Consider the following 334,033-nt stretch of genomic DNA (forward strand, 5'->3'; position numbering starts at 1 on the left):
CCACGCCGCCTTCACCGAACAGGCGCGTAAAAAGTGCGGTCGCCAGCGACGCGGCCAGAATGTTCACAAGGTTGTTGCCCAACAGGACCGAGCCGATCAGGCGTTCATTATCCTCGGTGATGTTCAGCGCGGTTTGCGCGCCCTTGGAGCCACGATCCGCCTGTGCGCGCAGTTTCCCGCGCGAGGCTGCCGTCAGCGCGGTTTCCGAGCCGGAAAAGAAGGCTGACAAAACCAGCAGCAAGATAATCGCCCCGGCCGTGAGCCAGAACGCTGTGTCGTAAAGAGTCGTCGCGGTGTCCATCGCGTGGATAAGCCTTTGTGTTACCTGATCTTGTTATGGGGCGCGGGGGCGCGGCAATCAAGTTTTGCTGGCCAGCGGATGGTGCTCTAACACCAAAGATTTCAGCCGTTCGTCCAGAACATGGGTATAGATCTCTGTGGTCGAGATATCGGCATGCCCCAGAAGGGTTTGAATTGCACGCAGGTCTGCGCCGCCTTCCAGCAGATGTGTGGCAAAGGCGTGGCGTAGTGTGTGGGGGGTGACTTTGTCAGGTGACACCCCGCCTTCGACCGCCAGTTCCTTGATCAGCGCGTAAAACCGGTGCCGAGTCAGGTGGCCTTGTTTCGAGTTGGTCGGAAACAGAAACGGGCTGGGTTTGCCCCCTTTCTTTTGCGCTTTTTCCTGCGCGGCGTCGCGTTTTTCCAGCCAGTCGTGCAAGGCTGCGCGGGCAGGGGGTGACAACGGCACCATCCGTTCCTTGCCGCCTTTGCCGGTGATCAGCAACATGCGCGGATCGCCCCGGGTTGCGGCAACCGGAAGCGAGACCAGTTCGCTGACCCGCATGCCGGTGGCATAAAGCACCTGCATCAGGCAGGTGTTGCGCACCCGGTCGCGGCCGACCAGCGCGGCGTCTAGTAGGCGGTCGACCTCGTCCACGCTAAGTGTTTTGGGCAGGCGTTTGGTTTTGCCGGGGCCCTTGATTTCCATGGCGGGGTTATCAGTGCGCCAGCCTTCTTCATAGGCGAAGCGATAAAGCTGCTTGGCGGCAGACAGTCGGCGTGCGCGGGTGGCGGCAGACAGGCCCTGTGCCTCGCAGAAGATCAGATAGTCCTCTAATTGCGCGCGGGTCAGGGCGTCAAACGACAGCGATTTACGTGCCATCCACTCTGCCAGATCTTTCAGGTCGCGGGCATAGCCCAGCGTGGTGTTGCGCGCGGCGTTTTGTTCGGCTGCGTGGGCGTCCAGAAACGCGGTGATCCAGCGTTCGGCCTCAGGGGTCATCCGCGGCGCTCCAGGATCAAAAGCTCAAGCGCGCTGCGCCGGGCGGTGTCTTCCAGCCCCAGATGGCGCAGGACGGCCAAAGCTTCGGATACATCAGACAGATCACCGCGCGACCCGTCGGTGATCAGGTCGATGGCCACAAGAATTGCTTCGCCCAGACGACCGTCGTTCAGGCGGGCCTGCATCGGCTCGCTGAGCGTGGGGGTGGAAAACCCATCCAATACGGCGCGGGCCAGATCGTTGGGCGGGGTCAGCCCGCCCAGATCGCCTTGGGCCACGGCGCGCAGAAAGGTTTCCATCCGGTTTTGCGGTTCGTGGTTGCGGGCGATGGTTTCGTAGGTGTCTGACAGCAATCCCATACGAAAGGCGCGGGATTTTTGCGCCGGGGGCAGGTCCATTTGCGCCAGACGGGCACCATAGAGGCTGGCAAAGGGCACCTCGAGTTCGGCGGCCTGCATGGCTTGCCATGCGCCGGGCAGGGCCATGGCCACCTGCGCAGCATCCCCTGACAGGATCGCGACGTCCAGCTTTTGTACTGCGGCGACACGGTCCCACACCCCGCCCGAGGCCGCCGGGCGGCGTTCAGTGTAAATCCCCAAAAGGCGATTGGCCGGAATGGCGCCGCTGCGCCCTAAACGCTCGGCGGCTTCCAGCTGGGCTTTCCAGCCCGCAGTGGGGCGCAGATCAGCCTGCGCGAAGGCCAGCGGTGCGGTCGCGGTGGGCAGAGGCTCGCCAATGGCTTCAAACATCCGAAACACCAGCGGGCTGGGGCGATTGGGGATGGGCAGGGGCGTCGCGCCCTCGTCCAGTTCGGGCACCAGAAAGCGGGTCAGGATCGCGTCTTGCTGCGCGGTGATATAGCCCAGCGTGCGGCCTGTTTCCAAACTGAGCGCTGCGGCGTTCCAGTCACCGCCACGCGCCAGGCAGAAAATCCGTGCCTGAAACGTTGGGGCAATGTCGGGCGCGGCGCGCATGGCGGCGCAGGCCCGGTCTTCTTGCCCGGTCAGCAAAGACACATCAAACCAGCGGCGAAAAAGTTCGGGATGGGTGGGGCCTGCCCGTTCCAGCAGCGCCTGTGCCTGATCCAATGCCCCCAGCGCCAACAGTTTATCCAGACGGGCCAGTAGCAAGGTGCCATCCGCGCCCTCGCCCTGAGGCGGCGCCAGTTCGGCCAACAGCAACGTATAAAGCAGCGATTGAACGGCGGGCAGGGTGTCTGCGCGTTCCGAGCGGATCAGCGCCGCCAGATCGGCGCGGCTGCTGGAGCCCCAGAGGGTTTTGGGCAGACCGGTCATCGAAGGGGGCAACAGCCCCGCGGCATCCAGTACAGGGCCATCCAATGGCGCCACGGTGACCAGTTCAGGGGCGGCGCTTTCGGGGATGTCGGGCGCGGGCGCCACGACGGGCGGCGTCACAGAATCTGACAACCAGTCGATCGCCGAAAGCGGGCCGTCCTGCGCCAGTGCCCCGTGCGCGGCCCAGATCAATGCCAGTGTCAGCGCTTTACTGCGCATCCAGCGTCACCGGTTGCGTGATTTGCTGCACCGGCGCGGACATGTCGCCCAGATAGGCATAGCCCACCAGCCCGATGCCGCCCAATACGATCAAAAGAAGAAGCGCCTTAAAGATCCGCCCCATATGCCTGCCTTTTCTTATCGGGGCCTTGCGACCCCCGGTTTGAATTTATCTGAGATTATATATGGCATTTTGTGCGAACTCACGCCATTGAAGGGATCGAAAAGTAAAAACATTGGCAGGAGGTTGCCCATCGTGGCCTGGCAGCTCAAGAAAACTGTGGTGATGGTCGGAATGATGGGCGCGGGCAAGACCGCCGTGGGCAAGGCGCTGGCGCAGGAACTGGGGGTTCAGTTTCTGGACAGCGACGAGGAAATCGTCAAAGCCGCCAACATGTCGATTGCCGAAATCTTTGAACGCGATGGCGAACCGTTCTTTCGCGACAAGGAAACGCAGGTGATCGAACGCCTGCTCGAAGGCGAACGCTGCATCCTTTCGACCGGCGGTGGGGCCTTTTTATCCGACCGCAACCGTGAACTGATTTCGCAAAAGGGGGTCTCGGTTTGGCTGAACGCTGATCTGGAACTGCTCTGGAACCGCGTGAAACACAAAGACACCCGCCCGTTGCTGCGCACCGCCGATCCCCATGCCACCCTGCGAGAGCTTTATCGCGCCCGGGTTCCGTTTTATCGTCAGGCTGATCTGATGGTGGATACGCAGGCGGAGTTTTCCATCGAAGATACTGCAAACGCCGTGGTGCAGGCACTTACAAGCCGCCCTGATGCGTTGATCCAAGACTAAGAGGCGACCATGGAAACCGTTCACGTTGGGCTGGAAGGCCGGGAATACGATATTCACATCGGGCAGGGGCTGTTGGCCCGGGCGGGAGAATTCATCGCGCCTTTGCTTCGCCGCCCTTTTGTGGCCGTTGTCACGGATGAAAACGTCGCGGCGCTGCATCTGGACAATCTGCGTGCTGGCTTGGCGGATGCGGGCATTGAAATGGTCGCCCTGACCCTGCCCGCAGGCGAGGCCACAAAAAGCTGGCCCCATTTTACCCGCACTGTGGAATGGCTTTTAGAGCAGAAAGTCGAGCGCAACGGAATCGTTGTGGCGCTTGGTGGCGGGGTGATCGGTGATCTGGTCGGCTTTGCGGCGGCGGTGCTGCGCCGGGGCGTGCGCTTTGTGCAAGTGCCGACATCCTTGTTGGCACAGGTCGACAGCTCGGTTGGCGGCAAGACCGGGATCAACTCGCCGCTTGGCAAGAACCTGATCGGCGCCTTTCACCAGCCCAGCCTTGTGCTGGCGGATATTGATGTGCTGGGCACGCTGACCCCGCGCGATTTTCTGGCGGGCTATGGCGAGGTGGTGAAATACGGGTTGCTGGGCGATGCCAAGTTCTTTGACTGGCTGGAGGCCGAGGGGCCCGCGCTGGCGGCAGGTGACGTTGGCGCGCGCATCCGCGCTGTGCGCCGCAGCTGTGAGATGAAGGCTGAAATCGTGCTGCGCGATGAAACCGAACAGGGTGATCGCGCCTTGCTGAATCTTGGCCACACCTTTGGTCACGCGCTTGAGGCCGCGACGGGCTATTCCGACCGTCTGCTGCACGGTGAAGGGGTGGCCGTGGGCTGCGCTTTGGCGTTTGAATTGTCGCAACGTATGGGGCTGTGTTCGCAGGAAGAGCCTTCGCGCATTCGCGCCCATCTGGATGCGATGGGGATGATGAAAGATCTGGCCGACATACCCGGTGATCTGCCCGATGCCGACGGGCTGCTGCAGCTGATGGGGCAGGACAAAAAGGTGCTGGATGGCAAGCTGCGTTTCATTCTGGCGCGCGGTATCGGCACCAGCTTCGTCACCGCCGATGTGGATCGCGATGTGGTGCGCAGCGTGCTGGTTGACGCTTTGGCGCAACGTTAACGCTTGGCGCGGATCGCGAACAGCTCGCCGATGTTTTCGCGGGTGATATAGCCGATCATGTGACCTTCTGGGGCGGTGATGGCCACGGCGGGCGCACCTTGTTGATAGAGCGCATTTAGCACGCTCTCCAGCGGGTCATTCAGAGCGCGGACAGGTACATCGTTCAGCATATGGTCCGAGACAGGCTGCATCGCGTGCTCGTTGTGCAGGGCCGCAAAGATAGCCTGACGCGTCAGGAAGCCCTGCAAATGCCCGTCTGCGGTAAGCACCGGAAATTCGTGCTGGGTGGTGCGGATCACCGCCGCCGCCGCGGCCTGCATGCTGTCGCTGCTGGACAGGCTTTCAAACTGGGTGATCATCGCATCGCGCGCCAGCAGGTTGCGGGCAACCGCATGCAGCGACACATCGTTTGATTCCGCCGCCGCCGCCATAAAGATAAACACAGCGATCAACAGCAGGATCGGATTGCCCGAGGTCAGCCCCAGATAGCCAAAGCCAAATGCCACCACCTGACCGGCGCCCGCGGCCACCCGTGTGGCCCGTTCGCGCGGCATGAACAGCGCCAGCACGGCGCGAAACACCCGTCCGCCATCCATCGGAAAGGCCGGGATCATGTTGAACACCGCCAAAAACAGGTTCACCGCCGCCAGCCGGGCCAGAAAGCCTGACGTGGTGTTTTCCATCTGCAAAAGTTCGGAAATGCCACCCTGATAGCCCAACACCAAGGCCAACACGGCCCAAATCACCACATTCACTGCCGGGCCAGCCAACGCGACGATGATTTCTTGGCCGGGGTCTTCGGGCATGCGCTCAAGCCGGGCCATGCCGCCAATGGGCAAAAGGGTGATGTCGGGCGTTTTGATGCCATAGCGGCGCGCGGTCAGGGCATGGCCGAACTCGTGCGCGACAACGCAGGCAAAAAGCACCAGGATGAACAGCACGTTTTCCAGCGCCGCCGCAGGGCCCTTATCAGCCCAGGCGGCAGCCCCGATCCAGATCAGCAGAAGAAAGAAAGTGGCGTGTACGCGCAGCTGTGAGCCAAAGAGCCGACCGAGAGGGAAGGACCAGCTCATGGTGCGCCCCGCCCCTTAGAACGGGATTTCGTCGTCGAGGTCGCCAGCCGGGCCGGGGCCTCCGGCACCGCCACCCGAGCCGCCATAACCCCCGCCCTGATCGCCGCCACCATAGCCGCCACCGCCACCACCGTAGCCGCCGCCTTGGCCGCCACCGCCGCCTTCACCGCCGCTGCGGCCGTCCAGCATGGTCAACGTGCCGCCCATGCCCTGAATCACCACTTCGGTTGAATAACGATCCGCGCCGGACTGATCCTGCCATTTGCGGGTTTGCAGCTTGCCTTCGATATATACTTTCGACCCTTTGCGCAGGTACTGTTCACAGACCCGCACCAAGCCTTCGCTGAAGATCGCAACCGAGTGCCATTCGGTCTTTTCGCGGCGTTCGCCGGTGTTGCGATCTTTCCATGTTTCCGATGTGGCGATGCGCAGGTTGCAAACCTTGCCGCCATTCTGGAAGCTGCGCACCTCGGGGTCGCGGCCCAGATTGCCCACCAAAATTACTTTGTTTACTGAACCGGCCATGCGCCTCGCTCCCGTCGAATCTTATTTCTTGTTGCCCACGTTTACACCATCCCGGCGCGGTTAATGGAAGCGCTATCTGTGCCCGCACCTGGACAGCGGCTTCAGATGAAATCCGCTTATAATTTCAGCAGGGCTGGTGAAATCGGTAAAATTCGCTATATATGCCCGAGTTCAAGAACGTGGGACACGCGCATGCGGGTAAAGGTGATGATGGCCGTTTTGGCCGCGACGACCATGGCGGCAGGGGCTGTTGGGGCCGAGCCTTGGGCCTCGTCCAAGTCGCGTGCATTGATCTTCAAATCGCAGACCAAAATTCTCGATAACCGGGCGGCGTCGCAGTATAAAAACTCCGTTCGGTTGCAGCCTGCACCGGTGGTCACGCCGTCGATGTATAACAGCCCGGCTTTCAACGGAAAGTATCGCGGCCCTTATCTGGAAATGGCGAGAACCGCCGCGCGGCGCCATGGTGTTCCCGAAGACCTGTTCTTGCGTTTGGTGCAGCAGGAAAGCGGCTGGAATGCCAAGGCCGTCAGCCACAAGGGTGCCATTGGTCTGGCGCAGTTGATGCCGGGCACGGCGCGTGCCCTGGGCGTTGATCCGAATGTGCCAAGCCAGAATCTGGATGGGGGCGCACGTTATCTGCGTACGCAGTTCGAGGAGTTCGGGTCCTGGCGCCTGGCTTTGGCGGCCTATAATGCCGGTCCGGGGGCGGTCGAGAAATACGGTGGCGTTCCGCCGTATAAAGAGACTAAGAACTACGTCAAGAAAATCTGGGGCAGTTAAGATACTTTAACTGTGCCGTTTTGAGCCTTGATATTGCTTGATTTTCTGAAATTCATCGGGGTATTTCCCGCGCGCGTTTGAAAGGCGCGGGTGAAATAGGCCGCCGATGCAAACCCCAATCCTTCGGCGATTTTCTTGATCGGCATTCTGGTGTCGGCCAGCAGGCGTTGGGCCTCGGCGATTTTGCGGTCGGCCAGAAAATCCGAGGCGGTGCGTCCACAGCTTTCTTTGCAAACACGCGTCAGATGGGTCGGCGTGACCCCCAGCTGAGCGGCGTAGTCCGACACCGATTCATGCAGGTGAAACCGCTGTTCCACCATGTCCGAATACCGTCGCGCCAACCGGCGCGCTGCGGTTTTTTCCGCCAGCGCGTCTTCGTGGTTCAGCATCTGGCGCTCTAGCCAGACGGTCAGCAGACCTGCGTGGTAGCCAGCGGCACGCAGGCGGGCGGGGTGGTCGCCTTCGACCTCGCGCTGAAGGTTGTCCAGAATCAGCGTCAGTTCGGCCTGATCAGCTGCGTCGCGGATGCGCAGGTGGCAGGGGTGATCTGGAAAGGGCAGGTCATGATCGGGCGCCATGAAGACCGCGGTGCCAAATACATTCGCGGTGAGTTCAAAACTGTGCATCGTGCCTGCCGGAATATACACCGCATTATGGGCACCATAGCCGCGCGTCAGCCCGCCGACTGTCAGCCGGCCCTGACCACGGGTGAACCAAATCAATTGATCGACGGAATAACTGCGCATGGCCTCGACGCGCCAACGGCTGCCCTTGAACAGAGCATGGAGCGGAATAACGCGGAGGTCAGCGGAGGACATGGCTTTTCCAAAATTTGATTGCAATAATCCAAGGTTAGGAGCGAACTCGCCCCGAATCAACGGTTATGTTTGTTCGATTAGTGCAATTTTGGAAACGGAGTGTGCGGATTATCCAAGCGCGATGGGATGCCAGTCCTTCATGCGTGCCCGAAACCAGGTGCGCTGCCGCTTGGCATATTGGCGCGAGGCGATTTTCGCCGCGTCGATGGCGTCTTCAAGGCTCAGCTCGCCTTTCAGATGCGCAATCAGCTCGGGTGCGCCAATCGCCCGCGAGGACAACAGTGCGGGGTCCCACGTTGCAAGATTTGCCCGGGCTTCGTCAAGCGCGCCGTGTTCAATCATCAGATCAAAGCGGCGATCAATGCGGTCTGCCAGCCAGTCGCGCTCGGCGTCCAGCAACAGTGCATGGGCGTCTTGAACCGCCAACAGGGGCGCAGGCGTGTCGTCCTGCCATGCGGCCAGGCCACGACCCGTGGTTTGCTGAACTTCCCAGGCGCGTTGCACGCGCATCGGGTTCAGCCCGTCGATCCGGCTTTGGGTTTCGGGGTCCAGTTCGGCCAGCATGCCAGCATGGCCTTCACCCTTGCGGCGGGCGTCCGCGGTTTGGCGAATTCCGGATGGCGTTGGGGGAATTTCGGCCAGCCCTTCGGTCAGGGCCTTAAAATACAGTCCCGTGCCGCCAACGATGATCGGGCGTGCGCCGTTCAGAAAGGGGGTGACCTCGCGCAGCCAGTGTCCCACCGAATAGTCACCATCATAGGGCACGTGCCCATAAAGGTGGTGAGGGGCTTGGGACTCTTCGTGCTTGGAGGGGCGGGCTGTCAAAACCCGCCAGTTGCCATAAATCTGCAAAGCATCCGCATTCACGATCACCCCGCCATGGCGCGCTGCAATCTTAAGCGCCAGCGCAGATTTTCCGCTTGCTGTGGGTCCGGCAATCAAAACCGGGCGGTCGGTCGAAATTTCAGGCAGTTTTGACACGCGGTTTTCCGGTTTTCACATTGATCCCAGCCGTCTTTTCCGACATTTTGCCCGCAACGCCAAGACAAGTTGTAAGGGGCAAGTAATGAGCGACGGAACTGAAACCCAGCCGACGCCGACGTATCGTCGTGTCATGTTGAAGATTTCCGGCGAGGCCCTGATGGGGGATCAGGGCTTTGGCCTGCATCCGCCAACGGTCGAGCGCATCGCCAAGGAAGTGAAGAAGTGCCATGATCTGGGTGTCGAGATTTGCATGGTCATCGGTGGCGGCAACATCTTTCGCGGGCTGCAGGGCAGCGCGCAAGGCATGGAACGTACCACCGCCGATTACATGGGCATGCTGGCGACCGTGATGAACGCGCTGGGGATGCAATCCGCGCTGGAGGCACAAGGCGTGCACAGCCGGGTGATCACCGCGATCCGCATGGATGAGGTGGCCGAGCCCTACATCCGGCGCCGCGCCGTGCGCCACCTCGAAAAGAAACGGGTTTGTATTTTTGCTGCCGGCACGGGCAACCCCTATTTCACCACCGACACTGCCGCCACCCTGCGCGCCAATGAGATGAACTGCGAAGCGATCTTTAAGGGCACCAAGGTGGATGGGGTCTATGACAAAGATCCGGTCAAGTTTGACGATGCGGTGCGCTATGAAGACATCACCTATGATGATGTACTGCAAAAGCATCTTGGCGTTATGGATGCTTCGGCGATTGCTCTGGCGCGTGACAATGACCTGCCGATCATTGTGTTCTCTCTGGATGAGCCGGGTGGGTTTGAAACCATTCTGGCCGGGGATGGCACCTATACAATCGTGCATGGATAAGGCATAGCTGGTGGGCCGAAACTGGCCCCAAGAGCCAAGAAAAGAAAGGGATGGGCATGTCTGAGGACGAGTTTGAGATTGATCTGGACGATCTGGAGCGCCGCATGGATGGCGCGCTGGCTGCCCTGAAGCAGGAATTTTCCTCGCTTCGCACCGGCCGGGCTTCGGCCGCGATGGTCGAGCCGATCAACGTCGATGCTTATGGGTCGATGACGCCGCTTAATCAGGTGGGCACCGTCAATGTTCCCGAACCGCGCATGGTCACCATCAATGTGTGGGACAAGTCGCTGGTGGCCAAGGTGGAAAAGGCGATCATGGAATCGGGACTGGGGATCAACCCGCAGACCAACGGTACCATCGTCATGCTGCCTATTCCCGAGCTGAACGAAGAACGCCGCCGTGAACTGACCAAGGTTGCTGCGCAATACGCTGAAAATGCGCGCGTTGCGGTGCGTAACGTGCGCCGTGATGGCATGGATCAGCTGAAAAAAGCCAAGAACGACGGCATGAGCGAAGATGATCACAAAATCTGGCATGATGAAGTGCAAGAGCTGACCGACGCGCATATCGCCAAGGTCGATGCCGCACTTGAGAACAAGCAACAGGAGATCATGCAGGTATAACCGCCTGCGTGACCTGGAAAGGGGCCCATTGGCCGCAAAATCGCAAAATGAGAACGGGCCTCAGCACGTCGCTATCATTATGGATGGCAATGGTCGCTGGGCCCAGAATCGCGGGCGCCCGCGGTTGTTTGGCCATCAGGCAGGCGCCAAGCGTGTGCGCGACATCGTCAAAGCCTGCCCGGATCTGGGCATAAAATACCTGACGATCTTTGCCTTTTCGACCGAGAATTGGAAACGCACCCAGACCGAAGTTGCCGGGCTGATGACGCTGTTTCGCCGCTATATCCAGTCCGAGGCCAAGGCCTTGCTGAAGGCGGGGGTGCGGGTTCGGTTCATTGGCGATCGCGACCGGTTGGAAGCCAATCTGGTTTCGTTGATGAACGAGTTGGAAGAGATGACCGCGCATAATGATGCGGTGCATCTGACCATCGCCATCAATTATGGTGGCCGCGATGAAGTCGCCCGCGCCACCAAACGTCTGGCACGCGAAGTCGCGGCAGGGCGTCTGGACCCCGAAGACGTGAATGACGAAACTCTGGCAAGTTTCCTGGATACGTGCCTGTTGCCCGACCCTGATCTGGTCATTCGCACCAGTGGCGAGGCGCGGATTTCCAATTTTCTGCTGTGGCAGTCCGCTTACGCCGAGTATGAATTCACGCCGGTCCTGTGGCCCGACTTCACGCCCAAGGTTTTTGGCGAAATTATCGACAAATATGCGCTGCGTGATCGCCGCTATGGCGGGGTGAAGGCCTGATGGCCGCGCAATGGGAAGACCTGAAGCCGCGCCTCATGACGGCGGCGGTGATGGCCGTGGTCGGGATCGGGGCGATCTGGCTGGGCGGGGTCTGGTTTCTGGCGCTGGTCGCCGTGGCCAGTGGCGTGATGATCTGGGAACTGGCCCGGATGATTGCGCCTGAAAAGCCCGCCAAGGCGATTCAGTTGGGCGTTTTGGGCGCCGTTACGGTGATCCTGGCGCGGTTTTTACCCATCTTCTATGTGTTCCCCGTGCTGGCGGCGCCGGGGTTGGTGGGGATGTCTTTGCTGAAGCGCCACCCGGTGATGATCGCGCTTTATGGTTTTGCGATCTTGCTGTGCGGCTATGTATTGATTGAATTTCGCCACTCGGGCGGGGTTGGGACGATCCTGTGGATGGTGCTGGTGGTGATTGCCAGCGATGTGGCTGGGTATTTCGCCGGGCGCAGTTTGGGCGGCCCGAAATTCTGGCCGGCAATCAGCCCCAAGAAAACCTGGTCGGGTACGGTCGCGGGCTGGGTTGGCGCTGCGGCGGTCGGGCTGGCTTTTGCACCTTTTGTCAGCGGGGTAGGGGCGCTTGTCCTGATTTCAGTGCTGGTGGCCTTCGCGGCGCAGATGGGTGATATCGCCGAGAGTGCGATCAAACGAAAACTTGGCGTGAAAGACAGTTCAAACATCCTGCCCGGGCATGGCGGTTTGATGGACCGGTTTGACGGGCTGATCGGCGCAGCACTTTGTCTGATGGTTGTGGCGCATGTTCTGCCAATGCCCGTATTCACCTTTTGACACAGACAATTTTTCCTTGAGCCCCCAGTAAAACACGAAAATCGCCGTAAATTTGGCTTCTTTCGCCGCAAGGGTGCATTTGAACTGGACCAAAGTCGAACAATTCGGCAAATAAGGCCCGAAGTTTTAGAGCAGTCGCCAGCAAGGTAGTTTTAATGGACATTATCGGTCTTATTCCGTCGTTCGGGAATGTACTCTATACGCTGGGCGCTTTTGTTCTGGCGCTAAGCGTGATCGTTACCGTGCATGAATACGGCCACTATATTGTTGGCCGGATGTGCGGCATTCATGCCGAGGTGTTTTCGATTGGCTTTGGTCCCAAGCTGCTTTCGCGAGAGGATCAATGGGGCACCCGTTGGCAGATCGCGGCCTTGCCCTTTGGCGGCTATGTTAAGTTTCTGGGCGATGCCGGCGTGGCCAGTGACCGTGCCAGCGATGATCTGGCCGAGATGGATGCCGAAACCCTGCGCCATACCATGCATGGCGCGCCGCTTTGGGCGCGCGCGGCGACGGTGGCGGCGGGGCCGTTCTTCAACTTTGTCTTGTCGATTTTCGTCTTTGCCGGCGTGATTATGTTTGAGGGAGAGGCCGTTGAGCCTCCGACCATCGCCGAGCTGCAATCGCTGCCGACCGAGCTGGGCGATTTGCGACCCGGGGATGTGATCGCAGCGATCGATGGGCGCGAAACACCTGATTTTGCCGCGTTTTATGATGTTGTATCGCAGGTCCCGGTTGAACCCGTCCTGCCCTATACCGTGACCCGCGATGGGCAATTGATCGAGGTCCCGGGCCCGTATCCTTTCCCACCGCTGGTGGCTGGGGTTCAGCCGCAATCGGCGGCGATTGAGGCCGGGTTGAAGGTGGGCGATGTGATCACCGCGATTGACGGGGCTCCGTTGGCCTCGTTCAGCAGCCTGCAAGAGATTGTTACCGGATCAGACGGTCGTGACCTGGTGCTGACCATCTGGCGCGAGGGGGCCAGCCAAGAGATCACGCTTGCCCCCAAACGGGTGGATATGCCGCAGCCTGATGGCGGGTTTGAAACCCGCTGGCTGATCGGGATGACGGGCGGGCTGTTCTTTACGCCGCAAACCCAGACACCGGGCATTGGTACCGCTTTGGGCTATGGCGCGGATCAGACCTGGATGGTTGTGACACAGTCGCTTTCAGGGCTGTATCATATGGTTTCGGGCGCGATCAGCTCGTGCAACCTGCGTGGCCCGCTGGGCATCGCTGAAACCTCGGGCGCGGCGGCCAGCCAAGGGCTGAGCAGCTTCATCTGGTTCATCGCCGTACTGTCAACTGCGGTCGGCCTGTTGAACCTGTTCCCGATTCCGGTGCTGGATGGCGGGCATCTGGTATTTCACACCTATGAAGCCTTGGTGGGCAAGCCGCCGTCGGATCGTGCGTTGAATGCGTTGATGACTTTGGGTCTGACCTTCCTGTTGGGCATGATGTTGTTTGCCATCAGCAACGATCTGTTCTGCCCGTAACAGGGCACATCCGCGCCCCATTCCTGCCATAATATCCCGATAGACAGGCTGCACAAGCAACGCCTGTAAAAGAAGGAGGGCGCAAAAATGGATACCATCGCAGAGGGTTACAATGGCCTGCGCGTCCTGTTCACCGTGAACTGGGATCGCCTGTTCTATTTCGCCGCGATTTTCGGGGCTCTGACCGGTGGCGCGTTCTTGGGCTCGCTGCTCTGAACACCACAACGATCTGAATTATTTGCAAGCGCCCCGCCATTTGGTGATAGGGCGCTTTTTGCGTTTGGTGCCTTTTGACATGTCTGGGCTTTCCAGCTAGTCAGGACGCAATGAACTGCGTCACCACGGGACAAACCGATGACCACTAAATTTGGCGGTATTCTCGGGGCTCTGCCAAGCCCCGCAGCAGGCCTTTGCAAGCTTGCGCTTTTGTTTTTTCTTTCTTTTTCAACGGTTTCCCTGGTCAAACCAGACATCGCCGAAGCGCAAAGCTATCGCTTCACTACGGTTGAAATCGTCGGTAACCAACGCGTCGATGGCGCCACCATCCTATCCTATGCGGGAATCGGTCGGGGCCAGACGGTCAGCGCAGGGCAGCTGAACACCGCCTATCAGGCGATTGTGGATTCGGGCTTGTTTGAGCAGGTCACCGTGACGCCGCGTGGGTCCAAACTGGTGATTGAAGTGGTCGAGTACCCGACCATCAACATCATCAATTTTGAAGGCAACAAGCTGCTTAAAGATGAAGAGCTTGCAACCATCATCCGATCGCAATCGCGCCGGGTGTACAGCCCGTCAGCGGCCGAAGCGGATGCCGCCGAGATTGTCACCGCCTATGAAGTTCAGGGCCGCGTCGCTGCCACCGTAACCCCACGCATCATTCGCCGCAGCGACAACCGCGTCGATCTGGTGTTCGAAGTCACCGAAGGCAAAGTGGTTGAAATCAACCGGATTTCCTTTGTTGGCAACCGCGAGTTTTCGGGCCGCCGCCTGCGCCGCGTGCTTGAAACCAAACAGGCAGGTATTTTCCGTTCGATCCTGCGTTCGGACACTTTCGTTGCCGACCGGATCGATTTCGACAAACAGGTGCTGCAGGATTTCTATCTGTCGCGCGGCTACATTGATTTTCAGGTTCTGTCGGTCACGCCCGAGCTGACCCGAAACCGTGACAGCTTTGTCATCACGTTCAACCTGCGCGAAGGCCAGCAGTTCCGTGTGGGTGAAGTCACAGCGATCAGCGATCTGGCTGAGATCGACCCCGAGGTCTATCAGGAAGCGCTGGCGCTGCGTTCTGGCGTTGTCTATTCGCCCAGTCTGGTTGAAAATAATGTTCAGCGGCTCGAGGCTCTGGCTCTGCGACAAGGGCTGGATTTCATCCGTGTCTCCCCGCGCATCACCCGCAATGATCGCGATTTGACGCTGGATGTGGACTTTGTGATCGAAAAAGGACCGCGTGTGTTCGTGGAACGCATCGACATCGAAGGCAACGCGACCACTCTGGACAACGTCATTCGTCGTCAATTCGATACGGTTGAAGGTGATCCGTTCAATCCGCGCGCCATCCGCGATTCCGCGGAACGTATTCGTGCGTTGGGCTTCTTTTCCAATGCCGAGGTCAACGCGCGCGAAGGCACTTCTACCGATCAGGTGATCGTGGATGTCGATGTCGAAGAACAACCCACCGGGTCTTTGGCCTTTGGTCTGAGCTATTCAACCGACGACGGGACCGGTGCGAACGTAAGCTTCACCGAGCGCAACTTTCTGGGGCGCGGACAGACCATCGGCCTATCCTTCGATACGTCTTCGGAGTCGCGCAGCCTGAGTTTTAACTTTGTAGAACCCTCTTTCCTGGGTCGTAAGTCAGGCTTTGGTTTGAATGCGTATTACTCCAAGACCGACAACCAGTTCAGCAATGCCTATGACACCACCCGTGTTGGCTTCTCGCCCTCAATCATCTTCCCGATCAGTGAATTCAGCCGCCTTGGGCTGCAGTACACGATCGAAGAAGAGGATATGACGAACTACACCGGTGACTCGGCGATCATCACGTTTGAGACGGCGCAGGGGCCGCAGATCACCAGCTCGATCGGCTATACCTATTCGATGGACACGCGCGATGTTGGTCTTGACCCCAATGCCGGTGTTCTGTTCCGCCTGAGTCAGGAATTGGCCGGGCTGGGTGGCGATACAGAGTATCTTGAAACCAACATTCTGGTGGCCGCTGAAAAACGCATCTTCAACGAAGACGTCACCCTGCGCGCCGAGTTTGAAGGCGGCTTGCTGCAGATGATCAGTGGCTCCAGCCGGGCAATTGACCGGTTCTTTGCCAGCGGCAAGATCCGTGGCTTCCAGTCCGCAGGGATTGGCCCCCGTGATCTGGCATCGTCAAATGAGCAGGCTCTGGGGGGGAACACCTTTGCTGTTGCCCGCTTCGAAGCCGAATTCCCGTTGGGGATTGACGAAGAAATCGGCATTACCGGCGGTGTATTCGCAGATTTTGGCGCGGTTTGGGGTCTCAATTATGATAATAGCTGGGGTGTAGATGACGGTTTCCACCTGCGCTCGGCGGTAGGGGTCTCGATTTTCTGGGATACGGTTCTTGGGCCGCTGCGGTTCAACTTTGCCAAACCGCTGGAAAAACGCCCCTATGACCGTACGCAAGAGTTCGAACTGACTGTTTCGACGCGGTTCTGATGCGCTTTTCCGGTGCTTTGATCTTCTCGGCCCTGCTGGCGACAGCGGGGCCTTGCCTTGCGCAGGATGCACCTGCGCCGGTGTTGCGCTCTCCGGTGCTGACGGTGGATCAAGAGCAACTTTTCAACGACTCCGCCTATGGCAAGGCGATGTTGGCGGCGCTTGAAGACGAGCGCGAAGCTCTAACGATGGAAAACCGCCGGATTGAGGCCGATCTGATTGCCGAAGAGCAAGATCTGACAGAAGAACGCCCTCAGATGACACCCGAGGGATTTCGCGAGAAGGCTGCGGCTTTTGATGCGCGGGTGGTGGAAATCCGGCAGGCTCAGGACAGCAAGTTGCGCGCTTTGAATGAGCGCCGTGACGAAGCGCAAAAACAGTTCTATGCCGCCGCGCTTCCCATCGTTGCCGAACTGGTGCGCGAACGCGGTGCGGTACTGGTGCTGGAAAGCCAGTCGGTGATCCTGTCGGCCCAACAAATTGACATCACCCAAGAGGTTATTGCCCGGCTTGACCAGCGCCTGATGTCCGGTGACGAAGACAGTACATCGGCGCCCGAAACCCCCTCACAAGAGCAGTGACGCTTGTGCCCGGCGCAGTCAGTTGCTAGGCCATGAACGCAAACAAGGTAACTTGTGCAAAGGACAGACACCATGACTGAGCAGCCCATCCCGACTGTAGATATCGATCATATCAAACGCTTGATCCCGCATCGCTACCCGTTCTTGCTGGTTGATCGCGTACGTGACGTGGTGGCGAATACATCGGCTGTCGGTATCAAATGCGTTTCGATGAACGAGCCGCATTTTCAGGGCCACTTTCCCGCGACACCGATTATGCCCGGCGTGACAATCGTCGAGGCCTTGGCCCAGACTGCGGCGGTGATGGTTGGCGTGTCCAATGGCATGGAAGATAAGGACCTGCTGGTCTATTTCATGTCGGTCGACAACTGCAAATTCCGCCGCAAGGTTGTGCCCGGCGACGTGCTAGAGTTGAAGATCACCACCCTGCGCGGCAAGCCCGGCGCCAAGGTCTGGAAGTTTGCAGGCGAAGCCAGCGTCGAAGGTGAACTGGCCTGCCAGTGCGACTTTGCCGCCATGATCGACCTGCCTGCGGAATAAAATCATGGCGATTGACCCTAGCGCAAAGATTCACGCCTCGGCGGTGATCGAAGAGGGGGCGGTGATTGGCCCTGATGTCACCGTGGGCGCCTTCAGCCTGATCGGCCCGGATGTGACGCTGGCCCGCGGTGTTGAGGTAAAAAGCCATGTGGTTGTTACCGGTCTGACCTCGGTGGGTGAAGACACGGTGATCTTCCCCTTTGCGGTGATTGGAGAAATTCCGCAGGACCTGAAATTTGACGGCGAAAAAACCAGCCTGAACATCGGCAAACGCAACCGGATCCGCGAACATGTTACGATGAACACTGGGACCGCCGGGGGGGGCGGTGAAACCCGTGTGGGCGACGATGGGCTGTTTATGGCGGGCTGTCACATTGCCCATGATGTGATTGTGGGCGACCGGGTCATTGTGGTGAATAATTCGGCTGTGGCCGGGCATTGCGTGATTTCGGATGATGTGATCATCGGCGGTTTGTCTGGCATTCATCAATGGGTGCGGATCGGACAGGGGGCGATCATCGGTGCGCTGAGCATGGTCACCAATGACGTGATCCCGCATGGGTTGGTTCAGGGGCCGCGCGGCGTGCTGGATGGGCTGAACCTTGTTGGATTGAAACGCAAAGGCGTCAGCCGGGCCGATATCACCGCGCTGCGCGCAGCGTTTCAGGCACTTGCCCAAGGCGAAGGCACCTTTCAGGAACGGGCCAAACGCCTGTCCGATGAAACCGACAGTGACTACGTGCGCGAGGTTGTCGATTTCGTCCTTGGCGAAACTGACCGTTCCTATCTGACTCCGAGCTAAGCCATGACCAAAACAGCGATTATTGCCGGGGCAGGTGGGCTGCCTGCACTTTTGGCCCGGGCGATGGGGGCACAGGGATCTGACTTTGCCATTTATCAGGTGGCGGGGTTCTCGATGGACAACCCTGACGGGCTGCCTGTTGAAGAGTTCATGATTGAACGTCTGGCGATGCTGTTTCAGCGCATGGGGCAGGATGGGATTGATCAGGTGGTTTTTGCCGGGGCCATCACCCGCCCCAATCTGAACCCGGAGATGATCGACCCGCAGACCGCACAACAAGTCTTGCCGCATTTGTTGCCCCTGTTTCAGCAGGGCGACGATGCGCTTTTGCGCGGGGTGATTGCGGTGTTTGAAGAGTTTGACTTCAAAGTCGTCGGGGCCTCGGACGTGGTGCCGGGCCTGTTGCCTGCGCCGGGGGCTTTGACGGGGGCCGCGCCCGAGGGGCGCGATGCCGCTGATTTGGCCCGGGCGCAAGAGATTTTGGCTACGCTTGGTCCGCTGGACCTAGGGCAGGGCGTCGTGGTGGCCGCGGGGCAATGTCTGGCGATTGAAACCCTGCCGGGTACCCGCGCGATGCTGGACTTCGTCGCCCAAACCCGAACCGGGCAGGGCGGCGTGTTTGTAAAGGCGCCCAAAGCCGGTCAGGATCGTCGGATCGACCTGCCCGCAATCGGCCCCGATACGGTTGATCAAGTCGCCAAGGCGGGCCTGTCGGGCATCGTTCTGGAAAGCGGTGGGGTCATGGTTTTGAACCGGGCAGCGGTGCAAGAGGCCGCTGAAAAGGCCGGAATTTTCATCTGGGTGCAAGAACCGTGAAACGCTTCTTTCTGATCGCCGGTGAACCCTCAGGCGATGCCTTGGGTGGTGCTTTGATGGCCGGCCTGCGCGCCGAGCTGGGCGATCAGGTTGAATTCATGGGGGTTGGTGGCCCCTTGATGCAAGCGCAGGGGCTGCAAAGCCTGTTCCCGATGGAGGAGCTCTCGGTGATGGGCATCGTTGAAGTGCTGCCCAAGTACAACGCTTTGATGCGCCGGATCAACCAATGTGCCGATATGGTCGTGGCTGAAAAGCCCGATGCGCTGATCACCATAGATGCGCCCGATTTCAGCCTGCGCGTGGCCAAACGGGTCAAAGCGGCCAGCGATGTGCGCACGGTGCATTATGTCGCCCCCACGGTCTGGGCATGGCGCGCGGGCCGGGCCCGCAAGATGGCGCCGATCATTGATCATGTGCTGGCACTGTTCCCTTTCGAGCCGCCGTATATGGAGGCAGAGGGGATGCAATGTGACTTTGTCGGCCATCCTGTGGCCGCTGTGGAACAGCCCTCGGACGCGGATATCGCCCAGCTGCGAAGCGAATTGGGCTTTCCACCCGAAAGTAAAATTCTGTTGGTGCTGCCCGGGTCTCGCAAGGCCGAGGTTGGCCGTCTGGCGCCGATTTTTGGCGAGGCCCTAAAACCGGTTCTGGCCCGTCATCCGTCATTGCGGGTGTTGGTGCCTGCCGCGCCTTCGGTGATTGATGCTGTCAAAGCTGCTGCCGCCACATGGCCCGGTGCCCCGGTGGTGCTGGACCCAAGCGGGTTGACTGCAGATCAGGCCGAAGCGCGCAAGCGCACGGCCTTTGCCGCCGGCTCGGTAGCGCTGGCTGCCTCGGGCACGGTCAGTCTGGAGCTGGCCGCGGCAGGGGTGCCCATGGTTGTGGCCTATGACATGAACTGGATCAGCCGCAAGATTATCGAAAGCCTGGCCAAGATTGATACGGTGACCCTGACCAATATCATCACTGGCGAAAAAGCTGTGCCTGAATGTATCGGCGCACGCTGTAAGCCCGATCTGATTTCTGGCGCCTTGCTGGAGCTGTTGGATGACCCTCAGGCGCGTGCAACGCAGGTGGCCGCTGCCGCCGAAGCGATGCATTTGCTGGGCAAAGGCGGCGATGCCCCCGGCCTGCGCGCGGCGCGCGCAGTTCTGGCCGGGATTTCATAGGCCTTATCCGCGTAATTCCAGAAACTTGGTGACATAGTCGCGCACGTATTCCCCAAGAATACCCGGTCCCAAATCATTAAACATCGGAACCGAGAAGAATAGGATACACAAACCAATCAGCACGAAATTAGTGCGCCGTTTCTCTATCTCGTTTTCTTTCAGGTCCGTTAGGACATCAATCGCGTCCGAGAAATCGCCTTCGGTGTAATAAGGGGCATCCGCGTCATTCGAACTGCTCGCTACATTGCTTAGGACACAGCAGTAGATATTGCCAAACCGCAGAATTTCAGTTGCTTTCTGAATGGCGCGCAGGGTTCGGTTTCGCCGGATCAAGACGATCGACAGCATCAGCCAGACCAGCACGACCAAGCATACAATGCTGATGTTGTCGAAATAGTCTGTGACCGTACGTTGAATGTCTTCGTTCGTTAGGCCGCCTTCGGTGTGCTCATTGGCGTAAGAACTGCGCGCATAGTGCCAAAACGCAAGCAAACAGGCATATAGCACGACGCCGACCACCGGGGCGTGCCACGTGTAAAGCCGGAAAGGCAGTCCAAGACGGCGGGCGAGCGAGGGGCGATAGTCGCGCAAGACGTCCCGAACTTCGTACCCTTTTTCGAAGATATCCGAGAACCGCCTGCGATAGTGAAAAAGCGCTAGGGGCTCTGACAAAAGGGTCTTGCCCGCTGGGATAGAGCGAAGTTTGGACAACCGCGCGTCATCCGAAAGAACCTCTTGTACGTTTTCGGGGGTTAACTCGTTCGCATCGGCAAGTTTGATGGGGCGCAAAGAGATTGTCGGCCAATCCTGTGATCGCCATTTGGACAGCAGGTTGCACGATGTAAGGCTTTTGGGGCGTATGCCGAGTTTGATTTTGATCTCTGTTGCGGCGAGCCCTGCTAGTTTGATGCAGTCGGTATTCGAAAGCAGAGCTGACCCAAGGCTGTTGTTTTCATCAAATATTATGTTGAAAACAAACAATCCATCCATGCGGCGCCAGTAGCGCACAACCGGAGGCAAATATTCGGAGTTTTCGATCTCATCAAAACCGGTGAGCGTCACAGAGCCACCGAAGGTGTCGATCATTCTTGCAGCGGTCGGGTAGGGGGCCCAATCAAAGAACCAGCAGTTTTGTTTCATTCGAACTGTGCGGCGAATTAAGCGCTTATACCGCGGACGAATGCAGCGGCGAGTATTACGGCCAAAGACAGAAAAGCAATTTTGTCGGACCGAGACGGCTTGACCGACGGGTCCGTCGAGAGCTGATCGCCGCTATCGATAATCGATGTTTTTTTCAAAAGGTCACCTTTAAACAAGATTAATTGTTTTTACGGGGCGCACGGGAACGTCGCAAGCCTTATTTTTATAGCCCATTGTCCTACGAAAACCTTAGCCCCGCCATATCCAGCCACCACCGAAAATGCGCGAGCCTTCATTGGCGTAGAACACACAAGCCTGGCCCGGGCTGACGCCTTCTTCGGCGGTCAGCAGCTCGACTTCGGCTTCTGTGTCGCTGATCGGGCGCAAGATCGCCGGGCGCGGTGGGCGGGTCGAGCGCACACGCACGCTGATTTCCCATTCTGGCCGCGAGGTCATCGCTTCGTCTCCAAGCCAGTTGATCTCGCGTACGGGGATGGTGCGGGTGGCCAGCATCTCTTTGGGGCCGACGATCACCTGTTTGGCGTCCACATCCAGCTTCACCACGTAAAGCGGCTCGGTTAGTCCGCCGATGCCAAGCCCGCGCCGCTGGCCAATGGTGTAATGGATCACCCCGTTGTGGGTGCCAAGAACGCGACCATCCGCATGGACGATCTCGCCGGGTTCAGCGGCGCCCGGGCGCAGCTTTTCGATCACCGATGCATAATCGCCATTGGGTACGAAACAGATATCCTGACTGTCGGGCTTGTCCGCCACGGCCAGCCCGTATTTCGAGGCCAACTCGCGCGTCGCATCCTTGGACGGCAGATGCCCCAGCGGAAATCGCAGATACTCCAGCTGCTCTGGCGTGGTCGAGAACAGGAAATAGCTTTGATCGCGGTTGGTATCGGCGGCGGAGTGCAGCTCGGGCCCGAAATCGCCCGTCTTGCGCTGGATGTAATGGCCGGTGGCCATGCAGTCGGCTTCAAGGTCGCGGGCGGTTTCCAACAGGTCCTTGAACTTCACCCGCTCATTGCAGCGGATGCAGGGCACCGGAGTTGCACCGCCCAGATAGCTGTCGGCGAACTCATCAATCACCGCATCCTTAAAAATGTTCTCATAATCCAGCACGTAATGCGGAAAGCCCATTTCCTCGGCCACGCGGCGCGCATCGTGGATGTCGATCCCGGCACAACAAGCGCCTTTCTTGGCCAATGCAGCCCCGTGATCATACAGCTGCAGGGTGACGCCGACGACGTCATAGCCCTCTTCTTTCAGCTGTGCGGCCACAACCGAGCTGTCCACGCCGCCAGACATCGCCACCACGACGCGGGTTTCGGAGGGGGGCTTTGCGAAGCCCAAAGAGTTCAGCGTTGCGCTGGTCATGTGCGGTTACCTTTCCGGAAGTCCGACGCAATATATGAAAATGCAAGATAGTCTCAAGACCCGGCTTCATCGCCCGTTAAGGCACGGGCGCGAAATTCACCCTATCACGAAGCCAGGAACTGATCCCATGTATATCAAACGCATTGATGGGCCGCGCTCTGTCACTTTGCCCGACGGATCCACGATGAGTCGCGCTGATCTGCCACCGGTGGATACCAAGCGTTGGGTGGCCCGGCGCAAAGCCGCCGTGGTTAAGGCTGTCGCCGCCGGACTTATCTCGGAGGAGGAGGCTTTGGCACGTTACAGCCTGTCTGTTGAAGAATTAGACAGCTGGCGCAAGGCGATTTCTTCGCACGGAATCAAAGCTTTAAAGGCCACGAAGTTGCAGCGCTATAGACAACCTTAAATTGTATGGCTAATCTGTTTACATTAGTAACGTGCAATTAACCATTAATATCCACAGTTGGGGAAAGAGCGATCTATTAGCGGAGATTTTAACCATGCGTATCCTCCTGGTCGAAGACGATCCCACGACGTCAAAGAGCATCGAAATGATGCTGACCCACGCCAATCTGAACGTGTATTGCACCGATTTGGGTGAGGAAGGGATCGATCTGGCGAAACTTTATGACTACGATTTGATCCTTTTGGATCTTAACCTTCCGGACATGAATGGGCACGAAGTGCTGCGTCAGCTGCGTCTGGCCCGCGTCGAAACACCGATCCTGATCCTATCGGGGGCAGATGACACGGAAAACAAGATCAAGGGATTCGGTTTTGGGGCAGATGACTATCTGACGAAACCGTTCCATCGGGAAGAATTGGTCGCCCGCATCCACGCGATCATCCGCCGTTCCAAGGGTCATGCCCAAAGCCTGATCCGCACCGGCCGTATCACCGTTAACCTTGATGCCAAAACAGTGGATGTTGATAGCAAGACGGTGCATCTGACGGGTAAAGAATACCAGATGCTGGAGCTTCTGAGCCTGCGTAAGGGCACCACCCTGACCAAAGAGATGTTCTTGAACCATCTTTATGGCGGCATGGATGAGCCAGAGCTGAAAATCATCGACGTCTTTATCTGCAAGCTGCGTAAGAAGCTAAGTCAGGCCACGGGCGGCGAAAACTATATCGAAACCGTCTGGGGCCGCGGCTATGTGCTGCGCGATCCGTCGCCGGTTTCCGATGACATTCAGGATCAAATCGCGATCGGCGCTTAATTGGGTTCCCCTGAATAGCGCGTTTGGCCTTGCGCGCTGTTCTTCGTCCCCCCAGAGGCTGCTACCACTCTGGACCTCTTCGCGCTGTCCTCCTATCACTTGGAGGACAGCGCGGAGAGGACCCACATGGGCGATGAAATTCTAGTCGACATGCTAAGCGAAGATCAGGCACGCGTGGAGCTGGCACAGCTGGCCAAGGCTTTGGCGCGGGCAGATCAGGCCTATCACCGGGATGATGCGCCTGAAATTTCCGATGCTGATTATGATGCGCTGAAACGGCGCAATGTCGCGATCGAGGCGCGTTTTCCGCATTTGAAAAGGGCCGACAGCCCGTCGAACAAAGTCGGGGCCGCACCCGCCGAAGGGTTTTCCAAAGTGGCCCACGCACAGCGCATGCTGTCTTTGGGTAATGCCTTCACCGATGACGATGTTGAAGACTTTGATCAGCGGGTGCGAAACTTCCTGGGTCTAGGCGCGGACGCGCCCCTGTCTTACACCGCCGAGCCCAAGATCGACGGGCTGTCGCTGTCTTTAAGGTATGAGCAGGGCCAATTGGTGCAAGCGGCCACGCGTGGGGATGGTGAAACCGGCGAAAATGTCACCGCCAATGCCCGCACCATTTCCGATATTCCCCAGATCCTGCAAAACGCCCCCGACGTTCTGGAGGTCCGCGGCGAGGTCTATATGAGCCACGCTGATTTTGATGCGCTGAACACGCGGCAGGATCAGGCAGGCCAAAAGACTTTTGCCAATCCACGCAACGCGGCGGCGGGGTCTTTGCGCCAGTTGGATGCAACGATCACCAAGGCGCGCCCACTGCGGTTTTTCGCCTATGCTTGGGGCGTGGTGTCCGAGCCTCTGGCAGATACGCAAAAGGGGGCGATTGACCGGCTGCATGCGCTGGGGTTTCATACCAACCCGCTGACGGCGCTGTGCGACGGCCCCGGCCAGATGATTTCCCACTATCGTGATATCGAAATGCAACGGGCCTCTTTGGGCTATGACATCGACGGTGTGGTCTACAAGGTGAACGATCTGGCCTTTCAGGAACGTCTGGGGTTCCGCTCGACCACGCCGCGTTGGGCAACGGCGCATAAATTCCCGGCCGAGCTGGCCTGGACCAGACTGGAAGCCATCGAAATTCAGGTTGGACGCACTGGTGCACTTAGCCCGGTTGCGCGGCTGCAGCCGGTGACGGTGGGCGGCGTGGTGGTGTCGAATGCGACGTTACATAACGAGGACTACATCGTTGGTCGGGACAGCAATGGCAATGAAATCCGCGGCGGTAAAGATATCCGCGTGGGCGACTGGGTACAGGTTTACCGCGCAGGCGATGTGATCCCGAAAGTGGCGGATGTAGATCTGTCCAATCGACCTGCGGATGCCACGCCCTTTATCTTTCCCAAGGTTTGTCCCGAATGTGGCTCTGCCGCGATCCGCGAAGAGGGCGATGCCGTGCGCCGCTGCACGGGGGGGCTGATTTGCCCGGCGCAAGCGATTGAAAAGCTAAAGCATTTCGTCTCACGCGGGGCGTTTGACATCGAAGGGCTGGGCGCCAAACAGGTGGAGCAGTTCCACGCTGATGGCTGGATCAAGGAACCAGCCGATATCTTTACCCTGCAAGAGCGATTTGGCAGCGGTATTCAGCAGCTGAAAAACCGTGAAGGCTGGGGGGATAAATCGGCGCAAAACCTGTTCGATGCAATTGAAGAACGCCGTTCAATCCCTTTAAATCGCGTGATTTTTGCGCTTGGCATCAGGCATGTGGGCGAAGCCGCAGCGAAGGACTTGGCCCAGAATTTCATAAGCTGGGAAAAGCTGGTGCAAACCGTTGATCGGGCGCTCCCTGCCGTTGATCGTCACCTCGCGACGCAAGTCGCAGTGCAGGCAGAGCGGGCCGCCGCGAAGGCGCAGGGACGACGGGCCAACATTGCGCGTGTGCGCGAAGAGATTTGGGCCACCCCTCCTTTGCCCGAAGGCGCCAAAGCCTCGTTTCTTGAGATTGACGCGATTGACGGTATCGGTGCAACCGTGGCGACCTCTTTGGCGAAAGCCTTTGGCAACGCCAAAGAACGCGCAATGATCGACCGGCTGGTGGCGCAACTGGCCATCCAGGATGCCGAGCGTGCCGCGACCGACAGCCCGGTCGCCGGCAAAACGGTGGTGTTTACCGGTACGTTAGAAAAGATGACCCGGGCAGAAGCCAAAGCGCGGGCCGAGGCGTTGGGCGCTAAAGTCTCGGGGTCGGTGTCCAAGAAAACCGATCTTTTGGTGGCCGGGCCGGGTGCAGGCTCTAAGGCCAAGAAAGCCGCCGATCTGGGGATCGAAGTGATTGACGAAGATACTTGGCTGGCACTGATCGGATGAGCAGCCGCCCGGATATCCTGTTTCCGCTGTTTGCCAAGCTGGAGGGGTTGGATGGGATCGGGCCCAAAACCGCCAAGCATTTTGCACAAATGCAGGTGGAAAAGCCGCGCGATCTGTTGTTCACCCTGCCGTATGCCGGGGTGGATCGGGCCAAACGGGCCTCGATTAAAGATGTATCACCGGGCGAGGTCGCGACGGTTGAGGTTGAAGTGGGCCGCCACTCCGCGCCGTCGGGCCGGGGCCGACCGTACCGGGTTTTTGTGCAGGACGCCGAGACAGAGTTTCAGTTGGTCTTCTTTCACGCCAACGATAGATACCTGCAAAATCAATTGCCTACGGGGCAGAGACGGGTGGTTTCAGGGAAGGTCGAGCTGTTCGATGGCTACGCCCAGATCGCCCACCCCGAACACATCCTGCGCCCGGAAGAGGCCGATGCAATCCCTGACTACGAACCTGTCTATCCGCTGACTTCGGGCGTGACGCAAAAGCTGATGGTCAAGGCGATCGGCTCGGCGCTGGAGCGCGTGCCGAAGTTGGATGAATGGTGCGATCCGGCATTGGTGCTGCGCGAGGGGTGGCCCGCTTGGGCCCCGGCGCTGCGCAAGGTCCATAGGCCTGTGGGCGCCAACGAACTGGCCCCAACCCATCCGGCGCGGCAACGTTTGGCCTATGATGAGCTTTTCGCCCATCAACTGACACTTGCCCTTGCGCGGCAGGCCTTGAAACGGGGCAAAGGTATCCCCTGCGAAGGCGATGGAAGGTTGCGCCAAAAAGTGTTGGACGCTTTGCCCTATGCCCCGACCGGCGCGCAAACACGTGCGTTTGACGAAATCGCACGAGACATGGCGCAGCCGACGCGGATGAACCGGCTTTTGCAGGGGGATGTTGGGGCCGGAAAGACGTTGGTGGCGTTGATGGCCTTGCTGGTTGCGGTGGAATCGGGCGGGCAGGCGGTGATGATGGCCCCCACGGAAATTCTGGCGCGTCAGCACTTGGCCGGGTTGCAGCCGCTGGCCGAAAGTGCGGGCGTGGTTCTGGAAATTCTGACCGGCCGTGACAAGGGGAGCGAGCGCGCTGCCAAGCTGGCAGCGCTGGCGCGCGGGGACATCCATATTCTGGTCGGTACCCATGCGGTGTTCCAAAAAGACGTTCATTTTCAGGATCTTCGTCTGGCAATTGTCGATGAACAGCATCGGTTTGGTGTGGCCCAGCGAATGGAGCTGACGCAAAAGGGCGCCGGGGCGCATATGCTGGTGATGACGGCCACGCCGATCCCGCGTTCGCTGTCTCTGGCGCAATATGGCGATATGGATGTCTCGGTTCTGGATGAAAAACCGCCCGGACGCAAACCGGTGAAAACGGCGCTGGTGTCCAAAGGCCGTATGGACGAGGTCATCGAACACTTGCGCGGCGCGATTGCTGAGGGGCGTCAGGCTTATTGGGTCTGTCCGCTGGTCGAGGAAAGCGAAAGCGTCGATATGACGGCGGCCGAAGAACGCTTTAAAACCCTGCGCGCTGCTTTGGGTGACGGTCGTGTTGGGCTGGTGCATGGCCAGATGCCCCCGGCCGAAAAAGACGCGGCGATGGCCGCGTTTCAAGCCGCAGAGACATCCGTTTTGGTGGCCACCACGGTGATCGAGGTTGGCGTAGACGTGCCCAATGCCTCGATCATGGTTATCGAGCAGGCCGAAAGCTTTGGTCTGGCGCAACTACACCAGCTGCGCGGGCGGGTCGGGCGCGGGGCGGCGGCCTCGACTTGTTTGCTGATGTATCAATCTCCGTTGTCGGAAGGCGGGCGTCGCCGGTTGGAGATTTTGCGCGAGTCCGAAGATGGCTTCCGCATTTCCGAAGAAGACCTTGCCATGCGCGGCGCCGGGGATTTGATCGGAACGGCGCAATCAGGCGTTCCGCGGTTCCGCGTGGCGGATATGGAACGACAGTCGGCGCTGATGGCCGTCGCCCAAGATGATGCCCGAAAATTGCTGTCTGACGACCCCACATTGGAAACCCCGCGTGGGCAGGCGGCGCGGGTGCTTTTGTGGCTGATGGAACAGGATAAAGCGATCCGTTTGATTTCAATTGGTTAACGGGTTTGTTCCTGTTTGTTCGCAAATGTTCTCAAAAAGTTCTTTACAAACTGTTCCCAATTTGAGAACAAAGGGGCAACAAGACTGGTTAACGCAAGGAATGCCCGCCATGTTGAACGATGTGAAAACTGTACTGCGCCGCTCGCCCGCAACCCTGTTGCAAGACGCTGTTGGTGCCGTTGCATTGATCGTGATGCTGATGGCCAGCCTGCACTTGCCGTCGCTGGTCTGAGTTACCCTTTTCTGCCTGCGGATTTAGCCCGGGGTCTGCATCATTTGTCCCCAACGCCTGATGCGACACTGCCTGTCACCTTGGCAAAGCGTGCCTCTTGCTTTGCCCACCCCGGCCCCCGATCTGCGACTTGCCGCCGCCTCCTTCCCCAGGAGAGCGGCGGTTTTTTTAGGCGCAGGCGGCGTTCTGGGCCTGATCAAAGGCATCCAATGTGGCGTCCAGCGACAGCAAAATCGATCCATGCCGGTTGCCGTATTCGCGTGCAGGGATCAAAACCTCAAGCTCGTCAAAGGGGGCATCCGGCACGGGGCCGTTGTCTTTGAGCATCGCTGCCAGTTGATCGCGCGCCTGCTGCAATTGCGCGCGGCTCGCGCCAATCACGTGGCTGCCAACCACAGAAGCGGCCGCCTGACCCAAAGCACAGGCCTTCACATCCTGGGCAAAGTCTGCGACCCGCCCGTCAGCCAGGGTCAAATCCACCCGCACGGTCGAGCCACACAAAGGCGCGCGTTTGCTGGACTGGCCCATGGGCGTTTCCAGCGTTCCGATATGCGGAATATCCGCCGCCAGCGCCAAGATTCGCGCAGAATAGAGTTTGATCAGATCGCTGTCGTCGCTCATGGCTTTCCCTTCTTGCGGCGTTTCTCTACATAGCGGGGCAGGTTGCAAATGCAAAGGATGCCCCGATGGCTTTCGATCCCGCCTCGCTTAAATATGATGACAAGGGTCTGATCCCGGCCATCGCCCAATCGCCCGAGGGCGAAGTGCTGATGATGGCTTGGATGAACGCTGAGGCCGTGGCGCGCACGTTAGAGACCGGCAAGGTCACCTATTGGTCGCGCTCGCGCAAGTCGTTTTGGGTTAAGGGCGAAACCTCGGGCCATACCCAAAAGCTGATTGACCTGCGGATTGACTGTGACCGTGATTGCATTCTGGTGATTTGCGAACAGGAAGGTGCGGCGTGCCACACGATGCGACGCAACTGTTTTTACACATCAGTGATCTCGGGTGACGAGGTCGAACTGATGAAGCCGATGGTCTGACATGGCGCCAGCTCCGCTTCTGCAACTATCAGATATTTCGCTGACTTTCGGCGGCAATCCGGTGTTTGACGGCTTGTCTTTGGTGGTGCAGCCGGGCGACCGCGTGGCCTTGGTTGGGCGCAACGGCTCGGGCAAGTCGACCTTGATGAAAGTCATGGCCGGGCTTGTTGATGCTGACAGGGGTGACAGAGTGATCCCGGCTGGGGTCTCGGTCGGCTATATGGAGCAAGACCCTGATTTGTCGGGCTTTGCCACCTTGGGCGATTTCGCGGCATCCAATCTGCCCGCAGGGGAAGAATACCGCGTGGATATGGTGGCCGAGGGTTTAAAGTTCAAACCAGAGACACCGGTCGAAACCGCGTCTGGCGGAGAACGTCGCCGCGCGGCTTTGGCGAAATTGTTGGCCGAAGCGCCCGAGCTGATGCTGCTGGACGAGCCGACCAACCATCTGGACATCGAAGCCATCGCCTGGCTTGAGGACCAATTGAAATCGACCCGCGCGGGGTTCGTATTGATCAGCCACGACCGGGCGTTTTTGCGCGCGCTGACCCGTGCCACCCTGTGGATTGATCGTGGCGCGGTGCGGCGCCAGGAAAAGGGCTTTGAGGCCTTTGAGGCCTGGCGCGACAAGACCTGGGACGAAGAGGACACCGCCCGCCACAAGCTGGACCGCAAGATCAAGGCCGAGGCCCGTTGGGCCGTCGAAGGGATCAGTGCGCGGCGCAAGCGTAATCAGGGCCGGGTGCGTGCGTTGCAGGGCCTGCGCGAACAGCGTGCCAACATGATCCGCCGTCAGGGTGCTGCCGAGATGGCGCTGGAAGGGGGGCAGAAGTCCGGTCGCCGGGTCATCGAGGCCAAAGGAATCGCCAAGGCATTTGACGGTAAAGCGATCCTGAAACCGTTTGATTTACGGGTCATGCGCGGGGATCGCGTGGCCTTTGTTGGCCCCAATGGCGCGGGCAAGACGACTCTGTTGAAGATGCTGATCGGGCAGATGCCCCCGGACGAGGGCACCGTGACCCTTGGCACCAATCTGCATATGGCGGTGTTCGACCAGAACCGCGATCAGTTGGATGGCGACATGACCCTGTGGGACAGCCTAACCAGCGATCCCGGGATGCAAGTGTCAGGCAAGGCGGATCAGGTGATGGTGCGCGGCAACCCTAAGCACGTTGTCGGCTATCTGAAAGAGTTCCTGTTCGACGAGGCGCAGGCGCGTGCGCCGGTGCGCTCGCTTTCAGGCGGGGAAAAGGCGCGGCTGTTGCTGGCCAAGATCATGGCGCGTGAAAGCAATCTGTTGGTGCTGGACGAACCGACCAACGATCTGGATGTCGAAACGCTGGACCTGTTGCAGGAGCTGCTGGGCGACTATGACGGCACGGTTTTGCTGGTCAGCCACGACCGGGATTTTCTGGATCGTGTGGCCTCAACCACCATCGCGATGGAGGGCGACGGGCGCGCCATCACCTATGCGGGCGGCTGGAGCGATTACCGCGAGCAGAGACGCGAAGAAATCAAAGAAAATAAAGCAAAAACAAAGCCTAAAGTGGCGAAGGTAAAGCAGGACGTGAAGCCCGAGCCAGAGGGGCTGAGCTACACCGAAAAGCACCGTCTTGAAAAGCTGCCGGCCGTTATCGAACGACTGGAGGCCGAGATTGCCAAGCTGGAACAGTTCATGTCGGATCCGGACTTGTTCACCAAAGAACCGGTGAAGTTTCAGAAGGCTACCGAAGCACTGGTTGAACGCCAAACCGCGCTGGCTGAGGCCGAAGAAGAATGGCTGACGCTGGAGGAAAAGGCCGGATAGGCCTTACCACCGCCCCGAGGCCCCACCGCCCGAAGACCGCCCGCCGCCTGACGAAGATGACCGGGAGGAAAGGCGGCGGATCGTGTACGGGGTCACATCCCGATAGTCGCATTTACGACACCGCGTGACGCGATCACCGCGGCCCTCGGCCGTGCGGCTGGCCTTGCTCAGGATATTGCGGGACCGGCGCAATCCGCGATTGCCGCAGTTGGGACAGGGTTTCAGACTTGTGCCAAGGTCGCCCAGTTTCTGACGGAACTTCAGCAGCAGAGTTGATGCAGCGAAAAGCGCAAAGATGATCCAGCTGTTGTCGGCGTCGGGCTCGGGTGCGGGGGCGCCTTGGGCAAAGGGCCGGGCGATATCGCGGATCGCGGCGTTGGTGCCGCGCTCGATCCCTTCGGCGTAACGGTCATCACGAAAGTAGGGCAGGAAGTTTGAATCGATCACGTCGCGGGCGAAATGGTTCCAGTCACTGCCAAAACCGCTGCCCAGTTCGATCCGCATTTCACGATCCGAGCGGGCAACATAGATCAGGATGCCGTCATTGCGGTCCGCATCGCCAATGCCCCAGTGGTTGAACAGGTTGGTGGCAAAGGCCTCCATCGTGGGGGCCGCGGCATAGGGCGTACGGCTATCGAGCGTCAGGAGCAGCAGCTCAACACCGGTTTCTTCGCGCAGAGAGGTGATCTGCGCGCTGAGTCGGGCCTCAGCGTCCTCTGGCAACAGGTCGGCCAGATCGCTGATCGGTTGACTTGGGCGCGCGGGATAGTCCTGCGCAAAGGCGGGCAGGGCGAAAAGAGCGGCCAGAAAGGCGAAGCGATAAAACATACCGCATGCAAACCCGATCCTGTTGTCCCGAGCAAGGGGAAAGCAGCGGATTGTCGCCCCTTTGATCGCGCCCTGTCACGTTCGCTTGAGACCCCGGTTTGGGGGGCTTGACGGCGGAAAATGGCGCATGCCCCAACGTCAAAAAAGCGAAATAATGCAAAGGTTTGGATGACATTTCATTCACGAAAACGTGCCCCTCTTGCGCGCTGAGACCAGACATCCTTTGTGACAGTGAGGGGCGTGGCAACCGAGGTCGCGTCTCCGAGCAAGAGAACACTCCAACAAGGTTAAGGAACTTCCCTATGAAAACGATGATTACTGCTGCGGCGCTCTCCCTCGCCGCGCTTCCTGCTGTTGCTGGCAGCGCCGATCCGGCGCCCGCTGACCCCGCCGTAACCCAAGCCGCGCCCGCTTTTGGCGCTGGCGGTGACTGGACCGGTGCCTACGGTGGTTTGTCGCTGGGCTATGGCGATTTTGACGGTGCTGCCGGTCAGAATGCTGATGGCACGGTGGGCGGCATTTTTGCCGGTTATGACTGGGATCTGGGTGACTGGGTCGTTGGTGGTGCGCTGGAATACAGCGCCTCAGACGCGAACTTCCCCGGCACCACTGGCGTGGACGCCATCGGCCGCCTGAAGCTGCGTGCCGGTTATGATCTGGGCAAGACCCTGGTCTATGGTACCGTGGGTGCGGCCCGCGCCAATATTGATCTGGGCGGCGGTGACGCTTGGGACAATGGCTATTTCGTCGGCTTTGGTGCTGAACATTTTCTGACAGAATCCGTGACCGTTGGCGGCGAACTGACCTATGACCGGTTCGACAACTTTGCCAACACCACCACGGACGTAGATGGTCTGAGCGCAACCGCCCGCGTGGCACTGCGTTTTTAGATCTCTCCAGGCCAGGGGCGGGGCTTCGGCCTCGCCCCTGTGCGTACAGCTTTTGCTTGTCAGTGCGCGCAGGCTGGCGTAACAATCCCCTCATGAAGACCCGTGCCATCATTATTTGCTGCATTATTACCTGCTGACATCGTCAGGCGGGTTGGTTCTTCTTTTCCTTACAGGTTCAAGTTGCTAAGCCCGCCGCGGGAGACGCGCGCGAAGGAAGAGACATGACCAAGATCAAGCTGCACAACACCCTGACCCGGCGCAAAGAGGATTTCGCGCCGATCGAGCCGGACAATGTGCGGATGTATGTCTGTGGGCCGACGGTTTATGACCGCGCCCATCTTGGCAACGCGCGCCCCGTGGTGGTGTTTGACGTGCTGTACCGGCTGTTGCGCCATGTCTATGGGCCTGATCACGTCACCTATGTGCGCAATTTCACCGACGTGGATGACAAGATCAACGCGCGGGCGCTGGAAAACGTGGGCGAGGGCGGTGATGTCAACGCCGAGATCGCTCGGCTGACCGGCATGACCACCCAGTGGTTTTTGGACGATATGCAGGCGCTTGGCGCGCTGGACCCAAGCCAGATGCCGCGCGCCACGCAATACATCCCGCAGATGATTGCGATGATCGAAAAGCTGATCGCCGAGGGCTATGCCTATGCCAAGGACGGTCATGCGCTGTTTCGGGTGCGCAAATATGCCGAGTACGGCAAGCTGTCGGGGCGGTCTGTCGATGATATGATCGCCGGCGCGCGGGTAGAGGTTGCGCCCTATAAAGAAGACCCGATGGATTTTGTGCTGTGGAAGCCGTCCAGCGATGATCTGCCGGGGTGGGACAGCCCTTGGGGCCGCGGGCGTCCGGGCTGGCATATTGAGTGCTCGGCCATGTCCTATGAGCTTTTGGGGGCGGAGTTTGACATTCACGGTGGCGGCAATGACCTGATGTTCCCGCATCATGAAAATGAGATGGCGCAAAGCTGCTGCGCCCATCCTGAGGGTGGATTTGCAAAATTCTGGCTGCACAATGAGATGTTGCAGGTTGAAGGCAAGAAGATGTCCAAGTCTTTGGGCAATTTCTTCACGGTGCATGATTTGCTGGAGGGCCATGATGGCCAACCCGGTGTGCCGGGCGAGGTGATCCGGTTTGTGTTCCTGTCGACCCATTACCGAAAGCCGATGGACTGGACCGCCGAGAAGGCGCGCGAGGCCGAGGCGACGTTGCGCAAGTGGCGGGGGCTTGTCGCGGGCATCGAGCCCGCACCAAGCCCGGCCCCCGAAGTGACGCATGCGCTTGCCGATGACCTGAATACTGCGGGGGCCATTGCGGCGTTGCATAAGCTGGCGGCCGAAGGCGATGCGGCAGGGTTAAAGGCGTCCGCCGCGCTGGTTGGGCTGCTGGGGGATGACTTGGGCGATTGGGCGAATGCTTCGGGCTATGATGATGATCTTGTTGACTTGGTTGCACAATTATTAGCCGCCCGAGCAGAGGCGCGTAAAAATAAAGAGTGGAGCAAGGCTGACTTGATTAGGGATGGTTTCAAAGAGGCCGGAATTAAAGTGAAAGATTCACCAGAAGGAACAACTTGGTCAATAGAACGCGATGAAATCGACTCGCTACCATTTTTCCATTCCGTACGTCATGCTTTTCAGGCCGGTGACCAGCGCAAACTAGAAGAAGCACTCGAAGTGGCAAGGCAGGCTGGAATTGTTTTTTCAGATCGACAGTCTCTTGATGTTGCTCCAGCTTGGCGAAGCGAGCCAGAGCCCGAGTATGTGAAATCCAAATTGGTCAGTCTTATTCATGAATTAAATGAGATAAGATAATGCAAAATATAGAAAATTTTGTACCAGTTGATCTGTGGTCGGGGGCGAACCGTGACGCAAGCGTCCCGGGCGAAACTGAAGGGGCGCGGACATGACCAAAGAAAAGCTCTATCTTTACGACACCACGCTGCGCGACGGCCAGCAGACGCAGGGCGTGCAGTTTTCGACCGACGAAAAGCTGACCATCGCCCGCACGCTGGATGCTTTGGGCGTGGATTACATCGAAGGCGGTTGGCCCGGCGCCAATCCCACCGACAGCGCTTTTTTCGACGTCGCCCCCAACACCCGCGCCACCATGACGGCCTTTGGCATGACCAAACGCACCGGGCGCAGCGCCGAAAACGACGATGTGCTGGCGGGGGTGATGAATGCGAACACGCCCTCGGTCTGTTTGGTGGGGAAAAGCCATGATTTCCACGTGACCACCGCGCTGGGGATCACGCTGGACGAGAACCTTGAAAACATCCGCGCGTCGATCGCGCATATTGTCGCCTCGGGGCGCGAAGCCTTGTTTGACGCCGAGCATTTCTTTGATGGCTACAAAGCGAATCCGGAATATGCGGTGCAGTGCTGTAAGGCCGCCTACGATGCCGGCGCGCGCTGGGTGGTCTTGTGCGATACCAATGGCGGAACCCTGCCGCATGAGGTTGGTCAGATCACCTCGGCCGTGATCGACGCGGGCATACCGGGCGCCCATCTGGGCATTCACACCCACAATGACACGGGCAACGCGGTGGCAGCGTCTTTGGCGGCGGTGGACGCGGGCGCGCGCCAGATTCAGGGTACGCTGAACGGGCTGGGCGAGCGCTGTGGCAACGCCAACCTGTGCACGCTGATCCCGACGCTTTTGTGCAAAGAACCGTATGTCAGCACGCTTGAAACCGGTGTCACCAAAGAAGCGCTGGCGGCGCTGACCCGGGCTTCGCGCCTGCTTGATGATATTTTGAACCGGGTGCCGGTGAAATCGGCGCCCTATGTCGGGGCCTCGGCCTTTGCGCATAAGGCGGGGCTGCATGCCAGTGCGATCCTGAAGGACCCAACCACTTATGAACACATCCCGCCAGAAACGGTGGGCAATGAACGCATCATTCCGATGTCGAACCAGGCGGGGCAGTCGAACCTGCGCAAACGTCTGGCCGAGGCCGGGCTTGAGGTGGAAAAGGGCGATCCGGCGCTGACGGTCATTCTGGATGAGATCAAACAGCGCGAGGCCCAAGGCTATACCTATGACACGGCGCAGGCGAGTTTCGAGCTGCTGGCGCGGCGCGCGCTGGGCCTGTTGCCCGAGTATTTCGAGGTTAAACGCTATAAGGTGACCGTAGAGCGCCGCAAGAACCGCTATGACAAGATGATCAGCCTGTCCGAGGCCGTGGTCGTGGTGAAAATCGGCGATGAAAAGAAATTGTCGGTATCAGAAAGTCTGGATGGCGGCGGCAATGATCGTGGTCCGGTAAACGCGCTTTGGCGGGCGCTGGCCAAGGATCTGGGCCGCTATCAGCATCATATTGATGACATGAAACTGGTCGACTTCAAGGTGCGCATCACCCATGGCGGAACCGAGGCCGTGACCCGCGTGATCATCGACTCTGAGGACGCGCAGGGGCGGCGCTGGGCCACCGTGGGTGTCTCTCCGAACATAGTCGACGCATCGTTCGAGGCCTTGTTGGAAGCAGTACAGTGGAAACTGGCCCGCGACGGGGCGCGCCCATGAGCCTTGAGGCCTGCGCCGGGTTGGTCGGACGAGGCGACCCTGATCGCTTTGCCGCTGTCGTGGCCGCGCCAGCAGATGCGCGGGCCGTGCTCTTGCCGCTCTATGCGTTTAACGTCGAGGTCTCGCGTGCGCCTTGGGTCACGGCCGAGCCGATGATCGCCGAGATGCGGCTGCAATGGTGGCGCGACGCCTTGGAAGAGATCGGGCAGGGCGGGCCGGTGCGCAGGCATGAGGTCGTGGATGCCTTGGCCCCGGTTCTGGACGCGGCGGCCGCCGAGGAGCTGGACCAACTGGTCGCCGCGCGGCGTTGGGATTGTTACCGCGACCCGTTTGACGATGCCGCGGCGTTTGAAGCGTATATCAACGCCACCTCGGGCAATCTGACCTGGGTCGCCGCGCGGGCATTAGGCGCGACGGACGAACAGGCGGTGCGCGACGTGGGCTATGCCATTGGCGTGGCCAACTGGCTGCGCGCCATTCCGCAATTGGAAGCTTTGGGCCGGGTGCCTTTGGTGGATGGTCGGACCGAGGCCGTGGCCGCCCTGGCGCAAGGTGCCTTGGCACGGCTGACCCGCGTGTCAAAACCCGCGCGGCCCGCCGTTCTGTCCGGATGGCAGGCGCGCGGCATCCTGAAACTGGCTGCCAAAGACCCGGCTGCGGTCGCCCAAGGGGGCTTGGTTCCGTCAGAATTCGCGCGCCGGGGGGGCTTGCTGAAAGCGGCGCTGACAGGGCGGATTTAAACCGCCTCTTTGGGGCGCAGCGTCAGCCAGATCAGCGCGCCGCCTGCCAGCATCAGGAACGGGATCATCGCCAGGTTGACCGAGGCCCAGCCCTGTTCGACCGACCCGCCCGAGCAGTTCATCAAACCGCCAGACGCCAGCGATGCCAATGTTACCCCGCCAAAGACGATCAGATCGTTCATGCCCTGCACCTTGCCGCGTTCATGCGGCTCATGCGCGCCGGCCAGCATCGCGGTGGCACCGATAAAGCCAAAGTTCCAACCCACGCCCAGCAGGACCAGGGCGATGAAGAAATGCTCGATGTCTACGCCGCTCAGCGCCACGGCTCCGGCACCGGCCAGAATGACCAACCCGGTGGCGATAATCTTTTCCACGCCGAACTTGGCTATCAGATGGCCGGTAAAGAAAGACGGCACGAACATCGCCAGCACGTGGGCGGATACCACATTGGCGGCGTCATCGGTTTCAAACCCGCAGCCGACGACCGCCAGTGGGGTGGAGGTCATCACAAGGTTCATCAGCGCGTAAGAGACCAGCGCGCAGATGATCGCCACGGCGATGGTGGGGGTGCGTAGCAGTTCAAGCCGCGAGCGGCCCTGCGGGGCATCTGCGGCGGGGGCGGCCGGTTTGGGAATGTCCAGAAATACGAACAGGAAAGACCCGATGACGTTGATCGCGATCACCGCCGCATAGGTGCCCAGAAACGGTACAACCATGCTGGTCGAGGTCAGTTTTACAAGCTGCGGCCCAAGTATGGCCGAGGCCAGACCGCCCGCCAGAACGTAAGAGATCGCTTTGGGCCGGAAATCCTCGGACGCGGTGTCGGCGGCGGCAAAGCGATAGAACCCCTGCGCCGACATGTAGATGCCGGTGAAGAACGAGCCGACTAAGAACAGCGTGAAACTGTTCTGCATCAAGGCGTAGGCGCAAACTGCGGCTCCGATTGCCCCCCCCGCGCCTCCGGCAAAGAACCCTGCACGCCGTCCGGCCTTTTGCATGAAGCTGGACAAAGGCGTTGCCGTCAGCATGGATCCCAACACGATCATCGAAATCGGCAAGGTGGCGAAACAGGCGTTTGGCGCAAGCGATTGCCCGGCCAGCCCGCCGACCGTAAAGATCATTGCCATTTGCGAGCCAAGCAGCGCCTGCGCAAGCACAAGCACAGTGACATTGCGGCGGGCCCGGGCGGGATCGTATGGTGCGGTGGCTTGGGTCATGAAACCTGCCTTATCGGGGCGGCGCGGGCTTGGGAAGTGTTGAAAAGCGCACAGGGGTCTGTGCAGGCAGGAAAATATGGTCGGGCGTATCATAGAAACATCGGAATGTGTTGCCGAGGGCGCAGCGCATCTGTGCGCGGTCGAGCCGCGATTCGGCCCCGCGCTGGCCTTGACCGGGCCTTTGCCTTTGCGTCGTCGCAAGGATGGGTTCGCGGCGCTGTTGGATGCGATTGTCAGCCAGCAGGTGTCGGTCGCGGCGGTCAATGCGATCTGGGGGCGGCTGAAAGACGCCAAGCTGACCGGCCCGCGCAAGGTGATGTGGGCGTCAGCCGAAGACCTGCGCGCCTGCGGGCTGAGCCGCCAGAAGATCCGCTATGCCAAGGCCCTGTCGGAAGCGCGGATTGATTACAAAGCGCTGCGCGACGCGCCAACGGATGATGTCATCGCGACGTTGATCGAGGTCCCCGGTATCGGTCGCTGGACGGCCGAGATCTACGCGATGTTTTCACTGGGGCGGGCCGACGTTTTTGCCCCCGGTGATCTGGCGCTGCAGGAATCTGCCAAAATTCTGTTCGATCTGCCTGAACGGCCCACGGAAAAGGCCCTGCGCAGCATGGCCGAACCCTGGGCGCCTTGGCGGGCTGTTGCGGCGCGGGCACTTTGGGCCTACTACCGTGTGGCAAAAGAGCGGGAAGGGATCCGATGACACGTGTTTTGAAATCCAGTCGGCGCGGCGCGCCTAAGGGCGAAGCGACCTCGATGGTGGTGTTTCTGCACGGCTATGGCGCCAATGGCGCGGATTTGCTGGGCCTTGCCGAACCGTTGGAAGAACATATGCCCGGGACCGCTTTTGTGGCACCCGACGCGCCTGAAACGATCCCCGGCATGCCGGGGGGCTATCAGTGGTTCCCGATCCCCTGGATTGATGGTTCATCGCAGGAAGAATCCGAATCTGGGATGATGCGGGCCACCGAAGATCTGAATGCCTATCTTGATGCGCTTTTGGTCGACGAAGACATGCTGCCCGAACAGGTGATCCTGTTTGGCTTTAGCCAAGGCACCATGATGACCCTGCATGTGGCGCCACGGCGCGAAGATTCCTTTGCCGGGTTGGTCTGTTTTTCGGGCCGCCTGCTGATGCCCGAATCCCTTGCCGAGGAAGCGATCACCAAAACGCCGATCTTGCTGGTGCACGGGGATGCCGATGACGTTGTCCCGCCTCAGTCCTTGCCTGAAGCGGCTGAAGCCCTGCAAGAAGCCGGGTTCGAGGATGTCTATGCCCATGTCATGAAAGGCACAGCCCACGGCATTGCGCCCGATGGTCTGAGCGTTGCGCTGGCCTTTATGCGCGCCCATCTGGGGATGGAGCGCCGCGGCGGTTAAACTCTGCCCAATTCTTGGGCGCCCCTGTGGATAAACGTCACATCGCCGACATCGAATCGCGCTAAGTCACATTGTGGCGGTACCGCATATTGCGGGGCTTGCCCTATGGCGAACGCCATATATAGTAAAGATGTGCTGGGACGGGGTGTCCCGTCTTGGGGCCAATACAGGCAGACCGGGCGGAGACGGAGTCAGACATGGACGGCGATTTCAGGACAAGTTTTGTACGCGAACCGAGTGCGGTGAAGCATCACCCGGCGCTCGTTCTAAACGCGGATTATCGCCCGCTGTCCTATTATCCTTTGTCCCTGTGGCCTTGGCAGGAAGCAGTCAAAGCCGCCTATCTGGACCGGGTCGATATTGTGGCCGAGTATGATCAGGTTGTCCGAAGTCCCACGACCGAGATCAAGATCCCCTCGGTCGTTGTATTGAAAGATTATGTCAAACCTCAAAAGCGCGTGGCCTTCACGCGCTTTAATTTATTTCTGAGGGATGAATTCTCCTGTCAGTACTGTGGTGCCAAGGGCGATCTGACTTTTGATCATGTGGTGCCGCGCGCCAGCGGCGGGGTCACCAGTTGGGAAAACGTCGTTGCGTCTTGTTCGCGCTGCAACCTGCGCAAAGGTTCCAAGAGCCTGCGTCAGATCGGCATGCATTTACGCAAACCCCCGCGTCAGCCCACAGCAGAGCAACTGCGCAATACCGGGCGGAAATTTCCCCCGAATTATCTGCATGATAGCTGGGTAGACTACCTTTACTGGGATGCCGAACTGGATGCATAATTCATCTGGTCACGGGGTGGCGCATTCGCTGGCCGCAGATAAATAAACTAGGTAGACTTATTTCGACGGCGACTGTATAGAAGGCCGTGTTTGCGCTAACAGGGAGCGGGCAAAGATGGTTTCGCGTGTCATTCCGGTTGAACAGTTTGACTTGATCATTTTCGGGGGGACCGGGGATCTGGCAAAGCGCAAGATTTTGCCGGGTCTGTATCGACGGTTTCTGTCAGGTCAAATTCCTGAAGGTTCTCGTATCATCGGGGCGGCGCGCTCTGAACATGGGGTCGAAGAGTTTCGCGATATCGTGCGCAGTGCGATTGCGGAACATGTCGCCCCGGACAAGCACGACGATGACGCCATCAGCGGATTTCTGAACAGCCTAGAATATGTCACCATCGACGCGCTCGGCACCGGCGGTTGGAAAGAGCTTGCCGCCCTGATGCGCCCCAGCGTGGTGCGGGCGTTTTACTTCTCGGTCGGGCCCAGCCTGTTTGGCGCCATCGCGGAACGTCTGAAAAAGTACAAAGTTACCGACGATGAAAGCCGTATCGTGGTGGAAAAGCCGTTTGGCCATGATCTGCCCACGGCCAAAGCGTTGAACGAGACCCTTTCGCGGCATTTTACCGAACAGCAAATCTATCGTATCGACCATTATCTGGGCAAAGAGACAGTTCAAAACCTGATGGCGGTTCGTTTTGCCAACATGCTGTTTGAACCCCTGTGGAACGCCCGCAATATCGACCACATTCAGATCACCGTGGCGGAAACCGTTGGCGTCGGCGGGCGTGGTGAGTATTACGACAAATCAGGCGCGATCCGCGACATGGTGCAAAACCACCTGATGCAGTTGCTTTGCCTGATCGCGATGGAGCCACCCTATGCGTTTGATCCGGATGCGCTGCGCGATGAAAAGCTAAAGGTTATCCGCGCCTTAGAACCTGTTGAGCCAGATGATATCGTACGCGGTCAGTACTTGGGCGATGACGAAGGCCCCAGCTATCTTGAAGATTGCGGCAACCCCAGCAGCTTGACCGAAAGCTATGTGGCGCTGAAAGTGCGGGTATCGAACTGGCGCTGGAAGGGGGCACCGTTTTACCTGCGGACCGGCAAGCGGATGCGGGCGCGCAGTTCCGAGATCGCCATTGTGTTCAAAGACCCGCCGCATTCGATCTTTGGCGATCAGGCCGGGCAGAATCCGAACGTTCTGGTGATCCGCCTGCAGCCCAACGAAGGTATGAACCTGACCGTCACCATTAAAGAGCCGGGGCCCGGCGGAATTCGCCTGATCGAGGTGCCTCTGGATATGACATTCAAAGAGGCCTTAGGCGCAGAAGCTGATGATATTCCAGATGCGTACGAGCGGCTGATCATGGATGTGATCCGCGGCAACCAAACGCTGTTTATGCGCGGGGACGAAGTCGAAGCCGCCTGGGCCTGGACCGATCCGATCATCGCGCAGGTCGAAGATCGTGCCAACCGACCCAAACCCTATGAACCGGGCAGTTCGGGGCCTGAAGAGTCCCTGATCCTGATGCACCGTGATGGGCGCCGCTGGCGCGAGGTAAAGGTATGAGCCTGATCGAATACCCAAGCCGCGCGGCCATGTTTTCCGCTTTGGCTGATATTCTGGCCGACGAACTTCGCGCGGCGTTGGAAACGGGGCCGGCCACATTGGTTGTACCCGGTGGCACCACGCCCGGACCGGTGTTTGACCAGCTCTCGCAGGCTGATCTGGATTGGTCGCAGGTGCGGGTGATGCTCTCGGATGAGCGCTGGGTGCCGGAAAGTTCGGACCGCTCCAACACGCGGCTTTTGCGCGAACGGTTGTTGGTGGGCAATGCGGCCGCCGCGCAGTTGGTGCCGTTCTACGCCCCTGCAGATCAGCCCGAAGACCAGCTGGCAACGCTTTCAGGCCCGATAGAGGCCGCGTTGCCTATAACCTCGCTGCTTCTGGGCATGGGCGAAGACATGCATACCGCATCGCTGTTTCCCGGCGCCGACTTGTTAGAGCAGGCCCTTGCGGACGACGCGCCGGTTTTGTTGCCCATGCGCGCGCCCGGAGCACCCGAGCCACGCCTGACACTGACCGCCCCGGTTTTGCGCGCCGCGCGCAACACACACATTGTGCTGACTGGCGCTGGTAAACGCACCGCTGTTGAAGCCGCGCGACACCTCGATGATCCGCAGGCTGCGCCGGTGTGCATCGTTCTGAAAGACGCAACCATTCACTGGGCTGATTGACCTTATGAGCATTAAAAACACTCTGGAAGCCTTTGCTTTAGAAGCGAATACTTTAAAAATAAAGGATATGTTTGGCGGCGGGGATCGCGCCAAAACCTTTTCAACACAATTTGACGGTTTGCTTTTCGACTATGCAAAAACCACCCTGCGCGAAGATATTCTGGCCGCGTTGATACAGCTGGCCGAAGAGGCGCAGGTGGCACAGCGGCGCGACGCGATGTTCGCCGGGGAAAAGATTAACGAAACCGAAGGCCGCGCGGTGCTGCACACGGCTTTGCGACGCTCAGGAACGGGCGTTTTTGTCGATGGCGAAGACGTCATGCCCGGTATCCACGCGACGCTCGATCGGATGGAGGCGTTTGCCAACGAGGTGCGCAGCGGTGCTTTTCAGGGGGCTGGCGGCAAGATCACCGATGTGATGAATATTGGCATTGGCGGGTCGGACCTTGGCCCGGCGATGGCGGTGTTGGCGATGGATAGCTATGCCGACGGGCCGCGCGCGCATTTTGTTTCTAACGTTGATGGTGCGCAAATTGCGCAGGTGATGCGCGGGCTGGACCTGAGCACCACTTTGATCATCGTTGCCTCCAAGACGTTCACCACGATTGAAACCATGACCAATGCCAACACGGCGCGCGAAATGATGGCGCAGGTGGTGGATGACCCCGCTGCGCAGTTCGCAGCGCTGTCGACCGCGGCGGACCTGACGGCGGACTTTGGCATCGCGCCCGAGCGGGTGTTTGGTTTTGAGGATTGGGTCGGTGGGCGCTATTCCATGTGGGGGCCGATCGGGTTGAGCCTGATGCTGGCCATCGGACCGGATAATTTCCGCGCCTTCCTGCGCGGCGGCGAGGCGATGGATCAACATTTCCAAACCGCGCCTTTTGCAGAAAACCTGCCAGTTTTGCTGGCTCTGGTCGGCATGTGGCACCACCAGTTCTGCGGCTTTGGCAGTCGTGCGGTGTTGCCTTATGACCAGCAATTGTCGCGTCTTCCGGCCTATCTGCAGCAGCTTGAAATGGAAAGCAACGGCAAGCGCGTTGCCATGGATGGCTCGGACTTACCCGATCAGGCCGGTCCGATTGTCTGGGGCGAGCCGGGCACCAACGGCCAACACGCGTTTTACCAGCTGATTCATCAGGGCACGCAGGTGGTGCCGTGCGAATTTCTTGTCGCCGCCGAAGGGAATGAGCTGGGCCGTTCCGTTCATCACCGTCTGCTGGTGGCCAACTGTCTGGCACAGTCGCAAGCCTTGATGGTGGGGCGTACCTTGGACGAGGCCCGCGCGCTGATGCAGGATGCCGGTTTTGAGGGCGATGAACTGGAACGTCAGGCGCGCCACCGGGTGTTCCCGGGCAACCGGCCGTCGACCACTTTGATATATCCGCGGCTGACGCCCTATGTGTTGGGCCAGATCATCGCGCTCTATGAGCACCGCGTGTTTGTCGAAGGGGTGATCCTGGGGATCAACTCGTTCGATCAATGGGGTGTAGAGCTGGGCAAGGTGCTGGCGAAAGAGGTTGAAAAGCTGATCCTGGAGGGGCCGGTTGACGGCACCGACGGTTCTACCGCGCAGCTTGTGAACTTCGTTCGAAATTCGGTGGATGCGTGGCAAAGTTAAAGTAACGCTTTAACTTTAATACGATAGCTTTGAGCCCTAAGATCTTGATCTTGGGGCTTAATTATTGCGGGCGCGTTCCATCATCATCATGTGCACCGCATGCATGCCCTGTTCGGCCATGGCCGTGACTTCAGCGGCATGAATGTGAAGCGCGGCGACCAATTCAGGATCGTCAGAGGTTTGCGTGACGACAACCCCTTCCTCGGTGATCTCAACCTCGGATGTCAGGGCGTCACGCCGTTCAAAGAAGATATCCAGCGTCGGGCTTTGGATGAAAATCTTTGGGTCATCCCCGGCCTCCACCCGTTCGATCATGCCCACAACATGGCTGACCAGCGCGTCGTGTACCTTAGGGTTCGAAGAACTTGTGACGGTACGAATCCCGTTGGGTAGGTTTTCCACCGTCCGCGACATAGTTTGAAAGCCCCGAAACATAAGCGCCAGTTCGGCGCTTTCCTCGGGGCTGGCGTTTTCACCGCGCAGGCCGGGCATGTTGACCATGTCATGGCCGGTGCCATCGGCGCCGTGATGATGCCCCGCACCGCCCCCATGCATCTGCGCGGTGGCGGAGTTTACGGTAATCAAAGCCATCAAAATCGCAGATTTCAGGATATTATAAGGCATTTGGCACCGTTCTTTTTTAAGGGTGGAGCAACATTTAATAATATGTGAATGCCTCCGATGGGTCAACTTAACTGCAGCAGGATGATCCAAGTTGCACGGGTGGGCATGGGTTCGTGCCATACGAGCAAAACACGCAGCAATCCCCTGGTTTCGGGCGCAAAACCGTTCGGCAGTTGGGGCACTCAAAGAACCATTGGCACGAGTCTGTCGGCATCTGGGCCTGGGTTTCATGCCTGCATTCAGGGCAGGTGAGAATACTGAGAAGGACGGGATCGGACATGCAAAAACCTCTGCTGTCTACCCTGACATCAATTGATGTGCCGTGCGATCACAATGTCTGGAGCGGGTAACGGGAATCGAACCCGTAACTAAAGCTTGGGAAGCTGCCGTGATACCTTTTCACCATACCCGCGCCGGAGTTTTCAGATAAGCGCTGCGCGCAGGGCGGTCAAGCGCTTAGCCGCGTCTGCGCCGCCTGCGCCCGGTGTTTTCACCACCGGTGTTAAAGCTGACCTGCGGCAGGGGCGCGACCTTGGCCAGCTCAGGGAACGGGTCTGTGGCGTGGGGCAGGGCGTTTGCGGCGACGAAATGCTCTTGGAAGCGCGGTTCAATCGCGGTTTCGACCTTGTCGATCTGGCGGACCAGCTGTTCGACCTCGGCTCGTGCGGCGCGGTTGCATAGGGCGATCCGCGCGCCGGTGCCCGCAGCGTTCCCGGCGCTGGTGACGTGATCCAGTGGCGCATCCGGGATCATGCCCAGAACCATCGCGTGTTTGGGGCTGATATGGGCGCCAAACGCCCCGGCCAGCACAACGCGGTCCACGCTGTCGACGCCGAACTCATCCATCAATAGGCGCGCACCGGCATAGAGCGCGGACTTGGCCAGCTGGATCGCGCGGATGTCGCCTTGGGTGACGGTGATCCGCGCGCCGCCCTCGGGCGTTGCATCATGGATCACGTATTCATGGGTGCGCCCGTCAGGTTGGCAGCGCTGGGTGCCGGTTTGTTCGGCGGACCCGATCAAGCCAGACGGGTCAAGCAGACCGGCCATGCGCATTTCGGCCACGGCCTCGATAATGCCCGACCCGCAGATGCCGGTGATACCTGTCGTGGCGGTGGCCAGATCAAACCCGTCCTCATCCGACCATAGATCGCAGCCGATCACCCGAAAGCGGGGTTCCTTGGTGTCGGGGTTGATCTCAAGGCGTTCAATCGCGCCGGGTGCGGCGCGTTGGCCCGAGCTAATCTGTGCCCCCTCGAACGCGGGGCCAGTGGGGGACGAGCACGCCAGAACGCGGGCTTTATTGCCCAGCAGAATCTCGGCATTGGTGCCAACGTCGACAACCAACACCAGATCGTCAGACTTATGCGGCGCTTCTGACAAGGCCACAGCGGCGGCATCGGCACCGACGTGTCCCGCGATACAGGGCAGCACATAGGCGCGGGCCTGGGCGGGCAGGGCGCTGAGGCCCAGATCGGGCGCGGTCAGCGAAACAGCGTCCGAGGTCACCAACGCAAAGGGGGCCTGACCCAGTTCAATCGGGTCGAACCCCAGCAGCAGGTGGTGCATCACCGGGTTGCAGACAAAGGTGCTTTCGACGATTTGCGCGGGGTCGACCTTGGCTTCAACCGCGACGGCTGTGACCAGATCGTTCAGCGCTTCGCGTACGGCAGAGGTCATTTCCGCGTCGCCACCGGGGTTGAGCATGGCGTAGGACACGCGGCTCATCAGGTCTTCGCCAAACCGGATCTGCGGGTTCATAATGCCGGAGGACGCCACCACATGCCCGTCATTCAGGTCACACAGATGCGCGGCGATTGTGGTAGAGCCCACATCAACCGCCAGCCCATAAAGCGGCCCTTCGAACAGGCCGGGCCAAAGCGCCAGAAGGCGCGGCGCGGCGTCGGTATGATCGTCGTAGACCGCGGCGGTGACCTGCCATTTGCCTTTGCGCAAAATCCCTTGCAGATCGGCCAAAAGGGGCAGGGGGATGGTGACATTCTGCAAACCCCACTGGGTGGCCAAGGCGGCTTGCAGCCGCTCGGCGTCGCCGGTGGGGTTGTGCATGTCGGGTTCTTCGACCTCGACCATCACCAGCCGGGTCGCGGCATCCATGGTGATCGGGCGCGCGTCGGCGGCTTTGCGCACGACCTGTTTATGCACCTGACTTTCGGGCGGCACGTCGATGACGATGTCACCTTGCACGACGGCCTGACAGCCCAGCCGACGTCCCGGTTTCAGCCCGCGCTTTTCGTCGTAACGATGCTCAACGGCGTTCTTATCGCTCAGCGCATCTTCGGCCACGGTGACGCCGTGTTTGGGGAACGCGCCGAACGAGGGCTGCACCTGACATTTTGAACAAATCCCGCGCCCGCCGCAGACTGAATCCAGATCGACGCCCAACTGACGCGCTGCCGTCAGCACAGGGGTGCCCAGCGGGAAACGGCCGCGCCGCCCCGAAGGGGTAAAGATCACCAGTGCATCCGTGTCGGCCATAGGGCGCGTCCTTATCGGTTTACGTAAATTAACCCCGACGGCGACGGCGGCCACCGCGCCCGCTACCTGCGGCGGCTGCGGCTTTGGAGGCCTCGGGGAAGCTGGCGCCTTCTTTCACGGCCTCCATCACGCGGGAAAACTTGATCCACTCCGTGCCGTTCGGGTCGTTGTTATAAAGCAGGTTGGCGGCGCGGACGGCCTCCATTTCAACCGGGCGCACGGGGTTCATGATCGCGCTGGTCATGCCGGCGCCGATGGCCATGGGCAGGAAGGCCGCATTGATGCCGTGGCGGTTGGGCAGGCCAAAACTGATGTTTGACGCACCGCAAGTGGTGTTCACGCCCAGCTCTTCGCGCAGTTTGCGCACAAGGGTGAACACCTGCTGACCGGCGCTGGCAATCGCGCCAATGGGCATCACCAGCGGGTCCACGACGATATCATGGGCCGGGATGCCATAGTCCGCGGCGCGTTCGACGATCTTTTTGGCCACGGCAAAGCGCACATCCGGATCTTCGGAAATGCCGGTGTCATCGTTGGAGATCGCCACAACCGGCACGTTGTACTTTTTGACCAGCGGCAGCACCATTTCCATGCGCTCTTCCTCGCCGGTGACCGAGTTCACCAGAGGGCGGCCATTGGCAACTTCAAGCCCAGCCTCCAAAGCGCCCGGGACCGAGCTGTCAATGCACAGCGGCACATCGACCAGACCCTGTACCAGCCCCAGAACCTCGCGCATCAGCGGCGGTTCGGTTTCGTTGGGGTTGGGATTGGAGTTGTAGACAACGCCCGCGTTCACATCCAACACCATGGCGCCGCAGGCGACTTGCTCCAATGCGTCTTTTTCGACGGTCGAGAAATCCCCGGCCTCCAGTTCGGCCGCCAGTTTCTTGCGCCCGGTGGGGTTGATGCGTTCGCCTATCACGCAGAAGGGCTCGTCAAAGCCGATGGTGACGGTCTTGGTTTGGCTTTCAATTACGGTGCGGGTCATGTCTGTCTCACTTCTCCCAGCCATCATTGGCGATCAGCGCCAAGATGCGGTCCTTGTCATAATCACGGTCCAGACTTTCAGCCTGTGCCTGTGCAATTTCATCTTGCGCGCCGTCCACGCTGAACGGCGTGCCACGGCGCCATTCGGCCAGATAGGCGTCGGTGTCGCGGGCGCCGACCTTCATGGCGCAGCGATCAATCGCCTGTTCAAACCGTTCGGGCAGGGCGCGTTTGGCGCCGCGACGGCCCTTGCCCACGATGACCTGAGCGGGGATATCGCGCCAGTAAACGATGGTGACATCGGGCATGGGGTGGGCCTTTCGGATTGTTTGGGTTCGCGGGTGTCTTGGCGCTGGGTTCTAAAGTACCACGCTTGTGCGCGCCAGTTCCCATCCTCTGAATAATTCTCAAGAAGATTATGAACGCGGCGGGATGCTTGCGCATTCAGCATGGCGCGACTAGGTTGAGGGTAACTTGAGTTGGAGGGCGAACAAGATGGCGCCCAAGCGTCCCAATGGTGCGGGCGCGTTCCCCAAAGCGGTCGATACCCCCGCACCAAAAACGCCCGATCCGGCGGAGCTTTACGCTGCGCTGGATCTGGGTACAAACAGTTGTCGCATGTTGATTGCCCAGCCAAAGGGCAGTCAAATTCATGTTGTGGACAGCTTTTCGAAATCTGTGCAGCTGGGCACCGGGCTGGAAGCGTCCGGGCGTTTAAGCAGGGCGTCCATCGGGCGCACCGTGCAGGCTTTGCGCATTTGCAAGGGCAAGCTGGATCGCCACAAGGTGCGCCGGATGCGCCTTGTCGCAACCGAGGCTTGCCGGCGCGCCAAAAACGCACGCGATTTCACCCGTTTGGTCAAACGTGAAACCGGACTCTCGCTTGAAATTATCGAGACCGAAGAAGAAGCGCGTCTTGCCGTTGTCTCCTGCGCGCCGTTGGTGTCGACCAAGACCGAACAGTTGCTGGTGGTGGATATCGGTGGCGGTTCGACCGAGCTGGTCTGGATGGACCTGTCCTCGGTCCCCAAACGCGATCGCCCGCGCGCCATCATGCGCCTGCATGCCGGGTTCAAAAACGCCGACAGCCCGTTTCCCGTTGCCAAAGTGGTAGATTGGATCAGTGTGCCCTTAGGGGTCGCGACGCTGAAGGACCAGTTTGACGATGTCGAAGATGACGCCGCGCGCTTTGCGCTGATGAGCTGGTATTTTGAAGAAAACCTGGCGGATTTTTCGCCCTATGCCCATGAACAGGCGCGAGAAGGCTTTCAGATTGTCGGCACCTCGGGCACCGTCACCACGGTCGCCGCCAGCTTCCTTGGCCTGCGTCGCTATGATCGCAACAAGGTGGACGGGCTGCGCATGACCTCGGACCAGATCGACGGGGTGATCCGCGATTATCTGGCGCTTGGCCCCGAAGGGCGGCGCACAGATCCGCGTATCGGGCGTGATCGTCACGCGCTGATCATGTCGGGCGCGGCGATTTTGCAGGCGCTGATGCGTGTGTGGCCGACGGATCGTTTGTCAGTTGCGGATCGCGGTCTGCGCGAAGGGCTGCTATATGCGCAGATGAGCGCCGATGGCGTGCTCGAAGACGGACCGTATTAAGGGATCAGATCATGGCGAAAAAAGGCACCAGCGGACGCGGACAGCGCGATCTGCGCACCCGGGTGAAATCGGCGCGCGGGCGTAAGCTGTCGTCGACCCTGTGGCTGGAGCGGCAGCTGAACGACCCTTACGTGAAACGCGCGCAGGACGAAGGCTATCGTGGCCGTGCGGCGTTCAAGATTTTAGAGCTGGACGAAAAGTATCGCTTTTTGGTGCCCGGCGCCCGGGTTGTGGACCTTGGCTGTGCGCCCGGCGGCTGGTGTCAGGTGGCCGCGACGCGGGTGAATGCTCTGGGTGAAAGAAAGGGCAAAAAGATCGGCTCTGTTTTGGGGGTTGATCTGCAAGAGGTCGAACCAATTGCCGGGGCTGAGATACATCAGCTGGACTTCATGGAAGACGACGCCGATCAAAAGGTCAAAGACTGGCTGGGCGGCAAGGCCGATGTGGTGATGTCAGACATGGCCGCCGCCAGCTCGGGCCACAAACAGACCGACCACCTGAGGATTATCGCCCTGTGCGAGGCCGCGGCATACTTCGCCTTTGACGTGCTGGACGAGGGCGGCACGTTCGTCGCCAAAGTGCTGGCCGGCGGCGCCGAGGGCGAGCTGCAAAAGCTGCTGAAACAACGCTTCACCAAAGTCGCCAACGTCAAACCGCCCGCAAGCCGGTCCGACAGTTCCGAGAAGTTCGTGGTGGCGACGGGGTTCCGGGAGTGAGGATCGCTAGCTAGGCAGGCGATATGTTCGACCAAAACTTGTGGATTCAGTTATCGATTATGGAATCTCGTCATCCAGTTTATCAATTGTCCGCATGATAAATTCCGCAAGAGCTTTGCCCCATTTTGTTGCACGCTCCATCTCTTCTACAGGTACTGCGTCAACCGCCATGTTGGTGTCGCCATGGCGTTCAAACATGGCAAATATTACGTAGTTATCGTCAGCTAATAGATATCCGGCGCAGTGACCGTGCGCTATTCTATTCCTGAGCACGGAGTGCCGTTCGTATTGTCTTTTATGCCTCTTTAAGAAATTGGAGAATTCTCTTGCGGACTCGCGGTCCTTGATCAAGCGGATCATCTCGGCGAGTTTTCCTGAGCCGCTTTTCTTTCCAATGGTGTCGGCGGCTTCCGAATAGGAGACTCCCATCATATGGGCGAGAAGCATCGCGAGCATGCCATCAAGTGTTCCCCACGTGAGAACGAGGTCCAGCATTGCCTCGCGGTGGACCGGTTTTAAAGGTAGCGCAAAGTTTTCAGCGCCCAATTCGCTTTCAAGTTTGTTGGCGTCCAACACCCAGCCCTCTTCAATTCAAGATATCTGTGAACAACACTATCTAGAACGTGAATGTTGCAAACAGACTTCATCACATCGCTGACTGAAATCAAAGCGAGAGTTGTCGAATTGGTTGAGTGCCGCAATTGGTTTTCTCAACAGTATTTCTGGCAAGGGTGAGAGTGGCGGAGAGACAGGGATTCGAACCCTGGGTGGGCTTGCACCCACAACGGTTTTCGAGACCGCCCCGTTCGACCACTCCGGCACCTCTCCGCAGGCTCATGGTCCGTGAGGGGGGGATTTAAGGCCAAGTCCTGCCGGGCGCAACTGCTTATTTTCCAATCTTGTGACTTTGGTTGGAAAAAGTCGTGCTGGTCGCTAGGCTGCGCGCAACCCAAACGCGCCGGAGGCCCCATGTTGCGCCCAATCCTAAGCATTACCTTGCTGATCTTTATGGCGCTGCCCGGGCGTGCCGCGCCCTCGGCGCAGGTGCAAGCGCTGGGCGATGCGCTGCAACTGCCCGCGTTGATGGCGATCATGGCCGAGGAGGGGCTGGCCTATGCTGGTGATCTTGAGGCCGAAATGTTCAGCGGACGCGGCGGCGGGGCCTGGCAGGCGCTGGTCAAGAACATTTACGAGGCGAAACGGCTTGAAACCGTCATGTTGGAGGTTCTGGACGAAGAGCTGACCACCGCAGAGCTTGAGACGCTGATAGCGTTTTACACCGGCGATCTGGGTCAACGGGTGACTGATCTGGAAGTTACGGCGCGTCGCGCGCTGTTGGATCCGATGGTCGAAGAGGGCAGCATCGCGATCTACGAGGACATGGCGCTGGAAAGCCATCCGAGGTTGGCGCTGATTGAAGACTTCGTGCAGGTCAATGATCTGATTGAGCGCAATGTGGCGGGCGGGCTGAACTCGAATCTATCGTTCTATCGCGGGCTAAATGAGGGCGGCGCATTTGAATATGGCATGTCGGAAAGCGATATGTTGGCGGATGTCTGGGCTCAGGAGGGCGACGTGCGCGATGAAACCGCCCAGTGGCTCTATCCCTATCTGACCATGGCCTATGAGCCGCTGAACGATTCCGATCTGCAGGCTTATATTGACATGTCCGCGAGCGAGGCGGGCATTCGACTGAACGCTGCGCTATTTGCGGCATTCGATGTGATGTTTCGGCAAGTGTCTTACGATCTGGGCTTTGGCGCGGCGCAGTTCATAAAGGGGCAGGAGCTGTAGCGGCCGGGCACCCATGAACGCCGTTTTGGCAGGTCCAAATTTCAGGATGGGTGGTCTGCAATTCTAGGTTGCGAGCGCTGAGCGTTTGTGATCTCAGTACGACCGCAATATTCAAAGTTTCAAATAGGATTAATAAGCATGGCCGAGTACGTTGTTCAGGGGTTCGGGTGGACCTGGGTTGGTGAAGGCGAAGACGAGGTTCGCACGGATTTTCAAACCCACGAGTTCACCTTTGAAGACAGCGACGGTGTTTTTGAATATCAGGTTGTTCCGGGCGAAACTTTTGACTTTTCGCCTATCGCACTTACCGGTTTGGATGGGCTGAGTGTGGATGGCACCCCGCTGGGCAGCTTGCCTGTCGATCAGGCGACCTTTGGGTATGTAGAGTGGTCGGGCGGTACAAGCTATGTATTGTTGTTTGAAGACAGCAGCTTCGCAGACGGGCGCCAGGATTTTATCGTGATCATTGGCGGGGCGCCGTTTGAGCCTGAAACGCTGGAAGAGTTCTATCAGTTTGAACAATCCATCACCGCCTTTGGCGGTGCTCCCGACAACGGACCTTATGCGCCGAATACCCCTATTTCGCTGGCGGATTTGCCGGGGCTGGGCCAGGCCCCGGTGAACCTGATCGAAGGTGGCAGCAAGGATGACTTTCTGTTTGGCTCGCAAGACGCGGACGAGATCAACGGCAACGGTGGGGCGGATACGCTGCTGGGCCGTGATGGCGATGACGTGCTGAACGGTGGCGCGGGCCGCGACATTGAGATTGGCGGCGAAGGCGCGGACACCTTTGTGTTCGGCACCGGCTCCGAGCTGGACATCATCCTCGACTTCGATGTGACCGAGGATATCTTGCAGATCGACATGGACGCCCCAGCGGCGCGTGATGATGTTGCCTTTGTGCAAAGCCTGGCAAATTACACCATTGTGGGTATTGGCGGAGGCGATGTGGCGGTGCTGCTGGGGAATTATGACCGCAGCGATGTTGTCGACAGCATCGAGTATCTCTGATCTTCATCTGATCATGTTATCGGGCGCGCAGCTTTTGCGCGCCCGTTTTGTTTAAGGGCCGTGTACCATCAAGGCGACGGTCAGGGCTTCGGGGTTGCCCAGATAGATGTGTTGATCTGCCTGCAGCAATTTGGCCAGCGTGGGCTGTTCATGGGGCGGAACCCGGGCCAGATCCATGGCTTGGGCCAAAAGGGGCCCTGCGCCGGTTTTAATCTCTGCCTCGATCCCGGGCTGCTGCTGTGTCACGAAGGTTTTGACCTTGCTGCGCCGGGCATTGTAGGCAGAGTTCTCAACGGCGGTTGAAATTGCCGCACCGGGCAGCAGGATCGGGTTGGGGATATGGCTGGGCGCGGTGCAGGCCGCCAGCCCTGCAAAAACAAGTAAAAACCGCCGCATGGGCACCACCTAAACTCTTGACTTGAAGTTGATCATCCCGGATAAGCGCGCATCTGCGCAAGGGATTTCCTTGCGCGGATTCGTTTAACACAGCCCGTAAAGGGCGCGCTGTCCGATGGTGCCAACTGGCAAAACGCTGTGAAAACAGGACCATACGACGCGGTGAGATAAAGGAAGATGCCCATGTTTGCGGTCCTCAAGACCGGTGGCAAGCAGTATAAGGTTCAGTCCGGCGACATTCTGCGCGTCGAGAAACTGGCCGCCAATGCTGGTGAAACCGTCCAGTTCAATGAAATTCTGATGGTTGGCTCGACCGTTGGTGCCCCCACTGTGGAAGGCGCTGGCGTGCAGGCTGAAGTGATCGAACAGATCAAAGGCCCCAAGCTGATCCATTTCGTAAAGCGCCGTCGTAAGCACAGCTCGCAGCGTAAAAAAGGCCACCGTCAGCAGCTGACTCTGCTGCGCGTGACCGACATCCTGGAAAAGGGTGCTGACAAATCCGGCATCAAAGCCGCTGTTGGCGCTGCTTCGGGTGTTGCTGTTGCCGCCGCTGCTGCTCCGGCCCCGAAAAAAGCCGCTAAGAAAGCCGCGCCCAAGGCCGAGGCCAAAGCCGAAGCCCCCGCTGGCGCTGATGATCTGAAAAAGCTGTCGGGCGTTGGCCCCAAGCTGGAAGAAAAGCTGAATGCCAACGGCATCACAACTTTCGCCCAGATCGCTGCCTGGACCGAAGCCGATATTGCTGAGTTCGACGAAAAACTGTCGTTCAAAGGCCGTATCGAGCGTGAAGGCTGGGTTGAGCAGGCCAAAGAGCTGGCCAAATAAGTTAGTAGGAGAGAACACCAATGGCACATAAAAAAGCAGGCGGTAGCTCCCGTAACGGTCGCGACTCCGCGGGCCGCCGTCTTGGCGTAAAGAAATATGGCGGCGAAGCTGTCATCCCCGGCAACATCATCGTGCGTCAGCGCGGCACCAAGTGGTGGCCGGGCGAGAACGTCGGCATGGGCAAAGACCACACCCTCTTTGCAACTGTCGAAGGCGCTGTGAAGTTCCACAAGGGCCTGAAAGGCCGCACCTTTATTTCGGTTCTCCCGGTGGCGGAGGCCGCCGAGTAAGCCGAAACCTTTGAAGGTTTGAAAATTCAGGGGGATCGGCACAAGCCGGTCCCCCTTTTTGGTCGCCACGAGGAGACCGCCGATCAGGGGCCGGCACTTGCTAAACCGGCTTTTAATCGCCATCTTTATACCCCCGGTTGTTTGGTGAACATAGTTCGCCCCTGCCGGGAAAGATCGCGAGGCGGGGCGACATCACAGGAGGGTCTTTGTTGTGTTACAGACCCACACGATGCTTTTCGGAGGAGGGAAGGCATGAAAATGGAATCTATCGTGAGCCTGCAGGTTATTGAGACCGAACGGTTCATCCTGCGCCCGGTCAGGGTGTCGGATGCAGGATTGCTGCAAATGTACGCCGGGGATGAACGCGTGGCGCGCTTTACCCGCTCGATCCCCCATCCGCTGCCCCCCGGCGCGGTTGAAGCCTTCATTGACCGTTGTCGTTCGGACAGCCGCAAGGAAGACGTTTGGGTCATGGATGGCTCGGGCCACGGTCTGTCCGAAGTTTTGGGCGTGATCGGGCTGGAGCATATGGAGCGCGGTCAAAGCCAGATCGGCTATTGGGTGGCACCAGTGATGTGGAACACCGGGCTGGCCTCTGAGGCCGTCAACGCATTGCTGGACGCGAACCCGCAGGAGATCACCACGGTCTTTGCCGAGGTGTTTCAGGACAACCCCGGCTCGGCGCGTGTGCTGACCAATGCGGGGTTTGAATATCTGGGCGATGCTGAAGCTTTCAGCGTGGCCCGTGGGGCCAAGGTAAACACCTGGACCTATCTTAAGAAGCTGGCCTAAGCCGGGCGGCGGGGCTTGAGCACCCGCCGCATTCGGTCTATCGCCTTGGGATAAGTAAAAGGCGGAGACCGCAATGAAATTTCTCGATCTGGCCAAGGTCTATATCCGCTCGGGTGCGGGCGGAAACGGGTGCATCAGCTTTCGGCGTGAGAAATCCGTCGAATACGGTGGGCCAGATGGCGGAGATGGCGGGCGCGGCGGTGACGTTACGGCCGTTGCGGTGGACGGGCTGAACACCCTGATCGACTTTCGCTATCAACAGCATTTCTTTGCCAATAATGGCCGCCCGGGGCAGGGCTCGCAACGCTCTGGCGCGTCGGGCGACGATATCGTCCTGAAAGTGCCGGTCGGGACCGAGATCCTGGACGAAGATCAGGAAACGGTGATCGCTGACCTGACCGAAGTCGGGGATCAGGTGCAACTGGCCAAGGGCGGCAATGGCGGCTTTGGCAATCTGCACTTCAAAAGCTCCACAAACCAGGCGCCGCGTCGTTCAAACCCCGGTCAGGAAGGGGTCGAGCGCACCCTTTGGCTACGGCTGAAGCTGATTGCTGACGCCGGATTGCTGGGCCTGCCCAATGCGGGAAAATCAACCTTTCTGGCCTCCACGTCGAACGCGCGTCCCAAAATCGCCGATTATCCGTTCACCACGCTGCACCCCAATCTGGGTGTTGTGGGTGTGGACGGCGCCGAATTTGTTGTGGCCGATATTCCGGGTTTGATCGCAGGCGCCCACGAAGGGCGCGGGATCGGCGACCGGTTTTTGGGGCATGTCGAACGCTGTGCGGTGTTGTTGCATCTTGTTGATAGCACGTCCGAGGATGTCGCGGGTGATTACCGCACGATTATCAACGAATTAGAAGCCTATGGCGGCCATCTGGCCGACAAGCCTCGGGTGACAGCGCTGAACAAGGTCGACGCGTTGGACGACGAAGAGCGTGCCGAACAAAAGGCCGCGCTTGAGGCCGAAACCGGCGGGCCTGTCCTGATGATGTCGGGCGTCAGCCGCGAGGGCCTGACCGAGGTGCTGCGCGCAGTGCGGGCTGAGATTACCGAAGACCGTCTGCGCCAGAAAAAGGCCGGCGAGGAGCCCCAAGCATGGCAACCTTAAGCACGGCAAAACGGCTGGTCGTCAAGATCGGCTCGGCCTTGTTGGTGGATCGAGACACCGGCGCACTGCGGGATGCATGGTTACGCGCATTGGCCGATGATATTGCCAAGGTCAAAGCCCGTGGGACGGATGTGATCGTTGTTTCATCTGGCTCAATTGCGTTGGGGCGCGCGGTGTTGGGTCTGCCTGCCAAGGCGCTGCCGCTTGAGCAATCCCAAGCCGCCGCTGCGGTGGGTCAGATCAAGCTGGCGCGGGCCTATGAACAGGCTTTGGCACCTTTCGGGATCACAACGGCGCAGGTCTTGGTGACGCTGGAAGACAGCGCCAATCGACGAAGATATTTGAATTCTCGCAATACTTTAGAGCAGCTTGTTAAACTGGGTGTCGTGCCGATCGTGAACGAGAATGACACGATTGCCACCGACGAAATTCGCTTTGGCGATAATGACCGGCTGGCGGCACAGGTCGCGGTGACGGTGGGTGCGGATCAGCTGGTTCTTCTGTCAGACGTTGATGGATTCTATTCGGCCAACCCGGCACAAGACCCCAACGCCGAGCGCTTCGACATCATCGATGACATCACCCCAGAGATTGAGGCGATGGCGGGGGACCCCGTATCGGGACTGTCGAAAGGTGGGATGAAAACCAAGCTCCTGGCGGCAAAAACCGCCACCGGGGCTGGCTGCGCCATGGCGATAACCGAAGGTTCGGTTTTGCGCCCGCTTAGCGCATTGGATGCCGGGGCGAACTCCACCTGGTTTATGCCGAAACTGTCGCCCCAGGCGGCGCGCAAGGGCTGGATCGCCGCCATGAAGCCCAAGGGGCAGGTCATGGTCGATGAAGGGGCCGCGCGGGCCTTATTAAAGGGCAATTCGCTGTTGCCGGCCGGTGTGACGGCTGTCTCTGGCGATTTTGGCCGGGGCGATCCGGTTGAAATTTGCGATGCTGCGGGCAACGCACTTGGTATCGGCTTGTCGCGCTATACAGCTGCGGAATCCGGAAAAATCGCGGGCGCACAGTCGGGCGATATCCCTGCCATTCTGGGATATCCGGGACGGGCTTGCCTGATTCACCGCGACGATATGGTGATGTGAGACATCACGATTTGTCGTGACGCCAGCGCTTGGATACCCGCAGGCGATGGTTTATCTGTCTTGAGCCGAATTGAGACGAGGGCAAAGAGATGAAAGACGCAGAGCAAAATATCCCAGACATGATGGCCGAAATCGGCGCGCGTGCCCGTGCCGCCGCTGCCCAGCTGGCCTTTGCCCCATCTTCGGCCAAGGAGCTGGCGTTGAACGCCGCGGCGGATGCGGTCTGGGCCAAACGGGCCGAGATCATTGCCGCGAACGAAAAAGACATGGAATTTGGCCGCAACAAGGGCCTGACCGACGCAATGATGGACCGGCTGATGCTGGACGAAGCGCGCATTCAGGGCATCGTTGACGGCTTGCGCGCCGTTGCCGGGCAAGATGACCCGGTTGGCGCGGTAATGTCTGAATGGGATCGTCCCACTGGTCTGCACATCAAACGCGTGCGCACGCCTTTGGGGGTGATTGGCGTGATCTATGAAAGCCGTCCGAACGTGACCGCCGATGCGGGCGCACTTTGCCTGAAAGCGGGCAACGCGGTGATCCTGCGCGGGGGGTCGGAAAGCTTCCACAGCTCGGGGGCGATTCACGATTGCCTGCAAGAGGGCCTGCGCGCTGCTGGTCTGCCCGAGGACGCCATCCTGCGCGTGCCCACCCGCGACCGTGCCGCCGTGGCCGAGATGCTGCGCATGACCGACCATATCGACGTGATCGTACCGCGTGGCGGCAAGGGGCTGGTTGGCCTGGTGCAGCGCGAGGCCCGCGTGCCGGTCTTTGCCCATCTTGAGGGCATCGTGCATGTCTATGTCGACAAGGCCGCGGATGCGCAAAAAGCCATGGATGTGGTGATGAACGCCAAGCTGCGCCGCACGGGCATTTGTGGGGCCGCCGAGTGTTTGCTGATCCACCGTGATGTGGCGGATACGCTGGGAACCGCAGTGATTTCAGCGCTGGTGGATGCGGGTGTGCGGGTGCATGCGGATGAAACGCTGTCCAAGATCCCCGGCACGCTTGCGGCCACAGATGAGGATTGGGGCAAAGAGTATCTGGATATGGATATCGCCGCGCGCATTGTCGATGATGTCGACGGCGCGATTGATCATATCCGCACTTACAGCTCGTCCCATACTGAATGCATCCTGACCGAGGATGATGCGACCGCCGAGCGGTTCTTTGAACGGGTCGACAGTGCGATCCTGATGCGCAATGCCTCGACCCAGTTCGCCGATGGCGGCGAATTCGGCATGGGGGCCGAGATTGGCATCGCCACCGGCAAAATGCATGCACGTGGCCCGGTTGGGGCCGAGCAGTTGACCAGCTTTAAATATATCGTTGAAGGCGACGGGACGATCCGCGCTTAAAACCGAACTTCAATCAAATCGGGCGCGTGGTTTACCGAAATCGCGCGCCCGTTTTGTTGCGCACAGATTGGCAGCAGGGCGAATTGCACCTGCGCCGCGGCAAGGGGCGTCTCGGCGTCTGCTCCCGCCAGATGATCCCAAAGCGGCTGATCCAGCTTCAGCTTTTCCGTGTGCGCAGTGATGCGCCAACCGCCCTCTGAGGACACAGCCAAGGTTCCGCCATAGGGCAGGGCGGTTTCAAGGCACAGCAAGGACAGCAGGACCATCTTGGCCTCAACCCGGTTCAGTTCAACCGGCAAGTCAAAGCTAAGCTGCACGCGGCCTTCGGCATAACTGTCCCCCAGTATCCCGGCCAGTTCTCTGCGCCCAATGCGCTGTCCTTCACCCGCCGCACCAAAGGCGATGCGGAAAAAGCGGATGCGGGCATTGGCATTGGCGACGGATTGGGCAATCAGCGCCATTTCAGGCCCATCCAGCGCGCCGCCCATCTGCAACAGCTCCAACCCGTTGCCGATTGCGCCCAGAGGGCTTATCAGATCATGACAGATGCGCGAGCCGATCAGCGCGGTAAGGTCGGTAGACAAAGGAGCGCTCATGTAGCGCATCCCGGAAAGGCAGTTGGATTCATGAGCGACCTCAATGCGATGTTGCAGCCCGGCATGTTTGTACGCCACCCCGAGCAAGCAGATTGGGGGTTAGGGCAGGTGCAATCCAATATCGGAGGCAAGATCACCGTGAACTTTGAACACCAGGGTAAGGTGGTGATTGCTGGTGCGCGGGTTGAACTTGTTCCCGTTTTCGATATCTGACTCCACTCGCTCGATAGTTTGTTCATCACAAATCAACCTTAACGCGGTGTTAACAGCAGTCAATTCCCGCGCTGTTGCAAATTTCATTCGCGCTGACTAGAACCGGCGCACAAAGGCCGGAGCAACTCATAAACCGCCATGTCCTCCACTGAAGACTATTTCCAGATTACTCTGGCGACCACGCCCGAAGACCTGCGCGCCGCGCAGCGGCTACGCTATGAGGTATTCGTAGAGGAACTGGGCGGTGATGGCGCCATGGTGGATCATGAGCAGCGCCTTGAGCGCGACGAGTTCGATCCCTATTATGACCATCTGATCCTGATCGACACACGCCGCGACCGCGCGGCTTTGGACCACGTTGTCGGGGTGTATCGCTTGCTGCGCTCAGATCAGGCAGAAGCTTTGGGGAAGTATTACAGCGAAGGGGAGTACGACCTTACGCCGCTGAAAGGTTCGGGTCGTAAACTATTGGAATTGGGGCGTTCTTGCGTGCATGCCGAGTATCGGGGTGGCACGGCGCTGCTGCACCTTTGGAATGGTCTGGCCAAGTACGTTCTGAAGAATGAGATCGACATTCTGTTCGGGGTCGCCAGTTTCCATGGCACCGATCTGAAGGCGCTGGCGCAACCATTGTCGTATCTGCATCAAAACCACCTTGCGCCCGAAGAATTGCGGGTGCGGGTGCAGCCAGAGCATTTCGTCTCGATGGATTTGTTGCCCGAAGATCAGATCGACCGCAAAGCCGCGATGCTTGCCACGCCCGCGTTGATCAAAGGTTACCTTCGGTTGGGGGGATTCGTGGGCGAGGGCGCGTTTGTTGATCACGCCTTCAATACCACCGATGTTTTCTTGCTGATGGACACCGAAAAGATGAACGCCAAAAGCCGCGCCATGTACACAAGAGGCGCCCGTTGAGCACCTGGAACGCCGAGCTGGAGCCCGATCCCGTGAAAATCACCCCCATGGGCTGGGTGCGTGCCGTGTTGCGCGGGGTGCCTTTGGGGCTGGTGACCTTTGGCTGTTTGGGTCTGCTGTTGCTGGTACGTCTGATTGAGCGCCCGATTTTTGGCTGGCATCGCCCGGTTACCCCCTACATCACCCAATTTGTCTGCCGCATGGCCTTTGTGTTTTTGGGAATGCAGCATCGGGTGACCGGCGTCCGGATGAAACATCGCGGCGCCGTGGTGGCGAACCATTCTTCGTGGCTCGATATTTTCACGCTGAACGCGCGTAAGAACATCTATTTTGTGTCCAAGGCCGAGGTTGCGAAATGGCCCGGCATCGGCTGGCTGGCGCGGGCCACAGGCACCGTGTTTATCAACCGCGACCGGCGTGAAGCCGCTGCGCAGAAAAAACTGTTCGAAGACCGGCTGACCGCAGGCCACAAACTGCTGTTCTTTCCCGAAGGAACCTCGACCGACGGGCAGCGGGTTTTGCCTTTTAAATCAACGCTTTTCGCGGCGTTCTTTTCGGATGCGCTGCGCGATTTTCTGTATGTGCAGCCGGTGACCGTGATCTATCATGCGCCCATAGGCGAAGATGCGCGGTTCTATGGCTGGTGGGGCGATATGGATTTCGGCACGCATCTGCTGAAAACTCTGGCCGCCCGTCGCAATGGCGCGGTCGAGCTGGTCTATCACACCCCGTTGAAAGTATCGGCGTTTGACAGCCGCAAAGCGCTGGCGCTGGCCTGCGAAGAGGCCGTGCGCAGCGCCTTTCCAGATGCTGCTTAACCCATCGCCTTGATCAGTTCGCCCAAAGCGGCGGCGGGGTCATCTGTGCCCCAGATCTCGGCCCCGAGGCCAAAGAAGTCGGTGACGGGGGCAATTTTGGAGATCAGCTCGGCAGTTAGCGCGCCTTCAGCGACCACGGGCACTTCGATCATCTGCGACCACCATTCGAACAACTCGTGCTCGGCGACGGTGCCGTCGCCCAGGGCGGTCGCTCCAACGGGGCCAAAGCTGACGTAATCGGCGCCGGATTCGCCTGCCGACATGCCATCATGGCGCGACGCCCCGCAAAACGCACCGACGATGGCGTCTGCACCCAGCTCTTTGCGGGTTTTGCGCACCGAACGCGCGCCGTCGGTCAAATGCACCCCGTCCAGCCCCAGCCGTTCGACCAGCTGCACATGGCTGTCGATGGTCAGGGCGATATCGCGGGCATGCGTGACTTCGCGCAGCGCATCGGCGGCGCGGCTGATACGGTCTTCGTCCTGGCTGGCCATGGCAAGGCGCACACAGGCGACCTCGTGCGCGTCCAGGACTGACGCCAGCTGACCGGGAAAGCTGGACAGCTCAAATTCCGGGGGCGTGATCAGGTAAATCTGCGGGCGCTCGATCTCGGCCATGGCGGGCTCCTGTTTGTTTGCGCCCCTATAGCGGGTTCCTTACTTGGCAGGCAAGGGGGCGACGAAATCCAGCGCCAGTTCAAGGCACTTGGCGCGGGAGGCATCATCGGCCAAAGCCGCGTCCGTTACGTCGATCATCCCGCCCATCTTGCGGCCGGTAAACTGCATAGGGCCGACGCCGGGCAGGGCCAGCGCGGCGGCCTCGTTATCCTTGCCAACACGGAACATGCCGCCCCCCTTGTGCACACCGCACAGCATGTTGCCGTTCAGCATGAAACACAGCCCGCCGAACATTTTGCGTTCAGACACGCCGGGGCGGTCGATCAGGTCCCCCCTCAGCAGTTCAGCCAGACCTTCATCGTATGCCATCTTGCTCTCCTTGCTGGCCCAAAGTATCACCGCGCGAACCTTCGTCACAAAAGAAATCGTCATGACCCAGCCGCAGCCTGCCTTTATCCTTGTGAATCCGCAAATGGGCGAAAACATTGGCGCCGCAGCGCGGGCGATGTGGAACTTCGGGCTGGACCGTATGCGTTTGGTAGATCCGCGTGACGGATGGCCAAACCAACGCGCCGTTGCATTGGCCTCGGGCGCGGGGCGGTTGCTGGACGAAGCAGGGCTATATCAGACCACCGCCGAGGCGATCGCCGATTGTGACTATGTCTATGCCACCACGGCGCGGGCGCGCGGGCTGACCAAACCGGTGATGACGCCCGAACGCGCGATGGAACATGCCCGCGCACAGATCGCCGAGGGCCGCAAGGTGGGCGTGATGTTTGGCCCCGAACGCGCCGGGCTGGAGAATGAAGATATCGCGCTGGCCAATGCGATTATCTCGGTGCCGGTAAACCCCGAGTTCCCATCGCTGAACCTTGCGCAATGCGTTTTGCTGACAGGGTATGAATGGCGCCGCCAGACGGCGGATATCGTGCCCGAAGTGGTCGAAATGGCCAAGACCGAGGTTGCCAGCCAGCTGGACGTCCAAAAGCTGGGCGATCACTTTGAGGAACGTCTGGAAGAAGCGGGGTTCTTTTACCCTGAAACCAAGGCTGAGGGCATGAAGCTGAACCTGCGCAACATGTGGTCGCGCATGCCGCTGACGCGGGCCGATGTGCAGATTTTGCACGGTGTCATGCGTCAGATGGTGCGCTGGAAAGAGCGCGGCTAAAGTTTCGCCCTTGCGCGGGCGACGGCCTGCGCGATGACGCTCTCAAAATCTTCTTCCACACGCCGCGCATAGTCGGGTGGGACATCCGTGAACGGGTCATGTTTGGCGGACCAGCGGTTGATCTCGACCATGATGCGGGCAAGATCGATGCCTTTGTCGGTCAGCAAATAGACCTGTCGACGCGCGTCTGCCGGATCACTGCGGTGGGCGATTAACCCGTCTTTTTCCATCTTCTTAAGCCGGTCCGACAGGATGTTGGTCGAAATCGCTTCTTCGCCAGACAGAAACTCGCGGAAATACTGTTTCTCAAGAAACAGCAGGTCGCGGATGATCAACAGGGTCCAACGATCCCCGAAATGTTCCAACGCGTAGTTGGTCGGGCAGTGCGACCTGAAGGTGGATGGGTCTGTCATTCTATTTAAGTTGCAAAATGAAAGCGAAATTGCTAGCCCTAAAGATGCTTGCAAAACACAACTTAAATTGATCGGGGTGCGCTATGGCCATGGTTCTAACTTTTGTCGCGTTTTTCGCTTTGTCGCTTTTGCTGGGTGTTTTGTGGCTGATCGTTCTGTTCAAAGACCGCTATGCCAAAACCGTTGGCCCGTCCTTTTCGGAAAGCCCGTACTTTCCGCTGGGGCTGACGGCGATTGCGATCAACGCTGCAGTACATATCAGTGTCTTTAGCTGGGTCTATCCATTGGGGGACGCCAACTGGGGCAGGGCGGTCGTGATTGTTGGTACGGTTTGGGGCGCGCATTTCGTCAGTACGCTGGGCACCGCCGCCAAGTTTGAAATCGCGGATCGTGCGCAATTTGTGATGCTGGAGCTGGCGTTTTCAGTGCTCAATGTCGTGGTTTTGGCGACGTTAATGTGGGTGGTGCTGGGGCCCCATCTCGTACCCGTTGTGGGTTAAGACTTTGCGCGTGCTTGAATACCGGGGCCGATAGGGCTACGTCTGGCGAAAACCGGAGGCCCCGCATGAGCCAGAAACGCAGCATTTTCGAGGAAGTGGGCGACAGTCCTGCCCAGAAACCCGCCGCCCAGCCGGGGCTGATCGACAAGGGCAACAAGGGTGCCCGCGGCATGATCCGTGCTTGGCTTGTGGTGCTGTTTGTGATGGTTGCGGCGATGATCATCGTTGGCGGGCTGACCCGGCTGACCGACAGCGGCTTGTCGATCACTGAATGGAAGCCGGTCACCGGCGCCTTGCCCCCGATGAGCGCCGAGGCTTGGGACGCGGAATTCTCCAAGTATCAGGAGATCCCTGAATATCAGCTGCAAAACAAAGGCATGAGCCTGACCGAGTTCAAGTTCATCTATTGGTGGGAATGGGGTCATCGTCAGCTGGGCCGCGCTGTTGGCCTTGTTTGGGCCGCAGGCTTTGCTTTCTTTGCGCTGACCAAACGCATCCCGACCGGGTGGACCGGACGGTTGGCATTGCTGGGCGGGCTTGGTGGTTTGCAGGGCGCGATTGGCTGGTGGATGGTGTCCTCGGGCCTGACGGGGGAGCGGTTGGACGTGGCCTCTTACCGGCTGGCGACCCATCTGGGGCTGGCCTTCGTGATCCTGGGGTTCATCACTTGGTATGCCTTGTCGATGGGTCGGACCGAAAAAGACCTGATGCAGGCCCGGCGCGGGCGCGAAGCCAAGCTGTTTTCGATGTCTACCGGGATGCTGCATTTTGCGTTCCTGCAAATCCTGCTGGGGGCTTTGGTGGCCGGGATTGATGCGGGCCGCACCTATATCGATTGGCCTTTGATGGCGGGTGGGTTCTTTCCGCCTGAGCCCTTCAGCCTGACACCCGTGTGGCGTAACTTCTTTGAAGACCCGGGGCTGGTACAGTTCATGCACCGCATTGCCGCATATCTGTTATTTGTCTTTGGCATCGTGGTTTGGCGCCGCTCGCGCCAGTCGGGCAATGCGCGCACCAAACGTGCCTTTGACTGGGTTGCCGTGATGCTGTTCGGGCAGGCGGTTCTGGGCATTGTGACGGTTCTGCATGCCTCTCCGCTGCATATCGCGATCCTGCATCAGCTGGGGGCGATTTTGTTGTGGGTGCTGATCCTGCGAGCGCGGTTCCTGGCGCAGTACCCGATTGAACAATCCATCCGAGGCAGTTGATGACCCAGCACCCCTATGACGCGTTGATGGCGCACCAGTTCGAAACCGAGGCGCTGGCGCAGATTGCCGGGCGACTGGGGTGGGATCAGGAAACCATGATGCCATCGGGGGCAGGGGCGCAGCGGGCCGAAGAAGTTGGGGTACTGGAAGCGGTGCTACACGCGCGTCGCATAGACCCGCGCATGGGCGAATGGTTGTCGGCGATCAATGACGCTGATCTGACCGAGGTCGAAGCCGCCCAGATGCGCCACATCCGGCGCAGCTATGCCCGCACGGTGAAACTGCCGGAAAAGCTGGTGATTGCGCAGGCCAAGCTGGCCAGCCGCGCCCATGGTATCTGGGCTGAGGCGCGCGAAACCGATGACGTCGATTTCTTTCTGCCAGTCCTGGAAGAGGTGATCGAGCTGAAGCGCGAAGAAGCCGCCGCGCTGGCGGATGGCGGTGATCTCTATGATGCCCTGCTGGAGGAATACGAGCCGGGCACCACCGGCGATCAGATCGGAGCGATGTTTGACCGGATGCGCGACCGGCTTGTGCCTCTGCGCGAAAAGATTATTGGGTCGAACACCTATATCGCCCCGTTGGCGGGCCATTTCCCCGAAGACGGGCAGATGACACTGGCACGTTATGTTGCCGATCGGTTTGGCTATGACTTCCGTCATGGGCGTTTGGATAAGTCGGTGCACCCGTTTTCCAGCGGCTCGGGCACGGATGTGCGCATCACCACCCGCGTAGACGAGGCCGATCCGCAAAACTGCGTTTACTCGACGATCCACGAAGTCGGGCACGGCTGCTATGAGCAGCAAATCGACCCTGAATTCGGCATGACCCCGCTGGGGGGCGGCGTGTCGATGGGGGTGCATGAAAGCCAAAGCCGGATTTATGAGAACCAGATCGGGCGTTCTCGTGCTTTTACCCGCTGGCTCTATACGCGCATGCGCGACATATTTGGCCATGCTGGCGCTGCGGATGCGGAAAACTTCTATCGCGCGGTGAACCGTGTGCACAGCGGTTTCATCCGCACCGAAGCCGACGAAGTGCATTACAACCTGCACATCATGTTACGTTTTGATCTGGAGCGCGATCTGATCCGGGGCGCCTTGGAAGTGGCTGATTTGGAAGAGGCCTGGAACAGCCGTTTCACTGCGGATTTTGGCGGGCAGGTTGATAAGCCTTCAAACGGGGTGCTGCAGGATGTGCACTGGGCGGCGGGGCTGTTTGGCTATTTCCCGACCTATGCCTTGGGCAATGTCTATGCCGGTTGCCTGAACAAGGCGCTGCGTCAGGCCGTGCCGGATCTGGATCTGCCGCTTAGCCGGGGTATGACCGAAGATGCCACCGATTGGCTGCGCGACAATGTGCAGGTGCATGGCGGCCTGTATCAGCCGCGCGACCTGATAGCGCGTGCTTGCGGGTTTGACCCGTCCGAGGAGCCGCTTTTGGACTATCTTGAGACCAAGTTCGGCGATATCTACGGGCTCTGACCAAGTTGACGCCGCCCCTGCGGGCGTGGCATCGCAGGAAGATATTTATGAGAGGCCAAGTCGTGGCTCAAACCCTTGAAACCCGGACCCTGCCCAGAGTGGTGGCTGTTGGATTCAACAAATGTGGCACCCGCGGGCTGGGGCAACTCTTCGCTGCGGCGGGCCACCCGATGGTGCACAACAAGCTGCGTGGCAAGTTCAAGGTCAGCCATTCGATCGGGCGATTGATGCGCGACAACCTAGCCGCTGGGCGCAAGGTCTTTGACGGCGCTCAGGAGTACACCTTCTATTGCGATCTGATCTATACCACGCCCAAAGCGGCCTATGATGGCGCCAGTGCCTACCGCGAAATTCTTCGTGACTACCCTGATACGATCTTGCTGCTGAACACCCGCGACCGAGAGTCCTGGATCAAGTCTAGACTGCGACACGGGCATGGTCATTTCGCCAAAGTGCAGATGCAGGCGCATGGCGTGACAACCGAGTCCGAGATTTGCGATATCTGGCGGTCGGAATGGGATGCACATCATCGCCAGCTGACCGATTTCATGGCTGACAAGTCAGATCAGCTGATTGTCTTTGATATCCAGAAAGACAAGATCGAAGACTTGATTGCCCGCCTGCCGGGATACGGGTTGGACGCCAAGCACTGGCAGGACATCGGTCGTTCCCGCGATCGAAAGATGCATCCGCTGAAAGCTTGGGTGAAACGGCAACTGGCCCTGCATAAACCCCGGCTATATAGATGAGGCCCAGATGAATCCTCCTGTCTATCTGAATTCGCTGGAATTCACCGATCTCAAGACACGCGTTCTTGCGCCGTTCTTGCCGCGTTACAAGGTGTTGAAGGCGATGAATGACTTGCCCGTCGCACTGCGCGGGCCCATGCGCGATCTGGTCATGACACTGGACGAAAAGTTCCTGTTCCTGCGCAACGCCAAGTGCGGCTGCACCTCGATTGCGCAACTGATGTTCTACTACTCGAACGAGGCGTTCTATCCGCGGTCGATTCACCGGGCGGCCAAGGGCATCTATCTGTCACGCTATCATTGGCCGCGTATCAAGCCCGTGCTTGATGGCGAAAAAGCCTTTTTGTTTACCTTTGTACGCGAGCCCGAAGCGCGGGCCTGGTCGGCCTTTACCAACTTCTTTGTCGATCAAAAGAACATCGCGCGACACAATCACATGCCAGGAATGCGGGCGCTGGGCTATGATGAAAGCAACGGGCTGTCACGCAATTTCGACATCTACCTTGATTACCTTCAAGCCTGTCTTGATATCGACCCGATGCGCACCTCAACCCATTTTCGGCCTCAGGTTCTGAACATCGCTTTTGACCAGCTCAAGTTCGACTTCATCGGCAAGCTTGAACACATCGAAGTCGATTTGCCCAAGGCGTTTGAGATGGGGGGCAAGCCCGGCTTCCCTCCGGCCGAGGTAATGGAGCAGAGATTCAACAAATCGGCCCCCACACGGCCCGATCTGACACCGGCACAGCGCGCGCGGGTACGTCAGATATTCGCCGCTGACTTTGAGGCTTTTGGCTACGACTGATCCCAATCAGGGGCGCGTTTGTCCAGAAATGCGCAGATGCCTTCTTGGGTGTCGCGCTCCATTAGGTTTTGCACCATCACGTCGCCCGCATAGGCATAGGCTTGCGCAGTGGTCATGCTGATCTGGTCGTAAAATGCCTGTTTGCCAATCTTCACGGCGGCGCCAAGCTTTGAGGCCACGGTAGTAGCCAGTTCCAATGTCGTAGCTTCCAGGGATTCCAAGGGTACGGCGGTGTTCACAAGGCCCAACGACTGGGCCCGGTCAGCGCTGATAAATTCGCCTGTTGTCAGCATCTTGAACGCGTGTTTGCGCGGGATGTTGCGGGTTAGAGCCACCATGGGCGTGGAGCAAAACAGCCCGATATCTACGCCGTTCACGCCAAACCGCGTGCCCTGCGCGGCGACGGCCATGTCGCAATTGGCAACCAGTTGGCATCCGGCAGCCGCAGCCACGCCGTGCACCTGCGCGATCACAGGTTGGGGCAGGGCCTGCAGGCCCAACATCACGGCGGAGCAGCGTTCAAATAGATCTTTGAAATAGGCCGCGCCGCCGTCCTTGGCCTGACGCCCAGCGGTCATTTCCTTCAGGTCGTGGCCCGCACAAAAGGCTTTGCCCGCGCCGCGCAGGATGACCGCCCTGATACTGCGATCTTCGGCCAGCGCATCCACCTGATCCTGCAGCGCGCTTAACATTGCGTCTGACAGCGCGTTCAGGCGCTCGGGCGCATTCAGCGTCAGTGTCGCAACGTTGTCGGCGTCCTGACGCTGCAAAATCTGCTGGTTCATCTTGTCTCTCCTCCGGATAAGCGCAACTCTATGCGCCAAGTCAGGGGAGGAAAAGCATGGATCTGAAGATGAGCCTTGACGGCCTGCAGGCCTTCTTGGCGCAGGATTTCCCCGAGGTGGCGGAGGAATTCACGGTTGAAGCCGTCGCGCCGATGCAGCTGACATTGCGGCTGAACGTGCAGGACAGGCACCTGCGCCCGGGGGGAACGGTTTCGGGGCCCTCGATGTTCGGGTTGGCGGATGTGGCCGTGTATCTGGCGATTCTGGCGATGATCGGCCCGAAGGCGCTGACCGTTACCACGAACTGTTCCATTGATTTTATGCGCAAGCCCGCTGCTGGTGTCGATTTGATCTGCGAGGTGCGGCTGCTGAAGTTGGGGCGCGCCTTGGCGGTGGGGGATACTTTGATCTATTCGGAAGGCGTGCCTGCTCCGGTTGCGCGGGCAACGCTGACGTATTCGATCCCGCCCAAAGCCTAGCCGCGTTCAAAAAAAGGGCCGCAGCGCACTGCGGCCCAGTTATCGACACAGGGTCGACGGGGATATCTTAGGGTTTCCAGAAGGGTTTGCGGGATTCCAGCAAGGCCTTGCGCGGGCTGATCCCGATATCATCAAGCCGGTCGGCGGGCATCTGGGCCAACTCACGACGCGCCTTATAACGATCCGCCCATGTCACGTAGAGATGCGCCATGTGGACAGCCGCACGTACACTAACGGGCAGGGTGCCGCGGCGGATAAGGTTGTCCAGTTTGCTCTCGGTCGTGGGGATATAGGTGATCATAGCGTTTCCTGACTTGATTGTATCAATACATTCCTGTAGTTTCGGTGTGTCAACTAGATACAATGCCGGGGGCGCTTTGGCGAGCGAAACATTGTGATGGGTACAATCTCGATTGGTGATATGTCGGGCCGCGAAGGCCCCAAGTACCGGATGCTGGCCGATGCCATCAGCGAAAAGATCGCCGATGGAGAGCTGTCAGCGGGTGAAAAGCTGCCGCCGGTGCGCGATCTGGCGTGGGAGGTCAAGGTGACCCCCGGAACCGTGGCGCGGGCATATCAATGGCTCACGGATCGTGGCCTTCTGGTTGCGCGGGTAGGAAGCGGCACCTTTGTGGCGCAGCAGGTGGCGGTCACGGCCGAAATAGAAGCTTTGCATGAGGACGTGGTCCTGCAGGTAGAGCCGGGGATCGTGGATTTGCGCGCGCCGATGCTGCCGGATGTTGGACAAGTGGCACAAATCCGTGCCGCCTTTCAACGCGTTGCCCAAGCCGATTCCGACAAGTTTCTGTCTTATCCGGACGGGCAGCAAAGCCTGCCTCTGCGCAAATTGGTTCTGGAGCGCAAAATCAAGTCTTTCGGCACCGACGGTTTGACCCCGGATCATGTGGTGATCACCCATGGCGGACAACATGCGATCCTAACGGCGCTACAGGCGGTGCTGCGGGGGGCGAAACCGGCCGTGATGACGGAAGAACTTTCGTATCCGGGCTTCCGTCACGCCGCGCGGCAAATGCGGGCGCGGGTTGTTTCGGTGGCGCAGGATGCTGAGGGGCCCGTTCCGGCCTCCATCCGCGCGGCATGCCAGGCACATGACGTGCAGGTGCTGGCGACCTCGGCTTTTGCCCACAACCCAACGACGATCACCACCTCACCGCAGCGGCGGCACGAGATCGTCGCCTTGGCGCGCGAGTTTGATTTCCACATCATCGACGATCAAAGCTATGGGTTGGTCCGTAGTGACAAGCCCGCCTATCGCGATTTGGCCCCTGAACGGGTGTGGTTCATCTCGGGCGTTTCAAAGTCCATTGCGCCAAATCTGCGGCTTGGCTGGTTGATTACGCCCGATGGACGCGAACAGATCGGTCAGCGCGTTGCGCGCCATGCCTCTTTTGGTGTGTCGTTTCCGATTCTCGAAGCCACCCGGCTTGTCCTGTCGGACCCCAAGGCCGAAGCCATTCGCCAATCGGTATTGCGGGACAATGCGGCGCGGGTTGCGGTGATGACCGAGACACTGGGCGCGTTCGGCATTCAAACCCGCCCGGATATTGCCTATGCCTATCTGCCGATGCCTGTGGGCTGGCGGGCGTCAACCTTTACCCGTGCCGCCGAAGAGCGCGATATCCTGATCCGCAACATTGATGCCTATGTTCTGGCAGACGGGCGCGCCCCCAATGCGGTGCGGCTGGCGGTGAATGGGCGGGTGTCGCTGGACAGCTTCCGCGCCGCATGCGAGGTTTTGCGTGATTTACTAAGCGATCCTCCGCATGAAATGGGGGTCTGATGTGGGGTATTTTAATACCTAAATTATAACGTGTTGTAATTGCTTGTTTATTGCGTGATTTGTGTGCTTGACTGTGCAGTGGAAATCCTTAGAACTGCGCCATCCCAAAGGAAAGGCCGCGCTTGCGTGGCCCCAAGATCAAGCCACAAGGCACGAGACACATGAAAACCTTTACCGCTACTCCGGCGGAGATCGACAAGAAATGGATCCTGATCGACGCTGAAGGCGTTGTTCTGGGCCGTCTTGCCTCGATCATCGCTATGCGCCTGCGCGGCAAGCACAAGGCGTCGTTCACCCCCAACATGGACATGGGTGACAACGTGATCGTCATCAACGCAGACAAGATCCAGCTGACGGGTCGCAAGCGTTCTGACAAGAAATACTACTGGCACACCGGCCACCCGGGCGGCATCAAGCACCGCACCGCAGGCCAGCTGCTGGAAGGCGAGCACCCCGAGCGTGTCGTCACCAAAGCCGTTCAGCGCATGCTGCCCGGCAACCGTCTGAGCCGCAAGCAGATGACCAATCTGCGCGTCTATGCCGGCGCTGAGCACCCGCACGAGGCGCAAGCGCCTGAAGTGCTGGATGTGAAAGCGATGAACTCGAAAAACACCCGGAGCTAACCGATGGCTGAAGAAATCAAATCCCTCGACGAGCTGAACGCCGTCGCCGGCGGTGACGCAGCCGTGGTTGCCGAAATCGTCGAACCCCGTGAGCCCGTCCGTGACGAGCTGGGCCGTTCCTATGCCACTGGTAAGCGTAAAGATGCTGTTGCCCGTGTCTGGATCAAACCCGGTTCGGGCAAGGTCGAAATCAACGGTCGTGAGCTGAACGTCTACTTTGCACGCCCCGTGCTGCAGATGGTTCTGCGCCAGCCCTTCCAGGTTGCCGGTGTTGAAGGCGAATTCGACGTTTACGCAACCGTCAAAGGCGGTGGTCTGTCGGGTCAGGCCGGTGCTGTAAAGCACGGCATCTCGAAAGCACTGCAGCTGTACGATCCCGCCCTGCGCGCGCCGCTGAAAGCCGCTGGCTTCCTGACCCGCGACAGCCGCGTTGTGGAACGTAAGAAGTTCGGTAAGCGCAAAGCGCGTCGTTCGTTCCAGTTCTCGAAGCGTTAATTCGACAACGTCAGAAGTTTTGGAAAAGGCCGCCCAGTTGGGCGGCCTTTTTCATTGTTTGCAGAGGTTTGGCTGAGCAATGCGGTAATAGTGTTTTCCCGAGTCCCCTCTACGGCGGGACAGGCAAACCGTATCGGTCACCGTCGCGGACAGGGCGACGGATTTTGTCGTGACATGTGCCGTTGATCCATCAGGGAGACGAACGATTGCGGTGTGCCGGAAACCCGAAGTGTCTGTCGCATAGCTATTTGTAAACAGGACGTCGGCGCGTACGAACCCATCTTGCGTTTTGGGTTCTATACCAAGCGTCGCGATAAGGACGATCAAGCCGCCCCCTAAAAGAAAACCAGCAAGCAACAAAAGCCACCCGAAACGCTCTCTCAGCAAATACCAATGAGCAGCGCGTCTGGAGTTCGGATTTTCAAGCATCCGGCTTAATCAACCCAAGCCCTCGCAAATACACCCCGATCCCGCTTTCCAGCAGGTCCTCGGGATCAAATGGCGACCTTGCTGGGCCTCGGGTGTACAGCTCCACCACGCCGTGGCTCATGGCCCAGATATGGGCCGAGAACATCGCGGCAGGGGGGCGTTTGTCTTCGGGGATGTGTTGGGATAGCTCGGTTGCGGCCTTTTCCAGAATGCCGCTGGCGCGGGCTTCGGCAAGGGCCAGTTCGGGGCTGGCGTTTTTGGAAATGCCGCTTTCGAACATCGCCATATAGTGGCCGGGATGTTTGCGGGCGAAGGCCAGATAGGCGCGGCCGGTGGCCTCGAACGCCGCCAATGCGGACGGCTGGCCCTTGTTATAGGCAAACTCCATCAGGTCGGCGAAAATCTCATAGCCTTGCCGCGCGACCTCGATGATCAGATCATCGCGGCCGGAAAAATGCCGATACACCGCCGCCGGGGTGACGCCCGCGGTTTTGGCGGCCTCGGACAGGGTAAAGCCTTGTGGGCTTTTTTGTTCAATCAGCACCAGTGCCGCGTCGATCAGCGCCTGTTTCAGATTGCCGTGATGATAACCGCGTTTCTTAGGCATCCCAGATGTCGGGGCCTCCGGCGATCTGGGGGTCAGGCGAGCAGACCGCGTTGAGGTTTTTATCGGGGTAGTCCACCTGACACAGCACCTGCTGAATTGCGGCGATGCGCGCACGGCGTTTGTCGTCGGATCGCACGATCGTCCAGGGTGCGTGTTTGGTGTGCGAGCGTTCAAAGGTCTCGGAAATGGCGGCGCTGTATTCGTCCCATTTCTTCAACCCTTCAACGTCAATCCAGCTTAGTTTCCATTGCTTTAACGGGTCTTTTTCACGTGCCAAAAAACGGCGCAACTGTTCAGCGCGCCCGACGTTCAGCCACAGTTTGACCAAGGTGATCCCTTCGTCGACCAGCATCTCTTCAAACTCGGGCAGTTGGTGGAAGAAATGCTCACGTTGCTGCGGTTCACAAAAGCCAAACACATGTTCGACGACGCCACGATTGTACCAGCTGCGGTCAAAGAGCGCGATTTCACCACCCGCTGGAAGGTGCTGTACATAGCGCTGGAAATACCACTGCGTGACCTCTCGGTCCGAGGGTTTCGACAGCGCCACCACCCGCGCCACCCGCGGGTTCAGGTTCTCGCGGAACCGTTTGATCGTGCCGCCTTTGCCCGCCGCGTCGCGGCCTTCAAACACCACGGCCACGCGTTTGCCAGTCTCTTTGACGTGGGATTGCAGCTTGACCAGTTCAATCTGCAAGGCCTGCATCATCGCGTCGTAATCGTCGCGCTGCATCCGGTCGTCGTAAGGGTATGTGTCTGAAAGAATGTCCTTCTTTCCGCCCGCAGCCAAAGCCGCCCGCACGTCCGCCGGGGCGCCGTTTTGCGCAAACTCACTGATTGCACCGTCAAAAGGCAATGTCATGCCGCACCTCTTTCCTGCCTGCACCACAGCCTAGCGCGAAGCAGGGGCAGGGCGCAATCAGCTGCCAATCTTGGACATATCGTAATGGGTGGTTTGATAGATCTCGTTGATCCAGTTGCCGTACAGAAGATGCGCGTGGCTGCGCCAACGGTTCTGCGGCGGGTTGGAGGGATCGTCATCCGGGTAGTAGTTCATCGGCACGTTGATCGGTTGATCGGCCGCGACATCCCGGTCGTATTCCTGTTTCAACGTGTCGCTGTCATACTCGAAATGGTTAAAGATATAGAGCGCCCGATGCGCCGGATCACGCACAAGGCAAGGCCCGCACTCGTCGCTGCCCAGCAGGGTGATCAACCCATCCGCGGCGTCAATTTCATCTTGGCGCATTTCCGTCCAGCGGCTGACCGGGATCACGCAATCATCTGAAAACCCACGCAAATAGGGCGATGCCGGCTGCAGGTTCTGTTGCCTAAAGCAGCCGAACGCCTTGTGATCCAGCATGTGCTTTTGCACGCCGTGGAAATGGTAAATCATCGCCATCCCGCCCCAGCACACGCCAAAAGTGGAGTGCACATGCGTCTGGGTCCAGTCAAACACCTGCTGGATTTCATCCCAATAGGTCACCTGATCAAAGTCCAGATGTTCAATCGGGGCGCCGGTGATGATCAGACCGTCGAATTTCTCGCCGCTGTCGCGCACCTCTTGGAAGGGGCGGTAAAACTCGGCCATGTGCTCGGCGGCGGTGTTTTTGGTCTCGTGCTCGCTCATGCGGATCAAAGAAAATTCAATCTGCAGAGGGGTCGCGCCAATCAGACGGGCAAACTGCGTCTCCGTCTGTATCTTCTTGGGCATCAGGTTCAGCAAGCCAATGCGCAGCGGACGGATGTCCTGCTTTGAGGCGCGTCCTTCGCCCATGACCATCACACCTTCGCGCGTCAGCACGTCAAAGGCGGGAAGGTTAGAGGGCAGTTTGATGGGCATTGGAGCAATCCTGAGACTTCGAGAACGGGGTAAGGCGCGTGAAGTAAGCGGTTTCTTACCGCATCTCAAGGGCCTGCGCGATCAACTTGTCGAAATCAGCCGGGGATTTGACCTGAGCCACGTCATTGGCGCAGATCGTAACACCCCAGTTGCGGGCCATGGCACTGTAGCGCGGTTGGCGATGAGCCAGGGCGCGGGCGTAGGTCCAGCGCACGAAGGCGTCAGGATCAACATCGCCTGCTTCAACATTGTTTACGTTGAGATATTCGGCCCAGGCGCTTTCCAGAAACGCGGGTTGATAATACATCGGCTTGGGGGCGCGATCGAAGCGACGGATCAGCTCTTCGGTGTGGCTGTCCGAACCTTCGATCCAGACCATCAGCAGATTTTGTGACAGGGCCGTCAGGACCGGATCGTTTTTGTCTTCTGGGTCCACGACCTCGCAGATGGAGCCGCCCGAGTCACAGATGAAATTGTCATACCCATAGAGATCTTTGGCGCGGTCGATGAACCGCGGCGTATCCAGCAAAGCGGCGATTTCGGCCTCGCGGTGCAAAGATTGGCGGCGCTGATACTCGGCAAAGGGCAGGCCGCCCAGATCGGGGTTGCCGGGTTTGCCCAGATAGGTGGACAGCGGCGCGAGGTTTTCGAAGGTGATGTTCGAGGCGATATAGACGCTGTCGGTCAGCAGCAACTCGCGCAGCAGCGGCACTTTCATGGCTTCGCGTTTGAAATTGTCGGCGATGTGTTCGCCCATGTAGCGCGTGCCGATACGGTAATCTACCGAGTAGTGGAACCAATCGCCACCATCCCGCAACAGGTTCGACAGATACGTCTTGCCCAGCCCGGACATGCCGAACAGCATAACGCGTTTTTGGTCGGCTTTGTGCCAGTGATCGGCTGATTGGTAAAACATCGCCTGCCTACTTGTGGTTTTGAGGTTTCGTAGCCACCACCGCGCGCAGGGTCAAATAAAAAGGCCCCGCCAAGGCGGGGCCAATTCATGCCCAATGGCAAGGATCAGAACTGATAGCCGACCTGAAAACCCCAGGCCCAACCGGTATTGTCGCTGAAATCACCCAGAGTTGTGCCGGCGGAAACTGGGTTTTGCGTGATCGCATCGCCAATCCAGATGTGCCGCACCCCTCCGGTGATGGTCATGTTCCCACGCGTATAACTGGCCGCCAGTCCAAGGCTGGTATAGCCATCTGTGGGGCCAAGGTTGCCTGAAAACCCGCCGCTTGCCGGTTCATGGGCAACCTGAATTGCGCCGGACCAGTTCTCGTTAAAGCGCCGACCGACACCGAGGTTATAAGTGATCGTATCAGAGTCATAATCGACCAGAGACCCCAGCAGGGCACCATAGATCTGAGGCGTGATGTCGAAGGCTGTCCAGTCGACCCAGCGGATAGAACCAAACAACAGCGTGTCAGCAGCGATCCCTGTCTGGAACTCAAGGTTCACCGACTGGGGGACAGTGGTGTCGAACGTGGTCGATATCGCGCCCAGCTCTGTTGCGTTAAACGAATGGGTGATCGCCGAATTATAGGTTAACGCCACCCGCGCGGCGATTTCCGGCTTTTCCCATGCCACGCCCGCGACCCAGCCCCAATCCTGCGCCACATCTGTTTGCATGGTATAGCCAATAAACAGGTCTACTTCACCTTCGGCGCGTTGGTGGCGCGCGCCCCCATAGACGCTGAAATTGTTCGGCAGATTGTACTTCAGCAAAGCGGTGATTGCGTTCGAGCTGATCTGGGCGGTTGATCCACCATAGGCGTAAGCCGGATCGGCGTAGTTCACACTTGCGCCGATTGGCTGATCAAGGATGATTGCAGCTTCGAGCTTGTCTGTAAGTTCAGTTTTGAAACCCAGAGAGACGCTGTTGTAGCTGGGCGAGACGTCCCCGGTGCTGTTGCCGATCTGAGGCGGGTTGAACACTTCGGATTGCTGGATCCCACTGACCTGTGGGTCAACCGAGCCGTAAGTCAGTTCAACATATGTACCTTCCTCGAACAGTATACCAACAGATTGGCTTGATCGTTCGACGCCGCCGGCACATGCCATCCCTGCACTCAGCACAGCGAGCGTCGCTCCTCCCACTAGTTTTTTCATTCTCAATCCTTTTGCGGATGTTTTTTGGTACTATATGCCTAGCAGTGCGCCTTTTTTTGCGTCAATCAGGACGCTGCGTAAGAGCGTTTTTGGCACGCTTCTGGCGACTCTGTTACCTCGTTTCAGCCTTCAGATTGATTAAATTTCCCAAAAGAATCAATGCTGCACCCGCGAAAACGGCCCATTCCAGTGGCTCGCTGTACAACAGCATCCCAACCACCGCGATTACGGGCAGGCGGGTGAAATCCATTGACATTACGGCTCCGGAGGGGGCGACGCTGAGCGCGGTCGTGAGGCAGAAATGGGCCGTCAGGCCGCAGATTCCAACGAGGATCACCGGTAGGATTCCGTGCACCGGCGGTAGGGCGATCTCACCGTCGATACCGGCGCAAATCAGCCCCAAAGCGGCTTGGATCACCGTGAGCCAGAATAGAATTGAAATGACCGACACATCGCAGGTCAGGCGTTTGGTCGCCACGGCGGTTGCGGCGAAACAAATTGCGGAAAGTGCGGCGGCGATCGTGCCGGGTGACAGGCTGGTCGCCCCCGGTCGGGTGATGATCATCACCCCGATAAATCCCAGCAGACCAGCGATCAGCCGTGCCCGTGTAATGGTTTCACCCAGCAGAATGGCCGCCAGAACGATGACCCACAACGGGGACGTGAATTCCAGCGCAAAGACCTGTGCAAGTGGGATCAGCGTCAAGGCATAGAACCACAGGTTCTGTCCGGTGAAATGCGCGACATTGCGCGCCAGATGCAGGCGCATATGCGTGGCCCGAACTTGTGACAGTTTACCTGTCACTGCGGCAACGCATAAAACGATGCTGAAACTGACCAGGGACCGATAGAACAGCAGCTCAAAGGTATCCAGCTGGGCGGACATCGCCATGCGTCCTGCCACGGCCATGGTCGCAAAAGAGGTCACCGCCCCCAGCATCCAAATCGCGGCGAGGCCGATATTTTGTGTTGATTGAGTTTGCTGCACGAAGCTGCCCTATCCTGATTGGTCAGGCAGGCAGACTAGGAGTGTCGCTTACAGAATGGAAGCCAAGATAACGCCAATCACGACGCAGGATAACGCAACGGCAGAGCAGAAAACGCCCGACTGCTGGTACCAAGCCTTGCGGGTATAACAATACCCACAGGATTCACCCGTCAATCGCATTTTATGACCGCAGTCGTGGCAATTGAAGACACGCATAAATAGCCATCCTAATAGCAAAATTTCCCGTACCGTGAATTACTCGCAAACAAAAAACCTATGGAACAAATGCAAATATATCCGATTTGAAGTCCAGTAGTTATATCACTGAGCTGCGGTTATTTGGATAGAATTCCAAGCTTTGATGCCTTCGTGATATCTGAGCAACTAAACCGCCCGTTCTGGTTGCATTATTCCCATTCGATGGTGCCCGGCGGTTTGGAGGTAACATCGTAAGTGACGCGGTTGATTCCCTTCACCTCGTTGATGATTCGAGTGGCGGTTTCGCCAAGGAATTCATGGCTGAACGGATAGTAGTCCGCCGTCATGCCATCGACGGAGGTCACCGCGCGCAACGCGCAGGCGTAATCATAGGTGCGCCCGTCGCCCATTACGCCAACAGTGCGTACCGGCAGGATCGCGACGAAGGCTTGCCAAATTTCATCATACAGGCCGTGTTTGCGGATCTGGTCGATATAAACGGCATCGGCTTCACGCAGGATGTCCAGCTTTTCGCGGGTGATCTCGCCGGGGCAGCGAATGGCCAGACCAGGCCCGGGGAAAGGATGGCGTCCGATAAAGCTGGCGGGCAGGCCCAACTCGCGGCCCAGCGCGCGGACCTCGTCCTTGAACAGCTCGCGCAGCGGCTCGACCAGCTTCAGGCCCATTTTTTCAGGAAGGCCGCCCACGTTGTGGTGTGATTTGATCGTGACCGAGGGCCCGCCGCTGAACGAAACGCTTTCGATCACGTCGGGGTACAAAGTGCCCTGGGCCAGGAATTCAGCGCCCTCAATCGTGTCGGCGTGTTTTTGGAACACATCAATAAACAGCTTGCCGATGATTTTGCGTTTGGTTTCCGGGTCAGACTGGCCGTCCAGTTCGCCCAAAAACAGTTCCGATTCGTCGGCGTGGATCAGTTGGATGTTATAGTTGTCGCGGAACATGGTGACGACTTCGTCAGCCTCGTCCTTGCGCAGCAACCCGTGGTCGACAAACACACAGGTCAGCTGATCGCCGATTGCTTCATGCAGCAGGATCGCGGTGACCGAGCTGTCAACACCGCCCGACAATCCACAGATGACCTGTTTGTCACCAACCTGTGCGCGGATTTGCGCGATGGCCTCTTCGCGGTAGCTGGCCATGGTCCAGTCGCCCGAGAAACCCGCCATACGCACAAAGTTTTCGTACAACTTGGCGCCTTTGGGGGTGTGGTGCACCTCGGGGTGGAACTGCACGGCAAAGAAGTTGCGCGCGGTATCGGCGGTGATCGCGAAGGGCGCACCGGGTGAGGTGCCGTAAACAGCAAAGCCGGGGGCGATTTCAGACACGTGGTCGCCGTGGCTCATCCAGACCTGTTCACGGTCTTCGGCAAACCAGCCGTCCAACAGATCGGTGCTGGCATCCGAGGGGGTCACATAGGCGCGACCAAATTCTGCAGTGGCATGTTCGCCGGCTTCGACCTTGCCGCCCAGATCGTGCATCATCACCTGCTGGCCATAGCAAATGCCCAGGATCGGCACGTCCAGATCGTAAACCGATTTCGGCGGCCGCGGGCTGCCTTCGCGCATCACGCTGTCGGGCCCGCCCGAGAAGATCACCGCCTTGGGCGCGAATTCGGCCAGAAAGGCGTCGGTGACGTTCTGATAGGGGTGGATTTCGCAAAAGACATTCAGCTCGCGCAGGCGGCGCGCAATAAGCTGCGTTACCTGGCTGCCGAAGTCGATGATAAGAAGGCGGTCATGGGATGCGCTGGTCATGGCTAGGCTTTAGGCAAGCCATGGCCAATGATCAAGAGGGGATCGCCGGGCGCGTTGCCTGCGATCCCTTGTGTTGTCCGGCCAAGATGAAAGTTCAGGCGTTCTGAGAGGGGCGCGGCAGCAAGCGCGCCTCGGCCATCATGGCGATCAGCAGTTCCACATGGCGCGACACCGAATAGGCCGCATCGCCTGCAAGCCGGGTTTCTTCCAGCTGCTCTTCCTGCTCCATCAAGGCCCCCAGCGCTTGACGCGGAGAAGGGGGCGGTGATTTGTGCATCAGGCGGCTCAGATCACGATCGCGGCGATAATCGGTAAGACCGAAACGGGCTGCGCGGATCAGCAAACGCGGACGGCGTAGGGCCTTCAGCATGGATAGGGTGTCGGTCATGGTCTGTCTCCTTTTGGCACTTTGGGAGACAGCATGAAACAATCTAAGCGTGTGTTGCGTTTTTCGGCGAGGCACCGTTCGGAGGTTTCAGAGAAGTTTATATCGTGAAAACAATTATATCAATTGGCCGCGTTGTTAATGCCTTGGTAAGAAACACAACCATAGCGTGTATTTGCCGGCGCGGTTGGTTAACAAACTATCTATCTCAACCAAGGGGGTTGCATTGGCAGGGGATGACATATCGGGAGTGACGGATCAGGCGGATTGCCCGAGCTGGTTGCCTGAACCTGTGCGGTGGTATCTGGCCCATACTTTGGCGGGGAGCTCAATCCGGTCACTTGCGCGCGAAAAGAACCAGCACGCATCGACCATTCTGCGAAACGTGCGCCGCCAGGAGCAGCGCCGCGACGACCCCATCGTAGACAGTGCTTATCACCACCTGGAGCACTGCCTGTTCAAGGCAAACAACAATGAGGATTGCGAGACCATGACAGCGCCATTCAAACCTGCTCGCCTTCTGGCCGACGAGGCCAAACTGAACCGTGAAGCCAAACGCATTTTGCGCCGTCTTTGCGAAAACGGGGCTTTTCTGGCTGTTGCTGCTGATCTGGAAAAGGCGGCCGTACTGAAAGAGAACGCGCAAGGAGAAACCACGCGCATCGCGGTTGTGACCCGAGACGTGGTCGAAGCCTTTGTACTTAAGGAGTGGATTTCCACCAAATCACCGGGGCGGGTGGCGACGTATCACGTGACACAGGCCGGGCGCGCGGCGTTGCGCCGTTTGCTGGCCGAGGACGACAAGGCGAAAGCCGGGTTCGCCGAAGCCCCGACACCGTTTGCTGAACAGCATCGTGTTTGGGGCGAACGCCCGGTGATGGAGCCAACAGACGACTCTCCGCGCAACATGCGTTTCAACCTGGCGGAATCGCCGTTGGCGCTGCTGGCACGGCGTAAGGATCGCGACGGAAACCCGTTTCTTACCCCTGATCTGGTGGCCGCAGGAGAGCGACTTCGCGAGGATTTCGAGCTGGCACAGATGGGCACACGTGTGACCCAGAACTGGGATCGCTTTCTGACCGGCGGGGACAAAGGTTTTGGCGGCGGTGGCCCGGGCATGGGGCCCGCGGGTGCGCGCGATCGCGTGGCTGCCGCGTTGCGCGACCTGGGCCCCGGTTTGGGGGATGTGGCGTTGCGGTGCTGTTGCTATCTGGAAGGGATGGAAGCGGCGGAAAAGCGCATGGGGTGGTCTGCACGCTCGGGCAAGATCGTGCTGCGTATCGCGCTTCAACGGTTGAAGCTGCATTATGAAGGCATGGCTGGTATGGGTGGCGATCTGATCGGCTAGCCCGCGCTGCCCACCAGCAATCCCACGGCAAAGGCCACGACGGAACACACCCCTCCGACCAGAACGGTTTCGGCCACAGCGCGTTGAAGCCTTTCCCCTGTCGCCACGGCGCGCAGCGCCCCCAAAAGTGTCAGGGCGCAAAATGTCGCCAATATCGAATAGCGCAGGCTGGTTGGGCTGGCCTGCGCCAGCAGATAGGGCAGAAGCGGCAGGATGCCAAAAGCAACGAAAGATAAAAAGGTGATCAGCCCCCCCAGAGCGGGGTGATCGCCCTCTATTCCGCTGGTGCCCGGAGAATCTTCAAGTAGCGTCGTAATTGCAGCTTCGGGGTGGGTCATCAGGGCATCTGCGGCCAGTTCGGCCTGCGCTGGCGCCAAGCCGCGCGCCTGGAATTTCAGGGACAGTGCAGCGCGGGTCTTTAGCGGGCTTTCATTCAGCCGGTCGCGCGTTTGTGCCCGGCGGCGCGCATACATCTGATCCTGAGATCGCGACGACAGGTAATCCCCAAGCCCCATAGAGACCGCGTCAGCAAACAGGTTGGCCAAGCCAAACAGGATCACCGCGATGCCGCCGATCTGAGCCACGCCATCGGCCTGCGCCCCGGCAAAACCCATCACTATGGCAAAGGTTGTGACGATGCCGTCATTGCCACCATAGACGATTTGTTTGAGGTAATCCTGTATCCGACCCAGCGCGTTTTTGGCCATGGTGCAATCCACTCTAGCTGGCCCAACTATAGCGCCCGCAAGGCAGAGGTAAAAGGGCGGCCTGTTGCCGCCCCTTTGGTTTATTCGGCCGCGTCTTTGGACCCCGCCAGACAGGCCAGCGCGGCGCGGATACCATCGCCGTAGGCCGGGCTGACTTGATCGTAATTGGCAAGCGCGCGGTCGATAATTTCGGCCGGGACGCCTTGCATGGTTTCGGCTGTGTTCATGTACAGCCGGGCGCGCTGATCGTCGTTCATTAGATCGTGCAGCGCCCGCGGCTGACTGAAATCATCATTGCCGTCACGGTGGTTATAGCGATCCGCATCGCCATCAATACGCAGGGGCGGTTCGGCCACGGCAGGGTCCTGCGCCGCGCCACCCATGGTGTTTGGCTCGTAATAGGCATCCTGCGCGCCGGTTTGTTGCCCCATAAAGTTCATCGACCCATCCTTGTGGTAGTGATGTACCGGGCATTTAGGCGCGTTCACTGGCAGGGCCTCGTAATGGGTGCCCAGACGATAACGATGCGCATCGGCATAGCTGAATATCCGCGCCTGCAGCATCTTGTCAGGGCTGAACCCGATCCCCGGCACGATGTTTGACGGGCTAAAGGCCGCCTGTTCGATCTCGGCGAAATAGTTATCGGCGTTGCGGTTCAGCTCCATCACACCGACCTCAATCGGGGGATAGTCGGCATGGGGCCAGACCTTGGTCAGATCAAACGGGTTATAGGGCGTCTTTTCGGCATCGGCCTCGGGCATGATCTGCACCTGTAGGGTCCAGCGCGGGAAATCGCCCGCTTCGATCGAGCCAAACAGGCTTTCTTGATAGCCTTCGCGGGTCTGGCCTGTGATCTCGGCGCCTTGGGCGTTGGTATAATGGCTGTGGCCTTGCTGGGTTTTCCAGTGGAACTTCACCCAGAACCGCTCGCCCGCGTCATTCCACAGGCTATAGGTGTGGCTGCCGTAGCCGTTCATATGCATCGGCGTGGTTGGCAATCCGCGATCTGACATCAAGATGGTGACCTGATGCAGCGACTCAGGAGAAAGGGCCCAGAAGTCCCACATCGCGGTCGGGCTGCGCAGGTTAGAGCGCGGATGGCGTTTTTGCGTGTGGATGAAATCGGGGAACTTGTAAGGGTCGCGGATAAAGAACACCGGCGTGTTGTTGCCGACCAGATCCCAGTTGCCTTCCTCGGTGTAGAACTTCAATGCAAAGCCGCGCACGTCGCGTTCGTGGTCGGCGGCGCCTTGCTCGCCCGCAACGGTTGAAAACCGCGCCAGCATCGGCGTTTCACTTCCCGGCTGGAGCGCCTTTGCCCGGGTGTATTTCGAAATATCCCCGGTGATTTTCAGGGTGCCGAACGCCCCCCAACCCTTGGCATGCACGACCCGTTCAGGGATGCGTTCACGGTTCTGATGGGCCAGCTTCTCGATCAACTGATAATCCTGCATCAGCACAGGGCCACGGGCACCGGCGGTCAGGCTGTTCTGGTTGTCAGCGATTGGGGCGCCAGCGGTGGTTGTCAGGCGTTTGGTCATGGGGGCCTCCGAGTTTTGTTCCTGTTTCCAATCTGGCACTCCCTTTGGATAAATAAAAATTGCAAAAACTTCGCTTATTGATAGCTTTAAGTTATGAACATTACACTGCGCCAACTTCGGTACTTTGTCGCCCTGTGCGAAACTGGTAATTTCGGCCGCGCTGCCGAGTCCATGCATGTCTCGCAACCCGCGCTATCCGTGCAAATCCGCGAACTTGAGGGGCAGACAGGCACACAGTTGGTCGAACGTCAGCCGCGCGCGATTGTTCTGACGTCTGCGGGGCACGACATGTTGCGCCACGCCCGCAAGGTGTTGGCCGAGGTCGGCGATCTGGAGCACTCGGCCCGCTGGCAACGGGGCCTTGGCGGGCGGTTGAACTTTGGCGTGATTCCCACTGTTGCGCCGTATTTGCTGCCTGTCGCCTTGCCGATGCTGCGCGATGCCCATCCGGGGCTGGAACTGGGCGTGCGTGAGGCCCGCACCGAACGCTTGCTGGATGATCTGGCCGAGGGGCGTTTGGACGCCGTGGTTTTGGCCGTGCCCACTGGCGAAGAAGGTCTGATTGCCACCCCGGTGTTCGAAGACCGTTTCGTTCTGGCCACCGCCAAGGGACAACAGGCGCAGGTCGCAGGTCGAGAGGAAACCCTGCGTCCGGCCCAACTGGACCCGGATCGGTTGTTGTTGCTGGAAGAAGGCCACTGCTTGTCAGATCAGGCCCTTGAAGTCTGCGCGTTGACCCGCACCCAGACCCGGCTGGATTTGGGGGCCTCGTCGTTGGGCACATTGTGTGGGTTGGTGTCAGAAGGATTCGGCGTGACGTTGCTGCCTGAAATCTCGTTGCCGACCGAACTTAACGCCGCGCGCGGCCTGTCGGCGCTGCGCTTTGCCGGAAATGAACCGCGGCGCACCATTGGGGTGGTGCGCCGCGCATCTTCCCGTGATGACGGGTGGTTTTCTGATCTTGCCGATCTGATCGGGCAGGCGGGCGCACGCCTTTTGGCCGACGCCCGCGCTATCTTGCCCGCCGAGGCCGCTTAAGCGGCTTTTTCGGCGCTGTCTTCTTTCAGCCAGTTCAGAACGGTTTCGGGCGAAGAAACGCCATAGGGGTCTTCGCCGTGGTTGTCCGACAGGCCGGGCTCTTCGAACCAGGCTTCGATTACGCCGTCATTCACGACGCAGGCGTAACGCCACGAACGCAGGCCAAAGCCCAGATTGTCTTTGCGCACCAGCATGCCAACGCGGCGGGTGAATTCGCCCGAGCCATCGGGGATCACTTTGACGTTCTCCAAATCCTGGTCGATCGCCCATTTGTTCATCACGAAGCTGTCGTTGACCGACATGCAGTAAATCTCGTCGATGCCTTCAGCGGCGAAATCACCAAAGCCGTTTTCAAAGCCGGGCAGCTGATAGGTCGAGCAGGTCGGGGTAAACGCGCCGGGCAGCGAGAACAGAACAACGCGCTTGCCTTTGAAATAGTCAGCGGTGGTTTTGTCTTCCCAGCGGAACGGGTTGGGGCCTTCGATGCTTTCGTCACGCACGCGGGTGTGGAAAGTCACTTCGGGGAGGCGGTAACCGATGTTCATTCATCTTCTCCATCTATTAAACTGTGGATTGTCGCTGGCTGTCGGGGCTTGCGACGCTGCATTGCGGAATTTCTTAGATTGATTCCAAGTTTACCTCAAGATGTGACCGATAGAACTGGGTCACAAAGCCGCTATGCGAATTGGGGCGTTACATTTCTGGGCAGATTCGCTAAATAGGGATGATCTGGAAGGGAAGCCCATGCGTGATCTAAATATCCCCGAGCAACGCCACCCCGAAAAGGCGCATCGCCCCGACAATGCCCAGCCGCGGAAACCTGATTGGATTCGCGTCAAGGCACCTACGTCGGAAGGCTATCGTGAGACCCATAAAATTATGCGGGATCATGGGCTTACGACGGTATGCGAAGAGGCGGGCTGCCCCAATGTCGGCGAATGCTGGAGCCAGGGCCACGCCACCATGATGATCATGGGCGAGATTTGTACCCGTGGCTGCACCTTCTGCAACGTCGCCACCGGCAAACCCGACGTATTGGACGTGTTCGAACCCGGCCGTGTGGCCGACGCTGTAAAAAAGCTTGGGTTGAACCACGTCGTTATCACGTCGGTGGATCGTGACGATGTAAGTGATGGCGGGGCTGACCATTTTGCCCAGACCATTCGCGCAGTGCGGCATCGCGCACCAGACACCACGATTGAAATTCTGACCCCCGACTTTCTGAAGTGCGATGACAGCGCATTGGAGATCGTCGTGGAGGCTAAGCCGGACGTGTTCAACCACAACCTTGAAACCGTGCCGGGCCTGTACCCTGAGGTGCGTCCGGGTGCGCGCTATTTCCATTCGCTGCGCCTGTTGCAGCGCGTGAAAGAACTTGACCCTTCGATGTTTACCAAATCCGGGATCATGGTTGGCTTGGGTGAAGACAAGCAGGCGGTGCATCAGGTTATGGATGACATGCGCGCCGCGGATATCGACTTCCTGACCATCGGCCAGTATCTGCAGCCGACGCCGAAACACCACGCTGTGGATCGGTTCGTGACACCTGAAGAGTTCAAATCCTACGAAAAGGCCGCGTTCGGCAAGGGCTTCTTGATGGTTTCGGCCACACCTCTGACGCGCTCCAGCTATCACGCAGGGGATGATTTCGCGCAGCTGCGCGAGGCCCGTCTGGCCAAGCTGGCGGGCGTCTAAAGCCCAACCATTTCCCTGATCTGGGCCGGGGTCGCCCCGGCCTGTCGATAGGTCGCGATGGCGCGGGCGTCATCGCGTTTTGCCAGACGTTTGCCCGCGTCATCGCGGATCAGGCGATGGTGGGTGTAGACCGGTGTTTCAAGCCCCAAAAGCTGTTGCAGGACCACATGGATTTGCGTGGCTTCAAACAGGTCTTCACCGCGAATGACATGGGTGATGCCTTGCGCCGCGTCGTCCAGCACCACCGACAGGTGGTAAGAGCCAGGAAAATCGCGACGGGAAAGGACGATATCACCGACGCCTTCGATCAGATCCTGCGCCGATGTGGTGATAGTGCCTGTGCCGGTTTGCGTGAAGCTGAAGGGCGCACTCAGCCGCTCCGTGGCCTTGGCCATATTCAGCCGAAGCGCTTGACCCATAGGCATTTCGCCAGTCGGTTCCGCACGGCAGGTGCCCGGATAGATCAAGCCATCAGGGCCATAGACCGGTTCACCTTCGTGTGGGGCGCTGGCGGCGGCGGCAATATCGCGGCGGCTACAGCTACAGGGATAGATCAGCCCTTGGTCCCACAGGGTTTGTAGGGCCTCCTGATAGGCGGGGATGCGGTCTGACTGGCGCATGGGATCGGCATCCCATGTGATGCCAAGCCATTGCAAATCCTCATAGATTTGCGTTTCCCATTCCGGGCGCGAGCGGGTGCTGTCGATGTCTTCGATCCGCAGAAAGAATTGCCCACCCGCCGCGCGCGCGGTGTCATGGGCCAACAATGCGGAATAGGCATGGCCCAGATGCAGCGGCCCGGTCGGGGACGGTGCAAACCGGGTGATCATTGATCAAGCCAGCTTTGCCAATCGGCCTTGGCGCGGTCGGTATAGGCCTTGTACCGGTCCTTGCGGCCACGCCGCCCGCCCTTCAGGCCCTCTACCGGTGGGAAGAGGCCGAAGTTCACGTTCATCGGCTGGAAGGTTTTGGCCTCGGCCCCGCCGGTGATGTGGGTGACCAGCGCGCCGGTGGCGGTGGTTTCAGGCACGGGCGGCAAGGTGCGCCCCTGCATTTCCGCCACGGCCAGACGCCCCGCCAACAGGCCCATCGCGGCGCTTTCCACATAGCCCTCAACTCCGGTGATCTGCCCGGCAAACCGAATGTTTGGCTTTGATTTCAAACGCATTTCCGCGTCCAGCAACGTCGGCGAGTTCAGGAATGTGTTGCGGTGGATGCCGCCCAGACGGGCAAAGCGGGCATTTTCCAAACCGGGGATCATTTTGAATACATCGGTCTGGGCGCCGTATTTCATCTTGGTCTGGAAACCAACGATGTTGAACAGCGTTCCCAGCTTGTTGTCGCGGCGCAGCTGCACCACGGCATAGGCTTTGACATCGGGTTGATGCGGGTTGGTCAGGCCCACGGGTTTCATTGGCCCGTGGCGCAGGGTTTCGCGCCCGCGTTCGGCCATGACCTCAATCGGCAGGCAACCGTCGAAATAGCCCGCGGTTTCACCCTCATGAAACTCGGTCTTATCGGCGGCCAGAAGCGCGTCGATGAAGGCCTCGTACTGGTCTTTGTCCATAGGGCAGTTGAGGTAGGCTTTTTGCTCCTCCTCGGTCTCACCTTTGTCGTAACGCGACTGCATCCAGGCTTTGTCCATGTCGATGCTTTCGGCATAAACAATCGGCGCGATGGCGTCGAAAAACGCCAAAGCGTCGGCGCCGGTTTCTGCGGCAATCGCCTGACCTAGAGTGCCCGAGGTCAGCGGGCCGGTGGCAATGATCCAGTGGCCGTCGTCGGGCAGGGCGGTGATCTCACCTTCCTCAACCCGGACGTTTGGGTGGGCGCGCAAGCGCTCGGTTACGCCTTCGGCAAAGGCGTCGCGATCCACAGCCAGCGCACCGCCTGCGGGCAGTTGGTGTTTGTCGGCCATCTCCATGATCAATCCACCAGCGGCACGCATTTCCCAGTGCAACAGGCCCACGGCGTTTTGTTCACTGTCGTCGGACCGGAACGAGTTTGAACACACCATTTCGGCCAGATTGCCGGTTTGGTGCGCGAAGGTGCCGACCTGCGGGCGCATTTCGTGGATGACCACGTTCAGGCCCGCGTTTGCGGCCTGCCAAGCGGCCTCGGACCCGGCCATGCCGCCGCCGATGATATGGAGAGTGTCTGTCATGTCGCGGATGTAGCCGATGATTGCACAGTGCGAAAGAGGGGGAATTTAGGAACTGGCACGGGCGACCAGCCCGGGCCGCGCCCGACCCTCCCCATGGGAGGGCGCATTTGAGAGCGAGTGCCAACCGTCAGGTTGCGCGCTGATCGAGAGATAAACTGCCTGAAAGACAATTGCTGTCGCGCCCACCCAGGGTCAGGCGCGGCCCTTTGTCAGCTTTCTTCTTCATCCTCGCCCTGATCGGCGATACGCGCGACCGAGACGACTTCTTCGTTCTTGCCGGTGTCGAAGACTTTCACACCGCCAGCCGAACGCGACCGGAACGAAATGCCATCAACCGGGCAGCGGATCGACTGCCCCTTAGAGGTCGCCAGCATGATCTGGTCATCCATTTCCACGGGGAACGAGGCCACCAGCAGACCGCCGCGCATGGCTTTGTCCATTGCCGCCACACCTTGGCCGCCACGCCCGCGCACCGGGTAATCATGGCTAGAGCTGAGCTTACCTGCACCGCCCGACGTGATCGTCAGGATCAGATCCTCGGCTGCCGACATTTCAGCATAGCGCTCGGGCGACAGTTGCCCGGCTTCGGCCTCTTCTTCTTCGGCCTCATCCGGGGCGCCCGCAACCAGACGGCGTTGTTTCAGGTAGGCCACGCGTTCTTCGGCGGTCGCCTCGAAGTGGCGGATCACTGACATCGATACGACGCTGTCATCACCCGACAGTTTCACGCCGCGCACGCCGGTGGAATCGCGGCCTTTGAACACCCGCACATCGGTGGTGCGGAAGCGGATGGCGCGGCCCGATTGGGTGACCAGCATGACATCGTCATCCTCGGTACAGATGCGGGCGTTCACCATCTGCACATCCTCGGGCAATTTCATCGCGATCTTGCCGTTGGATTTAACGTTGGTGAAGTCCGACAACGCATTGCGGCGCACATCGCCCGCCGTGGTGGCAAAGACAATCTGCAGGTCCGACCATTCGCTTTCGTCCCGGTCAACCGGCATGATCGCGGCAATCGACACCCCCGGCGGGATCGGCAGGATGTTGACGATGGCCTTGCCCTTGGCGGTGCGGCCCCCCAGCGGCAGACGCCAGGTTTTCAGCTTGTAGACCATGCCGTCGGTCGTGAAGAACAGCAGTTGCGTGTGGGTGTTGGCCACAAAGAGCGTGGTCACCACGTCCTCTTCTTTGGTGGCCATGCCCGACAGCCCCTTGCCGCCGCGCTTTTGCGCCCGGAAATCAGCCAACGCAGTGCGTTTGATATAGCCGCCCGAGGTGACGGTCACGACCATATCTTCGCGCTCGATCAGGTCTTCGTCGTCCATATCGCCGGACCATTCAATGATCTCGGTGCGGCGGGGCACGGCGAATTTGTCTTTCAGGTCAGCCAGTTCGCCCGAAATGATCTCCATGATCCGGTCGCGCGACCGCAGGATGTCCAGATAGTCGCGGATTTTCGCGGCCAGATCCTGCAGTTCGTCCGTGACCTCTTTGACACCCATCGCGGTCAGGCGTTGCAGGCGCAGATCAAGGATCGCGCGCGCCTGCGTTTCCGACAGGTTATAGGTGCCGTCGTCGTTCATCTTGTGGCTGGGATCGTCGATCAGCTGGATGTATTCGGCGATGTCTTGAGCGGGCCAGCGACGGGTCATCAGCTTTTCGCGCGCTTCTGCCGGATCGGCCGAGGCGCGGATGGTTGCGACGACCTCATCGACGTTGCTGACAGCCACGGCCAGACCACACAGGATATGGCTGCGTTCGCGGGCTTTGCGCAGTTTAAACGCGGTGCGGCGGGCGACGACCTCTTCGCGGAAATCCACGAAAGCGGTCAGGAATTTGCGCAGGGTCAACTGCTCGGGGCGGCCCCCGTTCAGCGCCAGCATGTTGGCGCCAAAGGACGTCTGCAGCGGCGTGAACCTGTAAAGCTGGTTCAGCACGACCTCGGGCGTGGCGTCGCGTTTCAACTCGACCACAACCCGCACACCGACGCGATCAGATTCATCCTGAATGCTGGAAATGCCTTCCAGCTTTTTGTCGCGCACCAACTCGGCGATCTTTTCGATCATCGTGGCCTTGTTGACCTGATAGGGGATCTCATCGACGACAATCGCGTAACGATCTTTGCGGATTTCCTCGATCCGGGTCTTGGCGCGGATCACAACGCTGCCGCGGCCTTCCAAATAGGCTTTGCGTGCGCCTGAACGGCCCAGGATCGTGCCCCCGGTGGGGAAATCCGGCGCCGGGATGTACTCCATCAGTTCTTCAGAGGTCAGATCGGGGTTCTCGATAAGCGCCTGGGTGGCGTCGATCACTTCGCCCAGATTGTGCGGCGGAATACGCGTCGCCATGCCCACGGCAATGCCTTCGGCGCCGTTGACCAGCATGTTCGGATAACGGGCGGGCAAGGCGGTGGGTTCACGTTCTTTGCCATCGTAGTTGTCTTGGAAATCGACCGTGTCTTGGTCGATATCTTCCAGCAGCGGCACGGCGGCTTTGGCCAGACGGGCCTCGGTGTACCGCATGGCCGCCGGGCTATCGCCATCCATCGAGCCAAAGTTGCCCTGACCGTCGATCAAAGGCAGCGACATCGAGAAATCCTGCGCCATCCGCACCAGCGCGTCATAGATCGCGCCATCGCCATGCGGGTGATAGTTACCCATCACTTCGCCCACGGGTTTCGCGGCCTTCCGGTAGGGTTTGTCGGGCGTATAGTTGCCTTCATACATGGCATAGAGGATGCGCCGGTGCACAGGTTTTAACCCATCGCGCAGATCCGGGATCGCGCGCGAGACGATAACGCTCATGGCATAATCCATGAACGAGGTTTTCATCTCTTCTTCGATGGTGATCCGCGGGCCATCATAGGTGACGGCGGGCGTGGGATTTTCATCTTCGTTATCAGGGGTTTGAGGCGTGTCGCTCACGTTGTCTCCCGGCGCGTTCTGCGTGCTCTATATATAGTGACCTGTAGTATAACTGATCCCGTATCTAGGGTGCAATGGGTCTGCGGGCCTGACCTTGCTCACGCAGGTCTGATTGGCTCAAGATACTGTTTTTATTGAAAAGTAATTCAAAGCTGGCAAGCTGGGGGAAGCAGCAACAAAAAGGAGGCCATATTTTGCAGATGTCCGAGACCGAAATGATGCTGAAAGGCTATGGGCTGACGACCGCTGAATTCTTTTATCATATGCCCGACTATACCCACGTGCTGAACACGTTTACGTGGCAGGAATACGATCTGGCGCCGGATCACCCGAAACTGTTCGAGTTTATCGAGTTTTGGCAGCGCGAACTGGACGGACCGCTCCATTCCGTGCGCTTCACACACCGCAAGCTGATCTCGCCGGGGCAATGGCGCAATGTAGTGGGCGAGCTTACTTACCACTGACGCCGCGGGCGACCATCACCCAAAGCGCGCAGAACATGATCGAGGCCAGCGTATTGTAATTCGGCATGGTCAGGCCGAACATCTCCCATGCGATTTCGTCGCACATCACCAAGGTGGGTGCGGCGTTGAAATCCAGCAGGCTGCTTGTATCCAGCGCACCGGTACCGGTGCATGATTGCGGCCCCGCCCACCACTTGCGCTCGACACCCGAATGATACAGGCCCAAACCGGCGCTGACGGCCATCGTGGATGCGCCAAGCCACGGGAATATCCGCCAAGGCAAGGCCACCGCCGCCAGCCCGATGACAAACGCGATCGCATGGGGCCAGCGCTGCCACAGACACATGGGGCAGGGCGCCAAACCGCCGATATGCTGAAACCCAAAGGCGCCAAGCAGGATGGCAATAGAGCCGCCAGCCGCCAGCGCGATCATCAGGTTGCGTGTTGTGATCATAAGAATTTCACCACATAGAATCCGCCCAGCAACAGAACGACAAAAAGCGCAAACATCAAGCCCAGGCGGCGCTCGATGAAATCACGAATTGGTGCGCCAAATTTCCACAGCAGCGCCGCCACGATAAAGAAACGCAGCCCGCGCGCGATGATTGAGGCGATAACGAACACCGCAAAGTTCAACTGCGTGGTGCCAGAAAGAATGGTGATGACCTTGAACGGGAAAGGCGTGACCCCCGCCATCAGCACGGCCCAGGCGCCCCATTCGTTATATTTGACGGCGAATTCGTCGAAATAGGCGTCCTTGCCGTAGAACTCCAGAACCGGGCGGCCGACGCTTTCGAACAGGCCATAGCCAATATAGTAGCCCAGCAATGCACCCAGCACCGAGCCAACAAGCGCCACAGCGGCGATCAGCCAGGCCTTGGACGGGCGCGCGATGATCATCGGGATCATCAGAACGTCTGGCGGGATCGGAAAGACCGAGCTTTCAGCAAAGGAAACGATGAACAGCGCCCAAAGCGCGTGTTTGCTGTCAGCCAGCGACATGGTCCAGTCGTAAAGTTTTCTGATCATCGAAATCTCCGCATCAATTGGCCCACATGCACCATGCTGCGTTCGCAGCGTCAAGTGCAGCGGGGGTGGGCAGGCGGGTTTTGACCCGTTAAATTGGCGACCTGCGTAAATGGGAGACACGGGTATGAAGTGGCAAGGACGGCGGGGCAGCCGAAATATCGAAGATCGGCGCGGGCGGGGTAAATCCGCGGCCGTGGGCGGCGTCGGGGGTGTTGGTCTTTTGGCTGTCTTGGCGATTGGCTATTTTCTTGGGGTGGATGTGACGCCTTTGCTGCAACAACAGCAACCCGCCACGACCACGCGCCAGATTTCCGAGGCCGATCAGCGCGCTGCGCAGTTTGTCTCGGTCACGCTTGCCGATACTGAAGAGGTCTGGGCCCAGATTTTTGCGCAGCAGTTGAACCGACAGTACAGGCCAGCCACGCTGGTGCTTTTTTCCGGTGTCACGCAATCGCCCTGCGGTGGGGCGTCGGGCGCGACAGGGCCGTTTTATTGTCCGGCGGATCGCAAAGCCTATCTCGACACGGATTTCTTTGTCACGATGGAGCGCCAGCTGGGCGCTGGCGGTGATTTCGCCGCCGCTTACGTGGTGGCACATGAGATCGCGCATCATGTTCAGAACGAACTGGGCATTTTGGGGCAGGCCAACGCGGCGCGGGCGCGTGCCTCGGAAAGAGAGGCCAATGAAATCTCGGTACGGATCGAGCTTCAGGCCGACTGTTTCTCGGGTGTATGGGCGCGCTATGCGGATGCGATGTTCGACAGTCTGGAGCGCGGCGATATCAAAGAGGCCATGCATGCCGCACACCAGATCGGTGATGACACCTTGCAGCGCAACGCGGGCCGGGTACCGATGCCCCATACCTTTACGCATGGCACCTCGGATCAGCGTCAAAGCTGGTTTGCGCGCGGCTTTGACAGTGGCAAGATCGGTCAGTGCGATACTTTCTCGGCTGCGCGGCTTTAATCCGCAAATCGGGTGATTGACCCCGCCTTTCCAAGGGGCTAAACCGCCCGAACTGGCCCGAGTGGCGGAATGGTAGACGCAGGGGATTCAAAATCCCCCGCCTTCACGGGCGTGTGGGTTCGACTCCCACCTCGGGCACCAGTATTTTCAATGACATTGCCTTCTTGAGGTGCCGCGAGGCTTGGACCAAGGTCTGGCTGCCGCGCCACGATCACAGCCCTATGATGGCGCACCATGCGCCACAGATTGATCCTTGCCATATCCTGTTTGCTGCTGGCTTTGAGTCTGGCAGAGCCCAGCCTTGCCCATGCGGTGGCGCAGGGCGACAAGGGCTATATTCAGGGGATCAGCGGCGTCCATCTGGTGCCATTCATCTATTTGGGCGCCAAGCACATGGTCACGGGCTATGATCACATCCTGTTTCTGGTCGCGGTGATCTTCTTTCTTTACGGCTTTCGCCAGATCGCGACCTATGTGTCGCTGTTTGCCGTTGGGCACACAGTGACCTTGCTGACAGGGGTATGGTTTCAGGTTGGGATCAACGCCTATGTCATTGACGCGATCATCGGGTTTTCCGTCGTTTACAAGGCGCTGGACAATCTGGGCGCATGGCGGGTCTGGTTTGGTGTGCAACCTTCAACCAAGCTTGCTACCGGGCTGTTTGGCCTGCTGCACGGGCTGGGGCTTGCGACCAAGATCCTTGAGTATGAGATCGCGGCGCAGGGGCTGTGGCTGAACCTGATTGCGTTTAATATCGGGGTTGAGCTGGGGCAGATCATCGCCCTGTCGCTGATCCTGATGATCATGACGCAATGGCGTGCCATGCCCGCGTTTGACCGACAGGCCTATGGTGCCAATGTGGTGCTGATGACCGCAGGGTTCGCCCTGATGTTCTTTCAACTCGCAGGGCTGGTTTGGGCCTAGGAGAGCACGAATGCGCGATACGATTCATAAAAAGCCGGGTAGGTCTGGCGGCCTGTTTGGGGCGACATTGGGCGCAGCAGCGGCGGGGGCGACGCTGGTGGTGATGTTCTGGATGCCTGCCGAATACGGGATCGACCCGACCGGCGTGGGCGGTGTTCTGGGCCTGATCAACATGGGTGAGGCCAAACAGCGGCTTGAGGCGGAACAGAACATGGGCACAGACCCCATGCTGGCCGAGGTATTGGCGCGCCTTGATCGGATTGAGGCTTTGCTGACCGTCGATCAGCCCCCTGTTGAGGAGGTTGATGGATGGCGTGACAGTTTCAGCTATGCCTTGGCGCCGGGGCAGGGGTTCGAAGTGAAACTGACCATGGAAGCCGGGCAAGTGGCCGGATTTGAGTGGCAGGCCGATGGCGCTGTGTATGTGGATATGCACGGCGACAGCGCCAGTCAGGAGCACTCCTACGCCATTCAGGACAGCAGCTTGGCCGATGACGGCACTCTGACCGCGGCCTTCACCGGAAACCACGGCTGGTATTGGCGCAATCGCACGGATCAGACGGTGACCGTGGCGTTGCAGACCCGTGGTGATTACGGCCGGATGCTGCACCCTTAACCCCATCCAAAAACTGGAATTTTACTGATCGGACGTCACCTTTTGACGGACGGGCAGCATCGATTCGAGCGAGAGAAGTTTCAGCCCGGTTTGATTCGAATTTTTGGCATTCTTCGAAATGGCGCTAATCCCACCGAAACGCCGAAATTGGTTCCGAATTGGCGATAACGGCCCTGTGAGTCGCATGGTGACCAAAAAATGTTTCTAATTTGGTTAAATCCCCTGTGCCATATTTCCGCCTTATTTCCGATTTGGGAACAATCGGATGGCAGACCTGTCTTTTTGGATAGGTGCGTTAGAGTCTAAACGCGTAAAACAAGGGGTGTGCTGGGTGTACTTGTGCTGAAACAGAAACAGTTAACGATTTTCAAACTGTCTAATTTGACGACAAAGCGTCAGATTTCCCCCCCGGTTCGGCATGGTTTAGCCACCTTTGCGCCACTTTTCCTTTGAGGACCTCCTTACCCAACGGTATACAGAACCTGCCCATCTGGGGGGCGACTACATAGGCCATGGGGGCGGCTGCACTAATCGCGATTCTGCGTCGCGAAGGATTTAAGTGCGCTCGCTGTTTGCGTCTTCGCTGCTGAAGACGGCCATACCGCGCTCTCCCTGATGGGAGGGTGAGGACGTAGAACTTTTGTTCTGCGCCTCTGAGCCTTGTTTCCTTCCAGTTTGGCATAGTTCGCGTGTGCACCGCTTTAGGTCCTGTGTGTCGCACGTTTGGGTACTGGTGAAGCAAAGCTTGGGGAAGCTGCGATGAAAAAGGACGTTAAATCAATGCACTATCCGGTGATTTCCGGCGGCATTCTTGCGTCTGCACCAGTTCATATGACACGCGCGATGCACTTTACGGAGCAATCTGAGCCGATCGCGCAACGGCTCGGTTCCGGTTGTTCGTAGGAGACAGTTATGGCTGATGTACTGCTAGATTTTGAAGACCTCTCTGCTGGGGATTTTGTGAATAACCAGTATGCTGCTGACGGCGTGACCATCAGCTCCACCTCTTGGCATGCTCCGATGATTTTCGACACTGCCAACCCGACCGGCGGCGACGGAGACCTGGCAACAGGAAACCTGGGCAATGTGCTGATCCTGTCGGAAGACAACGATAGTTCGGACCCGGATGACAACGCGGGTGGGGGCACCTTCGTATTCACCTTTGATGAGCCCTCGACCGTGAACTCGATCACCATTCTGGACATCGAGGAAAACGGCTACGTCAAGCTGTATGATGAAAATGACAACTACCTGGGTAAGGTTTACCTGCCGGACACCGGCAACAACGGCCAGGCAGAAGTCACCATCGACTATGACAATGTCGCGCGCATGGAAATCACCATTTGCGGTTCGGGTGCGATTGATAACATCAGCTTCACCACGCCAGAACCGGAACTGGACGGCGTGGTTGACGGCACCGCAGGGGATGACCTGATCGACGTCGCTTACACGGGCGATCCCGAAGGCGACATGATCGACAATGGTGATGCCATCCTGCCCGGCGAAGTGGGCGATGACGATATTGTCGATGCGCTGGGTGGCGATGACACGATCATCGCCGGCGAAGGCAATGACGAGGTCTATGCCGGTTCAGGTGCCGACACTATTGAAGGCAACGACGGCGACGACATCATTTATGGTGACAGCAACTATGGCGGCGCAGGCGCAGGTTCGGCCACGCGCGAGGTGCTGGAGTGGGACAAAGCTCCGAACTTTGGCGACAACAACGATGCGTCTGGCTTTACCCAGAACACCGGCTCGGTTGACGTCACTTTCTCGATCATCACTGAAACTGGCTCGGCTGTCAGCCAGTTCGAAACTGATGCCCAGAATGTTTCGGGCATTGACGCCGACGGCAACCCGGTGAACGACAACAGCTCGTTCTATTCGGAAACCAAAGGCGACGGGAACGACGGTGATTATGCGCTGGACTTCTCGGACCCGGTTGAAAATGTTTCGTTCCGTGTCAATGACATCGACGGCGATGGCGTTGTCACCATCAAAGCATACGACGAAAACAACAACCCCATCGAAGTGACCCTGACCGGCGGTTCAAGACTGACCATGTCGGATACCGATGGTGTGGCGGGTGACGACACGGCTACCAGCCAGGGCGGGTATGAATCCGACACCAGCGCGAAATACTCGATGCTGGTTGAAATCGCTGGTCCTGTTGCACGGATCGAAATCCTGCACGAGCAGGACGGTCATGACAACTCGGGCATCAACGTCACCGACGTGTATTTTGACGTCCCCGTTGTTGACGACGGAGCCGATGGCAACGATCTGATCTATGGCGGCGCTGGCAACGACATCATCTTTGGTGAAGGCGGCGACGACGAAATTTACGGCGGCGAAGGCAACGACACCATCGATGGCGGCTCGGGCAACGACTATATCCAGGGCAACAAAGAAGCCGACATCATCCACGGCGGTGATGACGACGATACCATCTATGGCCAAGGCGGCGATGACGAGCTGTATGGCGACGATGGCAACGACACCATCATTGGCGGCATTGACAACGATTACATCGAAGGCGGTGACGGCAACGACACTATCGACGGTTTCTCGGGTGACGATGAAATCTACGGTGGCGAAGGCGATGATAACATCATCGGCGGCGGCGGCGATGACAGCCTGTTCGGCGAAGGCGGTGACGACACTATCGCTGGCGGCAACAACGTTGATTACATCGACGGTGGCGACGGTGACGATTACATCACCGCTGGTTCGCGCGATGACACCGTTCTGGGTGGCGATGGTAACGACGAAGTCTATGGCGAGCAGGGCAATGACTACATTGATACCTCTGCACCGCTCAGCAGTAACCCGCTGCCCGATCTGGGTTACCCGGGTCTGTTCCCGGCTGACGCCGACCCTGACAACGACAAAGACTTTGTCGATGGCGGCGACGGTTCCGATACCATCATCACCGGCGACGACGATGACATCATCATCGGCGGCAAGGGCGACGACATCATCGACGGTGGCTTTGACCAGGATGACATCGACGGCGGCGAAGGCGATGACTATATCGTCGGCGGCGAAGGCTCGGACACGATCGACGGTGGTGCTGGCAACGACACCATTTATGGTGGTCTGGACCCGATCTTCCCGGACAGCCTGAACATCCCTGATGATGTTGATCTGGTGCCCAACAACGGCAAAGACGTGATCAACGGTGGGGAAGGCAACGACACCATCTTTGGTCAGGATGATGATGACATCATCTATGGTGACGAAGGCAACGACACCATCGACGGCGGTATCGACGATGACACCATCTTTGGTGGCACCGGCAAAGACACCATCATCGGTGGCGAGGGCGAAGACACCCTGTCGGGTGGCGATGATCAGGATACCTTCCTGGGCGGCAACGGCGGCGACTATGTCGACGGTGGCTCGGGCGGTGTGGACTATGACACGCTGGACCTGACTGGCTCGGATGTTGATTTCATCACCTACACCTCGGCCGACAAAGAAGACGGTATCGTTACCTTCAACGACGGCACCACGATGGAGTTCGAGGAAATCGAGAACGTCATCCCGTGCTTCACCCCGGGTGCCCGCATCGCGACCCCCAAGGGCGAACGTCTGGTTGAAGAGCTGCGCGAAGGTGACAAGATCATCACCCGCGACAACGGCATTCAGGAAATCCGCTGGTTGGGCGCTAAGCGCATGGACAGCACAGACCTGGCCGTCGCACAGCACCTGAAACCGGTTCTGATCCGCGCTGGCGCGCTGGGCCAAGGCCTGCCGCTGCACGATATGATCGTCTCGCCCAACCACCGTGTTCTGGTCGCCAACGAAACCACCTCGCTTTATTTCGAAGAGCACGAGGTTCTGGTGGCCGCCAAGCATCTGGTAGGCAAGCCGGGCATTGAACGTCTGGATGTGGCCGGTCTGACCTACATCCACTTCATGTTCGACCAGCACCAGGTGGTTCTGTCGGACGGGGCCTGGACCGAAAGCTTCCAGCCCGGTGACTATACCCTGAAAGGCATGGGCAATGCTCAGCGCAGCGAAATCTTTGAGCTGTTCCCCGAGCTGACCACCACCGAGGGCCTGCAGGATTATCACGCAGCCCGCAAGACGCTGAAAAAGCACGAAGCGTCGCTGCTGAACCTGTAATTGCATATGCAGCTTGGGGCCGCGTGATGCGGCTCCAAACGAAAAGGCCTCCCGTTTGGGAGGCCTTTTTTAGCTCGTGTACGATCGAAATCGAGGGCGTCCCCTCTGCGAGCTTATTCGACCCAAATTTCGCTGGTAGGTGACAAAAAGACGACGTCACAAAGATCGTCCCCACTCACAAACAGGCGTGGTTGTTTTGTACCCTGAAATATCGGCCTGTAATCGGCGGCCTCTTTGATATCCAAAGACGAGCCATTGCTGAACGTCATATGCATCGCACGTGCAGTGACGTCGATGGCGACGATCCTGCTACCAACAAGAACTGGGCTCAAGCGATCACCCGCTTCATTTATCCATGGTTCAGGCCGTGCATAATCATCGAAGAAAGTGTCTTCCACCAAAAGGCCATCAACCGTTATCCAATTGCCCGCCCCATGTATCGCTATTGTAAGCCACTCACTGTCCAGCCTCATTCCAAAAAAGCCCGTACCTCCCATGCCATACGTCCCGATATGGCAAGTGACCTCGTCAACGCGCCGCCCAATGACATTTTCGGCTTCAAGCCGATCTGGCTTAAACGGGATGAGTTCCGCGCTTGGCCCGCACATTCCCCGTTCGTCTTCAGGAATCGGGCGGGTTTTATCAGGGATTTCATAGCTACGAATTAGGCTGCTATGAGACATCGTTGTGCCTCCTAAGGTGCTGTAATAGTCAACTTAAGGTGTAGCGATTACAGCGGCGCGCAAAAGGAATTTCTTCTGTCACGGTCCCTGGTCCGGTACCGCGTGGATCAGAGGGCATGCTATATTTGCCATGGCTGTGTTCCAGGCCCGTTCACAGTTTTTCCATTGAATTAGCCCTTTACCCACTCTGACTTACCTTGAGTTCAACGTTCAGGGATCAATCCGCGCGGGCTAAAGCGCAGCACCAGCAGCAGCACAACCCCCATCGTCAGCAGGCGCATATGGGCGGCGCTGTCCAGAAGGTGTTCTTTTACTGCGCTGCCATCGGCCATGCCAGCGGTCACGGAGTTCATGATGAATTGGCCCAACGGTTCGACCTGAACCCACAGGAACCAGATCAGGAATCCACCCAGTACCGCGCCAAAGTTGTTGCCCGAGCCGCCCACGATCACCATCACCCAGATCAGGAAAGTGAAGCGCAGTGGGCTGTAGGTCCCGGGGGTAAGCTGCCCGTCCAACGTTGTCATCATGGCTCCTGCGATACCGCAAATGACCGAGCCAAGAATGAAGATTTGCAAATGGCGGGATTTGACGTTCTTGCCCATGGCTTCGGCCGCGGTTTCATTGTCGCGGATGGCCCGTATCATGCGCCCCCAAGGCGAGTTCAACGCCAGCTGAGCCAGCACCAAAAGTCCGACCAACACCGCGGTAAACAGCAGGCTATAGCTGATCTTTACGAACAGGGTCGATGCCGTGACCGGGTCCATCCCCAGACCCTCGGCACGCGCTACGAACGCGGTACTTTGTTGTAGATCGACTTCTAAGGGCACGGGGCGGGGCAGGCCGTTGACGTTCTTCACGCCGCGCGCCAGCCAATCCTCGTTTTTCAGAACAGCGATCAAAATCTCGGCGATCCCCAAGGTGGCAATCGCCAGATAGTCAGACCGAAGCCCAAGCGCCGTCTTGCCGATCACCCAAGCTGCAATCGCGGCCAGCAAACCGCCCACGGGCCATGCCAGCAGCACCGGCAGGCCCAACCCGCCAAGATTGCCCTGAAGCGCGGGATTGATGGCCTCGACGGCGTCGACGGCCGGGTCAAAGACCCCGCGGAACAGGAAGAAACCACCGATCAGCAAGGCCAGCAACGTAAGGGAGCGGCCCCATCCTCGGGGCAATTTCAGCCATGCCAGGATCGCGCCAATGATCGTCGCTGCGCCCAACAGCAGGGCCAGCACGATACGTGGCCCACCGGCTTGCCATGCCTCGGGCACCGGCGCGGTAGAGGTGATTACCACCGCCAACCCGCCCAGGGCCACAAAGCCCATGACGCCAACGTTGAACAGCCCGGCAAACCCCCATTGCAGGTTCACCCCCAAGGCCATGATTGCCGAAATCAGCCCCATGTTCACAATCGCCAGCGCCGCGTTCCAGCTTTGCAAAAAGCCGGTAAGCACGATCAGCGAAGCCACCACACCGAAAAGCGAAAGGTCCCGCGTTGTCATACCGATTTCCCCTTAAACAGCCCGGTGGGTTTGAACAGCAGCACGATCACCAAAATCATGAAGCTGACGGCGAATTTGTAATCTGTCGACAACAGCTGGACCAATCCGCTGGGGTCCAGAGCATCGGGCATCAAATAGGTCAGTACCTTTTTCCAGGCATAGGTGATTGTGACCTCGGAATAGGCGACGACAAACCCGCCCGCGATGGCACCCAGCGGATTGCCCAGCCCTCCCACGATGGCCGAGGCAAAGATCGGCAGCAATAAGTGGAAATAGGTGAACGGTTTGAAGGATTTATCCAATCCATAAAGCGTGCCCGCGATGGTCGCCAAGGCCGCGACGATCACCCATGTGATCATCACCACGCGTTCCGGGTTGATGCCGGACAGCAGCGCAAGATCCTCGTTGTCGGAAAACGCGCGCATGGATTTGCCGGTGCGGGTGCGGTTCAAAAACCAAAACAGCGCCGCGACTACGATCACCGCCGTGACGATGGTTATCGCTTGGGTGGACCGCAGGGCCAGCCCCTCGGACAAGCCGGTCATTTCCTTGAAATCGCGGGCCTTGATGATGAAGCGCGCGCCATCGGCAAAGCGTTCTTCCTCGGGGCCGATGATGAACCGCACAAGGCCGTTCATCACGAACATCACGCCCATGGAAACGATGACCAGAATAACCGGCGCGGCTTTTTGTTTTCGATAGAACTGATAGACCACCCGGTCCGTCCCAAGCACCAGCAGAGCGGTCACCGCGATGCCAAAGGGCAGGGCCAGCAGCGCCGTGGGCAGGGCGCCAAAGCTAATGCCCACGGACTGGAACAACCAGGTGAACAGGATCGTCGCCATGGTGCCAAAGGCCATGGTGTCGCCATGGGCAAAGTTTGAAAACCGCAGGATGCCGTAAATCAGCGTCACACCCAAAGCGCCCAAAGCCAGCTGCGCGCCATAAGCGGTGGCCGGGATGATCACGAAATTGGTCAGCGCGACCAAGGCGTTGAGGAACTCAATCATACGCCAAACTCCTTGCAATCGCCCTCGTGCACGACGGAAAACGCGCCGTCGCCCCAGCCGTGCAGGGTCAGGATGGCTTGGCCGTTCTCAAAGATACTCAGGAAGTACGCCGAGTCCGCCACAAGATCCGAGGATAACGCAAACTGCCCGGGGCCATCTTCAAACAGGGGGATCATCGGAATTTCTTCGACCGAGGTGAACAAGGTCCACTGGTCAGCGTCATAGATCAAATTCGCTTCAAGGATGGACGCGATACAGGCCATATCGGCAGGGCATTGGCGGATCATTTCGCACTCGTACCCGGCTGAAAAAGCAGGAGAAGCGAGGGTGATGCATGCGGCGGTGAGCATAGTTTTCATGTTACCCTCCCAAGAACGTACGGCGGACTTCGGGGTCGGCCAGAAGGGCTTGTCCGGTGTCGGTATAGGCATTGCGCCCTTGCACCAGAACATAGCCTTTATCTGCAATTTCAAGCGCTTGTCGGGCGTTTTGTTCGACCATCAGGATCGAAATGCCGGTGCGAGCAACCTCGATGATGCGATCAAACAGCTCGTCCATCACAATCGGGCTGACGCCTGCTGTGGGTTCGTCCAGCATCAACAGTTTCGGCTGAGTCATCAACGCACGGCCCACGGCGACCTGTTGGCGTTGGCCGCCGGACAGCTCTCCGGCGTGCTGATTGCGTTTGTCGCGCAGGATCGGGAACAGCTCATAGACCTGTTCCATTGTGTCGCGATAGTCATCGGTGCGGATGAACGCGCCCATTTCAAGGTTCTCTTCGACGGTCATGGTGGTGAAAATGTTGTTCACCTGCGGCACAAAGCCCATGCCCTTGCCGACGCGGGCTTGTGGGGTCAGGCTGGTGATATCTTCGCCATCCAGCACCACGCGGCCGGTGTGGATATTCAGCATTCCGAACACCGCTTTCATCGCGGTGGATTTGCCAGCGCCATTGGGCCCGACGATCACCGCGATTTCGCCCTTTTCAACGGCCAAAGTGCAGCCGTGCAGGATATCCGCGCCGCCATAGCCGCCGGTCATTTCCTCACCGATCAGGAAGGGATCAGCCATTGGCTTCCTCCTTGATCTTGTTTTTCAGACCGGTGCCCAGATAGGCCTCGATCACCGCTTCGTTTTGCATGATTTCCTTGGCGTTGCCTTGGGCCAGTACCTTGCCTTCGGCCATCACAATCACCGGATCACACAGGCGGGCAATGAAATCCATGTCGTGTTCGATCAGGCAAAACGTATAGCCGCGTTCCTGGTTGAGCCGCACGATGGCGTCACCAATGGTGTTCAAAAGGGTGCGGTTCACTCCGGCGCCGACTTCGTCCAGAAAAACGATCTTGGCGTCGACCATCATGGTGCGGCCCAGTTCCAAAAGCTTTTTCTGACCGCCAGACAGGTTTCCGGCCTTTTCATTGGCCAGATGGTCGATCGTCAGAAATGCCAGAACTTCGTCGGCCTTTCGCGCCAGTTCGCGTTCCTCGGCCGCAATCGCACCGCGCCGAAACCAGGTGTTGATCAGGCTTTCACCGGATTGGCCGCCCGGCACCATCATCAGGTTTTCGCGCACGGTCATCGAGGAAAACTCATGCGCGATCTGAAAAGTGCGCAGCAGACCTTTATGGAACAGCTCGTGCGGGGGCAGCCCGGTGATGTCCTCGCCCGCCATGGTCACGCGGCCCGCTGTGGGCGGCAACACCCCGGCGATCACGTTGAACAGCGTGGATTTCCCGGCGCCATTGGGTCCGATCAACCCGGTGATCGACCCCGTTTGGATTTCAATAGACGCATCATCAACGGCCCGAAAACCGCCGAAATGTCTGTGCAGACCTTCAACTGTGATCAATATATATCCCCCGGGGCCGGTTTTTTGGTGGCCCTCGTTAGAAACACGGCCCGGGTCATGCCCGGGCCGATAATGCTTTGTTAGATCAGCGGAATTTCACGGTTGTGAAGGCGCCATCTTTGATCTCGACCTCGCGGTAACCACCGGCGGCTTCGCCCGGCTCGATCAGTTCAAGTGCGGTCGCGCCGACATAGTCGATCTCGCCGCCATTGGCCAAGATTTCAAGCGCTTTGGGCAGCTCACCGGGCAGGATCGGCTCGCCGGGGGCGTTGCTGACCGCATAGACGAAATCCTTGTAGACCGCCGGATCGGTGGATTTGGCTGCCGCCATAGCCAGCCCCATCAGAGCGCCCGCGTCATAACCTTCGGACGAGTAGGGGGCGGTGCCGTCAAAGCCAGCCGCTGTGGCCAGTTCAAAATACACTTCGGTTCCCGCCGAGTCGCTGCCGGGCACGGTGCCAAACGACCCTTCAATCTCGGTGCCGAAAGCGTCAGAGATACTGTCGCCGACCATTGCATCGGGCAATACGAAAGCGTCGAATGCGCCCGTATCAAGCGCGGCGCGGATGATGCCGGGGCCACCCTGATCCAGATAGCCGACGACCACCAGCATTTCACCGCCTGCCGACGCCATGGAACCGACTTCCGCCGAGTAATCCGCTTTGCCGTCTTCGTGAGCGGCTTCAATGGTGATCTCGCCGCCGATGGCTTTGAACGCCGACGAGAAGGAATCCGCCAGGCCTTTGCCATAGTCGTTGTTGGTATAGGTCACGGCGACACTGGTCACACCGCGCTCGTTCAGAACTTCGGCCAGAACCTGCCCCTGACGGGCGTCCGAAGGCGAGGCGCGGAAGAACAGGCCATTGTCTTCGATATCTGTCAAAGCCGGAGACGTTGCCGAGGGTGAAAACAGCACCATGCCATTAGGCAGGGCCACGTTTTGCAGGATGGCGATGGTTGCGCCAGAGCACAGCGCGCCAATAATACCGTCAACGTCTTCGGCGATCATACGTTCCCCGACCGAAGTCGCGATGCCCGCATCGACACAGCTGCTGTCGCCACGCACCGTAGAGATCGTCGACCCCCCAAAGAAATTTGCATCACCGCTCATTTGCGCCAAGGCCAGTTCGGCCCCATCCGCCATGCCCGGCGCCAGCGATTCAGCCGGTCCGGTAAAGCCCAGTGCGATACCTAGCTTCACTTCTTCTGCGGTGGCAGCCCCTGCCGCCAAAGCTGTAAGCGCAGTTGCCATCAGCAATTTTTTCATGTGAACGACTCCCGTGTTGGTTTTTATAACAAAAGCCTAGTTTGACCTTTTGGAAAAGAAAAGCACGTTGACGTAGTGTTGCGAAAGGCAGACGTTAAATTCACCCGGCATTTGATGGAGCGGAGGTCCTCTATGTTGCGTAATTTCCTGATTGCCCTTTTCGTCGCCGTTATTGTGATGCCCGGACAGCCCATGGCGCAGGATGTGCCGTTTGCCACGCGCGAGTCGTTTTATGAATTTGTCGATAGCCATATGGCCAAACGCGATTTTGGCACGCAGGTATCCCGGCTGGGGGGGGCAGATGAATATAGCCCTGAAGAGATCGTCGCAGCGGATGCACAGCTTAAGCGCGCCTTGCCCTATGCGCTGACCGGAAAAGCCGTGCTGCGTACCCGCGAGATGCAGGCCGGCTTTCGCGAAGAGCTGGTCGTGTATTGGGGCGAACAAGGCTATCTTTGGTGTTACTTCCTGTTGCACGAACGCGAGGAAGGCCTGCTGGTGGTGCGGTTCAATTACAACACCAGTTCCGACGTGATTTTCGAGCTGTTTTGACGCGCCCGCCCCTGATGTAGGCGCTAACAGTTCAAGAAACCTTCACAAAACCCCACGGCTATAGTCCGATTTTATATCTGGCGCGGGCGCTGGGATTTTCGTATAAGCGCCCCTCTGATTAACCGCCCCTTGGAGCAAGACAATGAGCAACTGGCAAAAATCTGACTGGAGAACCAAACCGCGGATCCAGATGCCGGACTATACGGATATGGACGCGCTGCACGCTGTAGAGGCCCAGCTGTCCAAGTATCCGCCGCTTGTCTTTGCGGGCGAGGCCCGGCGTCTGAAAGCTAAACTGGCCGATGCATCGCGCGGTGAAGCCTTCCTTTTGCAAGGCGGCGACTGTGCAGAAAGCTTCTCGGAATTCAGCGCCGACACCATTCGCGACACGTTCAAAGTGCTGCTGCAGATGGCTGTTGTTCTGACCTACGGCGCGAAGGTGCCGGTGGTGAAGGTTGGCCGTGTGGCCGGCCAGTTCGCCAAGCCGCGCTCGGCCCCCACGGAAACCGTGGATGGTGTAGAGCTACCCAGCTATCGCGGCGATATCATCAACGGCTTTGATTTTACTCCGGAAGACCGCATTCCCGACCCGCAGCGCATGTTGCAGGCCTATACGCAGGCCGCCGCGTCGCTGAACCTGCTGCGCGCGTTTTCCAAAGGGGGCTTTGCCGATATCCATCGCGTACACAGCTGGACCCTTGGGTTCACCGAAGGTCAGGAAGCGCAGAAGTACCGCGACATGGCCGCGCGTATTTCCGACACGCTGGATTTCATGTCGGCGGCTGGCGTTGACGGTGGCAATTCGGCCCGTCTGTCGCAGGTGGATTACTTCACCAGCCACGAGGCGTTGCTTCTGGAATACGAAGAGGCTCTGACACGCGTGGATTCGACCACGGGTCAGATGGTGGCGGGCTCTGGTCACATGATCTGGATCGGCGATCGCACCCGTCAGCCGGACGGCGCGCATGTAGAGTTCTGCAGTGGCGTGATCAACCCGATTGGTCTGAAATGCGGCCCGACCACCACGGCCGAGGATCTGAAGGTTCTGTTGAACAAGCTGAACCCTGAAAACGAGGCAGGGCGTCTGACCCTGATCGCGCGTTTTGGGGCTGGCAATGTGGGCGACCACCTGCCGCGTTTGATCAAAGCCGTTCAGGAAGAAGGCGCCAACGTGGTCTGGTCGTGCGATCCGATGCACGGCAATACGATCAAGTCCGCCTCGGGATACAAAACCCGCCCGTTTGACAACGTGTTGCGCGAAGTTCAGGAGTTTTTCGCCATCCACAAGGCCGAGGGCACCGTTCCCGGCGGCGTGCATTTCGAGATGACCGGCAAGGACGTGACCGAATGCACCGGTGGTGTGCGTGCCGTAAAGGACGAAGACCTGTCGGATCGTTACCACACCGCTTGCGACCCGCGTCTGAACGCGTCGCAGTCGCTGGAACTGGCTTTCCTTGTTTCCGAAGAGCTGTCAGATCGCCGTCACGCAGAACAACGCGCGGCGATGTAAGTGATCAGTCATCAGCCTTGATGACACGAAGGGCCGGGCGCTTTGCGTTCGGCCCTTTGCGTTGCACGAACTGCTCATAGATTTCTTCCATCCCCTGAGTCTGCGTGCTGCGGTCGGCCGTGGGATATTGCTGCCCCTCGCGACGGGTCAGTGGCCGGGGTTGATGCCCCTCGACGATCAGGCGGCAGGGCGGCGGAGTCATTTCGCCCGACACTTCCAGCACGCCCAAAGCGCGGGTGATCTGGCCGAAATCATCACGCAAAGGTAACAGCAACATCGCGCCCCCGACCAGGGGGTGGGTCTGTGTGCCCCGCAACGTCAGGCGCAGGCATTGCGGCCCGTCGAAAACCTGCTCGATCATCGTGTCCAGCTTGGCCCGTTCTTCCGGGTCAAACATCGCATGCAAAGGCATAGAGCGCAGATCCATTCCCATCATCCGGTTCAACGCTTCCCCTGACAGACGCACCCGCGCCAGAGTGCCGGGCTGACGCTCGACGATAAAAGCGTTGTGGATGGCCCGTTCCAGCCCGCGCGGATCAACATCCCCGCGCGCAGGCACATCGCGCCCGTTGCGCAGCGCGTCCCAATAGGCCTCCACCTCGTTCAGCAGCGGCTGGCAGGGCTGCATATCAGCTGCAGACCCGGTCATGGCACCGTGATATTTGGCGAAATCAACAATATTAGCCCCCTGGCTGGCCTGTAGATCCATTTTACACCACCTCAAAGCGAATTTAGCTGCGTTGTCGCCCGATGCAGTGCTGTGCTAACGCTAGGACGAGAACGGTTACCCGAGCCTTAACATGGCATGATTTGTCGAAAATTGAGGGATAAATAAATACAAATGGTTAACTCAATGACTGGATTTGCGGCCTTGAGCGGGGCCGGGCAGGGGTATCGCTGGAACTGGGAGCTGCGCAGCGTCAACGGCAAGGGCTTGGATCTGCGGTTGCGGATGCCCGATTGGATCGCCGGGTTGGAACAGGCGGTGCGCGCTGATCTGGGCAAGGCCGTCGGGCGGGGCAGTGTCACGCTGAACCTGCGGGTCAGCCGCGATGAGGTCTCTGCGGCGACCGCGATTGATGAAGACGCGCTGCGCGCCAATCTGAACGCGCTGGCTCATATCGAACAGGTTGCCGCTGCGCAGGGGATGCAACTGGCACCGACCAGAGCCGCCGATATTCTGGCCCTGCGCGGGGTGGTGCAAGCCGCCTCGGGCGAAGAGGACAGCGCGCCGCTGAAAGCCGCGCTGTTGGCTGAATTGCCCAAGCTGATCAGTGGTTTCAATGAAATGCGCGCCAATGAGGGCGCGGCGCTGAACACGGTTCTGATGGGCCATCTGACCACGATCGAAGACCTTGTGCGCCAGGCGATGGACGCCGCTGAGGCCCGCAAAGACGCTATGTCAGACACGTTGCGCGGCAATCTGGCCCGTGTCATGGACAACGCGGATGGTGCCGATGCCGACCGCGTGGCGCAGGAGCTGGCGCTGATCGCGGTGAAATCCGACATCCGCGAGGAGCTGGACAGGCTGGAAGCCCATGTGCTGGCGGCGCGCGCGCTGTTGGGCAAATCCGGCCCGATTGGCCGCAAGCTGGATTTCCTGATGCAAGAGTTCAACCGCGAGGCCAACACCCTGTGTTCCAAGTCGCAAGACAGTGCATTGACCCGGATCGGGCTTGACCTGAAGGCCACCATCGATCAGATGCGCGAACAAGTTCAGAACGTGGAGTAAGACATGGCCGACCGTCGCGGGTTACTTATTATCCTGTCCTCGCCCTCGGGCGCTGGGAAATCGACTTTGGCGAAACGGCTGATGGAATGGGATCCAGAACTGAGCTTTTCGATCTCGGCCACCACCCGTGCCCCGCGCCCCGGCGAGGAGCACGGGCGCGAGTATTACTTCTTAACGGATGACGCCTTCAAAAAGCAGGTTGCTGAAAGCGGTATGCTGGAACATGCGCATGTGTTCGGCAATTTCTACGGCTCGCCCGCCGGGCCGGTGAAGGCCACCATCGAGGCAGGGCGCGACGTATTGTTTGACGTCGATTGGCAGGGCGAGCAGCAAATCCGCAACTCGGACCTTGGCAAGCACGCTTTGTCGATCTTTATCCTGCCGCCCTCGATCACCGAATTGCACCGCCGATTGGTCAGCCGCGGGCAAGACAGCGACGAGGTGATCGCGCGCCGGATGCAGAAAAGCTGGGACGAGATCAGCCACTGGGGCGCTTACGATTACGTGCTGGTAAACGATGATCTGGAAGAGACCTTCGCGCGCCTGAAAACCATCGTCGAGGCCGAGCGCATGCGCCGCGAACAGCAACCGATGCTGCAAGATCACGTCCGTAGCCTGCATAGCGAATTTGAGGAGATGTAAGTCATGATTTATGCGCTGGACGGGATCGCGCCTGAACTGGACGACGAAAGCTGGATCGCGCCGGATGCCAACCTGATCGGCAAGGTGCGGGTGGCGGCTGGGGCCTCGGTCTGGTTTGGCTGCACGCTGCGCGGCGACAATGAATACATCACCGTGGGGCAGGGCAGCAATGTGCAGGAAAACTGCGTGCTGCATACTGACATGGGTTACCCGCTGACCATCGGGCGCGATTGTACGATTGGCCATAAGGCAATGTTGCATGGCTGCACGATTGGGGATGAGAGCCTGATCGGCATGGGGGCAACCGTGCTGAACGGCGCCAAGATTGGCAAAAACTGCCTGATCGGGGCCGGGGCGCTGATTACCGAGGGCAAAGAGATTCCCGATGGCTCGCTTGTGATGGGCGCGCCGGGCAAGATCGTGCGCCAACTGGATGGGGCCGCGATTGAAGGCTTGCGCAAGTCGGCGGCGGGCTATCAAGCCAATGCCAAACGGTTTCGCGCAGGGATGACGCCCGTCTAAGAGACGGAAAATCATGGCTACTGCGTTGATCCAGGGGAGGAGAGATCATGCGCGTGTTGACCTTGCTATGTTTCGTTTTCTGGAGCGCGATGGCCGTGGCCAGTCCGCAGCCTACCGCCCGGGACGTGTCGTATGGCCCTGATCCGGCGCATATGCTGGATGTGTACCTGCCTGAAACATTGGCGCGCGCGGCGCCGGTTATGGTCATGGTTCACGGCGGTGCCTGGGCCAAGGGCGACAAGGCCAATGCCGCAGTTGTTGGTAATAAGGCTGAATACTATCTGGCGCGCGGATATATTTTTGTCTCTGTCAATTATCGTCTGATCCCAAAAGCTTATCCCGCAGATCAGGCGCGTGACGTCGCACAGGCACTGAGGTTTGTTCAGAGCCAGCTGGGGGCTTGGCGTGGCCGGGAAATGGTCGTGATGGGGCATTCAGCCGGGGCGCATCTGGTGGCATTGGTTTCGGCCGATCCGGCACGTTATGACCTTGCCCCATGGCAGTGCACCATCCTGCTGGACAGTGCGGCCCTGGATGTTGAGGCGCAGATGAGCAATGACCCGGAACGTTTCCTGATCGCAGCCTTTGGCACCGATGCGGCCAGTTGGCCTGCTGTCTCGCCTCAGGCGCAGGTGACAGGCACCGCCGCGCCCTATCTGATTGTTTGTTCTTCCAAACGCAAAAGCCCCTGTGATCAGGCCGAAAGTTTTGCCCAGGCGGTTATCGTTAAAGGCGGGAGCGCGCAGGTTGCCCCCGTCGCGCTACGCCATCGTGCAATCAATGTCTCTTTGGGTTTGGGCCACGATTACACCAAACGCGTCGACCAGTTTTTGCAAAGCTTGGGCCTGCCCTGATTGCACCTTCTGCCAAAAGGCGGCACCATCGGCCAAACTCTTACCGAGGTTCATATGTCTGACATCCCCAAAACCCTTGTTCGTCGCACCCCATGGCCGCAAAGCGCGTCGCGCCCGGTGGGCACGCCGTTGCAGCCTTCGGTGGTCTATGCCTCGGACAGTCCCGATGCGCTGGATGCGCAATACGATGGGCATGCCAGCGGGTATACCTATGCGCGTGAGGGCCACCCGAACGCCGATGTTCTGGCACAAAAGATCGACATGTTGGAAGGCGTGAGCGGCGGGATCGTGCTGGGCTCGGGCATGGCGGCGGTCTCGGCTGTGCTGATGGGCCTGCTTGGCACAGGGGATCACGTTCTGGGGGCGGATCAGCTGTATGGCCGTTCGTTGCGGCTGATGGCCGAAGACTTGCCGCGGTTTGGGGTTGAGACCTCGCTGGCTGACCCGACGGATGCCGCGGCCATGCGTGCCGCGATCCAGCCCAATACCCGGATGATCTTGGTCGAGCTGGTCTCGAACCCCACCCTGCGGGTCGCTGATTTTGAGGCCATCCGCGCTTTGGCGGCCGACGTGGGCGCGCTTTTGGTGGTGGACAACACCTTCACTACGCCGCGCGGATTTCGCCCCTTTGATCACGGCGCCGATGTGGTGCTGCATTCGGTGACTAAACTGCTGGCGGGCCATTCGGATGTCACACTGGGTTATGTCGCGGCGCGCGACAAGACGCTGCGCGACAAGATATATACGCTGGCCGTGACCATGGGGCTGACGCCCAGCCCGTTTGATTGCTGGCTGGCAGAACGGGGATTGTACAGTTTCGAGCTGCGCTATGACCGGGCAGAGGAAAACGCCGCCCAGCTTGCAGATTTCCTGGCCGGGCAGGAGGCGGTGAAACGGGTGCTATATCCCGGCCGTGCGGATCACCCCGATCACACGCGTGCCGCAGCGCTGTTGGGCGCGCGTTTTGGCAATATGGTAAGTTTCGAGTTGCACGGAGGGCGCACCGCAGCGAATGCCTTTACCCAAGCCTGCCCGGATGTGGCCTTTGCGCCGACGCTGGGGGACATTGGCACAACGCTGTCGCATCCGGCGTCCAGTTCGCATCGTGCCCTGACAGCCGAGGGCCGGGCGGCACTTGGAATCTCGGAAGGGTTTTTCCGGGTGTCGGTCGGGGTCGAGCCAATCGAACTTCTGAAACAAGAGTTCGCCAAAGGCTGTATTGCCGCGCTGTGATCAGTGTGACGCGCGCGGAATTAGCTGAACTTTGATCCCCGGACAAATCTGGTGCAATTCGCGCGTGACGATCTCGGGCCGGGGCAGGGCAGGGACGATCACCGAATAGACCCCCCGAAACCCGACGCGTTGCAGTTCATGCGCCAGGTCCATGGCATCGAAATGCTCTGCCACCAGCGGTGACACCACATGCTTTGCAAAAGGCGCGCTGCTGAGCGCGGCGTGCAACAAGGTGAAAGGCAGGAATTCACAGCGTGTGCGTTGAAGGCCTCCGGTGAAATCTGGGAGGCTGCCGCGTTCCATTCCGATAACCAGTACCAAATCGCGCGGGCTCAGGTCCGATGAGGTGTTCGGTAGTTCTTGAATTCGGTTCATGCCTATCCCTCCCGCAGTTGGGCAGTGCTGGGATGGAGCATGATAATCCTGTGCGGCATAGTGCAATCCGTGTAATGCGCAGGCATCGTTCTACATTTAGTTGATTAAAATTGATTTTATTTCTTGAGGGAAGTCAATTGCGTGCTGTGGAGCGAAGAAACTTTGTGACATACACAGTTTTGCGTGGTCCGCAGGGGGCTATGCATAAATATGTAACAGATATATCAGTTAATACCCGGACCATCATATGAGCCACGAACTTACGAAATCTGTATTGGCCGCTGTGCCCGTGCCATGTGTCTTGGTTGGTCACGATGAACGGGTTTTGACCGTCAACGCCCCGGCGCAGGCCCTGTTTGGCCCCGGGGGCGAGGGGCGCCATTACTATACCTATCTGCGTCAGCCTGCACTGTTGGATTGTGTCGAAACCACCCTGCGTCTGCGCAGCACCCGGCAAATCCGATATCTGACAACCGATATGAACCGCGATGCCACTTTCGAGGTTTCAGCCAGCCCGGTCGAAGGCAGCAGCGGAGAGGCAGTTCTTCTTTGTTTTGAGGATGTTACGCAGCTAGAACAAGCCGGAGAAATCCGCCGCGACTTTGTTGCCAATGTCAGCCACGAGCTGAAAACCCCTTTGACTGCGCTTTTGGGCTTTATTGAAACGCTGGGCGGCGCGGCGCGTGATGATGCGCAGGCCCGGGATCGCTTTCTTGCGATCATGTTGCGCGAAGCTGAACGGATGAACCGCCTTGTGCGCGACTTGCTGTCCCTAAGCCGCGTAGAAAGCGAAGAGCGCATGCGCCCCACTGAGCGGGTCGATATTGTGCGCTTGGTCAACAATGCCGCGGCCCCTTTGCGTGCCATCGCCGATGACGCCGAGGTAGAGCTGGAACTGATCGGACACAAGGCGCCGGTTTTTGTGCAGGGTGACGAGGATCAGCTGACTCAGGTTTTCACCAATCTGATCGAAAATGGAATCAAATACGGGACCAGCGGCACGAAGGTAACGGTTGCCGTGACCTACACACACCGCGAGCTGGCCTTCCGCGGGCCGGGCGTGCGGGTAGATGTCATCGACTATGGCGAAGGATTCGATCCGGTGCATATTCCGCGACTCACCGAGCGGTTTTACCGAGTCGACAGTCACAGATCGCGTGAAATGGGGGGCACTGGTCTGGGTTTGGCAATTGTGAAGCATATTGTTAACCGACATCGCGGTCGCTTCCGTATCGAAAGCCAAATCGGTGAAGGCAGCAAGTTTTCTGTCGTTTTGCCCGTGGATTAACGGTTTATTTACCGTTTCGACAACTCAATTGATTTGTCTAATTTAAGACAATCATCCGCGTTGTCATAAAACCGTTACGTATGTGTCACAAAAGCATTGCGTGCTCTCCTTAGGAGCGTGTCACCGGCCCTGATGAGAGGGGCCATCTACAAGACATCAGGAGCTCTAAATGTCCTTTGTTAAATTGACCGCCTCCACTCTGGCGATCGCTGCCATTTCCGCAACTGCTGCTGCCGCACGTGACAACGTGCAGGTTGCCGGTTCCTCGACCGTTCTGCCCTACGCTTCGATCGTTGCTGAAGCTTTCGGTGAAAACTTCGACTTCCCGACCCCCGTTGTTGAATCGGGCGGCTCCTCGGCTGGTCTGAAGCGCTTCTGCGAAGGTGTTGGCGAAAACACCATCGACGTTGCAAACGCGTCGCGCAAAATCAAAGACAAAGAAGTTGCTGCTTGCGCCGAAGCTGGCGTAACCGACATCATCGAAGTGCGCATCGGCTATGATGGCATCGTGTTCGCGTCGCAAATCAACGGCCCGGCCTACACTGCTTTCACCCAGGAAGACATCTTCAACGCGCTGTCGGCCAAAGTTGTCGTAGACGGCGCTCTGGTTGAAAACACCAACAAGCAGTGGGCTGACTTCAACGCTGACCTGCCCGCCGCTGACATCGCTGCTTTCATCCCCGGCACCAAGCACGGCACCCGTGAAGTGTTCGAAGAAAAAGTGATGGTTGAAGGTTGTAAAGCCGCTGGCGCTTTTGATCTGTACATGGCTGCAAACGGTGGCGACAAGAAAGCCGCTGGCAAAGCTTGCTACGAAGTACGTACCGACGGCGTTTCGGTCGACATCGACGGCGACTACACCGAAACCCTGGCCCGCATCGACGCAAACCCGAACGGCATCGGCGTCTTCGGTCTGGCTTTCTACGAAAACAACACCGACAAGCTGAAGGTTGCTACCATGGCTGGCGTTGTTCCCTCGACCGAGTCGATCGCAACCGGCGAATACCCCGTATCGCGCCCGCTGTTCTTCTACGTCAAGAAAGCCCACATCGGCGTGATCCCCGGCCTGAAAGAATACGCTGAGTTCTTCGTTTCGGAAGAAATCGCAGGTGGTGACGGCCCGCTGGCCGAGTACGGCCTGGTTTCGGACCCCGAGCTGGAAATGACTCAAGAAGCTGTTGCTTCTGAAAAAACCATGAACTAAGCCGCCTCTCGGCGACTTAGCTGGGGTGGCGCATATTTCGCGCCACCCTTTCCCCACTTTTAGGACCTTTTCCGAGAAATAAGAGGGGCTCATGCCTGTCCTTTGGATCGTTTTGATTGTGCTTACACTTGGTGGTGTGGGCTTTGTCATTGGGCGCATGCGCGCGATGGCTTCGGCAGACGGCGATCCGCGCCATCTGCACTCTCTGCCCAACTACTATGGCACCCATGTTTTTCTGGCTGTCACAGTTCCTTCGATGCTGCTGTTGGTGATGTGGTTGTTGGTGCAGCCTCTGGTGATCAACAGTCAGGTGTCGAGCCTGATCCCACAAGAAGCCGTTTCTGAAGGTTCCAGCTTGGGATTGATGATGGCCGATGTGCGCCGTGTGGCGGATGGGCTGGATACAGCTGTGGCCGCAGGCGCGATGACCTCGGAGGAAGCCAGCCAGATCCGCACGGAATTTACCGACATCCGCGAGCGTCTGGGCGCCGTTGGTGTTGCCCTTGGCTCGGACGTCCGTCCCGAAGTTTTGAAAGCCGCGCAACGCTATCGCGAACTTAGCGGACGCTATGGCCTGATCATGGCGGTTGTGATCATCGGGATCGCACTGGCGGGCATGGCCTTTGCCTGGAGCCGCAGCCACGCCGAATTCCGCGCCCGTAATGTTGTGGAATCGGCGATCAAGTCGCTGCTGATCCTGGCCTCGTCCATCGCCATCCTGACCACGGTCGGGATCGTCCTGTCGCTGATCTTCAATACGATCGAGTTCTTTAAACTCTATCCGGCGGCTAACTTCTTCTTTGAGCCGACATGGCTGCCTTCGTTTGGTGGCGGCACGGACAGCGATGGCAACCCGCTATCGAAACTAGGCATTCTGCCGCTGCTGTGGGGGACGCTGTACATTTCGGTGATTGCTCTGCTGGTGGCGGTGCCGATTGGTCTGTTTGCCGCGATCTATCTGTCGGAATACGCCGGTCCCGCGACCCGCGCCTTTGCCAAGCCGATGATTGAGGTTCTGGCCGGTATCCCGACCATCGTTTACGGCCTGTTCGCGCTGCTGACGGTCGGCCCGTTGCTGGTTGATGTGTTTGGCGCGGGTGGCTTGTTGAATGTCAGCTGGATGCAAGGTGGCACCGCCGTGATGACGGCAGGTCTGGTGATGGGGATTATGCTGATCCCGTTTGTCAGCTCGCTGTCGGATGACATCATCAACGCAGTGCCGCAGGCGATGCGCGATGGTTCTTTGGGGCTGGGCGCAACCAAATCCGAAACCATCAAGCAGGTTGTCCTGCCCGCAGCCCTTCCGGGCATCGTGGGCGCGATCCTGTTGGCCGCCTCGCGCGCCATTGGGGAAACCATGATCGTGGTGCTGGGGGCAGGGGCCGCCGCGCGCCTGTCGATGAACCCGTTTGACGCCATGACCACCGTGACCGCCAAGATCGTCAGCCAGCTGACGGGCGATGCGGACTTTGCCTCGCCCGAGGCGCTAGTGGCCTTTGCTCTGGGCATGACGCTCTTCTTGGTCACCCTCGGCCTGAACATCTTCGCGCTTTATATCGTGCGCAAATACCGGGAGCAGTACGAATGACTGACGCAACCGCAAACCCGGTGCAGCCCGACGGCCGCAAGCATGGCTCTTTGCTGCAGCAGGACGCCCGCATCAAACGCCGCAACGCCTCTGAGGCCCGGTTCAAGTTCTACGGTATTCTGGCCGTGGCCACGGGTCTGTTCTTTCTGGTCGCGCTGCTGTGGGCGATTATCAGCAACGGCACCGGCGCTTTTAGCCAGACCTATTTAACGGTTCAGGTTGAGCTGCTGGAAAGCAAGCTGGACAAGAAGGGCAACCGGGACATTGCCGACATCAAAAAGGTGTCGACCTTTGGGTATACCCCGCTGATTCAGGACGCGCTTTTGAAAGAGGTTCAGGATCGTGGGATCGAAACCGAATTCGCCAAAAAGAAAGACATGAAAGCGCTGATATCGGCCTCGGCTGCGGCGCAGGTGCGCGATCACGTGATTGCCAACCCTGATCTGATCGGCCAAACCGTTGAGTTCCGTGTGCTGGCCTCCAGCCGTGTCGATGGCTATCTGAAAGATCGCGTCAGCCGTGAAAGCGTGGCGCGCGACAAGAACATCTCACCCGCGCATCTGGATCTGACAGACGCCTTGGTTGAGGCCGGGGTGATCAAGAAGATCTTCAATCTGGACTTTATTCTTGGCTCGGATGCTTCGGATACCCGCCCCGAAGCCGCAGGCATGGGGGTTTCGATGCTGGGGTCGTTGTTCATGATGCTGGTGGTGCTGGGCCTGTCCTTGCCTATTGGTGTGGCCGCCTCGATCTATCTTGAGGAATTCGCCCCGCAAAACCGCTGGACTGACCTAATTGAGGTGAACATCTCGAACCTTGCTGCGGTGCCGTCAATCGTGTTCGGTATTCTGGGTCTGGCGGTGTTCATCCAGTTTGCGCATCTGCCGCAATCGGCACCTTTGGTCGGTGGTCTGGTGCTGACGCTGATGACCCTTCCGACCATCATCATCGCCACGCGTGCCTCGCTTAAGGCTGTGCCGCCCAGCATCCGTGACGCGGCGCTGGGGGTTGGTGCGTCGAAGATGCAGTCGGTGTTCCACCATGTGCTACCGCTGGCCGCACCGGGCATCCTAACCGGCACCATCATCGGTCTTGCACAGGCTTTGGGTGAAACCGCGCCGCTGCTGCTGATCGGGATGGTGGGTTTTATCGCCTCGAACTATCCCGAAGGGGTGCTGGACGGCTTTGTGGCCCCGAACTCGGCCATGCCAGCCCAGATTTACGAATGGGCTAAACGCGCCGACCCGGCGTTTTACGAACGCGCCTGGGGCGGGATCATCATTCTCTTGGTGTTCCTGATCACCATGAATATCATTGCCATCATCCTGCGTCGTCGCTTTGAGCGCCGCTGGTAAAGGAACGTCACCATGAACGACATGCGAATTGTGGAGAGAAAAGTGGACGCCAACGAGGTCAAGATTTCCGCGCGAACCTGCCAAGTCTACTATGGCGACACCCATGCGATCAAAGACGTGGATGTCGACATTCAGGACAAGACGGTTACCGCCTTCATCGGCCCGTCGGGCTGTGGCAAGTCCACTTTCCTGCGTTGTCTTAACCGAATGAATGACACGATCGACATCTGCCGCGTCGAAGGCGATATTCATCTGGATGGCGAAGACATCTATGACCCCAAGGTCGATCCGGTGCAGTTGCGTGCCAAGGTGGGGATGGTGTTCCAGAAACCCAACCCTTTCCCCAAGTCGATCTATGACAACATCGCCTATGGGCCGCGGATTCACGGTCTGGCAAAAACCAAGGCTGATCTGGACGAGATCGTCGAGAAATCCCTGCGCCGTGGCGCGATCTGGGACGAGGTCAAAGACCGCCTGCATGCGCCGGGCACGGGTCTGTCGGGCGGGCAACAACAACGTCTGTGCATTGCGCGCGCCATTGCGACCGAACCCGAAGTTCTGCTGATGGATGAACCCTGTTCGGCACTGGACCCGATTGCGACGGCGCAGGTCGAGGAACTGATCGACGAACTGCGTGCACGTTACTCGGTCGTGATCGTGACCCACTCGATGCAGCAGGCCGCGCGCGTCAGCCAGAAGACCGCCTTCTTCCACCTGGGCAACCTGGTTGAATTTGGCGAGACCGGGCAGATTTTCACCAATCCGCAAGACCCGCGGACGGAAAGCTATATCACTGGCCGGATCGGCTAAGCGAGGACTGACAGATGTCTGAGAACGCACATATCGTATCGTCCTATGACCGTGATCTGGAGGCAATTCAGGCCCTGATCATGAAGATGGGGGGGCTGGCCGAGGCCGCCATTCTGGACGCCGCCAAATCGCTGGAACGTCGCGACGAAGAACTCGCCGAGAAAGTCACCCGTGGCGATGCCGCGATTGATGCTCTTGAAGAGCAGGTCAACGAAGAATGCGCCCGGCTTCTGGCGCTGCGCCAGCCGCAGGCCGGTGACTTGCGCACCGTGCTGACGGTGATGAAAATCTCGTCCAACCTGGAACGCGTTGGGGACTATGCCAAGAACCTTGCCAAACGGACTTCGGTTCTGGTGCAGTTGCAACCGATTGACGGGGCCGGGGGCGCGATCCGCCGCATGGCCAAAACCGTCGAAGGCATGCTGAAGGATTCATTGGATGCCTATATCCAGCGCGACGCTGAACTGGCCGAAGACGTGCGTCAGCGCGACCACGATGTCGACCAGATGTACAACGCGCTGTTTCGCGAATTCCTGACTTTCATGATGGAAGACCCGCGCAACATAACCGCCTGTATGCATTTGCATTTTATCGCCAAGAACATCGAACGCATGGGCGATCACGCCACGTCGATTTCGGAACAGGTGATCTATCTGGCGACCGGTGAAATGCCCGAAGACGACCGCCCGCGTGGTGGCCGACTTTCGGTGGATATGGCAGAGGCCCCGGAATGAGCAGCGTCGAACAACCCACCGTTCTTGTGGTCGAGGACGAGCCCGCGCAGCGCGAGGTTCTGGCCTACAACCTTGAGGCCGAAGGCTTTGCCATCGCCAAGGCAGAAAATGGCGAAGAGGCGCTGGTGCTGGTTGATGAAGCCGCGCCAGACATCATCGTGCTGGACTGGATGCTGCCCAATGTCTCGGGCATCGAAGTGTGCCGCCGTCTGAAATCGCGCGCCGATACCCGCAATATTCCGATCATCATGCTGTCGGCCCGTGCCGAAGAGGTGGACCGCGTGCGTGGGCTAGAAACCGGCGCCGATGACTATGTGGTCAAGCCGTACTCGGTGGTTGAACTGATGGCGCGCGTGCGCACGCAGCTGCGCCGGACACGCCCTGCCACGGTTGGTGAGCGTCTGGAATTCGAAGACATCGTGCTGGATGCCGAAACCCACAAGGTTTTCCGCGATACCAAGTCGTTGAAGCTGGGCCCGACCGAGTTCCGCCTGCTGTCGACCTTCATGGAAAAACCCGGCCGGGTCTGGAGCCGCGAACAGCTGCTGGACCGTGTCTGGGGCCGCGATATTTACGTCGATACCCGTACGGTGGATGTGCATATCGGTCGATTGCGTAAAGCGCTTTGCCAGCATGGAGGTGAAGACCCGGTGCGTACCGTGCGCGGCGCTGGATACGCCTTGGGCTAACCCAATTCCGACAAAAAATATCAGAAAACTGATCCATATCAGTTTTCCCCACTGAGTATCTTGCCTATATGACCGTAAGGATACGGATCATGTCGGCTGGGATGTCTCGAAAATCATTGATTATCTGTACGGTTTTGCTGGGCAGCCTGATGGGGTCTGCTCAGGCTTCGCGCACGCATGATCAGACCGCGGCGCTGGCTCGCCTTGAAGCCCTTGGCGAAGCCTTGTTCTTTGATGAAAACCTGTCAAAAAACCGAACCCAATCCTGCGCCTCCTGTCATGATCCGGAACACGGGTTTTCTGATCCAAGGGCCGGGGCGGCCTCGTTGGGCGATGACGGTCGCTCTTTGGGGGATCGCAACGCGCCCACGGCCTCTTATGCGGCGTTTACCCCCGCGTTTCACCGCAACGACGCAGGCACATGGGTGGGCGGCCAATTTTGGGACGGGCGCGCCGCCAGCCTTGAGGATCAGGCCGCTGGTCCGCCGCTCAACCCGATTGAAATGGGGATGGCCGACGCGGCAAGCATCGTGGCACGTTTGAAAGAAAACCCGGCCTATATCAGCGCATTTGACGCGATCTTTGGCGAAGGGGTGTTGGATGACCCCATCCAAGGCTACCAGGCCATGACCAAAGCCATCGCCGCATTCGAGCGCACCGATCTTTTCGCCCCGTTTGACTCAAAATACGACCGTGCCCTGCGCGGAGACTATACCATGACCCGGATGGAAGAGCTTGGTCAGTTGCTGTTCTTTTCGCAGCAGTTCACCAATTGCAATCAATGCCATCAGTTGCGTCGATCCGCCGTCGCGCCGGATGAAACCTTCAGCAACTATGAATACCACAACATCGGGGTGCCGGTGAATGACGCGCTGCGCGCCCAGAACGGCGTAAAGGCGGGGTTTGTCGATCAGGGTTTGTCGGCAAATTCTCAGGTGGATGACCCAAAGCAGGATGGCAAATACAAGGTTCCGACCTTGCGCAACGTTGCCGTAACCGGCCCCTATATGCACAACGGCGTGTTCACCGATCTGCGCACCGTCGTGCTGTTTTACAACAAATACAACTCCAAGGCGCAGGCGCGACAGATCAACCCCGAAACCGGCGCGCCGTGGCGCATGCCCGAAGTTCCGGCCACGCTGTCGGTCAAGGAACTGACCCATGGCCCGGCGCTGGAAGACGTGCGGGTGGACGCTTTGGTGGCGTTCATGAAGACCCTCACGGACGCGCGCTACGAGCACCTTCTGACCCAAGATTAAGCCTGGTCCCGCTCGGCGGAAATCCCCGGATCGCAATTTTGCAAGATTGTCAGGAATCACTTTCTTGACTACGCTTTTTGGACTGCCCCGTATTTAGGGTGCGAAATATTATTTTATTATAGGGGTTTAGCCCCTTTTTTTTGAAAGGTGCTTTTCGGTGTCTGGTTCTTGCGACTCTCTTTCTGTTTCGATGTTTGGACCGTTGTCCTTGCGTCTTGGTGCCGCCCATATCCCTCTGACCCTGACCGGTGCGACACGCGATCTTCTGGCTGTTTTGTTGACAAGATCGGGTAACACGCTGCGCCGCGAGGTGCTGATTGATATGATCTGGCCCAATGCCACGCCTGCGCGTGGGCGCTCGGCTTTGAATACCGCGCTTTGGCGCATCAACAAGCTGCTGGAGCGCGCGCCAGGGTTGTCTTTGCGCAGTTTCGACGATGTGGTGGTGATGGACTTGGCTGACGACACCCATGTCGACATCTGCGATTTGCGCCGCAAGTCGTTTACCGCGCGTCGCCAGTTGAATGATGCAGGCAGGGTAGAGCTGTCTTTGCGTCGGGCGCTTGGTGATCTGTTGGCGCGCTGTGATGGGATTTTTCTTGAGGGGTTTGAGTCCCAATGGGCGCTGGAAGCCCGCGCCGAGGCCGAGACGGCCCGTTTGACAGGGCTGAACGTGCTGATGAACGAGGCCGAACTGCGCGGAAATCTGGATGATGCCATCGCCTGGGGGCGGGCCATCTTGCAGGTCGATCCCCTGAGAGAGAAAACCTATCACACGCTCATGGAACTTCAGGCCCGAAACGGGGAACGCCACCATGCGATCCTGACCTATGAACAGCTGCGCAACATTCTGCGCGAGGAATTGCAGATGGACCCTGATCCTCAGACCCTTGCGCTGCGGGATCGGATTCTTTCGGGAAAACTGACGCGCGTTGCACTGGAACGCGCACCGGCAGGCACACATCCCGATCAAATCGCGACGCCTTTGCCTCAGCTCTGACACACACCGGATTGTGGTTCTCTGACACCCGTCTTTGGCGGGTGTCTTCGCACGTGTGTGCCGCGCTTGTCTTCGGTGACGGGCCTGTGACGCAGGGCATAGCCCCCGGTGACGTCAGCCCGATCCATGCGCCTTAATCTGCCCCTATCAACAGGAGTGGTGACGTGCCGCCAAAACAGCCTCTGCCGGACGATAGCGACGATGACACTTTGGTGTTCGTCTTGCGCGTTGCGCCGGATGCTGGCTGGGCCGAAGTGGAACATGTGAACACGGCCCGAATAAGCCGCCATAGCGCGCTGAAATCGGCTCTGGATCGCGTGGTTCAGATCGTTCAGGGCGGCGCCCCCGACAGCGAAGACACACTGTGGCACTGACCATACCCGCCGCCAGACAGGAGTAGGACCGAAGATGCTAGTCAATCAGTTTCCGGGCGTACACGTAAAGGAGATCCCAAGCAGCGCGCGCCCGATTGCGTCGATCTCGACCGCAAACACCGTTTTCATCGACGTGTTCAAACGCGGCCCGATGAACAAAGCGGTGCGGATCACGTCTCTGGGTCAGTTTACCGAGGAATTTGGCGGGCTATGGAGCGAAAGCGAGGCCTCTTTCGCCATTCAGCAGTATTTTCTGAATGGTGGCAGCGTGGCCTATGTGATCCGTGTGGGCGTGGGCGTGGCTGCGCAACCTTTCCGCGCGGCGACCGGTAAGATCACAGACGATGTCAGCGAAGGCGCTGGCAATGATGCTATCTCGTTTGAGGCGGTGACCGAAGGGAGCTGGGGAAATGATCTGCGCTTTGGTGTCGGGACCGGGACAGGAAATACCTATGACCTGATGATCCGGCTTTACGATGGCGCCACGGTGATCGTCGAGGAGATCTATCAAGGCATTGATCACGCCGCGGCGGCGGGCAGCGAGAACCATATTGAAACCATGGTCAACGGCGTTTCGGCCTTGGTTACGGCCACCAAAGAAGGGGGCTCAAAGCCGCTATTCACCGACAGCGCCGATAATCAGGTCACGCTGGACGCGCTGAAAGACCTGACCAAAGCTGACCTGATTGCCGGTACCAATGGGCGTGATGGCTTTACGCCGTCGGTCAGCGGATCGCAGCAACGGTTGGTGACCGCAGTGCTCGGCGATGGCGCGACCCGCACCGGCATGCATGCGCTGGAAAACATCGTCCCTGAAATTTTCAACATCATGTGCCTGCCGATCTCGACCTATATGAGCAAAGAGAACGCCAAGACGCTGTATGAAAACGCGTTGAAGTTCTGCAAAGATCGTTTTGCGTTTTTGATCGTCGATCCCAAGAAGGCGGTCACTCATGACTCGATCTATGCCGATTGGTTTGATGCGATGGGTCTGGCGAAGTCGCCCAATTCGGCCGGGTACTATCCGGCCCTGAGCTTCAACGATCCGTTCAAAGAGGGCAGCACGCGCACCGTTGGGCCATCGGGCATGATGGCTGGGATGATGGCGCGTACGGATGCCACGCGTGGCGTTTGGAAAACGCCCGCGGGAACCGAAACAAGGTTCGGCGGTGGAACACCTGAACATATTCTGACCGATCTGGAGCAAGAGCCCCTGAACCGCTTGGGCGTGAATGTCCTGCGTACTTTCCCGATCTATGGAAGCATCGTGTGGGGCGGGCGGACGCTGGTTGGGGCGGACGCAGAAGCGCATGAATACAAATATGTCGCCGTTCGGCGCACCGCATTGTTCATACAGCAAAGCCTGCAACGCGGGCTGAAATGGACAGTGTTTGAAGGCAATGACGAACAGCTTTGGGGCCAAATTCGCATGAACGTAAAGGCCTTTATGCAAAGCCTGCACCGGCAGGGCGCTTTTCAGGGCAAGGCTGCCGATGATGCGTATCTGGTGAAATGCGACTCTGAAACCACCACGCAGGCCGACATTGATCTGGGCATCGTCAACCTGCTGGTGGCCTTTGCGCCGCTCAAACCTGCCGAATTCGTCGTGTTGAATTTCAAGCAGCTGACCAAGCTGCCCGAGTAACCCCAAGGAGGAGAGATCATGGCAAGAGTATCGTCCAACGGGGTTCGACTGGACCCGTATCTGAACAGCAAATTCCGCATTCTGATCGACGGCAAGACCGTGGCAGGTGTGTCCAAAGTGTCGGCGCTGAAACGCACGATCGAAGTGGTGGAACACCGCTCGGGGGGGGATCCTTCGACCAGCTACAAGATGGCCGGTCTGGCAAAGCACGAACCGATCACTGCGGAGCGCGGCATTACCCATGCGGTCGAGTTTGAACAATGGGCCAACAAGGCCTGGAACATCCGAAATGACTTTGGCGAAGAAGTGTCGCTGGATGACTTTCGCAAGAACATCCAGCTTGAGATGTACAACGAGGCCGGGCAACTGGTCATGCGCTACAACATTTACAACGCCTGGGTGTCCGAATTCCAGCAAACCCCTGAATTGGATGCCGGGGCCTCGGCGATTGCGATTGAAAGCATCAAGATCGAGCACGAAGGCTTTGTGCGGGACTATGATGTGACCCCGCCCACAGAGCCTGCTTTCACCGATCCGGCACAATAAAGGCGCTGTCCCATGCGCCTGACTGAATCCGATCTGGTAGGTCTGTTTGACCGGTTCGAGCACGGCCGCGAGGCTGAACGCTCGGCCGGGTTACTGGCGGCGTTGTGCCCTGAACGCACGGTGGGCGATGTTTCGCTGGGCGATCGGGATCGGCTGTTTTTAAAGGCCCGGCGCGAACAGTTTGGTGCGCGTGGGGTGCAGGCCAAGGTCCAGTGCGGCGGATGCGGTGAATGGATGAGCCTTGATCTGGGGGCGGGTTTTACACTGCCGCCCAAGGTTTCGGACACGGCGCAGGTTACCTTTGAAGGCACGGCTTATACCCTGCGATTGCCCTGTCAGGATGACCTGCTGCGCACGCAGGGCGGACAGTTTCCTATGGCGCTGCTGTGCCCTGATGCGCCTTGGGAATCCGACGCGTTTTGTCAGGCCGCCGAAGCCGCGCTGGACGCCGCCGATCCGGGGCTTGATCTGGTCTTTGATCTGACCTGCCCGGAATGCGGAGATCAGACGGAATGCGGCTTGGATACGCTGGATTTCCTGTGGCGTGACGTTGAAGCCTGCGCCTTGCGGTTCTTCGCAGATGTCGGGGTTCTGGCACGCGCTTTTGGTTGGAGCGAAGCAGAAACCGCAGCCCTTAGTCCGCGCCGCCGCCGCCGATATGTGGAGATGGTCACATGAGCGGGATGTTTGACCGGTTGGGCCAGAAAGGCGACGGGGCAGGGGGCGTTGCCATGCTACGTCCGATTCAGGTGCCCAGTTTCGGCCCGTCAGAACTTATCGAAGACGAAGCGCCGATTGCTGACGCCCCTTCGGCTGCTGTTGTTGAGCCAGTGCAACAGGCCCAACCGCAGCCCGCGCCTCCAACGCATTCGAGCGAAACTATTTTGTCGCGCGAAACTGAAACGCATCACATTGTTCAGCCACCTGCGCGCCCGGTGTGGGCGGACAGATCGGACCTGCCCGACCCCAAAGCCACCACACCCGCCACGCCACCCTCCCTTGCAGAGACGCCCAAGGCGCCGGCTCGTTTCACCGCCCCGCCGCCCATTATCGAACAAGGCCCCCGCCATAGGGGTGATCGGCACGATGACGCAGGGCCAGACCGTCCAGACACCCCGACAGCGACAGTCAATTCTGAGCCTCTGACAAAGCCTGTGGTGAATGCGCCTGAACACATGCCTACCCAGATGCAGGCGCCAGTAAGGCCCCCCGACATCGCGCCGCCGAGCGTGCCGGTTTCGCAAGCACCGCCCGTGGTGGCAAAATTGCCCTCAGTGACGCCGGTGTCGGTGAAAATCGGGCAGATCAGTGTCACGGCCCCGGCCAGCCCGTCTGCGCCGCCGCCACCGCAGTCAGTTGCGGCGCCTGCTGCGGCGCCAAGCTCTCGCCCGGGGCAGGCCCTGACGAACTATCTGGGGTGGAGGCGTTGAGATGACAGCCATGGCCATAGCCGCGGTAACGGCAACGCTGAAACAACGGCTGCACAGCACGCTGGACCCGATCTTCAGCGCGGCTCTGGGTACGTTTTCGATGACCAGCAAACCTCTGGATACGGCGATTGGTGAAACCGACAAGAACCAGCTGAACCTGTATCTGTGGAAAGTGGCGCGAAACCCTGCGTTTGAGAACGAACGCCTGCCCGCCCACAGCGGGGCCGGGGGGCGGGTCGATCACCCGCGTCTGGCGCTGAACCTGCACTATGTTCTGAGCGCGACCGGCACCGCCGACCTGTATGCCGAAATTCTGCTGGGCCATGGCATGCAACTGCTGCATGAAACGCCGTTTCTGCGGGGGTCTGAAATCACTTCTGCCCTGTCGGCCACCGCCACGGCAGCGGGGACCGCGCAGCTGAAGACGCTGTATGAATCGGTCCAGATGGGGGATCAGATCGAAAGCGTCCGCATCACCCAGTCGGCGCCCGACGATGACGAAATCGGCAAGGTCTGGCCCGCGTTCAGTGCGTCGCTCAGGATGTCGGCTTTTTATCAGGTGTCGCTGGTTTTGCTGGAGCAAAGCTATGACTTCACCCCCGGCCCGCCCGTGCGCGATTATGCAATTGATCTGCAAACCCTGCGCCGGCCAAATATCAACCGAATTGTCCCGCAACCGGGCGCGTCTTCGGCACCGTTGATGCCGGGTGTGCCGATCTCGGCGGGTAGCCGGGTCAGTTTGCTGGGGTCCGGTCTTGCCTCGTCGGATATGCGCGTAATGATCGGCGATCAAGAGGCCGATCTGACGGGTGATGTCACCCTTGGCGCGCAGCAGCTGTCGCTTTTGGTGCCCGCTGATCTGATGCCGGGGCTTAAGCTGGTGACGGTTGAACATCTGAAGGCGCGCAATGGCGCTGAACCTCTGGTTTTGGAACGCTCCAACGCGCATCAGATGCTGGTGATCCCCGAAGTAAGCGCTGCTGCGATATCACAGATGGCTGCGCTGCCGGACGGCGCGGCCAGCGGCAAGATCACCCTGACGGTCGATAATATGCTGGCCCCGGGCAGCAATGCGTGGCTGTACCTAACGCCCACAGATGACACCAAAGCGCCACAGGCCGTGAAATGGGAGGGGTCTGAAACCGCGACCTCAAGTATCGTCTTCGATGTGTCTTCGTTGGCCGAGGGCGAAGTCACTTGGGTACTGTCAGTTGACGGTGCTGAAACTGCGGCTGACACGCTGGACTTTGAGGTGCCGTGATGGATGGATCGCCGCGTCTTGAGTGGCATGCAGGAAATGCTGAGGTAACCGCGCTGGCCCTGCGTCGCGCGTGCCTGCAGGTGCAGGGCGAAGACTCTCAGGCGTTGCATTTTGACCGCCAAAAACAGGTCATCGAAGGGCGGATGCCTGCTGTGTCGGCCCTATCGCGGATTGCGGTGCTGTTTGGCCTAGATGCGCTGGCTTGTGATGTTCTCACCCTCATCGCGCTGTCAGATCAGCCTCCCGCTTTGTCTGCGCCTCTGCAAGAACATCCCCTTAGCAATCTGGGGCGCGCAACACGAGGAGTGATTGAAGAGGTGTTAGGGCCGGGGAGCACGGCGGCCTTGGCGCCGTCTGCGCCGCTGATGGCGCAAGGGCTGGTCCATGAGGCACCGGGGCGCCTGTTTGAACGCCCGATGAGCCTAAGCACGTCGGTGTTGGAAGCATTGCACGGGCGGACAGCCCATGATCCGCTGTGGCATGACGTGACCCATGCCCCCGCAGATGGTCCGGTTCCCCAAGACGCGGCCACCCGGCTTGCACGGGCATTGAGCGCCGCCATGGGGCAGGGGGTCGCGCCGGTGTTTTATACCCATGCTCCGGCTGCGCAGGCAGAGCCGCTTTTGGGCGCGGTTGGCGCAGCCTTGGACTTGCCGGTGCGGGCGTTGAACCTGGCCGATGTTCCGGCGCCCGGTGCGGAACGGGCGGCGATGCTGCAAGCGTTGCGGCGGGATGGCCGGCTGAACGGTGTGGTGATCGTCTGCGACGCCCCTGAAGGGCTGGTTCCCGACTTTGGCGTGCCCTTGTTGCTGGCGGGTGTTGCGCCGGATGCCCCGCTGCGCGAAGGCGCGGTTTGCGTGCCGGTTCCGGCTGCGCATCCCATGGGGAGCGCTGATTGGCAGCCGTTGCTGGCGGACAATCTGGCCAAGGCGCAAGCGGCCGAAGTCAGCGCGACCTATGCCCTTAGCCCGGCGCAGGCACGGCGCGCTGCCGGGGCGCTGGCCTATGGCATGGCGGATGATCTGTGGCAGGCGGTGCAGGCTCAATCCAGTTCCGACATGGGGCCTCTGGCCCAGCCGATCGCGCATTTAAGCCAATGGGACGATCTGGTTTTGCCCGATCAGCCGCTACAGGCGCTTGAACAAATGACCCACTTCCTTGCCCATCGCCATCAGGTCAATGTCGAATGGGGTTTTGCCGGAAAAACCCCGCGCGGACTGGGCATGGCGGCGCTGTTTCATGGGGTTAGCGGCACGGGGAAAACCACCGCGGCCGAAGCCGTCGTTCGCCGCATGCAAGAGGTGCAAGGCACGCAGATTACGCTTTATCGCGTGAATGTCGCTGCGCTGGTTTCAAAATATATCGGCGAAACCGCCAAGAACTTTCAACAGGTCTTTCAGGCCGGTGCTGCAAGCGGTGCGGCATTGGTCTTTGACGAGTGCGAGGGGCTGTTTGGTAAGCGCACGGCACAGACCCGCGACAGTCTGGACAAGCACTCAAACGCCGAGCTTGGGTATTTGCTGCAATGTCTTGAGTCCTATCCCGGCATCGCCATTTTGACGACCAATATGCGCGATGCAATTGACGATGCGTTTTTCCGTCGGTTCCGCTTTGCGATTGAATTTCCATTTCCCGACGAAGCTCTGCGGCGCCAGATTTGGGAACGCGTGATTCCCGATGCTGTACCGCGCGACGGGGTGGATGTGGGGGCGTTGGCGGGCCTGTCTTTGGCCGGCGGGCACATTCGTGCAGTGGCGCTGAACGCCGCCTATCTTGCCGCCGCGCAACAGGCGCCTTTGACCATGTCCCACATGGCCGCAGCGGCGCGGATGGAGTTCGCCAAGCTGGAACGCCCGGTTCCTGAGCATCTGCTTGCAGGGTGGGGCTGATGCGAAACGGCGGCGCCATAAGCTTTGATCTGGAGGGAATTCGGTTTGACGGTTTCGGCGAGGCGTTTGCAGAACGCGCCACTTCAGCGCTGAAAGATGGATTGACCACAGGGCTGAACGATCCGTCAATTCAACAGGCCTTGGCCGAGAGCGCGGATATCAACATCGAACAGCTTTCGCTGGATGGGCTGGATTTCAGCACGCCGGATCGGTTGGGGCTATCCTTGGCGCAGGCCATTTTGCATCGGGTGGCGGGGCGATGAAGAGCGCTCAGCTCACACACCAGCCCTCTGAGGCAAGGAAACACCCGGCGCGCGCGCGCAAGGTCAAGCCTGAACCTGCGCCCGTGATCGACTTTGCCAATGCGCGCTTGCCACGCGGGGACACCGCAAATGTGATCGACCTGCAAGAGCGCTCAGGCCCGCCAGAACTGTTTGCTGCGACTTTGGCGCTGCGGCGCGCTATCAGCCAAGCCGGGCGGCATGACTTGCCCAAACGCGAGGCGCTGGAGGCGCATTTTGATCGCTCTTTACGTCAGTTCTCGGCTGTTTGGTCGGATGAAATATCCCATATTCTAAAAGCCTTAGGTGCCGAAGCTGCGGTCTTGGGTGAAAAGATGATCCTGCCCCGCGCGGACGTCAGTTTTGAAACGTTGCTGCACGAAACGGCGCATTTGTTGCAGGTGACAACAAGTGGGGCGGTGAATGACAATCTTGCCCCTGCCGAGGCCGAAGCCGAAGCCCGGGTCGACGCGCCCGGAGAGGTGCATGCGCGTCTGGCCCCGGATCAGTTCGCCTTTCGCGATACGCAGGTTCCTGGGGATGAAAAGACCGAACTTGAATCTCGGCAGGCGTTTCACGCAGAGAAGGCCACGCAAGAGGTCAAGGACGGTGGGGGCGATGACGCAGAGGCCAAAGATACTGTTCAGGATGAATCGACAGTAAAACCCGAGGAAGCCACTTCAGAACAAGAAGTTACGGATCAAAGTTCAGGTGAAGGTGCCGCCCCGCAACCCGGCCTGGAAAGCGAAGTTCCGCCGCTGCCAGAAGAGGCTCAGGCCGCAAAGGACTCTTTTGATGCCTCTGTCGCTGCGCTGTCTGAGGCCGCCACGCCCGAGGCTTATCTTGCAGCGTTCACCGCCGCCCCACCAAGTTTGAAGGCCGAAAAAGCCCCGACTTTGGACGCAGATCTGGCAGCAATAAGCAGCGATGAGGCCAAGGCCTTTACCGACGCGCAACCCGACTTTGAGGCGACGATATCGGGAGAAGAGGCCCCGCCTGCACCCGCCGAAATCGCTGTGCCCGACGTCATCGCGCCCGAATTAGAGGTGGCTCCGCCCGCGCTTGCGCCTGAGCCCGACATTGCCCCGACCGCAGTCGTGGAAAAATCCGATGGAGAGGCCTTTGCCGGTGACTGGCGTCCGCCCGCCGCCGAGCGCGCTGATCCTGCCGAAGTGGCTGGTGCGATCAAGAATGTGAAGACCACGGCGGATGTTGAAACCTCGCCCGGGCCCGCGCCCTCGGTGCCGCTGCAAGGGGAATCTGACCCGGCACGGGCAGGCGCGCAACGCGAGGCCGCGTCTCAGGATGCCGCGGTGAAACAACAGCAGGCGGCACAGGCGGTGATTGAGGGCAAAGGCCCCGAACAGATCGCCGCCAAAGAGGCGAAAGAGGCTGTGCCTTTGGAGCTTGAAGCGCCTCAAACTCAGCTGGATGCAATGGCGCCAGTGGACGGCGCGCAAGAGTTTCTGAATCAGCCTTTGGATGGGGATACAAAGGCAGTGTTTGACGCCCATCACGACACCGCCATGCGTGACAGCCTTGCGCAATCGCAGGCCGAAATGGAGGCGATGGTGGCCGAGCGCGATGATAAACGCGAAGCCGAGACCACCAAGGCGCGGGCAGACGTGGCGCAGGCCGAGGCAGATGCCAACGCTCAGCAGGCGGACGAGATGGCGAAGTCCCGTCAGGCCATTCAGGACAAACGACAGGAAACGCTGAACGAGCAAGACGCCGCTGTCAGCCAGATGAACGAAGAGGCCAAGGCCGAAGACGCCAAAACCCGGGATCAGATCGACGCACGGGTGCAGGAAGATGAAGCCAAGATTGCCGCCGATTTCGCACAGGCGGAAAAGGACGCCGACGCCAAGCTGAAAGAGGGCGAGGACAAAGCCGAAGCCGAAAAGAAACAGGCCGAAAAGGACGCCGAGGACAGCAGCTGGTGGGATCGGGCGGTCAGCTGGGTGTCAGAGCAGCTGTCGAAATTGGGCGAAGCGATCGGTAAAATCTTTGATGCTGTGCGGGCGGGCATCAACACGATCCTCGATGGCGTTAAAAACCTGGCATTCGCCCTGATCGACGCCGCGGCCGGTTTCATCAAAGGCGCCATCGCGCTTTATGGCGAGTTTCTGAAGCTGGCGGTCACCAACCTGATCGGCGCAGTGTTTCCAGAGCTGGCGCAAAAGCTGAATGCGTTCATCGACGAAGGGGTCAAAGCGTTCCAGGCGGCGGTCGATAAGGTTGCCGCGGGCATGAAAGCCGCCGTGAACGCGGTGGTCGAGCTGTACAAGGCAGCGCTGAACGTGATCCTCAATTTTGTACAGGGGGCGCTGAACACTGTGCTGGCGGTCGCGCAGGCGGCCTTGGCCGGCGACTGGGGAGAGGTCGCCCGGCTGATCATCGAGCCGATCCTTGCGATGTTGGGCATCAACAAGGATGATTTCTATGCCTTCATCGGCAACGCCACCGAAGGGCTGATGAAGATCGTCAACGATCCATTGGCCTTTCTGGGGCATTTGCTGGACACGGTGGTCGGGGGCTTCAAGCTGTTTGGGCAGAATTTCGTCGATCACCTGATTGGCGGGATTATTGGCTGGCTTACAGGCGCTTTGGGCGGTGACATTACCATCCCGAAAACCTGGGACTTGTTGGGCGTGTTGGATTTGGCGCGTCAGATATTGGGCCTGACCGTCGATATGCTGCGCAAGATCGCGGTGCGGATTCTGGGCGAGGCCGCGGTTGAGAAGATCGAGTTCTTTATTGACTACGCGCAAGAGCTGATCACCGGCGGCTGGGGCGCGTTCTTCACCAAGATCAAAGACGATCTGGGCAGCCTGTTTTCCATGGTGATGGGGGAAATCACCACCTTCCTGCTGGAACGTGTGGTCAAGGCCGGGATCGTTTGGCTTGCCAGTCTGATCAACCCGGCGGGGGCTTTGGTCAAGCTGGTACTGATGATCTGGGATTTCGTGATGTGGATGAAGGACAACTTCATGCGCTTTGTCGATATCATCAAGACGGTGGTGAACGGCATGGTCGACATCGCCCATGGCAAGATCGAACCGGCCTCTAAGGCCATCGAACGGGTGCTGGGCAACCTATTGGCCCCGGCGATTGATCTGATCGCGCGTCTGATCGGTCTTGGGAATGTCGCAGGCCGCGTGCGCAAGATCATCGAGAAAATCCGCAAAACCATCGAAGATGCGGTGGTCAAACTGATCAAGAAAGTGCTGGCCAAGTTCACCGGGAAGGGCGGCGGCAAAAGCGCCAAGCAGGATGACGACAAAGCCGCGTCCGGGGATTTGATGAACCCGATGGCCTTTAAGGGCGCGGGTGAAAGCCACACGCTTTATCTGGAGAAACGCGGCAAGGACGTGGTCCCGATGATGCGCTCCACCCCGACCGAAGTTGGCGTTTGGCTGAAAGGGCTGCGCGAAGAGGCCAACGTGCGCCCTTATGTCGAACGCGCGGCGCGCGGTGAGGCCAAGAAAGACCCTAAGCTGTCAGAACTGACCAAAGCGCGCACCCAGGAGGTGGGGGAATTGATCCCGGCGGCATTGAAAGAGGTTGGGCAGCTAGACGCCGAGGGCGAGCAGGCTTTGAAGGCCGAGGAAAAGAAAGCGGCCAATCTGGCGAAAGAAAAAGGCGATGTCGCACAAGAGGCGCAGGAAACGGTCAGTGCGCTGGAACGTATTCTTAAGGCACTTGGTGTCGAAGCCGAGGAGGCAGAGCTGGCGATCAAGTTTGGACCACATCTGGACAAGATCGATCCTGCCTATCGCGACAGCGTCAAGTCGCAAACTGTTTTGAAAATCAGCAAGGATGCGACCAAGGCCCCAAAATATACTGCGATGACATGGGCGCAGTTCACGGCCGGTGTTTCGAATGATCAAAGCATTTGGCCCAAGGGGTGGAATGAACCGCTGCATTCGGGCGGTCCGTTGCGGGCGAATAAGGCGTTCATGGACGAGGTGTTCTTACATGCTGCAGCGGTGACGGCGACGCCTTCGGAAGATTACGCCAACCAGACCTATGCGCAGCTCTTTCCGGTGGCCGAGCGAGACAAGCTGCAGACAGAGTTTGTGAAGTCTTATTTAATTGCGAGCAGCAAGGATCTGGGGCTCTTGCGCATCTTCGTAGAGCAGATGCTGGACCCGGCCCCAGCCTCCTATAACGCGTGGCTATTCTCGGCTTTCAAAGCGGTGATTGAAGAGGCACTGAAGCGTTTCGCCAAGAAAGGCACCAAGCCTAAACCGGACCAGGAGTTCAAAGACGCGGTCAAAGACGCGCCGTTTAAAGGCCCGGATGGGGTGTTTGCTTCGGGAGAATATCAGACCAAGACCTATTTCTTTCCGGCTTCTATGAAAGCCAAAGACGTACGCATTCCCGATTTCTTGGACGCAGGAGTATCGAAGAATTTTCAGGGCAATATCACCCATATGGCAGATCGTATTCGCGCGGCGGATAAGGGGAAGCACGAATGGCTCCCGGCCTCGTTAGCCGTGAAGGCGATGGAAGAGGCGGTAAATCTTGTCGGGACGCCAAAGTTTGGACCGGCGGCAGAGGGCTATGCTGACCTTCTGTATTTCCAGCACCATGTGCGCACAGATACTTCGCATATCATTTTTGATCCAGCGTACGTGGAAAAGAACAAGAAAATTCAGCGCGCTGACTATCTGTCCAAAGGGCACGTGGCAGCATTGAAGGAAGGAACACTGTCCACGACGGCCCCCCTGACCGAGGATCAGAGAAAAGAGTTCTATCCCGACAATAAGAAGGGTGAGAAAATCCGGGTTCTGCAGGGGCACGCAGGCGGCATTTATTATCGCGAAGGCATCTATAACGATGCAGGCGCCCTTGTCGGTGTGAACTACCAGGTTTCGCAGGGGCTTTCCTCAACCTGGCATGGGTCGAAAGGGTCCGGCAAAGGGGTTTTCGGCCTGGCCGAAGAACTGTTCGCCAGCGGCGTCGACAACACCACCATGAACAAATTCGGAAACGCCATCCTTGGTTATTTCAAAGAGACGGTTCTGGACGAGCAGTCAGACTATTCCAAGCTTACGAAAGCGGAAATCGGGTTTGGGCCTTTTGAGCTTTACAAGTTCTCGAACTCGGAATTGGGCGAATACAGCGATTTCAACGCCATGATGACCGCGATCATCGCGAATTCGAAGCAAGAAGAAACCGATTTGCTGGGGCGGATTCAAACCGCGATCCCCGGATTCACCACGAGCGGCAGTTAACACCATGGAGGGCAGATCATGAGCAAAATCCCCGGTCAGGGCCGTGTTTCAAAAGCGGCGGTGGTGGTGTTTGAGCCCAATGACCCAACGCCCAAGGTGATCGCGTTTCAGTTCAACCCGGAAACTCTTAGCCGCGATGTGAAAGCATCAGCGACCGAAACCTCAGCGCGCTCTGATGCCTTCCGGCTGACCGGCGCGCCTGTGGAAACCATCAAGATGGATGCGATTTTCGATGCCGGGGCAGATGGGGCCTCAAGCGGGGTGGCGGGCGCCGGGCTTGGGGTCTATCCGCAGCTTGCTGCGTTTGAGATGTTGATTACCCCGCCCAGCGCGCGGGTCATCGCCAATACCTTGGCGCTGGCTGCGGGCACGATCGAGATTTTGCCCGCAAAGGCGCCGTTTACCATCCTTGTGTGGGGCAATCGGGTTTTGCCGGTTCGGGTCAGCGGCTTTGCCATTACCGAAGAAGCCTTTGACAGCCGCCTGAACCCGGTTCGCGCTAAAATCGGATTGGAATTTAAGGTGCTGACCTATTCCGATTTGGAACGCAGCCACCCGGGATATGCGATGTATCTCAGCCATCAGATTGTCAAGGAAACCCTTGGGCGCATGGCGCAGGGCTTTAGCAAGGCCACGATTTTGACCCAGAAAATCAGCTCGAACTAGGGGGATAATATGTTTTCTGAAAACAGCCGTTACGCGAATTTATCGACCAAAAGTTTCACCCGCTCGGACGGGGTTGAAGTCCGCTATGTAAGTCGCCGGTTTGTGCCAAGGCCCGAGGATCTGACCTTTGCTGGTTTTGAAACCGTGGGGCCCGCAGAGCGCCCCGATCATGTCGCCCATCGCGCCTATGGCGAGCCCGAGTCTTTCTGGCGACTGGCGGATGCGCAGCTGTCGTTTGACGCGTCTGATCTGACACGTGCGCCGGGGCAGCGGCTGCGCGTGCCCATGGTTATGCCGGAGTAGGGCGATGATGGCTCCGGGCGGTGTCAAACTGAACCTTTTGATGGGCGCAGTGGTGCCCGTACCGCCACCTGTTTGGGTGGTCGAGGCCCTGCAACAGGCCGAGGTGGCCGTATCCGACAGCGAGCCATCCGGGTTTTCCTTGGTCTTTCAGTTGGGCAAAGATCAAAGCGTTGCGGGGCAGGTGCCCTTGCTGACTCATCCGGCGGTGCAGCCGGGCGCGCGCGTGGTGCTGAGCGGGCTGATCGGGGCGCGGATGGTGGTGTTAATTGATGGCATCATCGAGGACGCCAAATCCGAGCCGGGCACCGAAGGGGCAGGGGGGACACTGACCTTGATGGGGCGTGATTTGACCGCGCTGATGGACAAGGAAGAAAAGCAGGTCGAATACCCGGGCATGGGGGCCGATGACATCGTGCGCCAGATCTTGGCGGGCTATGCGACGCAGGGGGTCGTGCCGGATGTGCGGGCACCCGTGGCCTCGGACCGGGCGTCCCCAACGGAAACCAAACCAGTGCAGATGACAACGGACCTGAAATACATTCAGGAACTGGGCGCCCAGCATGATCATGTCTTGATGATCCGCCCGGGGCCGCAGCCCGGCTTTAGCCGCGCCTATTGGGGCCCCCCCCCGCGTGGAGAGACGCCGCAACCGGCGATCACCGTGGATATGGGCCCCGAAAGCAACGCCACTGATCTAAGCTTTGAAAGCACGCCGGGGCAGGCTGGCGATGTCGCGGGCGAAAGCGCTGATCCAACGACAGGCCGCGTGGTGCCCGTCGAAACCATGACCCCCAGCCGGGCGCCTTTGTCGGCCAACCCCGCGCTGATGAACCCCGACACCAAGGCCAAGCGCCTGCTGCGCCCGCGCCCACGCCAGGGTGCGGCGGCTGCGATGGCCGCTGCCGCTGCGCAGGCCGCGCAATCCAGCGACACGGTCAAGGTCACCGGCACGCTTGATCTGGGCCGGTATGGCCGGGTGTTGCGCCCCAGCGGTCTGGTCGGGCTGCGCGGCGCAGGTTTTGAACACGATGGCCATTATTACGTGCGCGACGTGATCCATTCGATCGCGCGCGGCGCCTGGAGCCAAGCCTTCACCCTTGTGCGTGACGGCACGGGCACCACCACCATGACAGTAAGGACCTGAACGATGTATTCCCAAGCCCCTCCCGGTTCTGAAACCCCAGCCCCCGCTGGCCAGAAGCTGTTTGGCAAATACACCGGCTATGTCGAGAAAAATCAGGATGATGAGCGCGGCGGCAAGCTCTATGTCACCGTGCCCGACGTTTTGGGGCCGACCAAAGTCTGGGCGCGGCCTTGCCTGCCCTATGCAGGCGCAGGGGTTGGCCTGTTCATGATGCCCGAGAAGGGCCGCGCAGTATGGATCGAGTTTGAAGCCGGTGACCCGGCCTATCCGATCTGGACCGGCTGCCAGTGGGAAAAGAACGAAGCCCCCGAGAGCGATCCAAAGATCAAAATGATCAAGACCGAAACCATGGAACTGCGGTTTTCGGATGCTGACAAAGAGCTGACCCTGCGCTTTGGCAACTCGGTGCGGGTCACCCTGCGTGACGATGCTGTGACGCTGGAAGTATCCGGCGGCGCGAAACTGGAGATGAGCGGCAACAAAGTGTCGCTGAACGGCCCGCATTTGGAGGTAACCTGATGGGCAAAATCGTGACAGGCGCGGCGCAGGTCAGTTGTGATCATCAGGCGGCGGCTCAGGCCCAAAGCCTGTCGTCCTATGTCTCGATCCTGCAAAGCGCAGTGGTTTTGGTGCCGCAGGTCTATACGGTGCAGGGCTGCCCGCTTTCGACCAACGCCGGGCCAGTCCCCTGCGCCACGATCCAATTTTCCACCGGGACCACCCGTGTCACCAGCCAAATGAAGCCGCTGATGTTGGAGGGGTCCATGGGAACGGCGGTCGGCCCCTTAAGCCCGGCGCAAGGCAGCGCATCCATCAGAAACGTGCAAGGCAAGGTCACCGCGACATGAACCATCTGGGCTTTCCATATCGTCATGACGCGCGGGGCCGCACGGCCGAGGCTGACAGCTATCATCGCCATGTCGCCAATCTGGTCGAGCAAACCCTGCTGACCGCGCCGGGAGAACGGGTGAACCGGCCTGAATTTGGCGCCGGATTGCTGGAACTTGTGTTTGAGCCGGGGGCTGAAACCCTTTCAGAAGCGACCGAGTTTCTGGTGCGTTCCAGCCTGCAGCGCTGGTTGCAGGATGTGGTTCAGATCGACGAGCTTCTGGTGCATCAGGACGAAGGTGAACTGGTGGTCGAGCTGGTCTATACCGTTCTGTCGTCGGGCGCGCGCTTAAGTCAGGAAATCAGGCGGGCGGGCACATGACCGAGCTAACCGAAAGCTTTCTGGAGGAGCGCCGCGAAAGGCTGCGCGGATTAAAACACGCCAAGGCCAAGGTGAACGGAATTGACTATGTGTCGGTTGATATGGCCGCGCGGCAGCTGGATGTTCATTTCCTGAGACCTGTGCCCGGGCGCAACAACGGGCGCCCCGAAGGCAGCCCGCCTCTGACGGCTGACAACTTCCGCATCACCGGGGGGGATCGCATTCGCAATGTCACGGTTGTGGCGGCGTCGAACCCTTCGGCCTATGTGATGCGGTTGCAGGTCGACCAGCTTGGGGATTTTTCGCCTTATGTGCTGGAGATTGTCGAAGATGCGATGCCGTGGGATCGGTTGCCGGGCATGGATCCGATCCTATGGCGAATTGGCTTCGGATTTCGTCAGGGGTGCCCGTCTGATTTTGACTGCAAGACTGCTCCTGCGGATGGGGCCACACCCGTCGCTGACCCGCCGCTGAACTATCTGGCCAAGGATTACGCCAGTTTCCGCCAGCTTATGTTGGATCGTCTGGCCCAGTTCTCACCTGACTTTGCCGACCGACAGGTGCCCGATCTGGGAGTCACGATGGTAGAGCTGATGGCCTATCTGGGGGACCATCTGAGCCACGCGCAGGACGCTGCCGCAACCGAGGCCTATCTGTCCACCGCCCGGCGGCGCAGTTCTGTGCGTCGCCATGCACAACTGCTGGGCTATGACGTGCATGATGGGATGTCTGCGCGCGGTTTTGTTCAACTGATAATGGGCGCGGGGCAAAGCGGCAGTTTCACCCACGATCAACTGAAGTTCCTGACTGCGGACCCTGAAACCGATCTGCCCGCGCTCACCCCCTCAGACATCAGCTATGACGCTTCTTTGAAGGCTGCTGTGCAGTTTTTCGAGCCAGTCCCGGTGTTGGAACGCCAATCCGATGGCAGTTTTACAGAACGTCCAACACATGCCGCGGAGGCACTGAATAACGTCAACCTGTATGACTGGGGCGATCCGCGGGCGGTGTTGCGCAAAGGTGCCCGGTCTGCATGGATCAGCGCGCCAGCGGGCCCACACAACCTGTCGGCGGGCGACCTGATCTGTTTTGTGCAACTGCGCGATCCTGTCACGCATCGCCGTGCGGATGCGGAACTGGCGCATCGGCAGGTGGTTCGACTGACCCAGACCCCGGTGCCGGAAACTGATACGCTGGCCGGGCAAGACCTGTTGCGCCTTGAGTGGGGCGAGGCCGATGCGCTGCGTTTTGATCTGGCCGTTGGCTGGTTGGATCCCGCCCTGCTGCCCGATGGCGGCGCGCCTCAGATGGCGCAGGGCTTGGGGAATGTTCTTCTTGTGGATCACGGGTTAAGCCTGCCGGTTCCTGAGCAGCTTCCGGCGCCTATGGTGGATGATGATCCGGACCGTGCGGATCAAATATCGCGTCTGTCCGAACTGGACCGCCCCACGCCCTATAAACCGGTGCTGGCCCGGCGTGACATTTCGGTTGTGGCTCCGGTGGTCGTCGACCCCGGCGCCCTTGCGCCTGCGGCCAGTGATCTGTTGCGCCCACAGGCGGGGCAGGGCGCGTCAAAGGCGATCACCCTTTCCGCCACCGCCAATAGCGCGCCAGAATGGCAGGGGGTCAACAGCCTGATCTTCAGCGCGCCGCACGATAAGGTGTTCGTCGCCGAAACCGAACAGGACGGCACCACAACCCTGCGCTTTGGGGGGCCGGATTTGGGCGGGCTGCATCCGCCTGCCGGCGACCCGCTGTTTGCCCATACCCGGCTGGGGGTTGGGCAGGAGGGTAATATAGGTGCAGATGCCATTGCTCATGTGATCCTTGACGGTGTGACCGGCGTTGTTGGCGCACGCAACCCGTTGCCGTTTTGTGGCGGGCGCGATCGCGAAACCATCCCTGAAATCCGCGAAGCCGCGTTGTCTGCGCTGGATGACAACCGCCGCGCCGTTACCCGCGCTGATTATGTTCGGCTGGCGCAGGAACATCCTCAGGTCGCCCGCGCGCATGTGCGCTCGCTCTGGCATGGGTCATGGGAATCCTATTTCATCGCCATTGATCCGGTTGGCGGTATAGAGGCCGATGACGCGCTGTTGGCAGATGTTCGGGCGCATCTGGAACCCTATCGCCTGATGGGCCATGACATCGAAGTCGAGCGCCCTCGCTTTGCCCCGCTTGAAATCGAAATCAGCATTTGCGTCGATCCGGCCTACCTGCCCAGTGATGTACGTATGGCAGTGCTGGAGCGCCTGTCATCAGCTGTGCAGGCGGATGGCACCTTGGGGTTCTTTCATCCCGACAACCTGAGCTTTGGAGCACCGATTTACACCAGCCACATCACTGCCGCCGTATTGGGCGTCGACGGCGTTGTCGACATGCGGTTCGAGCTGTTCCGGCGCTGGCGCGGCAGTGGCAGTCTGGCGCTGGAAAACGGGGTGATCGCGGTTGATCCAGAAGAAATCCCGTTGCTGATGAATGATCCAAGTTTTCCGGAACGCGGCGTTTTGCGGGTGCGCGAATGGAGCATGGCATGACACAGATGATCCCCAAACCCACCCCGGTTGCGCTGGACAATCGCCCCGGCCTTGAGCAGCTGACACGCCGCACCGGCCGCCATGCGTTGTTCAAAGAGTCCATGATGCGCGGGCTGCGCAGCCGTCACCGTCCGGGGTTGACCGGCTTCGCCACCCAGTCGGATGCGGATTGGAGCATTGCGCTGATTGATGCCTGGGCTTCGGTTTGTGATGTGCTGAGCTTTTACGGCGAACGCATTTCGCATGAATCCTATCTGCGCACCGCGACCGAGCTTTTCTCGGTCGAGGCGCTGGCCGAGCTGATCGGCTATCAGTTGACCCCGCCCACGGCGGCGGAAACCCATCTGGCTTTTATGGCCGAAGATGACGAAGACGCCCATCTGCTGACACTGCTGCCCCCTGGCATCGGCATTAAGTCGATCCCGGGCGAAGGCGAACAGCCCCAAAGTTTTGAAACCGTCGAAGACCTGCGCGTCAAGGCCGCTTGGAACGCGATGCCGGTGCTGGGACATTGGCCGCAATCACTGGGACCGTCTGATCGCGGCATGTTTGTCGATGCACAGCGCACGCAGCTGCGCCCCGGCGCGCGGGTTGTGATGTTGGACGGGCAGGGCGCCCCTGTCGCCGATCCCGTGAATGGCAAACTGCTGCGTCGCGTGGCCGAGGTGCGTTCTGTCAACGCGCAGGTCAGTTTTGCGGCCCTAGCCCGGGATGTGGCGACGCCTGCCTTGCCTAATCCGGCCAGCCTTTTGCGCCCCTTGCCCGCCTTGGGATCGGTTCTGCCCACCACCAGCCCCGCCGAGATGATCGCAGGGCTGAAGACCAATCGTTGGGACCGCGCGCTGGTGTTGGAGGCTTCCGATGAGCTGAACCTCGATCTGGCCGACTTGGGCCGTAGCCTGCGGGCGCAGCCCCATGTTGAGGAGGGGTTGCAGCCTCAGGTACTAACATTGGCTTGCCGGTTCTTTGGTCATAACGCCCTGACACAACGCGCTGAGACGGTCCTTGATCCGGTTCCGGGCAAAATATGGGATCAACGGGGCGGTATCGTCGATACGTCGGCCCTGCCGGCGTTGGGGCTGGGTGAACGCGAACTGTTTTTGGACCGCGACTATGGCGACATCGCCCCCGGCATGCTGTTGGTTGTGCGCGGGTTCAGCGGGGCCGATATGTTTGAAGCCTGGAGCCACGTGCTTGAGGCCGAAAGCGTGTCGCTTGAAGCGTTTGGGCTTAGCGGCGAGGCGACCCGGCTTGTCGTGCCGCAAGACTGGAACACGGTTGAAGGCGCTGAGATCGACATTGGCGCGCTCTACGTGCGCGGCTCGGCTTTGTTTACCCTGCCTGCGCCCGTGACCTTGCCGGATGTGACGATTGCGGCGGATGTTGCTGGCGCCGAAATCCTTCTGGATAAACCCGACGTTGATCTTGCCCCGGGACAGTTTGTTTTTGTAACCGGCGAACGCAGCGACATGCCGGGGGTAACCGCGTCAGAACGTGTGCAGATCAAAGAGGTAGAGGTCAATGGCACAACCGGGCGGCTGATTGTCGAGCCCGCCCTAAGCCATCCGTATCAACGCGCTTCAGTCACGCTGAACGCCAATACGGCCCGCGCCACCCACGGCGAAAGCCTGACGCAGGTGCTGGGATCTGGCGATGCCACCAAACCGTTTCAAAGCTTCACGCTGAAAGATAGCCCGTTGACTTATGTCTCTGCGGATACGGCCTCCGGGCGGGCGGCAACGCTTGAGGTGTTTGTCGAAGGCGTCAAGTGGCACGAAGTTGCGGCCTTTGATCAGGCGGAACCGGGCGCGCGGGTCTATGTTCTGACAACCCTGTCAGACGGCTCCAGTCGCGTGACGTTCGGAAATGGTGTGATGGGCGCGCGCCTGCCCACGGGTTTGGCCAATATAGAGGCCCGCTATCGCAAGGGCGCAGGGGCGCAAGGGCGGGTGCGCGCCGGTCAGCTGAGCTTGCTGGCGTCCAAACCGCGCAGCCTGTCTTCGGTTTCCAACCCTTTGCCCGCCACCGGAGGAAGTGACGGGGAGGCGCTGGAAGACGCCCGCATGAATGCGCCGCTGCCGGTGCTGACCATGGGGCGCGTGGTGTCGCTCAAGGACTTTGCAGATTTTGCGCGGGGCTTTGCGGGCGTGACCAAAGCCCATGCCGCGTGGAGCTGGGTTGGCCGCAATCAGACGGTGTTCCTGAGCGTCGCGGGGGAAACGCCTGACCCTCTGCCGATTGACAGCGGTGTGATCCCCAATCTGAAGGCGGCAATCGAACAGGCCGCGCCGTCGGGAACCGGCGTGGTGATCCGTTCTGCGCGTGTGGTGGGGGCGGTCGTGTCTGCCAAGCTTAGGATCGACCCCGACTATACCGCCCAAAGTGGTGGCACGGGGCCGGTCTTTGACGCGGCGCGCGCAGCATTGCGAACTGCGTTCAGCTTTGAGTGCCGCGCTGTTGGGGCGCCGCTGCGCGCCAGCGAGGTTGTCTCAGTCCTGCAAGGGGTGGACGGGGTGATCGGTGTTGACCTTGATTTGTTGCACCGCGTCGCGAACCCGCCGGTGCGGGCCGATATCCTGCGAGCGCATCTGCCGCGCCAAGGCGGGCAGGGGGCTTTGCAAGGTGGCGAGCTGATCGTGCTGTCGGATGAACCCATCGTGCTGGGAGTGTTCTGATGGCCTATCGTCTTGACGAGTTTTACGCGCTGCTCCCGGCCCTGCATCGGCTGCGTGATTACGAGCAGGGGAAGACAAATCAGACCCGTCTTGCGCCAGATCACCCGCTTCTCGATCCCGGCGATCATGGTCCGCTTAAGTCGCTGTTGTCGGTATTGTTGCGCGAAGGTCAGATCCTGCGCGAAGACATCGAGGCGCTTTACGACGACAATTTCATCGAAACCTGCGCCCCTTGGGTGATCCCCTATATCGGGGATCTGGTCGGGGCCTCGGAAATGGAGGACATCGGCGACGCCCAGAGTGACCGTGCGCGGATCGCCACAACGCTGGCTCTGCGCCGCGCAAAAGGAACATTGGCGGCACTGGAATACGCAACGCGCGGCGCCACCGGCTGGCCGGTGCGGGCGGTTGAATACTGGTCGCGCATGGCGACAACCGAAAGCATGGCGCGCGTGCGGATGAATCCGGGCGGCACCGCCAATCTGCGCGACCCGGTTGCACATTCCAAGGTAAACACGGCTGGCGATGTGACCCCGCGTTCGGCCGAGTTTGGCCAGATCGAAGGCGGCTATGGCCGTTGGAACCTGCCCAATATCGGCCTGCACCTGTATCCGTTTGAAGCCACCGCTCATGGCACGCCCAGCGCCGGCTATGTCGGAGAATCCGTGCAGCCTGACCCGGTTCAGCCGGAGTACTACCGGTTTAGCACGCTTGGGTTGGACGAACCGCTGTTCCAGCGTCCCGAAGTTCAGGATGTCTCGTTGACCTCGCGCGCGGATGAGGCAGATATGCCCATGCAGATCACCCGCTGGATGCTGGACGAAGACCCATCGCGGTTCACCACGGATGGCGCGATGATGGCGCAGAAATCCTTTGCCATTCACATGCGTTTTGGTGGTGACATAATTGCGGTGCCGCCCGCGCTGATCAAGGCGGCGACCCTGCAGGATTTCCCCGACGCACCCGGCAAGTGGCAGCATGCGCCACACCCGAACAAGCTGTTGGTTGACCCCGAGCTGGGCCGGTTTTCCCTGCCTGAAACCGGGCCTTTTCACGATCCGGACGAGGTCTTTGTGTTCTGGCACCGGGGGCGCGCCCACGCCATTGGCGGCCACGAGCGCAGCGCCGCATTGGTCCCAGCTGCCGACCCGGATGGCTCAATCGTCTTTCCGCGCACCGAAACGCTGAAGGTGGATGATCTGGGCAATCTATTTACAGATCCCGATAAGCTTGCCGTCACCAGCGCGCCCGGTGATCCGATCGTTGAAATAAGGTTAGGTAAGAATATCCGACGTCTGGTGGCTGACGAGGGCGCTTTCCCAACGATTGATTGCGGACAGCGCAAGGTCATAATCAAGACCCAGCAAGACGAGATCGTGTTGTCGGGGTTGCGGTTCAAAGATGTGCGCCCGCTGATGATTGTCGGATCCAAGATAACGCCGGCGGTAAAGATCGAGGACTGTACCTTGCTGGCGCTTGGTCGCGACTCTGGCGGGGTGCCCAGCAAGCAGAATTACTCTGCTTTGAAACTGTCAGACGGGCAGGGGATGCAGCTGAGCCGCTGTATCAGCGATCCGATTGCCATGGCCGCCGATGGCGAGCTGACCATTCAGGACAGCCTTGTTCTGGCTGCGGGCCCCAGCTTTTCGGCAGTGTATGAGGACGAAACAGGCAATGTTTTGAACCTGCTGCGCAGCACGATTGTGGGCCGGATAATAGCGACCGAAGTCGGGGGCGGGCCGCGTATGGATGTGCCGCCCTTGGACATTAACCCCGAGCCTGACCCCGGGATTGCGGGCATTCAAAACAGTTTGATTATTGCCGAACGTGCAAATCAGGCTTCACCGCCTGTCAAGATTGGACGGCTGGATCGTGGTTGTGTGCGCTACAGCTATGTGCCCGAAGAGGCCCGCGTGCCCCGCCGTTTCGCCTGTGTCACGGTCGAGCCGATGCCTCGGTTTACTTCTTTGAGGCTGGGGCAGCCGGGGTTCATGCACCTGTCTTTCGATACGGACAAGCGGATTTTTTCAGGCGCGGATGACGGGCAGGAGATGGGTGTGGGCAATCGTTTACGCAGCACCGCGCGGCTGAACAACCTGGCGCGGGTGCGCCGTGAATACATGCGCTTTGGTTATGCTGCCGGGGCGATCTTTGACATTTGGGAGAATGAGACATGATTGGCGACAAGGGACGTGAGAGCTCGGCCTTCGGCATCCGCAAGCGCTATGACGGGGTCACATTCTATGCCGGGCGCGCCATCGTCGCCGCCGATCTGAACGAGGCGGATGACCTGCAGACTGATGCCCGCGAACGGGCGTTGGTCGATGTGATTGGGCGGATCGGCTTTCCAAAGAAAGCACCGGGGTTCAGGGTGACCTACTCGGGAGATGTCGTTACCCTTGGGGCCGGGCGTATGTATGTCCATGGTGCTCGGTATGAACTGGATGCGCCGCTTAATCTGTCCGTTTCGGATTTGCTGAAGGACGGTACGGGGCAGGGGCCCCATATCCTGTTGGCCCACTGCCAGAAAAGCGAGCTGGACTATCTGGATGACCCAAGCCTGCGCGACCCGGCGCTTGGCGGGCCGGACACGGCGGGGCGTCGGCGCAACGTGGTCGAGTTCAGCCTTGTGCCAAAATCGGAAGTTGCTGACCTGTTTGGGGTGCCCGAACAGTTCATTCCCGGGTTTCTGAGAGACGGGCATTTCGTGCCATGCCCCAAAAGCACCCCGCGCGATGCGCTTGCGGCGTTTGATATCGCCGATGATCATCTGGCCGAAGCAGATGACTGCCATATCGCCGAATCCGGCGGCTATAGCCGCCATGGCAATTTCAACTATATCGTCGAAATCCATCAGGGGGGGGACGCTGGGGAATCTACCTTTAAGTGGGCGCGCGATGATGTCCGTGCCTATCTGCAAGAAGAAGACGGGGCGTTTTACCTGCTTGAAGAGCCGACGGATGATCAGCGTAAGTTCCATCCCAATTGCACCATCGAGATCAAAGGCAAACTGGAGCGGCAGTTCAACCGGGCAGGGGTTCTGGGGCAGCTCAGCTATAATCCGGATGGGTCTGTCAGCCTGACGCCCGAAGCTGCGGCGGCTTTTGGCACCATGCAAGCCCCCATCACGCTGACTCGTTGGGATTTTGACTATAGCAACGGAACATCCAATGGGTTGGATACCGATACTTCCGACACGGCGCTGGAAAATGGTCTGGTGGTCCGGTTTGAAGGCGTCTTGGCCGAGGGGGATACTTGGTATTGCGCCGCGCGCGCCCGCACCGGCGATATCCTCTGGCCGCGCGACGGGGGTGTCGCACGGTTTGAAGCACCGTTTAATTGGGGGCCGTATTGTGTGGGGCTGGCCGAGGTTCAGGTCGCTGAAGATGAGGTCACAGGTGTCACCGATCTGCGCCCGTTGTTCCCGGATCTGACCCATCTGACTACGGATGATGTCACCTTGTCGCGCGACCTGTCTCTATGCAACATCGACGAAGGCCAGACCGTGCAGGAGGCATTGGAACGGCTCTGCCTGTTGGCCCATAACGGTTGCACGATCACTGTACGACCGGACCGCGTCAGCGAGGACGTGGCGCAACGCAACAAGGCATTGATGACCCTGCCGACGCTGGAACAGGCGCTGCAAGCGATCCGGAATATGGAAATGCCCACGCCCGACGGGAAAGAGGATGATACCTTGCCGCGCCGGGTGTCTTTGGCGTTTACGCCGGGGCGGTATGTCTGGCCCCTAAAGGAAATTTCTGCCCTGTCGCAGCTGCAATCTGCGTCATTGAAAGCCTGTGATGCAGCACCGGTAACGATCTATTTGGAAGACTGGCTGGCCTTTGACACCTGCCTGAATGTCAAGCTGGATGGCATCACCTTTGAAGGGGTGAAAGATCAAAGCGGCGTTTCTGCCTTTGGCGGTAAGTCGATCGAAATCGACAACTGTCAGTTCCGTCGCAGTGAAAGGGAAGGGGACCCAATCCTGAAGCTGGCGGCCTCACGTCGTATCACGCTGCGCGAAACCCGCGTGCTGGTGGATAGGTCACATAGAAGTACGGGTCTGCGGGCGGCGATCCAGCTGGTAGATACGCGGGCGCAGACCTTGTTTGAAAACGTCTTTTCCAATGGCACGGTTGTGATCGGGCCGATTGTTCCGAAGGACGCACAGCAATTGGCAAGCATTTTGGTAAACTCAGCCAAACAGAATTCCGCCGCTTCTGAGTTGTTTGATCTGGTTGATAGCGGCCATGCGGGGGGCGAGCTGCCTCATCAAAGTGGGGCAAGTCTGCGTATGGTCGGGTGCAAACTTTGGCAGGTTGCGCCCGATGCTCTGATGATTGACGAGATCACGAAATGGGCGCAGTCCGACGTGAAGGCCAACGACAAATTCTTTCTTGCGGTGCCCGACCATCACGCGCGGATCACCAATCTGGTAAGCGACATGGACATGCCGCGCCATGTATCCGCGACCGAATTTGTCCTAACCGAAGAGCGGGTAGGGCGCGTGGATTGGGATTCGGTCATCAAGGGCGGGTTTCGCATCGAGATTGATCCCGATGAACTCCCGGTTGCGATGCGACGCGCGTTCCGAACGATAGAGTTGAGCGAATGTGAGCTGAAGCGGGGCACTAGCTTTCTGGTGGCACAGACGGTTTCGGTCAGAAACTGTCGTTTAGTCCAGTTCGGGGATGAACCATTCACGCTGGGACTGGGCACACAGGAAGAAATTTTAAAGATTGAAATGTTCAGGCACTATATCGACGCGCTCTACTATCGTTTGATCAAAGGGGAGCCCGCGCCACGAAATCTGTATCCGGTGATGATGGTCGTTGCCGAAAACGCCGGGTTAAGCGGCAATATGGGCTTTCCACGTGAAGGCATGCCCAAGGGGCGCAGGGTTCCAGAATGGCCAGAACACCAGTCGGCGCCCGCTGTTTTGTATTTCTCGGATTTAAACCCGACCCTGGATGTAAACATGATCCTGACATCGACCGTGTATGACAACCTCAACAGCAAATTGGTAACGATTCCAGCGCATTTTCTGCGGTAATTCGTGCTGATTGGCTTGGCCCGAATCGTAAGAAATGATATAAATATCAGTGAGATGAACGCGGAGGGGTCACCCCCAATGTTATTAAGCTCTCTAGACAGCCTACTATTAAAGGGGCGGTGCGCTTTGTGGAGAAATCCCTGGCGCATTTCCTTTATGTAACGGCATGTATGGTAATCTTATAATAGGTATTATGTAAATAAATTCACTGGACCAAAGACCGCGCCAAGCCTAATATATTGCAATAAAACAGACACTTGTTTTGCATATTTAATGTCTTTTAGCTATTGGTGCCCAGCAAAAGTCTGTCACCGCCCTGCCGAAGTCTCCCATAAATTGTGCCTGTGATTTTGTAAGATTTTAACTTTGCTGTTTTCCTGAAGATCTCCTTTTTGCAATATCTTCTCGACACATACGTGTTTTCGCGACTAAAACTGCGAAAATTTTGGGGATTTGCAATGACTTCGATTTTGGTTCTGAATGGTCCAAATCTGAATCTACTCGGCACCCGACAGCCCGAGGTCTACGGCGCGACCACTCTCGCGGACGTTGAGAAACTGTGCCAGACGAAGGCGGACGAGCTGGAGTTGAGCATCGAATTCAGCCAGTCGAACCACGAAGGTGTCTTGATCGACGCCATCCACGCCGCGCCAGCGGTTCATGCGGGGATCATTTTGAATGCAGGCGCCCTCACCCACACGTCTGTTGCGCTGATGGACGCGATTGCCTCGATTGACCTGCCGGTCATTGAGCTGCACCTGTCCAACATTCATGCGCGCGAAGAATTTCGCCACAAAAGCTGGATCGCACCGGTAGCTGTGGGTCAGATCTGCGGCTTTGGCGCCAGCGGCTATGCTTTGGCTTTGTCTGCGATGGCGGATTTGCTGGCGGAGGCTTGATGCTTGACGCGCTGGAAAGTCTGATTGCTGCAAATACAGTCGAGGAAGTCTGGAGCGAAATGCTCGACTATTATTCAGACTTTGGTTTTGATCGTGTGATGTATGGTTTTTCGCGCTTTCTGACGCAAAGCTCTTTGGGCGAATACGAAGACAGTATGATCCTGTCTAACTACCCCAAAGAGTACCTGCGCGGCTTTTTTACCAACCGTCTGTATTACAATGCGCCGATGGTAAAGTGGGCTGCGCAGAACACTGGCGCTTGTTCCTGGAGCTATATCGCAAAGCGTGCGGCCAGCGGCGAAATGGATGAGGCCGAGCGTAAAGTTTTAGATTTTAACATTAGTTACAAGGTATTAGCCGGATACACGGTTGCGTTTAAAGACAGCAGTTCGCGTGCGAAAGGCGCGGTTGGTCTGGCCGCCAATCCCGAGGTCAGCCAAGATCAGGTTGATGCGCTCTGGCAAGACCATGGACGCACAATCAAGCTATTTTCAGATGCCGCGCATCTGAAGATGATCTCGCTGCCTTACAAAGGTGTGCGCCGGTCTTTGACGCCGCGCCAGCGCGAGGCATTGGAATGGGTCGGCGAAGGAAAGACCACGCAAGACATCGCTACGATCATGGGGCTGACCAGCGCGACGGTTGAAAAACACCTGCGGTTGGCACGCGAAGCGCTGAACGTGGATACGACGGCGCAGGCCGTGCTGAAAGCTTCCTACCAAAGCCAGATTTTCAATCTGGTTGGTGATAGCTGACACAAAGATTTTACCAATAGGTAGGGAATCCCTGACTGTTATGACGTAACGTTTGTATGCATTCTGGTTGTGTTCCGTGAGTGGTGGCGATTAGGCCTTGGAACTTTGGATCGGATGACCGGCATCTTTTTCGTCTGGCGTCTTCTCTATCCGGTTTTCCGGAATGCTGACTTACCGGTGTATAGTCCGCCGGTAAGTTGGCAAAATCGCAGCGTCCTCATCCCCAATGGTGCGATGCGAAATAGACGGTGCAGCCCGCCCGGCTGCACCGTTTTTTAGTTTTCAATCGCAGAAACGAAAACGGCCCACCCCGAAAGGCAGGCCGTAAAATCGTTTTGAAAGAAAGGCTTAGCCTTGAACGGCTTTGGCGACCTCAGCTGCGAAGTCTTCTTCTTTCTTTTCGATACCTTCGCCAACTTCAACGCGGGCAAATGCAACGATTTCAACACCGGCTTCCTTGGCAGCAGCGCCAACGGTTAGGTCGGGGTTGATAACGAACGACTGGTTGACCAGAGTGACTTCAGCCATGAATTTCTTCATGCGGCCGACGATCATCTTTTCGATCACCTGCTCGGGCTTACCCGATTCGCGTGCGATCTCGATCTGGATGCCGCGCTCTTTTTCAACAACAGCCGGGTCCAGGTCATCTTCGTTCAGCGAGGCGGGGTTTGCAGCAGCCACGTGCATGGCAACCTGCTTGCCGAAGGCTTCGTTGTCGCCTTTCAGAGCAACCAGAACGCCGATTTTGCCCATGTCGTCGCCAGCGGGGTTGTGGATGTAGGTCACAACCTGATCGCCCTCGACTGCAACCATGCGGCGCAGGGTCATGTTCTCGCCGATGGTGGCGATTTTGTCGGTCAGGGTATCGGCAACCGATTTGCCGCCCAGATCGGCAGCAGCCAGACCTTCAACGTCAGCCACGCCCAGAGCGGCCTTGGCGATGCCGCCAACCATGCCCTGGAATTCAGCGTTTTTCGCAACGAAGTCGGTTTCCGAGTTCACTTCAACAGCGACACCCTTGCCACCTTCAACAGCGACGGCCACCAGGCCTTCGGCGGCGGTGCGGCCCGATTTCTTGGCGGCTTTCGCCAGACCTTTGGTGCGCAGCCAGTCAACAGCGGCTTCCATGTCGCCGTCGGTTTCGGTCAGCGCTTTTTTCGCATCCATCATGCCTGCGCCGGTGCTGTCGCGCAGTTCTTTTACCAATGCTGCGGTGATTGCCATTTCGGCTCTCCTCATCAGATATTTAAGCGGTCCCGGACGCAGCTACCTGCGTCCGGTATCAATTCCGTGACAGTCGTGGATCAGGCTTCGGCGGGGGCTTCAGCAGCTTCTTCGACGACTTCTTCGACCAGCGCTTCTTCCATGGCGCCGATGTCAACGCCAGCGGCGTCCAGCTGAGCCGACATACCGTCCAGAGCCGAGCGCGACACCAGATCGCAATACATTGCGATGGCGCGTGCAGCGTCGTCGTTGCCGGGGATCACGTAATCCACGCCTTCGGGCGAGCAGTTGGTATCAACCACAGCCACAACCGGGATGCCCAGTTTGTTGGCTTCGGCGATAGCCAGATCTTCTTTTTTCACGTCGATGACGAACAGCAGGTCGGGCAGGCCGCCCATTTCGCGGATGCCGCCCAGCGACGCCTGCAGTTTGGCCTGGTCACGTTCCATGCCCAGACGCTCTTTCTTGGTCAGGCCTTCAGCGCCGGATGCCAGAGCTTCGTCGATGGTGTTCAGACGGTTGATCGACTGGGAAACGGTTTTCCAGTTGGTCAGCGTGCCGCCCAGCCAGCGGTGGTTCATGTAGTACTGTGCGCATTTCTCAGCGGCTTCAGCCACGGCGCCAGCGGCCTGACGCTTGGTGCCGACGAACAGAACGCGGCCACCACGGGCTGCAACGTCACGAACGGCCTGCAGAGCCTGGTCCAGCATGGGAACGGTCTGTGTCAGGTCGATGATGTGGATGCCATTGCGCGAGCCGTGGATATACGGACCCATGCGGGGGTTCCAACGTTGGGTCTGGTGACCAAAGTGAACGCCAGCTTCAAGCAGCTGACGAATCGAAAAATCGGGAAGCGCCATAATCTTTTCCTTTTCCGGTTTGCGCCTTGGCGAAGCCATCAGGGCAGTTGCCCAACCGGCGGACCTTTGCAGGATTTCTCCCTGCAGGGCCCAAGCCTCGCCTGTGAAGTGCCGCGCGTTTAGCGCCTTGTCGGAAAGGATGCAACCCCCCTGCCCTGATTTCATCCTTGTCTAAGGGCAAAACCGAGGCCATGAACGGTTCTATGACGGATCAACCAGATATTCTATGTATTGGCTCGGTGCTGTGGGACGTGATCGGGCGCACGCCGCGCCGGATGGACGTGGGCTATGACGTGCCGGGGCGGATCACCCGTTTGCCCGGTGGCGTGGCGTTGAACATCGCCATGACCCTGCGCCGGTTTGGCCTGCGTCCCGCGCTGCTAAGTGCCGTTGGGCAAGATGCCGAGGGCGAAGAGCTGATCCAGGCGTGCACGCGTATGGGGCTGGCCACCGACCATATTTACCGCTCTGCCGATCTGCCCACCGACCGGTATATGGCAATTGAGGGCGGCAATGGGCTGGTCGCGGCCTTGGCCGATGCTCATTCTTTGGAAGCCGCGGGCGACAAAGTCCTGGCACCGCTCATGGATGGCCCGCTGGGCACCTCTGCCCTGCCCTATGATGGCGCGATTGCGCTGGATGGCAATCTGACCGAGGGCTTGCTGGGCGAAATCGCGCGCTCGCCTGCCTTTGCCCGTGCTGATCTGCGCGTGGCGCCTGCCAGCCCCGGCAAAGCCGAACGGCTGATCCCGCTGCTGACCCACAGCCGCGCCACGATCTATCTGAACCGTGAAGAGGCCGGTTTGATCTGCCTCACCAAGTTCGAAACTGCGGTGAAGGCGGCTAAGGCCCTTATCGCCCGCGGCGCGCATCGGGTGTTGGTGACAGATGGCGGTGAAAGCGCGGTTTTGGCCGACGCCGAAGGCCTGTTAGAACGTACCCCGCCCAAGGTTTTGGTCACCCGTGTCACCGGCGCCGGGGATACATTCATGGCCGCCCATATCGCGGCAGAACTGGCCGGAACCGCGCGGGACGCCGCGTTGGATCAAGCCCTGCAAGCCGCCGCCCAATACGTTGCCGGAGAAAGCCCCGCATGACCGCCCCCCTGAACATCGCCCCCGAGGTCGCCGCCGCCAAGGCCCAAGGCCGCGCCATCGTTGCGCTGGAAAGCACGATCATCACCCACGGGATGCCCTATCCGCAGAACCTGGAAACCGCGCGCAAGGTAGAACAAGCCGTGCGCGATGCGGGGGCCGTGCCTGCGACGATTGCCCTGATGAAGGGGGAAATCTGCATAGGATTGACGGATGAACGGCTGGAGGCTTTGGCAAAAACGCAAGACGCGCGCAAAATCAGCCGGGCGGATATCGCCGCGTGTCTGTCGCAGGGCTGGACCGGTGCCACGACCGTCGCCGCCACGATGATCTGTGCTGCCCTCGCGGGCATTCATGTATTTGCCACGGGGGGCATTGGCGGCGTGCATCGCGGCGCGCAAGACACCTTCGATATATCCGCCGACCTTCAGGAATTGGCGCAAAGCCCGGTGACGGTTGTGGCTGCCGGGGCCAAAGCGATATTGGACCTGCCCAAAACGCTAGAAGTGCTGGAAACTCTGGGCGTTCCGGTGATTGGCTATGGCAGGGATGAGCTGCCCGCCTTTTGGTCGCGCAGTTCTGGCCTGCCTGCCCCTTTGCGGATGGATGATGCGGGTGAAATTGCTGCCGCCCACCTGATGCGCGCGCGCCTTGGCTTGCCCGGCGGGCAATTGGTGGCGAACCCGATCCCGGTTGAGGCTGAAATCCCCGCTGATGAGATCACCCCGATCATTGAGGCTGCGCTGCAGGATGCGCAGGGAATCAGTGCCAAAGAGGTCACCCCTTTCCTGCTGTCTCGTATCTATGGGCTGACCCAAGGGCGTTCGCTTGAGGCCAATATCGCGCTGGTGCTGAACAACGCCCGGCTTGCAGCCAAAATCGCGCAGGAAATCACCCTTCAAACGGCTGATTGAGCTTTGGTCTAAGACCAAGGTTGTAGTAACCCGGACAGCGGCTTACATACGATCTGAGCAGCCCGTGGGACGATCATGTTTGAAAAAGACGAATCTGATGAACAGCGCCACCGCGCCCCGCTGATCGCGCGGCTTGTTGGCCGGTTTCTGGGCTGGCTGCGCAGTTCATTTCTGACAGGTTTGGTGGTTATCGCACCGATTGGCGTAACCGTCTGGCTGTTCTGGACCCTGATCGGGTGGGTCGACAGCTTCGTCCTGCCCTTCGTGCCCGACATCTATAAACCCGAAGAGGTGATCAACCGCCTTCTGGGCTACACCAACCCAGAAGATCGGATCACGGTGAACATCCGCGGCGTTGGCGTGGTGTTCTTCTTACTGTTCACGCTGATCATCGGCTGGCTGATGAAAGGCTTTATCGGGCGCTCTTTCCTGGTGTGGGCGGAACGTCAGGTTGACCGTATGCCCGTGGTAAGATCGGTCTATAACGGTTTGAAACAAATCGCAGAAACGGTTTTGGCGCAGACCGAAACCTCGTTTGATCAAGCCTGTCTGGTGCAATACCCGCGCAAGGGGATCTGGGCTGTCGCGTTTATCTCGACCACCACAAAGGGTGAAATCGACCGCAAAATCCCGCGAGATGAGCCGTTGATCTCGGTCTTTTTGCCAACCACGCCCAACCCGACCTCGGGCTTTTTACTGTTCGTCCCGCGCGAAGATGTGGTGATCCTGGACATGAGCACCGAGGACGCGGCCAAGCTGGTGATCTCGGCTGGGTTGGTGTATCCGCCCGATCAAAACGGCCACATCCCGCCCACGCTGACGCCCCCCGCGCAGTAAACCATGTTCACCGCCGCTCTCACCGGATACGCCACGGCGTTCTCGCTGATCTTGGCGATTGGGGCACAGAACGCGTTTGTCTTGCGTCAGGGGTTGCTGCGGACGCATGTGTTCTGGCTGTGCCTGTTTTGCGCCGTGTCGGACGCCATACTGATCACCGCCGGTGTGGCCGGGTTCGGCGCAATCGTCGAGCAATGGCCGGCGTTGCCAATGATCATGGCACTGGCAGGGGCCGCGTTCCTGATCGTCTACGGCGCGATGCGGTTTCATGCGGCTTACAAGGGTGAATACAGCATGGCGCTTTCAGGTCAGTCCGCGTCATTGGGCAAGACCATCGCGACTGCAGCGGCGTTCACTTGGCTGAACCCCCACGTTTATCTGGACACGCTGGGTCTGATCGGAGCGGTTTCAACCCAGTTTGCCCCCCTGCCCCAAAAGCTTGCCTTTGGCGTCGCCGCTATCGCGGCCTCGTTCAGTTTTTTCTTTGGGCTGGGCTATGGCGCGCGGCTCTTGGCCCCGATCATGCAAAGTGCCCGCGCCTGGCGTTTGTTTGACATCGGCGTGGGGCTGGTGATGTGGGCGATTGCTTTGGGTCTGCTATTGAGCCTTTAATCCAGCAGCGCATCCAGATTGACCGAACTTTCAACGCCAAGCGCTGGTTTATGGTCTTCAAGGAACATATCGGCGGACTCGCGCCCGGCCTCTTTCAAAGACCGCAGCAGCCCTGGGTCAGGCATGGCTTTGCTTTCCGCCGACAAGGACCGCATCAGCGCATCATCCGAGATCATATGCACCAGAACCCGGCCAATCGGGCCCTCTTCGGGTTGGACCCTCTGTACCGCTTGCAGCACCTGCAACTCGCGTAGGAGTGCGGCGTTAAAGCTGATTTCGTTGATCCGGTCTTCGATATCCAGCGGCGTTTTTGGAATCTCGTTCCGATGCATCGGGTTGATGTTTACGATCACCACGTCACGCGGCAGTTCGGGGTCATACAGGGGGTGAAGCGGCGGGTTCGCGCTGTAACCGCCATCCCAATAGGATTCTTTGTGACCCGTCTTGGGATCTTCGATTTCGATGGCCTGAAACACGGTCGGCAGACAGGCTGAGGCCAAAATCGCATCTGTGGAGATTTCATCCCGGGTGAAAATCCGGGCCTTGCCGTTGCGCAATTGCGTCGCCCCAATGAACAGTCGCGGCCCTTTGTCAGAGCAGATCGTTTCAAAGTCGAACTTGTCGACCACCGATTGCAGCGGGTTGCGATAGAGCGGACCATAGTAATAAGGGCTGACCAGTTGCGCGGCGGTTTGCGTCAACGAGAATGGCATCGCCATCTGCATCATCTGGGTCCAGGGGCTGGTATCAGGTATGAAATCCGTCAACCACTGCGCCAGATGGCTGTCTCCAACCCCGGCGACCTGATCCCACATCCAATCAAGGTTATCACGCGCATCCTGGCGCGTGCCCCGCGCCAGACCGGCCTTAACGGCGGCCCCGTTCAGCGCCCCGGCCGAGGTGCCGGTGATCGCGGCGATTTCGATGTCGTCATCCTCAAGGATGCGATCCAGCACGCCCCAGGTGAATGCACCATGGGCGCCGCCGCCCTGCAGGGCCAGATTGATACGTTTCTTAGTCGTCATTGCCCTGCTGCGCATCATAGAGCGCGATCAAATCACTAACCCGAACTCCATCAATCGTCATATCAGCGATATTCGCGTTCGTAATCGCCAGACCTTGCAGATTTGCACCATCAATGACCACGTTCGACATGTTCACATCGCAAAACTTCGCGTCCGTAAGGTTGGCATTATGGAAAACAAGCCCAGCGGCGTTCACATCGTCAAACTGAGCCGCCATCAGATGGGCATCCTGAAATAGGGACTCCTTGAGGCTCACGCGCGTAAAGCGTGAGCCACACAGAAACATATTGTCGATCTGTAACTTGTCGCGTCCGGCCTCTGGCTGATCGGTCATAGCGCCGTCCAGCCGCCATCGACACTGATGGTGGTGCCGGTGATCTGTGCAGCGGCGTCTGAGCACAGGAACACGGCAGTGCCGCCGATCTGTTCTGTCGTGGCGAAGTTCTTTGAAGGCTGGCGCGCCAGCAGCACGTTACGCACCACGTCTTCGCGGCTCATGTCGTATTCTTTCATGGTGTCGGGAATCTGCGCTTCGACCAGCGGGGTCAGAACATAGCCGGGGCAGATCGCGTTACAGGTGATCGGCTCTTCGGCGGTTTCCAGCGCGACGGTTTTGGTCATGCCAACCACACCGTGCTTGGCTGCGACATAAGCGGCCTTGAACGGCGAGGCGGTCAATCCATGGGCCGAGGCCACATTCACAACGCGCCCCCAACCGGCTTCGCGCATCTTGGGCAGGGCAGCGGCCATGGTGTGGAAGTTTGAATTCATGTTGATCGCAATGATCGCGTCCCATTTATCACCCGGGAACTGATCAATCGGCGCGACATGCTGAATGCCGGCGTTGTTCACCAGGATGTCGCAGCGCCCTGCTTGTTCGATCAGCGCGCGGCATTCGTCGCCCTTGGACATGTCCGCTTTGATATAGCGCGCGGTGACGCCAAGTTCGGCGCCCAGGTCTTCGGCCAGCTTGTGGTCCTCGTCACGGTCGGTGAAAGAGTTCAGAACAACGTCCGCACCCGCTTTGGCCAGTTCACGTGCAACGCCCAGACCGATGCCCGAGTTCGACCCGGTGATAACGGCGGTTTTTCCCTTCAGACTCATAACGGCTGGCCTCCTCTTGCCCCTTGAATAGTGTTGCGGCGGACTATGCGGTATGGGGCTGGTGTTTGCACGTGCGAATGCGCGGGTTGAGGGGAAATATTCTGCACGCGCATCCATGCCGGACATCTGCGCAAAAAAAACGCCCGCACGAAGCGGGCGTTAAGTTATTGAGGCAGGTTTCATACAGGCAAGAAACCTATCGAGCAGTGCACTCTTTATACGCAATCCGCCGCTCAGGTCCAAGTTAAAAGTTTGAAAACCCAGCAAACCCTGCTTAGGCTCTGGCCTAATGAAAACAGGGGTTCGAGAGATTGTTGCACAAATGAGACCAAAGTTTTTCCGCGTTCGGCGCGCAGCAGGCGCCGCGCTGGCTCTGATTCTATCCACAGGATTCGCCGTTTCTGAACCGCAACATGGCATAGCTATGTATGGGGACCCCGCCCTGCCCCCGGATTTTGTGTCTTTACCCTATGTGAACCCCGATGCGCCCAAGGGCGGAAAAATCGTGTTGGGCGAACAAGGTAGCTTTGACAGCCTGAACCCCTTCATCCGCAAAGGCCGTGCGCCCTATGGGGTTCGGATCTATGCATTTGAGAGCTTGATGGGCCGTTCATGGGATGAGCCTTTTACGCTCTACGGTCTTCTGGCCGAATCGGTAGAGACATCCGAAGCCCGCGATTGGGTCGAATTCACCCTGCGGCCCGAGGCCCGATTCTCGGATGGAAGCCCAGTGACGGTCGAAGATGTGATCTGGTCTTTTGAGACTCTGGGTACCCAAGGTGCCGGACGCTATCGCAACGCTTGGAACAAAGTCGAAAAGATTGAGGCGACAGGCGAACACAGCCTGCGGATCACCTTTAACGAACCCGATCGCGAGATGCCACTGATCATGGGCCTGCGCCCGATCCTGAAGAAGGCCCAATGGGACGGGTTGGACTTTAAGAACAGCAGCAATGACGTGGTGCCCATTGGCTCTGCCCCCTATGTGATTGGGGACTTTGAATATGGTCGCTACGTCAATCTTGACCGCAATCCTGAATACTGGGGTAACGATTTACCCTTGCGCCGGGGCACGATGAATTTTGACACGATCCTGTATGAATATTACGGAGATGGTGATGTGGTGTTCGAAGCATTCCGGGGGGGGCTGATCAGCACCTATCGCGAAGGCAATGCTGCGAAGTGGATGACAAACTATAGTTTCCCTGCAGTTCAGAAAGGCGACATCGTTAAGGCCGAAGTTCCTAACCAACGTCCCTCTGGCATGCGGGGCTTTGTGATGAACACGCGCCGAGCAATGTTCAAGGACTGGCGCGTACGTCAGGCGCTGATTGAGGTTTTCAACTATGAGTTTATCAATCAGACCTTGAACGACGGGACACAACCAAGGATCACTTCGTACTTTTCGAATTCGGTACTGGGGAAGACCGATGGCGCGGCAAAAGGCCGGGTGAAAGACTTCCTGATGCCGTACGCCGATGACCTATTGCCCGGCGCTTTGGAGGGCTACGCCCTGCCCGCATCGGACGGGAAGGAAAGCAACCGCCGAAACCTGCGCGCAGCGATAAAGCTGATGGAGGAGGCCGGGTATGTCCTCGACAATAGCGGCGTAATGAGAGCCGCTGATGGCACGCCTTTTACCTTTGAAATCCTGCTGAACCAAGGCAGTGCTGAACCGCAGATGATCATTGATATCTATGTCGAAGCGTTGAAGCGGCTAGGTATTTTTCCCAAAGTTACGGCTATCGACAATGCGCAATATATCGAACGTACCAAGCCCTATGATTTCGATATGACTTACTATCGGCGCTCCACAAGTCTAAGCCCCGGCAATGAACAGAACCTCTATTGGGGCTCGGCAGGTGTGACCCAGCCCGACACGCGCAATTGGATGGGTGCTGACAGTCCTGCAATCGATGGATTGATCGACGAGATGTTGAACGCACGCAGTCAGGATGACTTTGTCGCGGCCACCCGCGCTTTGGACCGGGTGTTGACGACGGGTCGCTATGTGATCCCGATTTGGTTCTCGCGCAGCTCGCGGCTTGCCTATGACAAAAACCTGAAGTACCCCGAAACTATCTCGATCTACGGAGACTGGAGCGGCTTTTTGCCTGACATCTGGTGGCATTCAGAGGACTGAGCATGAAAAAATACATCCTGATCGCCGCAATGACGATAGTTGCGGCCTGCGGCACCGTGGAGGGTATTGGCGAGGATATCTCGGCCAGTTCTCGCATTGTGCGCGACGCGTTCTGAGACATAAAACTGTCACGAACCTGTTACAGCGCCCCCCTATAGCGGGCGCTGTTTCTCTGTCAGCCTGAACCAAGGAGCCTTTCATGGGCATTTTCGCACGTTACCTATCGGTTTGGGTTGGGCTCAGCATTCTGGCCGGAGTGCTGTTGGGCAATCTGGCGCCGCAGCTGTTTGTGGCTGTGGCGGGGCTGGAAGTGGCGCACGTGAACCTTGTTGTCGCGGTGCTGATCTGGGTGATGATCTATCCGATGATGGTGCAGGTCGATTTTGCTGCGATCAAGGATGTGGGAAAGTCGCCGCGCGGACTGGTGCTGACGCTGATCATCAACTGGCTGGTCAAACCCTTCACCATGGCAGCGCTTGGGTGGCTGTTCTTTCGGGTGCTGTTCGCGCCCTGGGTCGATCCGCAAACCGCAGGCGAATATATCGCCGGGATGATCCTGCTGGGCGTGGCCCCGTGCACGGCCATGGTATTTGTCTGGAGCCAACTGACCGACGGTGACCCCAACTACACGCTGGTGCAGGTTTCAGTGAACGATGTCATCATGATCTTCGCGTTTGCCCCGATTGCGGCGTTCCTGCTGGGCATTTCGGACGTCACGGTGCCGTGGGAGACCCTGCTGATCTCGGTCGTGCTCTATGTTGTCTTGCCGCTGGTTGCGGGCGCGCTGACCCGGCGCAGCCTTGAAAACCGCGCGTCCGACGCGCTGGACGGATTTCTGGATCGGCTCAAACCCTGGTCGTCAGTCGGGTTGTTGGCGACAGTTGTTTTGCTGTTTGGGTTTCAGGCCGAAACCATCCTGGCCAAACCCGGCGCGATTGTTCTGATCGCCATTCCGCTGATGATCCAAAGCTATGGCATTTTCGCGGTGGCCTATGTGGCGGCGCGTAAACTGGCCCTGCCCCATTCTATCGCCGCCCCGGCTTGCATGATCGGCACGTCGAACTTCTTTGAACTGGCGGTCGCCGTTGCGATCTCGTTGTTTGGCCTGCATTCAGGCGCGGCTTTGGCGACGGTTGTGGGCGTGTTGGTCGAGGTGCCGGTGATGCTGTCGTTGGTCTGGTTTGCCAACCGCACCCGGCATTGGTTTGCCTGATCAGACCAGAGACGTCACCCACAGGATGGTCGCATCCTCTTCGCTGACCGAAATCACGTTATGCCCCATGGAGGCATCGTAATAAGCGCTGTCGCCGCGGCGCATTTCCACGGGTTCGTAGAACTCGGTCAGCAGCTTCACAACACCGGTCAGTACGTACAGAAACTCTTCGCCATCATGGCGCACCCAGCCGTCGAATTCTTCGAATGATCGCGCCCGGATACGCGCGCGATAGGGCAGCATTTGTTTCTTGGTCAGGGCACCCGCCAAAAGCTCGTGCTCATAGGTCGTGGTGGCATGGGCTGCACCCTCGCCCGACTTGGTCACCGCCATCCGGCCAGACACCTGATTGCGTTGTGGCGGGGTAAACAGCTGCGGCACGGAAATCGCCAGTCCTTCGGCCAGTTTCTTGAGCGCCTCATAGGTTGGCGACATCTGGCCGTTTTCGATCTTGGACAAGGTCGAGCGCGCCAACCCGGCTTCTTTGGCGGCTTGCTCCAGCGTCCAGCCGCGCGCATTGCGCAGCTCGCGCACGCGGGGGCCAAGATTGACCGGCTCTACCGGCGTCGCATCACCCGAGGCACGGGCCAGTCGGATCAGGCTGGGTTGGGTCTCATCATCCATAGGCCAACACCTAATGCCCGCCTCCGACCCTTGCAACCGCGCTGAGCCGACGATAGGCCATATCCCATGTTGTCGATCTATGACGAAACCCTGCCCAAGCCGTGCCCCGCGCCGTTCAATCTGGCGCAGTATGTTTTGCAACACGCTGCCGGTCAGCCCGACAAGATCGCGTTGGAGGTTGTATCGCCAACCAGGGCGCAGCGATGGACCTATGCACAGCTTGAGAAAGCGGTTCTGGGCGTCGCGGGCGGGTTCAGGGCAATGGGCTTGCCCGCCGGTGCGCGGGTGTTGCTGCGGTTGGGGAATACTGTGGATTTTCCGATTGCCTTTCTGGGCGCGATTGCGGCGGGTCTTTTGCCCGTGCCCACGGCCGCGCAATTGACGGCCGAAGAGATCACCAAGCTGGCGGATCAGGTTGACCCGGCGCTGGTGATCGCAGGCAAAGGGATCGCTCTGCCCGACCACTGCGCGCCGGTACTGGATGCCAAAGCGCTTGAAGCGCTGTTTGAACATGCGCCGGGCGAATACGTGATGGGCGATCCGAACCGCCCCGCCTATATGATTTTCACATCTGGCACCAGTGGCCGACCGCGCGGGGTGCTGCATGCCCACCGCGCGATCTGGGCGCGGCGGATGATGTGGAACGGGTGGTACGATCTGAAGCCCGATGATCGGCTTCTCCATGCCGGGGCGTTCAACTGGACCTACACATTGGGCACCGGATTGATGGACCCATGGGCCATCGGCGCCACCGCGTTGATCCCCGAAAGCGGCGTTGATGCAACGGCTCTGCCGGAACTCCTGACTCAGTTTAAGGCAACGATTTTCGCCGCCGCGCCGGGGGTTTATCGGCAGGTCCTCAAGCAAGACGCAAACTTGACGCTGCCCACGCTTCGCCATGGGCTTTCGGCGGGTGAAAAGATGCCCGCCGCTGTTCGTGCAGCTTGGAACAATGCGACCGGCACGCGGGTTTACGAGGCTTTGGGCATGTCGGAATGTTCAACCTATCTGTCAGGATCACCCGCTAAGCCCGCGCCGGATCAAAGCTCTGGCTATCCGCAACCGGGGCGGCGTCTGGCGGTATTGGGCGCTGATATGCAGCCCGTTACGCGCGGTGAGCCGGGCCAGATGGCGATCAGCAACCGCGATCCGGGGCTGATGCTGGGTTATTGGCGGGCCGAGGGTGAGACCCGTGAAAAATTCGCGGGCGAATGGTTTTTGACCGGCGACATGGTCGAAATGGCTGCTGATGGCGCCGTGACCTATCTGGGGCGCAACGACGACATGATGAACGCGGGCGGGTTCCGTGTGTCGCCGATTGAGGTCGAAACCGCCCTGACCGCCCATCCGCAAATTACCGAGGTCGCCGCGACCGAAGTGCAGGTCAAGGCCGACACCACCGTCATCGCCGCCTTTTATACCGGAGATGTGATCGACGAGGCCGCCCTGAAAGCCTATGCCGTCGACCATCTGGCGCGCTATAAGCAGCCGCGCATCTATGTGCACATGGAGTCCCTCCCCAAGGGGGGTAATGGCAAATTGAACCGCCGCGCTCTGCGGGAAGGCTGGGAGGCCGATCATGATCAAACTTGATATCCTGTCTGACCCGATCTGCCCGTGGTGCTATATCGGAAAAACCTATCTGGACCGCGCGCTGGCGGCGCATCCCGACCACCCGTTCACCATTGAATGGCACCCGTTTCAGTTAAACCCCGAAATGCCCGAAGGTGGCATGGAGCGCCGCGCCTATCTTGAGGCCAAGTTCGGCGGCACCCAGGGCGCGCTGGATGCTTACCGCCCCATCGTCGAACGGGCCGAAGCCGAAGGCATGGAGATAGATTTTGGCGCCATCCAGCGCACCCCCAACACGCTGAATGCCCACCGTCTGATCCATTGGGCCGGGATTGAGGGGCGGCAGACGCCTGTGGTCTCGTTCCTGTTCGAGGCGTATTTTAAGCAGGGGCTGGATATTGGCGACAAAGCAGTGCTGATCGACATCGCCAAACGGGCTGAGATGGATTCTGATCTGGTTCAGCGTCTGCTGGACAGCGATGCCGATGTCGAAGACACCCGCGCCCGCGATGCCCATGCCCGCCAGCGCGGTGTCACCGGTGTGCCCTGCTTTATCGTGCATAATCAGCATGTTCTGCCTGGCGCCCAACCAACGGAACTGTGGGAGCAGGTGATTGACGAGGTTTTGAACCCCGGTGAGCAACCTGTGCATTGACGCAGCCCCGCTCTGCACATTGTGCACTGGCTTTTTGAGCAGTTCGCCTTGATAAAGGCGGCAGCTTTTTGAAAGATCCTTAATGCCCTTTCCCGCACGTCTGAAATCGGGCGAATTTATCGCCATGACCGCGATGATGTTTGCCACCATCGCCTTTTCCGTAGATGCCATGCTGCCTGCCCTGCCCGAGATCGGGGCCGAGCTGACACCCGATGCGCTGAACAAAGCGCAACTGATCATCAGCAGTTTTATCCTTGGCATGGGCATGGGCACGATGATTACTGGCCCGCTGTCTGACGCGTTTGGGCGGCGCCCCGTGATCTTTTCCGGTGCCGCACTGTATATTGTGGCCTCGATCGTTGCTGCGTTTGCTGACTCGCTAGAGCTGATGCTGATCGCGCGGGTGTTTCAGGGCTTTGGCGCTGCCGCGCCGCGTGTCGTTGGGCTGGCCATTGTCCGCGACCTTTATGAGGGTCGCGATATGGCGCGGATCACCTCGTTTATCATGATGATCTTTACCCTGTTGCCTGCGCTGGCACCGACTTTGGGGGCGTTTGTAATTGCGTTGGGCAGCTGGCGGCTGATTTTTGGCTTGTTCGTGGTGTTCTCGGTGGTGTCCATCACATGGTTCGGCACGCGCCAACGTGAAACCTTGCTGCCCGAACGTCGTCGCCCACTGCAACTGAGCCTGTTGGTCGAGGCCATCACCGAGGTTTTTTCACACCGCATTGTCACTGTATCGATTTTCGTACAGGCGCTGATTTTCGGCTGCCTGTTCATGATGTTAACCTCCACCCAACAGGTGTTCGACATCTACTTTGACGAAGGCGAGCATTTCCACCTGTGGTTCGGTTTTATCGCACTGATGGCGGGGGCCAGCAGTCTGTTGAATGCCAAGCTGGTGGGCCGGTTGGGGATGCGGGTGCTGATCCGCTTTTCGCTGAATGTGCAGGTGGCGGTCTCGGCGGTCATGCTCGTGATGTATGGGCTGGGGCTGTGGCCCGCTTGGGCGGCCTTTCCGGCGTTTATTCTCTGGCAGATCACGGTTTTTGGCATGTTGGGGCTGACCGTCGGCAACCTGAACGCGTTGGCCATGGTACCGCTGGGCCATATCGCTGGCATGGCGGCCTCGGTTATCGGGGCGACGGCAACCGTGTTGTCCTTGCTGATCGCTGTGCCCGTCGGACTGGCCTTCGACGGCACACCGATCCCGCTTGGCATCGGACTTTTGAGCGCCGTCGCGGTGGCGCGCGTGCTGTTCTTTCTGATGCCCCGCGAAGAGGCTTAGGCCTTTTTACGCGCCTTCTTACGTTCGGCCACAACCTTTTCAGCCAGATCGCGGGCAATGGCAAAGGCGCCTTTGATCTTGTCGCTGCTTTTGGCCCAGTCGCGCCGCACGACAATCTTGTTGTCCTTGACCTTGGCCAGACCCTTTTGCGCCTGAATAAATTCAACCAACCCGGTGGGTGAGGCGAATTTGTCGTTGTGGAACTGGATGGTCGCCCCCTTGGGTCCGCCATCCAGCTTGGCAATACCGGCCTTTTTGCACATCGCCTTGATGCGCACGATCAACAGCAGCGTGTTGACCTCTTTGGGCAGTTTGCCAAACCGGTCGATCAGCTCGGCGGCAAAGCCTTCCAGCTCGACCTTGGTGTGCAGGTCTGACAATCGGCGATAGAGGCCCAGACGCACGTCCAGATCAGGCACGTAAGTCTCGGGGATCAGAACCGGCACGCCCAGATTGATCTGCGGCGCCCATTGGTCATCATCGGGCAGGCCTTCGGCCTCGCCGGATTTGATCTTGGAAATCGCCTCTTCCAGCATGGATTGATAAAGCTCAAACCCGACTTCGTTCATTTGGCCGGATTGTTCCTCGCCCACCAGGTTCCCGGCACCGCGAATGTCCAGATCCTGAGCCGCCAGGTTGAACCCGGCGCCCAGGCTGTCCAGGCTGCCAAGTACGCGCAAACGCTTTTCTGCCTGCGGCGTCAAGGGTTTGCGGGGCTGAGTTGTTAGATAGGCGTAAGCGCGGGTTTTAGAGCGCCCAACCCGGCCACGGATCTGATAAAGCTGCGCGAGGCCAAACATATCGGCGCGGTGCACAACCATGGTGTTGGCGGTGGGGATGTCGATGCCGGATTCCACAATCGTGGTGGCCAGCAGCACGTCATATTTGCCGTCGTAAAAGGCGTTCATACGCTCGTCCAGCTCTCCGGCAGCAAGCTGGCCGTGGGCGATGACAAAGCTGACCTCGGGCACATGATCGCGCAGGAATTCCTCGATCTCGGGCAGGTCTTTGATGCGGGGCACTACGTAAAAGCTCTGCCCGCCGCGATAATGTTCGCGTAGCAGGGCCTCGCGGATCGTGACCGCATCAAACTCGGACACATAGGTACGGATTGACAGGCGGTCGACGGGCGGGGTGCCGATGATCGACAGATCGCGCACGCCGGTCATCGACATCTGCAACGTCCGCGGGATCGGCGTGGCGGTCAGAGTCAGCACATGCACGTCTGAACGCATTTCCTTCAGACGTTCCTTATGGCTGACACCGAAATGCTGTTCCTCGTCGATGATCAGCAGGCCCAGGTTTTTAAACCTGATGTTCTTGGCCAGCAACGCATGGGTGCCGATGCAAATGTCCACCGTGCCGTCCGCCAACCCGGCGCGCGTTTTTGACGCCTCGGTCGTGGACACAAACCGCGACAGCTGCCGGACCTCAAGCGGGAAGCCCCGGAAACGGTCTTTGAATGATTTCGCGTGTTGGCGGGCCAACAGCGTGGTCGGCGCGATCACCGCCACCTGCACACCGCACATGGCGGCCACGAAGGCCGCGCGCATGGCCACTTCGGTCTTGCCAAAGCCGACATCGCCGCAAACCAGCCGGTCCATCGGGCTGCCATGAGCCATGTCGCCCAGAACGTCCTCGATCGCGGTCAGCTGATCTTCGGTTTCCTGATAGGGAAAGCGGGCGCTAAAGGCCTCCCACATGTGATGGTTTGGCTCCAGAATGGGCGCGCTGCGCAGGGCGCGTTCGGCGGCAATGCGGATCAGCTTGCCCGCGATTTGGCGGATACGTTCTTTCAGGCGGGCCTTCTTGGCCTGCCACGCGCCACCGCCCAGCTTGTCTAAAAGGCCTTCTTCGTGGCCATATCGGCTAAGCAGCTCGATGTTTTCAACGGGCAGGAACAACCGATCCCCGCCTGCGTATTCCAGCGACAGACATTCGTGCGGCGCGCCGGCGGCGGTGATGGTCTCCAACCCCTTGTAGCGCCCCACCCCATGTTCGACATGCACAATCAGGTCACCGGCTGACAGCGATTGGGTTTCGGTCAGGAAGTTCTCAGCCCGTTTGCGTTTCTTAGGGGCGCGGATCAGGCGATCGCCCAGAACGTCCTGCTCTGAAATCACCGTCAGGTTCGGGCTTTCAAACCCGTGCTCCAACGCCCAGACCGACAGGTACAGGGTTTTGCCCGCCGCAATCTCGCGCGTGTCATTGATTAAAGTGGCATCTTTGATGCCTTCGTCCTCCAACAGGCCCTGCAGACGTTCGCGGGCGCCTTCGGAATAGCTGGCAACAACTACAGGTCCATCTTCGCGCTTCGCTTGAATATGGTCTTTTAGTGCGCTGAAAAGGCTAACTTGTTCTAGCCCGCGTTCTGGCGCAAAGTTCCGCCCGATCCGCCCACCCGCATCAATCACGCCGGGGCCAGAGCCTTGCGCCAGCGGGTGCATCTGCAACACACGATGGCCGGCAATCGCGGCTTCCCATGCAGGATCGTCCAGATACATCAATCCCGGCGGGCACGGCTTATAGACCGTATCCATCCGCGACTTGGCTTTCATTGCTTCTTGCCGGGTGTCGTACTGGTCTTCGATGCTTTCCCAACGGCTCAGCCGCGCAGGGGTCAGCTGATCGTCCAGCATGACTGACGCTTCGGGCAGGTAGTCGAACAGCGTTTCCAGCTCTTTGTGAAAGAACGGCAGCCAGTGTTCCATGCCTTGGTGTTTGCGTCCCGCGCTGACGGCCTCATACAGTGGATCGTCGCTGCCCGCCGCGCCGAATTCGATGCGGTAATTCTGGCGGAACCGGGTGATCGAGGAATCGTCCAGCACCACCTCGGACACCGGAGACAGCTCAATCTGTTTCAGCGTCTGTGTCGTGCGCTGGCTGACCGGGTCAAACCGGCGGATGCCGTCCAGAACATCGCCGAACAGATCCAGACGCACGGGGCCGGACTGGCCCGGCGGATAGATATCATAGATGCCGCCGCGAATGGCGAAATCGCCCGGTTCCATCACGGTTGGGGTCTGCGAAAACCCCATGCGGGTCAAGAAGTTACGCAGCGCCTCTTCGTTAATTCGGCTGTCGACCTGTGCGGCAAAGCTGGATTCGCGCAACAAGGATCGGGCCGACACACGTTGCGTGGCGGCCGACAAGGTTGTCAGAAGTACGAACGGCCCCTTCAGCCCTGACGATAGTGCCGCCAAAGCCGCCATCCGCGCGGCCGAGACATCCGGATTGGGCGACACCCGGTCAAACGGCAGGCAATCCCACCCTGGCAAGGTCAGCACGACCGCCTCAGGCGCAAAGAACCGCAACGCCGCACGCATCGCCGCCATGCGCTTGTCATCGCGCGCGATGTGCAGCACCGGCTTGCCGGTTTTGGCCATTTCCTGCGCGATCAGGCGCGCGTCAAACCCTTCGGGTGCGCCACCGACGGTGATGTGCTGTGTCATGGTTTAGCTGCCCAATGCGCCAACAGAGAGGTTCAGGTACATGCCCCAGATCGACGTGACAAAGATCGAGATCATCCCGATCACCTGAGTGATCAGCCGCTGACGTCTTAGCTTTTTATACAGGTCTTCGCCTTGAATTCCCGAGGCGTCGACCTTGCGTGCGGTACGAATGCTTAAGCCCCCGACCAGTGACATGGGGAAGGCAATCATAAAGATCGCCTGGCAAAATTCGATCCAGAAATACCAGCCCAGTACCAGAATCGAGGTCAGGAAGAACGAGGCAAAGCCGATCAGCCAAAGACCTGACATATCAGCAATATAGAGAATTCGGTTTACGTTAATTCGGGTGATATCGTTAAAGTCGGCTTCGGCCTGGCCGCCTTTGCGCATTGCGCGCTGCACCAGATCCCACGGCACGCCAAGTACCCAGTGCGAGGCCGAAGACCACACCACCGCTAAAGCGATCCAATACCACAGGTTCGAAAAGGATCGCATATCGATCACTTCGAACACGGTTCTATAGGATTCCACGGCCCGGCCCCTTTGGTTTTCTGCATTGCCGCGCAACTTAGCGGCGTGCACAGATGATTCCTACCCTTGAGATAGACGCCTATCCATGCGACCCAATGGGAAAGATTGCAAGGAGCCCGATCATGCGCCCCACACAGGCCCCCTATCCCGCCACCCGCTTGCGCCGCACCCGCGCGACGCCTGCGCTTCGTGATCTGGTGCGTCAGAACACCCTGACGGTGGGCGATCTGATCTGGCCGGTGTTTGTGCGCGCAGGCGAAGGAATCGAAGAGCCGATCCCCAGCATGCCCGGCGTGAACCGTCTGTCAGTGGATAAGGTGGTTGATGCCGCGCGTATGGCCGCTCATCTGGGCATTCCTGCGATTTGCATTTTTCCCTATACCGATCTGGCGGACCGCACGCTGGACTGCGCCATGGCCTGGAGCCCGGATAACCTGTCCAACCGGGCCATTCGCGCCATCAAAGAGGCCGTGCCGGAAATCGCCGTAATGACCGACATTGCGCTGGATCCCTATAATGCCAATGGCCATGACGGTTTTGTGGTGGACGGCGAGATCGTTAATGACGAAACGGTCGAGGCTTTGGTCAAGATGGGCTTGGCGCAGGCCGAAGCGGGCGCCGATATCCTTGGGCCGTCGGATATGATGGATGGTCGCATCGGCGCTTTGCGCAGTGCGCTTGAAGCCGCGGGCCACACCAAGGTGTCGATCCTTAGTTATTCTGCCAAATATGCGTCAGCCTTTTATGGCCCTTTCCGCGATGCGGTCGGCGCTTCGGGCGCGCTGACAGGCGACAAGAACACCTATCAGATGGACCCGGCCAACTCGGATGAGGCCCTGCGCCAGATTGAACGCGATCTTTCAGAGGGCGCGGATATGGTCATGGTCAAACCCGGGATGCCCTATCTGGACATCTGCCGCCGCGTCAAAGATGCCTTTGGGGCGCCGACCTTTGCCTATCAGGTGTCAGGTGAATACGCGATGTTGATGGCTGCCGCCCAGAATGGTTGGCTGGATGGCGACAAGGTGATGATGGAAAGCCTGCTGTCGTTCAAACGCGCTGGCTGTGATGGCATCCTGACCTATTTCGCCCCGCGCGTCGCGAAACTGCTGGCGCAGGGCTGATCGGGCTTACCCTTCGATCTGGGTGATCATGTCGACACGGGTGGCGTGACGGCCGCCTTCGAATTCGGCGTTCAGGAAGGCATCAACGATCTCAAGCGCCAGCCCCTCGCCAATCACCCGTGCGCCCAGCGACAGCATGTTGGCATTGTTGTGCTGACGGATCATTTTGGCCGAGAACGTGTCGCAGCACACACCGCAGCGGATGCCTTTGACCTTATTGGCGGCCATCATGATGCCCTGCCCTGTGCCACAGACGATAATGCCCAGATCGGCCTCGCCCGCTGCGATCATCTTGGCAGCGGCTTCGCCATGCTTGGGGTAGTGGGTGCTTTCTGATGTGGTGGGGCCGATGTCAATGGCCTCAAACCCGGCAGCGGTGACATGGGCGGCGATGTTCTGGCGCAGCTGAATGTCGGCGTGGTCGCTGGACAAGACGATGCGTTTGCGGGTGGTCATGGCATGTACCCCGTGTTCCCAATTGAGCAGATGGCGCGGTTGATAGCACAGGTGATACAGAGTTCTAGGGGGTATCGCCTGAATTTGGTGCCCGAAATTGCGTCAAATGCCCTCAGACGTTGGGATGCGCACAAAGGCATGTTTCCGCCAGTAACCGTCAAGACTTGGTGACAGCCTTTGAAAAAACCCCTATATTTATTGGCAACGGCCGCAAAAGGCCGAGTTGAGGCAAATCGAGGATCAAACCATGACGTTTTGTAACCGTCGTACATTTCTGCTGGGCGCCGGAGCGACCACGGCCATGACCGCCGGGTGCGGCAATGGTGTGGGCTCTAATGGCGCTGCCACGTTGGATGCGCGGGTCGACAGCACGCGCGAGTATCTTTTCAGCCGCTATCCGGGCACGGTCGATCTGGAGCAAAAGGCTCAGGGCGTCTTGTGGATGCCTTTGGTAACAGAAGCTGGGTTTCTGTTTGGCGGGTCTTACGGGCGCGGCGCGCTGCGTATCGACAACGTCCCTGTTGATTACTACTCGGCCGCGCAGGCCAGTTTTGGCTTTCAGGCAGGCGCGCAGCAATATGCGCATGCCCTGTTCTTCATGACGGATGAAGCACTGTCTGAATTCCGTCGCGGCGCCGGTTGGTCTGCGGGTGGCGATCTGGAATATGCCTTTAATGATCAGGGCGGTAACCTGTCGGCTGAAACCATCACGGCGCTGGATCCTGTTATCGCTGTGGTCTTTGGTCAGGCCGGTCTGATCCTTGGGGCCTCGGTCGAAGGCACGAAATACACCCGCATCATCCCCTAAACGAAGCTTTGCCACGGTTCAAAGGCCCGCCTTGCGCGGGCCTTTTTCAATTCTGGCGGCAAACTTATGCCATGTGATGTTTCACAGCCGGTGACGCTGTCGTAATGTGCAGTTCAACCACGGCACACCAGAACCGAGTCACCTATGCACACCCTGTTTCGCTGGACCTTGCGGATATTCACGGCGCTTGTCGTATTGATCGGCGTTTTTACCCTTGCGGTCTATTACCTGGCCTCGCGGTCTTTGCCCGATTACGATGCTCAGATCACGCTTCAGGGCCTTTCCGGGCCGGTCGAAATTGTGCGCGACACGTCAGCTGTGCCGCATATTTTCGGTGACAGCGATGGCGATGTGTATTTCGGGCTTGGCTATGCCCATGCGCAGGATCGGCTGTGGCAGATGACCATGCTGCGTCGCACCGCACAGGGCCGACTTAGCGAACTGTTTGGCGCCCGTACCCTGCGCATAGACGAGGTGCTGCGCCGCTTTGATCTGTACAATCTGGCGCTGAAATCCGTGTCGGTACAGGATGAAGCCACGACACGCGCGCTGGAAGCATATGCGCGCGGCGTCAATGCGCGGATCGCTCAGGTCAATGAACGCGCGCTTGGTCGCGGTGCCCCGGAATTCTTTCTGTTTTCCAATCAGATATCCTATTGGCAACCGGCAGATTCCATTGCTATCGGCAAAGTAATGGCGCTGCAGTTGTCTGGCCATCTGGACGAAGAGGTTTTGCGTGCCCGCCTGTCTTTGGCGCTGCCTGATGCGCGCGTGCAGGATATTCTGCCTGATGTACCCGGCCCCGGCGTGGCCGCCCTGCCCGACTATGCGGCGTTGTTTCCCACGGCGCCGCGTGGCTATGCCCAGGGCGCGGCCCCGCGCGACCCGCTGATGCCGATCCGTCCGCGGGGCCTGTCGGGGGCCTCGAATGCCTTTACCGCCGCGCCGCACCGGTCGGCGGCGGGCGCGTCAATTCTGGCCAATGATCCGCATCTGGGGTTGTCGGCCCCGTCTACCATTCATCTGGCGCGGCTGGAACTTTCGACCGGTGCGGTGATCGGCGGCGCCATCCCCGGCTCGCCGACCTTGCTTATGGGGCGTTCGGATGCGTTGGGATGGGGGCTGACCACGGCCTATCTGGACGACACGGATCTGTTCATCGAAAAGCTGAACCCACAAAACCCCGAAGAGTACCTGACGCCAGATGGCTATAAGCCGTTTGAAACCCGCCGCACGATCATCAAGGTCAAGGATGACAGCCCAGTCACCATCACCTTGCGCTGGACGGAAAACGGCCCGGTTCTGCCTTCCAGCCATTTCGATCTGGGCACCATTACCCCGCCGGGGCATGTGGTGGCCGTGGGCTGGACTGCTTTGGGGGCAAACGACACCACCATCAGCGCGGTCAACGGCATCATGCAGGCGCGCAGTGTTGAACAGGCGATCGAAGCGGCCGCGCTGTGGCATGCCCCGGCCCAAAACCTGATGTTGGCCGACCAAAGCTCGATTGCGTTGCAGGTTGTCGGGCAAATGCCGCGCCGTTCGTCTGAACACTTTTCGCAAGGCCGCATTCCTTCGCCCGGATGGGAGGCCGCCAACCGCTGGCAAGGCATGTTCCCTTACGCCGCCAACCCGCGTTTCATTGATCCGCAAGGCGGCATTCTGGGCAACACCAACAACAAGACTGTAGACCGGCCATTCCCGCTGCACCTGAGTTACGTCTGGGGCGATAGCCAGCGCATTCAACGCTGGCGCAAACTGATGGAAAGCCGCGAGGTTCACACCCGCGAAAGCTTTATTCAGGCACAGCTGGATACTGTCAGTTTTTCAGCCCGCTCGCTGTTGCCCCTGGTGGCACGCGATCTTTGGTTCACCGGCAAGCCCGCTGTTGATGGCACGCCAGAACGGCTCCGAGAGCAGGCGCTTGAGATGCTGGCCAACTGGAACGGCGAGATGAACGAGCATATGCCCGAGCCGCTGATCTATGCCGCCTGGATGCGCCATTTGCAAAATCGCCTGATCCGCGATGATCTGGGGCCGCTTGCCGGGGAAATAGCGCATGTCGAGCCGCTGTTCATTGAACGGGTCTTTCGGGATGTCGATGGCGCCGGCAGCTGGTGCGATGTAAAGCAGTCCACCGCTTTGGAAAGCTGTGTCGACATCGCGCGGATCGCGCTGGACGAGGCGTTGATCTGGATTGGCGAGACCCATGGTGGCTCGTTAGAGAGCCTGCGCTGGGGCAATGCGCATGTCGCGCGCCATGACCACGCGGTTCTTGGTGAATTGCCGGTGCTGAAATGGCTGGTGAATATCCGCCAGTCGACCTCGGGCGGGGATAATACCTTGCAGCGCGGTCGTACCTCGGGCAAAGACCCTGCCCCGTTTACCAACGTCCATGCCGCAGCCTATCGCGGTGTTTATGACTTTGCCGATCCTGACAGTTCGGTTTTTGTGATCTCGACCGGGCAGTCCGGCCATCCGCTTTCGCGTCATTACGATGATTTGGGAGAGCTATGGCGCCGGGGCGAATACATTCCGATGTCGCTGGACCCGGATTTGGCGCGCGCAGGTTCCATCGGGATTACCCGGCTTATTCCCGCGCAATAGCCTGTAACCATATCCCGTCGCGTGCCCGCACAGTCAGGTGGGCAACGGGGTCTGGCACTTTGTCAGCCACGGGGTCAAACCGCCATTTTTGCAAAACCGTGGCCAGCAAAAGAGGCCCCTCGACCATGGCAAACCCTGCGCCGGTACACACACGGGACCCGGCGGAAAATGGAATAAACGCATGGCGCAGGCATTCCTTGCCTTCTGGCGTTGCATATCTGTCGGGATCAAAGCCATCCGGGTTGTCCCACAACAATTCATGCCGGTGCACATGCCAAGGGCTTAGGACAATCTGGCTGCCCTTGGGCACGTCACGATTGCGGAAATGTTCTGGCTGCGTGGCCTCGCGCACCATCATCGGGACGGGCGGATAGAGCCTGAGCGCCTCGCGGAAGACATCACGGGTAAAGCGCAGTTTCGACATATCCGCAAATTGCGGATCGGTGCCAAAATCAGCGGCCTCCTCAGCGCAGCGCGCTTGGGCTTCGGGGTGCGTGGCCAGCAAATACAGCGCCCAGGCCAGTGCGCTGGCCGATGTTTCATGCCCTGCCAAAAAGAAGATCGCGACCTGATCGACCATTTCCTGCGTGGTGAAAGTTTCGCCGGTTTGCGGGTCCTTGGTGGTCATGATCTTGGTGGCCAGATCGTCGGGGGCGGTGCCGGCCCTGATCTGTTCCATCCGCTGTTCGGTCAACTGGGTGATCAGCGCGCGGATAGAGCGTGCAGCAACACGCGTTTGTTTTTTGTGAAACCTTGGCATCCATTTGGGCAATGGCACAAAGGCGGCGATGTTCAGGATCGGCTGGGTGCGTTGATAATCGCGAAACTCGCTGAACACCTGCGCCGCGATCTCATGTTCGATCGGGATCGAAAACAGCGTGCGAAAGATCACATCGGCGGCGGCATGGCTTGTCTGCGCCTCGATCTCTTGTACCCCATCCGCCAGCCGCGTCGCCGCCGCCTGCCCCGCTGCGACCATCGCCGGAAAGGTATCGCGCAGGCGGCCGCCTTCGAAAGCAGGGTCGATGATGCGGCGTTGGCGTTGCCATGTCTCGCCATTGGTCAAAAACACCGAGTTCCCCAACAAAGGCCGAAGACCTTCGGATATTCGGTTGGATTTCGGGAAATCCATGGGGCGCTCTTTTAGCACCAGATCAATCAAATCTGGCTGGTTCACCAAGTACGACCGAAAGAACGGCGTTTTGAATTCAGCCATTTTGGCGCGATAAAGCTTGGCTGGTTGGGCCGACAGAATGTCATCGCGAAACAGCTTTACGTATCGCCAAAGCGAGGTTTTTTCAGGCCGCGAAGCAGGTTTCGGCGGGTGCATCATGCGGCCATCGACCGATAACGCGAGGCAGGTACATCAATGCGGCTTTGCGAGGGTTTGCGTCCTTCAAACCGGTCCGCCAAAGTGCGTGGCCCAGCGGTGATGCGGAAATAGTCGTAATCGCCGGGTTGATCAAAGGCACACAGGTATTGGAAATGCAGCCGGAAAAACCGCCAGCGAAGTTCCTTCCAGCGTTTTTCTGACAGGGTCTGGGTAAACGCGGCCGAGATCACCAGCGGCCATTTCTTGCCTTCGGGTTCCACGCCCGACACGCTGACCGGATCACAAAGCGCAAACGCACAGCCGTCGCCCGGGGCGGTCACGTCCAGCCAGCTCAGCTCCGAGCGCGCCGACAGGAAATGCAGATCAGCGCGCAGCCGGTCGGCTTTGGGCAGGAATGACACCATCGGCACCACCTGCCCCAGCGACAAGAAGGACAGGACCGGGCCATTGGCGGGTACTTCGCCTGCACGGATCAGATCAGACAGGATCGACACGGCCAGATGCGCACCCGAAGAATGGCCAACCACCAGAACCTCTTCGACGTCGGTCTCTGTCAGGGCTTTGGCGATCACCGTGCGAAACTCGGCCATGCGGGCCTCAAGCTCGGGCGGATTGGCGCCTTGGGAACGCGCCGAATAGGCATAGTCGTGCATCAGGTAATAGGCGAACAGCTTATTGTCGATTTTTCGAAACTGCTCCAGAACCGGCCAGACGACGCCCAATCCCAGCCAGCCGACAAAGGGGATGGTGCTGAGCGATAAAAGGTGGCCAGCGGCGCGTGCCAAAAGAAGCGCCGCGATGAGCTGGAAGATCAACATGAAGATCGGGTAAAGCGCCGCGATGATCGGCCCTTTGCGCAGCCGCATCAGCGCAAACAAAGCACCCGAACCGATATAAGCCCATGCCGTGCGGATCAGTTGCAGGTAGGTGGCGAAAATCCCTTGTTCCATCGAGTCGCGGACGATGTCGGACCAGACCAATACCTCGATATCGGTTTCAACCTCGGCCCCCTCCATCCGGCCGGTTACATGCCAGCCATAGCGCCCGCCGCCGGTTTTGGGCGAAAGCGCCACCGAGTAATCCGAAATAGCACCCTGCGCGGCGCCCTCTTTACGATAGAGCTCGCGGTAACGGCGTGGGTGAATGGGATCATAGCCGGGGATGTAAAACACCCGGCGATGCCTGACCTGATTTTGCGCTGGTTTGTCCATCTGTCGCGCTCTGCCCGTTTTGGTTAAAGGCAGGATAGCGCGGGATTTTGGCGAAAGTAAGCCGGATCAGCCCAGGGTGGCCAGAGCCGGGAAGGTTTCCAACAGCCAGAAAGACAAGCGCGAGAATCCCCCAGTCAGCATCAGCAGGCCGATGGTCCACAGCAGCAGGCCCATGATCCGCTCTATCTGCTCCATATGGCGTTTCATCCACGCCATCAGCCCGGTCAGGCGTGGGAAGAACGCGGCGACCAGCAAGAACGGAATGCCAAGCCCAGCGGCATAGACGGCCAACAATACCGTGCCGCGCGCCACAGAGGCCTCGGAAGCGGCCAGTGACAGGATTGCCCCAAGTTGCGGGCCGATACAGGGCGTCCAGCCAAAGGCAAAGGCCAGCCCCAGAAGGTAGGCGCCAAAAGCGCTGCCGCCCTTGTCGCCCGCGTCGATCCGGGCTTCGCGTTCAAGAAAGGGGATGCGGAAGGCGCCAACGAAATGCGCGCCGAAAACCATCACAACAACGCCTGCGAAGACATTGAAAAGGTTCTGGTTTTGCAGAAAGAACGCCCCAAAGGCCGAAGCCGTGAAGCCAAGGAAAAGGAACACTGTCGACAAGCCCAGAACGAAGAACGCGGCGGGTGCCAAGGCCGCGCGGCGGCGCGGGCTGTCTTCATTGCCCAGCTCGCTCATGGTGATGCCAGACATATAAGCCAGATAGGGCGGCACAATCGGCAACACGCAGGGGCTGAGAAAGCTCAGCAATCCTGCGACCAGCGCGATGATCATGGCAGGCAGTAGCCCTGCGTCTATCAGCTCTATTCCGAACATGGCTGTCCCCTTTTCATCCTCCCTTACCGCATCTGATGAACGGGGTCACCCAACGGCTGGTCACAAACATGTGGAGGATTGTCACATGAAAACGCCGGGGCGAACCCCGGCGTGATCGAATGCGTTATCTTGACCACCAACCGCGGCGTTTGGGCTTGGGCGGCTCGGCCGGTGCCTGCTCGGCGGTTTCCAAAACCGGCTCTTCGGGTTCTGGGGCCGGTTCAGGCTCTGCCGGGGTCTCGGGTGCGGTCTCTTCGGTTTGTGCAACCTCGTCATGCGGTGTGTCCTCGGCGGGGGCTTCGACAACCTCTGCCGGCGCATCTGCAGTGTCTTCGACGGGGGCTTCTTCCTCGGCCACAGGCGCGACCTCGGTCGGTACGGCTTCCGGTGCGACCTCCTCTGCCTCGGCAGGTGTGTCTGCTTCGGCTTCGGGGCTGGCTTCGGCAGCCTGTTCACTCTCTGCAGCGGTATCCGTCGGTGTCTCGTCGGTTGTTTTGCGCGAGCGAGAGCGCGAACGGCGACGGCGTGAGCGCGACGATTTAGGCTTTTCTTCGCTGCCCTCTTCGCTGGCTTCTGCGGGTGCTTCTGCTTCGGTGCCAGCCTCGCCTTCCGATGCGGTGTCTTCCGTCGACTCGGTGGTTTGGGCATCCGAGCTGGAGGACGAGCGACGACGACGACGACGACGGCGACGTTTCTTGGGCGCCGGGGTCTCTTCGCTTTCGCTTGTTGGCTCTCCCACGACCTCGGCCTCTTCGATCTCGGGCATGTCGGAAGTATCAATCGAAATCACCGGCGCGGTCACTTCGGGCACCGAGCGCGTAGCGGTTTTGAACCGCTCCAGATGGTAATCGGGGCTGATCAGCATTGGGTCGGCTTCGACCCGGACCGAGATGCCATAGCGCGCTTCGATCTGCGCGATATGTTCGCGCTTCTGGTTAATCAGGAAGTTCACGATGCCAATCGGCGCTTTGATCAGCACCTCTTTGGTGCGGCCGCGCACGCCTTCTTCTTCCAGCTGACGCAGGATTTGCAGGGCAAGGTTGTCATCCGAGCGCAGCAGGCCCGTGCCGTGACAATGGGGGCACGGCTGGGTTGTGGCCTCGATCATGCCGGGGCGCAGACGTTGGCGCGACATTTCCATTAGGCCAAAGCCGGAAATCCGACCGACCTGAATGCGGGCGCGGTCCGTCTTCAGCTTGTCCTTCATCCGCTTTTCAACGGCGGTGTTGTTGCGGCGCTCTTCCATGTCGATGAAATCGATCACGATCAGACCGGCCAGATCGCGCAGGCGCAGCTGGCGTGCCACCTCTTCGGCGGCCTCCAGGTTGGTTTTCAGCGCGGTTTCCTCAATCGAACCTTCCTTGGTGGCCCGGCCCGAGTTCACGTCGATGGCAACCAAAGCTTCGGTCACGCCGATCACGATGTAGCCGCCCGATTTCAGCTGCACGGTCGGGTTGAACATGCTGCCCAGGTAGCTTTCGACCTGATAGCGCGCGAACAGCGGCAGCGGGTCGGTATATTGCTTCACGTTCTTGGCGTGGGACGGCATGATCATTTTCATGAAGTCCTTGGCCACGCGATAGCCGGCTTCGCCCTCGACCAGCACTTCATCGATCTCGCGGTTATAGAGATCGCGGATGGTGCGTTTGATCAGGTTGCCTTCTTCATAGATCGGCGCGGGGGCGACCGATTTCAGAGTCAGCTCGCGAATCTGTTCCCACAGGCGCATCAGGTATTCGTAGTCGCGCTTGATTTCCGACTTGGTGCGTTTGGCTCCTGCCGTGCGGATGATCAGGCCAGCGCCTTCAGGCACCGAGATTTCGCCCGCGATCTCTTTGAGCTTTTTACGGTCGGTGGCGTTGGTGATCTTGCGGCTGATCCCGCCGCCCCGGGCGGTGTTGGGCATCAAGACGCAATAGCGGCCTGCCAGCGACAGATAAGTCGTCAGGGCCGCGCCTTTGTTGCCGCGTTCCTCCTTGACGACCTGCACCAGCAGAATCTGGCGTACTTTGATCACTTCCTGGATCTTGTAGCGCTTGGGGCGCGGCTTGCGCGGTGTGCGGATTTCCTCGGTAACGTCTTCTTCGGCAACCGATTCAATGTCTTCGTCGCGCTCAGAGGCATGGCTCAGCGCCTCGTCCTCGGCGTCTTCGCTCGACTCGCCATTTGGCTCTTGGGGAGCATCGTCTTGGGCGGTTTCGACCTCGGGCGTTTCCTCGGCGGATTCTTCGGTGGTTTCTTCACCTGCGTCAGTCTCGGCCTCGGTGTCAGACGCGGTATCAGTTTCGTCAGAAACCTCCGCCGTTACCACCTGATCTTCGGTGTCCGAAATCTTAGCAGCCATGGTCTGAGGGCCGGGCTTGTCTTCGTCAGAAGTGTCATCCGATGCCTCAGGGGCTTCGGCGACCTCAACGGGGGCTTCAACCTCTGCCTCGGCAACCGCAACTGGATCGGCTTCAACCGCTGTATCCTCTACGGTGTCGACAGGCGCTGCCTCGGCGACTTGAACCGGCGCATCTTCGGGCGTGTCGACCACGGCGTCAGCGACATCCGCCGCGGAGGCATCATCTGTCAGGTCAACCACATCCATTCCCGGGATGGATTCGGCGGTTTCGACGACGTTTGCTTCGGCTGTTTCAGCAGCCGTTTCGGGCTTGGCCTTAGAGCGTGACCGCGAACGGCGACGGCGTGACCGCCCGCCAGAAGGTTTTTCATCGTCTTCTGCCATAGCTTTGGCATAGGCGCGTTCATCTTCCAGCAACGCTTCGCGATCGGCGACCGGAATCTGATAGTAATCGGGGTGGATTTCCGAAAACGCCAGAAAGCCATGGCGGTTTCCGCCATAATCCACGAAGGCCGCCTGAAGCGACGGTTCGACCCGTGTTATTTTTGCAAGATAGATGTTGCCAGCAAGCTGGCGTTTGTTGACTGATTCAAAGTCGAACTCGTCAACCTTGTTTCCGTCCACCACGACCACGCGAGTTTCCTCGGCGTGGGTGGCGTCGATGAGCATTTTCTTTGCCATGTTGTCTCTTTGCACCGCGGCAAGCGCCCGGGCCCAAGTGGGCGGGGGCGTTGCGGGTGGTGTCTTGTTTGGGCTTGGGGACGGGGCATAACAGCACACGAGGGGGCAGTTGTCTGCCCGCCTGCTCGTTGCCTGTTTATGCGCACGCGTTCCATCGCGGTTTTTTCCTCGATGCCTTACTGAAGAAAGGCACCTATTGCTTAGAAACCCCTGTTGTCAGGGGCGTACTGGTGGCCCGAGGGCCAAATCGGTCTGTCTGTATGCGCGGGCCGCAAACTGCGGGGCGTTTCATAAAAACAGCGAAACTCATGATGTCCGGCGGCTCAGGGCACGCCTTTTGACATTTGTCGACCTTATCGTCGCTTATAGGTAAATGACAATGGTGTTTTTCGTAATCAAGGGGTTAACGCCACGGATCTGGCGTCAAACCCTTCAATTTACAGATAGTCGGCGCGGCTGAGACCGTATTTGGCCATTTTTTCGTTCAAGGTCCGGCGCGGCAGGCAAAGCTCTTCCATCACGCTGACGATAGACCCTTTATGGCGGCGCATTGTGTTGTCGATCAACATGCGTTCAAAGGCTTCGACATATTCCTTCAACGGTTTGCCCTCGGTGGTCATTACCGGCTGCATCTCTTCGTTGTCCGACATCAGCAAGCTTGCAATCGAGCCTGACCCGCGCCGGTTTTGCAGCACGGCGCGTTCAGCCACATTGATCAGTTGGCGCACATTGCCCGGCCAAGGAGCCTGCAATAATTGCGCGGCTTCCTGTGCGGTGACTTCGGGGGCGTCACAGCCGTATTCCTCGGCGAATTGCTCGGACAGACGTGTGAACAGGGTCAGCACATCCTCTCCGCGCGTACGCAATGGCGGCAGGGTGATTTTCATCGCCGCCAGACGGAAGAACAGATCGGGGCGCAGGACGTCTTCACAGGTTTTGCCCGGCTCTTGCAGGTTAGATACCGCGATGATGCGGGTTTCGGCCGGGGTGCCCTGATCATTGATAAAGGTTAGCAACCGGGCCTGAAGCGCTTGCGGCAGAGATTCGATATCTTCAAGGCACAGGGTGCCGCCGCGCGCCTCTTCGACCAGCGGCAAGGAAACGCCATCCGGCACCGGGCCAAACAAACGCGCAGCCAGATCGTCTTCGCCATACGCAGCACAGGACAGTTGCACGAACTTTCGCCCGGCACGCGGGCCAACCGCATGCAAGGCATGGGCGACAACGGTTTTACCTGTGCCGGTTTCCCCGTCGATCAGGACGTGGCCATCGGCCTGCCCCAGATCCAGAATGTCTTCGCGCAGACGTTCCATCACTGGCGAGGTGCCGATCAGCTTTTTCATCAGCACGGTGCCGTCTGATAGTTCCAACCGCAGTGCGCGGTTGTCCAGCGTCAGACGACGGATTTGTGCGGCGCGTTTGGCCAGATCGGTCATGCGATCCGGATTGAAGGGCTTTTCCAGAAAGTCATAGGCGCCAATACGCATGGCCTCGACGGCCATCGGTACATCGCCATGGCCGGTGATCATGATCACCGGCAAGCCGCTGTCCTGACTCATTAGCTTTTTCAGAAACGCCATGCCATCCATGCCGGGCATGCGAATGTCGGTGACGACGATACCGGGATAATCCGGTCCGATGGCTTTCAGGGCTTCTTCTGCCGAGGCGAAGGTTTCAGTGTCAAATCCCGACAGGGCCAGCCATTGGCTGATCGACTGACGCATGTCCTGCTCATCATCTACGATGGCGATCTTGATGCCGCGATTCATCGTTGCTCTCCTTCTGGGCCTATTGGGCCGCTTCTATTTCTGACTGCTCGTCATCAAGGATGGGCAGCTGTACCTCAAAAACTGCGCCGCCGCCGCGTCCGTTATGCGCGGTCAGCCGTCCCCCAAGGTCGTTGACGATACCCGACGAAATGGCAAGCCCCAGCCCGACACCGTCGCCCGGGGATTTGGTGGTGTAGAAAGGCTCAAACAAGGCGTCCAGATCATCAATGCCATGGCCATTGTCGCGCACCGTCAACGTAGCGGTTTCGCCTGCGGCCAGCAGCAGATCAATCTGCGCTTCACTGACGTTCTTGGTGGCATCCAGCGCGTTGCGCAGCAGGTTAATGATCACCTGTTCCAGCCGCACCCGGTCGGCCATTACCAACACGGGCGCATCCGGCAGACTGCGCGTGATGGTGACGTCCCGGCGACGTAGTTGCGGCTCCATCATCGACAGGGCCGAGGACACACTTCCTTTGAAATCAACGGGTTCAAAGGCGTCACCCCCTTTGCGGGCATAGGATTTCAACTGTTTGGTAATAGCGCCCATGCGTTCGATCAGATCGTCAATCCGCTGGAACGAGGACAGCGCCTCTTCCGAGCGCCGCCGCTGCAACAACAGGCGTGCCCCGGCCAGATAGGTCTTCATCGCTGCGAGGGGCTGGTTTAGCTCGTGGCTGACGGCGGCAGACATTTCGCCCAGGGCCGCCAATTTGGAGCTTTGCGCAAGCGTTTGTTCCGCCACTTCCAGGTTCTTTTCGGCCTTTTCGCGTTCGGCAATTTCCCGCTGTAGCCTTAGGTTTAGCGCGCGAAGTTCCGCCGATTCACGCTGGAAAAACACCGATTGCGACTGCGCACGGCGACTCATCAAATAGAAGGTCAGCGCCAGCAAAATCGCAAAGGCCATGATTTCCAGCGCCAAAACCGCGTTCACTTTTTCCCGGATCGAGCTGTAGGTCGTAAAGCTGACCATGTGCCAACCGCGAAACAGGATGCGGGATTCATTGCGCATGACGGCCTCGCCCAGCACATAGGCGTCAGGCGGCAGCGACGTCCAGTCGGTGGTGGCCTGAATGGCGCGTTGAATCGCTGTCGGTGCCGAGCGCGCTTCCATGGCTTCGCCTTCGGTCAGGCCGCGCCAGCGCGGTTCGGTGGACAGGATGATCTGACCTTCCGAGTTGGTCACCACGACCGCCTCGGAAAATCCGGCCCAGCTGCGTTCGAACTGCCCCAAATCCACCGACACCACGATCGCCCCGATCATCTGGCGATCCACGGTTATTTTGCGCGAATAGGTGAACTCGAACGCGTTTTGTTCGTTGCGGTCTGCGTTGAATACGGTGTCATTTGACCGCTGCGCTTCAACAAAGAAGGCGGCACCGCGCAGGTTGGTGCCGATCCGCGCCCGGTCTGAGGCGGCGACGACCCGTCCTTCTGAATCCAGCAGCAGCAGCGAGGCCGCGCCGATTTCTTCGATAAAAGAAATCAACCGTTGCGAGCTTTGCGAAAAGTCGCTGTTTTGCAGGGCGCCAGTCAGGGTTGGGTCTTGTGACAACAACAGGGGCACAACCGAGGCGCGCTGAAGTTCAGACAGAATGTTGCCTGAATAAAGCGCCAGCCTGACATTGGCGCGGTTGCGCGTGTCGTTGGTAAACCGCTCGCTCAGGAAAGAGTTGGTCACCCAGACCACCGCCACGGCAGCCACGAAAAACGCAACCATCACCACCCGAAGGCGCATGCTGGCGCCTTTCAACGGCGGGGTCGTCAAAGCGATGGATGTTTGGCGTGACATAGGGGGAATTTAAGCCCCCCTGCCCGGCGCGGCAAGCAACCTGACTTATGTCAGCGCCATAGCGCCCGCCAATGCGCGGAACAGCGCCGCCCCATCGGTGTTGCCATGGGCATTTTCGACGCAGCGTTCAGGGTGCGGCATCATCCCCAGCACACGACGGTTTTCTGAAAGGATGCCGGCGATATCTTCCGTCGAGCCATTGGGGTTGTCAGCATAGCGAAATGCAACCCGATCTTCACCATTCAGACGCGCCAGCGTTTCAGCGTCGGCATTATAGTTGCCGTCGTGATGGGCCACCGGATAGATCACGGTTGCACCCGCATCATAACCGTTGGTGAAATCGCTATTGTTGGTTTCGACGGTCAGGTCCACCGGTTTGCAGATGAACTTCAGCCCCGCATTGCGCATCAAAGCGCCGGGCAGCAGGCCGGTTTCTGTCAGCACCTGAAAGCCGTTGCACACGCCCAGAACATAGCCGCCCTTGTTGGCGAAATCGACAACCGCCTGTGCAATCGGCGAACGCGCCGCGATTGCACCACAGCGCAGGTAATCCCCAAACGAAAAGCCACCGGGAATGGCCACCATATCCAGCCCGTCGGGCAGGCTGGTTTCCTTGTGCCAGACGATTTGGGTTTTCTCGTTGCCTGCAACCTGGTTCAAGGCCACAGCCATGTCGCGGTCGCAGTTAGAACCGGGGAACTGGATGACAGCGGCGCGCATCAGGCGATCTCCACCGAGTAGCTTTCGATCACCGTGTTGGCGAGCAGCTTTTCACACATGTCTTTGACGGTTTCTTCGGCCTTGGCGGCGTCGGTTTCGGCCAGATCCAATTCAATGACCTTGCCCTGACGGACCCCTTCGACGCCATCAAACCCCAAAGTGCCAAGCGCGTGGCGCACGGCCTCGCCCTGCGGGTCCAGAACACCGTTTTTCAACATGACATGTACACGAGCTTTCATCGTGGCGGTTCCTTTAGTTGATCAGCGTAGGTTTGGGGGCGCCAGTGTTGGCAGGCAGCACGCCAAGGCGGCGGGCCACTTCGGTATAAGCATCCGTCAGGCTGCCCAGATCGCGGCGGAACACATCTTTATCCAGCTTGGCGCCGGTTTCGATGTCCCACAGGCGGCAGCTGTCAGGGCTGATTTCATCGGCAACGATCAGGCGCATGAATTCACCTTCATAGACGCGGCCGAATTCAATCTTGAAATCTATCAGCTTGATGCCCGCGCCATACATGACGCCTGACATGAAATCATTGACCCGCAGCGCCAGCGCGACGATGTCATCCAGATCCTGCTGCGAGGCCCAGCCAAAGCTGATGATGTATTCTTCGGGCACCAGAGGATCGCCAAGCGCGTCATCCTTATAGGAGAACTCGACCATCGGGCGCGGCAGGGCTTGGCCCTCTTCCAGACCCAGACGTTTCGCCATCGAACCCGCGGCATAGTTGCGCACGATCACTTCTAGCGGCACGATCTCGCACGAGCGCACCAGCTGTTCGCGCATGTTCAGGCGCTTCAGGAAGTGCGTCGGAACGCCGATTTGGTTCAGGCCCAGCATGAAAAATTCGGACAGGCGGTTGTTCAGCACACCTTTACCATCCAGCACATCGTGCTTTTCGGCGTTAAACGCGGTGGCGTCATCCTTGAAATACTGCACGATGGTGCCCGGCTCGGGGCCTTCATACAGAATCTTCGCCTTGCCTTCGTAGATTTTCTTGCGGCGTGCCATGGGTGCTCCGGATCATGGGGGCGCGTTGGCCCCTTTTATGGGCCTCTCTTAAGCGAAGGGGCTGGTCAGGGCAAGCTGGTGCGCAAAATCTCGTTTTTCCCCGCATGGTAGCGCTTAGCCCCCCTTTGCACCGGCGCCCCAATCGCCTAAATACAATACAACTGGATTCTGGAGGACCAAGGTAAAATGACCACCTTCGACGAGCGTGAACACGCTTTTGAAAACAAATTCGCCCATGACGAAGAAATGAAGTTCAAAGCACAAGCACGTGCCAACAAGCTTCTGGGCCTGTGGGCCGCCGAGCTGCTGGGCAAAACCGGCGACGATGCCGAAGCTTACGCCAAAGAGGTGATCAGCTCGGACTTCGAAGAAGCTGGCCACGAAGACGTCTTCCGCAAGGTGTCGGGCGATCTGGGTAGCAAGGCAGATGAAGCCGCCATTCGCGCCAAAATGGCCGAAACACTGGCTGAAGCCAAAGACCAGATTATGAACGAAGTCTGATTTCCACATCATTTGGAAACAGCAAAGCGCGCCCTTCGGGGCGCGTTTTTTCTTGGCTCAGTATGCGCGGGGTTCAAGATGATTATGACTACAATCAATTTGCGCGTTGGCGTCGAACATGGCACTTGAGGCGCAACGCGCGCGCAAAAAGATCCCAGAAAGGGGAACTCCGATGGCTGATGCCCTGTCAAAACTACTTGAAACCCGTGACTGGCTGCTGGCCGACGGGGCGACCGGGACCAACCTGTTTAACATGGGGCTTAGCTCGGGTGATGCGCCAGAGCTGTGGAACGTGGACGAAGCCGACAAGATTCGCGCGCTGTATCGCGGTGCGGTTGAGGCTGGCTCGGATATCTTTCTGACAAACTCTTTTGGCGGCAATGCATCGCGTTTGAAGCTGCACGCAGCCGACAAACGCGTGCGCGAACTGAATATTGCCGCCGCTGAGCTGGGCCGCGAAGTCGCCGAGAGCGCCGGGCGCCCGGTTGTTGTGGCAGGCTCGGTTGGCCCGACCGGTGAAATCATGGAGCCGATGGGCACCCTGTCATACGCCACGGCTGTTGAAATGTTTCACGAACAGGCCGAAGCCCTGAAAGAAGGCGGCGCGGATGTTTTGTGGGTTGAAACCATTTCCGCCCCCGAAGAGTTCAAAGCCGCCGCCGATGCGTTTCAGCGCGCGGAAATGCCTTGGTGTGGCACCATGAGCTTTGATACCGCCGGACGCACCATGATGGGCGTGACCTCGGCCGCGATGGCCGAGATGGTCGACAAGTTGGATTATAAGCCCGTGGGCTTTGGCGCGAACTGTGGTGTGGGGGCCTCTGATCTGTTGCGTACCGTGCTGGGCTTTGCCGCTGCGGGCACCGAGACCCCGATCATCGCAAAGGGCAATGCCGGGATTCCGAAATACGAAGACGGCCATATTCATTATGATGGCACGCCTGAGCTGATGGCCGATTACGCCGTGCTGGCCCGCGATTGCGGTGCCACGATCATCGGTGGTTGCTGTGGCACCATGCCCGAGCACCTGCGTGCCATGCGCGAAGCGCTGGAAACCCGGCCCCGGGGCGAGCGCCCGACGCTGGACGAAATCGCGGCGCGTTTGGGTGGGTTTAGCTCGGCCTCGGATGGGACAGGCGATGACGTGCCCGCGCCATCGCGTCAGCGTCGTCGTCGTCGGGGATAAGATGTCAAAACAGGCTCAGCTGATCGCCGGGGCGCGGGGGCACGCGAAATTGCGTGATGTCCAGCGGATCCAGCCGGTCCGCCAGGCCAAGTCGGGCCTGCGCGGCGCGAAACCGTGCGCCGATCAATTTGGCATAAGGCCCCTGCCCGCGCATCCGTTTTCCCCAATCAGCGGCGTAATCACTGCCCCCGTGCATATCGCGGATATGTCCCATGACGCGGACCATGCGATCCGGGTAATGGCGGTGCAGCCAGTCGCGAAACAGCGGCGCGACCTCAAGCGGCAAGCGCAGCATGATCCAGCTGGCGGCGACGGCACCCGCCTGCGCGGCCTCGGCCAGGATCTTTTCCAGCTCGTGATCGGTCAGCGCCGGGATCACCGGCGCGATCATAACGCGAACGGGAATGCCTGCATCGGACAGGGCTTTGATCGTGTTCAACCTGCGCTGCGGCGCGGGCACGCGCGGCTCAAGCTTTCGGGCCAGCTTGGCGTCCAGAGACGTCACCGACAGACCCACCCGCACCAAGCCGCGCTGCGCCATGGGCGCCAGCAGATCAATGTCACGTTCAATCAACGTGCCCTTGGTGACAATGCCCACGGGATGGTTGAAATCGGACAGCACATGCAGAATGTCCCGCATCAAGCCCCGGTCCCTCTCGACCGGTTGGTAGGGGTCGGTGTTGGTGCCAATCGCAATCATCGCGGGCTTGTAGGATTTGCGCGACAGCTCCGCCGCCAGCCGTTCGGGCGCGTCTGGTTTGACGATCAGTTTCGTTTCGAAATCCATCGCGGGCGACAGGCCCATATACGCATGGGTCGGGCGCGCAAAGCAGTAGATACAGCCGTGTTCACATCCCCGGTACGGGTTGATGGAGCGGTCAAAGGAGATGTCGGGCGAGCGGTTGCGGGTGATGATACGCGTGGCGCGTTCCTCGCGCAGCTCGGTTCTGATGGGGGGCAGGTCTTCGGGAATGTCCCAGCCATCGTGCTCGGGCACGCGGGCGTAAGGCTCAAACCGGCCCGCGTCATTGCTGGCCGCGGCCCTGCCCTTGCGGCGCTCAGCCGGGATATGATGCTCGAGACTCGACATAGAACATAAATAGAACATTAACGGCGCCCGGGCCAGTGCCCGGTGGGTGAAAACCCTGCTATGATCAACGAAAGAACAGCCCTAAGGGGAACGGAAATGTCAGACGAAGAAGATATCATCCTGTCGGAACTGGATGACGGTGAGCTGGTCGAACAGATGCAGGACGACCTTTATGACGGTATGGCCGAAGAGATCGTCGAGGGCGTTGAGATTCTGTTGGAACGCGGCTGGGTGCCCTATGACATCCTGACCAAAGCGTTGGTGGCGGGCATGACCGTGGTGGGCAATGACTTCCGCGATGGTATCTTGTTCGTGCCCGAGGTTCTATTGGCCGCCAAAGCGATGAAAGCGGGCATGGCGATTCTGAAGCCCTTGCTGGCTGAAACCGGCGCGCCGCGCATGGGTAAGATGGTCATCGGTACCGTCAAAGGCGACATCCACGACATCGGCCAGAACCTAGTGACGATGATGATGGAAGGCGCAGGTTTTGAGGTCAAAAACATCGGCATCAACAACCCGGCCGAAGAATACATCGCCGCCTGCAAAGAGTTCAACGCCGACATTCTGGGCATGTCTGCCCTGCTGACCACGACCATGCCTTACATGAAGATCGTCATCGACGAGTTGAAAGAGCAAGGCCTGCGCGACGACTATATCGTCATGGTCGGCGGCGCGCCTTTGAACGAGGAATTCGGCACCGCTATCGGCGCAGATGCCTATTGCAAAGACGCCGCCGTCGCCGTGGAAATGGCGAAACAGCTGATCGCGGCCAAAGCTGCCTGATGACAATGAAGCCCCGCATTCTTTTACTGGCCTGCGGGGCTTTGGCGCGTGAGTTGCGCACCATGATGGCGGGTCCGGGCTGGGCACATTGTGACCTGCACTGCCTGCCCGCCGATCTGCACAACCGCCCCGATCAGATCGCCCCCGCAGTCGAACGTGCCGTTCTGGCGCGCCGGGACGATTACGACGATGTGTTCGTGGTTTACGCCGATTGCGGCACCGGCGGGCAGTTGCAGGCGACCTGTGACCGGCTAGGTGTGCAGATGATGGCCGGCCCGCATTGTTATGCGTTTTACGACGGGCTAGAGGAATTCGCCGCGCGGGACGAGGCCACCTGTTTCTACCTGACCGACTTTCTGGTGCGCCAGTTCGATGCTTTTGTCTGGAAACCCCTGGGGCTGGATCGCCACCCCGAGCTTTTGTCGATGTATTTCGGCAATTACACGACGTTGATCTATCAGGCGCAAACGGATGACGCCGCGCTGACAGCTATGGCCCAGGACTGCGCCGCACGGTTAGGTTTGGCCTTTGAGCGGCGTTTCACGGGTTATGGGGAACTGGCTGACATTCCTGCCCGGTTCGCTTAAAGCCCCTTAAAGGCCTTTTCCTGCCGCGCGGTCCAGTGCACGGTCAGGGTGTAACCTTCCTCGTCCTGAACCTCATGCTCTACGATGCCTTCGTTGAATAGCCACGCGCGCTGTTTGCCTTGGGCAAAGTCCAGCTTGACCTCTGCGGTGAAACGTTCGTCGTCCAGCGCGTCGGTGACCGCCTGCATCAGGGGGTCCACCCCTTCACCAGTGATCGCTGACATGGTGAAGATTTTTTCCTCGCGGTCCGCTTTTACCTGCAAACCTTCGCGATCACCTGGGTCCAGCAGGTCGATCTTGTTCCAGACTTCGATCTGTTTGGTGTCTTCCGCCACCCCCAAATCGTTCAGGATCGCCAGCACATCGGTGGCCTGATCGGCGCTGTCGGGGTGGGCGATGTCGCGCACATGCAGGATCAAATCAGCCTCGAGGACTTCTTCCAAGGTTGCGCGAAACGCCGCAACCAGTTGCGTCGGCAGATCGGAAATGAACCCCACCGTGTCAGACAGGATTACTTCTTTTCCTGTCGGTAGGGTCACGGCGCGCATGGTTGGGTCCAACGTGGCAAAGAGCATGTCTTTGGCCATCACCTCGGCCCCGGTCAAGTAATTGAAAAGCGAGGATTTCCCGGCGTTGGTATAGCCTACCAAAGCGACAATCGGGAACGGCACCTTCTTGCGTGCGGCACGGTGCAGATCGCGGGTCTTCACGACCTTGGACAGCTGCCGCTTGATGCGCACGATGGCCTCATCAATGGCGCGGCGATCAGCCTCGACCTGGGTCTCACCGGGGCCGCCGACAAAGCCAAGACCGCCCCGCTGACGTTCAAGGTGGGTCCAGGCGCGTACCAGACGCGTGCGCTGATAGGACAGCGCCGCCAGTTCCACCTGCAACACGCCTTCGCGGGTGCGGGCGCGGTCGGCAAAAATTTCCAAAATCAACCCGGTGCGGTCCAGAAGCTTGACCTTCCATTCCTTCTCCAGATTGCGTTGCTGCACGGGCGTGACCGGACCATCGACCAGCACCAGATCGACCTCATGCGCTTTGAATTTGGCGGCCAGCTCTTCGATCTTGCCGGGGCCAAACAGAAGGCCGGGGCGTGCCTTGGGCAAGGGCACGACGTCAGATCCCACCACCTCTAGATGCGGTAGGGCCAGCGCCAATGACACGGCTTCTTCGAGCGCGGGGGCGGCAGGGCGCCGTTCGCGGTCGGAATGAATGTCGGGATGCAGCACCCAAGCGCGGGTTAGCGCGGTGCTGTGCTCAGTCAGGTCGGAAATTATTCCTCACCGTCATACAGGTTGATTGGTTGTGCGGGCATGATCGTGGAAATCGCATGCTTATAGACCAATTGGCTTTGACCATCGCGGCGCAGCAACACGCAGAAATTGTCAAACCAGGTGATAACGCCTTGCAGCTTCACCCCGTTGATCAGGAAAATTGTGACCGGAACTTTGGTCTTTCGCACATGGTTAAGAAAAGCATCTTGCAAGTTTTGTTTATCGCCAGCCATTGTTTTTCTTGCCTTATAGCTATTGCCGATTCTCCGCTGTGCCGGAAAATGTTCGCGTCTGTTCCCAATTTATGTCCGAGCCCGCCGCGATATACCAGCCCTAAGACCCTACTTTTCCGCGATGATTATCGGGTGCGGCTTTACTGACGCCAGAACTCGGGGTTCAAAAGCGCGATAATCGCCAGTGTTTCCAGCCGTCCCAGCACCATTGCGGCTGAAAGAATCAGCTTGGCGGCTTCGGGAAGCGCTGCAAAGCTGATCGGGTCTGCGCTGGCGACCTGGGTAAGCGGGCCGGTGGTTGAAAGCGCCGAAATGGTCAGGATCGTCGCCGTTTCAAAAGACAGGCCGGTCAGGGCCAGCGCCGTCATCACCAAGGCAATCGACAATGCGAACAGCATAAAGAACACCCAGGCCACATAGGCACCCTGCCCCCGGATGTGTCGCGCCAGTGCGCCTGCGCCGCCAACCGAAGATGGATGTACCAGCTTGTCCATCTCGCGCAGGCCATGTTTGTAAAGTGCATAAACCCGCAGCAGTTTCACCCCACCTGCTGTTGTGGCCACGCCACCGCCCACCAAAGCCAACCCAACCAGAACCAAGCCCGGGGTTTGCAGGCCGGACCAATTGCGCGCCAGTTCCCAGTCCGCTGACGAAAACCCGGTGGTCGACAAAAACGACATCACCGAAAAAACAGAGCCCCACGCCGCATGCAACGCCGCGCTAAGGTTTTGCTGCTCGTCCACGTCATAGGCGCCCAGCCAATGGCGAAAGAACAAAAACGCCGGCACACACAGGACGATCAATCCAGCCAACATGAATTCAGGATCGTTTCGCAAACGGCGCAGCCCCTGTTTGGTCGTATCCGGCGTAAAGGTCTGACGTGTCAGGGCAAAGATGAAAAAGATAAAGATCAGAAGCTCAGCCGGGAAGCCAGTCGTCGAATTTTCCAACCCGCCAATGGGGGAGATACCACTGGTCGCCAAGGTCGACATGGCATGACACGCGGCAACAAAGGCCGATTCCCCCGACAGGATCAGGGCCAACCAAAGCGCCCCTGTCAGCCCGGTATATATCGGCAGAAGTTGTTGCGAATAACGCAGCAACAGCGCGCGCGGGTCGGTGTTTCGAACATGCTCTTCTATCTTGCGGGCACCGCGGCCGATGGTGGCGCTTGAAATAACCTCGAACCCGCCAAGGTTCTTTGGGGCCAGAATGGCCAAAGCGGTCACCCAGACAAAAAAACCGCCCATCCAGCCGACCAATGCACGCCACAGATGAACCGAATCGCGCAACCGGGCCGGATCATCAAAAGAGGTCGCGCCGGTGGTCGTCAGGCTTGAAACCATCTCAAGATAGGCGTTCACAAAAGTCGTGTCGCGCACGGCTTCATTAAAGGGCACCGCCAGCATCAGAGGCAGCCCGGCATAGGCCAAAGGAAGTGCCAGCAAATGGCTGCGCGCCACGTTTCGGTTTTTGTTGTTATAGGTCGCAAGACCGACCATCAACACAATGAAATAAAACAGAAAAGCTGAATACCCAAAGGCTCGGGCGCTTAGATGGTCATTCACCGCAAGCCCATAGAAGGCAGGCACCAGCATCGCCGTCGCCCCGACCCCCATCAGGATCACCATGAGCGGGATGTTGAGGATGCGATGCATCGGCTTAGAAGAAATCGACTGACACTTGCAACAGACGTTCTACCTCGGGCACGTCGGCGGCAAGGCTGAATAGCAGGATGATGTCTCCCTCGTCCACGCGGGTGCCGCCCTTGGGGCGTATCAGCTTGTCGCCCTTTTGCAGAGCCCCCACCATCACGCCTTGCGGGAAGTCGATGTTGCGGATCTGGCTGCCTGCGATGGGCGAAGTCGACAGAACCTGCGCCTCGATCACCTCGGCCTCGGCATCGCCAATTGAATACACCCCGCGTACGCGCCCATGCCGGATGTGGCGCAGGATCGAGCTGACTGTGGTCGAGCGCGGGTTGATATAAGCGTCGATGTCCAGCGGCTCCATCATCGGCACAAGGGATGGATCGTTGACAAGGCTGATCGCCATTGGGCAGCCTTCGGCCTTGGCACGCACCGCGGCCAGAAGGTTGGTTTTATCGTCATCGGTAACCGCCAAAACGGCGTCAGCCTTGTCGATACTGGCTTCGGCCAACAGGCCAACGTCCATGCCATCGCCATGTAGCACGATGGTGCGTTCCAGCGCATCAGCCGCCACTTCGGCCTGGGTGCGGTTCTTTTCAATCACCTTGGCGCGCACGCGGCGGGTCTGGCTTTCCAGCGTCTGGGCTACAACCAGCCCAACATTGCCACCACCAATGATCACCACACGTTCCTGTTGCTTGGTGGATTTACCGAAAATTTCGAGCGTGCGGGTGACGTCGTCGCGATGGGTAAAACAGTAAATCTGATCGCCCGGGAACAGCTGATCGCCGGATTCCGGGGCAAACAAAGACCCTTCGCGCCGGATACCGGCCACCAGCGCCCGCAGGGTTGAAAACAGGTCGGTCAGCTGTCGCAGAGGCGTGTTGATGACCGGGCAATCGTCATCAATGGTGATGCCCAGCAGCTGCATCTCACCGTCCAGAAAAGATTCCGTATCAAAGGCGGACGGGGCAGCCAGACGCTGCAAGGCGGCCTCGGCCACTTCGCGCTCGGGGCTGATCACCACGTCGATGGGCATGTGGTCACGCCGGTACAGATCGGAATAAATCGCTGTCAGATAACTTTGGCTGCGCAGGCGCGCGATTTTGCGCGGGATTGCAAAAACCGAATGGGCCACCTGACAGGTGACCATGTTGACCTCGTCAGAATAGGTCGCGGCGATGATCATATCGGCATCGCGCGCCCCGGCCCGGTCCAGAATGTCAGGATAAGAGGCAAAGCCAGCCACCCCCTGAACGTCCAGCGTATCGGTGGCGCGGCGCACCAGATCGGCATCGTTGTCGACGACGGTGACGTCGTTGCGCTCACTGGCCAGATGGCGGGCGATCTGCCAGCCCACCTGCCCTGCCCCGCAAATGATCACTTTCATGCTTCGGCCCCGGTTGCCATATCAGACGCATCATTTGCAGATGCGGCGCGGGTGGTCAATCACGCGTCGCTTTCCTCTTCGACATGGGCGACCCGTGCCCCGGCCTTGTTGCTGGTGACGACGCCCAGCGATTTCAGCTTTCGGTGCAGCGCGGAACGTTCCATCCCCACGAAAGACGCGGTGCGCGAAATATTCCCGCCAAAGCGGTTGATTTGCGTCAGCAGGTATTCGCGTTCAAACAATTCGCGCGCTTCACGCAGGGGCATGGTCGCCAACGAGCTGGACAACACCACACGGCCCTCTTCGGTTGGGGCTTCCGAGGTTTCAGGCAACTCTTGCGCCGCGATTTCGCCATTGCCATCGCCAAGGATCAACACGCGTTCGATCACATTCTTCAGCTGGCGCACGTTGCCGGGCCATTCCATCGTCTGCAACAAGGTCTTTGCTTCGTCGCTCAAGGGGCGCTGCGGCAGGCCCTGACTTTGGTTGAACAGATCGATGAAATGAGCCGCCAGTTCGGGGATGTCTTCGCGCCGTTCATCCAGGGCGGGCACGTTGATCGGGACCACATTCAGCCTGTGATACAGCTCTTGGCGGAAGGCGCCGGCGTTGATCTCTTTTTCAAGATCACGGTTGGTGGACGAGATCACCCGGATGTCGACCTTGACGTTACCTGCGCCGCCAACGCGTTGAAATTGCTGATCAACAAGGACGCGCAAAATCTTGGACTGGGTGCCAAGTGGCATATCCGCGATTTCATCGAAATACAGTACCCCGCCATGGGCTTGTTCCAGCAAGCCGGGTTCCTGCCCGCGCTCACCGTCTTCACGGCCAAACAGCACTTCTTCCATACGGTCGGGCTCTATCGAAGCCGAGTTCACCACGGTGAACGGGGCCGAGGCACGGTTGGAATTGGCGTGGATGTAGCGCGCGGCGATTTCCTTGCCACTGCCCGCCGGGCCGGTCAGCATCACCCGACCATTTGATTTTGTCACCTTATCCAACTGCCCGCGCAGGGTTTTATACGCCGAGCTGGAGCCGATCATTTCCGCCGGTGTGCTATCGCCGCGTTTGAGTTCGGTGTTTTCACGGCGCAGACGCGAGGTCTCCATTGCCCGGCGTATCACCACCAGCAGCTGGTCAATATTGAAGGGCTTTTCGATGAAATCATACGCGCCTTGTTTGATCGCCGCGACAGCGATTTCAATGTTGCCATGGCCCGAAATGATTACGATCGGGATTTCAGGGTTTTCCCGCTTAACCTTGGTCAGGATGTCGATCCCATCCATCTGACTGTCTTTCAGCCAAATGTCCAAAATCATCAGTGCCGGGGGCTCTTGCTCAATCGCCTGAATGCATTGATCTGAATTCGCTGCGAGGCGGGTGGTGTAACCTTCGTCCTGCAAAATATCCGAGATCAGCTCGCGAATGTCGCGCTCGTCGTCCGTGATCAGAATATCGCCCATGGGTACCTCTTACTGCTATTGCGCCGCGGTCGTTGCGCGGAGATCGGTGTCATCGAGACGCGGCAGGGTGATCACCGCCTGTGCGCCTCGATGGCTGTTGTTTTCAAATATATTGGCGTCGGTCAGCGCCAGGGTGCCGCCATGCTCTTCGATGATCTTTTTCACGATGGACAGGCCAAGACCGGTGCCTTCGCTGCGGGTCGTCACATAGGGTTCAAACAGCTTGGCGCGGTCTTCTGGCAGACCGATGCCGTTGTCGCTGATACGGATCGTGACGTTTTTCTTACTGGGTTCCATGGTGACACGGATTTCAGGCGCATGACCTGTTGGAGCCCCATTTTCCTGCAGGCTTTCAATGGCTTCCCCGGCGTTCTTGATTAAGTTTGTCAGGGCTTGAGTGATCATGGTGTCGTCCAGCTCGGCCATGATACTGGCGTCGGGAAGGTCCGCGTGGAAGGTCACGCCGGGCTGGCCGGCTTCCTGCAATAGCACAGCATCACGAGTCAGCGCCGTCAGATCGCTGATACGGCGGTCGGGTTCGGGCATGCGGGCAAACTTGGAAAACTCATCAACAATGCGCCGCAAGTCATTGGTTTGACGCACGATTACGTCCGTCATCTGGTTTAGGCCTTCGGCGTTATCGCCCAGCTCTCGGCCATATTTGCGGCGGATCCGTTCGGCCGACAGTTGGATCGGGGTCAGCGGATTCTTGATTTCATGTGCGATCCGGCGCGCGACGTCTCCCCATGCGGCCATCCTTTGGGCCGATACCAGATCGGTCACGTCGTCAAAGGCAACCACATAGCCCACAAGGTGACTTTTTTCGTCGCGCCGCGTGGCCATGCGCACCAGCAGATTTTCCATCGCGCCTCGACGCAGCAGGCGAACTTCCTTCTGGGCCGTTTCCGCGCCCGAGCCGCGCAGCCGGTCAAACAGCCCGGCAAATTCGGGTACCATTGCTTCCAGCGGTGGGTGTTCGTCCAGATCTTCCATGTCCAGCAATCGTCGGGCTGATCGGTTCATGAAATCGACTCGGCCCTGTTCATCCAGTCCGATCACCCCCGAGGTAACCGAGCTGAGCACCGAATCGAACAGACGTCGACGATCTTCGATCTGGCGGTTGTTCGCCATCAGGGTGCTGCGTTGTACCTTAAGTTGCTTGGTCATCTGGTTGAAGATTCGACCCAGCATGGCGATTTCGTCATCGCCTTTTTCCTCGACCACGCGCACATCCAGATCACCTGCCCCAACCCGTTGCGCTGCGCCAGCCAGGCGCCCCACAGGGCGTGACAGCCGCTCTGCGAACCACAGGCCAAGCCAGATCGCGGCAAGGATCAGGATCACGGCAAACCCGATGTAAAGCAGGCCGAATTCAAACAGCAGCCGTCCCCGGTCGGCTTCCAGTTGTTGATAGAACAGTGCGGTTTCCTGCGTTTCATCCAGCAAAGCCAGCAATTCACCATCAACGATGCGGGTGATGTAAAGATAGCGGTCAACATAGGCGGACAGCTTGATCAACCCGCGATATTCGTCATTTGGCAGATCAGGCAGCAGGACAATATCGCCCAATTCGGCCTGGGCGATTTGCGCCGGGCTGGGAAGCTCATAGTCAAACAGATAGGAACGTTCACCGCGCGCTTTGATTTCACCGGTGCCGTCAATGACGTAAGCCTCTTTCAAGCCGCGCTGCACCTGCCCCTGCGCGGTGGTCAAAAGGCGGCGCACCTCGGCATCGGACAAGAAGAATGAACTCTGCCGTGCAAGGTTCAAAAAGGCAGCAACGGCCTGGGCGTCTTCGGTTAAATCGGCGCGGTGCTGATCTTCATAGGCCTGCGCGGCCTCCAGTGAAGAGCCGACAACCTGGCGCACCCGATCTGAAAACCACCCCTCAAGCCCGGTGTTCACCGTCAGCCCGGCGAAGACGGCCACCAGAACGGTTGGAATCAGCGCAACGATGGCGAAGACGCCGGTCAGACGCAGGTGAAGCCGCGACCCCGCCGAGTGGCGCCTGCGCGCTGAGATCATCTGTGCGACGCGAAACGCCACAAGTGTTGCCACGGTCAGGATGTAGACAAGGTCGGCCAGCAGCGTCAGGCGCAAAACAACCGAGTTTGCGCTGTGATCCAGCGGCCCCAACAAAAGCAGGGTCAAAATAGCGAGCGCTGGCCCCAGAACAACAAGGCTGAGCGTGGCAAAATTGCCCCAACGCCGCATGCGGCGCAGCTTCATCAGCCGGTCCAGCGTCGTGCTCGGCGCTTTGGTCAGCACAATTCCCTCGTAAATACTGCACCGCGGTCATACGCGGGGCTTTTGACTTGCGCCCCTTTGGTTTGCGGCCAAAGGGCAACGCTCGTGTTGCGTATTTACATCAACTTGCGGCGGCGAGTCACGCGAATATCAAGGTCAGTGATCTTCTTACGCAAAGTATTTCGGTTGATCCCCAGCAGATCGGCGCATTTGGCCTGATTGCCGCCGGTCGCGTCCAGAGCGATCTCGATCAGGGGAAGTTCGACCTCGCGCAGGATGCGGGCATAGAGGCCCGGTGGTGGCAGAACCCCACCGTGCAGATCGAAGTAACGGCGCAGGTGCTTGGCGACCGAAGCTGATAGCTTTTCGCCTTCACCACCACCGACGTGCGGCTCGATCTCGGGCTGGTTGCCCAGCACCATTTCGACCTCGGTGCGCGCAATGACCTCTTCTGAGGATGTCACCATCAGGCGGCGAATAGTGTTTTCCAGCTGACGCACGTTGCCGGGCCAGCTGTAGGCGCGGATAAGTTCCATCGCATCTTCGGCAAAGCGGCGCAGCGGCAAGCCTTCGCGTTCCGCACGGCCCAGAAAGTGATCGGCCAGCAGCGGAATGTCATCAACGCGTTCGCGCAGGCTGGGTACGTTCACCGTGACCCCACCAAGACGATAGAACAGGTCCTGACGGAACTCGCCCGACTCCATTTTGTTCATCAGATCGGTCTGCGACGTCGCCATAATGCGCGGTGCCTTATCGCCGAAACTGTCCAGCATACGCACGATGCGTGCCTGGGCCTCGGCATCCAGATCGGACACCTCGTCAAACAGGATCGATCCCCCCTTGGCCCGCAACAGCAGATCCGAGGGGCCATCCATGCCGCTTAGATCCGACGCTGAAGCGGCCACGAAGGGCATGTTCCGGCGGTCAGAGAAGTCATGGATCGCACGGGCGATCAGCGACTTGCCGGTGCCGGATTCACCGGTGATCAGCACCGCCAGATCGGTGTTCATCACGCGCGCAACAAGACGATACAGCGCCTGCATCTGCGGCGTGCGCCCGACCATGGGCAGATCTTCGTTTTCCTCGCGCGGCGGCGGGCTGGTGGGCGCGGCGGGGGCACGGCGCTTGGTTTCCAGCGCACGCGCTGCGCGTTTCATCAGGTCCGGCAGATCGAACGGTTTGGGCAGGTAATCATAGGCCTCGGCCTCGGCCGCTTGAATGGCGGTCATGATCGTATTTTGCGCCGAGATCACAATCACCGGCAGGCCGGGGCGTTCCATGTTAATCTTGGGCAGCATTTCCAGCCCGTTGCCGTCTGGCATGACCACGTCCGAGATCACCAGATCACCTTTGCCTTCCTGAACCCAACGCATCAGCGTGGTCAGGCTGGAGGTGGCGTGCACCTTACACCCGGCGCGGGTCAGGGCTTGGGTCAAAACTGTACGGATTGTGCGGTCGTCATCTGCGACCAGAACTGTACCGTCCATCAGTTATCCTCCGATATTTTGGATTTGGAGAGAGGTTTGGCCCGTGGGGCCAAGGGCAACGAAATTCGGAATACCGTGCGACCAGGCGCGGATTCAGTGGCGATCAGGCCATCATTTTCAGACACGATCTTTGACACCAGCGCCAAGCCAAGCCCGGTGCCGTTCTCACGGCCTGAAACGAAGGGTTCAAACACTTCTGACGCGATTTCAGGCGGCAGGCCGGGGCCGTCGTCGATGATCTCGATCTGCAGCGGTACCGGGATGGTCTCGCCGCTGGCAATTAAACGGCGCAAGGAGCGATCATAGAAGGTGTGAATACGGATGGTCGAGCCTTGGCCGCTGCGGGCAATGGCTTCGGCCGCGTTTTTGATCAGGTTCAAAAAGACCTGCAACATCTGATCGCCGTCGGCCATGGTGGCGGGCAAAGATGGATCATAGTCGCTGATGAAATGCACATTGGCGGCAAAACCCAGCTCGGCTGATTTGCGAGCGCGGTCCAGCAGATCGTGCAGGTTGACGGGTTTGCGCTCGGGGGGGCGCAGGTTGCCAAACTGTTCGACCTGTTCCAGCAGCTTCACGATGCGCTGGCATTCGGTCACGATCAGGTCGGTCAGTTCCATGTCATCTGGCGGCAGGTTCATCGACAACAGTTGCGCCGCGCCGGTGATGCCCGCCAGGGGGTTCTTGATTTCATGAGCCAGCATTTCGGCCATCCCGATCGCTGATTTCGCAGCGGATTTAGAGCTTTGTGCGCGGTCCAGCTTGCCCGCGATCTCGCGCGGGGAAATCAGCAGCAGCAGCGTATCGTCATCCTCGCCCAACGGGGTTACCTGCACGTGGCACTGAACCGAGGCTTTGCCCGGCACCTGTACGTTCAGGTCGTTGAACACCATGGGCGATTGGTTGGCGCGAACCCGGCCCAACATGGCTTCGTTCAGGATCGAAATCTCGACCACGTCATACAGGTGTTTATCCCGCAAAGAGCGGCGCGAGCGGTAAAGAAAGGACTCCGCCGCGGGATTAACCCGCGCAATCGTGTTGTCGCCGTTCAGCACCAGTGTCGGCATTGGCAGGGCCGACCATATGGCGTCTTTTTCAAACATCATGCGGCCTGCCTGTGGTCGTGGTTCAGGGCCTCTGGCAGCAGTGCCAGAACCTGTGCGCTTGACGGGCTGGTCAATACTGCGCGGCGCAGGTTGGCCGGGGTTTGGGTGTGATCCATATACCAGCCCAGATGCTTGCGTGCGACGCGCTGGCCCAGCTCTTCGCCATAAAACGACAGCATGGCGTCGTAATGGGTGCACACCAGTTCGGTCAGCGCCCCGCCTTGGGGGGCATCCGTCTGCGGTGCATCAAACAGGTCGTTGGCGATCTGCGCCAAAAGCCAGGGCTGCCCCTGAGCGCCGCGCCCAATCATCACGCCATCAGCGCCTGATTGCTGCAAAGCACTACGGGCGGAATCAGCGCCCAGAATGTCCCCATTTGCGATGACCGGAATGCTGACAGCCCGCTTCACATTTGCAATTGCCGCCCAATCGGCAGCGCCCTTATAGAACTGGCACCGGGTGCGGCCATGGATGGTGATCATCTGGATGCCGGCATCTTCGGCGCGTTTGGCAAGTTCCGGCGCGTTCAGCAGTGCATCATTCCAGCCCAGACGGGTCTTAAGCGTAACCGGCACTGAAACAGCGTTCACCACAGCTTCGATCAAGGTCAACGCATGATCCAGATCTTTCATCAGGGCCGAGCCCGAAGCCCCTGCCCCGCTTGCGCTGGTAACCTTCTTGGCCGGGCACCCCATGTTGATGTCGATGATCTGAGCGCCGTTGTCTTCGACCATGCGAGCGGCCTCGGCCATCCAATGGGCTTCGCGTCCTGCCAGCTGCACGGCGGTGTTGTCACTGTCAAAGCCCAGCTCGGCCTTTTCACGCACACCGGGTTTTGCTTGCACCATTTCCTGACTGGCCACCATTTCAGACACCACCAGCCCAGCCCCAAAGCTTGAGACAAGATTACGAAACGGCAAGTCTGTGATCCCGGCCAGCGGGGCCAGGAAAACCGGGGGGGACAATGATGTGCTTGCCAGTTTTATGGCCAAATGCTCAATCCTTGTGCAATCAATGATCGGATTAGCGCTCTGATGAATTCAGAGTCAATTCCACCCGCCCATTATCGCGCCACAATACGTATGGCGATTAAAATTTATGCAAATGGCCACGTTTATCTGCCCCATTGCCCCGATGCGTGGCAGCGCGTAGACGAATAGATGACAAGTTGGTCAGAACTTGGCCGACTTAACCAATCGAAAACGAGAAACAGTATGATCCGCGCGCTCACCACCTTCTTTTTCATCGGCAAATTGCGCCCGGCGCCCGGCACCTGGGGGTCAGCGGCGGCGGTTGCGGTCGCGTTGGTATTGCATGGGCTGGGCGGCTTTGTCCTGCTGGCTGTAGCGACGGTGTTGGTGACGCTTCTGGGGTTTTGGTCGATTGCCCGTGATCTGGAAACCCGCACGGAAAAAGACCCGTCCGAAATCGTCATCGACGAGGTCGCAGGACAGTGGTTGGCGATGCTGGCGCCCTCGCTTGGCTTTACAATGGCGGGGCTGGACAGCTGGAATTTCCCTTGGCCCGGCTGGGTTGCCGCGTTTGTGTTGTTCCGGTTGTTTGACATCTGGAAGCCATGGCTGGTCGGGTGGGCAGACCGCAAGGGCGGCGCGATGGGCGTGATGCTTGATGATCTGATCGCGGGTGTGTTCGCCGGGATCGGTGTCATTGTCTTGGCCGGTCTCTATCACGGGGTTTTGGCATTATGACCTATGGTCCTGCGCAAACCGTGCTTGAGCTGGCCCGCGAGGCTGGCGTCTTGCTGGCAGCAGCGGAATCCTGCACCGGCGGTCTGATCGGCGGTGCGTTGACAGAGGTCGCGGGCAGCTCTGACGTGTTTGATCGTGGTTTCATCACCTACTCCAACGCCGCTAAAATGCAGATGCTGGGCGTGAAGGCAGATACCTTGCGCCAGTTTGGTGCGGTGTCCGAGCAGGTCGCACAAGAAATGGCCCTTGGGGCGCTCCGCCATTCGCGCGCTGGCTTGACGGTTGCTGTGACGGGGATTGCCGGCCCGGGCGGGTCTGACCACAAGCCCGAAGGGCGCGTGTGTTTTGGTATTGCCAATACGGCAGGTGTCTGGACTGAAACGCAAGAGTTCGGAGCTCTGGGGCGCGAGAATGTGCGCCGCGCGACGGTGGAGCATGCTCTGGGCTTGCTTGAGGCGCGCCTGGCCCAAGATTCACAAAAGATTAAAAAGTAATCTAAAGGGCGCATAAAGCGCCCGAAAGTAATGCGATCTACAAAACGCACACTAAATAATCGACATAATGACACCATAGCCCTTTGTTTGACCTCTTAATTGCTGCTTTTTGCGCCGCAATAAAAACGGAAGGGGAAATTCAATGAACGGTGCGGATACCGCCTGGATCATCGTTGCGACAGCCTTGGTGCTGTTTACGCCATTGCCTGCTTGATGAGCGTGCTTTGGCTTGTTGCGGGCTATTCAATCGCATTTGGCGATGGTGGTGCCTATTGGGGCGGGCTTGGGAAGGTCTTGCTGTTGGGCGTAGGAACCGAGGACCTTGCAGGCACCCTGCCCGAGATCCTGTTCTTTGCGTTCCAGATGACCTTTGCGATCATCACCCCGGCGCTGATCGTGGGTGCCTATGTTGAACGTGTCGGTTTTGGCTTTGTGCTGCTGTTTTCGTCCCTGTGGATGCTGCTGTGCTATGCGCCGGTCGTCCATTGGATCTGGGGCGGAGGCTTCCTGTCTGACGGCGGTATCTTTGGCGAGACCGGTGTCAAAGACTTTGCCGGGGGCATCGTCGTGCATGAAACGGCCGGCATCGCGGCGCTGTTGATTGCCGTGTTCCTTGGTCCGCGCAAAGACCGCACCACCCCGCCCCATAACCCCGGCTACGTGATGATCGGCGCAGCAATGCTGTGGGTTGGCTGGTTCGGCTTTAATGGCGGTTCGCAGTTGGCGGCGGATGGTGGCGCTGCACTGGCGCTGACCGTGACCCATATTTCGGCCGCGACCGCGTCGCTGTCATGGGCGCTGTGGGAGAAGATCAAATATGGTAAAGCGTCTCTGGTTGGGATCGTGACGGGCACCATCGCGGGTCTGGCGTCGATTACCCCGGCGTCGGGCTTTGTGGGCCCTGTTGAGGCGCTAATCATCGGCGCGGTTGCCGGTGTGCTGTGTCAGGAAGCCGTGAACCTGATCCGCAATGGGCTGAAGATCGACGACACGCTGGATGTCTTCGCCGTACACGGCGTAGGCGGCATCTTTGGCACGATCATGATCGCGGCCTTTGGTGCGGGCTCCTGGGCGGCGCAGCTGGGCGGCCTGGCCGTGGTGGGTGTGTTCACCGTGGTGGTCAGCGTGGTGCTGATCAAACTGGTCAGCTTGATCACCCCGCTGCGCGTCGATGCCGAGACCGAGGTAACCGGTCTGGACCTGACCACCCATGGCGAGCGCGCTTACGACATTTCGTCGTAAGCCAATCACATAAACTTAAAACGGGCCCATCGGGGCCCGTTTTGCATTCCGGTTAGCTGCGATACAGATCGTCTGCCCGGTCCTCGAACGCTTTGACGATGCGCTGCATGGCCTCGTGAAACACTGCGCCAATGACGCCTTGCAGAACACGGTTCTTGAAGTCGAAATCGACGTGAAAGGCGACGCGGCAGCCGCCATCAGGCAGATCGGTGAATTCCCACGTGGAATGCAGGTGTTTGAAGGGCCCGTCCAGATAGTCGGTTTCGATGCGGCGTTCCTGCGGGAAAAGTTTTACCCGGCTGCCGAATCTCTCACGAAACACCTTGAACGAGATCACCAGATCGGCCTCCATCACCTCGCCGCCCTCTATCGGTTTGCGGCTGCGGATCCGGGCGGCCGCGGTCCAGGGCAGGAATTGCGGATATGATGCAACATCTGCCACCAGATCAAACATCTGTGCGGCAGAATAGGGCAGGTCTTTGGTGTCAGTATGGGTCGGCATGGGCCCGCAAAGCTGGTATCAGTGAGGGGTCATTTCAGCCAAAACGCGCCAAAGATCAAGGGACAGCCGATATGCAGAGACCTTATGACATAGACGAGATGATCTCGGCCAAGACGATCGCCGCCCGAATTGAGGGACTGGCCAGCGATATTCGCAGCCATTTTGGGGATACCGACAAGCTTGTTGTGGTGGGGCTGTTGCGCGGCTCTTTCGTGTTCATCGCCGATCTTGTGCGCGAGCTGGACCTGCCGGTTGAGGTCGATTTTCTGGAAGCGTCTTCTTATGGCGACAGCACAGAAAGTTCGCGCGAAGTCCGCATTTTGAAGGATTTACGCGGTGAAATTGCCGGGCGCGATGTGCTGGTGGTCGAGGATATCGTGGACACAGGCTTTACCCTTAGCCACGTGTTGCACCTTTTAGAAGGGCGTGGGCCAAAGCGGCTTAAGGTCTGTGCGTTGTTGGATAAACCGGTTCGGCGCGAGGTGGAAATCAAGGCCGATTGGACCGGGTTTGAGATCCCCGATGAATTTGTCGTGGGGTATGGCATTGATTATGCCCAACGCAATCGCAACCTGCCCTTTATCGGCAAAGTACGGTTTACCGAATGAATCCCCGCCATCTTCTGCGCATGTCCAAATGGGCGCGCCGCCCCCCATCCGAGGCGCGGGTGAAGTTGGTGATCGGGATCATTGTGGCCTGTTTGGTGCTGGCCGGGATCGAGTGGCTGGTGGGCTGGCCCGATTGGTTGACGCTAAACGGCGACCCGCGCGGACGGGTCGGTTTTTAACCTGCCGTCGCCCGCAGCAGGCGTTTGCGCGCCGGAGGGATCGCTTTGATCTCGAGCCCGGTAAATACGTGCAACGTATTCAGATCGCGGTCGACCACCGCGTGGTCTGACACCCAGCCCCCCATCATCAGATAGGTCCGCAGCAAAGGGGGCATGCCTGCCAGCGCCTGTTTGGCGTCGGGTTTTTTCTGACGCAGTTTTTGCGCGAATTTAAAGACGTTGGGCGCTTTGATCCGTGGCAGGAATCGTTTGGGTGCCAGATGTTTTTCCTTGAGCAGCGCGAAGGCATCCATGTAGGTGTCTGCCTCGGTGCCTTTGAACGAAGAACAGCCAAACAGCATCTCGACATCTGCCTCGTCCACATAGCGGGTCATTGCCCCCCATGCGACGCGCAGAATGTCGGGGTCTTTCCAATCCGGGTGAATGCAAAACCGGCCCATTTCAACCATCGGGCCGTCAATCTGATGCAGCGCGGACAACTCGTAATACTGCGCGGAATAGCTTTGATCGATCTGCGCCCCGTCCTGCAGTGGCAGCAGGCGGAAACAGCAAACCAATGTGCCGGATTTGGCTTCCTCGACAAGGATATGCTTGCAGATATCGTCAAATATGTCGCGATCTGCGCCGCTGCCACGAAACGACAGGCCGCGTAATTTCTGCGCCGCGCGCACATCCGCCGGGGTTTGGGCGAAGCGGGCAACGTAACGACCTTTGCGCAATGCCAACATGGGCGCGTTCCTCTAAGCTCTGGCGGATTGTGTCCGACAGCTTACATATGGTTGGTGGCCCATAACACACAAGATGTGACAGGTATTTGACGAAAGGGAAACGGGATGAGCGACAAGATCACCAAAACAGATGCCCAATGGCGCGAACAGCTGTCTGATTTGGCATATAAAGTGACGCGCAAACACGGCACTGAGCGCGCTTTCACCCATGATGACTTTCCGAAAGAGGCCGGAGTGTTCACCTGCGTTTGCTGTGATGCGCCGTTGTTTGAACAGGCCACAAAGTTCGAAAGTGGCACCGGCTGGCCCAGTTTCTATCAGCCTCTGGACCCTGAAATGGTTGGCGAAAAAGACGACCGCAGCTTTTTCATGCGCCGGACCGAAGTGCACTGTAACCGCTGCGAGGCCCATCTGGGCCATGTCTTTCCCGATGGGCCTGCGCCCACCGGGTTGCGATATTGCATCAACGGTGTGGCGCTGAAATTTGAGCCCGAATAAGCGCTTAGTTATCCAGGAACTGTTCTGCGGTGAAGTTGCCGACATTGCCCAACAGCTGAGCGATGAACGAAACACCTTTGATGTTGTCGTCGGTCACGCGGCGGTTCAACACGATCACCCGGCCATCTTCCAGACCGTATTGTTCGATGTTGCTGATGGTGCCCGCGTCATCAAAGCTGACAGCGACAACGGTGCGCGAGACTTCTTTGGTGGCGGTAAAGCCGCGCGTGTTGTGCACGGACTGCACATAGTACCAAGCGTCTTCATTTACGATGCCCGACGCTGACGGTGGCCCGACCAGTTCGCGCAGCGAATCCCGATTGTCGACACCAACGATCAGTGTTTCCAGATCGGCCTGAGATGGCGCATAGCCATGGCGATCGACGATTGGCGTACAACCTGACAGCACCAGCGCAACCACGCCTGCGCAAGTTATTGCCCGCACCCCCCGGATGTTTCGCATTCCGACCCCTTGTCATGCCGTTCTTTGCTCCGTATCGGCTTATAGAAGGAATGGCTCCGGTTCAAGAATGGAACGTTAACGTGACCCAAAGCACAGACACTCAATTGCGTATGCCCGGGCTGAGCCAGGGCAAAAGTCATCGGTTTAAACTGGCTCCTGACGCTGATCAGCGTGCGCAGATCGCTGAACGGCAGGGGTTGGTGTCGTTGCGCAAGCTCAGTTTTGAGGGCGCCTTGCACCCGGATGGCAAGAAAGACTGGCACCTGATTGCAAAGCTGGGCGCGACACTCGTGCAGCCCTGTGTGGTGACGCTGGAGCCAGTTTCGACCCGGATCGACGTGGATATAAGCAATCGCTACGTCGCCAAGATCGAAGAACGCGAAACCGGCGAAGAAATGGAAATGCCCGAAGATGAAAGTATCGAGCTGATCCCCGAGGTTTTGGACCTGAATTTGGTGATGGAAGAAGCACTGGCGCTGCACGTGCCGCTTTACCCGCGCGCAGAATCGGCTGAATTGTCGCAATCCACCTTTGCCGGACCCGGAATCGACCCGATGCAGGACGAAGATACCAAACCCTTCGCAGGCCTTGCAGAATTGAAAAATAAGCTGCTAAAAGGCAGCCCAGAGGACGAGGGTAACTCCTGAGCGTGGCAATAACAAAAAACACTTGCGCCGCGCCCAAATCCGAGTATGTTCCCGGCCTCGTTTACATGATGGGAAAGACGACGCGCCAAGGGGCTGCGGCGGCACCCATTTCTTAGAAAAATGCGGGGGCTATGGTCCCCAGACCCGAGGTTGTGACATGGCTGTCCCACAGAATAAGATCACGCGGTCACGCCGCGGTAACCGTCGCTCGCATGATGCCCTGGTTGCAGGAAACCCGGCAGAATGCCCCAACTGCGGCGAGCTGAAGCGCCCCCACCACGTGTGTGGTGCCTGCGGCCACTACGACGACCGTGAAGTCGTTGCGCAGGCCGACGAGATTGATCTGGACGAAGACGCGGCGTAAGCCCCCAGCTTTGGGGCTTTGAGCCTGACTCATGTCTTCTGCAAGCGATCAGGCTAATATTCCTGCCCCCTCCACCGTTATTTCGGTGGATGCGATGGGGGGCGACCGTGGGCCGGCAGCTGTGGTTGCCGGCATCGCACGTTCTGCAGCAAAGAACCCTGACATTGGATTCATCCTGCACGGCCCCGAGGATACGCTTTCCCGGCTGGTCGCCAAGAAACGTGTGCTGAGCGGACGGTGCGAGATTCGCAATGCCGAAACCGTTGTCAAAATGGATGACAAGCCCAGCCACGTGATGCGGCGCGGCAAAGGGTCGTCCATGTGGTCTGCGATTGAATCGGTCCGCAATGGCGACGCATCGGTCTGTGTTTCTTGTGGCAACACCGGCGCTTTGATGGCGCTGTCGATGGTGCGTTTGCGCAAGTTGCCTGGGGTGAACCGCCCGGCAATCGCCTGTCTGTGGCCGTCAAAGAACCGGGGTGGTTTCAACGTGATGCTGGATGTCGGCGCCGATATCCGCGCCGATGCAGATGACCTGTTGCAATATGCGCTTATGGGCGCGTCCTATGCCCGCAATGGTCTGGCCCTTAGCCATCCGCGTATCGGGCTGCTGAATGTCGGCACCGAAGAACACAAGGGCCGGGCCGAGCTGAAGGCCGCCCATGACCTGATCGCCGCGAACGCAAAAAGCAACGATTATGAATTCGTTGGCTTTGTCGAAGGCGGAGACATCCCGTCGGCCAAGGTCGATGTGATCGTTACCGATGGGTTTACCGGCAATGTGGCGCTAAAGACCGCCGAAGGCACCGCCAGTCTGATTTCTCAACTGCTGCGCGCGGCGTTTAACCATACGCCGCTGTCGCGGATCGCGGCGATGCTGGCCTACACCTCGATGCAACGGCTGAAGAAGCGGATTGATCCGCGCCGGGTGAATGGCGGTGTATTCCTAGGTCTGAACGGCACCGTGGTTAAGTCGCACGGCTCGGCCGACGCGACCGGTATTTCCGCCGCGGTCAAACTGGCGTTCCAGCTGGGCGAAAGCGGATTTTCAGAAAGACTGGCAGCACGGGTTGCATCGGCCACGGCGCCGCGCCAAGATGCAGGTGCAGAAGGGCCAGAGGTGAAAGACAATTTATGACCATCAGGGCCGTAGTAAAAGGCGTAGGGCATTACCTGCCGGAACGTGTCGTTGAGAACAAAGAATTTGAGAAATCCCTCGATACAAACGACGAATGGATTCGCGCCCGCACTGGTATAGAACGCCGCCACTTCGCCGCCGAAGGCGAAACGACCTCTCGCTTGGCCGCAAACGCTGCGCTGGCCGCGTTGGAAGATGCCGGTCTGAAGCCTGATGATGTTGATGCGCTCATCGTTGCAACCTCGACCCCTGACAACACTTTTCCGTCCTGTGCCACCATGGTGCAGGATAAAATCGGGATGTCCGCCGGGTTTGCCTTTGATGTCCAGGCCGTCTGCGCCGGTTTTGTCTATGCGCTGACCAATGCCCATGCGCTGATCGTGGCGGGCACGGCCAAACGGGTTCTGGTGATCGGGGCCGAAACGTTTTCGCGCCTGATGGACTGGGAAGACCGTGGCACCTGTGTGCTGTTTGGCGATGGTGCTGGGGCTGTGGTGCTGGAAGCACAAGAAGGTGCCGGGACCGCTCAGGATCGGGGGATTCTGTCGACCGACCTGAATTCGGACGGTCAGTTCCGCGATATCCTCTATGTCGATGGCGGTGTCTTTTCGGAAAATACCGGCCATCTGCGCATGGTTGGCAAGGAAGTCTTCCGCCACGCGGTTGAGAAACTCGCGAAAACCGCCCATGCCGCGCTAGAGAAGGCCGGGCTGGGCAGTGGCGACGTGGATTGGGTTGTCCCCCATCAGGCCAACATGCGGATCATCAAGGCCACCACGCAACGTATGCAGGTGCCGTTGGACAAGGTCATCATCACTGTTCAGGACCACGGCAACACTTCGGCGGCGTCGATCCCCCTGGCGTTGTCGGTTGGTAAGGCCAGCGGCAAGATCAAACAGGGTGATTTGGTCGTGACCGAAGCCATTGGCGGTGGTCTGGCATGGGGATCCGTGGTGGTGCGCTGGTAAAAAGCTGCGCAAACTCTGATCTGCAAGCTGTTGATATTGACTCGGAAATCAATTCCAGCGCAAGTTAGGGATCAATTGAAGAATTATTGACCCAGGGTGGAAAAATGGCCGGCAAAACACTGACCCGAATGGACCTCAGCGAATCTGTGTTTCGTGAGGTTGGTCTGTCGCGCAATGAATCCGCGACGCTGGTAGAAGATATCCTGCAGCATATGTCGGACGCGCTGGTCAGTGGTGAGCAAGTCAAGATTTCGTCTTTTGGAACCTTTTCCGTACGTGAAAAGGCCGCCCGCGTGGGCCGCAATCCGAAAACCGGCGAAGAAGTTCCGATTTCGCCACGCCGTGTCCTGACTTTCCGCCCCTCGCACCTGATGAAAGATAAGGTTGCGGCAGGGAACCGTAAGTAAGGACTGCGCACATGGAGAAAAAGTCACCAGACGCCTTTCGCACGATCAGCGAGGTGTCAGAATGGCTTGAAACTCCGACCCATGTGCTGCGGTTTTGGGAAAGCAAATTCAATCAAGTGAAACCGGTGAAGCGTGCTGGTGGGCGTCGATATTATCGCCCGGCGGATATGCTGTTGCTGGGGGGCATCAAGAAGTTGCTTCACGAAGATGGCATGACCATTCGTGGGGCGCAAAAACTGCTCCGGGAACAGGGTGTTAAGAAGGTTTCGGCGTTGTCGCAGCCGCTGGATGGCGAAGACGCAATCGAAGCGCCGATGGCAGAAAATGTCGAAGAGGCCCCGCTCAGCGACAACGTTGTCGAGTTGCCCAAGAACAAGCCCCGTCTTGCGCCCGAGGCCCCGTCTGCTGCCCCTGCCCGAGCCCCGCTTGGTGTTGGCCTTCCCGACGATGATCCGACGGATGAAGACCAACTGGCACAGGTTATCAGTCTTCGGTCCTTGGTTCTGAGTGACGCTGCGCGCAGCCGTTTTCAGGCCGCAAGCGATGTTCAAAAGCAGAGTACGCTAAGCCGTTTAAAGGCGTTGCGGGACCGAATGCAATCCGGGGCATGATCCTTTGAAAATTCTGAGATTTCTGTCTTGCCCCCACGCGCAGAAATGGTATGAAGCGCTTCACGTCGGGCTATGGCGCAGCCTGGTAGCGCGTCCGTCTGGGGGACGGAAGGTCGCAGGTTCGAGTCCTGCTAGCCCGACCAAATACACGAACCGCCCGTGCTGGCATCAGCACCGGGCGGTTCTGTATATCTAAGGGGGTCACAGGGGGAATCATGGAAGATCAAATCGGCGTACTGCCTGCGCAAGCCATTGAAAACATGATTGAAACTGGCGCTCTTGCCGGTCAGCCTGCGATCGAAGCGGCTCAGGTTCAACCTGCATCTCTGGATTTAAGACTGGGCAATGTGGCCTATCGGGTACGGGCCTCTTTCCTGGCGGGTGAAGGGCGCAGCGTTGCGGATCGTCTGTCAGAATTTGAGATGCATCAGATTGATCTGACCGACAGTGCGGTGCTTGAAAAGGGCTGCGTCTATGTGGTGCCCCTGATGGAGAGCCTCGCCCTGCCCCAGTCAATTCAGGCGGTGGCGAATGCGAAGTCTTCGACCGGGCGTCTTGACCTTCTGACCCGCACAATCACCGATGGTGGCACAGAATTTGACCGCATTCCCGCAGGTTATACCGGCCCGCTTTATGCTGAAATCTGCCCGCGCAGCTTTTCCGTCAAAGTGCGCCCGGGCATGCGATTGAATCAGATCAGGTTCCGCAGCGGTCAGGCCATTCTGGATGATGCCACGCTGAAGGACCTGCATGCCAAGACCCCGCTGGTCACTGGCGGCCCGGCGGTCATTTCCGAGGGGCTGGGCTTTTCGGTTGATCTGGAGCCGGCAAAGGGTGACTTGGTTGGCTATCGCGCCAAGCCCCACACCGGGGTGATTGATCTGGATCTGATCAACCATTACGACCCGGCCGATTACTGGGAACCGATCCATACGAAAGACGGTCAGATCATCCTTGATCCCGGCGCTTTCTACATTTTGGTCAGCCGTGAAGCCGTGTGTATTCCGCCGCTCTATGCTGCTGAAATGGCACCATATTTAGCGATGGTCGGAGAATTCCGCGTGCATTATGCAGGGTTCTTTGACCCGGGTTTCGGCCATGCCGAAGCCGGTGGAGCCGGCGCACGCGGCGTGCTTGAAGTACGCTGCCACGAAGCGCCCTTTGTGCTGGAACACGGCCAGATTGTCGGACGGTTGGTCTATGAGAAAATGGCACAACGCCCAACCGAATTGTACGGCGTGGGCATTGCGTCAAACTATCAGGGCCAAGGGCTGAAATTGTCCAAGCATTTCCGGGCCTGAGCACCGTTCAGAATTTGCCGATCTTGCGTGTGACCCGCATCGCTTTTCTGGCATTTTTGGTCTGCTGGCGGGCGTTCTTGGCCTGCTGACGTTCTGCGGGCGTCATATCCTGCGGGTCGCGGCCACGCGTCGCGGCCATGTTAATCCCCTTGTTGACACCTTTATTGATCAGCTTTCGGGTGATCATGCGGATCACCATATTAATCATCTGGTTGCTCATTGTTTCGACCCTCCTCAGGCGTCGTCCTCAAACATATCGCTTTGGTCTTCGTCTTCGGGATTTTCGTCCTCGCCCAGATTTCCGGGCGGGGGTCTGTTTTCAAGCAGCCCGGCCGAGCGCAGCTCTTTGAGCCCAGGCAGGTCGCGCGCGCTTTCCAGGCCGAAATGGTCCAGAAAATCCTGTGTCACCACAAAGGTCACCGGACGGCCCGGTGTCATGCGGCGGCGCCCAAAACGGATCCACTCCATTTCAAGCAACTGATCAATCGTCCCGCGGCTGACACTCACGCCGCGAATTTCTTCGATTTCTGCGCGGGTGACGGGCGCATGATAGGCAATGATCGCCAAGGTTTCGATTGCAGCACGGCTCAGCTTGCGAGTTTCAACCGTTTCTTTTTGCATCAAGAAACCAAGGTCAGGCGCGGTGCGCATGGCCCAGGCGTCCCCTACTTTCACCACACGCACGCCGCGTCCTTCATAGCGTTTGCGCAGCAGGTGCAAGGCCTCGGCCGCGTCGCAGCCATGAGGCATACGGGCGTTCAAATCAGCCACGCTGACCGGCTCGGCGCTGGCAAACAGCACGGCTTCGACCATGCGCTCTTGTTCACCCATGGGCGGCGCTTCAAAGAGGGTCTGTTCGTCACTTTGCGGTTCGGCCATTAATCCGGCTTCCTGCGTATTTGGATGGGAGCGAAGGTTTCGCCCTGTTTGATTTCTATCGCCCCGGCCTTGGCAAGTTCGAGCGATGCGGCGAACGTAGCGGCAGTGGCCGAGCGACGTTTTTGCGGGTCTGTGTGCCAACCTTCAGGCAGGTAGCTGACCAGCATTGTCCAATCTCCAGCATAACCAATCAAGTGGCGCATGCTCTCAAGCGCCTGTTCCATGGTTAATACTGCATCACGATCCATCACAAAGGGGCGGAATTCGTCGCGGGTACGGATGCGGGCGTAACCCTGCATCAGATCGAGCAGCGTAGCCGTATAGGTTATTTTGCGCACACGGGTGACATCCTCGGGAATACCGCGCACGAAAAAGTCGCGGCCAAGCTGGTCTCGCCCCATCAAACGTGCAGCGGAATCCCGCATCGCCTGAAGGCGTTCCAGCTGAAAGGCCAGGTGGGCGGCCAGTTCTTCGCCCGACGGCCCCTCGTCTTCGGGGTCCGGTGGCAACAGAAGTCGTGACTTCAAAAACGCCAGCCAAGCCGCCATCACCAGATAGTCCGCAGCCAGTTCCAGGCGCAGCTGTTTGGCGCGTTCCACAAAAGCCAGATACTGTTGCGCCAGATGCATGACCGAGATCTTGCGCAGGTCGACTTTCTGTGTGCGCGACAGCGTCAGAAGAACGTCCAACGGTCCTTCAAACCCATCCACATCAACAATCAGCGATTCCGCCTCGACCCGTTCGGCGACAGACAGAGGCAGCTGTGGCTCAGACATGGGTCACAGCCATGCGGGCATCCCACTGCGCGATCAAATCGACAGGGTCTTCAGGCGCGCCACGAAGGGCAAGAGCGGCATCAGCGCGGGTCAAAGCAGCGGTGTTCAGGGCGCCGCAAGCCTTTGCAATATCCAGCATTTCCGGCATCTTGCCGTTGCAATGCAGAATGATATCGCAGCCCGCGCCCAACGCGATTTCACATCTGTTTTGCATGTCACCCGATAGCGCGTGCATAGAAATGTCGTCGCTCATCAACAGCCCGTCAAACCCGATATCTTTACGCATGATCTGATGCACAATCGACGAGTTTGTCGCGCAGTGAACACTGTCCAGTGCTTCGAACACAACGTGCGCCGTCATGCCCAAGGGCAGGTCTGACAGCGCTTTGAACGCGTTGAAATCCTCGTCAAACAGTGTCTGTGCCGGCAGATCGACACGCGGTAGTTCCAGATGGCTGTCAGCCGTTGCAGCACCATGGCCGGGGATATGTTTAAGCACCGGAAGCACGCCACCTGCCAGCAAACCATCGGCCACCGCGCGGCCAATCTTGGCCACCTGAACCGGGTTCATCCCATAGCAGCGGTTGTACAGAACCGGGTGGGTGTCGGGCCGGGCGATATCCGCACAAGGGGCGCAGTTTACATCGACCCCTACCGCACGCAGCTCGGCCGCAATCACGCGATAGCGCAGTTTCATGATCTCAGCTGCGGCCTCTGCGGCTCCTTCAACCTGACTAAGCGGCGGGATCCATTCGCGCCAGTGCGGCGCGGTCAGGCGTTCGACGCGCCCCCCCTCCTGATCAATCAGGATCATGGCATCACGCCCAACGCAGTCACGAAGTTCGCTTGTCAGAGAGCGCAGCTGATCAGGAGTGTCGACGTTACGGGCAAACAGAATGAACCCCAACGGGTCACTTTCAGCGAAGAAGGCTTTTTCCGTTGCGCTCAGACGTAGCCCTTCGCAGCCAAAAATGTAAGCTCCGGGCGCGCTCAACGAGACACCACCGGAATGCAATCAGCCTTTTCTGCGGTCAGCGCAGCGCAGAAGCGGCGCGCATCAGACAAGTCCGTAAAACCCACGGCGCGCAGGCGGTAAAAAGTGCGCCCACCACTTACGGCTGATTGGACAAGTCTTTGTTTTCCTTCCAGAAGACTTCCGAATTTGACCGACAGGCGCTGCCATTCATTGCGCGCCACTTCGGGGCTGTCAAAGGCGCCCAACTGCACCAGATTTGTCCCGGGCGCGACAGAGGTGGCGCTGACTTCTGTAGAAACGCTTGCCGGGGCCGGGCGCGATGCGGTCAGATCAACAGCCGGGCGCGGTTTGGGGCGCGGTGAACTTTGCAGGCCAGACACTTTAGGCACGGCAACGGGTGCGGGCGCTGGGGCCGGTGCCGGAGCGACAGCAGCGGTTTGAACTGGCTCAACCGGCGGCGACAGCGGCGTCGCCCCTTCCGAAATCTCCTGCGCCAACGCCAAAGCGGCGGCAACGGCCTCGGGCGCCACAATAGGTGACTGCGGGGCGGGTTCGGGCGCGGTGTCGGGTGTGGTCGCGGGCGCTGCGGCGGTTTCGACGCGCGGAACCGGGCGGAGCGCAGCTGGCGTCGCATCTTCAGTTGCCAGATCAACCGGGCTTGGCGCCAATAGCAAGCGATCTGCGGGTTCTGCGGCTTCGCCTTCTGCGGCGACCTGATTGACGGCCAGACCTTGATGATCGGCCTGTTGACCGCCCGGATCAACCGGCGCCACGCGCATCGGGCCTTCCAATGCCTGCACCACAGGGACGCCTGACACGTCCCGCATGGTCAGCTGAACACCCCAAACAGCCAGCCCAACCACCAGTCCAACCGAGGTCAAAGCCCCGGCCCAGGTGACCATGCTTTGCACAGCGCCAGAGCGCGGCTGTGCCTGAGGTTCTGTGTGATATTCGTCGTAGTCGATGTCTGCCATACCCGCCTCGCCGTCGACGGGCCGCGCGGTTTAACCGTGCAACCCGAACTGTCTTGCCTGCCTTCGACGCTGCGGTTTGCGCTTGTTTTTCAGCGCATTTCTTCCAGCGGCGTCACACCAAGAATACCAAGACCGGCGGAAATAACAACGGCCACGGAGCGGGCCAGCGCAATTTTCGCCTGAGATGTGGCCGCGTCACCCTCTTGCAGGAAGCGGAGTTCAGGCAGATCATTGCCGCGGTTCCACAGCGAATGCAGGTCCGAGGCAAGCTCATAGAGGTAAAACGCTACCCGGTGCGGCTCGTGCGTGCGGGCAGCGATTTCGACAATGCGCGGCCATTCGGCCAGTTTCTTGGCCACAGCCAGTTCTGCTTCGTGGTCCAGTTTCGACAGGTCGGCCCCTGCAAGCGTCGGGTCATCCACGGCCACGCCGCCCTCGGTCGCCTTGCGCAGCACCGAGCACACCCGCGCATGGGCGTATTGCACATAGAAAACCGGGTTGTCTTTGGATTGTTCGAGCACCTTGTCGAAATCAAAATCCAGCGGCGCGTCGTTTTTCCGGGTCAGCATGACAAAACGGGTCACACCGGCGCCCACCTGATCGACCACGTCGCGCAGGGTCACGAAGTTGCCCGCCCGTTTCGACATTTTGAACGGCTCGCCGTTTTTGAACAGGCGCACCAGCTGCGTCAGCTTGATGTCCAGCGGCACTTTGCCGTCTGACAGAGCCGATACAGCGGCCTTCATCCGTTTGACATAGCCACCGTGGTCGGCGCCAAAAACGTCGATCAGTTGGTCATAGCCGCGCGAAACCTTGTCATAGTGATAGGCGATATCGGGGGCGAAATAGGTCCAGGCACCGTCCGACTTCTTGACAGGGCGGTCAACGTCATCCCCGTGCTCGGTGGATTTGAACAGGGTCTGTTCGCGCGGTTCCCAATCTTCGGGCATCTTACCCTTGGGCGGCTCAAGCACGCCTTCATAGATCAGGCCCTTGTTTTCAAGGCTTTCCAAGGCGCTTTCGATCTTGCCCGTGCCATAGAGCGATTTTTCGCTATAGAAAACGTCCATTTCGACGCCCAAGGCGGCCAGATCGGCGCGGATCAGATCCATCATCGCTTCGGTAGAGAACTCGCGCACCTCGTCCAGCCAGATGTCTTCGCCTTTGCCAACATAGGCATCGCCCACCTTGGCTTTCAGGTCCTCACCGACCGCAACCAGATAATCCCCCGGATAGGTGCCATCAGGGAATTCAACCTTCTCACCGTGCGCTTCGAGATACCGAAGATAGACCGAGCGCGCCAAAACATCGACCTGCGCGCCACCGTCGTTGATGTAATATTCGCGGGTCACGTCAAAACCTGCGTAATCCAACAGGCTACACAGCGCGTCGCCAAACACCGCACCACGGGTGTGGCCCACGTGCAAAGGCCCGGTCGGGTTGGCCGAGACATACTCGACGTTCACCTTGTCGCCCTGCCCCATGTCCGAGCGGCCAAAAGAGGCGCCTTGCTCTAGTACGGCTTTGACCAGCCCCTGCCACAGCGCAGGCGCCAGACGCAGATTCAGGAAACCCGGGCCCGCAACCTCGGCCAATGCAATCCGATCATCGGCGGCCAACTTGGCGGCCAAAGCATCGGCAATGTCACGCGGCTTCATCTTGGCGGGTTTGGCCAGCACCATCGCGGCGTTAGTGGCCATATCCCCATGAGCGGCATCGCGCGGAGGCTCCACCGCAACATTCTTGAAATCCAGCCCCTCGGGCAGCACACCCTCGGCCACCATTTGGGTCAGGCTGTCGATCACCAGCGCGCGCAGTTCGGTAAAGAGGTTCATTTCGGGCATCCTTTGGTTGCCCGGCGGTTTACCACGGGCACAAGCGGCGTCAATCCTGCGTTGGCGGTTCGGGCGGCACCATGGTGATCAGCGTGCTGTCATGGGGCAGTTTAAGCTCGGGGTCATCGGCTACAAAGCTTAGATCGCCAGACGGCGTCAGGCGGCCCAGCAGTACGGCTTCGGGGTTCATTTCACGCCAATGTGTCAGGGTGAACTCTTCGCTGATCTTCGGCGTGCGGAACTGCCATCCGGCGCGCATCTTGCGGTCCAGCTCGGCAAAACCTTCGTCACCGCCAATGGCTTGGCCGCCCAGTGACGGTGGCAAGGCGTGGCGGGCAATCCCCTGCCCCGGCCGTTTGACCTGATGCACGTTGTCGCGGCCAAACTCGGGTGCCAGATCGGTGGCGACCAGCGTGTTATAGGCGTCATTGTCGGTGGCGGCGATGATCATGCCATAAGGGGCCATTTCAAGGTGGTGTTCAGCGCCCTCAGACAGGATGTCGCCATAGAAGGTCGGCACTCCGGCCTCGCGCGCATGACGCAGGTGGCTGCGGTTACGGTCGGCGATCAGCACCGGAACTTCGATCTTTTGCAGGGCTTGCGCCAGCCCCAAAGACCAGCGCGAACCGCCCAACAGCACAACGCCCGAGACCTCTCCGCCGGTCAGGCCCAGAGCGCGCGCCAGCGGGGTCAGGGTGAATCCGTGCAACACAACGGTGGCCGCGACCAAGGCAAAGGCCAGCGGTGCGATTTGCGCGCCATCGGTGATGCCAATCGCCGCCAAACGTTCGCCAAACAGCCCGGCCACGGCCACCAAAACCACCCCGCGCGGGCCGGTGAAGGCAACCAACAGCTTTTCGCGGACCGGCAACCCGGTGAAGGCCAGCGACAACAATACCGTCAAAGGCCGCGCCACAAGAATCACACAGGCCACAAACGCTGCCGCGCGCCAGTCCAGCATCGCGAGTGTTTCCAGCTTCATCGACGCGGCCAGAAGGATAAACACCCCCGAAACCAACAAGATCGTGGCGTGTTCTTTGAACCGGCGCAGCTCGACGTAAGACGGTAAATCGGCATTGGCGATCCACAGGCCCATTACCGTTACGGCCAACAGCCCGCTTTCATGCAGCACCGCATCTGACAGAGCAAACGCGCCCAACAGCACGGCAAACAGCACAGGGACTTTCATGTATTCAGGCACCAAGGCGCGGCGGAACCCTTGTGCTATGCCCCAGCCCGCAGCTGCCCCAACGATGGCCGCGAAACCGATGCCGATGATCAGCTCTTGCGCGGCGTGGCCGGGCGTGGTGGCGGCGTTCATCACGATCACCACCTCAAAGGCCAGCACGGCGGCCAATGCGCCGACCGGGTCATTGACGATGGCCTCCCACTGCAACAAGGCGGCGGGGCGGCGTTTCAGGCGCGCCGAGCGCAGCAGGGGCGCGATCACCGTGGGGCCGGTGACGATCATGATGCCGCCAAAGACCCAAGACGCAGGCCAACCCAGACCAGCAACATAGTGCAATGACAGGGCCGAAGCGACCCAGCCCACCGGCGCGCCGACAATGACCAGGCGCCGCACACCTTTGGCCGCGTCAGCCAGTGAATGCAGGTTCAGCGTCAGCCCGCCCTCAAACAGAATGATCGCGACGGCGATGGATATCATCGGCCCCATCAACGGGCCAATATCGCGCACCGGGTCAAAAAACCCCAGAACCGGGCCAACCATCAGCCCGGCGAGCAGCATCAAAACAATCGCCGGCATGCGCAAACGCCACGCCAACCATTGCGACCCAACCCCCAAAGCGCCCACAAGGGCGAAGGCCATTACCGGGGTCATTGCCCCATCTGCTGCTACTGCCATCACGCGTTCCTCGTTACCTGACCGACAAGTTTGCCGATCCGTTCGTTCAGGGCAAGGGTCTAGACACTGGCGATTAGTCTGGAGTGTTCCTGCATGGCGAACCGATCCGTCATTCCCGAAATGTAATCAGATACGATCCGGGCCAGCGTGGTTTCGTCGCCTGCGTCAGCCACATCCTTGCGCCATTGTTTTGGCAGCAAATCGGGTTGTTCCATGAACAGAGGGAACAGCTCGTTGACCTGTTTGGTAACAACTTTGCGCATCTCAACAACCGAAGGCGCGCGGTACATGCGGTAAAACAGGAACTCGCGGATCACTTTCAGCTTTTCGAACACCTCATCCGAAAACCGAACCATCGGTCGCCCGGCATGGCGGATATCATCGGCCGATTTTGGGTCCAGAGCAGCCAGATTGGCTTTGGCCTGATCCAGAACATCCTCGACCAGAATGCCAAAAAACCGGCGCAGGGCTTCGTGGCGGCGGCGATAATAGTTCAGCCCGGGATACTTGGCATCAACGGCGGCGAAACAGCCATCCAGTAGGGGCAGTTCGGCCAGCTCATCGGTCGAGAAGAGTTCAGCCCGCAGGCCATCATGCAAATCATGGTTGTTATAGGCGATATCATCAGACAGCGCCGCCACCTGAGCTTCGCAACTGGCATGGGTGTGCAATTCAAGATCATGGCGCGCGTTATATTCAGACAGCGCATAAGGCAGATCGCCGGTCACCGGCCCATTGTGTTTGGCAATGCCTTCAAGGGTTTCCCATGTCAGGTTCAACCCGTCAAAATCGGCATAGTGACGTTCCAGCGAAGTCACGATCCGGATCGCCTGTGCGTTGTGATCAAACCCGCCGTAAGGCTCCATCAGCAATTCCAGCGCGTCTTCGCCGGTGTGCCCAAACGGCGTATGGCCCAGATCATGCGCCAACGCGACCCCTTCGGTCAGCGCAAGGTTCAGCCCCAGAACGCCCGAAATCGTGCGCGCCACCTGTGCAACCTCAATCGAATGGGTCAGGCGGGTGCGAAAGTAATCTCCCTCGTGTTCAATGAACACCTGGGTCTTATGTTTCAGGCGCCGAAAGCTTGACGCATGGATGATCCGATCCCGATCGCGCTGGAAACAACTGCGAAAGGTGCTGATCTCTTCGGGATAGAGCCGCCCGCGCGATTGTGCGGGATCGCACGCATAGGGTGCCACCATTTTCTCTGCCTTTTCTTGTGGCCTGTTATCTTCGATCATATATTGAACACGTCACAGGATTGATACGGGATTTTCACCATGGACATCACCTTGCCGCCAAAGGTAACCGAACGCGCCTTTGAACGCCTTGCCGAGATCGGCGCGGGCGCGCAGGGAAAGGTGTTGCGCGTGGCCGTCGAAGGTGGCGGGTGTTCAGGGTTTCAGTATGAAATCAAACTGGACGACGCCGAGGCTGATGATCTGGTGCTTGAAGGCGCCGGGGAAAAGGTTGTGGTCGATTCCGTGTCCCTGCCCTTCCTATCCAATGCCGTTATCGACTTTACGGATGAAATCATTGGCGCGCGGTTTGTTATCGACAATCCAAACGCCACGGCCAGCTGCGGTTGTGGCACCAGTTTCTCGATGTGACTTGACGGCGCGGGTGGCTTAGGCGCATCTGCGCGTCATGGCAGGACGGCTTTCATACAAAACGGTGATCCTTGGCGCTGGGGCTGCAGGTATGATGTGCGCGGCGCATGCGGGGCCTGATACCTTGGTGATTGACCACGCTAAAGCGGCGGGGGAAAAGATCCGAATATCGGGCGGCGGGCGTTGCAACTTCACCAATATGTACGCCAGCGCCGAGAATTTTATCTCGCAAAACAATCACTTCGCTAAATCCTCTCTGGCGCGCTACACCCAGTGGGATTTTGTCGAGCTGATGGGAAAACACAGCATTTCCTGGCATGAAAAGACGCTGGGTCAGCTGTTTTGTGACGACACAGCCCGCGACGTGGTGACCATGCTGTTGTCGGAAATGACCAAGGCCGGGGCCGAGCTGTGGTTGCAGACAACCGTGACCGCGATCGCCAAAACCGAAGGCGGTTTTGCCCTGTCTCTCTCGGATGGCCGGGTTTTGCGGGCCCTGAACGTGGTGGTGGCCACCGGTGGTAAGTCCATCCCGAAAATGGGCGCCAGCGGCTTTGGCTATAAGATCGCCGAACAGTTCGGGCATACGATTGTCGAAACCCGCCCTGCCCTTGTGCCTTTGACCTTTGGCGATCGGTTCAGCGCCCTTTCTGGCACATCGCTTGCCACGCAGGCACGGGCCAACGGGGCGTCGTTTGATGAGGCCACCCTGTTTACCCATCGCGGTCTTTCCGGCCCTGCCATTTTGCAGATTTCCAGTTATTGGCGCGAAGGCGATACCATCGCGCTGGACCTGCTGCCGGATGTTGATGCGTTCTCGGCCCTGCGTGAACTGCGTTCTGAAGCCGGGAAGAAGTCGGTGAACACCGTTCTTGGTGCGCTTGTGCCGAGCAAACTTGCCCAACACCTGTGTGACATCTGGTCACTAGACGGAAATATGGCGGATTACAGCGACACAAAGCTGCGCGATCTGGCAAGCAAGATGCACAGCTGGCATCTGACGCCCACCGGATCAGAAGGATATCGCACCGCCGAGGTTACCCTTGGCGGCGTTGATACCGACGGGCTGAACGCCCGCACAATGGAAAGCAAAACCGTGCCCGGCCTTTATTTTATCGGTGAAGTTGTCGATGTCACCGGCTGGCTGGGCGGGTATAACTTCCAATGGGCCTGGTCCTCGGGCCACGCGGCGGGCACAGCTTTGCGGGCCTAACCGACAATATGATAGCCGCCGTCGATGTAATGCACCCCGCCGGTGACGTTCTTCGCTGCATCCGAGGCAAGGAATGCGGCATAGGCGCCGACGTCCTCTATACTGGCCAGTTGATGCGTCGGAGCCCGGTCAGCGGCGTCTTTCATCATGTCGTCAAAATGGGCGATGCCCGAGGCCGCGCGGGTCATCAAAGGGCCGGGTGACAGCGCATGCACACTGATGCCTTTGGGGCCAAGCTCGGCAGCGATGTATTTCGTGACACTTTCCAAAGCGGCTTTGACCGGCCCCATGACATTGTAGTTTTCGACAACCTTTTCAGAGCCATAGAAGCTGACCGTCATGCACGTCCCGCCATCCGCCATAAGCGGTTCCGCCGCCCGCACAAGTCGGATGAACGAGCCAACCGAGATATCCATAGCCTGTGTGAATCCCTGCCGGGAACAATCGGTGACACGGCCGTGTAGGTCGTCCATCGGGCAAAAGGCGATGGAATGCAGGCAGATGTCGATACGCCCCCATTGCTGATTGATCTGATCAAACAGCGCGGTGAACTGCCCGTCGTTGTCGACATTTAGCGGCGCGATGATTTCGGCCCCCAGATCTTCGGCCAAAGGGCGCACCCATTTTTCAGCCTTTTCGTTCAGATAGGTGATCGCCAGATCAGCGCCCTGCGCTTTCAGTGCCTTGGCACAGCCATAGGCGATAGAATGTTCATTTGCGATGCCCAGTATCAGGGCTTTCTTTCCCTTGAGTGAAAACATGACGCGCCCTTTCGCGTGTTGAATCACTCCTCCCTGCATCTAACCTGCAGCAGGCCAATCCACCGGCCTATGATGCAAATCAAGGCGCGATGGGATCTGGGCCTAGGCACGATAGGCGGCGCACCCTTTCAAAGCGGCCGCATCGTCAAGGATCGCATAGACCGGTACGAGGCGCACAGTGTTCAACGTAAAGGGGCTTTGATACAGGCCGCTAAATTCATTTTTAGCGTCTGAACACAGAAGGTTACGGGCAACGCCGCCGGCAAAGTAAATGCCGTTTCTGGGCAGGAAAGCCATGGTCAGGTTGCGCGTTAGCGTTGCCAATAACCGGGCATAAATCTGGTCAAACGCGACGGTTGAAATACCAGACTCATGCAACAAACCAGCATAGCCACGGCCTGAAAAAACCTCTTCGATGGTGTTGAAACGTGATGACGCCTTGGGGATTGCAGCGTTCAGCAGCACAGCGACGTCTTGAGGCAAGCTGATATGCCCGTATTCCACGTTCAGATTGGTGACCTGCCCGTCGCCGATCAGAACGGGTGACAGGTTAAACCCCGTCCCCACCCCTACGATCAGGGCCTGACCGTTGCCGTTTGCCGGTTGGTCTGGCTTGAATACAGTAGACACACAATCGGGCCCCAGCTGCGCACTGGCCTGCCCCAGAGCCGCCAGATCGTTTAGCAGTTTGACACCGTTGCCCTGAATATGTCGCGACAGCAAAGACTGGTCAAAGCTCCACCCCCGGTTGGTCAGGTTTGCCTTCCCATCGTCAACCGGGCCCGCGACCGCGACAACCATATCCGAGATGTCGAAACTTGTTCTGGCGCTAAGGTAGCGCGCCAGAACAGAGTCGAAACTGTCAAACCCGTCGTTTCGAAAGCTTTCGATGGTATCGGGGCGCAATACCCCGTCCAGAGTCAGGCCCAGACGGGTGTTGGTACCGCCGACATCAGCAACCAATCGTGTGCTGGTCAATTCAAACGGTCTCCGCTTTCGGGGGCAAAGTAGGAAACTTTGCTAAGGTCAAAAGCAAGAGGCAGGGTTTTGCCCGACTGGGCGCTGGTTTCTGCATGTAAGCGCGCTGTTACCTGTTTGCCTCCCAGATGGGACACAACGAAGGTGTCAGCCCCTGCCGGTTCAACCATTTCGATCAGACACTCTGCCTTTTGCACAGACTCACCCGCCCGGAACCCGGCTTCAGCGATATCTTCCGGGCGCAGGCCCAGAATGACATCCTCGGGCAGATCGGGCGCTTGGGTGTCGGTCAAGACCAGCGGCGCCTCTCCGTCGCGACTGATTTCAATCTGAGTGCCCGTGCCGTTTGGTTTGGCCCGTGCCGGGATCAGGTTCATCGCCGGGCTGCCCATGAAATCGGCCACGAACAGGTTGGCGGGTCGATTGTAGATTTCCGCCGGAGAGCCAATCTGTTGAACGATCCCGCCTTTCAGCACCACGATTTTGGTTGCAAGCGTCATCGCTTCGATCTGGTCATGAGTAACGTAAACCATTGTTGCACCTAGGTTTTGGTGCAGCTTCTTGATCTCGGTCCGCATTTCAACCCGCAGCTTGGCGTCAAGGTTTGACAACGGCTCATCAAACAAGAACAGCTTAGGATCGCGCACCAATGCGCGCCCCATCGCAACCCGCTGACGCTGCCCGCCGGACAGCTGCCCAGGGCGCCGGTGAAGCAGCTGTTCGATCTGCAATTGCCCGGCGACCTCTTGTAGTTTGCGCTCTTGCGTGGCGGCATCCACGCCGCGCACCTTCATGCCAAAGGTGATGTTCTTGGCAACGCTCATGGTTGGGTAAAGCGCGTAAGACTGGAACACCATGGCGATGTCGCGATCCTTGGGGCTGACATGGGTCATGTCGCGCCCGCCGATGTGAATGGTGCCATCAGTGATCGGTTCCAGCCCTGCGATACAGTTTAGCAAGGTAGACTTACCGCAGCCCGACGGCCCGACAAGCACAAGGAAGTCCCCCGGCTCGATCGCCACGTTGATATCTTTAAGGATCTCAACCGGGCCATAGTTTTTATAGAGGTTCTTGATATCCAGAATAGGAGCCATGGGTTTAGCCTTTCACGGATCCGGCGGTCAGGCCGCGGATGAAGTATTTGCCGGCGACAACATAGACCAGAAGGGTTGGCAAGGCGGCGATGATCGCGGCGGCCATGTCTACGTTGTATTCTTTCACACCGGTGGTGGAGTTGACGATGTTGTTCAGAGCGACGGTCACGGGTTGTGTCCCGGCCTGGCTGAACGAAACCCCGAACAGGAAGTCATTCCAGATTTGGGTGAACTGCCAGATGACGGTAACCACGATAATCGGCAGCGACAGCGGCAGGAAGATCGACCAGAAAATCCGAAAGAACCCAGCGCCGTCGACCTTGGCGGCTTTGACCAGTTCCTGCGGGATGGTGACGTAATAGTTGCGGAAGAACAGCGTGGTGAAGCCGATGCCATAGATCACGTGGACAAAGATCAGGCCCGGGATCGTGCCCGCCAGCCCCATCAGCCCCAGCATGCGTGCCATCGGAAGCAGCACCACCTGAAACGGGATGAAGCAACCAAACAATAGCAACGAGAAGATCAGGTTTGCCCCTCGAAAACGCCATTGGGCGATCACATAACCATTCAGCGCCCCCACGACAGTCGAGATCAGTACCGCAGGAATTGCCAGCACGACAGAGTTCCAGAAATACGGCCGCAGCCCTTCACACTGGATGCCAGTACAGGCCCCTGACCACGCGGTGCGCCATGCCTCAAACGTGATTTCACGCGGGAAGGCGATAAGGCTGCCGGTACGAATTTCTTCTAGGCTTTTCAACGATGTGGTGACCATCACGAACAGTGGCATCAGGTAAAACAGGGCGAACAGGCCCAGCAGTGCGAAAAGCAATGCACGCAGCAGGATTTTACCCCAGGGGCGGCTTTGGGTCGGGTTGATGACAAGATCAGTCATGTTTCTTCACCCTCAGTTCAGAGTAGAGGTACGGCACGATAATCGCGAAAACGACGGCCATCATGACCATGGCGGAGCTTGCCGCCTGCCCGATATCGCCGCGAGAAAACGCCATGGCATACATGTAGGTCGCAGGCAGGTCAGTGGCATAACCGGGGCCACCGCCGGTCAAGGCGATCACCAGATCGAAGCTTTTGATCGCCAGATGCGCCAGTACGATGAAAGCGGACAGAAAGATCGGCGCCATAGACGGGATGATGATCGCCGAATAGATGCGATAACTTGGGATTCCGTCGACTTGCGCGGCTTTGATGATTTCGCCGTCGACGCTACGCAGACCGGCAAGAAACAGCGCCATGACAAAGCCAGATGCCTGCCAGACACCGGCGATGACGACCGCATAGATCGCCCTGTCAGGGTTAATCACCCAGTCAAAGCTAAAGTTTTCAAACCCCCAGCCACGGACCATGTTTTCGATCCCCAGACCGGGGTTCATGATCCATTTCCATGCTGTGCCGGTGACGATCATCGACAGCGCCATCGGGTAGAGATAGATCGTGCGCAACACGCCTTCAGTACGGACTTTCTGATCCAGCAGGATTGCCAGCAGCAGCCCCAGCACCATTGAAGTCACTATGAACAGCGTTCCAAAGATAAACAGGTTGCCCATCGCCGTGTCCCAGCGCGGGCTGTCGAACAGGCGGTCGTATTGGATGAACCCTTTGATTTCGTATTTTGGCAGAAGTTTCGAGCGGGTCAGCGAAACCCAGGCGGTCCAGGCGATAAAGCCATAAACGAACACCAGGATCGCGATGAAAGATGGGGCAAGCACCATCTTTGGAATATGACGTTCAAGCCATTCGGTCATTGTAACGGCCCTTATTTTGGCGGGCCCCGCGCTGAATGCGCGAGACCCGGGAGGTGTTAAAGGGAGTTCTGAACAGCGTTGGCCAACATCTGAACCGCCTCAGCCGAGGACATGTCCGAGTTGAAATGCGCCGTTACCACATCGGTAATCGCACCTGACTGCGCTCCGCGCAGGGCCATGCCATGGGCATAAGACGGCAGAAGCGATCCGTTGTCGGCGCTGTCTGTCATATCCTTGGCCGACAGATGCGCGCAGCTGTCGAACGCGTCCAATGCCACATCGACACGGGCCGGGATCGAGCCTTTGTTCAGGTTGAACACTTCCTGAAAGTTCTTACCCACGATCAGTTCTGCCAGCAGCGCCTGACCGGCCTGCTTATCGTCGCCTTTGACGTCGAACATGGCAAAGCTGTCAACGTTATACAGGAACCCGTCACCGGGCACCGAGGCACACAGGAAATCATCGCCCGGCACTTTGCCAGCGGCAAGAAACTCGCCCTTGGCCCAATCGCCCATGATCTGGAAGCCGGCCTCGCCATTCATCACCATGGCTGTCGCAAGGTTCCAGTCGCGGCCCGAGAAGTTGTCATCGACATAGCCGCGCATTTTGCGCATCTGGTCGAATACGGCGACCATGCCATCGGATTTCAGCGTCTCCATATCCAGATCGACAAAAGCCTTCTGGAACCCGTCTGCGCCCAGAATGCCCAGAGCGACGGCTTCGAATACGGTGGCGTCCTGCCAAGCTTGCCCGCCGTGGGCCAGCGGTGTGATGCCTGCAGCGGCCAGTTTGTCCGCAGCGGCGTTAAATTCGTCCCAGCTGTTGGGCATTTCAATACCGTTGGCGGCCAGAACCTCTGCGTTGGCCCAAATCCAGTCGACACGGTGAACGTTCACCGGTGCAGCGCACCAGTTGCCATCGCACTTCATGTGGCCCGCGATCGACGCAGGCAGGACATCGGCCCAGCCTTCGGCCTCGGCTACGGCAGAAATGTCGGCCAGAACGCCTTCTTCGTACCATTCCTGAATGGCTGGGCCTTTCAGCTGAACGGCGGTCGGGGCGTTGCCCGACAAAACGCGCGCCCGAAGCGCGGTCATTGCAGCATCACCGCCGCCACCGGCCACTGGCATGTCTGTCCATGTGCCGCCGTTGTCAGCAAACTCTTTTTGCAAAACTGCGACAGATTTCGCTTCGCCGCCCGAAGTCCACCAATGCAGAACTTCGGCCTGCGGTTCTGCCACAGCAGGCGCAGCCAGCGTTAAAGCAATAGCCGAGACGGCCGTAAATACGGTTGTTTTCATCAGAAATTCCTCCCATTTGCAGCCACCTTCACGGTAGCGCTATCGCAACCATGCCGACAACGGCCTTGTTCACGCAACACGAGAACAGGCCCCCCAGATGGGATGTCGTTAGAAATCAGCTCGTTTTGTTACGTGATGTTACGCAAGCATTGATTTTGTTGCACGCTGTTACAAACAAGCCCAACGTGGGGTCGGGAGGACGGCCCAATGGGAGGACAAGAATGACGATTCCACGGCTTCTGGTCGTTGATGACGATGTGGAAACGCGATCCATGATGACGCAGTTCCTGCGTCAAAACGGGTTTATCGCCCTGCCCTGCGACAGCGAAGAGTCGATCCGCGCGCAGATGGACAGTGGGCGCGTCGACCTGATTTTGCTGGATGTCATGTTGGGCGATCAAAACGGGGTCGAAATCTGCGCCCGACTGCGCCGTGAACAGGATGTGCCGATTATTTTGGTATCGGCATTATCGGCAGACCATCACCGCATGGCTGGCTATGAGGTGGGGGCAGATGACTACATCGCAAAGCCGTTCAACCCCGAGCTGTTGCTGGCCCGGGTGCGTGCCGTTTTACATCGCGCAAAACGCAGTGCCTCGCTGACCTATCGGCGCAGTATCGCGACCTTTACCTTTGGCGGGTGGATCTATGATGGCAAACGTGACGAAGTCAGATCCCCCGAAGGGTTTCAGGTGGCCCTGTCAAAGCGAGAAACCAATTTGCTGAAAGTCCTGCTGGCGAACCCACACATCCCTCTGACCCGGGAGGAGATCGCCGCAGCGCTGGATGTTACCGGCGAGGGGCCGGATGATGCCTCGGGCCGGGCGATTGATGTGCTGGTTGGGCGGCTGCGCTCGAAGATAGAGAATAATTCGAAAGATCCCCAGATGCTGCGCACGGAGCGCGGCGTTGGCTATGTCTTTTCGGTGGATGTCGATGTCGATATGGGCAGTGACGCATGAAAAATGGCTTTCGCCTGCGCAGTATTGGCATGACGCTGATGTTTGCCGCATTCGTCGCCGGTCTGGCGGTCGGCGGGGCGTGGTTCTATTCATCGCAGGCTTGGCAAAGCTATCTGACGCGCAGCTATGTCACCGGCATCAGCGTGCACGAGGCCCTGCGGATGGGCACCCCAATGCCCAATGGCGTGACCGCAACGGCGCTGGAGCCAGATCAGGCAGTGCTGGCAGATGCAGGGGCGTTTTCGCGCTTGCCCGGTTTGCCAACCCCATCTTACGTGACCAATGTTTCAATCCTGACCGATGTCAGCCATCCGGTCAGTGGGCCGATCCTGACCTTGGGCATCGTTTCCGACAAGCTGCCCTATTCGGTGTCGGAATTGGTATCTGAAAAAGGCGCATCCGCGGCAGAGAAGTTCGGTAATGTGACGCGGCTTTTGGCGACCTATTGCAGCGCCCCGATGATCTTTGCGAACCTCGGTGACGGCACTTGGTGGCGCATAGACGGTGCCTCGATTTGGGGCTGTGAGGCCGTACCAACCGATCTACGGCTGCCCGCGGCTTTGCTGGCACTGGCCCTTTTGGCGGCACTGGCGACATGGCTGATTGACGTCTCGGCCCATTTCGACCGCTTTTCGCGGGCATTGCGCGGGCGCCGCCGTCTTGGTGGCCCTGAAAGCTATACGACCCGCGGCCCGGCCGAGTTGCGCGAAATCGTGGCGGCGGTGAACGCGTATCTGGAAAGCGAGCGCGCGCAGCTTTCAAAGCGCGCCATGGTGCTGTCTGGGGTTAGCCATGATCTGGGCACCCCAGCAACGCGGCTCAGGCTGCGGTCCGCACTGATCGAAGACAAAGACCTGCGTCATAAGCTGGAAAGTGACATCGACAGCATGACGGGGATGATTGAAAGTGTTCTGACCTACACCCGTGCTGAACTAAGTTCAGAGGCGCCGCGCAAGGTCTCGTTGACCTCGTTGGTCGAGGCGCTGGTGGATGATTATTGCGATATGGGCAAACCCGTGGCCCTGCGCGCCGCCCCCCAACAGCTGGTTGAAGGTGGGCGTGTACTTTTCACCGGGCAGTCGGGTCACGGTGCCTTGCCAGAACAACAGCGCATTCTGGTCACAGCCCGCATAATTTCATTGCAGCGCGCCGTATCCAACCTGATCGACAACGCATTGAAATACGGGCGCCGCGCCGTGGTTGAATTAACAGCCAACGCGGATCACGCGCTGATCGTGGTCGAGGACGAAGGCTCGGGCATGTCCGCCCAGGCGATCAACGACGTAATCGCGCCGTTCAAACGTGGCGACAACACCAGCACGATCGACGGATTCGGCTTGGGCCTGACCATCGTTGCCACCGTCGCCGAACAACACGGCGGTCGGCTGTATTTCGAAACCGGCGCCCACGGGCTGCGCGCCTGTCTGGAAATCCAGCGCAACTAGCTGGCCAATCAGATGGGGTTTTCGGAAAAAAATGGCGCACCCAAAAGGATTCGAACCTTTGACCTCTGCCTTCGGAGGGCAGCGCTCTATCCAGCTGAGCTATGGGTGCGTTGAGGGCAGGATATAGGCCATAGCCCCCTGCCCCGCAATGGATAATTCAGGCGAACAGCTCGTGGCAGAGCTCAAGCGCATCGACCAGTTTGTCGACCTCGTCCGTGGTGTTGTAGAGCCCAAAGGACGCACGGCATGTGGCTGTGACCCCCAGATGATCCATCAGCGGACCGGCGCAGTGGTGACCGGCGCGCACAGCGATGCCCTTTTTGTCCAGCACGGTTGAAATGTCATGCGGATGCGCGGGCCCTTGCAGGGTAAAGCTAAAGATGCCGCCTTTGGTCTGTGACAGGCCCTGAATGTTCAGCCAGTTCAGCCCAGTCAGCTTGGTTCGGGCATAATCGGTCAATGCGCGTTCATGGGCCGCGATGTTTTCCATGCCAAGGCCCATCATATATTCAAGCGCCACGCCCAAGCCGATCTGCTGCACAATGGCTGGTGTGCCCGCCTCGAACTTCATTGGCGGGTCGTTATAAATCACCTCGTCGCGGGACACTTCTTTGATCATGTCGCCACCGCCCAGAAAGGGGCGCATCTCGGCCATGCGGTCTTTGCGGATATGCATCGCCCCCGAGCCAGAGGGGCCATAAAGCTTGTGCCCGGTGATGGCATAAAAATCCGCGCCGATGTCATCGACATTCACGGGGGCATGCACGGTGGCTTGCGAGCCATCGACCAGCACAGGAACGCCCTGCGCCTTGGCACCAGTCACAATGGATTTCACATCCACAACAGTGCCCAGCACGTTGGACATATGGGTGACAGCGATCAGCTTGGTCTTGGGGGTGATGGCGTCCAGAACGGATTGCGGATCAAGATCGCCATTGGCGTCCACATCGACCCACTTCAGCACCACGCCCTGACGTTCACGCAAGAAGTGCCAAGGCACGATATTCGCGTGATGCTCCATCACCGACAAGATGATTTCGTCGCCCGCTTCCAGCCGTGGCATGGCCCAGCTATAGGCGACCATATTGATCGCTTCGGTCGTGCCCGACGTGAACACGATTTCGTCTTCATCTGCAGCACCAAGGAACTTGGCAATCGTGCCGCGCACGGCCTCGTATTTGTCTGTCGCGAGGTTAGACAGATAGTGCAGGCCGCGATGCACGTTGGAATATTCCATCGAGTAGGCCTGCGTGATTGCGTCAATCACCACCTGCGGCTTTTGCGCCGAAGCCCCATTGTCCAGATAGACCAGTGGCTTGTTGTTCACTTCACGCGACAGGATCGGAAAATCGCCGCGCACCTTGTGGACATCATACATTTTCAAAGCCTCCGGTGGCCGAAGTGAACCCCAGAAGGGACATAACCACAATGATCACCATGCCAAGGGCCATGGCGGTAAAGATCATCACGATGAATACAGGCAAAAGAGACTTGAACCCGTGTAGTTCCGCAGCGAAGGCGGTGGTCAGCCACAAGGACAGCACCAAGGAAACCGGTCCAAGCAACACAGCCAATGGAGGGAAGAACAAAAGCGCGATGAACTGGATCACCTGCAAGACCAACAAGATGGTTTGCAGCCAGACGACCAGCGCCAGAGCGCCCTCGAAATCTCCCATCCCGCCGAACTTCAGCCCGATGAAATACATCAGCCACGCTGTCAGAAACGTCAGCCCGCCCATGATCAGAGCCATCATGATAGGCGAAGCACGAAACAGCTGCGAGATCGGGTCGATGCCGCCGCCCAACAGGCGATCAGATAGTTGTGTCAGCAACATGCCCAAGACAACGACCAAGGCCAGCCCGATCCGCCATGCCTGCGGTGGTATCGGCAGGCTCAGCACGGCACGCGCGCCCTCGCGTGGGCGGGTGATGCTTTGGATCATCAGATCCCAAAACAATTTGATCGAGAGATTCATTGGATCAGCTTTCAGGTGCAGTTTCGGCCTCGCGCAGGGAGGCCCCCCACAGATAGGCAAAGCATAGGGCCACGATCAAGCCCACGGCGTTTTGTGCTGCACCCGCGCCAACAAACCCCGCGACCAGACCGTAGAACAGCCACACAGGGGCGACCACCAACAGCGACCAGAACAGCGCAAGGCGGGCCGAGTACCAGCTCCCTTTGCCACCCAGCAATCGCGCCAGAAAGTGGCTTACGCCGGACATGACGTAGAAAAACAAAGGGGCAATGCACATCCACCCCAACAGCGCGCCGCCAATCCGCGCATCCAACGGGACAGAGGTTGCAGATTGGTCCAGATGCGCGTCACGCGCCAGTTTGGGCAGGGTCGACACAAAGATCAGAAAGCAGGCCACCATCAAAAAAACCAGCACGCGATCCTCGCGCTGGCCTTTTTGAAGCAGCTGCCGCATCACCTTTCTTGGATGGCGGTAGCTGCGCAGGATGTCTTGGGTGACGGCCATGCTTAGCCGCGCCGCCGCAACAACCAGGCTTCCAGACGATCACGAATGTCGTCAGCGATTTCCTCGCTGGAGATCTCTTCGATTGCTTCGGCAAGGAAAGCCAGCGTTAGCAGGTCGGTTGCCTCTGCATGCGGAATGCCGCGGGACTGAAGATAAAACAAAGCGGTTTCATCAATCGCACCCGAGGTCGAACCGTGCGAACAAGCCACGTCATCGGCATAGATTTCAAGTTCCGGTTTGGCCAGAAACTGCGCATTCTCGTCCAACAGCAACGACTGGCTGATCTGATAGCCGTCGGTCTTTTGCGCGCCGGGCTGCACCAGAATCTTGCCTTGGAAGACGCCGGTAGCGCCGTTGCGCAGCACTTTCTTGAACACCTGACGGCTTTCGCAATTTACCGCGTCATGGGTGATGAACACTGTGTCATCATGATGGAAATCACCATCCCCCATGCAGGCGCCTGCCACATGGGCGTTGGCGTTATCGCCGGTCAGCTCGATCACCACTTCGTTGCGCGTCATCACGCCATTGGCGGTCATGGTAAAGCTTTTGAACAGGCTCTCTGCACCAAGGCGCGCGAAGATATGGGTTGCGGCGCGGCGTTCATGGTCGCGCCCTTGGGTGCGGACATGGTGGAACTCGGCGCGGTCAGCGACGTCTACTTCCATCACTTTGTTAAAGCGCGCTGCGGCCGGGCCGTTCTCAAGAATGGTCAGTTCAGCCCCCTCTTCCACGCGGATCACGTGGTGAAGGATCGCATCCGAGTTTTCATCCTGATGCAGATAAACCAGTTGAACGGGCTTTGACACTTTGCCAGTGGCACGGATCAACACGCCATCAGTGGCAAACGCAGTGTTCAGCGTCGCCAGAGGGCGTTGAACCGGGTCCTGCCCGCGCTCTTCCAGCTTGCCATAGATGTCTTTCGCCCAATGGATGTCAGCCTGACCAGCTTCTGCCAGACGTTCAATCTCTAGCCCTTCCAGCGCGATCTCGTCCGAGGCATCAGCGTCAAAAACACCGTCCACAAAGACCAGCTTCAACCGGTCCAGCGCGTCAAACATCGGGGCTTCGTCCTGTGGGGAGAACAAGGCAGCCGGAGTCGGTACGGGTGCTGTCAAAGACGTGGGGTTGGTGAACCGCCAGTATTCATCGCGCGGCGCAGGCAGGCCCATGGCGTTTAGCCGGGTCAGGGCATCTGATTGCGCCATGCCAAGCCATGCCCCAGTTTGCGGCAGGCTCAGCCCTTCCAGCCGCGCCTCAAGCGCGGATTGTTTCACTTGCGGCAGGGCCATTACGCCACCTCCGCCAGAATGTCGGCATAGCCGTTGTTTTCAACTTCCAGCGCCAGTTCAGGACCACCGGTTTTGACGATCTTGCCATCGGCCAGAATATGCACGACATCAGGTTTGATGTGGTCCAGCAGGCGCTGATAGTGGGTGATCACCAGAAAGCCACGGCCCTCATCCCGCAGGGCATTCACGCCTTCAGCCACCAGTTTCATGGCGTCCACATCCAGACCCGAGTCGGTTTCATCCAAGATGCACATCTTGGGTTCCAGCATGGCCATCTGCAGGATCTCATTGCGCTTCTTTTCGCCACCCGAGAAGCCGGTGTTGACCGGGCGTTTCAGCATGTCAGCGTCGATTTTCAGCGACTTTGCCTTGGCGCGGATGATTTTCAGGAAGTCAGCGGCCGAGAGTTCCTCTTCGCCGCGTGCTTTACGCTGGGCGTTCACGGCGGTGCGCAGGAAGGTCATGTTGCCCACGCCGGGGATTTCGACCGGGTATTGGAAGGCCAGAAACAGGCCCGCGGCGGCGCGTTCTTCGGGTTCCAGCTCCAGCAGGTCTTCGCCCAGCAATTCGGCGCTGCCGTCTGTGACCTCATAGCCGTCCTTGCCGGACAGAACATAAGACAGGGTCGACTTGCCCGAGCCATTGGGGCCCATGATCGCGTGCACCTTGCCGGCCTCGACCGTCAAGTCCAGACCTTTGAGGATAGCTTTATCCTCTTCTTCAAGTTTGACGTGCAGGTTTTTGATTTCCAACATTTTTCACGTTTCCTTCTGCGCCCTGTTCAGGCGTTGTTTCCCATGGGCGCGCCTGCGCCCGAATTCTTATCCCAAAACCACCGCCGTGCCCGAGGCCGAGACCATCAGCATGTTGTTGATGACCTCATAATCCAGGTCGACCCCAACGACAGCGGTTGCGCCCTTTTCAGCGGCGCGTTCTTCCAGTTCCTTCAGCGCGGTATCGCGGGCCTCGGCCAGCGATTCCTCATAAGCACCCGAGCGCCCTCCGATGATGTCGGTGATCCCGGCAAAGATGTCGCGAAACACATTCGCGCCCAAAATCGCCTCACCCACCACGATGCCTTTGTATTCGGCGATCTGGTAGCCCTCGACGGTTGGGGTTGTTGTGACGATCATGGTTTCACCTTGGTTTGGCCGCTACGCGCTTTCATTTCCGTTCGACCTTAGGAATGCGCGAGCTCTTCTTTTGCATTTCAGCGATTTTGCGTTGCGTTTCGGCTTCTTTCTCATCCCACCGCGCCTGTGCTTGGGTCATGTGCTCATGGCTGTTTTTCAGCGAAAGCCGCACGTCCAATGCAATGACGATCAGACCTCCGGCAATGAGGCCGACAATCGGAACATAGTTGGACCAAGCCGAAGATAGATAGATAGAAGCAATCCCCCCGGCAACGAACCCCAGAAAGGCGCCCATTAACAGGTTGATGAACGCGAAAGGCTCACGCGCACTGTTGAGGTCGCGCTCGGCGTCCACCTGTCTGCTATGCCAGCCCTTCCCGCCAAACATTGCTTACCCCACAGACCCTTCCAGCGAGATCGCCACCAGTTGCTGCGCTTCCATGGCGAACTCCATCGGCAGGGCTTGCAGCACCTCTTTGCAGAAGCCGTTGACGACCAGCGCGACGGCCTCTTCCTCGTCCATGCCACGGGCGCGGCAATAGAACAGCTGGTCGTCATCCACCTTAGATGTGGTTGCTTCATGCTCGACCCGTGCCGAGTTGTTCTTGATTTCGATGTAAGGCACGGTATGCGCCCCGCATTTATCGCCGATCAGCAGGCTGTCACACTGGGTGTAGTTGCGGCCGTTTTGCGCGCGTGGGTGCATGGACACCAGCCCGCGATAAACGTTTTGCGATTTACCAGCCGAAATACCTTTGGAAACGATCCGTGACTTGGTGTCTTTGCCAAGGTGGATCATCTTGGTGCCGGTATCGGCCTGCTGGTAGTTGTTGGTGATCGCGATGGAGTAAAACTCGCCCTGCGATTCATCGCCGCGCAGGATGCAGGACGGGTATTTCCAGGTCACGGCCGAGCCGGTTTCAACCTGCGTCCACATCACTTTTGACCGATCCCCACGGCAATCGGCGCGTTTGGTCACAAAGTTATAGATGCCGCCTTTGCCGTTCTCATCACCGGGATACCAGTTCTGAACGGTCGAGTATTTCACCTCGGCGTCTTCTTCGATGATGATCTCAACCACAGCGGCGTGCAGCTGGGCGGTGTCGCGCTGGGGCGCGGTGCAGCCTTCCAGATAAGACACATAGCTGCCCTTATCGGCGATGATCAGGGTGCGTTCGAACTGACCGGTGTTTTCCGCGTTGATACGGAAATAGGTAGACAGTTCCATCGGGCAGCGCACGCCCGGAGGCACGTATACGAACGAGCCATCCGAGAACACCGCGCTGTTGAGCGTGGCATAGAAATTGTCGGTCACAGGCACCACGGTGCCCAGGTACTTTTTGACCAGTTCAGGGTGCTCTTTGATCGCTTCCGAAATTGAACAGAAGATCACGCCAGCTTTCTTCAGCTCGTCCTGAAAGGTCGTCCCCACAGACACCGAGTCAAACACCGCGTCCACGGCAACCTTGCGGCCCTCTGCTGGCATATCCTCGGCGCCTTCAACGCCGGCAAGAATCATCTGTTCCTTCAGCGGAATGCCCAGCTTTTCATAGGTGGCCAGCAGCTTGGGATCGACCTCGTCCAGCGACTTGGGCTTTTCTTCCATGCTTTTAGGACGGGCATAGTAATACTGATCCTGAAAATCCGGGGTCGGGTATTTCAGCATCGACCAATCCGGCTCGTCCATCTTTTCCCAACGGGCAAAGGCGGCCAGACGCCATTCGGTCATCCATTCGGGCTCGTCGTTTTTGTCGGAGATCAGACGCACGATATCGGGGTTCACGCCTTTGGGGGCGTATTCCATCTCGATATCGGTTTCCCAGCCGTATTTATACGTGTTGATCGACTTCACCGCATCGACGGTTTCCTGATCAACCCCTTCTTTGACCTGGGTTTCCTCAACCTGTGCCATATCGTTTCCCTTCCTTGCGCCGGTGCGGCGCGCGTCCTGTTCGCGTCTGTTATCCCGCGCGGGCGCGGAATTTTTTATGTTTCGCCAGCCAGACCTCGGCAAAGCGATGAATTTCATCTTCGGTTGTGTCCGGCCCCAGAGACACGCGGATCGCACTCGAGGCGACCTCGTCGTCATATCCCATGGCCCGCAACACGCGGCTGGCGCGGACCTTGCCGCTGGAGCACGCCGAGCCAGCCGAAACTGCAAACCCGGCAAGGTCCATCTGCATCACCTGTGTCTCGCCTTTCCAGCCCGGAGCGGCAAAGCAAGAGGTGTTTGGCAGACGGTTCTCCCCACTGCCGACAAAAATAGTATGTTTTTCCACTTCCGCAATCGAATTTTCTAGAATGTTTCTAAGTTTTTCGATCTGCGCCCATTTGCCGTCGGCAAGATCACGGGCCGCCGCTTCGGCCGCTGCGCCAAAACCGGCGATGCCAATGACGTTTTCGGTGCCCGAGCGCCGACCCATTTCCTGACCACCGCCTTTGATATGGGCCTGAATGTCGGTGCCGCGTTTAACGACAAGTGCGCCTATGCCTTTGGGCCCGCCGATTTTATGGGCCGAGATCATCGCCATCTGACAACCGGACCAGTTGAAGGCGACCGGGATTTTGCCGAAGGCTTGCGTCATGTCTGACAAAAGCAATCCTTCGGGCAAATTCTGCACCACACCGGTTTCCGAGTTCGCCAGTTGAAGGGTGCTGTGCGCCGGGTCGGGCACGGTGACCGCACCTGTACTTGCCACGTCCAGATCGGAAGAGACCCAGCTGAGCACCGCGTCATGTTCAACCTCTGCGCCGTGCACATCCTTACCCATCAACGCCAGCGCTGCGGCCTCGGTTGCAGACGAAGTAAAGATCACATCCGCCCCGTCCGCCCCAAAGGCTGCGGCCACCTGCGCGCGGGCGCGTTCCACCAGCGCTTTGGCCGCGCGCCCTTCGGCATGAACGCTGGAAGGGTTCCCCACCACATCCATCGCGGCGATTATCGCGTCGCGCGCCTCACCGCGCAAAGGCGCGGTGGCGTTGTAATCCAGATAGGTGCGGCTCATGCGTCGTCGACGACCTCAAACAGGTTGGGTACAGCCGGGCATGGCGTCAGGTCATTGCGCACAACGTCAGACAGGCGGGTCTGGTGTAGGAATACATATACATGAGCCGAAAGCCCCTCCCACAACCGGTTGGTCATGGATTGCGCCCGCGAGCCGGAACTGGCGCCCGAGGCCCCTGCCCCTTTGTGCATGGCTGAAACGGTTTCATCGACCGCGCCCAAGATGTCAGATACGCGGATTTCCGAGGCAGGCATGGCAAGCCTGTAGCCCCCACCCGGGCCCCGTACCGACTCGACCAAACCGGCACGGCGCAATTTCACGAACAGTTGCTCAAGGTAGGGCAGCGAAATGTCTTGCCGCTTCGAGATTTCCCCCAAAGACACCAGCTGATCGCCCGCTTGAAGCGCCAGATCGGCCAGCGCAACCATCGCATATCGGCCCTTCGTACTCAGTTTCATCGCTCAATCCCCCCGTAACTGTTGACTGTGGGCATCAGGGTCTTTACCTCCCTTACAACCCGCAACCGGCGTGAAACGCCGGGTTTATTATAATCAGGCGCCCGCCAGACGGGCCCCGTAAGTCAAAGAGACATACATGCCCGAGGTCATCTTTCCCGGCCCCGAAGGGCGGCTCGAAGGTCGCTACCACCCCCAGAAGGAAAAAGACGCACCGATCGCGATCGTGTTGCACCCCCATCCGCAGTTTGGGGGCACCATGAATAATAAGGTGGTCTATAACCTTCATTATGCATTCTACAACATGGGATTTACCGTTTTGCGGTTCAATTTCCGTGGTGTGGGCCGCAGTCAGGGTGAATATGATCAGGGTGTCGGTGAACTGTCCGATGCCGCATCGGCGCTGGATTACCTGCAGTCGATGAACCAGAACGCCAAGCATTGCTGGGTCGCCGGGTTCAGCTTTGGCGCCTGGATTGGCATGCAGCTTCTGATGCGGCGCCCGGAAATCACCGGGTTCATTTCTGTGTCGCCACCGGCCAACATGTACGACTTTAGCTTCTTGGCGCCCTGCCCCAGCTCGGGTCTGATCATCAACGGGGCTGCCGACCGTGTTGCGCCGCCTGCGGATACCCGCACGCTGGTGGATAAGCTCCACGAGCAAAAAGGCATCACCATCACCCATCAGGAAGTCGAAGGTGCCGGGCACTTCTTTGAAGATCCGCACATGGACACGATGATCGGCAGCGTTGACGAATATGTTCGCCGTCGTTTGACCGAAAACACGCGCTGACATGAGCGAAATCACCGACAAGATGGCCGATGATTTGGCGCGCGACGTCATACTGGCCGCGGATGAGCTGGGCGATGACCGGCTGATCCGCGAGGTGTCGGATGTGCTGGAAGCGGCCTCTACCACGGCGCAAGAGGCCTATATGACCTCGATCCGTATCCGTCTGGCGCTGAGACGCGGGCGTAAGTTTCTGGACGATAAAATCTCGCGCGCGGAAAAAGAGGCGCTCAGCAAAGCCAACAAACAAGGCTAAGCCAACGCCGCGTTCGGGCTGGACAAGTGGCCCGAAACATCCCAAAGCAGATTTATGCTGCTCTCAACCCCTCGTCCCGAAAAGCACTCGCCGCTGGAGGATATCCAGGGGTTGGTCGTGGGCACGCTGCTGGTGGCGATCTCGGTTCAGTTTCTGCACAGCGCCGATTTGATCACCGGGCAGATCGCGGGCCTGTCGCTGATTGGGTCCTATGTGTCGGACTGGTCCTTTGGCGCGGTGTTCTTTGTGTTGAACCTGCCGTTTTACTGGCTGGCGCTGCGGCGGATCGGCTGGCGGTTTACGTTAAAAACCTTTGCCGCTGTGGGCCTGCTGTCGGTCTTTACGGAACTATTGCCCCGGCTGATCACCATTGATGCGCTAAACCCCTACGCGGCGGGCGTTCTGGCCGGGGTCAGCGCGGGCGCGGGTCTGCTGGCGCTGTTTCGCCATTCCGCCAGCTTGGGGGGTGTTGGGATCGTCGCGCTGTATCTGCAGGATCGGTTCAATTTCAAAGCGGGCTGGACCCAGTTGATCTTTGATGCGGGCGTGTTCGGCCTTGCGCTCATCCTGTTTTCCACTGAAGTGGTTTTGCCCTCGCTGCTGGGCGCAGTCGTGCTGAATATCATCATCGCGACGAACCACCGCCGCGACCGATATATCGCAAGGTAAGCCATGCCCAAACATTACATCTTTCTCATCGCGGCGATTGTGTCCGAGGTCATCGGCACTTCGGCCCTGCAAGCCAGTCAGCAATTCACCCGCTTGATCCCCTCGCTGATGGTGGTCGGGGGGTATGGGCTGGCGTTTTACTTTCTGGGGCACACGCTGAAATACATGCAGGTGGGCGTGGTCTATGCGATCTGGTCCGGGTTGGGCGTGGTGCTGATTGGCGTGATCGGCTGGCTGTGGTTTGGCCAGAAACTGGATCTGGCGGCGCTGATCGGCATGGGGCTTATCATCGCAGGGGTACTGGTGATCCACCTCTTCTCCAGCACTGCTACGCATTAGGGCTGGCTTTTTCTGCACACGCACGATATGGCCCCGGCAACTCAGGATAAGGCACGTACCCATGGATCTGCGCAACATCGCCATCATCGCCCACGTTGACCACGGCAAAACCACGCTTGTGGATGAGCTGTTGAAACAGTCGGGCGCGTTTCGGGAAAACCAAGCCGTGGCCGAACGCGCCATGGACAGCAATGACCTGGAGCGCGAGCGCGGCATCACCATTTTCGCCAAGCCGACCTCGGTCGAATGGAAAAACACCCGGATCAATATCGTTGACACCCCCGGCCACGCCGACTTTGGTGGCGAGGTTGAGCGTATCCTGAGCATGGTGGACGGTGTTGTGCTGTTGGTGGACGCCGCCGAAGGCCCGATGCCGCAGACCAAATTCGTGACCTCCAAGGCGCTGGCTTTGGGCCTGCGCCCCATCGTTGTGCTGAACAAGGTCGACAAGCCCGATGCGGAATCCGACCGCGCGCTGGATGAGGTGTTTGATCTCTTTGCCTCGCTGGATGCAACCGATGACCAGCTGGATTTCCCACATATGTATGCCTCAGGCCGTAACGGCTGGGCCGATCATGAACTGGACGGCCCGCGCAAAGACCTGCACGCGCTGTTTGACCTGATCGTCAACCACGTGCCCGAGCCCAAGCAGGTGCACAAACAAGACGACGACTTCCGCATGCTGGCCACCACTTTGGGCTCCGATCCGTTTGTGGGCCGCACCCTGACCGGCCGCGTGGAAAGCGGTCGTATCGCCGTGGGTGCCACCGTGCAGGCGATCAGCCGCATCGGCCAGAAGATTGAACAGTTCCGCGTCACCAAAATTCAGGCCTTCCGCGGCCTGCAAAACGCTGACATCGACGAGGCCACCGCCGGTGACATCGTCACCCTGGCTGGCATGTCGAAAGCCACCGTGGCCGACACGATCTGTGCGCTGGCTGTGGACACACCGCTGGACGCCCAGCCGATTGATCCGCCCACCATCACCGTGACCTTTGGCATCAACGACAGTCCGCTGGCAGGTCGTGAAGGCAAGAAAGTGCAATCGCGCGTCATCCGTGACCGTCTGTACAAAGAAGCAGAATCCAACGTGGCCATCAAAATCGCCGACACACCGGGCGGCGAAGCGTTCGAAGTATCCGGCCGTGGCGAACTTCAGATGGGTGTTCTGATCGAGAACATGCGCCGTGAAGGCTTTGAGCTGTCGATTGCCCGTCCGCAGGTGATTATGCGCGAAGAAGACGGCCAGAAGATCGAACCGATCGAGGAAGCCACCATTGATGTGGATGACGAATACTCGGGCGCGGTGATCGAGAAACTGACCGGCACCCGCAAAGGCGAGCTGGTCGAGATGCGCCAGAACGGCGGTAAGACCCGGATCATCGCCCACGTGCCCTCGCGCGGGTTGATCGGCTATCACGGTGAATTCCTGACCGACACCCGCGGCACCGGCGTTCTGAACCGCGTGTTCCACGGCTGGGCGCCCTACAAAGGCGCGATCCCGGGCCGTCGCGCCGGTGTTCTGATCTCGATGGAAGACGGCGAGGCCGTGGCCTATGCGCTGTGGAACCTCGAAGATCGTGGCAAGATGATGATCGGCGCGCAGGCGAAGGTTTATCAGGGCATGATCATCGGCGAGCATTCGCGCGACAACGATTTGGAAGTGAACCCGCTGAAAGGCAAGAAACTGACCAACGTGCGGGCCTCTGGCTCGGACGAGGCGGTGCGCCTGACCACCCCCGTCACCCTGTCGCTGGAAGAGGCCATCGCCTATATCAACGACGACGAACTGGTCGAGGTCACGCCCGAGTCGATCCGCCTGCGCAAACGCTATCTGGACCCGCATGAGCGCAAGCGCATGTCCAAGGTCGTGGGTTAACCATCGCTTAAATCAAGGGCATTCGCCCCCTGAAACGCCAGCAGTTACACCAACTGCTGGCGTTTTTACTGTTTGGTCCAAAGCGCGTGTCGCGCATACGCGTTTGGGGCGCAAGGCTTTCGTTATTGAAACGTCAACGAAAGAGCTGCGCCATGAGCGATACCTCCACACTGATTTACGGGCTCGAAGACAAACCCGCGCCGGGGCCAAGCGCTCTGGCAGCTTTTCAACACATTCTTGCGTCGATTGTCGGCATCGTCACGCCCTCGCTGATCATCGGCGGGGTGCTGGGGCTGGGGGCCGAGATCCCCTATCTGGTCGCCATGTCGCTGTTCGTTTCGGGCGTGTCGACCTTTATCCAATGTAAAACCTTCGGGCCGGTTGGCTCGGGTCTGCTCAGCCTTCAGGGCACCAGTTTTGCCTTTCTGGGCGCCATGCTGGCGGCGGGCTTTGCCGTCAAAGGCGCGGGCGGTGGCCCCAAAGAGATACTGGCGATGCTGTTCGGTCTGTCGCTGGCCGGGTGTTTCGTCGAGATCATTCTCAGCCAATTCGTCGACAAGCTGGGCAAGATCATCACCCCAACCGTCACCGGGATCGTGATCACGGTCATCGGTCTCAGCCTTGTCAAAGTCGGCTTTACTGACTTCGCGGGCGGCGCGCGGGCGGGTGAAAACCTTGGCCTGCCGATCAATCTGATGATGGGCTCTATTGTGGTGGTCTGCATTCTGGCCCTGACCTTTTATGGCGGGCCGATGGTGCGTATTTCGGCCATCATGATCGGCCTTGTGATCGGGTTCATTGTGGCCGCTGCACTGGGTCAGGTGAACTTCGCCAGCTTCGGCTCTGCGCCTGCGGTCGCTGTGCCGGTACCGTTCAAATACGGTTTGGATTTCGATTTCTGGCTGTTTCTGCCCATCGCCTTTATCTTTGTGGTGACGGCGATTGAGACCTCGGGCGACCTGACCGCTAATTCGGTCATTTCAGGCCAGCCGGTTGAGGGCCCAACCTACCTGAAACGCATCAAAGGCGGCATTCTGGCGGATGGCGTGAACTCGGGGATTGCCGCGATCTTCAACACCTTCCCCAACACCACGTTTTCGCAAAACAACGGGGTGATCCAGATGACCGGCGTCGCCAGCCGCCATGTTGGCCTCTATGCGGCGGGCATTCTGGTGTTGCTGGGTTTCTTCCCAATCATCGGGTCGGCCTTCTTGCTGGTGCCCAAGCCGGTGCTGGGCGGCGCAACGCTGGTGCTGTTTGGCACCATCGCGGTCGCGGGCATCCGCATTTTGGCCACGCAAGAGATTGATAAGCGCAAGGTCTATATCATGGCCGTGTCCTTCGGGCTCAGCTTGGGCGTGACACTTGTGCCGGATGCGACGCAACACTTGCCGAACTTTCTGAAACAAGTGGTGGCCACGCCGATTACTCTGGCAGGTCTGTCAGCGATCATTTTGTCGCTGGTTCTGCCCGAGGAGTAACTCCAGCCCCATCAAGGCCCCAACCAACCGGCGCTTTCGGGCGCCGGTTTTTCTTTGCCTAAGGGCACTTAAACCGCAGGATTACGCCCAATGTCGCTTTTCATTTGCAGCGGACGCGCTAGGGTTTGAGCAAAGCGGAGGGCTCATGCGCAAGTTACAAACCCAAGGCGTGCATCACATCACGCTGACCGGCGCCGACCGGCAGACATCCATAGATTTCTGGGAAGGCCTGTTGGGCATGCCTTTCATCTTTGATCAGCCCAATCTGGACAATCCTGACGAAGGCCATCTGTATTTCGATCCGGGCGATGGGCGCTTGATCACCATCTTCACCAATGAGACCCGCACCCCCGACCCAACCCGCACCCCGACCGAGCCGGGCTGCGTGCACCATGTGGCCTTCAACGTATCAAAAGCGGTTTTTTCTCAGGTAGTTACGCGGCTGGATGAACGTGGGGTCGACCATTCAGGCGTGCGGGATCGTGGCTTTATGGACTCAATCTATTTCAAAGACCCGCTGGGCCTGCTGATAGAGTTGGCCAGCTATAAGTTCTTTCCTCCCGAAGGGTGTACCCACGCCGATGTGATGATCGAGGCGCACCGCCTGCGCGTGGCACGCGGTGACTATAATATCGCCGAAGAGCATCTGGCCGATGCGATCGAATTATTGGTCGAGCGCCGCCAACAAAGCCTGTCGGCGGACCGCAGCCCAAAGAACCCCTATTAAGGTTCCGTGACCTCGATCACCATCAAGTCCCGTTCCGAGGCCCCACGCGCGTGGCTTACGGCCTCTTGGTATTCTGGGCTGTTGTAGCAAGCCTCGGCCGCTTCGATGCTTTCGAACCGCACCACCACGTTGCGTTCGCGCTTGTTGCCTTCCAGCTGAACAAAACGCGCGCCACGCGCCAGAAATTCACCGCCATGTTTGCGGATCGCCGGCCCGGCCAGTTCAACATATTTGGCGAACTGATCCGGGTTGGTCACGTTGATATGACTGATCCAAAGCGCTGCCATTATCCCAACACTCCTTTTGCGGCGACAATCGCGGCGTCCGCATTGGCAGCATCCTTGCCCCCACCCTGCGCCATATCCGGGCGGCCACCGCCCCCCTTGCCACCCAATTCAACGACGGCAGCCTTGACCAGATCAACCGCCGATAGCTTGTCGGTCAGGTCTGCAGTCACGCCAGCGGCTACGGCCGCTTTGCCGCCGGCATCGGCGATCAACAGCACTGCGCCGCTTTCCAAACGGGTTTTATGCTCGTCAATCAGTGCAGGCAGGTCCTTACCCGACACGCCGGTCAGGACTTGCGCGAAGAATTTAACACCGTTCACCTCTTCGGCTTCGGGTGCGCCGCCGCCTGCCCCGCCTGCCATCGCCAGATCGCGCCGCAGCTGGGCCAGCTCGGCGTTCAGCGCTTTGCGTTCATCGACCAGCGCCTGAACACGCTCAGCAGCATCGGCCGGGCTGGTTTTGAGGATGTCTGCAACCGCGCCCAAGCGCTGTTGCTGGCCAATCAGGTGATCAAGCGCCGCCTGACCTGTTAACGCCTCAATCCGGCGCACGCCGGCGGATGACGCACTGTCACCCAACACCACGCACAGGCCGATATCACCGGTTTGTTTCACATGGGTGCCGCCGCACAGTTCAATCGAATAGGTGTCGCCCCCCACGCCTTTACCGGTCGCGGCTTTGCCCATCGAGACCACGCGCACTTCGTCGCCGTACTTTTCGCCAAACAGGGCCTGCGCACCGATGGCGCGCGCGTCATCTGGGGTCATGATGCGGGTTTCCACCGGGGTGTTCTGGCGAATAAACGCGTTTACATCGCTTTCGACCTTGGTCAGTTCATCGGCGCTCAGCGCCTTGGCGTGGCTAAAGTCAAACCGCAGACGGTCCGGCGCATTCAGCGACCCGCGCTGTGCTACATGATCCCCCAGCGTCTCGCGCAGGGCTTCGTGCAACAGGTGCGTGGCCGAGTGGTTGGCGCGGATGCTGGAGCGGCGCGCGTGATCGACACGCAGCTCCAGAGCGTCGCCTACGGCCAGCGCGGTCTTGGCGGGTGTCACGCGATGGGCAAACAGATTGCCGGGCATCTTTTGCGTGTTTGAGACAACGCCCGAGCCATCCGATTTCAACACGGTGCCGGTGTCGCCCACCTGACCGCCCGATTCAGCGTAAAACGGGGTTTGGTTGACGACCATCCAGCCCTCTTCGCCGACGGTCAGTTCGCTGACTTCAGCGCCGTCTTTGACCAAGGCCAGAACCTGCCCCTCGGCGGTTTCGGTCTCATAGCCCAGGAAATCAGTCGGCTCTAATTTGTCGGCCAGATCGAACCAGATCTTGGCATCTTTGCTTTCACCGGTGCCCGCCCATGCGGCGCGGGCTTTAGCTTTTTGTTCCGCCATCGCAGCATCAAACCCGTCGGTATCAACGGTACGGTCTTTTTCGCGCAGCGCGTCTTGGGTCAGGTCCAGCGGGAAACCGTAAGTGTCATAGAGTTTAAACGCCGCTTCACCGGGAAGCGCGGCGCCCTCGGGCAGTTTGCCAAGCTCGTCATCCAGCAGACGAAGACCACGATCCAGCGTCTGGATGAAACGGGTTTCTTCCAGTTTCAGGGTTTCTTCGATCATCGCCTGCGCGCGGCCTAGTTCGGGGTATGCAGCGCCCATTTGGGTGACCAGCGCCGGCACCAGACGGTGCATCAGCGGGTCTTTGGCGCCCAGCAGGTGGGCGTGACGCATGGCGCGGCGCATGATCCGGCGCAGCACATAACCGCGACCCTCGTTGGACGGCATCACGCCATCGGCGATCAGGAACGAGGTCGAGCGTAGGTGATCGGCGATCACCCGGTGGTGCACGTTCTTGGGGCCATCTGCATCAACGCTGGTGGCGTTGGCGCTGGCCTCGATCAGGGCGCGCATCAGGTCGGTGTCATAGTTGTCATGCTTGCCTTGCAGCAAGGCGCCGATCCGTTCCAGCCCCATGCCGGTGTCAATCGACTGCATGTCCAGAGCGCGCATCGAGCCATCTTCGAACTGCTCGTTCTGCATGAAAACGATGTTCCAGATTTCGATGAAACGATCTCCGTCTTCCTCGGGCGAACCCGGAGGGCCACCCCAGATGTGGTCGCCGTGATCATAGAAAATCTCGGTGCAGGGGCCGCAGGGGCCGGTCGGACCCATCTGCCAAAAGTTGTCACTGGTTGCGATGCGGATGATGCGATCATCCGGCAGGCCCAGCTTTTTCCAGATTTCGGCGGCTTCATCGTCAGTGTGATAGACGGTGGCCAGCAGGCGATCCTTATCAATCGCGAAATCGTTGGTCAGCAGTTCCCATGCAAAGGGGATCGCCTCGGTCTTGAAATAGTCGCCAAAGCTGAAATTGCCGAGCATTTCAAAGAACGTGTGGTGGCGCGCGGTATAGCCAACATTATCCAGATCGTTGTGCTTGCCGCCAGCGCGGACGCATTTCTGCGAGGTCGTGGCGCGCTTGTAGTCGCGGGTCTCAAGGCCGGTGAACAGGTTCTTGAACTGCACCATCCCCGAGTTGGCAAACATCAGGGTTGGGTCGTTGCGTGGCACCAGCGGTGAGCTGTCGACCACCTCGTGCCCGTTGCGTTCAAAGTAGTTCAGAAATGTCGAACGGATGTCGTTCAGGCTTGCCATATCGTGCGGGCCCCTGTGCGCTTTTTCTTACGGATCAATCCCGTTTAGCCCTGCGCGGCAAAGGTGTCCACAGCAGAAGGGCCGCGCTGGCTGGCGCGGCCCTTTTACGATGTGATTTGGCTTAGTCTTCGACCAGCGCTTCGTCGTCGCGATCCATGTCGAAATCCAGCCCATGTGCGGCGCGGATTTTGTCTTCGATCTCAAGCGCGATCTCGGTGTGTTCTTTCAGGAAGGTCTTGGCGTTCTCACGCCCCTGCCCGATGCGCTCATCGCCGTAAGAATACCAAGCGCCTGACTTATCGACGACCCCGGCTTTGACGCCAATATCCAGCAGCTCACCCATCTTGGAAATGCCTTCGCCATACATGATGTCGAATTCAACCTGCTTGAATGGCGGCGCCACTTTGTTTTTCACAACTTTAACACGGGTGGCATTGCCGACCACTTCGTCACGGTCTTTGATCGCGCCAATACGGCGGATGTCCAAACGAACCGAGGAGTAGAATTTCAACGCATTGCCGCCGGTGGTGGTTTCGGGGCTACCGAACATCACGCCGATCTTCATGCGGATTTGGTTGATGAACACAACCATGCAGTTTGAACGTGCGATCGAACCAGTCAGTTTGCGCATGGCTTGGCTCATCAGTCGGGCGTGCACCCCAACCGAGCTGTCGCCCATATCGCCTTCTAGTTCCGATTTCGGGGTCAGAGCCGCGACAGAATCAACCACAACCATGCTGACAGCGCCTGAGCGCACCAACGTGTCGACAATTTCCAAGGCCTGTTCGCCGGTGTCGGGTTGCGAGATCAGCAGCTCGTCCAGATCAACACCCAGCTTTTTAGCATATTGGGGGTCGAGCGCATGTTCCGCATCCACAAAGGCGCAAACGCCACCTTTTTTCTGTTCTTCAGCGACGCAATGCAGCGTCAAAGTGGTCTTACCCGAGCTTTCCGGGCCATAGATTTCGACAATCCGGCCTTTTGGCAGGCCGCCGATCCCAAGTGCGATATCGAGGCCCAAAGAGCCGGTCGAGGTCGCCTCAATCTCGGCCACGGGGCTGTCGGCGCCCATTTTCATAATAGAGCCTTTACCGAACTGGCGTTCGATTTGGGCCAAAGCGCTATCAAGCGCCTTTTGTTTGTCTGTGTTGCGCTTGTCGCTCATGCTCAGAAGATCCGCGGTCGCCATTGTTTTCACCCTTATTCCACACCCGGTAGCGGGCGGCAATGATTGCCTGTGTTCGCCTCTTGTTCTCATATCCTTATGAGACCAAAAGCAGAACATTACAAGAATTTTCTATAAATTGATGTTTCTACACGGAGGGTTAAGGACTAGTTTATGAATTAAAGAAAATTGGAAACATGGGATTAAAGCGATGATGTTGTTTCGGGAGGCGCGACTGGTTTTCCTATGTGTCCCTAAAACTGGCACCGAAGCCTATATGGAATCGCTGAAGGATATCGCCGATTTTCAAATTCCCGAGCCACCTCAGCTGAAACACATGCGACCTGAGCGGTTTAACCACGAATACCGCGCGGTGATTGAGGCGGACGGCGGGGCACCTGTCCGGCTGATGGCGGTCATTCGCGAGCCAATCAGTTGGTTGCGCAGCTGGTACAGATATCGCCAGCGCGCCGATCTAGACGGGCATCCCAATTCGACGGCGCATATCAGCTTTGACCAGTTTGTCCTGGATTACATGAAAGAACAGCGCCCCAGCTGGGCCCATGTCGGGCAGCAAAGCCGGTTTGTTTCTGACGCGACGGGAAAGATTTTGATCGACCATCTGTTCGCCTATGAGCAACTGGACCAAATGCGTGCCTTTCTGTCAGACGCTTTGGGCCGAAAAATAGAAGAGCCAACGCGGCGAAATGTTTCACCGGATGCAGAGGCGCAATTATCACCCGCCCTCGAAGAGGCATTCCGGCTGCGTTTTATGGCTGATTTCAAATTGCACGAAGCAGTCCTGGCGGGTCGGCGACCAGAGCGAATTTAATGCAGCTGTTCGCGTACGGTTGACGTCAATTCCCCCAAAGAAAAAGGCTTGGGTAAAAACACAGAGTTTGGAATGCGGGCCTGATTGTCGGCAAAGTCTTCCTCGGCATAGCCCGAAACAAACACAACACGCGTATCTGGCCGTGTTTCCAAGGCTTTGCGCACCCAACTGGGGCCGTCCATACCGGGCATGACGACATCGGTGACGAAGACGTCGACTTCGATCCGTTCGTCTTTCAACGTATCCAAAGCCTGTTCCGCGTTTTCGGCCTCAAGCACGGTGTATCCGCGCATACGCAGCGCCCGCGAGGCAAAGGCGCGCACTGGTGCTTCGTCTTCGACCAACAGCACAACACCTTCACTGCTGCGTGGTTCTGTTTCCAGCTCAAGGGGCGCGGCGCTGGGAACCGCCACCGGCGGTGTCAAAACCATCGGGGCATCCGGTTCAGGTTTGTGTTCGACCTGCCCCTGCGAGTGGGCCGGAAAGTAAAGTGTGAAGCAGGTGCCACTGCCCGGCGTGCTATCAACAAAAATGAAGCCGCCCGATTGTTTGACAATGCCATAAGCGGTGGACAGGCCAAGACCGGTTCCTTCCCCCACCCCTTTGGTGGTGAAGAACGGTTCAAACACTTTGATCAGCTTGTCTTTGGGAATGCCCACGCCATCGTCACTGACGCGGACCAACACATAGTCCCCGGGCGCGACGCTGGCGCGATCCCGGCGCAGTTCGTCTTCCAGATGAAGCTGCGCCGTCTGAATTCTGATTTCGCCCCCATCGGGCATCGCGTCCCGCGCATTGACGACCAGATTCATGATCACTTGCTCTAGCTGGCGTTTGTCCGCCCGGATCGGTGTAAGCGATGGATCATGCGACACGCTTAGCCTGACCCGCTCCCCCACCAATCGGTTGAGCAGATGTGTCAGGTCCGTCAGGGTGTCATGAAGATCAACCGGCTCAAGTTTGAGCGTCTGCTTGCGTGAAAAGGCCAGAAGTTGACCGACCAGACTGGCCGCGCGATTGGCGTTCTGGTTGATTTGCATGAGGTCGCTGAAGTCCGGGTCTGCCGCATCATGACGCAACAGCAAAAGATCGCAATGGCCCGAAATCGCTGTCAACAAGTTGTTGAAATCATGAGCTATTCCACCGGCCAACTGACCAATTGCCTGCATCTTCTGGCTTTGCACAAACTGCGCTTCAAGGGTTTTGAGCTCCGTCGCATCATGCAAAACAGCCATGATGCCGGGAGTCCCGTCTGTGATGATCCGTTTCAATGAAATCTGAACAAACAGCTCGCGGTCATCGCGGCGCACGCGCAATACCTCGACACGGCTGGCCGTCCGATTGTGGGCGACTTCCTGAACCCAGTCCAGAACCGACCGTCCCAGCCCTTCCACCAGATCCCCCAACTGTGCGCCCGCCCCTTCGATGTCCAGCAAATGCCGGGCCAGACGGTTCGCCATTTTTACATTTCCGTTCACATCAAGATGCAACAAGGCCACGGGCAGCGTGTCATAGAACTGTTCATCAGAATCGTTGCGACCATGTTCCAACGGGACAAAAGCCACCGCATGGGTATTCTCTACGCGGGTGACACTGATGATCCGCAGAGGGACCGGGCCCTCAGGCCCGGAAAGGTCCAGCTGCGCCCCGGGAGTCATCGGATTTGGGTGCAGGATATTTTTGAAGCGCTGCGCGCCGCCCCCCAAAATGTCATGCGCTGCCTGATTGACCGAAAGCACCTTTCCGGTGTTTTCGATGGTCAGAACTGGCAGTTCCGGAAGACCGATCCCCACAGAGGCAGGGGCGGGAACATTATTCAGCCGCCAGAAGTAATAGATATCTGCAACGCGGTGAACTTTGATCCGTAAACGACCGTTTTTTGTCTCAAGCTCTTCAGATCCAAAACTGTGGTTTTGCGCGCGGGTCAATTGCCGAAAAATGATCGGGGTCGGGTTGGCAAAATGGGCTGAAAGCGCGGCATATAGCAGGTTGCCTTCGGGGCCAGGGCACGAAAAGTGGCGCTTCGCAGACTGATTGTGCCACAAAACTTCACCTTCGGCATTGGTCAACAGGCCCGGTGTGGGATCATTTTCGGCAAAACCTTTCACCAGCTTTCCCGGGTGTTGCCGGGCCAAGGCTGCGACACATCTTACAACCAATAGCAATGACAGCACCGAACCGGATGCGACACCAAAGATAACTTTTAACCCGGGCAACGTTACAAGAGCTGAGGCCGCCATAAGCGCCGCCCCGGCAAGCAATATACCAAGACTGTGCCGCGAGAGCCCTAAGGCGCCACGGGCAACTGGAGTTGCGTAAGCCTCGCTCAAGGACATGTGCTGCCTCCGCTGCGTTTCTCATCCCGCACTTTCGGATGAAACTGCTTAAACCGAGATTAACAGGAACAGCGTAGCAACCTGTGGTTGCGTGTAAAGTATTTTAAACGCGTTTTAACACGGTTAGGTGGAATCCGTCTCCGCCGTCCAACGGCGTCAGGCTGCGAGACATCAAGTGCTCCCAACCGGGATTTCGTTTCTGGAAGGCCTCAATCTGATCTTGATTCTCGCATGTCAGCAGCGAGCACGTCGCATAGGCCAAATACCCGCCCGGCACGACAAGCGTCGCAGCGCGGTCCAAAATCTTGGCTTGCGTATCGCATAGATCTTCAAGCTGCGCCTGTGTAAGCCGCCACTTTCCTTCGGGGTTGCGCCGCCATGCACCCGATCCGGAACAGGGCACATCGGTCAGGACAACATCATACGGTGCTTCCTGTTCCGGGTCGGACAAAACTGTCACGTCCACGCCCGCGCGGGCCGCACGCACAGGCAAATCGCGTAGGCGCTGAGGCGCAATATCATAGGCAAAGAAATTCGCCCGAACACGCCCCGCCATGGCCAGCGTCTTTCCCCCGCCCCCGGCACATAGGTCCAGCACTTTATCTGTGGCGCTAAGTGGCACCATATCCGTAACAGCTTGGGAGGCGGCGTCTTGCAGTTCAACCAGGCCATCTTTGAACGCTTGACTGTTTTGCACCCGGCGCGGATTGGTCAACACCTCAAGCGCGGTGGGTGACAGGGCGTTAGGCGCGGTGTCGATACCTTCTTGTTGCAAAGCATCTTGCGCATCTTGAATAGTCGTTTTGCGCAGGTTCACCCGCAAGAAGACAGGTGCACGTTGCTTAAGCGCCTTTAACACCGGCTCAAAATTTTCGTTCAGACTGTCTTGCAAAGGCTTGATCAGCCATTCCGGGCAATCCAGAGCAATGTCTGTCGGAAGTTCCTGCGCTTTGAATTCGGCCTCTTGGCTGTTCAACGGCGCGGGCGCGTGGCCTTCGCCCGTGAACATACTGGCCGGATCTTGCCCCTGTGCCCTTAGCGCTCCGATCATGATGGCGCGACCATTCTGTGCGCCGCCCAGAGCCGCATAGGAGCGTAGATTGCGCAGCGCGTCATAGACATGATCGCGGATTGCTGCGCGATCCTTGGACCCTGCGAAGCGATTATTACGCCCCCAGGTGGTCAGTATCTTTTCTGCTGGCGCCTCGCCCAAAAAGCTATCCAGAATTTCAATCGCCGCGGCGATCCGCGCGGCGGGAGTCATGCCACACCTTTCAGAGAACCTATGAGAGGTGCAGCATAACCCATTGAATTATCAACCAACACGATAGTTGGGGCTTTCGCGGGTGATCTGAACATCATGCACGTGGCTTTCCTTCAGACCCGCGCCGGTGATGCGCACGAACTGACAGTTCTGGCGCATCTCATCGACCGTGGCACAGCCGGTATAGCCCATGGCGGCGCGCAGGCCTCCGACCAGCTGATGCACAACCGCACCCGCCGACCCTTTATAGGCCACCTGCCCCTCAATCCCTTCGGGCACCAGCTTGTCGCTGGCGGCATCCTTTTGGAAATAGCGATCAGCCGAGCCGCGCGCCATGGCGCCAAGCGAACCCATACCGCGATAGGATTTGAACGAACGGCCCTGATACAGGATCACCTCGCCCGGGCTTTCATCCGTGCCTGCGATCATCGAGCCAACCATGGCGCAGGACGCGCCCGCCGCGATGGCCTTGGCGAAATCGCCCGAGAACTTGATGCCGCCATCGGCAATCACCGGCACATCTGCCGCGTTGCCCGCTTTGGCGCAATCTGAAATCGCTGTCAGCTGGGGTACGCCCACACCTGCGACCATCCGGGTGGTACAGATCGAGCCGGGGCCGATCCCGACCTTAACCGCATCTGCGCCCGCGTCGATCAGCGCTTGTGTCGCCTCGGTCGTGGCGACATTGCCTGCAATGACCTGTACCTGGTTCGATAGTTTCTTGACCCGTGTCACCGCATCCAGCACGCCTTGAGAGTGCCCGTGTGCCGTGTCGACCACCACGACGTCGACGCCCGCGTCAATCAGCGCTTCCGAGCGTTCAAAGCCCGAATCCCCAACCGATGTCGCCGCCGCAACGCGCAGCCGTCCCAGATCATCCTTACAGGCGGTCGGGTTCAGCACAGCTTGTTCGGTGTCTTTCAGCGTCAACAAACCCGTCAGTTTGCCTTGCGCATCTGTCACCAGAAGCTTTTCAATGCGGCGCGCCTTCATCAGCGATTTGGCTTCTTCGAGGTCGGCGGGCTCTTGCAGCATCGCCAGATCGTTTGAGGTCATCATCACCGAGACGGGCGTGTCATCGCTGGTGGCAAAGCGCATATCGCGGTTGGTCAGAATACCAACCACGTGATTGTCTTCGTCGACGATTGGGAAACCGGTGAAGTTGTAACGCGCGACCAGCTCTTTGGCGTCGGCCAACGTCTGGTTCACCTTAAGCGTCACCGGGTTGTAAACGATGCCCGATTCAAAGCGTTTGACCCGGCGTACTTCGCGGGCCTGTTCATCGACCGACAGGTTCTTGTGGATCACGCCCATGCCACCGGCCTGCGCCATGGCAATCGCCATGCGGGCTTCAGTCACGGTGTCCATCGCCGACGAAAGCAGAGGAATGTTCAGCTTGATCGAACGGGTCACACGGGTGGTGGTGTCTGCCGTGGACGGCAGAACGGAACTTGCGGCCGGAACCAGCAAAACATCGTCGAAGGTAAGCGCCTCGCGAATCTCCATGGCATCAGCTCCTTGGGAGTTTTCGTTTGACGCCTCCCTATTTCATGGACCGGGCAGAAAGGAAAGCCCTTATGCACGCGCGGCGTTGGTTTTCACTGCCAGTTGTCCTTTGGCCCAGGCCTGAAACACTTTGACCGCGATCACCGGAATGATGGCCGATGCAGCGACCAGCGCAAGGATTCCTATCAGCGCAAAGGTCGTGCCGCCTGCAGCGGAATCCATGGCGAACATCAGATTGGCAAAGGCCGCGATCGGAAAGGTAAAGGCCCCCCACAGCGGGCTGAACCCGGCCTGCGTCAGGAATCGTGCACCTGTCAACAGGGCCAGCAGGATCAGCACCGCCATTGCCACTGCCACATAGGCAACGGTCATCTGGGCCGACATCGCAGCGACCGTGCCCAGCAGGCAAGCCGGGGCAAGGTGGATGGCTAACAAGGGGCGCAATGGCGCTGGGGGTATCCGACTAATCAATTGCCACAGGCTGATCCCCCAGATGGCCACCGCAACGGCACCCGTGGTGAAAAGGATGTTTGTTGAAGCGGTCTGATAGCCCAATGGAATGGCGCTGAGCGGGGCAATGATGAAACCGACAAAGACCAAATGCCAGACCGGCGTCACCTGCCGCTGTTCTGCCGGGCCGGTAAACAGAACGCGCAGGACCAGCACAACAACGATGAGGTGGATCAACAGCCCCATCAGCAAAACAAGTTTCGCGATTTCAGCGTTCACCGGAACCAGACTTGCCGCTAACAGATACAAAGACAGCGTCATCGCCGCGATACCGGCGCGCCCGGGAAGAACGCGCAGATCATCCACCAAAACACCGGGGCGCCGACTGACTTTGCGCAGGTACGCCACAAAGCCGAACAAAAACAACAGTGTCACCGCCCCAAGTACCACCTGAGAAAACGCCTGTGGCAAGGCAAACGCCCGTTCAGCCTGTCGCCAGGCCAACCCCAGCCCAAACAGACCCATCATGTTGGGAAAGATGGCGGGCGGGGTCTGTTCTCCGAACTTGGTACGAGAGGTCTGCATTGGGGGCTCCGCTGTGATTTGGCTATGATCTGCCATCTGCGAGATAACATGTCACCGCGCGAATATGTCACGTATCCGTGTGCAATGACGCCTAATTGCACTTTGCCCCGTCTGAATTATGTGAGACAGGAGCTTAAACGCGCAAGGAAAACACCTCATGCCCCTGACAAAAGACACAGTACTGGCCACACTTTCCAAGGTTCAAAACCCCGCAACCGGGGGCGACATTGTAAGTGCAGGCATGGTGCAGGCCCTGAATGTTCAGGCGGGGGATGTGTCCTTTGTTCTGGATATCGGCGACGCCGCGCCAGCCCAGATGGCACCCGTGCAAGAGGCGGCTAAATCGGCGTTGGAACAGGTCAGCGGGGTTGGCAAAGTCTCGGTCGTCATGACCGCCCACAGCGCCCCCAAAGACAGCCCGAAGAAGCCGCCAGAGCTTAGCCTGAAACCCAAGGCCGGCGCCCGGCCCGGGCCTCAGCCCCTGCCCGGCGTGGCTCAGATCATCGCTGTGGCCTCGGGCAAGGGAGGGGTTGGCAAATCTACGGTTGCCGCCAATCTAGCAGCCGCCTTGTCGGTGCAGGGCCGCAAGGTTGGGTTGTTGGACGCGGATGTATACGGGCCCTCGCAACCCCGGATGCTGGGTGTTTCAGGCAAACCCGCCTCGCCTGACGGCAAGACCATCCTGCCGCTCAAGGGGCATGGCATCACCATGATGTCGATGGGGGTGATGGTCGACGAAGATCAGGCGCTGGCCTGGCGCGGTCCTATGTTGATGGGGGCTTTGCAACAAATGCTTCTAAACGTCCAATGGGGTGAACTGGATGTGCTGATCGTTGATCTGCCCCCGGGCACCGGGGATGTGCAGATGACACTGGCTCAGAAAGTTCCCCTCACAGGCGCGATAATTGTATCAACACCACAAGATATCGCCCTTTTGGATGCGCGTAAGGGCGTTAATATGTTCGAAAAGTTAAACGTTCCAATCCTCGGTATGATCGAAAACATGTCTACGCATGTGTGCTCTGCCTGTGGTCACGAAGAACATATATTTGGCCATGGCGGCGTACGCGCCGATGCCGAAAAGCTGGGTGTACCGGTTCTGGCCGAGCTGCCGCTTGCCCTGCCCTTGCGTGAAGCCGCCGACAGCGGAACGCCATTGGCCCTGTCAGACCCTGAAGCCCCGCAGGCCAAACCGTTTCACGACCTTGCCAAAGGGTTGATTGCACAAGGTGTCGCATAACGCATTCGGTATATTGAATATTATATGCGCCTCGCTTAAGTAGGTAAAAACACCTGCTTAAAGTAAGGAGCACGATATGTCTCTCGACCGCGCTGTAATGGCTTTCGCTGGCGTCATGACGCTGATCTCGGTATTGCTGACCGTGTATGTTTCACCAATGTGGGCTTGGTTCACGGTGTTTATCGGCGTGAACATGCTGCAAGCCGCCTTTACCGGCTTTTGCCCGGCGGCGATGATCTTCAAAAAGCTGGGCATTAAATCCGGCTGCGCCTTTCAGTAAACTGGTCCCCTTCCCTTTCGCAAACGATGGGTTGATTGCCCGCCAATCAAAGATACACTTGCGAATGTATTAATGGGAGGACCACATGAGCCGATTGACCTTTAACCGGCGCGCGTTGCTTAAACTGGCCGCCGCGGCCCCCGCATTTGCCCTGCCTGCGCCTTTGTTGGCGCAGGTCTCGGCCCCCACAGGGCGCAGCAACCCGTCGCACTTTCGCTTTAACATCGGCACCGCCAAGCTGACTGTCGTTTCGGATGGTCATCTGGGCCTGCCTGCAATGGGGGTGTCTTCCAGCGCGTCAGAAGCCGAAATCGCCGCGTTTTTGGAATCACATCAACTGTCGCTTACGCAGAACTACTCTCACACCAATCATGTCGTGATCGAAATAGATGACAACGTGGTTCTGGTTGATGTCGGTTCTGGCCAGCGGTTTATGGAAACCGCAGGCCGTTTGATGGAAAATTTGGACGCTGCCGGGATCGACCCGTCCTCCATCACCCATGTGGTTATCACCCACGCCCACCCCGATCATATCTGGGGCATCCGCGACGACTTTGACGAGCCGCTCTTCCCCGATGCCGAATACTTCATCGGTGGCGCAGAGTACGATTGGTGGATGCAGGATGGGCTGGCCGCCGCCGCCGCGCCCGAGGATCAGCAGTTTATCGTTGGCGCTGTGAATTCGCTGACCACCGAAGGGCTGGAATGGAACCGTGGATCTGATGGGTTTGAGGTGGCGCCGGGGGTTCGGATGATCTCAACCCCGGGCCATACGCTCAATCACATGAGCATCGTGGTTGAAAGCGACGGGCAACAACTGATCGCGCTGGGGGATGCGATGACGCATGCCTATGTCAGTGTCGAACGCCCTGAATGGCATGGCGGCTTCGATATGGACGGCGCCATGGCCGGTGAAACCCGTAAAAAGCTGCTGGATATGGCCGCAACTGACGGCATCGCCGTATTGGGCTATCACTTCCCCTTCCCCGGCGTGGGCCACATCATGCGCGATGGTGATGGCTATCGCTTTGTGCCCGCGATCTGGAACTGGGGCTGATCACGACAGGCGGCGCACGAACAGGAAACTCAGCGCCGCCATCACCGCCGCCGTGCCCAGGCACGCCGGCACCCCGCCCAACTGATAGCTCAGCCCCGACAAAAGCGTGCCCAAAAGCCGCCCCGCCGCGTTGGACATGTAATAAAACCCCACATCCATCGTGACCCGGTCTTTTTGCGTGAAGGCCAGGATCAGATAGGAATGCAGGGACGAGTTCACCGCAAAGACAAAGCCAAACACCATCAACCCGGCGATCAATGTCAGGGTCAGCCAGGCTTGCGGCGTTCCGCCCACCAAGGCCGCCAGCGCCAATGCCGCCGGGATCAGTGCCAGCAGGCCGACCCAAGTCGCGGCCAGTGTGTTCATCTCTGCGAGTGGTTTATCTTTGGCTTTCAACAGCTTCGGCGCCCATGCCTGTACCGCGCCATAGGCGATAATCCAGAACGCCATAAAGGTGCCGATCTGAAAGAAAGCCGCCCGGTTGCCCTCGTGTGTGCCATCCGACAGCACCGCATAGAAATACACCGGGATACCCACCACGAACCACACGTCGCGCGCGCCAAACAGGAACATCCGCGCGGCCGACAGCAGGTTGATGTTGCGATCTTTCGAGAACACCTCTTTGAACTTCGCGGATTTCTTGCCGCGCGGCAGACCCGTGGGCATGAAGGCCGCCACCGCGATCAGGATCACCGCCAGAACGGCAGCCATGGCCCAGATGGACGCCACAAAGCCCAACACACCCAACAGCACCGCGCCCAGCAAAAAGCCAACCCCTTTGACCGCGTTCTTCGATCCCGTCAGCACCGCTACCCAGCGGAACAAGGCGCCGTCCCCTTCGGGCGCCAACAGTTTCACCGCTGATTTCGACGACATCTTCGCCAAGTCCTTGGCGACACCCGAAAGCCCCTGCACGCCCATGACAAAGGCGACCGAGGCCCACAAACCCCACGCGGGGTTCAACTGCGCCAACACCGCCAACGCCACGATCTGTAACGCCAACCCGGCATAGAGCGTCGAGGTCAGGCCAAACCGCGCCGCGATCCAGCCTGCCGACAGGTTGGTAACCATCCCCATGAACTCATAGAGCAAAAACAGATAGGCCAGCTGTACTGGCGAAAAGCCCAGCGTATGAAAGTGCAACAGCACCAACATCCGCAACGCCCCATCCGACAGCATGAACGCCCAATAGGCCGCCGTCACAGCGATGTAGGCCGCCATCCCCTGCGGTTTTGCCTGATCCATGGGATTGGTTCCTTACAGCGAGGCCGCGACCATGCGGGCGACATCTGCCAGACGGCAGGCATAGCCCCATTCGTTGTCGTACCATGCATACACCTTCACATGTTTCCCGTTGATGACACGGGTCGACATGGCATCCACGATCGTGGAGCGGTCATCATTGGTATAGTCGCACGACACCAGAGGGCGGGGCTCATAGCCCAGAATGCCCTCAAGTTCACCCTTCGAGGCCGCTTCAAACAGCGCGTTGACCTCTTCGGCGGTGGTGTCTTTTTCAACATCGAACACAATGTCGGTCAGCGAGGCGTTCAACAATGGCACCCGCACGGCGTGGCCGTCGATCTTGCCTGCCATGTCCGGGAAAATCTGAATGATCGCCTTGGCCGAGCCGGTCGTGGTAGGGATCAACGAATTAAGCGCCGAACGCGCGCGGCGCGGGTCTTTGTGTGCCCGGTCGACGATGGTTTGGGTGTTGGTCACATCGTGGATGGTGGTGAAGCTGGCCTGGGCAATACCCAGGTGCTCGCGGATCACTTTGACCACCGGCGCGATGCAGTTCGTGGTGCAGCTTGCAGCGGTGATTACCTTATGTTTATCAGCATTATAAACGTCGTTGTTTACACCGTATACGATGTTGGCCACGTCGTCTTCTTTGACCGGGGCAGACACCACAACCTTCTTGATCCCAGCGTCAAAATACGGCGCCAGCTTGGCGTTGGATTTAAACACACCGGTGCAATCAATCACCAGATCGACACCCAGTTCGACCAGAGGAAGATCAGCGATGTTGCGCTCTTGCGTGAAACGCATTTTCTGGCCGTCGACGGTGATGTGGTCATCGTCATGGCTGATATCCGCCAACCAGCGGCCATGCACCGTATCGAACTCCAGCAAAAGCGCATGCTGGGCGATGTCGCCACCTATGTCGTTCACCAAGACAATCTCGGCATCAAAGCCCTGATCGATCATGTTTCGTAGTGCCAGTTTGCCCATCCGGCCAAGGCCGTTGATTGCAACTTTCATCTATTATTCCTTAACTTAGCAAGCGGCCTTAAGCCGTCTCATTATCTATCTGGCCGATCTCATCGACCCGTTTTTGTAGCGACAGGTGATCCAGTTGATCAAAGGGCAGCGCGGCAAAAGCCATGACCCGGCGGCGCATTTGGCCATAGGTTTCGGCAAAGGCGAGCGATCTCTCGGCGTCCTCTCCGGCGGCCTTAACCGGGTCGGGCAGCCCCCAATGACCGGTCAGGGGCTGGCCATGCCAAGGCGGACATTCTTCGTTGGCAGCTGTGTCACAGACGGTAAAGACGAAATCCATCACCGGGGCGTCTTTGGCCTGAAACTCGGACATGTGTTTAGAGCGCAAACCCGTCACATCATGGCCACTGCGTTCAAGCAGTTCCACGGCGAAAGGATTCAGTTCTGATTGGGGCTTTGTCCCCGCAGAAAAGACGTTGAATTTGCCCTGCCCCATATCGCGCAACAGCGCTTCGGCAAAGATTGACCGGGCCGAATTACCTGAGCAGATGAACAAAACATTAAAGGTCTCTGACATAAGAGGTCCTCTAGACATTGCCTTGGCCGTCTGCGTTGCACAAAGGTCCGGCCGTCCCCGACAGCAATCTGCCACCAGGAAATCCACCAACGCGCCCATTCGGTTCATCTGGGCGCGATAATACACAGACTTTCCTTGCCGCTGCGAGGTCACCAACCCGGCCCTTTCAAGCGCCGACAGATACACGGACAGCGTGTTTGGCTTCATCCCAAGCGCTTGCACCATTTCCATCGGGCGTACGCCATCCGGGGCCCGTCGCGCCAATAGACGAAACACGGTCAACCGGCCTTCGTGGCCCAGGGTCGTAAGACTTTCTGATGCGGTGGTTAATTCCATAATTCATGAATATCTGAACTATGTAACAGTTCAACGAAAGATTCATCTTAAAAAGGCATGGTTTTAAATGAAGGCCACATTCTTGCCATATTTGCGCCCCCTTTGCGCCGCGAAATTGTGGATCACTGTTATAACAAGCGCCCGTCAGAGGCGCTGGAGGTCATGAGTTCATTAGTTAACCAGTTCTGAGCAAGGAGCAGATACATGCCAGAACACATGAAGCCGGAGTCGGAAACGGCTCAAAAACCCGCGTCAAAACCGGATCGCAATGCGAAAACGAAAGAGAAACCAGCCCCTAAGAATGGTTTCACTTTCAAGGATTTCGCCTCGATCTGAGCTTTGACCAACCTGCCCAAGCGGGCTAATTTGCAGTCATGAGGATGATCTTGTGACTGAACCAATTTCTTCAATCCGAAATCTTGGGCCCGCGATGGAGCAAGCCTTCGCGCGCGTGGGTATCAAGACTGCCGAGCAACTGCGCGAAATTGGCACCGACGCGGCTTATGCCAAACTGTTGGCAAACGGCGCGCGCCCGCATTTTATTGCTTACTACGTGATCGAAATGGGCCTTCAGGGCCGTCCGTGGAACGACTGCAAGGGCAAAGAGAAGGACGCGCTGCGCAAGCGGTTTGATGCGATCAAGGCGCGTACGGCCCCTGCCCCCTTGGCCGGGATCGAAAAGATCCTCGATCAAATTGGCGTTGTAGAAAGACCCTGAAACGAAAAAGGGCCGCCAAAAGGCAGCCCTTGAAATCGTTATACGACAGGTGGCTTAACCAACCAGTTCCAGACCCGAGAAGAAATAGGCGATTTCAACAGCCGCGGTTTCTTCGGCGTCCGAACCGTGGACCGAGTTTTCACCGATCGACAGGGCGTATTCCTTACGGATGGTGCCATCAGCAGCTTCGGCCGGGTTGGTGGCGCCCATGACTTCGCGGTTTTTCGCAATGGCATCTTCGCCTTCCAGAACCTGCACAACGATCGGCTCGGAGGCCATGAACTCGCAGAGTTCGTCATAGAAGGGGCGCTCTTTGTGCACTTCGTAGAACACGCCAGCCTGAGCTTTGGTCAGGTGAATGCGTTTCTGAGCGATGATGCGCAGGCCAGCGGCCTCCAGCTTGGCGGCGATGGCGCCGGTCAGGTTGCGCTTGGTGGCGTCGGGCTTGATGATCGAGAAAGTGCGCTGAATGGCCATGTGTCTTATCCTGCTTACTCGGTGGGGCCGCGTTTGCGGCAACATATCGGCGCCCCGATAGCATGCAGCCTGTGATTTGAAAAGCGGCGATTGACGGCGCGGGCGGCATGCGGCACACCCGGCGCATGCTGAGGATTCAAGACATCGCGTATTCGGTCGAAGGCCGCCCCCTTTTTGAGGGCGCTTCAGCCACCATTCCCACTGGCCACAAGGTTGGCCTTGTTGGGCGCAATGGCGCAGGCAAGACCACGCTGTTTCGCTTGATCCGGGGCGAGTTGACGCTGGAAGGCGGCGACATCAGCCTGCCGTCCCGCGCCCGCATTGGTGGTGTCTCGCAAGAGGTGCCTTCAAGCGATGTGTCGTTGCTGGATACGGTGCTTGCCGCTGATACAGAGCGCGCAGCCCTGTTGGCCGAGGCCGAGACCGCGACCGACCCGGATAGAATAGCCGAGGTTCAGACCCGGTTGGCCGATATCGATGCGTGGTCTGCAGAGGGTCGCGCCAGTGCGATCCTGAAGGGGCTTGGCTTTGACTCAGACCAACAGCGCCAACCCTGTTCTGCATTTTCCGGCGGCTGGCGTATGCGCGTGGCGTTGGCGGCGGTGTTGTTTGCCCAACCCGATCTTCTGTTGTTGGATGAACCGACCAACTATCTGGATCTTGAAGGCGCACTTTGGCTGGAAAGCTATCTGGCGAAATACCCGCACACTGTCCTGATCATCAGCCACGATCGTGGGCTTCTAAACCGTGCCGTTGGCGCCATCCTGCATCTGGACAACCGGCAACTGACTTTGTGGAACGGCCCCTATGACCAGTTCGCCCGCCAGCGGGCCGAACAGCGCGCTGTGCAAGCTGCCGCCGCCAGAAAGCAGGCCGACCGTCGTGCCCATTTGCAAAGTTTCGTGGACAGGTTCAAAGCCAAGGCCACCAAAGCCAAACAAGCGCAAAGCCGCGTGAAGATGCTTGAGAAAATGGAGCCCATCACCGCGCCTGAAGATGCCGCGCGGGTTGTCTTTAGCTTTCCAAGCCCCGAGGAACTCTCGCCGCCCATCATCGCGCTTGAGGGTGCCTCGGTCGGGTATGGAGACCACGCGGTTTTGAAACGACTGAACCTGCGGATTGATCAGGATGACCGGATCGCCCTGCTGGGCAAGAACGGTCAGGGTAAATCGACCCTGTCCAAGCTGCTGTCGGGTCGGCTTGACCCGATGTCGGGGGCAATGCGCACATCATCCAAGTTGCGGATCGGCTATTTTGCGCAGCATCAGGTGGATGAGCTCTACATCGACGAAACGCCCCTGCAGCATATCCGGCGCGAACGCCCCACTGAGACCCCTGCCCGCTTGCGCGCGCGTCTGGCCGGGTTCGGCCTTGGCGCTGATCAGGCCGAAACCGAGGTTGGCTGTCTGTCGGGGGGGCAAAAGGCGCGGCTTTCGTTGCTGCTGGCCACGCTGGATGCGCCCCATCTGCTGATCCTCGACGAACCGACCAACCACCTGGATATTGAATCGCGTGAGGCTTTGGTTGAGGCTCTGACCGCCTACTCTGGTGCGGTCATTTTGGTCAGCCACGACATGCATCTGCTGTCGATGGCGGCGGATCGGTTGTGGCTTGTCGCGAATGGCACGGTTGAACCCTACGAAGAAGATCTGGAAGCATACCGCAAACTGCTTTTGTCCAGCGATAAACCCGCATTGGCCGATAAACCTAAAGCCAAGCCCAAAAAGGCTTCGCGCGATCAGGTTCAGGCGCTGCGCAGTGAGCTGCGCAAATGCGAAGACCGGGTCGCCAAGATCGAAGGCATGCGTGACAAGCTGGCGGTTAAATTGGCCGATCCGGCCCTGTACGAAGATGGCCGCGTTTCCGAGCTGGAAACCTGGAACAAGAAATACGCCGAAGTGATGGAGGGGCTGGATCGGGCCGAGGCACTATGGCTGACCGCCGTCGAAAAGCTGGAGGCCGCCGAAGGGTAAACGCCCCCTGCGGCCTTGTGCCCCTCGTATCTTGGGGCAAGTTTCCTACATTATAGCTGTGCGCAATAAACCCAAGAGGCCCTGAATGGATGGCGATCAGATCGGTCGTATGATCTATCTTTTGATGTTGTTGGTGGCTGTGGGCGGATATTTCATCGTCGCCAATCGCCACCGTGCAGGTCAGATGTTGCAACAGGCTGCGGTCTGGGGCCTGATTTTTCTGGGTGTGATCGCGGGCGTTGGCCTTTGGGGAGACATTCGCCACACGGCTGTTCCGCGCCAGTCTGTGTTTGCAGATGATGGCCGCATAGAACTGCCCCGCGCGCCCGATGGGCACTTCTATCTGACCGCCGAGGTAAACGGAAAACCGGTGCAGTTTGTCGTGGATACCGGCGCCGGGCAGATCGTATTGACGCAAGATGATGCCGCGCGCGTGGGCTTGCCGCCCGAAGATCTGAACTTTTTTGGTGAAGCGCGCACAGCGAATGGCGTTGTCAAAACGGCCTCAGTGCGGTTGGACGAAATCTCTGTCGGTGGGATATCGGATACTGGCGTGCGCGCCTGGGTTAACGGCGGCGAAATGGATCAATCCCTTATGGGCATGGGGTATTTGCAGCGTTTTGAACGGGTTGAGTTCACACGCGACACGATGATCCTGACACGCTAGGTTTCGGCTTTCATCTGCCAGCGACCGCTTTCTTCCGACCAATACTGCGCTTTCAGCTGCGCCTCTGTGGTGGCTTTCCATTGTCTACGGGCAAGGGTTACGGCATCCGGGTCATTGCCATCAAACAGGATACAGACCCGTTCCAAACCCTGCGCATCTTGGGGGGCGAAATCGGCGCCATCGACCAGCATCAGGCAATCAGGCGCATTGGGCATGTCGGATTGGGTGGTCAGTAAAACGGGTTGATCGCCATCGAACCCGCCGCCCGCCAAACCGTGCGGCAGAAAGCTTTCTTCGCCCATCAACCACAGACGTTCATCCAGCCAGCGCATGCGCCCGGCCTTGGTGCCGCGCACGGCTACGCGCCAGCCGCGCTCAAGCGACTTGCCCAAAAGCATGGGCAAGGTCGACTCAAGCGGCTGACGGGTCAGGTGGTAAAAGAGGACGCTCATTCGGCCTCAAACTTGTCGCGCACCAAACGGTCCAACGCCCGCACGCCCCAGCCTGTCGCCCCTTTGGGCGCAAAGGCGGTTTCCGACTTCACGCTGGCGACGCCTGCGATATCCAGATGAATCCACGGCACATCATCTTCGACATACCGACCCAGGAATTGGGCCGCCGTGACCGAACCTGCGGGCCGTCCGCCTGTGTTCTTCATGTCCGCGATGTGGCTGTCGATCAGCTTGTCATAGGCCGCGCCCATGGGCATGTGCCAAGCGCCTTCGCCCTCGGCTCTGGCAGCTTTGATGAACTGGTTTGCGAAGTCATCATTGTTGGAAAACACCCCGGCATGTTCATGCCCCAACCCGATGATGATCGCGCCTGTCAGCGTGGCCAGGTTAATCATCGCGGCAGGCTTAAAGCGTTCCTGTGTGTACCAAAGCACGTCGGCCAGAACCAAACGGCCTTCGGCATCGGTGTTGATAACCTCGACAGTATCGCCCTTCATGGATTTCACCACATCGCCAGGACGGGTTGCGTTGCCTGACGGCATGTTTTCCACCAGACCGACAAGCCCAACAACATTCGCCTTGGCCTTGCGCAGCGCCAAAGCCCGCATCACACCCGACACGACACCAGCACCGCCCATATCCATGGTCATGTCTTCCATGCCGCCAGCTGGTTTCAGGCTGATCCCGCCAGTGTCAAATACGACCCCTTTACCGACCAGCGCAAAAGGCGCGTCTTCGGGGTTGCCGCCGTTCCAGCGCATCACCACAACCTTGGACGGGCTGACCGAGCCTTGCCCCACACACAACAAAAGCCGCATGCCCAGCTTTTCCAACTCGTCTTCTTCAAGAATTTCGACGTCCAGCCCGATTTCCTGCATCGCGGCCAGACGGGCGGCGAAATCATCGGTGGTCAGGACATTGGCGGGCTCATTCGTTAGATCGCGGGTAAAGAATACACCTTCGGCCAATGCGGCCTGATCTTTGGCGTCTGCCGCGGCCTCTTCGGGTTTCGAGCACATGATCACGGCCTTGCCCACGGACGGCTTATCGCCGCTTTTGTGTTCGTTAAAGCTGTAAGCACGCAGTGCGAACCCATAGGCGATTTCGGCGGTTTTGCCATGCGGACCGGTTAGCAACAGGCAGTCGTCGCCGCCACGCCGCTTAGACAAGGCTGCGCCCGCCTTGCGCGCCTCTTCAAGGCTGCAACGACGCTCCAGTTTAACCACGTCGACGGCTTTGGCGGCCATACCTGTGGGAAAAGACAGGGACGCAACCTGCGCCGTTTTCAACTTTTCAAAGGATTCGCTTTCCACGAAACGGGCCAAAGCGCCGCGGGTCAGTTTGTTCACGCGGCGCGCACCGGCATCCATTTTGCCTTCCGCGCCGATGAACACCGCAACGCGCCCTTCCGCCTCGGCAATGGCGTCCAGATCGGTTTCAGTGAAATTGATTTCGGGCGGGGTTGTCATGGCGTTCTCCAACATTGGTTTAGGCGAAACCTAGCCCCTGCCCGCGCCCTTGACCAGATAGCAGTTTTCCCTGCGCCGCATTTGGTCTAGGGTCGCGCCGTTAAGTCTAGTCCTTGGGGGGACTGCGTGCCGAAATTCGATCGCTATTTCCTGTCACAGCTACTTGTGCTGTTCGGGTTTTTCGCGCTTGTTCTGGTTTCAGTTTACTGGCTGAATCAGGCGGTACGTCTGTTTGACCAATTGATAGGTGACGGGCAATCCGCCCTTGTTTTCCTTCAGTTCACAGCGCTGACCTTGCCCAATGTGATCCGTCTGGTGCTGCCGATCGCCGCTTTTGCAGCGACGCTGTACTGCGTGAACCGTTTGATGAGCGAAAGCGAACTGGTGGTGGCGCAGACGATGGGATTCTCGTCTTTGCGACTGGCGCGACCGGTTGCGACACTTGGCATCTTTGTGACCGTTCTGATTTTGATTCTAACCAATTTTCTGGTGCCATTGGCAAGCAAGCAACTGGTTGAACGAAAGGTCGAGATTGCCAGTAACGTCACCTCGAAATTGCTGACCAAAGGCAGTTTCCTGCATCCAGCCGATGGCGTGACCTTCTTTATCGGGGACATCACACCCGAGGGCGAGCTGCACGATATTTTTCTGTCGGATGATCGAAACGCTGAACGCCGTACGGCCTACTCGGCTTCTCGGGCCCTTTTGGTTGCCAGCAGCTCTGGCCCCAAACTGCTGATGTTTGATGGTATGGCCCAGTCGCAAAGTCAGGGTGATAATCGTCTGTCCGTGACGCATTTTTCGGAATCCGTGTTTGATATCGGAGGCCTTCTCAGTGCACCAAAGGCACGCAAGCCCAATACTTTCGAGCTGACCACGATCGAACTGATCACCGCCCCACCAGAGTTGGTGGAGTTGGTTGGCAGCACTCGAGCCGAGTTCCAGATGGAAGGGCATGATAGAATAGCACAGGCGTTGTTGGGCCTAGCGGGATGCCTGATTGGCTTTGCAACCCTGATGCTGGGCGCCTATAGCCGCTTCGGGTTTTGGCGACAGATTTTAGTGGCTGTTGCCTTGGTGATCCTGCTGAAGATTGTCTATAACGTCATGGCTGAACAGGCCTTGCAAAAGGCCGGATATTGGTTCGGACTTTACCTGCCCGGGATTGTAAGTTCGGTTCTTGCGGTAATGACACTTTGGATCAGCGATAAACCTACGATTTTGCAGAAACGCCAACCTTCTCGGGGGCGCGCATGAGGCTGCATATCTATTTCATTCGTAGGTTTTTGCGCATGTTTTTTGCAGTCGGGGCCAGCTTTTGCGCCATGATGCTTCTGATTGATCTGCTCGAACAAACCCGAGAGTTCGCAGATGTCTCTGTTTCGTTCACCCAGACACTGGGTCTGGCGGCGCTGAACATGCCGGGGTCTTTCTATTCTATCCTGCCACTGGTGGTCCTGCTGACAGGCTTGGCACTGTTCCTGAATCTTGCGCGCACATCAGAGTTGGTGGTGACGCGGGCTTCGGGGCGCTCTGCCATCCGCAGCCTGATTGCGCCTGTGGTTGCCGCCTTTGCCGTCGGGGTACTCACCGTCGTGGTGTTCAACCCTTTTGTTGCCGGGACGTCGAAACAATACGACCTGAAAGCAGGTAAGTACCGTGGTCAGGCCAGTTCAGTCTTGTCGCTGGCGCAAGGTGAAGGCCTGTGGTTGCGCCAAGGCTCCCCCGAGGGGCAGATGGTGATCCGCGCCAGCCGGGCCAACAGCGATGGCACGCAACTGTTTGATGCCACGTTTATGACCTTTGCATCGGGAAGCGGCCCGATTCAGCGCATTCATGCTGCCAGTGCACGGCTTGAAAACGGAGCCTGGAACCTGCGCGACGTTAAGGTCTGGGATCTTTCGGATGCAGGTATCAATCCCGAAGCCAATGCGGTGTCGTCGCAAAGCCTGGAACTGCCGTCGGACCTTACGCGTCAGCGTATCCGCGACAGTTTCGGCGCGCCTTCGGAAATCCCTGTTTGGGATTTGCCTGAATTCATCGACAATCTGCAGCGCGCCGGCTTTTCAACCCAAAAGCACCAAGTCTGGCTGCAAATGGAACTGGCCCTCCCCCTGATCTATGTCGCCATGCTGATGATTGCTGCTGCATTCACCATGCGCCACACCCGGTTTGGCCGTACAGGCGTGATGGTCATGGGCGCGCTTGGCTTGGGTTTGGGCCTGTTCTTTTTGCGCAACTTCGCGCAGGTTCTGGGCGAAAGCGGGCAGATTCCCGCTGCCATGGCCGCGTGGAGCCCGCCAATAATTGGCATCATGTTGGCGACCGGGCTATTGCTGCATCTGGAGGACGGATAAGCATGCGGGCGATGATGCGCATACTGGCCTTGTGGATGGGGCTGATCACGATGGCAGGGGCAGCCTCGGCACAGGGTGTCGCTTCGTTGATTGCTGATCGCGTAGCCATCGAAGCCGATGGCACTCTTGTTGCTGAAGGTAAGGTCGAGATTCTATTTGATGGTTATCGCATGCTGGCCGAGCGGGTGGTCTATGATCGAACCGCCGATCAGCTGAACATCACAGGCCCGATGCGGATCGTTACCCAGAGCGGTAGTGTCATCACCGCTGAAACCGCGCAGATTAACGCCGATCTATCCGAGGGCCTGCTGCGTTCGGCGCGGCTGGTGCTGGATCAGCAACTTCAGCTGGCCGCGGCTGAAATCCTGCGTGTAGATGGGCGCTATACGGTGCTCGACAAAACCGTGGCCTCGTCTTGTACCATCTGTCGTGGAAACCCCGTGCCGCTGTGGCAAATTCGCGCCAGCCGCGTGGTTCATGACACGCTGGAACAACAACTGTTCTTTGATCACCCCCGGTTTGAGATTGCTGGCGTTCCGGTGTTTTATTTGCCGCGTCTACGCCTTCCTGATCCAACACTGAAACGCGCGAACGGGTTTCTGACACCAGAGGTACGGATCAACGATCAGGTCGGGGTTGGTCTGAAACTGCCCTATTTCCTGACGTTGGGCCGTCATGCCGATCTGACCCTGACGCCCTATCTGGCCCATGACTTTACCCGCACTCTGGAATTGCGTTTGCGCAAAGCCTTCCGCCACGGCGATGTAGAATTCAACGGCGCCTTGTCACGTGATGACGTGCTGCCCGGCGAAACCCGGCAATATCTGTTTGGCGAAGGGCAGTTCGATCTGCCGCGCGACTTTAAACTGCGCTTCAATATCGAAGCCGTGTCAGACCCGGCCTATCTGCTTGAATACGACTATTCAGATGCGGATCGTCTGGACAGTTTTGTCGAGATCAGCCGCACAAAGCGCAACTCGCAAATCAATGCCAGCGTGACCCATTACTACACGCTGCGTAGCTCGGAAAGTAACGCCGACATTCCCAGCCTGGTCACAGCCGCCAGCTGGGAACACCAATACGATATGCCCGGTATCGGAGGGGTCGCGACGCTTGGGGCAGAACTGTTTGCCTTTGAACGGACCTCGGATATCGACATCACCGGGCGGGATCAGGCTCGCCTGTCACTGAATGCAGGCTGGCGCCGTGACTGGCTGTTTGGAAATGGTTTGCAGCTGGCAGCACAAAGTGAACTGGCGCTGGATTACTATTCCATTTCGGATGACAGCGGCACCGCCAGCCCCATCACGCGGCTGACCCCCTTTGTTGCGACCGAACTGCGCTGGCCATGGGCACGTGGCACGCAAGGAGGCGGATATCAGGTTCTTGAACCCGTCGTTCAACTGGTCTGGAGTGACATGGACAATGCTACCGTGCCTAACGAAGACAGCACCAGCGTTTCCTTTGATGAAGGCAACCTGTTTTCCCTGTCCCGTTTCGCCGGATCTGACGTGTACGAGGAAGGGCTGCGCGCCAATCTGGGTCTAAGCTGGACGCATTATGCGCCGCAAGGCTGGTCTACAGGGGTTACCGTGGGCCGGATCGTGCGCGACAAGGACCTGGGTCAGTTTTCAAATGGCTCGGGCCTGTCTGGCGGATCCTCGGACTGGCTGCTGGCAACACAGATTGCGACGGCTGACAATCTCAAGTTCACCAACCGCGCCATCTTTGATGATCAGTTTACCTTTACCCGCAACGAGCTTCGTATGGATTGGGTGCGCGACCGGCTTGATTTATCTTCGTCTTACATTTGGCAACAGGCTGATGTGACGGATAACCGCCCCAACGACACCTCGGAATGGGATTTCGACATGGCCTATCGGTTGGATGACAACTGGACGGGTAAAGCCGACTGGCGATACGACTTTGTCAGCGGGCGTGCTGCGGAGGCCGGTGTTGGACTGGAATACCAAAACGAATGCGTGACGGTTGATCTTTCACTCTCGCGTCGCTTTACATCCTCGACTAGTGTAAACCCATCCACGGACTTCGGTCTGACAATCTCGCTGAACGGGTTCGGCAACCGCGTGGCTTCGTCAAGCTATCGCCGCAGCTGTATCCGCTAAGAGACATAAAAAACGAGCATACGGACGGCCAGAATGACCCGACTGACCCGCATATTGATACTCACCGCTGGACTTGCCATGGCCGGGATCGGTGCCGTGGCACAAGAGGGTGGTCCCTTTGCGCCGCGCCTGATTATCAATGACAAAGCCATCACCAACTGGGAAGTGGATCAGCGCGTCCAGTTTCTGAGACTTTTGAACGCCCCCGGCAACCTAGAGGAAGAGGCGTTGAACGCCCTGATCGAGGACCGCCTGCGCGACCACGCTGCTGCGCAGCTGGGGATTGAACCCTCTCAGGAAGAAATTGCCGCGGGCATGGCTGAATTTGCGGGGCGGGCCAACCTGACAACCGAAAAGTTTATCGGTGAGCTTAACAAAGTCGGCATTGCCGGTGAAACCTTTCGTGATTTCGTGGCGCCGTCGATCGCTTGGCGCGCAGTTGTTCGCGCCCGGTTTGCCGGACGATTGAATGTCACCGAAGCGGAAATCGACCGCGCCATCACCTTGTCGACCCAACAGGGGAATGCGCGTGTTTTGCTGGCCGAGATCATTCTGCGCGCCGATACACCCGAGTTCAAAGCCCAAGCCGAAGAACTGGCACAGCAACTAAGCCAAAGCATCGACAGCACGGCTGAATTCTCGGCTGCGGCGCGCAAGTATTCTGCCTCGCGTACTGCGGGCGCCGGGGGCCGCACACCTTGGATTGATCTGGCAAACCTGCCACCGCAAATCAGCGGTCAGGTATTGTCATTGGCGCCGGGTGCTGTGACCGACCCGATCCCTATTCCCAATGCAATCGCCTTGTTCCAGCTGCGTGCACTTGAAGAGAACGATCCAACGGAACCAGAAACTCTGGCCGTGGAATATGCCCGCTATCTGATGCCTGCCGACGAAACCCAGCGGGCCCAAAAGGTCTTGTCGCAGATCGACACCTGCGATGATCTTTATGGTGTCGCAAAAGGGGAACCAGAACAGAACCTGATCCGCGAGGCCGTCGCCGTGGCTGAACTCCCCGCCGATGTCGCGCTGGAACTGGCGAAGATGGACAATGACGAGGCCATCCTTCTGCCGGGCAACGGCAACCTTTCTGTTCTGATGCTTTGTGGTCGCACGCCAACACTGGGCGAAGACATTGACCGCGATGCCATCCGTTTGCGTCTGACCAACCAACGTCTGGTATCCTATGCTGACGGGCTGATGGAAGAGCTCAAAGCTGATGCGATCATCCGCCAGCCATGACTCGCCCGCCTATCGCGCTGACCTGTGGCGACCCGGCCGGTGTTGGCCCTGAACTTTCGATCAAGGCGCATCAGACCCTTGGTGCCCGCCTGCCCTTTTTCTGGATCGGCGATCCGGCGCATCTGCCCGACGGCACCGCGCATGAGGAAATCCATGATCCGATGGACGCGGTTCATGTTTCAGCCACGGCGCTGCCGGTTCTGCGCCATCCCTTCCCGGTTCCGGCGCAACCCGGGCAACCCGATTTACGCAATGCGCCTGCAGTGATGACCGCCATCACCCGCGCGGTCGAACTGGTGCAGGAAGGGCGCGCCAGCGCTGTCTGCACCAACCCCATTCACAAACAGGTTCTTCAGGATGGGGCGGGATTTGCCTATCCGGGTCATACAGAGTTTCTGGCCTCTTTGGCCGGTGTGAAAAACGTGGTCATGATGCTGGCCTGCGATGAACTGCGCGTCGTGCCCGTGACCATCCACATGGCCGTGAAAGACGTGGCGGGTGCCTTGACCGAGGAGCTTCTGGAGCAAACCCTGCGCATCACCCATGATGCATTAATCCGCGACTTTGGCGTCGAAACCCCGCGCCTTGCGGTGGCGGGGCTGAACCCTCATGCAGGGGAAGGCGGCAAAATGGGAACCGAAGAAATCACGCTGATCACCCCGGTAGTTGAGCGGCTCAACCGCGATGGGCTGCATATTTCGGGCCCGCGATCTGCTGATACGATGTTCCATGCACAGGCGCGCGCCGGATACGATGCGGCGATTTGCATGTATCACGATCAGGCGCTGATCCCGATCAAGACCATCGACTTTTCCGGAGGCGTAAACGTGACTCTTGGTTTGCCCTTCATCCGTACGTCGCCGGATCATGGCACCGCGTTTGACATCGCAGGCAGCGGTCGTGCAGATCCAACCAGCCTGATTGCGGCGCTAAACATGGCCGACACAATGGCAAAGGCCCGCACGACATGAGCACGATCGACTCCCTTCCGCCCCTGCGCGACGTGATCAACACCCACGAGTTGCGTGCCAAGAAATCCTTGGGGCAAAACTTTCTTTTGGATCTGAACCTGACCGCCAAGATCGCGCGTCAGGCTGGGGATTTGACGGAATGTGATGTTCTTGAGATTGGTCCCGGCCCCGGCGGTTTGACCCGTGGCTTGCTGGCCGAAGGCGCGCGCCGCGTGTTGGCGGTTGAAAAAGACGCGCGCTGCCTGCCGGCCCTGGCCGAAATCGAGGCCGCCTATCCAGGTAAACTGGACGTCATCAACGCCGACGCCTTGGAATTGGACCCCAGCGACCGGTTAAGCGCGCCGATCCGCGTGGTGGCGAACCTGCCCTATAACGTGGGCACCGAGTTGCTGGTGCGCTGGCTAACGCCAAAAGAATGGCCGCCCTTCTGGCAGAGCCTGACTTTGATGTTTCAAAAAGAAGTGGCAGAACGGATCGTGGCCAAGCCCGGCTCCAAGGCCTATGGGCGACTGGCAATTCTGGCGCAATGGCGCGCTGACGCGCGTATCGCCATGACCCTGCCGCCCGAAGCCTTTACCCCTGCGCCGAAAATCCACTCGGCGGTGGTACATCTAACGCGGCGTGATACGCCACTTTACCCTGCTGATGGCGCGGTCTTAAGCCGGGTCGTCGCGTCTGCGTTCAATCAACGCCGTAAGATGCTGCGCGCCAGCTTGAAAGGCGTCGCCCCCAATATCGAAGACAGGCTGATTGCCGCCGGGATCAAACCGACGGAACGCGCTGAACAGGTTTCACTGGAGCAGTTTTGCGCCCTGGCGCGCGAAGTCGCCAGGGGGTGATCGCTTATTCCGCGGCGGGCGCCTGCGGAACATCATCGCCGGGCTGTGCGGCGGTCTCTTTGGGTTTTGACGGTTTGCGGCTGCGTTTGCGCGGGGCCGGTTTGGCCTCGGGCGTTTCCACAAGGCCGCTGCCAGCGCCACCTTCAACCACATCCAAAACATCGTTATCCGATGCTGCGGCGGGGGGCGTTTCGGGCTTTGGGGTATCCTCAGCCTTTGGCGCGTTCTGGGCGTTTTGCTGGTGTTCGCGGCGCTCTGCCTGCTGCTGCTGGCGTTCACGGGCCTGCGCTTCTTGCTGCTCACGCCGGGCTTCCTGCTCGCGCTGAGCTTCACTTAGCAAACGCGCGTAATGCTCGGCGTGCTGCTGAAAGTTTTCGGCGGCGACGCGGTCATTGCTGAGCTGCGCATCGCGGGCAAGTTGGTTGTACTTGTCAATAATCTGTTGCGGCGTGCCGCGCACTTTGCCCTCAGGGCCCGAGCTGTCAAACACCCGGTTTAAGATGTTGCCCATGGAGCGCGAACGGTTCGACTTCGACCGCGAACGTGATTTCGATGATCTCATAGTTTTTTCTAAGTCCAGCCTTGTTTTGGCTTTTCGGCCCATACTGCGCTTTACCGCAGCATTACTTTGGAACCGGCATTGTTTGGCTTACATCCGAGGGGGACATCACTGTGTATCCGTCACCTCGTACCTTCTGGATACCCGGTCCAAGGATAGCATGACAAGTGAAAAATACGCCTGACCCCATGATGTGGCGTGTTTACACAGCCAATCACCATAATATTTCCATTAGGTTAGCGGGGCAGTGGCCGAAATTACTCGGTCTCTTCCGTCAAGGTCGGCATGGGCCTGAACGTTTTCAAGCCCTGCCCGGGTAAAAAGGTTCATGACTGCTGCCGCCTGCGTGGGACCTATTTCCACCAAAACGCGCCCGCGCGGGCGCAGGTGCGCCCCCACCCCGGCAGATATCGCGCGATAGGCCGTTAACCCGTCGGCCTTGTCGGTCAGGGCGATCTGCGGCTCGTGCGAGAGTTCAGGCGACAGATCCGGCATTTCATTCAGCGCAATGTAAGGCGGGTTGGAAACAATCAGATCAAACTGTCCGGTGACGTTTTCAAACCAATCTGAGGTCTTGAACGTCGCGTTCACCCGCAAATGATCAGCGTTCATCTGAGCCACGCGCAGGGCTTCGGGGGACATATCCACGCCTATTCCGCGCGCCGTGGGGCATTCTGCAAGCAGCGTCAGCAGGATGCATCCAGATCCGGTTCCCAAGTCCAAAACCTGCTCGAAAGGAGCCTGCAAGGCCAAAGCAACCAGTTCTTCAGTTTCTGGTCTTGGGTCCAACACATCGGGGCTGACGATGAAATCCCGCCCATAAAAGCTGCGGCGCCCGATGATGTGGGAAACCGGCGCGCGGGCGGCGCGGCGTGTGATCATCGCGTCAAAGGCACCGGCCGCTTGTTCGCTTAGGTCATCCTGCACCATCAGTGTCAGCCTGTCAGGCGTGATGCCCATGGCGTGCGCCAGAAGCCTGCGCGCGTCACGCGGGGCGTCGGGCACTCCGGTTGCGCGCAACGTCTTGATCGCCTGCGCCAGAGCTTGCGCGCCGGTCATCCTTCCATCTCGGCCAGACGGGCGGCCTGATCATCGGCGATCAGCGCGTCGATAACCTCGTCCAGATCACCCTGCATGACCTGATCCAGCTTATAGAGCGTCAGGTTGATCCGGTGATCGGTCATGCGCCCCTGCGGGAAGTTATAGGTTCGGATGCGTTCAGACCGATCGCCCGAACCGACCTGGCTCTTTCGCGTCTCTGAACGTTCATCATGCAATTTCTGGCGTTCCAGATCATAAAGCCGCGTACGCAGCACCTGCATGGCGATCTCGCGGTTGCGGTGCTGGGATTTTTCCGAGCTGGTCACCACAATCCCCGACGGCAAGTGGGTAATCCGCACCGCAGAATCCGTGGTGTTGACGTGCTGCCCCCCTGCCCCGCTGGCGCGCATCGTATCAATACGGATGTCGTTGGCAGGAATTGCGATATCGACCTCTTCGGCCTCGGGCAAAACAGCCACCGTCGCAGCCGAGGTATGGATACGTCCGCCGCTTTCGGTCGTGGGCACGCGTTGCACCCGGTGCACGCCGCTTTCGAATTTCAGTCGGGCAAACACCCCGTCGCCCTGCACATTTGCCGTGACTTCCTTAATCCCGCCCAGTTCGGTTTGCGCTTCTTCAAGGATGTTGAACTTCCATCCACGCGCTTCGGCGTAGCGTTGATACATGCGCAGCAGGTCGCCCGCAAAAAGCGAGGCTTCGTCCCCGCCGGTACCCGGGCGGATTTCGATGATCGCTGGTCGGGTATCGGCGGCGTCTTTTGGCAGCAATGAAAGCTTCAGCGCCTGTTCCATTTCGGGAATGCGGGCACGTAAATCAGGCAGTTCTTCCTCGGCGAGCTCGCGCATTTCGGGATCATCGAGCATCAGCTCGGCTTCGGCCAGATCGTCAAGCGCCTGTCGATAGGCTGCGATTTCTTCAGCCACGGGCTTGAGCTCGGCGTATTCACGACTGATCGCGGCGAAATCGGAATCGGCGCCTTGTGACAGCTTCGCCTCAAGGAACTCAAAACGCTGGGTGATCTGACTGAGTTTATCGAAAGGAACCATGTCTTGGTGTCGGTCAGGTACGAACTGGGGTCAAGCGGTTTTCCGTGCTATACTTGAGTTCATGCGCAGCATTTTGATCCTTGTTATGGGCAGCACGATGGCGCTGGCCGATACCACCCCCCGGCAATCGGGTACGGGGATTGATTGCTTTTGCACCGACAAAACCGGCGCCCGGATCGAGCTGGGGCAGGAAATTTGTCTGTATGTCGACAACCGTGCCTTTATGGCGCGATGTGAAATGTCTCAGAACAATCCGATGTGGCGCCCAACGGGCAAGGATTGCCTGTCATCCACCCTGCGCCAAAGCCTGGCGCCAGCCAGTTAAGCGGGCGCGATTTACGCCCAAATCCGACTGGCCAAATACCGCCTGCCCGTGCAAAAACAAGCTCCCCCCGCTGAGCCACAGATTGGTCACATCAGGAAACCCCCAAACCCGCGAGCGGGTGACGAAACTTACATGTCCTTTTGCTGGGTCGCCTGCCAAGGGCCGTGTGCGGGGCGCATCGGCTATCATCAAGGCGGCGCGTTCGAACATTGCCTGTGGGTCTGTACCCGCCGGGATTTCAACGCCGAAACTGTTGGTTCCTTGGCTGTTTCCGGTAAACGCGACCTGACGGTGATAGGCGCCCGCGTCCACTGGGTTGAACCTGATGAAAACGCCGAAGGCCAAAACAAACGCAATCAGGGTCGAGAGTACGTAAAACACCTTGCCGCTCATCTCTTGTTCCACAGATACAGGCACATCAGCTCGGTCGCGACATGGGCGCCGGCGATAGCAGTGGCGCCGGTGGTATCAAAGGGCGGAGAGACTTCAACCACATCGCCGCCGACCATATTGATCCCGGCCAGATCGCGCAGCATGATCGCCGCCTGCGCCGAGGTCAGCCCGCCCCAAACCGGCGTACCGGTACCCGGTGCAAAGGCCGGATCCAGAGCATCAATGTCAAACGTGACATAGACCGGGCGATCGCCCAGCACTTGTTTGATCTTTGCCACCGCGGCTTGCGGGCCTTTTTCGTGAACCTCGCGCGCATCAATGGTGGGGACACCCAGCGTGTCTTCGTTCACCGTGCGAATGCCGACTTGCACGCTGTGCGCCGGGTCGATCAGGCCGGATTTCACCGCCTTATAGAACATGGTTCCATGATCAACGCGCGACATGTCATCATCAGCCCATGTGTCAGAATGGGCGTCAAACTGCAAAAGGCAGATCGGGCCATATTTTTCAGCATAGGCCCGCAGGATGGGAAAGCTGATGTAGTGATCTCCGCCCAAGGTAAGGCTGGCCGCGCCTGCATCCAGTATCCCTTTGATATGGTTGGTTAACACTTCAGGGAAGGCGGGCACATTGGCATAGTCAAATGCCACATCGCCATAATCAACGATGGTAAAATCGCTGAGCGGGTCAAAGCCCCAACCATAAGGCGGATCAAAAGCTTGCAGCGCGCTGGCCTCGCGGATCGCGCGGGGGCCAAGCCGCGCGCCGGGCCGGTTGGTGACCGCCTGATCAAACGGCACGCCGGTTACCGCCAGATCGACACCTGTCAGATCTTTGGAATAAGCGCGGCGCATGAAGGACGTGGCGCCACCAAAAGTATTTTCATATGACAGCCCGCGATACGGCCCGCGGATGACGGCGTTATCGACCTCTTTGGATGCGTCTTCTAGGGCCATGGCCTCTCCTGTCTGTTAGCGACAGATTAGCGTGGCCGCTGGCGAAAACCAGCCCCACGATGCGAAGGATTAGCCGTGCAGTTGGGTGACGTCGTGTCCGTAAATCCAATCAAACCGGCCCAACAGCTTGGACGGGGCGATTTTACTGGCCACAGACAGCGCCGTATGCGCGGCGATGCGCAGCGGCGGAAAACTGAGGTGATAGTTGCGGGCGTTCTTGCTGGCGGCATCAACAATGCGTTGGCAACGATCCCGACGCGCGGCCTGATACGCCGCGAATGCGGCGGCGGGCGTGTCATGCTGCGCCAGAGAAGACGCCAGGACCCAAGCATCTTCCAACGCCATATTCCCACCTTGGGCCATAAAGGGCAAAGTCGGATGCGCTGCATCGCCCAAAATAGCGGCGGCATGGTTATGCCAATGCGGGGCGACCGGGTGCTTAAACAATCCCCACAAATGCACCGTTTCAACCCGGCTCAGCAGCGTCTGAACTTCGGGGGAGAAGTCCTGAAAAGCGCGGCGCAGATTGTCGGGATCATCTTGTTGGCTCCAGCCTTCATCGACCCAGTCATCGCGTTCTTCGACGGCAACGATGTTGGTGAACTTGCCACCGCGCAACGGATACGTCACCAAATGACGCCCCGGCCCCATGTAGATTGTCGCGACCGGGGGTTGCTGCCCCTTGGCTGGTACAACAGAGCGCCACGCCACCTGACCTGTGAACTTGGGCTGTGCAGCAGTGTTCAAGACCCCGCGCAACACCGAATGAAGACCATCTGCGCCAATCACCATGTCAGATTTGATCTTGGCACCCTGCGCCGTTGTCAGGCAGGCGTGATCGCCTTTCAGGTTCACATCAGTGATCTTGTGCAGCAGGCGAATTTTCACCCCCGCGTCGCGCGCGGCCTTGGCAAGCAGATCAACGATATCTGCCCGGTGTACAAAGAAGTACCCGGGTTGCGCGCCCGAAATATCAATGCAGGCGACCTGCTTGCCGTTTTGATAGTCACGAAGATGTACCGCCTGCCCGGAAAGCCCCGCATGTTCAAGCGCATCGCCACAGCCCAATGCGCGCAGGACCACCGCCCCATTTGGACTGATCTGCAAACCGGCGCCGACTTCTCGGATGGCTTCGGCCTGCTCCAATACGGTCACACGCGCGCCACGCTGCGCCAGCGCAGTGGCCACGGCCAATCCGCCGATGCCGGCCCCAAGTACGGTAAATTTGCGCCCGATCAGCACGTCAGACTTTCCTGAACACTCAAGGCGGGGCCGAAAGACCCCGTCGTTCCTATCGAGACGCCAAAGTGGCGAAGTTAATCGTCACGATGCACTTTTTCACGACGCTCGTGGCGCTCTTGCGCCTCCAGGCTCAGCGTCGTGGTCGGACGCGCGTCCAGACGTTTCAGCGAGATTGGTTCGCCGGTGTCCTGGCAATAGCCGTATTCGCCTTCATCAATACGGCGCAGCGCACCGTCGATTTTGGAGACCAGCTTGCGCTGACGGTCGCGAATCCGCAGTTCCAACGCGCGATCGGTCTCTTCTGAGGCACGATCAGCAATGTCGGGGATGTTTCTGGTGCCATCCTGCAAACCTTCGATGGTGGATTTGCTTTCATCCAACAATTCGGTTTTCAGGGTCAGCAGTTTGCGCCGGAAATACTCAAGCTGACGCTCATTCATGAATGGCTCGTCCTCAGCAGGACGATAGTCATCCGGCAGGAAAACTTCGGCTTTCATACCTTGTCCTTCTCGCAGGTCGGGTTTGGATGTCATTGTCTGTTTTTACCCGTTGCTTCTGGCGCCGCGTGTACCGCAATGGCGCGACCTTGTCACTAGCATATAGCGAGGGTTTCAGGCTTTTTATAGGTCTGCTATCGACAAGATAATGACGCACATCAAAATGGGTACCGAAATGAAATTTTCCGGGACGGAGTCTTATGTCGCAACCGAGGACCTTGCGGTCGCCGTAAACGCCGCCGTGGCGCTTGAACGCCCTTTGTTGGTCAAAGGCGAGCCAGGCACCGGCAAGACCGAATTGGCCAAGCAGGTTTCGGCGTCGCTAAACCTCCCGATGGTCGAATGGCACATCAAGTCCACCACCCGTGCCCAGCAAGGTCTGTATGAATATGATGCCGTTAGCCGGTTGCGCGACAGCCAGTTGGGGGACGAACGTGTCAACGATGTACGCAACTACATCCGCAAGGGAAAACTCTGGCAAGCATTTGAAGCCAAAGGTAAAACCGTTCTATTGATCGACGAGATCGACAAAGCGGATATCGAGTTTCCGAATGACCTACTGCAAGAGCTCGATAAGATGGAGTTCCACGTTTATGAGACGGGCGAAACCGTGCGCGCCCAGACCCGACCTGTGGTGATTATCACATCAAACAATGAAAAAGAGCTGCCCGATGCTTTCCTGCGCCGGTGCTTTTTTCACTACATCCGTTTTCCCGATATGGACACGATGCGAAAGATCGTCGAGGTCCATCACCCGGGGCTGAAACCCGCCCTTCTTACAGCTGCTTTGACGCAGTTCTACGAACTGCGCGAGATGAAGGGTTTGAAAAAGAAACCGTCGACCAGCGAGGTTCTAGATTGGCTGAAACTGCTGTTGGCCGAGGATCTGAGTGCTGAAGATTTACGCAGAGACGGTGCAAATGCCCTGCCCAAGCTGCATGGCGCTCTGCTGAAAAACGAACAGGATGTGCAGTTGTTTGAGCGGCTGGCCTTTATGGCGCGGCGCGGTCAGCGCTAAAGTCGCGACATTGCCCTATTCCTGCCCTTGCGTCACCTTGCTGATTTGGGATCCAGCCCCTAGCAATTTATCGGGTTAAACTGTGCGTCAGAAATCTGCCTCCTTGTCCGTTCGCCCCATCGTCGCGTCTGACCGCGATGATTGGCAGCATTTATGGACTGGATATCTGGAATTTTACGATTCTACCGTGCCGCCCGAGGTCTATGAAAAGACCTTTGAACGGCTGCTGGACAACGACCCGATGACACCGATGGGGTTGATCGCACAGCTTGATAACGAAGCTGTGGGTTTGGTTCATTATTTTTTGCATTATCATGCGTGGAAGGTCGAAAAGGTATGTTACCTTCAAGACTTGTTTACGCTGCCCGCTGCGCGTGGGCACGGAGTGGGGCGCGCCCTAATCGAGGCGGTCTATGAAAAGGCCGATCATCTGGGCGCACCGAATGTGTATTGGACGACGCAGGATTTCAACGAAACTGCGCGTAAGTTGTACGATCGTGTTGGCAAGTTATCGCCTTTTATCAAATATGTACGAGAGTAACTTGACGTGAAGCTTAAACTGGCAATTCTTGCTGTCGCCTTTCTGTCTGCCTGTACCGCACCGATCACCGAGGTCCCCTTGCGTCACGGGGCTGGGCTTGCTCTTCCGCCGATGAAGAAGTTCACCGCGCCGAGGGTGGTTGCACCTGCGCGCAGCAACGCTGCCATCGCCGAGGATTTCCTGAACCTCAGCTTCATGATGGAAAGCGGTCGGGCGATCCCCTATCTGACCCGGTTTGAAGGCCCGGTTCAGGTGCATGTTGCGCCCGGCGCGCCTTCGAGCCTGCATTCCGATCTTGGCGCCTTGCTTTCGCGGCTGCGGCGTGAAGCAGGAATTGACATTGACCGCACGCAAAACCGCGACGAAGCGCAGATCATAATCGAGGCCCTGCCCCATAAGGAGCTTCAGCGTCTTGTGCCACAGGCCGCATGTTTCGTTGTGCCGCGTCTGAACAGCTGGGCAGAATACAAACGCACCCGTCGCAGCAGCACCATCGACTGGACCACCCTGAAGACACGAGAAAAAGCCGCAATCTTCCTGCCTTCGGATGTCAGCCCGCAAGAAATCCGCGACTGTCTGCACGAAGAGCTGGCACAGGCATTAGGACCGCTCAATGATCTGTATTCCTTGCCTGATTCCATCTTCAATGATGACAACTTTCATACGGTCCTGACCGGGTTCGACATGCTGATACTGCGCGCATACTATGCGCCTGAACTGCAAAACGGCATGACCCGCAGCCAGGCAGCGCAACGCCTGCCCGCCCTGTTGGCACGCTTGAACCCCGGCGGTGCTGGACGCGGCATTGGCCCCTCTTCGCCGACCCCGCGCGCCTGGATTGATCAGATTGAGGTTGCCCTTGGGCCAAACACAACAAGTTCGCGCCGTAAAGCAGCCGCGACCAATGCCGTGGCTTTGGCCAGCAAGGCCGGCTGGCGTGACAATCGCATGGCCTTTAGCCTGTTTGCACAGGGTCGCTTAAGCCTGTCCACCGACCCTGAACTGGCCCTGTCCAGCTTTCTAGAGGCCGGACGGCTCTATGGTGCTCGGCCGGGGATGGAAATTCAAAAGGCCCATGTTGCCATGCACTTAGCCGCCTTTTCGCTTTCAGTGGGCCAGTTTGATTCCGCCTTGGCCGTTATCAATGCCAACCTGTCACCCGTCGCCGCCAGCGAAAACGCCGCGTTGCTTGCAACGATGCTGATGATCAAATCCGAAGCATTGGAACAGCTGGGACGCACATCAGAGGCACGCGCGGTTCGGCTCGACAGTCTGGGCTGGGCGCGCTATGGCTTCGGCTCGGATGCAGAAGTGCGTGCGCGGCTGAATGAAATCGCTGCGCTATCACCCAGGAGAGTAGTGCAATGATCGTAATCGCAGGGCTGGTTTTGGGCGCAGTTTGGGGCGCGTTTCTTGCGCGCCGCCGCAAAGGCAAAACCTTTGATATCGCGCAATATGCTGTGGTTTACGGCATCGCTTTTGGCCTGTTGGGCATGATTGTCACCGTTGCATTGGAACGTCTGCTGTAAGTCATGTTCATTCCCTTCTTTCAGAACCTCCGCAACGCTGGCATTCCGGTCAGCCTGCGGGAATATCTGAGCTTTCTGGAGGGAATGAAGGCCGGTCTGGTCACCTATGACGTCGAAGGGTTCTATTACCTTGCGCGTCTGTCCATGGTGAAGGACGAACGCAATCTGGACCGCTTTGATCAAGCCTTTGCTGCCAGTTTCGAAGGTCTTGAGTCCATCAGCTTTGACGAGGTTCTAGAGGCGATTGAACTGCCCGCTGAGTGGCTGGAAAAGATGGCCGAAAAGATGCTGACACCCGAAGAGCGCGCCGAGATTGAATCGCTGGGCGGGTTCGAAGAACTATTGGAGACGTTGAAGAAACGTCTTGAGGAACAGCAAGGGCGCCATCAGGGCGGCAATAAATGGATCGGCACCGCCGGGACATCCCCCTTTGGGGCCTATGGCTACAATCCCGAAGGCGTGCGCATCGGGCAGAAAGAAAGCCGCCACAAACGCGCGGTCAAAGTCTGGGACAAGCGCGAGTTCAAGAACCTTGATGACAGTGTCGAACTGGGCACCCGCAACATCAAAGTGGCGATGAAACGTCTGCGCAGCTGGGCGCGTGATGGCGCAGCAGAAGAGCTGGATCTGGATGGCACGATCCGAGCCACAGCAGATCATGGTTATCTGGACGTCCAGACCCGACCCGAAAGGCGAAATGCCGTTAAAGTCTTGCTTTTTCTGGATGTCGGCGGCTCGATGGATCCGCATATCAAGCTGGTCGAAGAACTGTTTTCGGCGGCCCGGGCCGAGTTCAAACATCTGGAGTATTTCTACTTTCACAACTGTCTGTACGAAGGCGTCTGGCGCGATAATGCCCGACGTTGGAACGCGCAGATGCCGACTTGGGATGTGCTTAATACCTATGGCTCCGATTATAAGTGCATCTTTGTAGGGGATGCGTCCATGTCCCCTTACGAGGTTGCCTATGTCGGTGGCGCCAATGAGCACTGGAACGAAGAAACGGGCCAGACCTGGCTGGAACGTGCACGGGAGAAGTGGCCCAACCACATGTGGCTGAACCCGGTGCCGGAAAAGTATTGGGACTACACCCAATCCATCGCGATGATCCGTGACATTTTCGAAGACCGCATGGTTCCCATGACCCTTGAAGGGATCGAACGCGGTATGAAAACGCTGGGGCGTTAACCATAAATTATCGCTATGATTGCGCGCGCTGATATTTTTATTAACCTTAACGCGAGTATTAAGGTTAATCGAGTTTTAGCGGAGGGAAATCATGCCCCTACCCCCCAATACCCCCAGCGAAATAACAATCGACGACGCAGCATATGTGCTGACCTTCGCAGAAGAATTCAGCGAAGACCCGGCCTATTACGCGGGTCACAATGTGGACGGTGTCTGGGCAACTTCCTATGCGCCGCACCTGCATGATGGCCGCTGGGCCGAAGCCAATGGCGAAGGTCAGTACTTTACCGATCCCGACCAGGCCGATCTGCCCGAAGTGTTTGACGTAGCAGACGGCGCCATCACCATCACCGCGACGCCTTTAACGCCAGAACAGCAGGCATTGGCCGATGGGCAAGCCTATAGCTCGGGCATTTTAACGACCGAACTCAGCTTTGCGGCCTCTTCCGGTTATATCGAAATCCGCGCCGATGTGCCGGATGAACAGGGGTTTCTGTCAGCCTTCTTTCTGCTGCCCGAAGATGGCGATTGGAGCGCTGAAATCGACGTGTTCGAAATTTTGGGAAATGACGCGGATACGCTTTACACCAATGTCTGGAATGATGGGGTGGATGACAGCGAAGCGTTTGATATTGCAGGCTTAAGCGACGGGTATCACACCTATGGGCTGCTCTGGACCGAAGATACGATCGAATGGTACGTCGATGGCGTTTTGGTACGCACAGAACCCAACACGATAGACGAGCCAATGTATCTGGCGACGGCGCTAATCGTTGATTCCACCTGGACCGGAAACCCGGATGAAACCACTGACTTCTCTGACGGGCTTAGCATTGATTACATCCATGTCTATGAGCTGGAAAGCGATCCTGACCGCAACGAAGCCATTGCGGATCAATCTGAATTCACGCCCAAGACCTTTGTGAATGGGGACAGTGGTGGGGTGATGTATGGCACACGCTGGGGCGACGTTATGGATGGTCTGGCGGGTGATGACATCCTGTATGGTCGCGATGGCGATGATCTTCTTTCTGGCGGCACGGGTCAGGATTCACTTTATGGCGACGCAGGGGGAGACTCTTTGTCAGGCGGGGCGGATCGCGACAAGCTGATTGGGGGCGATGGCGATGATTTTCTGGAAGGTGGCGCAGGTGTTGATCACCTTTGGGGCGGCGATTACAGCGCCGGTTCGGGCAGCGATACCTTTGTCTTCTCCGAAGGTGACGGTATGGATTTCATCCATGATTTCAGCGCCTCGGATGACGTCATTGACCTGAGCGCCTATGCCAGCGACTTGGCGACGTTGGATCCGTTCATCCATGATCGTGGTTGGGCGACTGAAATTAACCTGTCCGGTTTGACCGGAAATTCGGGCGACAGGGTGTTCATCATCGGGTTGGACCCGGACGATCTGGGCGCTGACAACTTCGATTTCGGACTGATCGCCTGATACAGGCTTGCCCGTCGACGCCCTAAAGCCCATATCGAGAGCATGATAAAACTGCTCCCGATCCTACTGCCGGTGCTTTACGGTCTGATCATGTACCGGTTTTCGGTCTGGCGCACCTCGCGTGAGCTGGATGCACGCTCGACCGAGCTGGCGGATGCCAATCTGCGCGCCGTGACGCAGCGCCTTGCCAAGGCGTTGGATTTACCCCGCATCAAGGTTCATCTCTATGAAATTGCGCCGGTGAACGGTTTGGCCGCTCCCGACGGGCGGATTTTCATCACCCGCGGCTTTTACGATAAGTTCCGCGCGGGCGAAGTCAGCGCGCAAGAGCTGGCCAGCGTTATTGCACACGAGCTGGGCCATGTTGCGTTGGGGCATTCGCGCCGCCGGATGATCGACTTTTCCGGGCAAAACGCGATGCGTGTGGCGCTTGGCATGGTTCTGTCACGCGTGATCCCCGGCGTGGGCGTGCATATCGCAAATGCGCTTACCCGTCTTTTAGCGGCCGGCATGTCGCGCAGCGACGAATACGAAGCCGACGCCTATGCCAGCGCTTTGCTGGTCAAAGCCGGAATTGGCACGGCACCGCAAAAGTCGTTGTTTCAGAAGCTAGATGCGTTGACGGATAACCGCGCCCCAATGCCCGCGTGGTTGATGAGTCACCCGCCCACGGCAAAGCGCATCGAAGCCATCGAAAAGAATGAAAGCCGCTGGCGTTTGACCTAGGCTAAAGCTTTGCCCAAACGCGGCAGTCGCGCTCGTTTCAGCAAAGCGCGCTTTGCCAGGGGTTCGCCCGCCATGGTTTGCGCCGTAGCATGGACTTTGTTCACACAGTCTTCCACCGCTCCGGCGTTACTGAGCCAAAGATCATACAGAAATTGATCAGGCGCCTCGCGCGTTAGCCCTTCTTCTGACAAGGTATGACGTGGAAAATCTTTGGCGTTGAAGGTTAGCAATGTGTCAGCTGAGCCCGCCAACGCTGCGGCCAGAACATGCACATCGTTTTCATCCGGCAACCAAAGCCGCGCCAGATCAGCATCGCGCGGCTGTACACTGGCTTTCGGCCAGTTGGCGCGCACAAGAGCGACTTCAGCCCGCGCTTGTGGCTCGCCTTCGGGGCCGATCTTACGGGCGGCGCGGGCCCATTCTTCAAGGATGCGATCCGACCACAAGGGGGTAAACAGCCCCTGCCCCGCAACGCAGAGCAGGATTTCACGCAAAACGGTTGGGTACAGAACGCAAGCGTCCAGCAAAACCTTCATGGCATCAAACGGAAGAACAACGCTTTCAAATAGCCGCTTTCCGCCAATTGTGGCATCTGCGGGTGGTCCGCCCCGGCATATCCGGTGTGCAACAGTTGCGCTGTGCCGCCCGCGCGGCCAATGCCGCGCACGCAGGCGCCGCGGAATTTGGACATCTCTGCCGCATGCGAACACGAACACAGAACCAGATACCCACCCGGTTTCACCAACGGCGTGGCCAAACGCGCAACCCGTTCATAGGCGCGCAACCCAGCTTCGAGAGAAGGCTTTGACGGTGCAAAAGCAGGCGGATCACACACGATCAAATCGAACTGCGCGCCTTCGTCTTTTAGCGCAGTCATGGTATCAAACGCGTCGCCCTTGCGGGTGGTCAGTTTGTCGCCCATTCCCATAGCAACGGCGCCTTGTTCGGCCAAATCCAGTGCCGACGCAGACCCGTCAATGCACGTGGCATGCGTGGCGCCAGCAGCCAAAGCCGCCAGCCCAAACCCGCCAACATGCGAGAAAACATCCAACATCTGCGCGCCCTCCGCCAGACGTGCGGCAAAGGCGTGATTGGGGCGCTGATCATAGAAAAGGCCGGTTTTTTGGCCGCCCATCACATCGGCGATATAGGTGGCGCCGTTCATCTCAACCGGGATGGGCGCATCGACAGCACCGCGCATCACCTTTGTTTCCTCGGTCAAGCCTTCCAGCCCACGGGCGCGCCCCGATCCGTTCATCACGATGTTACGCGCCCCGGTCAATCGTTCCAGCGCGTCGACCATGGGCTCCAGCAACACATCAGCCCAAGCGGCGTTCGGCTGCACAACCAGCGTATCGCCGAACCGGTCAACCACCACACCGGGCAGACCGTCGGCCTCGGCGTGGATCAAACGATAGAACGGCGCATCATACAGGCGTTCGCGCAATTCCAGCGCGGTACGCAGCTTCTCGATCAGCCAGGCTTCATCGACGGCGACATTCAAGTCCCGCTCTAGCATCCGGCAGAAAATCTTTGAGTTGGGGTTCACGGCGACCAGCCCGATGGGCTGGCGCGCGTCATCTTCCAGCACCGCAATGGTGCCGGGTTTCAGCGCTTTGGTCCGACGGTCCGTGACAAGTTCATTGGCATAGACCCACGGGAAACCGTGACGAATGGCGCGGGCATTGGCCTTGGGCTTTAGCCGCACAACAGGGTAAGAGGGCAGTGTCATGCTGCCCTCTTAAGCGTTCTTTGCGATGCGGGAAAGGCCCGATCAGATCCCGCGCGAACTGATTGCCGACAGGTTCAGCGGTTGCGGCGCCGCCGGAGCGCTACGATAGCCCATTTCCTGGCGGATTGATTGGATCAGATGCTGGGTGATACGCACCTTCTGCGTCTCGCCGCGGCTCATGGCCTCAAGAGCGCGCGCACCGCCATAAGCATCAAATTCCAGCTCGATCAGGCGCGGCGCTTCAAGCTTGGTGCCGGTTTGGGCATCCATCACGGTGATGTAATAGTGAATGTCATGCGTGCCACCGATGGTGTAACGGGTTTTCTGCGTCAGCGCGTGAAAGCGCGTCAGCTGAATGTCCACAATCACCGGACGCCCGGTATTCATGCCAGACACAGCGGTGTTCGCAGCATTCTGCACGATGGTTTTCACCTGCGCAAAGCGATCACCCAACGGGTCTTCGCGCCATACGATATCTGCGCGCGGGTAATAGCTGTTGGCCTCTGAAACCTTAAGGGTTTCGGGCACGCGCACATTGATTTGCTGCACAGCGTAAGCTTGCTGCGGGCTGGTTTGAACCTGCCCTGCATCTGCGATCACCGCTTCACCTACGGGGGTGATGATCGGTGCATTACGCGTTGCGGTGTCAACTGTCGCACAGGCCGACAGACCGAGTGCGGCGGTCAGTACCATGGAAAGGCGGATCAGTTTCATTTCTCAACTCCATTCGGGCTTCGTGCCCTGTTGCCTCACGCTTTGAAGTTCTGCGTAGCTCTGAAATTGATGTCGAATTCGGGCAAAATTGAGGAAAACTATCTGCATTTTAGGGACATTTGGCAGGTGCGACCGGGGCTTAAACAATTCGTTTCCATATGAGAAACATTAATTATCTCATAATTACAGCATCTTACCCTCTACACCCGCCACTGAAAACTTACCCTACGTGAACTTCTCCCGGCCTTTGCTCTGAATGCTTAGAATGAAACAATCGGACCTGCATTTCCTAATTTGTTTCCAGAATTGCGCTTTGCTTCTCGGCCAAGCGTTTATGTAAAAAACATTGATTAATCTGGTTTCGGGTGGTTGAATCCATGAGATATCTGTGGGAAGTATAGCAACGTTAGCGCTATCAGGTTTCATCATTGATATGGAACCTTAGACAGCACCCACAGCTCAGGAACCACGCGCATGCCGCTTAATGCCACCATCGCTAAGGTCACCCAAGATATCATTGAACGCTCTCGCGACAGTCGTCAGGCCTATATGGACCGCATGAAAGGTGCCATTGATCAGGGCCCTGTGCGCGCGCACCTGACCTGTGGCAACCAGGCACATGCTTTTGCCGCGATGGAGCAGGACAAAGGCACGCTGGCTGGTGGGAAAGCACCCAACATCGGGATCATTACGGCCTATAATGACATGTTGTCGGCCCATAAGCCGTTTGAAACCTACCCCAACTTGATCCGCGAGGTCGCCCGCGCCCAAGGTGCCACGGCTCAGGTCGCCGGGGGTGTGCCTGCAATGTGCGATGGGGTGACTCAGGGCCAACCGGGGATGGAACTGTCGCTGTTTTCGCGCGATGTGATCGCCATGGCCGCCGGTGTTGGCCTGAGCCACAACTGTTTTGACACCACGATCTATCTGGGTGTGTGCGACAAGATCGTGCCGGGGCTGATCATGGCCGCCGCCACCTTTGGCCACCTGCCTGCCGTCTTTGTGCCCGCCGGCCCGATGACCAGCGGCCTGCCCAACGATGAAAAGGCCAAAGTCCGTCAGCAGTTCGCCACCGGCGAAGTCGGGCGCGACAAGTTAATGGAGGCCGAGATGGCCTCGTACCACGGGCCCGGCACTTGTACATTCTATGGCACTGCGAACACCAACCAGATGCTGATGGAGTTTATGGGTCTCCACCTGCCCGGCGCCAGTTTCGTTAACCCCGGCACGCCCCTACGCGATGCCCTGACCGCCGCCAGCACCGAACGGGCGCTGGCGATCACAGCAGCGGGGAATGAGTTCCGCCCGGCGTCCGAGGTGTTGGACGAAAAGGCTTTCGTGAATGGCATTGTCGGGCTGATGGCAACCGGTGGTTCCACCAACCTGGTGCTGCACCTGCCCGCCATGGCGCGCGCCGCCGGTATTCAGTTGGACATCGACGATTTCGCCGCCCTGTCGGATGTGGTGCCGCTGATGGCCAAGGTCTATCCCAACGGTCTGGCCGACGTGAACCATTTCCACGCCGCTGGCGGCCTGGGCTTTATGATCGGCGAGCTGCTGGATGACGGTCTGCTGCACCCGGATACCAAAACCATCGCGGGCGACGGGCTGGGTTCTTATACGCAGGAACCCAAGCTGGTCGACGGAAGCGTCGAATGGACCGAAGGCACCAAAGAAACCCTGAACGATAAGATCCTGCGCCCCACCGAAAGCGCGTTCCAGCCCACCGGGGGTCTGAAAAGCCTGTCGGGCAATCTGGGGCGTGGCGTGATCAAAGTGTCCGCCGTTTCTGAGGAGCGCCGCATCATCGAGGCCCCTGCCCGCGTGTTCCATGATCAGGCCTCCGTCAAAACCGCGTTTCAAGCTGGTGAAATCACCGGCGACACAATCTTTGTCGTCCGTTTCCAAGGCCCCCGTTCAAACGGTATGCCCGAATTGCATGGCCTGACACCCACGCTGGCCGTGTTGCAAGACCGCGGCCTGAAAGTGGCGCTGGTCACTGATGGCCGCATGTCGGGCGCTTCGGGCAAAGTTCCGGCCGCGATCCACGTCAGTCCCGAAGCTTCGGACGGCGGCCCACTGGCCAAGGTTCGCGATGGCGATATCGTCCGTCTGGACGCTGTCGCCGGCACTTTGGAGGTTCTGGCCGAAGACTTCGACAGCCGCACCCCGGTGGTGGCCGACCTAAGCGCCAACCAGCACGGCATCGGGCGCGAGCTGTTCCAAACCTTCCGTGATACGGTTGGCCCGGCAACGACGGGGGCCGCTTCGGTTCTGTGACTTTCTAAGGCGCAATGCGTTTTCTCTTGATCCGGGATTATAGCTGACTAAAGTCAGCCATATGGATCAAGATCAAATCACCCGTATTCGAAACTTTGGCCGCGCCGTCGCGGTCGAGGTCGGCGCGCTTGAAGACTCGTTTCTGGATCGCGGCCGCCCGCTTGGCGCGGCGCGGGTGCTAAACGCCATTGGGCTGGGGTATCAGAACGTCGCGGATATTCGCAGCGTGCTGAAACTGGACACCGGATTGCTCAGCCGGTTGCTGCGCAGTCTTGAGGCCGAAGGACTGATCGAAACCTCCCCCCATCCACAGGACCGCCGCGCCCGCGTTGCGACCCTAACGCGCAAGGGGCAGGCCGAGTTCGACATTTATGAAACCCTTTCAGACGAACGCGCCGCGCAAATCCTGAACCGACATAAGAACGCGCCGCGCCTTTTGGAAGCGATGGATATCGTCACAATCGCCCTGTCGCGCGAAGAGATCGTGTTTGAAGAAATCGACTATGCTTCGGACCTCGCGACCACCTGCCTGAACGCCTATGCGATGGAACTGGGCGCGCGCCTGAATGTCGAGTTTGACCTCAAGAAAGCAGGCGACCCGGACCTGTCGCAAATGAAACACCCCCATGGGACGTTTGTCGTGGCCCGGTTGGGGGACATGCCGGTGGGCTGTGTTGGCGTCAAAGGCAACGGTGGGCAACTGGCCGAGATCAAACGCATGTGGATCGCCCCTGCGGCCCGCGGGTTGGGACTGGCCCGGCGCATGATGACCGCCGCCGAGGATGCCGCCCGAGATCTGGGCATCGAGGTCCTTCGCCTGGACACCAACAGCACGTTATTTGAGGCGGTGAAGCTCTATCAAACTATGGGCTGGACCCAGATTGATCGCTTCAACAACGACCCCTACCCCGACCTGTTCTTTGAAAAACACCTTTAACGGCGGAATGGGCCTATTGGCCCTTACTCCCCGTGCGGCTTCTTGCCCAGATGTTTGCGCAGGCGCGACGGCGTCGATTTCTTCTTCGACTTATAGGGGTTCTTGTCGGCCTGTGAGCGCATCGTCAGGCGGATCGGCGTGCCGGGCATGTCGAAATCTTCGCGCAGCCCGTTGATCAGGTAGCGGCGATAGCTGTCGGGCAGCTTTTCGGGCAACGAGCACATCACCACAAACGCCGGCGGGCGCGTTTTCACCTGTGTCATGTAACGCAGCTTGATGCGGCGACCGCCGGGTGCGGGCGGCGGGTGCACCTCGAGCATCCCCGTTAGCCAGCGGTTCAGGCGGGCGGTGCTGATACGGGTGTTCCAGATGCTGTGGGCGCGCAGGACGGCCTCGTGCAGGCGATCCATGCCGCGTCCGGTTTTGGCGGAAACTGTGATCAGGGGCGCGCCGCGCAGCTGGGGCAGAAGGCGGGCAAATTCCTCTTTCAGCTCTTTCAGCTTGTCTTGTTTTTCGCCCTCAAGGTCCCACTTGTTCACGGCGATCACGACGGCGCGGCCTTCGCGTTCGGCCAGATCGGCGATCCGCAGGTCTTGCTGTTCAAACGGGATGTTCACATCCAGCAGCACGATCACCACCTCGGCGAATTTCACCGCGCGCAGACCATCGGAAACCGACAGCTTTTCAAGCTTTTCCTGCACCTTGGCACGTTTGCGCATGCCAGCGGTGTCCCAGATACGGGTCGGAGTGCCTTTCCAGCTGAACTGGGTGGAAATCGCATCCCGGGTGATCCCGGCCTCGGGGCCGGTCAGTAGTTTATCTTCGCCCAGCAACTGATTGATAAGTGTGGATTTCCCAGCATTGGGGCGCCCCACAACTGCAACCTGCAACGGTTTGGTGTCAGAAAAGGTGCGCGAGTCCCCTTCGCCATCTTCATCGACGTCAACATCGACGTCAGGCGCATCTTTGGCGGCCCGGGCCTCGAACTGCTCGGCCAGCGGTGACAGTTGGGTGTATAGATCGTTCAGGCCTTCGCCATGTTCGGCGGACATGCGGATTGGCTCGCCCAGACCAAGCGCGTAACATTCCAGCACGCCCGCGTCGGCGGCGTTGCCTTCGGCCTTGTTGGCGGCCAGGATCACATGGGCGGATTTACGGCGCAGAATGTCGGCAAAGACCTCATCCGCAGGCAAGACCCCGGCGCGTGCATCCACCAAAAACAGACAGATATCAGCCATTTCCACCGCGCGTTCGGTCAGCATCCGCATCCGGCCCTGTAGGCTTTCATCGGTGGCCTCTTCCAAGCCAGCGGTATCAATCACGGTAAACCGCAGATCCCCGATCCGCGCTTCGCCTTCGCGCAGATCACGCGTCACGCCGGGCTGGTCGTCGACCAGCGCCAGACGTCGCCCGACAAGGCGATTGAAAAGGGTGGACTTGCCCACATTGGGCCGCCCGACAATGGCAAGCGTAAAGCTCATGGAATGCTCCGAAACGGTTCAGAGCGTCGCCCTACACCATTCGCGCGTCAGCGAAAAGCGTAGAGTTGCCCTTTGGTTGTCACCACGTACATCGTGCCGTTCACGATCACCGGGTCCGTGGTGGCACCGCCGGGGATTTCAACGCTGTTTACAAGGCTGCCATCCTCGGGATTGAAAAAGCGTATCATCCCGTCATCCGAGGCCACAACGATGCGCCCTCCGGCCATGACAGGGCCATAATGCGCAAAGACAGACCGGAACTTTTTCGGCTTTTCCTTCACGAAATATGGCAGATCAATCGCCCAGACCTGTTCGCCGGTTTCAGCGTCCAGTCGCACCAGCTTGGATTCATCCGATACCAGGAAGACCGAACCACCCATCGGCAGAACCGGGCTATAGGCGCCGTCTTCGGCGGTCCAGATCCGCTCTCCCCCCGCAGCAGCCAAAGCCACTGTGCGGCCCGACTGAGTGGATACATAGATACGGTCACCCGCGATCACCGGATCACCGGTAATGTCGCTGACCGTTGCATAGACCCGCCCCCGGCGCTGGCCAGCCACAGATGCCGCCCAGACCCGAATGCCGGATTTGCGCAGTGTCGCCACCAGATCAGAAGAGCCAAATGGGAAAACGGCCAGACGGTCAGACAATGCCGGAGCAGCGCCACCAATCATGCCCGCCGCCGACGGGGTGCCCGGCAGTTGCCATTGCACGCGCCCATCTTCGGCCCGGATCGCCCAAGCGCTGTTGTCGCGAGACACGGCATAAACAATGCCATCACGATACGTCGGCGCACCTGACATCACGGCGTTGGCTTTTTGCACCCAAAGCTGCGCCCCGGTCGCTGCATCCAGTGCAATCAACTGGCCAAAGCCGGTTGTGGCAAAAACCATGCCATCGCCAAAGGCCAAACCGCCCCCCGTGGCGTCTTGGTTGCGTTCCGAGGCTGGGGTCAGATCAGCGCTCCAGAGCGGGGCACCAGAGGTACTGTGGGCCATAATCTGACTGCGCGAGTCCAGCGTGTACACCCGACCATCCGCAACAATGGGGGTGGCGGTGATCCGGTATTTGCGGTTTTCGCCCGCGCCAATGGAACTGTTCCACACCGCTGTCGGTGTGCTGCCAAACACATGATGGACCGGCAGATGTGCGCTGTTGCCGCCGACCTGCGGCCAGTCTGTCAGTGTCTGCTGAGACGGCAAAGTGATGGCCGCCGAGATCAGGGGCTGATCTTGGGAGGGCGCTTCGTCGGCGCCATCTTCGGGTGTGGACTCTACGATCAGCGAGTCACGCACGTCGATGCGCTCACCTTCAAGGATCAGCTCACGGTCGCTACATGCGCCCAAAAGGCCCAACACGGCCAGAGCCCCAATCCCTTGGCTAAACTTCACCATCACTGCCCCCTGCTACACACAACCAAAGCTGTGCCGTTATTCTATGGCGTTCAAATCGCCACCAAGTGCCACAATCAACTGAGAGACGCGCTGACGCAAGTCACCTGTCGCATCGCTGGACGTATAGGCCTGCCGCAACAGCGCGATGGCGGTTTCGGTTTCACCCGCCTGGGCTTCGACAAGGGCCAGTTGTTCCAGGGCAACATTACGGAAGGGTTGCCCGGCAGCCGTCATCGGCGCCAGTGCGGCGCGGTGGGCTTCGGCACTGGCGGTGTCGCCCTGTGCCATGACCTTTTTCAAAGTCGCAAGCTGGCGATAGCTTTCCGCCACGGCCGGGTCGTTGATGACACTATCAAACTGCGCCACTGCGGCCTCGGTATTGCCGGCACCCAGCTCCTGTCCTGCGGCCAACAGCGCGATCACCGCCTTGGCTTCTCCGTCAACTTCTATCGCGCCAAGAGCTTCCAGCCGGGCCTCGGGTGTTTCCAATTGCATCGCGGCAAGAGTCGCATCGCCCAAAGCCTGCGCCGCAGCGGTTTCGCGCGCTTTTTTAAGTTCTAAAAAAGACGCGCCGCCAACAATCAAAAGCACAGCAGCCACAGCAATCCAGCCGTACCGGCGGATCAACTTATACAGCTGATCACGGCGAACTTCTTCGCTGACTTCATCAATAAAGCTTTCGGGATTGCTCATTTAGGCCTCTCTGCGCCTTCGGGTGTTGCGCAGCAGTCTTAACCCATGCGTCGCAAGATTGCCAAGCCCCGTATGCGGCCCCTTGCCTATTGCAGGAAAGCTCCTAAATTCGTAAGCTGAACCAGACAGTTCACTATCCGCAATTTCGGGGTCCACGAACTGCGGCAGATCGCCGAATACGGATATAGAAATAAAAGTTCTAACCGCCCATGCAGCGGAGCAGTCCTAGGGAGCAAAATGCGTATTATTTCCTTCATCACGGCCGCTTTGGTCATCGTTGCGCTCTATATGCTCGTCCTAAAACGAGATGACGTTCTGGACTTTGCCGGGCGCGACATTCCAGAAGAAGCCCAAAACGAAACGCCAGCAGAAGAAACGCCCGCGGATCAGGTCAGCGCTGTTCCGGTTGTTGCTGTTCACTCGTCGGCCAGCGCAATCGCCGAGTTTGTCAAAGTGCGCGGCCAGACCGAAGCCGCACGTCAAGTTGCTGTGCTGGCGGAAACCTCGGGCCGGGTGATCTCGGCCCCGTTGCGCAAAGGGCAGCTGGTGGCAGAAGATCAGGTTCTGTGCGAAATTGACCCGGGGACCCGGGACGCCAATCTGGCACAGGCACAGGCAGCATTGCTTCAGGCACGTGCGGGTCTGCCCGAGGCTCAGGCGCGTCTGACCGGCGCTCAATCATCGTTGAGCGAAGCAGAGATCAATGACCGGGCGGCGATCGAGCTGCGCAAATCCGGTTATGCTTCTGAAACCCGCGCCGCATCAACTGCGGCGGCTGTGTCTTCGGCGCAGGCCGGGATTGAATCGGCAAAGGCCGGGTTGGATGCTGCCCGCGCCGGGATCTCGGCTGCCGAAGCAGCTGTTGCGGCGGCTCAGAAAGAAATCGAACGCCTGACCATCACCGCTCCCTTCGCCGGCGTGCTGGAAACCGATAGCGCCGAGCTGGGCACGCTGCTGCAGCCCGGCGCCGTCTGCGCAACTGTCATCCAGCTGGATACGATCAAACTTGTCGGGTTCGTGCCCGAAACCGAAGTTAACAAAGTAACCCTTGGTTCGATGGGCGGCGCGCGCCTGTCCACCGGCACAGAAGTCAGCGGCATGGTCAGCTTCCTTGGTCGTTCTGCCGATCCGGTCACCCGCACCTTCCGGGTCGAAGTTGAAATCCCCAATCCTGATCTGGCCATTCGTGATGGGCAGACGGTTGAAATGGTGCTGTCGTCGGGCGATGCACAGGCGCATCTGTTGCCGCAATCCGCGTTAACGCTGGATGATACGGGCGCCGTGGGGGTTCGCATCATCGATGCCGGTAATCTGGCGCAATTCGTTCCTGTGAAAATCCTGCGCGACTCGGCGGACGGTATCTGGGTGCAGGGCCCTGCCGATCAAGTAGATGTCATTACCATCGGTCAGGAATACGTCATTGACGGCGTTCCTGTTGCCCCAAGCTTTGAGAGTTTGACCCAATGACCGGCATTATTGACTGGGCAGCGAAACACGCCCGAATGGTTCTGGCATTTGTGGTCATGTCTTTGACCGCCGGGGCCTTGGCCTATGTGGGCCTGCCCAAAGAAGGCGAGCCTGACATCGAAATTCCGGCGATTTTCGTGTCGGTCTCGTTTCCCGGTATTTCGGCGGAAGACGCCGAAAAACTGTTGGTCAAACCCATGGAGGCCGAGCTTGTCGATCTGGACGGGCTTGATAAAATTTCGGCAACCGCCCTGGAAAACTACGCCTATGTCGTGCTGGAATTCGAGTTCGGCTGGGACAAGACCAAGATCATCGCCGATATCCGCGATGCGATGAATACCGCCGAGGCGGAGTTCCCCGAAGGCGCGGACAAGTATCATCTGGACGAGATCAACTTCTCGGAATTCCCCATTCTTGTTGTGAACCTGTCTGGGGATGTGCCTGAACGCACGCTTTTGCGGGTGGCCAAGGACCTTCAGGATGAACTGGAATCGCTGGATGCGGTGCTGGAGGCCGGTCTGGCCGGGCAGCGGGACGAGATGCTGGAAGTCGTGATCGACCCATTGCGGCTGGAAGCTTACAATGTCACCGCCGCCGAGCTGATTCAGGTTGTTGTCAACAACAACCAGCTGATTGCCGCAGGCGAAGTCGAAAGCGCGTCGGGGGCTTTTTCGGTAAAAATTCCGTCGTCTTTTGATAGCTCTCAGGATGTGTATGACCTTCCGGTTAAAAAGAACGGCGACCGGGTGGTTACGCTGGGCGATCTGGCCGACATCCGTCTGACGTTTGAAGACCGCGCCGGAACCGCGCGGTTCAACGGCGAAACCACTTTGGCGCTTCAGGTGGTCAAGCGCAAAGGCTTCAATATCATCGACACCGCCGCTGAAATTCGTGCGCTGGTGGAACGCGAACAGGCCGAATGGCCTGCTGAACTGCAACAGACCATCACCATTGGCACCTCGATGGACCAATCGCATACGATTGCCTCGATGGTGTCGCAGCTGGAAGGTTCGGTTCTGACCGCGATTGCACTGGTGATGATCGTGGTTCTGGCCTTTCTTGGATCGCGTTCGGCGCTGCTGGTGGGCTTTGCGATCCCGACTTCGTTCTTACTGTGTTTCGTGTTGCTGGGGCTGATGGATGTGGCGATTTCCAACATCGTGATGTTCGGGTTGATCCTTGCCGTGGGCATGCTGGTGGATGGCGCCATCGTTGTGGTGGAATATGCGGATCGGCGGATTTCACAGGGCGTGGGGCCGATGCACGCCTTTACGGACGCCGCCAAACGCATGTTCTGGCCGATTGTCAGCTCGACCGCGACAACGCTATGCGCCTTTTTGCCGATGCTGTTTTGGCCCGGTGTTCCGGGGCAGTTCATGGGTATGTTGCCAGTCACGCTGATCTTTGTGCTGTCGGCGTCTTTGGTGGTGGCGCTGATCTATCTGCCGGTTGTCGGCGGTGTCGCTGGCCGCTGGTCGCGCCTTTTGGACAACACCGCCGCCCTGCTGCGCCCCCTCCCCTGGGCCGCGCGGGCCGTGTTGGTGCCGATCACCCTGTTCATCGCCTTTTTGGGGGCGATGCAGATGATCAATCCCGGGTATCTGACTGGCAATCCAGAGGCTGGTCTTGGCGGCGTTGTTCTGGGCGCCTTGCTGTTTGCACTGGGTGCGGCGGGCACCTCGGTCACGATGACGGCCGTTCAGGCTCAACATCGTCGCAAAAAAATCAAAGCGGGCTATCGGCGCTCGGTCTTTGGCCATTTCATTCACTTTATCGCGGGCAACCCGATCATGCCGGTTGTCTCAATCGGGGCGGTCATATTTGCGGTGGTAACCGTGTTTGGCCTCTATGGTGCTAACAACAATGGTGTCGAATTCTTTGTGGAATCCGAGCCAGAGCAGGCGATCATCTATGTCCGCGCGCGTGGCAACCTTTCGTTGGATCAGAAAGACGCGCTGGTACGTCAGGCCGAAGAAATCGTTCTGCGCCATCCGGGCGTGGACAACACCTTTGCCTTTGCCGGTGAAGGCGGGTTGAACAACAACACCGGCGGCGCACAACCGCCGCTGGACACGATCGGTCAAATCCAGATTGAACTGGTTGCATGGGAAGACCGTCAAGACCGCCCCGATCTGGATGGCAACATCGTGCTGGAGGAACTGCGCGCCGATATGGCCACCCTGCCCGGCATCAAAACCGAAGTTTTGGATCTGGCCATGGGGCCCGCCTCGGCCAAGCCGGTGCACCTGCGCATGCGTTCCGACAATTGGGAGGCCCTGCAGGAAGCTGCCGCCATTGCCCGGGCCAAGTTTGATACGACCCCGTCCCTGAAAGACATCGAAGACAGCCTGCCCCTGCCGCGGATTGACTGGCAGATTGATGTCGATGTCGAAGAGGCCGGGCGCTATGGCGCTGATGTCGCCACCGTGGGCGGCATGGTGCAATTGGTCACCCGCGGCCTGTTGCTGGACACCATGCGCGTGCCCTCGTCTGACGACGAAATCGAAATTCGCGTGCGCCTGCCAGAACAGGACCGCCTGTTGTCTACGCTGGACAGCCTTAAGCTGCGCACGACCGAAGGGTTGGTGCCGCTGTCCAACTTCATCACCCGCACACCGGTTGAAGGTCTGGGTCGGATCGACCGGATCAGCCAGACCCGGTACTTTGACGTGAAGGCCGGTGTGGAAGATGGAACAACCACCGAGGATGGCACCCCGATCAACCCCAATGAGCGCATCGCCTTGCTGACCGAATGGCTGGATACGCAGCCGTTTTCACCCGAGGTCGAATGGGAATGGACGGGCGACACAGAGGATCAGGCCGAAAGCCAGGCCTTCCTGTCGCAGGCCTTTGCCGGGGCTTTGGCGCTGATGTTCATCATCTTGCTGGCGCAGTTCAACAGTTTCTACAACGCCACACTGGTGCTGCTGGCGGTGGTCTTGTCCACCACAGGCGTGTTGATTGGCATGATGGTGATGGGGCAACCCTTCTCGATCATCATGACCGGCACCGGGATCGTGGCTTTGGCGGGGATCGTGGTGAACAACAACATTGTGTTGATCGACACCTATCAGGAATACAGCCGCTATATGCCCCGGATCGAGGCCATCGTGCGCACCGCCGAGGCCCGCATTCGCCCGGTTTTGCTGACCACGGTGACCACGATGGCAGGCCTGTCGTCGATGATGTTCGGGCTGAGCTTTGATTTCATCAACGGCGGCTATTCCATCGACAGCCCCACCGCTTTGTGGTGGAAACAGCTTGCAACGGCAGTGGTGTTTGGCCTTGGCATTGCCACGATTTTAACGCTGATCTTTACCCCGTCATTGCTGGCATTGCGGGTGTGGTTCTGGACCATCCTCGTAGGCAGCGCACGCCGCATTCACGCAATATGGGGCGGCCCCAAAAGCCGCACCGCGCTTGATCTGGCGCTCAGCCGCGCGACCCGGCGTGTCAAAACGACCGAATTGCTGTGGGAAGAGTCACCCGAAACCGCCACGGCGCAGGACAATTCAGAACAGATCGAAGCCCTGCGGTTGGCGCTTTCGGATGACGATGAAAAAGCGTCCCAAACGAATGATCCGATGCGCGCCGCTGAATAATCAAAGGGCCGGTTAACCCGGCCCTTTTTTATTTCGGAACTTCGAACACCTGACCGGGATAAATCAGGTCCGGGTTCTTGATCTGGGATTTATTGGCTTCGTAAAGCTGCACGTAAAGCAGACCGTCGCCATAGGCATCGCTTGCAATCCGCCACAAAGACCCGCCGGGTTGAACAGTGACAAGAGACACCTCTGGGGGGCTGGGCGCGATTGTCGGCGCGGATGAGGGCGCAGTCTGCGCCTTTGGGGCCGGTTCAGCCGGGGTTTCGACCTCGGCAACGACAACGTCTGTCGCAGCAACCGGTGCAGCATCAGGTTGCGGCTCAGGCGCGGCTTCTGCCAAGGGCTGCAACGCAGCGGGCGACGCCGGCGCTGGCTGCGCAGGAGACTGCACCACTTTCGCCAGCTCTGCCGGGGCTTCGCGTTTGAACGGTGTTTCAAATCGCGCGACCACCTTGCCGCTATCGTCCACTTGATCCGCACGCAGGGTATAAAGCCCCGGAGATATCCCCTCAGAACGCAATTCCCAGGCGCTGCTTTCGGATACCGGAACCTCGTTCAGGAACGCATTATCCAGATAGAGCCGTACGATGCTGCCAGCGGCGGCGCGCCCTGCAATCACCACAGCGCCCTTAGGCCCGTAAGAGATTGCATCAATCACCACGCTCACATCCTCAGAGGCCTCCTGCGCGGGCTGAAGCACTTTGACGCCAGTGTCATCCGCCAAAAGCACTGCCGGGGCACGCTGGGTTTCGGCCTGTGCAACAACTTGTGGCGGGTCCAGTGGCGCCGGTTCGGGCGCTGGCTCGGCCACAGGCGCCAGAATAACTGTATCGCGCGACGGGATACGGGCACCGTCGTCCAGAACCATCACCAGCGACAGCACCCGCGCATCAGGGCTGGGCGGAATGTCGAAAAGCGCAACGAACTTGCCATTGGCATCTGTTTGCGCACTGGCGGCATCGTCTCCATCCAGCTGCACCAGAACCAAACTACCCGCAGCGCCCTGCCCGGCCACCAGCGCCCCGCCTCCCGGGGCGACACGCACGACATCAAACCCCGGTGGATCAGGCAGCAGATCAGGTTCAGGGTCTTGGGGCACAACCGCTTGCGGCGCAGGTTCAGGCGCCAGCACGACAGGCTCTACCTGCATCAATTCGCGCTGCGCCTGATTGTAAAAGTAGGCCCCGCCGCCCACCGCAGCGACAACCGCACCGACCAGCGAGGCTTGACCACCCACGCCAAGTTTTGCCCAAAGAGCCATAATCCGTTTCCCCCTGCGCGCCAATTCCCCACGGGTCGCGCTTGCCGGACCATAGCAACCTGATTATCAAGGGTCCAGAACCGAAAAATTTGAGGCAAATCATGAGTCCGTCACCAAAATCCATCTGCGTCTTTTGCGGTTCTCGGGATGGGGTGAAACCCGCGTATGCGCAGGCCGCACAAGATACGGGTGAAGCCATCGCCAAAGCGGGATGGCGGCTTGTCTATGGCGCCGGAGACGTTGGGCTGATGGGCCGTATCGCCCGCACCGCACAGGCGCATGACGGGGCCACCTTCGGCGTGATCCCAGTGCATCTGTTTGACCGCGAGGTCGGCAAGCGCGACCTGTCCACCTTCATCGTCACCGAGAACATGCACGAGCGCAAAAAGGTGATGTTCATGAACTCGGACGCGATCGTGGTGATGCCCGGCGGGGCCGGATCACTGGACGAGTTTTTCGAGGTCCTGACCTGGCGCCAAATCGGCCTGCACGACAAACCAATCCTGCTGCTGAACACCGATGGCTACTGGGACCCGCTTTTGGCGCTGATTGACCATATCGTGGCTGAGGGCTTTGCCGACGACAGCATCAAGGATTTCTACCGGGTGTGTGACACTGTGAACGGGCTGATGGTTGCTTTGAAAACAGCGTTGAGTTGACATCAATAGGTCGTGAAAGTTGTATTCAAAGACCTTCAGTATCTCAGATGATCTAATTTCAGGCTTGGAAATCAGACTTGAAAACCATCTTAACCATCCACGACAAGATATAAGTCTCTAGTAACATCAAATATTACAAGGATGCCGCCGCGATTTGCAAAGAAACCATCGCCCTTTGCGTTATAGTCCCAAATTGATGACATCCCCGTTCGTCCAGTGAGTTCGCGTGTCCAGCACCTCTCACCAGCACTCAAAACTCGATAGACTATTGAATTTTCCACGACTTTGCCGCTGATCGGAAGGGGGCGCCAATCCGAAAACCCATAAGGCAACGTACCGGGCTTCGTTTCTGCTCGCCCTTCGACTGCGACTAGCGCACAAACAAAGTACTCTCGCTCTGCAAACAGAATCTGTGAGTTTTGAAGCTCTAACGGGAGGCTAGCTCTCAGAGCTTCGCCGGAGAATTCATCACAGCCTTTCATGAGAGCAAATAACAATAACGATGCAGCAAACGTTTTCATAAGCATTTCATACGACCGGCGATCAATATCTTGGGGGAAGGAGAAATGAATCTTGGTGATTTACGCCCCCCCTTCTGCGGGAACTGATTGCATTCCCACAGTACCATCTGGGCTTTCGGAAAGCTCAATCTGGTTTCTTGTTGTCATAGAAGTATTTTTCCATTCTCGAAAAGCAGTTTTCGTTCCAAGTACAGGACGAAGTTTTTTATGTTTAGTAGGAAAATCACGAGGAAGAAAAGCATCTAACAAAGGCCATTTGTATATACGAGGGCGATAAATATTCGCCAAGTTCCAGGATTTGGTCTCATCGCACTTTCATAGAGTGTAATGTAACCGGCGCTTGGGAGGGTGGCCATTCTAAGACTTGCGAGTACGCTGATGGGATTTACTCACATGGCAGCACAATCGAACTAGTCGGAAACTGGTATCAACAGTGCAAAGAAGGCGCTTGGCACACACGCAAAAAAATAAGTGACTAACCATAAGCTGGATGATGTAACACCAGTTAGCGACGTTCTTGCAACACTATGACCCCAGCGGCAAACGCCGTTGGGGAATTCATGAACAGTGCAAGCGGTGCGATTGCCGTTCCCTACTGTAACCTTAGCGTCGCAAGCTTTGAATGTGTCTGGGGCGCAGCACTGAGCTAACTCAAAGTAAAAACCGCCCCGAAGGGCGGCTTTCAATTCTTTCACGGTCGGAAACGCGATCAGGCGTTCGACAGACGCTCGGCGACGTTTTCCCAGTTGACCAGCTTGTCCAGGAAGTTGGTCAGGTAGGCCGGGCGTTTGTTGCGGAAGTCGATGTAGTAGGAGTGCTCCCACACGTCGCAACCCAGCAGCGCGGTTTGGTCAAAGCACAGTGGGTTCACGCCGTTTTCGGTTTTGGTGACTTTCAGCGTGCCGTCGGTGTCAACCACCAGCCAGCACCAGCCCGAGCCGAACTGGCCAGCGCCAGCAGCCGAGAACTGCTGTTTGAACTCGTCAACCGAACCAAAGGCGTCAACGATGCGGGCTTCCAGCTCGCCGGGCATGGTGTTGCCTGCGGGGCCCATCATTTCCCAGAACTGCATGTGGTTCCAGTGCTGCGAGGCGTTGTTGAAGATGCCGTTCTGTGCCACGGCGCCAGCGGCATAGGTGCCTTTGACGATCTCTTCCAGCGACTTGCCTTCCCACTCGGTGCCGGCGATCAGCTTGTTGCCGTTGTCGACATAAGCTTTGTGGTGCAGATCGTGGTGGTATTCCAGCGTCTCAGCCGACATGCCAGCGTCAGCCAGCGCGTCATGTGCATAGGGAAGATCAGGAAGTTCGAAAGCCATTGGGTAAGCCCTTTCGGTTCGCGGGTTCAATTTGCACACAAATGTCGGTTTCTGAGAGAAAAGGTCAAGAGCCGATTGAAAAAGCAAGCGCCGAAAAATGCGGCATAATTTCCAATCCTCCCCCTGAGCGGGCCTCGACATTTGGCTAACAAACTGTATCCTTTACGGAAACAATGGCAAACCTGCGCAAAAGCGGGTCTCATCATTACGCCGGTCATGTTTTCTGAACGGTTTGATGCGTATGAGTACGGGCAGCAGTCGCATTTCAATAATGCGGGATAACGGGACAGGACGCGATGCAATCTGCGAAACATCAACACACCATCCTTTCGATGATGAAGGACGAAGGGCATTGCCTGGTGGAATGGGTCGCCTATCACCACTATCTGGGCTTCGATAACATTTGCGTCTACACCAACAACTGCACCGACGGCACCGATGAAATGCTGATCCGGTTGCAAGAGCTGGGCTATTGCAAACATTTCGAGAATGTCGTGCCCGAGGATAAAAAGCCTCAGCCCCACGCGCTCGCGCTGGCCACAAAAAACCCCGAGGTCATGGACAGTGAATGGATCCTGACCATGGACGCGGATGAGTTTCTGTCGATCAAAACCGGTGACGGCCGCCTGCCCGACCTGATGGCGGCGATGCCCGACGGCACAGACGCGATGGCGATCACGTGGCGGTTCTTTGGATCATCCGAGATCACCGATTGGAACCCTGGTCTGGTTTCCGAAAGCTTTACCAAGGCAGCGCCGGACATGTTCAAACGCGGCTGGGGGGTGAAGACCCTGTTCCGCCCCTATGATCAGATCAAACTGGGCATTCACCGCCCGCACATCAAAAAAGCCAAGCAAGAGCCCGAAAATGCGCGCGCCATGTTGGCCCAGCATTGGGTGAATGGCTCGGGCGAACCCATGCCCAAGGAATTCAATCTGTCTGGCTGGCGCTCGACCAAGCCGACGCTGGGCTATGATCTGGTCGAGCTGAACCACTATGCCGTCAAAAGCTACGAGGCCTATCTTCTGCGCCGCATGCGCGGCAATGTGAACAAGAAAGCCGATAAGTATAACGCCGCCTATTTCGCAATTTTCGATCGCAACGAGATCGAGGCCAACAACGCCGCCCGTCACGCTGGACCGGTGCGCGAGATCATGGAACAAATGTTGGCAGACCCCAAGCTGCGCGCATTGCAGGACAAAGCATATGAGTTCCATCAGGCGCTGGTCGACAAGCTGCGTACCACGGGCGAGTATGATGAATGGCTGACGTCTTTGAAAGAGGCCTCGCAAGTCGGCATTGATGAATTGGATGAGATTTTGTTTACCCAGCACCTTCCCAAAGAATGGCAAGACAAGGTCGAAGAGATGCGGAAATCCGGCATTCCGGATCGCGAAATCGCCCTTATGATTTCCCGCAGCCAGACCGCCAAAAAGGGCGAAACCCGTGCCGCGCTGAAGAAAGCCGCCGGGCTGGTTGATGACGAAAACCCCTATGAAGACGCCCAGACGGACGACCCCATCAAGAAAGAGCTGGACGACGAAAAAGAACGCGCCCGCGCCGCCCGCAAAAAAGAACGCGAAGAGCGTCAGGCGCGCAATCGCGCCGCGCGCGCACGGGGTGAAGTGGTACGTGAAACCTGGGCGGAAGAGCGGGCTGGAAAATCGTCATGAGCAATCACGGCCGCAAGATCGTCGTCTCGACCATGAAAAACGAGGCGCCTTATCTGATCGAGTGGATCGCCTATCACCGGCTGATCGGCTTTGATGATTTTGTGCTGTTTTCCAATGATTGCACCGATGGCACCAACCTGATGCTGAACCGGCTGGATCAGCTGGGCATCGTACACCATTTCGACAACCCGATTGGCCCGGGCATGGACCCGCAGCGCGCCGCCTATAGCCGCGCGGGCAAGATGGATTTGACCCGCGATGCCGATTGGGTGCTGATCATCGACGCAGATGAATTCATGAACATCCGCGTGGGCGACGGCCGTGTCGACGATCTGCTTGACGCCTGCGAAGGGGCTGACGCGATCTCATTGAACTGGCGGTTGATGGGCTCGGCGGGACAAACGCAGATGCGCCCCGAACCGGTGACGGAACGCTTTACGCGCGGCTGCACGTTGGACAAGCCTGAAAACGGCCTTGTCTGGGGGTTCAAAACCATCTTCCGTCCGAAAGTGTTTGATTATTTCGGGGTTCATCGCCCGAAGTTCTATAAAGACCGTGAAGTCACGGCAGATATGGCCACATGGTTCAACGGATCGGGCCGCGATCTGGGGGATGCACTGCATGTGAACGGCTGGCGGACGAATGCCAGTCAGGTGGGCTATGCTTTTGGGCAGATCAATCACTATGCTGTCAAATCGCGCGAAGAGTTCCTGCTGAAGCGTTTGCGCGGCACAGCAAATTCCAAGAACAAAGATCGTATCGACACCTCTTATTGGCCCAAATTCGATCTGAACGCGTTTGAAGATACCTCCATTCGTACCGAAGGCCTGCAGCAGGAAATGGATCGCCTGCTGGAAGACCCGATCCTGAACGCATTGCAGCATGCAGCATTGGACAGCGCCCGGCGCACCATCGACTATCAGCTACAAGACCCGCAATGGGCGACCTTTGTTGAAACCGGCGCGTTCGAGGAGGTAGAGCAAGAACTCCCCCCGCCCCCAAAGGATAATCCCGAGAACGTCAGGTTCTTGGGCATCGGCACGCATCACAAAACCGGTACGATCTGGATGCGTAAGGTCTTTCGGCAAGTCGCCGACGATCTGCAGGTACCGACGATGCAGTGCTATCGTAAAAAACGCCTAAGTGACCTGCCTGCCGAGGGGCCTGCGGTCTTGCTGAACTGGCACACGACCTTCCCCGAAGAATTGGTTCAGCGGCAAGACACCCGTTTTATCCACATCATCCGCGATCCGCGCGATATCCTGCTGTCGGGCATGCGCTATCATCGCACCGCCGGACTTGGGAACGAAAAGTTCCTGCGCGAAAAGCGCGATGAATGGGGTGGCTTGAACTATCAGGACTTTCTGAATGCCCTGCCCGATGATCTGGCTCGGCTAGAGTTTGAAATGCGCCACAAACACCACGATACGGTGCAAGAAATGCTGAAATGGTCCTATGACAACCCTCACGCCGCCGAGTTGCGATATGAGGATTTGATCAATGACACGGATTGCAGCTTGTTCCGCAAAACGCTGGAAGACCTTGGTGTAGAGGGGCTCGATATCGACAAGATTGTCGATATCTATTGGCAAAACAGCCTGTTTGGCGGATTGGCCGCCGAGGAAAACCGCGAAGATATCGTGGCGCGCCACATCAAGTCGGGCAAAGCCGCCCAGTGGGTCACCAAGCTTCCGCGCGAAATTGCCGAGATTTATGTCCAGGAATATGGCGATGCGCTGAAAAAGCTGGGCTATGCAAAGGACGACAGCTGGGTCGACCTTTGCGCGCCATGGAAAGACCTTGCAGCCTGATCAAATCAGGCTGCAATCCCAACAACCTGCGGCATCGGGTTCCAAAAACTGCACAGATGATCGTTGATCTCGTCTGAAAGAATTTTACGACGGCCTGAGTTTGGCAGAAACGTCAATTCACCCAGGATCATCTCGGAATCACGCACGTAAATGTCGACGCGGACATACGGGAAAGGCGCGGCAATTTCTTTTGCCACGTCGCGGGCAAGTTCGGCATTCTTTGGCAGTTCGACCTCGCCCAGATTATCGCGCAGGAAATCATGGGGCATATAGTTCAGATCGCCATCAAAGATCGGATTATTACGCTCGTCGCTTCCCAATCCCAGATCCAATTGCAGCAGCGCAACCTGACCATTGATGCAGTGAAACCGGAAGTCCGGGATCGGTTCGCCAGCCACGCGGCACAGGTCTTCTTCGACAAAGACTTTGCGTTCGATCAGCCGATACCACCACTGCGATGACTTCAAACCATAGGGTTTGCTCAGCCAAAATTCGGTCTTTTCACGAAGGCTTTCCAGCTCTGCTGGCGTCATCGGAAGCGTTATACGTTCAGCCTGTGCGCTGCCGTGATTGGCCTTAAGGAAGTAACTGCCGGGCGCGAGCCCATCAAAATTCAGCTCTTCGGCACTGCTAAAGCTGCGAAATACCTTGGCCGGGCGCACAAAGTCGCGACGATGCTGCGGGATGTAGTTTCCCACATTCAACTTGTCGGCGGGAATGACCGTAGGAAGCGGCGCAACGATACTGTTAAGCAACGTCATTTCGGTGAAGTTTTTGGGCTTTTGGAAATCAGGGAATTTGCCTCTGGCCCGATAATATCCCGCAATACCGCGGCGGGCGATATTCTTCGTCTTGCGCGACCCGAACGATGAAAGGCATGTCATCATGCCATCGCCGTCCACGGCTGGTGCGGTTTCCAGGTTATCGGAATACCAATCCCAGAAATCTTTCATGTACTCGCCAATCAGGGCGTCGCCATATTCTTCGCGCGTGCGTTTGTTGTAAAACGCCTGTTCTTCAAAGTCTCTCAATGTCCTGCCTGCTCGTTTTTTATCGAACTTTTGTTGGAATCTTATAGGTTTAGCCTAATTGGTCAACAGAGCCGTTAACCAATGCCCATAGGTATGGCATCCCTGCCACGCCTCCTGCGACATGGCGCCCAAGCGCGAACTGAACGTGGTTTCCCTCTTTCGTCCGACCCGCGCAGTGGTTACATGCGTGGGAACCAAGAGGAAGACCCGCATGCTGTTCTGGCTGATTGCCATACTCATTGCCGCCTTTGTGGCCGCTATTCTTGCCCTGACCCTGTGGCGCGCGCGTGACAACGCCGCCCCCGCCGCTGCCTATGACCTGAAGGTGTATAAGGACCAGCTGCGCGAGGTGGAAAAGGATCTGGCTCGCGGAGTGATCTCGCCGGAGGATGCCGAGCGCACCCGGTTGGAAATTTCCAAACGTATTCTTGAGGCCGACAAAGCCCTGCAATCCGGTCAGGACGCCTCGGTCAAAACACCGACCGGCACGCGTGTATTGGCACTTGCGGCTTTTGTTGCCGTCTTGGGGGGCTCGGCTGGGCTGTATTACACCATCGGTACACCGGGCTATCCGGATATGCCCTTGCAGGCCCGCAAGGACGCCGCAGATCAGGCGCGCGCCAACCGCCTTCGTCAGGCCGAGGCCGAGGCGCGCATCCCGCCCTCTCCGCAGCAAAACGACCCGCGTCACGAAGAGCTGGTGCAGAACCTAAGAGACGTGGTCGCCGAACGCCCCGACGATGCCGAAGGCCTGCGCCTTCTGGCCTCAAACGAGGCCGCATTGGGCAACCTCAAAGCCGCCTATACCGCGCAGTCCAAAATGATCAGCCTGTTGGGCGAAGAGGCCACCGCCGATGACTTTGCCTTTATGGCGGACATGATGATCCTGGCGACCAACGGTTATGTGTCACCCGAAGCGGAAGGCGCGATTGATCAGGCGTTGCGCAAAGACCCAACCGAAGGCAGCGCACGGTTTTATCTGGGCCTGATGTACGCCCAGACCGGCCGCCCGGATTTTGCCTTCCGTATCTGGAGCCAGCTTCTGGCGCAAAGCAACGCCGACGACCCCTGGGTTCCTGCGATCCAGAACGGGATCGAAGAATTGGCATTCCGGGCCGGGGTCGACTACACGCCCCCGACCCTTGCGCCCGCCACGCGTGGCCCCAGCGCCGAAGATATGCAGGCCGCTCAGGATATGACGGCTGAAGAACAGGCCGACATGATCCAAGGCATGGTCGATGGGCTGAGTGAACGTCTGGCCACAGAAGGCGGCTCGCCGCAGGAATGGGCTCAGCTGATCCGGGCCTTGGGTATTCTGGGCGATACGGAACGCGCCAGCGCGATCTGGGCCGAGGCCCAGCAGGTCTTTGCCGAAAACGAGGCTGCCCTATCGGTGATCGGCGCCGAGGCAAATCGCGCCGGGCTGGAATAAATGCCGGTCTACGAAGAATTTGAAGCTTTCAACGCGGCGCTTTCCCCGATGAAGGCGGTGGCCGGGCTTGACCTTGGCACCCAGACCATCGGCGTTGCCGTGTCTGACGGGCTGCGCAGTGTCGCCACCCCGCTGGAAACCATCCGCCGCAAGAAATTTGGCGTTGATGCCACGAAGCTTCTTGAAATTCTGACCAAACGCGATGTCACCGGAATCGTGCTGGGATTGCCGCGTAATATGGATGGCTCGGAAGGACCGCGCTGCCAATCGACCCGCGCCTTTGCCCGCAATCTGGCCAACCTGACCGACCTGCCGATCGGGTTCTGGGACGAGCGGCTTTCAACCGTGGCTGCGGAACGGGCCTTGCTCGAGGCAGACACCTCTCGGCGGCGCCGGGCCGAGGTCATTGATCACGTCGCCGCAGGTTATATTTTGCAAGGCGCGCTGGATCGCATAAATCATCTGGGAAGTGGCGCATGAACGATGATCAGGTTTGGGCCCGCGACGAGATCGCCTCGCCCTGCGTAAAACTCTGCACCATCCACCCCGAAGAGCAAATCTGCACCGGCTGCTTTCGCACTTTGCAGGAAATCGGCGGCTGGTCAGCAATGGATAACGCCACCCGTCTTGCAATCATGCAAGAACTGCCAGACCGCGCACCGCGCCTGAAGAAACGGCGCGGGGGTCGGGCGGCGAAACTGCGGGATCGCAGCTGACGGGCGCCGCCCGGGTTGTTTTACTGCAGGCGGTACTTGTCAATTGTCGCCGAGATCAGCTCTTCGCTGAGATCAGGATTGACCTGCTGCAGACAGGTGATGAGCTTCTCTTTGTTGGCGGCGCGCTGTTCATCGGTCGCCGCGCCACGTTCCGCTGGTTTATCCAGCGTTTTTACGCAGCTTTTGACATCTTTGCGTTGCAGGCCCAGGTCCGCAGCAATTTGCTTGGCAATCTGGCGCCCCTGCCCCGGGGTTTGTGCCTGAACACCGCTGGCCAAAGTAGCAGCGATAAGTACGCCCAATGCGATAGGTTTAACGTTCATGAACTGATCCTCACTTGTTCGCGTTGATGTAAGTGAGAAACGCGGCGCCACGCAGTTTCCGTCGCGGCATCCGTATCTTTTCGCAAGAAAGTTAAAGCCCCAGCGCTTTGCGCAGCATGTTCAGGGCAACAAGGACCAAAAACAGGGCGAACACCCGTTTAAGCGGCTTTGGGTTCATGGAATGGGCAAGCCGGGCCCCCATTGGCGCGGTGATCAACGTCATACAGATCACCAGACCAAAGGCAGGCAGGTTTACTGCTCCAATGGTATAAGGCGGGCGCACGTCGGCCGGGATAGACACCATCAGGAACCCAATCGCCGAGGGCAGCGCGATGGCAACGCCAAACCCGGCTGCGGTTGCCACGGCCCGGTGAATGGGCTGGCCATAGAGGGTCATTGTCGGCACCGCAAAAGAGCCGCCGCCAACCCCCATCAACACTGACAAAAAGCCTACCAATGACGACACGGGTGCGCGGGTCGACAGACCGGGCATTTTATCCGAGATGCGCCAATGCGGCTTGCCAAAGGCCAGATACAGCCCGATGCAAACGCCTAGCACGCCAAAGATGCCCTGCAACACGGTTGAGCGCAGGCTGGAAGCCACAAAAACGCCAATCACCGCCCCTACCACGATCCCGGGTGCCCAGTCCCGCAGCACCTGCCAATCGACCGCGCCTTTTTTGTTGTGGCTGTGCACGGACCGCAAAGAGGTCACGATGATCGTCGCCAGAGACGTCGCCAGACAAATCTGCATCAACTGCGGGCTGTCATATCCAAGCGCGGTGAAGGTGTACAAAAACGCGGGCACCAAGACGATGCCGCCGCCCACCCCCAGCAAACCGGCGATCAGCCCGGCAAAGGCTCCGATGGCAAGAAGCACAGCAGTCAGAGGGACCAGGGTCGCAAGATCAGGCATGGGTGGGCTCCGTTTTGGTCAGATAACCCCGCCAGCACCGTAAGCTCAATCCTTTTCGGGGATATGTGACAAAGCCTCGTCCAGAACCTCAAGCCCTGCCCCGGCGCGATGCCCGTGTTCTGACAGCACCCGGCGCCAATGACGCGCGCCCGGTCGCCCCGTAAACATGCCAAGCATATGACGGGTGACCTGCGCCAGCTTGCCGCCCTGTTCGACATGTCGGGCGATATAGGGGCGCATTTCCTGCACCACATCATGGGCTGTTTTGACACCAGCTTCGCCAAAGATTTCATGATCCGCGCGCAAAAGGATGTCGCAGGGCGTATGGTAAGCCGCGCGCCCAATCATCACCCCGTCCAGCCCATCCTTCAGAAAGCCCTTGGCCTGTTCCAAACTTTCGATCCCGCCGTTAACCGAGATATGCAGATCCGGAAATTGCTGCTTCATCCGCAGGACAAGATCGTAATCCAGCGGCGGAATATCGCGGTTTTCCTTGGGGCTAAGCCCCTGAAGCCACGCTTTGCGCGCATGCACCGCCAAACGCGTGACACCCGCATCACGCATGCGGGCGATGAAATCAGGCAGCACGGTTTCGGGGTCTTGCTTGTCCACGCCGATGCGGCACTTCACGGTGACCTCAACATTACTGGCGCGGATCATCGCGGAAACACATTCGGCCACCAACGCGGGGCGTTCCATCAGCACCGCACCAAAACAACCCGATTGCACACGGTCCGACGGGCATCCGACATTCAGGTTGATCTCGTCATAGCCATGCGCGGCACAGAGCGCCGTCGCCTCGGCCAGTTCAGCCGGGTCCGAGCCGCCCAGTTGAACAGCCACCGGATGTTCTTCGGCGTTGTAGTCCAGCAAATGTAGCGCCCCGCCGCGCACCAGCGCTGGGGCTGTCACCATCTCGGTGTACAGCAAGGTGCGCGCAGACATCAGCCTGTGCAGATACCGACAATGCCGGTCTGTCCAGTCCATCATCGGCGCCACGCTGAGCCGCGCGGCCTGGGATGCTGTGTTGCTCACCAAAGGGCCCTCGATTCGATTGGGCCACGGTGTAACACAAAGCCCCTGCGCGCACAGGGGCAGCTTTTAATGCGAGATCATCCAGGGCCGCTTTGTCGGGAAGCTCTTAGAGCCATCCGGGCGGTAAAGCGTCTTGGAGTTCTTCTTCTGACCGCCGCCGCAGCAACCGCATCCCGGCCCATGAGAAGATTTCTTCGGGCTGTCGGCACTGCGTTCATTCGTAGCGTGGGCATGACGGCGGGAACTGTCCATCATCGACAGTTTCGGCGCAGTCAACATGACACGTGGCGCGGTCTTTTCACAATCCGGGCACGCGCAGGGCTCCGAGAATTTCGACATCGGCGCCAGCGCTTCAAACGGGCCGCAATCATCGCAATAGTATTCGTAAACGGGCATTGGGTTCGTCCTTTGGTCAGTGCGGGGCGGCGCCGCAACGCCGCCCCGAAAGTCTTACAGATCAGGCGCCAGCGGAATGTCGACCGAGCCATCAAGGAACTTGGTCGGCCCATCGGGGCTGGGCATCATGCCGTCGAACTCAAAGATGTCGGTGGGCAGCCACAGTGTGGCACAGGCGTTCGGAATATCCACCACGCCCGAGATATGCCCCTGCACCGGCGCGGTACCGAGGATCGCGTAGGCCTGCGCGCCCGAATAGCCGAACTTCTTCAGATACTCGATGGCGTTCAGACAGGCCTGACGATAGGCGATATGCACGTCCAGATAGTGCTGCTCGCCCTGCTCATCGACACTGATCCCCTCGAAAATCAGGAAGTCATCGTATTTCGGCGTAATGGGCGAAGGTTTGAAGATCGGGTTCTTCACGCCGTACTTGTCCATGCCCTCTTTGATCAGGCTCACCTTCAGGTGCAGCCAGCCGGCCATTTCAATCGCGCCGCAGAAGGTGATCTCACCATCGCCCTGGCTAAAGTGCAGATCGCCCATCGAAAGGCCCGCGCCATCAACATAAACCGGGAAGTAGATCTTGGAGCCACGGCTCAGGTCTTTGATGTCACAGTTACCGCCGTGCTCACGCGGGGGCACGGTGCGCGCGCCCTCGGCGGCGGCGGCGTCGCGTTCTTCGCCCTTCATCGCGCCCATATGTGCGCTTTGCGTGTTGGGCAGCGCCGCCAGCGGCGGGGTGCGATCAGGATCAGTGTCGAACAAGGCCTTTTCGCGACTGTTCCACATGTCCAGCATCTTGCGATCCGGCAAACAGCCGATCAGACCGGGGTGGATCAGGCCAGCGTATTTCACGCCCGGCACGTGGCGCGACTTGGTGAACATACCCTCGAAATCCCAGATGGACTTCTGCGCTTCGGGGAAATGTTCGGTCAGGAAGCCGCCGCCGTTTTGCTTAGAGAAAAAGCCGTTAAAACCCCACTGGCTTTCTTCTTTGGCGCCAATATCCAGGATCTCGACCACCAGCAAATCGCCCGGCTCTGCGCCCTTCACGCCGATGGGCCCCGACAGATAGTGCACCTGCTCCAGCTCGACGTCACGCACGTCGGATGCGTCATCGTCATTCTTGATCTGACCGCCGGTCCAGTCATAGGTTTCGATCTTGAAATCGTCGCCCGGCTCTACCCAGACATTGATCGGAATATCCGGGTGCCATCGGTTGTGCACGTTTTCATTGGTGTGCGGGCTTTCGCTCAGGTCGACCGAAATAAGCGTATCTGCCATAGGACTGTCCTTTCTTGTAGTTGCTCAGACGGATAGAAATTTTGAGACTTTCGCCTCGTCGATCCCGTCGCGCGGGCTGTCGTGTACGAATTCGCCGTTTTCGATCACCATCACGCGGTCGGCCACATCCAGCGCGAAGCTGAGAACCTGTTCTGACACGATGATGCTTAACCCCTTTTGATCGCGGATTTTGCGCAGGGTGCGGGCCATTTCGCGGATGATCGACGGCTGGATGCCCTCGGTCGGTTCATCCAGCAGCAGCACCTTGGGGTTTGACGCGAGTGCACGGGCAATCGCCAGCTGTTGCTGCTGCCCACCTGACAGGTTGCCGCCCCGGCGCGATTTCATTTCCAACAGCACCGGAAACAGCTCGTATATGTCGTCGGGTACCTTTTTGCTGCCGGTCACGGTCAGCCCTGTTTCCACGTTTTCCTGCACCGTCATGGCGGAAAAAATCATCCGCCCCTGCGGCACATAGGCGATGCCCTTGGCGACCCGTTGATGCGATTTCAGACCGGTCACGGCATCCTCGCCCACCGCCACGCCGCCCGATTTTTCCGGCACGATCCCCATCAGGGTTTTCATCAGCGTGGTTTTCCCCATGCCGTTGCGTCCCATGATGGCAACAATTTCGCCGGGTTTGACCTTCAGGTCCAACCCATGCAGCACCTCGGACTCGCCATAGGCCGCGCGCAGATCAGTTACATCCAGCATGTGATTTCTCCTTAATGGCCCAGGTAAACTTCGACGACTTTGGGATCATTCTGCACGCGCTCCATCGAGCCCTCCGACAGGGTCTTGCCCTGATGCAGAACGGTGACTCGGGTGGCGATGTCTTCGACAAAGCCCATGTCATGTTCGATCACGATCACGCTGCGGTCCTGAATGATGCGGTTCAGCAACTCGGCGGTTTTCTTGCGTTCCGCCACCGACATGCCGGCCACAGGTTCATCCAGCATCAACAGTTCCGGGTCTTGGATCAGCAGCATGCCGATCTCCAGCCACTGCTTTTGGCCGTGGCTCAGATAGGCCGCTTTTTCATCAAGCTGATCGTCCAGAAAGATCGTCTCGGCGATCTCTTTGATCCGCGCCTTGACCGGGTCATCCCGGCGAAAGGTCAGCGCGCCAAAGACGCCGTGGCCTTTGGGATAGCTCAGCTCGAGGTTCTCAAAGACTGTTAGATCTTCGTAAACCGAAGGAGTCTGAAACTTGCGACCGACACCCGCATGCACGATCTGGTCTTCGCGCATGCTCAGCAGTTCCTGCCCCTTGAAGTTGACCGAGCCCGAGGTCGCCTTTGTGCGCCCGCAGATCAGGTCAAGCACCGTGGTCTTGCCCGCCCCGTTGGGGCCGATGATCACGCGGCATTCATTGGGTTCGACATAAAAGCTCAGGTCATTCACCGCTTTGAACCCGTCAAAGGACACGGTCAGCCCCTCGACCATCAGCACGAAATTTGGGTTGTGTACTGTCATCTGTCGCGTTCCTTATTCGGCTGGGGTTTTGGCCGCGCCGGGCATGTCATCGCCTGCGGATTTGTTGAAAAGCTTGGCGATGCGCGGGGCGACGTGTTCGGCATAGACACCGGCCAGACCGTTGGGGAAGGCCATCACAACAGCGATGAACAATCCGCCCAGACCCAGCAGCCACAGCTCGGGGAAGCTTTCCGAGAATGTGGTTTTGGCCCAGTTCACCACCAGCGCGCCGTAGACCGCGCCAAGGATCGACAGGCGCCCGCCGACGGCACAGAAGATCACCATCTCGATTGACGGTACGATGCCCACCAGCGTCGGCGACATAAAGCCAACCTGAAGGGTGAACATCGCGCCGCCGATGCCCGCGAACGCGGCGCCAAGGCAGAAGACGAAGATCTTGAAGTTGGCGACGTTATAGCCCGAGAACCGCACGCGGTCCTCTTGGTCGCGCATCGCGATCAACAGGCGGCCCAGCTTGGATTTGCGCACGTATTGCGCCGCGAACAGCACCGCAAACAGCAGGACCCCGTTGACGTAGTACAGGATTTCTTTGGCCTCATCCGTGCGGATGTCCCAGCCCAGCAAGGTGCGCAGATCGGTGATGCCGTTGACCCCGCCGGTATACCCCTGCTGACCGATGATCAGGATCGTCAGGATCGCGGCAAAGGCTTGGGTAATGATGGCAAAGTACACGCCACCCACCCGCCGGGTGAACATTGCCACCCCGATGATGAAGGCAAAAATTACCGGCACCGCAACCACCGCCAACAATGCAAAAGCCAGGCTGTTGAAAGGCTGCCACCAGGCGGGCAGCGCCGTCAGCTGGTTCCAGTCCATGAAATCGGGGATGCCGGGCGTGGATTGGATGGCCGTGTTTTCAGGGGTCGAGGCCTCAAGCTTGAGGAACATCGCCATGCAATATCCCCCCAGCCCGAAAAACACGCCCTGACCAAGGCTCAGGATGCCCCCCGCGCCCCAGCACAGCACCAGACCGACAGCGACAAAGGCATAGGTCAGGTATTTGCCGAAAAGGTTTAGACGGAAGGTGTCCAACGCCACCGGAAGTACGATGAAGATGACCGCGGCGAGCACGGCGAAGCCGATAATCTCAGAGCGGGAAAGAAAGCGGTTTGAGGTTTCCATTATGCTCTCCGATTACTTGCGCAGTTTGAGGGCAAAGAGGCCCTGCGGACGGATCATCAGGATGCCGACAATCGTCAGAAGCGTCAGAACCTTGGCCATCGAGCCAGACAGGAAGAACTCCATGATCGACTGGGCCTGACTGATCGAAAACGCACTGGCGATGGTGCCAAGCAGGCTGGCCGCGCCGCCAAAGACCACCACAAGGAAGGTGTCGACGATGTACAGCTGCCCTGCCGTCGGACCGGTGGAGCCGATCATCGTAAAGGCCGAGCCAGCAACCCCCGCAACACCGCAGCCGATGCCAAAGGTCAGACGGTCGGTCCATTCGGTGTTGATGCCCACAGCCCCCGCCATCACGCGGTTTTGGTTGATCGCACGGACCTGACGGCCCCATGTGGATTTGAACATCAGCACGTAGACAGCGATCGAGATGCTGACGGCCAGAACCATCACGAAAATGCCGTTGATGGGCACCTCAATCAGGTCGGTCACCGGCATTGACCCCATCATCCAGTCAGGGATGGTGACGCCCACTTCGCGCGCGCCAAAGACGCTGCGGTAAATCTGTTGCAGGATCAGGCTCAGGCCCCAAGTGGCCAAAAGCGTATCAAGCGGTCGTTTATAGAGGTGCCGGATCATCGCCCATTCGACAAGCAGCCCAAGCGCCCCGGATGCGATAAAGGCCAATATCATCGCCACGAAGAAATAGGCGCTGAACAGCCCCGGCATATAGGCCGAAAACAGGTTCGACATCAGATAGGTGACATATGCGCCCAGGATCATGAACTCGCCATGGGCCATGTTGATCACGCCCATCTGGCCGAAAATAATCGCCAGCCCAAGCGCCATAAGGACAAAGACAGAGAAGAGAATAAGCCCGGCGAACCCCTGCATTGCAAAGATCGCACCAAGCTCGCTCATCGAATAGTCAGAAAACATCGGCATACCTCCGGGCGGCCGGTTGCATTAGATCATCGGATGAATGGGAAGGGGCAGTCCGGGTAACTGGACCGCCCCCAGGGACGAACCCTTATTGATACCCTTCAGGGAAGGGATCGGGTTCAACCAGGTCAGCGGTCTCAAAGACCACGTCATACTGCCCATCGGCCTTGGCCAGACCCACACGGGTTTTGGACCACAGGTGATGGTTTTCGTGCACTTTCACATAGCCTTCGGGGGCCGAGGTCAGCTCGATACCCGGTGTGGCGGCGCGCACTTTGTCTACGTCGAACGAACCGGCAGCCTCGACAGCGGCTTTCCACAGCCACGGACCCAGATAAGCGGCCTGTGTCACATCGCCGATCACCATGTCGTCGCCCCACATCTCTTTGAAGGCTTTGACGAATTCGATGTTGTTGTCGTTGGTCAGCGACTGGAAGTACTTCATGCAGGCATAAGCACCCTCGATGTTCTCGCCGCCGATGCCGCGGATTTCGTCCTCGGTCACGGAAATGGTCAGAACAATCGGATCTTCCTTGGTCATGTCGATACCAGCGGCTTTCAGCTGCTTGTAGAACGCCACGTTCGAGCCACCCACGACGATCGCATAGATCACATCGGGTTTCTTCAGGCGGATCTTGTTGATGACCGAGTTGAACTGGGTGTGACCCAGCGGATAATATTCCTCGCCCACGACTTTGGCACCATCCAGGAAGTTCTCGATGTGCTTACGTGCGATCTTGTTCGAGGTACGCGGCCAGATGTAATCCGAACCCAGCAGATAGAAGCTCTTGGCGCCTTTTTCCTTGGCGACCCAATCCAGACCGGCGATGATCTGCTGCGTGGCCTCTTGGCCGGTGTAGATCACGTTCGGGCTCTCTTCGAGGCCTTCATAGAAGGTCGGGTAGTAGAGGAAGCCGTTATACTGTTCGAACACGGGCAGAACCGCTTTGCGCGACGCCGAGGTCCAGCAGCCCATGACCGAAGCAACCTTATCGTTCACCAGCAGCTTCTTGGCTTTTTCCGCGAAAGTCGGCCAATCGGATGCGCCGTCTTCCTGAATGTATTCGATCTTACGACCCAGAATACCGCCCTGAGCGTTGATCTGTTCAATCGCCAGTTTTTCCGCCTGCACCGACCCGGTTTCCGAGATCGCCATGGTACCAGTGATCGAGTGCAGAATGCCGATGGTCACGGTGTCGTCGGTAACGGCCAGACCGGTGGTGTTTACCTCGGCGGTCGGGTAATCGGCAGCGCGCAGCGCCTTGGGCGTAAACAGCGACGCGGTCAGCGCAGCTGCACCCCCGGCCAGCACGGCCCGGCGGCTGACGCCATTGTTCAGGTTGGTGGGTTTCTTGTTGGACATATCGCCTCCTAGAACTTCATCAAAGTTGACCCCGGGCGACATGCTTTCCGCCCTCACCTCATCAGGTTTGCGGAAAATGCTGCGACGCAGTATACGTTAAATGACGTATGTGAGTGCGCGTTTTTCCACCCCATAGTGATTTCGGGAATAGGGTGAGTGACTCTTGAGGGAGGGCGCAGACACAAACGCGCGTGTCTGAGCAAGAGGCTGACTCATCAACACGAACGGGGGTTCCCGATGGTGACAGCCTTGAAGGCCACGACCGAAAAGCGGCGTTATAACCGCTGGGTCGCGAACGAAACGATGGAAGATTTCGCGCTGCGCTTTACCGCACGGCGGGCGCGCAAGTGGAGCTATGGCCGCGTGGCAAACACTGCCATTGGCTCGATCTCGTTTCTGGCGCTCGAAGCCATTGGCGGGACCATTACCCTTGTCTATGGCTTTGACATCGCGGTCGCCGCGATCATGCTGGTCGGGCTGATCCTGTTTCTGACCGGCCTGCCGATCAGCTATTACGCCGCCAAACACGGGGTAGATATCGACCTGCTGACGCGCGGCGCCGGGTTTGGCTATATCGGCTCGACGGTGACCTCGCTGATCTATGCCAGTTTCACCTTTATCTTCTTCGCGCTTGAAGCCGCCATTCTGGCGCTCGCGATGGAGTTCTGTTTCGGCCTGCCCTTGATGCTGGGCTATCTGATCAGCGCGCTGATCGTGATCCCGATGGTGGCCAAGGGCTTTACCAAAATCTCGGCGTTTCAGACATGGACCCAACCGCTTTGGGTCGTGCTGCATATCCTGCCCTTCGTGCTTTTGGCCTTTGTGGGCTATGACTTTGACACCTGGACCAGCTTTCCGGGGCAAGAACCCGACATCAAGGAACGTTCAACCATCCTGATGGTCGGGGCTGCGGCGGGCGTGGTGTTTTCTCTGATTGCCCAGATCGGTGAACAGGTCGACTTCCTGCGCTTCTTGCCCGAGCCCAAAACCGCCGCCGAAAAACGCAAATGGTGGGGCGCCCTGATTGCTGCCGGTCCGGGTTGGTCGATTCTGGGCGTTCTGAAAATGCTGGCCGGGTCTTATCTGGTAACCCTTGCGGTGCGCGAAGCCGTGCCCTTGGCCGAGGCTTCGGATCCGACCCGAATGTATTACACCGCCTTTGCGCAGGTGATCGACACCCCGTGGATCGTTCTGGGGCTGACGGGCGTGTTCGTGATCCTGTCACAGCTTAAGATCAACATTACCAATGCATATGCGGGTTCAATCGCCTGGTCTAACTTCTTTTCGCGCCTGACTCACAGCCATCCGGGCCGGGTTGTGTGGCTGGTGTTTAACGTTGCCATCGCCCTGATCCTGATGGAACTGGGCGTGTTCAAGGCACTGGAAAGCATTCTGGCGCTCTATTCCCATGTGGCCCTGTCATGGATCGGCGCGCTGGTGGCCGATCTGGTGATCAACAAACAGGTGGGGCTCAGCCCCAAGGGGATCGAGTTCCGCCGCGCTCACCTTTATGACGCCAACCCGGTCGGGATCGGCGCCATGATCGCGGCCTGTGTGATCTCGCTGATCGCCTACTCCGGGGTGCTGGGGGAGCTGCCCCAAGCGCTTTCGCCGGTGATCGCGCTGGGCACGGCCTTTGTGATGGCGCCGGTGATCGCGCTGGCAACAAAGGGCAAATACTATATCGCCCGCGCGCCCATCAACGCCGAGCCCGGCTTGCACGAATGCTCGGTTTGTGAATACCGCTTTGACGCTGAAGACATGACGCACTGCCCGTTTCACGAGGGGCCAATCTGTTCATTGTGCTGTACGCTGGACAGCACCTGCCGGGACGCCTGTAAACCCGAGGCCCGGCTGGACAACACGATTGCGGCGCTGATCAACCGCCTGTTCCCCGAACCCGTTGCGCAGGCGCTGATGTCGCGCCTGTCGATGTTTGGCTTTGCCACCACGGGGCTGGCGTTGGGCTTTGGCGGTCTGTTGTTGATGATCCGGGGCTTTCGCGATCAGGCCAATTTCGACGCCGCCCTGACCATCATCTTCTGCGTCATGCTGATCATCATCGGGATTTGCGTGTGGATGTTTATTCTTGCCCATGAAAGTCAGGCCAAAGCCCGCGAAGAAGCCACCCGACAAACCGACAGCCTGCTGCGCGAGGTCCGCGCCCACGAACGCACCGACCGCGCCCTGCAAGACGCCAAGGAAAAGGCCGAAGCCGCCAACCTTGCCAAAACCCGCTACATGAGCGGCCTGAGCCATGAATTGCGTACACCGCTGAACTCGATCTATGGCTTCGCGCAAATTCTGGAAAAAGACCCCCGCATCCCTGAAGAACGGCGCGGCGCGGTGACGACAATCCGCCGCTCATCCGAACATCTGGCCGGTCTGATCGAGGGCCTGCTGGACATCAGCCGGATTGAAGCCGGCCGGCTGGAGCTAACCCGCGACCGCATCAACCTGCGCACCTTCCTGCATCAGGTGGCCTCGATCTTTGAAGAAACCGCGCGCGAGAAGGGGCTGGAATTCAGCATTAAAACCCGGGGTGTCCTGCCCGACTGGGTCGCCTGTGATGAAAAACGCCTGCGTCAGATCATCATCAACCTGATGTCCAATGCGATCCGTTACACCGATCAGGGCCACGTGCGTCTGACGCTGAATTACCGCAACGAAGTCGCAGTGATCGAGGTGGCGGATTCGGGCACCGGGATCGCGCCCGAAGAAATGGATCGTATCTGGCGCCCGTTTGAACGTGGGCGCGGCGCAATGGCAACCGGCTCGGGGCTGGGGCTGACCATCACCAAGCTGCTGGTGGAAATTCTGGGCGGCGAAATCGAAGTCGACAGCACCCCGGGCCAAGGCAGCCTGTTTCGGGTGCGCATGATGCTGCCTTCGATCGCGCATGATAAAACCGCGCCCGCCGATGCCATCCGCACTTCGGCGGCGGGCTATACCGGGCCGCGGCGCACGCTGATGGTGGTGGACGACGATCTGAACCACCTGTCGCTGGTGGAAAACTACCTGTCCCCCATCGGCTTTTCGGTGCTTCAGGCGCCCAATGCCGAATTGGCGCTGGAAATGCTGCATGACATCCGCCCGGAGCTGTTCATTCTGGACATCGCCATGCCCGGTATGGACGGTTGGCAACTGGCACAGGCCCTGCGCGAAGGCATGCACGCCACAACGCCGATCATCATGATATCGGGCCATGCCTCGGATGCCCAAAAACCGGTGGCGCGCTCGGCCCTGTGCGACGCATTCATTGCCAAGCCTTACAATCTGGATGATCTGCTGCAACGTATCTGCGCCCTGTTGAAAGTCGAACTGCTGTCTGAACAGGCCACGCCAAGCGCCCCTCCTGCCCCGCCGCTTGTTCTGAAACGCTCGGATGCGCTGCATATTCTTGAACTGGCCGACATCGGCCACACCAAAGCGATCCGTGATAAGCTCAGCGCGCTTGAGGCCGCCGGGGAAATCCCGCCCGATCTCAGCCTCTCGTTGCGTCGCCGTATCGACCAGTTCGACATGACCGGCGTGCGCAAACTCATAGAAAGGGCCGAGCAACATGCCGCTTGATCCATCCACCCATAACATCGCGCTGGTCGTTGATGACAATCCCGAAGCGCTGGGGTTTGTGTCCACGGCGCTTGAAGAAATCGGCATGACCGTGCTGGTCGCCCGCGATGGGGCCTCGGCCATCGAACTCGTCAAACGGGTGCAACCCGACGTGATCATGATGGATGCGATCATGCCCGGGATGGACGGGTTTGAAACCACCCGCACCCTGAAAGCCGCCCCCATCGCAACCGATGCACCGATCATCTTTATGACCGGCCTGACGGATCGCGAAAACATTGTGCGTGGCCTGCAAAGCGGCGGTGTGGATTACATCACCAAACCGGTGGAAATCGACGAGATGATCGCCCGCGTCACGGTGCATATGCTGAACTCCAAAATGGTGCGCAGCGCACGCGAGGCGCTGGACAGTTCCGGGCGCGCCGTGCTGGCGCTGAACGAAGATGGCGCGCTGGTCTGGGCCTCGCCCAAAGCGATGGAAGCCCTGGAACAGGCCGGGCTGACAGACATGGGGGGCAACGGCGCGATGGAGCCGCTGATCCAATGGTTGTCGCAAGCCGTCACTTTGCCGGTCTCTAAAGTGCCCGCTTTTGAACGGCTTGGCCTGCGCCTGACCTATATCGGGCGGTCGTCAACCAAAGAGATTTTGGTGCGCCTGTCGATGCCCGACCATGACAGCCCGCAGGAATTGCTGACTCAGGAACTCAACCTGACAGACCGCGAAGGCGAAGTGCTGTTTTGGCTCTCGCAGGGGAAAACCAACCGGGATATCGCTGAAATCCTGACCCTCAGCGCGCGCACGGTGAACAAGCATCTGGAACAGATTTTCCAGAAGCTGGGCGTCGACAACCGGACCTCGGCCGCGGTGCTGGCGGATCGGATCATCAGCCTGCGCCGCTGATCAGTTGGGCAAAAACGCGCCGTTTTGCGCCTCGATAAACGCTTCTACCCGCGCCGTGGCCGGGTTGGGCGCGTGATCAGCGCGACGGATCAGGAACCATTGTCGCAACAACGGCAACCTGTCGGCCTTCAGTTCAACCAAGCGCCCTGAACGCAGTTCTTCAGTCACCGTATGACGCGAGATAATCGCGATCCCCAAACCCGCGATCACCGATTGCTTGATGGTTTCGTTGGTCCCCATCTCGATCATTTTATAGGGCGCCCCATATCCCAGCGCATCAAGATAGCGAGTCATCAATATGCGCGTGCCCGACCCTTCTTCGCGGGCCAGAAACACCTCTTTAAACAAGGCATCCGGCAAAACCATATCCTGCTGCGCCAAAGGATGTTCCGGTGGGGCGATCAATACATGCGGGTGCGGACCCAATGGCACGGCGACCACTTCGGGCCGGCGCGGCGGGCGCCCCATGATCGCAAGGTCCAGCGCTCCATCCTGCAGCGCTGCGATGATCACATCGCGATTACCGATCTTCAGAACGACCTCGACCTGTGGGAAAGCCTCTTTCAACAGCGCCACCAAATGCGGGGCAAAGTATTTGCCGGTGGATACGACCCCCAAAACGACCGCCCCCTCCATGCCTTCGTTAAAGGCGCGTACCTTTTGCGCGCAGCTTTCCAACGCCGCTTCGATCACCTGAGCCGCCGCCAGCACAGAGTCGCCCTGCAAGGTCAGCGTCGCCCCGGCTTTTGACGCACCACCAGGCCCGCGATTCAGCAATTTGCAGTCGAAATTCTCCTCCAGAAGCCGCAGTTGCGTGTGCACCGCTGGCGGCGTCAGCCCGATCTGCGCCGCGGCCTGCGTTATCGAGCCGCACGCTGCGACCGCAGAAAGAGCACGCAACTGCTTGAAAGTAATGGCTTCGGGCTTTGTCATTTAATTTTTTCTAACGCTGGTTTCGCCTATTTAAATTTAATAACAAATCATTTTGCACATGATCAACCCCATCGCGCCAAAAGCGCAATGTCGGGGAGGACATCATGCAAGACCAACAGCCGATCGCCACATCGGCCCATGTGCCAAGTGCGCTCAGACCCCTTATGGGGGCGCTTTGCGACGTCGCTGCACAGCTATCGCATCTTATCCAACGCGGCCCCCTGGGCGGCAAGCTGGGTGCAGAAGTGGGCACGAACACCGGTGGGGATGGTCAAAAGGCCCTGGACATCATGGCAGACGAGGCCTTTGCGGAACGGCTGCGCGATGCCTCTGTCCGCTGGTATGCCTCCGAAGAGCGCGAAGACGTGATCGAGCTGGATCAAAACGGCGCTTACACCCTTGCAATCGACCCATTGGATGGCTCTTCTAATATTGACGTAAACGTTTCTATTGGAACGATATTTTCAATCTTTGATGCCAAGGACGATGCCGAAAGCAGCGTCATGCGCCCGGCCACAGAACAGCTGGCGGGCGGCTATATCATCTATGGTCCGCAAACCATGCTTATGGTCACCTTTGGTCAAGGTACACAGGCCTATTTGCTGGACCCCGATAGCAACGACTGGCTGTTGGTCGATGCCGCTGTCAAGGTCCCGGCAACAGCACGCGAATTCGCGATCAACGCGTCAAACTATCGCCATTGGCCGCAACCCGTACGCGCCTATATTGACGATTGTCTGGCAGGCGAAGACGGCCCGCGCGAACGCAATTTCAACATGCGCTGGGTGGCGTCTCTGGTTGCCGAAACCCACCGTATTCTCAGCCGAGGCGGGGTGTTTTTGTATCCCGGCGATCAGCGCCCGGGCTATGAAAACGGTCGCCTGCGGTTGGTCTATGAATGCGCCCCGATTGCCTTCTTGATGGAGCAAGCCGGCGGTCAGGCCACCGATGGCCATGACCGGATCATGGATCACACCGCCACCACTCTGCATCAGCGCACGCCCTTCGTATTCGGCTCGCCCGAAAAAGTTGGCCGCGTCGCCGCCTATCATGACCTGCCCCAAGGCGAGGTCTCGGCCCTATTTGGCTCGCGCGGGTTATTCCGCGCTTAAGGACACCAAAACATGAGCAAGAAACATCCCATCATCTCGGTCACCGGTTCTTCGGGGGCTGGCACATCGACCGTCAAACACACGTTCGATCAGATTTTCCGGCGCGAGGGCGTCAAAGCCGTCAGCATCGAAGGCGACGCGTTCCACCGCTTTAACCGCGCCGATATGAAGGCCGAACTGGAACGCCGTTATGCCTCGGGCGATCACGGTTTCAGTCATTTTTCCTTTGAAGCCAACGAGTTGGCCGAGCTGGAACGCGTGTTCCGCGACTACAGCGCAACGGGCACCGGCAAAACCCGCCACTATGTGCATGACGATGACGAGGCCGCCCGTCTTGGCGTGCCCCCCGGCGAATTCACCGGCTGGCAAGAGTTCGATTCAGACAGTGATTTGCTGTTTTACGAAGGGCTGCACGGCGCCGTGGTCAATGACGAGGTCGATCTGGCCAAACACGCCGATCTGAAAATCGGTGTGGTGCCGGTGGTGAACCTTGAGTGGATTCAAAAAATCCACCGCGACAAGGAAAAGCGTGGCTATACCACCGAGGCCGTGACCGATGTGATTTTGCGCCGGATGCACGCTTATGTGCACTGCATTACCCCACAGTTCACCCATACGGATGTGAACTTCCAGCGGGTCCCGGTGGTGGATACCTCCAACCCATTCATCGCCCGCTGGATCCCTACCCCGGATGAAAGCCTTGTGGTGATCCGCTTCGCCAACCCGCGCGGCATCGACTTCAGCTATCTTCTGTCGATGATCCACGACAGCTGGATGAGCCGGGCAAACTCCATCGTGATCCCCGGCGGCAAGATGGATCTGGCCATGCAGCTGATTTTCACCCCGATGATCGACCGGCTTGTCAGCCAGTCCAAGCGCGCCTGAGGAGGCTTTCCCATGAATGAAATGTCTGTGAAACCCGCCACCGAAACCCTGATGGCCAATGCCATTCGCGCGCTGACCATGGATGCGGTTCAGGCCGCCAATTCCGGCCACCCCGGCGCGCCGATGGGCATGGCTGACGTGGCTGCTGTGCTGTTCAACCGCTTTATGACGCTTGATCCTAAAGCGCCCAACTGGGCTGATCGCGATCGGTTTGTCATGTCTGCAGGGCATGGTTCGATGTTGGTTTATGCAATCAACCACCTGCTGGGCTATGGCGATATGGATATGGACCAGCTGCGCAACTTCCGCCAGTTCGGCTATCGCACCGCCGGTCACCCCGAATATGGCCATGCCGACGGGATTGAGACTACCACCGGCCCGCTGGGTCAGGGCATCACCACCGCTGTGGGCATGGCCTTGGCTGAACGCATGCACAACGCCCGTTTCGGCGACGATCTGGTCGATCACTACACCTATGTGATCGCCGGCGATGGTTGCCTGATGGAGGGCATCAGCCACGAAGCCATTGATATGGCGGGCCATTGGCAGTTGGGGCGGATGATCGTGTTGTGGGATGACAACAAGATCACCATCGACGGTGCCACCAATCTGTCCACCTCGACCGACCAAAAGGCGCGTTTTGCCGCCGCAGGCTGGCATGTTCTGTCGATTGACGGCCACAACGCGGGCGAAATCGCCGATGCGATTGACGAGGCCCGCCGTGACCCCCGCCCCAGCCTGATCGCCTGCCGCACCATCATCGGCTATGGCGCGCCCAACAAACAGGGCACCTCGGCCACCCATGGTGCACCGCTGGGCGATGATGAAATCGCGGCAACCCGTGAAGCGCTGAACTGGCCTCACCCGCGCTTTGAAATCCCGCAACCGGTCTATGAAGCCTGGCAGGCCATCGCCAAACGCGGCGCCGCCACCCGTGCCGCATGGGAACGCCGTCTGGCCGCCTCCCCCATGGGCAAGGATTTCACCGCCAGCCTGTCCGGCCCAGATGCCAAAGCGCTGGACAAAGCGATCAGCGCCTACAAAGCACAGCTGTCCAAAGACGCCCCCAAAGTCGCCACCCGCAAAGCCTCGGAAATGGCGCTTGAGGTGATCAATGCCACCCTGCCCAATTCGGTCGGAGGCTCGGCCGATCTGACCGGCTCAAACAACACCCGTACGTCCGAAATGACCCCGGTCAGCAAGGACACCTATGGCGGCAGCTATATACACTATGGCATCCGCGAACATGGCATGGCGGCGGTGATGAATGGCATCGCCCTGCATGGCGGCTTTCTGGCCTATGGCGGCACCTTCCTGTGCTTTGCCGACTATGCCCGCGGCGCGATGCGCTTGTCGGCGCTGATGGGCCTGCCGGTGACCTATGTGATGACCCATGACAGTATCGGCCTTGGCGAAGACGGCCCGACCCACCAACCGGTGGAACACCTTGCCAGCCTGCGCGCCATGCCCAACATGTTGGTGTTTCGCCCTTGCGATGCGGTGGAAACCGCCGAAGCATGGCAAATTGCCGTGACCCAATCGCGCACGCCGTCAACCTTGGCGCTGAGCCGTCAGGGCCTGCCGACAGTGCGCACCGATCACGCCCGCGACAACCTGACTGCACGCGGAGCCTATGTGCTGCGCGGGGCGGATGGGCCGCGTGACATCACGCTGATCGCCACCGGCTCGGAAGTCGAAATCGCGCTGAAAGCAGCCGACATGCTGGCCGAGCTGAACATCAACGCGGCGGTGGTCTCGGCCCCGTGTTTTGAACTGTTCGCGCAACAAGACCCGGCCTATCGCGCCGGGGTGCTGGGCAATGCCCCCCGCGTCGGGGTCGAGGCCGCTGTACAGCAAGGCTGGAATGCGATCCTGGGCGAAAACAGCACCTTCATCGGCATGACCGGCTTTGGTGCTTCGGCCCCTGCTGGGCAGCTTTACCAACATTTCGGCATCACGCCGCAAGCAGTGGCCCAGGCCGCTGTCTCTCTCCACAATCAAGAGGTTTGAAATGACCGTAAAAGTAGCCATCAACGGCTTTGGGCGGATTGGGCGTAACGTTCT

The 334,033-nt window shown here is 58.8% G+C and carries 323 protein-coding genes, 5 tRNA genes and 1 pseudogene (1 of these 329 running past the window's edge); 179 read left to right on the forward strand and 150 right to left on the reverse strand.

What is annotated here, in order from left to right; genetic code table 11:
- The 4 genes in view from ATO10_RS02260 to ATO10_RS16665 are tightly spaced (at most 57 nt apart) and all read right to left on the reverse strand, a layout consistent with a single transcriptional unit that may run on beyond the window.
- Positions 1–301, reverse strand: the 5' end (the start) of a protein-coding gene (locus ATO10_RS02260) for an HlyC/CorC family transporter (protein WP_035247449.1). Its footprint begins 1,007 nt before the window's first position; the window shows 301 of its 1,308 coding nt (coding positions 1–301); the start codon lies at positions 299–301; its stop codon lies off the left edge, out of view.
- 57 nt (positions 302–358) lie between these two features.
- Positions 359–1,282 carry a site-specific tyrosine recombinase XerD gene (locus tag ATO10_RS02265; RefSeq protein WP_035247451.1) on the reverse strand — a complete coding sequence of 308 codons (924 nt, stop codon included), beginning with the start codon at positions 1,280–1,282 and terminating at the stop codon, positions 359–361.
- Entirely contained in the window at positions 1,279–2,796 is a 1,518-nt protein-coding gene (locus tag ATO10_RS02270) for a hypothetical protein (protein WP_035247453.1), read from the reverse strand. Before ATO10_RS02270 ends, ATO10_RS02265 begins: the two co-directional genes overlap by 4 nt.
- Complete coding sequence (locus tag ATO10_RS16665; protein WP_272945271.1) at positions 2,786–2,920, reverse strand: hypothetical protein; 135 nt, start codon at positions 2,918–2,920, stop codon at positions 2,786–2,788. Before ATO10_RS16665 ends, ATO10_RS02270 begins: the two co-directional genes overlap by 11 nt.
- A gap of 132 nt (positions 2,921–3,052) precedes the next feature.
- Here ATO10_RS16665 and ATO10_RS02275 point away from each other — a divergent pair, with 132 nt between their 5' ends.
- Both ATO10_RS02275 and aroB read left to right on the forward strand, forming a co-directional pair.
- Entirely contained in the window at positions 3,053–3,598 is a 546-nt protein-coding gene (locus ATO10_RS02275) for a shikimate kinase (protein WP_272945272.1), read from the forward strand.
- Between the two features lie 9 nt (positions 3,599–3,607).
- Entirely contained in the window at positions 3,608–4,717 is a 1,110-nt protein-coding gene (gene aroB / locus ATO10_RS02280) for a 3-dehydroquinate synthase (protein WP_035247454.1), read from the forward strand.
- Here the strand turns inward: aroB and ATO10_RS02285 are convergent.
- On the reverse strand, positions 4,714–5,790 hold the full coding sequence (locus ATO10_RS02285) for a site-2 protease family protein (protein WP_035247457.1): 1,077 nt from the start codon (positions 5,788–5,790) through the stop codon (positions 4,714–4,716). The genes aroB and ATO10_RS02285 overlap by 4 nt on opposite strands.
- A 15-nt stretch (positions 5,791–5,805) precedes the next feature.
- On the reverse strand, positions 5,806–6,315 hold the full coding sequence (gene ssb, locus ATO10_RS02290; RefSeq protein WP_035247460.1) for a single-stranded DNA-binding protein: 510 nt from the start codon (positions 6,313–6,315) through the stop codon (positions 5,806–5,808).
- Between the two features lie 210 nt (positions 6,316–6,525).
- On the opposite strand from ssb, the gene ATO10_RS02295 reads away from it, so the two are divergent.
- On the forward strand, positions 6,526–7,098 hold the full coding sequence (locus ATO10_RS02295) for a lytic transglycosylase domain-containing protein (RefSeq protein WP_035248287.1): 573 nt from the start codon (positions 6,526–6,528) through the stop codon (positions 7,096–7,098).
- Here the strand turns inward: ATO10_RS02295 and ATO10_RS02300 are convergent.
- Together ATO10_RS02300 and miaA are read right to left on the reverse strand one after the other, a co-directional pair.
- Positions 7,095–7,916, reverse strand: a complete 822-nt coding sequence (locus ATO10_RS02300; protein ID WP_051597890.1) for a helix-turn-helix domain-containing protein — start codon at positions 7,914–7,916, stop codon at positions 7,095–7,097. The genes ATO10_RS02295 and ATO10_RS02300 overlap by 4 nt on opposite strands.
- Before the next feature lie 108 nt (positions 7,917–8,024).
- A complete protein-coding gene (gene miaA / locus ATO10_RS02305; RefSeq protein ID WP_035247463.1) occupies positions 8,025–8,897 on the reverse strand; it encodes a tRNA (adenosine(37)-N6)-dimethylallyltransferase MiaA in 873 nt (290 codons plus the stop codon).
- 85 nt (positions 8,898–8,982) lie between these two features.
- Here miaA and pyrH point away from each other — a divergent pair, with 85 nt between their 5' ends.
- From pyrH to lpxB, 12 genes are all read left to right on the forward strand, one after another.
- Positions 8,983–9,720 carry a UMP kinase gene (gene pyrH, locus ATO10_RS02310; protein WP_035247465.1) on the forward strand — a complete coding sequence of 246 codons (738 nt, stop codon included), beginning with the start codon at positions 8,983–8,985 and terminating at the stop codon, positions 9,718–9,720.
- A 56-nt stretch (positions 9,721–9,776) separates the two neighbouring features.
- Positions 9,777–10,343 carry a ribosome recycling factor gene (frr, locus tag ATO10_RS02315; RefSeq protein WP_035248289.1) on the forward strand — a complete coding sequence of 189 codons (567 nt, stop codon included), beginning with the start codon at positions 9,777–9,779 and terminating at the stop codon, positions 10,341–10,343.
- Positions 10,300–11,097 (forward strand): isoprenyl transferase, encoded by a 798-nt coding sequence (locus tag ATO10_RS02320; protein WP_081806397.1) that lies wholly within the window; start codon positions 10,300–10,302, stop codon positions 11,095–11,097. Before frr ends, ATO10_RS02320 begins: the two co-directional genes overlap by 44 nt.
- Entirely contained in the window at positions 11,097–11,882 is a 786-nt protein-coding gene (locus ATO10_RS02325; RefSeq protein WP_035247471.1) for a phosphatidate cytidylyltransferase, read from the forward strand. Before ATO10_RS02320 ends, ATO10_RS02325 begins: the two co-directional genes overlap by 1 nt.
- Positions 11,883–12,037: 155 nt before the next feature.
- Positions 12,038–13,375 (forward strand): RIP metalloprotease RseP, encoded by a 1,338-nt coding sequence (gene rseP, locus ATO10_RS02330; RefSeq protein ID WP_035247474.1) that lies wholly within the window; start codon positions 12,038–12,040, stop codon positions 13,373–13,375.
- Positions 13,376–13,462: 87 nt separating this feature from the next.
- The gene (locus ATO10_RS16670) at positions 13,463–13,591 is read left to right on the forward strand and encodes a hypothetical protein (protein ID WP_272945273.1); all 129 of its coding nucleotides are present in this window, start codon (positions 13,463–13,465) and stop codon (positions 13,589–13,591) included.
- A 138-nt stretch (positions 13,592–13,729) separates the two neighbouring features.
- Positions 13,730–16,066 carry an outer membrane protein assembly factor BamA gene (gene bamA, locus ATO10_RS02335; protein ID WP_081806398.1) on the forward strand — a complete coding sequence of 779 codons (2,337 nt, stop codon included), beginning with the start codon at positions 13,730–13,732 and terminating at the stop codon, positions 16,064–16,066.
- Entirely contained in the window at positions 16,066–16,647 is a 582-nt protein-coding gene (locus ATO10_RS02340; protein ID WP_035247477.1) for an OmpH/Skp family outer membrane protein, read from the forward strand. The genes bamA and ATO10_RS02340 overlap by 1 nt, the downstream gene beginning before the upstream one ends.
- 72 nt (positions 16,648–16,719) lie before the next feature.
- Entirely contained in the window at positions 16,720–17,187 is a 468-nt protein-coding gene (gene fabZ, locus ATO10_RS02345; RefSeq protein WP_035247480.1) for a 3-hydroxyacyl-ACP dehydratase FabZ, read from the forward strand.
- A 4-nt stretch (positions 17,188–17,191) separates the two neighbouring features.
- On the forward strand, positions 17,192–17,989 hold the full coding sequence (gene lpxA, locus ATO10_RS02350; RefSeq protein WP_035247483.1) for an acyl-ACP--UDP-N-acetylglucosamine O-acyltransferase: 798 nt from the start codon (positions 17,192–17,194) through the stop codon (positions 17,987–17,989).
- Positions 17,990–17,992: 3 nt separating this feature from the next.
- Positions 17,993–18,805: an LpxI family protein gene (locus ATO10_RS02355; RefSeq protein ID WP_035247486.1), complete on the forward strand. Its 813-nt coding sequence runs from the start codon at positions 17,993–17,995 to the stop codon at positions 18,803–18,805.
- Entirely contained in the window at positions 18,802–19,974 is a 1,173-nt protein-coding gene (lpxB, locus tag ATO10_RS02360) for a lipid-A-disaccharide synthase (RefSeq protein ID WP_051597892.1), read from the forward strand. Before ATO10_RS02355 ends, lpxB begins: the two co-directional genes overlap by 4 nt.
- Before the next feature lie 3 nt (positions 19,975–19,977).
- Here lpxB and ATO10_RS02365 read toward each other — a convergent pair whose 3' ends face one another.
- Together ATO10_RS02365 and mnmA are read right to left on the reverse strand one after the other, a co-directional pair.
- Positions 19,978–21,060, reverse strand: coding sequence for a hypothetical protein (locus ATO10_RS02365; protein ID WP_155886673.1), 1,083 nt, complete (start codon positions 21,058–21,060; stop codon positions 19,978–19,980).
- A 303-nt stretch (positions 21,061–21,363) separates the two neighbouring features.
- A complete protein-coding gene (mnmA, locus tag ATO10_RS02370) occupies positions 21,364–22,497 on the reverse strand; it encodes a tRNA 2-thiouridine(34) synthase MnmA (RefSeq protein ID WP_035247494.1) in 1,134 nt (377 codons plus the stop codon).
- Positions 22,498–22,624: 127 nt separating this feature from the next.
- Between mnmA and sciP the strand changes: the two genes are divergently transcribed.
- The 5 genes from sciP to ATO10_RS16675 all read left to right on the forward strand — a co-directional run bounded on the left by sciP (position 22,625) and on the right by ATO10_RS16675 (position 28,403).
- Positions 22,625–22,903 (forward strand): CtrA inhibitor SciP, encoded by a 279-nt coding sequence (gene sciP, locus ATO10_RS02375; protein ID WP_035247496.1) that lies wholly within the window; start codon positions 22,625–22,627, stop codon positions 22,901–22,903.
- A gap of 94 nt (positions 22,904–22,997) precedes the next feature.
- Positions 22,998–23,717 (forward strand): response regulator transcription factor CtrA, encoded by a 720-nt coding sequence (ctrA, locus tag ATO10_RS02380; protein WP_035247497.1) that lies wholly within the window; start codon positions 22,998–23,000, stop codon positions 23,715–23,717.
- Between the two features lie 126 nt (positions 23,718–23,843).
- Positions 23,844–26,084 carry an NAD-dependent DNA ligase LigA gene (ligA, locus tag ATO10_RS02385; protein WP_035247499.1) on the forward strand — a complete coding sequence of 747 codons (2,241 nt, stop codon included), beginning with the start codon at positions 23,844–23,846 and terminating at the stop codon, positions 26,082–26,084.
- Entirely contained in the window at positions 26,081–28,171 is a 2,091-nt protein-coding gene (gene recG / locus ATO10_RS02390) for an ATP-dependent DNA helicase RecG (protein ID WP_035247500.1), read from the forward strand. The genes ligA and recG overlap by 4 nt, the downstream gene beginning before the upstream one ends.
- Positions 28,172–28,280: 109 nt before the next feature.
- Positions 28,281–28,403 carry a hypothetical protein gene (locus ATO10_RS16675; RefSeq protein WP_272945274.1) on the forward strand — a complete coding sequence of 41 codons (123 nt, stop codon included), beginning with the start codon at positions 28,281–28,283 and terminating at the stop codon, positions 28,401–28,403.
- Positions 28,404–28,571: 168 nt separating this feature from the next.
- Here the strand turns inward: ATO10_RS16675 and ATO10_RS02395 are convergent, their stop codons facing one another.
- On the reverse strand, positions 28,572–29,024 hold the full coding sequence (locus tag ATO10_RS02395) for an iron-sulfur cluster assembly scaffold protein (protein ID WP_035247501.1): 453 nt from the start codon (positions 29,022–29,024) through the stop codon (positions 28,572–28,574).
- 65 nt (positions 29,025–29,089) lie between these two features.
- Here ATO10_RS02395 and hisI point away from each other — a divergent pair, with 65 nt between their 5' ends.
- Both hisI and ATO10_RS02405 read left to right on the forward strand, forming a co-directional pair.
- Complete coding sequence (hisI, locus tag ATO10_RS02400) at positions 29,090–29,446, forward strand: phosphoribosyl-AMP cyclohydrolase (RefSeq protein WP_035247502.1); 357 nt, start codon at positions 29,090–29,092, stop codon at positions 29,444–29,446.
- 1 nt (position 29,447) lies between these two features.
- A complete protein-coding gene (locus ATO10_RS02405; RefSeq protein ID WP_035247505.1) occupies positions 29,448–31,253 on the forward strand; it encodes an ABC-F family ATP-binding cassette domain-containing protein in 1,806 nt (601 codons plus the stop codon).
- A 3-nt stretch (positions 31,254–31,256) separates the two neighbouring features.
- On the opposite strand, the gene ATO10_RS15840 is transcribed toward ATO10_RS02405, so the two are convergent.
- Positions 31,257–32,081 (reverse strand): TPM domain-containing protein, encoded by an 825-nt coding sequence (locus ATO10_RS15840; protein ID WP_051597893.1) that lies wholly within the window; start codon positions 32,079–32,081, stop codon positions 31,257–31,259.
- Between the two features lie 302 nt (positions 32,082–32,383).
- On the opposite strand from ATO10_RS15840, the gene ATO10_RS02415 reads away from it, so the two are divergent.
- The 4 genes from ATO10_RS02415 (at position 32,384) to ATO10_RS02430 (ending at position 37,245) form a co-directional block, all read left to right on the forward strand.
- Positions 32,384–32,971, forward strand: coding sequence for an outer membrane protein (locus ATO10_RS02415; protein ID WP_051597894.1), 588 nt, complete (start codon positions 32,384–32,386; stop codon positions 32,969–32,971).
- A 221-nt stretch (positions 32,972–33,192) separates the two neighbouring features.
- Complete coding sequence (gene cysS, locus ATO10_RS02420; protein ID WP_081806400.1) at positions 33,193–34,794, forward strand: cysteine--tRNA ligase; 1,602 nt, start codon at positions 33,193–33,195, stop codon at positions 34,792–34,794.
- A gap of 91 nt (positions 34,795–34,885) precedes the next feature.
- Positions 34,886–36,505 carry a citramalate synthase gene (cimA, locus tag ATO10_RS02425; RefSeq protein WP_035247507.1) on the forward strand — a complete coding sequence of 540 codons (1,620 nt, stop codon included), beginning with the start codon at positions 34,886–34,888 and terminating at the stop codon, positions 36,503–36,505.
- A complete protein-coding gene (locus ATO10_RS02430) occupies positions 36,502–37,245 on the forward strand; it encodes a squalene/phytoene synthase family protein (protein ID WP_035247508.1) in 744 nt (247 codons plus the stop codon). Before cimA ends, ATO10_RS02430 begins: the two co-directional genes overlap by 4 nt.
- Here ATO10_RS02430 and ATO10_RS02435 read toward each other — a convergent pair.
- Positions 37,242–38,462 carry an MFS transporter gene (locus tag ATO10_RS02435; protein ID WP_035247510.1) on the reverse strand — a complete coding sequence of 407 codons (1,221 nt, stop codon included), beginning with the start codon at positions 38,460–38,462 and terminating at the stop codon, positions 37,242–37,244. The genes ATO10_RS02430 and ATO10_RS02435 overlap by 4 nt on opposite strands.
- Positions 38,463–38,538: 76 nt before the next feature.
- Between ATO10_RS02435 and ATO10_RS02440 the strand changes: the two genes are divergently transcribed.
- The 6 genes from ATO10_RS02440 to pgi all read left to right on the forward strand — a co-directional run bounded on the left by ATO10_RS02440 (position 38,539) and on the right by pgi (position 44,486).
- Positions 38,539–39,168 carry a DNA-3-methyladenine glycosylase family protein gene (locus tag ATO10_RS02440; RefSeq protein WP_035247512.1) on the forward strand — a complete coding sequence of 210 codons (630 nt, stop codon included), beginning with the start codon at positions 38,539–38,541 and terminating at the stop codon, positions 39,166–39,168.
- Complete coding sequence (locus tag ATO10_RS02445; RefSeq protein WP_035247514.1) at positions 39,165–39,845, forward strand: alpha/beta hydrolase; 681 nt, start codon at positions 39,165–39,167, stop codon at positions 39,843–39,845. The genes ATO10_RS02440 and ATO10_RS02445 overlap by 4 nt, the downstream gene beginning before the upstream one ends.
- A 197-nt stretch (positions 39,846–40,042) precedes the next feature.
- On the forward strand, positions 40,043–40,627 hold the full coding sequence (locus ATO10_RS02450) for an HNH endonuclease (protein WP_035247516.1): 585 nt from the start codon (positions 40,043–40,045) through the stop codon (positions 40,625–40,627).
- 115 nt (positions 40,628–40,742) lie between these two features.
- Complete coding sequence (gene zwf / locus ATO10_RS02455) at positions 40,743–42,197, forward strand: glucose-6-phosphate dehydrogenase (protein ID WP_035247518.1); 1,455 nt, start codon at positions 40,743–40,745, stop codon at positions 42,195–42,197.
- Complete coding sequence (pgl, locus tag ATO10_RS02460) at positions 42,194–42,865, forward strand: 6-phosphogluconolactonase (RefSeq protein WP_035247521.1); 672 nt, start codon at positions 42,194–42,196, stop codon at positions 42,863–42,865. The genes zwf and pgl overlap by 4 nt, the downstream gene beginning before the upstream one ends.
- A gap of 4 nt (positions 42,866–42,869) precedes the next feature.
- Positions 42,870–44,486, forward strand: coding sequence for a glucose-6-phosphate isomerase (gene pgi / locus ATO10_RS02465; protein ID WP_051597895.1), 1,617 nt, complete (start codon positions 42,870–42,872; stop codon positions 44,484–44,486).
- Positions 44,487–44,543: 57 nt separating this feature from the next.
- On the opposite strand, the gene ATO10_RS02470 is transcribed toward pgi, so the two are convergent.
- The 6 genes from ATO10_RS02470 to ATO10_RS02490 form a co-directional block, all read right to left on the reverse strand.
- The gene (locus ATO10_RS02470) at positions 44,544–45,110 is read right to left on the reverse strand and encodes a hypothetical protein (protein ID WP_238323341.1); all 567 of its coding nucleotides are present in this window, start codon (positions 45,108–45,110) and stop codon (positions 44,544–44,546) included.
- 67 nt (positions 45,111–45,177) lie between these two features.
- Positions 45,178–45,390 carry a GDCCVxC domain-containing (seleno)protein gene (locus tag ATO10_RS16570; protein ID WP_081806401.1) on the reverse strand — a complete coding sequence of 71 codons (213 nt, stop codon included), beginning with the start codon at positions 45,388–45,390 and terminating at the stop codon, positions 45,178–45,180.
- A gap of 58 nt (positions 45,391–45,448) precedes the next feature.
- Positions 45,449–45,522: transfer RNA gene (locus tag ATO10_RS02475), tRNA-Gly, on the reverse strand.
- 44 nt (positions 45,523–45,566) lie between these two features.
- On the reverse strand, positions 45,567–47,606 hold the full coding sequence (locus ATO10_RS02480) for an ASKHA domain-containing protein (RefSeq protein ID WP_035247524.1): 2,040 nt from the start codon (positions 47,604–47,606) through the stop codon (positions 45,567–45,569).
- A gap of 28 nt (positions 47,607–47,634) precedes the next feature.
- Positions 47,635–48,594 (reverse strand): methyltetrahydrofolate cobalamin methyltransferase, encoded by a 960-nt coding sequence (locus ATO10_RS02485; RefSeq protein ID WP_035247528.1) that lies wholly within the window; start codon positions 48,592–48,594, stop codon positions 47,635–47,637.
- A gap of 7 nt (positions 48,595–48,601) precedes the next feature.
- Complete coding sequence (locus tag ATO10_RS02490) at positions 48,602–48,901, reverse strand: virulence factor (RefSeq protein ID WP_035247531.1); 300 nt, start codon at positions 48,899–48,901, stop codon at positions 48,602–48,604.
- Positions 48,902–49,088: 187 nt separating this feature from the next.
- On the opposite strand from ATO10_RS02490, the gene ATO10_RS02495 reads away from it, so the two are divergent.
- Positions 49,089–50,201, forward strand: a complete 1,113-nt coding sequence (locus ATO10_RS02495; protein WP_035247535.1) for a Ppx/GppA phosphatase family protein — start codon at positions 49,089–49,091, stop codon at positions 50,199–50,201.
- An 11-nt stretch (positions 50,202–50,212) separates the two neighbouring features.
- Positions 50,213–50,917: an RlmE family RNA methyltransferase gene (locus ATO10_RS02500; RefSeq protein ID WP_035247538.1), complete on the forward strand. Its 705-nt coding sequence runs from the start codon at positions 50,213–50,215 to the stop codon at positions 50,915–50,917.
- A gap of 57 nt (positions 50,918–50,974) precedes the next feature.
- Here the strand turns inward: ATO10_RS02500 and ATO10_RS02505 are convergent, their stop codons facing one another.
- On the reverse strand, positions 50,975–51,493 hold the full coding sequence (locus ATO10_RS02505) for a hypothetical protein (RefSeq protein ID WP_035247539.1): 519 nt from the start codon (positions 51,491–51,493) through the stop codon (positions 50,975–50,977).
- A gap of 162 nt (positions 51,494–51,655) precedes the next feature.
- Positions 51,656–51,745: transfer RNA gene (locus ATO10_RS02510), tRNA-Ser, on the reverse strand.
- A 141-nt stretch (positions 51,746–51,886) separates the two neighbouring features.
- On the opposite strand from ATO10_RS02510, the gene ATO10_RS02515 reads away from it, so the two are divergent.
- Together ATO10_RS02515 and ATO10_RS16355 are read left to right on the forward strand one after the other, a co-directional pair.
- Positions 51,887–52,711: a DUF2059 domain-containing protein gene (locus tag ATO10_RS02515; protein WP_035247542.1), complete on the forward strand. Its 825-nt coding sequence runs from the start codon at positions 51,887–51,889 to the stop codon at positions 52,709–52,711.
- 138 nt (positions 52,712–52,849) lie between these two features.
- Positions 52,850–53,722: a calcium-binding protein gene (locus ATO10_RS16355; protein ID WP_051597896.1), complete on the forward strand. Its 873-nt coding sequence runs from the start codon at positions 52,850–52,852 to the stop codon at positions 53,720–53,722.
- 51 nt (positions 53,723–53,773) lie between these two features.
- On the opposite strand, the gene ATO10_RS02525 is transcribed toward ATO10_RS16355, so the two are convergent.
- Positions 53,774–54,118 (reverse strand): hypothetical protein, encoded by a 345-nt coding sequence (locus tag ATO10_RS02525; protein WP_035247545.1) that lies wholly within the window; start codon positions 54,116–54,118, stop codon positions 53,774–53,776.
- A 183-nt stretch (positions 54,119–54,301) separates the two neighbouring features.
- Here ATO10_RS02525 and ATO10_RS02530 point away from each other — a divergent pair, with 183 nt between their 5' ends.
- The 6 genes from ATO10_RS02530 (at position 54,302) to ATO10_RS02555 (ending at position 59,585) form a co-directional block, all read left to right on the forward strand.
- Positions 54,302–54,940 carry a 50S ribosomal protein L21 gene (locus tag ATO10_RS02530; RefSeq protein ID WP_035247548.1) on the forward strand — a complete coding sequence of 213 codons (639 nt, stop codon included), beginning with the start codon at positions 54,302–54,304 and terminating at the stop codon, positions 54,938–54,940.
- A 20-nt stretch (positions 54,941–54,960) separates the two neighbouring features.
- The gene (gene rpmA, locus ATO10_RS02535; protein WP_035247551.1) at positions 54,961–55,230 is read left to right on the forward strand and encodes a 50S ribosomal protein L27; all 270 of its coding nucleotides are present in this window, start codon (positions 54,961–54,963) and stop codon (positions 55,228–55,230) included.
- Positions 55,231–55,482: 252 nt separating this feature from the next.
- Positions 55,483–56,022 carry a GNAT family N-acetyltransferase gene (locus ATO10_RS02540; RefSeq protein ID WP_035247555.1) on the forward strand — a complete coding sequence of 180 codons (540 nt, stop codon included), beginning with the start codon at positions 55,483–55,485 and terminating at the stop codon, positions 56,020–56,022.
- Between the two features lie 73 nt (positions 56,023–56,095).
- A complete protein-coding gene (gene obgE, locus ATO10_RS02545; protein ID WP_035247558.1) occupies positions 56,096–57,133 on the forward strand; it encodes a GTPase ObgE in 1,038 nt (345 codons plus the stop codon).
- Positions 57,121–58,227, forward strand: coding sequence for a glutamate 5-kinase (proB, locus tag ATO10_RS02550; protein WP_035247562.1), 1,107 nt, complete (start codon positions 57,121–57,123; stop codon positions 58,225–58,227). Before obgE ends, proB begins: the two co-directional genes overlap by 13 nt.
- A gap of 89 nt (positions 58,228–58,316) precedes the next feature.
- Positions 58,317–59,585, forward strand: coding sequence for a glutamate-5-semialdehyde dehydrogenase (locus ATO10_RS02555; protein WP_035247564.1), 1,269 nt, complete (start codon positions 58,317–58,319; stop codon positions 59,583–59,585).
- Here the strand turns inward: ATO10_RS02555 and ATO10_RS02560 are convergent.
- The gene (locus ATO10_RS02560) at positions 59,582–60,181 is read right to left on the reverse strand and encodes a histidine phosphotransferase family protein (protein WP_035248305.1); all 600 of its coding nucleotides are present in this window, start codon (positions 60,179–60,181) and stop codon (positions 59,582–59,584) included. The two genes, ATO10_RS02555 and ATO10_RS02560, sit on opposite strands and share 4 nt — an antisense overlap.
- 30 nt (positions 60,182–60,211) lie before the next feature.
- On the opposite strand from ATO10_RS02560, the gene ATO10_RS02565 reads away from it, so the two are divergent.
- From ATO10_RS02565 to olsA, 3 genes are all read left to right on the forward strand, one after another.
- Positions 60,212–60,394 (forward strand): DUF3553 domain-containing protein, encoded by a 183-nt coding sequence (locus tag ATO10_RS02565; protein ID WP_035247567.1) that lies wholly within the window; start codon positions 60,212–60,214, stop codon positions 60,392–60,394.
- Between the two features lie 138 nt (positions 60,395–60,532).
- The gene (gene olsB / locus ATO10_RS02570; protein ID WP_035247572.1) at positions 60,533–61,309 is read left to right on the forward strand and encodes an L-ornithine N(alpha)-acyltransferase; all 777 of its coding nucleotides are present in this window, start codon (positions 60,533–60,535) and stop codon (positions 61,307–61,309) included.
- Positions 61,306–62,127, forward strand: a complete 822-nt coding sequence (olsA, locus tag ATO10_RS02575) for a lyso-ornithine lipid O-acyltransferase (RefSeq protein ID WP_035247575.1) — start codon at positions 61,306–61,308, stop codon at positions 62,125–62,127. The genes olsB and olsA overlap by 4 nt, the downstream gene beginning before the upstream one ends.
- On the opposite strand, the gene ATO10_RS02580 is transcribed toward olsA, so the two are convergent.
- Together ATO10_RS02580 and ATO10_RS02585 are read right to left on the reverse strand one after the other, a co-directional pair.
- Complete coding sequence (locus tag ATO10_RS02580; RefSeq protein ID WP_035247580.1) at positions 62,124–62,744, reverse strand: thiamine phosphate synthase; 621 nt, start codon at positions 62,742–62,744, stop codon at positions 62,124–62,126. The genes olsA and ATO10_RS02580 overlap by 4 nt on opposite strands.
- Positions 62,745–62,783: 39 nt before the next feature.
- A complete protein-coding gene (locus ATO10_RS02585; RefSeq protein ID WP_035248309.1) occupies positions 62,784–63,113 on the reverse strand; it encodes a TfoX/Sxy family protein in 330 nt (109 codons plus the stop codon).
- Between the two features lie 61 nt (positions 63,114–63,174).
- Between ATO10_RS02585 and ATO10_RS02590 the strand changes: the two genes are divergently transcribed.
- On the forward strand, positions 63,175–63,912 hold the full coding sequence (locus ATO10_RS02590) for an RNA methyltransferase (protein WP_035247583.1): 738 nt from the start codon (positions 63,175–63,177) through the stop codon (positions 63,910–63,912).
- On the opposite strand, the gene ATO10_RS02595 is transcribed toward ATO10_RS02590, so the two are convergent.
- Entirely contained in the window at positions 63,909–64,325 is a 417-nt protein-coding gene (locus ATO10_RS02595) for a winged helix-turn-helix transcriptional regulator (protein WP_035247585.1), read from the reverse strand. The two genes, ATO10_RS02590 and ATO10_RS02595, sit on opposite strands and share 4 nt — an antisense overlap.
- 83 nt (positions 64,326–64,408) lie before the next feature.
- Between ATO10_RS02595 and ATO10_RS02600 the strand changes: the two genes are divergently transcribed.
- The 5 genes from ATO10_RS02600 (at position 64,409) to ATO10_RS02620 (ending at position 69,071) form a co-directional block, all read left to right on the forward strand.
- Positions 64,409–64,825, forward strand: a complete 417-nt coding sequence (locus ATO10_RS02600) for a hypothetical protein (RefSeq protein ID WP_035247588.1) — start codon at positions 64,409–64,411, stop codon at positions 64,823–64,825.
- A gap of 65 nt (positions 64,826–64,890) precedes the next feature.
- A complete protein-coding gene (gene ctaA / locus ATO10_RS02605; RefSeq protein WP_035247590.1) occupies positions 64,891–66,033 on the forward strand; it encodes a heme A synthase in 1,143 nt (380 codons plus the stop codon).
- On the forward strand, positions 66,033–67,517 hold the full coding sequence (locus ATO10_RS02610; protein WP_035247592.1) for a carboxypeptidase M32: 1,485 nt from the start codon (positions 66,033–66,035) through the stop codon (positions 67,515–67,517). The genes ctaA and ATO10_RS02610 overlap by 1 nt, the downstream gene beginning before the upstream one ends.
- A 47-nt stretch (positions 67,518–67,564) precedes the next feature.
- On the forward strand, positions 67,565–68,266 hold the full coding sequence (locus ATO10_RS02615) for a sulfotransferase (protein WP_035247595.1): 702 nt from the start codon (positions 67,565–67,567) through the stop codon (positions 68,264–68,266).
- 7 nt (positions 68,267–68,273) lie between these two features.
- Positions 68,274–69,071 (forward strand): sulfotransferase family 2 domain-containing protein, encoded by a 798-nt coding sequence (locus ATO10_RS02620; RefSeq protein ID WP_035247601.1) that lies wholly within the window; start codon positions 68,274–68,276, stop codon positions 69,069–69,071.
- On the opposite strand, the gene ATO10_RS02625 is transcribed toward ATO10_RS02620, so the two are convergent.
- Positions 69,062–69,856, reverse strand: coding sequence for an enoyl-CoA hydratase (locus ATO10_RS02625; protein ID WP_035247604.1), 795 nt, complete (start codon positions 69,854–69,856; stop codon positions 69,062–69,064). The genes ATO10_RS02620 and ATO10_RS02625 overlap by 10 nt on opposite strands.
- Before the next feature lie 56 nt (positions 69,857–69,912).
- Here ATO10_RS02625 and ATO10_RS02630 point away from each other — a divergent pair, with 56 nt between their 5' ends.
- Positions 69,913–70,335: a PaaI family thioesterase gene (locus ATO10_RS02630; RefSeq protein ID WP_035247607.1), complete on the forward strand. Its 423-nt coding sequence runs from the start codon at positions 69,913–69,915 to the stop codon at positions 70,333–70,335.
- 67 nt (positions 70,336–70,402) lie between these two features.
- Here the strand turns inward: ATO10_RS02630 and ATO10_RS02635 are convergent, their stop codons facing one another.
- Positions 70,403–70,636 (reverse strand): DUF1127 domain-containing protein, encoded by a 234-nt coding sequence (locus tag ATO10_RS02635; protein WP_051597897.1) that lies wholly within the window; start codon positions 70,634–70,636, stop codon positions 70,403–70,405.
- A gap of 96 nt (positions 70,637–70,732) precedes the next feature.
- Here ATO10_RS02635 and ATO10_RS02640 point away from each other — a divergent pair, with 96 nt between their 5' ends.
- The 3 genes from ATO10_RS02640 to rpsI all read left to right on the forward strand — a co-directional run bounded on the left by ATO10_RS02640 (position 70,733) and on the right by rpsI (position 73,254).
- Positions 70,733–72,136 carry an aminotransferase-like domain-containing protein gene (locus ATO10_RS02640; RefSeq protein WP_035247617.1) on the forward strand — a complete coding sequence of 468 codons (1,404 nt, stop codon included), beginning with the start codon at positions 70,733–70,735 and terminating at the stop codon, positions 72,134–72,136.
- 161 nt (positions 72,137–72,297) lie between these two features.
- Entirely contained in the window at positions 72,298–72,759 is a 462-nt protein-coding gene (gene rplM / locus ATO10_RS02645) for a 50S ribosomal protein L13 (protein ID WP_035247620.1), read from the forward strand.
- Between the two features lie 3 nt (positions 72,760–72,762).
- Entirely contained in the window at positions 72,763–73,254 is a 492-nt protein-coding gene (rpsI, locus tag ATO10_RS02650; protein ID WP_035247637.1) for a 30S ribosomal protein S9, read from the forward strand.
- Between the two features lie 421 nt (positions 73,255–73,675).
- Here the strand turns inward: rpsI and ATO10_RS02655 are convergent, their stop codons facing one another.
- From ATO10_RS02655 to ATO10_RS02690, 8 genes are all read right to left on the reverse strand, one after another.
- A complete protein-coding gene (locus tag ATO10_RS02655; protein WP_035247638.1) occupies positions 73,676–74,290 on the reverse strand; it encodes a TetR/AcrR family transcriptional regulator in 615 nt (204 codons plus the stop codon).
- Positions 74,283–75,152: a polyphosphate kinase 2 gene (ppk2, locus tag ATO10_RS02660; protein WP_035247641.1), complete on the reverse strand. Its 870-nt coding sequence runs from the start codon at positions 75,150–75,152 to the stop codon at positions 74,283–74,285. The genes ATO10_RS02655 and ppk2 overlap by 8 nt, the downstream gene beginning before the upstream one ends.
- A gap of 57 nt (positions 75,153–75,209) precedes the next feature.
- Positions 75,210–76,133 (reverse strand): homoserine O-acetyltransferase MetA, encoded by a 924-nt coding sequence (metA, locus tag ATO10_RS02665; RefSeq protein ID WP_035247642.1) that lies wholly within the window; start codon positions 76,131–76,133, stop codon positions 75,210–75,212.
- A gap of 55 nt (positions 76,134–76,188) precedes the next feature.
- On the reverse strand, positions 76,189–77,049 hold the full coding sequence (locus ATO10_RS02670; protein ID WP_035247644.1) for a hypothetical protein: 861 nt from the start codon (positions 77,047–77,049) through the stop codon (positions 76,189–76,191).
- A 104-nt stretch (positions 77,050–77,153) separates the two neighbouring features.
- Entirely contained in the window at positions 77,154–78,248 is a 1,095-nt protein-coding gene (locus ATO10_RS02675; RefSeq protein ID WP_051597898.1) for a hypothetical protein, read from the reverse strand.
- Positions 78,249–78,360: 112 nt separating this feature from the next.
- Positions 78,361–79,236, reverse strand: a complete 876-nt coding sequence (locus ATO10_RS02680) for a DMT family transporter (RefSeq protein WP_337588298.1) — start codon at positions 79,234–79,236, stop codon at positions 78,361–78,363.
- 407 nt (positions 79,237–79,643) lie between these two features.
- Positions 79,644–81,209, reverse strand: a complete 1,566-nt coding sequence (gene guaA, locus ATO10_RS02685) for a glutamine-hydrolyzing GMP synthase (RefSeq protein WP_035247653.1) — start codon at positions 81,207–81,209, stop codon at positions 79,644–79,646.
- A gap of 94 nt (positions 81,210–81,303) precedes the next feature.
- On the reverse strand, positions 81,304–81,597 hold the full coding sequence (locus tag ATO10_RS02690) for a DUF6477 family protein (protein WP_035247655.1): 294 nt from the start codon (positions 81,595–81,597) through the stop codon (positions 81,304–81,306).
- Between the two features lie 223 nt (positions 81,598–81,820).
- On the opposite strand from ATO10_RS02690, the gene ATO10_RS02695 reads away from it, so the two are divergent.
- On the forward strand, positions 81,821–82,942 hold the full coding sequence (locus tag ATO10_RS02695) for a DUF6456 domain-containing protein (protein ID WP_238323343.1): 1,122 nt from the start codon (positions 81,821–81,823) through the stop codon (positions 82,940–82,942).
- Here ATO10_RS02695 and ATO10_RS02700 read toward each other — a convergent pair.
- On the reverse strand, positions 82,939–83,649 hold the full coding sequence (locus ATO10_RS02700) for a VIT1/CCC1 transporter family protein (protein ID WP_051597899.1): 711 nt from the start codon (positions 83,647–83,649) through the stop codon (positions 82,939–82,941). The two genes, ATO10_RS02695 and ATO10_RS02700, sit on opposite strands and share 4 nt — an antisense overlap.
- An 80-nt stretch (positions 83,650–83,729) precedes the next feature.
- Entirely contained in the window at positions 83,730–85,190 is a 1,461-nt protein-coding gene (locus ATO10_RS02705) for a catalase (protein WP_035247661.1), read from the reverse strand.
- Positions 85,191–85,283: 93 nt separating this feature from the next.
- On the opposite strand from ATO10_RS02705, the gene ATO10_RS02710 reads away from it, so the two are divergent.
- Positions 85,284–86,228 (forward strand): hydrogen peroxide-inducible genes activator, encoded by a 945-nt coding sequence (locus tag ATO10_RS02710; protein WP_035247663.1) that lies wholly within the window; start codon positions 85,284–85,286, stop codon positions 86,226–86,228.
- On the opposite strand, the gene ATO10_RS02715 is transcribed toward ATO10_RS02710, so the two are convergent.
- Entirely contained in the window at positions 86,225–86,773 is a 549-nt protein-coding gene (locus ATO10_RS02715; RefSeq protein WP_035247666.1) for a peroxiredoxin, read from the reverse strand. The genes ATO10_RS02710 and ATO10_RS02715 overlap by 4 nt on opposite strands.
- Before the next feature lie 199 nt (positions 86,774–86,972).
- Here ATO10_RS02715 and lipA point away from each other — a divergent pair, with 199 nt between their 5' ends.
- The gene (gene lipA, locus ATO10_RS02720; protein WP_035247670.1) at positions 86,973–87,923 is read left to right on the forward strand and encodes a lipoyl synthase; all 951 of its coding nucleotides are present in this window, start codon (positions 86,973–86,975) and stop codon (positions 87,921–87,923) included.
- Here lipA and gluQRS read toward each other — a convergent pair.
- The 3 genes from gluQRS to gyrA form a co-directional block, all read right to left on the reverse strand.
- A complete protein-coding gene (gene gluQRS, locus ATO10_RS02725; RefSeq protein ID WP_035247673.1) occupies positions 87,920–88,753 on the reverse strand; it encodes a tRNA glutamyl-Q(34) synthetase GluQRS in 834 nt (277 codons plus the stop codon). The two genes, lipA and gluQRS, sit on opposite strands and share 4 nt — an antisense overlap.
- Complete coding sequence (gene trmFO, locus ATO10_RS02730; RefSeq protein ID WP_035247676.1) at positions 88,750–90,087, reverse strand: methylenetetrahydrofolate--tRNA-(uracil(54)-C(5))-methyltransferase (FADH(2)-oxidizing) TrmFO; 1,338 nt, start codon at positions 90,085–90,087, stop codon at positions 88,750–88,752. The genes gluQRS and trmFO overlap by 4 nt, the downstream gene beginning before the upstream one ends.
- A 209-nt stretch (positions 90,088–90,296) precedes the next feature.
- Positions 90,297–93,014 carry a DNA gyrase subunit A gene (gyrA, locus tag ATO10_RS02735; RefSeq protein WP_035247679.1) on the reverse strand — a complete coding sequence of 906 codons (2,718 nt, stop codon included), beginning with the start codon at positions 93,012–93,014 and terminating at the stop codon, positions 90,297–90,299.
- 194 nt (positions 93,015–93,208) lie between these two features.
- Here gyrA and ATO10_RS02740 point away from each other — a divergent pair, with 194 nt between their 5' ends.
- Positions 93,209–93,478 (forward strand): usg protein, encoded by a 270-nt coding sequence (locus tag ATO10_RS02740; RefSeq protein ID WP_035247683.1) that lies wholly within the window; start codon positions 93,209–93,211, stop codon positions 93,476–93,478.
- Here the strand turns inward: ATO10_RS02740 and ATO10_RS02745 are convergent.
- Together ATO10_RS02745 and ATO10_RS02750 are read right to left on the reverse strand one after the other, a co-directional pair.
- Entirely contained in the window at positions 93,465–93,932 is a 468-nt protein-coding gene (locus tag ATO10_RS02745; RefSeq protein ID WP_035247686.1) for a disulfide bond formation protein B, read from the reverse strand. The genes ATO10_RS02740 and ATO10_RS02745 overlap by 14 nt on opposite strands.
- On the reverse strand, positions 93,929–94,507 hold the full coding sequence (locus tag ATO10_RS02750; RefSeq protein WP_035247688.1) for a YqaA family protein: 579 nt from the start codon (positions 94,505–94,507) through the stop codon (positions 93,929–93,931). The genes ATO10_RS02745 and ATO10_RS02750 overlap by 4 nt, the downstream gene beginning before the upstream one ends.
- Before the next feature lie 124 nt (positions 94,508–94,631).
- Here ATO10_RS02750 and ypfJ point away from each other — a divergent pair, with 124 nt between their 5' ends.
- The 5 genes from ypfJ (at position 94,632) to ATO10_RS16575 (ending at position 101,148) form a co-directional block, all read left to right on the forward strand.
- Positions 94,632–95,474 carry a KPN_02809 family neutral zinc metallopeptidase gene (gene ypfJ / locus ATO10_RS02755; protein ID WP_035247689.1) on the forward strand — a complete coding sequence of 281 codons (843 nt, stop codon included), beginning with the start codon at positions 94,632–94,634 and terminating at the stop codon, positions 95,472–95,474.
- A gap of 55 nt (positions 95,475–95,529) precedes the next feature.
- Positions 95,530–95,615 (forward strand) — tRNA-Leu (locus ATO10_RS02760).
- A 93-nt stretch (positions 95,616–95,708) separates the two neighbouring features.
- Complete coding sequence (locus ATO10_RS02765) at positions 95,709–96,398, forward strand: HupE/UreJ family protein (protein WP_035247690.1); 690 nt, start codon at positions 95,709–95,711, stop codon at positions 96,396–96,398.
- A 10-nt stretch (positions 96,399–96,408) separates the two neighbouring features.
- The gene (locus tag ATO10_RS02770) at positions 96,409–97,014 is read left to right on the forward strand and encodes a hypothetical protein (RefSeq protein ID WP_035247691.1); all 606 of its coding nucleotides are present in this window, start codon (positions 96,409–96,411) and stop codon (positions 97,012–97,014) included.
- Between the two features lie 912 nt (positions 97,015–97,926).
- Positions 97,927–101,148 carry a Hint domain-containing protein gene (locus tag ATO10_RS16575; protein WP_238323344.1) on the forward strand — a complete coding sequence of 1,074 codons (3,222 nt, stop codon included), beginning with the start codon at positions 97,927–97,929 and terminating at the stop codon, positions 101,146–101,148.
- Between the two features lie 113 nt (positions 101,149–101,261).
- Here the strand turns inward: ATO10_RS16575 and ATO10_RS15850 are convergent, their stop codons facing one another.
- From ATO10_RS15850 to ATO10_RS02810, 7 genes are all read right to left on the reverse strand, one after another.
- A complete protein-coding gene (locus ATO10_RS15850) occupies positions 101,262–101,831 on the reverse strand; it encodes a hypothetical protein (RefSeq protein ID WP_051597900.1) in 570 nt (189 codons plus the stop codon).
- A 203-nt stretch (positions 101,832–102,034) separates the two neighbouring features.
- Positions 102,035–103,333 (reverse strand): branched-chain amino acid ABC transporter permease, encoded by a 1,299-nt coding sequence (locus tag ATO10_RS02785; RefSeq protein WP_035247692.1) that lies wholly within the window; start codon positions 103,331–103,333, stop codon positions 102,035–102,037.
- Entirely contained in the window at positions 103,330–104,340 is a 1,011-nt protein-coding gene (locus tag ATO10_RS02790; protein ID WP_035248323.1) for a branched-chain amino acid ABC transporter permease, read from the reverse strand. Before ATO10_RS02790 ends, ATO10_RS02785 begins: the two co-directional genes overlap by 4 nt.
- The gene (locus ATO10_RS02795; protein WP_035247693.1) at positions 104,340–104,702 is read right to left on the reverse strand and encodes a hypothetical protein; all 363 of its coding nucleotides are present in this window, start codon (positions 104,700–104,702) and stop codon (positions 104,340–104,342) included. The genes ATO10_RS02790 and ATO10_RS02795 overlap by 1 nt, the downstream gene beginning before the upstream one ends.
- Position 104,703: 1 nt before the next feature.
- Entirely contained in the window at positions 104,704–105,414 is a 711-nt protein-coding gene (locus ATO10_RS02800; RefSeq protein WP_035247695.1) for an ABC transporter ATP-binding protein, read from the reverse strand.
- Entirely contained in the window at positions 105,407–106,195 is a 789-nt protein-coding gene (locus ATO10_RS02805; RefSeq protein ID WP_035247698.1) for an ABC transporter ATP-binding protein, read from the reverse strand. The genes ATO10_RS02800 and ATO10_RS02805 overlap by 8 nt, the downstream gene beginning before the upstream one ends.
- Before the next feature lie 85 nt (positions 106,196–106,280).
- Positions 106,281–107,462 carry an ABC transporter substrate-binding protein gene (locus ATO10_RS02810; protein WP_035247701.1) on the reverse strand — a complete coding sequence of 394 codons (1,182 nt, stop codon included), beginning with the start codon at positions 107,460–107,462 and terminating at the stop codon, positions 106,281–106,283.
- Positions 107,463–107,594: 132 nt separating this feature from the next.
- Here ATO10_RS02810 and ATO10_RS02815 point away from each other — a divergent pair, with 132 nt between their 5' ends.
- Both ATO10_RS02815 and ATO10_RS02820 read left to right on the forward strand, forming a co-directional pair.
- A complete protein-coding gene (locus ATO10_RS02815) occupies positions 107,595–108,014 on the forward strand; it encodes a hypothetical protein (RefSeq protein WP_035247703.1) in 420 nt (139 codons plus the stop codon).
- 142 nt (positions 108,015–108,156) lie between these two features.
- Positions 108,157–109,524 carry a class II 3-deoxy-7-phosphoheptulonate synthase gene (locus tag ATO10_RS02820; RefSeq protein WP_035247706.1) on the forward strand — a complete coding sequence of 456 codons (1,368 nt, stop codon included), beginning with the start codon at positions 108,157–108,159 and terminating at the stop codon, positions 109,522–109,524.
- 4 nt (positions 109,525–109,528) lie between these two features.
- Here the strand turns inward: ATO10_RS02820 and ATO10_RS02825 are convergent, their stop codons facing one another.
- The gene (locus tag ATO10_RS02825) at positions 109,529–110,233 is read right to left on the reverse strand and encodes a PAS domain-containing protein (protein ID WP_051597901.1); all 705 of its coding nucleotides are present in this window, start codon (positions 110,231–110,233) and stop codon (positions 109,529–109,531) included.
- A 144-nt stretch (positions 110,234–110,377) separates the two neighbouring features.
- Between ATO10_RS02825 and ATO10_RS02830 the strand changes: the two genes are divergently transcribed.
- Genes ATO10_RS02830 through ATO10_RS02850 form a run of 5 tightly spaced genes read left to right on the forward strand, consistent with a single transcriptional unit; the run spans position 110,378 to position 114,507 of the window.
- The gene (locus ATO10_RS02830; RefSeq protein ID WP_238323347.1) at positions 110,378–111,256 is read left to right on the forward strand and encodes a YicC/YloC family endoribonuclease; all 879 of its coding nucleotides are present in this window, start codon (positions 110,378–110,380) and stop codon (positions 111,254–111,256) included.
- 3 nt (positions 111,257–111,259) lie between these two features.
- Positions 111,260–111,898 carry a guanylate kinase gene (gene gmk / locus ATO10_RS02835; protein WP_035247711.1) on the forward strand — a complete coding sequence of 213 codons (639 nt, stop codon included), beginning with the start codon at positions 111,260–111,262 and terminating at the stop codon, positions 111,896–111,898.
- 3 nt (positions 111,899–111,901) lie between these two features.
- Positions 111,902–112,420, forward strand: a complete 519-nt coding sequence (locus ATO10_RS02840) for a gamma carbonic anhydrase family protein (RefSeq protein WP_035247714.1) — start codon at positions 111,902–111,904, stop codon at positions 112,418–112,420.
- A 47-nt stretch (positions 112,421–112,467) separates the two neighbouring features.
- Complete coding sequence (locus ATO10_RS02845; protein ID WP_051597902.1) at positions 112,468–113,274, forward strand: alpha/beta hydrolase; 807 nt, start codon at positions 112,468–112,470, stop codon at positions 113,272–113,274.
- Positions 113,275–113,328: 54 nt separating this feature from the next.
- A complete protein-coding gene (locus ATO10_RS02850) occupies positions 113,329–114,507 on the forward strand; it encodes a trans-sulfuration enzyme family protein (RefSeq protein ID WP_035248328.1) in 1,179 nt (392 codons plus the stop codon).
- Here the strand turns inward: ATO10_RS02850 and ATO10_RS02855 are convergent, their stop codons facing one another.
- On the reverse strand, positions 114,508–114,882 hold the full coding sequence (locus ATO10_RS02855) for a hypothetical protein (protein WP_035247716.1): 375 nt from the start codon (positions 114,880–114,882) through the stop codon (positions 114,508–114,510).
- Positions 114,883–115,129: 247 nt separating this feature from the next.
- On the opposite strand from ATO10_RS02855, the gene ATO10_RS02860 reads away from it, so the two are divergent.
- The 30 genes from ATO10_RS02860 to ATO10_RS03005 all read left to right on the forward strand — a co-directional run bounded on the left by ATO10_RS02860 (position 115,130) and on the right by ATO10_RS03005 (position 152,720).
- Positions 115,130–116,170, forward strand: coding sequence for an ATP-binding protein (locus tag ATO10_RS02860; RefSeq protein ID WP_035247719.1), 1,041 nt, complete (start codon positions 115,130–115,132; stop codon positions 116,168–116,170).
- 169 nt (positions 116,171–116,339) lie between these two features.
- Positions 116,340–117,374: a substrate-binding domain-containing protein gene (locus ATO10_RS02865; protein WP_035247722.1), complete on the forward strand. Its 1,035-nt coding sequence runs from the start codon at positions 116,340–116,342 to the stop codon at positions 117,372–117,374.
- A 91-nt stretch (positions 117,375–117,465) separates the two neighbouring features.
- Positions 117,466–118,962 carry a phosphate ABC transporter permease subunit PstC gene (pstC, locus tag ATO10_RS02870; protein ID WP_035247725.1) on the forward strand — a complete coding sequence of 499 codons (1,497 nt, stop codon included), beginning with the start codon at positions 117,466–117,468 and terminating at the stop codon, positions 118,960–118,962.
- A complete protein-coding gene (pstA, locus tag ATO10_RS02875) occupies positions 118,959–120,317 on the forward strand; it encodes a phosphate ABC transporter permease PstA (protein WP_035247728.1) in 1,359 nt (452 codons plus the stop codon). The genes pstC and pstA overlap by 4 nt, the downstream gene beginning before the upstream one ends.
- 12 nt (positions 120,318–120,329) lie before the next feature.
- Complete coding sequence (gene pstB / locus ATO10_RS02880) at positions 120,330–121,127, forward strand: phosphate ABC transporter ATP-binding protein PstB (RefSeq protein WP_035247729.1); 798 nt, start codon at positions 120,330–120,332, stop codon at positions 121,125–121,127.
- A gap of 14 nt (positions 121,128–121,141) precedes the next feature.
- Positions 121,142–121,861 carry a phosphate signaling complex protein PhoU gene (gene phoU, locus ATO10_RS02885; protein ID WP_035247731.1) on the forward strand — a complete coding sequence of 240 codons (720 nt, stop codon included), beginning with the start codon at positions 121,142–121,144 and terminating at the stop codon, positions 121,859–121,861.
- Entirely contained in the window at positions 121,858–122,550 is a 693-nt protein-coding gene (gene phoB / locus ATO10_RS02890; protein ID WP_035247732.1) for a phosphate regulon transcriptional regulator PhoB, read from the forward strand. Before phoU ends, phoB begins: the two co-directional genes overlap by 4 nt.
- A 149-nt stretch (positions 122,551–122,699) precedes the next feature.
- Complete coding sequence (locus tag ATO10_RS02895; protein WP_202898643.1) at positions 122,700–123,809, forward strand: cytochrome-c peroxidase; 1,110 nt, start codon at positions 122,700–122,702, stop codon at positions 123,807–123,809.
- A 208-nt stretch (positions 123,810–124,017) separates the two neighbouring features.
- Positions 124,018–124,809 (forward strand): AfsR/SARP family transcriptional regulator, encoded by a 792-nt coding sequence (locus ATO10_RS02900; protein WP_162174075.1) that lies wholly within the window; start codon positions 124,018–124,020, stop codon positions 124,807–124,809.
- 164 nt (positions 124,810–124,973) lie between these two features.
- Positions 124,974–125,183, forward strand: coding sequence for a hypothetical protein (locus ATO10_RS02905; protein WP_035247736.1), 210 nt, complete (start codon positions 124,974–124,976; stop codon positions 125,181–125,183).
- 34 nt (positions 125,184–125,217) lie between these two features.
- Positions 125,218–126,828: a phage tail sheath family protein gene (locus ATO10_RS02910; RefSeq protein ID WP_035247738.1), complete on the forward strand. Its 1,611-nt coding sequence runs from the start codon at positions 125,218–125,220 to the stop codon at positions 126,826–126,828.
- Positions 126,829–126,846: 18 nt separating this feature from the next.
- Entirely contained in the window at positions 126,847–127,374 is a 528-nt protein-coding gene (locus ATO10_RS02915; protein ID WP_035247740.1) for a phage tail protein, read from the forward strand.
- Positions 127,375–127,386: 12 nt separating this feature from the next.
- A complete protein-coding gene (locus ATO10_RS15855) occupies positions 127,387–128,052 on the forward strand; it encodes a hypothetical protein (protein WP_051597903.1) in 666 nt (221 codons plus the stop codon).
- On the forward strand, positions 128,049–128,804 hold the full coding sequence (locus ATO10_RS02925; RefSeq protein ID WP_035247741.1) for a hypothetical protein: 756 nt from the start codon (positions 128,049–128,051) through the stop codon (positions 128,802–128,804). Before ATO10_RS15855 ends, ATO10_RS02925 begins: the two co-directional genes overlap by 4 nt.
- Position 128,805: 1 nt before the next feature.
- Positions 128,806–130,065 (forward strand): Pvc16 family protein, encoded by a 1,260-nt coding sequence (locus ATO10_RS15860; RefSeq protein ID WP_051597904.1) that lies wholly within the window; start codon positions 128,806–128,808, stop codon positions 130,063–130,065.
- Complete coding sequence (locus ATO10_RS15865) at positions 130,065–131,954, forward strand: ATP-binding protein (RefSeq protein WP_051597905.1); 1,890 nt, start codon at positions 130,065–130,067, stop codon at positions 131,952–131,954. Before ATO10_RS15860 ends, ATO10_RS15865 begins: the two co-directional genes overlap by 1 nt.
- Positions 131,954–132,217, forward strand: a complete 264-nt coding sequence (locus ATO10_RS02940; protein ID WP_035247743.1) for a hypothetical protein — start codon at positions 131,954–131,956, stop codon at positions 132,215–132,217. Before ATO10_RS15865 ends, ATO10_RS02940 begins: the two co-directional genes overlap by 1 nt.
- Positions 132,214–137,475 carry a hypothetical protein gene (locus ATO10_RS15870; protein WP_051597906.1) on the forward strand — a complete coding sequence of 1,754 codons (5,262 nt, stop codon included), beginning with the start codon at positions 132,214–132,216 and terminating at the stop codon, positions 137,473–137,475. Before ATO10_RS02940 ends, ATO10_RS15870 begins: the two co-directional genes overlap by 4 nt.
- An 18-nt stretch (positions 137,476–137,493) precedes the next feature.
- On the forward strand, positions 137,494–138,141 hold the full coding sequence (locus ATO10_RS02950) for a CIS tube protein (RefSeq protein WP_035247745.1): 648 nt from the start codon (positions 137,494–137,496) through the stop codon (positions 138,139–138,141).
- Between the two features lie 9 nt (positions 138,142–138,150).
- Positions 138,151–138,444, forward strand: coding sequence for a hypothetical protein (locus tag ATO10_RS02955; protein ID WP_035247764.1), 294 nt, complete (start codon positions 138,151–138,153; stop codon positions 138,442–138,444).
- A gap of 4 nt (positions 138,445–138,448) precedes the next feature.
- A complete protein-coding gene (locus tag ATO10_RS02960; protein WP_051597907.1) occupies positions 138,449–139,588 on the forward strand; it encodes a hypothetical protein in 1,140 nt (379 codons plus the stop codon).
- 3 nt (positions 139,589–139,591) lie between these two features.
- A complete protein-coding gene (locus ATO10_RS02965; protein WP_051597908.1) occupies positions 139,592–140,107 on the forward strand; it encodes a phage baseplate assembly protein V in 516 nt (171 codons plus the stop codon).
- Positions 140,107–140,436: a hypothetical protein gene (locus ATO10_RS15875; RefSeq protein WP_051597909.1), complete on the forward strand. Its 330-nt coding sequence runs from the start codon at positions 140,107–140,109 to the stop codon at positions 140,434–140,436. Before ATO10_RS02965 ends, ATO10_RS15875 begins: the two co-directional genes overlap by 1 nt.
- Positions 140,433–140,798 carry a GPW/gp25 family protein gene (locus tag ATO10_RS02975; RefSeq protein WP_035247766.1) on the forward strand — a complete coding sequence of 122 codons (366 nt, stop codon included), beginning with the start codon at positions 140,433–140,435 and terminating at the stop codon, positions 140,796–140,798. The genes ATO10_RS15875 and ATO10_RS02975 overlap by 4 nt, the downstream gene beginning before the upstream one ends.
- Positions 140,795–143,335 carry a baseplate J/gp47 family protein gene (locus ATO10_RS02980; protein ID WP_035247768.1) on the forward strand — a complete coding sequence of 847 codons (2,541 nt, stop codon included), beginning with the start codon at positions 140,795–140,797 and terminating at the stop codon, positions 143,333–143,335. The genes ATO10_RS02975 and ATO10_RS02980 overlap by 4 nt, the downstream gene beginning before the upstream one ends.
- Positions 143,332–146,010 (forward strand): putative baseplate assembly protein, encoded by a 2,679-nt coding sequence (locus tag ATO10_RS02985; protein ID WP_035247770.1) that lies wholly within the window; start codon positions 143,332–143,334, stop codon positions 146,008–146,010. Before ATO10_RS02980 ends, ATO10_RS02985 begins: the two co-directional genes overlap by 4 nt.
- Positions 146,010–148,187: a phage tail protein gene (locus ATO10_RS02990; protein WP_035247772.1), complete on the forward strand. Its 2,178-nt coding sequence runs from the start codon at positions 146,010–146,012 to the stop codon at positions 148,185–148,187. The genes ATO10_RS02985 and ATO10_RS02990 overlap by 1 nt, the downstream gene beginning before the upstream one ends.
- On the forward strand, positions 148,184–151,066 hold the full coding sequence (locus ATO10_RS02995) for a hypothetical protein (RefSeq protein WP_035247781.1): 2,883 nt from the start codon (positions 148,184–148,186) through the stop codon (positions 151,064–151,066). The genes ATO10_RS02990 and ATO10_RS02995 overlap by 4 nt, the downstream gene beginning before the upstream one ends.
- 458 nt (positions 151,067–151,524) lie before the next feature.
- Positions 151,525–151,965, forward strand: a complete 441-nt coding sequence (aroQ, locus tag ATO10_RS03000; RefSeq protein WP_035247784.1) for a type II 3-dehydroquinate dehydratase — start codon at positions 151,525–151,527, stop codon at positions 151,963–151,965.
- Entirely contained in the window at positions 151,965–152,720 is a 756-nt protein-coding gene (locus ATO10_RS03005; protein WP_035247787.1) for a helix-turn-helix transcriptional regulator, read from the forward strand. Before aroQ ends, ATO10_RS03005 begins: the two co-directional genes overlap by 1 nt.
- A gap of 348 nt (positions 152,721–153,068) precedes the next feature.
- On the opposite strand, the gene tsf is transcribed toward ATO10_RS03005, so the two are convergent.
- Both tsf and rpsB read right to left on the reverse strand, forming a co-directional pair.
- On the reverse strand, positions 153,069–153,944 hold the full coding sequence (tsf, locus tag ATO10_RS03010; protein ID WP_035247790.1) for a translation elongation factor Ts: 876 nt from the start codon (positions 153,942–153,944) through the stop codon (positions 153,069–153,071).
- A gap of 80 nt (positions 153,945–154,024) precedes the next feature.
- A complete protein-coding gene (rpsB, locus tag ATO10_RS03015) occupies positions 154,025–154,804 on the reverse strand; it encodes a 30S ribosomal protein S2 (RefSeq protein ID WP_035248346.1) in 780 nt (259 codons plus the stop codon).
- 203 nt (positions 154,805–155,007) lie between these two features.
- Between rpsB and ATO10_RS03020 the strand changes: the two genes are divergently transcribed.
- From ATO10_RS03020 to ATO10_RS03035, 4 genes are all read left to right on the forward strand, one after another.
- Positions 155,008–155,901, forward strand: a complete 894-nt coding sequence (locus ATO10_RS03020; protein WP_035247793.1) for a PfkB family carbohydrate kinase — start codon at positions 155,008–155,010, stop codon at positions 155,899–155,901.
- Positions 155,898–156,812, forward strand: coding sequence for a pseudouridine-5'-phosphate glycosidase (locus ATO10_RS03025; RefSeq protein WP_035247797.1), 915 nt, complete (start codon positions 155,898–155,900; stop codon positions 156,810–156,812). Before ATO10_RS03020 ends, ATO10_RS03025 begins: the two co-directional genes overlap by 4 nt.
- A 75-nt stretch (positions 156,813–156,887) precedes the next feature.
- On the forward strand, positions 156,888–157,649 hold the full coding sequence (locus ATO10_RS03030) for a DUF502 domain-containing protein (protein WP_035247798.1): 762 nt from the start codon (positions 156,888–156,890) through the stop codon (positions 157,647–157,649).
- A gap of 3 nt (positions 157,650–157,652) precedes the next feature.
- Entirely contained in the window at positions 157,653–158,261 is a 609-nt protein-coding gene (locus ATO10_RS03035; RefSeq protein ID WP_035247800.1) for a LysE/ArgO family amino acid transporter, read from the forward strand.
- Here ATO10_RS03035 and ATO10_RS03040 read toward each other — a convergent pair.
- From ATO10_RS03040 to ATO10_RS03050, 3 genes are read right to left on the reverse strand one after another with little or no spacing between them, the layout of a single operon-like run.
- On the reverse strand, positions 158,258–159,286 hold the full coding sequence (locus ATO10_RS03040) for a patatin-like phospholipase family protein (protein ID WP_035247802.1): 1,029 nt from the start codon (positions 159,284–159,286) through the stop codon (positions 158,258–158,260). The two genes, ATO10_RS03035 and ATO10_RS03040, sit on opposite strands and share 4 nt — an antisense overlap.
- The gene (locus ATO10_RS03045; RefSeq protein WP_051597910.1) at positions 159,276–159,620 is read right to left on the reverse strand and encodes a pentapeptide repeat-containing protein; all 345 of its coding nucleotides are present in this window, start codon (positions 159,618–159,620) and stop codon (positions 159,276–159,278) included. Before ATO10_RS03045 ends, ATO10_RS03040 begins: the two co-directional genes overlap by 11 nt.
- On the reverse strand, positions 159,617–160,390 hold the full coding sequence (locus ATO10_RS03050; RefSeq protein ID WP_035247804.1) for a 3-hydroxybutyrate dehydrogenase: 774 nt from the start codon (positions 160,388–160,390) through the stop codon (positions 159,617–159,619). Before ATO10_RS03050 ends, ATO10_RS03045 begins: the two co-directional genes overlap by 4 nt.
- Before the next feature lie 322 nt (positions 160,391–160,712).
- Here ATO10_RS03050 and ATO10_RS03055 point away from each other — a divergent pair, with 322 nt between their 5' ends.
- The 3 genes from ATO10_RS03055 to arsB all read left to right on the forward strand — a co-directional run bounded on the left by ATO10_RS03055 (position 160,713) and on the right by arsB (position 163,746).
- Positions 160,713–162,533, forward strand: coding sequence for an extracellular solute-binding protein (locus ATO10_RS03055; RefSeq protein ID WP_035247807.1), 1,821 nt, complete (start codon positions 160,713–160,715; stop codon positions 162,531–162,533).
- 2 nt (positions 162,534–162,535) lie between these two features.
- Positions 162,536–162,649: an entericidin EcnA/B family protein gene (locus ATO10_RS03060; protein ID WP_035247809.1), complete on the forward strand. Its 114-nt coding sequence runs from the start codon at positions 162,536–162,538 to the stop codon at positions 162,647–162,649.
- Between the two features lie 83 nt (positions 162,650–162,732).
- Positions 162,733–163,746: an ACR3 family arsenite efflux transporter gene (gene arsB / locus ATO10_RS03065; protein ID WP_035247811.1), complete on the forward strand. Its 1,014-nt coding sequence runs from the start codon at positions 162,733–162,735 to the stop codon at positions 163,744–163,746.
- Here the strand turns inward: arsB and ATO10_RS03070 are convergent, their stop codons facing one another.
- A complete protein-coding gene (locus tag ATO10_RS03070; RefSeq protein ID WP_035247813.1) occupies positions 163,747–164,370 on the reverse strand; it encodes a helix-turn-helix domain-containing protein in 624 nt (207 codons plus the stop codon). It lies immediately after the preceding gene.
- 66 nt (positions 164,371–164,436) lie between these two features.
- Between ATO10_RS03070 and ATO10_RS03075 the strand changes: the two genes are divergently transcribed.
- From ATO10_RS03075 to ATO10_RS03085, 3 genes are all read left to right on the forward strand, one after another.
- Complete coding sequence (locus tag ATO10_RS03075) at positions 164,437–165,963, forward strand: class I adenylate-forming enzyme family protein (protein WP_035247815.1); 1,527 nt, start codon at positions 164,437–164,439, stop codon at positions 165,961–165,963.
- Positions 165,950–166,597, forward strand: a complete 648-nt coding sequence (locus tag ATO10_RS03080; protein ID WP_035247817.1) for a DsbA family oxidoreductase — start codon at positions 165,950–165,952, stop codon at positions 166,595–166,597. Before ATO10_RS03075 ends, ATO10_RS03080 begins: the two co-directional genes overlap by 14 nt.
- An 82-nt stretch (positions 166,598–166,679) precedes the next feature.
- Positions 166,680–167,885 (forward strand): multidrug effflux MFS transporter, encoded by a 1,206-nt coding sequence (locus ATO10_RS03085; RefSeq protein WP_035247819.1) that lies wholly within the window; start codon positions 166,680–166,682, stop codon positions 167,883–167,885.
- On the opposite strand, the gene mfd is transcribed toward ATO10_RS03085, so the two are convergent.
- Both mfd and ATO10_RS03095 read right to left on the reverse strand, forming a co-directional pair.
- On the reverse strand, positions 167,882–171,337 hold the full coding sequence (mfd, locus tag ATO10_RS03090; RefSeq protein ID WP_035247822.1) for a transcription-repair coupling factor: 3,456 nt from the start codon (positions 171,335–171,337) through the stop codon (positions 167,882–167,884). The two genes, ATO10_RS03085 and mfd, sit on opposite strands and share 4 nt — an antisense overlap.
- A 3-nt stretch (positions 171,338–171,340) precedes the next feature.
- Positions 171,341–171,868: a hypothetical protein gene (locus tag ATO10_RS03095; protein WP_035248349.1), complete on the reverse strand. Its 528-nt coding sequence runs from the start codon at positions 171,866–171,868 to the stop codon at positions 171,341–171,343.
- Between the two features lie 122 nt (positions 171,869–171,990).
- Between ATO10_RS03095 and hemB the strand changes: the two genes are divergently transcribed.
- Positions 171,991–172,992, forward strand: coding sequence for a porphobilinogen synthase (gene hemB, locus ATO10_RS03100; protein WP_035247825.1), 1,002 nt, complete (start codon positions 171,991–171,993; stop codon positions 172,990–172,992).
- A gap of 6 nt (positions 172,993–172,998) precedes the next feature.
- Here hemB and rpiB read toward each other — a convergent pair whose 3' ends face one another.
- The gene (gene rpiB, locus ATO10_RS03105; RefSeq protein ID WP_035247828.1) at positions 172,999–173,448 is read right to left on the reverse strand and encodes a ribose 5-phosphate isomerase B; all 450 of its coding nucleotides are present in this window, start codon (positions 173,446–173,448) and stop codon (positions 172,999–173,001) included.
- Between the two features lie 247 nt (positions 173,449–173,695).
- Between rpiB and ATO10_RS03110 the strand changes: the two genes are divergently transcribed.
- Positions 173,696–174,256: a lipid-binding SYLF domain-containing protein gene (locus ATO10_RS03110; RefSeq protein ID WP_035247831.1), complete on the forward strand. Its 561-nt coding sequence runs from the start codon at positions 173,696–173,698 to the stop codon at positions 174,254–174,256.
- 144 nt (positions 174,257–174,400) lie between these two features.
- Positions 174,401–176,863, forward strand: a complete 2,463-nt coding sequence (locus ATO10_RS03115; protein WP_035247834.1) for a penicillin acylase family protein — start codon at positions 174,401–174,403, stop codon at positions 176,861–176,863.
- Here the strand turns inward: ATO10_RS03115 and ATO10_RS03120 are convergent.
- The 9 genes from ATO10_RS03120 to purC all read right to left on the reverse strand — a co-directional run bounded on the left by ATO10_RS03120 (position 176,847) and on the right by purC (position 188,546).
- A complete protein-coding gene (locus ATO10_RS03120; RefSeq protein WP_035247837.1) occupies positions 176,847–178,193 on the reverse strand; it encodes a cytochrome P450 in 1,347 nt (448 codons plus the stop codon). The genes ATO10_RS03115 and ATO10_RS03120 overlap by 17 nt on opposite strands.
- Positions 178,193–179,407 (reverse strand): alpha/beta hydrolase family protein, encoded by a 1,215-nt coding sequence (locus ATO10_RS03125; protein ID WP_035247839.1) that lies wholly within the window; start codon positions 179,405–179,407, stop codon positions 178,193–178,195. The genes ATO10_RS03120 and ATO10_RS03125 overlap by 1 nt, the downstream gene beginning before the upstream one ends.
- 66 nt (positions 179,408–179,473) lie before the next feature.
- On the reverse strand, positions 179,474–180,229 hold the full coding sequence (locus ATO10_RS03130; protein WP_035247842.1) for a cytochrome c biogenesis CcdA family protein: 756 nt from the start codon (positions 180,227–180,229) through the stop codon (positions 179,474–179,476).
- 124 nt (positions 180,230–180,353) lie between these two features.
- On the reverse strand, positions 180,354–183,254 hold the full coding sequence (locus tag ATO10_RS03135; RefSeq protein ID WP_035247845.1) for an Rne/Rng family ribonuclease: 2,901 nt from the start codon (positions 183,252–183,254) through the stop codon (positions 180,354–180,356).
- Positions 183,255–183,691: 437 nt separating this feature from the next.
- A complete protein-coding gene (locus ATO10_RS03140) occupies positions 183,692–185,023 on the reverse strand; it encodes a sigma-54-dependent transcriptional regulator (protein ID WP_035247848.1) in 1,332 nt (443 codons plus the stop codon).
- A gap of 19 nt (positions 185,024–185,042) precedes the next feature.
- Positions 185,043–186,815: a sensor histidine kinase gene (locus tag ATO10_RS03145; RefSeq protein ID WP_051597911.1), complete on the reverse strand. Its 1,773-nt coding sequence runs from the start codon at positions 186,813–186,815 to the stop codon at positions 185,043–185,045.
- 45 nt (positions 186,816–186,860) lie between these two features.
- Positions 186,861–187,535, reverse strand: coding sequence for a phosphoribosylformylglycinamidine synthase subunit PurQ (gene purQ, locus ATO10_RS03150; protein ID WP_035247852.1), 675 nt, complete (start codon positions 187,533–187,535; stop codon positions 186,861–186,863).
- Positions 187,535–187,774, reverse strand: a complete 240-nt coding sequence (gene purS, locus ATO10_RS03155; protein WP_035247855.1) for a phosphoribosylformylglycinamidine synthase subunit PurS — start codon at positions 187,772–187,774, stop codon at positions 187,535–187,537. The genes purQ and purS overlap by 1 nt, the downstream gene beginning before the upstream one ends.
- 13 nt (positions 187,775–187,787) lie before the next feature.
- Positions 187,788–188,546, reverse strand: coding sequence for a phosphoribosylaminoimidazolesuccinocarboxamide synthase (purC, locus tag ATO10_RS03160; RefSeq protein WP_035247857.1), 759 nt, complete (start codon positions 188,544–188,546; stop codon positions 187,788–187,790).
- 186 nt (positions 188,547–188,732) lie between these two features.
- Between purC and ATO10_RS03165 the strand changes: the two genes are divergently transcribed.
- Together ATO10_RS03165 and bmt are read left to right on the forward strand one after the other, a co-directional pair.
- Positions 188,733–189,047 (forward strand): DUF1476 domain-containing protein, encoded by a 315-nt coding sequence (locus ATO10_RS03165; RefSeq protein ID WP_035247859.1) that lies wholly within the window; start codon positions 188,733–188,735, stop codon positions 189,045–189,047.
- A gap of 172 nt (positions 189,048–189,219) precedes the next feature.
- Positions 189,220–190,233, forward strand: a complete 1,014-nt coding sequence (gene bmt, locus ATO10_RS03170; RefSeq protein WP_035247861.1) for a betaine--homocysteine S-methyltransferase — start codon at positions 189,220–189,222, stop codon at positions 190,231–190,233.
- Between the two features lie 4 nt (positions 190,234–190,237).
- On the opposite strand, the gene ATO10_RS03175 is transcribed toward bmt, so the two are convergent.
- The gene (locus ATO10_RS03175) at positions 190,238–191,341 is read right to left on the reverse strand and encodes a PA0069 family radical SAM protein (protein WP_238323351.1); all 1,104 of its coding nucleotides are present in this window, start codon (positions 191,339–191,341) and stop codon (positions 190,238–190,240) included.
- 78 nt (positions 191,342–191,419) lie between these two features.
- Between ATO10_RS03175 and ATO10_RS03180 the strand changes: the two genes are divergently transcribed.
- Both ATO10_RS03180 and ATO10_RS03185 read left to right on the forward strand, forming a co-directional pair.
- The gene (locus ATO10_RS03180; RefSeq protein ID WP_035247865.1) at positions 191,420–192,106 is read left to right on the forward strand and encodes a corrinoid protein; all 687 of its coding nucleotides are present in this window, start codon (positions 191,420–191,422) and stop codon (positions 192,104–192,106) included.
- Positions 192,106–192,693 carry a DUF1638 domain-containing protein gene (locus ATO10_RS03185; protein ID WP_051597912.1) on the forward strand — a complete coding sequence of 196 codons (588 nt, stop codon included), beginning with the start codon at positions 192,106–192,108 and terminating at the stop codon, positions 192,691–192,693. The genes ATO10_RS03180 and ATO10_RS03185 overlap by 1 nt, the downstream gene beginning before the upstream one ends.
- Here ATO10_RS03185 and hflX read toward each other — a convergent pair.
- The 9 genes from hflX to dusB all read right to left on the reverse strand — a co-directional run bounded on the left by hflX (position 192,690) and on the right by dusB (position 204,543).
- Positions 192,690–193,964, reverse strand: coding sequence for a GTPase HflX (gene hflX / locus ATO10_RS03190; RefSeq protein WP_035247867.1), 1,275 nt, complete (start codon positions 193,962–193,964; stop codon positions 192,690–192,692). The genes ATO10_RS03185 and hflX overlap by 4 nt on opposite strands.
- 8 nt (positions 193,965–193,972) lie before the next feature.
- The gene (gene hfq / locus ATO10_RS03195) at positions 193,973–194,206 is read right to left on the reverse strand and encodes an RNA chaperone Hfq (RefSeq protein WP_009571238.1); all 234 of its coding nucleotides are present in this window, start codon (positions 194,204–194,206) and stop codon (positions 193,973–193,975) included.
- Positions 194,207–194,346: 140 nt separating this feature from the next.
- Positions 194,347–195,864, reverse strand: coding sequence for a TrkH family potassium uptake protein (locus tag ATO10_RS03200; protein ID WP_035247871.1), 1,518 nt, complete (start codon positions 195,862–195,864; stop codon positions 194,347–194,349).
- Positions 195,865–195,868: 4 nt separating this feature from the next.
- Positions 195,869–197,245, reverse strand: a complete 1,377-nt coding sequence (trkA, locus tag ATO10_RS03205; protein ID WP_035247874.1) for a Trk system potassium transporter TrkA — start codon at positions 197,243–197,245, stop codon at positions 195,869–195,871.
- Positions 197,246–197,304: 59 nt separating this feature from the next.
- Positions 197,305–198,711 carry a nitrogen assimilation response regulator NtrX gene (gene ntrX / locus ATO10_RS03210; RefSeq protein ID WP_035247877.1) on the reverse strand — a complete coding sequence of 469 codons (1,407 nt, stop codon included), beginning with the start codon at positions 198,709–198,711 and terminating at the stop codon, positions 197,305–197,307.
- Positions 198,712–198,726: 15 nt separating this feature from the next.
- Positions 198,727–200,940, reverse strand: coding sequence for a sensor histidine kinase NtrY-like (locus tag ATO10_RS03215; protein ID WP_035248355.1), 2,214 nt, complete (start codon positions 200,938–200,940; stop codon positions 198,727–198,729).
- Positions 200,941–201,074: 134 nt separating this feature from the next.
- Positions 201,075–202,445 carry a sigma-54-dependent Fis family transcriptional regulator gene (locus ATO10_RS03220; RefSeq protein ID WP_035247880.1) on the reverse strand — a complete coding sequence of 457 codons (1,371 nt, stop codon included), beginning with the start codon at positions 202,443–202,445 and terminating at the stop codon, positions 201,075–201,077.
- Positions 202,445–203,548 (reverse strand): two-component system sensor histidine kinase NtrB, encoded by a 1,104-nt coding sequence (locus ATO10_RS03225; RefSeq protein WP_035248356.1) that lies wholly within the window; start codon positions 203,546–203,548, stop codon positions 202,445–202,447. Before ATO10_RS03225 ends, ATO10_RS03220 begins: the two co-directional genes overlap by 1 nt.
- The gene (dusB, locus tag ATO10_RS03230; RefSeq protein WP_035247883.1) at positions 203,548–204,543 is read right to left on the reverse strand and encodes a tRNA dihydrouridine synthase DusB; all 996 of its coding nucleotides are present in this window, start codon (positions 204,541–204,543) and stop codon (positions 203,548–203,550) included. Before dusB ends, ATO10_RS03225 begins: the two co-directional genes overlap by 1 nt.
- 222 nt (positions 204,544–204,765) lie before the next feature.
- On the opposite strand from dusB, the gene ATO10_RS03235 reads away from it, so the two are divergent.
- From ATO10_RS03235 to ATO10_RS03245, 3 genes and pseudogenes are all read left to right on the forward strand, one after another.
- Positions 204,766–205,260, forward strand: coding sequence for a phosphatidylglycerophosphatase A family protein (locus ATO10_RS03235; RefSeq protein WP_035247885.1), 495 nt, complete (start codon positions 204,766–204,768; stop codon positions 205,258–205,260).
- Positions 205,257–205,754: a CinA family protein gene (locus ATO10_RS03240; RefSeq protein ID WP_035247888.1), complete on the forward strand. Its 498-nt coding sequence runs from the start codon at positions 205,257–205,259 to the stop codon at positions 205,752–205,754. The genes ATO10_RS03235 and ATO10_RS03240 overlap by 4 nt, the downstream gene beginning before the upstream one ends.
- A 142-nt stretch (positions 205,755–205,896) precedes the next feature.
- Positions 205,897–206,996 (forward strand): annotated as a pseudogene (locus tag ATO10_RS03245) (ammonium transporter).
- A gap of 52 nt (positions 206,997–207,048) precedes the next feature.
- Here the strand turns inward: ATO10_RS03245 and ATO10_RS03250 are convergent.
- Positions 207,049–207,498, reverse strand: a complete 450-nt coding sequence (locus ATO10_RS03250; RefSeq protein ID WP_035247892.1) for a type II toxin-antitoxin system RatA family toxin — start codon at positions 207,496–207,498, stop codon at positions 207,049–207,051.
- A 71-nt stretch (positions 207,499–207,569) separates the two neighbouring features.
- Between ATO10_RS03250 and hpt the strand changes: the two genes are divergently transcribed.
- Together hpt and ATO10_RS03260 are read left to right on the forward strand one after the other, a co-directional pair.
- Positions 207,570–208,106 carry a hypoxanthine phosphoribosyltransferase gene (hpt, locus tag ATO10_RS03255; protein ID WP_035247895.1) on the forward strand — a complete coding sequence of 179 codons (537 nt, stop codon included), beginning with the start codon at positions 207,570–207,572 and terminating at the stop codon, positions 208,104–208,106.
- On the forward strand, positions 208,103–208,285 hold the full coding sequence (locus tag ATO10_RS03260; RefSeq protein WP_035247898.1) for a hypothetical protein: 183 nt from the start codon (positions 208,103–208,105) through the stop codon (positions 208,283–208,285). Before hpt ends, ATO10_RS03260 begins: the two co-directional genes overlap by 4 nt.
- Here ATO10_RS03260 and ATO10_RS03265 read toward each other — a convergent pair.
- Positions 208,282–209,013, reverse strand: a complete 732-nt coding sequence (locus ATO10_RS03265; protein WP_035247900.1) for a GNAT family N-acetyltransferase — start codon at positions 209,011–209,013, stop codon at positions 208,282–208,284. The genes ATO10_RS03260 and ATO10_RS03265 overlap by 4 nt on opposite strands.
- Before the next feature lie 105 nt (positions 209,014–209,118).
- On the opposite strand from ATO10_RS03265, the gene msrB reads away from it, so the two are divergent.
- Positions 209,119–209,511 carry a peptide-methionine (R)-S-oxide reductase MsrB gene (gene msrB / locus ATO10_RS03270; RefSeq protein WP_035247903.1) on the forward strand — a complete coding sequence of 131 codons (393 nt, stop codon included), beginning with the start codon at positions 209,119–209,121 and terminating at the stop codon, positions 209,509–209,511.
- Between the two features lie 4 nt (positions 209,512–209,515).
- Here the strand turns inward: msrB and ATO10_RS03275 are convergent, their stop codons facing one another.
- A complete protein-coding gene (locus tag ATO10_RS03275; RefSeq protein WP_035247906.1) occupies positions 209,516–209,974 on the reverse strand; it encodes an outer membrane protein assembly factor BamE in 459 nt (152 codons plus the stop codon).
- A gap of 80 nt (positions 209,975–210,054) precedes the next feature.
- On the opposite strand from ATO10_RS03275, the gene ATO10_RS03280 reads away from it, so the two are divergent.
- The 8 genes from ATO10_RS03280 (at position 210,055) to ATO10_RS03315 (ending at position 215,410) form a co-directional block, all read left to right on the forward strand.
- Positions 210,055–210,621 carry a YceD family protein gene (locus ATO10_RS03280; protein ID WP_238323353.1) on the forward strand — a complete coding sequence of 189 codons (567 nt, stop codon included), beginning with the start codon at positions 210,055–210,057 and terminating at the stop codon, positions 210,619–210,621.
- Positions 210,622–210,778: 157 nt separating this feature from the next.
- Complete coding sequence (gene rpmF / locus ATO10_RS03285) at positions 210,779–210,985, forward strand: 50S ribosomal protein L32 (protein WP_035247909.1); 207 nt, start codon at positions 210,779–210,781, stop codon at positions 210,983–210,985.
- A gap of 31 nt (positions 210,986–211,016) precedes the next feature.
- A complete protein-coding gene (gene plsX / locus ATO10_RS03290) occupies positions 211,017–212,123 on the forward strand; it encodes a phosphate acyltransferase PlsX (protein ID WP_035247912.1) in 1,107 nt (368 codons plus the stop codon).
- Entirely contained in the window at positions 212,120–213,091 is a 972-nt protein-coding gene (locus ATO10_RS03295; protein ID WP_035247913.1) for a beta-ketoacyl-ACP synthase III, read from the forward strand. Before plsX ends, ATO10_RS03295 begins: the two co-directional genes overlap by 4 nt.
- 104 nt (positions 213,092–213,195) lie before the next feature.
- Positions 213,196–213,498 carry an integration host factor subunit alpha gene (gene ihfA, locus ATO10_RS03300; protein ID WP_035247916.1) on the forward strand — a complete coding sequence of 101 codons (303 nt, stop codon included), beginning with the start codon at positions 213,196–213,198 and terminating at the stop codon, positions 213,496–213,498.
- Between the two features lie 11 nt (positions 213,499–213,509).
- Positions 213,510–214,109, forward strand: a complete 600-nt coding sequence (locus ATO10_RS16140; RefSeq protein WP_081806403.1) for a MerR family transcriptional regulator — start codon at positions 213,510–213,512, stop codon at positions 214,107–214,109.
- Positions 214,110–214,175: 66 nt separating this feature from the next.
- Positions 214,176–214,252, forward strand: a tRNA-Pro gene (locus ATO10_RS03310).
- A 72-nt stretch (positions 214,253–214,324) separates the two neighbouring features.
- Positions 214,325–215,410: a 2'-deoxycytidine 5'-triphosphate deaminase gene (locus ATO10_RS03315; RefSeq protein ID WP_035247919.1), complete on the forward strand. Its 1,086-nt coding sequence runs from the start codon at positions 214,325–214,327 to the stop codon at positions 215,408–215,410.
- Positions 215,411–215,417: 7 nt separating this feature from the next.
- Here the strand turns inward: ATO10_RS03315 and ATO10_RS03320 are convergent, their stop codons facing one another.
- The 8 genes from ATO10_RS03320 to ATO10_RS03355 form a co-directional block, all read right to left on the reverse strand.
- A complete protein-coding gene (locus ATO10_RS03320) occupies positions 215,418–215,630 on the reverse strand; it encodes a hypothetical protein (RefSeq protein WP_035247922.1) in 213 nt (70 codons plus the stop codon).
- Positions 215,631–215,644: 14 nt separating this feature from the next.
- Positions 215,645–216,289 (reverse strand): SMC-Scp complex subunit ScpB, encoded by a 645-nt coding sequence (gene scpB / locus ATO10_RS03325; protein ID WP_035247925.1) that lies wholly within the window; start codon positions 216,287–216,289, stop codon positions 215,645–215,647.
- Positions 216,289–217,065: a segregation and condensation protein A gene (locus ATO10_RS03330; RefSeq protein WP_035247929.1), complete on the reverse strand. Its 777-nt coding sequence runs from the start codon at positions 217,063–217,065 to the stop codon at positions 216,289–216,291. The genes scpB and ATO10_RS03330 overlap by 1 nt, the downstream gene beginning before the upstream one ends.
- Entirely contained in the window at positions 217,058–218,059 is a 1,002-nt protein-coding gene (gene nagZ, locus ATO10_RS03335; protein WP_035247932.1) for a beta-N-acetylhexosaminidase, read from the reverse strand. Before nagZ ends, ATO10_RS03330 begins: the two co-directional genes overlap by 8 nt.
- Positions 218,056–219,015: an SPOR domain-containing protein gene (locus ATO10_RS03340; RefSeq protein WP_035247935.1), complete on the reverse strand. Its 960-nt coding sequence runs from the start codon at positions 219,013–219,015 to the stop codon at positions 218,056–218,058. The genes nagZ and ATO10_RS03340 overlap by 4 nt, the downstream gene beginning before the upstream one ends.
- An 89-nt stretch (positions 219,016–219,104) precedes the next feature.
- A complete protein-coding gene (argS, locus tag ATO10_RS03345) occupies positions 219,105–220,850 on the reverse strand; it encodes an arginine--tRNA ligase (protein WP_035247936.1) in 1,746 nt (581 codons plus the stop codon).
- A gap of 49 nt (positions 220,851–220,899) precedes the next feature.
- Positions 220,900–222,714, reverse strand: a complete 1,815-nt coding sequence (locus ATO10_RS03350) for a cation:proton antiporter (protein WP_035247938.1) — start codon at positions 222,712–222,714, stop codon at positions 220,900–220,902.
- A 59-nt stretch (positions 222,715–222,773) separates the two neighbouring features.
- The gene (locus ATO10_RS03355) at positions 222,774–223,916 is read right to left on the reverse strand and encodes a deoxyguanosinetriphosphate triphosphohydrolase (protein ID WP_035247940.1); all 1,143 of its coding nucleotides are present in this window, start codon (positions 223,914–223,916) and stop codon (positions 222,774–222,776) included.
- A gap of 84 nt (positions 223,917–224,000) precedes the next feature.
- Here ATO10_RS03355 and ATO10_RS03360 point away from each other — a divergent pair, with 84 nt between their 5' ends.
- Together ATO10_RS03360 and ATO10_RS03365 are read left to right on the forward strand one after the other, a co-directional pair.
- Entirely contained in the window at positions 224,001–224,324 is a 324-nt protein-coding gene (locus ATO10_RS03360) for a HesB/IscA family protein (RefSeq protein WP_035248362.1), read from the forward strand.
- 37 nt (positions 224,325–224,361) lie between these two features.
- Positions 224,362–225,537 (forward strand): BaiN/RdsA family NAD(P)/FAD-dependent oxidoreductase, encoded by a 1,176-nt coding sequence (locus ATO10_RS03365; RefSeq protein ID WP_035247942.1) that lies wholly within the window; start codon positions 224,362–224,364, stop codon positions 225,535–225,537.
- On the opposite strand, the gene fabI is transcribed toward ATO10_RS03365, so the two are convergent.
- The 6 genes from fabI to ATO10_RS03395 form a co-directional block, all read right to left on the reverse strand.
- On the reverse strand, positions 225,534–226,298 hold the full coding sequence (gene fabI / locus ATO10_RS03370; RefSeq protein WP_035247944.1) for an enoyl-ACP reductase FabI: 765 nt from the start codon (positions 226,296–226,298) through the stop codon (positions 225,534–225,536). The genes ATO10_RS03365 and fabI overlap by 4 nt on opposite strands.
- Positions 226,299–226,400: 102 nt before the next feature.
- Positions 226,401–227,276, reverse strand: coding sequence for a glucokinase (locus ATO10_RS03375; RefSeq protein WP_035247948.1), 876 nt, complete (start codon positions 227,274–227,276; stop codon positions 226,401–226,403).
- Positions 227,273–228,370 (reverse strand): ABC transporter ATP-binding protein, encoded by a 1,098-nt coding sequence (locus ATO10_RS03380; protein ID WP_035247950.1) that lies wholly within the window; start codon positions 228,368–228,370, stop codon positions 227,273–227,275. The genes ATO10_RS03375 and ATO10_RS03380 overlap by 4 nt, the downstream gene beginning before the upstream one ends.
- Before the next feature lie 4 nt (positions 228,371–228,374).
- Positions 228,375–229,265 (reverse strand): carbohydrate ABC transporter permease, encoded by an 891-nt coding sequence (locus ATO10_RS03385; RefSeq protein ID WP_035247952.1) that lies wholly within the window; start codon positions 229,263–229,265, stop codon positions 228,375–228,377.
- The gene (locus ATO10_RS03390) at positions 229,258–230,133 is read right to left on the reverse strand and encodes a carbohydrate ABC transporter permease (RefSeq protein WP_035247953.1); all 876 of its coding nucleotides are present in this window, start codon (positions 230,131–230,133) and stop codon (positions 229,258–229,260) included. Before ATO10_RS03390 ends, ATO10_RS03385 begins: the two co-directional genes overlap by 8 nt.
- 56 nt (positions 230,134–230,189) lie before the next feature.
- A complete protein-coding gene (locus ATO10_RS03395) occupies positions 230,190–231,434 on the reverse strand; it encodes an ABC transporter substrate-binding protein (RefSeq protein ID WP_035247956.1) in 1,245 nt (414 codons plus the stop codon).
- Between the two features lie 221 nt (positions 231,435–231,655).
- On the opposite strand from ATO10_RS03395, the gene ATO10_RS03400 reads away from it, so the two are divergent.
- The gene (locus tag ATO10_RS03400; protein WP_035247958.1) at positions 231,656–232,396 is read left to right on the forward strand and encodes a response regulator transcription factor; all 741 of its coding nucleotides are present in this window, start codon (positions 231,656–231,658) and stop codon (positions 232,394–232,396) included.
- A complete protein-coding gene (locus ATO10_RS03405; RefSeq protein ID WP_035247962.1) occupies positions 232,393–233,841 on the forward strand; it encodes a sensor histidine kinase in 1,449 nt (482 codons plus the stop codon). The genes ATO10_RS03400 and ATO10_RS03405 overlap by 4 nt, the downstream gene beginning before the upstream one ends.
- A gap of 32 nt (positions 233,842–233,873) precedes the next feature.
- Here ATO10_RS03405 and ATO10_RS03410 read toward each other — a convergent pair.
- The 11 genes from ATO10_RS03410 to iscR all read right to left on the reverse strand — a co-directional run bounded on the left by ATO10_RS03410 (position 233,874) and on the right by iscR (position 242,210).
- A tRNA-Arg gene (locus ATO10_RS03410) sits at positions 233,874–233,950 on the reverse strand.
- Positions 233,951–233,998: 48 nt separating this feature from the next.
- A complete protein-coding gene (locus ATO10_RS03415; protein WP_035247966.1) occupies positions 233,999–235,219 on the reverse strand; it encodes a cysteine desulfurase in 1,221 nt (406 codons plus the stop codon).
- Positions 235,212–235,817 (reverse strand): Yip1 family protein, encoded by a 606-nt coding sequence (locus ATO10_RS03420; protein WP_035247969.1) that lies wholly within the window; start codon positions 235,815–235,817, stop codon positions 235,212–235,214. Before ATO10_RS03420 ends, ATO10_RS03415 begins: the two co-directional genes overlap by 8 nt.
- A gap of 4 nt (positions 235,818–235,821) precedes the next feature.
- Entirely contained in the window at positions 235,822–236,322 is a 501-nt protein-coding gene (locus ATO10_RS03425) for a Yip1 family protein (protein WP_035247972.1), read from the reverse strand.
- 2 nt (positions 236,323–236,324) lie between these two features.
- The gene (gene sufD, locus ATO10_RS03430; protein WP_035247974.1) at positions 236,325–237,614 is read right to left on the reverse strand and encodes a Fe-S cluster assembly protein SufD; all 1,290 of its coding nucleotides are present in this window, start codon (positions 237,612–237,614) and stop codon (positions 236,325–236,327) included.
- Positions 237,614–238,369, reverse strand: coding sequence for a Fe-S cluster assembly ATPase SufC (gene sufC, locus ATO10_RS03435; RefSeq protein ID WP_035247976.1), 756 nt, complete (start codon positions 238,367–238,369; stop codon positions 237,614–237,616). Before sufC ends, sufD begins: the two co-directional genes overlap by 1 nt.
- A 66-nt stretch (positions 238,370–238,435) precedes the next feature.
- Positions 238,436–238,747, reverse strand: coding sequence for a heavy metal-binding domain-containing protein (locus tag ATO10_RS03440; RefSeq protein WP_035247979.1), 312 nt, complete (start codon positions 238,745–238,747; stop codon positions 238,436–238,438).
- A gap of 31 nt (positions 238,748–238,778) precedes the next feature.
- Positions 238,779–239,135, reverse strand: coding sequence for a hypothetical protein (locus ATO10_RS03445; RefSeq protein ID WP_035247981.1), 357 nt, complete (start codon positions 239,133–239,135; stop codon positions 238,779–238,781).
- Between the two features lie 3 nt (positions 239,136–239,138).
- Entirely contained in the window at positions 239,139–240,659 is a 1,521-nt protein-coding gene (sufB, locus tag ATO10_RS03450; protein WP_035247982.1) for a Fe-S cluster assembly protein SufB, read from the reverse strand.
- Between the two features lie 49 nt (positions 240,660–240,708).
- Entirely contained in the window at positions 240,709–241,752 is a 1,044-nt protein-coding gene (locus ATO10_RS03455; protein ID WP_035247983.1) for a cysteine desulfurase family protein, read from the reverse strand.
- Positions 241,749–242,210 carry a Fe-S cluster assembly transcriptional regulator IscR gene (gene iscR, locus ATO10_RS03460; protein WP_035247985.1) on the reverse strand — a complete coding sequence of 154 codons (462 nt, stop codon included), beginning with the start codon at positions 242,208–242,210 and terminating at the stop codon, positions 241,749–241,751. Before iscR ends, ATO10_RS03455 begins: the two co-directional genes overlap by 4 nt.
- 136 nt (positions 242,211–242,346) lie before the next feature.
- Here iscR and ATO10_RS03465 point away from each other — a divergent pair, with 136 nt between their 5' ends.
- From ATO10_RS03465 to ATO10_RS03495, 7 genes are all read left to right on the forward strand, one after another.
- Complete coding sequence (locus ATO10_RS03465; protein ID WP_035247987.1) at positions 242,347–243,000, forward strand: alpha/beta hydrolase; 654 nt, start codon at positions 242,347–242,349, stop codon at positions 242,998–243,000.
- Position 243,001: 1 nt separating this feature from the next.
- The gene (locus ATO10_RS03470; protein ID WP_035247990.1) at positions 243,002–243,253 is read left to right on the forward strand and encodes a hypothetical protein; all 252 of its coding nucleotides are present in this window, start codon (positions 243,002–243,004) and stop codon (positions 243,251–243,253) included.
- 54 nt (positions 243,254–243,307) lie between these two features.
- Entirely contained in the window at positions 243,308–243,922 is a 615-nt protein-coding gene (locus ATO10_RS03475) for a YitT family protein (protein WP_035247992.1), read from the forward strand.
- Positions 243,923–243,925: 3 nt separating this feature from the next.
- Entirely contained in the window at positions 243,926–244,261 is a 336-nt protein-coding gene (locus ATO10_RS03480; protein WP_035247995.1) for a DMT family transporter, read from the forward strand.
- A gap of 61 nt (positions 244,262–244,322) precedes the next feature.
- A complete protein-coding gene (gene typA / locus ATO10_RS03485; RefSeq protein WP_035247999.1) occupies positions 244,323–246,140 on the forward strand; it encodes a translational GTPase TypA in 1,818 nt (605 codons plus the stop codon).
- Positions 246,141–246,292: 152 nt separating this feature from the next.
- Positions 246,293–247,621: a uracil-xanthine permease family protein gene (locus ATO10_RS03490; RefSeq protein WP_035248001.1), complete on the forward strand. Its 1,329-nt coding sequence runs from the start codon at positions 246,293–246,295 to the stop codon at positions 247,619–247,621.
- Between the two features lie 145 nt (positions 247,622–247,766).
- Complete coding sequence (locus tag ATO10_RS03495; RefSeq protein WP_035248003.1) at positions 247,767–248,348, forward strand: VOC family protein; 582 nt, start codon at positions 247,767–247,769, stop codon at positions 248,346–248,348.
- On the opposite strand, the gene ATO10_RS03500 is transcribed toward ATO10_RS03495, so the two are convergent.
- The 3 genes from ATO10_RS03500 to recA all read right to left on the reverse strand — a co-directional run bounded on the left by ATO10_RS03500 (position 248,345) and on the right by recA (position 252,478).
- Positions 248,345–248,635: a DUF1330 domain-containing protein gene (locus ATO10_RS03500; RefSeq protein WP_035248006.1), complete on the reverse strand. Its 291-nt coding sequence runs from the start codon at positions 248,633–248,635 to the stop codon at positions 248,345–248,347. The genes ATO10_RS03495 and ATO10_RS03500 overlap by 4 nt on opposite strands.
- Positions 248,635–251,289 (reverse strand): alanine--tRNA ligase, encoded by a 2,655-nt coding sequence (gene alaS, locus ATO10_RS03505; protein ID WP_035248008.1) that lies wholly within the window; start codon positions 251,287–251,289, stop codon positions 248,635–248,637. Before alaS ends, ATO10_RS03500 begins: the two co-directional genes overlap by 1 nt.
- A 121-nt stretch (positions 251,290–251,410) precedes the next feature.
- Positions 251,411–252,478, reverse strand: a complete 1,068-nt coding sequence (gene recA / locus ATO10_RS03510; protein WP_035248012.1) for a recombinase RecA — start codon at positions 252,476–252,478, stop codon at positions 251,411–251,413.
- A gap of 187 nt (positions 252,479–252,665) precedes the next feature.
- Between recA and ATO10_RS03515 the strand changes: the two genes are divergently transcribed.
- Positions 252,666–253,286 (forward strand): hypothetical protein, encoded by a 621-nt coding sequence (locus ATO10_RS03515; RefSeq protein ID WP_035248014.1) that lies wholly within the window; start codon positions 252,666–252,668, stop codon positions 253,284–253,286.
- On the opposite strand, the gene ATO10_RS03520 is transcribed toward ATO10_RS03515, so the two are convergent.
- The 4 genes from ATO10_RS03520 to ATO10_RS03535 all read right to left on the reverse strand — a co-directional run bounded on the left by ATO10_RS03520 (position 253,283) and on the right by ATO10_RS03535 (position 259,427).
- Positions 253,283–255,394 carry an ATP-binding response regulator gene (locus tag ATO10_RS03520; RefSeq protein ID WP_238323355.1) on the reverse strand — a complete coding sequence of 704 codons (2,112 nt, stop codon included), beginning with the start codon at positions 255,392–255,394 and terminating at the stop codon, positions 253,283–253,285. The two genes, ATO10_RS03515 and ATO10_RS03520, sit on opposite strands and share 4 nt — an antisense overlap.
- Before the next feature lie 331 nt (positions 255,395–255,725).
- Entirely contained in the window at positions 255,726–256,886 is a 1,161-nt protein-coding gene (locus ATO10_RS03525) for an RsmB/NOP family class I SAM-dependent RNA methyltransferase (RefSeq protein ID WP_035248017.1), read from the reverse strand.
- 51 nt (positions 256,887–256,937) lie between these two features.
- Positions 256,938–258,392 (reverse strand): IMP dehydrogenase, encoded by a 1,455-nt coding sequence (gene guaB, locus ATO10_RS03530; protein WP_035248020.1) that lies wholly within the window; start codon positions 258,390–258,392, stop codon positions 256,938–256,940.
- A 69-nt stretch (positions 258,393–258,461) separates the two neighbouring features.
- The gene (locus ATO10_RS03535) at positions 258,462–259,427 is read right to left on the reverse strand and encodes a TDT family transporter (protein ID WP_035248022.1); all 966 of its coding nucleotides are present in this window, start codon (positions 259,425–259,427) and stop codon (positions 258,462–258,464) included.
- A 157-nt stretch (positions 259,428–259,584) separates the two neighbouring features.
- Here ATO10_RS03535 and ATO10_RS03540 point away from each other — a divergent pair, with 157 nt between their 5' ends.
- The 3 genes from ATO10_RS03540 (at position 259,585) to ATO10_RS03550 (ending at position 262,004) form a co-directional block, all read left to right on the forward strand.
- Positions 259,585–260,667 (forward strand): Mrp/NBP35 family ATP-binding protein, encoded by a 1,083-nt coding sequence (locus tag ATO10_RS03540; protein WP_035248024.1) that lies wholly within the window; start codon positions 259,585–259,587, stop codon positions 260,665–260,667.
- A 76-nt stretch (positions 260,668–260,743) separates the two neighbouring features.
- The gene (locus ATO10_RS03545) at positions 260,744–260,947 is read left to right on the forward strand and encodes a YgaP family membrane protein (protein WP_035248026.1); all 204 of its coding nucleotides are present in this window, start codon (positions 260,744–260,746) and stop codon (positions 260,945–260,947) included.
- 85 nt (positions 260,948–261,032) lie between these two features.
- Positions 261,033–262,004: an MBL fold metallo-hydrolase gene (locus tag ATO10_RS03550; RefSeq protein WP_035248029.1), complete on the forward strand. Its 972-nt coding sequence runs from the start codon at positions 261,033–261,035 to the stop codon at positions 262,002–262,004.
- Here ATO10_RS03550 and arsJ read toward each other — a convergent pair whose 3' ends face one another.
- From arsJ to ATO10_RS16710, 3 genes are read right to left on the reverse strand one after another with little or no spacing between them, the layout of a single operon-like run.
- A complete protein-coding gene (gene arsJ / locus ATO10_RS03555) occupies positions 262,005–263,249 on the reverse strand; it encodes an organoarsenical effux MFS transporter ArsJ (RefSeq protein ID WP_035248033.1) in 1,245 nt (414 codons plus the stop codon).
- A 12-nt stretch (positions 263,250–263,261) separates the two neighbouring features.
- Positions 263,262–264,269, reverse strand: coding sequence for an ArsJ-associated glyceraldehyde-3-phosphate dehydrogenase (locus ATO10_RS03560; RefSeq protein ID WP_035248034.1), 1,008 nt, complete (start codon positions 264,267–264,269; stop codon positions 263,262–263,264).
- 28 nt (positions 264,270–264,297) lie between these two features.
- On the reverse strand, positions 264,298–264,804 hold the full coding sequence (locus ATO10_RS16710; protein WP_337588299.1) for an arsenate reductase ArsC: 507 nt from the start codon (positions 264,802–264,804) through the stop codon (positions 264,298–264,300).
- A 724-nt stretch (positions 264,805–265,528) separates the two neighbouring features.
- On the opposite strand from ATO10_RS16710, the gene ATO10_RS03570 reads away from it, so the two are divergent.
- Complete coding sequence (locus tag ATO10_RS03570) at positions 265,529–265,858, forward strand: TfoX/Sxy family protein (protein ID WP_035248039.1); 330 nt, start codon at positions 265,529–265,531, stop codon at positions 265,856–265,858.
- A 54-nt stretch (positions 265,859–265,912) separates the two neighbouring features.
- Here the strand turns inward: ATO10_RS03570 and ndk are convergent, their stop codons facing one another.
- Positions 265,913–266,335, reverse strand: coding sequence for a nucleoside-diphosphate kinase (ndk, locus tag ATO10_RS03575; RefSeq protein WP_035248042.1), 423 nt, complete (start codon positions 266,333–266,335; stop codon positions 265,913–265,915).
- A gap of 125 nt (positions 266,336–266,460) precedes the next feature.
- Here ndk and ATO10_RS03580 point away from each other — a divergent pair, with 125 nt between their 5' ends.
- Positions 266,461–268,308 (forward strand): ABC-F family ATP-binding cassette domain-containing protein, encoded by a 1,848-nt coding sequence (locus ATO10_RS03580; RefSeq protein ID WP_035248366.1) that lies wholly within the window; start codon positions 266,461–266,463, stop codon positions 268,306–268,308.
- 85 nt (positions 268,309–268,393) lie between these two features.
- Positions 268,394–268,975, forward strand: coding sequence for a retropepsin-like aspartic protease family protein (locus ATO10_RS03585; RefSeq protein ID WP_035248044.1), 582 nt, complete (start codon positions 268,394–268,396; stop codon positions 268,973–268,975).
- On the opposite strand, the gene ATO10_RS03590 is transcribed toward ATO10_RS03585, so the two are convergent.
- Both ATO10_RS03590 and ATO10_RS03595 read right to left on the reverse strand, forming a co-directional pair.
- Positions 268,972–269,427, reverse strand: a complete 456-nt coding sequence (locus ATO10_RS03590) for a DNA polymerase III subunit chi (RefSeq protein ID WP_035248046.1) — start codon at positions 269,425–269,427, stop codon at positions 268,972–268,974. The two genes, ATO10_RS03585 and ATO10_RS03590, sit on opposite strands and share 4 nt — an antisense overlap.
- Positions 269,424–270,896, reverse strand: a complete 1,473-nt coding sequence (locus tag ATO10_RS03595) for a leucyl aminopeptidase (RefSeq protein WP_035248368.1) — start codon at positions 270,894–270,896, stop codon at positions 269,424–269,426. The genes ATO10_RS03590 and ATO10_RS03595 overlap by 4 nt, the downstream gene beginning before the upstream one ends.
- Before the next feature lie 126 nt (positions 270,897–271,022).
- Between ATO10_RS03595 and lptF the strand changes: the two genes are divergently transcribed.
- The 6 genes from lptF to rsmA are packed head-to-tail and all read left to right on the forward strand — an operon-like array spanning position 271,023 to position 278,428.
- Positions 271,023–272,153 carry an LPS export ABC transporter permease LptF gene (gene lptF / locus ATO10_RS03600; RefSeq protein ID WP_035248048.1) on the forward strand — a complete coding sequence of 377 codons (1,131 nt, stop codon included), beginning with the start codon at positions 271,023–271,025 and terminating at the stop codon, positions 272,151–272,153.
- Complete coding sequence (lptG, locus tag ATO10_RS03605; protein WP_035248371.1) at positions 272,150–273,253, forward strand: LPS export ABC transporter permease LptG; 1,104 nt, start codon at positions 272,150–272,152, stop codon at positions 273,251–273,253. Before lptF ends, lptG begins: the two co-directional genes overlap by 4 nt.
- Before the next feature lie 2 nt (positions 273,254–273,255).
- Positions 273,256–275,379, forward strand: coding sequence for an LPS-assembly protein LptD (locus ATO10_RS03610; RefSeq protein WP_051597915.1), 2,124 nt, complete (start codon positions 273,256–273,258; stop codon positions 275,377–275,379).
- A gap of 33 nt (positions 275,380–275,412) precedes the next feature.
- Positions 275,413–276,618 (forward strand): peptidylprolyl isomerase, encoded by a 1,206-nt coding sequence (locus ATO10_RS03615; protein WP_035248050.1) that lies wholly within the window; start codon positions 275,413–275,415, stop codon positions 276,616–276,618.
- Positions 276,615–277,589 carry a 4-hydroxythreonine-4-phosphate dehydrogenase PdxA gene (gene pdxA / locus ATO10_RS03620; RefSeq protein WP_035248052.1) on the forward strand — a complete coding sequence of 325 codons (975 nt, stop codon included), beginning with the start codon at positions 276,615–276,617 and terminating at the stop codon, positions 277,587–277,589. Before ATO10_RS03615 ends, pdxA begins: the two co-directional genes overlap by 4 nt.
- Positions 277,586–278,428 (forward strand): 16S rRNA (adenine(1518)-N(6)/adenine(1519)-N(6))-dimethyltransferase RsmA, encoded by an 843-nt coding sequence (rsmA, locus tag ATO10_RS03625; RefSeq protein WP_035248054.1) that lies wholly within the window; start codon positions 277,586–277,588, stop codon positions 278,426–278,428. Before pdxA ends, rsmA begins: the two co-directional genes overlap by 4 nt.
- 4 nt (positions 278,429–278,432) lie before the next feature.
- Here rsmA and ATO10_RS03630 read toward each other — a convergent pair whose 3' ends face one another.
- The 3 genes from ATO10_RS03630 to prfA form a co-directional block, all read right to left on the reverse strand.
- Positions 278,433–278,990 (reverse strand): DUF4167 domain-containing protein, encoded by a 558-nt coding sequence (locus ATO10_RS03630; RefSeq protein WP_035248056.1) that lies wholly within the window; start codon positions 278,988–278,990, stop codon positions 278,433–278,435.
- A gap of 228 nt (positions 278,991–279,218) precedes the next feature.
- Entirely contained in the window at positions 279,219–280,046 is an 828-nt protein-coding gene (gene prmC, locus ATO10_RS03635) for a peptide chain release factor N(5)-glutamine methyltransferase (RefSeq protein ID WP_035248058.1), read from the reverse strand.
- Entirely contained in the window at positions 280,043–281,095 is a 1,053-nt protein-coding gene (prfA, locus tag ATO10_RS03640; RefSeq protein WP_035248060.1) for a peptide chain release factor 1, read from the reverse strand. The genes prmC and prfA overlap by 4 nt, the downstream gene beginning before the upstream one ends.
- Positions 281,096–281,156: 61 nt before the next feature.
- Between prfA and ATO10_RS03645 the strand changes: the two genes are divergently transcribed.
- Positions 281,157–281,420: a hypothetical protein gene (locus ATO10_RS03645; protein ID WP_035248062.1), complete on the forward strand. Its 264-nt coding sequence runs from the start codon at positions 281,157–281,159 to the stop codon at positions 281,418–281,420.
- Here ATO10_RS03645 and ATO10_RS03650 read toward each other — a convergent pair.
- The 4 genes from ATO10_RS03650 to dksA form a co-directional block, all read right to left on the reverse strand.
- Entirely contained in the window at positions 281,382–281,813 is a 432-nt protein-coding gene (locus ATO10_RS03650; protein WP_035248064.1) for a DUF1499 domain-containing protein, read from the reverse strand. The two genes, ATO10_RS03645 and ATO10_RS03650, sit on opposite strands and share 39 nt — an antisense overlap.
- Complete coding sequence (gene speB / locus ATO10_RS03655; protein ID WP_035248067.1) at positions 281,810–282,769, reverse strand: agmatinase; 960 nt, start codon at positions 282,767–282,769, stop codon at positions 281,810–281,812. The genes ATO10_RS03650 and speB overlap by 4 nt, the downstream gene beginning before the upstream one ends.
- Positions 282,770–282,838: 69 nt before the next feature.
- Positions 282,839–284,011, reverse strand: coding sequence for an FAD-dependent monooxygenase (locus ATO10_RS03660; RefSeq protein WP_035248068.1), 1,173 nt, complete (start codon positions 284,009–284,011; stop codon positions 282,839–282,841).
- A 74-nt stretch (positions 284,012–284,085) separates the two neighbouring features.
- Positions 284,086–284,508, reverse strand: coding sequence for an RNA polymerase-binding protein DksA (dksA, locus tag ATO10_RS03665; RefSeq protein ID WP_035248070.1), 423 nt, complete (start codon positions 284,506–284,508; stop codon positions 284,086–284,088).
- A gap of 175 nt (positions 284,509–284,683) precedes the next feature.
- Here dksA and ATO10_RS03670 point away from each other — a divergent pair, with 175 nt between their 5' ends.
- The 7 genes from ATO10_RS03670 to ATO10_RS03695 all read left to right on the forward strand — a co-directional run bounded on the left by ATO10_RS03670 (position 284,684) and on the right by ATO10_RS03695 (position 290,960).
- The gene (locus ATO10_RS03670) at positions 284,684–285,526 is read left to right on the forward strand and encodes an AAA family ATPase (RefSeq protein WP_035248375.1); all 843 of its coding nucleotides are present in this window, start codon (positions 284,684–284,686) and stop codon (positions 285,524–285,526) included.
- 82 nt (positions 285,527–285,608) lie between these two features.
- On the forward strand, positions 285,609–286,067 hold the full coding sequence (locus ATO10_RS03675; protein WP_035248073.1) for a GNAT family N-acetyltransferase: 459 nt from the start codon (positions 285,609–285,611) through the stop codon (positions 286,065–286,067).
- Positions 286,068–286,073: 6 nt separating this feature from the next.
- The gene (locus ATO10_RS03680; protein WP_035248075.1) at positions 286,074–287,435 is read left to right on the forward strand and encodes a DUF2927 domain-containing protein; all 1,362 of its coding nucleotides are present in this window, start codon (positions 286,074–286,076) and stop codon (positions 287,433–287,435) included.
- Entirely contained in the window at positions 287,432–287,596 is a 165-nt protein-coding gene (locus ATO10_RS16145) for an apolipoprotein acyltransferase (RefSeq protein WP_081806404.1), read from the forward strand. Before ATO10_RS03680 ends, ATO10_RS16145 begins: the two co-directional genes overlap by 4 nt.
- 3 nt (positions 287,597–287,599) lie before the next feature.
- Positions 287,600–288,784, forward strand: coding sequence for a vWA domain-containing protein (locus ATO10_RS03685; protein WP_035248077.1), 1,185 nt, complete (start codon positions 287,600–287,602; stop codon positions 288,782–288,784).
- A gap of 91 nt (positions 288,785–288,875) precedes the next feature.
- Positions 288,876–290,234 carry a family 16 glycosylhydrolase gene (locus tag ATO10_RS16680; RefSeq protein ID WP_051597917.1) on the forward strand — a complete coding sequence of 453 codons (1,359 nt, stop codon included), beginning with the start codon at positions 288,876–288,878 and terminating at the stop codon, positions 290,232–290,234.
- A gap of 42 nt (positions 290,235–290,276) precedes the next feature.
- Positions 290,277–290,960 carry a M48 family metallopeptidase gene (locus ATO10_RS03695; RefSeq protein ID WP_035248078.1) on the forward strand — a complete coding sequence of 228 codons (684 nt, stop codon included), beginning with the start codon at positions 290,277–290,279 and terminating at the stop codon, positions 290,958–290,960.
- Here ATO10_RS03695 and ATO10_RS03700 read toward each other — a convergent pair.
- From ATO10_RS03700 to ATO10_RS03710, 3 genes are read right to left on the reverse strand one after another with little or no spacing between them, the layout of a single operon-like run.
- Positions 290,957–291,496, reverse strand: a complete 540-nt coding sequence (locus ATO10_RS03700; RefSeq protein ID WP_035248080.1) for an RSP_2648 family PIN domain-containing protein — start codon at positions 291,494–291,496, stop codon at positions 290,957–290,959. The two genes, ATO10_RS03695 and ATO10_RS03700, sit on opposite strands and share 4 nt — an antisense overlap.
- On the reverse strand, positions 291,493–292,692 hold the full coding sequence (locus ATO10_RS03705; RefSeq protein WP_035248082.1) for an RSP_2647 family RNA methyltransferase: 1,200 nt from the start codon (positions 292,690–292,692) through the stop codon (positions 291,493–291,495). Before ATO10_RS03705 ends, ATO10_RS03700 begins: the two co-directional genes overlap by 4 nt.
- 42 nt (positions 292,693–292,734) lie before the next feature.
- Positions 292,735–293,406 carry a DUF6778 family protein gene (locus ATO10_RS03710; RefSeq protein ID WP_035248085.1) on the reverse strand — a complete coding sequence of 224 codons (672 nt, stop codon included), beginning with the start codon at positions 293,404–293,406 and terminating at the stop codon, positions 292,735–292,737.
- A 474-nt stretch (positions 293,407–293,880) separates the two neighbouring features.
- On the opposite strand from ATO10_RS03710, the gene edd reads away from it, so the two are divergent.
- Both edd and ATO10_RS03720 read left to right on the forward strand, forming a co-directional pair.
- Positions 293,881–295,686, forward strand: coding sequence for a phosphogluconate dehydratase (gene edd, locus ATO10_RS03715; protein ID WP_035248087.1), 1,806 nt, complete (start codon positions 293,881–293,883; stop codon positions 295,684–295,686).
- Positions 295,687–295,747: 61 nt separating this feature from the next.
- Positions 295,748–296,623, forward strand: coding sequence for a helix-turn-helix domain-containing GNAT family N-acetyltransferase (locus ATO10_RS03720; protein WP_035248089.1), 876 nt, complete (start codon positions 295,748–295,750; stop codon positions 296,621–296,623).
- 23 nt (positions 296,624–296,646) lie between these two features.
- Here the strand turns inward: ATO10_RS03720 and der are convergent, their stop codons facing one another.
- Genes der through ATO10_RS03735 form a run of 3 tightly spaced genes read right to left on the reverse strand, consistent with a single transcriptional unit; the run spans position 296,647 to position 300,191 of the window.
- A complete protein-coding gene (der, locus tag ATO10_RS03725; protein ID WP_035248091.1) occupies positions 296,647–298,104 on the reverse strand; it encodes a ribosome biogenesis GTPase Der in 1,458 nt (485 codons plus the stop codon).
- Positions 298,105–298,151: 47 nt separating this feature from the next.
- Positions 298,152–299,498: a PQQ-like beta-propeller repeat protein gene (locus ATO10_RS03730; RefSeq protein WP_035248099.1), complete on the reverse strand. Its 1,347-nt coding sequence runs from the start codon at positions 299,496–299,498 to the stop codon at positions 298,152–298,154.
- A gap of 36 nt (positions 299,499–299,534) precedes the next feature.
- On the reverse strand, positions 299,535–300,191 hold the full coding sequence (locus ATO10_RS03735) for a hypothetical protein (RefSeq protein WP_035248100.1): 657 nt from the start codon (positions 300,189–300,191) through the stop codon (positions 299,535–299,537).
- Positions 300,192–300,428: 237 nt separating this feature from the next.
- Between ATO10_RS03735 and ATO10_RS03740 the strand changes: the two genes are divergently transcribed.
- A complete protein-coding gene (locus ATO10_RS03740; protein ID WP_035248102.1) occupies positions 300,429–301,658 on the forward strand; it encodes an efflux RND transporter periplasmic adaptor subunit in 1,230 nt (409 codons plus the stop codon).
- Positions 301,655–305,260 (forward strand): efflux RND transporter permease subunit, encoded by a 3,606-nt coding sequence (locus tag ATO10_RS03745; RefSeq protein ID WP_081806405.1) that lies wholly within the window; start codon positions 301,655–301,657, stop codon positions 305,258–305,260. Before ATO10_RS03740 ends, ATO10_RS03745 begins: the two co-directional genes overlap by 4 nt.
- 28 nt (positions 305,261–305,288) lie before the next feature.
- Here ATO10_RS03745 and ATO10_RS15885 read toward each other — a convergent pair whose 3' ends face one another.
- Positions 305,289–306,524 (reverse strand): LysM peptidoglycan-binding domain-containing protein, encoded by a 1,236-nt coding sequence (locus ATO10_RS15885; protein ID WP_051597918.1) that lies wholly within the window; start codon positions 306,522–306,524, stop codon positions 305,289–305,291.
- A 101-nt stretch (positions 306,525–306,625) separates the two neighbouring features.
- Between ATO10_RS15885 and ATO10_RS03755 the strand changes: the two genes are divergently transcribed.
- The gene (locus tag ATO10_RS03755) at positions 306,626–307,183 is read left to right on the forward strand and encodes an LOG family protein (RefSeq protein ID WP_035248103.1); all 558 of its coding nucleotides are present in this window, start codon (positions 306,626–306,628) and stop codon (positions 307,181–307,183) included.
- Positions 307,184–307,272: 89 nt separating this feature from the next.
- On the opposite strand, the gene ATO10_RS03760 is transcribed toward ATO10_RS03755, so the two are convergent.
- Complete coding sequence (locus ATO10_RS03760) at positions 307,273–307,704, reverse strand: hypothetical protein (protein WP_035248105.1); 432 nt, start codon at positions 307,702–307,704, stop codon at positions 307,273–307,275.
- A 709-nt stretch (positions 307,705–308,413) separates the two neighbouring features.
- Positions 308,414–309,022, reverse strand: a complete 609-nt coding sequence (locus ATO10_RS03765; protein ID WP_035248107.1) for a superoxide dismutase — start codon at positions 309,020–309,022, stop codon at positions 308,414–308,416.
- Positions 309,023–309,318: 296 nt separating this feature from the next.
- Between ATO10_RS03765 and ATO10_RS03770 the strand changes: the two genes are divergently transcribed.
- Together ATO10_RS03770 and ATO10_RS16150 are read left to right on the forward strand one after the other, a co-directional pair.
- Positions 309,319–310,695: a glycosyltransferase family 2 protein gene (locus ATO10_RS03770; protein WP_238323358.1), complete on the forward strand. Its 1,377-nt coding sequence runs from the start codon at positions 309,319–309,321 to the stop codon at positions 310,693–310,695.
- Positions 310,692–312,506: a glycosyltransferase family 2 protein gene (locus ATO10_RS16150; RefSeq protein ID WP_081806406.1), complete on the forward strand. Its 1,815-nt coding sequence runs from the start codon at positions 310,692–310,694 to the stop codon at positions 312,504–312,506. Before ATO10_RS03770 ends, ATO10_RS16150 begins: the two co-directional genes overlap by 4 nt.
- A 5-nt stretch (positions 312,507–312,511) precedes the next feature.
- On the opposite strand, the gene ATO10_RS03780 is transcribed toward ATO10_RS16150, so the two are convergent.
- Positions 312,512–313,537 (reverse strand): ATP-grasp fold amidoligase family protein, encoded by a 1,026-nt coding sequence (locus ATO10_RS03780; RefSeq protein WP_035248109.1) that lies wholly within the window; start codon positions 313,535–313,537, stop codon positions 312,512–312,514.
- Between the two features lie 211 nt (positions 313,538–313,748).
- Here ATO10_RS03780 and ccmI point away from each other — a divergent pair, with 211 nt between their 5' ends.
- Genes ccmI through ATO10_RS03795 form a run of 3 tightly spaced genes read left to right on the forward strand, consistent with a single transcriptional unit; the run spans position 313,749 to position 315,685 of the window.
- A complete protein-coding gene (gene ccmI / locus ATO10_RS03785) occupies positions 313,749–314,969 on the forward strand; it encodes a c-type cytochrome biogenesis protein CcmI (RefSeq protein WP_035248114.1) in 1,221 nt (406 codons plus the stop codon).
- Positions 314,970–315,449 carry a Holliday junction resolvase RuvX gene (gene ruvX, locus ATO10_RS03790; protein ID WP_035248116.1) on the forward strand — a complete coding sequence of 160 codons (480 nt, stop codon included), beginning with the start codon at positions 314,970–314,972 and terminating at the stop codon, positions 315,447–315,449.
- The gene (locus ATO10_RS03795; RefSeq protein ID WP_035248118.1) at positions 315,446–315,685 is read left to right on the forward strand and encodes a DUF1289 domain-containing protein; all 240 of its coding nucleotides are present in this window, start codon (positions 315,446–315,448) and stop codon (positions 315,683–315,685) included. The genes ruvX and ATO10_RS03795 overlap by 4 nt, the downstream gene beginning before the upstream one ends.
- Positions 315,686–315,705: 20 nt before the next feature.
- On the opposite strand, the gene ATO10_RS03800 is transcribed toward ATO10_RS03795, so the two are convergent.
- The 10 genes from ATO10_RS03800 to urtA all read right to left on the reverse strand — a co-directional run bounded on the left by ATO10_RS03800 (position 315,706) and on the right by urtA (position 324,565).
- Positions 315,706–316,008, reverse strand: a complete 303-nt coding sequence (locus tag ATO10_RS03800) for a hypothetical protein (protein WP_035248120.1) — start codon at positions 316,006–316,008, stop codon at positions 315,706–315,708.
- A 91-nt stretch (positions 316,009–316,099) separates the two neighbouring features.
- Complete coding sequence (locus tag ATO10_RS03805; RefSeq protein ID WP_035248122.1) at positions 316,100–316,924, reverse strand: sulfite exporter TauE/SafE family protein; 825 nt, start codon at positions 316,922–316,924, stop codon at positions 316,100–316,102.
- Between the two features lie 45 nt (positions 316,925–316,969).
- Positions 316,970–317,962 (reverse strand): tRNA dihydrouridine(20/20a) synthase DusA, encoded by a 993-nt coding sequence (gene dusA / locus ATO10_RS03810; protein WP_155886674.1) that lies wholly within the window; start codon positions 317,960–317,962, stop codon positions 316,970–316,972.
- Positions 317,963–318,025: 63 nt separating this feature from the next.
- Positions 318,026–318,355, reverse strand: coding sequence for an FmdB family zinc ribbon protein (locus ATO10_RS03815; RefSeq protein ID WP_035248127.1), 330 nt, complete (start codon positions 318,353–318,355; stop codon positions 318,026–318,028).
- A 54-nt stretch (positions 318,356–318,409) separates the two neighbouring features.
- Positions 318,410–319,642, reverse strand: coding sequence for a formamidase (gene fmdA / locus ATO10_RS03820; protein WP_035248129.1), 1,233 nt, complete (start codon positions 319,640–319,642; stop codon positions 318,410–318,412).
- Between the two features lie 24 nt (positions 319,643–319,666).
- Positions 319,667–320,356, reverse strand: coding sequence for an urea ABC transporter ATP-binding subunit UrtE (gene urtE, locus ATO10_RS03825; protein ID WP_035248131.1), 690 nt, complete (start codon positions 320,354–320,356; stop codon positions 319,667–319,669).
- Positions 320,357–320,367: 11 nt separating this feature from the next.
- Positions 320,368–321,117, reverse strand: a complete 750-nt coding sequence (gene urtD / locus ATO10_RS03830) for an urea ABC transporter ATP-binding protein UrtD (protein ID WP_035248133.1) — start codon at positions 321,115–321,117, stop codon at positions 320,368–320,370.
- 12 nt (positions 321,118–321,129) lie between these two features.
- Positions 321,130–322,260, reverse strand: coding sequence for an urea ABC transporter permease subunit UrtC (urtC, locus tag ATO10_RS03835; protein ID WP_238323360.1), 1,131 nt, complete (start codon positions 322,258–322,260; stop codon positions 321,130–321,132).
- Between the two features lie 12 nt (positions 322,261–322,272).
- Complete coding sequence (gene urtB / locus ATO10_RS03840) at positions 322,273–323,199, reverse strand: urea ABC transporter permease subunit UrtB (protein ID WP_035248135.1); 927 nt, start codon at positions 323,197–323,199, stop codon at positions 322,273–322,275.
- Positions 323,200–323,290: 91 nt separating this feature from the next.
- Entirely contained in the window at positions 323,291–324,565 is a 1,275-nt protein-coding gene (urtA, locus tag ATO10_RS03845) for an urea ABC transporter substrate-binding protein (protein ID WP_051597936.1), read from the reverse strand.
- Positions 324,566–324,802: 237 nt separating this feature from the next.
- Here urtA and ATO10_RS03850 point away from each other — a divergent pair, with 237 nt between their 5' ends.
- Together ATO10_RS03850 and ATO10_RS03855 are read left to right on the forward strand one after the other, a co-directional pair.
- Positions 324,803–328,138 (forward strand): hybrid sensor histidine kinase/response regulator, encoded by a 3,336-nt coding sequence (locus tag ATO10_RS03850; protein ID WP_035248137.1) that lies wholly within the window; start codon positions 324,803–324,805, stop codon positions 328,136–328,138.
- Positions 328,128–329,039 carry a response regulator transcription factor gene (locus tag ATO10_RS03855; protein WP_035248138.1) on the forward strand — a complete coding sequence of 304 codons (912 nt, stop codon included), beginning with the start codon at positions 328,128–328,130 and terminating at the stop codon, positions 329,037–329,039. Before ATO10_RS03850 ends, ATO10_RS03855 begins: the two co-directional genes overlap by 11 nt.
- Here the strand turns inward: ATO10_RS03855 and cbbR are convergent, their stop codons facing one another.
- Positions 329,040–329,972, reverse strand: a complete 933-nt coding sequence (gene cbbR, locus ATO10_RS03860; protein ID WP_035248140.1) for a LysR family regulator CbbR — start codon at positions 329,970–329,972, stop codon at positions 329,040–329,042.
- Positions 329,973–330,076: 104 nt separating this feature from the next.
- On the opposite strand from cbbR, the gene ATO10_RS03865 reads away from it, so the two are divergent.
- From ATO10_RS03865 to tkt, 3 genes are read left to right on the forward strand one after another with little or no spacing between them, the layout of a single operon-like run.
- Complete coding sequence (locus ATO10_RS03865; protein WP_035248142.1) at positions 330,077–331,084, forward strand: class 1 fructose-bisphosphatase; 1,008 nt, start codon at positions 330,077–330,079, stop codon at positions 331,082–331,084.
- Between the two features lie 12 nt (positions 331,085–331,096).
- On the forward strand, positions 331,097–331,969 hold the full coding sequence (locus ATO10_RS03870) for a phosphoribulokinase (RefSeq protein ID WP_035248144.1): 873 nt from the start codon (positions 331,097–331,099) through the stop codon (positions 331,967–331,969).
- Positions 331,970–331,981: 12 nt separating this feature from the next.
- Complete coding sequence (gene tkt, locus ATO10_RS03875; RefSeq protein ID WP_035248146.1) at positions 331,982–333,979, forward strand: transketolase; 1,998 nt, start codon at positions 331,982–331,984, stop codon at positions 333,977–333,979.
- Positions 333,980–334,033: the final 54 nt, after the last annotated feature.

Source organism: Actibacterium atlanticum, assembly GCF_000671395.1.
GTDB classification, from domain to species: domain Bacteria; phylum Pseudomonadota; class Alphaproteobacteria; order Rhodobacterales; family Rhodobacteraceae; genus Actibacterium_D; species Actibacterium_D atlanticum.

Excerpts from the sequence above, each read along its gene's own strand:
- ATO10_RS02265 (WP_035247451.1), bottom strand. The coding sequence starts at position 1,282 with ATGACCCCTGAGGCCGAACGCTGGATCACCGCGTTTCTGGACGCCCAC.
- ATO10_RS02270 (WP_035247453.1), bottom strand. The coding sequence starts at position 2,796 with ATGCGCAGTAAAGCGCTGACACTGGCATTGATCTGGGCCGCGCACGGG.
- ATO10_RS16665 (WP_272945271.1), bottom strand. The coding sequence starts at position 2,920 with ATGGGGCGGATCTTTAAGGCGCTTCTTCTTTTGATCGTATTGGGCGGC.
- aroB (WP_035247454.1), top strand. The coding sequence starts at position 3,608 with ATGGAAACCGTTCACGTTGGGCTGGAAGGCCGGGAATACGATATTCAC.
- ATO10_RS02285 (WP_035247457.1), bottom strand. The coding sequence starts at position 5,790 with ATGAGCTGGTCCTTCCCTCTCGGTCGGCTCTTTGGCTCACAGCTGCGC.
- ssb (WP_035247460.1), bottom strand. The coding sequence starts at position 6,315 with ATGGCCGGTTCAGTAAACAAAGTAATTTTGGTGGGCAATCTGGGCCGC.
- ATO10_RS02295 (WP_035248287.1), top strand. The coding sequence starts at position 6,526 with ATGGCCGTTTTGGCCGCGACGACCATGGCGGCAGGGGCTGTTGGGGCC.
- ATO10_RS02300 (WP_051597890.1), bottom strand. The coding sequence starts at position 7,916 with ATGTCCTCCGCTGACCTCCGCGTTATTCCGCTCCATGCTCTGTTCAAG.
- pyrH (WP_035247465.1), top strand. The coding sequence starts at position 8,983 with ATGAGCGACGGAACTGAAACCCAGCCGACGCCGACGTATCGTCGTGTC.
- frr (WP_035248289.1), top strand. The coding sequence starts at position 9,777 with ATGTCTGAGGACGAGTTTGAGATTGATCTGGACGATCTGGAGCGCCGC.
- ATO10_RS02320 (WP_081806397.1), top strand. The coding sequence starts at position 10,300 with ATGCCGCACTTGAGAACAAGCAACAGGAGATCATGCAGGTATAACCGC.
- ATO10_RS02325 (WP_035247471.1), top strand. The coding sequence starts at position 11,097 with ATGGCCGCGCAATGGGAAGACCTGAAGCCGCGCCTCATGACGGCGGCG.
- rseP (WP_035247474.1), top strand. The coding sequence starts at position 12,038 with ATGGACATTATCGGTCTTATTCCGTCGTTCGGGAATGTACTCTATACG.
- ATO10_RS16670 (WP_272945273.1), top strand. The coding sequence starts at position 13,463 with ATGGATACCATCGCAGAGGGTTACAATGGCCTGCGCGTCCTGTTCACC.
- bamA (WP_081806398.1), top strand. The coding sequence starts at position 13,730 with ATGACCACTAAATTTGGCGGTATTCTCGGGGCTCTGCCAAGCCCCGCA.
- ATO10_RS02340 (WP_035247477.1), top strand. The coding sequence starts at position 16,066 with ATGCGCTTTTCCGGTGCTTTGATCTTCTCGGCCCTGCTGGCGACAGCG.
- fabZ (WP_035247480.1), top strand. The coding sequence starts at position 16,720 with ATGACTGAGCAGCCCATCCCGACTGTAGATATCGATCATATCAAACGC.
- lpxA (WP_035247483.1), top strand. The coding sequence starts at position 17,192 with ATGGCGATTGACCCTAGCGCAAAGATTCACGCCTCGGCGGTGATCGAA.
- ATO10_RS02355 (WP_035247486.1), top strand. The coding sequence starts at position 17,993 with ATGACCAAAACAGCGATTATTGCCGGGGCAGGTGGGCTGCCTGCACTT.
- ATO10_RS02365 (WP_155886673.1), bottom strand. The coding sequence starts at position 21,060 with ATGATCGACACCTTCGGTGGCTCTGTGACGCTCACCGGTTTTGATGAG.
- mnmA (WP_035247494.1), bottom strand. The coding sequence starts at position 22,497 with ATGACCAGCGCAACGCTGAACTCTTTGGGCTTCGCAAAGCCCCCCTCC.
- sciP (WP_035247496.1), top strand. The coding sequence starts at position 22,625 with ATGTATATCAAACGCATTGATGGGCCGCGCTCTGTCACTTTGCCCGAC.
- ctrA (WP_035247497.1), top strand. The coding sequence starts at position 22,998 with ATGCGTATCCTCCTGGTCGAAGACGATCCCACGACGTCAAAGAGCATC.
- ligA (WP_035247499.1), top strand. The coding sequence starts at position 23,844 with ATGGGCGATGAAATTCTAGTCGACATGCTAAGCGAAGATCAGGCACGC.
- recG (WP_035247500.1), top strand. The coding sequence starts at position 26,081 with ATGAGCAGCCGCCCGGATATCCTGTTTCCGCTGTTTGCCAAGCTGGAG.
- ATO10_RS16675 (WP_272945274.1), top strand. The coding sequence starts at position 28,281 with ATGTTGAACGATGTGAAAACTGTACTGCGCCGCTCGCCCGCAACCCTG.
- ATO10_RS02395 (WP_035247501.1), bottom strand. The coding sequence starts at position 29,024 with ATGAGCGACGACAGCGATCTGATCAAACTCTATTCTGCGCGAATCTTG.
- hisI (WP_035247502.1), top strand. The coding sequence starts at position 29,090 with ATGGCTTTCGATCCCGCCTCGCTTAAATATGATGACAAGGGTCTGATC.
- ATO10_RS02405 (WP_035247505.1), top strand. The coding sequence starts at position 29,448 with ATGGCGCCAGCTCCGCTTCTGCAACTATCAGATATTTCGCTGACTTTC.
- ATO10_RS15840 (WP_051597893.1), bottom strand. The coding sequence starts at position 32,081 with ATGTTTTATCGCTTCGCCTTTCTGGCCGCTCTTTTCGCCCTGCCCGCC.
- ATO10_RS02415 (WP_051597894.1), top strand. The coding sequence starts at position 32,384 with ATGAAAACGATGATTACTGCTGCGGCGCTCTCCCTCGCCGCGCTTCCT.
- cysS (WP_081806400.1), top strand. The coding sequence starts at position 33,193 with ATGACCAAGATCAAGCTGCACAACACCCTGACCCGGCGCAAAGAGGAT.
- cimA (WP_035247507.1), top strand. The coding sequence starts at position 34,886 with ATGACCAAAGAAAAGCTCTATCTTTACGACACCACGCTGCGCGACGGC.
- ATO10_RS02430 (WP_035247508.1), top strand. The coding sequence starts at position 36,502 with ATGAGCCTTGAGGCCTGCGCCGGGTTGGTCGGACGAGGCGACCCTGAT.
- ATO10_RS02435 (WP_035247510.1), bottom strand. The coding sequence starts at position 38,462 with ATGACCCAAGCCACCGCACCATACGATCCCGCCCGGGCCCGCCGCAAT.
- ATO10_RS02440 (WP_035247512.1), top strand. The coding sequence starts at position 38,539 with ATGGTCGGGCGTATCATAGAAACATCGGAATGTGTTGCCGAGGGCGCA.
- ATO10_RS02445 (WP_035247514.1), top strand. The coding sequence starts at position 39,165 with ATGACACGTGTTTTGAAATCCAGTCGGCGCGGCGCGCCTAAGGGCGAA.
- ATO10_RS02450 (WP_035247516.1), top strand. The coding sequence starts at position 40,043 with ATGGACGGCGATTTCAGGACAAGTTTTGTACGCGAACCGAGTGCGGTG.
- zwf (WP_035247518.1), top strand. The coding sequence starts at position 40,743 with ATGGTTTCGCGTGTCATTCCGGTTGAACAGTTTGACTTGATCATTTTC.
- pgl (WP_035247521.1), top strand. The coding sequence starts at position 42,194 with ATGAGCCTGATCGAATACCCAAGCCGCGCGGCCATGTTTTCCGCTTTG.
- pgi (WP_051597895.1), top strand. The coding sequence starts at position 42,870 with ATGAGCATTAAAAACACTCTGGAAGCCTTTGCTTTAGAAGCGAATACT.
- ATO10_RS02470 (WP_238323341.1), bottom strand. The coding sequence starts at position 45,110 with ATGCCTTATAATATCCTGAAATCTGCGATTTTGATGGCTTTGATTACC.
- ATO10_RS16570 (WP_081806401.1), bottom strand. The coding sequence starts at position 45,390 with ATGTCCGATCCCGTCCTTCTCAGTATTCTCACCTGCCCTGAATGCAGG.
- ATO10_RS02480 (WP_035247524.1), bottom strand. The coding sequence starts at position 47,606 with ATGGCCGACACGGATGCACTGGTGATCTTTACCCCTTCGGGGCGGCGC.
- ATO10_RS02485 (WP_035247528.1), bottom strand. The coding sequence starts at position 48,594 with ATGACCCGCACCGTAATTGAAAGCCAAACCAAGACCGTCACCATCGGC.
- ATO10_RS02490 (WP_035247531.1), bottom strand. The coding sequence starts at position 48,901 with ATGCCCGATGTCACCATCGTTTACTGGCGCGATATCCCCGCTCAGGTC.
- ATO10_RS02495 (WP_035247535.1), top strand. The coding sequence starts at position 49,089 with ATGGCGCCCAAGCGTCCCAATGGTGCGGGCGCGTTCCCCAAAGCGGTC.
- ATO10_RS02500 (WP_035247538.1), top strand. The coding sequence starts at position 50,213 with ATGGCGAAAAAAGGCACCAGCGGACGCGGACAGCGCGATCTGCGCACC.
- ATO10_RS02515 (WP_035247542.1), top strand. The coding sequence starts at position 51,887 with ATGTTGCGCCCAATCCTAAGCATTACCTTGCTGATCTTTATGGCGCTG.
- ATO10_RS16355 (WP_051597896.1), top strand. The coding sequence starts at position 52,850 with ATGGCCGAGTACGTTGTTCAGGGGTTCGGGTGGACCTGGGTTGGTGAA.
- ATO10_RS02525 (WP_035247545.1), bottom strand. The coding sequence starts at position 54,118 with ATGCGGCGGTTTTTACTTGTTTTTGCAGGGCTGGCGGCCTGCACCGCG.
- ATO10_RS02530 (WP_035247548.1), top strand. The coding sequence starts at position 54,302 with ATGTTTGCGGTCCTCAAGACCGGTGGCAAGCAGTATAAGGTTCAGTCC.
- rpmA (WP_035247551.1), top strand. The coding sequence starts at position 54,961 with ATGGCACATAAAAAAGCAGGCGGTAGCTCCCGTAACGGTCGCGACTCC.
- ATO10_RS02540 (WP_035247555.1), top strand. The coding sequence starts at position 55,483 with ATGAAAATGGAATCTATCGTGAGCCTGCAGGTTATTGAGACCGAACGG.
- obgE (WP_035247558.1), top strand. The coding sequence starts at position 56,096 with ATGAAATTTCTCGATCTGGCCAAGGTCTATATCCGCTCGGGTGCGGGC.
- proB (WP_035247562.1), top strand. The coding sequence starts at position 57,121 with ATGGCAACCTTAAGCACGGCAAAACGGCTGGTCGTCAAGATCGGCTCG.
- ATO10_RS02555 (WP_035247564.1), top strand. The coding sequence starts at position 58,317 with ATGAAAGACGCAGAGCAAAATATCCCAGACATGATGGCCGAAATCGGC.
- ATO10_RS02560 (WP_035248305.1), bottom strand. The coding sequence starts at position 60,181 with ATGAGCGCTCCTTTGTCTACCGACCTTACCGCGCTGATCGGCTCGCGC.
- ATO10_RS02565 (WP_035247567.1), top strand. The coding sequence starts at position 60,212 with ATGAGCGACCTCAATGCGATGTTGCAGCCCGGCATGTTTGTACGCCAC.
- olsB (WP_035247572.1), top strand. The coding sequence starts at position 60,533 with ATGTCCTCCACTGAAGACTATTTCCAGATTACTCTGGCGACCACGCCC.
- ATO10_RS02580 (WP_035247580.1), bottom strand. The coding sequence starts at position 62,744 with ATGGCCGAGATCGAGCGCCCGCAGATTTACCTGATCACGCCCCCGGAA.
- ATO10_RS02585 (WP_035248309.1), bottom strand. The coding sequence starts at position 63,113 with ATGGCATACGATGAAGGTCTGGCTGAACTGCTGAGGGGGGACCTGATC.
- ATO10_RS02590 (WP_035247583.1), top strand. The coding sequence starts at position 63,175 with ATGACCCAGCCGCAGCCTGCCTTTATCCTTGTGAATCCGCAAATGGGC.
- ATO10_RS02595 (WP_035247585.1), bottom strand. The coding sequence starts at position 64,325 with ATGACAGACCCATCCACCTTCAGGTCGCACTGCCCGACCAACTACGCG.
- ATO10_RS02600 (WP_035247588.1), top strand. The coding sequence starts at position 64,409 with ATGGCCATGGTTCTAACTTTTGTCGCGTTTTTCGCTTTGTCGCTTTTG.
- ctaA (WP_035247590.1), top strand. The coding sequence starts at position 64,891 with ATGAGCCAGAAACGCAGCATTTTCGAGGAAGTGGGCGACAGTCCTGCC.
- ATO10_RS02610 (WP_035247592.1), top strand. The coding sequence starts at position 66,033 with ATGACCCAGCACCCCTATGACGCGTTGATGGCGCACCAGTTCGAAACC.
- ATO10_RS02615 (WP_035247595.1), top strand. The coding sequence starts at position 67,565 with ATGAGAGGCCAAGTCGTGGCTCAAACCCTTGAAACCCGGACCCTGCCC.
- ATO10_RS02620 (WP_035247601.1), top strand. The coding sequence starts at position 68,274 with ATGAATCCTCCTGTCTATCTGAATTCGCTGGAATTCACCGATCTCAAG.
- ATO10_RS02625 (WP_035247604.1), bottom strand. The coding sequence starts at position 69,856 with ATGAACCAGCAGATTTTGCAGCGTCAGGACGCCGACAACGTTGCGACA.
- ATO10_RS02630 (WP_035247607.1), top strand. The coding sequence starts at position 69,913 with ATGGATCTGAAGATGAGCCTTGACGGCCTGCAGGCCTTCTTGGCGCAG.
- ATO10_RS02635 (WP_051597897.1), bottom strand. The coding sequence starts at position 70,636 with ATGATCACCTATATCCCCACGACCGAGAGCAAACTGGACAACCTTATC.
- ATO10_RS02640 (WP_035247617.1), top strand. The coding sequence starts at position 70,733 with ATGGGTACAATCTCGATTGGTGATATGTCGGGCCGCGAAGGCCCCAAG.
- rplM (WP_035247620.1), top strand. The coding sequence starts at position 72,298 with ATGAAAACCTTTACCGCTACTCCGGCGGAGATCGACAAGAAATGGATC.
- rpsI (WP_035247637.1), top strand. The coding sequence starts at position 72,763 with ATGGCTGAAGAAATCAAATCCCTCGACGAGCTGAACGCCGTCGCCGGC.
- ATO10_RS02655 (WP_035247638.1), bottom strand. The coding sequence starts at position 74,290 with ATGCCTAAGAAACGCGGTTATCATCACGGCAATCTGAAACAGGCGCTG.
- ppk2 (WP_035247641.1), bottom strand. The coding sequence starts at position 75,152 with ATGACATTGCCTTTTGACGGTGCAATCAGTGAGTTTGCGCAAAACGGC.
- metA (WP_035247642.1), bottom strand. The coding sequence starts at position 76,133 with ATGCCCATCAAACTGCCCTCTAACCTTCCCGCCTTTGACGTGCTGACG.
- ATO10_RS02670 (WP_035247644.1), bottom strand. The coding sequence starts at position 77,049 with ATGTTTTACCAATCAGCCGATCACTGGCACAAAGCCGACCAAAAACGC.
- ATO10_RS02675 (WP_051597898.1), bottom strand. The coding sequence starts at position 78,248 with ATGAAAAAACTAGTGGGAGGAGCGACGCTCGCTGTGCTGAGTGCAGGG.
- guaA (WP_035247653.1), bottom strand. The coding sequence starts at position 81,209 with ATGACCAGCGCATCCCATGACCGCCTTCTTATCATCGACTTCGGCAGC.
- ATO10_RS02690 (WP_035247655.1), bottom strand. The coding sequence starts at position 81,597 with ATGACCGACACCCTATCCATGCTGAAGGCCCTACGCCGTCCGCGTTTG.
- ATO10_RS02700 (WP_051597899.1), bottom strand. The coding sequence starts at position 83,649 with ATGGCCAAAAACGCGCTGGGTCGGATACAGGATTACCTCAAACAAATC.
- ATO10_RS02705 (WP_035247661.1), bottom strand. The coding sequence starts at position 85,190 with ATGACCAAACGCCTGACAACCACCGCTGGCGCCCCAATCGCTGACAAC.
- ATO10_RS02710 (WP_035247663.1), top strand. The coding sequence starts at position 85,284 with ATGAACATTACACTGCGCCAACTTCGGTACTTTGTCGCCCTGTGCGAA.
- ATO10_RS02715 (WP_035247666.1), bottom strand. The coding sequence starts at position 86,773 with ATGAACATCGGTTACCGCCTCCCCGAAGTGACTTTCCACACCCGCGTG.
- lipA (WP_035247670.1), top strand. The coding sequence starts at position 86,973 with ATGCGTGATCTAAATATCCCCGAGCAACGCCACCCCGAAAAGGCGCAT.
- gluQRS (WP_035247673.1), bottom strand. The coding sequence starts at position 88,753 with ATGATCACCCGGTTTGCACCGTCCCCGACCGGGCCGCTGCATCTGGGC.
- trmFO (WP_035247676.1), bottom strand. The coding sequence starts at position 90,087 with ATGACAGACACTCTCCATATCATCGGCGGCGGCATGGCCGGGTCCGAG.
- ATO10_RS02745 (WP_035247686.1), bottom strand. The coding sequence starts at position 93,932 with ATGATCACAACACGCAACCTGATGATCGCGCTGGCGGCTGGCGGCTCT.
- ATO10_RS02750 (WP_035247688.1), bottom strand. The coding sequence starts at position 94,507 with ATGATCAGAAAACTTTACGACTGGACCATGTCGCTGGCTGACAGCAAA.
- ypfJ (WP_035247689.1), top strand. The coding sequence starts at position 94,632 with ATGAAGTGGCAAGGACGGCGGGGCAGCCGAAATATCGAAGATCGGCGC.
- ATO10_RS02765 (WP_035247690.1), top strand. The coding sequence starts at position 95,709 with ATGCGCCACAGATTGATCCTTGCCATATCCTGTTTGCTGCTGGCTTTG.
- ATO10_RS02770 (WP_035247691.1), top strand. The coding sequence starts at position 96,409 with ATGCGCGATACGATTCATAAAAAGCCGGGTAGGTCTGGCGGCCTGTTT.
- ATO10_RS16575 (WP_238323344.1), top strand. The coding sequence starts at position 97,927 with ATGGCTGATGTACTGCTAGATTTTGAAGACCTCTCTGCTGGGGATTTT.
- ATO10_RS15850 (WP_051597900.1), bottom strand. The coding sequence starts at position 101,831 with ATGTCTCATAGCAGCCTAATTCGTAGCTATGAAATCCCTGATAAAACC.
- ATO10_RS02785 (WP_035247692.1), bottom strand. The coding sequence starts at position 103,333 with ATGACAACGCGGGACCTTTCGCTTTTCGGTGTGGTGGCTTCGCTGATC.
- ATO10_RS02795 (WP_035247693.1), bottom strand. The coding sequence starts at position 104,702 with ATGAAAACTATGCTCACCGCCGCATGCATCACCCTCGCTTCTCCTGCT.
- ATO10_RS02800 (WP_035247695.1), bottom strand. The coding sequence starts at position 105,414 with ATGGCTGATCCCTTCCTGATCGGTGAGGAAATGACCGGCGGCTATGGC.
- ATO10_RS02810 (WP_035247701.1), bottom strand. The coding sequence starts at position 107,462 with ATGAAAAAATTGCTGATGGCAACTGCGCTTACAGCTTTGGCGGCAGGG.
- ATO10_RS02815 (WP_035247703.1), top strand. The coding sequence starts at position 107,595 with ATGTTGCGTAATTTCCTGATTGCCCTTTTCGTCGCCGTTATTGTGATG.
- ATO10_RS02820 (WP_035247706.1), top strand. The coding sequence starts at position 108,157 with ATGAGCAACTGGCAAAAATCTGACTGGAGAACCAAACCGCGGATCCAG.
- ATO10_RS02825 (WP_051597901.1), bottom strand. The coding sequence starts at position 110,233 with ATGGATCTACAGGCCAGCCAGGGGGCTAATATTGTTGATTTCGCCAAA.
- ATO10_RS02830 (WP_238323347.1), top strand. The coding sequence starts at position 110,378 with ATGACTGGATTTGCGGCCTTGAGCGGGGCCGGGCAGGGGTATCGCTGG.
- gmk (WP_035247711.1), top strand. The coding sequence starts at position 111,260 with ATGGCCGACCGTCGCGGGTTACTTATTATCCTGTCCTCGCCCTCGGGC.
- ATO10_RS02840 (WP_035247714.1), top strand. The coding sequence starts at position 111,902 with ATGATTTATGCGCTGGACGGGATCGCGCCTGAACTGGACGACGAAAGC.
- ATO10_RS02845 (WP_051597902.1), top strand. The coding sequence starts at position 112,468 with ATGCGCGTGTTGACCTTGCTATGTTTCGTTTTCTGGAGCGCGATGGCC.
- ATO10_RS02850 (WP_035248328.1), top strand. The coding sequence starts at position 113,329 with ATGTCTGACATCCCCAAAACCCTTGTTCGTCGCACCCCATGGCCGCAA.
- ATO10_RS02855 (WP_035247716.1), bottom strand. The coding sequence starts at position 114,882 with ATGAACCGAATTCAAGAACTACCGAACACCTCATCGGACCTGAGCCCG.
- ATO10_RS02860 (WP_035247719.1), top strand. The coding sequence starts at position 115,130 with ATGAGCCACGAACTTACGAAATCTGTATTGGCCGCTGTGCCCGTGCCA.
- ATO10_RS02865 (WP_035247722.1), top strand. The coding sequence starts at position 116,340 with ATGTCCTTTGTTAAATTGACCGCCTCCACTCTGGCGATCGCTGCCATT.
- pstC (WP_035247725.1), top strand. The coding sequence starts at position 117,466 with ATGCCTGTCCTTTGGATCGTTTTGATTGTGCTTACACTTGGTGGTGTG.
- pstA (WP_035247728.1), top strand. The coding sequence starts at position 118,959 with ATGACTGACGCAACCGCAAACCCGGTGCAGCCCGACGGCCGCAAGCAT.
- pstB (WP_035247729.1), top strand. The coding sequence starts at position 120,330 with ATGAACGACATGCGAATTGTGGAGAGAAAAGTGGACGCCAACGAGGTC.
- phoU (WP_035247731.1), top strand. The coding sequence starts at position 121,142 with ATGTCTGAGAACGCACATATCGTATCGTCCTATGACCGTGATCTGGAG.
- phoB (WP_035247732.1), top strand. The coding sequence starts at position 121,858 with ATGAGCAGCGTCGAACAACCCACCGTTCTTGTGGTCGAGGACGAGCCC.
- ATO10_RS02895 (WP_202898643.1), top strand. The coding sequence starts at position 122,700 with ATGGGGTCTGCTCAGGCTTCGCGCACGCATGATCAGACCGCGGCGCTG.
- ATO10_RS02910 (WP_035247738.1), top strand. The coding sequence starts at position 125,218 with ATGCTAGTCAATCAGTTTCCGGGCGTACACGTAAAGGAGATCCCAAGC.
- ATO10_RS02915 (WP_035247740.1), top strand. The coding sequence starts at position 126,847 with ATGGCAAGAGTATCGTCCAACGGGGTTCGACTGGACCCGTATCTGAAC.
- ATO10_RS15855 (WP_051597903.1), top strand. The coding sequence starts at position 127,387 with ATGCGCCTGACTGAATCCGATCTGGTAGGTCTGTTTGACCGGTTCGAG.
- ATO10_RS02925 (WP_035247741.1), top strand. The coding sequence starts at position 128,049 with ATGAGCGGGATGTTTGACCGGTTGGGCCAGAAAGGCGACGGGGCAGGG.
- ATO10_RS15860 (WP_051597904.1), top strand. The coding sequence starts at position 128,806 with ATGACAGCCATGGCCATAGCCGCGGTAACGGCAACGCTGAAACAACGG.
- ATO10_RS15865 (WP_051597905.1), top strand. The coding sequence starts at position 130,065 with ATGGATGGATCGCCGCGTCTTGAGTGGCATGCAGGAAATGCTGAGGTA.
- ATO10_RS02940 (WP_035247743.1), top strand. The coding sequence starts at position 131,954 with ATGCGAAACGGCGGCGCCATAAGCTTTGATCTGGAGGGAATTCGGTTT.
- ATO10_RS15870 (WP_051597906.1), top strand. The coding sequence starts at position 132,214 with ATGAAGAGCGCTCAGCTCACACACCAGCCCTCTGAGGCAAGGAAACAC.
- ATO10_RS02950 (WP_035247745.1), top strand. The coding sequence starts at position 137,494 with ATGAGCAAAATCCCCGGTCAGGGCCGTGTTTCAAAAGCGGCGGTGGTG.
- ATO10_RS02955 (WP_035247764.1), top strand. The coding sequence starts at position 138,151 with ATGTTTTCTGAAAACAGCCGTTACGCGAATTTATCGACCAAAAGTTTC.
- ATO10_RS02960 (WP_051597907.1), top strand. The coding sequence starts at position 138,449 with ATGATGGCTCCGGGCGGTGTCAAACTGAACCTTTTGATGGGCGCAGTG.
- ATO10_RS02965 (WP_051597908.1), top strand. The coding sequence starts at position 139,592 with ATGTATTCCCAAGCCCCTCCCGGTTCTGAAACCCCAGCCCCCGCTGGC.
- ATO10_RS15875 (WP_051597909.1), top strand. The coding sequence starts at position 140,107 with ATGGGCAAAATCGTGACAGGCGCGGCGCAGGTCAGTTGTGATCATCAG.
- ATO10_RS02975 (WP_035247766.1), top strand. The coding sequence starts at position 140,433 with ATGAACCATCTGGGCTTTCCATATCGTCATGACGCGCGGGGCCGCACG.
- ATO10_RS02980 (WP_035247768.1), top strand. The coding sequence starts at position 140,795 with ATGACCGAGCTAACCGAAAGCTTTCTGGAGGAGCGCCGCGAAAGGCTG.
- ATO10_RS02985 (WP_035247770.1), top strand. The coding sequence starts at position 143,332 with ATGACACAGATGATCCCCAAACCCACCCCGGTTGCGCTGGACAATCGC.
- ATO10_RS02990 (WP_035247772.1), top strand. The coding sequence starts at position 146,010 with ATGGCCTATCGTCTTGACGAGTTTTACGCGCTGCTCCCGGCCCTGCAT.
- ATO10_RS02995 (WP_035247781.1), top strand. The coding sequence starts at position 148,184 with ATGATTGGCGACAAGGGACGTGAGAGCTCGGCCTTCGGCATCCGCAAG.
- aroQ (WP_035247784.1), top strand. The coding sequence starts at position 151,525 with ATGACTTCGATTTTGGTTCTGAATGGTCCAAATCTGAATCTACTCGGC.
- ATO10_RS03005 (WP_035247787.1), top strand. The coding sequence starts at position 151,965 with ATGCTTGACGCGCTGGAAAGTCTGATTGCTGCAAATACAGTCGAGGAA.
- tsf (WP_035247790.1), bottom strand. The coding sequence starts at position 153,944 with ATGGCAATCACCGCAGCATTGGTAAAAGAACTGCGCGACAGCACCGGC.
- rpsB (WP_035248346.1), bottom strand. The coding sequence starts at position 154,804 with ATGGCGCTTCCCGATTTTTCGATTCGTCAGCTGCTTGAAGCTGGCGTT.
- ATO10_RS03020 (WP_035247793.1), top strand. The coding sequence starts at position 155,008 with ATGACGGATCAACCAGATATTCTATGTATTGGCTCGGTGCTGTGGGAC.
- ATO10_RS03025 (WP_035247797.1), top strand. The coding sequence starts at position 155,898 with ATGACCGCCCCCCTGAACATCGCCCCCGAGGTCGCCGCCGCCAAGGCC.
- ATO10_RS03030 (WP_035247798.1), top strand. The coding sequence starts at position 156,888 with ATGTTTGAAAAAGACGAATCTGATGAACAGCGCCACCGCGCCCCGCTG.
- ATO10_RS03035 (WP_035247800.1), top strand. The coding sequence starts at position 157,653 with ATGTTCACCGCCGCTCTCACCGGATACGCCACGGCGTTCTCGCTGATC.
- ATO10_RS03040 (WP_035247802.1), bottom strand. The coding sequence starts at position 159,286 with ATGACGACTAAGAAACGTATCAATCTGGCCCTGCAGGGCGGCGGCGCC.
- ATO10_RS03045 (WP_051597910.1), bottom strand. The coding sequence starts at position 159,620 with ATGACCGATCAGCCAGAGGCCGGACGCGACAAGTTACAGATCGACAAT.
- ATO10_RS03050 (WP_035247804.1), bottom strand. The coding sequence starts at position 160,390 with ATGAGTCTGAAGGGAAAAACCGCCGTTATCACCGGGTCGAACTCGGGC.
- ATO10_RS03055 (WP_035247807.1), top strand. The coding sequence starts at position 160,713 with ATGAGACCAAAGTTTTTCCGCGTTCGGCGCGCAGCAGGCGCCGCGCTG.
- ATO10_RS03060 (WP_035247809.1), top strand. The coding sequence starts at position 162,536 with ATGAAAAAATACATCCTGATCGCCGCAATGACGATAGTTGCGGCCTGC.
- arsB (WP_035247811.1), top strand. The coding sequence starts at position 162,733 with ATGGGCATTTTCGCACGTTACCTATCGGTTTGGGTTGGGCTCAGCATT.
- ATO10_RS03070 (WP_035247813.1), bottom strand. The coding sequence starts at position 164,370 with ATGGATGATGAGACCCAACCCAGCCTGATCCGACTGGCCCGTGCCTCG.
- ATO10_RS03075 (WP_035247815.1), top strand. The coding sequence starts at position 164,437 with ATGTTGTCGATCTATGACGAAACCCTGCCCAAGCCGTGCCCCGCGCCG.
- ATO10_RS03080 (WP_035247817.1), top strand. The coding sequence starts at position 165,950 with ATGATCAAACTTGATATCCTGTCTGACCCGATCTGCCCGTGGTGCTAT.
- ATO10_RS03085 (WP_035247819.1), top strand. The coding sequence starts at position 166,680 with ATGCCCTTTCCCGCACGTCTGAAATCGGGCGAATTTATCGCCATGACC.
- mfd (WP_035247822.1), bottom strand. The coding sequence starts at position 171,337 with ATGACACAGCACATCACCGTCGGTGGCGCACCCGAAGGGTTTGACGCG.
- hemB (WP_035247825.1), top strand. The coding sequence starts at position 171,991 with ATGCGCCCCACACAGGCCCCCTATCCCGCCACCCGCTTGCGCCGCACC.
- rpiB (WP_035247828.1), bottom strand. The coding sequence starts at position 173,448 with ATGACCACCCGCAAACGCATCGTCTTGTCCAGCGACCACGCCGACATT.
- ATO10_RS03110 (WP_035247831.1), top strand. The coding sequence starts at position 173,696 with ATGACGTTTTGTAACCGTCGTACATTTCTGCTGGGCGCCGGAGCGACC.
- ATO10_RS03115 (WP_035247834.1), top strand. The coding sequence starts at position 174,401 with ATGCACACCCTGTTTCGCTGGACCTTGCGGATATTCACGGCGCTTGTC.
- ATO10_RS03120 (WP_035247837.1), bottom strand. The coding sequence starts at position 178,193 with ATGCACCCGCCGAAACCTGCTTCGCGGCCTGAAAAAACCTCGCTTTGG.
- ATO10_RS03125 (WP_035247839.1), bottom strand. The coding sequence starts at position 179,407 with ATGGACAAACCAGCGCAAAATCAGGTCAGGCATCGCCGGGTGTTTTAC.
- ATO10_RS03130 (WP_035247842.1), bottom strand. The coding sequence starts at position 180,229 with ATGTTCGGAATAGAGCTGATAGACGCAGGGCTACTGCCTGCCATGATC.
- ATO10_RS03135 (WP_035247845.1), bottom strand. The coding sequence starts at position 183,254 with ATGGCAAAGAAAATGCTCATCGACGCCACCCACGCCGAGGAAACTCGC.
- ATO10_RS03140 (WP_035247848.1), bottom strand. The coding sequence starts at position 185,023 with ATGAATCGCGGCATCAAGATCGCCATCGTAGATGATGAGCAGGACATG.
- ATO10_RS03145 (WP_051597911.1), bottom strand. The coding sequence starts at position 186,815 with ATGTCACGCCAAACATCCATCGCTTTGACGACCCCGCCGTTGAAAGGC.
- purQ (WP_035247852.1), bottom strand. The coding sequence starts at position 187,535 with ATGCGCGCCGCTGTCATCCAGTTCCCCGGTTCTAACTGCGACCGCGAC.
- purS (WP_035247855.1), bottom strand. The coding sequence starts at position 187,774 with ATGAAAGCTCGTGTACATGTCATGTTGAAAAACGGTGTTCTGGACCCG.
- purC (WP_035247857.1), bottom strand. The coding sequence starts at position 188,546 with ATGGCACGCCGCAAGAAAATCTACGAAGGCAAGGCGAAGATTCTGTAT.
- ATO10_RS03165 (WP_035247859.1), top strand. The coding sequence starts at position 188,733 with ATGACCACCTTCGACGAGCGTGAACACGCTTTTGAAAACAAATTCGCC.
- bmt (WP_035247861.1), top strand. The coding sequence starts at position 189,220 with ATGGCTGATGCCCTGTCAAAACTACTTGAAACCCGTGACTGGCTGCTG.
- ATO10_RS03175 (WP_238323351.1), bottom strand. The coding sequence starts at position 191,341 with ATGTTCTATTTATGTTCTATGTCGAGTCTCGAGCATCATATCCCGGCT.
- ATO10_RS03180 (WP_035247865.1), top strand. The coding sequence starts at position 191,420 with ATGTCAGACGAAGAAGATATCATCCTGTCGGAACTGGATGACGGTGAG.
- ATO10_RS03185 (WP_051597912.1), top strand. The coding sequence starts at position 192,106 with ATGACAATGAAGCCCCGCATTCTTTTACTGGCCTGCGGGGCTTTGGCG.
- hfq (WP_009571238.1), bottom strand. The coding sequence starts at position 194,206 with ATGGCTGGCGATAAACAAAACTTGCAAGATGCTTTTCTTAACCATGTG.
- ATO10_RS03200 (WP_035247871.1), bottom strand. The coding sequence starts at position 195,864 with ATGCATCGCATCCTCAACATCCCGCTCATGGTGATCCTGATGGGGGTC.
- trkA (WP_035247874.1), bottom strand. The coding sequence starts at position 197,245 with ATGAAAGTGATCATTTGCGGGGCAGGGCAGGTGGGCTGGCAGATCGCC.
- ntrX (WP_035247877.1), bottom strand. The coding sequence starts at position 198,711 with ATGGGCGATATTCTGATCACGGACGACGAGCGCGACATTCGCGAGCTG.
- ATO10_RS03215 (WP_035248355.1), bottom strand. The coding sequence starts at position 200,940 with ATGAAGCTGCGCCGCATGCGGCGTTGGGGCAATTTTGCCACGCTCAGC.
- ATO10_RS03220 (WP_035247880.1), bottom strand. The coding sequence starts at position 202,445 with ATGGACGGTACAGTTCTGGTCGCAGATGACGACCGCACAATCCGTACA.
- ATO10_RS03225 (WP_035248356.1), bottom strand. The coding sequence starts at position 203,548 with ATGTTTGAAAAAGACGCCATATGGTCGGCCCTGCCAATGCCGACACTG.
- ATO10_RS03235 (WP_035247885.1), top strand. The coding sequence starts at position 204,766 with ATGATCCGCGCGCTCACCACCTTCTTTTTCATCGGCAAATTGCGCCCG.
- ATO10_RS03240 (WP_035247888.1), top strand. The coding sequence starts at position 205,257 with ATGACCTATGGTCCTGCGCAAACCGTGCTTGAGCTGGCCCGCGAGGCT.
- ATO10_RS03250 (WP_035247892.1), bottom strand. The coding sequence starts at position 207,498 with ATGCCGACCCATACTGACACCAAAGACCTGCCCTATTCTGCCGCACAG.
- hpt (WP_035247895.1), top strand. The coding sequence starts at position 207,570 with ATGCAGAGACCTTATGACATAGACGAGATGATCTCGGCCAAGACGATC.
- ATO10_RS03260 (WP_035247898.1), top strand. The coding sequence starts at position 208,103 with ATGAATCCCCGCCATCTTCTGCGCATGTCCAAATGGGCGCGCCGCCCC.
- ATO10_RS03265 (WP_035247900.1), bottom strand. The coding sequence starts at position 209,013 with ATGTTGGCATTGCGCAAAGGTCGTTACGTTGCCCGCTTCGCCCAAACC.
- msrB (WP_035247903.1), top strand. The coding sequence starts at position 209,119 with ATGAGCGACAAGATCACCAAAACAGATGCCCAATGGCGCGAACAGCTG.
- ATO10_RS03275 (WP_035247906.1), bottom strand. The coding sequence starts at position 209,974 with ATGCGAAACATCCGGGGGGTGCGGGCAATAACTTGCGCAGGCGTGGTT.
- rpmF (WP_035247909.1), top strand. The coding sequence starts at position 210,779 with ATGGCTGTCCCACAGAATAAGATCACGCGGTCACGCCGCGGTAACCGT.
- plsX (WP_035247912.1), top strand. The coding sequence starts at position 211,017 with ATGTCTTCTGCAAGCGATCAGGCTAATATTCCTGCCCCCTCCACCGTT.
- ATO10_RS03295 (WP_035247913.1), top strand. The coding sequence starts at position 212,120 with ATGACCATCAGGGCCGTAGTAAAAGGCGTAGGGCATTACCTGCCGGAA.
- ihfA (WP_035247916.1), top strand. The coding sequence starts at position 213,196 with ATGGCCGGCAAAACACTGACCCGAATGGACCTCAGCGAATCTGTGTTT.
- ATO10_RS16140 (WP_081806403.1), top strand. The coding sequence starts at position 213,510 with ATGGAGAAAAAGTCACCAGACGCCTTTCGCACGATCAGCGAGGTGTCA.
- ATO10_RS03315 (WP_035247919.1), top strand. The coding sequence starts at position 214,325 with ATGGAAGATCAAATCGGCGTACTGCCTGCGCAAGCCATTGAAAACATG.
- ATO10_RS03320 (WP_035247922.1), bottom strand. The coding sequence starts at position 215,630 with ATGAGCAACCAGATGATTAATATGGTGATCCGCATGATCACCCGAAAG.
- scpB (WP_035247925.1), bottom strand. The coding sequence starts at position 216,289 with ATGGCCGAACCGCAAAGTGACGAACAGACCCTCTTTGAAGCGCCGCCC.
- ATO10_RS03330 (WP_035247929.1), bottom strand. The coding sequence starts at position 217,065 with ATGTCTGAGCCACAGCTGCCTCTGTCTGTCGCCGAACGGGTCGAGGCG.
- ATO10_RS03340 (WP_035247935.1), bottom strand. The coding sequence starts at position 219,015 with ATGGCAGACATCGACTACGACGAATATCACACAGAACCTCAGGCACAG.
- argS (WP_035247936.1), bottom strand. The coding sequence starts at position 220,850 with ATGAACCTCTTTACCGAACTGCGCGCGCTGGTGATCGACAGCCTGACC.
- ATO10_RS03350 (WP_035247938.1), bottom strand. The coding sequence starts at position 222,714 with ATGGCAGTAGCAGCAGATGGGGCAATGACCCCGGTAATGGCCTTCGCC.
- ATO10_RS03355 (WP_035247940.1), bottom strand. The coding sequence starts at position 223,916 with ATGGTGGCACCCTATGCGTGCGATCCCGCACAATCGCGCGGGCGGCTC.
- ATO10_RS03365 (WP_035247942.1), top strand. The coding sequence starts at position 224,362 with ATGGCAGGACGGCTTTCATACAAAACGGTGATCCTTGGCGCTGGGGCT.
- fabI (WP_035247944.1), bottom strand. The coding sequence starts at position 226,298 with ATGTTTTCACTCAAGGGAAAGAAAGCCCTGATACTGGGCATCGCAAAT.
- ATO10_RS03380 (WP_035247950.1), bottom strand. The coding sequence starts at position 228,370 with ATGGCTCCTATTCTGGATATCAAGAACCTCTATAAAAACTATGGCCCG.
- ATO10_RS03385 (WP_035247952.1), bottom strand. The coding sequence starts at position 229,265 with ATGACTGATCTTGTCATCAACCCGACCCAAAGCCGCCCCTGGGGTAAA.
- ATO10_RS03390 (WP_035247953.1), bottom strand. The coding sequence starts at position 230,133 with ATGACCGAATGGCTTGAACGTCATATTCCAAAGATGGTGCTTGCCCCA.
- ATO10_RS03395 (WP_035247956.1), bottom strand. The coding sequence starts at position 231,434 with ATGAAAACAACCGTATTTACGGCCGTCTCGGCTATTGCTTTAACGCTG.
- ATO10_RS03400 (WP_035247958.1), top strand. The coding sequence starts at position 231,656 with ATGACGATTCCACGGCTTCTGGTCGTTGATGACGATGTGGAAACGCGA.
- ATO10_RS03405 (WP_035247962.1), top strand. The coding sequence starts at position 232,393 with ATGAAAAATGGCTTTCGCCTGCGCAGTATTGGCATGACGCTGATGTTT.
- ATO10_RS03415 (WP_035247966.1), bottom strand. The coding sequence starts at position 235,219 with ATGTATGATGTCCACAAGGTGCGCGGCGATTTTCCGATCCTGTCGCGT.
- ATO10_RS03420 (WP_035247969.1), bottom strand. The coding sequence starts at position 235,817 with ATGAATCTCTCGATCAAATTGTTTTGGGATCTGATGATCCAAAGCATC.
- ATO10_RS03425 (WP_035247972.1), bottom strand. The coding sequence starts at position 236,322 with ATGGCCGTCACCCAAGACATCCTGCGCAGCTACCGCCATCCAAGAAAG.
- sufD (WP_035247974.1), bottom strand. The coding sequence starts at position 237,614 with ATGGCCCTGCCGCAAGTGAAACAATCCGCGCTTGAGGCGCGGCTGGAA.
- sufC (WP_035247976.1), bottom strand. The coding sequence starts at position 238,369 with ATGTTGGAAATCAAAAACCTGCACGTCAAACTTGAAGAAGAGGATAAA.
- ATO10_RS03440 (WP_035247979.1), bottom strand. The coding sequence starts at position 238,747 with ATGATCGTCACAACAACCCCAACCGTCGAGGGCTACCAGATCGCCGAA.
- ATO10_RS03445 (WP_035247981.1), bottom strand. The coding sequence starts at position 239,135 with ATGTTTGGCGGGAAGGGCTGGCATAGCAGACAGGTGGACGCCGAGCGC.
- sufB (WP_035247982.1), bottom strand. The coding sequence starts at position 240,659 with ATGGCACAGGTTGAGGAAACCCAGGTCAAAGAAGGGGTTGATCAGGAA.
- ATO10_RS03455 (WP_035247983.1), bottom strand. The coding sequence starts at position 241,752 with ATGAGCCGCACCTATCTGGATTACAACGCCACCGCGCCTTTGCGCGGT.
- iscR (WP_035247985.1), bottom strand. The coding sequence starts at position 242,210 with ATGAAACTGAGTACGAAGGGCCGATATGCGATGGTTGCGCTGGCCGAT.
- ATO10_RS03465 (WP_035247987.1), top strand. The coding sequence starts at position 242,347 with ATGCCCGAGGTCATCTTTCCCGGCCCCGAAGGGCGGCTCGAAGGTCGC.
- ATO10_RS03470 (WP_035247990.1), top strand. The coding sequence starts at position 243,002 with ATGAGCGAAATCACCGACAAGATGGCCGATGATTTGGCGCGCGACGTC.
- ATO10_RS03475 (WP_035247992.1), top strand. The coding sequence starts at position 243,308 with ATGCTGCTCTCAACCCCTCGTCCCGAAAAGCACTCGCCGCTGGAGGAT.
- ATO10_RS03480 (WP_035247995.1), top strand. The coding sequence starts at position 243,926 with ATGCCCAAACATTACATCTTTCTCATCGCGGCGATTGTGTCCGAGGTC.
- typA (WP_035247999.1), top strand. The coding sequence starts at position 244,323 with ATGGATCTGCGCAACATCGCCATCATCGCCCACGTTGACCACGGCAAA.
- ATO10_RS03490 (WP_035248001.1), top strand. The coding sequence starts at position 246,293 with ATGAGCGATACCTCCACACTGATTTACGGGCTCGAAGACAAACCCGCG.
- ATO10_RS03495 (WP_035248003.1), top strand. The coding sequence starts at position 247,767 with ATGCGCAAGTTACAAACCCAAGGCGTGCATCACATCACGCTGACCGGC.
- ATO10_RS03500 (WP_035248006.1), bottom strand. The coding sequence starts at position 248,635 with ATGGCAGCGCTTTGGATCAGTCATATCAACGTGACCAACCCGGATCAG.
- alaS (WP_035248008.1), bottom strand. The coding sequence starts at position 251,289 with ATGGCAAGCCTGAACGACATCCGTTCGACATTTCTGAACTACTTTGAA.
- recA (WP_035248012.1), bottom strand. The coding sequence starts at position 252,478 with ATGGCGACCGCGGATCTTCTGAGCATGAGCGACAAGCGCAACACAGAC.
- ATO10_RS03515 (WP_035248014.1), top strand. The coding sequence starts at position 252,666 with ATGATGTTGTTTCGGGAGGCGCGACTGGTTTTCCTATGTGTCCCTAAA.
- ATO10_RS03525 (WP_035248017.1), bottom strand. The coding sequence starts at position 256,886 with ATGACTCCCGCCGCGCGGATCGCCGCGGCGATTGAAATTCTGGATAGC.
- guaB (WP_035248020.1), bottom strand. The coding sequence starts at position 258,392 with ATGGAGATTCGCGAGGCGCTTACCTTCGACGATGTTTTGCTGGTTCCG.
- ATO10_RS03535 (WP_035248022.1), bottom strand. The coding sequence starts at position 259,427 with ATGCAGACCTCTCGTACCAAGTTCGGAGAACAGACCCCGCCCGCCATC.
- ATO10_RS03540 (WP_035248024.1), top strand. The coding sequence starts at position 259,585 with ATGCCCCTGACAAAAGACACAGTACTGGCCACACTTTCCAAGGTTCAA.
- ATO10_RS03545 (WP_035248026.1), top strand. The coding sequence starts at position 260,744 with ATGTCTCTCGACCGCGCTGTAATGGCTTTCGCTGGCGTCATGACGCTG.
- ATO10_RS03550 (WP_035248029.1), top strand. The coding sequence starts at position 261,033 with ATGAGCCGATTGACCTTTAACCGGCGCGCGTTGCTTAAACTGGCCGCC.
- arsJ (WP_035248033.1), bottom strand. The coding sequence starts at position 263,249 with ATGGATCAGGCAAAACCGCAGGGGATGGCGGCCTACATCGCTGTGACG.
- ATO10_RS03560 (WP_035248034.1), bottom strand. The coding sequence starts at position 264,269 with ATGAAAGTTGCAATCAACGGCCTTGGCCGGATGGGCAAACTGGCACTA.
- ATO10_RS16710 (WP_337588299.1), bottom strand. The coding sequence starts at position 264,804 with ATGTCAGAGACCTTTAATGTTTTGTTCATCTGCTCAGGTAATTCGGCC.
- ndk (WP_035248042.1), bottom strand. The coding sequence starts at position 266,335 with ATGGCCATTCAGCGCACTTTCTCGATCATCAAGCCCGACGCCACCAAG.
- ATO10_RS03580 (WP_035248366.1), top strand. The coding sequence starts at position 266,461 with ATGCTGAGGATTCAAGACATCGCGTATTCGGTCGAAGGCCGCCCCCTT.
- ATO10_RS03585 (WP_035248044.1), top strand. The coding sequence starts at position 268,394 with ATGGATGGCGATCAGATCGGTCGTATGATCTATCTTTTGATGTTGTTG.
- ATO10_RS03590 (WP_035248046.1), bottom strand. The coding sequence starts at position 269,427 with ATGAGCGTCCTCTTTTACCACCTGACCCGTCAGCCGCTTGAGTCGACC.
- ATO10_RS03595 (WP_035248368.1), bottom strand. The coding sequence starts at position 270,896 with ATGACAACCCCGCCCGAAATCAATTTCACTGAAACCGATCTGGACGCC.
- lptG (WP_035248371.1), top strand. The coding sequence starts at position 272,150 with ATGAGGCTGCATATCTATTTCATTCGTAGGTTTTTGCGCATGTTTTTT.
- ATO10_RS03610 (WP_051597915.1), top strand. The coding sequence starts at position 273,256 with ATGCGGGCGATGATGCGCATACTGGCCTTGTGGATGGGGCTGATCACG.
- ATO10_RS03615 (WP_035248050.1), top strand. The coding sequence starts at position 275,413 with ATGACCCGACTGACCCGCATATTGATACTCACCGCTGGACTTGCCATG.
- pdxA (WP_035248052.1), top strand. The coding sequence starts at position 276,615 with ATGACTCGCCCGCCTATCGCGCTGACCTGTGGCGACCCGGCCGGTGTT.
- rsmA (WP_035248054.1), top strand. The coding sequence starts at position 277,586 with ATGAGCACGATCGACTCCCTTCCGCCCCTGCGCGACGTGATCAACACC.
- ATO10_RS03630 (WP_035248056.1), bottom strand. The coding sequence starts at position 278,990 with ATGAGATCATCGAAATCACGTTCGCGGTCGAAGTCGAACCGTTCGCGC.
- prmC (WP_035248058.1), bottom strand. The coding sequence starts at position 280,046 with ATGACCGGCGCGCAAGCTCTGGCGCAGGCGATCAAGACGTTGCGCGCA.
- prfA (WP_035248060.1), bottom strand. The coding sequence starts at position 281,095 with ATGGTTCCTTTCGATAAACTCAGTCAGATCACCCAGCGTTTTGAGTTC.
- ATO10_RS03645 (WP_035248062.1), top strand. The coding sequence starts at position 281,157 with ATGCGCAGCATTTTGATCCTTGTTATGGGCAGCACGATGGCGCTGGCC.
- ATO10_RS03650 (WP_035248064.1), bottom strand. The coding sequence starts at position 281,813 with ATGAGCGGCAAGGTGTTTTACGTACTCTCGACCCTGATTGCGTTTGTT.
- speB (WP_035248067.1), bottom strand. The coding sequence starts at position 282,769 with ATGGCCCTAGAAGACGCATCCAAAGAGGTCGATAACGCCGTCATCCGC.
- dksA (WP_035248070.1), bottom strand. The coding sequence starts at position 284,508 with ATGAAAGCCGAAGTTTTCCTGCCGGATGACTATCGTCCTGCTGAGGAC.
- ATO10_RS03670 (WP_035248375.1), top strand. The coding sequence starts at position 284,684 with ATGAAATTTTCCGGGACGGAGTCTTATGTCGCAACCGAGGACCTTGCG.
- ATO10_RS16145 (WP_081806404.1), top strand. The coding sequence starts at position 287,432 with ATGATCGTAATCGCAGGGCTGGTTTTGGGCGCAGTTTGGGGCGCGTTT.
- ATO10_RS03685 (WP_035248077.1), top strand. The coding sequence starts at position 287,600 with ATGTTCATTCCCTTCTTTCAGAACCTCCGCAACGCTGGCATTCCGGTC.
- ATO10_RS16680 (WP_051597917.1), top strand. The coding sequence starts at position 288,876 with ATGCCCCTACCCCCCAATACCCCCAGCGAAATAACAATCGACGACGCA.
- ATO10_RS03695 (WP_035248078.1), top strand. The coding sequence starts at position 290,277 with ATGATAAAACTGCTCCCGATCCTACTGCCGGTGCTTTACGGTCTGATC.
- ATO10_RS03700 (WP_035248080.1), bottom strand. The coding sequence starts at position 291,496 with ATGAAGGTTTTGCTGGACGCTTGCGTTCTGTACCCAACCGTTTTGCGT.
- ATO10_RS03705 (WP_035248082.1), bottom strand. The coding sequence starts at position 292,692 with ATGACACTGCCCTCTTACCCTGTTGTGCGGCTAAAGCCCAAGGCCAAT.
- ATO10_RS03710 (WP_035248085.1), bottom strand. The coding sequence starts at position 293,406 with ATGAAACTGATCCGCCTTTCCATGGTACTGACCGCCGCACTCGGTCTG.
- edd (WP_035248087.1), top strand. The coding sequence starts at position 293,881 with ATGCCGCTTAATGCCACCATCGCTAAGGTCACCCAAGATATCATTGAA.
- ATO10_RS03720 (WP_035248089.1), top strand. The coding sequence starts at position 295,748 with ATGGATCAAGATCAAATCACCCGTATTCGAAACTTTGGCCGCGCCGTC.
- der (WP_035248091.1), bottom strand. The coding sequence starts at position 298,104 with ATGAGCTTTACGCTTGCCATTGTCGGGCGGCCCAATGTGGGCAAGTCC.
- ATO10_RS03730 (WP_035248099.1), bottom strand. The coding sequence starts at position 299,498 with ATGGTGAAGTTTAGCCAAGGGATTGGGGCTCTGGCCGTGTTGGGCCTT.
- ATO10_RS03735 (WP_035248100.1), bottom strand. The coding sequence starts at position 300,191 with ATGAGCAATCCCGAAAGCTTTATTGATGAAGTCAGCGAAGAAGTTCGC.
- ATO10_RS03740 (WP_035248102.1), top strand. The coding sequence starts at position 300,429 with ATGCGTATTATTTCCTTCATCACGGCCGCTTTGGTCATCGTTGCGCTC.
- ATO10_RS03745 (WP_081806405.1), top strand. The coding sequence starts at position 301,655 with ATGACCGGCATTATTGACTGGGCAGCGAAACACGCCCGAATGGTTCTG.
- ATO10_RS15885 (WP_051597918.1), bottom strand. The coding sequence starts at position 306,524 with ATGGCTCTTTGGGCAAAACTTGGCGTGGGTGGTCAAGCCTCGCTGGTC.
- ATO10_RS03755 (WP_035248103.1), top strand. The coding sequence starts at position 306,626 with ATGAGTCCGTCACCAAAATCCATCTGCGTCTTTTGCGGTTCTCGGGAT.
- ATO10_RS03760 (WP_035248105.1), bottom strand. The coding sequence starts at position 307,704 with ATGAAAACGTTTGCTGCATCGTTATTGTTATTTGCTCTCATGAAAGGC.
- ATO10_RS03765 (WP_035248107.1), bottom strand. The coding sequence starts at position 309,022 with ATGGCTTTCGAACTTCCTGATCTTCCCTATGCACATGACGCGCTGGCT.
- ATO10_RS03770 (WP_238323358.1), top strand. The coding sequence starts at position 309,319 with ATGCAATCTGCGAAACATCAACACACCATCCTTTCGATGATGAAGGAC.
- ATO10_RS16150 (WP_081806406.1), top strand. The coding sequence starts at position 310,692 with ATGAGCAATCACGGCCGCAAGATCGTCGTCTCGACCATGAAAAACGAG.
- ccmI (WP_035248114.1), top strand. The coding sequence starts at position 313,749 with ATGCTGTTCTGGCTGATTGCCATACTCATTGCCGCCTTTGTGGCCGCT.
- ruvX (WP_035248116.1), top strand. The coding sequence starts at position 314,970 with ATGCCGGTCTACGAAGAATTTGAAGCTTTCAACGCGGCGCTTTCCCCG.
- ATO10_RS03795 (WP_035248118.1), top strand. The coding sequence starts at position 315,446 with ATGAACGATGATCAGGTTTGGGCCCGCGACGAGATCGCCTCGCCCTGC.
- ATO10_RS03800 (WP_035248120.1), bottom strand. The coding sequence starts at position 316,008 with ATGAACGTTAAACCTATCGCATTGGGCGTACTTATCGCTGCTACTTTG.
- ATO10_RS03805 (WP_035248122.1), bottom strand. The coding sequence starts at position 316,924 with ATGCCTGATCTTGCGACCCTGGTCCCTCTGACTGCTGTGCTTCTTGCC.
- ATO10_RS03815 (WP_035248127.1), bottom strand. The coding sequence starts at position 318,355 with ATGCCCGTTTACGAATACTATTGCGATGATTGCGGCCCGTTTGAAGCG.
- fmdA (WP_035248129.1), bottom strand. The coding sequence starts at position 319,642 with ATGGCAGATACGCTTATTTCGGTCGACCTGAGCGAAAGCCCGCACACC.
- urtE (WP_035248131.1), bottom strand. The coding sequence starts at position 320,356 with ATGCTGGATGTAACTGATCTGCGCGCGGCCTATGGCGAGTCCGAGGTG.
- urtD (WP_035248133.1), bottom strand. The coding sequence starts at position 321,117 with ATGACAGTACACAACCCAAATTTCGTGCTGATGGTCGAGGGGCTGACC.
- urtC (WP_238323360.1), bottom strand. The coding sequence starts at position 322,260 with ATGGAAACCTCAAACCGCTTTCTTTCCCGCTCTGAGATTATCGGCTTC.
- urtB (WP_035248135.1), bottom strand. The coding sequence starts at position 323,199 with ATGTTTTCTGACTATTCGATGAGCGAGCTTGGTGCGATCTTTGCAATG.
- urtA (WP_051597936.1), bottom strand. The coding sequence starts at position 324,565 with ATGTCCAACAAGAAACCCACCAACCTGAACAATGGCGTCAGCCGCCGG.
- ATO10_RS03850 (WP_035248137.1), top strand. The coding sequence starts at position 324,803 with ATGGTGACAGCCTTGAAGGCCACGACCGAAAAGCGGCGTTATAACCGC.
- ATO10_RS03855 (WP_035248138.1), top strand. The coding sequence starts at position 328,128 with ATGCCGCTTGATCCATCCACCCATAACATCGCGCTGGTCGTTGATGAC.
- cbbR (WP_035248140.1), bottom strand. The coding sequence starts at position 329,972 with ATGACAAAGCCCGAAGCCATTACTTTCAAGCAGTTGCGTGCTCTTTCT.
- ATO10_RS03865 (WP_035248142.1), top strand. The coding sequence starts at position 330,077 with ATGCAAGACCAACAGCCGATCGCCACATCGGCCCATGTGCCAAGTGCG.
- ATO10_RS03870 (WP_035248144.1), top strand. The coding sequence starts at position 331,097 with ATGAGCAAGAAACATCCCATCATCTCGGTCACCGGTTCTTCGGGGGCT.
- tkt (WP_035248146.1), top strand. The coding sequence starts at position 331,982 with ATGAATGAAATGTCTGTGAAACCCGCCACCGAAACCCTGATGGCCAAT.